Annotated in this window: 393 protein-coding genes, 6 tRNA genes, 1 other RNA gene and 5 pseudogenes (2 of these 405 only partly in view); 223 read left to right on the plus strand and 182 right to left on the minus strand. The window is 58.5% G+C overall.

The features are described 5' to 3' along the window. The 3 genes from ngg to mnmC all read right to left on the minus strand — a co-directional run. Positions 1 to 1,405: the 5' portion of an N-acetylglutaminylglutamine synthetase gene (ngg, locus tag ABH909_RS11700; RefSeq protein WP_429433231.1), read on the minus strand. Its footprint begins 344 nt before the window's first position; the window shows 1,405 of its 1,749 coding nt (coding positions 1-1,405); the start codon lies at positions 1,403 to 1,405; its stop codon lies off the left edge, out of view. A 3-nt stretch (positions 1,406 to 1,408) separates the two neighbouring features. Next, complete coding sequence (locus ABH909_RS11705) at positions 1,409 to 3,181, minus strand: N-acetylglutaminylglutamine amidotransferase (protein ID WP_429433233.1); 1,773 nt, start codon at positions 3,179 to 3,181, stop codon at positions 1,409 to 1,411. A gap of 123 nt (positions 3,182 to 3,304) precedes the next feature. Continuing rightward, positions 3,305 to 5,287, minus strand: a complete 1,983-nt coding sequence (gene mnmC / locus ABH909_RS11710) for a bifunctional tRNA (5-methylaminomethyl-2-thiouridine)(34)-methyltransferase MnmD/FAD-dependent 5-carboxymethylaminomethyl-2-thiouridine(34) oxidoreductase MnmC (RefSeq protein WP_429433234.1) — start codon at positions 5,285 to 5,287, stop codon at positions 3,305 to 3,307. Between the two features lie 209 nt (positions 5,288 to 5,496). On the opposite strand from mnmC, the gene pap reads away from it, so the two are divergent. Both pap and ABH909_RS11720 read left to right on the plus strand, forming a co-directional pair. Next, positions 5,497 to 7,020: a polyphosphate:AMP phosphotransferase gene (pap, locus tag ABH909_RS11715; protein WP_429433236.1), complete on the plus strand. Its 1,524-nt coding sequence runs from the start codon at positions 5,497 to 5,499 to the stop codon at positions 7,018 to 7,020. Between the two features lie 105 nt (positions 7,021 to 7,125). Continuing rightward, entirely contained in the window at positions 7,126 to 8,310 is a 1,185-nt protein-coding gene (locus tag ABH909_RS11720) for a thiolase family protein (protein WP_429433238.1), read from the plus strand. Between the two features lie 127 nt (positions 8,311 to 8,437). Here ABH909_RS11720 and ABH909_RS11725 read toward each other — a convergent pair whose 3' ends face one another. Next, positions 8,438 to 8,632 carry a DUF6316 family protein gene (locus tag ABH909_RS11725; RefSeq protein ID WP_429433240.1) on the minus strand — a complete coding sequence of 65 codons (195 nt, stop codon included), beginning with the start codon at positions 8,630 to 8,632 and terminating at the stop codon, positions 8,438 to 8,440. A 201-nt stretch (positions 8,633 to 8,833) separates the two neighbouring features. On the opposite strand from ABH909_RS11725, the gene ABH909_RS11730 reads away from it, so the two are divergent. Then, positions 8,834 to 9,787 carry a DMT family transporter gene (locus tag ABH909_RS11730; protein ID WP_429433242.1) on the plus strand — a complete coding sequence of 318 codons (954 nt, stop codon included), beginning with the start codon at positions 8,834 to 8,836 and terminating at the stop codon, positions 9,785 to 9,787. 96 nt (positions 9,788 to 9,883) lie between these two features. Here the strand turns inward: ABH909_RS11730 and ABH909_RS11735 are convergent, their stop codons facing one another. After that, the gene (locus tag ABH909_RS11735; RefSeq protein WP_429433244.1) at positions 9,884 to 11,278 is read right to left on the minus strand and encodes a class II fumarate hydratase; all 1,395 of its coding nucleotides are present in this window, start codon (positions 11,276 to 11,278) and stop codon (positions 9,884 to 9,886) included. Between the two features lie 192 nt (positions 11,279 to 11,470). On the opposite strand from ABH909_RS11735, the gene ABH909_RS11740 reads away from it, so the two are divergent. From ABH909_RS11740 to ABH909_RS11770, 7 genes are all read left to right on the plus strand, one after another. After that, on the plus strand, positions 11,471 to 11,992 hold the full coding sequence (locus ABH909_RS11740) for a DUF2059 domain-containing protein (protein WP_429433246.1): 522 nt from the start codon (positions 11,471 to 11,473) through the stop codon (positions 11,990 to 11,992). A gap of 12 nt (positions 11,993 to 12,004) precedes the next feature. Beyond that, on the plus strand, positions 12,005 to 12,304 hold the full coding sequence (locus ABH909_RS11745; protein ID WP_429433248.1) for a BolA family protein: 300 nt from the start codon (positions 12,005 to 12,007) through the stop codon (positions 12,302 to 12,304). A 171-nt stretch (positions 12,305 to 12,475) separates the two neighbouring features. After that, positions 12,476 to 13,417 carry a rhodanese-related sulfurtransferase gene (locus ABH909_RS11750; protein ID WP_429433250.1) on the plus strand — a complete coding sequence of 314 codons (942 nt, stop codon included), beginning with the start codon at positions 12,476 to 12,478 and terminating at the stop codon, positions 13,415 to 13,417. Positions 13,418 to 13,456: 39 nt separating this feature from the next. Then, a complete protein-coding gene (locus tag ABH909_RS11755; protein WP_429439843.1) occupies positions 13,457 to 14,059 on the plus strand; it encodes a DsbA family protein in 603 nt (200 codons plus the stop codon). Next, positions 14,052 to 15,869 carry an ABC transporter ATP-binding protein gene (locus ABH909_RS11760; protein ID WP_429433252.1) on the plus strand — a complete coding sequence of 606 codons (1,818 nt, stop codon included), beginning with the start codon at positions 14,052 to 14,054 and terminating at the stop codon, positions 15,867 to 15,869. Before ABH909_RS11755 ends, ABH909_RS11760 begins: the two co-directional genes overlap by 8 nt. Before the next feature lie 190 nt (positions 15,870 to 16,059). After that, positions 16,060 to 18,519: an EAL domain-containing protein gene (locus ABH909_RS11765; protein WP_429433254.1), complete on the plus strand. Its 2,460-nt coding sequence runs from the start codon at positions 16,060 to 16,062 to the stop codon at positions 18,517 to 18,519. Positions 18,520 to 18,596: 77 nt separating this feature from the next. Next, a complete protein-coding gene (locus tag ABH909_RS11770) occupies positions 18,597 to 19,358 on the plus strand; it encodes a TenA family transcriptional regulator (protein WP_429433256.1) in 762 nt (253 codons plus the stop codon). Between the two features lie 110 nt (positions 19,359 to 19,468). Here ABH909_RS11770 and ABH909_RS11775 read toward each other — a convergent pair whose 3' ends face one another. The 5 genes from ABH909_RS11775 to ABH909_RS11795 form a co-directional block, all read right to left on the minus strand. Further along, complete coding sequence (locus tag ABH909_RS11775) at positions 19,469 to 20,395, minus strand: GGDEF domain-containing protein (RefSeq protein ID WP_429433258.1); 927 nt, start codon at positions 20,393 to 20,395, stop codon at positions 19,469 to 19,471. Positions 20,396 to 20,769: 374 nt separating this feature from the next. Beyond that, positions 20,770 to 21,510, minus strand: a complete 741-nt coding sequence (locus ABH909_RS11780) for a YciK family oxidoreductase (RefSeq protein ID WP_429433260.1) — start codon at positions 21,508 to 21,510, stop codon at positions 20,770 to 20,772. A 117-nt stretch (positions 21,511 to 21,627) separates the two neighbouring features. Then, the gene (gene mupP, locus ABH909_RS11785; RefSeq protein ID WP_429433262.1) at positions 21,628 to 22,299 is read right to left on the minus strand and encodes an N-acetylmuramic acid 6-phosphate phosphatase MupP; all 672 of its coding nucleotides are present in this window, start codon (positions 22,297 to 22,299) and stop codon (positions 21,628 to 21,630) included. 4 nt (positions 22,300 to 22,303) lie between these two features. After that, positions 22,304 to 23,002 (minus strand): bifunctional 2-polyprenyl-6-hydroxyphenol methylase/3-demethylubiquinol 3-O-methyltransferase UbiG, encoded by a 699-nt coding sequence (ubiG, locus tag ABH909_RS11790; protein ID WP_007899720.1) that lies wholly within the window; start codon positions 23,000 to 23,002, stop codon positions 22,304 to 22,306. A 57-nt stretch (positions 23,003 to 23,059) separates the two neighbouring features. Then, positions 23,060 to 24,394, minus strand: coding sequence for a TRZ/ATZ family hydrolase (locus ABH909_RS11795; protein WP_429433264.1), 1,335 nt, complete (start codon positions 24,392 to 24,394; stop codon positions 23,060 to 23,062). Positions 24,395 to 24,503: 109 nt separating this feature from the next. Between ABH909_RS11795 and mtnA the strand changes: the two genes are divergently transcribed. The 17 genes and pseudogenes from mtnA to ABH909_RS11880 all read left to right on the plus strand — a co-directional run bounded on the left by mtnA (position 24,504) and on the right by ABH909_RS11880 (position 44,261). Then, positions 24,504 to 25,580 (plus strand): S-methyl-5-thioribose-1-phosphate isomerase, encoded by a 1,077-nt coding sequence (gene mtnA / locus ABH909_RS11800; protein WP_429433266.1) that lies wholly within the window; start codon positions 24,504 to 24,506, stop codon positions 25,578 to 25,580. A gap of 446 nt (positions 25,581 to 26,026) precedes the next feature. Then, positions 26,027 to 28,696, plus strand: coding sequence for a DNA gyrase subunit A (gene gyrA / locus ABH909_RS11805; RefSeq protein ID WP_429433267.1), 2,670 nt, complete (start codon positions 26,027 to 26,029; stop codon positions 28,694 to 28,696). Between the two features lie 309 nt (positions 28,697 to 29,005). Beyond that, a complete protein-coding gene (gene serC / locus ABH909_RS11810) occupies positions 29,006 to 30,091 on the plus strand; it encodes a 3-phosphoserine/phosphohydroxythreonine transaminase (protein WP_429433268.1) in 1,086 nt (361 codons plus the stop codon). Continuing rightward, positions 30,091 to 31,185 (plus strand): prephenate dehydratase, encoded by a 1,095-nt coding sequence (pheA, locus tag ABH909_RS11815; RefSeq protein WP_429433269.1) that lies wholly within the window; start codon positions 30,091 to 30,093, stop codon positions 31,183 to 31,185. Before serC ends, pheA begins: the two co-directional genes overlap by 1 nt. Positions 31,186 to 31,197: 12 nt before the next feature. Next, positions 31,198 to 32,310, plus strand: a complete 1,113-nt coding sequence (hisC, locus tag ABH909_RS11820) for a histidinol-phosphate transaminase (protein ID WP_429433270.1) — start codon at positions 31,198 to 31,200, stop codon at positions 32,308 to 32,310. A 28-nt stretch (positions 32,311 to 32,338) separates the two neighbouring features. Continuing rightward, a complete protein-coding gene (locus ABH909_RS11825) occupies positions 32,339 to 34,546 on the plus strand; it encodes a bifunctional prephenate dehydrogenase/3-phosphoshikimate 1-carboxyvinyltransferase (RefSeq protein ID WP_429439846.1) in 2,208 nt (735 codons plus the stop codon). Further along, positions 34,543 to 35,233: pseudogene (gene cmk, locus ABH909_RS11830) on the plus strand ((d)CMP kinase). Before ABH909_RS11825 ends, cmk begins: the two are co-directional and overlap by 4 nt. 119 nt (positions 35,234 to 35,352) lie before the next feature. Continuing rightward, positions 35,353 to 37,044, plus strand: a complete 1,692-nt coding sequence (rpsA, locus tag ABH909_RS11835; RefSeq protein ID WP_092327163.1) for a 30S ribosomal protein S1 — start codon at positions 35,353 to 35,355, stop codon at positions 37,042 to 37,044. Between the two features lie 204 nt (positions 37,045 to 37,248). Further along, entirely contained in the window at positions 37,249 to 37,527 is a 279-nt protein-coding gene (locus ABH909_RS11840) for a hypothetical protein (RefSeq protein ID WP_429433271.1), read from the plus strand. A 150-nt stretch (positions 37,528 to 37,677) separates the two neighbouring features. Next, positions 37,678 to 37,974 carry an integration host factor subunit beta gene (gene ihfB / locus ABH909_RS11845; protein WP_007899751.1) on the plus strand — a complete coding sequence of 99 codons (297 nt, stop codon included), beginning with the start codon at positions 37,678 to 37,680 and terminating at the stop codon, positions 37,972 to 37,974. Between the two features lie 27 nt (positions 37,975 to 38,001). After that, a complete protein-coding gene (locus ABH909_RS11850) occupies positions 38,002 to 38,241 on the plus strand; it encodes a LapA family protein (RefSeq protein WP_429433272.1) in 240 nt (79 codons plus the stop codon). A 214-nt stretch (positions 38,242 to 38,455) separates the two neighbouring features. Then, positions 38,456 to 39,532, plus strand: coding sequence for a dTDP-glucose 4,6-dehydratase (rfbB, locus tag ABH909_RS11855; protein WP_429433273.1), 1,077 nt, complete (start codon positions 38,456 to 38,458; stop codon positions 39,530 to 39,532). Next, a complete protein-coding gene (gene rfbD, locus ABH909_RS11860) occupies positions 39,529 to 40,422 on the plus strand; it encodes a dTDP-4-dehydrorhamnose reductase (RefSeq protein ID WP_429433275.1) in 894 nt (297 codons plus the stop codon). The genes rfbB and rfbD overlap by 4 nt, the downstream gene beginning before the upstream one ends. After that, positions 40,419 to 41,309: a glucose-1-phosphate thymidylyltransferase RfbA gene (rfbA, locus tag ABH909_RS11865; protein ID WP_429433277.1), complete on the plus strand. Its 891-nt coding sequence runs from the start codon at positions 40,419 to 40,421 to the stop codon at positions 41,307 to 41,309. Before rfbD ends, rfbA begins: the two co-directional genes overlap by 4 nt. A gap of 56 nt (positions 41,310 to 41,365) precedes the next feature. Next, a complete protein-coding gene (locus ABH909_RS11870; protein ID WP_429433279.1) occupies positions 41,366 to 42,289 on the plus strand; it encodes a glycosyltransferase in 924 nt (307 codons plus the stop codon). Continuing rightward, positions 42,286 to 43,248: a UDP-glucose 4-epimerase family protein gene (locus ABH909_RS11875; RefSeq protein WP_429433281.1), complete on the plus strand. Its 963-nt coding sequence runs from the start codon at positions 42,286 to 42,288 to the stop codon at positions 43,246 to 43,248. Before ABH909_RS11870 ends, ABH909_RS11875 begins: the two co-directional genes overlap by 4 nt. Then, positions 43,245 to 44,261, plus strand: coding sequence for an MraY family glycosyltransferase (locus ABH909_RS11880; protein ID WP_429439848.1), 1,017 nt, complete (start codon positions 43,245 to 43,247; stop codon positions 44,259 to 44,261). Before ABH909_RS11875 ends, ABH909_RS11880 begins: the two co-directional genes overlap by 4 nt. A 348-nt stretch (positions 44,262 to 44,609) precedes the next feature. On the opposite strand, the gene ABH909_RS11885 is transcribed toward ABH909_RS11880, so the two are convergent. From ABH909_RS11885 to ABH909_RS11935, 11 genes are read right to left on the minus strand one after another with little or no spacing between them, the layout of a single operon-like run. Then, on the minus strand, positions 44,610 to 45,716 hold the full coding sequence (locus ABH909_RS11885; protein WP_429433283.1) for a glycosyl transferase: 1,107 nt from the start codon (positions 45,714 to 45,716) through the stop codon (positions 44,610 to 44,612). Continuing rightward, positions 45,716 to 46,810 (minus strand): non-hydrolyzing UDP-N-acetylglucosamine 2-epimerase, encoded by a 1,095-nt coding sequence (wecB, locus tag ABH909_RS11890; RefSeq protein ID WP_429433285.1) that lies wholly within the window; start codon positions 46,808 to 46,810, stop codon positions 45,716 to 45,718. Before wecB ends, ABH909_RS11885 begins: the two co-directional genes overlap by 1 nt. 42 nt (positions 46,811 to 46,852) lie before the next feature. After that, a complete protein-coding gene (locus ABH909_RS11895) occupies positions 46,853 to 47,230 on the minus strand; it encodes a GtrA family protein (RefSeq protein ID WP_429433287.1) in 378 nt (125 codons plus the stop codon). Positions 47,231 to 47,233: 3 nt separating this feature from the next. Further along, positions 47,234 to 48,193, minus strand: coding sequence for a WxcM-like domain-containing protein (locus ABH909_RS11900; protein ID WP_429433289.1), 960 nt, complete (start codon positions 48,191 to 48,193; stop codon positions 47,234 to 47,236). Next, positions 48,183 to 49,118: a glycosyltransferase family 2 protein gene (locus tag ABH909_RS11905; protein WP_429433291.1), complete on the minus strand. Its 936-nt coding sequence runs from the start codon at positions 49,116 to 49,118 to the stop codon at positions 48,183 to 48,185. The genes ABH909_RS11900 and ABH909_RS11905 overlap by 11 nt, the downstream gene beginning before the upstream one ends. Before the next feature lie 12 nt (positions 49,119 to 49,130). Beyond that, positions 49,131 to 50,222 carry a DegT/DnrJ/EryC1/StrS family aminotransferase gene (locus ABH909_RS11910; RefSeq protein WP_429433293.1) on the minus strand — a complete coding sequence of 364 codons (1,092 nt, stop codon included), beginning with the start codon at positions 50,220 to 50,222 and terminating at the stop codon, positions 49,131 to 49,133. After that, a complete protein-coding gene (locus ABH909_RS11915) occupies positions 50,219 to 51,298 on the minus strand; it encodes an acyltransferase family protein (RefSeq protein WP_429433295.1) in 1,080 nt (359 codons plus the stop codon). Before ABH909_RS11915 ends, ABH909_RS11910 begins: the two co-directional genes overlap by 4 nt. Next, positions 51,298 to 52,758: a hypothetical protein gene (locus tag ABH909_RS11920; protein ID WP_429433297.1), complete on the minus strand. Its 1,461-nt coding sequence runs from the start codon at positions 52,756 to 52,758 to the stop codon at positions 51,298 to 51,300. The genes ABH909_RS11915 and ABH909_RS11920 overlap by 1 nt, the downstream gene beginning before the upstream one ends. After that, positions 52,755 to 55,796, minus strand: coding sequence for a glycosyltransferase (locus tag ABH909_RS11925; RefSeq protein WP_429433299.1), 3,042 nt, complete (start codon positions 55,794 to 55,796; stop codon positions 52,755 to 52,757). The genes ABH909_RS11920 and ABH909_RS11925 overlap by 4 nt, the downstream gene beginning before the upstream one ends. Beyond that, positions 55,793 to 57,073, minus strand: coding sequence for an ABC transporter ATP-binding protein (locus tag ABH909_RS11930; protein ID WP_429433301.1), 1,281 nt, complete (start codon positions 57,071 to 57,073; stop codon positions 55,793 to 55,795). The genes ABH909_RS11925 and ABH909_RS11930 overlap by 4 nt, the downstream gene beginning before the upstream one ends. Continuing rightward, complete coding sequence (locus ABH909_RS11935; protein WP_429433303.1) at positions 57,063 to 57,884, minus strand: ABC transporter permease; 822 nt, start codon at positions 57,882 to 57,884, stop codon at positions 57,063 to 57,065. The genes ABH909_RS11930 and ABH909_RS11935 overlap by 11 nt, the downstream gene beginning before the upstream one ends. Positions 57,885 to 58,532: 648 nt before the next feature. On the opposite strand from ABH909_RS11935, the gene ABH909_RS11940 reads away from it, so the two are divergent. The 6 genes from ABH909_RS11940 (at position 58,533) to ABH909_RS11965 (ending at position 64,876) form a co-directional block, all read left to right on the plus strand. Next, positions 58,533 to 60,527, plus strand: a complete 1,995-nt coding sequence (locus ABH909_RS11940) for a polysaccharide biosynthesis protein (RefSeq protein ID WP_429433305.1) — start codon at positions 58,533 to 58,535, stop codon at positions 60,525 to 60,527. A 112-nt stretch (positions 60,528 to 60,639) separates the two neighbouring features. Next, positions 60,640 to 60,975: a ComEA family DNA-binding protein gene (locus ABH909_RS11945; RefSeq protein ID WP_429433307.1), complete on the plus strand. Its 336-nt coding sequence runs from the start codon at positions 60,640 to 60,642 to the stop codon at positions 60,973 to 60,975. 207 nt (positions 60,976 to 61,182) lie between these two features. Then, on the plus strand, positions 61,183 to 61,977 hold the full coding sequence (locus ABH909_RS11950) for an SDR family NAD(P)-dependent oxidoreductase (RefSeq protein ID WP_429433309.1): 795 nt from the start codon (positions 61,183 to 61,185) through the stop codon (positions 61,975 to 61,977). Positions 61,978 to 62,009: 32 nt separating this feature from the next. Beyond that, complete coding sequence (gene fabF, locus ABH909_RS11955; RefSeq protein WP_429433311.1) at positions 62,010 to 63,284, plus strand: beta-ketoacyl-ACP synthase II; 1,275 nt, start codon at positions 62,010 to 62,012, stop codon at positions 63,282 to 63,284. 71 nt (positions 63,285 to 63,355) lie between these two features. Continuing rightward, positions 63,356 to 64,009 (plus strand): GntR family transcriptional regulator, encoded by a 654-nt coding sequence (locus ABH909_RS11960; protein WP_429433313.1) that lies wholly within the window; start codon positions 63,356 to 63,358, stop codon positions 64,007 to 64,009. A 15-nt stretch (positions 64,010 to 64,024) separates the two neighbouring features. After that, positions 64,025 to 64,876 (plus strand): urea carboxylase-associated family protein, encoded by an 852-nt coding sequence (locus tag ABH909_RS11965; RefSeq protein ID WP_429433315.1) that lies wholly within the window; start codon positions 64,025 to 64,027, stop codon positions 64,874 to 64,876. Between the two features lie 114 nt (positions 64,877 to 64,990). Here ABH909_RS11965 and ABH909_RS11970 read toward each other — a convergent pair whose 3' ends face one another. Then, a complete protein-coding gene (locus ABH909_RS11970) occupies positions 64,991 to 65,158 on the minus strand; it encodes a DUF2897 family protein (protein ID WP_095634729.1) in 168 nt (55 codons plus the stop codon). A gap of 267 nt (positions 65,159 to 65,425) precedes the next feature. Further along, positions 65,426 to 66,790: an ethanolamine permease gene (gene eat, locus ABH909_RS11975; RefSeq protein ID WP_429433317.1), complete on the minus strand. Its 1,365-nt coding sequence runs from the start codon at positions 66,788 to 66,790 to the stop codon at positions 65,426 to 65,428. 392 nt (positions 66,791 to 67,182) lie between these two features. Between eat and kdpF the strand changes: the two genes are divergently transcribed. The 6 genes from kdpF to ABH909_RS12005 all read left to right on the plus strand — a co-directional run bounded on the left by kdpF (position 67,183) and on the right by ABH909_RS12005 (position 75,364). Then, positions 67,183 to 67,272, plus strand: coding sequence for a K(+)-transporting ATPase subunit F (kdpF, locus tag ABH909_RS11980; protein ID WP_007899818.1), 90 nt, complete (start codon positions 67,183 to 67,185; stop codon positions 67,270 to 67,272). An 8-nt stretch (positions 67,273 to 67,280) separates the two neighbouring features. Further along, the gene (gene kdpA, locus ABH909_RS11985) at positions 67,281 to 68,990 is read left to right on the plus strand and encodes a potassium-transporting ATPase subunit KdpA (protein WP_429433319.1); all 1,710 of its coding nucleotides are present in this window, start codon (positions 67,281 to 67,283) and stop codon (positions 68,988 to 68,990) included. Between the two features lie 12 nt (positions 68,991 to 69,002). Next, positions 69,003 to 71,060 carry a potassium-transporting ATPase subunit KdpB gene (kdpB, locus tag ABH909_RS11990; protein ID WP_429439850.1) on the plus strand — a complete coding sequence of 686 codons (2,058 nt, stop codon included), beginning with the start codon at positions 69,003 to 69,005 and terminating at the stop codon, positions 71,058 to 71,060. 230 nt (positions 71,061 to 71,290) lie between these two features. After that, positions 71,291 to 71,836, plus strand: coding sequence for a potassium-transporting ATPase subunit KdpC (gene kdpC, locus ABH909_RS11995; RefSeq protein ID WP_429433321.1), 546 nt, complete (start codon positions 71,291 to 71,293; stop codon positions 71,834 to 71,836). Positions 71,837 to 71,965: 129 nt separating this feature from the next. Continuing rightward, the gene (locus ABH909_RS12000; RefSeq protein WP_429433323.1) at positions 71,966 to 74,617 is read left to right on the plus strand and encodes a DUF4118 domain-containing protein; all 2,652 of its coding nucleotides are present in this window, start codon (positions 71,966 to 71,968) and stop codon (positions 74,615 to 74,617) included. A 48-nt stretch (positions 74,618 to 74,665) separates the two neighbouring features. Continuing rightward, positions 74,666 to 75,364 (plus strand): response regulator, encoded by a 699-nt coding sequence (locus tag ABH909_RS12005; RefSeq protein WP_429433325.1) that lies wholly within the window; start codon positions 74,666 to 74,668, stop codon positions 75,362 to 75,364. A gap of 129 nt (positions 75,365 to 75,493) precedes the next feature. On the opposite strand, the gene ABH909_RS12010 is transcribed toward ABH909_RS12005, so the two are convergent. Next, a complete protein-coding gene (locus ABH909_RS12010) occupies positions 75,494 to 76,543 on the minus strand; it encodes a patatin-like phospholipase family protein (protein ID WP_429433327.1) in 1,050 nt (349 codons plus the stop codon). A 232-nt stretch (positions 76,544 to 76,775) separates the two neighbouring features. On the opposite strand from ABH909_RS12010, the gene ABH909_RS12015 reads away from it, so the two are divergent. The 3 genes from ABH909_RS12015 to ABH909_RS12025 all read left to right on the plus strand — a co-directional run bounded on the left by ABH909_RS12015 (position 76,776) and on the right by ABH909_RS12025 (position 78,894). Beyond that, a complete protein-coding gene (locus ABH909_RS12015) occupies positions 76,776 to 77,054 on the plus strand; it encodes a hypothetical protein (protein ID WP_007899835.1) in 279 nt (92 codons plus the stop codon). Positions 77,055 to 77,098: 44 nt separating this feature from the next. Then, positions 77,099 to 77,866 carry a CHAD domain-containing protein gene (locus tag ABH909_RS12020; protein ID WP_429433330.1) on the plus strand — a complete coding sequence of 256 codons (768 nt, stop codon included), beginning with the start codon at positions 77,099 to 77,101 and terminating at the stop codon, positions 77,864 to 77,866. 230 nt (positions 77,867 to 78,096) lie between these two features. Then, on the plus strand, positions 78,097 to 78,894 hold the full coding sequence (locus tag ABH909_RS12025) for an acyl-CoA thioesterase (protein WP_429433332.1): 798 nt from the start codon (positions 78,097 to 78,099) through the stop codon (positions 78,892 to 78,894). Between the two features lie 12 nt (positions 78,895 to 78,906). Here the strand turns inward: ABH909_RS12025 and ABH909_RS12030 are convergent. The 3 genes and pseudogenes from ABH909_RS12030 to ABH909_RS12040 all read right to left on the minus strand — a co-directional run. Next, positions 78,907 to 79,167 (minus strand): annotated as a pseudogene (locus ABH909_RS12030) (terminase); the annotation flags it as partial. 185 nt (positions 79,168 to 79,352) lie between these two features. Continuing rightward, positions 79,353 to 80,834 carry a methyl-accepting chemotaxis protein gene (locus tag ABH909_RS12035; protein ID WP_429433334.1) on the minus strand — a complete coding sequence of 494 codons (1,482 nt, stop codon included), beginning with the start codon at positions 80,832 to 80,834 and terminating at the stop codon, positions 79,353 to 79,355. A 186-nt stretch (positions 80,835 to 81,020) separates the two neighbouring features. Next, positions 81,021 to 81,827: a TatD family hydrolase gene (locus ABH909_RS12040; RefSeq protein ID WP_429433336.1), complete on the minus strand. Its 807-nt coding sequence runs from the start codon at positions 81,825 to 81,827 to the stop codon at positions 81,021 to 81,023. 235 nt (positions 81,828 to 82,062) lie between these two features. Between ABH909_RS12040 and ABH909_RS12045 the strand changes: the two genes are divergently transcribed. The 3 genes from ABH909_RS12045 to ABH909_RS12055 all read left to right on the plus strand — a co-directional run bounded on the left by ABH909_RS12045 (position 82,063) and on the right by ABH909_RS12055 (position 84,591). After that, the gene (locus tag ABH909_RS12045; protein WP_429439853.1) at positions 82,063 to 83,484 is read left to right on the plus strand and encodes a transglycosylase SLT domain-containing protein; all 1,422 of its coding nucleotides are present in this window, start codon (positions 82,063 to 82,065) and stop codon (positions 83,482 to 83,484) included. A gap of 103 nt (positions 83,485 to 83,587) precedes the next feature. Beyond that, positions 83,588 to 84,022 (plus strand): DoxX family protein, encoded by a 435-nt coding sequence (locus ABH909_RS12050; protein WP_429433338.1) that lies wholly within the window; start codon positions 83,588 to 83,590, stop codon positions 84,020 to 84,022. Positions 84,023 to 84,282: 260 nt separating this feature from the next. Next, positions 84,283 to 84,591: a hypothetical protein gene (locus ABH909_RS12055; RefSeq protein ID WP_095634714.1), complete on the plus strand. Its 309-nt coding sequence runs from the start codon at positions 84,283 to 84,285 to the stop codon at positions 84,589 to 84,591. Between the two features lie 18 nt (positions 84,592 to 84,609). Here ABH909_RS12055 and ABH909_RS12060 read toward each other — a convergent pair. Beyond that, positions 84,610 to 84,759: pseudogene (locus ABH909_RS12060) on the minus strand (GreA/GreB family elongation factor); the annotation flags it as partial. Positions 84,760 to 85,475: 716 nt separating this feature from the next. Here ABH909_RS12060 and ABH909_RS12065 point away from each other — a divergent pair. The 3 genes from ABH909_RS12065 (at position 85,476) to greB (ending at position 87,587) form a co-directional block, all read left to right on the plus strand. Further along, positions 85,476 to 85,772 (plus strand): helix-turn-helix domain-containing protein, encoded by a 297-nt coding sequence (locus tag ABH909_RS12065; protein WP_429433340.1) that lies wholly within the window; start codon positions 85,476 to 85,478, stop codon positions 85,770 to 85,772. After that, complete coding sequence (locus ABH909_RS12070; RefSeq protein ID WP_429433342.1) at positions 85,769 to 87,046, plus strand: type II toxin-antitoxin system HipA family toxin; 1,278 nt, start codon at positions 85,769 to 85,771, stop codon at positions 87,044 to 87,046. The genes ABH909_RS12065 and ABH909_RS12070 overlap by 4 nt, the downstream gene beginning before the upstream one ends. Before the next feature lie 67 nt (positions 87,047 to 87,113). Then, on the plus strand, positions 87,114 to 87,587 hold the full coding sequence (greB, locus tag ABH909_RS12075) for a transcription elongation factor GreB (RefSeq protein ID WP_429433344.1): 474 nt from the start codon (positions 87,114 to 87,116) through the stop codon (positions 87,585 to 87,587). 91 nt (positions 87,588 to 87,678) lie between these two features. On the opposite strand, the gene ABH909_RS12080 is transcribed toward greB, so the two are convergent. Then, on the minus strand, positions 87,679 to 90,183 hold the full coding sequence (locus ABH909_RS12080; RefSeq protein WP_429433346.1) for an ABC transporter permease: 2,505 nt from the start codon (positions 90,181 to 90,183) through the stop codon (positions 87,679 to 87,681). Beyond that, a complete protein-coding gene (locus tag ABH909_RS12085) occupies positions 90,183 to 90,866 on the minus strand; it encodes an ABC transporter ATP-binding protein (protein WP_007899869.1) in 684 nt (227 codons plus the stop codon). The genes ABH909_RS12080 and ABH909_RS12085 overlap by 1 nt, the downstream gene beginning before the upstream one ends. A gap of 10 nt (positions 90,867 to 90,876) precedes the next feature. On the opposite strand from ABH909_RS12085, the gene ABH909_RS12090 reads away from it, so the two are divergent. From ABH909_RS12090 to ABH909_RS12100, 3 genes are all read left to right on the plus strand, one after another. Further along, complete coding sequence (locus ABH909_RS12090) at positions 90,877 to 91,482, plus strand: arylesterase (protein ID WP_429433348.1); 606 nt, start codon at positions 90,877 to 90,879, stop codon at positions 91,480 to 91,482. A gap of 56 nt (positions 91,483 to 91,538) precedes the next feature. Beyond that, positions 91,539 to 91,832 carry a hypothetical protein gene (locus tag ABH909_RS12095; RefSeq protein WP_008075246.1) on the plus strand — a complete coding sequence of 98 codons (294 nt, stop codon included), beginning with the start codon at positions 91,539 to 91,541 and terminating at the stop codon, positions 91,830 to 91,832. Positions 91,833 to 92,130: 298 nt separating this feature from the next. Beyond that, positions 92,131 to 93,102: a L,D-transpeptidase family protein gene (locus ABH909_RS12100; RefSeq protein ID WP_429433350.1), complete on the plus strand. Its 972-nt coding sequence runs from the start codon at positions 92,131 to 92,133 to the stop codon at positions 93,100 to 93,102. A gap of 129 nt (positions 93,103 to 93,231) precedes the next feature. On the opposite strand, the gene oprI is transcribed toward ABH909_RS12100, so the two are convergent. Beyond that, positions 93,232 to 93,483: an outer membrane lipoprotei OprI gene (gene oprI, locus ABH909_RS12105; RefSeq protein ID WP_003172710.1), complete on the minus strand. Its 252-nt coding sequence runs from the start codon at positions 93,481 to 93,483 to the stop codon at positions 93,232 to 93,234. Between the two features lie 629 nt (positions 93,484 to 94,112). Here oprI and ABH909_RS12110 point away from each other — a divergent pair. Further along, positions 94,113 to 94,394 (plus strand): GNAT family N-acetyltransferase, encoded by a 282-nt coding sequence (locus ABH909_RS12110; protein WP_030132333.1) that lies wholly within the window; start codon positions 94,113 to 94,115, stop codon positions 94,392 to 94,394. Positions 94,395 to 94,459: 65 nt separating this feature from the next. Here ABH909_RS12110 and ABH909_RS12115 read toward each other — a convergent pair whose 3' ends face one another. Next, complete coding sequence (locus ABH909_RS12115) at positions 94,460 to 95,536, minus strand: 3-deoxy-7-phosphoheptulonate synthase (RefSeq protein WP_429433353.1); 1,077 nt, start codon at positions 95,534 to 95,536, stop codon at positions 94,460 to 94,462. 143 nt (positions 95,537 to 95,679) lie between these two features. Further along, positions 95,680 to 96,108 (minus strand): PilZ domain-containing protein, encoded by a 429-nt coding sequence (locus ABH909_RS12120; RefSeq protein WP_310659895.1) that lies wholly within the window; start codon positions 96,106 to 96,108, stop codon positions 95,680 to 95,682. Between ABH909_RS12120 and ABH909_RS12125 the strand changes: the two genes are divergently transcribed. The 5 genes from ABH909_RS12125 to cysB all read left to right on the plus strand — a co-directional run bounded on the left by ABH909_RS12125 (position 96,107) and on the right by cysB (position 100,062). Continuing rightward, complete coding sequence (locus ABH909_RS12125) at positions 96,107 to 96,493, plus strand: thioredoxin family protein (protein ID WP_429433355.1); 387 nt, start codon at positions 96,107 to 96,109, stop codon at positions 96,491 to 96,493. The two genes, ABH909_RS12120 and ABH909_RS12125, sit on opposite strands and share 2 nt — an antisense overlap. Next, positions 96,490 to 97,446 (plus strand): putative 2-dehydropantoate 2-reductase, encoded by a 957-nt coding sequence (locus ABH909_RS12130; RefSeq protein ID WP_429433357.1) that lies wholly within the window; start codon positions 96,490 to 96,492, stop codon positions 97,444 to 97,446. Before ABH909_RS12125 ends, ABH909_RS12130 begins: the two co-directional genes overlap by 4 nt. 21 nt (positions 97,447 to 97,467) lie before the next feature. Next, a complete protein-coding gene (locus ABH909_RS12135; protein ID WP_008075703.1) occupies positions 97,468 to 98,373 on the plus strand; it encodes a 5'-nucleotidase in 906 nt (301 codons plus the stop codon). 97 nt (positions 98,374 to 98,470) lie between these two features. Beyond that, positions 98,471 to 98,974, plus strand: coding sequence for a universal stress protein (locus tag ABH909_RS12140; protein ID WP_429433359.1), 504 nt, complete (start codon positions 98,471 to 98,473; stop codon positions 98,972 to 98,974). 113 nt (positions 98,975 to 99,087) lie between these two features. Continuing rightward, the gene (cysB, locus tag ABH909_RS12145; protein WP_007899921.1) at positions 99,088 to 100,062 is read left to right on the plus strand and encodes an HTH-type transcriptional regulator CysB; all 975 of its coding nucleotides are present in this window, start codon (positions 99,088 to 99,090) and stop codon (positions 100,060 to 100,062) included. A gap of 3 nt (positions 100,063 to 100,065) precedes the next feature. Here the strand turns inward: cysB and ABH909_RS12150 are convergent, their stop codons facing one another. Further along, positions 100,066 to 100,548 carry a GreA/GreB family elongation factor gene (locus ABH909_RS12150; RefSeq protein ID WP_429378634.1) on the minus strand — a complete coding sequence of 161 codons (483 nt, stop codon included), beginning with the start codon at positions 100,546 to 100,548 and terminating at the stop codon, positions 100,066 to 100,068. 14 nt (positions 100,549 to 100,562) lie between these two features. Then, on the minus strand, positions 100,563 to 100,961 hold the full coding sequence (locus ABH909_RS12155; protein ID WP_429433361.1) for a hypothetical protein: 399 nt from the start codon (positions 100,959 to 100,961) through the stop codon (positions 100,563 to 100,565). Between the two features lie 124 nt (positions 100,962 to 101,085). On the opposite strand from ABH909_RS12155, the gene earP reads away from it, so the two are divergent. Both earP and ABH909_RS12165 read left to right on the plus strand, forming a co-directional pair. Continuing rightward, positions 101,086 to 102,243, plus strand: coding sequence for an elongation factor P maturation arginine rhamnosyltransferase EarP (earP, locus tag ABH909_RS12160; protein WP_429433363.1), 1,158 nt, complete (start codon positions 101,086 to 101,088; stop codon positions 102,241 to 102,243). A gap of 48 nt (positions 102,244 to 102,291) precedes the next feature. After that, complete coding sequence (locus tag ABH909_RS12165) at positions 102,292 to 102,861, plus strand: elongation factor P (RefSeq protein WP_007943632.1); 570 nt, start codon at positions 102,292 to 102,294, stop codon at positions 102,859 to 102,861. A 165-nt stretch (positions 102,862 to 103,026) separates the two neighbouring features. Here the strand turns inward: ABH909_RS12165 and ABH909_RS12170 are convergent, their stop codons facing one another. The 4 genes from ABH909_RS12170 to ABH909_RS12185 all read right to left on the minus strand — a co-directional run bounded on the left by ABH909_RS12170 (position 103,027) and on the right by ABH909_RS12185 (position 106,325). Then, entirely contained in the window at positions 103,027 to 104,040 is a 1,014-nt protein-coding gene (locus ABH909_RS12170; protein WP_429433366.1) for an alpha/beta hydrolase, read from the minus strand. A 32-nt stretch (positions 104,041 to 104,072) separates the two neighbouring features. After that, positions 104,073 to 104,492 carry an organic hydroperoxide resistance protein gene (locus tag ABH909_RS12175; RefSeq protein ID WP_429433368.1) on the minus strand — a complete coding sequence of 140 codons (420 nt, stop codon included), beginning with the start codon at positions 104,490 to 104,492 and terminating at the stop codon, positions 104,073 to 104,075. A gap of 345 nt (positions 104,493 to 104,837) precedes the next feature. Continuing rightward, positions 104,838 to 105,299 carry a MarR family winged helix-turn-helix transcriptional regulator gene (locus ABH909_RS12180; RefSeq protein ID WP_007899914.1) on the minus strand — a complete coding sequence of 154 codons (462 nt, stop codon included), beginning with the start codon at positions 105,297 to 105,299 and terminating at the stop codon, positions 104,838 to 104,840. Between the two features lie 69 nt (positions 105,300 to 105,368). Continuing rightward, a complete protein-coding gene (locus ABH909_RS12185; RefSeq protein WP_429439855.1) occupies positions 105,369 to 106,325 on the minus strand; it encodes a LysR family transcriptional regulator in 957 nt (318 codons plus the stop codon). Between the two features lie 109 nt (positions 106,326 to 106,434). Here ABH909_RS12185 and ABH909_RS12190 point away from each other — a divergent pair, with 109 nt between their 5' ends. After that, entirely contained in the window at positions 106,435 to 107,184 is a 750-nt protein-coding gene (locus tag ABH909_RS12190) for a sulfite exporter TauE/SafE family protein (protein WP_429433370.1), read from the plus strand. On the opposite strand, the gene ABH909_RS12195 is transcribed toward ABH909_RS12190, so the two are convergent. Further along, a complete protein-coding gene (locus ABH909_RS12195) occupies positions 107,174 to 108,028 on the minus strand; it encodes a LysR substrate-binding domain-containing protein (protein ID WP_123501243.1) in 855 nt (284 codons plus the stop codon). The genes ABH909_RS12190 and ABH909_RS12195 overlap by 11 nt on opposite strands. 96 nt (positions 108,029 to 108,124) lie before the next feature. Between ABH909_RS12195 and ABH909_RS12200 the strand changes: the two genes are divergently transcribed. Beyond that, entirely contained in the window at positions 108,125 to 108,340 is a 216-nt protein-coding gene (locus ABH909_RS12200; protein ID WP_038982214.1) for a DUF1127 domain-containing protein, read from the plus strand. Positions 108,341 to 108,404: 64 nt separating this feature from the next. Further along, positions 108,405 to 109,634 carry a winged helix-turn-helix domain-containing protein gene (locus tag ABH909_RS12205; RefSeq protein ID WP_429433372.1) on the plus strand — a complete coding sequence of 410 codons (1,230 nt, stop codon included), beginning with the start codon at positions 108,405 to 108,407 and terminating at the stop codon, positions 109,632 to 109,634. 106 nt (positions 109,635 to 109,740) lie between these two features. Here the strand turns inward: ABH909_RS12205 and ABH909_RS12210 are convergent, their stop codons facing one another. Next, positions 109,741 to 111,087, minus strand: coding sequence for a class II 3-deoxy-7-phosphoheptulonate synthase (locus ABH909_RS12210; RefSeq protein WP_429433374.1), 1,347 nt, complete (start codon positions 111,085 to 111,087; stop codon positions 109,741 to 109,743). 151 nt (positions 111,088 to 111,238) lie between these two features. Here ABH909_RS12210 and ABH909_RS12215 point away from each other — a divergent pair, with 151 nt between their 5' ends. Beyond that, a complete protein-coding gene (locus ABH909_RS12215; RefSeq protein WP_192344085.1) occupies positions 111,239 to 111,994 on the plus strand; it encodes a spermidine synthase in 756 nt (251 codons plus the stop codon). A 141-nt stretch (positions 111,995 to 112,135) separates the two neighbouring features. On the opposite strand, the gene ABH909_RS12220 is transcribed toward ABH909_RS12215, so the two are convergent. Continuing rightward, positions 112,136 to 112,927 (minus strand): crotonase/enoyl-CoA hydratase family protein, encoded by a 792-nt coding sequence (locus ABH909_RS12220; protein WP_427624301.1) that lies wholly within the window; start codon positions 112,925 to 112,927, stop codon positions 112,136 to 112,138. 422 nt (positions 112,928 to 113,349) lie between these two features. Here ABH909_RS12220 and ABH909_RS12225 point away from each other — a divergent pair, with 422 nt between their 5' ends. Then, positions 113,350 to 115,023, plus strand: a complete 1,674-nt coding sequence (locus tag ABH909_RS12225) for a DEAD/DEAH box helicase (protein WP_007943712.1) — start codon at positions 113,350 to 113,352, stop codon at positions 115,021 to 115,023. A gap of 168 nt (positions 115,024 to 115,191) precedes the next feature. Here the strand turns inward: ABH909_RS12225 and ABH909_RS12230 are convergent, their stop codons facing one another. Beyond that, complete coding sequence (locus tag ABH909_RS12230; protein WP_429433378.1) at positions 115,192 to 115,959, minus strand: DODA-type extradiol aromatic ring-opening family dioxygenase; 768 nt, start codon at positions 115,957 to 115,959, stop codon at positions 115,192 to 115,194. A 103-nt stretch (positions 115,960 to 116,062) separates the two neighbouring features. Between ABH909_RS12230 and ABH909_RS12235 the strand changes: the two genes are divergently transcribed. Continuing rightward, entirely contained in the window at positions 116,063 to 116,719 is a 657-nt protein-coding gene (locus tag ABH909_RS12235; RefSeq protein WP_429433380.1) for a thiopurine S-methyltransferase, read from the plus strand. A 189-nt stretch (positions 116,720 to 116,908) separates the two neighbouring features. Here ABH909_RS12235 and htpX read toward each other — a convergent pair whose 3' ends face one another. Further along, the gene (gene htpX, locus ABH909_RS12240; protein WP_095634688.1) at positions 116,909 to 117,796 is read right to left on the minus strand and encodes a protease HtpX; all 888 of its coding nucleotides are present in this window, start codon (positions 117,794 to 117,796) and stop codon (positions 116,909 to 116,911) included. 317 nt (positions 117,797 to 118,113) lie between these two features. Further along, positions 118,114 to 119,325 (minus strand): pyridoxal phosphate-dependent aminotransferase, encoded by a 1,212-nt coding sequence (locus ABH909_RS12245; RefSeq protein WP_008009397.1) that lies wholly within the window; start codon positions 119,323 to 119,325, stop codon positions 118,114 to 118,116. Positions 119,326 to 119,551: 226 nt separating this feature from the next. Between ABH909_RS12245 and msrB the strand changes: the two genes are divergently transcribed. From msrB to ABH909_RS12260, 3 genes are all read left to right on the plus strand, one after another. Then, positions 119,552 to 119,947: a peptide-methionine (R)-S-oxide reductase MsrB gene (gene msrB, locus ABH909_RS12250; RefSeq protein WP_429433383.1), complete on the plus strand. Its 396-nt coding sequence runs from the start codon at positions 119,552 to 119,554 to the stop codon at positions 119,945 to 119,947. Positions 119,948 to 120,169: 222 nt separating this feature from the next. After that, a complete protein-coding gene (locus ABH909_RS12255) occupies positions 120,170 to 120,655 on the plus strand; it encodes a glutathione peroxidase (RefSeq protein ID WP_008075665.1) in 486 nt (161 codons plus the stop codon). Continuing rightward, complete coding sequence (locus tag ABH909_RS12260; RefSeq protein WP_429433385.1) at positions 120,652 to 121,113, plus strand: MarR family winged helix-turn-helix transcriptional regulator; 462 nt, start codon at positions 120,652 to 120,654, stop codon at positions 121,111 to 121,113. Before ABH909_RS12255 ends, ABH909_RS12260 begins: the two co-directional genes overlap by 4 nt. Here ABH909_RS12260 and ABH909_RS12265 read toward each other — a convergent pair. Continuing rightward, complete coding sequence (locus ABH909_RS12265; RefSeq protein WP_429433387.1) at positions 121,097 to 123,418, minus strand: response regulator; 2,322 nt, start codon at positions 123,416 to 123,418, stop codon at positions 121,097 to 121,099. The two genes, ABH909_RS12260 and ABH909_RS12265, sit on opposite strands and share 17 nt — an antisense overlap. A 153-nt stretch (positions 123,419 to 123,571) precedes the next feature. On the opposite strand from ABH909_RS12265, the gene ABH909_RS12270 reads away from it, so the two are divergent. Both ABH909_RS12270 and ABH909_RS12275 read left to right on the plus strand, forming a co-directional pair. Beyond that, positions 123,572 to 124,462, plus strand: a complete 891-nt coding sequence (locus tag ABH909_RS12270; RefSeq protein ID WP_429433389.1) for an ATP-binding protein — start codon at positions 123,572 to 123,574, stop codon at positions 124,460 to 124,462. Beyond that, positions 124,459 to 124,941, plus strand: a complete 483-nt coding sequence (locus ABH909_RS12275) for a GAF domain-containing protein (protein WP_429433391.1) — start codon at positions 124,459 to 124,461, stop codon at positions 124,939 to 124,941. Before ABH909_RS12270 ends, ABH909_RS12275 begins: the two co-directional genes overlap by 4 nt. 21 nt (positions 124,942 to 124,962) lie before the next feature. On the opposite strand, the gene ABH909_RS12280 is transcribed toward ABH909_RS12275, so the two are convergent. The 7 genes from ABH909_RS12280 to ABH909_RS12310 form a co-directional block, all read right to left on the minus strand. Then, positions 124,963 to 128,607, minus strand: a complete 3,645-nt coding sequence (locus tag ABH909_RS12280; protein ID WP_429433393.1) for a transporter substrate-binding domain-containing protein — start codon at positions 128,605 to 128,607, stop codon at positions 124,963 to 124,965. Between the two features lie 8 nt (positions 128,608 to 128,615). Next, positions 128,616 to 129,242, minus strand: coding sequence for a response regulator (locus ABH909_RS12285; RefSeq protein WP_429433394.1), 627 nt, complete (start codon positions 129,240 to 129,242; stop codon positions 128,616 to 128,618). Between the two features lie 256 nt (positions 129,243 to 129,498). Beyond that, positions 129,499 to 129,903: a response regulator gene (locus ABH909_RS12290; RefSeq protein WP_429433396.1), complete on the minus strand. Its 405-nt coding sequence runs from the start codon at positions 129,901 to 129,903 to the stop codon at positions 129,499 to 129,501. Positions 129,904 to 130,073: 170 nt separating this feature from the next. Next, positions 130,074 to 131,405 (minus strand): deoxyguanosinetriphosphate triphosphohydrolase, encoded by a 1,332-nt coding sequence (locus tag ABH909_RS12295; protein WP_429433398.1) that lies wholly within the window; start codon positions 131,403 to 131,405, stop codon positions 130,074 to 130,076. 164 nt (positions 131,406 to 131,569) lie between these two features. Continuing rightward, positions 131,570 to 131,908 carry a hypothetical protein gene (locus tag ABH909_RS12300; protein ID WP_429433400.1) on the minus strand — a complete coding sequence of 113 codons (339 nt, stop codon included), beginning with the start codon at positions 131,906 to 131,908 and terminating at the stop codon, positions 131,570 to 131,572. Next, positions 131,905 to 132,294 (minus strand): phage holin family protein, encoded by a 390-nt coding sequence (locus ABH909_RS12305; RefSeq protein ID WP_007895049.1) that lies wholly within the window; start codon positions 132,292 to 132,294, stop codon positions 131,905 to 131,907. Before ABH909_RS12305 ends, ABH909_RS12300 begins: the two co-directional genes overlap by 4 nt. A gap of 1 nt (position 132,295) precedes the next feature. Then, the gene (locus ABH909_RS12310; protein ID WP_007895050.1) at positions 132,296 to 132,610 is read right to left on the minus strand and encodes a DUF883 family protein; all 315 of its coding nucleotides are present in this window, start codon (positions 132,608 to 132,610) and stop codon (positions 132,296 to 132,298) included. A gap of 308 nt (positions 132,611 to 132,918) precedes the next feature. Between ABH909_RS12310 and ABH909_RS12315 the strand changes: the two genes are divergently transcribed. Next, positions 132,919 to 134,127 carry an ammonium transporter gene (locus ABH909_RS12315; RefSeq protein ID WP_429433402.1) on the plus strand — a complete coding sequence of 403 codons (1,209 nt, stop codon included), beginning with the start codon at positions 132,919 to 132,921 and terminating at the stop codon, positions 134,125 to 134,127. 1 nt (position 134,128) lies between these two features. Here the strand turns inward: ABH909_RS12315 and ABH909_RS12320 are convergent, their stop codons facing one another. Beyond that, positions 134,129 to 135,841, minus strand: coding sequence for a cation:proton antiporter (locus tag ABH909_RS12320; RefSeq protein ID WP_429433404.1), 1,713 nt, complete (start codon positions 135,839 to 135,841; stop codon positions 134,129 to 134,131). Between the two features lie 209 nt (positions 135,842 to 136,050). On the opposite strand from ABH909_RS12320, the gene ABH909_RS12325 reads away from it, so the two are divergent. The 3 genes from ABH909_RS12325 to ABH909_RS12335 all read left to right on the plus strand — a co-directional run bounded on the left by ABH909_RS12325 (position 136,051) and on the right by ABH909_RS12335 (position 137,737). Then, entirely contained in the window at positions 136,051 to 136,287 is a 237-nt protein-coding gene (locus ABH909_RS12325) for a glutaredoxin family protein (RefSeq protein WP_318652642.1), read from the plus strand. A gap of 166 nt (positions 136,288 to 136,453) precedes the next feature. Continuing rightward, complete coding sequence (locus ABH909_RS12330; RefSeq protein ID WP_429439858.1) at positions 136,454 to 136,774, plus strand: transcriptional regulator; 321 nt, start codon at positions 136,454 to 136,456, stop codon at positions 136,772 to 136,774. Positions 136,775 to 136,846: 72 nt separating this feature from the next. Then, positions 136,847 to 137,737: a pseudouridine synthase gene (locus ABH909_RS12335; protein ID WP_429433407.1), complete on the plus strand. Its 891-nt coding sequence runs from the start codon at positions 136,847 to 136,849 to the stop codon at positions 137,735 to 137,737. An 88-nt stretch (positions 137,738 to 137,825) separates the two neighbouring features. Here ABH909_RS12335 and ABH909_RS12340 read toward each other — a convergent pair whose 3' ends face one another. After that, the gene (locus ABH909_RS12340; RefSeq protein WP_038982251.1) at positions 137,826 to 138,047 is read right to left on the minus strand and encodes a YgdI/YgdR family lipoprotein; all 222 of its coding nucleotides are present in this window, start codon (positions 138,045 to 138,047) and stop codon (positions 137,826 to 137,828) included. 76 nt (positions 138,048 to 138,123) lie between these two features. Continuing rightward, positions 138,124 to 138,726 (minus strand): molybdenum cofactor guanylyltransferase MobA, encoded by a 603-nt coding sequence (gene mobA / locus ABH909_RS12345; RefSeq protein WP_429433409.1) that lies wholly within the window; start codon positions 138,724 to 138,726, stop codon positions 138,124 to 138,126. A gap of 81 nt (positions 138,727 to 138,807) precedes the next feature. Between mobA and moaB the strand changes: the two genes are divergently transcribed. Both moaB and ABH909_RS12355 read left to right on the plus strand, forming a co-directional pair. After that, the gene (gene moaB / locus ABH909_RS12350) at positions 138,808 to 139,347 is read left to right on the plus strand and encodes a molybdenum cofactor biosynthesis protein B (protein ID WP_008075630.1); all 540 of its coding nucleotides are present in this window, start codon (positions 138,808 to 138,810) and stop codon (positions 139,345 to 139,347) included. After that, positions 139,331 to 140,557, plus strand: a complete 1,227-nt coding sequence (locus ABH909_RS12355) for a molybdopterin molybdotransferase MoeA (protein ID WP_429433411.1) — start codon at positions 139,331 to 139,333, stop codon at positions 140,555 to 140,557. The genes moaB and ABH909_RS12355 overlap by 17 nt, the downstream gene beginning before the upstream one ends. 66 nt (positions 140,558 to 140,623) lie before the next feature. On the opposite strand, the gene ABH909_RS12360 is transcribed toward ABH909_RS12355, so the two are convergent. Continuing rightward, the gene (locus ABH909_RS12360; protein ID WP_429433413.1) at positions 140,624 to 140,932 is read right to left on the minus strand and encodes a hypothetical protein; all 309 of its coding nucleotides are present in this window, start codon (positions 140,930 to 140,932) and stop codon (positions 140,624 to 140,626) included. 324 nt (positions 140,933 to 141,256) lie between these two features. Here ABH909_RS12360 and yegS point away from each other — a divergent pair, with 324 nt between their 5' ends. Next, entirely contained in the window at positions 141,257 to 142,174 is a 918-nt protein-coding gene (yegS, locus tag ABH909_RS12365) for a lipid kinase YegS (protein ID WP_429433415.1), read from the plus strand. Here the strand turns inward: yegS and ABH909_RS12370 are convergent. The 3 genes from ABH909_RS12370 to ABH909_RS12380 form a co-directional block, all read right to left on the minus strand. After that, positions 142,158 to 142,817, minus strand: coding sequence for a response regulator (locus tag ABH909_RS12370; RefSeq protein WP_429433417.1), 660 nt, complete (start codon positions 142,815 to 142,817; stop codon positions 142,158 to 142,160). The genes yegS and ABH909_RS12370 overlap by 17 nt on opposite strands. Beyond that, entirely contained in the window at positions 142,814 to 143,707 is an 894-nt protein-coding gene (locus tag ABH909_RS12375; protein ID WP_429439860.1) for a sensor histidine kinase, read from the minus strand. Before ABH909_RS12375 ends, ABH909_RS12370 begins: the two co-directional genes overlap by 4 nt. Before the next feature lie 443 nt (positions 143,708 to 144,150). Next, complete coding sequence (locus ABH909_RS12380) at positions 144,151 to 144,621, minus strand: hypothetical protein (RefSeq protein ID WP_429433419.1); 471 nt, start codon at positions 144,619 to 144,621, stop codon at positions 144,151 to 144,153. A gap of 445 nt (positions 144,622 to 145,066) precedes the next feature. On the opposite strand from ABH909_RS12380, the gene ABH909_RS12385 reads away from it, so the two are divergent. Both ABH909_RS12385 and ABH909_RS12390 read left to right on the plus strand, forming a co-directional pair. Continuing rightward, complete coding sequence (locus ABH909_RS12385; protein ID WP_123497545.1) at positions 145,067 to 146,002, plus strand: chemotaxis protein CheV; 936 nt, start codon at positions 145,067 to 145,069, stop codon at positions 146,000 to 146,002. A 90-nt stretch (positions 146,003 to 146,092) separates the two neighbouring features. Next, positions 146,093 to 146,896 carry an MOSC domain-containing protein gene (locus tag ABH909_RS12390; RefSeq protein ID WP_429433421.1) on the plus strand — a complete coding sequence of 268 codons (804 nt, stop codon included), beginning with the start codon at positions 146,093 to 146,095 and terminating at the stop codon, positions 146,894 to 146,896. A gap of 72 nt (positions 146,897 to 146,968) precedes the next feature. Here ABH909_RS12390 and ABH909_RS12395 read toward each other — a convergent pair whose 3' ends face one another. From ABH909_RS12395 to ABH909_RS12430, 8 genes are all read right to left on the minus strand, one after another. After that, complete coding sequence (locus ABH909_RS12395; protein ID WP_007895072.1) at positions 146,969 to 147,253, minus strand: pyrimidine/purine nucleoside phosphorylase; 285 nt, start codon at positions 147,251 to 147,253, stop codon at positions 146,969 to 146,971. A 75-nt stretch (positions 147,254 to 147,328) separates the two neighbouring features. After that, entirely contained in the window at positions 147,329 to 147,877 is a 549-nt protein-coding gene (locus tag ABH909_RS12400) for an exonuclease domain-containing protein (RefSeq protein ID WP_429433423.1), read from the minus strand. A 71-nt stretch (positions 147,878 to 147,948) separates the two neighbouring features. Beyond that, the gene (locus tag ABH909_RS12405) at positions 147,949 to 149,910 is read right to left on the minus strand and encodes an acetyl/propionyl/methylcrotonyl-CoA carboxylase subunit alpha (RefSeq protein ID WP_429433425.1); all 1,962 of its coding nucleotides are present in this window, start codon (positions 149,908 to 149,910) and stop codon (positions 147,949 to 147,951) included. Between the two features lie 109 nt (positions 149,911 to 150,019). Continuing rightward, positions 150,020 to 150,817, minus strand: a complete 798-nt coding sequence (locus tag ABH909_RS12410) for an enoyl-CoA hydratase/isomerase family protein (protein ID WP_429433427.1) — start codon at positions 150,815 to 150,817, stop codon at positions 150,020 to 150,022. Then, on the minus strand, positions 150,814 to 151,971 hold the full coding sequence (gene atuD / locus ABH909_RS12415) for a citronellyl-CoA dehydrogenase (RefSeq protein WP_429433429.1): 1,158 nt from the start codon (positions 151,969 to 151,971) through the stop codon (positions 150,814 to 150,816). Before atuD ends, ABH909_RS12410 begins: the two co-directional genes overlap by 4 nt. 25 nt (positions 151,972 to 151,996) lie before the next feature. After that, entirely contained in the window at positions 151,997 to 153,613 is a 1,617-nt protein-coding gene (atuC, locus tag ABH909_RS12420) for a geranyl-CoA carboxylase subunit beta (RefSeq protein WP_429433431.1), read from the minus strand. A 2-nt stretch (positions 153,614 to 153,615) separates the two neighbouring features. Then, the gene (locus tag ABH909_RS12425; protein WP_429433433.1) at positions 153,616 to 154,530 is read right to left on the minus strand and encodes an SDR family oxidoreductase; all 915 of its coding nucleotides are present in this window, start codon (positions 154,528 to 154,530) and stop codon (positions 153,616 to 153,618) included. A 12-nt stretch (positions 154,531 to 154,542) separates the two neighbouring features. Beyond that, entirely contained in the window at positions 154,543 to 156,345 is a 1,803-nt protein-coding gene (locus tag ABH909_RS12430) for an acyclic terpene utilization AtuA family protein (RefSeq protein ID WP_429433435.1), read from the minus strand. A gap of 178 nt (positions 156,346 to 156,523) precedes the next feature. On the opposite strand from ABH909_RS12430, the gene ABH909_RS12435 reads away from it, so the two are divergent. The 3 genes from ABH909_RS12435 to ABH909_RS12445 all read left to right on the plus strand — a co-directional run bounded on the left by ABH909_RS12435 (position 156,524) and on the right by ABH909_RS12445 (position 159,151). Then, positions 156,524 to 157,150 carry a TetR/AcrR family transcriptional regulator gene (locus ABH909_RS12435; RefSeq protein ID WP_429433437.1) on the plus strand — a complete coding sequence of 209 codons (627 nt, stop codon included), beginning with the start codon at positions 156,524 to 156,526 and terminating at the stop codon, positions 157,148 to 157,150. A gap of 93 nt (positions 157,151 to 157,243) precedes the next feature. Then, positions 157,244 to 158,038, plus strand: a complete 795-nt coding sequence (locus ABH909_RS12440) for a substrate-binding periplasmic protein (RefSeq protein ID WP_429433439.1) — start codon at positions 157,244 to 157,246, stop codon at positions 158,036 to 158,038. Between the two features lie 99 nt (positions 158,039 to 158,137). Further along, positions 158,138 to 159,151, plus strand: a complete 1,014-nt coding sequence (locus ABH909_RS12445; protein ID WP_429433441.1) for a GNAT family N-acetyltransferase — start codon at positions 158,138 to 158,140, stop codon at positions 159,149 to 159,151. A gap of 98 nt (positions 159,152 to 159,249) precedes the next feature. Here the strand turns inward: ABH909_RS12445 and ABH909_RS12450 are convergent, their stop codons facing one another. Continuing rightward, positions 159,250 to 159,798 carry an RNA polymerase factor sigma-70 gene (locus ABH909_RS12450; RefSeq protein WP_429433443.1) on the minus strand — a complete coding sequence of 183 codons (549 nt, stop codon included), beginning with the start codon at positions 159,796 to 159,798 and terminating at the stop codon, positions 159,250 to 159,252. 381 nt (positions 159,799 to 160,179) lie between these two features. Here ABH909_RS12450 and ABH909_RS12455 point away from each other — a divergent pair, with 381 nt between their 5' ends. Beyond that, the gene (locus ABH909_RS12455; protein ID WP_429433445.1) at positions 160,180 to 173,163 is read left to right on the plus strand and encodes a non-ribosomal peptide synthetase; all 12,984 of its coding nucleotides are present in this window, start codon (positions 160,180 to 160,182) and stop codon (positions 173,161 to 173,163) included. A 288-nt stretch (positions 173,164 to 173,451) separates the two neighbouring features. After that, entirely contained in the window at positions 173,452 to 174,276 is an 825-nt protein-coding gene (locus tag ABH909_RS12460) for an alpha/beta fold hydrolase (protein WP_429433447.1), read from the plus strand. Between the two features lie 79 nt (positions 174,277 to 174,355). Here the strand turns inward: ABH909_RS12460 and dsbG are convergent, their stop codons facing one another. The 3 genes from dsbG to dsbD are packed head-to-tail and all read right to left on the minus strand — an operon-like array spanning position 174,356 to position 177,698. Further along, positions 174,356 to 175,123, minus strand: a complete 768-nt coding sequence (gene dsbG / locus ABH909_RS12465) for a thiol:disulfide interchange protein DsbG (RefSeq protein WP_429433449.1) — start codon at positions 175,121 to 175,123, stop codon at positions 174,356 to 174,358. Beyond that, positions 175,099 to 175,965 (minus strand): prolipoprotein diacylglyceryl transferase family protein, encoded by an 867-nt coding sequence (locus tag ABH909_RS12470; RefSeq protein ID WP_429433450.1) that lies wholly within the window; start codon positions 175,963 to 175,965, stop codon positions 175,099 to 175,101. Before ABH909_RS12470 ends, dsbG begins: the two co-directional genes overlap by 25 nt. Beyond that, positions 175,965 to 177,698: a protein-disulfide reductase DsbD gene (gene dsbD, locus ABH909_RS12475; protein ID WP_429433451.1), complete on the minus strand. Its 1,734-nt coding sequence runs from the start codon at positions 177,696 to 177,698 to the stop codon at positions 175,965 to 175,967. Before dsbD ends, ABH909_RS12470 begins: the two co-directional genes overlap by 1 nt. Before the next feature lie 153 nt (positions 177,699 to 177,851). On the opposite strand from dsbD, the gene ABH909_RS12480 reads away from it, so the two are divergent. The 5 genes from ABH909_RS12480 to ABH909_RS12500 all read left to right on the plus strand — a co-directional run bounded on the left by ABH909_RS12480 (position 177,852) and on the right by ABH909_RS12500 (position 182,412). Further along, positions 177,852 to 178,532 (plus strand): response regulator, encoded by a 681-nt coding sequence (locus ABH909_RS12480; RefSeq protein ID WP_429433452.1) that lies wholly within the window; start codon positions 177,852 to 177,854, stop codon positions 178,530 to 178,532. Beyond that, positions 178,529 to 179,854: an ATP-binding protein gene (locus ABH909_RS12485; protein WP_429433454.1), complete on the plus strand. Its 1,326-nt coding sequence runs from the start codon at positions 178,529 to 178,531 to the stop codon at positions 179,852 to 179,854. The genes ABH909_RS12480 and ABH909_RS12485 overlap by 4 nt, the downstream gene beginning before the upstream one ends. Positions 179,855 to 180,061: 207 nt before the next feature. Continuing rightward, positions 180,062 to 180,547 carry a GNAT family N-acetyltransferase gene (locus ABH909_RS12490; protein WP_429433456.1) on the plus strand — a complete coding sequence of 162 codons (486 nt, stop codon included), beginning with the start codon at positions 180,062 to 180,064 and terminating at the stop codon, positions 180,545 to 180,547. A gap of 143 nt (positions 180,548 to 180,690) precedes the next feature. After that, a complete protein-coding gene (locus ABH909_RS12495) occupies positions 180,691 to 182,103 on the plus strand; it encodes an aspartate aminotransferase family protein (protein ID WP_429433458.1) in 1,413 nt (470 codons plus the stop codon). A gap of 81 nt (positions 182,104 to 182,184) precedes the next feature. Then, a complete protein-coding gene (locus tag ABH909_RS12500; RefSeq protein ID WP_007934245.1) occupies positions 182,185 to 182,412 on the plus strand; it encodes an MbtH family protein in 228 nt (75 codons plus the stop codon). A 204-nt stretch (positions 182,413 to 182,616) separates the two neighbouring features. Here the strand turns inward: ABH909_RS12500 and ABH909_RS12505 are convergent, their stop codons facing one another. The 11 genes from ABH909_RS12505 to ABH909_RS12555 form a co-directional block, all read right to left on the minus strand. Next, entirely contained in the window at positions 182,617 to 183,588 is a 972-nt protein-coding gene (locus tag ABH909_RS12505) for a metal ABC transporter substrate-binding protein (RefSeq protein WP_429433460.1), read from the minus strand. Further along, on the minus strand, positions 183,589 to 184,488 hold the full coding sequence (locus tag ABH909_RS12510) for a metal ABC transporter permease (protein ID WP_218397434.1): 900 nt from the start codon (positions 184,486 to 184,488) through the stop codon (positions 183,589 to 183,591). It abuts the gene before it with no gap. Beyond that, positions 184,488 to 185,336: a metal ABC transporter ATP-binding protein gene (locus tag ABH909_RS12515; protein WP_429433462.1), complete on the minus strand. Its 849-nt coding sequence runs from the start codon at positions 185,334 to 185,336 to the stop codon at positions 184,488 to 184,490. Before ABH909_RS12515 ends, ABH909_RS12510 begins: the two co-directional genes overlap by 1 nt. Beyond that, complete coding sequence (locus ABH909_RS12520; protein WP_429433464.1) at positions 185,333 to 186,262, minus strand: metal ABC transporter substrate-binding protein; 930 nt, start codon at positions 186,260 to 186,262, stop codon at positions 185,333 to 185,335. The genes ABH909_RS12515 and ABH909_RS12520 overlap by 4 nt, the downstream gene beginning before the upstream one ends. Positions 186,263 to 186,297: 35 nt before the next feature. After that, complete coding sequence (locus ABH909_RS12525) at positions 186,298 to 186,873, minus strand: DUF6162 family protein (protein ID WP_429433466.1); 576 nt, start codon at positions 186,871 to 186,873, stop codon at positions 186,298 to 186,300. After that, the gene (locus ABH909_RS12530) at positions 186,870 to 187,190 is read right to left on the minus strand and encodes a hypothetical protein (protein WP_429433468.1); all 321 of its coding nucleotides are present in this window, start codon (positions 187,188 to 187,190) and stop codon (positions 186,870 to 186,872) included. Before ABH909_RS12530 ends, ABH909_RS12525 begins: the two co-directional genes overlap by 4 nt. Then, positions 187,187 to 187,729: a thiamine pyrophosphate-binding protein gene (locus ABH909_RS12535; RefSeq protein ID WP_429433470.1), complete on the minus strand. Its 543-nt coding sequence runs from the start codon at positions 187,727 to 187,729 to the stop codon at positions 187,187 to 187,189. The genes ABH909_RS12530 and ABH909_RS12535 overlap by 4 nt, the downstream gene beginning before the upstream one ends. Beyond that, positions 187,726 to 188,931 carry a PepSY-associated TM helix domain-containing protein gene (locus tag ABH909_RS12540; protein WP_429433472.1) on the minus strand — a complete coding sequence of 402 codons (1,206 nt, stop codon included), beginning with the start codon at positions 188,929 to 188,931 and terminating at the stop codon, positions 187,726 to 187,728. The genes ABH909_RS12535 and ABH909_RS12540 overlap by 4 nt, the downstream gene beginning before the upstream one ends. Before the next feature lie 319 nt (positions 188,932 to 189,250). Continuing rightward, positions 189,251 to 189,637: a glutaredoxin family protein gene (locus tag ABH909_RS12545; protein WP_429433474.1), complete on the minus strand. Its 387-nt coding sequence runs from the start codon at positions 189,635 to 189,637 to the stop codon at positions 189,251 to 189,253. A gap of 101 nt (positions 189,638 to 189,738) precedes the next feature. After that, on the minus strand, positions 189,739 to 190,284 hold the full coding sequence (folE, locus tag ABH909_RS12550; protein ID WP_123496264.1) for a GTP cyclohydrolase I FolE: 546 nt from the start codon (positions 190,282 to 190,284) through the stop codon (positions 189,739 to 189,741). 22 nt (positions 190,285 to 190,306) lie between these two features. Next, on the minus strand, positions 190,307 to 190,816 hold the full coding sequence (locus tag ABH909_RS12555) for a tyrosine-type recombinase/integrase (protein ID WP_429433476.1): 510 nt from the start codon (positions 190,814 to 190,816) through the stop codon (positions 190,307 to 190,309). 45 nt (positions 190,817 to 190,861) lie between these two features. On the opposite strand from ABH909_RS12555, the gene ABH909_RS12560 reads away from it, so the two are divergent. The 10 genes from ABH909_RS12560 to ABH909_RS12605 all read left to right on the plus strand — a co-directional run bounded on the left by ABH909_RS12560 (position 190,862) and on the right by ABH909_RS12605 (position 199,606). After that, the gene (locus ABH909_RS12560; protein ID WP_429433478.1) at positions 190,862 to 191,173 is read left to right on the plus strand and encodes a phage tail assembly protein; all 312 of its coding nucleotides are present in this window, start codon (positions 190,862 to 190,864) and stop codon (positions 191,171 to 191,173) included. Positions 191,174 to 191,321: 148 nt separating this feature from the next. Beyond that, positions 191,322 to 193,817, plus strand: a complete 2,496-nt coding sequence (locus ABH909_RS12565; RefSeq protein WP_429433480.1) for a phage tail tape measure protein — start codon at positions 191,322 to 191,324, stop codon at positions 193,815 to 193,817. Positions 193,818 to 193,829: 12 nt separating this feature from the next. Then, positions 193,830 to 194,675 (plus strand): phage tail protein, encoded by an 846-nt coding sequence (locus tag ABH909_RS12570; RefSeq protein ID WP_429433482.1) that lies wholly within the window; start codon positions 193,830 to 193,832, stop codon positions 194,673 to 194,675. After that, the gene (locus ABH909_RS12575) at positions 194,650 to 194,856 is read left to right on the plus strand and encodes a tail protein X (RefSeq protein WP_429433484.1); all 207 of its coding nucleotides are present in this window, start codon (positions 194,650 to 194,652) and stop codon (positions 194,854 to 194,856) included. Before ABH909_RS12570 ends, ABH909_RS12575 begins: the two co-directional genes overlap by 26 nt. A 253-nt stretch (positions 194,857 to 195,109) precedes the next feature. Continuing rightward, positions 195,110 to 195,673, plus strand: coding sequence for a hypothetical protein (locus ABH909_RS12580; RefSeq protein WP_429433486.1), 564 nt, complete (start codon positions 195,110 to 195,112; stop codon positions 195,671 to 195,673). A gap of 144 nt (positions 195,674 to 195,817) precedes the next feature. Next, complete coding sequence (locus ABH909_RS12585; protein ID WP_429433488.1) at positions 195,818 to 196,867, plus strand: phage late control D family protein; 1,050 nt, start codon at positions 195,818 to 195,820, stop codon at positions 196,865 to 196,867. Between the two features lie 33 nt (positions 196,868 to 196,900). Then, the gene (locus tag ABH909_RS12590; RefSeq protein WP_429433490.1) at positions 196,901 to 197,464 is read left to right on the plus strand and encodes a glycoside hydrolase family 19 protein; all 564 of its coding nucleotides are present in this window, start codon (positions 196,901 to 196,903) and stop codon (positions 197,462 to 197,464) included. Continuing rightward, complete coding sequence (locus ABH909_RS12595; RefSeq protein ID WP_429433492.1) at positions 197,446 to 197,988, plus strand: lysis protein; 543 nt, start codon at positions 197,446 to 197,448, stop codon at positions 197,986 to 197,988. Before ABH909_RS12590 ends, ABH909_RS12595 begins: the two co-directional genes overlap by 19 nt. 150 nt (positions 197,989 to 198,138) lie before the next feature. Beyond that, positions 198,139 to 198,933: a DNA adenine methylase gene (locus ABH909_RS12600; protein WP_429433494.1), complete on the plus strand. Its 795-nt coding sequence runs from the start codon at positions 198,139 to 198,141 to the stop codon at positions 198,931 to 198,933. 82 nt (positions 198,934 to 199,015) lie between these two features. Then, positions 199,016 to 199,606: a hypothetical protein gene (locus ABH909_RS12605; protein ID WP_429433496.1), complete on the plus strand. Its 591-nt coding sequence runs from the start codon at positions 199,016 to 199,018 to the stop codon at positions 199,604 to 199,606. Between the two features lie 230 nt (positions 199,607 to 199,836). On the opposite strand, the gene ABH909_RS12610 is transcribed toward ABH909_RS12605, so the two are convergent. Continuing rightward, positions 199,837 to 200,526 carry an SOS response-associated peptidase family protein gene (locus ABH909_RS12610; RefSeq protein ID WP_429433498.1) on the minus strand — a complete coding sequence of 230 codons (690 nt, stop codon included), beginning with the start codon at positions 200,524 to 200,526 and terminating at the stop codon, positions 199,837 to 199,839. A 612-nt stretch (positions 200,527 to 201,138) separates the two neighbouring features. Here ABH909_RS12610 and ABH909_RS12615 point away from each other — a divergent pair. The 4 genes from ABH909_RS12615 (at position 201,139) to tnpC (ending at position 204,756) form a co-directional block, all read left to right on the plus strand. Then, positions 201,139 to 202,281 carry a sensor histidine kinase gene (locus tag ABH909_RS12615; protein ID WP_429433500.1) on the plus strand — a complete coding sequence of 381 codons (1,143 nt, stop codon included), beginning with the start codon at positions 201,139 to 201,141 and terminating at the stop codon, positions 202,279 to 202,281. A gap of 223 nt (positions 202,282 to 202,504) precedes the next feature. Beyond that, entirely contained in the window at positions 202,505 to 202,828 is a 324-nt protein-coding gene (gene tnpA / locus ABH909_RS12620) for an IS66-like element accessory protein TnpA (protein WP_339503604.1), read from the plus strand. Continuing rightward, positions 202,812 to 203,159 (plus strand): IS66 family insertion sequence element accessory protein TnpB, encoded by a 348-nt coding sequence (gene tnpB, locus ABH909_RS12625; protein ID WP_429433502.1) that lies wholly within the window; start codon positions 202,812 to 202,814, stop codon positions 203,157 to 203,159. The genes tnpA and tnpB overlap by 17 nt, the downstream gene beginning before the upstream one ends. Positions 203,160 to 203,220: 61 nt before the next feature. Continuing rightward, positions 203,221 to 204,756 (plus strand): IS66 family transposase, encoded by a 1,536-nt coding sequence (tnpC, locus tag ABH909_RS12630; protein ID WP_429433504.1) that lies wholly within the window; start codon positions 203,221 to 203,223, stop codon positions 204,754 to 204,756. Between the two features lie 510 nt (positions 204,757 to 205,266). On the opposite strand, the gene nhaA is transcribed toward tnpC, so the two are convergent. The 3 genes from nhaA to ABH909_RS12645 all read right to left on the minus strand — a co-directional run bounded on the left by nhaA (position 205,267) and on the right by ABH909_RS12645 (position 208,167). Continuing rightward, entirely contained in the window at positions 205,267 to 206,637 is a 1,371-nt protein-coding gene (gene nhaA / locus ABH909_RS12635) for a Na+/H+ antiporter NhaA (RefSeq protein WP_429433506.1), read from the minus strand. A 629-nt stretch (positions 206,638 to 207,266) separates the two neighbouring features. After that, the gene (locus ABH909_RS12640) at positions 207,267 to 207,959 is read right to left on the minus strand and encodes a hypothetical protein (protein ID WP_429433508.1); all 693 of its coding nucleotides are present in this window, start codon (positions 207,957 to 207,959) and stop codon (positions 207,267 to 207,269) included. Further along, a complete protein-coding gene (locus tag ABH909_RS12645) occupies positions 207,946 to 208,167 on the minus strand; it encodes a hypothetical protein (RefSeq protein WP_429433510.1) in 222 nt (73 codons plus the stop codon). Before ABH909_RS12645 ends, ABH909_RS12640 begins: the two co-directional genes overlap by 14 nt. A 388-nt stretch (positions 208,168 to 208,555) precedes the next feature. On the opposite strand from ABH909_RS12645, the gene ABH909_RS12650 reads away from it, so the two are divergent. After that, positions 208,556 to 209,800: a RelA/SpoT domain-containing protein gene (locus ABH909_RS12650; protein ID WP_429433512.1), complete on the plus strand. Its 1,245-nt coding sequence runs from the start codon at positions 208,556 to 208,558 to the stop codon at positions 209,798 to 209,800. Between the two features lie 588 nt (positions 209,801 to 210,388). Here the strand turns inward: ABH909_RS12650 and ABH909_RS12655 are convergent. The 3 genes from ABH909_RS12655 to ABH909_RS12665 form a co-directional block, all read right to left on the minus strand. After that, positions 210,389 to 210,946 carry a Smr/MutS family protein gene (locus tag ABH909_RS12655; protein ID WP_007898817.1) on the minus strand — a complete coding sequence of 186 codons (558 nt, stop codon included), beginning with the start codon at positions 210,944 to 210,946 and terminating at the stop codon, positions 210,389 to 210,391. Between the two features lie 75 nt (positions 210,947 to 211,021). Continuing rightward, entirely contained in the window at positions 211,022 to 211,342 is a 321-nt protein-coding gene (locus ABH909_RS12660) for a hypothetical protein (RefSeq protein ID WP_253551766.1), read from the minus strand. Positions 211,343 to 211,473: 131 nt separating this feature from the next. Beyond that, positions 211,474 to 212,064 (minus strand): cysteine hydrolase family protein, encoded by a 591-nt coding sequence (locus tag ABH909_RS12665; RefSeq protein WP_007898815.1) that lies wholly within the window; start codon positions 212,062 to 212,064, stop codon positions 211,474 to 211,476. A 238-nt stretch (positions 212,065 to 212,302) separates the two neighbouring features. Between ABH909_RS12665 and prmB the strand changes: the two genes are divergently transcribed. Beyond that, the gene (prmB, locus tag ABH909_RS12670; protein WP_429433514.1) at positions 212,303 to 213,211 is read left to right on the plus strand and encodes a 50S ribosomal protein L3 N(5)-glutamine methyltransferase; all 909 of its coding nucleotides are present in this window, start codon (positions 212,303 to 212,305) and stop codon (positions 213,209 to 213,211) included. A gap of 126 nt (positions 213,212 to 213,337) precedes the next feature. Here the strand turns inward: prmB and ABH909_RS12675 are convergent, their stop codons facing one another. Further along, positions 213,338 to 214,129: a hypothetical protein gene (locus ABH909_RS12675; protein ID WP_429433516.1), complete on the minus strand. Its 792-nt coding sequence runs from the start codon at positions 214,127 to 214,129 to the stop codon at positions 213,338 to 213,340. A 94-nt stretch (positions 214,130 to 214,223) separates the two neighbouring features. Further along, the gene (locus tag ABH909_RS12680) at positions 214,224 to 215,189 is read right to left on the minus strand and encodes an alpha/beta hydrolase (protein ID WP_429433518.1); all 966 of its coding nucleotides are present in this window, start codon (positions 215,187 to 215,189) and stop codon (positions 214,224 to 214,226) included. Between the two features lie 130 nt (positions 215,190 to 215,319). Here ABH909_RS12680 and aroC point away from each other — a divergent pair, with 130 nt between their 5' ends. The 3 genes from aroC to ABH909_RS12695 all read left to right on the plus strand — a co-directional run bounded on the left by aroC (position 215,320) and on the right by ABH909_RS12695 (position 218,261). After that, complete coding sequence (aroC, locus tag ABH909_RS12685) at positions 215,320 to 216,411, plus strand: chorismate synthase (protein ID WP_008076361.1); 1,092 nt, start codon at positions 215,320 to 215,322, stop codon at positions 216,409 to 216,411. Positions 216,412 to 216,492: 81 nt separating this feature from the next. Continuing rightward, positions 216,493 to 217,638, plus strand: a complete 1,146-nt coding sequence (locus ABH909_RS12690; RefSeq protein ID WP_429433520.1) for an MFS transporter — start codon at positions 216,493 to 216,495, stop codon at positions 217,636 to 217,638. A gap of 77 nt (positions 217,639 to 217,715) precedes the next feature. Next, complete coding sequence (locus ABH909_RS12695; RefSeq protein ID WP_429433522.1) at positions 217,716 to 218,261, plus strand: 1,2-dihydroxy-3-keto-5-methylthiopentene dioxygenase; 546 nt, start codon at positions 217,716 to 217,718, stop codon at positions 218,259 to 218,261. Positions 218,262 to 218,391: 130 nt separating this feature from the next. On the opposite strand, the gene ABH909_RS12700 is transcribed toward ABH909_RS12695, so the two are convergent. Continuing rightward, the gene (locus ABH909_RS12700) at positions 218,392 to 218,670 is read right to left on the minus strand and encodes a DUF3509 domain-containing protein (protein ID WP_007898807.1); all 279 of its coding nucleotides are present in this window, start codon (positions 218,668 to 218,670) and stop codon (positions 218,392 to 218,394) included. 355 nt (positions 218,671 to 219,025) lie between these two features. Here ABH909_RS12700 and ABH909_RS12705 point away from each other — a divergent pair, with 355 nt between their 5' ends. The 10 genes from ABH909_RS12705 to ABH909_RS12750 all read left to right on the plus strand — a co-directional run bounded on the left by ABH909_RS12705 (position 219,026) and on the right by ABH909_RS12750 (position 227,220). Continuing rightward, positions 219,026 to 220,864 carry a long-chain-acyl-CoA synthetase gene (locus ABH909_RS12705; protein WP_429433524.1) on the plus strand — a complete coding sequence of 613 codons (1,839 nt, stop codon included), beginning with the start codon at positions 219,026 to 219,028 and terminating at the stop codon, positions 220,862 to 220,864. A gap of 110 nt (positions 220,865 to 220,974) precedes the next feature. Continuing rightward, complete coding sequence (locus ABH909_RS12710) at positions 220,975 to 221,493, plus strand: ankyrin repeat domain-containing protein (RefSeq protein ID WP_429433525.1); 519 nt, start codon at positions 220,975 to 220,977, stop codon at positions 221,491 to 221,493. A gap of 222 nt (positions 221,494 to 221,715) precedes the next feature. Continuing rightward, positions 221,716 to 222,246, plus strand: coding sequence for a hypothetical protein (locus tag ABH909_RS12715; protein ID WP_429433527.1), 531 nt, complete (start codon positions 221,716 to 221,718; stop codon positions 222,244 to 222,246). Positions 222,247 to 222,329: 83 nt separating this feature from the next. Then, positions 222,330 to 222,521, plus strand: a complete 192-nt coding sequence (locus ABH909_RS12720) for a PLDc N-terminal domain-containing protein (RefSeq protein WP_223487614.1) — start codon at positions 222,330 to 222,332, stop codon at positions 222,519 to 222,521. 224 nt (positions 222,522 to 222,745) lie between these two features. Beyond that, positions 222,746 to 222,979 (plus strand): hypothetical protein, encoded by a 234-nt coding sequence (locus tag ABH909_RS12725; protein WP_038979787.1) that lies wholly within the window; start codon positions 222,746 to 222,748, stop codon positions 222,977 to 222,979. 215 nt (positions 222,980 to 223,194) lie between these two features. Continuing rightward, positions 223,195 to 223,536 (plus strand): ribonuclease E inhibitor RraB, encoded by a 342-nt coding sequence (locus ABH909_RS12730; RefSeq protein ID WP_007902188.1) that lies wholly within the window; start codon positions 223,195 to 223,197, stop codon positions 223,534 to 223,536. 4 nt (positions 223,537 to 223,540) lie between these two features. Then, on the plus strand, positions 223,541 to 223,894 hold the full coding sequence (locus ABH909_RS12735) for a hypothetical protein (RefSeq protein WP_429433529.1): 354 nt from the start codon (positions 223,541 to 223,543) through the stop codon (positions 223,892 to 223,894). 147 nt (positions 223,895 to 224,041) lie between these two features. Next, positions 224,042 to 225,451 carry a circularly permuted type 2 ATP-grasp protein gene (locus ABH909_RS12740; protein WP_429433530.1) on the plus strand — a complete coding sequence of 470 codons (1,410 nt, stop codon included), beginning with the start codon at positions 224,042 to 224,044 and terminating at the stop codon, positions 225,449 to 225,451. Between the two features lie 12 nt (positions 225,452 to 225,463). Continuing rightward, positions 225,464 to 226,414, plus strand: coding sequence for an alpha-E domain-containing protein (locus ABH909_RS12745; protein ID WP_010456611.1), 951 nt, complete (start codon positions 225,464 to 225,466; stop codon positions 226,412 to 226,414). Continuing rightward, on the plus strand, positions 226,411 to 227,220 hold the full coding sequence (locus ABH909_RS12750; protein ID WP_429433531.1) for a transglutaminase family protein: 810 nt from the start codon (positions 226,411 to 226,413) through the stop codon (positions 227,218 to 227,220). The genes ABH909_RS12745 and ABH909_RS12750 overlap by 4 nt, the downstream gene beginning before the upstream one ends. Positions 227,221 to 227,389: 169 nt before the next feature. On the opposite strand, the gene ABH909_RS12755 is transcribed toward ABH909_RS12750, so the two are convergent. Further along, the gene (locus ABH909_RS12755) at positions 227,390 to 228,217 is read right to left on the minus strand and encodes a c-type cytochrome (protein WP_429439862.1); all 828 of its coding nucleotides are present in this window, start codon (positions 228,215 to 228,217) and stop codon (positions 227,390 to 227,392) included. Between the two features lie 645 nt (positions 228,218 to 228,862). Between ABH909_RS12755 and ABH909_RS12760 the strand changes: the two genes are divergently transcribed. The 3 genes from ABH909_RS12760 to ABH909_RS12770 all read left to right on the plus strand — a co-directional run bounded on the left by ABH909_RS12760 (position 228,863) and on the right by ABH909_RS12770 (position 233,072). Continuing rightward, positions 228,863 to 230,068: an acetyl-CoA C-acetyltransferase gene (locus ABH909_RS12760; RefSeq protein WP_429433532.1), complete on the plus strand. Its 1,206-nt coding sequence runs from the start codon at positions 228,863 to 228,865 to the stop codon at positions 230,066 to 230,068. 30 nt (positions 230,069 to 230,098) lie between these two features. Beyond that, a complete protein-coding gene (locus tag ABH909_RS12765) occupies positions 230,099 to 232,243 on the plus strand; it encodes a 3-hydroxyacyl-CoA dehydrogenase NAD-binding domain-containing protein (protein WP_429433534.1) in 2,145 nt (714 codons plus the stop codon). A gap of 94 nt (positions 232,244 to 232,337) precedes the next feature. Beyond that, entirely contained in the window at positions 232,338 to 233,072 is a 735-nt protein-coding gene (locus ABH909_RS12770) for an amidotransferase (protein WP_429433536.1), read from the plus strand. A 114-nt stretch (positions 233,073 to 233,186) separates the two neighbouring features. Here the strand turns inward: ABH909_RS12770 and ABH909_RS12775 are convergent, their stop codons facing one another. The 3 genes from ABH909_RS12775 to ABH909_RS12785 form a co-directional block, all read right to left on the minus strand. Beyond that, on the minus strand, positions 233,187 to 234,158 hold the full coding sequence (locus ABH909_RS12775; protein WP_429433538.1) for a magnesium and cobalt transport protein CorA: 972 nt from the start codon (positions 234,156 to 234,158) through the stop codon (positions 233,187 to 233,189). 143 nt (positions 234,159 to 234,301) lie between these two features. Next, positions 234,302 to 235,024, minus strand: a complete 723-nt coding sequence (locus ABH909_RS12780) for a lysophospholipid acyltransferase family protein (RefSeq protein ID WP_008073003.1) — start codon at positions 235,022 to 235,024, stop codon at positions 234,302 to 234,304. Positions 235,025 to 235,236: 212 nt separating this feature from the next. Next, positions 235,237 to 235,926, minus strand: coding sequence for a crotonase/enoyl-CoA hydratase family protein (locus tag ABH909_RS12785; protein ID WP_123496361.1), 690 nt, complete (start codon positions 235,924 to 235,926; stop codon positions 235,237 to 235,239). 307 nt (positions 235,927 to 236,233) lie between these two features. On the opposite strand from ABH909_RS12785, the gene ABH909_RS12790 reads away from it, so the two are divergent. The 9 genes from ABH909_RS12790 (at position 236,234) to ABH909_RS12830 (ending at position 239,955) form a co-directional block, all read left to right on the plus strand. After that, a tRNA-Ser gene (locus ABH909_RS12790) sits at positions 236,234 to 236,323 on the plus strand. A gap of 333 nt (positions 236,324 to 236,656) precedes the next feature. Further along, the gene (locus ABH909_RS12795) at positions 236,657 to 236,839 is read left to right on the plus strand and encodes a hypothetical protein (protein ID WP_429439865.1); all 183 of its coding nucleotides are present in this window, start codon (positions 236,657 to 236,659) and stop codon (positions 236,837 to 236,839) included. A 68-nt stretch (positions 236,840 to 236,907) separates the two neighbouring features. After that, on the plus strand, positions 236,908 to 237,228 hold the full coding sequence (locus ABH909_RS12800) for a YbjQ family protein (protein WP_429439868.1): 321 nt from the start codon (positions 236,908 to 236,910) through the stop codon (positions 237,226 to 237,228). A gap of 143 nt (positions 237,229 to 237,371) precedes the next feature. After that, the gene (locus ABH909_RS12805; RefSeq protein WP_429433540.1) at positions 237,372 to 237,566 is read left to right on the plus strand and encodes a hypothetical protein; all 195 of its coding nucleotides are present in this window, start codon (positions 237,372 to 237,374) and stop codon (positions 237,564 to 237,566) included. A 336-nt stretch (positions 237,567 to 237,902) separates the two neighbouring features. Next, positions 237,903 to 238,268 (plus strand): hypothetical protein, encoded by a 366-nt coding sequence (locus ABH909_RS12810; RefSeq protein ID WP_007902140.1) that lies wholly within the window; start codon positions 237,903 to 237,905, stop codon positions 238,266 to 238,268. Between the two features lie 187 nt (positions 238,269 to 238,455). Further along, positions 238,456 to 238,881: a glycine zipper domain-containing protein gene (locus tag ABH909_RS12815; RefSeq protein ID WP_429433542.1), complete on the plus strand. Its 426-nt coding sequence runs from the start codon at positions 238,456 to 238,458 to the stop codon at positions 238,879 to 238,881. A gap of 125 nt (positions 238,882 to 239,006) precedes the next feature. Further along, positions 239,007 to 239,177: a hypothetical protein gene (locus ABH909_RS12820; RefSeq protein ID WP_007902135.1), complete on the plus strand. Its 171-nt coding sequence runs from the start codon at positions 239,007 to 239,009 to the stop codon at positions 239,175 to 239,177. A gap of 108 nt (positions 239,178 to 239,285) precedes the next feature. Continuing rightward, on the plus strand, positions 239,286 to 239,510 hold the full coding sequence (locus tag ABH909_RS12825) for a hypothetical protein (RefSeq protein ID WP_063342996.1): 225 nt from the start codon (positions 239,286 to 239,288) through the stop codon (positions 239,508 to 239,510). Positions 239,511 to 239,610: 100 nt separating this feature from the next. Next, complete coding sequence (locus ABH909_RS12830) at positions 239,611 to 239,955, plus strand: hypothetical protein (RefSeq protein ID WP_429433543.1); 345 nt, start codon at positions 239,611 to 239,613, stop codon at positions 239,953 to 239,955. 94 nt (positions 239,956 to 240,049) lie between these two features. Here the strand turns inward: ABH909_RS12830 and ABH909_RS12835 are convergent, their stop codons facing one another. Both ABH909_RS12835 and ABH909_RS12840 read right to left on the minus strand, forming a co-directional pair. Continuing rightward, entirely contained in the window at positions 240,050 to 240,349 is a 300-nt protein-coding gene (locus ABH909_RS12835) for a hypothetical protein (RefSeq protein WP_429433545.1), read from the minus strand. Beyond that, positions 240,346 to 245,133 (minus strand): RHS repeat-associated core domain-containing protein, encoded by a 4,788-nt coding sequence (locus ABH909_RS12840; RefSeq protein ID WP_429433546.1) that lies wholly within the window; start codon positions 245,131 to 245,133, stop codon positions 240,346 to 240,348. Before ABH909_RS12840 ends, ABH909_RS12835 begins: the two co-directional genes overlap by 4 nt. A 263-nt stretch (positions 245,134 to 245,396) precedes the next feature. Here ABH909_RS12840 and ABH909_RS12845 point away from each other — a divergent pair, with 263 nt between their 5' ends. Next, positions 245,397 to 246,092 (plus strand): HAD-IA family hydrolase, encoded by a 696-nt coding sequence (locus ABH909_RS12845; protein ID WP_429433548.1) that lies wholly within the window; start codon positions 245,397 to 245,399, stop codon positions 246,090 to 246,092. Positions 246,093 to 246,203: 111 nt separating this feature from the next. Here the strand turns inward: ABH909_RS12845 and ABH909_RS12850 are convergent, their stop codons facing one another. Beyond that, positions 246,204 to 246,950, minus strand: a complete 747-nt coding sequence (locus tag ABH909_RS12850; protein ID WP_429439871.1) for a 3-oxoacyl-ACP reductase family protein — start codon at positions 246,948 to 246,950, stop codon at positions 246,204 to 246,206. Between the two features lie 124 nt (positions 246,951 to 247,074). Between ABH909_RS12850 and ABH909_RS12855 the strand changes: the two genes are divergently transcribed. Continuing rightward, positions 247,075 to 247,998, plus strand: a complete 924-nt coding sequence (locus ABH909_RS12855; protein ID WP_429433550.1) for a LysR family transcriptional regulator — start codon at positions 247,075 to 247,077, stop codon at positions 247,996 to 247,998. 147 nt (positions 247,999 to 248,145) lie between these two features. On the opposite strand, the gene ABH909_RS12860 is transcribed toward ABH909_RS12855, so the two are convergent. Next, on the minus strand, positions 248,146 to 248,886 hold the full coding sequence (locus ABH909_RS12860) for a phosphoadenylyl-sulfate reductase (protein WP_008074131.1): 741 nt from the start codon (positions 248,884 to 248,886) through the stop codon (positions 248,146 to 248,148). A 173-nt stretch (positions 248,887 to 249,059) separates the two neighbouring features. On the opposite strand from ABH909_RS12860, the gene thrH reads away from it, so the two are divergent. Further along, positions 249,060 to 249,677 carry a bifunctional phosphoserine phosphatase/homoserine phosphotransferase ThrH gene (gene thrH / locus ABH909_RS12865; protein ID WP_429433552.1) on the plus strand — a complete coding sequence of 206 codons (618 nt, stop codon included), beginning with the start codon at positions 249,060 to 249,062 and terminating at the stop codon, positions 249,675 to 249,677. Between the two features lie 142 nt (positions 249,678 to 249,819). Here thrH and pabB read toward each other — a convergent pair whose 3' ends face one another. The 4 genes from pabB to ABH909_RS12885 form a co-directional block, all read right to left on the minus strand. After that, positions 249,820 to 251,157: an aminodeoxychorismate synthase component I gene (pabB, locus tag ABH909_RS12870; RefSeq protein ID WP_429433554.1), complete on the minus strand. Its 1,338-nt coding sequence runs from the start codon at positions 251,155 to 251,157 to the stop codon at positions 249,820 to 249,822. Between the two features lie 271 nt (positions 251,158 to 251,428). Further along, entirely contained in the window at positions 251,429 to 252,415 is a 987-nt protein-coding gene (locus ABH909_RS12875; protein ID WP_123496381.1) for an alpha-L-glutamate ligase-like protein, read from the minus strand. Continuing rightward, positions 252,415 to 253,950 (minus strand): inactive transglutaminase family protein, encoded by a 1,536-nt coding sequence (locus ABH909_RS12880; RefSeq protein WP_429433555.1) that lies wholly within the window; start codon positions 253,948 to 253,950, stop codon positions 252,415 to 252,417. Before ABH909_RS12880 ends, ABH909_RS12875 begins: the two co-directional genes overlap by 1 nt. A 5-nt stretch (positions 253,951 to 253,955) precedes the next feature. After that, positions 253,956 to 254,492 (minus strand): ATP-dependent zinc protease family protein, encoded by a 537-nt coding sequence (locus ABH909_RS12885; protein WP_429433557.1) that lies wholly within the window; start codon positions 254,490 to 254,492, stop codon positions 253,956 to 253,958. Positions 254,493 to 254,793: 301 nt separating this feature from the next. Between ABH909_RS12885 and ABH909_RS12890 the strand changes: the two genes are divergently transcribed. From ABH909_RS12890 to prpD, 6 genes are all read left to right on the plus strand, one after another. Then, on the plus strand, positions 254,794 to 255,513 hold the full coding sequence (locus ABH909_RS12890; protein ID WP_177319500.1) for a GntR family transcriptional regulator: 720 nt from the start codon (positions 254,794 to 254,796) through the stop codon (positions 255,511 to 255,513). Continuing rightward, positions 255,510 to 256,400, plus strand: coding sequence for a methylisocitrate lyase (gene prpB, locus ABH909_RS12895; protein ID WP_429433558.1), 891 nt, complete (start codon positions 255,510 to 255,512; stop codon positions 256,398 to 256,400). Before ABH909_RS12890 ends, prpB begins: the two co-directional genes overlap by 4 nt. Before the next feature lie 171 nt (positions 256,401 to 256,571). Then, positions 256,572 to 257,699, plus strand: a complete 1,128-nt coding sequence (gene prpC, locus ABH909_RS12900) for a bifunctional 2-methylcitrate synthase/citrate synthase (RefSeq protein ID WP_429433560.1) — start codon at positions 256,572 to 256,574, stop codon at positions 257,697 to 257,699. Positions 257,700 to 257,904: 205 nt separating this feature from the next. After that, positions 257,905 to 260,499 carry a Fe/S-dependent 2-methylisocitrate dehydratase AcnD gene (acnD, locus tag ABH909_RS12905; protein WP_429433562.1) on the plus strand — a complete coding sequence of 865 codons (2,595 nt, stop codon included), beginning with the start codon at positions 257,905 to 257,907 and terminating at the stop codon, positions 260,497 to 260,499. Positions 260,500 to 260,553: 54 nt separating this feature from the next. Beyond that, on the plus strand, positions 260,554 to 261,744 hold the full coding sequence (gene prpF, locus ABH909_RS12910; RefSeq protein ID WP_429433564.1) for a 2-methylaconitate cis-trans isomerase PrpF: 1,191 nt from the start codon (positions 260,554 to 260,556) through the stop codon (positions 261,742 to 261,744). Positions 261,745 to 261,937: 193 nt separating this feature from the next. Continuing rightward, complete coding sequence (prpD, locus tag ABH909_RS12915; RefSeq protein ID WP_429433566.1) at positions 261,938 to 263,422, plus strand: 2-methylcitrate dehydratase; 1,485 nt, start codon at positions 261,938 to 261,940, stop codon at positions 263,420 to 263,422. 135 nt (positions 263,423 to 263,557) lie between these two features. On the opposite strand, the gene ppsR is transcribed toward prpD, so the two are convergent. After that, positions 263,558 to 264,376 (minus strand): posphoenolpyruvate synthetase regulatory kinase/phosphorylase PpsR, encoded by an 819-nt coding sequence (gene ppsR / locus ABH909_RS12920; RefSeq protein ID WP_007902088.1) that lies wholly within the window; start codon positions 264,374 to 264,376, stop codon positions 263,558 to 263,560. 174 nt (positions 264,377 to 264,550) lie between these two features. Here ppsR and ppsA point away from each other — a divergent pair, with 174 nt between their 5' ends. From ppsA to ABH909_RS12960, 8 genes are all read left to right on the plus strand, one after another. After that, complete coding sequence (gene ppsA, locus ABH909_RS12925) at positions 264,551 to 266,926, plus strand: phosphoenolpyruvate synthase (RefSeq protein ID WP_429433568.1); 2,376 nt, start codon at positions 264,551 to 264,553, stop codon at positions 266,924 to 266,926. Between the two features lie 93 nt (positions 266,927 to 267,019). Next, entirely contained in the window at positions 267,020 to 268,009 is a 990-nt protein-coding gene (locus ABH909_RS12930) for an alpha/beta fold hydrolase (RefSeq protein WP_429433570.1), read from the plus strand. A gap of 174 nt (positions 268,010 to 268,183) precedes the next feature. Continuing rightward, positions 268,184 to 268,675: a ribonuclease E activity regulator RraA gene (gene rraA / locus ABH909_RS12935; RefSeq protein ID WP_429433572.1), complete on the plus strand. Its 492-nt coding sequence runs from the start codon at positions 268,184 to 268,186 to the stop codon at positions 268,673 to 268,675. 24 nt (positions 268,676 to 268,699) lie between these two features. Beyond that, positions 268,700 to 269,695 carry a zinc transporter ZntB gene (locus ABH909_RS12940; RefSeq protein ID WP_429433574.1) on the plus strand — a complete coding sequence of 332 codons (996 nt, stop codon included), beginning with the start codon at positions 268,700 to 268,702 and terminating at the stop codon, positions 269,693 to 269,695. Positions 269,696 to 269,758: 63 nt separating this feature from the next. Continuing rightward, a complete protein-coding gene (locus ABH909_RS12945; protein WP_095634290.1) occupies positions 269,759 to 270,007 on the plus strand; it encodes a CrfX protein in 249 nt (82 codons plus the stop codon). A 2-nt stretch (positions 270,008 to 270,009) separates the two neighbouring features. After that, positions 270,010 to 270,834 (plus strand): mechanosensitive ion channel family protein, encoded by an 825-nt coding sequence (locus tag ABH909_RS12950; RefSeq protein WP_007902078.1) that lies wholly within the window; start codon positions 270,010 to 270,012, stop codon positions 270,832 to 270,834. An 86-nt stretch (positions 270,835 to 270,920) separates the two neighbouring features. Continuing rightward, complete coding sequence (sigX, locus tag ABH909_RS12955; RefSeq protein ID WP_032830573.1) at positions 270,921 to 271,511, plus strand: RNA polymerase sigma factor SigX; 591 nt, start codon at positions 270,921 to 270,923, stop codon at positions 271,509 to 271,511. A gap of 107 nt (positions 271,512 to 271,618) precedes the next feature. Continuing rightward, positions 271,619 to 272,653, plus strand: coding sequence for an OmpA family protein (locus ABH909_RS12960; RefSeq protein WP_095634289.1), 1,035 nt, complete (start codon positions 271,619 to 271,621; stop codon positions 272,651 to 272,653). Between the two features lie 130 nt (positions 272,654 to 272,783). Here the strand turns inward: ABH909_RS12960 and cobA are convergent, their stop codons facing one another. From cobA to ABH909_RS13000, 8 genes are all read right to left on the minus strand, one after another. Then, positions 272,784 to 273,536 carry a uroporphyrinogen-III C-methyltransferase gene (cobA, locus tag ABH909_RS12965; protein ID WP_429433577.1) on the minus strand — a complete coding sequence of 251 codons (753 nt, stop codon included), beginning with the start codon at positions 273,534 to 273,536 and terminating at the stop codon, positions 272,784 to 272,786. A gap of 10 nt (positions 273,537 to 273,546) precedes the next feature. After that, a complete protein-coding gene (locus ABH909_RS12970; protein WP_429433579.1) occupies positions 273,547 to 276,264 on the minus strand; it encodes a molybdopterin-dependent oxidoreductase in 2,718 nt (905 codons plus the stop codon). Beyond that, positions 276,264 to 276,581 carry a nitrite reductase small subunit NirD gene (gene nirD / locus ABH909_RS12975; protein ID WP_095634286.1) on the minus strand — a complete coding sequence of 106 codons (318 nt, stop codon included), beginning with the start codon at positions 276,579 to 276,581 and terminating at the stop codon, positions 276,264 to 276,266. Before nirD ends, ABH909_RS12970 begins: the two co-directional genes overlap by 1 nt. Beyond that, complete coding sequence (gene nirB, locus ABH909_RS12980) at positions 276,578 to 279,031, minus strand: nitrite reductase large subunit NirB (RefSeq protein WP_429433581.1); 2,454 nt, start codon at positions 279,029 to 279,031, stop codon at positions 276,578 to 276,580. The genes nirD and nirB overlap by 4 nt, the downstream gene beginning before the upstream one ends. A 385-nt stretch (positions 279,032 to 279,416) precedes the next feature. Beyond that, on the minus strand, positions 279,417 to 281,087 hold the full coding sequence (locus tag ABH909_RS12985) for a protein kinase domain-containing protein (RefSeq protein WP_429433583.1): 1,671 nt from the start codon (positions 281,085 to 281,087) through the stop codon (positions 279,417 to 279,419). A 7-nt stretch (positions 281,088 to 281,094) separates the two neighbouring features. Beyond that, positions 281,095 to 282,306: a nitrate/nitrite transporter gene (locus tag ABH909_RS12990; RefSeq protein WP_429433586.1), complete on the minus strand. Its 1,212-nt coding sequence runs from the start codon at positions 282,304 to 282,306 to the stop codon at positions 281,095 to 281,097. Positions 282,307 to 282,667: 361 nt separating this feature from the next. Continuing rightward, positions 282,668 to 283,243 carry an ANTAR domain-containing response regulator gene (locus tag ABH909_RS12995; protein WP_008006986.1) on the minus strand — a complete coding sequence of 192 codons (576 nt, stop codon included), beginning with the start codon at positions 283,241 to 283,243 and terminating at the stop codon, positions 282,668 to 282,670. 15 nt (positions 283,244 to 283,258) lie between these two features. Then, positions 283,259 to 284,470 (minus strand): CmpA/NrtA family ABC transporter substrate-binding protein, encoded by a 1,212-nt coding sequence (locus ABH909_RS13000; protein WP_429433588.1) that lies wholly within the window; start codon positions 284,468 to 284,470, stop codon positions 283,259 to 283,261. 228 nt (positions 284,471 to 284,698) lie between these two features. Between ABH909_RS13000 and ABH909_RS13005 the strand changes: the two genes are divergently transcribed. Then, positions 284,699 to 285,718 carry a quinone-dependent dihydroorotate dehydrogenase gene (locus tag ABH909_RS13005; RefSeq protein ID WP_095634281.1) on the plus strand — a complete coding sequence of 340 codons (1,020 nt, stop codon included), beginning with the start codon at positions 284,699 to 284,701 and terminating at the stop codon, positions 285,716 to 285,718. Positions 285,719 to 286,025: 307 nt separating this feature from the next. On the opposite strand, the gene rmf is transcribed toward ABH909_RS13005, so the two are convergent. Then, positions 286,026 to 286,241 carry a ribosome modulation factor gene (gene rmf / locus ABH909_RS13010; RefSeq protein WP_003223300.1) on the minus strand — a complete coding sequence of 72 codons (216 nt, stop codon included), beginning with the start codon at positions 286,239 to 286,241 and terminating at the stop codon, positions 286,026 to 286,028. A 532-nt stretch (positions 286,242 to 286,773) separates the two neighbouring features. Between rmf and rlmKL the strand changes: the two genes are divergently transcribed. Both rlmKL and ABH909_RS13020 read left to right on the plus strand, forming a co-directional pair. Beyond that, positions 286,774 to 289,044, plus strand: coding sequence for a bifunctional 23S rRNA (guanine(2069)-N(7))-methyltransferase RlmK/23S rRNA (guanine(2445)-N(2))-methyltransferase RlmL (rlmKL, locus tag ABH909_RS13015; protein ID WP_429433591.1), 2,271 nt, complete (start codon positions 286,774 to 286,776; stop codon positions 289,042 to 289,044). A 141-nt stretch (positions 289,045 to 289,185) separates the two neighbouring features. Further along, positions 289,186 to 291,576: a sensor domain-containing diguanylate cyclase gene (locus ABH909_RS13020; protein ID WP_429433594.1), complete on the plus strand. Its 2,391-nt coding sequence runs from the start codon at positions 289,186 to 289,188 to the stop codon at positions 291,574 to 291,576. 102 nt (positions 291,577 to 291,678) lie between these two features. On the opposite strand, the gene dacB is transcribed toward ABH909_RS13020, so the two are convergent. Then, positions 291,679 to 293,139: a D-alanyl-D-alanine carboxypeptidase/D-alanyl-D-alanine endopeptidase gene (gene dacB, locus ABH909_RS13025; protein ID WP_429433598.1), complete on the minus strand. Its 1,461-nt coding sequence runs from the start codon at positions 293,137 to 293,139 to the stop codon at positions 291,679 to 291,681. Positions 293,140 to 293,373: 234 nt separating this feature from the next. On the opposite strand from dacB, the gene ABH909_RS13030 reads away from it, so the two are divergent. Next, positions 293,374 to 293,718, plus strand: coding sequence for a YggL family protein (locus tag ABH909_RS13030; RefSeq protein WP_007896965.1), 345 nt, complete (start codon positions 293,374 to 293,376; stop codon positions 293,716 to 293,718). Between the two features lie 170 nt (positions 293,719 to 293,888). Here the strand turns inward: ABH909_RS13030 and ABH909_RS13035 are convergent, their stop codons facing one another. Then, entirely contained in the window at positions 293,889 to 295,079 is a 1,191-nt protein-coding gene (locus ABH909_RS13035; protein WP_429433600.1) for a benzoate/H(+) symporter BenE family transporter, read from the minus strand. A gap of 398 nt (positions 295,080 to 295,477) precedes the next feature. Between ABH909_RS13035 and ABH909_RS13040 the strand changes: the two genes are divergently transcribed. Then, positions 295,478 to 296,242 (plus strand): GntR family transcriptional regulator, encoded by a 765-nt coding sequence (locus ABH909_RS13040; RefSeq protein WP_429433602.1) that lies wholly within the window; start codon positions 295,478 to 295,480, stop codon positions 296,240 to 296,242. 162 nt (positions 296,243 to 296,404) lie between these two features. Here the strand turns inward: ABH909_RS13040 and guaD are convergent, their stop codons facing one another. The 4 genes from guaD to xdhA all read right to left on the minus strand — a co-directional run bounded on the left by guaD (position 296,405) and on the right by xdhA (position 302,575). After that, positions 296,405 to 297,709: a guanine deaminase gene (gene guaD, locus ABH909_RS13045; RefSeq protein WP_429433604.1), complete on the minus strand. Its 1,305-nt coding sequence runs from the start codon at positions 297,707 to 297,709 to the stop codon at positions 296,405 to 296,407. A 55-nt stretch (positions 297,710 to 297,764) separates the two neighbouring features. Next, positions 297,765 to 298,610 (minus strand): xanthine dehydrogenase accessory protein XdhC, encoded by an 846-nt coding sequence (xdhC, locus tag ABH909_RS13050; RefSeq protein WP_429433606.1) that lies wholly within the window; start codon positions 298,608 to 298,610, stop codon positions 297,765 to 297,767. A 118-nt stretch (positions 298,611 to 298,728) separates the two neighbouring features. Beyond that, positions 298,729 to 301,128, minus strand: coding sequence for a xanthine dehydrogenase molybdopterin binding subunit (xdhB, locus tag ABH909_RS13055; protein WP_429433609.1), 2,400 nt, complete (start codon positions 301,126 to 301,128; stop codon positions 298,729 to 298,731). Continuing rightward, the gene (gene xdhA / locus ABH909_RS13060) at positions 301,121 to 302,575 is read right to left on the minus strand and encodes a xanthine dehydrogenase small subunit (protein ID WP_429433612.1); all 1,455 of its coding nucleotides are present in this window, start codon (positions 302,573 to 302,575) and stop codon (positions 301,121 to 301,123) included. The genes xdhB and xdhA overlap by 8 nt, the downstream gene beginning before the upstream one ends. 277 nt (positions 302,576 to 302,852) lie before the next feature. On the opposite strand from xdhA, the gene ABH909_RS13065 reads away from it, so the two are divergent. The 6 genes from ABH909_RS13065 (at position 302,853) to ffs (ending at position 312,294) form a co-directional block, all read left to right on the plus strand. Then, a complete protein-coding gene (locus tag ABH909_RS13065; protein ID WP_429433614.1) occupies positions 302,853 to 303,512 on the plus strand; it encodes a GntR family transcriptional regulator in 660 nt (219 codons plus the stop codon). A 2-nt stretch (positions 303,513 to 303,514) separates the two neighbouring features. Then, the gene (gene smc, locus ABH909_RS13070) at positions 303,515 to 307,003 is read left to right on the plus strand and encodes a chromosome segregation protein SMC (protein WP_429433616.1); all 3,489 of its coding nucleotides are present in this window, start codon (positions 303,515 to 303,517) and stop codon (positions 307,001 to 307,003) included. Positions 307,004 to 307,261: 258 nt separating this feature from the next. After that, positions 307,262 to 308,113, plus strand: a complete 852-nt coding sequence (gene zipA / locus ABH909_RS13075; RefSeq protein WP_429433618.1) for a cell division protein ZipA — start codon at positions 307,262 to 307,264, stop codon at positions 308,111 to 308,113. 155 nt (positions 308,114 to 308,268) lie between these two features. Then, the gene (gene ligA / locus ABH909_RS13080) at positions 308,269 to 310,626 is read left to right on the plus strand and encodes an NAD-dependent DNA ligase LigA (protein ID WP_429433621.1); all 2,358 of its coding nucleotides are present in this window, start codon (positions 308,269 to 308,271) and stop codon (positions 310,624 to 310,626) included. A 206-nt stretch (positions 310,627 to 310,832) separates the two neighbouring features. Further along, entirely contained in the window at positions 310,833 to 311,996 is a 1,164-nt protein-coding gene (locus ABH909_RS13085) for a zinc-binding metallopeptidase family protein (RefSeq protein ID WP_429433624.1), read from the plus strand. Positions 311,997 to 312,197: 201 nt separating this feature from the next. Continuing rightward, positions 312,198 to 312,294: signal recognition particle sRNA small type (ffs, locus tag ABH909_RS13090), an RNA gene on the plus strand. A gap of 171 nt (positions 312,295 to 312,465) precedes the next feature. Here the strand turns inward: ffs and ABH909_RS13095 are convergent. Then, complete coding sequence (locus ABH909_RS13095) at positions 312,466 to 312,792, minus strand: helix-turn-helix domain-containing protein (protein ID WP_429433626.1); 327 nt, start codon at positions 312,790 to 312,792, stop codon at positions 312,466 to 312,468. A 417-nt stretch (positions 312,793 to 313,209) separates the two neighbouring features. On the opposite strand from ABH909_RS13095, the gene ABH909_RS13100 reads away from it, so the two are divergent. The 5 genes from ABH909_RS13100 to ABH909_RS13120 all read left to right on the plus strand — a co-directional run bounded on the left by ABH909_RS13100 (position 313,210) and on the right by ABH909_RS13120 (position 319,764). Then, positions 313,210 to 314,910, plus strand: coding sequence for a putative bifunctional diguanylate cyclase/phosphodiesterase (locus ABH909_RS13100; protein ID WP_429433629.1), 1,701 nt, complete (start codon positions 313,210 to 313,212; stop codon positions 314,908 to 314,910). Between the two features lie 172 nt (positions 314,911 to 315,082). Continuing rightward, the gene (gene dnaX / locus ABH909_RS13105; RefSeq protein WP_429433632.1) at positions 315,083 to 317,167 is read left to right on the plus strand and encodes a DNA polymerase III subunit gamma/tau; all 2,085 of its coding nucleotides are present in this window, start codon (positions 315,083 to 315,085) and stop codon (positions 317,165 to 317,167) included. A 67-nt stretch (positions 317,168 to 317,234) separates the two neighbouring features. Then, entirely contained in the window at positions 317,235 to 317,573 is a 339-nt protein-coding gene (locus ABH909_RS13110) for a YbaB/EbfC family nucleoid-associated protein (protein ID WP_007905413.1), read from the plus strand. Between the two features lie 286 nt (positions 317,574 to 317,859). Beyond that, a complete protein-coding gene (gene recR, locus ABH909_RS13115; protein ID WP_429433635.1) occupies positions 317,860 to 318,462 on the plus strand; it encodes a recombination mediator RecR in 603 nt (200 codons plus the stop codon). 153 nt (positions 318,463 to 318,615) lie between these two features. Next, positions 318,616 to 319,764, plus strand: a complete 1,149-nt coding sequence (locus tag ABH909_RS13120) for an acyl-CoA dehydrogenase family protein (RefSeq protein WP_429433637.1) — start codon at positions 318,616 to 318,618, stop codon at positions 319,762 to 319,764. A 137-nt stretch (positions 319,765 to 319,901) separates the two neighbouring features. On the opposite strand, the gene ABH909_RS13125 is transcribed toward ABH909_RS13120, so the two are convergent. The 10 genes from ABH909_RS13125 to ABH909_RS13170 all read right to left on the minus strand — a co-directional run bounded on the left by ABH909_RS13125 (position 319,902) and on the right by ABH909_RS13170 (position 329,302). Next, positions 319,902 to 320,450: an adenine phosphoribosyltransferase gene (locus ABH909_RS13125; protein WP_183679107.1), complete on the minus strand. Its 549-nt coding sequence runs from the start codon at positions 320,448 to 320,450 to the stop codon at positions 319,902 to 319,904. A gap of 79 nt (positions 320,451 to 320,529) precedes the next feature. Further along, positions 320,530 to 321,264, minus strand: a complete 735-nt coding sequence (gene fnr, locus ABH909_RS13130) for a fumarate/nitrate reduction transcriptional regulator Fnr (RefSeq protein ID WP_095634260.1) — start codon at positions 321,262 to 321,264, stop codon at positions 320,530 to 320,532. A 93-nt stretch (positions 321,265 to 321,357) separates the two neighbouring features. After that, the gene (gene hemN / locus ABH909_RS13135; protein ID WP_429433641.1) at positions 321,358 to 322,740 is read right to left on the minus strand and encodes an oxygen-independent coproporphyrinogen III oxidase; all 1,383 of its coding nucleotides are present in this window, start codon (positions 322,738 to 322,740) and stop codon (positions 321,358 to 321,360) included. 171 nt (positions 322,741 to 322,911) lie between these two features. Further along, positions 322,912 to 323,595: a sulfite exporter TauE/SafE family protein gene (locus ABH909_RS13140; RefSeq protein WP_429433644.1), complete on the minus strand. Its 684-nt coding sequence runs from the start codon at positions 323,593 to 323,595 to the stop codon at positions 322,912 to 322,914. After that, on the minus strand, positions 323,588 to 323,806 hold the full coding sequence (gene ccoS, locus ABH909_RS13145; protein ID WP_429433646.1) for a cbb3-type cytochrome oxidase assembly protein CcoS: 219 nt from the start codon (positions 323,804 to 323,806) through the stop codon (positions 323,588 to 323,590). Before ccoS ends, ABH909_RS13140 begins: the two co-directional genes overlap by 8 nt. A gap of 22 nt (positions 323,807 to 323,828) precedes the next feature. Beyond that, the gene (locus ABH909_RS13150; RefSeq protein ID WP_429433649.1) at positions 323,829 to 326,279 is read right to left on the minus strand and encodes a heavy metal translocating P-type ATPase; all 2,451 of its coding nucleotides are present in this window, start codon (positions 326,277 to 326,279) and stop codon (positions 323,829 to 323,831) included. Positions 326,280 to 326,465: 186 nt separating this feature from the next. After that, positions 326,466 to 327,005, minus strand: a complete 540-nt coding sequence (locus ABH909_RS13155) for a FixH family protein (RefSeq protein WP_429433651.1) — start codon at positions 327,003 to 327,005, stop codon at positions 326,466 to 326,468. Between the two features lie 11 nt (positions 327,006 to 327,016). Then, on the minus strand, positions 327,017 to 328,432 hold the full coding sequence (ccoG, locus tag ABH909_RS13160) for a cytochrome c oxidase accessory protein CcoG (protein WP_429433654.1): 1,416 nt from the start codon (positions 328,430 to 328,432) through the stop codon (positions 327,017 to 327,019). Between the two features lie 205 nt (positions 328,433 to 328,637). Then, on the minus strand, positions 328,638 to 329,048 hold the full coding sequence (locus ABH909_RS13165) for a type II toxin-antitoxin system VapC family toxin (protein ID WP_429433656.1): 411 nt from the start codon (positions 329,046 to 329,048) through the stop codon (positions 328,638 to 328,640). Then, positions 329,048 to 329,302 carry a type II toxin-antitoxin system Phd/YefM family antitoxin gene (locus tag ABH909_RS13170; protein ID WP_429439875.1) on the minus strand — a complete coding sequence of 85 codons (255 nt, stop codon included), beginning with the start codon at positions 329,300 to 329,302 and terminating at the stop codon, positions 329,048 to 329,050. Before ABH909_RS13170 ends, ABH909_RS13165 begins: the two co-directional genes overlap by 1 nt. Positions 329,303 to 329,554: 252 nt before the next feature. On the opposite strand from ABH909_RS13170, the gene ABH909_RS13175 reads away from it, so the two are divergent. Continuing rightward, positions 329,555 to 330,571 (plus strand): metallophosphoesterase family protein, encoded by a 1,017-nt coding sequence (locus ABH909_RS13175; protein WP_429433658.1) that lies wholly within the window; start codon positions 329,555 to 329,557, stop codon positions 330,569 to 330,571. A gap of 73 nt (positions 330,572 to 330,644) precedes the next feature. On the opposite strand, the gene ccoP (ABH909_RS13180) is transcribed toward ABH909_RS13175, so the two are convergent. From ccoP (ABH909_RS13180) to ccoN (ABH909_RS13215), 8 genes are all read right to left on the minus strand, one after another. Next, complete coding sequence (ccoP, locus tag ABH909_RS13180; RefSeq protein WP_429433660.1) at positions 330,645 to 331,628, minus strand: cytochrome-c oxidase, cbb3-type subunit III; 984 nt, start codon at positions 331,626 to 331,628, stop codon at positions 330,645 to 330,647. Continuing rightward, the gene (locus tag ABH909_RS13185; RefSeq protein WP_003175465.1) at positions 331,625 to 331,810 is read right to left on the minus strand and encodes a CcoQ/FixQ family Cbb3-type cytochrome c oxidase assembly chaperone; all 186 of its coding nucleotides are present in this window, start codon (positions 331,808 to 331,810) and stop codon (positions 331,625 to 331,627) included. Before ABH909_RS13185 ends, ccoP (ABH909_RS13180) begins: the two co-directional genes overlap by 4 nt. A 5-nt stretch (positions 331,811 to 331,815) precedes the next feature. After that, a complete protein-coding gene (gene ccoO / locus ABH909_RS13190) occupies positions 331,816 to 332,424 on the minus strand; it encodes a cytochrome-c oxidase, cbb3-type subunit II (RefSeq protein ID WP_429433663.1) in 609 nt (202 codons plus the stop codon). Beyond that, positions 332,424 to 333,866 (minus strand): cytochrome-c oxidase, cbb3-type subunit I, encoded by a 1,443-nt coding sequence (gene ccoN / locus ABH909_RS13195; protein WP_429433666.1) that lies wholly within the window; start codon positions 333,864 to 333,866, stop codon positions 332,424 to 332,426. The genes ccoO (ABH909_RS13190) and ccoN (ABH909_RS13195) overlap by 1 nt, the downstream gene beginning before the upstream one ends. A 494-nt stretch (positions 333,867 to 334,360) precedes the next feature. After that, positions 334,361 to 335,317, minus strand: a complete 957-nt coding sequence (ccoP, locus tag ABH909_RS13200) for a cytochrome-c oxidase, cbb3-type subunit III (RefSeq protein ID WP_429433669.1) — start codon at positions 335,315 to 335,317, stop codon at positions 334,361 to 334,363. Continuing rightward, positions 335,314 to 335,520 (minus strand): cbb3-type cytochrome oxidase subunit 3, encoded by a 207-nt coding sequence (locus ABH909_RS13205; protein WP_429439878.1) that lies wholly within the window; start codon positions 335,518 to 335,520, stop codon positions 335,314 to 335,316. The genes ccoP (ABH909_RS13200) and ABH909_RS13205 overlap by 4 nt, the downstream gene beginning before the upstream one ends. A 21-nt stretch (positions 335,521 to 335,541) precedes the next feature. Beyond that, positions 335,542 to 336,150, minus strand: a complete 609-nt coding sequence (gene ccoO / locus ABH909_RS13210) for a cytochrome-c oxidase, cbb3-type subunit II (protein WP_095052008.1) — start codon at positions 336,148 to 336,150, stop codon at positions 335,542 to 335,544. A 10-nt stretch (positions 336,151 to 336,160) separates the two neighbouring features. Continuing rightward, complete coding sequence (gene ccoN, locus ABH909_RS13215) at positions 336,161 to 337,585, minus strand: cytochrome-c oxidase, cbb3-type subunit I (RefSeq protein ID WP_429433671.1); 1,425 nt, start codon at positions 337,583 to 337,585, stop codon at positions 336,161 to 336,163. 109 nt (positions 337,586 to 337,694) lie between these two features. Here ccoN (ABH909_RS13215) and ABH909_RS13220 point away from each other — a divergent pair, with 109 nt between their 5' ends. Continuing rightward, the gene (locus ABH909_RS13220; RefSeq protein WP_429433674.1) at positions 337,695 to 338,369 is read left to right on the plus strand and encodes an alpha/beta family hydrolase; all 675 of its coding nucleotides are present in this window, start codon (positions 337,695 to 337,697) and stop codon (positions 338,367 to 338,369) included. Between the two features lie 173 nt (positions 338,370 to 338,542). On the opposite strand, the gene ABH909_RS13225 is transcribed toward ABH909_RS13220, so the two are convergent. Then, on the minus strand, positions 338,543 to 340,108 hold the full coding sequence (locus ABH909_RS13225) for a methyl-accepting chemotaxis protein (protein ID WP_429433677.1): 1,566 nt from the start codon (positions 340,106 to 340,108) through the stop codon (positions 338,543 to 338,545). 315 nt (positions 340,109 to 340,423) lie between these two features. Here ABH909_RS13225 and ABH909_RS13230 point away from each other — a divergent pair, with 315 nt between their 5' ends. Both ABH909_RS13230 and ABH909_RS13235 read left to right on the plus strand, forming a co-directional pair. Further along, on the plus strand, positions 340,424 to 347,986 hold the full coding sequence (locus ABH909_RS13230) for an SDR family NAD(P)-dependent oxidoreductase (protein WP_429433680.1): 7,563 nt from the start codon (positions 340,424 to 340,426) through the stop codon (positions 347,984 to 347,986). Positions 347,987 to 347,988: 2 nt separating this feature from the next. Then, complete coding sequence (locus tag ABH909_RS13235; protein ID WP_429433683.1) at positions 347,989 to 349,338, plus strand: aminotransferase class I/II-fold pyridoxal phosphate-dependent enzyme; 1,350 nt, start codon at positions 347,989 to 347,991, stop codon at positions 349,336 to 349,338. A gap of 99 nt (positions 349,339 to 349,437) precedes the next feature. Here ABH909_RS13235 and ABH909_RS13240 read toward each other — a convergent pair whose 3' ends face one another. From ABH909_RS13240 to ABH909_RS13270, 7 genes are all read right to left on the minus strand, one after another. Then, the gene (locus ABH909_RS13240) at positions 349,438 to 350,886 is read right to left on the minus strand and encodes a capsule biosynthesis protein (protein WP_429433686.1); all 1,449 of its coding nucleotides are present in this window, start codon (positions 350,884 to 350,886) and stop codon (positions 349,438 to 349,440) included. A gap of 11 nt (positions 350,887 to 350,897) precedes the next feature. Then, positions 350,898 to 351,509, minus strand: coding sequence for a GNAT family N-acetyltransferase (locus ABH909_RS13245; RefSeq protein ID WP_429433689.1), 612 nt, complete (start codon positions 351,507 to 351,509; stop codon positions 350,898 to 350,900). Continuing rightward, the gene (locus tag ABH909_RS13250; RefSeq protein WP_429433692.1) at positions 351,502 to 353,064 is read right to left on the minus strand and encodes an LTA synthase family protein; all 1,563 of its coding nucleotides are present in this window, start codon (positions 353,062 to 353,064) and stop codon (positions 351,502 to 351,504) included. The genes ABH909_RS13245 and ABH909_RS13250 overlap by 8 nt, the downstream gene beginning before the upstream one ends. Next, positions 353,057 to 353,833: an SDR family NAD(P)-dependent oxidoreductase gene (locus tag ABH909_RS13255; protein WP_429433695.1), complete on the minus strand. Its 777-nt coding sequence runs from the start codon at positions 353,831 to 353,833 to the stop codon at positions 353,057 to 353,059. Before ABH909_RS13255 ends, ABH909_RS13250 begins: the two co-directional genes overlap by 8 nt. Then, positions 353,830 to 355,152, minus strand: a complete 1,323-nt coding sequence (locus tag ABH909_RS13260; protein WP_429433698.1) for a capsule biosynthesis protein — start codon at positions 355,150 to 355,152, stop codon at positions 353,830 to 353,832. Before ABH909_RS13260 ends, ABH909_RS13255 begins: the two co-directional genes overlap by 4 nt. After that, entirely contained in the window at positions 355,089 to 357,122 is a 2,034-nt protein-coding gene (locus tag ABH909_RS13265) for a capsular polysaccharide biosynthesis protein (RefSeq protein WP_429433701.1), read from the minus strand. Before ABH909_RS13265 ends, ABH909_RS13260 begins: the two co-directional genes overlap by 64 nt. A gap of 232 nt (positions 357,123 to 357,354) precedes the next feature. Continuing rightward, entirely contained in the window at positions 357,355 to 358,416 is a 1,062-nt protein-coding gene (locus tag ABH909_RS13270; protein ID WP_429433704.1) for a phosphotransferase, read from the minus strand. Positions 358,417 to 358,681: 265 nt separating this feature from the next. Here ABH909_RS13270 and ABH909_RS13275 point away from each other — a divergent pair, with 265 nt between their 5' ends. Then, complete coding sequence (locus ABH909_RS13275) at positions 358,682 to 359,617, plus strand: KpsF/GutQ family sugar-phosphate isomerase (protein ID WP_429433707.1); 936 nt, start codon at positions 358,682 to 358,684, stop codon at positions 359,615 to 359,617. A 158-nt stretch (positions 359,618 to 359,775) separates the two neighbouring features. Here ABH909_RS13275 and ABH909_RS13280 read toward each other — a convergent pair whose 3' ends face one another. From ABH909_RS13280 to acnA, 9 genes are all read right to left on the minus strand, one after another. Further along, positions 359,776 to 361,263: a hypothetical protein gene (locus ABH909_RS13280; RefSeq protein ID WP_429433710.1), complete on the minus strand. Its 1,488-nt coding sequence runs from the start codon at positions 361,261 to 361,263 to the stop codon at positions 359,776 to 359,778. A 156-nt stretch (positions 361,264 to 361,419) separates the two neighbouring features. After that, complete coding sequence (locus ABH909_RS13285) at positions 361,420 to 363,021, minus strand: capsular biosynthesis protein CpsB (RefSeq protein WP_429433712.1); 1,602 nt, start codon at positions 363,019 to 363,021, stop codon at positions 361,420 to 361,422. Continuing rightward, complete coding sequence (locus ABH909_RS13290) at positions 363,018 to 363,998, minus strand: glycosyltransferase family 4 protein (protein ID WP_429433714.1); 981 nt, start codon at positions 363,996 to 363,998, stop codon at positions 363,018 to 363,020. The genes ABH909_RS13285 and ABH909_RS13290 overlap by 4 nt, the downstream gene beginning before the upstream one ends. 23 nt (positions 363,999 to 364,021) lie before the next feature. Beyond that, complete coding sequence (locus ABH909_RS13295; RefSeq protein WP_429439881.1) at positions 364,022 to 365,098, minus strand: polysaccharide biosynthesis/export family protein; 1,077 nt, start codon at positions 365,096 to 365,098, stop codon at positions 364,022 to 364,024. Between the two features lie 40 nt (positions 365,099 to 365,138). Beyond that, complete coding sequence (locus tag ABH909_RS13300; RefSeq protein ID WP_429433716.1) at positions 365,139 to 366,245, minus strand: ABC transporter permease; 1,107 nt, start codon at positions 366,243 to 366,245, stop codon at positions 365,139 to 365,141. 48 nt (positions 366,246 to 366,293) lie between these two features. Beyond that, positions 366,294 to 366,947 carry an ABC transporter ATP-binding protein gene (locus ABH909_RS13305; RefSeq protein ID WP_429433718.1) on the minus strand — a complete coding sequence of 218 codons (654 nt, stop codon included), beginning with the start codon at positions 366,945 to 366,947 and terminating at the stop codon, positions 366,294 to 366,296. Between the two features lie 13 nt (positions 366,948 to 366,960). Next, positions 366,961 to 367,662 carry an ABC transporter permease gene (locus tag ABH909_RS13310; protein WP_429433719.1) on the minus strand — a complete coding sequence of 234 codons (702 nt, stop codon included), beginning with the start codon at positions 367,660 to 367,662 and terminating at the stop codon, positions 366,961 to 366,963. 436 nt (positions 367,663 to 368,098) lie between these two features. Further along, positions 368,099 to 368,890 carry a CPBP family intramembrane glutamic endopeptidase gene (locus ABH909_RS13315; RefSeq protein WP_429433722.1) on the minus strand — a complete coding sequence of 264 codons (792 nt, stop codon included), beginning with the start codon at positions 368,888 to 368,890 and terminating at the stop codon, positions 368,099 to 368,101. Between the two features lie 191 nt (positions 368,891 to 369,081). Beyond that, a complete protein-coding gene (gene acnA, locus ABH909_RS13320; protein WP_429433724.1) occupies positions 369,082 to 371,823 on the minus strand; it encodes an aconitate hydratase AcnA in 2,742 nt (913 codons plus the stop codon). 221 nt (positions 371,824 to 372,044) lie between these two features. Between acnA and rlmM the strand changes: the two genes are divergently transcribed. Next, on the plus strand, positions 372,045 to 373,118 hold the full coding sequence (gene rlmM, locus ABH909_RS13325) for a 23S rRNA (cytidine(2498)-2'-O)-methyltransferase RlmM (protein WP_123496472.1): 1,074 nt from the start codon (positions 372,045 to 372,047) through the stop codon (positions 373,116 to 373,118). A gap of 181 nt (positions 373,119 to 373,299) precedes the next feature. Then, a complete protein-coding gene (gene tusA, locus ABH909_RS13330; RefSeq protein WP_007907805.1) occupies positions 373,300 to 373,551 on the plus strand; it encodes a sulfurtransferase TusA in 252 nt (83 codons plus the stop codon). Here tusA and ABH909_RS13335 read toward each other — a convergent pair. Continuing rightward, entirely contained in the window at positions 373,548 to 374,957 is a 1,410-nt protein-coding gene (locus tag ABH909_RS13335) for an MATE family efflux transporter (protein WP_429433726.1), read from the minus strand. The genes tusA and ABH909_RS13335 overlap by 4 nt on opposite strands. A gap of 296 nt (positions 374,958 to 375,253) precedes the next feature. On the opposite strand from ABH909_RS13335, the gene pdxB reads away from it, so the two are divergent. Beyond that, positions 375,254 to 376,396 carry a 4-phosphoerythronate dehydrogenase PdxB gene (gene pdxB / locus ABH909_RS13340; RefSeq protein ID WP_429433729.1) on the plus strand — a complete coding sequence of 381 codons (1,143 nt, stop codon included), beginning with the start codon at positions 375,254 to 375,256 and terminating at the stop codon, positions 376,394 to 376,396. Between the two features lie 184 nt (positions 376,397 to 376,580). On the opposite strand, the gene ABH909_RS13345 is transcribed toward pdxB, so the two are convergent. Next, complete coding sequence (locus ABH909_RS13345) at positions 376,581 to 376,760, minus strand: PA1571 family protein (RefSeq protein WP_095634240.1); 180 nt, start codon at positions 376,758 to 376,760, stop codon at positions 376,581 to 376,583. Positions 376,761 to 377,018: 258 nt separating this feature from the next. Between ABH909_RS13345 and ABH909_RS13350 the strand changes: the two genes are divergently transcribed. Continuing rightward, positions 377,019 to 378,806, plus strand: a complete 1,788-nt coding sequence (locus ABH909_RS13350) for an ABC transporter transmembrane domain-containing protein (RefSeq protein ID WP_429433733.1) — start codon at positions 377,019 to 377,021, stop codon at positions 378,804 to 378,806. Positions 378,807 to 378,987: 181 nt separating this feature from the next. On the opposite strand, the gene ABH909_RS13355 is transcribed toward ABH909_RS13350, so the two are convergent. After that, complete coding sequence (locus tag ABH909_RS13355; RefSeq protein ID WP_429433735.1) at positions 378,988 to 380,916, minus strand: transglycosylase SLT domain-containing protein; 1,929 nt, start codon at positions 380,914 to 380,916, stop codon at positions 378,988 to 378,990. Between the two features lie 214 nt (positions 380,917 to 381,130). Between ABH909_RS13355 and ABH909_RS13360 the strand changes: the two genes are divergently transcribed. Next, positions 381,131 to 383,050, plus strand: coding sequence for an ATP-binding cassette domain-containing protein (locus ABH909_RS13360; RefSeq protein WP_429433738.1), 1,920 nt, complete (start codon positions 381,131 to 381,133; stop codon positions 383,048 to 383,050). 176 nt (positions 383,051 to 383,226) lie between these two features. Here the strand turns inward: ABH909_RS13360 and ABH909_RS13365 are convergent, their stop codons facing one another. Continuing rightward, the gene (locus ABH909_RS13365) at positions 383,227 to 383,664 is read right to left on the minus strand and encodes a universal stress protein (RefSeq protein ID WP_010456367.1); all 438 of its coding nucleotides are present in this window, start codon (positions 383,662 to 383,664) and stop codon (positions 383,227 to 383,229) included. Positions 383,665 to 383,768: 104 nt separating this feature from the next. Here ABH909_RS13365 and ABH909_RS13370 point away from each other — a divergent pair, with 104 nt between their 5' ends. From ABH909_RS13370 to ABH909_RS13400, 7 genes are all read left to right on the plus strand, one after another. Then, on the plus strand, positions 383,769 to 384,206 hold the full coding sequence (locus ABH909_RS13370; protein ID WP_429433741.1) for a hypothetical protein: 438 nt from the start codon (positions 383,769 to 383,771) through the stop codon (positions 384,204 to 384,206). Positions 384,207 to 384,816: 610 nt separating this feature from the next. Next, entirely contained in the window at positions 384,817 to 386,964 is a 2,148-nt protein-coding gene (gene fadB / locus ABH909_RS13375) for a fatty acid oxidation complex subunit alpha FadB (RefSeq protein WP_429433743.1), read from the plus strand. Positions 386,965 to 386,994: 30 nt separating this feature from the next. After that, positions 386,995 to 388,170 carry an acetyl-CoA C-acyltransferase FadA gene (gene fadA, locus ABH909_RS13380; RefSeq protein WP_008007076.1) on the plus strand — a complete coding sequence of 392 codons (1,176 nt, stop codon included), beginning with the start codon at positions 386,995 to 386,997 and terminating at the stop codon, positions 388,168 to 388,170. A 99-nt stretch (positions 388,171 to 388,269) separates the two neighbouring features. Then, positions 388,270 to 388,506, plus strand: a complete 237-nt coding sequence (locus ABH909_RS13385; protein WP_429433745.1) for a DUF1653 domain-containing protein — start codon at positions 388,270 to 388,272, stop codon at positions 388,504 to 388,506. Positions 388,507 to 388,620: 114 nt separating this feature from the next. Beyond that, positions 388,621 to 391,248 (plus strand): type I DNA topoisomerase, encoded by a 2,628-nt coding sequence (gene topA / locus ABH909_RS13390; protein WP_429433747.1) that lies wholly within the window; start codon positions 388,621 to 388,623, stop codon positions 391,246 to 391,248. A 138-nt stretch (positions 391,249 to 391,386) separates the two neighbouring features. Further along, the gene (locus tag ABH909_RS13395) at positions 391,387 to 391,911 is read left to right on the plus strand and encodes a DUF6586 family protein (RefSeq protein WP_038979974.1); all 525 of its coding nucleotides are present in this window, start codon (positions 391,387 to 391,389) and stop codon (positions 391,909 to 391,911) included. Between the two features lie 141 nt (positions 391,912 to 392,052). Beyond that, positions 392,053 to 392,286, plus strand: coding sequence for a hypothetical protein (locus tag ABH909_RS13400; RefSeq protein WP_007907774.1), 234 nt, complete (start codon positions 392,053 to 392,055; stop codon positions 392,284 to 392,286). Positions 392,287 to 392,379: 93 nt separating this feature from the next. Here ABH909_RS13400 and sulA read toward each other — a convergent pair whose 3' ends face one another. Both sulA and lexA read right to left on the minus strand, forming a co-directional pair. After that, positions 392,380 to 392,853: an SOS-induced cell division inhibitor SulA gene (sulA, locus tag ABH909_RS13405; protein WP_429433750.1), complete on the minus strand. Its 474-nt coding sequence runs from the start codon at positions 392,851 to 392,853 to the stop codon at positions 392,380 to 392,382. Between the two features lie 10 nt (positions 392,854 to 392,863). Beyond that, positions 392,864 to 393,472 carry a transcriptional repressor LexA gene (lexA, locus tag ABH909_RS13410; RefSeq protein WP_007907770.1) on the minus strand — a complete coding sequence of 203 codons (609 nt, stop codon included), beginning with the start codon at positions 393,470 to 393,472 and terminating at the stop codon, positions 392,864 to 392,866. A gap of 229 nt (positions 393,473 to 393,701) precedes the next feature. Between lexA and ABH909_RS13415 the strand changes: the two genes are divergently transcribed. Both ABH909_RS13415 and nagZ read left to right on the plus strand, forming a co-directional pair. Further along, a complete protein-coding gene (locus tag ABH909_RS13415; protein WP_007907768.1) occupies positions 393,702 to 394,409 on the plus strand; it encodes a TetR/AcrR family transcriptional regulator in 708 nt (235 codons plus the stop codon). A gap of 155 nt (positions 394,410 to 394,564) precedes the next feature. Continuing rightward, positions 394,565 to 395,575, plus strand: a complete 1,011-nt coding sequence (nagZ, locus tag ABH909_RS13420) for a beta-N-acetylhexosaminidase (protein ID WP_007907766.1) — start codon at positions 394,565 to 394,567, stop codon at positions 395,573 to 395,575. 111 nt (positions 395,576 to 395,686) lie between these two features. Here nagZ and ABH909_RS13425 read toward each other — a convergent pair whose 3' ends face one another. Genes ABH909_RS13425 through mfd form a run of 3 tightly spaced genes read right to left on the minus strand, consistent with a single transcriptional unit; the run spans position 395,687 to position 402,414 of the window. Further along, positions 395,687 to 398,377 carry an SNF2-related protein gene (locus tag ABH909_RS13425; RefSeq protein ID WP_429433753.1) on the minus strand — a complete coding sequence of 897 codons (2,691 nt, stop codon included), beginning with the start codon at positions 398,375 to 398,377 and terminating at the stop codon, positions 395,687 to 395,689. Position 398,378: 1 nt separating this feature from the next. Continuing rightward, positions 398,379 to 398,954: a CsiV family protein gene (locus ABH909_RS13430; protein WP_429433756.1), complete on the minus strand. Its 576-nt coding sequence runs from the start codon at positions 398,952 to 398,954 to the stop codon at positions 398,379 to 398,381. 10 nt (positions 398,955 to 398,964) lie between these two features. Continuing rightward, positions 398,965 to 402,414 carry a transcription-repair coupling factor gene (mfd, locus tag ABH909_RS13435; RefSeq protein ID WP_429433759.1) on the minus strand — a complete coding sequence of 1,150 codons (3,450 nt, stop codon included), beginning with the start codon at positions 402,412 to 402,414 and terminating at the stop codon, positions 398,965 to 398,967. 354 nt (positions 402,415 to 402,768) lie between these two features. Here mfd and ABH909_RS13440 point away from each other — a divergent pair, with 354 nt between their 5' ends. The 3 genes from ABH909_RS13440 to sthA all read left to right on the plus strand — a co-directional run bounded on the left by ABH909_RS13440 (position 402,769) and on the right by sthA (position 407,072). After that, positions 402,769 to 404,232 carry a glyceraldehyde-3-phosphate dehydrogenase gene (locus ABH909_RS13440; protein WP_429433762.1) on the plus strand — a complete coding sequence of 488 codons (1,464 nt, stop codon included), beginning with the start codon at positions 402,769 to 402,771 and terminating at the stop codon, positions 404,230 to 404,232. A gap of 294 nt (positions 404,233 to 404,526) precedes the next feature. After that, a complete protein-coding gene (locus tag ABH909_RS13445; RefSeq protein ID WP_429439883.1) occupies positions 404,527 to 405,471 on the plus strand; it encodes an FAD:protein FMN transferase in 945 nt (314 codons plus the stop codon). 206 nt (positions 405,472 to 405,677) lie between these two features. Next, the gene (sthA, locus tag ABH909_RS13450; protein WP_030128406.1) at positions 405,678 to 407,072 is read left to right on the plus strand and encodes a Si-specific NAD(P)(+) transhydrogenase; all 1,395 of its coding nucleotides are present in this window, start codon (positions 405,678 to 405,680) and stop codon (positions 407,070 to 407,072) included. Between the two features lie 42 nt (positions 407,073 to 407,114). Here the strand turns inward: sthA and ABH909_RS13455 are convergent, their stop codons facing one another. Together ABH909_RS13455 and ABH909_RS13460 are read right to left on the minus strand one after the other, a co-directional pair. Continuing rightward, positions 407,115 to 407,837, minus strand: coding sequence for a glycerophosphodiester phosphodiesterase (locus ABH909_RS13455; protein ID WP_429433765.1), 723 nt, complete (start codon positions 407,835 to 407,837; stop codon positions 407,115 to 407,117). A 14-nt stretch (positions 407,838 to 407,851) separates the two neighbouring features. Further along, positions 407,852 to 408,433, minus strand: a complete 582-nt coding sequence (locus ABH909_RS13460) for a PilZ domain-containing protein (protein ID WP_429433767.1) — start codon at positions 408,431 to 408,433, stop codon at positions 407,852 to 407,854. Positions 408,434 to 408,527: 94 nt separating this feature from the next. Between ABH909_RS13460 and ABH909_RS13465 the strand changes: the two genes are divergently transcribed. The 3 genes from ABH909_RS13465 to ABH909_RS13475 all read left to right on the plus strand — a co-directional run bounded on the left by ABH909_RS13465 (position 408,528) and on the right by ABH909_RS13475 (position 411,778). Further along, the gene (locus tag ABH909_RS13465; RefSeq protein ID WP_429433770.1) at positions 408,528 to 409,778 is read left to right on the plus strand and encodes a lipoprotein-releasing ABC transporter permease subunit; all 1,251 of its coding nucleotides are present in this window, start codon (positions 408,528 to 408,530) and stop codon (positions 409,776 to 409,778) included. A gap of 7 nt (positions 409,779 to 409,785) precedes the next feature. Beyond that, complete coding sequence (gene lolD, locus ABH909_RS13470) at positions 409,786 to 410,469, plus strand: lipoprotein-releasing ABC transporter ATP-binding protein LolD (protein ID WP_020700644.1); 684 nt, start codon at positions 409,786 to 409,788, stop codon at positions 410,467 to 410,469. 64 nt (positions 410,470 to 410,533) lie between these two features. Continuing rightward, positions 410,534 to 411,778 (plus strand): lipoprotein-releasing ABC transporter permease subunit, encoded by a 1,245-nt coding sequence (locus ABH909_RS13475; protein WP_429433773.1) that lies wholly within the window; start codon positions 410,534 to 410,536, stop codon positions 411,776 to 411,778. A 258-nt stretch (positions 411,779 to 412,036) separates the two neighbouring features. Here the strand turns inward: ABH909_RS13475 and yegQ are convergent, their stop codons facing one another. After that, on the minus strand, positions 412,037 to 413,371 hold the full coding sequence (gene yegQ / locus ABH909_RS13480; protein ID WP_429433776.1) for a tRNA 5-hydroxyuridine modification protein YegQ: 1,335 nt from the start codon (positions 413,369 to 413,371) through the stop codon (positions 412,037 to 412,039). Between the two features lie 176 nt (positions 413,372 to 413,547). Here yegQ and ABH909_RS13485 point away from each other — a divergent pair, with 176 nt between their 5' ends. Then, positions 413,548 to 414,609, plus strand: a complete 1,062-nt coding sequence (locus ABH909_RS13485) for an AI-2E family transporter (RefSeq protein ID WP_429433779.1) — start codon at positions 413,548 to 413,550, stop codon at positions 414,607 to 414,609. Here the strand turns inward: ABH909_RS13485 and ABH909_RS13490 are convergent. The 3 genes from ABH909_RS13490 to ABH909_RS13500 all read right to left on the minus strand — a co-directional run bounded on the left by ABH909_RS13490 (position 414,597) and on the right by ABH909_RS13500 (position 415,652). Then, positions 414,597 to 414,788 carry a hypothetical protein gene (locus ABH909_RS13490; RefSeq protein ID WP_429433781.1) on the minus strand — a complete coding sequence of 64 codons (192 nt, stop codon included), beginning with the start codon at positions 414,786 to 414,788 and terminating at the stop codon, positions 414,597 to 414,599. The genes ABH909_RS13485 and ABH909_RS13490 overlap by 13 nt on opposite strands. Before the next feature lie 100 nt (positions 414,789 to 414,888). Further along, positions 414,889 to 415,083, minus strand: coding sequence for a hypothetical protein (locus tag ABH909_RS13495; RefSeq protein WP_429433783.1), 195 nt, complete (start codon positions 415,081 to 415,083; stop codon positions 414,889 to 414,891). 194 nt (positions 415,084 to 415,277) lie between these two features. Then, positions 415,278 to 415,652: a hypothetical protein gene (locus tag ABH909_RS13500; protein WP_429433785.1), complete on the minus strand. Its 375-nt coding sequence runs from the start codon at positions 415,650 to 415,652 to the stop codon at positions 415,278 to 415,280. Positions 415,653 to 415,893: 241 nt separating this feature from the next. Between ABH909_RS13500 and ABH909_RS13505 the strand changes: the two genes are divergently transcribed. Both ABH909_RS13505 and ABH909_RS13510 read left to right on the plus strand, forming a co-directional pair. Continuing rightward, positions 415,894 to 416,712 (plus strand): shikimate 5-dehydrogenase, encoded by an 819-nt coding sequence (locus ABH909_RS13505; protein ID WP_429433787.1) that lies wholly within the window; start codon positions 415,894 to 415,896, stop codon positions 416,710 to 416,712. Positions 416,713 to 416,918: 206 nt separating this feature from the next. After that, positions 416,919 to 417,044 (plus strand): annotated as a pseudogene (locus ABH909_RS13510) (cupin domain-containing protein); the annotation flags it as partial. A gap of 185 nt (positions 417,045 to 417,229) precedes the next feature. Here the strand turns inward: ABH909_RS13510 and ABH909_RS13515 are convergent. Beyond that, entirely contained in the window at positions 417,230 to 417,877 is a 648-nt protein-coding gene (locus ABH909_RS13515) for a YceH family protein (protein ID WP_429433790.1), read from the minus strand. A gap of 140 nt (positions 417,878 to 418,017) precedes the next feature. On the opposite strand from ABH909_RS13515, the gene ABH909_RS13520 reads away from it, so the two are divergent. Beyond that, positions 418,018 to 418,527 (plus strand): DUF1993 domain-containing protein, encoded by a 510-nt coding sequence (locus tag ABH909_RS13520; RefSeq protein ID WP_019579999.1) that lies wholly within the window; start codon positions 418,018 to 418,020, stop codon positions 418,525 to 418,527. Positions 418,528 to 418,742: 215 nt separating this feature from the next. Here ABH909_RS13520 and sstT read toward each other — a convergent pair whose 3' ends face one another. Beyond that, the gene (gene sstT, locus ABH909_RS13525; RefSeq protein WP_429433793.1) at positions 418,743 to 419,993 is read right to left on the minus strand and encodes a serine/threonine transporter SstT; all 1,251 of its coding nucleotides are present in this window, start codon (positions 419,991 to 419,993) and stop codon (positions 418,743 to 418,745) included. A 327-nt stretch (positions 419,994 to 420,320) separates the two neighbouring features. On the opposite strand from sstT, the gene ABH909_RS13530 reads away from it, so the two are divergent. Further along, a complete protein-coding gene (locus tag ABH909_RS13530; protein WP_123496524.1) occupies positions 420,321 to 421,475 on the plus strand; it encodes an MFS transporter in 1,155 nt (384 codons plus the stop codon). A gap of 4 nt (positions 421,476 to 421,479) precedes the next feature. Here the strand turns inward: ABH909_RS13530 and nhaR are convergent, their stop codons facing one another. After that, positions 421,480 to 422,379: a transcriptional activator NhaR gene (gene nhaR, locus ABH909_RS13535; RefSeq protein ID WP_429433796.1), complete on the minus strand. Its 900-nt coding sequence runs from the start codon at positions 422,377 to 422,379 to the stop codon at positions 421,480 to 421,482. Between the two features lie 283 nt (positions 422,380 to 422,662). Here nhaR and ABH909_RS13540 point away from each other — a divergent pair, with 283 nt between their 5' ends. Next, complete coding sequence (locus ABH909_RS13540; RefSeq protein WP_429433798.1) at positions 422,663 to 422,905, plus strand: hypothetical protein; 243 nt, start codon at positions 422,663 to 422,665, stop codon at positions 422,903 to 422,905. Positions 422,906 to 422,932: 27 nt separating this feature from the next. Then, the gene (locus ABH909_RS13545; RefSeq protein ID WP_429433801.1) at positions 422,933 to 423,682 is read left to right on the plus strand and encodes a TerC family protein; all 750 of its coding nucleotides are present in this window, start codon (positions 422,933 to 422,935) and stop codon (positions 423,680 to 423,682) included. A 79-nt stretch (positions 423,683 to 423,761) separates the two neighbouring features. Here ABH909_RS13545 and ABH909_RS13550 read toward each other — a convergent pair whose 3' ends face one another. Beyond that, a complete protein-coding gene (locus ABH909_RS13550; protein ID WP_429433803.1) occupies positions 423,762 to 423,932 on the minus strand; it encodes a hypothetical protein in 171 nt (56 codons plus the stop codon). A gap of 226 nt (positions 423,933 to 424,158) precedes the next feature. On the opposite strand from ABH909_RS13550, the gene ABH909_RS13555 reads away from it, so the two are divergent. The 3 genes from ABH909_RS13555 (at position 424,159) to ABH909_RS13565 (ending at position 425,378) form a co-directional block, all read left to right on the plus strand. Next, on the plus strand, positions 424,159 to 424,830 hold the full coding sequence (locus ABH909_RS13555; RefSeq protein WP_429439886.1) for a peptidase C39 family protein: 672 nt from the start codon (positions 424,159 to 424,161) through the stop codon (positions 424,828 to 424,830). 95 nt (positions 424,831 to 424,925) lie between these two features. Then, positions 424,926 to 425,141, plus strand: a complete 216-nt coding sequence (locus tag ABH909_RS13560; protein ID WP_429433806.1) for a DUF6021 family protein — start codon at positions 424,926 to 424,928, stop codon at positions 425,139 to 425,141. Between the two features lie 12 nt (positions 425,142 to 425,153). Continuing rightward, positions 425,154 to 425,378, plus strand: a complete 225-nt coding sequence (locus ABH909_RS13565) for a hypothetical protein (RefSeq protein WP_429433809.1) — start codon at positions 425,154 to 425,156, stop codon at positions 425,376 to 425,378. A gap of 65 nt (positions 425,379 to 425,443) precedes the next feature. On the opposite strand, the gene pbpG is transcribed toward ABH909_RS13565, so the two are convergent. Beyond that, entirely contained in the window at positions 425,444 to 426,382 is a 939-nt protein-coding gene (gene pbpG, locus ABH909_RS13570) for a D-alanyl-D-alanine endopeptidase (RefSeq protein WP_429433811.1), read from the minus strand. 238 nt (positions 426,383 to 426,620) lie between these two features. After that, positions 426,621 to 427,475, minus strand: a complete 855-nt coding sequence (folD, locus tag ABH909_RS13575) for a bifunctional methylenetetrahydrofolate dehydrogenase/methenyltetrahydrofolate cyclohydrolase FolD (protein WP_429433814.1) — start codon at positions 427,473 to 427,475, stop codon at positions 426,621 to 426,623. Positions 427,476 to 427,750: 275 nt separating this feature from the next. On the opposite strand from folD, the gene ABH909_RS13580 reads away from it, so the two are divergent. The 12 genes from ABH909_RS13580 (at position 427,751) to ABH909_RS13635 (ending at position 438,360) form a co-directional block, all read left to right on the plus strand. Then, positions 427,751 to 427,827, plus strand: a tRNA-Arg gene (locus ABH909_RS13580). A gap of 32 nt (positions 427,828 to 427,859) precedes the next feature. Next, positions 427,860 to 427,935 (plus strand) — tRNA-His (locus ABH909_RS13585). Positions 427,936 to 427,992: 57 nt separating this feature from the next. Next, a tRNA-Leu gene (locus tag ABH909_RS13590) sits at positions 427,993 to 428,077 on the plus strand. A 78-nt stretch (positions 428,078 to 428,155) separates the two neighbouring features. Continuing rightward, positions 428,156 to 428,231, plus strand: a tRNA-His gene (locus ABH909_RS13595). A 411-nt stretch (positions 428,232 to 428,642) separates the two neighbouring features. Further along, on the plus strand, positions 428,643 to 429,953 hold the full coding sequence (gene tig / locus ABH909_RS13600) for a trigger factor (RefSeq protein WP_429425683.1): 1,311 nt from the start codon (positions 428,643 to 428,645) through the stop codon (positions 429,951 to 429,953). 93 nt (positions 429,954 to 430,046) lie between these two features. After that, a complete protein-coding gene (gene clpP, locus ABH909_RS13605; RefSeq protein WP_007901795.1) occupies positions 430,047 to 430,682 on the plus strand; it encodes an ATP-dependent Clp endopeptidase proteolytic subunit ClpP in 636 nt (211 codons plus the stop codon). A 111-nt stretch (positions 430,683 to 430,793) separates the two neighbouring features. Then, on the plus strand, positions 430,794 to 432,077 hold the full coding sequence (gene clpX, locus ABH909_RS13610; RefSeq protein ID WP_007946893.1) for an ATP-dependent Clp protease ATP-binding subunit ClpX: 1,284 nt from the start codon (positions 430,794 to 430,796) through the stop codon (positions 432,075 to 432,077). A 263-nt stretch (positions 432,078 to 432,340) separates the two neighbouring features. After that, positions 432,341 to 434,737 (plus strand): endopeptidase La, encoded by a 2,397-nt coding sequence (gene lon, locus ABH909_RS13615; protein ID WP_429433818.1) that lies wholly within the window; start codon positions 432,341 to 432,343, stop codon positions 434,735 to 434,737. 148 nt (positions 434,738 to 434,885) lie between these two features. Beyond that, positions 434,886 to 435,158, plus strand: a complete 273-nt coding sequence (locus tag ABH909_RS13620) for an HU family DNA-binding protein (protein WP_002552737.1) — start codon at positions 434,886 to 434,888, stop codon at positions 435,156 to 435,158. A 53-nt stretch (positions 435,159 to 435,211) separates the two neighbouring features. Continuing rightward, positions 435,212 to 435,288: transfer RNA gene (locus ABH909_RS13625), tRNA-Asp, on the plus strand. 102 nt (positions 435,289 to 435,390) lie between these two features. Beyond that, complete coding sequence (locus ABH909_RS13630; RefSeq protein WP_429433821.1) at positions 435,391 to 437,262, plus strand: SurA N-terminal domain-containing protein; 1,872 nt, start codon at positions 435,391 to 435,393, stop codon at positions 437,260 to 437,262. Between the two features lie 231 nt (positions 437,263 to 437,493). Beyond that, positions 437,494 to 438,360, plus strand: a complete 867-nt coding sequence (locus ABH909_RS13635) for a DUF2242 domain-containing protein (RefSeq protein WP_429433823.1) — start codon at positions 437,494 to 437,496, stop codon at positions 438,358 to 438,360. A gap of 614 nt (positions 438,361 to 438,974) precedes the next feature. On the opposite strand, the gene ABH909_RS13640 is transcribed toward ABH909_RS13635, so the two are convergent. Further along, positions 438,975 to 440,015 carry an AraC family transcriptional regulator gene (locus tag ABH909_RS13640; RefSeq protein ID WP_429433825.1) on the minus strand — a complete coding sequence of 347 codons (1,041 nt, stop codon included), beginning with the start codon at positions 440,013 to 440,015 and terminating at the stop codon, positions 438,975 to 438,977. A 3-nt stretch (positions 440,016 to 440,018) separates the two neighbouring features. Beyond that, on the minus strand, positions 440,019 to 441,149 hold the full coding sequence (locus ABH909_RS13645) for a carbon-nitrogen hydrolase family protein (RefSeq protein WP_429433828.1): 1,131 nt from the start codon (positions 441,147 to 441,149) through the stop codon (positions 440,019 to 440,021). A 209-nt stretch (positions 441,150 to 441,358) separates the two neighbouring features. On the opposite strand from ABH909_RS13645, the gene ABH909_RS13650 reads away from it, so the two are divergent. The 3 genes from ABH909_RS13650 to ABH909_RS13660 all read left to right on the plus strand — a co-directional run bounded on the left by ABH909_RS13650 (position 441,359) and on the right by ABH909_RS13660 (position 445,162). Continuing rightward, positions 441,359 to 443,398 carry an FAD-dependent oxidoreductase gene (locus ABH909_RS13650; RefSeq protein WP_429433830.1) on the plus strand — a complete coding sequence of 680 codons (2,040 nt, stop codon included), beginning with the start codon at positions 441,359 to 441,361 and terminating at the stop codon, positions 443,396 to 443,398. A 238-nt stretch (positions 443,399 to 443,636) separates the two neighbouring features. After that, a complete protein-coding gene (locus tag ABH909_RS13655; RefSeq protein WP_123498692.1) occupies positions 443,637 to 444,596 on the plus strand; it encodes a tRNA dihydrouridine synthase in 960 nt (319 codons plus the stop codon). Positions 444,597 to 444,715: 119 nt separating this feature from the next. Next, positions 444,716 to 445,162, plus strand: a complete 447-nt coding sequence (locus ABH909_RS13660) for an Hsp20 family protein (protein ID WP_429433832.1) — start codon at positions 444,716 to 444,718, stop codon at positions 445,160 to 445,162. 111 nt (positions 445,163 to 445,273) lie between these two features. On the opposite strand, the gene ABH909_RS13665 is transcribed toward ABH909_RS13660, so the two are convergent. Continuing rightward, positions 445,274 to 448,552 carry a PAS domain S-box protein gene (locus ABH909_RS13665; protein WP_429433835.1) on the minus strand — a complete coding sequence of 1,093 codons (3,279 nt, stop codon included), beginning with the start codon at positions 448,550 to 448,552 and terminating at the stop codon, positions 445,274 to 445,276. Positions 448,553 to 448,637: 85 nt separating this feature from the next. Beyond that, positions 448,638 to 449,528, minus strand: a complete 891-nt coding sequence (locus ABH909_RS13670; RefSeq protein ID WP_429433837.1) for a LysR family transcriptional regulator — start codon at positions 449,526 to 449,528, stop codon at positions 448,638 to 448,640. A gap of 322 nt (positions 449,529 to 449,850) precedes the next feature. On the opposite strand from ABH909_RS13670, the gene leuC reads away from it, so the two are divergent. The 10 genes and pseudogenes from leuC to accD form a co-directional block, all read left to right on the plus strand. Beyond that, positions 449,851 to 451,269, plus strand: a complete 1,419-nt coding sequence (leuC, locus tag ABH909_RS13675) for a 3-isopropylmalate dehydratase large subunit (RefSeq protein ID WP_429433840.1) — start codon at positions 449,851 to 449,853, stop codon at positions 451,267 to 451,269. An 11-nt stretch (positions 451,270 to 451,280) separates the two neighbouring features. Further along, positions 451,281 to 451,925 (plus strand): 3-isopropylmalate dehydratase small subunit, encoded by a 645-nt coding sequence (gene leuD / locus ABH909_RS13680; protein ID WP_007905962.1) that lies wholly within the window; start codon positions 451,281 to 451,283, stop codon positions 451,923 to 451,925. A gap of 137 nt (positions 451,926 to 452,062) precedes the next feature. Further along, the gene (locus tag ABH909_RS13685; protein WP_429433842.1) at positions 452,063 to 452,830 is read left to right on the plus strand and encodes a class I SAM-dependent methyltransferase; all 768 of its coding nucleotides are present in this window, start codon (positions 452,063 to 452,065) and stop codon (positions 452,828 to 452,830) included. 59 nt (positions 452,831 to 452,889) lie between these two features. Further along, entirely contained in the window at positions 452,890 to 453,972 is a 1,083-nt protein-coding gene (gene leuB / locus ABH909_RS13690) for a 3-isopropylmalate dehydrogenase (protein WP_429433845.1), read from the plus strand. Positions 453,973 to 454,040: 68 nt separating this feature from the next. Beyond that, on the plus strand, positions 454,041 to 455,153 hold the full coding sequence (asd, locus tag ABH909_RS13695) for an aspartate-semialdehyde dehydrogenase (RefSeq protein WP_095052129.1): 1,113 nt from the start codon (positions 454,041 to 454,043) through the stop codon (positions 455,151 to 455,153). Positions 455,154 to 455,414: 261 nt separating this feature from the next. After that, positions 455,415 to 456,425, plus strand: a complete 1,011-nt coding sequence (locus ABH909_RS13700) for an aspartate-semialdehyde dehydrogenase (RefSeq protein ID WP_429433847.1) — start codon at positions 455,415 to 455,417, stop codon at positions 456,423 to 456,425. 208 nt (positions 456,426 to 456,633) lie between these two features. Next, positions 456,634 to 459,283: pseudogene (locus tag ABH909_RS13705) on the plus strand (FimV/HubP family polar landmark protein). A gap of 304 nt (positions 459,284 to 459,587) precedes the next feature. After that, positions 459,588 to 460,412, plus strand: a complete 825-nt coding sequence (truA, locus tag ABH909_RS13710) for a tRNA pseudouridine(38-40) synthase TruA (RefSeq protein ID WP_032835007.1) — start codon at positions 459,588 to 459,590, stop codon at positions 460,410 to 460,412. A gap of 63 nt (positions 460,413 to 460,475) precedes the next feature. Beyond that, on the plus strand, positions 460,476 to 461,096 hold the full coding sequence (locus ABH909_RS13715; RefSeq protein ID WP_429433849.1) for a phosphoribosylanthranilate isomerase: 621 nt from the start codon (positions 460,476 to 460,478) through the stop codon (positions 461,094 to 461,096). Between the two features lie 183 nt (positions 461,097 to 461,279). Next, positions 461,280 to 461,373, plus strand: partial view of an acetyl-CoA carboxylase, carboxyltransferase subunit beta gene (accD, locus tag ABH909_RS13720; RefSeq protein ID WP_007905946.1) — the start only. Its footprint extends 827 nt past the window's final position; the window shows 94 of its 921 coding nt (coding positions 1-94); it begins with the start codon at positions 461,280 to 461,282; its stop codon lies off the right edge, out of view.

Genomic DNA, 461,373 nt, shown 5'->3' on the forward strand with positions numbered 1-461,373 from the left:
CATGGTCCAGCGGAATTTTGCTTTCACCGCTGGTTGCTGCCTGACGGCGACGGCTCTGGGCTTCGATCAGCGCACCGATGGAATGCTGACCATCGCCCACCACTTCCGCCGGCCGGCGAATAGCAGCGGCGACCACTTCGAAACCGATCACCAGAATCCGCAAGTCGAGGCCTTCATGGAAGCTTTCCAGCAGTACCCGACTGTCGAAGGTGCGGGCGTTTTCGATGGCGTGCTGAACCTCTTCGATGGTCCGTAAATCCACCGCCACCCCTTGGCCCTGTTCACCGTCCAGCGGTTTGACCACCACCCGTTGATGCTCGTCGAGAAACGCCAGGTTGTCGTCCGCGCTCCCCGCCAGTTGTTGGGCGGGCAATTCAAGACCGGCGTTTTTCAGCATCTTGTGGGTCAGGCTTTTGTCCTGACACAAGGTCATGCTGATGGCACTGGTCAGATCGCTCAGGGATTCGCGGCAACGCACCCGACGACTGCCGTGAATCAAGGTAAACAGACCCGCTTGCGCGTCATCCACCTGCACATCAATGCCGCGCCGATGAGCCTCTTCGACGATGATCCGCGCATACGGATTGAACTCGGCTTCGGGGCCTGGGCCGAGAAACAACGGCTGGTTGATGCCGTTTTTGCGCTTGATGGCGAAGGTCGACAAATTGCGAAAACCGAGCTTGGCGTAAAGACTTTTCGCCTGACGGTTGTTGTGCAGCACCGACAAATCCAGATAACTCAGGCCACGGCTCATAAAGTGTTCGATCAAGTGCCGCACCAGCACTTCACCGACGCCTGGGCGCGAACAGTGCGGATCGACCGCCAGGCACCACAGGCTGCTGCCGTTTTCCGGATCGTTGAACGCCTTGTGATGATTCAGGCCCATGACGCTGCCGATAATGGTGCCGCTGTCCTCATCTTCGGCCAGCCAGTAAACCGGGCCGCCCTGGGGGTGAGGCGTCAGCAAGTTCGCATCAATGGGTAGCATGCCGCGTGCCTGATACAGCTGATTGACAGCCTGCCAGTCCGCCTCGCTTTGCGCCCGACGGATGCGAAAGCCGCGAAACACCCGGGTGGCCTGGCGGTAATCGCTGAACCACAGGCGCAAGGTGTCTGAGGGGTCAAGAAACAGTTGCGCCGGCTCCAGCCCCAGCACTTGCTGGGGCGCGGCAACGTACAAGGCGATGTCCCGCTCACCGGGCTGCTCATTGAGCAACTCTTGGGCAAGGCTCGCCGCATCGGGAAAGGTATGGCCGATCAGCAGCCGGCCCCAACCGCAATGCACCGCGATTGGCGCGGCGCCCAATTCACTGCCGTCTTCGGCCAGGCGCGCCTGCAAGCGTTCGTAAGAGGGCGTCTGACCGCGCAACAAGCGTTGGCTATAAGCCGTGGCGTGAGGTTTCATCGATCAGATTCCTTGTTCACTGAGCCACAGGTTCAAGGCTGCCAATTGCCACAGCCTGGAGCCGCGCAACGGGGTCAGTTGACCTTGTGGATCGGTCAGCAGGCGGTCGAGCATGGCGGGGTTGAACAGGCCACGATCCTGACTCGGATCGAGCAGCAGTTCACGCACCCAGTTCAGCGTGTCGCCCTGCAAATGCTTGAGGCCGGGGACCGGGAAGTAACCCTTTTTGCGGTCGATCACTTCACTGGGAATGACCAGCCGCGCCGCTTCTTTCAAGACTTGCTTGCCGCCATCCGGCAGTTTGAATTTGCCGGGCACCCGCGCTGACAATTCCACCAGGCGATAGTCGAGAAACGGCGTACGCGCTTCCAGACCCCAGGCCATGGTCATGTTGTCGACGCGTTTGACCGGGTCATCCACCAGCATCACGGTGCTGTCCAGGCGCAGGGCTTTGTCCACGGCAGCATCGGCACCGGGCTGGGCGAAATGCTCTTTCACAAAGTCGCCGGCCGCGTCGTTGGCCGTCAGCCATTTGGGCTGCACCGTGGCGGCGTAGTCGGCGTAGCTGCGGTCGAAAAACGCATCGCGATACGCTGCGTACGGATCGCTCGCACCGTCCACCTGCGGATACCAGTGATACCCGGCGAACAACTCGTCCGCGCCCTGGCCGCTTTGCACCACCTTGCAGTGCTTGGCCACTTCGCGAGACAGCAGATAGAACGCGATGCAGTCATGGCTGACCATCGGCTCGCTCATGGCGCGGAACGCCGCGGGCAGTTGCTCGATGATCTCTTTTTCGTCGATGCGCAGTTGGTGATGTTGGGTGCCGTAGTGCTTGGCGATCAGGTCCGAATACTGGAACTCGTCACCACGCTCGCCGCCGGCATCCTGGAAACCGATGGAAAAGGTCGACAGATTTTCGACCCCGACTTCGCGCAACAGGCCCACCAATAGACTTGAATCGACGCCGCCGGAAAGCAACACGCCAACGTCCACCGCCGCCCGTTGACGAATCGCCACCGCATCACGGGTGCTGTCGAGCACGCGGTCGCGCCAGTCTTCGAGGGTCAGGTTCAGTTCGTCGGCATTTGGGCCGTAGGGCAGGGTCCACCAGGTTTTCTGCTCGGTGGTGCCGTCCGCGTCGATGCGCATCCAGCTCGCCGGGGGCAGTTTCTCGATGCCCGCCAGCAAGGTGCGCGGGGCCGGAACCACTGCATGGAAGTTCAGATAATGATTGAGCGCCACCGGGTCGAGGATCGGATTGATATCGCCGCCCTTGAGCAAGGCCGGCAGCGTCGAGGCAAAGCGCAGGCGTTGACCGGTGCGCGACAGGTACAACGGCTTCACGCCGAGACGGTCACGGGCAATGAACAAACGCTTGGCATCGCGCTCCCAAATGGCGAAGGCGAACATGCCATTGAGTTTGGGTAACAGAGCTTCGCCCCAGGCGTGATAGCCCTTGAGCAGCACTTCGGTGTCGCCACCGGAATAGAAGGCGTAACCGAGGTTTTCCAGCTCAGTGCGCAGTTCCGGGAAGTTGTAGATCGCGCCGTTGAAGGCCAGGGACAAGCCTAGTTGGTTGTCGATCATCGGCTGGGCCGAGCCGTCCGACAGGTCCATGATTTTCAGGCGCCGATGACCCAGGGCAATCGGCCCCTGGCTGTGGAAGCCCCACGCATCAGGGCCGCGAGGGGCCAGGTGATGGGTGATTCGTTCAATGGCTGCGAGGTCCGCAGGTTGATGGTCGAAACGTAATTCTCCAGCTAATCCGCACATAAGTCCTTACCGGTTTTTCCGTTGGGGAGGGTCAATCGATACCTCGCCAAAAACGGCGGGTACCCGGAAACTGACCCACGTGAATCCCTCGAGTTTTAGACCGATAAGTTATATGCCCATGGATCAGGCTTTTCCGCGGATCAATTGGCGCAAGGCAAAACGGTTGGGATGACAGGCCTCAGCCACGATTCTGGGCAAGGGCAGCGGCTCGTTTTCAAGCCATGCCGCCAACAATTCGCCAGACAATGGCGCGGTGATCAAACCGCGAGAACCGTGACCGCTGTTGACGTAAAACCCGTCGAGCCATGGGCAGAGAACATCGGGCACTTGCCGGGCATCTTTGCTCAGCGCGGCATAGGCTTGGACGAAGGTAGCCTGGTCGGCCAACGGTCCGACGATCGGCAGGTAGTCGGGGCTGGTACAGCGGAATGCTGCGCGCCCTTCAAGCTGCTGCGGGTCCAGCTCTGGAACATGCAGACGGGTGACCAGATCAGTAGAGATTTCCTCGAGCAACGCCAGATTGCCGAGGTGTTCGGCGACAGTCGGGGTCAGCTCATCGCTTTTGAAATCGAAGCTGGCGCCGAGTGTGTGTTCGCCCAGGCGTGCGGGCGCCACATAGCCTTCGGCGCAGACGACGGTGGCCAGGCTCTGGCTCTCAGGGGTTTGTGCCAGTCGGGTGATCTGGCCGCGAATGCGTTTGAGGGGCAGGTCGGCGCTTTGGGGAAAACGCTTGATCTCGGCGGCGCCGGCCAGAATCACCACCGGTGCGCTGGCCAGCAATGCATCGCCGTCCCAGGCTTGCCACTGATCATCAACCTTGCGCAGTTCCAGCACGTCGCGATGGGGCAGCCACTGGATGTTCGTTGAAGACGCCTGCCACTGACACAGCGCGGGCGGATGAACCCAGCCGCCTTCAGGGTAAAACAAGCCGCCGTGGGCCAATTCGATGCCGGCCCGGGCCTGGGCCTGAGGTTGATCGAGCAGGTGCACCAGGCTCGGTGAAAAGGCCGTGGCCAATTGCGCCTGACGCTCGGCTTCCTTGGCATTGAAGGCCAGTTGCAACACCCCGCAATCGTCCCAGTCGACGCCACGCTGCAATTGCTCCAGCAGACGGCGGGTGTACCCAAAACCGCTGACGATCAACTGCGACAACGCTGTGCCATGGGCCGAAAGCTTGAGGTACAGCACGCCCTGAGGATTGCCCGAGGCTTCCTGCGCCAGTGCTTCGTGGCGGTCCAGCAGGCTCACGCGCCAACCCCGCGCGGCCAGGCTGGCGGCACTGGCGCAACCGGCCAGCCCGGCACCGATCACCAGGGCGCGGCGTTCGCCGGTCAGCGGCTGTGGGCGAGCGAACCAGGGTTTTGCCGAGGTCGGTTTAGCGGCATCTTCAGGCCAACCGAGGAACGTGCCCCGCAGAATTTCCCATTTATGGCCGATGCCTGGCGTGCGCTTCATCTTGAAACCCGCCGCATTCAGCAGGCGGCGCACCCAACCGGTGCTGGTGAAGGTGCTGATGGTCGAACCGGGTGCCGCCAGGCGCGCCAGTTCGGTAAACAATTCGGCGGTCCACATGTCGGGGTTTTTCGCCGGGGCGAAACCGTCGAGAAACCAGGCGTCGATTTGCGCATCCAGTTGGGGCAACTGCTCCAGTGCATCGCCAATCAGCAAGGTCAGGGTGACGCGGCCGTTGTCCAGCACCAGGCGCTGAAAGCCTTGATGGATCGCGACGTATTGCGCCAGCAATTGATCGGCAAACGGCTTGAGTTCTGGCCATAACGCCAGGGCCCGTTGCAGATCGGGCGCGCTCAGCGGGTACTTTTCGACGCTGACAAAATGCAGTCGCGCACCGGCCGCCGCGTGCTGTTCGAACAACTGCCAGGCACAGAGAAAATTCAGTCCGGTACCGAACCCGGTTTCGCCAATCACCAATCGACCGCTTGCCGGCAAGGCGGCGAAACGCTCGTGCAAATCGTTTTGCTGGAGAAACACGTAGCGGGTTTCTTCAAGGCCCGACTGGTCGGAAAAATACACATCATCGAACACCCGCGAACGCGGACGACCTTGGTCGTCCCAGTCGAGCTGGGCGTGGGGCAGTACAGGTTTCATGGCAGGCTCGGCAACGGCAAGGTGGCTATTCTAGCCCGCCTGCTCAAATGGGTGTGCTGCCACAAAAGATCGCAGCCTTCGGCAGCTCCTACAGGTGTACATCGGTCCCATGCAGGAGCTGTCGAAGGCTGCGATCTTTTGATCTTTTTTACATCACCGCACACCTCCATCTTCCGCTAGTCTTGCTCAATCCTGGAAGGAGCTGCTCCATGTTCGAATCTGCCGAAATCGGTCATGCCATCGACAAAGAAACCTATGACGCTGAAGTGCCGGCCCTGCGTGGGGCCTTGCTCGAAGCGCAGTTCGAACTTCGGCAGCAACGGCGCTTTCCCGTGATCATCTTGATCAACGGCATCGAAGGGGCCGGCAAGGGCGAGACGGTCAAGCTGCTTAATGAGTGGATGGACCCGCGTCTGATTGAGGTCCGCACCTTCGACCAGCAAACCGACGAAGAACTGGCGCGACCACCGGCCTGGCGCTACTGGCGGATGCTTCCGGCCAAGGGGCGCATGGGGATTTTCTTCGGCAACTGGTACAGCCAGATGCTGCAAGGACGGGTTCATGGTTTGTTCAAGGATCCGCGACTCGATCAAAGCATCAATGGGGCCGAACGGCTGGAAAAAATGCTATGCGATGAAGGCGCGCTGATCTTCAAGTTCTGGTTTCACCTCTCCAAGAAACAAATGAAAGCACGGCTCAAGGCGCTGGCCGATGACCCGCTGCACAGTTGGCGCATCAGCCCGCTGGACTGGCAGCAATCGCAGACTTACGACAAATTCGTCAAGTACGGCGAGCGGGTGTTGCGCCGCACCAGCCGCGACTATGCGCCGTGGCATGTGATTGCAGGCGTGGACGCGAACTATAGAAGCCTGACGGTCGGCAAGATTCTGCTCAATGGCCTGCAAAGTGCACTGAAAAGACCCAGGATTCATCCGGACAAGGTCAGCGTCGCGCCCTTGTTCCCCAGCGTCGATCAGGTGAATTTGATCGACTGCCTGAACATGACGCTCAGCCTGGACAAGGACGATTACGAAGAACAGCTGATTACCGAACAGGCACGGTTTTCCGGGCTGATGCGCGACAAACGCATACGCCGCCACGCGTTGATTGCGGTGTTCGAAGGCAACGACGCAGCAGGCAAGGGCGGGGCGATCCGTCGGGTGGCCGCGGCACTCGACCCGCGCCAGTACGACATTGTGCCGATCGCCGCGCCTACCGAGGAAGAACGGGCCCAGCCGTATCTCTGGCGGTTCTGGCGGCATCTTCCGGCGCGGGGCAAATTCACCGTATTCGATCGTTCCTGGTATGGCCGGGTGCTGGTGGAGCGCATCGAAGGCTATTGCAGCAAGGCGGATTGGTTGCGCGCCTACGGTGAGATCAACGACTTCGAAGAGCAGATCGCCGACGCCGGGGTGATCGTGGTCAAGTTCTGGCTGGCCATCGACAAACAGACCCAACTGGAGCGCTTCCAGGAGCGTGAAGAAATCCCCTTCAAGCGTTTCAAGATCACCGAAGACGACTGGCGCAATCGCGACAAGTGGGACGATTACCGCACCGCCGTCGGCGACATGGTCGATCGCACCAGCACCGAGATATCACCGTGGACCCTGGTGGAAGCCAACGACAAACGCTGGGCGCGGGTCAAGGTCCTGCGCACCCTTAACCAGGCGCTGGAAGCGGCGTTCGAAAAGTCCGACAAACGTGAGAAGAAACAGCGAAAACGCAAGCGCTGAACCGATGGCTACGCATACGCGAGGTGAATGATTGTCGCGGTCAGTCATAGGGTGGACTTATGCTCGGTCCAACTCCTGACTGACAACAACAATGAGGTGTATGCCATGCGTGAAGTGGTGATCGTCGACAGCGTACGGACCGGCCTGGCCAAATCCTTTCGCGGCAAGTTCAACATGACCCGCCCGGACGACATGGCGGCCCACTGTGTCAATGCGCTGCTCACGCGCAATGACGTCGACCCGGCCAGCGTCGAGGATTGCATCGTCGGCGCCGGCTCCAACGAAGGCGCCCAGGGCTTCAATATCGGCCGTAACGTCGCGGTGCTGTCGCATCTGGGCGTTGGCACCGGTGGCATGACCCTTAACCGTTTCTGTTCATCGGGCTTGCAGGCCATTGCCATAGCCGCCAATCAAATCGCTTCGGGCTGCAGCGACATCATCGTCGCCGGTGGCGTCGAGTCGATCAGCCTGACCATGAAAAGCGTCAACACCGACAACCTGATCAACCCGCTGTTGAAAGAGCAGGTGCCGGGCATCTATTTCCCCATGGGCCAGACCGCCGAAATCGTCGCGCGTCGTTACGCTGTCAGTCGCCAGGAGCAGGATGTGTACGCCCTGCAAAGTCAGCAACGTACTGCCCTGGCGCAGGCCGCCGGGTTGTTCAACGATGAAATCGTGCCGATGGCGGTAAAGTATCGCGTTGAAGACAAGGCCACCGGCCAGGTGCAGATTCTCGAGGGCGTCGTCGATCACGACGACTGCAACCGCCCGGACACCACGCTGCAAAGCCTGGCCGGGTTGAAGCCGGTGTTTGCCGAGGACGGCTCGGTGACCGCTGGCAACTCATCGCAGCTGTCCGACGGCGCTTCGATGACCCTGGTGATGAGCCTGGAAAAAGCCCTGGCGCTGGGGCTCAATCCTAAAGCCTTCTTTCGCGGTTTTGCCGTGGCCGGGTGTCAGCCGGACGAGATGGGCATCGGCCCGGTGTTTTCGGTGCCGAAGTTACTCAAGGCCAAGGGATTGCAAGTTGCCGACATTGATCTGTGGGAACTCAACGAAGCCTTCGCCTCGCAATGCCTGTACAGCCGCAATCGGCTGGAAATCGACAACGATAAATACAACGTCAACGGCGGTTCGATTGCCATCGGCCATCCATTCGGCATGACCGGCTCGCGTCAGGTCGGGCACATCGTGCGTGAGTTGCAGCGGCGTAACCTGCGCTACGGCATCGTTACCATGTGCGTGGGGGGCGGGATGGGGGCGACCGGGTTGTTTGAGGTGGTGCGTTAAATCTGCAAGATTTGTTGCCTGATCAACTGCATTCGCGAGCAAGCCCGCTCCCACATTTGACCGAATTCCAACGTTGGATACGGTCAAATGTGGGAGCGGGCTTGCTCGCGAATGCAGACGCCGCGGTTTACCGGCTCATGCACAAAAACTGCATCCGCTCGATATACGCCTGAATCTCACGCGCCGCTGCTTCCCGGTTTTCAAACGGCCCCTCCAGCGTGCGTTCCCGCGTGGTGAAATACAGCTCTCCATTCACACGACACAAGCGGTCACAACGAAAGTGGGTGGCGGGGGCGTTGTCTTGGGCGCGCATGCCGTACATGGGCGATCTCCTGCGGGTGACGGTTTCAATGAGCTTATGCATGAACCATTGGCCACGCCTGGCCACCTGATCGACGGCATATCGTCAACTTCAGGATGCGACCTGCACAGTTTCATTCGCGGCCCCTCGCCAACTGTCCCTGTGTCGCGCTTCCGTCTGAGCCTAGAATGACCGTTTTCGCCAATCGGCTTCGGGGTCAGCATGCATATTTCATCGGGTCGCTGGGTTTATGGTCTGTGCCTGGCCTTGCTGACCGCGCTGCTGTGGGGAATCCTGCCGATCAAGCTCAAGCAAGTGCTGCTGGTGATGGACCCGGTGACCGTGACCTGGTTTCGGCTGCTGGTGTCCGGCGGTTGTCTGTTCATCTATCTGGCGGCGACCAAACGCCTGCCGAGTCGCAAAGTCCTCGGCCCGCGCGGTGGCTGGCTGGTGTTGATGGCGGTACTCGGACTGGTCGGCAACTACGTGTTGTACCTGATGGGCCTGAACCTGCTCAGCCCCGGCACCGCGCAACTGGTGGTGCAGATGGGCCCGATCATGTTGCTGATTGCCAGTCTGTTCGTGTTCAAGGAACGGTTCAGCGTGGGGCAGGGGATTGGCCTGTTGGTGCTGCTGATTGGCTTTGCATTGTTCTTCAATCAGCGTTTGAGTGAACTGCTCACCTCCCTGACCGATTACACCGCCGGCGTGCTGATGGTGCTGTTAGCGTCCACGGTCTGGACCTTCTATGCCTTGGGCCAGAAGCAGTTGCTCACGGTGTGGAATTCGTTGCAGGTGATGATGGTGATTTACCTGTTCTGCGCGCTGTTGCTGACGCCGTGGGTGCATCCACTGGAAGCGCTGCAATTGAGTCCGCTGCAAGGCTGGCTGCTGCTGGCGTGCTGTTTGAATACGCTGGTCGCTTATGGCGCCTTCGCCGAAGCCCTGGCCCATTGGGAAGCTTCGCGGGTCAGCGCGACGCTGGCGATCACGCCGCTGGTGACCTTTGCCGCCGTGGCTGTGGCCGCGTGGTTATGGCCAGAGTATGTGCAGGTCGAACAGATCAACGGCCTGGGTTATGGCGGGGCGGTGCTGGTGGTGTTGGGGTCGGCGTTGGTGGCGTTGGGGCCATCGTTGATGGCGGGGCTCAGGGCACGGCGGGTGCGGATGGCCTGAAGATCAAAAGATCGCAGCCTTCGGCAGCTCCTACAGGTGTTCGCCAATCTTATGTAGGAGCTGCCGAAGGCTGCGATCTTTTTGTTTCACGTCATCTCAACCCTTGCTACCAGCCTCCAGCATATCCTCCGGCCTCACCCACGCATCGAACTCTTCATTGGTCAGGTAGCCCAGCTGCAACGCCGCCTCACGCAGGGTCAGCCCCTCGCTGTAAGCCTTTTTGGCAATCTCCGCCGACTTGTCGTAGCCGATGTGCGGGTTCAGCGCTGTTACCAGCATCAAGCCTTGTTCCAGGTGCTCGGCCATTTTCTCGGCATCCGGTTCCAGCCCGGCGATGCAATGCTGCTGGAAGTTACTGCAGCCATCGCCTAACAAGCGGATCGATTGCAGCAGGTTATGGATGATCACCGGTTTGAACACGTTCAATTGCAGGTGGCCCTGACTCGCCGCAAACCCGATGGCAACGTCGTTGCCCAAGACCTGACAGGCCAGCATCGACAGGGCTTCGCACTGAGTCGGGTTGACCTTGCCGGGCATGATCGAGCTGCCCGGCTCATTGGCCGGCAGTTTCACTTCGGCAAATCCCGCTCGCGGTCCGGAGCCCAGCAGGCGCAGGTCGTTGGCGATTTTCATCAGGGTGACGGCAAGGGTTTTCAGGGCGCCGGAGAGTGTGACCAGCGGCTCGTGGCCGGCCAGGGCGGCAAATTTATTGGGGGCCGTAACGAACGGCAGCCCGCAGAGGGCGGCCAGTTCAGCAGCGATCGCTTCGCCAAAACCGTGGGGCGAGTTCAATCCGGTGCCGACCGCAGTGCCGCCCTGCGCCAGCTCACAGACTGCCGGCAGGGCGCTGCGGATCGCCCGCTCGGCGTAATCCAGTTGCGCGATGAACGCCGAGAGTTCCTGGCCGAAGGTGATCGGCGTGGCGTCCATCATATGGGTACGACCGGTCTTGACCAGTTTCATGTGCCGCGCGGATAACTCCGCCAACCCGCCCGACAATTCGCTGATCGCCGGCAGCAAATGCTGCTGCACCGCCTGAGCCGTCGCGATGTGCATGGCCGTGGGGAAGCAATCGTTGGAACTCTGGGAACGGTTGACGTGATCGTTGGGATGCACCGGCGTCTTGCCGCCGCGCGGGTTACCGGCCAGTTCGTTGGCGCGACCGGCGATCACTTCGTTGACGTTCATGTTGCTCTGGGTACCGCTGCCGGTCTGCCAGACCACCAGCGGGAACTGTTCGTCGTGGTCGCCGTCGAGCACTTCGTCGGCGGCCTGTTCGATCAGCCGGGCGATGTCGGCGGGCAGGTCGCCATTGCGATCGTTGACGCGCGCCGCAGCTTTCTTGATCAGGGCCAGGGCGTGCAGAACGGCCAGCGGCATGCGCTCGTTGCCGATGGCGAAGTTGATCAGCGAGCGTTGCGTCTGAGCGCCCCAGTAAGCGTCATCCGGGACTTCCACCTGGCCCAGGCTGTCGGTTTCGATACGGCTCATCATGCACACTCCTGTCGGTCTGATAGCGCAGTTTAGGCCGTGATCGCCGGCTGTGGTTCCATCAGTCTGGAATTTGACCGTTCAGCCCCTCTAAATCAGGTGCGACAAGGCTTGGGGTTGAGTGACACACTTTTTTAGGTGCAGAATGGTCGCCCTTGAGGTTTTGCCTCGCCTGCTAGAAAAGGAAACTCGATGACTCGTCTTCGTGCCATCTGTACCGCGGTTGCACTGGTTTGCGCCAGCGGCCAGGTTTTTGCCGATACCGCCAGCCACAACGCCAGTGCCGAAGCTTTCCTGACCCTGGCGCACGCTGACAAATTGGGCACTCCGGTGTACATGCAAGTGCAGCAAATGTTCGCTCAGCGCTTTGAACAGACCAAAGCCCCTGAATCGAAAAAAGCCCTGCTGGAAACTTACCAGGCCAAGGCCAACGCCGCTCTGGATCAAGCCATTGGCTGGAACAAGCTGAAGCCAGACATGGTCAAGCTCTACACCACCAACTTCAGCGAATCCGAGCTGAAAGACCTGGTCGCGTTCTACAAGTCGCCACTGGGCAAGAAAGTCCTGGAAAAAATGCCGCAGCTGACTCAGCAATCGGCCCAGATGACCCAGGCCAAGCTGGAAAGCGCGGTGCCTGTGGTCAACAAACTGCTGGCTGACATGACGGCCGAGCTGGAGCCTAAAGGCGCCGCTCCTGCCAAGAAAAAGCCTTAAGCGGAGTTCGGGATGACCATGCAACAACGCATCGAATCGACGCTCGCGCTGTTACAGCCCGAGCACCTGCAAGTGCTGGATGAAAGCCACATGCACAGCCGTGGGTTGCAGACCCACTTCAAGGCCGTGGTGGTCAGTCAGCAGTTTGAAGGCCTCAATCGCGTCAAGCGTCACCAGAAGGTGTACGGCGCGTTGGGCGAACTGATGGGCGAGTTCCATGCGTTGGCGCTGCATACCTACACGCCACAGGAATGGGCACAAATCGACGCGGCCCCGGCCTCGCCGACCTGTGCTGGCGGTAGCAAGCATTAAGATCAAAAGATCGCAGCCTTCGGCAGCTCCTACAGGAGAATGCATTCCCATGTAGGAGCTGCCGCAGGCTGCGATCTTTTTTGCTAGAATCCGCAACGCGCCGCTCACCCGGCGCGTTTTTTTTCGCATCCGGTTCACCCCTTACGAGGGTAGCCACCTGGAGAATCACCCATGACACAACAGATTGTCGTGGCGGCACTGTATAAGTTCGTCACCCTGGAAGATTACGTCGCCCTGCGCGAGCCGCTGCTGCAAGCGATGGTCGACAACGGCATCAAAGGCACCCTGCTGATTGCCGAAGAAGGCATCAACGGCACCGTGTCCGGCAGCCGCGAAGGCATTGACGGGCTGATGGCCTGGCTCAAGAACGACCCGCGCATGGACGACATCGACCACAAAGAATCGTACTGCGATGAGCAGCCGTTCTACCGCACCAAAGTCAAACTCAAGAAAGAAATCGTCACCCTCGGTGTCGAAGGCGTAGACCCGAACAAAAAAGTCGGCACCTATGTGGATCCGCAGAACTGGAACGCGCTGATCAGCGATCCCGAAGTGCTGCTGATCGACACACGCAACGATTACGAAGTCTCGATTGGCACCTTCGAAGGCGCCATCGATCCGAAGACCACCAGTTTTCGCGAATTCCCCGACTACATCAAAGCCAATTTCGACCCGGCCGTGCACAAGAAAGTCGCGATGTTCTGCACCGGCGGCATTCGCTGCGAAAAGGCTTCTAGCTACATGCTCAGCCAGGGTTTCGACGAGGTCTATCACCTCAAGGGCGGCATCCTGAAGTACCTCGAAGAGGTGCCGCAGGAAGAAACCAAATGGCAGGGCGACTGCTTCGTGTTCGATAACCGCGTGACCGTTCGTCACGACCTCAGCGAAGGCGACTACGATCAATGTCATGCCTGTCGTACGCCTGTCAGCGTCGAAGACCGCGCGTCCGAGCACTATGTGGCCGGCATCAGTTGCCCGCATTGCTGGGATAAGCTGAGTGAGAAAACCCGTCGCAGCGCCATCGATCGGCAAAAGCAGATCGAACTGGCCAAGGCGCGCAACCTGCCGCACCCGATTGGTTACAACTACAAGCAATCTCCTTCCGAGGCTTGAACCATGTCTGTACGTCGCCTGCTCTATGTGATGGACCCGATGTGTTCCTGGTGCTGGGGCTTTGCGCCAGTGGCCAAGGCGTTGGTCGAGCAGGCGCAGGCGGCGGGGGTGGACGTGCATCTGGTCGTCGGCGGTTTGCGCACCGGCAGCGGCTCGGCGCTGGAGCCGACTACCCGGCGCTATATCCTTGAGCACTGGCAGGCGGTCCACGAGGCCACCGGCCAACCGTTCAAGTTTGAAGGCGCGTTGCCCGACGGGTTTGTCTACGACACTGAGCCTGCCTGTCGGGCGCTGGTGACGGCGCGCAGCCTGGCACCGGATTGCGCGTGGAAACTGCTCGGGTTGATCCAGCATGCGTTCTACGCCGAAGGTCGCGACGTCACTCATGCCAGCGTGTTGGTGGAGCTGGCGGAACAGGCCGGTTTGCCGCGCATCGAATTCGCCGCCGCCTTCGACCGTGCCGATCAGCACGCCGCCACCGCGGCCGATTTCACCTGGGTCCAGGACCTGGGCATTGCCGGTTTCCCGACCTTGCTGGCAGAGCGTGATGGTCAATTGGCGTTGCTGACCAATGGGTATCAACCGTTGAATGTGTTGTCACCGTTGCTCGGCCGCTGGCTGGAGCGCGCTGCCTGTGCATGACCTGCCCGACGACGTTCCAGCCCCTGCACGTGTCGACCGTCTGAGCTGGACAGAAATCCGTCGCCTGGCCCTTCACCATAAAAAATCCCTGTGGATCGCCAACGGCGTCGCGGTATTGGCAACGCTGTGCAGCGTGCCGATCCCTTTGCTGTTGCCGTTGCTGGTTGACGAAGTGTTGCTGGGCCATGGTGACACTGCGCTGAAAATCATGAACCACGCGCTGCCCGACGTCTGGCAGAAAGCCGCGGGTTACATTGGCCTGATGCTGCTGGTGACCCTGGCATTGCGCTGTGCCGCGTTGTTGTTCAACGTGGTGCAGGCGAAATTGTTTGCGGCGCTGGCCAAAGACATCGTGTACCGGATCCGGGTGCGGTTGATCGAACGGCTCAAATGCATCTCGCTGGGCGAATACGAGAGTCTGGGCAGCGGCACGGTGACTACGCACCTGGTCACCGACCTGGACACCGTAGACAAATTCGTCGGCGAAACCCTCAGTCGTTTCCTCGTGGCCATGCTGACGTTGGTGGGCACCGCCTCGATCCTGATGTGGATGCACTGGAAACTCGCGCTGCTGATCCTGCTGTTCAACCCGCTGGTGATTTATGCCACGGTGCAGTTGGGCAAGCGGGTCAAACACCTGAAGAAACTCGAGAACGACAGCACCTCGCGCTTCACCCAGGCCTTGACCGAAACCCTGGATGCCATCCAGGAAGTGCGCGCCGGTAACCGTCAGGGCTTTTTCCTCGGGCGGCTGGGCCAGCGAGCGCGTGAAGTGCGCGATTACGCGGTCAGCTCGCAATGGAAAACCGATGCATCGAACCGTGCCAGCGGTTTGCTGTTCCAGTTCGGCATCGATATTTTTCGCGCCGCGGCCATGCTCACCGTGCTGTTTTCCGACCTGTCCATCGGCCAGATGCTGGCCGTGTTCAGCTACCTGTGGTTCATGATCGGTCCGGTGGAACAACTGCTCAACCTGCAATACGCCTTTTACGCCGCTGGCGGTGCGTTGTCGCGAATCAACGAGTTGTTGGCCCGTGCCGATGAGCCGCAATACAGCGGCAGTGTCGATCCGTTTCAAGGGCGCGACACGGTGGGCATCGAAGTTCAGGGATTGAGTTTCGGCTACGGCGACGAATTGGTCTTGAACCAAATGAACCTGTCGATTGCCCCCGGCGAAAAAGTCGCGATTGTCGGCGCCAGCGGCGGTGGTAAAAGCACCCTGGTGCAGTTGCTGCTGGGCTTGTACACGCCGCTGGCCGGGACCATCCGTTTCGGTGGTTCGACTCAGGAAGAGATCGGCCTGGAAACCGTGCGTGAAAATGTCGCCGTGGTCTTGCAACATCCGGCACTGTTCAACGACACCGTGCGCGCCAACCTGACCATGGGCCGCGAACGCAGCGACGAAGCCTGCTGGCAGGCATTGGAAATTGCTCAGTTGCACAACACAGTGCGTGATTTGCCTAATGGCCTGGACAGTATTGTCGGGCGTTCCGGCGTGCGTTTATCCGGCGGGCAGCGTCAACGGCTGGCGATTGCGCGGATGGTGTTGGCCGAACCCAAGGTAGTCATCCTCGATGAGGCCACATCCGCTCTGGATGCGGCCACCGAATACAACCTGCACCAGGCACTGGCGCGGTTCTTGAGCAACCGCACCACGCTGATCATTGCGCACCGGCTGTCGGCCGTGAAGCAGGCCGACAGGGTGCTGGTATTCGATGGTGGGCAAGTTGCCGAGGATGGAGACCATCAGCAATTGATTGCCGATGGCGGGTTGTACGCCAAGCTTTATGGGCATTTGCAGCAGCATTAGATGGCACAAAACGTTCGAGGTGTTTTTCCCGGCAAGGATTGGCACTAAGACGAGCCAGCCCTGAAGCGCTGGGGCTATGCTGCTGTTGAGCATGAGCCTCCATCGCTTGCCTAGAGTGAGAACCCATCCTAGTCTAGCGGTAGCGTTTTCGTCCGGACGACGATCGAGCAGTGTTAAGACAAGGGACCTCATGAAGCCAAAAAGGACTCTCGCAACCCCTCGGTTGTTGGGCATTGTCTGGCCTTTTATCGCCGTCGTGTTATTTCAGGCATTGTTGGGCGGCGTCAGTCTTTACGTTCTTTCGGCGGTTCGCGGTTACGTCGGCGGGGAAAGCCTGTGGTCCAAGGGCCAGAAAGACGCCATCTATTACCTCAATCTCTATGCCGACAATCGCGACGAAGCGATTTTTCTCAAATACCAGAACGCGATTGCCGTGCCTCAAGGTGGCCATGAACTGCGTCTGGCACTGGATCATCAGCCCCCGGACATCGAAGCCGCGCGAATCGCGATTCTCAAGGGCGGCAACCATCCGGATGACGTCTCCAGTCTGATTTGGCTGTACCTCAATTTCCGGAATTTCAGTTACCTGGAAAAAGCCATCGAGCTGTGGACGGTCGGTGACGCGTACCTGGTGCGACTCGATGACGTCGCGCGGGAGATGCATCAGCGCATTGCCGACAGCCAAGCCACCGATGCCGACGTCAAACGCTGGAAAGAACAGATTCTTGCCATCAACGATGGCGTGACGCCTGCCGCCAAAGCGTTCAGCGATGCCCTGGGCGAAGGCTCGCGGGTGATTTTGCGGCTGCTGTTGGTGACGAACCTGGCCACTGCGTTGGGTTTGATTGTGTTGGCTCTGTTGCGTACGCATAAACTGCTCAAGCAGCGCCATGCCTTCGCCGATGCCTTGCAGTTGGAGAAAGACCGGGCGCAGATCACGCTGCAATCGATTGGCGACGGGGTGATCACCACGGACGTCGCGGGCGCGATTGCCTATATGAATCCGGCCGCCGAGGCCTTGACGCACTGGAAGGCCGAACAGGCGGCGGGACTGCCGTTGGCCGCGTTGTTCAATCTGCTGGACGAAAACGCCCAGACTGACGGTTTTACCTTGATCGAGCACATTTTGAGCGGTCAGCTCAGCGGTGGCAGCGAGCATTCCAAACTGATCCAGCGTCTGGATGGCAGCACGGTTTCGGTCACTCTGGTCGGCGCCCCGATCCGCAATATGGGCAAAGTCAGTGGCACCGTGCTGGTGCTGCATGACATGACCCAGGAGCGGCAATACATCGCCAATCTGTCGTGGCAGGCGACTCATGATGCTCTGACTGGATTGGCCAACCGCCGCGAATTCGAATATCGGCTGGAGCAGGCCCTGCATAACTTGACGCGCCAGGCGGGACGTCACGCCTTGATGTTTCTCGACCTGGATCAATTCAAACTGGTCAACGATACCTGCGGCCATGCGGCGGGCGACGAGTTGTTGCGGCATATCTGTGCGCTGTTGCAATCAGGTTTGCGCGAAGGCGACACCCTGGCCCGGCTAGGGGGCGACGAGTTTGGCGTTCTGTTGGAAAACTGCGCGCCGCAAGCCGCCGAGAAAATCGCCGAAGGCCTGCGCCAGACCGTGCAGAACCTGCATTTTGTCTGGAAAGGCCGGCCGTTCGTGACCACAGTGAGCATCGGTCTGGTGCATGTGGTCCAGAGTCCGGCCACCCTTGAAGCTTCGCTGCGTGCCGCTGACATGGCCTGTTATATGGCCAAGGAAAAGGGGCGCAACCGGGTTCAGGTCTATCACGCCGACGACTCGGAGCTGTCCTTGCGGTTTGGTGAAATGGCCTGGGTGCAGCGACTGCACGTGGCGTTGGAAGAAGACCGCTTCTGCCTGTACGCCCAGGAAATCGCGCCTCTTGGCCATGGTGATCATGGCGGCGGGCATATCGAAATATTGCTGCGCCTGCATGACGAAGCGGGACGCATGATTCTGCCGGACAGTTTCATTCCGGCCGCCGAGCGTTACGGTTTGATGACGTCGATTGATCGTTGGGTGGTGGAGAACGTTTTTAAAGTCATTGCCCAATGTATCGCCCAAGAGCGCGAAGGGCCGTTGGCCATGTGTGCGATAAATCTGTCAGGTATTACTATCGGAGATGAGGCGTTTCTGGACTTTCTTCGTGAACAGTTTGTTGCATATTCAATTCCACCTGAAATGATTTGTTTTGAAATTACAGAAACCAGCGCGATTGCAAATTTGGCCAGCGCAACCAAATTTATTAATGAACTCAAAGGCTTAGGTTGTCATTTTTCGCTAGATGACTTTTGTGCCGGTATGTCCTCATTCGCTTACTTGAAACATTTACCTGTAGACTTCTTGAAGATCGACGGGAGTTTCGTAAAGGATATGCTGGACGACCCGATTAACCGCGCCATGGTCGAAGTGATCAATCACATCGGTCATGTCATGGGTAAGCGCACGATTGCAGAGTTCGTTGAAACACCTCAGATCGAGCAGGCATTGCTGGAGATCGGAGTGGATTACGCTCAAGGGTATGTGATTGAACGCCCGCATCTGTTTACCTGGGATAGTTTGCAAAGTCGTCCAGCCCGGCCCCGACCTGTGTTGTTCAAGGCGCCGGGCACGTTCCGTTGAAATCTCTTGTTGATCTTAAAATCACAATCAAAAGGAGCGCGACAGTGATCGATACATTCAACAGAACCGGACCACTCATGGAGGCTGCAAGTTATCCCGCCTGGGCTCAGCAACTGATCCAGGATTGCAGTGAGAGCAAGCGCCGGGTTGTCGAACACGAACTGTATCAACGCATGCGAGATAACAGACTCAGTGCAAAAACCATGCGCCAGTACCTCATTGGTGGCTGGCCGGTGGTCGAACAGTTCGCTTTGTACATGGCACAGAACCTGACCAAGACCCGTTTTGCGCGCCACCCTGGCGAAGACATGGCGCGTCGCTGGCTGATGCGCAACATTCGCGTCGAACTGAACCATGCCGATTACTGGGTGCACTGGAGCCGTGCCCACGGCATCGGCCTGGAAGATCTGCAAGCGCAACACGTGGCACCAGAGCTTCACGCCTTGAGCCATTGGTGCTGGCACACCAGTTCGTCGGATTCGCTGATCGTGGCCATCGCCGCCACCAATTACGCCATCGAAGGGGCGACGGGGGAGTGGTCGGCCCTGGTCTGCTCCAATGGCGTCTATGCGGCCTCGTTCCCCGAGGAAGATCGCAAGCGAGCCATGAAGTGGTTGAAGATGCATGCCCAGTACGACGATGCCCATCCATGGGAAGCCTTGGAAATCATCTGCACCCTGGCGGGCATGAACCCGAGCAAAGCGCTGCAAATGGAATTGCGCCAGGCTGTCTGCAAAAGTTACGACTACATGTATCTGTTCCTGGAGCGTTGCATGCAGTTGGAACTGGCAGTGAAAGCGCCTGTAGCCCGTGAGCGGATGGAACTGGCCGAAAGCTAAAAAAATCGCAGCCTACGGCAGCTCCTACAGTCGGCGGGGTGTCATGACAGGCCGCTGTCCGTAGGAGCTGCCGAAGGCTGCGATCTCTTCAAGAACACTTGAGTTTTACATTACCCCGCCATCGCAAGACGATTACGCCCTTCACGCTTGGCCACATACAGCGCACTGTCGGCCCGTCGCAACAAACTCTCGGCAGACTCGCCGGGAAGCAGCGTCGAGCAACCGATGCTGACCGTCAGTTCGATCATCTTGCCCTCGGCCACATAGTCCTGAGCCTGCGCCGCAAACCGCAGTCGTTCACCGACCATGGCGGCTGCTTCCCGACTGGTATTGGAAAGCAGGATCAGAAATTCTTCGCCACCAAACCGGAACACCATGTCGACGTTGCGCAACTGGTTTTTGATCGAGGCCGCCACAGCTTTCAGCACTTCATCACCGGCACTGTGCCCGTAGGTGTCGTTGATCTGTTTGAAATGATCGATGTCCAGCATCAGCAACGACAAGGGCTGCGAGTGTCGCCGCGACATCTCGATTTCCCGTTCCAGCGTCTGATCCATGGCGATGCGGTTGCCCGTATCGGTCAGCGGATCACGCAATGCACTTTGGGTTGCCGCGCGGTAAAGCAGGGCGTTTCGCATGGGGAAGAGCAGGGTCGACAACAGTGACTCCAGATTGCCCTGTTCCTGTTCGCTGAAACGCTGATTGCGGCGGAACACCAGCTCACCTAATGGCTCGCCTTCATGGCTGAGGCTGTAGCTGATTGAATGATGGCCTCGTGTGCCTAATTGCAGGCGCAAGTCGCTGGGCTGATGTTCGTAACTCAAGGCATCCAGCGGCACCAGGCGCTGAATCTCACGGAAGAAAAGTCCGAGAATGCGTTGCGGCTCAAGACTGGTTTGCAGTTGCAGGCCCAGCGTCTGGCGCAGTTGCGCGAGACTGTCGGGCCGCTCCAGGAGGGGAGGCTGCTGACCAAAGCCCAGGCGTTGCAATTTGGCACTGTCGAAGTCAATTGCGTTGGTCTGGGAAGGTGATTTCATATGGCGTGAGCCCCTAAGCAGTAAGGCTGTCTTACAGGCTGGGTGAGAGCGGCTTTGGGCTGCGCGTCATACTGGTCCATCAGTCCCGTAGGACATTTGGCTCGAGTTTAGTCCGCTTTGCCGAAGATTAGTAACCTCTCGGCTGAAGCTCCGCCTCGTCTGCTTTCACACGGCGTGTCTGAGCAAAATTAGAGCGAAAGTCATGCCATTCGGTTCAGTTGAATAAAAAGCTTTAAAAATCAAAATGCTGGAAGGTTGTGCGCGGAGAGCTGCGCAGCGCGGTGACATTTATTTGACTTGAAGCAGGGGGAGTTACCATCGGGTTTGAATGCCGCGTCGGGAAGCCGTCGCGGCAGAAAAGCGACGCACGGGCACTACTGAGCGTTGAATGCCTGGCCATTGATGCCGGTGCTGTCCGGGCCCATGAGGTAAAGATAGACCGGCATGATCTCCTCGGGTGTCGGATTGTTCAGCGGGTTTTCACCGGGGTAGGCTTGAGCGCGCATGCTGGTGCGGGTGGCGCCGGGGTTGATGCTGTTGGAGCGCACCGGTGCCACGGTGTCTACTTCATCGGCCAGGGTTTGCATCAGGCCTTCGGTGGCGAACTTGGAAACGCCGTAAGCGCCCCAATATGCCCGACCCTTGCGACCGACACTGCTGGAGGTGAATACCACCGAGGCGTCCTGAGACAGCTTGAGCAGTGGCAGCAGAGTGCTGGTGAGCATGAACGTGGCGTTGACGTTGACGTGCATGACGCGCATGAAATTCTCGCCGGACAACTGCTCGATCGGGGTGCGTGGACCGATGATCGATGCGTTGTGCAGCAAGCCGTCGAGGTGGCCGAACTCGGTCTCGATCATGGCTGCCAGCTCATCGTATTGATGAGGCAGTGCGGTTTCCAGATTGAATGGAATTACGGCCGGTTGTGGGTGCCCGGCTGCTTCGATTTCGTCATAGACCTGAGTCAGGTTGGCCTCGGTCTTGCCCAGCAGCAGCACAGTGGCGCCGTGGGCTGCGTAGGTTTTTGCAGCGGCAGCACCGATGCCACGGCCAGCGCCGGTGACCAGAATGACCCGGTCCTTGAGCAAGTCAGGGCGGGCGGAATAATCAAACATAAAAAACCTCAACATAATCCGTTAACAGGACCGAAAAAGATCGCAGCCTTCGGCAGCTCCTACGCCGATCGCGGTCTCCTGTAGGAGCTGCCGCAGGCTGCGATCTTTTGATTTGCATCAGCAACTGCACAAAGCGTTATCCAACACCTCGAGCAACGCCAGCGGATGATCGATCAGCACGTCCGCGCCCCAGTGCCTGGGGTTATCGTCCGGGTGAATATAGCCGTAGGTCACCGCGCAGGTTTTGGTGCCGGCATCGCGGCCGGACTCGATGTCCCGCAGGTCATCGCCGACAAACAGCACACTGGCAGGGTCCAGGTCGAGCATCTTGCACGCCAGGATCAACGGTTCCGGATCCGGTTTGCTGTTCTTCACATGATCGGGGCAAATCAGCACCTTCGAACGTTCGGCCAGGCCCAGCTGCTGCATGATTGGCTCAGCGAAACGCACCGGTTTGTTGGTGACAACGCCCCAGATCAGGTTGGCCTTTTCGATTTTTTCCAGCACCTGGGCCATGCCGTCGAACAGATGGCTGTGAACCGCGCAACCTTTGAGGTAGCGGTCGAGAAATTCCTGGCGCAGTTCCTCGAGCCCCGGCGATTCCGGGTCCATGGAAAAGTTCGCGGCGACCATCGCTTTGGCGCCGCCGGAAATTTCATCGCGGATGTGTTGAGTGTTGATTGGCGGCAAACCACGATCAGCGCGCATCGCCTGGCAGATGGCGATGAAATCCGGCGCAGTGTCGAGCAGGGTGCCGTCCATGTCGAAAAGAACTGCTCTGATACGCATCGGCTTACTCCTCGCGCAGGGTCTGGATCATGTAATTGACGTCCACATCGGCCGCCAGTTTGTAATGCTTGGTCAATGGATTGTAGGTCAGGCCGATGATGTCCTTGACGGTCAGGCCGGCCATGCGGCTCCAGGCGCCAAGCTCGGAAGGGCGGATGAATTTCTTGAAGTCGTGGGTGCCGCGCGGCAGCAGCTTCATGATGTATTCGGCGCCGACGATGGCGAACAGATAGGCCTTCGGGTTGCGGTTGATGGTGGAGAAGAACACCTGGCCACCCGGTTTGACCATCTTGAAACAGGCGCGGATCACCGACGATGGGTCCGGCACGTGTTCGAGCATTTCCAGGCAGGTGACCACGTCGAATTGCTCGGGCATTTCTTCAGCCAGCGCTTCGGCAGTGATCTGCCGGTACTCGACGCTCACGCCCGATTCCAGCTGATGCAGCTGAGCGACGGCCAGCGGCGCTTCGCCCATGTCGATGCCCATCACGGTCGCGCCGCGTTGAGCCATGGCTTCGCTGAGAATGCCGCCGCCGCAACCGACGTCGAGGACTTTCTTGCCGGCCAGATGGACCCGTTCGTCGATCCAGTTGACCCGCAGCGGGTTGATGTCGTGCAGCGGTTTGAACTCGCTTTCGCGGTCCCACCAGCGATGGGCCAAGGCTTCGAATTTGGCGATTTCGGCGTAGTCGACGTTGCTCATGGTGTCAGTCCTCTAAAACTTGAAAAATCCTGTTGCCCCGGTTTCGGTCCGGGAGGCTTACGATTCAGTGTGGCCGCTGATGCGCTGACCCCAGGCCTTGGCAGTGGCACATAGCTGCGCCTCATCCAGGCGGGTCAAGCGGCGGTCGTCGAGCAGTTGCTTGCCGGCGACCCAAAGGTGTTTCACGCAGTCACGGCCAGTGGCATAAATAAGCTGCGAAACCGGGTCGTAGACCGGTTGCTGCGCCAGCCCCGACAGGTCGAACGCGACGATGTCCGCCGCCTTGCCGACTTCCAGCGAACCCGTCTCGGCTTCGATGCCCAGCGCGCGGGCACCATTGAGCGTGGCCATGCGCAGGGCGCGATGGGCGTCCAGCGCCGTGGCCGAACCGGCGACGGCCTTGGCCAGCAACGCAGCGGTGCGGGTTTCGCCGAGCAGGTCGAGGTCATTATTGCTGGCCGCACCATCGGTGCCGACCGCCACATTGACCCCGGCCCGCCACAAACGCTCGACCGGGCAGAAACCGCTGGCCAGTTTCAGGTTCGATTCAGGGCAATGAATCACATGGGTGTTACTTTCTACCAGCAGCAACAGGTCTTCATCGCTGATCTGGGTCATGTGAACGGCCTGCAGGCGCGGCCCGAGCAGACCCAGTCGACCGAGGCGGGCCAACGGGCGTTCGCCGCTTTGCGCGACCGACTGCTGCACTTCGAAAGCGGTTTCATGGACGTGCATGTGAATCGAGGCGTCCAGCTCTTCGGCGATCACCCGGATTTTTTCCAGGGTTTCGTCGCCCACGGTGTAGGGTGCATGAGGCCCAAAAGTGATTTTGATCCGCTCGTGATGCTTGAGATCGCCAAATAATTCGACGCCCTGACGAATGGCTTCATCCGCCGTGGCGGCGCCTGGAATCGGAAAATCGAGGATCGGAATGGCGATCTGGGCGCGAATGCCGCTGTTATGAACGCGTTCGCTGGCGACTTTGGGGAAGAAATACATGTCGGAGAAACAGCTGATGCCGCTTTTGATCTGCTCGGCGATGGCCAGGTCGGTGCCGTCGCGTACGAACGCCTCGTCTACCCATTTGGCTTCAGCGGGCCAGATGTGGTTTTCCAGCCAGGTCATCAATGGCAGGTCGTCGGCCAGGCCGCGGAACAGTGTCATTGCCGCATGCCCGTGAGCATTGATCAGGCCCGGGGCGAGCAACATGTCCGGCAATTCGCGGATTTCAGTTGCGTTAAACTTCAAGGCGGCTGCGCGCGGGCCGATAAACACGATACGACCGTCGCGGATGCCCAGGGCATGCTCTTTGAGGACCACGCCAGCCGGTTCGACAGGTACCAGCCAGGTCGGCAGCAACAACAGGTCGAGCGCAGCGGTGGGGGTCGGCATCGAAAGTCGGTTCCAGTGCTTTTGTAAAGGATGGCGAAGTATACCCGAGCGTCTTCGTAGGGGGATCGCTATAATCGACGGCTTTTGTTCATGAGTGCGGGGTAAGTGGATGCGCGATCGACTGTTGGCTGCGGAGAAGGTGAAAGCCATCGATTGGCGTGATGGCGCCCTGTATCTGTTGGATCAGCGTATTTTGCCATTCGAGCAGACCTGGATCGCCTACACCAGTGCCGCGGGCGTGGCTGAGGCCATTCGCTCAATGGTGGTGCGCGGTGCGCCGGCCATTGGTATCAGTGCCGCTTATGCCATGGTGCTGTCAGCCCGCGCCCGCATTGCCGAGGGCGGTGACTGGCAGGCCGCATGGGAAGAGGATTACGCGTTAGTGGTCGATTCTCGTCCAACAGCGGTTAACCTATTCTGGGCCTTGAGTCGCATGCGCGACCGCCTGGACCGCCTCAAGGAAGACACAGACCCTCTGGCGGCGCTGGAGGCCGAAGCCATCGCCATTCATGAAAGCGATCGCGAAGCCAACCTGACCATGGCGCAGCTGGGCGTGGACCTGATCCGCAAGCATCAGGGCAACGCCCAGGCGATCCTCACGCACTGCAACACCGGCGCATTGGCCACCGGCGGCTTTGGCACGGCGCTGGGGGTGATTCGCGGGGCGTTCATCGAAGGCATGGTCGAGCGCGTCTATGCCGATGAAACCCGGCCATGGCTGCAAGGTTCGCGATTGACTGCATGGGAGTTGGCCAGCGAGGGCATTCCCGTGACCCTCAATGTTGATTCCGCCGCCGCGCACATCATGAAAACCAAGGGTGTGACCTGGGTGATCGTTGGCGCCGACCGCATCACCGCCAATGGTGATGTGGCGAACAAGATCGGCACCTACCAACTGGCGGTCAACGCCATGCACCACGGCGTACGCTTCATGGTCGTGGCGCCGAGTTCGACCATCGACATGAACCTGGCCAGTGGCGATGAAATTCCCATCGAAGAGCGCGATGGTCGCGAATTGCTGGAAGTCGGCGGCAAGCGGCTCGGGGCGAATATCGATGCGTTCAACCCGATATTCGATGTAACCCCGGCTGACCTGATCGATGTGATCGTCACCGAAAAAGGCATCGTCGAACGGCCGGATACCGCGAAAATGGCGCAGTTGATGTGCCGTAAGCGGTTGCATTAAGGCTCTTTGGCGTCTGATAAATTGCCTTCGCGAGCAAGCCCGCTCCCACATTGGGCCGAGTCGATCGCAGAATTTGTATGCGACACCGGTCCAGTGTGGGAGCGGGCTTGCTCGCGAAGAGGCCCTGACAGTCAACAAATATCGCTGATCAAGCCCCTGATTCTGCTTTCAACACGGCTCTAAGCCCCTCTCGTCCCTTTCAAGCCTGTCACCGGTCAACTAACTATGCTCCATGCGCATCTGGGGGATAGGTGCGTGGCGGCTCTTGTGATAACATCCGGCGGTTTCCAGGGTAGCCTGATGTGGCTGCCTTTACTGCGCAGATCCATGGCATAACTCGTTGATTTGTCGTAAGTCGGTGCAAGGCACTCAGTCTGCATCGGCGAGCTTCGTTCGTCCCATATGGATGTGACGAAGTTTCACCAGAAAAAGGAATCAGGCTTCTCATGGGCGAACTGGCCAAAGAAATCCTCCCGGTCAATATCGAAGACGAGCTGAAGCAGTCCTACCTCGACTACGCGATGAGCGTGATTGTCGGGCGGGCACTGCCGGATGCGCGCGATGGCTTGAAGCCCGTGCACCGGCGTGTGCTGTTCGCGATGAGCGAGCTGGGCAACGACTTCAACAAGCCGTACAAGAAATCTGCCCGTGTTGTCGGTGACGTGATCGGTAAGTATCACCCGCACGGTGATACCGCGGTGTACGACACCATCGTTCGGATGGCGCAGCCATTCTCGTTGCGTTACCTGCTGGTAGACGGCCAGGGCAACTTCGGTTCGGTGGACGGCGACAACGCCGCGGCCATGCGATACACCGAAGTGCGCATGACCAAGCTGGCGCACGAGCTGCTGGCTGACCTGCACAAAGAAACCGTGGACTGGGTGCCGAACTACGACGGCACCGAAATGATCCCGGCGGTCATGCCGACCCGTATTCCCAATCTGCTGGTCAACGGCTCCAGCGGTATCGCCGTGGGGATGGCGACCAACATCCCGCCGCACAACCTCGGTGAAGTCATCGACGGTTGCCTGGCACTCATCGACAACCCGGAACTGACCGTCGATGAGCTGATGCAATACATCCCCGGTCCGGACTTCCCGACCGCAGCGATCATCAACGGTCGCGCCGGCATCATCGAAGCCTACCGCACCGGTCGCGGGCGCATTTACATGCGTGCCCGCTCGATGATCGAAGACATCGACAAGGTCGGTGGTCGTCAGCAGATCGTCATCACCGAACTCCCTTACCAGCTGAACAAGGCGCGTCTGATCGAGAAGATCGCCGAGCTGGTCAAAGAGAAGAAGCTCGAAGGCATCACCGAGCTGCGCGATGAGTCCGACAAGGACGGTATGCGTGTCGTGATCGAACTGCGTCGCGGTGAAGTGCCTGAGGTGATTCTCAACAACCTCTACGCCCAGACCCAGCTGCAAGCGGTGTTCGGTATCAACATCGTCGCGCTGATCGACGGCCGTCCGCGGATCCTCAACCTCAAGGACCTGCTGGAAGCCTTCGTTCGTCACCGTCGCGAAGTGGTGACCCGTCGTACCGTGTTCGAGCTGCGTAAAGCGCGCGAACGTGGCCACATCCTGGAAGGTCAAGCGGTTGCCCTGTCGAACATCGACCCGGTCATCGCCCTGATCAAGGCCTCGCCAACGCCGTCGGAAGCCAAGGAAGCGCTGATCAGCACGGCCTGGGAATCTTCCGCTGTAGTTGCGATGGTCGAACGTGCCGGCGCCGATTCTTGCCGTCCAGAGACCCTGGACCCGCAATACGGTCTGCGCGACGGCAAGTACTTCCTGTCGCCGGAACAGGCGCAAGCCATTCTGGAACTGCGTCTGCACCGTCTGACCGGTCTGGAACACGAAAAGCTGCTGGCCGAGTATCAAGAGATCCTCAACCAGATCGGCGAGCTGATCCGTATCCTCAGCAGCGCCACGCGTCTGATGGAAGTGATCCGCGAAGAGCTGGAAGTGATCCGCGCCGAGTACGGCGATGTGCGTCGCACCGAGATTCTCGATGCCCGTCTCGACCTGACCCTGGGCGACATGATCCCGGAAGAAGAGCGCGTCGTGACCATTTCCCACGGGGGCTACGCCAAGACCCAGCCATTGGCTGCGTACCAGGCTCAGCGTCGTGGCGGTAAAGGCAAATCGGCCACCGGCGTCAAGGATGAGGATTACATCGCTCACCTGCTGGTCGCCAACAGTCACACCACGCTGCTGCTGTTCTCCAGCAAAGGCAAAGTGTACTGGCTGAAAACCTACGAAATCCCGGAAGCGTCCCGCGCTGCCCGTGGTCGTCCGCTGGTCAACCTGCTGCCGCTGGACAGTGATGAATACATCACCACCATGCTGCCGGTCGAGGAATACACCGAAGGTCACTTCATCTTCATGGCCACTGCCAAAGGCACCGTGAAGAAGACCCCGCTGGAATCCTTCAGTCGCCAGCGCAGCGTCGGCCTGATCGCGCTGGAGCTGGACGAAGGCGACGTACTGATCTCTGCCGCCATTACCGATGGCGAGCGCGAAGTCATGCTGTTCTCCGACGGTGGCAAGGTCACTCGCTTCAAGGAAACCGACGTCCGCGCCATGGGCCGTACCGCTCGCGGTGTCCGTGGTATGCGTCTGCCGGAAGGCCAGAAGCTGATTTCCATGCTGATCCCGGAAGAAGGCAGCCAGATCCTCACCGCTTCGGCGCGTGGTTTCGGCAAACGCACCGCGATCACCGAGTTCCCTGAATACAAGCGTGGCGGTCAGGGCGTTATCGCCATGGTCAGCAACGAGCGTAACGGCCGTCTGGTCGGCGCAGTCCAGGTGCTCGATGGCGAGGAAATCATGCTGATTTCCGATCAGGGGACGTTGGTTCGTACCCGTGTCGACGAAGTCTCCAGCCTGGGTCGTAACACCCAGGGCGTGACCCTGATCAAGCTGGCCAGCGATGAAACGCTGGTAGGCTTGGAGCGGGTTCAAGAGCCGTCGGAAGTCGAAGGCGAAGAGCTGGAAGGCGAAGGGATTGAAGGTGAAGAGGGTGCAGTGTTCGACGGTGAGGTCGTGATCGACGACGTTGCCGAAGACCAGCAACTCGACGCCGCCGCTGACGAAGAGCCGCAAGAGTAAGCGGGCAAACAGGGGGCGGATGAAGATTCGCCCCCTTGTTGTTTGTCCCTTAGAAACACGGAATTTGTTTTAAATGTAGAACTGCAAAACCTGTAGGAGCTGTCGAGCGGAGCGAGGCTGCGATCTTTTGATCTTGCTGTCGCTCTTGCTTTGGCGGGCAGAGCGAAAAGATCGCAGCCTCGCTCCGCTCGACAGCTCCTACAGGATTCATGGATCCACGGATTCATCCAGAGATTTACAGATCCACCCACAGATTTACAGATTCACAGATTTATTGCGTGATACCACCAAATCAGAGCGAGATTGGATGTGAGCAAGAGAGCCTATAACTTCTGTGCCGGTCCTGCGGCGCTTCCCGAAGCTGTCCTGAAACGCGCCCAGGGTGAACTCCTTGATTGGCACGGCAAGGGCTTATCGGTCATGGAAATGAGCCATCGCAGCGATGAGTTCGTTTCCATTGCCACCAAGGCCGAGCAGGATCTGCGTGATCTGCTGAATATCCCCTCGAACTATAAAGTGCTGTTTCTGCAAGGTGGCGCGAGCCAGCAATTTGCTCAGATTCCTCTGAACCTGTTGCCGGAAAGCGGCACCGCCGACTATATCGACACCGGTATCTGGTCGCAGAAAGCTATCGAAGAAGCCTCGCGCTACGGCCACGTCAACGTTGCCGCCACCGCCAAGCCTTACGACTATTTCGCTATTCCCGGTCAGAACGAATGGAGCCTGTCCAAAGACGCGGCCTACGTTCACTACGCACCGAACGAAACCATTGGCGGCCTGGAATTCCAGTGGATTCCGGAAACCGGTGATGTGCCTCTGGTCGCCGACATGTCCTCGGACATTCTTTCGCGTCCGGTGGATGTTTCGCGCTTCGGCATGATCTACGCCGGCGCCCAGAAAAACATCGGCCCGAGCGGCATCGTCGTGAACATCGTGCGCGAAGACCTGCTCGGTCACGCCCGTTCCATTTGCCCAACCATGCTCAACTACAAGGTCGCGGCCGATAACGGCTCGATGTACAACACGCCGCCAACCCTGGCCTGGTACTTGTCCGGCCTGGTGTTCGAGTGGCTGAAAGAGCAAGGTGGCGTCGAAGCCATCGGCAAGCTCAATGAAATCAAGCAGCGCACGCTGTATGACTTCATCGACGCCAGCGGCTTGTACAGCAACCCGATCAACAAGTCGGACCGCTCGTGGATGAACGTGCCGTTCCGTCTGGCCGATGATCGTCTCGACAAGCCGTTCCTGGCTGGTGCCGACGAACGTGGCCTGCTGAACCTCAAGGGCCATCGTTCCGTGGGCGGCATGCGTGCCTCCATCTATAACGCCGTCGATATCGTTGCGGTCAACGCACTGGTTTCGTACATGGCAGAGTTCGAGAAGGAACACGGCTAATGTCTGAGCAAGAACTCAAGGCACTGCGCCTGCGCATTGATGCTCTGGACGAAAAAGTCCTGGAGCTGATCAGTGAGCGCGCACGTTGCGCCCAGGAAGTTGCGCGAGTAAAGATGGCCTCGCTGGCCGAAGGCGAAGTGCCGGTGTTCTATCGTCCTGAGCGTGAAGCCCAGGTGCTCAAGCGTGTAATGGAGCGTAACCAGGGGCCGCTGGGCAACGAAGAGATGGCGCGGCTGTTCCGCGAAATCATGTCCTCGTGCCTGGCCCTCGAACAGCCGCTGAAAGTGGCTTACCTCGGCCCTGAAGGCACCTTCACCCAGGCGGCGGCCATGAAACACTTCGGCCACGCAGTGATCAGCAAGCCGATGGCGGCGATCGACGAAGTGTTCCGTGAAGTCGCGGCCGGTGCGGTGAACTTTGGCGTGGTCCCGGTGGAAAACTCCACCGAGGGCGCGGTCAACCACACCCTCGACAGCTTCCTCGAACACGACATGGTGATCTGCGGCGAAGTCGAGCTGCGGATTCACCATCACCTGTTGGTGGGTGAAAACACCAAGACCGACAGCATCAGTCGCATCTATTCCCACGCCCAGTCCCTGGCCCAGTGCCGCAAGTGGCTGGACGCCCATTACCCGAATGTCGAGCGCGTGGCGGTTTCGAGCAACGCCGAAGCGGCCAAACGGGTCAAGGGTGAATGGAGCTCGGCAGCGATCGCCGGCGACATGGCCGCCAGTCTGTACGGGTTGACTCGTCTGGCCGAAAAAATCGAGGATCGTCCGGATAACTCCACGCGATTCCTGATGATCGGCAGTCAGGAAGTACCGCCGACCGGCGACGACAAAACCTCGATCATCGTGTCCATGAGCAACAAACCCGGCGCGCTCCATGAGTTGCTGGTGCCGTTCCATGACAACGGCATCGACCTGACACGCATCGAGACCCGTCCGTCGCGCAGCGGTAAATGGACCTACGTGTTCTTCATCGACTTCGTCGGCCACCACCGCGACCCACTGGTCAAAGGTGTACTGGAAAAGATCAGTCAGGAAGCAGTAGCACTCAAAGTGCTGGGTTCCTACCCGAAAGCAGTTCTCTAAGGGCGGTAGCAAATGAGTGGCAACTTCCTCGCTCTGGCACAGCCGGGCGTGCAACAACTTTCGCCTTACGTTCCGGGCAAGCCCGTGGACGAACTGGCCCGTGAGCTAAACCTCGATCCGGCCAATATCGTCAAGCTGGCGAGCAACGAAAACCCGTTGGGCGCCAGTCCCAAGGCATTGGCAGCGATTCGCGAAGCGCTGACCGAGCTGACCCGCTATCCGGACGGCAACGGTTTTGCGCTTAAGACCCTGCTGGCCGATCAATGCCGCGTCGAGCTCAACCAGGTAACGCTGGGCAACGGCTCCAACGACATTCTGGAGCTGGTGGCGCGCGCCTATCTGGCGCCAGGCCTGAACGCGGTGTTCAGCGCCCATGCGTTTGCGGTCTATCCGATTGTCACTCAGGCCGTTGGTGCCCAGGCAAAAGTGATCCCGGCCAAAGACTGGGGCCATGATCTGCCGGCCATGCTCGCCGCGATCGATGCCGATACCCGCGTGGTGTTCATTGCCAACCCGAACAACCCGACCGGGACCTGGTTCGACGCCCAGACGCTGGATGATTTCCTGCAGGACGTGCCGGCCCATGTGCTGGTGGTGCTGGACGAGGCCTACATCGAATACGCCGAAGGCAGCGACTTGCCGGACGGCCTGGATTATCTGGCGGCCTACCCGAACCTGCTGGTCTCGCGCACCTTCTCCAAGGCCTATGGGCTGGCGTCGCTGCGGGTCGGTTACGGCTTGTCCTCGGCTATCGTCGCCGATGTGCTGAATCGCGTGCGTCAGCCGTTCAACGTCAACAGTCTCGCACTGGCCGCCGCTTGTGCCGCGCTGCAAGACGTCGACTACCTGGCCGAAAGCCGTCGCCTGAACGAATCCGGCATGCAGCAGCTGCAAGCCGGTTTCCGCGAGCTGGGGTTGAGCTGGATTCCCTCCAAAGGCAACTTCATCTGTGTCGATCTGGGTCGCGTTGCGGCGCCAGTGTTCGAGGGGTTGCTGCGCGAAGGCGTGATCGTGCGTCCGGTGGCCAATTACGGCATGCCGAACCACCTGCGTATCACCATTGGTTTGCCGGCAGAAAACAGCCGCTTCCTCGAGGCGCTGACCAAGGTTATGGCTCGTGGTTGATGTCACTGCACTGCAATCTGCTCAACCTATGATCGGTCGCCTGGTGGTGGTTGGTCTGGGCTTGATCGGCGGTTCGTTTGCCAAGGGCCTGCGTGAAAGCGGTCTGTGTCGCGAAGTGGTCGGGGTCGATCTCGACCCGCAGTCGCGCAAGCTGGCGGTCGAGTTAGGCGTGGTAGATCGCTGCGAGGAAGACCTGGCGGCGGCTTGCCAGGGCGCTGACGTGATTCAACTGGCGGTGCCAATCCTGGCCATGGAAAAACTGCTCGCGCTGTTGGCGGGCATGAATCTGGGGCAGGCGATTCTGACTGATGTCGGCAGCGCCAAGGGCAATGTGGTGCGCGCGGCGACCGAGGCGTTTGGCGGCATGCCTGCGCGCTTCGTGCCGGGGCATCCGATTGCCGGTTCCGAGCAGAGCGGGGTGGAAGCCTCCAATGCCGAACTGTTCCGTCGCCATAAAGTGATTCTGACGCCGCTGGATCAGACCGATCCGGCCGCGCTGGCAATGGTCGACCGCTTGTGGCGCGAATTGGGCGCCGACGTCGAGCACATGCAGGTCGAGCGTCATGACGAAGTGCTGGCGGCGACCAGCCATCTGCCGCACTTGCTGGCGTTCGGTTTGGTCGATTCGTTGGCCAAACGCAATGAAAATCTTGAGATCTTCCGTTACGCTGCGGGCGGTTTCCGCGATTTCACAAGAATCGCCGGAAGCGACCCGGTCATGTGGCACGACATCTTCCTCGCCAACCGCGAAGCTGTCCTGCGCACACTCGATACATTTCGCAGCGACCTCGACGCCTTGCGCGACGCGGTCGATGCAGGGGATGGGCACCAATTATTGGGCGTGTTCACGCGCGCCCGGGTTGCCCGCGAGCATTTCAGTAAAATCCTGGCCCGCCGGGCCTATGTGGACGCTATGAATTCCAACGATCTGATTTTCCTGGCACAACCTGGTGGCCGCCTGACTGGGCGGATTCGTGTACCGGGCGACAAATCGATTTCCCACCGCTCGATCATGCTCGGTTCCCTGGCCGAAGGCGTCACCGAAGTGGAAGGTTTCCTCGAGGGCGAAGACGCTCTGGCAACCTTGCAGGCTTTCCGCGACATGGGTGTCGTCATCGAAGGTCCGCACCACGGTCGTGTGACCATCCACGGCGTCGGCCTGCATGGCCTGAAACCTGCGCCAGGCCCGATCTATCTGGGCAACTCCGGCACTTCGATGCGTCTGCTGTCTGGCCTGTTGGCTGCGCAGAGCTTCGATAGCACGCTGACTGGCGATGCCTCTCTGTCCAAGCGTCCGATGAATCGCGTGGCCAATCCACTGCGGGAAATGGGCGCTGTGATCGAGACCGCTGCTGAGGGTCGTCCACCGATGACCATCCGTGGCGGCAACAAGCTCAAGGGCCTGACTTACACCATGCCGATGGCCAGCGCCCAGGTTAAATCCTGTCTGTTGCTGGCGGGTCTGTATGCCGAAGGCAAGACCACCGTCACCGAGCCGGCACCGACTCGCGACCACACCGAGCGCATGCTGCGCGGCTTCGGCTACCCGGTCACCGTCAACGGCGCGACCGCCTCGGTCGAGTCCGGCCACAAGCTGACCGCGACCCACATTGAAGTGCCGGGCGACATCTCGTCGTCGGCGTTCTTCCTTGTTGCCGCGTCGATTGCTGAAGGTTCGGAGCTGGTGCTCGAGCACGTCGGCATCAACCCGACCCGTACCGGCGTGATCGACATCCTGCGCCTGATGGGCGCAGACATCACCCTGGAAAACCAGCGTGAAGTCGGCGGCGAACCGGTAGCGGACCTGCGCGTACGGGCAGCTAAACTCAAAGGTATCGAGATCCCCGAGGCGCTGGTTCCACTGGCCATCGACGAGTTCCCGGTGCTGTTCGTGGCCGCGGCCTGTGCCGAAGGGCGCACCGTGCTGCGCGGCGCCGAAGAGCTGCGCGTGAAGGAGTCGGACCGGATCCAGGTCATGGCCGATGGTTTGCTGGCACTGGGCGTCAAATGCGAGCCGACCCCGGACGGCATCATCATCGACGGCGGCCAGATCGGCGGCGGCGAAGTGCACGGTCACGGCGATCACCGGATTGCCATGGCTTTCAGCGTCGCTTCGCTGCGTGCCACTGCACCGATCCGCATCCATGACTGCGCCAACGTCGCGACCTCGTTCCCGAACTTCCTCGCGCTGTGCGCGCAGGTCGGTATCCGTGTTGCACAAGAGGCTCAGTCGTGAAAATCAACGCACCGGTCATCACCATTGATGGGCCAAGCGGCTCTGGCAAGGGGACTGTCGCCGGGATGCTGGCCAAGCGCCTGGGCTGGAACTTGCTGGATTCCGGTGCGCTGTACCGATTGCTGGCGTTCGCGGCGTATAACCACGGCGTCGACCTGACGAACGAAGAGTTGCTCAAAAAACTTGCCGCTCATCTGGATGTGCAATTCATCGCGGCGACCGACGGTCAGCTGCAGCGCATCATTCTGGAAGGCGACGAAGTCAGCGATATCATTCGTACCGAAAGTATCGGCTCGGGCGCCTCGCAGGTCGCTGCGCTGCCCGCCGTTCGCGAGGCGCTGCTGCAGCGCCAGCGAGCCTTCCAGGAACCGCCGGGTCTGGTGGCCGATGGCCGCGACATGGGCACGGTGGTTTTTCCGGACGCGCCGCTGAAGATATTCCTCACTGCCAGTGCCGAGGAGCGTGCGCGCCGTCGATACTTGCAGTTGAAGGGCAAAGTCGATGGTGTTAGTCTGTCGAGTCTGCTAGATGAGATACGTGCGCGCGATGAGCGTGACACCCAGCGCGCAGTAGCCCCGCTCAAAACCGGCGGCCGACGCGATACAGCTGGATTCCACGGAGTTGTCCATCGATCAGGTGCTGGAACGCATCATGAGCGAGATCGCCATTCGCGATATCGCCGGGTGACCAAGAAAGCTGCAGGGGACCAGTCATAGTCCTGCGGTGTTTCTTTCATATGAAACTAACCCACACCGTCTGGGGTGTGGAGATGGGCGTATTCTTCGCCCTTATCAACAGGAATTAAAATGAGCGAAAGCTTTGCGGAACTCTTTGAAGAAAGCCTAAAAACCCTGAACCTTCAGGCAGGCTCCATCATCACCGGTGTTATCGTTGATATCGATTACCAGGCTCGCTGGGTAACCGTTCACGCTGGCCTGAAGTCTGAAGCACTCATCCCGCTTGAGCAGTTCTACAACGATGCTGGCGAGCTGAACATCAATGTCGGTGACGAAGTTCACGTTGCTCTGGACTCGGTTGAAGACGGCTTTGGTGAAACCAAGCTGTCCCGTGAAAAAGCCAAGCGCGCTGAATGCTGGATTGTTCTGGAAGCAGCCTTCGCAGCCGAAGAAGTGGTCAAGGGCGTTATCAACGGTAAGGTTAAAGGCGGCTTCACTGTCGACGTTAACGGCATCCGTGCGTTCCTGCCAGGTTCTCTGGTTGACGTCCGTCCAGTGCGCGACACCACGCACCTGGAAGGCAAAGAGCTGGAATTCAAGGTCATCAAACTCGACCAGAAGCGCAACAACGTTGTCGTTTCCCGTCGCAGCGTCCTCGAAGCCGAGAACTCCGCCGAGCGTGAAGCTCTGCTGGAATCCCTGCAGGAAGGTCAACAAGTCAAAGGTATCGTCAAGAACCTCACCGATTACGGCGCATTCGTCGATCTGGGTGGCGTCGATGGCCTGCTGCACATTACCGACATGGCTTGGAAGCGTATCAAGCATCCTTCCGAAATCGTCAACGTTGGCGACGAGATCGATGTCAAGGTTCTGAAGTACGATCGCGAACGCAATCGTGTTTCCCTGGGCCTCAAGCAACTGGGCGAAGATCCATGGGTCGCTATCAAAGCCCGTTACCCAGAAGGCACTCGCGTTACCGCTCGTGTAACCAACCTGACCGACTACGGCTGCTTCGCTGAGCTGGAAGAAGGCGTTGAAGGCCTGGTACACGTTTCCGAAATGGACTGGACCAACAAGAACATCCACCCTTCGAAAGTCGTACAAGTCGGCGACGAAGTGGAAGTCATGGTTCTGGACATCGACGAAGAGCGTCGTCGTATCTCCCTCGGCATCAAGCAGTGCAAATCTAACCCATGGGAAGATTTCTCTGGCCAGTTCAACAAGGGCGATAAAATCTCCGGCACCATCAAGTCGATCACCGATTTCGGTATCTTCATTGGTCTGGACGGCGGCATCGACGGTCTGGTTCACCTGTCCGACATCTCCTGGAACGAAGTGGGCGAAGAAGCCGTTCGCCGCTTCAAGAAGGGCGACGAGCTGGACACCGTTATCCTGTCGGTTGACCCAGAGCGCGAGCGCATCTCCCTGGGTATCAAGCAACTGGAAAGCGATCCGTTCTCCGAGTACGTTCAAGAGAACGACAAAGGCGCCATTGTTAAAGGCATCGTGAAAGAAGTTGACGCCAAAGGCGCCATCATCACTCTGGCCGACGATATCGAAGCGACTCTGAAAGCCTCCGAAATCAGCCGTGACCGCGTTGAAGACGCGCGTAACGTTCTGAAAGAAGGCCAGGAAGTAGAAGCCAAGATCATCAGCGTTGACCGCAAGAGCCGTGTAATCCAGCTCTCCATCAAGTCGAAAGACGATGCTGAAGAGAAAGAAGCCATCCAGAGCTTGAAAGACAAGCCTTCGGATAGCATCGCTGCTGGTCCTACCACTCTGGGCGACCTGTTGCGTGCACAAATGGAAAAGCAGAACTAAGTTCTGACAGACCATAAAAAAGGGCGACTTCGGTCGCCCTTTTTTGCGTCTGCGATTTGGTGAATCCCATGGCTACTTTTCTTTCGTGAAACCAATGATCTACACAAGTTGTCTGTAATTTCATACAGGTCAATCATCTATTCGAGGCTAGGCTTAGTCTGAAGTGAACGACCGCTGGGCATTGCGCCCGGCATAAGGAAGCGAATGAACAAGCTCATTGTCGTGATAGCAGTACTGACATTGGCGGGCTGTACCACCAGCGCCAAGACTCGCGCGGTGCGCGGAGTCAGTGGCATAGAGATCGATTGTTCCGGGTTGGGCTCCGGATGGGAAAAGTGCCACAAGCGAGCTGCAAAGGAATGCAAGGGCGCAGGTTATAAAGTCATCGTCAGGTCCGATGACGCCAAGGAAGAGGATATATTCCCTTTCGGCTTCAATCCCGCAGGTTATCTGACGCGCACCATGCTGGTTATCTGTAGATGAATGGCGGGTTGGAGCGATGTTTCGATGTTCTGAAATCGGGCACCTCATTACGAGGAAAGATATGTCAAAACTCAGGCTGTTCAAATTTCTCCGGGCATGCTAAAACCTTTGAAGCGCTTTTCCTAGCTGCTTGAAAAAGAAGGGAAAAATATGACGAAGTCGGAGTTGATCGAACGAATTGTCACCCATCAAGGGCTGCTCTCATCCAAGGATGTGGAGCTGGCCATCAAGACCATGCTTGAGCAAATGTCCCAATGTCTGGCCACCGGTGACCGAATCGAGATCCGTGGGTTTGGCAGCTTCTCCCTGCACTATCGCGCACCGCGCGTAGGCCGCAATCCTAAAACCGGTCAATCCGTCAGCCTCGACGGCAAGTTCGTTCCGCATTTCAAGCCAGGCAAAGAACTGCGCGATCGCGTGAACGAAGAAGAGGAGGAGGGGCTTTGACAGCTGCTGCACTTCAAGGAACCGCTGATGCGTAATCTCAAGCGCGTACTTCTCGCTATAGTTGTCCTGTTGCTCGTTCTCGCGATCCTGGCGTTCGTACTTGAGAACCAGCAAAGCGTGTCACTGCTGTTTCTGGGTTGGGCAGGTCCGCAGTTGCCGGTATCGCTGATCATGGTCATCGCGCTGCTGATTGGCATGGTGATCGGGCCGATCCTTGGCTGGTTTCTGGGACGTACCTCCAGAGCTTCACGCAAGCGCCTTGTCTGATTGCGATAAACCCGTTACTTGCGTCTTGTCTATATCCATTAGTAAAACCTTCATTAAGCTGTAAAATGCTGCGTTTGGCTGATAGGGGTAATTTTCCCACATCGGTTCAGACTGACTCTGTCAGAAGCCACGGCTGACTTGATGGCTTTTGCATTCATGGATTAGACAGTGCGCGATTGGCGGCCCTGTCAGCAACTAAAGGGTATGGTTTCGCGTGAAAATTCTAGTTACCGGCGGCGCAGGGTTCATCGGCTCGGCAGTCATTCGTCATATCATCTCCAACACTAACGACTCTGTCGTTAACGTCGATAAACTGACTTATGCCGGTAACCTTGAGTCGTTGGCCGAAGTCAGCCAGAACTCGCGTTACGTGTTCGAACGCGTCGACATCTGCGACCGCAATGAAGTGGACCGTGTCCTGCGTGAGCACCAACCAGATGCCATCATGCACCTGGCCGCAGAGTCCCACGTTGACCGCTCGATCTCCGGTCCGTCTGAATTCATCCAGACCAACATCATCGGCACGTACACCTTGCTGGAAGCTGCACGCCACTATTGGGCAGCGCTGGATGATGCGCGTAAAGCCAACTTCCGCTTCCACCATATTTCCACCGACGAAGTCTACGGAGACCTCGAAGGTCCGGAAGACCTCTTCACCGAAACCACGCCGTATCAGCCAAGCTCGCCATATTCGGCCAGCAAGGCCAGCTCCGATCACCTGGTTCGCGCCTGGGCTCGTACTTACGGCCTGCCGACGCTGGTGACCAACTGCTCGAACAACTACGGCCCTTGCCATTTCCCAGAGAAATTGATCCCGCTGATCATTCTCAACGCACTGGAAGGCAAGCCGCTGCCGGTCTACGGCAAAGGCAACCAGGTCCGTGACTGGCTTTACGTCGAAGACCACGCCCGCGCACTGTACAAAGTCGTGACCGAAGGCGTGATCGGCGAGACCTACAACATCGGCGGCCATAACGAAAAGCAAAACATCGAAGTAGTGCATACCCTGTGCGCACTGCTCGACGAACTGCGTCCAGATTCCGCGCATCGTCCCCATGCCAGCCTGATCACCTACGTTCAGGATCGCCCGGGCCACGATCAGCGCTATGCCATCGACGCCAGCAAAATCCAGCGCGAGCTGGGCTGGACGCCGGAAGAAACCTTTGAAACCGGCATCCGTAAAACCGTCGAGTGGTACCTGAACAACACTGAATGGGTAGCTCACGTGAAGAGCGGCAGCTACCAACAATGGATCGACCAGAACTACACGGATCGTTCGGACAAAGCATGAAAATCCTCTTGTTGGGAAAAAACGGTCAGGTCGGCTGGGAGCTGCAGCGCTCCCTCGCACCGCTTGGTGAGTTGATCGCTCTGGACCGTCACCCGGTGGATGGTTTGAGTGGTGACCTGTCTGATCTCGATGCATTGCGTGCAACGATTCGTCAGGTCAAGCCTGATGTCGTCGTCAACGCTGCGGCCTACACTGCCGTCGATAAGGCTGAGTCCGAGACCGAACTGGCCGACCGTGTGAATGGTCAAGCCAGCCAGGTCATGGCTGAAGAGGCTGCATCCCTGGGTGCCTGGCTGGTTCACTACTCGACCGACTACGTGTTCAGCGGTGAAGGCCTGACGCCGTGGCAAGAGACAGATGCTGTCGCCCCGGTGAATCACTACGGCGCCAGCAAACTGGCCGGCGAGCAAGCGATCATCGCCTCGGGCTGCAAGCACCTGATCTTCCGCACCAGCTGGGTCTACGGCGCTCGCGGCAATAACTTCGCCAAGACCATGCTGCGTCTGGCCAAGGACCGCGACACCCTGAGCGTCATCGCCGACCAGATCGGTGCCCCGACCGGCGCAGATTTGATCGCCGACATAACGGCGCTGGCCATTCAGCAGGTCCGGCTACGCCCTGAACTGGCGGGCCTGTATCATCTGGCGGCCAGTGGTGAAGCGTCCTGGCACGGCTATGCCAGCCATGTGATCGGTTTTGCCAAGGCCAACGGTGAAGAGCTTGCCGTCACGACGATCAATCCGATCGACACAACCGCCTACCCAACACCGGCGCGCCGCCCTCTGAACTCACGGTTGAACACTCAGAAGCTGCGCGACAATTTTTCTCTGCACTTGCCGGATTGGCAAAGTGGCGTCACCCGAATGCTTATGGAAGTCCTGAATAAATGACCACGACAAATCGTAAAGGCATCATCCTCGCTGGCGGCTCGGGCACGCGTCTGCACCCCTTGACCCTCGGCGTGTCCAAGCAGATGCTGCCGATCTACGACAAGCCGATGATCTTCTATCCGTTGTCGGTGCTGATGCTCGCGGGTATGCGCGAAATCCTGATTATCTCCACCCCTGAAGACCTGCCATCGTTCCAGAAATTGCTGGGTGACGGCAGCTTGTACGGCATCAAGCTGACCTACGCCGAGCAACCTAGCCCGGACGGTCTGGCACAAGCCTTCATCATCGGTGAAGAGTTCATCGGCAAAGACCCTTGCTGTCTGATCCTGGGCGACAACATCTTCTACGGTCAGCACTTCTCCGAAAACCTGCGTTCCGCCAGCACTCAAGAGCATGGTGCGACCGTATTCGGCTATCACGTATCGGATCCGGAGCGTTTTGGTGTCGTCGAGTTCGACGCTGCCGGCCGCGCCTTGAGCATCGAAGAAAAGCCGCTGAAGCCAAAATCCGCCTACGCGGTGACTGGCCTGTACTTCTACGATAACCAGGTCGTCGAAATCGCCAAGAGCATCAAGCCTTCTGCCCGTGGCGAGCTGGAAATCACCGACGTTAACCGTGCCTACCTCGAGCAGAAGACCCTCAACGTCGAAATGCTCGGCCGTGGTTTCGCCTGGCTGGACACAGGTACCCATGATTCGCTGTTGGAAGCCAGTCACTTCGTGCATACCATCGAGCAGCGCCAAGGCTTGAAGGTGGCGTGCCTGGAAGAGATCGCCTACCACAATGGCTGGATCACAGCCGAAGAGTTGGGTGCTCAGGCTGATGCGCTGAAGAAGACTGGTTATGGTCAGTACCTGCAGAAACTGCTGGACTCGCCTTCCCACTGATTCGAAAGCTTAACCCTTTCGAATAGTAGCGTTTAACCAGTGCGGGCAGGAGTGGCATGCCAGTAAAACATCCCAAGGTTGCGGTTTTGCTGGCTGCCTACAATGGCATGCAGTGGATCGAGGAGCAGTTGGCCTCGATCCTCGACCAGTCAGCTGTCGACGTAACTGTTTATATCAGCGTCGATCCTTCCTCTGACGGTACCGAAGCCTGGTGTTCGGCTTATGGGGCTGAGCACCCCGAGGTTTTGGTCTTGCCGACTGCCGGTAGCTTTGGCGGTGCCTCCCGCAACTTTTTCCGCCTCATCCGTGATGTCGACTTTGAAGGCTACGATTTTGTCGCCTTTGCTGACCAGGATGATGTGTGGCATTCGAATAAACTCCAGCGTGCAACCCAAGCCATTCAAGCTCGTCGCGTAGAAGCCTATTCCAGCAATGTCACTGCCTTCTGGCCAGACGGCAGCACTCATGTGCTGGACAAGGCGCAGCCTCAGGTCGCATGGGATTTTCTGTTCGAAGCGGCGGGTCCCGGCTGTACTTACGTGATGAGCAAAAAACTCGCGGACTCGCTAAAGGCCTCGATGCTCGCCAATTGGCAGCAACTGCAAGATGTCAGTTTGCATGACTGGTATTGCTACGCCTTCGCTCGCAGCCATGGTTACCGCTGGTACATCGACTCTGAGCCGTCCATGGACTATCGCCAGCATGAGCGTAATCAGGTAGGCGCCAATAAGGGCTTGAGTCCGCTGATTGCCCGCTACAAAACCATTCATGACGGTTGGTGGTTCAATCAGGTTCGATTGATTGCGCTACTGGTGGGGCAGGGTGCCAATCCCTTTGTGCAAACATGGCTGAAACTGCGCCGCAGACAACTCATGAAGCTTTCCTTCAGTGCTTGGCGTTGCCGACGGCGATTGCGGGATAAAGTGTTTTTCTTTTGTATTTGCTGGGCTACTGCGTTGATAGGGAAAAAAGCTAGATGACCGCCCCGAAGGTATTAGTGACGGGGGCGAGTGGTTTCGTTGGCGAGGCGTTGGTTTTCAGGCTGTTAGTGGACAAGAAGTTCAGCCCGATCGCGGCAGCACGCGGTGCCAAACGGTTGCACGGATTGTGTCCTGTGGTGTCATTCGATCTCACCCATGCCAAGATCCTGCCTGCACTCGACGATATCCAGGTAGTCATTCATGCCGCTGCCCGAGTGCATGTCATGAATGAAACCGCCATAGATGCCTTGGCCGAGTTTCGTAAGGTCAACGTGGAAGGTACGCTCAGGCTTGCACAGCGTGCCGCTGAATCAGGCGTGAAGCGCTTCATCTTCATCAGCTCGATCAAGGTCAACGGCGAAAGCACTCTCCCGGGTAAACCATTCAAAGCCGATGATCAGCCAAATCCGCTGGATCCGTATGGTGTGTCCAAGTACGAAGCCGAAGAGGCGCTGAAGCAACTAGGCCGTGACACCGGCATGGAAGTGGTGATCATCCGTCCACCACTGGTCTATGGTCCGGGAGTGAAAGCCAACTTTCTGAGCATGCTGAGCTGGCTCAATAAGGGCATCCCACTGCCTCTGGGCGCGATTCGAAATCAGCGAAGCCTTGTTGCGATCGGCAATCTAGTGAACCTTATCGTCACGTGCATCGATCATCCCGCAGCAGCTAATCAGACCTTTCTGGCCAGCGACGGCGAAGACCTATCCACTACCCAACTGTTGCGTCGTCTATCCAAGGCACTAGGCAAATCTGCCCGACTCCTGCCGATGCCTGAGTGGCTGTTGAAATTGGCTGCCTCAACACTGGGCAAACAGGCTTTTGCCCAACGCCTATGTGGCTCGCTGCAAGTCGATATCAACAAAAATCGCGAATTATTGGGGTGGACGCCACCCATCAACATGGACAAAGCCATGCGACAAACCGCTGGCCATTATCTGGAAAAGCAAACGAAATGACTGTTTGGTGGTTGTTGGTTGCGGTATTCGCTGTTTCTTGGGTGCTGACGCTTATTTTGCGTCGTTATGCCTTGGCGAAGAGTTTGATGGATATACCTAACGAGCGTAGTTCGCATTCTGTTCCGACTCCGCGTGGGGGAGGGGTGGCCATTGTTGTCGCCTTTCTACTGGCGTTGCCAGCCCTGGCCGGCATGAACCTGTTAAGTCCCGCGGCGCTGTATGGGCTGTTTGGCTCGGGACTGCTTGTTGCCGTTATCGGGTTTGCCGATGACCATGGGCATATTGCTGCCAGATGGCGGTTGCTAGGGCATTTTATTGCCGCTGCCTGGGCATTGTTTTGGTTACAGGGTCTTGAGCCAATTCAATTTCTTGGAGCGACGGTCGATCTCGGCTGGTTTGGTAACATCTTGGCGGCTTTTTTTCTGGTGTGGATGCTAAATCTTTATAACTTCATGGATGGTATTGATGGCCTGGCTAGTGTGCAGGCGATTTTCGTATGTGCTGCAGCCTGTCTTATTTCGTGGTTGAGTGGGCACTACGCACTGATATGGGCTCCCTTGCTTCTGTCGGCAGCTGTAACTGGTTTTCTGCTATGGAATTTCCCCCCGGCACGTATATTCATGGGGGATGCCGGAAGCGGATTTCTGGGGCTTATTCTTGCCACATTGACACTCAGCGCTGGCGGGCAAGCACCCGAATTAATGTGGAGTTGGTTGATTCTGCTAGGTATTTTTATTGTTGACGCAACAGTCACTTTGTTCAGACGCCTATCCCGTAGAGAAAAAATCTACCAGGCCCATCGTAGTCACGCCTATCAGCACGCCTCTCGATATTACTCAAGCCACAGAACGGTGACGTTGGGGACACTATGTATCAATCTGCTGTGGATGCTACCGATAGCACTTGCGGTGGGTATTGGCCGTATGGATGGGTTCATCGGTCTGGTCGTAGCCTATACGCCGTTGATCTGGCTGGCGGTAAAGTTTAACGCAGGGGTACGAGAGCAGGCTTGAATGCCATTTGGACATTCTTGAATAATGGAGTTCTCCAAGCGCTGCTAGAAGTATGGGATATCACTCGGTGGTGGCGAATGTCTCATGGCTACTGCCACGAATCGTAGTCTTTCCAAGTTTTCGGGACATCCAGAGAAGGCTACACATCCAGATTCTAAAATCTTGGCTCAACAGAGTTTTCTTCATAAGATTTCTAAATTGAATAGAAAGGATCAGAAGGAACCGATTTTTTTGATCGGTCCCCTGACAGAATGGAAGTTCAAGTGAAAAACCTTCAGGCTTCGTATAGCGAGCATATGGTACTGCTGATGTTCGCTTCAGCCGCTATCTGCTGTTGCTGAGGGCGGGTTAAACACAAATCACACCTGATGCGTCAAACCGGGTTTCCCAACTGTTTGCGGCTTTGAAGCTGTCAGTGAAGCTGCTGGTCGTTGTGTAATCCAGCGCCTTGACTACCGCTGGGATCATTTCTTCTGCGTTGTCACACAGATAAACCCCTTCCTGCTCACCTCTGTAAGCCATTTCACCAAAACCTGTCGAAATGATGGGTAAACCTAGCGCCCGGTACTCGTAATATTTTATCGGGTCGACGGATGACGTCAGCTCATTCTTCAGGAACGGGATGACCGCGACGTCGAACGACAACATTGTCAACAGTGCATCTTTATGGCTGCAGGGTGGAAACAGTTTTAGATTGCTGGGGAGTTTCATATTGCAAGGGTTGAACACGGGGCCGACGATATGAACATTGTCGTTGGGGCGTGATTGGGCCAAATGAATCATCCATTGCCAATCGAACCAGGCACCCACTGTTCCCAGATAACCGAAGGTCTTTGTTTGATTGCTGTGAAACTGAGTCTTCGCGGGAGGCAAAAGCTCAACATCGAGTCCATTAGGCACGAACTTGACGTTTGGGTTATGGCTCTCCCATTTTTTTCGCAGTTTTGTCGAGGACGCGAGAACGACAGTGGTATTGCTGCCGATCTGTCGTTCTCGCCGAGCCATCGCCGCTTTCGATATTCCCGAAAAAAACGTCGGGAAGTCATCCATGGCGTCGTACACCGATGGATGACCTTTCAATAGCTTCAATACTTGCAGTGCAAGGGCAGTTGGTTTGCCGATGACCAATAGAATTTCTTGATCCTGGGCGAATGCTTCCACCGTCTTTAGAAGTTCGGACCAATAAAGTCGTCCGTTTATCAGTCCGGACGCCGGTAAAGGTTCGATAGGTAACGCCCTTGGTTTCAATACGCTTAACCAGGGTTCCAGGTCATCGCTTTCGGTTTTGTCACTGACGCCAATTTTCTTGAAGTCATTCAAGCGTGGGAAACGGCTTGGATAAGGATCCAGCCACAACACTTCGCCCGCTGTTTTCTGGTGAAACCAGCGAACGAATTTTTGCGGCCGTTGGGCAAAGCTTGCCCACGGCACAGGTGACAAATAAACCAGACGCATTAAACGCAGTACTCTTTCAGCACCGCCACAATGCGTTCTGCGCCCTTGCCATCACCATAAGGAGAAACGCCTCGGGCCATTGCTTTATAAGCAGCCGGATTATCCAGCAGGGTTTGGGCTTCTTTCAGGATCGGGTCGTGATTAGGACCTACCAGCTTGACGACGCCCATGTCGACTGCTTCAGGTCGTTCCGTTTCATCCCGTAGGACCAGAACCGGAATGCCCAGGGCCGGGGCTTCTTCCTGAACGCCACCAGAGTCACTGATGATTAGATAGGCCTTCTTCATGGCGGCAATGAACGGTGCGTAATCGAGTGGCTCGCACAGAATAATGTTCGGGGTGTTGCCCAAAACGTCATATGCAACGTCCTTGACGTTCGGGTTAGGGTGCACCGGATAAAGGATCTGCACGTCGCTGTTGCTCTCTGCCAGCGTCTTGAGCGCCCGGCAAATCTCCAGGAATGGTGCACCGAAGTTCTCTCTACGGTGAGAGGTCACCAGAATCAGGCGTTTGCTGTCGTCCAGGTCAATCCCCAGGGTCAAGTCCTTGGCGGCGGTCATCAGCAATGCATCGATTACGGTGTTGCCGGTTACGGTAATGTCCTGATCCGGGATGCCTTCGCGTAGCAAGTTGGCTTTCGAGCTTTCGGTCGGAGCGAAATGCCAACGGGTCAGTCGACCGGCCAATACGCGATTTGCCTCCTCCGGGAAGGGGTTCTGCATATCCCACGTACGCAGGCCTGCTTCCACATGCCCAAATGGTATACGGCGGTAGAAGCAGGCGAGGGCCATTGCAAAGACTGTTGTCGTGTCACCTTGAGCCAGAACGACGTCGGGCTTCTCCTCAAGCAACACCTTATCCAATTCGAGCAAAAGCCGGGCGGTCAACTCGGTCAGCGTCTGGTTAGGTTTCATGATGTTCAAGTCGATATCGGGCACGATACCGAAGAATGTCATCACCTGATCCAGCATGTGTCGATGTTGTGCGGTCGCCAGAACCCGAACTTCTGCCCAGGGTTGTTGCTTCAAGGCCAGAATGACCGGAGCCATTTTGATAGCTTCTGGCCGTGTGCCGACAGTGCACATGATTTTCATATTCAGAATTTCCTTTGCAAAAATTTAGCGTGGTGACAAGGCCTACGTGCGGCGCAGGAACCAACGTGTCAGCACGAAAGTAATGGGGATAGTCACAATGATGACGACCAGCGGTGCGACGCTTTGGGGGATGCCCATGCGCTCGACGAAGACACTTAGCAGTACTGCCGATAACAAGTACTGGACCAGGTAAACCAGCGGAAAAGAGAAGAAGCCTTTCCAGCTCACGGGCGTCTTGAAAACAATCGTTGCATTGAACCAGTATGAGAAGACGATGCCTGTGGCGAATGCCAATGCATACGCTACTTGGTAGGGCATCACGACTTGCAGGCCAAAATACAAGCCATACGTAAAGGCGGTATTGATGCCACCGCCTATGACGAACTTTAACAGGTCGGTAGATGACCTCTGTCTGGACACGGACTAAACCTGCTTTTGCGATTTGATCAGATTGACGAATTCACTGTAATCGCGAATGTAGTCGTCGGAATCGTAATAATCTGAGGCGAACACCAATAACATGGCATCTGAAGAGTACTTGTATTGAATGCCCCAGGTTTTAGGTGGCAGGTACAAGCCCATGTTAGGGCGATCGAGAGTGATTTCTTCGCGTGTTTGACCATCATCCACTACCACGCGAATACTGCCTCTGACGGCAATGAGGAATTGATGACACTGGTGATGCGCATGTTCGCCCCGAGTGTCTGCAGTCGGTACGTCGTACACCAGGAAATAGCGTTTCGGGCTGAAAGGAATTTCACGCTCGAACTCACCGACCGACAGACTGCCGCGCAGGTCCGGGACGGCTTTGAAGGTATGCAGAGTGACACCGGACACGTTGGTGTTGGTCACTGCGGGCTTCGACGAAGTGGAAACTTTGATGCTCTCGTTGGTTGAGCCGACGGCGTCAGCGTAACCAATGATTTTTGCAGGGTTGCCAACTACGATCGCAAAAGGCGGAACAGATCGTGTAACCACTGCACCTGCACCGATCATGGCGTTTTCACCGATTGTCAGGCCTGGCAGAATGGTCGCATTGGCACCGATCGTTGCTTTCGTTTTGACGATAGTGCGCAAAAACTCGTCTGGGTACTGTTTGCTTCTCGGGAAGCGATCATTGGTAAAAGTAGCATTCGGACCAATAAATACATCATCCATGATCTCGATGCCGTCCCATACCTGAACGCCACACTTGATAGTGACGCGGTCACCTATGACGACATCGTTTTCAATAAATACGTTGTCGCAGATATTGCAATCGGAGCCGAGCCTAGCCTCAGGCAAGACATGCGCAAAGGCCCAGATCTTGGTGTCTTTACCTATGTGAGGAGATTCGCAAAGGCCATTCGGATGGACGAAGTACTCGGCATTTTCATTTTTCATGATTGAAATTCTCTGTCCTCATTGGGATGGCTAGCGGTCTGGCTTTGGTATTTTCGTAGGTGCGCCATGCATATGAGCCCACGATTCCAAGGCCTAACAAGTTTGCCGCTCCCAAGAAGACGATGACATTGATGGTCATCGCATAACCCGAGACTGTGATCAGTCCCAGAAGACGCGCAATTGTAACTGCGATGCCGAAGCCGGCCGCCAGAACGGTTGTTACGCCGCCCAGGCGTGTTAGCAGGCGGATGGGCAGGTCAGTAAAGGCAAAAATACTGTCCATCATGTAATTCACCTTCTTGGAGAAGGTCCATGCAGATGTGCCATGTTCACGTTTAAGACGGCTGTAGGAAATAGTCTTGCGACGAAAGCCGAGCCAGAAAATCTGCGCGATCAGCGAGCTGTGCCGTTCGTCGAGTGTCAACAGCGTATCGCGGAAGGCTTTATTACAACCGAAGACATCGACGCCACCTTCCGGTATTTCAGGAACAATGTATCGACGGTACAGATTCCAGAACGTTTTGGAAGCAATGCGCGACATAAAAGGGTCATCACGCGCTTCACGAACCCCGAGAACGACATCGTACTGCTCTGTCAGCAACTGAGTGTTCATCTCCAGGACCAGCTCCGGTGGCTCTTGCAGATCTGCCGCCATGACTGCAAAACGCTCACCCCTGCCTGTCTCCAGGCCCACACGGATTGCCGCGAACGAGCCAAAATTGCGTGACAACAGCACAAGCTGAGATTCGAAACGCTGCTTGGGCAGTTGGTCTCTCAATATTTCATAGCAACGGTCTGGGCTACCGTCGATCACAAAAACCGCTTCGAAATTGCCTGCTAACTTGCTGTTCAGTCCATCGATGGCGATCAGCAAATCTGGCAATGAGCCTTCGTTTTTGTAAACAGGGATGACTAACGTTAGCAAGCGATGGGCTCCTTATTGTTCGAAGAATTTTTTGACTGCGCTGATCACAGACTCTACTTCTTCATCGGTCATTCCCGGGAAGCAAGGGAGAGTCACCAGCGTCTTGCACAAGGACTCTGTGACTTCCATGGAACCGGCGAGCCGAGGCTGGGTATACGCGGCCTGGTGATGATCCGGAACCGGGTAATGAACATCAGTTGCCACACCTTGCGCTTTGAGGAAGTCGCGCAAGGCGTCACGGTTCTGGACACGCGCTACATACAAATGCGCAACATAGGATTCGTTCACCGTTGGCAGCGCGTCAAATGCGAGCCCGGCAAAGGCCTCATTGTAGCGGGAGGCGATGTCTCTGCGTGCAGTGTTCCAGGAGGCGAGCAATGGAAGCTTGATTCGCAGTATTGCAGCCTGCATTTCGTCCAAGCGGCTATTTTTGCCGCCTGCGTGTCCCACGTGATACTTGGACGACCAGCCGTATTGGCGCAATGTCTTGAGGCGTGCGGCCAGTTCGTCATTGTTGGTCACTACTGCGCCGCCATCGCCCATGGCGCCCAGGTTTTTGGTTGGATAGAAGCTGAAGCATGCCGCATCGCCAAAACTTCCCGCTTGTTGGCCATCGAGTACCGCACCGTGGGATTGGGCGCAGTCCTCAATCAACATCACGCCAGCTGCATGGGCCAGGGCCAGCAATTCCTTTATGTTCGCCAACTGCCCATAGAGGTGGGTAACGATCACACATTTGGGGTTCTGCTTCAGGGCTTCGGCCAGCGCGTCAACCGACATGGTCATGCAGGACGGGTTGATGTCGACGTACAGTGGCGTTGCACCGATGGCATGGATGGCTGTGCTGCTATAGAAACCGGCGTTGGCCACGGTAACCACTAAATCACCGCGCTCGACACCGACGCTGCGCAAGGCGATTTCAATGGCATCGGTGCCATTGGCCATAGAAACGCAATGGCCGACGCCAACGTAGTTCGAGAACTCCGATTCGAAACCGGTAACTTCTTCTCCCAGGACATACCAATGGCGGTCCAGAACCTTCTTGACTGCACTCAGGAAGTCGAGATTCTTATTCATTACCAGGTCGGAAAAGAGAGGGATCATATCGATGCTCCTTGGGGGGTCAAGCCGGAATTGATTGTTGAGGTTTCAGTTTTTCTGAAGAAGACTTTTTTGAGCCGCAGGGCTCTTTTTTCGATAAGGTGCCAAGAGGCAATGCCGCAGATAAGTGCGATCGCACTTGCAGTCAAGCAGTTCTGTGTTCCGGAAAAGCCCGGAAATGCCCAAGCAGTCAGTTGCTGGGCTGGCCAGCCATATAGATAGACGCCATAGGAGTAATCTCCCCACTTGTCCATCCAGGAAAACTGCTTCAGGAAGCTGACCGTGCAGAAGAATGTCACCAGAACCAGAATGTACCCATAGGCAAATTTTTCAGTACCGAGGGTAATACCGGCCAAAAACAGGGCAATTAGCATGAAATAGGGGCTGACCGGCACACTGTCTCGATTGATGTAAAGAAAAGAGCCAATGTAAAACAGCAGGCAAACATGCAACATGGTCGAGCCACTGAGGGACGCCGGCAGGTATGACTTGTCGTTCCAGATCATCACGATCAACACAAAGAACAGGGTGTTGAATATGGCCCGGTTGCGCATTGTCCCGAAGACGTAAAGGAACAGTATGGCGATGTAAAGCCATACTTCGATAAGTACCGACCATATGGAACCATTTACGGCCTGATTGTGGTTCTGGGTAAACACGCCCGGCAAGAAAAAACCACCCTGATAGGTAAATGCCAAACCCTTGAAGTAGGACCAGACATTACCGTTAGTGAGGTATTCGGTTACGGACAATGTAGTCACGACACTTCCCATGACAAAAGTGACCAGGATCAGGTTTACCCAAAGTGCTGGATAGATCCGCAGTACTCTGGAGATAACATAATTCTTCACACCACTATTCAGGATGCTGGCAGTGACCAGGAATCCGCTGATCAGGAAGAACAGATCAACCGCGACACCACCGAGGAAAGCGTAGCCGGTGGTCACGGCGACCCAATCTGCCGAAGCGCCAGCCACGACTGCCGAGGTGTGGCCATAAATTACCGAGAGGGCAGCTATCAGCCGGATAAAGGTCAGATTATTGCTCTTGCCAATGAAAACATCCGCAAGCGTGCGCATTATTTTGCGTCTCCAATCGAGAGTTTCAGGCAATCTACATTTACTTCCGACGTGTCTGTCACTACGACTAGACCCTTGGACAATGCTGCACCTTGTTGCATTCCTGGATAAAGCGGTGAGCTCTTATCCATGACGATGTTCCATCGGGTATGCAAGCCCATAACTGTCTGGAGGTATCGACCGTTGTGCATATACCAAGGAGAGAATGAGTTTGCTCCATATACGCAGACCAACGGTGCTGCGTTTATGGCGGCTTTATGATCTTCAAGCTGCTTCAATGCCTTGGCGTTATCCATGGCTACCGCGTCATACCAATGTGCAATGCTGAAGCGCCCTGATGTGTCTGTCATATACAGCTGTGTGGCGAGCGCGGCGAGGATCGCGCAAGCGCAATAAGAACGCCAGACGGTAGAACTTTTGATTTTCAGCAGTTCCGCCAGTGCAACATAAACCGAGCCAATGATGAATGGCAGCCAGATCAGTTCGTAGTACGCATTTACATGATTCGGAAGCACCGAGTAAGGTGCGATAAGAGTCAGCGTTGCGCCGACCACATATAATGTTTTTGGTATTGTGCGATCCCGCAGCATCACGATCATCGCCACTACACTCGAAAAAATCATGACAGCAGCGATGATTTTGCCGTGCCAGGTCATCGCCGGATGACCTGCACCTGTCAAATAGCGCCAGACGGTATTCGCGACACTTGTTGGCGAAGTGTCGATAAAATAAGACGATTGTGCATCACTGGCGCCCAAGAAACTCGATGCTGCCAGGAACTTCGCGCCCGCCACCATAAGCAGAGCCAGCGCCAGTCCTGCGAGCCCCACGAGTATACGAATTTTGATCGCTTTCTGCGATTTGATCAGGATGTAGGCGAAGGAGAAGACGTAGAAAAGAATGAAGTCCTCCTTGGCGAGTGTGGATAGCAACAGCAGTGCTACGGAAACATACAGCCAAATGTCGTTCTTTTCGCGATCATCCTTGAACAGAAAATAGACCGCGGCGAGACCCAGGCAGCCCGACATCATATGGGTAACCATACCGGTATAGCGCGCGTACTCGGCTACGATAGGTGTCGACAGTACCGCCCCGGCGAACAACACCAGAGTAATCCAGTACTGGCGAGGCTGCATGACCTCGACCAATATCTTCCAGCACAGAAAAACGTAAGTTACTGTGAAGATTCTTACCGCCCAGATCAGCCAGTCCGGTCCGAGAGACGAAAGCACATAGATTAGCGCCGTCGACAGGGGTCTGACCCAGGACCATACAAGGCCACCCGAGGTTAACGAGTAATTGGTGTAGTCATCATGGTGAACGGGAATAGAGCTGGGGAAAACAGCCGATACGGAATAGTAGGCCATCAAATAGAAGATGGCCGAAATCAGGGCAAAGGAAACAACGTTCAGATGCCTTGACAAACGGGGACGCGCCGTTGAGTTCATTGACTCACTCATTTTTCATTATTCTTGTAGGTATGAGGCGTCCAGGTGCCCCATTTTGCTTCGTAGGTGGCTTTGTTTTGCTCGAAGAGGGCCTGACGGTCTGCGCTTCTGAGTTTATTGAACGACGCCGACAGGTGGTGGTGAATGAACACGTCTTCGGCACAGGCAATGCTCAGGCCGAGTTGCTCGACCCTTCTGCAGTAATCATCATCTTCGAAGAAACCTCGGCCAAAAGCTTCATCCAGTGGGCCGACAGTTTTATAGAGCTCGCGGGAAAACATCACACAGAAAAACGCTGCAGTATGAATGTTTTGCACTTTGCCGATATGGCTATGAGTGTATTTGGCCGATTCCAGAAGCATCTCTTCCATGTTCTGGTAGCTGATCTGGATCTTGGCTTCGTTACCGATATTGTTAGTGACCGGGCCGATAATACCAATACTCTTGTTCCGCTGAAGGTGACGATAGAGCGTGCGGATCCAGCCAGGAGTAACGTAGGTATCGTTATTGAGCAGCACTAGATATTCGCCAGTTGCTATGGCAAGGCCGAGGTTGTTGCCGGCAGCAAATCCAGTATTGTCATCGTTCAGAATGATTTCGCGATTCGGGGCCTGGGTGACCCATTCTCTCAACAGATCCGGTGTGCCATCGGCAGACGCATTGTCGACGACGATGATTTCCAGGTTTTCATGGTTGGAGTGCTCGTCCAGGCTGGCGAGGCAAGCCTTGGTGAGTTCAATGTTGTTGTACGTCACCACGATGACACTGACGCGAGGAACTGTGCGGTCCAGTTCGATCCGCTTGATCATTTGTTCTGCGCGATGACCCCAAGTTTGGTTTCTGGCGAACTGTTGGCGCGCCTGTATGCGCTCTGCCGAGTTGACAGCATTCAGCTCTTCGTTAATAGCACTGATGAACTCATCGGTCGTTGCGGCGGCATGCACCAGATTTTCGAATTGCTTGATTTCCGGCAAGTCGACGGAAACGACAGGTTTGCCGGCGCTCAAGTATTCATAAACCTTGACGGGGTTGGTTGCCAGCGTCAACGGGATGACCTGGAAAGGCAGCAGGCAAACGTCAAACGCGTGCAGGTACTTTGGCAGTTCGCTATAAGGCATTTCGCCGGTGAAGGTTACGTTGCTTAGATGAGCCAGCTGTGTGCGGGCGCCCACGGTGTCGGCACCGATCATCAGAATGCAGTGCTCTGGGAAGGCCTTGGCGACGTTTTCCAGAAGTGTCAGATCGAACCATTCAGCGATAGCGCCGTAATAGCCAATTATCTTGCGATTTAGTGGGTCCACATACACATCAGCCGGTTTGAAGGCGAAGTGATCGAACTCACCCGCGTTCCTGATCAGAACCCGGCTGTCAGTATGCTGTGCGACGATTTCATCCAGCCAGGTAGACGTGGTAATGGTGATGTCGGCATTACGCATCAGCGCTCGTTCGATCGACAGGACCTCTTCGGAAACGTTGCCGAAACCTTCGTGGTGGTCCATGCAGTCGTAAACCAGTTCGCTATCTGGAAGCATGGACGAGGTTTCATACCAGAATGGATGCTGGATGAGTGACACTACTTGTTTGGTGTTTGCCCAATCCAATACTTGGCCAATCGAGCCTTTGAGTTGCTCAGCAATATCCACGCCCGGTGCGGTGGTGTAGATCACCGGCGCGCCTTTGGCATAGAGATTGATCTGGAATAGGCGACCATGCGCATCGAGTTGTTCTACATTGAAGCCACAACGCGGATCGTCTACCAGGTTGACCGAAATGTAGAACACCCGGCGACCGGCACCCGCTAGCGCCTGGGCCAGTTGTTGTGGTCGCTGGTGGCGGAAGTGCCAGTCAATGACTCCCCAAAAAATATAGTCGGCAAGACCTTTCTCTTGTAGAGCAGGTTGCAGTGTCGGCAGATCGAACAGGCTTCCGTTCAGCAGTTGTCCTTTTACCGCGGAGATAGGCGCCTCAATGGCTGCCGAATATGATCGGCGCAGGGCTTTTTTCACCGCGTCCGGTAACGGCAGCTTGTGATAAAGGCTTCGGGCCTTGTTTTTCAGCGCGCGTTTGTCGCTTTCGCTAACTCCATGGCGAGCTACACGTACCGCCAGCCTCAGTGGTTTGGTAATTTTCCACGAATGACTATTGATCACGGTGTTGTACTGCGTTTCCAGCAACTGTAGTTGTTTTGTGGTGGCGAGTTTCATTTCCTCGCTCGCAAGCAGCGCCGCCTCTTTACGGGCAAGTTCCGCCTGGTTGATCTCAAGGGCTTGCCTGGCTTCTTCCAGAGCATTCAGTTGTGTTTCGACTTGGTGGCGGATGGCTGCTAGGCGATTGGTCACTTCTTCCGAAAACACACTGCTTGTTTCGATGTGAATATTTTTCAGGCTGAGTTTTGTGCTTTGCTGATTATCCATTTTCGAATAGACGAGCAGGATTTGCTCGCCGTGCCAGTAATTAGGCTCGTCTTTCGAGGTGTCGACGATGCTGCTGTGGGTCAGTGACCAACTCCCGAAATGAGCGGGCACGTTGTTGAAATTGAACGAATAAAAATGTTCGTCGATCAATTCCTGTTCTCTAAATGGAAGCAACAGAACAATGAATTGCTTCGCTTTCGAGGAGATCTGGCTCAGCACTTCCCAAGGCGAGTTGAAATGTTCCAGCGTGTTCGATGAGAACAGTACGTCCCATGCTTCGCTGGAGCTTTCGCCCAGAAAGTCATCGCAAAGGAATTTGCATTGCGGATAGGCGGCTGTCGCCTTCTCAATGGCCTCGGATGAAAAATCCACACCGACAAGATTCGGCAGGTTCAAGCGCTTTGCCAAATTTTGAGTACCATCGCCTTGAGCGCAACCCCAGTCGCACATTGTCAGATTCTGAGTGCTGATCAAAGTGATGAGCCACGATGGAATATTGTTGGCCGCTACGTCACTGAAGAAAATACTCTGTTCTCTGCCAAAATTTTCTTCCCAATCGTTGGAGAAGCGATAATCCCAGTAGGTTTTGGAGTTGACTTCACCAGGTTCAATTGCGTTGTCAGTAGTTTTTTTCATGGTGTAAGTGCTCCTCTACTCACTGTATTATTTTCAATGGCAATCGAGATTCTGGGCATGAATTGCCCTGATGAATTACTGATGAAGGATGAAGAGAAATACTGTGCACCTTCCAGATACTCGTAGTAATGAATTGCCGCTGAAGTTCTATTCTCGATCGCTGCCACTAACAGATAGTCCCCCGAGCACAAATAGTTCTCGACCTCGAAAATCACTTCTTGGCCGGCTCCACTATCTTGTGTAAAAGTCAGTCTTTCATTCCAGGTACTGCCAACGATTAGGTCGCTGCCCGAGAGGTTCTTGAGGGAAAACGACACCGATAGCCCTTCAGTGGACTTCAGTTGATGGGTGTGAAATCTGATTTTCACAATCATCTTCTCGTGGTCAGTGAACAAATTCTTTCGCACGCCCGCGGCGTCATAAATCCCGGCATCATCGATGATGCCAATATGCGAGCCCCAATGGTTGATGGGCTGCTGCGCCTCTCGAGGCTGAGGAACTGTCTCGCTCGAGATTGCTTCGTCGCTTTTGTCGGGAGTGCGATTGAATAGGTGCTCGGTGTATTGGGCCGTCACGGGGAATACGTCACCCAGTGCGCGGACGCACCCCTTGTCCAGCCACAATGCGCGATCACATAGTGTGCGAACAGCCGCCACATCGTGGGACACAAAAAGGATGCTGACCCCGGAATCTTTCATCTGCTTGATACGGTCCAGGCATTTGGCCTGAAACCGTGCATCGCCGACGGACAGAGCTTCGTCGACCACCAGGATACTGGGCTTCGTATGCACGGCTACGGAAAATGCGAGCCGAACATACATACCCGATGAATAGGTTTTAACCGGCTGATTGATAAACTCGCCAATTTCCGCGAACTCTTCTATTGCCGCATAAGATGCATCAATTTCTTCGAGAGTGAGACCCAGGATCGCGGCATTCAGGTAGACGTTTTCTTTACCTGTGAATTCCGGGTTAAAACCGGCGCCGAGTTCCAGCAGCGCGGCGACGCGGCCGCGTACGCTGATTTCACCTGAACTTGGGTTCAAGGTGCCGCAGAGCATTTGCAGAAGCGTGGACTTGCCGGAGCCATTGCTTCCAATAATACCGACGGTTTCGCCCGCTTTTACTTCGAACGAGGCACTTTTCAGGGCCCAGAACTCGTGAAAGTATTTGCGTTTTCCTCTGAATAGCATTTGCAGAAGTCGTTTGTGTGGCTTGTCATAGACTTCATAGCACTTGCTGAGGTTTTCAACCTTGATCACAGCCTCAGAGTACATCGGCGAACCCCTTGCGTGTTTTTTGAAACCAGGCAAAACCACACCAGGCAACCACGGTGCCAATGATGAACATAACGATCCAGGTCTTGAGGTCTGGCAGCTCGCCGAATATCAGCACATTGCGACTTTGTTCGATGATGTAAGCCAATGGATTGATCCGAATCCAGAATTGATATCTTTCCGGCAGGGCGGTTATCGGAAAGAAGACTGCGGACATGAACAGCATGACGGTGGAGAACATTACCGTTATCTGGCTGATGTCTCGCAGGTAAACGCCTAAGGAGGCGAACAGCCAACTCATTCCCATGATGCCCAGAAAAAGTGGCAATACGACGATTGGCAGCAGCAGTGCAGTGACCGGAATACTGTGATTAATGATGAGCTGAGCGAGCAGCAACACGATCAGGCTGATGGCGGCATGGAACAGTGCCGAAGTGAAGGCTACCCACGGTAATACCTCAAGCGGGAATACTACCTTCTTGACGTAGCTGACATTGGACGTTATCAGCCCTGGGGATCTATTAATGCATTCGGCAAACAGGCCATGAATGAAAAGCCCGACAAAAAGAATAATTGCAAAGTCGGTTTTACTTTCTGTCTCTGATATACCCCAGCGGGCTTTGAACACTACCGAAAAAACGAAGGTGTAAATAATCAACATCAATATAGGGTTGAAGAAAGACCACGACAAACCCAACGTAGAGCCACGGTATCGACCAAGTACTTCGCGCTTACTTAACTGCATTATCAGGCGTTTGTTACGCCAGAAGCTGCTTATCATTTCTATAGGATGTGCTGAGTAATTTTGCATCAGTAGTTTGACTCGACTTCTTGTGCTGGTGGCCCATAAACGTTGAATCTGGACGGCGTGGGAATGTCAATTTCTTGTCGGGCAAGCTTAGGAGCTGCTTCCAAAGTGTGCCTACTATGCCAATCCATGCATTTTTTCGCTTTGGTAGGGGACGATGATGCTGCTCAACGGCTTGGCCAGGCCTGTGAGCTCAACGTCTCAACCGCGTCGCGCATGGTATCGTATTGGCCCATGCTTTTTCACCCTGTAATCGCCGTTTTCAATGCCCAGCCCTTTGTTTGTCGGCGCTCCGGCTTCTGCCTGTCGTCTTTGCAGCATTTTCCAAGGGGGTCGGCGAGTTGTGTGCGGGTGGACGAGAGAGTGCCTCGACCCTCGCGATATACGACTATATTCTTTTACCTGTGTAGGCATCGACTGCGACATTGATCGAAATTTTTGTCTGGGCAAGTGCCTACGCAACGATTCCGGTAGCACCTGGATCAGATTAAAAGAGACAGCATCGCAGGTCAGCAAATGGCCATCATTCTTGAAAACTCTTCGCCGTTTCGAACGGGACAGTCAAATTTTGCGTAGCTGTGAATTTTCAATTACGTACAATAATGCATCGGATTTTTCGAGGGGGCGTCGTCGGAAGCGACTGAATATTTTATGGATAATTTTAGAATTTTTTTGCTGAGCCTGCCTCGTCGGCAAAAAAGGCTGCTTCAAGTGGCCACCGACTGCATTCTTGTGTGGATCGCGCTTTGGCTGGCCTTCATAGTTCGTCTTGGCATTGATGATATGTACAACCCGTTACGGGTTCATTTTTGGCTTTTCGTCTGTGCGCCGCTGGTTGCCATCCCGCTGTTCATACGATTTGGCATGTATCGGGCCGTCATGCGTTACTTCGGTAATGATGCGCTCATCGCAATTATCAAAGCGGTCAGTCTCTCTTCGTTGATTCTGGCTGTTGTTGTGTATTGGTACAGCAACCACCAAACCGTCGTCCCCCGTTCCATCATCTTCAACTACTGGTGGCTAAGCATGGTCATCATCGGCGGCCTACGCCTGTGCATGCGCCAATATTTCATGGGCGATTGGTTCACCACCGCCCAGCACGTCCCCTTCACCAGCCGCGACGACGGCCTCACCAAAGTCGCCATCTACGGCGCTGGCGTGGCCGGTAATCAGTTGGTTGCTGCATTGCGCATGGGCAGGGTGATGCGCCCGGTAGCATTTATCGACGACGACCCCAGCATTGCCGATCGCTCTATCTCTGGCCTCCAGGTCTACAAACCCAAACACATCCAGCAGATGATCGATGTCACCGGCGCTCAGGAAATCCTCCTGGCGCTTCCATCGTCCACCCGCGCCCGACGCCGGGAAATTCTCAATTTGCTGGAAGGTTATCCGCTTCACGTTCGAAGCGTGCCGAACTTCACCGATCTGGCCAGTGGTCGGGTCAAGGTTGAAGACATTCAGGAAGTGGATATCGCTGATTTGCTCGGCCGCGATGCCGTGCCAGCCCAGGCTGATTTGCTCGAGCGCTGTATCAAAGGCAAGACAGTGATGGTTACTGGCGCTGGTGGGTCGATCGGTTCGGAGCTGTGCCGGCAGATTTTCTCCCTTGGCCCGACCACGCTTATTTTGTTCGAACACAGTGAGTTCAACCTCTACAGCATTCTGTCGGAATTGGAGCAGCGCGCCTGCCGTGAGTCGGTGTTGGTTCAGTTGCTGCCTATTCTCGGCTCCATCCGTCATCCGCATAAACTGCTCGATGTGATGAAGACCTGGCGCGTGGATACCGTTTATCACGCGGCGGCTTATAAACATGTGCCGATGGTCGAGCACAATATCGCTGAAGGCGTGCTCAACAATGTCATCGGCACGTTGAACACTGCTCAGGCTGCGTTGCAGTCAGGTGTGGCCAACTTTGTGTTGATTTCCACCGATAAAGCCGTGCGTCCGACTAACATCATGGGCAGCACCAAGCGTCTGGCGGAGTTGACCCTTCAGGCCCTCAGTTGTGAAATCGCCCCGGTATTGTTTGGCGACAAAGCCAATGTATCCCGGGTCAATAAAACCCGTTTCACCATGGTTCGTTTTGGCAATGTGTTGGGGTCGTCCGGTTCGGTGATTCCGTTGTTCCACAGCCAGATCAAGTCGGGTGGGCCTTTGACGGTCACGCACCCGAAGATTACTCGTTACTTCATGACTATCCCGGAAGCGGCGCAATTGGTGATTCAGGCCGGTTCCATGGGGCAGGGTGGTGATGTGTTTGTGCTGGATATGGGCGAGCCGGTGAGGATTGTCGAGCTGGCGGAGAAGATGATTCACCTGTCTGGTTTGAGCATCCGTTCCGAGCGAAATCCCCAGGGCGATATTTCGATCGAGTTCACGGGCTTGCGTCCGGGAGAGAAGCTCTATGAAGAGTTACTGATCGGGGATAACGTTGCGGCGACGCCGCATCCGATGATCATGACCGCCAACGAAGATCATTTGCCCTGGGATGTGCTCAAGGGCCGTTTGACTGATTTGTTGCTCGCCGTCGAGCTGGATGATTATTCCCGCGTGCGCCAACTCCTGCGCGAAACGGTCAGCGGCTATACCCCCGACGGGGAGATTGTCGACTGGATTCATCAGCAACGCCGTCTCGAGCCCTGATTGTTTCACATCCTGTAACGGACACATTTTTGACAGGCTCCAGACATCGCCTAAGTTTGGGAGGCAGCTTCGGAAAAGCTGCTTTCTCAATCGATGTCATGGAGCTTCATTTATGCGTACTGGCTATTTCTACTCTCTGGTTTTTGCCCTGCTCACCAGCGCCTCTATTGCGGCCATCGCTGCGCCGACGAGTGCGCCAGAGGCTGCCAAGGCACCCTTGATGCTGGATGCTGCCGCCAAGGCTCAAACCACCAAGGTCGATCTCAATGGTGCCGATGCGCCGACGCTGCAGCGCGAGTTGGCCGGGATTGGTGAGGCCAAGGCCAAGGCGATTGTTGCGTATCGTGAGAGTAATGGGCCGTTTTCGTCGGTTGACGAATTGCTGGAAGTGAAGGGGATTGGCAAGGCCATTCTGGACAAGAATCGCGAGAAGCTGGAAGTGAACTAAGCTTGTAAATCCACACCAAGAGGCCGGTCATTGACCGGCCTTTTTTGCATTGTGCCGCAAAGGGCGATCTGGCGCCTTTCATCGGGGCAGGAAAAATTACGGCTATCATATGGCGATTAGATTATGCCTATAATATCTTCGATTCGCTGAAGCGCACTGACGTTCCGGCGCTGGCCTTCTCTCACACAATCTCTTTGGAGCACCGTCATGAATTCTGTCCAGAACCAAGGTACGGCCCTCGTTACCGGCGCATCTTCCGGCATCGGTGCGGTTTACGCGGAGCGGTTGGCGGCGCGTGGTTTTGATTTGTTGCTGGTGGCCCGTGATCAGGAACGGCTGGAGGCTGCGGCGACCCAGTTGCGCGCGGCGCATGGTGTTCAGGTGGAGGTGCTGAAGGCGGATCTGACGCACAAGGAGGATGTGTTGAAGCTTGAGCAGCGTCTGCGTAGCGATTCGAGTATCAGCCTGTTGCTGAATAACGCCGGTGTCGCGGCGGATGGTTTGCTGGCCAACGCGGATCTGGATGAGCTGGAACGTTTGATTCAGCTGAACGTCATTACAGTGACGCGGTTGGCTTCGGCAGCGGCGGCCGGTTTTACCAAGGCCGGTCGGGGGACGATTATTAACATTGCCTCGGTGGTGGCGTTGTTTCCGGAGCGGTTCAATGCGACGTACAGCGCAAGCAAGGCTTATGTGTTGAGCTTGACGCAGTCGTTGGACGCCGAACTGCAGGGCACCGGGGTTCAGGTTCAAGCGGTGTTGCCGGGCGTCACGCGCACCGAGATCATGGAGCGCTCCGGTATCGATGCGTCCCAGATTCCGGCGGACATGATCATGGAAGCGGGGGAGATGGTCGATGCGGCATTGTCGGGTCTGGACCAGGGTGAGTTGATCACCATTCCTTCGTTACCGAATGCCTCCGAGTGGGAGGCCTTTATGGCGGCGCGTCATGCGATGGCGCCGAATCTGTCCAGAAGCACGGCCGCCACGCGTTACAAGTGAGGCGCCATGAATCGGCTTGAGGTATTTGCGTTATGAGTAATCGTCGAGTAGTCGTCACGGGCATGGGCCTGGTGTCGCCGTTGGGTAGTGGCGTCGAAGCGGTTTGGGCGCGTTTGTTGGCGGGGCGTTCCGGGTTGCGGACGTTGCCGGACGAGGTGGTTGCCGATCTGACCACCAAGGTCGGTGGCGCGGTGCAGACGCTGGCGGAAGATCCGGAGGCGGGTTTTGATCCGGACCGGGCGACGCCGCCCAAAGAGCAGAAAAAGATGGACCGCTTCATTATGTTTGCCATGGAGGCGGCGCGTCAGGCACTGGAGCAGGCCGATTGGCATCCGCAGGACGTCAACGCGCAGGAACGCACCGCCACGATTATCGGTTCGGGCGTGGGTGGTTTCGGTGCGATTGCCGATGCGGTGCGCACCACCGACAGCCGTGGCCCGCGACGTTTGTCGCCGTTCACCATTCCCTCGTTTCTGGTCAACCTTGCGGCGGGCCATGTGTCGATCGAGCACGGTTTCAAGGGGCCTTTGGGGGCTCCGGTAACAGCGTGCGCCGCCGGGGTTCAAGCGATCGGTGACGCGGCGCGGCTGATTCGCAGCGGTGAGGCGGATATTGCGGTGTGCGGCGGCGCGGAAGCGGCGATCGATCGTGTCAGCCTTGCCGGGTTCGCGGCAGCTCGGGCGTTGTCCAGCGGTTACAACGACACCCCGGAGCGCGCCTCGCGACCGTTCGACAGTGGGCGTGATGGCTTTGTGATGGGCGAGGGCTCGGGCCTGTTGGTGATCGAATCCCTGGAGCATGCCCTGGCGCGCGGCGCTCAGCCATTGGCCGAACTGGTCGGTTACGGCACCAGTGCCGATGCCTATCACCTGACCGCGGGGCCTGAAGATGGCAGTGGTGCGCGTCGGGCGATGTCGCTGGCGTTGGCCCAGGCGGGCATTTCGCCGGCGCAGGTGCAGCATCTCAATGCTCACGCGACCTCGACCCCGATTGGGGATTTGGGGGAATTGGCGGCCATCAAGTCGTTGTTCGGCTCGGACAACAAGATCGCGGTGACGTCGACCAAATCGGCCACCGGGCATTTGCTCGGCGCCGCTGGCGGGATCGAGGCGATCTTTACCCTGTTGGCGCTCCGCGATCAGGTGGTGCCGGCGACGCTCAACTTCGACAACCCGGACCCGGCAACGCAAGGGGTGGACATCGTTCATGGTCAGGCGCGGCCAATGACCATCGATTACGCGTTATCCAACGGCTTCGGATTTGGCGGCGTGAACGCCAGTGTGTTGTTCAAATACTGGGATGAGTAGCTCAAGGTAGATGGCACGAATAGTGATTACTCATTCGCTGACGATTGTTGAACAATCACGAGGCATTGAGTATGAACAGCGGACTGTCCCTGGCCGACCACATCACATTGGAGTTACGCGCTGACATCATCGGCGGTCGTTTGCTGCCGGGCATGGCATTGGTGGAGAACGATCTGGTGTTGGCTTACAACGCCTCGCGAAACACGATTCGTGAGGCGTTGCATCGTCTGGGCCAGGAAGGGCTGACCCGTTATGTCCGCAACAAAGGCGTGATGGTGCGCCGGTTGGGCGCGGACGATGTACGCGATCTGTTCAAGGTCCGTCGCACGCTGGAACTGCAAGCCATCAGCGCCAGTCAGCCATTGCGTGAATATCAGTCCGACCGGATGCTCGAAGCTCTGGAGGCCACCGAGCTGGCCCGGGAGCGTGAGGACTGGCGCGCCGTCGGCACTCACAGCCTGGCGTTTCATCAACACATCGTCGGATTGCTGCGCAGTCCGTTGTTCGATGAGTTCTTCACCAATGTCGTCGCGCAACTGCGCCTGGTGTTTTGCACCGCTCCCGATGAATCACGTTTTCAGGCGCCTTGGCTGACCCGCGACCGGCAGATACATGACTTGCTGGCCGACGGCGACAAGCGTGCGGCCGGAGACGCGATGAGCCTTTATCTCGACGATTCCGAACACCTCCTGTTGCAGATGCTTACCCTTTCTTCCCATCACTGATCGAGGATTTGTGCCATGTACAAAGACTATCCGGCAGCCTATCAAGTGAGCAAAGGCTCGGCCTTGCAGGTGGACACGGCTTTCTACGAGAGAGTCCGGGACAGGAAAGAGAGGCGCACGCTGATCGAACAGTTCGAAGTGCCGATCCGCACTGGCCGCGCCTGGAATGTGCCGGCCGGGCATGTGTTCAGGGTCACGACCCCGGTTGGCCCGCAAGTCGGGGACTTCAATGTCTGGAATGCCCATGACCCGCGCGAGCGGTTGTGGGCGGCGCGGACCCGGCAGTTGCAAGGGGCGCATGTCAGCACCCATGACCGGCTCTGGTCGAACCTGCCCTTTTTACGGCCGCTGGTGACTATCACCGACGATAGCCTGGCCGGGTACGGCATCGACGAACACGGCGGGCGTTTGCATGATTTGCTGGGGACGCGTTGCGATCCGTATGTGAACAAAATGCTCACCGGCGAGGATTTTCATCATCACTGCCACTCGAACTTGACGCGCGCCGTGTTACCCCATGGCCTGACCGAGTTTGACGTGCATGACGTGCTGAACATTTTCCAGTGCACCGGCCTGAACCACGACGACATGTACTTCATGAAAGCCTGTCCGGCGCAGAAGGGCGATTACCTGGAGTTCTTTGCCGAGATTGATCTGCTGTGTGCGTTGTCGACCTGCCCGGGTGGGGATTTGTCCCTGGCCATGTGGGGGCCGGATGCGCAGGATCCGTTGAGTGTGTGTCGCCCGTTGGGGGTGGAGATTTATCGGTTGGAGGCGTCGTTGCTTGAAGGCTGGAGCCAGCCGGAGCGTGCGGCCTATAAAGGGCTGCATGGCCTGCACATTGCCAAGGCCGATTGGGAAAAGTAAGCGCTAAAAGCGAGAGCAAAAAGATCGCAGCCTTCGGCAGCTCCTACAGGGAAACGCATATTCCATGTAGGAGCTGCCGAAGGCTGCGATCTTTTGATCTTTTGATCTTTTGATCTAGCGGTCCTGCGCATCCTTGGCATCCGCTTCCGCATTGCGTTCGGCGACGCGTTTACGTTGCTCTTCAGTCAATTCGACCTTGTGGGCGGTGTCGCGCAATAGCATCAGACCGCCAACGATCGAGCCGATGGCAACGATCAGAATCAACCAGGCATACCAAGGCATAGGGTTTCTCCTTAAGGGCAGATCGGCGGGCGAGGGTTTCGCCAACCGATCCTGCATACCACTTTTGAGCGATGGAATTTCGCAGTGGTTCCATTCTAGGCCTGTTATGTCCCGTTCATCTGCGCCACATCTTCGAAACTTGCACACTCCCCCGTAGGAGCTGCCGAAGGCTGCGATCTTTTGATCCTGATCTTCGCGCCACATGCATCGATAAAGATCAAAAGATCGCAGCCTTCGGCAGCTCCTACGGAGGCGCGGCGTGTGAGGTTATAGCCCGGTCAACATCGCATCCGCCGGCGCATCGGCACGCAATTGCGCCGTCAGCATGAAGTACACGAAACCCACTGCCATGAAGCCGAGGAAGATCAACCCGATCAAGGTGTTGAACCAGGCCATCGCCACCAGGCAAACCACCGCCAGCATTAACGCAATGAATGGCACCAATGGGTAGCAGGGCGCGCGGAAGGTGCGTTCCAGGTTCGGTTCGGTTTTGCGCAGTTTGAACAGGCTGAGCATGCTCATGATGTACATCACGATCGCGCCGAATACCGCCATGGTGATCATCGCCGCCGTCAGCGTCATGCCACCGAGGTTGATCAAGCCGTCGCTGTAGATCGCCGCGATGCCGATTAAGCCACCGGCGATGATCGCCCGGTGCGGGGTCTGGAAGCGCGACAGTTTGGCCAGGGATGCTGGCAGGTAACCAGCCCGGGCCAGCGCAAAGAACTGCCGCGAGTAGCCGAGAATAATCCCGTGGAAACTCGCCACCAGGCCGAACAGGCCGATCCACACCAGCATGTGCAACCAGCCGGAGTTTTCGCCGACCACGGCTTTCATGGCTTGCGGCAGCGGATCGTTGATGTTCGACAGGGTGCGCCAGTCGCCGACGCCGCCGGCAAAGAACATCACGCCCATGGCCAGCAGCACCAGGGTCAGGATGCCGCTGATGTAGGCCTTGGGAATCGTGCGTTTCGGGTCTTTGGCTTCTTCGGCGGCCATGGCCGCGCCCTCGATGGCGAGGAAGAACCAAATGGCAAACGGAATGGCCGCGAACATCCCGGCAATCGCGGGTGCACCGAACACATCAGCACCGGCCCAGCCGTTGAGGGCGAAGTTGCTGAAGCTGAACGCCGGGGCGACCACGCCCATGAACACCAGCAATTCGGCGACCGCCAATACGCAGACCACCAGCTCGAAGGTCGCGGCCAGTTTCACGCCGAGAATGTTCAAGCCCATGAACACGATGTAGGCACCGACCGCTGCGTGTTTCGGGTCGAGGGCGGGAAACTGCACGTTCAGGTAGGCGCCGATCGCCAGGGCAATCGCCGGAGGGGCGAAGACGAATTCGATCAGGGTCGCCAACCCGGCAATCAAGCCGCCTTTCTCGCCAAAGGCGCGGCGGCTGTAGGCAAAGGGACCGCCGGCATGGGGAATCGCGGTGGTCAGTTCGGTGAAACTGAAGATGAAGCAGGTGTACATCGTGGCGACCATGAATGAGGTCACGAGAAAGCCCAGTGTCCCGGCCACGCCCCAGCCGTAACTCCAGCCGAAGTACTCACCGGAAATCACCAGCCCGACCGCGATACCCCACAGGTGCAGCGTACCCAGCGTGGGTTTGAGTTGTGTGTTCATGCCTTGCTCCCTGAACGGTTTGGAAAAGCTCGGGAGAGGGCGTGTGCAGTGGACGTGCCATTTTTCAGGTGGGCGTCGTAAAGCGCTGAAAGCTGTCGTATCGGGGATGTTCGCGGCTGGATGCGCGCTTTTTGTGCGCCAGTTGAGGGCGATGTCGTCTGTGCTGCCGCCTTCGCGAGCAAGCCCGCTCCCACATTTGGAATGCGTTTACCCATACAACACCGATCCCTGTGGGAGCGGGCTTGCTCGCGAAGAGGCCGGCACTGCCAGCGCATAACCCACTCTTTACGCTTTATTTATGCCCCGTCACATCCCTCGATCTCGCGCCTTTACAGCCTCCCTCCCGACAATCACTCCACACGCGGCAATACGCCGTAACACGGAGAATTTCCATGAGCGTTCTGGACGGGGTGTCGCTGCTATTGGCGGTGGGGCTGTTCATTTATCTGTTGGTTGCGCTGTTGCGCGCGGACCGGAACTAGGAGCGGCTATGCACAGTTATGACTATTGGCTGATCCTCGCCTTCTTCGCCGTGGTGCTGATCCCGGCACCGTTTCTGGGGCGCTTCTACTACAAGGTGATGGAAGGGCAGCACACCTGGCTGTCGCCGATCCTCGGGCCGGTGGAGCGCGGTTGCTATCGGGTGGCCGGCGTCGATCCTCAGGCTGAGCAGAGCTGGCAGAAATACACCCTGGCCTTGCTCGCCTTTAACCTCGCGGGTTTTTTGCTGCTGTTTGCGATCCTGCTGTTTCAGGATTACTTGCCGCTGAATCCGCAAAACCTGCCGGGTCAGGAGTGGACGCAAGCCTTCAACACCGCCGTCAGCTTCATGACCAATACCAACTGGCAGTCCTACAGCGGCGAAGCGACCCTCAGCTACCTGAGTCAGATGGTTGGCCTCACCGTGCAGAACTTCGTCAGCGCTGCCACTGGTTTGGCGGTTCTGGTTGCACTCTGTCGAGGTATAGGGGGTCGCGGCATCGGCCGCAAATCCACCAAGACCCTGGGCAACTTCTGGGTCGATATGACCCGCGCCACCCTCTACGGCCTGCTGCCACTGTGCCTGCTGCTGGCGCTGTATCTGGTGTGGCAGGGCGTGCCACAAACCTTCGCTCAGTACGTAAATGCCGTGACCATGCAAGGCGTCGATCAGGTGATCCCGCTCGGCCCGGCCGCCAGCCAGATTGCAATCAAGCAACTGGGCACCAACGGCGGCGGCTTCTTCGGCGTCAACTCGGCGCACCCGTTCGAGAACCCGACGGCCTGGAGCAATCTGTTCGAAGTCGCTTCGATCATTCTGATCCCGGTGGCGCTGGTGTTCACCTTCGGCCATTACGTGAAAGACCTGCGTCAGAGCCGCGCGATCATCGCCTGCATGCTGGCGCTGTTTTTGATCGGCGGCGCGACGTCGCTGTGGGCTGAATATCAACCGAACCCGACCCTGGCCAACGTCGCCGTCGAACAGACCGCACCGCTGGAAGGCAAGGAAGCGCGTTTCGGCACCACCGCCACGGTACTGTGGTCGGTGACCACCACGGCGGCATCGAACGGTTCGGTCAATGGCATGCACGACAGCCTCAACCCGCTGAGCGGTATGGTCGCGATGATCAACATGATGGTCGGCGAAGTGATTTTCGGCGGCGTCGGCGCCGGGCTCTACGGCATGTTGCTCAACGTGCTGATCGCGGTGTTCCTCGCCGGCCTGATGATCGGCCGCACGCCGGAATACCTCGGCAAGAAACTGCAAGCCAAAGAAGTCCAGTTGTTGGTGGTGACGTTGCTGGTGATGCCGGTCGGCGTGCTGGTGCTCGGCGCGATTGCCGCCAGCCTGCCAGGCCCGGTCGCGGCGGTAAGTAACCCCGGCGCTCACGGTTTCAGTCAGTTGCTTTATGCCTACACCTCGGCCAGCGCCAACAACGGTTCGGCGTTTGCGGGATTTGGGGCGAACACCGCGTTCCACAACCTGATGCTGGGGCTGGGCATGTTGATCGGTCGCTTCGGTTACATCCTTCCGGTACTCGCATTGGCCGGCAGTCTGGCGATGAAGAAAACCGCGCCGATAGGCCAGAACAGCTTCCCGACTCACGGCCCGCTGTTCGTGGTGCTGTTGACCGTGACCATTTTGCTGGTGGGTGGTTTGACCTTCCTGCCGGCACTGGCATTGGGTCCGATCGCTGAACACTTGAGCTTGGGCTTCTAAGGGGAATCCATGATGAATATGCCCGCAACTAAAGCCGCCGTCGTCAAGGCGCCGGAACAACCGAAAACCGCGATCGCCGCGCTCTGGCGCCCGGCGCTGGTGCAAGCGTTCGTAAAGCTCGACCCACGGCAATTGCAACGTGCGCCGGTGATGCTGGTGGTGGAACTGACCGCGATTCTGACCACCGTGCTGTGCTTCATTCCCGACAGCGCCGTGCCGACTTTCGTCGCCGCGCAAATCGCCTTGTGGCTGTGGTTCACCGTGCTGTTCGCCAACTTCGCCGAAGCGCTGGCCGAAGGTCGCGGCAAGGCCCGTGCCGACAGCCTCAAGGCCGGCAGCGAAGGCTTGAGTGCCCGGCGCAAAAACGCCAACGGCAGCTTTCAGGTGGTGCCCGCCACCAGCCTGCGCAAGGGTGATGTGGTGCGCGTCGAAGCGGGAGAGATGATTCCCGGTGACGGCGAGGTGATCGAAGGCATCGCGGCGGTCAACGAAGCGGCGATTACCGGTGAATCGGCACCGGTGATTCGTGAGTCCGGTGGCGACCGCTCGGCAGTCACCGGCAACACTCGATTGGTGTCCGATTGGCTGCTGGTGCGCATCACCGCCAACCCGGGCGAGTCGACCCTCGACCGCATGATCGCGCTGGTCGAAGGCGCCAAGCGCCAGAAAACCCCGAACGAAGTGGCGCTGGATATCCTGCTGATCGGCCTGACCCTGATCTTTCTGCTGGTGGTGGTGACCCTGCAACCGTTCGCCCACTTCGCCAATGGCAGCCTGCCGCTGGTGTTCCTGGTGGCGTTATTGGTCACACTGATTCCGACCACCATTGGCGGTTTGTTGTCGGCCATTGGTATCGCCGGGATGGACCGTCTGGTGCGCCTGAACGTGATCGCCAAATCCGGTCGCGCCGTGGAAGCGGCGGGGGACGTTCATGTCCTGCTGCTGGACAAGACCGGCACCATCACCTTCGGTAACCGTCGCTGCTCCGCGGTCTATGCCGCGCCGGGTGTCACTGCCAGGGAACTGGCCGAAGGTGCGTTGTTTGCCTCCTTGGCCGATGACACGGCTGAAGGCAAATCCATCGTCGAGTACCTGCGCGGCCTTCATCCGCAACCCGAGCCTTCCGCCGAGGCGCTGACTGCGGTGCCGTTCAGTGCTGAAACCCGCTTGTCTGGCGTTGACTATCAGGGCCGGGTCTATCGCAAAGGCGCGGTGGATTCGCTGCTGACCTTCGTCGGCCTGAAACGCGCCGATCTGGCCGCGCCTCTGTCCCGGGAAATCGACAGGATCGCCCAGAGTGGCGGCACGCCGTTGCTGGTCTGTGTTGACGGCAAATTGCTCGGTGTCATCCACCTCAAGGACGTGGTCAAGCCCGGCATCCGCGAGCGTTTCGCCGAGTTGCGCAAGCTGGGAATTCGCACGGTCATGGTCACGGGCGACAACCCGCTGACCGCCGCTGCGATTGCCGCCGAAGCGGGCGTGGATGACGTGCTGGCCGAAGCCACGCCGGAGAAGAAACTGGCGCGCATTCGTCACGAGCAGAACGATGGTCGCCTGGTCGCCATGTGCGGCGACGGCGCCAACGACGCCCCGGCCCTGGCTCAGGCGGACGTCGGCATGGCGATGAACGACGGTACGCAAGCGGCGCGCGAAGCGGCGAACATGGTCGACCTCGACAGCGATCCGACCAAGCTGTTGGACGTGGTGCAAATCGGCAAGGAATTGCTGGTGACCCGCGGTGCGCTGACGACCTTTTCCATCGCCAACGACGTGGCCAAGTACTTCGCGATCCTGCCGGCACTGTTCGCCTCGATCTACCCGCAACTGGGTGTGCTCAACGTCATGCACCTGAGCAGCCCGCAGAGCGCGATTCTGTCGGCGATTGTGTTCAACGCCTTGATCATTGTGGTGCTGATTCCTTTGGCGCTGCGCGGTGTGAGGGTGCAAGCGGTGAGCGCGGCGGCGTTGCTGCGGCGCAATCTGCTGATCTATGGCCTGGGCGGGATTCTGGTGCCGTTCGTGGGCATCAAGGCGATCGACATGCTGTTGACGGCGTTGCATTTGGTTTAGCAATTGCTGCTGAGCGCAGAGCTTTTTGAGGCAGGTTTTTTTTAAGGCAGGGCTTTTGTGGCGAGGGAGCTTGCTCCCGCTGGGCTGCGAAGCAGCCCCACCTCAGGCCCAAGTGTTTATTCAGGCACACCGCATTTACCGGGTTTACGACTGCTGCGCAGCCGAGCGGGAGCAAGCTCCCTCGCCACAGGTGATGTGTGTGCCTTCCGAGTTGAATCGAGGATTGTGAAATGTCCACACTGATACGTCCGGCCCTGAGCCTGTTGTTGCTGATGACCTTGATCACCGGCGTCGCCTACCCGTTGGTGGTCACCGGCGTCGCCCAAGTCGCTTTCCCGGACCAGGCCAATGGCAGCCTGGTGCGCGATGCTGACGGCAAGGTCCGCGGTTCGTCGCTGATCGCTCAAGATTTCGCTGGCGACGCCTGGTTTCACCCACGGCCATCGGCCGGTGCCTTTGCCACCGTGTCGAGCAGCGCCAGCAACTTCTCGCCGAGCAATCCGGCGCTGGCCACTCGGGTTATCGACGAGGCCAATAAATTGCAGGTGGCTGGCCAGGGGCCGGTGCCGTTGGCGATGCTGACCACCTCCGGCAGCGGCCTCGATCCGCACTTGCCACCGGCCGCGATTGCCTATCAACTGGCGCGTGTCGCCACGGCGCGCAATCTGCCGGTGGCTACGCTTGAGCAACTGATGGCGGCGCACATCGAGCAGCCCTTGGTGGGGCCGCCGGTGATCAACGTGCTTGAGTTGAACCTGGCTCTGCAGAAGCTGTAGATCAAAAGATCGCAGGCTTCGCCAACTCCTACATTGACCGTGTCGACACCACGACCTCTGTAGGAGCTGCCGAAGGCTGCGATCTTTTAACGCTTCACCTCTATTTCAAACCGAACAAGGCAATGACAGATGAGTGACTCCGGCCGCGCCGACGCGCTGTTAGCAGACCTGCCCCGCGATGGCCGTGGCCGGCTCAAGGTGTTCCTCGGCGCAGCCCCCGGTGTCGGCAAGACCTACGCCATGCTGCAAGCCGCCCATGCTCAACTGCGCCAGGGCGTGAAAGTCATGGCCGGGGTGGTCGAAACCCACGGTCGCGCCGAAACCGAAGCGCTGCTCAGCGGCTTGCCGCAGCAGCCGTTGGTGCGCTCGGAGTACCGCGGCGTAATGCTCGAAGAAATGGACCTCGACGGTCTGCTGGCCGCCAAACCGAAACTGGTGCTGGTGGACGAACTGGCCCACAGCAACGCCCCCGGCAGTCGACACGCCAAGCGCTGGCAAGACATCCAGGAATTGCTCGCCGCCGGCATCGACGTGTTCACCACGGTCAACGTCCAGCACCTGGAAAGTCTCAACGATCAGGTGCGCGGCATCACCGGCGTACAGGTGCGCGAAACCCTGCCGGATTGGGTGCTGCAAGAAGCCTACGAACTGCTGCTGATTGACCTGCCGCCGCGCGAGTTGCTGGAGCGTCTGCGCGACGGCAAGGTCTACGTGCCGGAGCAGGCGCGGGCGGCCATCGATGCGTTCTTCACCCAGACCAACCTCACCGCCCTGCGCGAACTGGCGATGCAAACCGCTGCAGCTCAGGTGGATAACGATCTGGCCCAGGGTTATCGCCAGTTGGGGCAGGCCGCGCCAGCGGTGCGCGGTCGTTTGCTGGTGGGCGTCGATGGCGATGCTCAGGCCGAGCGCCTGGTGCGTCACGCCAGTCGCGTGGCCCAGCGCCGGCATCTGCCGTGGAGCCTGGTGCATGTGGACAACGGCCGTGTGCGCGACGAGCAATCGCGCCTGCGCCTGCAAAGCGCTCAGCAACTGGCCGAACGCCTCGGTGGTGAAGTGGTGTTGCTGCGTGCCGGTGAGGTGGCGAAAACGTTGATCCAGCACGCCGCTGAACGACGTGCCAGCCTGGTGCTGGTGGGCCAGTCACGCCAGCGCTGGCGTCGACGGTTGTTCGGCGGCGGTCTGGCGTCACGTTTGCTGCGCAATGCTCGCGGGTTGGAAATCAACGTGCTCGACAGCGATCAGGAACAGCATCAGCCGCGCCAACGCTCGGCGCAATCGCTGGTCTGGTTCGACTACGCGTTGGCGCTGGTGGCGACTGTGCTTGCCAGTGCCCTGGCCTGGGCGGTGTCGAGCGTCTTGCCGTTGCCCAACATTTCCCTGGTGTTCCTCGCGGCCGTGTTGCTGGTGGCGGTGCGCAGCAGTCTCGGCCCGGCACTGGCCTGCGCGGCGCTGTCGTTTCTGACCTATGACTTTCTGTTCATCCCGCCGAACTTCTCTTTCAGCATCCAGCGCGAAGAAGACGTGCTGACCTTGCTGTTCTTTCTGCTGATGGCGGCTCTCACCGGCAATCTGGCGGCGCGGCAACGGCGGCAATTGCAGGCATTGCGCGACACCCAGGAAGAAACCAGCGAACTGCTCGACCTGTCGCGCAAACTCACCGCCGCCACCGACCGTCAGGCTGTGATCAGCGCTGCGGCGCAGCACCTTAACGGCTGGGCGGACCTGAAACTGTGCCTGCTCAATCGCGATGGCCAGAGCGGCTGGAAAGTCGAAACCGGCGGGCCGCTGGAGTTCTCGGAAGCTGAGCGTGCTGCCGCCGATTGGGCCTGGCAACATGATCAACCGGCCGGCGCGGGCACCGGTACGTTGCCGTTCGGGCGTTGGTGGTGGTGGCCACTGTCGGTGGATGATGGGCCGTTGGCGCTGCTCGGCGTGTGTGCCAAAGAAGGTCAGACCCTGAGTGGCCAGCGGCGGCGCTTGTTGACCGCGTTGAGCCAACCGCTGGCCCAGGCGTTGGCCCGCGCACAACTGGCCGATGACCTCGAGGCGGCGCGCTTGCATGGCGAAACCGAGCAATTGCGCAGCGCGTTGCTGGCTTCGGTGTCCCACGATTTACGCACGCCGCTGACCTCCATGCGCGGCAGCATCGACAGCCTGCTGGCGCTTGGCGAGGCGATTCCGTTAGAGGATCGCCGCGAACTGCTCGAAGGCACCCGTGATGAAGCCGAACGGCTGGATCGCTACATTCAAAACCTGCTGGACATGACGCGCCTTGGTCACGGCGCCTTGAAGCTTTCGCGGGACTGGGTGTCACCGGCAGACATCGTCGGCAGCGCGCTCAACCGTCTGCGCGCGGTGTTGGCGTCGCTGCAGGTCGTTACCGAAGTGCCGGCCGAGTTGCCGCTGCTCTATGTGCATGCCGCGCTGATCGAACAAGCACTGGTCAACGTGCTGGAAAACGCCGCGCGGTTCTCGCCGCCCCGCGGCCGACTGGAGTTGCGTTCCGGGGTCACTGACAGCGAGCTGTTTTTCTCCGTCAGCGATGAAGGGCCGGGGATTCCCGAGGAGGACAGGGCGAAGATTTTCGATATGTTTTACACCGCCGCTCGCGGCGATCGCGGCGGGCAGGGCACCGGGCTGGGGCTGGCGATTTGTCAGGGCATGGTCGGTGCCCATGGCGGGCGGATCAGCGTCACCGACGGCATCGAAGGACGCGGCACCTGCATCGCCCTGCACCTGCCGTTGCAGACTCAGCCGGGATTGGACAGTGAAGCCTGATCTTGCCTGCGCTACTCTCTTGCCACTTCTTTATGTTGATATGAATTCATGAGCCAGACCGCGACCATTTTGGTCATCGACGACGAACCGCAGATCCGCAAATTCCTGCGCATCAGCCTGGTTTCCCAAGGCTACAAAGTGCTGGAGGCCGGCACCGGCACGGAAGGCCTGGCCCAGGCCGCATTGAACAAACCCGACCTGCTGGTGCTCGACCTCGGCCTGCCGGATATGGATGGCCAGCAGGTGCTGCGCGAGTTTCGCGAGTGGTCGACGATGCCGGTACTGGTGCTCTCGGTGCGCGCCAGCGAAGGGCAGAAAGTCCAAGCCCTGGACGGCGGCGCCAACGACTACGTGACCAAGCCGTTCGGCATCCAGGAATTTCTCGCCCGGGTGCGCGCCTTGCTGCGTCAGGCGCCGACGGGTGAGGCCCAGGAAGCGGCGCTCAGTTTCGGCCCGCTCACCGTGGACCTGGCTTATCGCCGGGTGCTATTGGACGGCACCGAAGTGGCGCTGACGCGCAAGGAATACGCGGTACTGGCGCAACTGGCACGGCATCCGGGGCGGGTCATCACCCAGCAGCAATTGCTCAAGGATATCTGGGGCCCGACCCACACCGAAGACAGCCACTATCTGCGGATCGTGGTGGGGCACTTGCGGCAGAAACTGGCGGATGACCCGACTCAGCCACGGTTTATCGTTACCGAGGCGGGGGTTGGGTATCGGTTGTTGAGTGAGGGCAGCCTTTAGTTCTGTATTGATTGATCTGACGCCTTCGCGAGCAAGCCCGCTCCCACATGGGGTCGATGTTGAGCACAAATTCAGTGAACACTGAAGATCACTGTGGGAGCGGGCTTGCTCGCGAAGGCGCCGGATCAGTCACCGCCCATCTTCATTTCGTTCATTCTCATACCGATCCAGCGTATCCCGCGCAATCTCACGCCCCAGCGCGATCAACTCCGGCGCCTTGTAGAACTCGAAAAACCGGCACACCCGCTTGGGCACGTTGATCAGGATATCCGGCGGATACCCGGCAATCTTGTACTGCGCCAATGAAGTCTGCATCACCTCGAAACTCTGGTTGATCAGGTCCAGCAAGGACGCCGGCCCGACGTTGTCGATGATGAACGACCCGGTGGCGGATTTCGGGGCGCCGTTGCTTTCCGGAGCCGCCGCCGGTTGCTGGCCTTCAGGCTCGGCGGATTCGATCCACGGATTGATATCGGCCGCTTCGGCCATCAATGCTTCCTTTTCCAGCAGCAGCAATTGTTCGGCCTGTTTACGGCGGAAGGGCAATTTCGAGCCCAGCGAGTTGATCAGACTGTCGAAACGGGTTTTGAACGCGGCCGGGCGCTGGATCACTGGCAGTTGATAATGACGCTGGTTGGTGGAGTTGAGGTTGACCGCGATGATCAGGTCGCAATGGCTCGACACCACCGGCACGATCGGCAGCGGGTTGAGGATACCGCCGTCCACCAGCATTCGATTGCCCTGCATCACCGGCGTGAACAGGCTGGGGATCGCCGCCGAGGCGCGCATGGCCTGGTGCAGGCAGCCTTCCTGGAACCAGATTTCCTGCTGATTGGTCAGGTCCGTGGCCACCGCCGTGTAGGGAATGCGCAGGTCTTCAATGTTGATTTCGCCGACGATCTTGCGGATCTGCCCGAAGACCTTCTCCCCGCGAATCGCGCCCAGGCGAAAGCTGACGTCCACCAGACGCAACACATCGAGGTAATCCAGGCTCTCGATCCAGTCGCGGTAATCCTTGAGTTTACCGGCGGCATAAATCCCGCCGACTACTGCGCCCATGGAGCAACCGGCGATGCAGGCGATGTCGTAGCCGCGCCGTTCGATCTCTTCAATGACGCCGATATGGGCGTAGCCCCGGGCGCCACCCGAGCCCAACACCAGTGCGACACGCTTTTTCATGAATCGACCTCTCTGACAAGGTTCAACAATGCACCCATCGAGGGGCACGCTTCAATCGCTATGGTCGTTCGAGAGGGCCAGTGCGTCGTTTTTTGACACTGCGGGAGGGCGAATGGGTATTCTCGCGGGCGCTGTAATTTTCACGGCGGGTTTCCAATGCGGCCCAAGGCACTTTTCACGTGCCAGACCGTCTTACGTGCATGCATGTTTACCTATCGTTGAGGTGTGAGTGATGAAAGTCTGGATCTGTGTGCCGTTGATTGCCCTGGCGCTCGCCGGTTGTGCCGGTAAAACCGCTTACCGTGACGCCTGCGGCAGCCAGCTCGACGCCGCCTGGCGTGAGCTGGATCTGGCCAAGGTCGAGGGCTTTGCCGGGACTGTCAGCTACTCCAAGGCGCTGTCGCTGTTGACCGGCGCCAAGACCCAGCAACAATTCGAAGCGTACGAGGGTTGCACCAAGAAGGCTGAGAAGGCGCGCTTCTACATTCGTGAATCTCGCGCCGGTCGCTGAAGCATGCTATAGCCAATGGGGGAATTCGATTCACGGAGCAAGCGATGTCTGCCTTGGTTGATCGGTTGGTGGCTCACGTTCTGAGCCTGGACATTCGCCTGCTCGCCTGCCAGGCACGCTTGAGTGCCCGTACCGATTCTGAAGCGCTGCACGATCTGCGCACCACCGTGCGGCGTTTGCGCAGCTTGCTGCGGCCCTTGCGCGGTTTGCCCGGGGTCGAGCAACTGGAAGCGGCGGCATCTCGGGTCGGTGACCTGACCACGCCGTTGCGCGATCGCGAAGTGCTGGCGGCGTACCTGCTCCAGCACGATCAACCCGAGGCCGCGCACCGGCGTATGGTGCGGATGCACGAGGTTTATCCCGTCGTCGCGGCAAGCCCGGAAGTGGCGCAGATGCTGATGATCCTCGATGCGTTTCCGCGTTTTCTGCGGGCTTCTCAGCGTCAGGGTTTGCTCAAGGGCTTGCGCAAGCGCATCGAAAAACGCCTGGCCAAACAATGGAAGAAACTCGACCAGGCCCTGCATGATCCCGCCCATGACCGCCATCGCCTGCGGCTGCTGATCAAGCGTGCGCGCTATGGCATCGAAGCCTACCCCGAGCTGGATCGCTTGCCCAAAGCGGCCCTGCCCAGACTGAAATCCGCGCAGGCGGCCTTGGGCGATTGGCACGACAGCTGGCAGTGGCTGGACCGCGCCAAAGAAGAGCCCGATTTGCAGCCCTGTGTCGCGACCTGGAAAACCACCTTGGCCGAGGCCGAAGCGCATGCCGACCGCGTGCTCGACAAACTCAGCGCCGACTGCTTCAAATCCTGAACACACTAAAGATCAAATGTGGGAGCGGGCTTGCTCGCGAAGAGGGCATAACAATCAACGTAAATGTTGAATGTCAGACCGCTTTCGCGAGCAAGCCCGCTCCCACATTAGTTTGTGTGTTCAATGTTGGCACGGCTCATCTGTCAGTGATTTTGGCCGGAATAAGCGCTGTATCGGCTTTGCGCGCTGGTTAAGATCGTTCCATCCATTTTCTTGCCTCTGAGGTTCCCATGCACTTTTCCGATCTGCTCGACGCTGTGCGCAATCAGCCGCAGGAGCTGTCTATTCCGGCCGAATGGGGCCAGGGCCGGGCGAGTTTTGGGGGGCTGATAGCCGCCTTGCAATACGAAGCCATGCGCGCAAAAGTCCCGGCGGATCGTCCGGTGCGTTCGCTGGCAATCACCTTTGTCGGCCCGGTCGAGCCCGATGTGCCAGTCAGTTTTGAAGTCGATGTGTTGCGCGAAGGCAAAGCCGTCAGCCAGGTGCTGGGCCGGGCGATGCAGAAGGGGCAAGTGGTGACGTTGGTCCAGGGCAGCTTCGGCGCCTCGCGACCTTCCGAAGTGGCGGTCACGGCCAATGCTGCGCCCGAGATGAAGCACTGGGACGACTGTCAGGAAATGCCTTATATCAAAGGGGTGACCCCGGAATTCATGCGTCATTTGGCAATGCGCTGGAGTGTTGGTGGTCTGCCGTTCACCGGCAATACCTCCCGCGACATGGGAGGTTGGGTGCGCTTGCGTGGAGAAGGGAAGGACGAGGTGGTCAGCGAGGCGCATATTCTGGCGCTGGTCGACGCCTGGCCGCCGTCCTTGTTGTCGCATCTGAAGAAACCGGCGGCAGGCAGCACGCTGACCTGGACCATCGAATTCGTCCAGCCGTTGCTTGCATTGAGCACGCTGGACTGGTGCAAGTACCTGGTGGAAATCGAGTATGCCGTTGACGGCTACGGGCACGCCGCCGCAAAACTGTGGAGCGAAGACGGTCAGTTGATTGCCATGAGCCGGCAGACAGTCACGATTTTCGCCTGATCAATGACGACGGTCTTTGCGATCACTGAACGGCTCGCCGGCTTGCGCCTCCAGGCGGTGACCGTGACGCTTGAGACCCAGGGCGGCGATCAGGCCGATAACGCCAATCGCGATGCTCGCCAGATCCCGGCTGAATACCCCGGAAACCATCAGTAAAAACGCCACAATGAACAGCGGCACGGCAATCCGGTGCAACACCCGATGGGGCGGGTCCTGATGATGCGGGTACGTTCGCCATTGCCAGGCGGGGAAGTTGGGATGACGTTTGCCCATGATGTTTATCCTTTATTCGTGAGGCGCTTGAATAAAGAATAGGCCCGGCAAAAGCGCTCGACGAATCAAGGCTGGCTATCGGCGCAATAGGTGTGATGGGCAAAAAAGATCGCAGCCTTCGGCAGCTCCTACGCCGAGCGCGGTCCCCGTAGGAGCTGCCGAAGGCTGCGATCTTTTGGCGATCTCTAAAGCTTGAGCTGCCCGATGGCCTTGCTCAATTCCCCCGCCAGCATCGCCAGTTCATTGCTGGTGATCGCCGAATTCACGGTTTGCTGCACGGTATTTTCGGTGACGTCGCGAATGCTCACCACCGCCCGATTCATTTCCTCCGCCACATGGCTCTGCTGCTCGGCCGCTACTGCGATCTGCGTATTGCTTTCACGCATCTGCGCCACCGCTCCGGTGATTTCGGCCAGGGCCACACTGGCTTCCTGAGCCTGCTGCATGCAGTCGTCCGCCTTGTACGAGCTTTCCTGCATGAAATCCACGGCGTCCCGAGTGCCGGCCTGCAGCGCTGAAACCATGGTGGTGATCTCGTCGGTGGACGCCTGGACTCGCTTGGCCAGGTTTCGCACTTCATCGGCGACCACCGCAAACCCGCGGCCCATTTCCCCGGCCCGGGCTGCTTCGATGGCGGCGTTAAGGGCCAGCAGGTTGGTCTGTTCGGCGATGCTGTGGATCACGCTGACCACGCCGTTGATCTTCTGACTGTCCTCGGCCAGACGCTGAATCATCTCGGCCGTTTGCTGCACACCGGTGGACAACCCGCCAATCGATTTTTGCACCCGAGTAACCACTTCCTGGCCGCTGCCGGCCAAGGTGTCGGCGGTTTGTGAGAGGTCGCGGGTGGCGCCGGCGTGTTGGGCGATGTGATGGACCGTGGCGGTCATTTCGTTGATCGCTGTGGCGGCCTGATCGGTTTCGCTTTGCTGACCGAGCATGCCGTGGCGCACCTCATTCATGCTCGAGGCCAGCCGCGCGGCACCGACGTCCAGTTGCCGGGCGGTGTTGGCGACGGTGTTGACCACCCGCTGGTAACCGGCCTGCATGGCGTTGAAAGCGTTGGCCATCTGCCCGACTTCATCCTTGCAGGCCAGCGGCACGCGGGCCGACAGGTCGCCGCTTTTCTCGACATGCAGCATCACGTCTTTCAACGTATTGAGCTGGCTGAGCAGGAAGCGGATCAACAGTTGCGACGCGCCGAGCATTGCCAGCATCAGGATGAATACCGCTACCGCATAATGGGTGAAGCGTTCGCCGAACACTTGGCTCAGGCTCGGGCCATGGGCAATCACCGCGATTTGTTGCCCATCGGAGCGAGTGAGCACCTCGGCACCCATCAACGGATTCTTACCGAACAGCGGCAGGGTGTTGATTTCGGTCCAACCGTTGGTACCGGTGAGCTCCAGCAGCGGTTGCCCATTGAGTAACGGCGCCTGGCCGCGGTTGAAGGTCACCAGGTGATCGGCCTCGGGCAGCGGCTGCCCGGCGGGCCAAGCCTCGAGCAACCGCGCCTGAGCCTGGGCCGACGCTTGGGCGGCGTGGCTGCGGGCCTGTTGTTCAAGCTGCACGGCGTACAGCACCAGCAACAGGGTAGTGACGAAGGCAACGGCGTTGACCGCCCAGAATTTGTATTTCAGCGAGATGTTGCTAAGCCAGGCACCCATGGAGGTCTTCTCTGATAGCGGAAACAGTTTTGGCAAGGTGCCATTATTGTGCCGCTATGCAGGAAGGCTGAATTTGATGTGAGTCAACAGATTCGGTGCTGGATGAAAAGATCGCAGCCTTCGGCAGCTCCTACAGAGGAATGCGATCCATGTAGGAGCTGCCGAAGGCTGCGATCTTTTCAGGCATCAAGCTAACTCAGGCAAACCGAAGAACGCTCGCGCGCAGGCGGTGCTGTGTGCAGCCAAATCTTCCACCGTTTCCCCACGATGCAACGCCACCTCACGCAACACTTCAGTCAGATACGCCGGCTCGTTGCGGCCATTCTTCGGCTTGGGGCGCAAACTGCGGGGCAGCAGATACGGCGCATCGCTCTCCAGCATCAAGCGCCCGCGTTTAATCTCTTTGACCAGTGGATGCAGGTGCGTGCCCCGGCGCTCGTCACAAATCCAGCCAGTGATGCCGATGTGCAGATCCAGATCGAGGTAGCTGAACAGCGCCTTCTTTTCACCGGTGAAGCAGTGCACCACGGCGGCTGGCAACTGGTCGCGGTAATCACGCAGGATCTCCAGCAATCGTTGGCTGGCATCGCGCTCATGCAGGAACACCGGCAATTGCAGTTCGACCGCCATCGCCAGATGTTCTTCCAAGACTTTTTCCTGTTGCGGGCGGGGCGAGAAATCACGATTGAAATCCAGGCCGCATTCCCCCACGGCCACCACGTTCGGCTCCTTGAGCAAACTGCGCAGACGCTGATCACTGTCGGCGTTCCAGTCGCTGGCCGAATGTGGGTGAATACCTGCCGTAGCGAACAGCCGTTGAACGCTTTCGTCCAGTTGCTGGCACAGCTCCAGCGCCTGTTCACTGCCCTCGACGCTGGTCCCGGTGAGCACCAGTTGGCAGACACCGGCCGCATAAGCACGGTCGAGCACAGCCTGGTGTTTGTCGGCGAAACTGGGGTTGGTCAGGTTGACGCCGATATCGATGAGTTGCATGGTGCTACCTCGGACCAAAGGCCGGAAAGCATATCAGAGCCTTGGATTTATAAGAAAAGCCAAGAACTACAACCAGTTAAAGCTGTCTGTTGAGGCCGCGAGACAGGTCGGGTTGGTAATTTGCCATCACTGTGCCACTCTCACGCACTTTGCCGGCGCTTCAGGCGCTCTGTTTCTTTCGCTCGACATCATGAAATTCCCCATGAAGTCGACCCGTATTCTTTCCGGAGAGTGGATGATTCGTCCCTCGGTTTTGTTACTGCTATGTTGTTCGTTGCTGCTGCCCATGCCGGCGGTTGCACGTCTGGCCGGGCCGTTGCAAGCCGTGCCCGCGGCCAAGGTCCGCGACCTGGCGGAGATCCGCAGCAGTCGCGTGTTGCGGGTGTTGGTCAACCAGAGCCGCAACAGCTCCGGTGAAGTCCAGGGCCAGGCCATCGGTGTCGAATATCACCGCCTGCGCGCTTTCGAACAATACCTCAATGGCCATGCCCGCGATGGCCAGGAAATCACCCTCAAGATTATTCCCAAAGCCAAGGATCAACTGCTCGGCGCGTTGCAGCGCGGGGAGGGTGATCTGGTTGCGCCAGGGGAATTGCTCGACCCGCAACCGGGCCTCGCCGTCAGTACCAGCCAGCCGGTTACCAGTAATGTGCCGTTGCTGCTGGTGGGGATCAAAGGCGAACGCCGTTACACCCGTCTCGAACAACTTTCGGGCAAAACCCTCGCGCTGCCCACCGGCAGCGTCGCCGGGGATGCGGTCAGTCAGATCAATCAGAAGCTCGCGCTGCACAAACTGCCGCCGGTGAAGATCGAATGGGTCGATCCCAGCCTGGCGGTCGAGGACGTGCTGGAAATGGTTCAGGGCGGGATTTTTCATCTGACGATTGTCGAGCAACCGATTGCCGAACGCTGGGGCAAGATCCTGCCCAAATTACGCTTCGATCGACAGGTCGTTATCAGCGAGCCAGGCGAGGAATACTGGTTCGTGCGCCGCGATGCTTCAATGCTGCGTTCGAGCATCGATCGCTTCCTGACGACTTACAAGAAACCGTCGGACCAGGATGCGGCGTTCCTGCGAATCTATCGGCGCCTGTACCAAGTGCACTATCCCTTGGCCAAGGCTGATCGGCAGCGCCTGGAAAAACTTCGACCAGTACTGCAAAAACATGCCGAAGCCCAGGATATGGATTGGCTGAACCTGGCAGCGCTGGCCTTCAAGGAGTCGGCGCTGCAACCCAACGCCAGAAGCGGCAGCGGCCCCACCGGCCTGATGCAAATCACCCCCTCCGCCGCCCAGCGGGTTGGCGTCAGCAACATTCAGAACCTGGACGCCAATGTGCAGGCCGGGGCCAAGTACCTGGCGATGATCCGCCGCAAATTTTTTGCCAGCCCAAAACTCAATGAGCGCGAGCGCATGGCGTTCGTGCTGGCGGCCTACAACATGGGACCGGAGCGGGTTCAAGGCATGCGCGCCGAAGCCCGGCGGCGTGGCTTGAACCCTAATCAATGGTTTTTCCAGGTCGAGCGCATCGCTATGGAGCAGGTGGGAATGGGGGCTGTCAGCTATGTTAATAGCGTGAACAAGTATTACTTGGCGTTCGATCGGGAGCGGGAGTCGTTGGAGCCCCAGGGGCAAAAAGTGGTCTCACGGAAATGATCGACTAAGCTGATTGTTATGGTGCGTTTTTTGCGCTTTTAACATGAGTTTTACTGATTAATATAGCGGCCAACCAACACACACTCACAATGGATGACACAGCATGAGCACTCTGATCAACAAGGTACTGTTCACTCGCGCGGGCTACGGTCTGACGATTCTGCGGATTTTCGTCGGCATCATCTTCGCGGCCCATGGCGCACAGAAACTCTTCGGGGCATTCGGCGGCTACGGCATTGCCGGCACTGCGCAGTACATGGAAAGCATTGGATTGGCGCCGGGCAATGTGATGGCGATTCTGGCCGGTGGTACCGAGTTCTTCGGCGGTCTGGCACTGATCATCGGTCTGCTGGTACGCCCGGCAGCGCTGGGGCTGACCTTCCTCGCGCTAGTGGCAATTTTCACGGTGCACATCAGTAACGGTCTGTTCATGGCCAACAACGGTTATGAATTCGCCCTGGCTTTGCTCGGTGGCAGCCTCGCGGTGCTGTTCGAAGGTGCAGGCAAGCTGTCGGTCGACCGCGCTATCACCAACTGACCGCCCTGATTCAACGAAAAGGCCTGCATTGTGCGACGCACTGTGCAGGCCTTTTTTGTTGCGCGTGATTCTTGACACTGTCCGGTCAGCTTCTCTAGGATGCTGCCCATGCGCCGATTTAAACAGCTACTTGCGGGGCGCCAGGTGACTCATTCAGTTGCCGATAGAAGCTTGAAACAGGCTTCGAAATACCGCTAAAGCGCTGGTTCGGTGTTGCCTCTCACCTGCCATGCAGACTTTTGAGGCAGAGACACGACACAATGAATGCATTAAGCCCCGTTATACGCCCCGCACCGATCACGGCACACCTCACCCAGCGCAATCCAAAAATCCTGCTTGGCGGTAAACATCAGCCGACGCTTTTGCGTTACCTCGATGGCTGGCCACGTCGTACCGGTGGGCCTGCTGCCTTCCTGATTCAGTTTGTCGACGACGGCGAGTCACTGGCACGGTTTGCCAACGACAGCTTCGATCTGGCGGTGATTCTGGCGCCCGGCATCGAGGACGCGCCGGAAGTGATCCGGCAGCTGACTCGCGTGGCTCGCCAAGGGCTCATTACCCGTCGCTGAGAGTCAGGGCGCTGTGGCTCATAAATAGTCGATCGCCACGATATACACGAGTTGTTCTCCGGTCGGTGTCTGGACCCGCACTTCGGCGTCCAGTGCCTTGCCGATCAAGGCGCGTGCCAACGGTGAGTCGATGCTGATCAGGCCTGATTTCAGATCCAGCTCATCCGGTGGCAGTGCGCTATCATCGGTGATCTGGGACTAGCACTTGCCCTAATGGCTGTGCATATCCAGTAAGGGCTTCTGAGGCGTTTCTCCTAGACAGCCTTCAGCCATATAGGAGACAGGATGTTCAGTCGTGTAAGGTTTTTTTCGTTCAAAATATGAATGCGTCAGTGCTGTGATCTGGCGTGTCATTGGGCAATGCAAACGCTACTGGACAGCCCTCATCAAAGCACTGCATGCCGCGCGTGATTTCTTGGCAGTGCCTAGCGGTACAAATGTCTTCGAACCTCTGCAAAGAGGTCGTAGGAGAGATCGCCAGAATCTGTGGTTTGGCAAACCCTGATTGACTAACTGATTGGGGCTACTTGTCGACCTAGCGCTATCGCGACAACCTGCCTGACATTGTCTATCGCTTGTTCGTACTCATTAGGAGCTACGACCTGATGGGGCAGATTCATGATCAGCATTCTAGATCACCTCTGAGCTATTTCTTCGACTTCGGTTCGGGTGCCTCAGGTCTGAATCAGCTGACCAGTGTTTTAACTCTATTGGTCGTATCTGACCTTTTATAGTTATTATTTTGTATTAATTGGTCAAATATGACCACTAATGTAAAAAATTACATATCTTGCTATTAATGCAACTGGTCAGAATAGATCCTTTGTTCGATATTATTGGTCATACTGGATCAGTTCTGACCAATAGTGTGTTCGGAGAAATCTATGTCGCTTATGCATTTTTTGTACAGCCCAGCGGAAATCGCACGGGAGCTGGGGAAGAATGCCGAATCGTTGCGCTTGTCCAAGAACCTTTCTCGCAGAACCTTGGCTGAGCAATCCGGAGTGTCTGAGTCCTCCATCAAGCGGTTCGAACACTCAGGCTCGATCACTCTTGAGTCCATGATTCTCCTGGCCACGGCGCTCGATGAGCTACCGCCGGTGATGAGTCTTTTCAAACCCTCGCATCCAGGCTCAATCGACGAGCTAAAAAATCTCAAGCGTAAACGAGGCACCAAATGAGCTCGCCTATCCCCAGGTTCAAGCCCACTGAATCGCTCACCGTCACTGCCAATGGCGTAATGGTTGGCGAATTGAGCCGTATCGAGGGGAAAGGCATCTACTTTGTGTACGACAAAGAATGGCTGGCCAAGGGGTTCGACCTTTCTCCCCTGACAATGACATTCGATGACAAGCCACAACTCGCTCGTGAAAGTCGTTTGTTCAAGGGCTTGCATGGCCCATTTGCAGATTCCTTGCCGGACGGTTGGGGGCTTCTGCTGATGGATAGATTCTTCGACGCGACCTTCGGAGCAGGCACCTCGCTGACGCTCAGTCCGCTGGATCGGCTGGCCTATATTGGTGATCGGGCTATGGGGATCTTTGAGTACCATCCCAAAGCAGAAAAGATCGCCGCCGAGTCAGTGAATCTTGCTCGCCTATTCGAGGCATCTGTCGAGGTACAACAAGGAGACACCCCAAGAGTGCTCAAGGGGTTACGTTTGGCGGGTGGCTCCCCCGGTGGTGCTCGCCCCAAAGCAATCGCCGCACTGTCACACGATCTTGAAACTGCGACTTCAGCTTTTGGCCAACTTCCACCTGGATACGCTCACTGGCTTGTGAAGTTCAGGGCTCTGAGTGAGCCTTTGGAGACTGGAGGGATCGAGCAAGCGTATGCGGTGATGGCCAGAATGGCCGGGGTGAATATGGCGCATACGGAACTGCTAGAGGTGCAGATGCGCCAGGGCGGATTTGAGCGGTTCTTCGCAGCCAAACGTTTCGATCGTGATGGCGATCGCAAGATTCATATGATTACCCTCTGCGCGTTGGTCTACGCAGACTTCCGGGCGCCGACGATGGATTACAGCCAGCTACTCAAGCTGACAAGCGCACTGACGAAAAGCGCTGCCGAGGTTGAGAAAATGGCAAGGCTCATGATCTTCAATGCGGTGTTCCACAACTATGACGATCACACCAAAAACTTTGCGTTTCTGTATCACGAACCTCAGGACAAAAGTGGGCAGGGGGGCTGGAGGCTGTCTCCAGCGTACGACCTTACTTTCTCCGATGGGATGGGTGAGCACTCCACTGCATTTTCAGGTCATGGTAAACCGACACGAAAGGTCATCAGAGACCTGTGCAAGGATTACAAATACCTCAAGCCTGATGAATACCTAGACCAAACCCTCGCGGCGCTTGATGACTGGGATCGTGTGCTCAGAGCACTGAAAGTCCCCAAGTCTGCGGGGGCAGCAATTCACCGGGTCCTTAGTGATTCAAGGATGCGCTTCGCTTGAGCGCGACCTGGGGCTCCAAGAGCCGATATAACCTTGCTGGAGATAAATCGTTAGTGAGAAATCCATCTTGAGTACGAACATCATCACAAAGGAAGGTCATGAGGCTCTGAAGCAGGAGCTCGACTACCTTTGGCGGGAAAAGCGTCCTGACACCACGCGCAAGGTCACTTGGGCGGCGTCGCTCGGCGACCGTAGCGAAAACGCGGATTACCAATACAACAAGAAGCTGCTCCGGGAAATCGACCGGCGTGTTCGGTATCTTCGCAAGCGCCTCGAAGATGTGCGGGTGGTTGCGTACTCGCCTGAGCAAGAAGGCAGGGTCTTTTTCGGGGCTTGGGTCGAGATCGAAAACGAGGCAGGTGAAATCAAGAAATTCCGGGTTGTGGGGTATGACGAAATCTACGGTCGCAACGATTACATTTCCATCGATTCGCCAATGGCGCGTGCGCTTTTGAAGAAAGAGGTCGGTGATGAGGCCATTGTGCAGACCCCGAGCGGAGAAGTGTTGTGGTGGATAAACGAGATCAGATACCCGAAATAGGGTGTACTTGGCGTTTTCCGAGCGATCGCCCTACGGGGAGGGCGATAACGGCTCGTGGTGACTTCTTGCGATTGAATACTCGATGAGTTTATCAACCCTCGCGCAAGACTGTCAGGGGGCTGGCGTTCAAGGCGCGGCGCGTACCGAACACACCGGCGCCGCCGATCAGCACGGCACCGATCAATGGCAACACCAACAGCCATGGATGCGGATGCCAGGGCAGGTCGAAGGCGTAACGGTAGAGCACCAGGCTCACCAATTCCGAACCCAATGCCGCCAACAACCCGCTGACCGCGCCGAGCAGGCCAAACTCGATCCGCCGGGCCCTGACCAGCAACTGTCGCTCGGCACCAAGCGCTCGCAACAATGCACCTTGGCGAATGCGTTCATCCAGCGTTGCCTGCAAACCGGAGAACAACACCGCCATGCCCGCCGCCAGCACAAACAACAGCACGTATTCCACCGCCAGGGTGACCTGGCCGAGAATGCTGCGCAGCTGCGCCAGCAACGCTTCGACTTGCAGAATGGTCACTGCCGGAAAGCTTCGGGACAGATCGACGATCTGCTGATCGTGACCGGGCGCCAGGTAGAAACTGGTCAGGTAGGTCGCCGGCAAGTCCTTCAGGGTGCCGGGCTGGAAGATCATGAAAAAGTTCGGCTGAAAGTTGTCCCAGTTGACTTCCCGCAGGCTGGTGACTTTCGCTTCCCGATTGACCCCGCCAACGGTGAATACCATGTGATCGCCGAGCTTGAGCTTGAGACTTTCGGCGACTTTACCTTCCACCGATACTCCCGGTATTTCATCCGACGGTTGCTTATCCCACCAGTTGCCGGCGGTGAGTTTGTTGCCCTCCGGCAGCTCGGCCGCCCAGGTCAGGCTCAGGTCGCGTTGAATGGCTCGATCACCGGCCGAATCCTTGCTGACGATGTCCTGCACCGGCTCGCCATTGACGCTGATCAGCCTTCCCGGCACCACCGGGTACAGCGGCGCCGATTGTGCCGACAACTCCATCAGTCGATCGGTAAAGGCCTGCTTGTCCGCTGGCAGAATGTTCAGGGCGAAGTAGTTCGGGGCATTTTTCGGTAACTGGTTTTGCCAGGTGTCGAGCAACTCGCCACGCAGCAAAGCGATCAGCGCCATGGACAGCAGAATCAGACCGAAGGCGAGGGCTTGACCGGCCGCCGCCAGTGGATGGCGCAGCAGTTGGCCCAAGCCGAGGCGCCATGGCAATTCGGCGCGCGCCAGCATCCGGCGCAGGCTTTTGAGTAGCAGCAACAGCAAGCCGCCCAGCACCAGTGCCGCAATCACACCGCCGCCGAGCAGGGCGAAAGTCAGCAACAGGTCCAGGCTCAAGCGCCACATGATCAGGCCGAGGGCGCCCAATGCCGCGCCATAAACTATCCAGCTGCTGGACGGAATCGGCAGCATGTCGCGACGCAACACGCGCAGTGGTGGCACCCGACCCAAAGCGGCCAATGGCGGCAGAGCGAAACCGGCCAGCGCCACCAGCCCGGTGCCGATCCCCGCGATGGCCGGCAGCAGGCCACCCGGTGGAACATCGGTCGGCAATAAATCATGCAGCAATGCAAACAGCCCGAGCTGCGCCAGCCAGCCGAGCAGGGCGCCGCTGAGGCTGGCGAGCAACCCGAGTACAGTCAGTTGCAGACTGAACAGCACCATGGTTTCCCGACGGGACAGGCCCAGGCAGCGCAGTAAGGCGCTGGCATCGAAGCGGCGGGTGGCGAAGCGTGTCGCCGACAACGCCACCGCCACGCCGGACAGCAACACCGCCACCAGACTGGCCATGTTCAAGTAGCGTTCAGCCTTGCCCAGGGCGCCGCCGATCTGCCGATTGCCATCGCGAGCATCCTGGATACGCTGGTTGGCCGCCAGGCCTGGTTTGATCAGCTGCCGATAGGTTTCCAGCGCTGAGGCGTTGCCGCGCCAGAGTTCGCGGTAACTGACCCGGCTGCCAGGTTGCACCACGCCGGTGGCCTCAAGGTCGCTGAAGTTGATCAGCACCCGTGGCGTCAGGCTGTAGAAATTGCCGGCGCGATCCGGTTCGTAGGTCAGTACTCGCGCCAGGGTCAGGGTTTTCATGCCGACGTCGATGCTGTCGCCAATCTTCAAGTCCAATGCCGTCAGCAGTCGCGCTTCGACCCAGGCTTCGCCGGGTTTCGGCCCGCCACCGGGTTCTTCCGGCGCGAAGGGCGCGGGGGCGCTTTTCAGTTCGCCGCGCAAAGGGTAGACGTCATCGGCGGCTTTGATGCTGGACAGCTGAATGCCATTGTCGGTGGCGATGACGCTGGAAAACTCCACGACTTGAGCATGTTCAAGGCCCAGCTCCGTGCCGCTTCTGATTTGTTCCGGTCGCGCCGGTGAGCTGCCGTCGAGCACCAGGTCGGCACCGAGAAACTCGGTGGCGCGCAACATCATGGCGCCGTTCAGGCGGGCGCCAAAGTAACCGATAGCGGTACTCGCCGCCACGGCCACCAGCAAGGCGAAGAACAAAACGCGCAACTCACCGGCACGGGCATCGCGCCATAATTGGCGCAGGGCGATACTGAACAGACGCAACAGCGGCAAGCGTGCCATCAAGGCTCCAGAGGGGCGACCAACAGGCCGGCTTCAAGGCGGATCAGGCGCCGGCAGCGATGTGCCAGGCGTTCATCGTGGGTCACCAGCACCAGGGTTGTGCCGCTTTCCTGGTTGAGTTCGAACAGCAAATCGCTGATGCGCTCGCCGGTGTGGCTGTCGAGGTTGCCGGTGGGCTCATCGGCGAACAGCACGTCGGGCTCGGCGGCGAAGGCCCGGGCAATCGCCACGCGCTGCTGCTCGCCACCGGAAAGCTGGCGCGGCGAGTGGGTCAGGCGTTGGCCCAGACCGACCCGTTGCAGCAGTTCGGTGGCGCGCTCGCGGGCGTCTTTGCGGCCATCGAGTTCCAGCGGCAGCATGACGTTTTCCAAAGCGTTGAGACTGTCGAGCAACTGGAATGATTGAAAAACAAACCCCACATGCTCGGCGCGGATGCGTGCGCGTTGGTCCTCATCGAGATTGCTCAGGCCTTGCCCGGCGAGGGTGACTTCGCCGCTGCTCGGCAGATCGAGGCCGGCGAGCAGACCCAGGAGAGTGGATTTGCCGGAACCGGAGGCGCCGACGATGGCCAGGCTATCGCCCTTGTTCAGTTCCAGGCTGAGTTCGTGCAGGATAGTCAGTTCACCTTCCGCGCTCGGAACCACTTTGCTGAGGTTCTTCGCGGTGAGAATGCTTGCGCCCATGGAGAATCCGATGCGTGTGTGGTTTTTGAGTGCTGGCCTGGCCTTGATGTGCATGGCCCAGAACGCAGCGGCGGGTACAGTCCTGATCGTTGGCGATAGTATCAGCGCCGGTTTCGGCCTGGATACCCGCTTGGGGTGGGTGTCGTTGCTCGAGCAACGGCTCAAGCGCGAAGGTTTCGACGATAAAGTGGTCAATGCATCCATCAGCGGCGACACCAGCGCCGGAGGCCGGGCGCGCCTGCCGGCGCTGCTTGCAGAGCATAAGCCTGAACTGGTTATCCTCGAGTTGGGAGGCAACGACGGGTTGCGGGGAATGCTGCCAACACAATTGCAACAAAATCTTGCGTCGATGATCGACAGCTCCCGCGCCAGTGGTGCCAAGGTGCTGCTGCTGGGCATGCAGTTGCCGCCCAATTACGGTCTGCGTTACACCCAGGCCTTTGCCGAGGTTTTCACCAAGGTGGCCGATGAGAAAAAGATCCCGCTGGTACCGTTTTTTCTCGACGGTGTGGGCGGTCATCCGGACCTGATGCAAGGCGACGGCCTGCACCCGACCGCGGCGGCTCAGGACAAGTTGCTGGAAAATGTCTGGCCGACACTGAAACCGCTGCTTTGACGCTTTTCTAGCGGCGGTGTTTCGGCTAAGGTGGCGCCCCCGATTTGGAGCCCCCGATGCCGCGTCCTGCCTGGTCCCTTTTTGCCTACCAACTGATCGAGCCTGACGAACAGCTGGATCTGTTCGCCTGCCAGGAAGTGCGGGTGCATCTGGTGACGCGTCAACTGGAGTTGGGCGGCTCGGTGGACCGAACCTTGTGCGGCAGCCTGTTGCCGGCGCAGCCGCGCTGGTCGAGCGTCGACCGCACCGTGTTCCAGGACCAGCGCCTGTGCTCGCTGTGCCGGGCCATTCTGGAATCGCAAAAGCGCGGCACCTCACCGATCTGGCCTGAGTTGCGGTTCGAGCTTTAGGGCCCTGTGGTGAGAGGGCTCCCTGTGTTGGGGGGCTTGCCTGTGGCGAGGGAGCTTGCTCCCGCTCGGCGGCGTAGCCGTCGTAAAGCCGGTAAGCGCGTTCTGACTGCAGTATCCCAATTTAGGCCTGCTTCGCAGTCCAGCGGGAGCAAGCTCCCTCGCCACAGGCAAGCCCCCCACAGGCAAGCCCCTCATCGCAGATCCCCCAACCACAGGTCTTTACGTCTCCCCGAAATAACGGGCGGCGGTGTACAATCCTGTTTTTATACCCTTGTCGATCATGCGAAGGATTTTCCGGATGTTGCCGCGCTTTCCCGCCGTCACCCGCTGCCTGTCTCTTGCCGCCCTCTGTGTCGCGGGCCCGGTAGCAGCATTGGAGCTACCCCTGCCACCTCCCGGTGAAGACATCATCGGCCAGGTGCAAGTGATCAAGGCCAAGTACGAAGACACCTTCGCCGACCTTGGCACCACTTACGATCTGGGCTACTCGGAAATGGTCGCGGCCAACCCTGGGGTCGATCCATGGCTGCCGGGCGCCGGGACCGAAATCGTCTTGCCGACGCGTTTCATCCTGCCGCCGGGCCCCCGTGAAGGCATCGTCATCAACCTGGCTGAATACCGTCTCTACTATTTCCCGAAAGGCCGGGACGTGGTGTACACCTTCCCGTTGGGTATCGGCCGTGAAGGCTGGGGCTCGCCGATTGCCCACACCAGCATCATCGCCAAGACGCCGAACCCGACCTGGACGCCTCCAGCCTCGATCAAGGCAGAGCACGCCGCTGATGGCGATCCACTGCCGAACGTGGTGCCGGCCGGCCCAGACAACCCGCTGGGGCCGTTCAAATTCACGCTTGGCACTCCGGGCTACCTGATCCACGGTTCGAACAAGAAATTCGGTATCGGCATGCGCACCAGCCACGGTTGCTTCCGCATGTTCAACAACAACGTGCTGGAAATGGCCAGCATGGTGCCGGTCGGGACATCGGTGCGGATCATCAACGATCCATACAAGTTCGGCCTCAGCGCCGGCAAGGTTTATCTGGAAGCGCACACGCCGCTGGACGATTCGGGCAACCCTTCGGTGGTCGACAAGCACACTGCGGTGATCAATGCGATGCTCAAGCGTGAGGACATCACCAACAACTTGCGCATGAACTGGGATGTGGTGCGTGACGTAGTTGCCGCTGAAGATGGCCTGCCGGTAGAGATCGCCGTGCCGAATGCGTCGGAATCGATGGTCACGAGTGCGCCGATCGACCTGCAGCAGTAACGCTTTCGCTTTAAAGCAACCCGCCGACGCAGGCCGCGTCGGCGGGTTTTTTATGGCCTGCACAAACATCAGGCAATAAAAAAGCCGACCCAAAAAATGGGTCGGCTTGATAACAATCCCGAGGGACTATTACTTGCGGCTAGCTTTTTCCAGCATGCGCAGAGCACGCTCGTTAGCTTCGTCAGCAGTCTGTTGTGCTTTTTGAGCAGCAGCCAGAGCTTCATCAGCTTTACGGTAAGCTTCGTCTGCACGAGCCTGGGAGCGAGCTGCTGCGTCTTCAGTAGCAGTCAGACGTGCTTCGGTTTCTTTCGATACGCTGCTGCAACCGGTAGCCAGAACTGCGGCCAGAGCCAGAGCAGAGAATTTCAGAACGTTGTTCATCGTGTTCCCCTTCAAGGACTTTCTATTAAGTAGCTGCCTCCTCAGAGTGAGGAAATAGCCGGCGTACATACTACCCATTACTTGTAGTAAGTAAACTGACGTAGAGCAAGAAGCAAAAAAAATTGTAGGCGTTGATTCTTTTTCGAGCAACTTTTAACTGCATTGTATAAAAAATATCCAGCTGCGAGGCCCGAACTGAGCGAGCCGCCAAAGAAAAGTTCCCCGGCTCGCGGCTGTTTTTCAGTCTCGACTAAAGTCTGTCTAGATGGAATCGTCCACACTTTTGTTCGAATTTTGCGCAATGGCTCTCATATCTTTATCCATGTTGAGGTGACTTAAACAAAGGGCGCTCGTCTTAAGTCTCAATATCCGGCAATGTTCAGGCTCGACTCGGGAAGATTCCGGTCGGGCCGCCCCTGCATTACCCAAACAACATCCGCCTGCCAGCATGACGAGCGTCCCTTGAGCATTTCTGCCCAATGGTGCCTACTATTTGATACGTGCTCGGTTGCGCGAGATTGGTGTTGCTCTCTCGGTGTCCATTCAGGCACAGGGTGGCGTAGATGTTCCTTCGCCGGAAAAACATCGGTAAGGTAGGGGTCAGAATCAAAGACCCGCGAGGAGTAGTGATGAGCGAGGCGTTGTCCATCCACCATGACCAGGCTGGTCATCAGTTCGAGACCACTGTGGACGGTTATCGTGCCTACCTGACCTATATGGATCTGGGGAAACAGACCCTGGATATTTATCGTACCTTTGTGCCCAATGCGTTGCGTGGTCGCGGCATCGCGGCGGCGTTGACCGAGCAGGCACTGCAATACGCCGAGGAAATGGGCTACACGGTCATTCCATCGTGTTCCTACGTGGAGCGCTACATGGAGCGTCATCAGCGGCATGCCGCCAAGCTGTGAACAAAGCGAACGCATAAAAAAACGCCAGGTTTAAGCCTGGCGTTTTTTTATGCGTGAAACGGCGATCAGGTGCGATCGCGTTTCGGCAGCACATCCTTGAGCTTGGCGTGCATGCTGCGCAAGGTGCTTTCGGTGGCGGTCCAGTCGATGCAGGCATCGGTGATCGACACGCCGTATTGCAGGTCGGCGAGGTCTTTGGGGATCGCCTGGCAGCCCCAGTTCAGGTGACTTTCGACCATCAGGCCGATGATCGACTGGTTGCCTTCGAGGATCTGGTTGGCGACGTTCTCCATCACCAGCGGTTGCAGGGCCGGGTCCTTGTTGGAGTTGGCGTGGCTGCAATCGACCATGATGTTCGGCTTGATCTTCGCCTTGTTCAGCGCTTGCTCGCAGAGCGCGACGCTGACCGAATCGTAGTTCGGTTTGCCATTACCGCCGCGCAACACCACGTGACCGTAGGCGTTGCCCTTGGTGGTGACGATCGACACGCCACCTTCCTGGTTGATGCCCAGGAAGCGGTGTGGGCTGGAGACCGATTGCAAGGCGTTGATGGCCACGGTCAGGCCGCCATCGGTGCCGTTCTTGAAGCCGACAGCCGAGGACAGGCCGGAAGCCATTTCACGGTGGGTCTGGGATTCGGTGGTGCGTGCACCGATCGCCGACCAGCTGATCAGGTCCTGCAAGTATTGCGGGGAGATCGGGTCGAGGGCTTCGGTCGCGGTCGGCAGGCCCATTTCGGCCAGGTCCAGCAGCAACTGACGACCAATGTGCAAGCCATCCTGAATCTTGAAGGAGTCGTCCAGGTACGGGTCGTTGATCAGGCCTTTCCAGCCGACGGTGGTGCGTGGCTTCTCGAAATACACGCGCATGACCAGATACAAGGTATCGGACACTTCGGCCGCGAGCACTTTCAGGCGCTCGGCATATTCGTGGGCAGCCTTGATGTCATGGATCGAGCACGGCCCGATCACGACGAACAGACGGTGGTCGGTGCCATCAAGAATGTTGCGAATGACTTCGCGGCCCTTGGTGACGGTGCGCAGGGCAGCGTCGCTCAGAGGAATATCACGCTTGAGCTGATCGGGAGTGATCAGGGTCTCGTTGGAGGCGACGTTAAGGTCGTTGATCGGTAAATCAGCCATCGTTTACTCGTCAGGTCACAGGTGCCGGCCGCCAGCGAACCCGCGCGGCGGAGCACAGCAAATTAAGCGCGTCGGGGAGCCGAACCTTAGCGCGTTACACCGTGGCTCGACAATGGGCAGACAGCGGTTTAATCCAGCATTACTTATGCAAATGCCTTGCGAACCGTGTCGTGGGAGAACTCGTTGGCGTGCAGTTGGACCCATTCGAGGGCCAGGGTCTGGTTATTCAGCTGTTCGCTTTGGGGTTCGTGCTGACGGCAGTAACGTTCGATCTGGCAAACCTGCTCGCCCATCCGCGCGCTGAACAGGGTCTGTTCATCGACAAAGGCGATGCCTACCAGATAGCTGCGTTTTCGTCGCAGACACCACGCCACATAGCCCAAGTAACAGATCGTGGTGCTCAGGGTGGGCATGCGCACTTGAAGTGCGGTGCCCCTTCGCCATCCGCGGTGGTAATTGCAAGCCATGCCGCCGAGGCTGATAGTGTGCAGCTGTTGCCGCGAAATGCACTCATGTTTGAGCAACGTTAATTCGACGGGTACATCGTCAGGATGAGGAAGATAACGTCCCATGAACACGGACTCCCTGTGTCGGCCATCTGACATCGTTTCTCCCAGTATAGTGGTCGAATCGGAACTGACCGATTTCGACGCCGACCAACGGCTATTGGCGATGAACGGCATTTCTCTGGTGATCTTTACCAGCGTCGGCTGCGCGAGTTGCCGTTTTGCCCGTGAGCAATTGCCCAAGTTCGATCTGGCGGTCGATCGACTGTGCTGGATCGATGCCGGGAACAATGGCGGCGTGGTCGAGCGTTATCGGGTCTTTCATTTGCCGGCGCTGTTTGTAGTGCGCGACGGTGAATTCTTTGGGGCGCTACAGTCGCGTTTGACCCGCATAGCGGTCAACGAAGCCGTGGGGCAGGCGTTGAGTCGACCAGCAGAGGAGTTGCCATGACAGAGACAGCAATCAAGCCGACCATCGGCATTATCGGAACCGGCGCGATCGGTGGTTTCTACGGGCTGATGCTCGCGCGTGCGGGCTTCGATGTGCATTTCCTGTTGCGCAGTGAGTTTCCAGCGGTGTCTGAGCGCGGCTTGCATCTTGATCATGCGTCGTTGGGGCCGCTGGTGCTGAACCCGGTTCAGGCTTATTCGTCGGCTGCCGACATGCCGCCGTGTGAGTGGTTACTGGTAGGCGCCAAGACCACCAGTAACGCGGACCTGGCCCCCGCCATTATTCAAGCGGCGGCGCCCGGCGCCAAAGTGCTGTTGCTACAAAATGGCCTGGACGTTGAAGACCGTCTGCGCGAGTTGCTCCCCGACTCGCTGCACCTGCTGGGCGGGCTTTGTCTGATTTGCGTCCATCGCGCCGGCCGAGGGGTCATTACCCATCAGGCGCTCGGTGTGGTGAACGTCGGCTACCACAGTGGCCCCGCCGCCGATGAACAGGCGCGCATGCACATTGTCGAGGAGGGCGCCGGGCTGTTCCGCGCTTCCGGCATCGACGCCCAGGCCATGCCGAACCTGCATCAGGCGCGTTGGCAGAAACTGGTCTGGAATATCCCCTACAACGGCCTGTCGGTTCTGCTCGGCGCCAGCACCACGCCGTTAATGGCGGATGTCGACAGTCGCGCGCTGATTCAGGCCTTAATGGCCGAAGTGGTTCAAGGGGCCAAGGCCTGTGGCCACGACATGCCGCCGGGTTACGCCGATTATCTGTTCATGATGACCGAGAAAATGCCAGATTACTGGCCGAGCATGTACCACGACTTTCTGCACAAGCGACCGCTGGAACTGGATGCCATCTACACTCGTCCACTGGCAGCGGCGAAGGCGGCGGGATGTGAATTACCGCGCATCGAGGCGTTGTATCGCAGCTTGAGTTTTATCGACCGACGTAATCACTGAGTCGGCCAAAAGGAGAGGGAAATGGCCAATGGCATAGACGACAAACTGGTGTTGGCGATTTCTTCGCGAGCGCTGTTCGATTTGAGCGAGAGCCACAAAGTGTATCTGTCGAGCGGCGTCGAGGCCTATCGGCAATATCAGATCGAACACGAAGACGAAATTCTCGAGCCTGGCGACGCGTTTCCGTTAGTCGAAAAACTCCTGAACCTGAACGCCAGTCTCGGCCGTGCCCGGGTCGAGGTGATCCTGGTGTCGCGCAACAGCGCCGACACCGGCCTGCGGGTTTTCAATTCGATTCATCATTATGGCCTGGCGATTTCGCGTGCGGCATTTGTCGGCGGGCGCAGTCCTTATCCGTATCTGAAGGCCTTTGGTTGCGACCTGTTTCTTTCGACTCATTCCGACGATGTGCGCAGTGCGCTGGATGCCGGTTTCGCCGCAGCGACTATTCTGTCGGGCGGTGCCAGTCGCGCTGCCAGCGATGAATTGCGCATCGCGTTCGACGGTGATGCAGTGCTGTTTTCCGATGAGTCGGAGCGGGTCTATCAATCGGGAGGCCTTGCTGCGTTTCAGGCCAGCGAGCGTGAGGCCGCCCGCGAGCCTTTGCGCGGGGGGCCGTTCAAAGGTTTCCTCGCGGCGCTCAACCTGTTGCAGCGCGAGTTCCCCGACGATGCCTGTCCGATTCGCACCGCCTTGGTGACCGCGCGTTCGGCGCCGGCCCATGAACGGGTGATCCGCACCTTGCGCGAATGGGACATCCGCCTGGACGAGTCGCTGTTCCTTGGAGGGCTGACCAAATCAGCCTTTCTCGAAGCCTTTGCAGCCGACGTATTTTTCGATGACCAGGCCGGCCATTGCGAGCTGGCTCGCGAAGTGGTTGCTACCGGTCACGTGCCGCATGGCATCAGTAACGAGCCGTCGATTTAAAGCGCTGCGGTTCAAAGCATTGCACCGAACGTCGCACTCGCCACGGCACTGCTAAGCTGAATCAATCTCCGCCATGTTGGCATTAAAGGAGGTCCCTATGATTCATTCGATGCTGTATGCCACCGACCTCGGTCTGTACGCACCTTTTGTGATGCAGCATGCGTTGGCACTGGCTCGAACATTCAACGCCGATTTGTATGTAGTGCATGCGGTTGAGCCGATGGGTTTGTTCGCCGAATCGGTGCTTCAGAGTTACCTCGATGAGCAGGCCTTGAACGAGTTTCACAGTCAGGGCCTGAATACGGTGATTGCCAATATCGAGCAGCGGGTGCTCGACAGCTTTCGCGAAGAGCTGGGGGATGACGGGGAGCAGGACCTGGAACGGATTCGGGCAGTGCGGGTGCTGCAGGGCGATCCGTCGCAGGTGATTCTCGACCAGGCGCAGAAACTCTCCGTCGATTTGCTGATCGTAGGGAGTCACAGTCATGGCGCCGGCGCGGAAACGCCATTGGGTCGAACCGCTGCGCGCGTGTTGCAACTGTCTCGAGTACCGGTCTATTTGGTGCCGCTGATGGAGCGTCGCCGCAAAGGGGATCGCTAGGACACGAATAATGGCGTTTTGATAAAAAAGTTCTAGATTTATTAATCAAACCATTAATATAGTTATATATCGTCGCTGATGCCCGTGGCGTCTACCTGCTTTGAGGGATTCATATGAAGCTCCAACAATTGCGCTACATCTGGGAAGTGGCGCACCACGACCTCAACGTTTCAGCTACAGCCCAAAGCCTCTACACCTCGCAACCGGGCATCAGCAAACAGATCCGCCTGCTGGAAGACGAATTGGGGGTCGAGGTTTTCGCCCGCAGCGGCAAGCACCTGACCCGGGTTACCCCGGCCGGCGAGCGCATCATCACCACCGCCGGAGAAATCCTGCGCAAAGTCGAAAGCATCAAGCAGATCGCCCAGGAATTCTCCAACGAGAAAAAAGGTACCCTGTCGATCGCCACCACGCACACCCAGGCGCGTTATGCGTTGCCACCGGTGATCAGCAATTTCATCAAGCAATACCCGGACGTTGCCCTGCACATGCACCAGGGTTCGCCGATGCAGATCGCCGAGATGGCCGCTGACGGCACCGTCGATTTCGCCATCGCCACCGAAGCGCTGGAATTGTTCGGCGATCTGGTGATGATGCCGTGCTACCGCTGGAACCGCTGCGTGGTCGTGCCTCAGGGCCACCCGCTGACCAAGCTGTCCAAGCTGACCCTCGAAGCGTTGGCCGAATACCCGATCGTGACGTACGTGTTCGGTTTCACCGGTCGTTCGAAACTTGACGAAGCTTTCAGCCATCGCGGCCTGACACCCAAAGTGGTGTTCACCGCCGCCGACGCCGACGTGATCAAGACTTATGTTCGTCTGGGCCTGGGCGTGGGCATCGTGGCAAAAATGGCGGTCGACACCAAACTCGATAGCGACCTGGTGGTGCTCGATGCCAGCGAGTTGTTCGAATCCAGCATTACCAAAATCGGTTTCCGTCGCGGCACTTTCCTGCGTGGTTTCATGTGCGACTTCATCGAGAAATTCGCGCCGCACCTGACTCGCGAAGTCATGGCCAAGGCCATTCAGTGCCACAACAAACAGGAACTCGAAGAGTTGTTCGACGGCGTTGAACTGCCGGTGCATTAATCGCTAGATCACCTCGGTGACAGAAAACTGTTGCCGAGCACCCGCCACCAGAATCTCCACTTCATCCCCTTCGAACTTGCCCAGCAGGCTTTTGCCCAGCGGCGAGCGAGGGGTGATGACGGTAATCAGTTGCCCCACCAGATCGATCTTCAGCCCGGCCCCGTCGGGGGCCAGGAACAGCCATTGTTCGCGACCCTTTTCGTCTTCCAGGCCGAGCAGGGCTCCGACTTCGATACCGCGTTGATCGTCATAAGGCCGTAAAGTCAGGTTCTGGCAAAGGGTCAATGACTGCCTGATTTCTTCCACTCGTCTGGCCTGGCCGGCCGCCAGGTAAGACGCCTCCAGGCCCAGCGTGTCGTACTTGTTTTCGGCTATGTTTTCTTCGTGGGTCGCAGTTTCGTAGGCGGTTTGCGCGGCGCGTTCGGCGATGTCGAGATCGATTCGCAGCTTGTCGATAATCAGTTGGTGGACGGTCGGCTTGTGCATGGAGAGCTTCTTGATCAGTCGCAGAATTGCAGGACGTTGGCGCGGCTTTTTTCGCTCGGCGCCGTTTGATTCTGCTGCAGCCAGAACTGGCATTTTGGATTGGACAGGTTGTGTTTGCTGCTTCGGGCCTGTTCCACCATTTGCTGTTGTTCATTCCTGCGCAGATGGTCCTCGTACTGTTCGAACATTGGGTTCTGCGAGGCGGGTTGCTCAGCCACCGGTGGCTTGGCCCATTGCTCCACCGCCTGGGCCAAGGGCGCCAATTGCTCGTTGAACAACAAGCGCCAGACGAGCCAGCAAGTCAGCGCTATCGCGATAAATCCCAGCCACAAACCGAGGGCAATACTGCCGGTCAGTTGCAACGCACTGAACTGGATCGGCAAGGGACGTCGCGGGTTGGGACGGTAGGGCATGACTGCCTCCTGGCGGGTAGTCGCGGGCAAGTGGCGATTGTCGCATGAAGATTAATCGCCGTCGGCTCTTCTGCACGGAGTAATTTATGCGGACAATCGGCGCCTTTGCCAACGAGAGCCTGGAATGCCTGAAATGCCTCAAGTGAAAAACCGCTGGCGCTGGGATATTTTTTGCACCGTGGTCGACAACTTCGGCGACATCGGTGTGACCTGGCGCCTGGCCCGACAACTGGTGGCCGAACATTCAATGGCGGTGCGTTTATGGGTCGATGATTTGCGCGCCTTCGAGCGTTTGTGTCCGGACATCGACATCAACGCTGCGCAGCAGTGGCAGCAGGGCGTCGAGGTGCGACAGTGGTCGGCGGACTGGCAGCCCACCGAAGCCGCCGATGTCGTCATCGCCGCCTTCGCCTGCCAGTTGCCGAGTGCCTATATGGAGGCCATGGCCGCACGGGAAAAACCGCCGCTGTGGATGAACCTCGATTACTTGAGTGCCGAAGACTGGGTCGTCGGCTGCCACGGCTTGCCGTCGGTGAAATACAACAACGTGCAGAAGTTCTTTTTCTTCCCGGGCTTTCGCAAAGGCACTGGTGGCTTGTTGCGTGAAAGCGGATTGCTCGAGCGACGCCGGCAGTTTCAACAAAGCCTGCAAGCGCAGCGAGAATTCCTGCAAGGCCTGGGAATCGACCGCGCGCCGAATGCCCAACTGATCTCGCTGTTTGCCTACGAAAATGCCGGGCTGGCCAGTTGGCTCGACACGATGGCGGCCGACTCGACGCCGACTCATTTGCTGGTGCCCGAAGGGCGGATTCTCGCAGACGTCGAACGTTGGCTTAAGGTGGATGGGCTGAAGACCGGGACGGTGCATGTGCGCGGCGCCTTGACCGTGCAAGTGCTGCCGTTCGTCCGACAGGATCAATATGACCTGCTGCTGTGGAGCTGCGATTTCAACGCCGTGCGCGGTGAAGACTCCTTCGTCCGCGCTCAATGGGCTGGTCGTCCGCTGCTCTGGCACATCTATCGGCAGGACGAAGACATCCACCTGGATAAGCTCGACGCCTTCCTGACCTTGTACACCCAAGGCCTGTCCGAGCCTGCCCGCGAGGCGATCAGCGGTCTATGGCGGGCATGGAACGCAGGTGAGACAATGGCCGATCACTGGAAATCAACCCGCAAACACTGGCCTGAACTGGAAAAACATGCCGAGACATGGTGTCTGGAACAAGCCTTGCAGGCAGATCTTGCCGCAGCGCTGGTACAGTTTTACCTAAATTGGATATGATACGCGGCCTAGATTTTTGTAAATCCCATCCAAATTCGGATATTCGCAATGAAAACTGGTAAAGAACTGAAACCCGGTACCGTGATCCGTCTCGAAAACGATCCTTGGCTGGTTCAGAAAGCTGAATTCACCAAGTCGGGTCGTAACAGCGCGATCATGAAGACCAAGCTGAAAAACCTGCTGACCGGTTACAAGACCGAGATCGTTTACAGCGCCGACGACAAGCTGGACGACGTAATCCTCGACCGCAAAGAAGCGACCCTGTCCTTCATCAGCGGCGACACCTACACGTTCATGGACACCACTGACTACACCATGTACGAGCTGAACGCTGAAGACATCGAAGCCGTTCTGCCTTTCGTTGAAGAAGGCATGACCGATGTTTGCGAAGCGATCTTCTTCGAAGAGCGTCTGGTTTCCGTAGAACTGCCGACCACTATCGTGCGTCAGGTTGACTACACCGAAGGTTCCGCTCGCGGTGACACTTCCGGCAAGGTGATGAAGCCTGCCAAACTGAAGAACGGTACCGAGCTGTCGGTTGCTGACTTCATCGAAATCGGCGACATGATCGAGATCGATACCCGCGAAGGCGGTTCCTACAAAGGCCGTGCCAAATAAGCACAGCTTGAGGAATGAAAAAGCCCGACCATTGAGTCGGGCTTTTTTGTGGCCGAAGATCAAGATCAAAAGATTGCAGCCTCGTTTCACTCGACAGCTCCTACATGGGTTTTGTATTCCCCCTGTAGGAGCTGTCGAGTGAAACGAGGCTGCGATTTTTTTGCTTTATTTCAGGTGTTGCTTGAGCTCTTCAGACGCCTGCAACATCGCCGAACGCACCGCGGGCACCTGACTCACTACGTTGAGCAAACCGTAGTCGTGGATCATGCCGTTGTAGCGCACTGCTGTGACCGGCACACCCGCCTCGTCGAGTTTGCGGGCGTAGGCTTCACCTTCATCGCGCAGGACATCGGCGCTGGCCGTCTGCACCAGTGCAGGTGGCAAGCCCTTGAGTTGCGCGGTGGTTGCCCGCAGCGGTGAAGCGTAGATCTCGTTCCGTTGTTTGGCATCGGTGGTGTAGTTGTCCCAGAACCACTTCATCATGTTTTTGGTGAGGAAGTGCCCCTCGGCGAACTGGTTGTAAGACGCCGTTTCGAAGCTGGCGTCAGTCACCGGCCACAACAACACCTGATACCTGATCGCCGGCGTACCTTTGTCTTTGGCCATCAGCGCAACCACGGCTGCCATGTTGCCACCGACGCTGTTGCCGGCCACGGCCAGACGTTTGCCGTCGACGTTGATGTCTTTACCGTGCTCGGCCACCCACTTCGTCGCGGCATACGCTTGATTGATCGCCACCGGGTAATGCGCCTCCGGCGAAGGGGTGTAATTGACGAACACTGCTGCCGCGCCCGAACCTGTTACCAGGTCCCGAACCAGCCGTTCGTGGGTCGGGAAATCCCCCAGCACCCAACCACCGCCATGGAAGAACATGAACACTGGCAACTCGCCTTTGACCCCGGCCGGCCGAACGATGGTCAGGCTGATCGGTTGGCCGTCGACCTGGATGGTCTTCTCGCTGACATCGGCTTTGGGCAGCGTCAGTTTCACTCCGGCCTGCGCGCCCACCAACACTGCGCGGGCATCGGCAGGCGTGAGCTGTTCAATCGGTTTGCCGCTGCCGGCATTCAGTACATCGAGGAACGCTTGAGTGTTGTGTTCAACCCCATTGCCTGCGAATGCACTGTTGATGGACAGGGCGAGAAGGGTACCGGTCAAGACGTTGCTGAAAGTGTTCATGTTCATTTCCTGTCAGGCCTTGGAGTCAGCAGTTAGACGGTAACGTGCAGGCGCACATCGACGTTGCCACGGGTGGCGTTGGAGTACGGGCAAACCTGGTGGGCAGCTTCGACCAGGCTTTGTGCGTCAGCCTGTTCAAGGCCCGGCAAGCTGATGTGCAGATCGATGTCCAGACCGAAGCCGCCAGGGATCTGGCCGATGCCGACATGGGCGGTGATCGATGCGTCGTCCGGGATTTTGCGTTTGGTCTGGTTGGCGACGAATTTCAGCGCGCCGATGAAGCAGGCGGAGTAGCCGGCTGCGAACAGTTGTTCAGGGTTGGTTGCCGCACCGCCAGCACCACCGAGTTCTTTCGGTGTAGCGAGTTTGACGTCGAGGACGTTGTCGCTAGAGATCGCACGACCGTCACGGCCGCCAGTGGAGGTTGCGATTGCGGTGTAGAGAGTTTGCATGGTGTGAGCCTCGTTCAGGTTTGATATTTTGCGCTAAATGTTTGCGCGCTAAGTAAGTGCGAAGTGAATGTAGCTCGCAAATATTTAGTGCGCAAGATAAATTTTCGAAAAATTTGATCCTGAATGAAAGCATGCGGTTAAAAGTATTGAGCTAGAGCTGTCGAGACGGAGTTTTTGGTGGGGAGTTTTTCGAGAGAGGCAGGCGAAGCTGGAAAGGACACCACAAAACCAATGTGTAAGCGGGCTTGCTCGCGAAGGCGGACTGTCAGTCAACACTGATGCTGAATGACAAACCGCTTTCGCGAGCAAGCCCGCTCCCACAGGGGAGCTGGGGTGTTTTGGAGGTCAGAGGCTGTCTTGCAGATGACTACGCAGCGCTTGAAGATCCGCTTGCAGCTTCTTCAGCTGCTCCAGCGTTTGTCCGCTGGCGCCGAGGATGCACTGGGGAATGCCCCGCGCCTTGTCGCGCAGTGCACGGCCTTGCTCGGTCAGTTCGACGATCACTACTCGCTCGTCTTCACGGCTGCGGGTGCGGCTCAGCAGGCCTTCGGCCTCCAGGCGCTTGAGCAGCGGGGTGAGGGAACCGGGATCGGTCAGCAGTCGGGTGCTGATTTCGCCGACCGTCAGCCCATCCTTTTCCCACAACACCATCATTGCCAGGTACTGCGGATAGGTCAGGCCCAGCGCTTGCAGCAGTGGCTTGTAGACCTTGGTCATCAGCAGCGAGGTGGAATGCAGGGCGAAGCAGACCTGATTGTCCAGCAGCAGGTCGTCGCAGTTGTCCGGGTTGTTGCGCTCGGTGTTCATTTCAAAGCCTTGATCAGTGATCGTCATAAATCTAGCGGGCGAATCTTTAATGCGCCAGATAATTCTGGACTAGTGGCGGTCCAGATTGGTTTGCAGCGCCAGATCCCACGGCGGAATGGGGCTGAAACGGGTCTTCAGGTATTCCAGCAACAAGCGGCTGCGCGAGCTGGGTTGTTGCTCCAGGCGTAACGCATAAATGCCGGTGCTTTCCGGTTTTGGCAGACCGTTTTCGCAAAACAGCGGCAGCAGTTCGCCGCGTAATAAATATTCGCTGGCCAGCCAGGTCGGCAAATGCGCGATGCCCAACCCGGCCAATGCACCGCAGACCAGTGCCTCGGCATTGTTGGCGCTCATGCGGATTCGCGCTGGCCGGTGCAAGTGCATCTGCCCGTCTCGCTCAAAACGCCAGGCGAAGGGCGGCGCCAGGCCCTCCCAGTCGAGGCCATCATGGTCGCCCAGCTGCGCAGGATCAGTCGGCACGCCGCGGCGTTGCAGGTAATCGGGGCTGGCGCAGGCGATACGCACCATGCTCGCCAGTGGCGTCGCCACCAATCGAGTGTCGGCCATTTGCCCGGCTCGCAGCACCAGATCGACCTTGCCCAGGTTCGAGCCCTGCATGTCGACAAAGCTGTCGATCAGGTGCAATTGCACGTCGAGACCAGGATAAAGCGTCAGGAAATCGGCAATCACCGGTGCCAGGTGGCGTCGTCCAAACGCTGCTGGCGCATCCACCCGAATCAAGCCTTCCGGCGCACTGCTAAGAGACACCGCTTCCGCCCGGGCCAGGCGCAGTTCAGCGACGATCCGCCGCGCACGTTCAGCAAAAGCCAGACCGGCCGGGGTAGCACGCACGGCATGGGTGCTGCGAATGAACAACTGGCTGCCAACGGCGCTTTCGAGGCTGTCGATGCGTCGCGCCACGGCCGAAGGCGTCAAGGGATGGCGTCGGGACGCGGCGGAAAAACTGCCGCTTTCCAGCACATCGAGAAACAGGCCAAGTTGTTCGGTCAATTGATTGGGGTTCATGGTTCGTTGGCGCTTGTGCAAAATTGGCACAGCCATTGTGCGTTGCTGTGCGTTTCCCCGCCAGAGCCGACTGCGTAGGATGAACAGCCTCACAAAAGGAAAAACGCCTGTGATTGAGTTCATGCTGTATCTGGTTTTTGGCGCGGCCTTGGGAACGCTCGGCGGCCTGTTCGGCATTGGTGGCGGATTGGTCGCGATCCCGCTGCTGGGCGTGTGGTTCGGTCTCGATCAGCAGATCGCCCAAGGCACGGCGCTGGTGATGGTGGTGCCGAACGTGATGCTGGCGCTGTGGCGCTATCACCAGCGCAATCGCATCGAATTGCAGCATGCGCTGCCACTGGCCTTGATGGGGTTCTGTTTTGCCTGGATAGGTTCGATCTGGGCGGTGGGTATCGATGCACAAACCATGCGCTTGGGCTTCGTCGCCTTCCTGATCGCGCTGTCGGCCTACAACCTGATGCGAATGTTCACCACCAACGCACCGGCCTCTTCGCAGATGCGCTATTCCTGGCCGTGGCTGGGCGTGCTCGGCGCGGCTTCCGGGACGATGGGCGGACTGTTCGGAGTGGGCGGAGCAGTGGTGGCGACGCCGGTATTGACCAGCCTGTTCGGCACCACCCAAGTGGTTGCCCAGGGGTTGGCGCTGGCGCTGGCATTGCCAAGTACGGGCGTCACCCTGGCGACTTATGCGGTGCACCATCAGGTGGACTGGGTGATTGGCGTGCCATTGGCGGTCGGTGGATTGATGAGCATCAGTTGGGGCGTGAGAATTGCCCACGCATTACCGGAGCGGCTCCTGCGCGGACTGTTCTGTGGTTTTCTGGTGGTTTGTGCGGTAACGCTCGCCTTTAAAGTTTGAAACCTTCGACGATGTGCTCGGCCAGGCATTCGGTGATCGGCGAAGGGTTGTTCAGGTTGCGGATCAGCATGATGCTGGCTTCCGGCAACAGCGGCAGGTCTTCGTTGGCGCCGAGGATGCGCATGTCCGGTGTGATCAGGCTTTCCAACTGCGCGGTGATCGCCAGACCCGCGCTGACCACGGCCATCAATGCCGACAGGCTGGAGCTGTTGTAGGCAATGCGGTAGTCGCGGCCCATGGCGTCCAGGGCATTGCATGCCCAGAGGCGGCAGAAACAATCACTGTTGAACATCGCCAGCGGCAACGGTGTTTGCTCATGGGCGCTGTAGCATTGAGCTTCGGCCCAGACAAACCGCTCCTTGCGCAGCAGTTGGCCGATTTCGTTCCCAGGCTCGCGGGTGACGATGGACAGGTCCAGGTCCTGACGCTGCAACAGTTGCCGGGTCGATTCGCAGTGAACCTCGATCTGGATCAGCGGGTAGAACTGCGCGAAGCGCGACAGGATGCCCGGCAGAAAGCGCATGACGTAATCGTCGGGTGTGCCGATGCGCACCGTGCCGACCATGTGCGGCTCACGCAGGGTATTGAAGACTTCGCTGTGAAGTTTGAGGATGCGCCGCGCATAGCCCAGCAACACCTGACCTTCGGCGGTCAGCTTGACCTGGCGCCCATCGCGTTCGAACAGCTGGCGTTGCAGCACATCTTCTTCGAGGCGTTTCATCTGCATGCTCACCGCCGATTGAGTGCGGTTGACCATTTCACCGGCGCGGGTAAAACCACCCTGATCGGCAATCGCGACGAAGGTGCGCAGTACATCGGTGTCGATACTGGGGTAGGCGGACATTCATCAATCTCCGAGATGTATGCCATCAGAAACATTCGTTGGATTGATCTTATCGCTGGCGCGAGACTTGAGCCATCCCTAAAGGAGGGCAATACGATGAAAGGTCACAACGAGCATGTAACGGAACAAAAATTCTCAATCCACGCGGTATCCGATCTGCTGCACAAGTTTAGTCGCTGGTACGAACTTCACCGTGAACGTGAAATGTTGGCGGGTTTGAGCGACGAAGCACTGAAGGATATCGGCGTGAGCCGTGCGGATGTGGAGCATGAGGCGGTAAGACCGTTCTGGGATGATCCGATGCATAAATGATGATGCCGTCGCTACACAAACCACTTTCGGGTGAGGTAGGTTGCGAGCAGACAAGGAGATGCTCATGCCCGCCACACTGTCTTTTTCCCTCAAACAGGCTCGGCGTCTGGCGCTGGCTGCCCAAGGGTTCAACGGGCGTCAGCCGCCGGCGGCGATCAAACCGGTTCAGCTCAACCGGCTGATCGAGCGCCTGGGCATTCTGCAGATCGATTCGGTCAATGCGTTGGTGCGTTCGCACTACCTTCCCTTGTTTTCCCGTCTTGGCAATTACTCCTCCGACTTGCTCGATCAGGCTGCCTGGAGTCAGGGCCGTCAACGCACGTTGTTCGAGTACTGGGGCCATGAAGCGTCTTTGTTGCCCTTGTCGATGTACCCCTTGATGCGCTGGCGCATGCAGCGCGCGACCCGCGGCGAAGACATCTATCAGCAACTGGCGCGTTTCGGTCGTGAGCAGCAAGAAACGATTCGCCGCGTGTTGGCGTCGGTTCAGAAGCTTGGTGCGCTGGGTGCGGGCAGTTTGTCGACCCGTCAGGAGCGGGCAGGGCCGTGGTGGGACTGGAGTGCGGAAAAGCATGCGCTGGAATGGTTGTTCGCTGCCGGTGAAGTGACCGTGGCTGGCCGGCGCGGGTTCGAACGGCTTTATGATTTGCCGGAGCGGGTGATTCCTTCGGCGATTCTTCAGCAGCCTTTACTTGGCGAGGCCGAGGCTCAGCGCGGCCTGTTACTGCACGCCGCCACGGCTTTGGGTGTCGGCACAGAAAAGGACTTGCGGGATTATTTTCGCCTGAGCCCGGCAGACAGCCGGCCGCGGCTGGCGGAGCTGGTCGAGGCGGGTGATCTGCGGGTCTGTGAAGTTGAAGGCTGGCGGCAACCGGCCTATTGCCTGGCAGAGCCGAAAGTACCGCGCAAGGTCGAGGCCAGTGCGCTGCTTTCACCGTTCGATTCGCTGATCTGGGAGCGCAGTCGTACCGAGCGATTGTTCGATTTCCGTTATCGGCTGGAGATTTACACGCCGCAGCACAAGCGCGTCTATGGCTATTACGTATTGCCGTTTTTGCACGATGAGCGGGTTGCTGCGCGGGTCGACTTGCGTGCCGAACGGGCGTTGGGCCGGTTGGCGGTGCATGCCGTGCATGAGGAAGAGCCGGGGCTGGATGAGAAAGGGATGGTGGCGTTGGCGGTCAATCTGCGTCAGATGGCGGACTGGTTGGGGCTAGCGCAGATTCAATTGAATTGCTCACGGGCGAGTGCGGTGCGGTTGCGGGTGGCATTGGCACAATTCAGTGTTGTTTGAGCTGGCGCCTTCGCAAGCAAGCCCGCTCCCACATTTGGAATGCGGTAACTGTGGGAGCGGGCTTGCTCGCGAAGGCGGTGTATCAGGCAATCAAAGAATTATTGACTCACCGCCGAACCTGCTTCAGGGTTTCAGCAATCAAGAACGCCAATTCCAGCGACTGATCGGCATTCATCCGCGGGTCGCAGTGGGTGTGGTAACGATCCGACAACCCATCCTCGGTAATCGGCCGCGCGCCGCCAATGCATTCGGTGACGTTCTGCCCGGTCATTTCGATGTGGATGCCGCCGGCATAACTGCCTTCCGCCTCGTGAACCTGGAAGAACTGTTTCACCTCGCCAAGGATCTGCGCGAAGTCGCGGGTCTTGTAGCCGCTGCTGGCCTTGATGGTATTGCCGTGCATCGGGTCGGAACTCCAAAGCACCTGCTTGCCCTCGCGCTGCACGGCGCGGATCAGCTGCGGCAGGTGATCGCCGACCTTGTTCGCGCCCATCCGCGCAATCAGGTTCAAGCGACCCGGGTCGTTGTCCGGGTTGAGCACATCGATCAGGCGAATCAGGTCTTCTGGGTTCATGCTCGGGCCGACTTTTACGCCGATCGGGTTGTGCACCCCGCGCAGGAATTCGACATGGGCACCGTCCAATTGACGGGTACGGTCGCCGATCCACAGCATGTGGGCCGAGCAATCGTAGTAGTCGTTGGTCAGGCTGTCGCGACGCACGAAGGCTTCTTCGTAGTTCAGCAGCAGCGCTTCGTGGGCGGTGAAGAAACTGGTTTCGCGCAGTTGTGGCGAGCTGTCCATGCCGCAGGCGCGCATGAAGGCCAGGGTTTCATCAATGCGGTCGGCCAGATGGCTGTATTTCTCGGCCAGCGCCGAGTTGGCGATGAAGTCCAGGTTCCACCTGTGCACCTGATGCAGGTCGGCAAAGCCACCCTGGGCAAAGGCACGCAGCAGGTTCAGGGTCGCGGTGGACTGGTGGTAAGACTGCAGCAGGCGATCCGGGTCCGGTACACGGCTTTTTTCGTCGAAACCGATGCCGTTGACGATGTCGCCGCGGTAAGCCGGCAGCGTCACGCCGTTGATGGTTTCATCGTTGGCTGAACGGGGTTTGGCGAACTGGCCGGCCATGCGTCCGACCTTGACCACCGGGCAACCGGCGGCGAAGGTCATGACGATCGCCATCTGCAGCAACACTTTAAACGTGTCACGAATTTTCGCGGCAGAGAATTCGGCGAAGCTTTCGGCGCAGTCACCGCCCTGCAACAGAAACGCCCGGCCTTGGGTCACTTCGGCAAACTGACGACGCAACTCCCGGGCTTCACCGGCAAACACCAGCGGTGGATAACTCGCCAGGGTTTGCTCGACGTGCAGCAAATGCGCCGCGTCGGGGTATTGAGGTTGTTGCTGGATCGGCAGGGCGCGCCAGCTTTCAGGGCTCCAGTGTTGGCTCATCGCAGTCTCTAATGTTTTACGCTCGGACGGTTATGTTATCAGCAATTAGTGCGTGACCTGTTCCCGTCGCTTCGCGGACAATCGTGCCTTTGCCGCGCCACCCACGCGGTCTTATTACGTTGCCGGATCCCGGTGACGATCAGGAGACGAAATGACTGAGGAGCGCGTCGAGCATCTGCTCGCCGAGGTACAGGATGAGTTCGGCGTGATTCGCGTGCTGGAGGTGGCCGATTACCGTTTCCTGGAGTTCGGTGATGCCATCGAACAGAGCTGTGTGTTCACCGCTGACCCGAGCTGGCTCGAGTACGATTACACCCGGGCGATGCTGATTGGCGCGCTGTGCCACGAGCTGCCAGAAAGCGCGCTGTTCCTCGGGCTCGGCGCTGGCACGCTGACCCAGGCTTGCCTGAAGTTCCTGCCGCTGGAAGACGTCGAAGCCATCGAGCTGCGCCCCGATGTGCCGCGCCTGGCTATCGAATACCTCGGGCTGGATGACGATCCGCGGCTGTACATCCGCGTCGGCGATGCCCTGGAGCTACTCGAAACGGCTGAGCCGGCCGATCTGATTTTCGTCGACCTCTATACCGATGTCGGGCCAGGTGTCGGGCATCTGGCCTGGGGGTTTCTGGAAAACTGTCAGAAACGGTTGAATCCGGGTGGCTGGCTGGTGATCAACCAGTGGGCCACCGACGATGGTCGACCGTTGGGGGCGGCGTTGTTGCGCGGTCTCTATCACCGGCATTACTGGGAGTTGCCGGTGAAGGAGGGCAACGTGATTCTGCTCGTGCCGTCTGAGCTGGATCAAGAACTGGATATGGATGGGCTGATCGCGCGCGCTGAAGGCCTCGCGCCGCGGTTGGGTTATTCGTTGCAGTCGTTGATCAAGGCGATTCGGCCGGCGACGTGAAGCAATGAGGTCACCTGTGGCGAGGGAGCTTGCTCCCGTTGGGCTGCGAAGCGGCCTCAAAAATCTTGGCAGTCAGTGCAGATTTTGTGAGTGCTGCGCACTCAAGCGGGAGCAAGCTCCCTCGCCACAAAAGCCGACGTGTCAGCAGCCTTTGAAAACCCCCGGCCGCTTTTCGATCATCGACCGCACACCCTCTTTGGCATCCTCGCTGTTCAGCAGTTTTTTCACCAGCGCCGGCAAGGCCTGAGCTGCCGCCATTTCACCCTCATAGCGCGCCTGCCGGGCCGACATCAACGTCGCCTGAACCCCCAGCGGTGCCTGTCGGGCAATCCGCTCCGCCAGTTCAATGGCTCGCGGTAACAAGTCCTCGCTGGCCATGACTTCCTGCACCAACCCCAGATGCAAGGCGTCATGAGCATCGAACTCATCGCCAGTCAGCAGCCAGCGCATGGCATTGCCCCAGCCGGCGACCTGATGCAGGCGCAAGGTCGCGCCGCCAAACGGGAAGATTCCGCGCTGCACTTCCTTCTGGGCAAAACGGGTATTGCTGGCGCACAGGTTGATATCGGCGGCCAGCATCAGCTCGATGCCAACGGTCAGGCAGTAGCCTTGCGCCGCGACAATCACCGGTTTGCTGACCCGAGGGCCTGCGAGAACGCCCCATGGGTCGCAGCCACCGGGCGGCGCCTGCCAGCCTTCGGCCAGGGCCGCGCCGGCGCTGACCAGATCGAGCCCGGCAGTGAAATGCTCGCCATGGCCGAACACCACCGCCACCCGCGCCTCGCTGTCGGCCTCGAACTCACCATAGGCCAGGCTGAGTTCGTTGAGCAGGTCGAGGTCGAAGGCATTACGTTTGGCCACCCGATCCAGACCGATCATCAGGACATGACCGTGTCGTTCACGGGTTACACGACTGGGACTGGGCTGATTCATGGGAGATTTCCTCGGGTGGGGAAGGGGTGTCAGACCGAAGGGGCTGCGTCGCTAGAGTGAACCGTTTTAGCGCCATCGTCAGCAGGGCCGGGCCTTTGCAAAATAGACCGTCGCACAATTATCCGCAAAGCCCGTGACACAACGGTATGCGCCGGTTTTTTTCGATAAAAAAAGCTCCCTTTTTGGGCGAATTCCGGTATAGTGCGCGCCGGCCTTTAACCGGGCCGCGTTTAGGTAGCGCAATTCCCCGAAGCCAGCTTCGGCTGCACGTCCGCACAGCGGACTCTTCCTTGACGAATCTTTTTCATTCATTCGTTTTCGCAAATCCCCGCCGACAAAGCAGCCAGGGCGACTCTTGAGTCTTACACGGCATGCGCAGCTTTGGAGCATGGGTCTTTGCGGATGCACTTAGAGGCAGACCCATGACCCAGGAAACCGGCGGCTTCGCCGCTTTTAATCTTAATCCGAATATTCTTGCAGCTGTCATTGCGACCGGCTACGAAGAACCTTCGGCTATTCAGCAGCAATCGATCCCGATCATCATGGCCGGTCACGACATGATTGGTCAGGCGCAAACCGGTACGGGTAAAACCGCCGCGTTCGCCCTGCCGATCCTGCACCGCATCGATCCTGCAAAGCGCGAGCCGCAAGCCCTGATCCTGGCGCCAACCCGTGAGTTGGCGCTGCAAGTAGCAACCGCTTTCGAAACCTACGCCAAGCAAATGCCGGGCGTTACCGTTGTGGCCGTTTACGGCGGCGCGCCTATGGGCCCACAACTGAAAGCAATCCGTAATGGCGCACAGATCGTTGTCGCCACGCCGGGCCGTCTGTGCGACCACCTGCGTCGTGACGAAAAAGTCCTGGCTACCGTGAACCACCTGGTTCTCGACGAAGCCGATGAAATGCTCAAACTGGGTTTCATGGACGACCTCGAAGTTATCTTCAAGGCCCTGCCTGCCACCCGTCAGACCGTACTGTTCTCGGCCACCCTGCCGCAGTCGATCCGTGCCATTGCCGAACGCCATCTGCGCGATCCGCAACACGTGAAGATCCAGACCAAGACTCAGACCGTTACCGCGATCGAACAGGCTCACCTGTTGGTTCACGCTGACCAGAAGACCTCGGCTGTATTGAGCCTGCTGGAAGTGGAAGATTTCGACGCCCTGATCATGTTCGTGCGCACCAAGCAAGCGACCCTGGACCTGGCCAGTGCCCTGGAAGCCAAAGGCTACAAAGCCGCTGCGCTGAACGGTGACATTGCTCAGAACCAGCGTGAGCGCGTGATCGAATCCCTCAAGGATGGCCGTCTGGACATCGTTGTAGCGACCGACGTTGCCGCTCGTGGCCTGGACGTTCCGCGCATCACTCACGTGTTCAACGTTGATATGCCGTACGATCCTGAGTCCTACGTTCACCGTATCGGCCGTACCGGCCGTGCTGGTCGCGAAGGTCGTGCACTGTTGCTGGTGACTCCTCGTGAGCGCCGCATGCTGCAAGTGATCGAGCGTGTAACCGGTCAGAAGGTTGCCGAAGTTCGTCTGCCGGACGCCCAGGCCGTTCTCGATGCCCGCATCAAGAAACTGACCAACAGCCTGTCGCCGCTGGTCGCTGATGCCGAATCGACTCACGGTGATCTGCTGGATCGCCTGACCGCCGACATCGGTTGCACCCCGCGTGCACTGGCCGCTGCTCTGCTGCGCAAGGCAACCAACGCTCAGGCGTTGACCCTGGCCGCCATCGAGAAAGAACGTCCACTGGTGCCGAACAACGCACCGCGTGGCGATCGTCCAGAGCGTACCGGTGATCGTCCGGACCGTGGTGATCGTGAGCGTCGTGCTCCGGTTCCATTGGCTGAAGGTCGTGCTCGTTGCCGTACCGCGCTGGGTGCGCGTGATGGTATCGCCGCCAAGAACCTGCTGGGCGCCATCCTGAATGAAGGTGGTCTGGCACGTGAAGCCATCGGTCGCATCCAGGTGCGTGACAGCTTCAGCCTCGTCGAGCTGCCGGAAGATGGTCTGGAGAAACTCCTGACCAAGCTGAAGGACACTCGCGTTGCCGGCAAGCAGTTGAAGCTGCGTCGCTATCGCGAAGATTGATCCGCTTTCGAGCTGATTGATCGCCCATAAAAAATCCCCGACTGGTTCGGGGATTTTTTTGCCTGGAAAAAGATCGCAGCCTCGTTTCACTCGACAGCTCCTACAGGAATCTCGTCGAACGCGGTCGATGTAGGAGCTGCCGAAGGCTGCGATCTTTTGATCCTGACGTTATCCGAAGCGATAAATATCCATCCCCAACGCCCCCATGGTAAACCCCTGATACGCAACGCTGAACTCACCCCCAGCCGCGCGGGCAAAGTACAGCGGCAGCAAATGCTCGTCACTCGGATGGTTACGCACAGCATTCGGCGCTTGCTGACGATAGTCGTGCAACGCGGCTTCGTCGTTCGCTTCGAGTTTCTCGATCATCCAGTCGCGAAATGCCTTGGCCCAGGGTTCGACGCTTTCCGGGCCGGCGTGCCAGTCCAGTTCGCGCAGGTTGTGGGTGATGCTGCCGGAGCCGATCAACAGCACACCGTGCTCGCGCAGGCTGGCCAAAGCATGGCCGACGCGGGTTTGCAGGGCCGGGCCGCCGCGGGTGGGGAGCGAAACCTGCACCACCGGAATATCAGCCTGCGGATACATCAACGACAGGGGCACCCAAACGCCATGGTCGAGCGGTCGCTGGGCGTCGATGCGCGCCGACAGGCCATTGGCCTTCAGCAACTCGACCACCTCCGCCGCCAGTTGCGGATTGCCGGGAGCCGGGTATTGCACGTCGAACAAGGCTTGAGGAAAGCCACCGAAATCGTGCCAGGTTTCAGGCTGGGGGTTGCCGCTCACCAACAGTTCGCTGCTTTCCCAGTGCGCGGAAACGATCACGATGGCTTCAGGTTTCGGCAATGCGGCGGCCAGGCGCGCGAGGGCCGGCCCGCTGGCGCCCGGTTCCAGGGCTAGCATCGGGGAGCCATGAGAGATATACAGGCTGGGGAACATGAATGAGCTCCTGGGAGTAAGATGTCACCATCTTCAGTCAGATCATTGATCTAAATCTAATATAAGTTTTAGGGTCTTTTGATCGAATTTTTCGGGGTTAATTATGCAGCCGGAGTTTTGGCACAAACGATGGGCGTCGAATCAGATCGGCTTTCATCTGCCGGAAGTGAATCCTCATCTGCAACGGTTCTGGCCAGCGTTGGGCCTGGAAGAGGGCGCTCGTGTGCTGGTGCCGCTGTGTGGGAAAAGTCTGGATCTGTTGTGGCTGGCGCACAAAGGTCATGAGGTCTTGGGAATTGAGCTGTCGGAAAAGGCCGTGGAGGATTTCTTCGCTGAGCATCAATTTGACCCGGACATCAGTGAACAGGGGCCTTTCAAGGTCTACCGTGCCGGTTCAATTGAATTGTGGTGTGGTGATTTCTTTGAGTTGACGGCGGGCGATGTGGCCGACTGCAGCGGGCTGTACGATCGCGCGGCGTTGATCGCCTTGCCGCCAGAGATGCGTGCGCAATACGCGGCTCATTTGATTCGCATTCTGCCGAAGGATTCTCTGGGGCTGTTGATTACCCTGGATTACGATCAGAAGCAGATGGACGGGCCGCCGTTTGCGGTGCTGGATGATGAAGTGCAGCGGTTGTTCGGCGATGTGTGGGCGCTGAAGATTCTGGAAGACCAGGATGTCCTGGGTGAGAGCTGGAAGTTTCTTGAGGCAGGCGTCACGCGGCTTGAAGAGCGGGTGTATCGGGTTTCCAGCCATTAAGGTGTGTTGAGCTTGCAGGCCTCTTCGCGAGCAAGCCCGCTCCCACAGTGGACCGCGTCCATTCAGATCACGCGGTCCACTGTGGGAGCGGGCTTGCCCGCGAAGAGGCCCTGAAGAGCACCGCACTAATCAAACAAACAAAAAAAGGCCCGCATTCACTGCGGGCCTTTTCTTTTGGTGCTGAGCCTGTCAGCCCCGACGACGCAATGCGTCGATGCGCTCTTCCAGCGGCGGGTGGCTCATGAACATACGGGCGAACCCTTGTTTGAGCCCACCGTTGATGCCAAAGGCAGTCAGGGTGTCCGGCATGTGCACCGGCAGACCTTGTTCTGCACGCAGACGCTGCAAGGCACCAATCATTGCGCTGGTACCCGCCAGGCGTGCACCGGCATCATCGGCCCGGAATTCGCGTTTACGCGAGAACCACATGACGATGGCGCTGGCCAGAATACCCAGAACCAGTTCGGCGAAGATGGTCGCGACGTAGTAGGCGATACCTTGGCCTTCTTCGTTCTTGAAGATCACCTTGTCGACAAAGTTACCGATGATCCGGGCGAAGAACATCACGAAGGTGTTCACCACGCCCTGGATCAACGCCAGGGTGACCATATCGCCATTGGCCACGTGGCCGATTTCGTGGGCCAGGACCGCTTTCACTTCATCCGGCGAGAAACGCTCGAGCAAGCCCTGGCTGACCGCGACCAGTGCATCGTTCTTGTTCCAGCCGGTGGCAAAGGCGTTGGCTTCATAAGCCGGGAAAATCCCGACCTCGGGCATCTTGATCCCGGCTTCACGGGACAATTGCTCGACGGTTTGCAGCAGCCATTGCTCGTGCCGGGTGCGCGGCTGGCTGATGATCTGGGTGCTGGTGCTCATTTTCGCCATCCACTTGGAGATGAACAGCGAGAACAGGGAACCGGCGAAACCAAAGACCGCACAGAAAATCAGCAGCTGATTGAGGTTCAGATCAACCCCATTGGCCGCCATGAACCCGTTGAAGCCGAAAAGGCTCAGGGTGATGCTGGCAATCAGCACGACCGCCAGGTTAGTGGCCAAAAACAGCAAAATGCGCATCATGGTTGTAGAAATCTCCTCGTGCTAAATATGTAGCGTACTGCGGGGTATATAAGGTGCCGCACCGGGCTATTCAACCGAGTGACTATTTCAAACTGTGTCCTACAGCAACAGTCTAGCTGCTTGAAGGGTATTTCCGACGTCGACATGGGAAACGGTTGTCAGCCAATTAGCGTCGCAGGGCCCCGCCGTTGTTAGGCGCGGGCATGAAACGTGTCGTCCGTCAGCGCTTGAAACGACGATGCAGGGCAGGATGCAAAGATATGTTGCTGAATTAATCACCGTGCGACGTTAACTGGCGTCGCACAGTGACAGGCCACTTACTGGCGATAGGATTTGAGGAAGTTGCCGATCCGGCCGATCGCCTGATCCAGGTCGTCGAGCCGTGGCAAGGTGACCACGCGAAAATGATCCGGCCATGGCCAGTTGAAGGCCGTGCCTTGTACCACCAGCAGCTTTTCGGAGAGCAGCAGGTCGAGCACGAATTTCTCGTCGTTGTGGATCGGGCAGACTTTCGGGTCGATCCGCGGGAATGCATACAGCGCGCCCATCGGCTTGACGCAGCTTACGCCCGGAATGTCGTTCAGCAGTTCCCAGGTACGATTGCGTTGTTCCAGCAGACGCCCTTGTGGCAGCACCAGATCGTTGATGCTTTGATAGCCGCCCAGTGCGGTCTGGATGGCGTGCTGGCTCGGCACGTTGGCACACAGGCGCATGTTGGCCAGCATGTCGATGCCTTCGATGTAGCTCTGGGCGTGATGTTTCGGACCGGAAATGGCGATCCAGCCGGAGCGGAAACCGGCTACACGATAGGACTTGGACAGACCGTTGAAGGTCAGGCACAGCAAGTCCGGCGCCAGTGAGGCAGTGCAGATATGCACGGCGTCGTCGTACAGGATCTTGTCGTAGATCTCGTCGGAGAACACCACCAGATTGTGCTGACGGGCCAGTTCCAGCATGCCCAGCAATACTTCTTTGGAATACACCGCGCCGGTCGGGTTGTTCGGGTTGATGATCACCAGCGCCTTGGTGTTCGGGGTGATCTTGGCCTTGATGTCGGCCAGGTCCGGCCACCAGTTGGCCTGCTCGTCGCACAGGTAATGCACCGGGTTGCCACCCGCGAGGCTGACTGCGGCAGTCCACAGCGGATAGTCGGGAGCCGGCACCAGCACTTCGTCGCCATTGTTGAGCAGGGCCTGCATCGACATCACGATCAGCTCGGAAACGCCGTTGCCCAGGTAGATGTCTTCGATGCCGACGCCTTCCACCTGTTTTTGCTGGTAGTACTGCATCACGGCCTTGCGCGCACTGAACAGGCCCTTGGAGTCGCTGTAGCCCTGGGCGGTCGGCAGGTTGCGGATCACGTCCTGAAGGATTTCATCCGGCGCTTCGAAACCAAAGGGCGCCGGGTTGCCGATGTTCAGCTTGAGGATGCGATGGCCTTCCTCTTCCAGGCGTTTGGCGTGCTTGAGCACTGGGCCGCGAATGTCGTAACAGACGTTGGCGAGCTTGTTCGATTTGCTGACCTGCATGGCGATGTGTTCCCGAAAATGAACGATCCAGGCGGCGTATGAACGACCGTACTGGGAATCCTGCGTAATTCACACAGGCCTGACGCCTTGAGTGGCGGCACTCATAATCCGTTTGAATGCACGTGGTCTGGCTGCCAGACTGGCGTTTGACGAGGCGCAATCATACGTGCCGCCCGATCCGTGGAAAAGGTACAGATCGGGCTTTTTCAGTTGCTGAGGTGTGATCATGGAAAAGTTGGAAAAAACCCTGGAAGAATGGCGTGAAATGCTCGATCCGGAGCAATACAACGTTTGCCGTCTCAAGGGCACCGAGCGGCCGTTCTCCGGTCAGTACAACGACAGCAAGGTCGACGGTGTTTACCACTGCATCTGCTGCAATGCGCCGCTGTTCGACTCCAAAACGAAATTCGATTCCGGCTGCGGCTGGCCGAGCTTCTACGCGCCGATCGGCGACAGCGCCATGGTCGAGATCCGTGATGTCAGCCATGGCATGATTCGCACTGAAGTGGTTTGCGCCAAATGCGATGCGCACCTTGGGCATGTATTCCCGGACGGTCCACCGCCTACCGGCCTGCGTTATTGCATCAACTCAGTGTGCCTGGACCTCGTTCCCCGCGAATAATCTGCGCTGATCTTGCAAATGTAATGTGCAGATGTAGGAGCTGCCGAAGGCTGCGATCTTTTGATCTTGTTTTTCTTGAGATCGCTGAAGATCAAAAGATCGCAGCCTTCGGCAGCTCCTACAGTGGGGGTTGTGCGCCAGGCATCTATTGATTTATTAAATTGCACACAATTCAATTGCTCGCTATCTTCGGTCTTTGTTCTTCCACTCGGAGTTCGTGCCATGAGCGACAACCTGCTGAGCATCCCGTGCACCACCATCAAGGGCGAGCAAAAGACCCTGGCCGATTTCGCCGGCAAAGCAGTGCTGGTGGTCAACACCGCGAGTAAATGCGGGTTCACCCCGCAATACAAAGGTCTCGAAGAGTTGTGGCAGACCTACAAGGATCAAGGCCTGGTGGTGCTCGGTTTTCCGTGCAATCAGTTCGGCAAGCAAGAGCCGGGCAACGAGGGGGCGATTTCCGAGTTCTGCGAGTTGAACTATGGGGTGAGCTTCCCGCTGTTCAAGAAGATCGAAGTCAATGGAGCCGGCGCCCATCCACTGTTCGTTCAACTGAAAAAACGCGCACCGGGCGTGCTGGGATCCCAGGGCATCAAATGGAACTTCACCAAGTTCCTGATCGGCAAGGATGGCAAGTTGGTCAAGCGCTTTGCTCCGGCAACCAAGCCGCAAGACCTGAGCCGCGAGATCGAAGCCCTGCTCAAATGAACACGTTGTCAGTTGATTCGCTGAAGCTCGACAGTCAGCTCTGCTTCAAACTGTACGCCGCATCGCGGGCGGTGATCCGTGCCTACAAGCCGATGCTCGATCAGTTGGGCCTGACTTACCCGCAATACCTGGCGATGCTGGTGTTGTGGGAATGGCAGGAGACGGCGCCAGAGCAGCCGACGGTCAAGGCCCTGGGTGAGCGTCTGGCGCTGGATTCCGGAACCTTGACGCCGCTGCTCAAGCGCCTTGAGCAACTGCAACTGGTGCAGCGTCAGCGTTCGGCGCGCGATGAGCGTGAGGTGCACTTGAGCCTGTCGCCCGCCGGCAAGGCTTTGCGCCATCAGGTCGGGCCGCTCAAGGCCCGGCTGTTGTGCGATAGCGGTGTCGATCTGGATCGCCTGAATGATCTGCGCGATGGCCTCGATCACCTGCTGGGGCAAATCAAAGCGCTGTCGTAGTGGGTATCCACAAGTCGAGCAAGGCAGCCAGTTCTTCCCTGCGAAAAGGTTTGGCCAGGTAGTCACTCATGCCCGCCGCACGGCAGCGTTCGCGTTCTTCGGACATGGCGTTGGCGGTCAGGGCGACGATGGGCAGTTGTGGCCAGCGCCCGCTGCGACGAATCTGCCGACTGGCTTCATAGCCATCCATCACTGGCATGTTGCAGTCCATGAGCACCAGATCGAATTCGCTCTGCTCAAGCTGATCCAGCGCTTCGCCGCCGTGGGCCGCGACGCTCACCTCGCAACCGAGTTTTCCGAGCATGCCTTTGGCCACCAGTTGATTGACCGGGTTGTCCTCCACCAGCAGGATGCGTCCGCGTCGCTGGGGTGAGAGGGCTTCGATCCGCGCCCCGTTGATGGTGGTGAGTTCCGGCTGCAGGATCCGCCGCAATGTCTGGTAAAGCGCATTGCGCGCCAGAGGTCGCGCCTGTTGTTGCAAGGGCGCGAGGGCATTGACTTGGTCGCTGGGCAGGAAACTGCCATAGGCGGTCACCAGCAGAATCGGCGCGGTGAAGGTAGGGCGCAGGCCAAACAGGCATTCGGGGCAGTCGGTGATCAGCACATCCGGCTTCAGCCCGATCAAACGGTCATCGATGGAGCGCTGCTGATAGTCGAGCCCCCAACTGGGCAGCAGACTGTTCAGCAATTCCGCCAGACCGCTGCTGGCGGCGGTGATCGCAACGATGTTGCCCCGCAGTGCGGCCGGGGAAATGGCCCGGGTATGGCAGGGCAGGGGCAGGTCGGCGCAGAACTGGCTGCCGAAGCCCGCTTCCGAGCTGATCGTCAGGCGCCCTCGCATGGCTTCGCAGAGGCTATAAGTCAGCGCCAGACCCAACCCGGTGCCGCCGAATTGCCGGGTAATGCCGGCACCAGCCTGGGTAAACGGCTGGAATATTTTCACTTGCGCATCCTGAGCGATGCCGATGCCAGTGTCGCAGACTTCGATTCGCACACCGTCTTCGAACGTTGAAAGACGCACATCGACCCGTCCGAAACGGGTGAATTTGAGAGCGTTGGACAACAAGTTGCTGACGATCTGCCGCACCCGGGTCGGATCACCGAGCACCAGAGCGGGAAATTGCGGGTCGATCAGGCATGCCAGCTCGACACTGGGCGCGGCGTTCTGGGACAGCAGGTTGGCGGTGTCTTCGATTAGCGAACCAAGGTCGAACGGAATGTGTTCGAGTTCGAGCTGGCCGGCATCGAACTTCGACAGGTCGAGAATATCGTTGAGCAGTTCCACCAGCACTTTGCCCGAGTCATGGGCGATGGACAGCTGTTGCTGCTGCTCGGCATTGAGCGGGCCGTCCAGCGAGAGCGCGATCATCCCCAGCAGACCGTTGAGGGGCGTGCGGATTTCATGACTCATGTTGGCCAGGAACACCGAACGCGCTTCGGCCATGTCCAGGGCCATGCTGCGGGCGACCTCCAGTTCCTCGTTCGATTGGCTGAGGCGGGTGTTGATCGCCTTGAGTTCCGCGGTGCGGGCCGAGACGATGTTTTCCAGTTGCGAGAGATAGTCGGTCAGGCGGTTTTCAGCGTTGCGCCGTTGCTGGATTTCGGTGGCGATGTTTTCAAACTGCTGATTGGCGACCTTGACCAAGACCCCGATTTCATCGTTTTCATGCCCCGTCGGACACTCCAGCAACGTCGGTTCCGCGCTGCGCGGATCACGGCCACTGAGTTCGCGGATAACCCGCACCAGCGGTTTGGTCAACATCACATAAAAAAGCGCCAGCAGAATGCCTGTGAGAATCAGGCTGCGCGCGAAGCCGTTGAGCAGGGTCACTTCGGCCCGGCGCAGGAAACGACTGCCGAAGGTGTAGGTATCGACTTCCAGTTGCAAGGTGCCGAGGGATTCGTCCGGCAAGTGGTCGAGGTAAAGGCGATCTGAGAACTGCCGGTTGGCGCCGAACAGGAAGTCGCTGATCATCCGGTCATTGTTTTCCAGGCCCGGACGTTTGACGCTGGCCAGCACGGTATTGTTGTTGTCGGTCAATTGCGCGCCGATGATTGCCGGCGAGCGCAACAGACCCAGGGCCAGTTCCTGAGCGAGTTCGGCATCGATGTTGTAGGCGATGCGAGATGCGGGGTTATGGCTGATTTCCAGCAAGGACAGTATTTCGCGGTTGATGGAGGCATCTTCGCTGGCATAATCGATGCCTATTTGCAGCAGGCTGAGCAGCGTGCCCAGAATGAAACCAGCCAGCACCGTAAGCCTGGCTTGTTTGTACGACAGCCGGTGGCTGAACTTGATATCCATGGAATGTTGAACCACTTCCGTTTCCCTTCGCTGCTCAAGCATAGTCGATCATCAATGGATACCGATGTTCTGGCAAAACACTTGTAGGGGTATAGACGCTGTGTTTCGTCGCTGTATCGCCATCATTACCTTGAACGTGCCCGAGGAGAAGACGTGGATTCCCGATTGAATGCTTTTCTTGAACGCGCCGATGCCGTTCTGGCCCGCATCGAGCCGCTGCTTCCTGCGCCTCGGCAAACCATCGACTGGACGCACTGCCTGGCCGCACGCTGGCAACGCGAAGGGCGCAACGGTTTTCTGTTGCCGCTGCAAGTCAGCCTGGACACGCGTTTGTCCGATTTGATTGGCGTTGACCGGCAACTGGAGCAACTGGGCCGCAACACCCGCCAGTTCCTCGACGGCATGCCGGCCAACCATGCTTTGCTCTGGGGCTCGCGTGGCACCGGTAAATCGTCGCTGGTGCGTGCCTTGCTGTCGGAACACGCCAAAAGTGGCTTGCGGCTGATCGAGATCGAACGCGATCACCTGGCGGACTTGCCGCGTGTGGTCGAGCAGATCGCCAAGTTGCCTCAGCGCTTTGTGCTGTTCTGCGATGACCTGTCGTTCGAGTCGGGCGAGGGCGATTACCGCGTGCTCAAGAGCGTGCTCGATGGTTCGCTCGAACAGGCACCGGACAACGTTCTGCTGTACGCCACCTCCAACCGTCGCCATCTGGTGCCGGAAAAGGAAAGCGATAACGAAAACTGGAAAAGGGTCGATGGCGAACTCCATCCCAATGAGGCGGTGGAAGACAAGATCGCGCTGTCGGACCGTTTTGGTCTGTGGCTGTCGTTCTATCCGTTTACCCAGGAGCATTTCCTCAATGTCGTCGAACACTGGATCGGCCAATTGGCCGGCAAGGCCGGGCTTGAGTGGCAGCGTGACGAAGCGCTGGATATCCTCGCCGTGCGCTGGGCAACGGGCCGGGGCAATCGCAACGGACGTTGCGCGTATCAATTTGCCCGTTATTGGGTCGGGCTGAAGCTGTTGGAGCACAAGGCATGATCGATTTACAAAAGAGCGGCCAGGGCCTGGAAGGCTACGGCATGCTGTGGGCACAGCTGGAATCACTGCTGGCAGACGAGCGTGATTTTATCGCCAACGCCGCACAATTTTCGGCGTTTCTGTTCAACCAGCTCGATGACTTGAACTGGGCCGGTTTCTACCTTAATCGCAATGAAGAACTGGTGCTTGGCCCGTTTCAGGGGCAGATCGCCTGTGTACGGATTTCATTCGGTCGCGGTGTGTGCGGGGCGGCGGCGGCCACCTTGCAGACCCAGCGGGTCGAAGATGTACATGCATTCCCCGGGCACATCGCGTGCGACAGTGCCTCGAACAGTGAGCTGGTGGTGCCGCTGGTCAAGGACGGTCGACTGATCGGTGTGCTGGACCTCGACAGCCCGAGACTCGCACGTTTTACCGCTGAAGATCAGACCGGTATCGAGCGACTGGCGGCGATTTTCCTGCGTCTGACCGACTGCTGATCAGGCCATCAAGCCGGCCAGTCAATGCTCCTTCATTGTGCTTTTGTCATGGGGTGCCATCTGTTGCTGCAATGATTGCTCCAGTTCGAACATGGCGCGCGCCATGGCTTTGCAGCAATCGGCCACTTCATCGTCGTGGAAACTGTTGCTGCAGGCCTGTTCGAGCGCCTCGCAACTGTCGATCAGTCGGCAGGCCTGGACGATTCGGGCCGCGCCCTTGATTTTGTGCGCAATGTCGAGGAGTGATTGCCGGTCCTTTGACTCGGATAGCGTCAGCAGCGCTTTGCGGTCCAGGCGATTGCTGTTCAGCAGTTCGGTCAATAATCGCTGGTTCAGTGTCGGGTTGCCACCGGTCAACAGGTGCAGCCCCTCCACACTGAAGGCCGGCGCGCGGATCGTCGGCGTGATGCCTTCGACCCATTGGCTCAAGGCCGTCAGGCTGAGGGGTTTGAACAGGCAATCGTCCATTCCGGCCAGTTTGCAGCGTTGTCTCTCCTCCGGCTGAGCGTTGGCGGTAAAACCCAGAACGGTACAGGGAGAGCGTTTGAACTGCTGTTCATGTTGGCGAATGGCCCGGACCAGCTCATATCCATTCATGATCGGCATGTTGCAATCGGCAATCACCAGATCGAATGGCTGATTCTTCCAGGCCTCGAACCCCGCCTCGCCATCCGCTGCGACATTGAACCGATGCCCCAGAAACTCCAGTTGCTGACACATGAGCAAGCGATTGGCCGGATGATCATCGACCACCAGTACGCTCAAGGGGGAAGTGCTTGGTTGGATCTGCGGCTCGACAGATGCCGGTATCCGTTCCCTCGGCAAGGTGGCCAGGTTCAGCGAAATGCGGACCTGTGTGCCGACTCCCGGCCTACTATTCAATTGCAGGCTGCCGCCCATCATTTCACACAGATTGCGACTGATCACCAGGCCCAGCCCCGCACCGCCTCTGGCTGACTGGCCGGCATTATCGGCCTGGACGAAAGGCTCGAACAGGCGCTGTTGATCCTGTTCGCTAATCCCTGCGCCACTGTCTTCCACCAATAACTGCAACTGAACCCGGTCGGGCTCGTCGCTCGGCTGCAACTCGACGTTGATCCTGACCTGGCCCTGTTGCGTGAACTTGATGGCATTGCTGATCAGATTGGAGAGCACCTGTTTAAAGCGCATCGGGTCCAGTACGACATCGATTGCCGATTTGGCAGGGCTGAACTGCAGTTGAAGTCCGAGATTTTTCTGCCGGGCCAGCCCGTCGAAAATCCGCACCACCGAGGCTACGGTTTCAGCCAGATCGACACGCTCCGGGCTCAGGCTCAGACGCCCGGATTCGATACGCGCAATATCGAGAATGTCCCCGATCAGCTCCAGCAGGTCTTTTGCCGAGTGGTATGCGACGTCGATGGCGGGGCGATCCGGATGACGGTGATCGATACGTTTGAGCGTCAGTTCGAGCATGCCGATGATTGCATTCATGGGCGTGCGGATCTCATGACTCATGGTCGCCAGAAAGGTGCTTTTAGCTCGGTTGGCGGCATCGGCTTGTTCTTTCGCTGCCCGCAGTTCATCGAACAGTTGCCGGCGTTCGCTGATGTCGATCCAGCCGCCAATGACGCCCTGCACGTCACCGCTCGAGTCGCGATAAGGAAGAATCCAGTGATAGATCGTCAGCTTGCGGCCTTCGATGTGCAACGAACGGTCGAGAATCAGCGGCGTTCCTTCGGCCATGACGCGCTGGTAGTCCGCCTGATATTCCCGTGCTTCGAAGATGTTGCCCTGGGTGCCCTGTATGACACCTTTACCGATGATGTCTTCGCGTTTCGCGCAAAACGTTTCCAGGTAACTGTCGTTGCAGCTTTGCAGCAATCCTTGGCGATCACGCACGTAAATGGGATGAGGCGTGCCATTGACCAGCGATCGCATGAACTCCAGTTGATCGTTCAATGCACGCTCGGCCGCCTGCCGCTGTTTGATCTGGCGCCTCATATAGGCGTTCCAGGCAACGGATATCAGCAGCAACACGCCGGCGCCTATAACGATCTGGTAGAACACGCGATGATAGTTGCGCCAGGTACTTTGCGAGGCTGCTGAATAGCCGCGCCAGCGGTTGTTGATGATGCCCAGCTCTTCGGGGGCGATGCTCAGCAGTGCCTTGTTGAGGATGGCATTCAGTTCCTTGGCGTCGCGCCCGGTCGCCAGGGAAAACGCTGCCTGTCGGGTACCGATGGTGGTGCTGATTTGAAGCGTCTGTTCGAAGATCCGCGATGAGATGAAGTAGTTGGCGATCACCAGTGAGTTCACCGCACCTTCTGCCTGGCCCTCGGCGAGCAACTCAACGGCACTGAACGTGTCCGGGGTTTCAACCAGGTTGATCCGCGGAAACTCGCTGCGCAGGTAATCCAACAGCGGGTTGCCTTGGGCGATGGCCAGGCGTTTGTCCTGCAATTGCGTGAGGTTTGTCGGGCTGTCGGCCGCTTTGCGCGTCAGCAGCACAAAGGAGTTTTCCAGATAGGGACGACTGAAGCTCAACGTCGTTTCACGCTGGACGCTGGGGAGCAGGGCGGCGATCAGGTCGGCCTGATGATTGGCGATCTGCTCGATCATCTCGTCATCGCTTCGGCTGCGCTGGATGTCGAAACGCAAACCGGTGCGTAATCGGATCAGCTCGAGCAGATCAGCCGTGACGCCCCGAAAGTTGCCGTCGCTGTCGAAAAACGTCAGCGGTGCAAACGCTTCATTGACCACGACGCGCACGACTGGATGTTGTGCCAGCCAGCGCTCTTCACGGTGGCTGAGTTGCAGCTTGTGATCGGTGAGAAGAATGTCGCTACCGGCACTCCAGCGTTTGGCGATGTTTTCTCGCTCGCTGGTGGGGATAGCCTTGAGTACTGCGTTGACGATTGCGAGCAGATGCGGATTGTCCTTCTGCACGGCAAAGCTGAAACCATGGGCTTCGTGTTTACCGAAGTTGGCCATGCGAATGTTGTTCAAATACCCCTTGTTGATCATGTAGTGGGTTGAAATGGTGTCGCCGAGAAAAACATCGGCCTGGTCGAAGGCAACCGCATTGATTGCATTCTGGTAGGAGGGGTAAGAGGTGATGATTGCCTTCGGATACAGCGCCCTGACTTCGTCCAGAGGCAGATAGTGATACACCATGCTGAGCCGCATGCCGGCAAGTCCATCGGTCAGCGACCTGGTTTCTCCTTCTCGTGTCACCAGTACGGGTTGATCCACCGCATAAGGCGTGGACAGGGCAATGTCGGCATTGTCGGCCTCGAACCCATTGGCGGTGCCAAGCATGTCGACCTGGCCTTTTTCCAGGGCCTCGATCGCGGCCCCTCGGGATGCGAAGCGCTGAACCTTGACCGGCAACCCTGTGGCCTTGCCGAGGATGCCTGCGTAATCGGCGGTGAAACCTTCATAGTCATGGCCGCTGAGGGTCAGGTCGAAAGGAGGATAATCCGGGGCCGATGTACCCAGGATCAATTCATGTTTGTCTTTGATCCATTGTCGTTGTGAGGGATCCAGCTGGACTTCCATGTGTCCGACCGTCGAACGACTGAGCAGGCTGTAGTGTTCGCTGGCTCTCTGAGTCGCGAGTACTGAAGTGCTCAGGCATAAACCCGCGGCCATGAGTATCAAACAATCCTTGAAACGGCTGGGCATCCTGTTTCTCACACTAATGCGTTACGTTTTGCCATGTCGATGAGTTCAACAAGGGATTTGGCCTTGAGTTTCTGCATCAGTCGTTTTTTATAAGTACTGACCGTCTTGTTGCTGAGAAACATGCCCTTGGCAATTTCTTTGTTTGTACGACCTTGGGCGAAAAGTTGTAATACCATCAGTTCTCGATCATTGACGGACTTGAATAATTCCAGGTCGGCCCAGCGCGCGTCGTCACGACGAACAGGGTTCAGCGCTTGACTGGGGAAGTAGTTGTAACCTGATAAAACGGCTTTTATCGCACTCATCAGTTCGCTGAGGTCTTCCTGTTTACATACATAGCCCGATGCGCCGGACTGCATGCAGCGGATACCAAAAAGTGTCGGACACTGTGCAGTTAATACCAGTGTTTTTAAAGATGTACTCATGGCGTTGAAACGGGAAAGAACTTCCAGCCCATCCAGTTTGGGAATGCTGATGTCGAGGATGATCAGGTCAGGCATGCATTCGCGAACCATCTGCATTGCGTCGACCCCATTGTCAGTTTCGCCGACGACTTTGTAACCTTCATGTTCAAGCAGCATTCGAACCGCAAGGCGGATGACAGGGTGATCGTCGACAATAAAAACGGAGTTCATAATCAAATCCCATACGTACACAAATAATGCGCGCACCTTAGCTCAGATAGTTATGGGGCCGCATGAACTGAGGGTGCTATAGCGGCATTATAGGAAAAGTCCTACAACTGAAGAAGAATGGGACTACGTATCAACTAGGTTTTGCATGAGGAAAGACAAAGTCTGGCAGGGTTGGTCAAGCGATTGAAAGCATTGAGTTAGAGGTCTGAATCTTTACGCTGATCACTGTTTGAGTGTGTTTGGATTTTCCGTGTTTTTATACGGATGCCAAGGTCAACAAGTTTCTGAAGTCTGATTGTTTCAATGGTTTGATCAAGTAACCGAGTAAGGGCAATCCATGTTCGTAAGCCATGACTTTAAGTTTGTCCAATTCGACGGATGTCAGGCTACTCAGAAGTATTGCCTGCCTGATCATCCCCCGGTGACTGGCGTATTCGATCAAATCAAGGCCTGCAAGATCGGGCAGGCATTGGTCGCACAGAAGAATGTCGAACGGTTGCGCAGCCTTGAGCATTTGTTGCAAGGCGCCTCTGGCGCTGTCAGTGGTGGTCAATTGGGTGAAGCCAAAACTCTCGAGCAGGTACTGAGTCGCCCGTAGCTGAAAGGGATGATCTTCCACCAGCAAGATGCGCCAATCACGTTTGAACACAGGAGTTTTCATGAGTTATCTGTCGAGCAAAGGGAGTGCAATTATTTCGCGAGATGGCCGAACAATCGATCAGTCCGCTCCGCACAAGGTGTAGGGCGATTCCGGCGACGTTGAAATACAGATGAATGTCGAGAATTCGATCAGCCGTTCAGTGCTCTCTGATATGGCTGATCGAGACGTTTTTATCGGTGGCTTGAACGACCGGTCATTTCCAGTGCCATTTCACCGGCATAGCTGTCAGTCATGCCGGCGATGAAATCAATCATGCGCAAGAAGGAGGTGTGCAAAGGGCCATGAGGATCGGGTGCATTGTTGCCCAACAGGTCGAGTATGCGGCGATGCTTGAAAGATGGCGTACGGCCGTTGTGTTGCTCCAATGCCGCACCACAAAAGGCGTTGAGCAGGATTTCCAGGGTGGTGTAGGCGCCGATCTCGTGGAGTGTCTTGCGCTTGTCCTGGAAGATTTTTTTGCGCGCCATGTCCTTGGCATTCAAGACGCAACGTTTGGCGGGGCCATGCATGTGTTCCACCAGGTCGCCAGCCAGCGTGCCGGCCAGCAGCGCGTCCTGTTGCTCGACGAATGCTCGGGCTGCTGCGTTGGTCAGGTGTTCGATGGCTTTGCCTCGCAGGATCGCCAGTTTGCGCCGCCGCGAATCTTGCGGGCCGAGCTGGCGATAGGTTTCCGGAAGATCGTCGCCCACCAGGTCCAGCAGCAGAGACTCGACTTCGGTGTACTCCAACAGCTCCATCTCCAGGCCATCTTCCAGATCGATCAGCGCGTAGCAGATGTCGTCCGCGGCCTCCATCAGGTACACCAGCGGATGGCGCGCCCAGCGTTGTTCGTCCAGTTGGGGCAGGCCGAGCTTGTGAGCGATCTGTTCCAGCAGTGGCAGTTCGCTTTGATAACAGCCGAACTTGTGCTTCTTGTAGCCCAGTGAGTCGGCGTGCCGTGCAGTCCATGGGTATTTGAGGTAGGTGCCGAGCGTGGCGTAGGTCAGCCGGGTCCCGCCTTCGAACTGGTGGTATTCAAGCTGGGTAAGTACCCGGAAACCTTGGGCATTGCCTTCGAAATTGAGGAAGTCGTTGCGTTCGACTTCGCTCATGGCATCCAGCCAGCCACGGCCGGCGGCCTGCTGGAACCAGTGGCGGATCGCGTCTTCACCGGAATGACCGAAGGGCGGATTACCGATGTCATGGGCCAGGCAAGCCGATTGCACCACCATGCCCAGATCGCTCGGTTCGCACCAGTCGGGCAGGGCGCCGCGGATGGTTTCACCAACGCGCATGCCCAGTGAACGGCCGACACAACTGACCTCCAGCGAGTGGGTCAGGCGTGTGTGGATGTGATCGTTGCTGGAGACCGGATGGACCTGGGTCTTGCGTCCGAGACGGCGGAACGCGCCCGAGAAAATGATGCGGTCGTGGTCTTTATGGAAAGGGCTGCGGCCGAGTTCTTCCGGGCTGTGCACAGGCTTTCCGAGGCGTTCGCGGGTAAGCAGAGTTTGCCAATCCAAGGCTGGTTTCTCCGTCAGGTGACTGAGCCCTTAGCTTCCCGGTTCGCACCGGTCCCTGCAAGGAGAACTAGAGTCCCGCGGCAGGATAGCCTGCACACAGGATCAACCTCTCGATAAAGAGCTTAATCCTGTGGTACCGCAAGAATGCAGTCAAACAGGGCTGATTAGTGTTTGCGCGAGTTCTGCATGATCAGCTTGATCAGTGGCCCCAGCGTGACCCCCAGGCGAGCCAGCCGAGTCAGGCTGCCGATACCGCCACCCTTGGCACCCTTGCCGGTCAGAAAGCCCAAACCGATCACGGCCGCGATGCCCCAGAGCGGGGCGTGTTTGATGCCGAGACCGTCTTGCAGGTTTTGCGTCATGCCACGCACCCGTTGCAGGGGATGCAGCAGGTGTTGGGATTCGTGGCGGATTTCCTGGCGATGCATTTCCATGCGCAGGCGAATCAGCGCTTTGCGCATTTCCGCGCGTGAGCTGTTGCGGGGAAGTTCAGACAGGCTCATGGCAACAGACGCTCCCGATCATTGGCCAACTCTTCCAGGGTGCCGTGGAAGGGCGAGGATTCATCGAAAATCGCTGCTCTCAAGCGCATCGCACAGAACAACGCGGCGAGGGTATAGAACACACAGAGCCCGATGATTGCTGCCAGGCGATAGGTGTCCCAGAACAGGATCAACACCAGCGTCGACAAGCCCACCAGCAATAACAAGGCAAAGACCAGCGTCAGGCCTGCAAACAACAACAGGCTTACGGTGCGTGCTTTTTGTTCCTGCAATTCAATGCCGAACAGTTCGACATGACTGTGCAGCAGTCCAAGAAACGCGGCACCGAGGCGCCGCGGGGATGAGCCGGTGCCCGTCGCGGACGGGCCGGATTCGCCGATCGCCATATTAGCGCCGAGTGGCCAGCAGGCCGATCAGGAAGCCCACGCCAGCCGCGATTCCGACCGATTGCCATGGGTTGGCCTGGACGTAATCTTCCGTGGCGGTGACAGCGGCTTTGCCGCGCTCGCGCACAGAGTCTTCGGTCAATTTCAGGGTTTCCCGCGCGCGCAGCAGACTGTCATGGATTTGCTGGCGCAACTCATCGGCTTGATCGCCAGCCAGGGATTTGGTGTGTTCCAGCAACCTTTCAGTGTCGGTGACCAGGGTCTGAAAATCTTCCATCAGAACTTCTTGAGCAGTCTTTGCTGTGGTGCGTGCCATTTGGTGATCTCCGTGAGTGGCTTCTGAAGCGTTCGAGTATGAGCCTTGCGTGAAGGTTCAGTACAAATGACTGGTACAACTTTTGCTATGTCGTGGTGCGTCAGCCTGCGCCGTTGCGCTGTTGCCGGGCATGATTTAAGGAAAACCTTAACTCAAATAATCAAAACTCGCGCAAAGGTTCCGTTCTTGTGCGCCAAAGCGGTTCATCCGGATCAGCGCTTCAGTCCGGATCGGCTGCAACTTGGTGCGTCAGCCTTCTGCGCGAACTGCTTTGGTGCTTTTTTTTCAGCCTTCAGGTCTGCCAATCCATGGAAAATCTGCAAAGTGCTGTGGACAGTCTGGTCCATAGCTCCAACACGTTGTTCATCCTTATCGGTGCAGTCATGGTCCTGGCCATGCACGCCGGTTTCGCCTTTCTAGAGGTGGGTACGGTTCGACAAAAAAACCAGGTCAACGCCTTGTCGAAGATCCTCAGCGACTTCGCCATTTCGACCCTGGCCTACTTCTTTATAGGCTATTGGATTTCCTACGGAGTCACTTTCATGCAGCCGGCGGCAGTAATCACCGCCGATCATGGTTATGGGCTGGTGAAGTTTTTCTTTCTGCTGACTTTTGCTGCGGCGATACCGGCAATCATTTCGGGAGGCATCGCCGAGCGCGCCCGGTTCGTCCCCCAGTTGTGTGCGACGGCGCTGATCGTGGCATTCATCTATCCCTTCTTCGAAGGCATGATCTGGAATGGCAACTTTGGCCTGCAACCCTGGTTGCTGGAACGCTTCGGTGCCAGTTTCCATGATTTCGCAGGATCCGTGGTGGTTCACGCCATGGGTGGCTGGCTGGCACTCGCGGCGGTGTTGTTGCTCGGCCCAAGGCAGGGTCGTTATCGCGATGGACGACTGGTGGCGTTCGCGCCGTCGAGCATTCCCTTTCTGGCGTTGGGCTCCTGGATTCTGATCGTTGGCTGGTTCGGCTTCAACGTAATGAGCGCTCAAACACTGCAAGGGGTCAGCGGGCTGGTCGCGGTGAATTCGTTGATGGCCATGGTCGGCGGCACCGTGGCGGCGTTGATCGTCGGGCGCAATGACCCGGGCTTCCTGCATAACGGCCCATTGGCCGGGTTGGTGGCGATCTGCGCCGGCTCCGATCTGATGCACCCGGTCGGCGCATTGGTGACCGGAGCCCTCGCCGGGGCATTGTTCGTCTGGTGCTTTACCGCCGCCCAAGGCAAATGGCGTATCGATGATGTGCTGGGCGTCTGGCCTTTGCATGGGCTGTGTGGTGTCTGGGGCGGGATCGCTTGTGGCATTTTCGGTCAAACCGCCTTGGGTGGTTTGGGGGGCGTGAGCCTGATCAGTCAGTTGATCGGCACTGCTCTGGGCGTGATCGTGGCGCTGGTTGGCGGTTTTGCGGTGTATGGCGTCATCAAGGCGTTTCATGGTCTGCGCCTGAGCCAGGAAGAGGAGTATCACGGCGCGGACTTGTCGGTGCACAAGATCGGTGCCGTGAGCCAGGATTGAATCAGCGTTCCTCATCGCCGGCGCCGGGGTAAAAGCCGTGCAGCAGGCGATAGCGGTCACGCCGTACCTGGTCGACCCGGTCTCGCACCTGCTGGCCGGGTATGCCCAGCATGATCAGCGCGTGGGAGGCGAGCATCAGGCTCGACTCCAGCAACTCGGGTACGACTTCACTGGCACCGGCCGCCTTCAACTCGGCCAACTGACTGTCGTCTCGTGTGCGTACCAGGATCGACACGCTCGGGTTGAACCGGCGTGCTTCCTTGAGTATCAACAGTGCGATGTCCGTCTGGTCCACGGCGACCACCAGTAATCTGGCGCGTTCCAGCCCTATCGCCACCAGCAGTTCGCCGCGACGTGAATCGCCGTAATGAACGCAGCTTTCATTGACGGCTGCTTCCTGAACCCGCACCGGGTCGGTATCCAGTGCAATGTACGGTTGATCTACATTACGCAGGACGCGCCCGATGGACTGACCTACGCGGCCATACCCACAGATCACTACGTGATTATGCAAGCCAGCGTTGAGCGCGCTGATTTTTTCGAGTTCAGCTTCTTCGTTGGGCTTGTGGTGCAGGCGTGTGGCGATGTGGGGAGCGGCGCGCAGCAGCAAAGGCGTCACCAGCATCGAGCAGAAGGTGGCGGCCAGCAGCAAGCCACCGAAGTCGGCGGGCATCAGTTTGTTCTGCTGCATTTGCGTCATCAGGGCAAAACAGAATTCACCCCCTTGGGCCAGGGCCAGACCGCTGCGCCAGGCGGTTTCGACATCGCTGCCGCGCCATTTGACCAGCAGCGCGACCACGGTGCCTTTGATCAGCAGTAATCCCAGCGTCAGACTGAGAATCAGCAAGCCGTGACTGGCAAACAAGCGCAAGTCGATCAACATGCCGATGCTGACGAAGAATACCCCGAGCAGAATGTCGCGAAACGGACGGATGTCCGCCTCGATCTGATGCCGGTAGTGGCTTTCCCCCAGCAGCATGCCGGCGAGAAAGGCGCCCAGGGCAGGGGAGAGGCCGAGCAGGTGAGTCAGCCAGGCCGTCAGCAAAACGATCACCAGCGCCAACAGCACGAACAACTCTGCGGACCGGGACGCGGCGACTTCATGGAACAGCCGAGGCAGAAACCAGCGACTGACCAGCAGCAGGCCGACGAACAGCACTATGGTCTTGCCCAGCGTCAATGGCAGCGCCCAATACCAGGCCTGGTCGCTGTTGCCAGCAAACACCGGCACCAGGGTCAGTAGCAGCACAGCGACCACGTCCTGGAACAATAGTACGGCAATGGCATTCTGGCCGTGGCGGCTGAAAAGCTCACCGAGGCTGCTTAATTCCTTGCTGACAATGGCGGTGGACGACAGCGCCAAACCGGCACCGAGTAACAGTGCAGGCGTGGTTGGCATGCCAAACAGGATCAGTAAGCCCCCCAGCACTATCCCGGAAACCAGCACTTGCAGGCTGCCCAGGCCAAATACCACTTGGCGCAGGGCGAGCATTTTCGACAGGGAAAATTCAAGCCCGAGAGAAAACAGCAAGAACACCACGCCCAACTCGGCAAGGTCGGGCAATTCTTCGCTTTCATTCACCCAGTCGAACGCTGTCGGCCCGATCATCAGCCCTACGCACAGGTAACCCAGCACCGGTGGCAAACGCAGGCGCTGGAACAGTGCAATCACCACCAGAGAGGCGGTGAAGATGATCAACAGATTGGCGAACACAAAAAACTCCGGTAAAGGGTCTGGCTACTCAAGCGTAGAAGTAAAAAAGACGCGAGCATCGCGCAAATGTCCGTCAAGGCCAATGATATGCGTCACGAGTTTGCCGAAATCTCTTGAAATCAGCCATTGCTCAGACAGATAGGGGATCGGCTCGACTGCTTTTGATAGCGGGCCTAGAATGAGCGCTTACTTCGATGGGTCTTGTCGTCATGCCTCCTGAATGTCAGCTGTTCGGCACCGTTGGTTGCCATCTTTGTGAAGTCGCCGAAGCCATGCTGATGGAGTTTGTCGAGCGTGGTCTGTTGGTGGAACTGGTGGATATTGCTGACGATGAAACCTGGTTCGAAGCCTACAGTCTGCGTATTCCGGTGTTGCGACGGGTCGATACCGGTGCTGAGTTGGGATGGCCATTCAGTGCCGATGACGTGGTGGCGTTCCTGCGCTAACCCTGACACTGCTGGCGATGCGTCTCACCTGTCGCGATCCTCGTTTCATCCATTGGCCAAAGGCGGATTATTCGGTTACTGTATGCGCATACAGTTATTCCGATTGCCTGCCATGCTTCTCCCTTCGGGTTTGGCAGCCGATCCCGGACGTCAGAGGGATGAAACCTTGGTCAATGTCGAGCAATTGAAGAACAGCGTGAACCGAATGTCGGCGGACGTGGTGCGCGAGGCTGTCCTCGAACTGCGTCTGGATGGTCTGGTCACGGAGGGGAAAACACCCTTCAACAAATTGCATTTCAATACCTGTTTCGCCGAAATCGAAGCCTTGTTCCAGCGTGCGGGTTACCACCGGCAGCTGGATGTCGTGGGCTATCAGGGGTTGTTGTATGCGCTTTATGATCCGGGGCGCTGGGAAGCAGTCGATGTGCTGCGCTGGCTCAAAGAGTTCACCGAAGCGGCCGCTCGCCCACAGTCGATACCGGCCTGAGGATTCTCTTCTAGGTTCGTTCCGGCCACTGTTGGATAATGCCGCCCTGCATTGAGGGTCAGAGCTTTTCGTATGTCCATTTCATCTTTTTCTGCTGCACATAACCAGGCCAGCACGCTCTACCTGCCGCCGGGGCCGTGGCAGACCGTACTCGATTGTCTGTGCGCACACTTCAGCGCCATCGGTCGTGAACACTGGCTGGACAGAATTGCTCGCGGTCGTGTCCTTGATGGGCAAGGCCTGCCGATCGCCCTGGACCTGCCTTACAAGGAAGGTCTGCGGATTCATTATTTCCGTGAGGTACCGGACGAAAAACCGATCCCGGTAGTGGAGTCGATCCTCTATGCCGACGAGCATCTGGTGGTGGCGGACAAACCACACTTTCTGCCCGTGACTCCGGCGGGCGAATACGTGGAGCAGACGTTGCTGCGGCGGCTGATCCGTCGCCTGGATAACCCGCACTTGGTGCCGTTGCATCGAATCGACCGGCATACGGCGGGGTTGGTGCTGTTTTCAGCCAATCCTCAGAGTCGGTCGGCGTACCAGTCGTTGTTTCCCGCAAGACAGATCGAAAAGCGCTATGAAGCAATCGCCCGCGCATTGCCGGAACATGCCTTCCCGCTGGTTCATAAAAGTCGACTTGTCGATGGCGAGCCGTTTTTTCGCATGCAGGAAGGTCCGGGCGTCAGCAATACCGAGACGGCTGTCGAGGTCAGGGAAAAAAACGGTGAACTCTGGCGTTATGGGCTGTACCCGGTGACGGGCAAGAAACATCAGCTACGTGTTCACATGACAGCCTTGGGGGCCAGCATCTGCAATGATCCGTTCTATCCTCAGGTGCTCAAGGACGTTGAAGATGACTATGCCAACCCTTTGAAACTGTTGGCCCAAGGGCTGCGATTCATCGATCCGGTCACGGGTCAGGAAAGAGAATTCGAAAGTACCATCACCTTGCAGTGGTGATCACAGGGCTAACGCCTCTGCTTTTCTTCAGCCACGAAAAAGCCCGCTTTAAAGCGGGCTTTTCTGTATCTGGTTGTCGCCGTAAAGATTACAGATCTTTAACGGTACGGACCTGATCTTTATTGACGCGGGTTTGTTTGCCATCCAGTTGTTCGAATTCGTAAAAGCCCGATTCTTCATCGTACTTAGGCGCGTCGACGGCCTGGATTTCTCGACCGTCATTCAAGGTGATCACTGTAGGCGATGCGCAACCGGCGAGGGTGGCAAGGCCCAGTGCGAGCATGAAAGTGGCGAGGGTCCGTTGAGTCATGTGTGTGTCTCCGAATGGGAATTCTTTTGGTTGCTGAGCTTGAGACGTATACAACGCGCGCAAGTTCCTTCGCGTGTCAGTCTGACACAGTGTGGTGTGTGCTTAACAGTTCCGGCGTATTGAGATTGGCCAGGCGGGGGTCGTTATCCGGGCATTGCAAGGCAATGGCACCCAGTTTGCGCATAAGGCGGCCCGGGCTGCGCTCGCCTTCAGTCCAGGCGGTTTCAAAAGACACTGAAAGGGCGACAGGGATTATGCACAGCAAGGGTTCCCAATGTTCACCATGGCGCAGCATCAGCGGTTTGTCCGAATGCTGCCCGGCAGTTTCACGCATATTCTGAAGCAGCGCAGCATCGATGCGCGGTACATCGCAGGGCAGCACCAGCAAGTAAGTGTGGCGAGCAGCTTTCAAGCCTGCGCGAATACCCGCCAATGGCCCCGGAAAGTCGCCTTCGTCGTCATGGACCAACTGATCCGCATAAGGCGCGTATTTTTCCAGGTTCCTGTTGCAAGAGATGATCAGGTCATCACTCAGCGGACGCGTCTTGCGATGCAGATGGGCGATCAGCGGTTCGCCATGCCAATCCAGCAAGCCCTTGTCCTGACCGCCCATACGTTGGCCGCGCCCGCCTGCCAGGAGCAGAATGGAGCAAGGCGCCAGAGGAGTATTGGAGGTCATCGCACTTCTCCATGAGGGCGGCGAAAAAATGAGGTGCTGTGATATAACACCGGGCTGTTTCTCCTACAACTGGACGAGCCTATGAAAGCCAAGGCTGATGTACCTTTCGCACCGCTCAACATCGCGGTGCTGACTGTCAGCGATACCCGTACCCTGGAAACCGATACCTCAGGCCAGGTCTTCGTCGACCGTTTGAGCGCTGCCGGTCATAACCTGGCGGCCCGTGTATTGCTTAAAGATGACCTCTATAAAATTCGCGCGCAAGTTGCCAACTGGATTGCCGATGAGGTCGTGCAAGTGGTGCTGATCACCGGCGGTACCGGGTTCACCGGCCGCGACAGCACGCCCGAAGCCGTGAGTTGCCTGCTGGATAAACAGGTCGATGGTTTTGGTGAACTGTTCCGGCAGATATCAGTAGCGGATATCGGCACTTCGACGGTTCAGTCCAGGGCCTTGGCCGGTCTGGCTAATGGCACGTTGGTCTGCTGTTTGCCGGGCTCGACCAATGCAGTGCGTACCGGTTGGGACGGGATTCTCGCCGAGCAACTGGATTCTCGTCACCGCCCGTGCAATTTCGTGGCTCATCTGAAACAGGCGGCACCCTGTGAAACCCGTGGGTAAGCCAGGCAAGACTGGCAGCTTGATGGCTGTCGAGGTGGCACTGGCGCGTTTACTGGAAATGGCCGACGCCTCGAAGATCCGTGAGCACGAACGCTTGCCGTTGGCGCAGGTTCAGGGACGTGTACTGGCCGCTGACCTGGTCTCGACACTTGATTTGCCGCCTTGGTCCAACAGTGCCATGGATGGTTATGCCTTGCGCCTGTCCGACTGGACGGGAGAGCCGTTGGTGGTCAGTCAGAAGATTTTTGCAGGCCAGGCCCCGGAACCCTTGGAGCCAGGTACCTGTGCGCGGATCTTCACTGGCGCGCCGGTGCCCGCCGGTGCCGACTGTGTCGAGATGCAGGAGAACGCCAAGGTTCAGGCGGATGAGCGGGTACGTTTCACCGAAACCATGCGCCCGGGACAGAACATCCGTCCACAAGGTCAGGAAGCCACCGTCGGTGAGCTGATCCTGCCCGTCGGTAGTCGTCTGGGGCCTATTGAGCAGGGGCTGGCGGCATCGCTGGGATGCGCTGACCTGGACGTGGTTCGTAAGGTTCGTGTTGCGGTCCTGTCTACCGGTGATGAGTTGATTGAGCCTGGCCAGGCCCTTGGGCCGGGACAGATCTACAACAGTAATCGCGTATTGCTCTGCAGCTGGTTGCAGCGATTGGGTTGTGAGGTAATCGATGCCGGTATTCTTCCCGATGATTTAGCGACCACTCGTGCCCGTCTCGGTGAATTGAAGGATGTCGACCTGATTCTCTCCACCGGTGGCGTATCGGTGGGAGAGGCCGACTTTCTGGGCATTGCCTTGCGCGAAGAGGGCGAATTGACGCTGTGGAAGCTTGCCATCAAACCAGGCAAACCGCTGACGTTCGGGCATTTTCGCGGCGTGCCCGTGATCGGTTTACCCGGCAATCCGGCGTCGACCCTGGTGACTTTTGCTCTGTTGGCAAGGCCCTACCTTTTGCGCCGCCAAGGCGTAAAAGAAGCCGAGCCCCTGAAATTTCAGGTGCAGGCAGGATTTGTCTGGCCAAAGGCGGGTAACCGACGTGAGTACTTGCGCGGACGTCTGGAGAATGGCCGGGCGATCATCTACAGGAATCAGAGCTCTGGCGTCCTGCGCAGTGCTGCCTGGGCTGACGGTCTGGTTGAGGTGCTGGAGGACCGTACGCTGATCGAGGGTGATTGGGTGAGCTTCATCCCGCTGAATGAAGTCTTGAGCTGATACAGGCACTGGTTTTGCCCCGCAAGCCCGCTTGATCATCTTCGGGCTTGCGTGCGTGACCATTTCTTAATGTGCCAGAAGTGTCACGACCTGATCGAAGCGGCTGTTGGCGATCCAGGCCAGAAGTCCCAGGATCACGGCTGTTGCGCCAGCTGAATAGGCAAGCCTGTGTTTGATGGATTTGACGTCACCCCGGACTTCATCCATGTCTCTGCGGATGTACTTGAGGTGTGTTTCCAGTTCAGTGACGCGAGGTTCCATGTCAGCTTCTCCGGCGTGCTTTGCGCTGTTTTTGAATTCAGCCTGATGATTGGCGCGATTTTCTGCGAACGGCGCGACCGGGGTTACCGGTAGTCTGAGGTCATGGCTTTGCATGGACTAGCTGGCTCCTTGCGTTAAAACCATTCAACTGATCGATGCCGTTGTTGCTTGCGCTGTTTGAGGCCCTTAAGGGGGTTCCATTCATTGCTTTCACATCCTTGTATAAATTAACGGGTGATAACTGATAACCGAGATCCAACGGTGTACCAATTGTCCGGGTGGGTCAATTAAGCCGATTCCTCATGTTTTGTACGAAAAAATACCGCTCTGTAGGACCCACGTTTCCTTCCCTTGGAAATAATTGAAATCCAGTCGACTTTTAACAGGGGCTACGAGGTCAACATATCCTATGGAATCGCGGATAGGGGAGTGGCAAAAATGAGCGAGCGCAAGGCGCTGTTGATTCTGCATGGCAAGCAGGCACTCAATGAGGAGGTCCGCGCAGCCGTCGAAGGTAAACGCCAGCAGGGTTGGGAACTGGCTGTTCGCCTGACTTGGGAGGCGGGCGATGCGCAGCGGTTGGTGGAGGAAGCGCTGACGGCAGGTTATACGCAGCTGATTGCCGGTGGCGGTGACGGCACTTTGCGTGATATTGCCGAAGCCATGGCGGCGCATTCGACGCAGGCCAGTCTAGTGCTGTTGCCCTTGGGCACCGCCAACGATTTTGCCCGCGCTGCCGGTGTGCCTCTGGAGCCCGCTCAGGCATTGGACCTTCTGGACACTGCCCCGCGAACCATCGATCTGGGAGAAGTCGGTGGCCAGGTTTTCCTGAACATGGCCACCGGCGGCTTTGGCAGTCAGGTCACGGCCAACACTTCCGAGGATTTGAAAAAGATTCTTGGAGGCGCCGCTTATCTCTTCACGGGTTTAACGCGCTTCAGTGAGTTGCATGCGGCCTATGGCGAGTTGCAGGGGCCGGATTTTCACTGGCGTGGCGAATTGTTGGCATTGGGCATTGGCAATGGCCGACAGGCTGGCGGTGGTCATGTGTTGTGCCCGCAGGCGCTGGCGGACGATGGTCTGCTGGATATCAGTATTTTGCCCGCACCACAGGAAGTGGTCGGTACTTTGAAAGATCTGCTGACCGATGGCTTCGGAATCGACAACATGTTTGTACGAGCTCGCTTGCCATGGGTCGAGATCAAAGTCTCGGAAGGCCTTTATATCAACCTTGATGGTGAGCCTCTGGAGGGCGACAGTCTGCGTTTCTCGGCGCGCCCGGCGGCATTGCGTGTGCATTTGCCCGAGGGCTCGCCGCTGCTGAGCGTCTCGAATCCAGCTAATCGTCCAGACTGATGATTTGCTCGCGCACGGCGAACAGCACCAGACCGGCCACATCGTAGATTTGTAAGCGTTTCATGATCTGAGAGCGGTGGGTTTCGACAGTCTTGATGCTCAGAGCGAGGCCATTGGCGATTTCCCGGGTGGATTTACCGCGAACAATCAGTCGCAGGATTTCCAGCTGACGTGCCGTCAGGTTGTGCGAGTCCTGGGTTTGTGTCTGATTTTTCTGAGCTCGAGTCAGCGCCTGGTTGATGACGGTATGGGCAATGGCCGGGCTCAGATAGCGTTCGTTTTTGCGTAAGGCATCCAGCGCCTGTTCGAGTTCGGTGGCTGTGGTGTCCTTTAGCAGGTAGCCATGAGCCCCTGATTCCAGGGCCTGCATGATCAGGCCCGGGTCGGTATGCATTGACAGGATGAGTACTTTGCATTGCGGGCGTACGCGCTTGAGTCGCTGCAAGGCTTCAAGACCGCCGGTTTCCTTCATGGAAATATCCAGCAGAATGATATCGGGCGACAGCTGCTCGACCATCTCGACTAACAGCGAACCGTCATTGGCCTCCCCGACTACCGCATACCCAGGAATATCCAGCACCAAAGCGCGCACGCCAGCCCTGATAAGCGAGTGGTCATCCACCAGAAGTAAGTTACAAGTCAATGCAAAACCTTATTCGTACTGGCCCGTTCCAGCGCACGCGGCGCCCAGGGAAAGAGTGCTTCGATTTGAGTGCCTTTGCCCGGCTCGCTGGTCACGGTCAGTGTGCCACCTAATTGATCGATCCGTTCCGACATGCCGGCCATTCCGCGTTGCCCCTCGCGAGCGGGATCTGCCGCTGGAGCGAAACCCAGGCCGTCGTCGCTGATCAACAACGTCAGACCTTGGGGCAGGCGTTGCAGGCGGACCAACAAATTACTGGCCTCGGCGTGACGCAGCATATTGGTAACCGCTTCTTGGGTGATGCGAAAGGCTGCCACCGCCATTTCTTCCGGTATGCCCGTCAGGCGTTGATGGCATTCCAGGCTCCAGTGCACGGAAGTATTGGTCAGGGTCCTGAGTAAATGAGCACGCAGGCTGGCTTCCAGTCCGAGACTGGCCAGTTGTCGCGGATTCAGGATGGCCGACACATCTCGCACCTTGGTGAGGGTTTCGTCTAGCGTATCGCACAGTACCGAACACTGGCCCTGCAGTTCTTCGGGCATTCGACGCTTGAGCCATTCACTTTGAAGTTTCGCGGCGGTCAGCAATTGACCGATGTCATCATGAAGTTCCCGACTGAGCCGATGGCGTTCATTTTCCTGCACTTGCAGTAGACGGTCAGCCAGTTCCTGAGGTTGAAATTTTATCGATTTGCGCGAGAGGCCATATCCCACCCAGACACAGGTCAGCGCTGCGCTATTGAGTACCAGCAGACTCAACGGCACAGACATGGACAAGCTGTAGACCAGCAGGCTGCCAAGGGCCGAGCAGATGCACAGAAAAAGCGTGAACCGGCGCGCGTTTTTTCGGGAGGGTGGCCACAGGGTAATTGACTTGAGGCTGGCGTACATAGCGGATGGAGCCAATGGATGTTCGCTGCGGGCAGACCGACCACAAGGGCTGACGGTCTCTGTGTGGAAATCGTTGTGAAGTCGCCTTCATGGCTGTGGTGCAGTGCTGTATATGCAGCTCATGGTGCCTGGCTGGAACCACTGTGCCCTTAATTGGCGTCAACTAATGGTCGGCATACTATCACCTAACATACCGTTGGTCGCGTTCGGTATATAGCTCAATAGAGGTCAAACTACAGGTTCTGGACGATGGTTCCATAATGGAAAAACTTCGATTGTTGTCGTCGGAAAATATCGATTACCAGGCGTATTCCAAGCTGGGACACGTATAACTATTTCTAACTGCGCCTAAGCAATGACACACCCAATGGCAACATGAACGCATCAAGTTACAGGGCAGCGTTATGGCAGTAGAAAAACGCAACATGGCCAAGGCTGATGTTTCAAGCTTGCCGTTCCGAGAACGAAACCAACCTTAAAGGTCTGGAATGGCTGGGCGGCTGAAACTGACTTTGTCCTACTTGAAAGGCAAACGCTTCAATCAGCGACGTCTGTTCAGTGTCATCGAGACCGAGTTGGCCTGTATTATGGTCGATGAGTTCGAGTTGCCAGGCCAATAAAGTGAAGCAATCCTTGAGCGCATCCAGGGCTTGGTCGTGCAGGTTCATCTGATTCTGCGCGCCGCTCAGTAATCCATGAATATGCAGCGAGAACTCCGAAACCGCCGCCAATGCCAAGGCATCGGCTTTGCTGGAGAGCTTGAGAAGGGTACTGAGCATGCAATCGATGGCATCCTTGTCATTGCTGATCAGTTGCAAATGACTCAGACATTCCTCGGATTTGGCCAAGAGTGTTTCAGCCTCAAAGAGAAATTCTGGAAATCGCTGAGCCCACTCTTTGGTGTCGTTCGGCATGCTTATCTCCACAACGTCGTGTCAGATGAGGGAATGTCGTATGTGTCCCCGCGCTGCCAAGCCTTCGTAATATCGCGCTAAAGCAGGTTTGAGTGCCGGCAGGGGAACTCGATAGGGTGGATGGCCACTGACCTGCGATAGCACACAAAAGCCTGACTCCATTCATGCAATGAGAATGGCGTCACATTAATGGCTATTGGATATTGCGAATATCAGGTTGGGCCTGATTGTTACTAGGGGAATCCCTTACGCAGGGGAACCTAACGTGCAAACCGAGGTCGCGCCGCAGGGAAGGAAACAGATGAAAAATCACGGAGCCAGTAAAGCATGATGTTAATGTGACATCAATGCCTGCGCGTGGCATTTTGTCTGGGGGTCAAGGTCCGGTAAAAACAGCCGATAACTCCCTTTAGTGAATTCATCAGAACAAGCCCAGGAGTCATTAATGGCCGGCATTCTCGACACGGTAGACCAACGCACGCAATTAGTGGGTGAGAATCGCCTGGAAATTCTCATGTTTCGGCTAGCCGGACGGCAATTGTTCGCGATCAACGTCTTCAAAGTTCAGGAAGTGCTGCAACTGCCGAAGCTGACCCTGATGCCGCAACGTCATCCCTTTGTCTGCGGCGTGGTCAACCTGCGTGGCCAGACGCTGCCGGTGATCGATCTGTCCCAGGCCATCGGCATGCGCCCGCTGGTGCCAAGCCCCACCAGTACCATCATCGTCACCGAGTACAACCGCTCGGTGCAGGCGTTCCTGGTCGGCGGCGTGGACCGCATCGTCAACATGAATTGGGAAGCCATTTTGCCGCCGCCGGCCAGCGCCGGTCGCCAGCATTACCTGACTGCCATCAGCAAGGTCGATGATCAGTTGGTGGAAATCATCGACGTCGAGAAAGTCCTCGCCGAGATCGTTCCGTACAACGCCAAGGTATCGCGCGATAAACTCGACGATCCGGTACTGGAGCGTGCCCGTGGCCGTGAAGTGCTGCTGGTGGATGACTCTAACGTGGCCTTGTCGCAATTGCGCGACACCTTGGGTCAGTTGGGCGTGAAGATGCACATCGCCAGCGACGGCTTGAAGGCGCTGAACATGCTCAAGGCCTGGGCCGATACGGGCGAAGTCATGACCGACAAGCTGCTGATGATCTTCACCGATGCGGAAATGCCGGAGATGGACGGCTATCGCCTGACCACCGAAATTCGTAACGACCCCCGTTTGCGCGGCCTTTATGTGGTCTTGCACACTTCGCTGTCGGGCAGTTTCAACGATTCGATGGTGAAGAAGGTCGGCTGCGACAACTTCCTCTCCAAATTCCAGCCCGACAAACTCGTCGACGTGGTACGCCAGCGCCTGATGCTCGATGCAGTACCTGCCTGACAGCACGAGTAGAGGCTGGTTTGACATCAGCCTTTGATTCGGCCATCAAGCTCATATAGGGTGGCGTTTTTACCCATCAGGGAGCTGGCCATGCGTCTGAGCGCGCTTTATCGTTTTCCATTGAAATCCGGCAAGGGTGAGACCCTCGATCAGGTCGGCCTGGACAAACTGGGACTGGACGGTGATCGACGCTGGATGCTGGTGGACGAAGCCAGCGGGCGCTTCCTGACCCAACGCGCGGTCGCGAAAATGAGTCAGCTGTCGGCGTTGTGGAATGCCGACGGCGGCTTGACCCTCAGTGCACCGGGCCATTCACCGATTGATATTGCGCTGCCTGAAGGCGACGCCGATCTGCGTGGGGTGACCATCTGGCGTGACACCTTGCGCGTTCCCGATGCTGGCGATGCGGCGGGTGCCTGGGTCAGTGAGTTCATCGGCAAGCCGACGCGCCTGGTGCAAGTGCCGCTCGATCGCGCGCGGACCACCCAGGCCGGCTATGGCAAGGACGATGATCAGGTGGCGTTTGCCGACGGTTTCCCGTTGTTGCTGATTGGTCAGGCGTCGCTGGAAGACTTGTCGAGCAAGGTCGGGCGGCCGCTGGAAATGTTGCGTTTCCGGCCCAATCTGGTGATCGAGGGCAGCGAGGCGTATGCCGAAGATAGCTGGAAACGCATCCGCATTGGCGATGTCGAGTTCCGCGTGGTCAAGTCCTGCTCACGCTGCATTCTGACCACCATCGACCCGCAGACCGGCGAACGCAGCGAAGACCGTGAACCGCTGGCGACCTTGCAGAAATACCGCACCGAGGCCGACGGTGCGATGTTCGGGCAGAATCTGGTCAACGACGGCAATGGCCGGCTTGAAGTCGGCATGCCCGTGACGATCCTCGAATAAGAGCCCTTCCAATAAAAAATGCCCGCGTCCAAGGACACGGGCATTTTTTTGTCGCTGTGAAAACCCGGGAGGTTAGCCGCGGTATTCGCACAGGTAAGCGGTGTCGACAGCCACTTTCAGCTGGAACTTGCTGTTGGCGGGTACGTTGAACTGGCTGCCGGCGGCGAAGGTTTCCCAGGTGTCGCTGTCAGGCAGTTTGACGGTCAGGGCGCCGGACACCACGTGCATGATTTCACGCTGGCTGGTGCCGAATTCGTATTCGCCCGGTGCCATGACGCCGATGGTCGCTGGACCTTCAGCGGTGCCAAAGGCGATCGACTTGACGGTGCCGTCGAAGTACTCGTTGACTTTAAACATGGGCGGTTCCTCGAAAAAGGGCTAAAAAGGGCCGGCCAGTATGCACAAGGTGTCGATAGGCGTCACCTGCTGCGCTCAAGGATTGGCGGGGAAAACCAACGGTAACAAACGCGCCGTATTGCGCGCGTCTTCCAGCGCCCGATGCTGCTGACCCGTGAACTGCAGGCCCGCCAGCTGCAAGGCTCCGTTGAGCCCCAGCGGGCGCTCCAGCCGACGAGCCTTGGCGAAGCGTTGCTTGAGGTTCATGTGCGGTACCCGGCTCAGGGCGCTGTCGAGTTGCAGGCGCTGCCAGTCCTGAAGCAGTTGTTTGCGGTCGTAATCGCCCCAGCTCGCCCAGCCTTCCAGGCGTGCATGATGTTGGGCAAGCCAGCGTTCAAACAACGGCCATACGGTGCTGAGCGGTTGCGCGGCATCGATATTGGCCTGGGTGATGTGGGTCAGTTCCCGGCAAAATGGCGTCAGCAAGGGCCGGCGCAACGGGCGCACGAAGCACTGGAAGTAATCCAGTTCCTGGCCTTTGCGGTCCACGAGGGTGGCACCGATTTCGATGATTTCCATTTCCGTTACTGGCCAGCCGCCCTCATCGGTGGTGGCTTCCAGATCAATGACCAACCAGTGAGGCATCGCAGGGTTCCTGGTATCCGCGTCCTGATAGGGCTTGAGCGTAGCCAAACCCGGCGGATCCGCCTAGCGGCTTATTCGACCTCTAACAAAATCTGACGATTTTTCACCTGATCCCCAACCCTGACCTGCAAGCGTTTAAGCACGCCGTCGATCCCCGATTTGAGCGGATGCTCCATTTTCATTGCTTCGAGCACCACCAACAGCTGACCTTTGCTGACCGGGCTGCCCTCACTGACCAGTACATCGACGATCGCCCCGTCCATCGGCGCCTTGAGCGTGCCGGAACTGACACTGGCCTGGCCGCTGATCAGCGCCTGGGTCCGATCCATCAGCCGCAGGCTGCCGGGGCGCGTGCACAACCACAGTTGCCCGGCCTCGAGGCGGTAGGCATGGCGTTGGCGGATGCTGTCGATTTCCAGCGTGGCCCAACGTCCGTCGCATTGGATGACCTTCAGTTCGAGGGCGCGAGCGCCGATCTGAACGCGGTAGGGTTTGCCAGGTTCAGCGTTCAATTCCACCGTCCAGTCCTGATCCTGCAGGCCGATTCGGTAGTGCAAGGGCACGCTGGCGTTGTTGCGCCAACCGGCCAGCGGGGCACGGTGAGCCTGCGCTGAAGCCTGATAAAACAGAACCGCGGCAATGGCCAGTTCTTCGGCGCTCGCCACATGGGGATGCAGGCAAGAATGATCAGCGAAATACATAGGGATGAACCCGGTGCTGAACTCGCCGCTGATGAACTGCGGATGTTCCAGCAGGCTGGCGAGCAAGTGCTGGTTGCTTTGCACGCCCAGCAGCACGCTGTCTTGTACCGCCCGCAGCAACTTGCGCCGGGCTTCTTCGCGGGTGGCGCCGTGGGCGATGAGCTTGCCCAGCATCGGGTCATAAAACGCACTGACAGACTGTCCCTCGATCAAGCCATGGTCGACCCGCACACCGCCCGGCAACGCAGGTTCCCAGGCTGCGATTCGCCCGGTTTGCGGCAAAAACTCCTGGGCTGGATCTTCGGCGTACAGGCGCACTTCCATGGCATGGCCATTGAGTTGCACCTGCTCCTGTTGCAACGGCAGTGGCAATCCTTCGGCGACGTGAAACTGCCAGGCCACCAGATCGAGGCCGGTGATCAGCTCTGTCACCGGATGTTCCACTTGCAGCCGGGTGTTCATTTCCAGAAAGTAAAACTGCCCGCGAGCATCCAGCAGAAACTCCACAGTGCCGGCGCCGACGTAATTCACCGCGCGCCCTGCCTTGAGCGCCGCTTCGCCCATGGCCTGGCGCAAGTCGGCGGTCATTACCGGGCAGGGCGCTTCTTCAATGATTTTCTGGTGACGGCGCTGGATCGAACAATCGCGCTCACCAAGGTAGACCAGGTTGCCGTGCTGATCGCCAAACACCTGAACTTCGACGTGACGCGGGTCGATCAAGGCTTGTTCAAGGATCAGTTCGTCGCTGCCAAAACCATGCAGTGCCTCGGAGCGTGCGGTGCGAATCTGCTCCAGCAACTCTCCAGCACTGTGCACCAGGCGCATGCCACGACCACCGCCGCCGGCACTGGCCTTGATCATCAGTGGGTAGCCGATGCGTTCGGCTTCACGGCCGAGGGTTGCGTCGTCCTGTTCGCTGCCCTGATAGCCTTCGATGCAGGGCACGCCCGCTTTGATCATGGCGAGTTTCGACAGACGTTTGCTGCCCATCAGTTCAATGGCCTCGGCACTCGGGCCGATGAAGATGATGTCGGCCTGTTGGCAGGCGCGGGCGAATGTTGCGTTTTCCGAGAGAAAGCCGTAACCGGGGTGGAGCGCCTCGGCACCGGTGCGCCGGGCGGCGTCGATGATTGCCGGGATGCTCAGGTAAGACTGCTGCACCGGGGCCGGGCCGATATTCACGGCTTCGTCGGCCATCTGCACATGCAGGGCATCGGCGTCGGCATCGCTGAACACGGCGACGGTGCGGTAGCCCAGCGCTTGCGCGGTGCGCTGGATGCGGCAGGCGATTTCACCGCGGTTGGCGATCAGGATTTTGCTGAAGGCGGGCATGGGCGCTTTCCTTGAGTTTTGCGGTGTCATTCAGGGCCTCTTCGCGAGCAAGCCCGCTCCCACATTTGAAATGCATTCCCCTGTGGGAGCGGGCTTGCTCGCGAAGCTTTTAAGAAGCCCAGCCCGGTTTTCGCTTTTGCACAAAGGCCATCGTTCCTTCGACCCCTTCATCCCCGGTCACCGCTTCGCTGAACCACTCGGCGGCCTGATCCAGCAGGCCATCCGAGAGTTGCGCCGCACTCGCCAGCAAGAGTTTTTTGGTCGCCGCATTCGCCCCTGGCGCGCAACACAACACGTGGGCCAGCACCTCATCGAGGCGCTCGGCCAAGGCTTGCGGGTCATGCTCGACAAAATGCACCAGCCCCATGCGGCGCGCCTGGGTGCCATCGAACCGTGCGGCAGTCAAGGCCAGTCGGCGGGCCTGGGTCAGGCCGATGCGCTGCACCACGAACGGCGCGATCTGCGCCGGCAACAGGCCGAGGCTGGTTTCCGGCAGGCCGAATTGCGCCTGATGATCGGCCATCGCGATATCGCTGACGCAGGCCAGACCGAAACCACCGCCAAGCACCGCGCCTTGCAGCACGGTGATGACCACTTGCGGCGCGTGCTGGGTTTCTTCCAGCAAGGCGCCGAACGCACGGTTCAAATCACGGTAGGCGGTCTGACCCTGAGCGCCGGCATTGGCCATGTCCTTGATGTCGGCACCGGCACAAAAATGCCCGCCGGCACCGCCGATCACCAATGCGCGAACCTGCCGGTCATCGCGCACTGCCGCCAGCACCGCGCGGAGTTCGGCGACCATTTGCAGGCTCATGGCGTTGCGACTGTCGGGGCGATTGAGGGTGATGTGCAGGACGCCGTTATGCCGCTCGAGCAACAGGGTCTGAAAAACGGGAAGGGTGTTCATTTCTTTTTCCCCGGCAGAATGCCCATGAGTTTGCAGATGATCCCCAGCATGATTTCGTCGGCACCGCCGCCGATCGACACCAGCCGCACATCGCGGTAAGCCCGTGCCACCGGGTTGTCCCACATGAAGCCCATGCCGCCCCAATATTGCAGGCAACTGTCGCTGACTTCCCGCCCCAGTCGCCCGGCCTTGAGTTTGGCCATGGACGCCAGACGGGTGACGTCCTGGCCTTTGATGTATTGCTCGGTGGCCTGGTAGACCAGTGCCCGCAGGCATTCGATTTCGGTTTGCAGCTCGGCCAGGCGGAAATGGATGACCTGATTATCAATCAGCGCATTGCCGAAGGTTTTGCGCGCCTTGCAGTACTCGATGGTGCTGTCGACGCAGTACTCCAGGCCTTTGATCATGTTCGCCGCGCCGAACAATCGTTCTTCCTGGAACTGCAGCATTTGCATCATGAACCCCGCGCCTTCGTGGCCGATGCGGTTGCGCTGTGGCACGCGCACGTTGTCGAAAAACACCTGGGCGGTTTCCGAGCTGCGCATGCCGAGCTTGTCCAGGTGCGAGCTGAGACTGATGCCGGGGCTGTTCATCGGCACTATGATCAGCGACTTGTTGATGTGCGGCTTGTCATCGGAGGTGTTGGCCAGCAGGCAAATGAAATCAGCGCTCGGCGAGTTGGTGATCCACATCTTGCTGCCGTTGATCACGTAGTCGTCGCCGTCCTTGCGGGCGCTGGTTTTCAAACCTGCTACATCGGAGCCGGCACCGACTTCGGACACACCGATACATCCGACCTGTTCGCCGGTGATTGCGGGGCGGAGGAATTCTTCGCGCAGGTCATCGGAACCGAAACGCGCCAGGGCCGGGGTGCACATATCGGTCTGCACGCCGATGGACATCGGAATGCCGCCGCAATGAATGGTGCCGAACTCTTCGGCAGCCACAATCGAATAGCTGTAATCGAGCCCCATACCGCCGAATTTTTCCGGTTTGGAAATCCCCAGCAGACCGAGGTCGCCCGCCTTGCGAAAGATCTCATGAATCGGAAAGCACCCGGCCTTTTCCCATTCATCGACGTGAGGATTGATCTCGTGATCGACGAATTGGCGGACGGTGCGGCGCAGTGCTTCGTGTTCCTGGGTGAAGATCATTTTTTATTGTTCTCCTGATCGCCGCTTAGAAGCGGGCTACGCCGAAACTGTTGGATTGCAGCGAACGAACCTCGGCCTCATGGCAGATATCCAGCAAATACCCGAGCAATGTGCGGGTGTCCCGCGGATCGATCAGCCCGTCGTCCCATAGATTGGCGCTGCCATACAACGCGGTGGACTGGCTGTCGAGCTTCTGCGCGGTGACTTGTTCGAGCATGTCGAGCATTTTCGGGTCGGGCACCAACCCGTCCTTGAGCTGTTTGGCTTCGGTAACGATCCGCAGCACTTTGCCGGCCTGAGCGCCGCCCATCACCGCGGTGCGGCTGTTGGGCCAGGCGAAGATGAAGCGCGGGTCGAGGCCACGGCCGCACATAGCGTAGTTGCCAGCGCCGTAGGAACCGCCGACGACAATCGTCAGTTTGGGCACTCGGGCATTGGCCACCGCTTGAATCATTTTCGCGCCGTGCTTGATCACCCCTTGTTGTTCCGACTCGGTGCCGACCATGAAACCGGTGGTGTTGTGGAAAAACAGCAGGGGCGTCTGGCTCTGGTCGCAGAGCTGAATGAACTGCGCAGCCTTGCTCGCACCTTTGGGCGTAATCGGCCCGTTGTTGCCGATGAAGCCGCAGGCTCGACCCTGAATCTGCAAATGCCCGCAGATTGTTTGCTGATCGAACTCGCCCTTAAATTCGAGGAAGTTCGACGCGTCGGCAATCCGGGCGATGATTTCGCGCACGTCGTAGGGCTTTTTCGGATCATCCGGAATCAGACCCAGCAGTTCGTCGATGGGGTAGAGCGGTTCTTCCCACTGACGTTCGGGTAACCATGGCAACTGATCGTTCCACGGCAACAGACTCATGATCTCACGCACCTGACGCACGCCATCGGCATCGTTCTCGGCCAGGTATTCGGCGGTGCCGGCGGTTTGCGCATGCATCTGAGCGCCGCCCAGTTCTTCATCGGTAGCGACTTCACCGGTGGCAGCCTTGAGCAGCGGCGGTCCGGCAAGAAACAGCTTGGCCTTGCCGCGCACTACCACCAGGTAATCCGACAACCCTGGTTGATAGGCGCCGCCCGCGGTGGCCGAGCCATGGACGACGGTGATTTGCGGCAAGCCCATGGCCGACATCCGCGCCTGGTTGGCAAAGCTGCGCGCGCCTTCGACGAAAATCTCCGCAGCGTAATTGAGGTTGGCGCCTCCACTTTCCGCGAGGGTGATTACCGGCAATTTGTTTTCCATGGCGATCTGTTGCAGGCGCAGGGATTTTTTCAAACCGCTGGGGGAAATGGTTCCGCCCTTGATCGCGCTGTTGTTCGCCACCACCAAAACCCGCGCGCCGGACACGTAACCGATGCCGGCGATCAAACCGCCGCCGGCCGAGCTGCCGTCCTTGTCGTCGTGCAGCTTATAGCCGGCCAGGCTCGCCAGTTCGAGGAACGGCGCGCCGGGATCAAGCAGCAGGTTAAGTCGCTCCCGGGGCAGCAGTTGCCCGCGCTTGTCGAACCTGGGCTTGGCTTCGGCGGCTTTGCTCAGCAGGTTCTGTTCGAGCTGGCGGACTTGCTCGATGCCGGCCAGCATGGCCGTCCGGTTGCGAGCGAACGCTTCGCTGAACGGTTCTACCTGGGACTGGATGACCGGCATGGTTATTCCTTGTCCTTGAGTTCATCTGGTTTGGAGGCGTCAGGTTTGGACGCGTCGGGTCTGAGTACTTCGGGTAAATAGGCGCGGTGAAAGCCGTTGTACGAATGACTGTTCTGCGCCTTGTGCATCGGCCAGGCCCGCCCGCCGAGGCTGGCGGCGCCGTCGATGCGCAACGTGCTGCCGCTGACAAACGCGGCTGCCGGGCTGAGCAGAAAAACAATCGCCGCGCTGATTTCCGATTCGGTGCCGATGCGCTTGAGCGGTACGTGTTCGCACAAGGTCGGGATCACCGCCCGGAACGCGCCTTCGTAGGTGTCCATGCCGCTGGAGGCGACCCAGCCTGGCGCGACGGCGTTGACCCGCACGCCGGCATAACCCCATTCAAACGCGGCGGTCTTGGTCAAGTTGTCCATGCCCGAGCGTGCCGCGCCCGAGTGACCCATGCCGGGCATGCCGCCCCACATGTCGGCGAGCATGTTGACGATGGCGCCGCCGTGCTTGCTCATGGACTGATTGAACACCTCACGGGCCATCAGAAAACCACCCACCAGGTTGGTGCGCAGTATGGTTTCGAAACCTTTCTGATTGATCGATGCCAGCGGTGAAGGGTATTGCCCGCCGGCATTGTTGACCAGCCCATGAATTGGCCCGTGTTTGCGGATCAATTCGCTGATCAGTTGCGTGACGGCTTCTTCATCGCGGATGTCGCAGACCTGCCAACTGGCTTTACCCCCGTCTTCTGTGATTTCAGCGGCGACCTTTTTCAGTTTCTCGGCACTACGCCCCACTAGCAGCACCTGTGCGCCGAGGGCTGCGAGCTCATGGGCGGTGCAACGGCCGATACCGCTGCCGCCACCGGTGACGATGATGTTCTGGCCGGCGAACAGGTCGGGTTTGAAAATCGAGTCATAAGCCATGGCGAAGGTCCTCTAGTTGACCTGATCGGCGATGTGCTGCGGCACCGGAATCTGGATCTCCAGCAGTTGTTGGGCGAACGCCTTGCCTTGCGGATCGATCCGCAGGCTGGCCACGCCACCGCCGCCGAGCGCGTTCTCGAGAAGAAAATTAAAGCTCTGAGTGCCGGGTAAATACCAGCGTTCGACACGCCCGTGGATCGGGTCGAGGACATGGCTCATCCAGTCGACCATCACCTCGGGTGTCAGAGCCTCGGCGATCCATGGCAGGTAGTCGGGATGGCGGGCCATGACGCCGATATTGCTGTGATTGCCCTTGTCGCCGGAACGCGCCACGGCGAGTTTGATCAGGGCCACGCTGGCGTCGGCGCGCTCGGTGGGTTGGGGCGGATCGAACGGTAGCGGCAAGTCAGCCGGGTCGAGTACATCGAGGGCGGGCAGGGCGCACGGGTGGCGCTCACCGGCGAGATCGATCTGCAGGGTGCAGGCCGTTTTGTCGATCAGGAATGAAAACAGCCGAATCAGCGGGTACACCGTCGGCCGCCCGCCCACGATCCCGGTCAACCCTGGCGCCATGCCGGTGGCGGCTTGGGCGATTTCCCGGGAAAACAGGATCAAGGCCTGTTTGCTTGGGTGGCGCACGGCGAGTTTGATCACCACTTCGCGGCTGTCGTGCCGCTGGCCATGAGGGCCATAAGTGGCTTCGCTGCCCAGCAGTTCGATGTTCACTTCGCTGTAGGGCGCCCAGCCGCGCTGGCTGAGCATTTCCGAGGTCTTGTTGATGATCGCCAGGCTGACCCGTCGGGCCTTGGCCACGGCATCGATTCCGGCGATCAGGCAACTGGCGGTGCAGCGGAAACCGTCCGGATACGTGGCGCTGACTTTATAGTGATCGGTCGGCGGCAAGCCTTTTGCGCCATGCACCTGCACCGCGTTTTTACCTTGTTGCACGAGTTTGACCTGACTGAAATCGCACACCACGTCGGGCAGCAAATAGGCCTGCGGGTCACCGATTTCATACAGCATCTGCTCGCCCACCGTCAGCGGCGTGACCAGACCGCCGGAACCATCGGGTTTGCTGACGATAAACTGGCCGTCGGCGCCGACTTCGACGATCGGAAAACCGATGTGTTCGTAGTCGGGCACGTCGCGCCAATCGGTGAAATTGCCGCCGGTGCACTGGGCGCCACATTCAATGAGGTGCCCGGCCAATGCAGCCTGGGCGAGTTTGTCGTAGTCGTGCCACGACCAGTCGAACTCATGCACCAGCGCGGCGCTGACCACGGCGCTGTCGACCACGCGCCCGGTAATCACAATGTCGGCGCCCAGGCGCAGGGCTTCGACGATGCCCGGCGCGCCGAGGTAGGCGTTGGTCGATACGCACATCGGCGGCAGGGGCGTACCACTGAACATCTCATGCAGGCCAAGGCTGCTCAGGTGTTTGAACTGCGGTTGCAGATCGTCACCCGACAGCACGGCAATCTTCAGCGTCACCCCGGCCTTGTCGCAAGCCGCTTGCAGAGCAGCGGCGCAAGCGTGTGGATTGACGCCGCCGGCATTGCTGATGACGCGGATCTTTTGCTCCTCGAGCTGGTTGAGGAGGGGACTGAGGACTTCGATGAAGTCGCTCGCGTAGCCGGCCCCCGGATCTTTCATCCGCGCCCCGGCCATGATCGACATCGTGATTTCGGCCAGATAATCGAACACCAGGTAGTCCAGTCGCCCACCTTCCACCAGTTGCGCGGCGGCGGTCGAGGTGTCGCCCCAGAATGCGCTGGCGCAACCGATGCGGATTGTTTTGGGCGCAGCCAATTCCATAACCACCTCCGACAGAAGTGCTTCGAGACTACCAAGCAAGCGCTTGGTTTGTAAACGGCTGAAATATCTTCTGCCCAAGCGCTTGCTTGGTCGCCCCCGCCAGCTTAAATTGCCCGCGCAACCCCGCTGTTTTAGCGGGCAGCGGTGCAATTGGTTGATCGACTGTAGGAGAGAACGGGTGGACGAGCAAAAAGCCCTGAGGGTGATGCGCGAATTGGTCGACAGCGGCCAATTGACCGACCCGGACAGCGCCCGCGGCAAACTGCTGCAAGTGGCCGCTCACCTGTTTCGTCATAAAGGTTATGAACGTACCACCGTGCGGGATCTGGCCGGTGCGGTAGGAATTCAGTCGGGCAGTATTTTTCATCACTTCAAGAGCAAGGATGAGATCCTGCGGGCGGTGATGGAAGAGACTATTCGTTATAACACCGCGTTGATGCGCGCAGCTCTGGCCGATGCCGGCAGTGTGCGCGAACGGGTTCTGGCGCTGATTCGCTGCGAATTGCAGTCGATCATGGGCGGCAGTGGCGAGGCCATGGCGGTGCTGGTGTATGAATGGCGTTCGCTGTCAGCGGAAGGTCAGGCGCAGGTTCTGGCGCTGCGTGATATTTATGAAGACATCTGGCTGCAGGTGCTGGGTGAAGCCAAGGACGCCGGTTTTATCCGTGGCGATGTGTTCATCACCCGCCGTTTCCTGACGGGCGCGTTGTCCTGGACCACCACCTGGTTTCGTGCCGATGGCAGCATGAACCTCGATCAATTGGCCGATGAGGCGTTGATTCTGGTGCTTGAAGAACGGCAGTGAGCCGTCTATCTCGGCAAGAAACTGGCTAAGTTGGCGAAACCGCCTAGCTTGAATGCATTGATGGGTATTTTTTTCGGGGAGTAGGCTGTTTTGATGTCTTCACCAATTCGGACAGTGTCTCGGCTTTTGCTGGCGGCGCTTGCAGTGTGCTGCGTATTGCCGTCTCAGGCCGCACAGTTGGTGCGGGTCGGTGCCGCGCATTTTCCACCCTACACCGTGCGTCCGGAATCCGGTGCCGACACCGGTCTGTTGCCGCAACTGGTGGAAGCACTGAATCAAATGCAAACCGACTATCGGTTTGAGCTGATTCCTACTTCCATTCCCCGGCGCTTTGGTGACTTCAAACAAGGCCGGGTGGACATGGCGATTTTCGAGAACCCGGATTGGGGCTGGAAAGACATCCCGCATACCCTCGTCGACATGGGCCTGGAAGATGCAGAAATCTTTGTCGCGCAGAAGCAACCCGGTCGCGATGAGCATTACTTCAAAGACCTGACGGGCAAGCGCCTGGCGCTGTACAGCGGCTACCACTACGAGTTTGCCAATTTCAATGCCGATCCCAAGTATCTGGCCGACACCTACAAGGCCACGCTGACCTATTCCCATGACAGCAACTTGTTGATAGTGCTGCGCGGGCGGGCGGACATTGCCTTGGTGACGCGCTCCTACCTGAGCGATTATCTGCTGCGTAACGAGAAAGTCGGCGAGCAATTGCTGGTGTCGCAACGGATCGATCAGGTCTATCACCATTACGCGCTGATTCGTCCGCAGGCGCCGATTACCGGTGAAGCATTTGGCAAGTTGCTGCAAGGTCTGCGAAACAACGGCCAGATGCTGAAGATTTTCGACCCTTATAAAATTGCCCTGGTGCCGGTGACCAAACCCTGAATTGTGGCTCAGGTCACGTATTTGGCGGCGGCGCTTAAATTTCCTGCCCTGGCTCACGTCACATCGTTGAACTGTCGACGATTATCGTGAGCCCCACCCATGTCCAATCTGAATGACCTGACCACCCTGGCCTTGCCGTCAGGCAACTGTCTTGTAGCCGATGAAACCGCCAGCCGCCTGAGCCTCAGCCTGCAAGGGCAGCCGTTGATCGAGCTGCGGCTGACCTGCGGGCCGGAGTTGTATCTACGGCCGGAGGAGCGTTTCGGCCGTCCTGACGGTCAGGCATTCTGGGCGGCTTGCTATTGGCTGTTTGCCCGTGACGCGGCGTGTCAGCGTCTGACCTGGCAACTCGATGACGTGCCCACCGAAGCCTTGCTCAGCGGATTGCTGATCGCGACCGAAGTCACCGGCCAGTATCGCTGCGAACGCACGCTGTTCTGGCAGTTGCCCCAGCCTTGGCTGGGTGAGTCGCGCACCGGCAGCTATCCGCAGCAAATGGTCATCAGTAGCGGCAAGCGCCATCCATTGCGTGCGGTGAAACCCCGTGGTGAGGTCTATCGACGTTTCGATGCGCGACTCGGTGCGTGGGTTTCCCTGCGCACGGTAGAAATCGAGCATGACCTGGCGCATTTCAACCGCTGGCAGAACAGCCCGCGGGTGGCGAGTTTCTGGCAGGAGGAGGGCAGCATCGAAAAGCATCGCGAATACCTGAGCAAGCTCGAAGCCGACCCGCACACCTTGACGCTGATCGGCTGCTTCGATGATCAGCCGTTTGCCTATTTCGAAGCCTATTGGGCCAAGGAAGATCGCATTGCGCCGTTCTACGATGCCGGCGATTACGACCGTGGCATTCACATGCTGGTGGGCGAAGAACATCACCGCGGCCCGCACAAGGTGGCGAGCTGGCTATCGGCGCTGGTGCATTACCTGTTTCTCGACGATCCACGCACTCAACGAGTGGTCGCCGAGCCTCGCGCCGACAACGCGAAGATGATCAGTCATATGCACAATCAGTGCTTCCACTGCGAAAAAGAGTTCGACTTCCCGCACAAGCGCGCGGCGCTGATGATGCTGGGGCGTGAGCGGTTTTTTGATCGGTGTTCGTTGGCCTGAAAAAAGATCGCAGCCTTCGGCAGCTCCTACATTGGGATGGCGTACACCCTGTAGGAGCTGCCGAAGGCTGCGATCTTTTTTATCGATTCGACGCGGTCTCAACGACGCGCAAAGGTATCGCCACGATTGCCCGACACCTTGCGGCAATGCACCAGCGCATCACGAATCATGAAGTTCACCAGGGTGGGCGAGACGCCGAGTTCCTTGGCGATGTCTTTTTGCGGTACGCCGTGCAGGCGGTACATCTCGAAGGCGTAACGGGTGCGGCTGGGCAGCTCCGTCAGCGCATCGGCGATGTTTTCCAGGGTCGAGAAATTCATGTGCGAGGTTTCCGGCGAAGCGCCCTGAATCACCACGTTCAGACCTTCTTCTTCCGGGCCCGAGTATTTCTGCTCCAGCGCCTGCTTGCGGTAATGATCGATCGCCAGGTTGCGCACGATCTGGAACAGATAACTGAGCTGCGCCTTGATCGACGACGTGATCTGCGGCGCCGATTGCAGCCGGAAGAACGCATCCTGCACCACGTCTTCGGCGCGTGATCGGCAACCGGTGATGCGGGCGGCAATCTTGATCAGAATCAGTCGGTTGTCGACGAAGGCCTGAAGTAACGGTGAGTCGCACCTGCTTGTGGATACTTGTTCCGTCATTGGAAATCACCTTGTTGCAAATAGGGTCGTGGGACGACAAGTGGGTCGGAGTCGTCCTGCACATCGATCGACAAATTAGGCTGAATGATAATGATTGTCAATTGAGAAAGAGAATTAGATGCGCCACAAAAAAGCACAATGAGAACTGCGACACGCTGACTCACCTACTGACCGCAAGCCTGCTGGCGCTCAAGCCTGGCGACTAATTATTTCAAGACCTCATCCGTTCTCATTGGTGAATGGCTGCGGGCGCAAACCCCGGCCAAAACAGCATTCCCAAGCCTTGCGCGGTCGGCGAAGACCGCCTCCTGCATGCCCATGAACGGGTGTGACGTACGAAAACCGATTCCACTTGCAAGCCGAATTCAGGCAGGAAACCTCATGACCGACGCGTTCGAACTCCCCAGCACACTGGTCCAAGCCCTTCAGCGCCGCGCGGCCCTGACGCCGGACCGGGTGGCCTTGCGTTTTCTCGCCGAAACCCAGGATCAGGCTGTGGTGCTCAGTTATCGTGAGCTCGATCAACGGGCGCGAACCATTGCCGGCGCGTTGCAGGCCGAGACGTCGTTTGGCGATCGCGCGGTGTTGCTGTTTCCCAGCGGCCCGGATTACGTCGCGGCATTTTTTGGCTGTCTGTACGCAGGCGTTATCGCGGTGCCGGCCTATCCGCCCGAATCGACCCGTCGTCATCATCAGGAACGTCTGCTCTCGATCATTAGCGATGCCGAACCGCGCTTGCTGCTGACCAGCGCCGACCTGCGCGACGCGTTACTGCAAATCGACGAAGCGCAGCCGTTGCTGTGTGTCGACACTCTTGACAGCGCCCTGGCCGAACGCTGGGTTGCACCGGACTTGCAAGGCGATCACATCGCCTTCCTTCAATACACCTCCGGTTCCACCGCGTTGCCTAAAGGTGTTCAAGTCAGCCACGGCAACCTGGTGGCCAACGAACTGTTGATTCGCCAAGGCTTTGGCATCGATCTGAACCCCGACGATGTGATCGTCAGCTGGTTGCCGCTGTACCACGACATGGGCCTGATCGGCGGCCTGTTGCAGCCGATTTTCAGCGGCGTGCCCTGTGTGTTGATGTCGCCGGCGTACTTCCTGGGTCGGCCATTGCGCTGGCTGGAGGCGATCAGCGAATACGGCGGCACCATCAGCGGCGGGCCGGACTTCGCCTATCGACTGTGCAGCGAACGGGTCAGCGAATCGGCGCTGGAGCGCCTCGACCTGAGTGGCTGGCGCGTGGCGTATTCCGGTTCCGAACCGATTCGCCTCGACACCCTGGAACGCTTCGCCGAGAAATTCGCGGCCTGTGGCTTTACGCCGGACAGCTTCATGGCGTCCTACGGTCTGGCCGAGGCCACGTTATTCGTGGCTGGCAGCCCGCGTGGCCAAGGCATTGGAAACCTGCGCATGGATGATCAGGCCCTGGCGCAGAACCGAGCCGAACCGGGCGATGGCAATCCGATCATGAGTTGCGGCATCAGCCAGCCGGATCACGCGGTGCTGATTGTCGACTCCGTATCGCTCGAAGAACTCGCCGACAACGCCATCGGTGAGGTTTGGGCCAGCGGGCCGAGCATCGCCCATGGCTATTGGCGCAACCCCGAAGCCACGGCCAAGACGTTCGTCCAGCACGCCGGCCGCACCTGGCTGCGCACCGGCGACCTGGGCTTTATGCATGACGGTGAGCTGTTCATCACCGGGCGCCTGAAAGACATGCTGATCGTGCGCGGTCACAACCTTTATCCGCAGGACATCGAGCAGACCATCGAGCGTGAAGTGGAGGTCGTGCGCAAAGGTCGCGTGGCCGCGTTCGCGGTCAGTCTCGAGGGGCAGGAAGGCATCGGCATCGCCGCGGAAATCAGCCGCAGCGTGCAGAAAATCCTGCCGCCCGAGGCACTGATCAAAGCCATTCGCCAAGCGGTGGCCGAGGCATATCAGCAAGCGCCGAGCGTGGTGGTATTGCTCAATCCGGGGGCGCTGCCGAAGACCTCCAGCGGCAAGTTGCAACGCTCGGCCTGCCGCAATCGCCTGGCCGATGGCAGCCTCGACAGCTATGCGTTATTCCCGTCGGCAGACATCACAAGCCCATTTGAAGCCGACATCGGCTCAGAGCTGCAAACCCTGATCGGCCAGATCTGGTGTGAGCAATTACAGGTCAAGCAGGTCAACACCGATGACCATTTTTTCCTGCTCGGCGGCAATTCCATCGCCGCCACTCAAGTGGTCGCGCGCCTGCGTGAAGAGCTGGGGCTGGAGCTGAACCTGCGCCTGTTGTTCGAAGCGCCAACCCTCGGCGCATTCGCCACTGCTGTTGCTCAGCAACAACAGGATGGCGGCGTGGCCCAAGGTGCGATCATGCCCTTGTCGCGCAGCGATGCCATGCCGCAATCCCTGGCACAAAACCGTCTGTGGATCACTTGGCAGCTCGACCCGCAGAGTAGCGCCTATAACATTCCCGGTGCCTTGCGCCTGCGCGGTGAACTGGATGAAGACGCCTTGCGCGCCAGTTTCCAGCAACTGATCGAACGTCACGAATCCCTGCGCACGAGGTTCTTCGAGCGCGATGGCGTAGCCCTGCAACAGGTCATCGCTGCCGGCGAATTCAACCTGCAAGTCATCGACATCAGTGACCTGCCATCCACCGAGCGTGAAGCCCGCGCGCAGCAAATCCGCGAGGATGAAGCCTGCACCCAATTCGATCTGGAAAAAGGCCCATTGCTGTGGGTGACGCTGGTGCGCCTAGGCGATGAAGACCATCAACTGCTGGTGACGATGCACCACATCATCGCCGACGGCTGGTCGCTGAACGTGCTGATCGACGAATTCTCGCGGCTGTACGCGGCCGCTTCTCAAGGCCAGACCGCCAGCCTTCCAGCCTTGCCGATGCAATACGCCGACTACGGCAGTTGGCAACGTCAGTGGCTGGCGCAAGGGGAGGGCGAGCGCCAACTCGCCTACTGGAAACAGCAGTTGGGTGACGATCATCCGACCCTGAACCTGGCCACCGATCATCCGCGTTCGGCGCAACACATTCACAGCGCCGCCCGCCACACGCTGCGTTTGGGCGCGAGCCTGAGCGATGCCATTCGCCAGACTGCCCAAGCCCATGAATCGACGCCGTTCATGCTGTTGCTCGCGGCATTCCAGAGCCTGCTGCATCGCTACAGCGGCCAACGCGACATCCGTATTGGCGTGCCGAATGCCAACCGTCCGCGCCTGGAAACCCAAGGGCTGATCGGCTTCTTCATCAACACCCAGGTGTTGCGCGCCGAGGTGGATTCGCGACTGCCGTTCGTTGAGTTGCTGGCGCAAACACGTCAAGCCGCATTGGGCGCGCAAGCGCATCAGGACCTGCCGTTCGAACAACTGCTCGAAGCCTTTCCGCAAGCCCGCGAACAAGGTCTGTTCCAGGTGATGTTCAACCATCAGCAACGGGATCTCACTGCACTGCGTCGCTTGCCGGGACTGCTCGCCGAAGAGCTGCCGTGGCACAGCCGCGAAGCCAAGTTCGACCTGCAATTGCACAGTGAAGAAGACCGTAACGGACGCCTGAGCCTGTCGTTCGACTACGCCAGCGAATTGTTTGACGGGACGACTATCGAGCGCCTGGCCGAGTATTTCAGCAACCTGCTGCGAGCCATTTGTGAGCAACCGAAAACCGCTATCGGAGACCTGCAACTGCTGACCCCGAGCGAGCACGATCAGCAATCCGCCTGGAGCGCCGCACCCTGCACCCCGGCCAGCCAATGGTTGCCTGAATTGCTCAACGAACAAGCGCGCCAGACCCCGGAACGCACCGCGCTGCTATGGGACGGCGGCAGCCTGGATTTCGCCGAACTGCACACCCAGGCCAATCGCCTGGCGCATTACCTGCGCGACAAAGGCGTCGGCCCGGACGTGTGCGTGGCCATCGCTGCCGAGCGCTCGCCGCAGTTGCTGATTGGCTTGCTGGCGATCATCAAGGCCGGTGGCGCTTATGTGCCGCTGGACCCGGATTACCCAGCCGAGCGCCTGGCCTACATGCTCAACGACAGTGGCGTCGAGCTGCTGCTGACCCAAACCGGGTTGCTTGAACGCTTGCCGGCCACCGACGGCGTCAGCGTGATTGCCATGGACGCGCTGCATTTGGAGAACTGGCCAAGTCATGCACCCGGTCTGCACCTGCATGGCGACAACCTGGCCTACGTGATTTATACCTCGGGTTCCACCGGTCAGCCGAAGGGTGTTGGCAACACTCACGCGGCCCTCGCTGAACGCCTGCAATGGATGCAAGCCACCTACCGCCTGAACGAAACCGATGTGCTGATGCAAAAAGCACCGATCAGTTTCGACGTGTCGGTGTGGGAATGCTTCTGGCCGCTGATCATCGGCTGCCGCCTGCTGATCGCCGGCCCCGGTGAACACCGCGATCCGCACCGCATCGCGCAGCTTGTTCAGCAGTACGGCGTGACCACGCTGCACTTCGTACCGCCGTTGCTTTCCTTGTTCATTGACGAACCGCTCAGCGCCGAATGCACCAGCCTGCGCCGGCTGTTCTCCGGCGGGGAAGCTTTGCCCGCCGAACTGCGCAACCGGGTGCTAACGCAACTGCCAGCGGTGCAAGTGCACAATCGCTACGGCCCGACCGAAACGGCGATCAACGTCACCCACTGGCATTGCACAACGGCCGATGGCGAGCGCTCGCCGATTGGCCGGCCATTGGGCAACGTGTTGTGCCGCGTGCTTGACGGCGACCTCAACCCGGTACCGGCCGGTGTGCCGGGTGAACTATGCATCAGCGGTATCGGTTTGGCCCGAGGCTATCTCGGCCGTCCGGCGCTGACCGCCGAACGCTTTGTGGTCGATCCGCTGGGCGAGCAGGGCGCTCGGCTGTACCGCACCGGCGACCGTGCTCGCTGGACCACCGATGGTGTGATCGAATACCTCGGTCGTCTCGATCAGCAAGTCAAACTGCGTGGTTTTCGTATCGAGCCGGAAGAAATCGAAGCGCGTCTGTTGGCGCAGTCTGGCGTCGCCCAAGCGGTGGTGCTGGTGCGCGAAACGGCGGCCGGCGGACAGTTGATCGGTTACTACACCGCCACTGAAACCAGCGAAACCATCGAGGCTCAAACCACCCGCCTGAAAACCGCGCTGGCCGCCGAGCTACCGGAATACATGGTCCCGGCGCAACTCATGCGTCTGGATGAAATGCCCCTGAGCCCGAGCGGCAAACTCGATCGCCGCACCTTGCCGCAACCGCAGTGGCAAGTCCGCGAACATGTCGAACCGGTCACTGCCCTTGAGAAACAAGTCGCCGGTATCTGGCGCGAGGTGCTGGGCCAAACGCAGATCGGCCTGCGCGACGATTTCTTCGCCCTCGGCGGCCACTCGCTGTTGGCCACGCAAATCATTTCCCGCACCCGCCAGGCTTGCGACGTTGAGTTGCCTTTGCGGGCGCTGTTCGAGGCCAGTGAACTGGGCGCGTTTGCCGAACAGGTTCGCTTGATCCAGGTCAGCGGCAAAACCAACAAGCAGCCGCCGATCGAGAAGGTCGACCGCAGCCAACCGGTGCCACTGTCCTATTCCCAGCAACGGATGTGGTTCCTCTGGCAGATGGAACCGGACAGCCCGGCCTACAACGTCGGCGGCATGGCGCGGTTGCGTGGCGTGCTGGATGTCGGGCGTTTCGAAGCGGCGCTGCAAGCGCTGGTCATGCGTCACGAAACCTTGCGTACGACCTTCCCGAGCATCGACGGCGTGGCCCGGCAACAGGTTCATCCAGATACCCGCCTGCGCATGGACTGGAAGAATTTCACCACGCTGGATGCCGATAGCCGCGAATGGCAGGTCCAGCAACTGGCCGATGACGAAGCCCATAAACCTTTCGATCTGGAAACCGGACCGCTGCTGCGTGCTTGTCTGGTCAAGACCGCCGAGCAGGAGCATTACTTCGTCCTGACCCTGCATCACATCGTCACCGAAGGCTGGGCGATGGACATCTTCGCCCGGGAACTGAGCGCTCTTTACGAAGCGTTTGTCGATGACCGCGAATCACCGCTGCAGCCACTGCCGGTACAGTACCTGGATTACAGCGTGTGGCAGCGGCAGTGGCTGGAATCCGGCGAACGTCAGCGCCAACTCGATTACTGGACCGCGCAACTGGGCCGTGAACATCCGCTGCTGGAACTGCCGGCCGATCGTCCGCGTCCGCCGGTACAAAGCCATCAGGGCGAACTGTTCCGCTTCGACCTCAGCGATGATCTTGCGGCGCGGGTTCGTGCCTTCAACGCCTACAACGGTCTGACTCTGTTCATGACCATGACTGCCGCGCTGGCGGTATTGCTTTATCGCTACAGTGGCCAGACCGATCTGCGCATCGGTGCGCCGGTGGCCAACCGCATTCGCCCGGAAAGCGAAGGGCTGATCGGCGCGTTCCTCAACACTCAAGTGCTGCGTTGCCAGCTCGACGGGCAGATGTCTGTCGGCGAGTTGTTCGAGCAGGTTCGTCACACCGTGATCGAAGGCCAGTCCCATCAGGACCTGCCGTTCGATCATCTGGTGGAAGCCTTGCAGCCACCGCGCAGTGCGGCTTACAACCCGCTGTTCCAGGTGATGTGCAACGTGCAGCGCTGGGAATTCCAGCAGAGCCGAACCTTGGCCGGGATGACCGTCGAGTACCTGGCCAACGATGCGCGAGCGACCAAGTTCGACCTCAATCTGGAAGTCACCGACCTCGACCATCGCCTCGGTTGCTGCCTGACCTACAGCACCGATTTGTTCGATGAGCCGCGCATTGCGCGCATGGCCGGGCACTGGCGCAACCTGCTGGAAGCGTTGCTCGCCGATCCGCAGCAACGCCTCAGCGAACTTCCGTTGCTGGAAGCCACCGAGCAGCAGAACCTGCTCGACAGCCTCGGCGTCGAACCGGGTGAACATCGCCTCGATCAGTGCATCCATCACCTGTTCAGCGAACAGGCGCTGGTGCGCAAGGACGCGCCAGCCCTGACGTTCGCCGGGCAAACCCTGAGCTACGCCGAGCTCGACAGCCGCGCCAATCGGCTGGCCTGGATGCTGCGCGAGCGCGGAGTCGGGCCACAGGTGCGGGTCGGTTTGGCGTTGGAGCGTTCGCTGGAGATGGTCGTCGGCCTGCTGGCGATTCTCAAGGCAGGTGGCGCCTATGTGCCGCTGGACCCGGAATACCCGCTGGATCGCTTGCATTACATGATCGAAGACAGCGGCATCGGTGTGCTGCTCAGCGATGCGGCGATGTTCGCGGCCCTCGGTGAACTGCCGTCCAGCGTCGGCCGTTGGTGCCTGGAAGAAGATGCCGCTGCACTGGCCAATTACCCGGCCAGCGAGCTACCGTTTGTCAGCCTGCCGCAACATCAGGCGTACCTGATTTATACCTCGGGCTCCACCGGCAAACCGAAAGGCGTGGTGGTGTCTCACGGTGAAATCGCCATGCATTGCCGCGCGGTGATCGAGCGTTTCGGTATGCGCCCGGATGACTGCGAGTTGCACTTCTATTCGATCAATTTCGATGCTGCGACCGAACGTCTGCTGGTGCCGCTGCTGAGCGGCGCGCAAGTTGTCCTGCGTGCGCAAGGCCAGTGGGATGCAGAAGAAATCTGCGAACTGATTCGTCGCCACAACATCAACATTCTTGGTTTCACCCCAAGCTATGGCAGCCAGTTGGCGCAATGGCTGGTGACCCAGGGCGAAACCCTGCCGGTGCGCATGTGCATCACCGGCGGCGAAGCCCTGACCGGCGAACACCTGCATCGGATTCGCGCGGCGTTCAAGCCGAGCCTGTTTTTCAACGCTTACGGCCCGACTGAAACCGTGGTCATGCCGCTCGCCAGTCTGGCGCCGGAGCAACTGGAAGAAGGCCTAGGCAGCGTGCCGATCGGCAGTGTGATCGGCGCTCGGGTGGCGTACATCCTCGACGCTGATCTGGCGTTGGTGCCGCAAGGCGCGACGGGCGAGTTGTACGTCGGCGGTGCCGGCCTGGCGCAGGGGTATCACCAGCGTCCGGGCATGACCGCCGAACGATTTATCGCCGACCCTTTTGCAGTGAACGGCGGACGTTTGTACCGCACCGGCGACCTTGTCCGTCAGCGTGCCGATGGCTTGGTGGAGTACCTGGGACGCATTGACCATCAAGTGAAGATCCGTGGTTTCCGCATCGAACTGGGCGAGATCGAAACCCGTTTGCTGGAACACGAAGCCGTGCGTGAAGCGGTGGTGCTGGCCCTCGACGCACCGAGCGGCAAGCAATTGGTCGGCTATCTGGTCACCCACGTCGCCGAACAGGATGACGCGCAACAAACTGCATTGCGCGAAGCGTTGAAGGCGCACCTCAAAGTGCAGTTGCCGGACTACATGGTGCCGACGCACCTGATCCTGCTGGCCAGCATGCCGCTGACCGCCAACGGCAAACTCGACCGCCGCGCACTGCCGGCCCCGCACCCGGAGTTGAATCGTCAGCAGTACGTGGCGCCGAGCAATGAACTTGAACTGACCCTGGCCGGCATCTGGCGCGAAGTGCTGAACGTCCAGCAGGTCGGCCTCAACGACAACTTCTTCGAACTGGGCGGCGATTCGATTCTGTCGATCCAGGTGGTCAGCCGTGCGCGGCAGCAGGGCATCCACTTCAGCCCGCGTGAGCTGTTCCAGCACCAGACCGTACAGACGCTGGCCGCCGTCGCGACCCGCACCGAGCAGGTCACAGCCGAGCAAGGTTTGCTCACCGGCGATTCGCGTCTGACGCCGATTCAGCATTGGTTCTTCGATACCGACATTCCACAGCGTCAACACTGGAACCAGGCGTTGCTACTGGAGCCGACCGTGGCGCTCGAGCCGCATCGTCTGGAGCAAGCGCTGCTGGCGGTGATCGAACAGCACGACGCCTTGCGCCTGCGTTTCACCGAAGTTGAGGGCCATTGGCAGGCCCGGCATCAGGCGATTTCCGACGCTGCCGTGCTGTGGCAGGTACACGTGCCGAGCATGGACAACTGCGCGGCGTTGTTTGCCGATGCTCAACGCGGCCTCGACCTCGAGCACGGGCCGCTGATGCGGGCGCTGCTGGTGGATGATCCTGAGGGGCAACAACGGCTATTCATCGCCATTCACCACTTGGTCGTCGATGGGGTGTCGTGGCGGGTGCTGCTGGACGATCTGCAAACGGTTTATCGTCAACTCGAGTCCCGGCAGTCAGTAAAACTGCCGGCGAAAACCAGTGCCTTCAAGGACTGGGCCGCACGGTTGCAGGCTTACGCCGGCAGCGAATCCCTGCGTGAAGAATTGAGCTGGTGGCAGACGCAACTGGCCGGCCCAAGCGCTGAATTGCCCTGTGATCGTCCGCAGGGTGGACAGGAGAATCGTCACGCGCAAACCGTCAGCGTGCGCCTCGACAGCAAGCGTACCCGCCAACTGCTGCAACAGGCGCCGACGGCCTATCGCACTCAGGTCAATGACCTGCTGCTGACCGCATTGGCCCGCGTGATGTGCCGCTGGAGCGGTCATGAGTCGGCATTGATTCAACTCGAAGGCCATGGCCGCGAAACCCTGTTCGACGAGATTGACCTGACCCGCACCGTTGGCTGGTTCACCAGCGCCTATCCGCTACGCCTCACACCTGCGAATGAACAGGGGGCCTCGATCAAGGCGATCAAGGAGCAACTGCGCGCGGTACCGCACAAAGGTTTGGGTTATGGCGTGCTGCGTTATCTGGCCGACGGTGTGTGCCGTCAGACCATGGCCGCGCTGCCAGTGGCGCCGATCACCTTCAACTACCTGGGGCAGTTCGACCAGAGCTTCGGCAACGATGCGCTGTTCCGTCCGCTGGATGAACCGGTCGGTGCGGCACACGATCCAAATGCGCCGCTGCCCAACGAGCTAAGCATCGACAGTCAGGTCTACGGCGGTGAGTTGGTGCTGCGCTGGACCTTCAGCGCCGAACGCCACGATCTGCAAACCATCACCGAACTGGCAGAGGCGTATCTGGGCGAATTGCACAGCCTGATCCAGCATTGCCTGAGCGACAACGCAGGCGGCCTGACGCCGTCGGACTTCCCGCTGGCCAGATTGACTCAGCCGCAACTCGACGCATTGCCTGTCCCGGCAGCGATGATTGAAGACGTCTACCCGCTGACCCCGATGCAGGAAGGCATGCTGCTACACACCTTGCTCGAACCGGGCACCGGCCTCTATTACATGCAGGACCGCTACCGCATCAACAGTGAACTCGACCCCGAGCGTTTCGCCCAGGCCTGGCAAGCGGTGATCGCCCGACACGAAGCCTTGCGCGCCTCGTTCTGCTGGAACGTTGGCGAAGACATGCTGCAAGTGATCCACAAACCGGGCAGCACGCCGATCGAGTATCTGGACTGGAGCGCGATTGCCGAAACCGAGCAAGAGCCGAAGTTGCAGGCGCTGCTCAAAAGCGAGCGTGAGGCCGGGTTCGATTTGCTCAACCAGGCACCGTTCCACCTGCGCTTGATCCGCGTGGGCGCGGCGCGTTACTGGTTCATGATGAGCAACCACCATATCCTCATCGATGCCTGGTGCCGTTCGCTGCTGATGAACGATTTCTTCGAAATCTACACCGCCCTCGGCGAAGGCCGGGAGGCGCAACTGGCTGTGCCGCCGCGTTATCGCGATTACATCGGCTGGCTGCAACGCCAGAGCCTGGCCGAAGCGCGACAGTGGTGGCAGCAGAACTTGCAAGGTTTCGAGCGCACCACACCGATTCCGAGTGACCGGCCGTTCCTGCGTGAACATGCCGGCGACAGCGGCGGCATGATCGTCGGCGACCGCTATACCCGACTCGATGCCCGCGACGGTGCGCAACTGCGCGAACTGGCCCAGGCCCATCAGCTGACCATCAACACCTTCGCCCAAGCGGCGTGGGCGCTGGTGCTGCGTCGCCTGAGCGGCGATCGCGACGTGCTGTTCGGCGTCACGGTGGCTGGGCGGCCGGTGGAAATGCCGCAGATGCAGCGCACCGTCGGGCTGTTCATCAACAGCATCGCCCTGCGGGTGAAAATGCCCGAGGACGATCAGCGTTGCAGCGTTCGGCAGTGGCTCAGCAGTCTGCTCGACAGCAACATGCAGCTGCGTGAGTACGAATACCTGCCGCTGGTGAGCATTCAGGAAACCAGCGAACTGCCTAAAGGCCAGCCGCTGTTCGACAGCCTGTTCGTGTTCGAAAATGCGCCGGTGGAAGTCTCTGTGCTGGACCGTGCGCAGAGCCTCAACGCGACCTCGGATTCGGGTCGCACCCACACCAACTTCCCATTGACGGCAGTGTGTTATCCGGGCGATGACTTGGGCTTGCACCTGTCCTACGACCAGCGTTATTTCGACGAGTCTACGGTCGAGCGCATGCTCGGCGAATTCAAGCGCCTGCTGCTGGCGCTGGTCGAAGGCTTCCATGGCGACATGGCCGATCTGCCGCTGCTGAGCACCGAGGAACAAGACTTCCTGCTCCATGGCTGCAACCAGAGCGAACACGAGTACCCACTGGAGCACAGCTATGTCTCGTTGTTCGAAGCGCAAGTCGCCGCGCATCCGCAGCGAGTCGCCGCCAGTTGCCTGGATCAGCAACACAGTTATGTTGAGCTGAACCAGCGCAGCAACCGTCTCGGCCATGCGCTGATTGCGGCCGGCGTCGGTCTGGATCAACCGGTGGCGTTGCTCGCCGAACGTAACCTTGATCTGTTGGGCATGATCATCGGCAGCTTCAAGGCCGGTGCCGGTTACCTGCCGCTGGACCCGGGCCTGCCGAGTCAGCGTCTGAGCCGAATCATTGACCTGAGCCGCACGCCGTTGCTGGTCTGCACCCAGGCGTGTCGTGAACAAGCCATCGCGCTGCTGGAAGAGCTCGGTTGTGCCAACCGGCCTCGATTGCTGGTCTGGGAAGACGTGCAGGCGAGCGATGTTTCGGTGGCCAATCCGGGCATTTACAGCGGCCCGGACAACCTCGCCTACGTGATATACACCTCGGGTTCCACCGGCCTGCCGAAGGGCGTGATGGTCGAGCAGCGTGGCATGCTCAATAACCAGTTGAGCAAGGTGCCGTACCTGAAATTGAGCGAGGCTGATGTGATCGCCCAGACCGCTTCGCAAAGCTTCGATATTTCGGTCTGGCAGTTCCTCGCCGCGCCGCTGTTCGGCGCTCGGGTGGACATCGTGCCGAACAGCATCGCCCACGATCCGCAAGGCTTGTTGGCTCACGTTCAGAGCCAGGGCATCACCGTGCTGGAAAGCGTGCCGTCGCTGATTCAGGGCATGCTCGCTCAGGACCGCATGAGCCTCGATGGACTGCGCTGGATGCTGCCGACCGGTGAAGCGATGCCGCCGGAGCTGGCGCATCAATGGTTGCTGCGTTATCCGCAAATTGGCTTGGTGAACGCCTATGGGCCGGCGGAATGCTCGGACGATGTGGCGTTCTTCCGCGTTGATCTGGCCTCGACACGTGGCAGTTACTTGCCGATTGGCACTCCAACGGATAACAACCGTTTGTACCTGCTCGATGGCGCGCTGGAACTGGTGCCATTGGGAGCGGTGGGGGAGTTGTGCGTGGCCGGCGTCGGCGTGGGGCGCGGCTATGTGAGCGATCCGTTGCGTACTGCGCAAGTGTTTGTGCCGAACCCGTTCGGCGCACCGGGAGATCGCCTGTATCGCACCGGCGACCTGGCCCGACGTCGCAGTGACGGCGTGCTGGAATACGTTGGGCGCATCGATCATCAAGTGAAGATCCGCGGTTACCGCATCGAACTGGGTGAAATCGAGGCGCGTCTGCACGAGCAGCCGGAAGTTCGCGATGCAGCGGTGGGTGTGCAGGAGGGCGTCAATGGCAAGCATTTGGTCGGCTATCTGGTTGCTGCGGAGTCGGCGCTGGATCCGAACGAACAACTGGAGCATATCAAGCAGCGTTTGCGCGCCGAATTGCCGGAATACATGGTGCCGTTGCACTGGTTGTGGCTCGACAAGCTGCCGCTCAACGCCAACGGCAAACTCGATCGCAAGGCCTTGCCGGCACTGGAGATTGGCCAGTTGCAGAGCCAGACCTATGAGGCGCCGCGCAACGAGCTGGAGCAGACCCTGGCGGATATTTGGGCCGAGGTGTTGAAGGTCGAGAAGGTTGGCGTGCATGACAATTTCTTCGAGCTCGGCGGGCATTCGCTGCTGGCCACACAAATCGCCTCGCGGGTGCAAAAAGCCCTGCAACGCAACGTGCCGCTACGGGCGATGTTCGAGTGCAGCACGGTGGCGGAGCTGGCCGAGTACATCGACGGGTTGGCGGCGAGCGATATGACCGAAGATAAGGTGGATCGGTTGAATGACCTGATGGCGGAGCTGGAAGGGCTCTAAAGTCAAAAGATCGCAGCCTGCGGCAGCTCCTACAGGTGTACGCCGGGCCCGATTCGCGCGTGTGTACGCCGAGCCCATTTGGTTTGTGCGGGTGTACGCCGAGCCCATTTGGTTCGCGCGTGTGTACGCCAAGCCCATTTGGTTCGCGCGTGTATGTACGCCGAGCCCCTGTAGGAGCTGGCGAAGCCTGCGATCTTTTGATCTTCAATCGGGTTGACTGTCGAGTCCACGCGGCTCAGTCTTCCTGTGCTTTTTTTAATGGATCCGATTTCACCAGGGAGACAGTCGATGCCTTTCGTAACGGTTGATGGACAAGCGCTTCACTACATTGATCAAGGCACAGGCCCTGCGGTTTTGTTGGCCGGCAGTTACCTGTGGGACCAGGCCATGTGGGCACCGCAGATTACGGCGCTGTCGCAGCACTATCGGGTCATCGCCCTGGACCTGTGGGGCCATGGCCAATCCGGGCGGATGCCCGAATGCACAAAGTCGCTGGATGACGTAGCCCGCCAGGCATTGGCCTTGCTCGATCATCTGGACATCGATCGCGTCACGCTGGTCGGTCTTTCGGTGGGTGGCATGTGGGGCGTTCGACTGGCGCTGTCCGCACCGCAGCGGCTCAACGGTCTGGTGCTGATGGACACCTACGTCGGCGTCGAACCGGAACCGACCCGCCAATACTATTTCTCGTTGTTCAAACAGATTGAAGACAGCGGGAAGATCTCGCCACAGCTGCTCGACATCGTGGTGCCGATCTTCTTCCGTCCGGGCATCGATCCGCAATCGGCGCTGTATCAGGATTTCCGCGCGAAACTGGCTGCGCTGCCAGCCGACCGCTTGCGTGAAAGCATCGTGCCGATGGGGCGGATTACCTTTGGTCGTGATGATCTGTTGCCGCGCCTGGGTGAACTGAACCCTGAAACCACGCTGTTGATGTGCGGCGAGCAGGACAAACCGCGACCGCCGTCGGAAACCAAAGAAATGGCTGAGTTGATCGGATGCCCGTTTGTGCTGGTGCCGGAGGCGGGGCATATCTCTAATCTGGAGAATCCGGCATTTGTCACCGAGGTGCTGCTGAAGTTTCTGGCCGAGAGAAATCCGCGTAGCGCTTGATTAAAAAGATCGCAGCCTTCGGCAGCTCCTACACCGGTCTCATGTAGGAGCTGCCGAAGGCTGCGATCTTTTGATCTTGCTACTTGGGTCCCAGAATCTTCACCAGTTTCTCCGGCGACGGCGCGCCTTGCTGTTGTTGCAGCTGGCCCTTGTCGTCCATGTAGAAAATTGCCGGGGTGGCGGCCAGTTCCAGCTCTTCCATCAACTGCATGTTCGCGGCGAGTTTCGCCTGAATCGCCGGCGGCACATCTTTCAGGGCCTTGAGCGAGCTATCCTTGCCGGATTTCTCGTGGTCGGCCAACGCTTTCTGCGGATCCTTGGCAGCCAGCAGCGCGGCGGACTTGCCCGGGCTGTCTTCGCGAATGATGCCGACCATGATGTGTCGCAACTGCACCTTGCCGGCCTTGACCCACGGCCGCGCCTGTTCCCAGAACAGGTTGCAGTACGGGCAATTCGGGTCGCTGAACAGATAGACGATTCGCGGGGCATCCTTGTTGCCGTCACCGATCCAGTTGCTCGCTTCCATCTTGCCCCAGATTTCCTTGGCCATCGGCGCGTAGACCAGTTTCTGCAGGGGCGCACTGCTCAGGTCATTGCCTTCGGCGTCGTACAAATTGCCCAGCAATACATGTTTGCCGTCCGGGGTCAGGTACAGCGCCATGCCGCGGTTCTGGTACTGCGCCGCATAACCGCGCAGGCCGTCGGGCGCGTCGAAGGTGCCGACGATTTTGGCGCCCTTGGCTTCGATTTTCTTGATCGCTTCAGGCAATTCTTCGGCCTGAACCGACGGCAAGTGCAGCAGGGCGGCACCCAGGGTTAACGTCAGCAGGTGGCGGAGGCGGAGCATGGCAATTTCCTTGAAGGCGTGGCCGGGGTGGCCGGGTTCGGGGTGTCGAAGTTTTCCAGGGCGCGGGCCAGGCTGGCTTCAGAGAGCTCGCCCAAATGACTGCCGAGCAGGTGCCCGTCGGGGCTATAGAACAGCGTAGTCGGCAATGCCATGGAACCCACGGCCTGACCCAATCGACCGCTGCCATCGAACAGCACGTTCGTCAGGCTCAGGCCTTGGGTTTCGAGGAAGGTGCTGACACTCTGCATGCTTTCGGCCTGGTTGACGAACAGAAAGGTCAGGTCCGGACGCTGTTGTTGGGCGTTTTCCAGCACCGGCATTTCCCGGCGGCACGGCGGGCACCAAGTGGCCCAAAGATTGATGACCAGCGGACCGCCTTGGTAATCGTTGAGTTGCACCGTTTGGCCGGCGGCATTGCGCAGGGTGATTTGCGGCAGGCGCGTGCCTTGTTCATAAATATTCAGAGAGAAGGTGGCCAGCAGCCAGAATGCCAGACCACTGGCCACGCCAAAGCCCAACGGCTTGCGCAGGCCCGGGCGACGCCAGCCTCGATACACGGCGGCGAGTAACAGCACGACCACTCCGGGCCAGGCGAGAAAACCACCGTCGCGCAGGTCGATGATTTGCCATGGATCGTTGCGATACTGCGCCCAGTAGGCAATCACGAAACCGACCCGGGCCGCTAGCAGACCCAGCAGGAACAGGCTGAACAGCACCGACTCCGGGTTCTCGCCGCCACGCTTGGCCACCCGCCAGCCGACAAAAGTCGCCAGCGCCAAGGCACTGATCAGCAGCAAGTGATTAAGCGCGATGGCAAAGGTGCCGAGGGTAAAAGTCAGCATTAACGAACGTCTCGGGTGATGGTCCAGCGTTGCAGAAAAGTGTCGGCATCGACCTCACCGGTGATGCGCTGGCTGCGGCGCTCATCGCCATCAGGGCCGATCCACAACAGGCTTGGCGGCCCCGGCACTTTATAACGGCCGAGCAGTTCGCGGCTGGCGGCATTGTCGGCGGTGACGTCCAGCCGTAGCAAGCGCACATCGCTGAGTGCTTGCAGGACCTGCGCTTTGCCGAAGACCTGTTTTTCCATGATTTTGCACGCCACACACCAGTCGGCGTAGTAGTCCAGCAGCACCCATTGACCCTGGGCCTTGGCTGCATCGAGTTCGCGTTGCAGCACCGCGGGTTCCTTGATCGTGGTGAAGGCATCATGAATGCTGGGCACGGCGGCGTCGTTACGGCCGGCGCTGTACACCTGCAACGGCTGATACGGATCGTCACTGCCACCCGCCGCACCGACCACCAGCAGGCCACCCCACAGTCCCAGCAACAGCGAACTGGCGCCGAACAATTGAGCGATGCGACCGAAGCCTTCAGACTGTTTCCAGGCGCTGTAGGCCGCGACCAGCAGCAAGGCTCCGCACAAACCGAGCCACAGCGATTCATCCAGTACAGGGCGCAGCGTCAGCAGCGCCGTAGCGAGGAACAGGAAACCGAATACACCCTTGAGCAGAGTCATCCATGCGCCGGGTTTGGGCAGGAAGCGATTGCCGACGGTTACCAGCAACAACAGCGGCACACCGATGCCAATGCCCATGGCGAACAGAATCAGCCCGCCGTGCAGCGCGTTGCCGCTCTGAGCGATGTAGAGCAGCGCCCCCGCCAATGGAGCGGTCATGCACGGACCGACCAGCAAGCCGGACAAAGCCCCAAGTACACCGGCACCGATCAGGCTTCCACCGCGCTGATTACGCGAAACATGTTCCAGCCGATCTCGCACGGCCACCGGCAATTGCAGCTCGAAGAAACCGAACATCGGCAAGGCCAGCAACACAAAGATCGCGGCAAAACTGCCGAGCAACCAAGGGTTTTGCAGCAACGCCTGAAGGTTCGCACCGAGCAATGCCGCCAGCACGCCCATCGCCGCATACACCAGCGCCATACTCGCGACGTAACTGGTCGCCAGGACGAAACCGCGTTTGGACGTGGCTCCACTGCCAACGATCAACCCCGCCAGAATCGGCAGCATCGGCAACGAACAAGGCGTGAACGCCAACAACAGTCCCAGGCCGAAGAACACCAGCAGGCTCCAGCCCAACGCCCGTTGCTGCAGGCCGCTGGCAAGCGCCTGGTCCGGCGCTTCGACCGTCGCCGCCGCTGTCGCCTGGCCACCGAGATCGATGATTTGAGTCTGCGGCGGATAACACAGACCGGCATCGGCACAGCCTTGAAAGCCGACTTTGATCTGGCCCGTGGCACCAGCCGGAATCTTCAGTTCCAGGCCCTGGCGGTAGACTTGCTGTTCGCCGAAGAATTCGTCGCTGTGAAGCTCGCCTTGCGGCAGCGCCGGCACTTGCTCCGGGGCCAGACCGTCGAATTTCAGGCGTTTCTGATACAGGTAATAATGGTCGGCAATTTGCCAATAGAGCTGGGTTTCCCCGGATTCAAGGCGTTCGGAGGTGAAGAGGAACGCTTTTTCCACCGGGAGAAACTCGGGTTGGGTCTCGAACGGATTCGTTCCAGCCTGGGCCACACCCCCGATCAACAGAACAAACAATAAAAACAATTGACGCATGGGTAAGCCTTATCCCTGTGCAAGTGAGGTGCACAGTGGCGGGCGACGATTAACCGATGATTAACCACACCCGCCTTGTGACAATGGCGCTTGCGGCATAATGTCCGCTTAATCGACTACCGGCCTAATCACCTTTTTTCTACGGGGCTCACCATGCACGTACTGGTTTGCGAAGACGATGAGCTAATCGCCAGCGGCATCGTTGCCGGGCTCACTGCCCAAGGCTTGACCGTGGAGCATGTCGCCACTGCCTCGGCAGCCCGGGCGATGCTCAAGGTGGCCGAGTTCGACGTCATGGTGCTCGATCTCGGCCTGCCCGATGAAGATGGCCTCAAGCTGTTGCAGCAGTTGCGTCAGCATGGCCTGGAAATCCCGGTGCTGATCCTCACCGCGCGGGATTCGGTCACCGATCGGGTTGACGGCCTGCAAGCCGGTGCCGACGACTATTTGCTCAAACCGTTCGACCTGCGCGAACTCGCCGCCCGTCTGCACACCTTGTTGCGACGAGTGGCGGGGCGCAGCGTCAACCTGATTGAACACGGTCGTTTGACCTACGACCCGAGCAGCCGCGAAACCCTGCTCGGCGGCCAACCCGTCGATTTGTCGCGCCGTGAGCAATCGCTGTTGCAAGCCTTGCTGCACAATCGCGGCCGGGTGCTGTCCACCGAGCAACTGAAGGACAGCGTCTACGGTTTCAACGACGAACTGGAAAGCAATGCCCTTAACGTCCACATTCATCACCTGCGGCGAAAACTCGGCAACGGCATCGTCGAGACCGTGCGTGGCCTGGGCTATCGCCTGGGGCCGGCCGATGGCGGAGAGCAATCGAAGTGATGAGTCTGCGTTTGCGCCTGAGCCTGACCCTCGGCGCCGCGTTTGCGCTGATCTGGGCCCTGGCCGCCGCCTGGATGCTCAGTGATCTGCGCAACCAGATGATGTTTTCCCTGGACCAGCGGCTGGTGGCGTCGGCGCGGATGGTGGCCGGGCTGCTGGAGCAACTGCCGGCGTTGCCGAGCAAGGGCGAGGGGACCCATTTCAGCGCTGAACAGCTGAGTATCCCTGGCGGCATGGCCTGTCAGGTCAGCTCGTTGCGCGGCGAAATTCTGGCCCGCAGCCACAGTAGCCCCGAACAAACCCTGGAAGCCGAAAAAATGGGCTTCCACGATCAAATGATCGACGGCGCACCGTGGCGCAGTTTCACCTTGGCGCGCGGTGATGTGCGCATTACTACCGCCGATCGGCAAATCGAACGCGAAGCCCTGAACATGTCCATTCTGCTGGCGGCCTCGGTACCGGTCGGCGTGGCGTTGCTCGGCTGCCTGTGTCTGTTGTGGCTCGGCATCGGTCAGGGGCTGGCACCGCTCAATCGTATGCGGGATGCGCTGATGCGGCGCAGTGCCGATTCCCTGGAACCGTTGCAGATCCAGCCGTTGCCCAGCGAGCTGCAACCGCTGCTGGAAACCCAGAATCAGTTGTTCCTGCGTATTGGCAAGACCATCGAGCGCGAGCGGCGCCTGACCGGTGATGCCGCCCATGAATTGCGCAGCCCGCTGACCGCGATCAAAACCCATCTGCAAGTGGCGCGCATGACTGAAGGCAGCGCCCGGGATCAGTCTCTGGCGCGGGCTGAAGAGGGCGCTGACCGACTGCATCGCACGCTTGAACAATTGCTGCTGCTGGCACGCGTGGAGGGCAGTCTGTCGTTCGATGATGGCGTGCAATGCAGCGCCGAGCAGGTGGCGAAACTGGCGATTCAGGATGCGGCCAGCGGTGATCGTCAGCGGATCAAGTTTCAGTTGCCGACTACATTCTCCAATGCGCCGCTGCAAATGCCGGCAGTGCTGTCGATTGCTGCATTGCGCAACTTGCTCGACAACGCCCTGCGCCACACCCCAGAAAATGGGGCCGTGGAGTTGAGCCTGGAAACCACCAACAATCGCGTGCACTTTTTGGTCCGCGACCACGGCCCGGGGATTGCCGAAGATGACCTGCAACACCTGACCCAACGCTTCTGGCGCAACGGCCAGAGCACCGGTTGCGGCCTCGGCCTGGCGATTGTCCAGGCCATCGTCCAGCGTTGCAGCTGCACCCTGCATTTTGACAGTCGACCGGATGGCTTGCGGGTTGAGCTGACCATGCCTCTGCAACCGGTCTAACCAACAACACAAAACCCCTGTAGGAGCTGCCGAAGGCTGCGATCTTTTGACCTTTTAGAAGCAAGATCAAAAGATCGCAGCCTTCGGCAGCTCCTACATTTGTTCTGTGTTGCACACCAAATGTAACGTCTCTCCATTAGCCATCCGGCCCCCCACAGCGCTATCGTCCCTGGCAGCTTTGACTCAATGGATTGAGGTAACAGCGCCATGAATGCATCGATACACATCTGCAAGGCAACCCCTGCCGACGCCGGCATCATCAGCCGCATCGTCGAGCGCTCCATTCGCGTCGGCTGCGCGCTGGACCATCGCAACGATCCGCGAACCGTCGCCACCTGGACCCACAATAAAACCATCGAACACGTGCAACCCTGGCTGGCCGACTCGCGCTTGTACCTGAACATCGCCCTCTTGCAAGACAAACCCATAGGCGTCGCCATGGCGGCGATCAGCGGCAAGGTCGCGTTTTGTTACGTGCAACCGGAATGGTTTCGACGAGGCGCCGGACAAGCATTGGTGCAGGATCTCGAAACCTGGTTGATCGCTCAGGGTTTGCCTCAGGCGCGGCTCAACAGCACCCGTACTGGCGAGGCGTTTTACCAGCGCCTGGGTTACCGGGCTTGCGCTGAAGCCTTCACCGTGGCGGGACTCCACGCCATTCCGATGCACAAGGCGCTGTCACCACCTTCATAGAAAGCTGATCGAGGGTCTAAATCCTTGAGGTCCTGATGCGTTTCCAGAACAGGAAAACCTGCAAGTGCGCCCCGTGACCGGAACGCGCACCTGCCCGGTGTGCAGTTTTGGTCACTATCAACAGCGTATTGAGGGATCGAGAGATGTCAGTCGCTATCAGCCTTATCGAAGATCAGCCTGCCCGGATCGTTCCGACGCCTGCCGAGGCGCTTTATCAGTTCAACGAATCGCCATTGCTGGCTCGTCAAAGCCAGCAGGAGTCGAACGCTCGCAGCTATCCGCGGCGCATTCCCCTGGCACTCAAGCGAGCCAAGGGCATTTATGTCGAGGATGTCGAAGGCCGCAGTTTCATTGATTGCCTGGCCGGTGCGGGGACTCTGGCTTTGGGACACAACCACCCGGTGGTGATCGAAGCGATCCAGCAAGTGCTTACCGATGAACTGCCGCTGCATACACTCGACCTGACCACGCCGGTCAAGGATCAGTTTGTTCAGGACCTCTTCGGTCTGTTGCCGCCAGCATTGGTCGCTGAAGCGAAGATTCAGTTCTGTGGCCCCACCGGCACCGACGCCGTGGAAGCCGCGCTGAAACTGGTGCGCATCGCCACCGGACGCAGCACGGTTTTGTCGTTCCAGGGCGGTTACCACGGTATGAGCCAGGGCGCGTTGAGTTTGATGGGCAGTCTGGGGCCGAAGAAACCGTTGGGTGCGTTGCTCAGCAGTGGCGTGCAGTTCATGCCGTATCCCTACGATTACCGTTGCCCGTTCGGGCTTGGCGGCGCGCAGGGGGTGCAGGTCAACTTGAGTTACCTGGAAAACCTGCTGAATGATCCAGAGGCCGGCGTGCAATTGCCTGCTGCGGTGATCGTCGAAGCGGTACAGGGCGAGGGCGGGGTGATTCCGGCCGATCTCGACTGGCTGCGCGGCTTGCGACGCATCACCGAAAAGGCCGGCGTAGCGCTGATCGTCGATGAAATCCAGAGCGGTTTCGCCCGTACCGGCAAGATGTTCGCCTTCGAGCACGCCGGGATCATTCCCGACGTGGTGGTGATGTCCAAAGCCATCGGCGGCAGCCTGCCGCTGGCGGTGGTGGTCTATCGCGACTGGCTCGACACCTGGCTGCCGGGCGCCCATGCCGGGACCTTCCGCGGTAATCAGATGGCAATGGCCGCAGGCTCTGCGGTGATGCGCTACCTGACAGAACACAAGGTGTGCGAGCACGCCGCCGCCATGGGCGAACGTTTGAGTGAACACCTGCACATCCTGCAACGGGATTTCCCGCAACTGGGCGATATCCGCGGACGGGGCTTGATGCTGGGCGTTGAGCTGGTCGACCCGACTGGCGCGCCGGACGCTCAAGGCCATCCACCGATATTCGCTCGTCTGGCGCCGTTGGTGCAGCGCGAATGCCTCAAACGCGGATTGATCCTCGAGCTGGGCGGGCGTCACGGCGGTGTCGTGCGTTTCCTGCCACCGTTGGTGATCACCGCCACGGAAATCGATCGGGTGGCCGACATTTTCGGCAGGGCCATGGCCGCAGCCACCGCCAGCCTTTAAATTTTCTGGTGCCTTGAACGTTCCTTCTACATAACGGCTGCGCACGGCGTGCAGCCCACCCTACAGCGATGGAGAGACAGCATGACGTCAGTATTCGACCGCGAGGACATCCTCTTTCAGGTCGTGGTCAACCACGAAGAGCAATACTCGATCTGGCCCGATTACAAAGCCGTGCCACAAGGCTGGCGCACCGTGGGCAAGAGCGGCCTGAAAAAGGAATGCCTGGCCTACATCGAAGAGGTCTGGACTGACATGCGTCCACTGAGCCTGCGCCAGAAAATGGAAGAACAGGCGGCTGTGGCTCACTGAGTCACCGCGCAAAAAGAAGCCCGCTGAACCGGTGACGGTCAGCGGGCTTTTTCAGGTCTGGAGTTTGTGTTGCCTGTCAGGTCGCCTTCGCGGGCAGGCCCGCTCCCACAGTGGATTTGTGTCTATCACAGAATCTGCGATCACCACCGATCAAATGTGGGAGCGGGCTTGCTCGCGAAGAACGATTACACGGTGCAACTGACGTTACGCGCCGTCCAACCCTTTAATCACCAAATCCACATTCCCTTCCAATTCAGCCACCGGATCCACCGCATCGACACTCAATACCACCAACAGACTGCCCGCCTCGGCAATCCCCGCTTTCACCGCGTCCGACGGCTGGCGATGATGCAACACCACCGCCACCTCATTGTCCTTGAGCATCGCACCCAGTTGTTTGAGCGCCTGCGGTGTCCACTCGGCATCCGGCCGGGCATCCAGGCCAATCAGCTCCAGGTTGAGGCCGCCGATCAGGTAGCCGAAATGATCGCTCAGGCTCATCACACTCAAGTTGTCGGCGTTGGCCAAGCGTGACTCGCTGTCAGCGCTGAGCTTGAGCAGGCGCTGTTTGAGTGCGGCCAGGTTGGCGTCTATCTTCGGTTTGGCCGCTGGCGCCAGGCGCACCAGGTCTGCCGCCATGACATCCGCCATGCGGCCCATGTTGTTGCTGGACAACCACGGCTGACTGTTCAAACCGTCGATCTTGCTGCCAGGCTGTACGGCGATGCCGGGCAGGGCGCCGTCCACCGGGCGGGCGGCGTCGATTTCAATGATGCGGATGTTGCTGCGACGAGCGTTCGGATACAGCGGATCATCCGGCCATAGCGAACGCAGGCCGATGACCGCATCGGCGTCGATCGCCAGCTTATTGAGCGCTTGAGCGCCACGGCCGGTGAAATAAGCGGTCTGCCGACTGCCGGGCAGGTTGGCCGGCGCGGCGCGCTCAAGGCTGACATCGGTGCCCTCCAGCAGCAGGGCACCCAGACCGTAGGTCACAGGTAACGCCGCCAGCACCAGCACTTTGTGCGTTGAAGTCGAGGCGAAGAGCGCGGTGTTACCGACACCGTGATTGGCCACCAGACGCATCGGTTCGAAGGTATCGGTGGCGGATGCGTTGAACGTGGCTGGCCCACACAAGGCCAGCGCCAGGGTCAATTGACGCAGAGAAAAAGACATTTATCCGAGGTTCCCTTTCAGACTTGGAACGATGCCGCGAGCAATCGCGGCCAGGGCGAAGGCGATTCCGGCCACCAGAATGATCGCGGCACCGGACGGGACAGGCAGGTCAAAGACAATCGGCGCGAGAATTCCGCACAGCGTGCTGACCGTGGCGATCAGCACCGAACACCAGAAAAAACCCTTCAACGACTGACTGAGCAATCGCGCGGCCGCCGCAGGAATCACCAACAGTGCGCCGACCAGAATCGCCCCGATGACTTTCACCGCCGCCACCGTGATCAGGGTCACCAGAATCACGAACAGGTAATCCAGGGTCTTCACCGCCACACCACGTACCGCCGCCAGCTGCGGATTGAAACTGGCGAGCATGATGCGGTTGTACAGCGGCAGGGCCAGCGCCATCACCAGCGAGCCGACGATGGCCAGTACCAGCAGGTCATTGCCGTTGACCGTCAGCACTGAACCGAACAGCACGTTTTCCAGGATGTGCACGTTGATCTTGCCGGCCAGGATCAGCAGCAGGCTCGCACCAAGCGCCAGCGATACGGAGAGAAACACACCAATCAAAGTATCCGGCGCCAGCCCCGTACGGTTACGCAGGTAGTTGAGCAAAATGCCGAACAGCAGGCAGTAACCGAACAGGCTGCCATAAGGCCCGGTGTAGGGCTCGCCGAGCAGAATGCCAATGGCCACACCGGTCAGCGCCGCGTGGCCCACGGCTTCGGAGAAGAACGCGAAACGTTTGACCACCACCAGCGTACCCAAACCGCCCAGCACCGGGCCGATCAACAGCCCCGCGAGCAGTGCATTGACCACAAATCCATAGGCCAGCGCTTCCGGCAGGTAACCCGACGAGGCCCAACCCTGGACCATCAAACGAAAGGCTTCGTAACTCATCAGGCAGCGCTCCGGGGATGGGTCGAGAACAAGGTCAGCAGCCGCTCCGGGGTCAGCGCCTGTTTCGGCGAGGCATCGAACAGCACCCGGCGATTGAGCCCGGTGACCCAGTCCGCCAGACGCCTGACCGCTTCCAGATCATGCTCGATCCACAGCACGGTGATGCCGCTTTGGCGCCAGTCATCCAGCAACCGTTCGAACACCTGAATGCCGGCCTCATCGAGGGCCGACATCGGTTCGTCGAGCACCAGCAACTTCGGCGCCGGAATCAGCCCTTGGGCCAACAAAACGCGCTGGCGCTCACCGCCGGACAAAGCGCCCATGCGCCGCTTGCGTTTGTCCTGCATGCCGACCCGTTCCAGTGCTTCGCCGATGGCCGCCGCGTAGTGTTTGCTCAACCCGAGAAACGCCGGGCGCCGCTGACACATGGCGGCCATGAAGTCATCGACGGTCATCGGTAAACCGCGATCGAATTCCAGCGCCTGAGGCACGTAGCCGATGGTCCCCGGTTCGCCAGGCCATTGCAGGCTCAAACGGCCCTGATGCGGCATTTGCCCCAGCAAGGTCTTGATCAGCGAACTCTTGCCACCACCGTTAGGGCCGACCAGTGCATGCACGCTGCCGGGCCGGACCTCAAAGGTCACCTTGTCGAGGATCGTCGTGCGTCCTAGCGTGAGGCTCACTTCGGCAAAATCCAGGGTCGGCCCCGAAACCTGTGGGAGCGGGCTTGCTCGCGAAAGCGGTGTGTCATTTAACGATGATGTTGACTGCCTGGACGCCTTCGCGAGCAAGCCCGCTCCCACAGGGGATTCGGGGGTGGTCGGGCTGATGGTTTCTTGAGCCGTCATGCACCGGACTCCTGAATCGCCCGGACCACGGTATTGAGGTTGCCGGTCATTTCTTTTTCGTACTTCTCGGCGGTGTAGTCGCCATAGGAAATATGCGACAGCGGATACAGCTTCACCCCGGATTCACGCTGAATGGTCTCGACGTAAGTGGACGGGAAATCCATCTCCGAGAAGATCACTTTCACGTCCAGTTCCCGCAGTTGATCGATGGTCTTTTTCAGCTGGCTGGGGCTCGGTTCGATGCCGTGGGCCGGCTCGACCACAGCGGTCACTTCCAGGCCAAACTCGCGCAGCAAATAGTCATAGGCGGCATGGACCGTGGCCACGCGCAGCTCGGCGTTCGGCGCCTGGGTCAGTTTTGCCAGGGCGTCGGCGCGCATCTGCCGCAGGCGTTTGCCGTAGGCGCGGGCGTTCTGTGTGTAGGTTTTGGCGTTGCTCGGGTCAAGCTTGGCCAGTTCCCGGGCGATGTTGTTGACCTGGGCAATGGAAGCGCTGATCGACAGGAATGTGTGCGGGTTGACGACCTTGCCGGCGCCCCGGGCCGCGACGCCAGTGGCGGCCAGCAGAGGCACGTTCTCGTTGGCTTCGATCACCTTGATCTTCGGGGTTTCGCTGGCGGCGATCATGCGGTCGGCGAAGTCGTCATGGCCCACGCCGTTGAGCACCACCACGTCCAGCCCGCTGATGCGCTTGATGTCTTCGGCTCGGGGTTCGTAGGCATGGGGGTTGAAACCGGCCGGGATCAACGGCACCACTTCGGCCTTGTCACCGACGATGTTGGCCACGTAACTGTAATAAGGGTGCAGGGTGATACCGATGCGCAGGCGCTTGGCTTCGTCGGCGCTGGCCAAAGGTGTCAGCGAACAGGCAAACAGGCCGATCAGCAGCAGGCGCATAAAGGAATGACGTTGAGATGAGCTAGGCATGGGAAAGCGGTCTTCTCTCGGGTGAAGGCGAGGGTTCAATGCCGATGCTGGCGGGTGACGCCGGCATCGAATTGCGCGACGATCTGCTGCCAGCCGGCGCCATTGAGCGCAGCGTCGGTGAGATCGTTCGGGGCGTTGAGGGTGCTGGCGCGGTTGAGCCAGATGTCTGGCGCAGTGTCGTCTTCAGCGGTCAAGCGCATCAGAAACGAACCGGCCACGGTTGGGACCTGGCTTTGGCCGAAGTAGGCCTTCGCGCCCAGTAACTGCCAGGCATGGCTGCCGCGGCTGACAGAACTGGCATCCTGGGCAAACGGCGCAAAGCCTTCATCGGCGAGGGTGGAAGGTGTGGGCAATGCTTGCTGTTCCTGACGCAACAGATGAATTTCATCCAGCGTGACCCGCAGGTCGGCGTAGATACCTTGCTCGGAGGCGCTCAGATCACGACGGGCATCCAGCTGATGGCTGCCAACGCTACTCACCTCCTGAGCCTCGCCTCGCCAAGCGACCACCGAGCCGGCAACCGCCAGGATCACCAGGCACAACAGCAATACATAAAGGGTTTCATGGCCGGCGCCCGCCGGGCGGACGATGTGTGTGGTTGGTGTAGTCATGGTGCCTGGATGTCCGCTTGGTCGATCTCGACGACATGGCCGGGACCAGCGTCGAACAGCACGTAGAACTCGGCGCCGGGCTTCTTGAACGTCAGGGTCGAATCGGCGCCGAGTTTGCCCGGCACCAGAATGGTTTCGTCGTAGCCGATCACGTCCAGGGTCACCCCCGGTGCGCCGCTGCCGTCGGAGAAACCGCCGGTGCACTGGATCTGTTCGGCATCGATGGCCTTGCATTCGCACATCGGGTTATGGGCCAGGGTGCTGGTGCTGAAGGCGGCGCAGAACATCATTAGAACGGGGCGAAAAGCGCTGATCATGGTTTACCTCCTTGTTTGTTCAACCAGGCGAGGGTGGCCGGGGATGCCTGGCTCAGGGGGATGGACGCTTGATGCATCGCGCCGTCCCAGCCTTCCATGGTGATCCACAGTTCGGCGTCGGTTTTAGTCTTATCAGGCACCGGCAACATGGCACCCATGCGGTATGGCGTACCGAAGAAAATCGCCCCGGCCGCGCGCAGGCTGCGGGGTTTGCCGATGCGCAGGTAAGTCGCCTTGACCTGATCGCGGCAGCGCTCGCATAGCGCTGCGTTGAAACCTTTCATGTAACCGGCCGGGCCGGTCAATCGAGGTGCTTCGTTGCGCAGTTCGGCCAGTTGCAGGCTCCAGGGGCCGACCTGGATTTCGCCGATCTCCCGCTCCCCCAGTCCGCTGTCGCCGCGAAACAACGAGGCGTCGGCAAAGTATTTGGGCATGAAGCCCAAAGGGATCAGCAGCAAGAAAATGTTGATATGAAAGCGCCATTTGCGCCAAAACACGCTCGCCCGGGAAGGCGGCGATGCTGTAATCGTTTTGCTCACAGGTTGCCCTCCGGAGACTGTTGGTTCATGACCGTTTGCGGTCTCGACATCGGGCGCGGTGCCTTGTTACTGCGCTTGAACGCATTGGCGGTGGCCAGGGCGGTACGTTTGGTCCAGATCAGCAAGCCGCTGAGCACCATCATGCTCAGCAGCAAACCGAAGAAGAACCAGATCAGCTTGATCCAGATCCCGCCAAAGTCACCGGTGTGCAACGGGCGCATCGACTCGGTCACGAACTCCAGGCCGGTGCGATCGGTCAGCAACCGCGTGCTGGCAATATCGCCGTTGTACGGGTTGACCTCGGCCGTCTGGTACATCAGCGGATACCAGCTACGACCGCCCACGGACAGATGGCTGTAAGCGTTGCTCGGCAGGGTGACGAAACTGGCGTCAAGTCCGGGGATTTGCTCCTGAGCGACCTTGATCGCCTGTTCCAGGCTGATCATCGGGGCCGGCTTGCCGGTGCTGGTCAACGGCACGCTTTCACGCGAGACGACCGACACCACCGGTTCCGTGGTAATCGAAATCTGGTTGTCGAACAGAATCGCCTTGATCAGGAACCAGACACCGGTGATCGAGATCACCGCGATGAACCAGATTGACCAGATGCCACTGAGCCGGTGAAAGTCACCCCAGAAAATCCGCGCGCCATGGCGAATGCGCAGGGTCGGTCGGAAGAAGCTTTTCCAGAACCGTTTGTAGACCACCAGCCCGGTCACCAGCGACGCCAGCATCGGCAGCGCGAGGAACGACACCAGATACCAGCCCCAGCTGTAGCCATTGGTGAACGGCACCAGCCACCAGCCATGCAGTGCGCGGGTGAATGCCTTGAAGTTGAATTGTGGAGCGGGGCCCTGAATCACCCCGCTGTAGGGGTTCACATAGACCGTCACCGAGCGGCCGTCCGGGTAAGTGACGTCCACGTCCAGGGCGAAATGCGACTCGTCGGGGCGACTAATGCCCTGGACCAGCGTCTGGGGTTCGGCCTGTTTGATGGCGGCGACAATCTGGTCATAGTTGAGCCGCGGCGCATCGTCCGAAGGCGCGCTGGCACGCATTTGCGGGTTGGCCAGCCAGACGATTTCCTGACTGACCACCGCCAGCGTGCCGGTCACACAGACGATCAATACAAAAAACCAGATGGGCAGCGCCAGCCAGCTATGGACCAGAAACCAGAGTTTTGAGCGGGATTTCTTCGACATGATTAAAGGTCTTGTTTCGATGAGAGGAGCGCTGCTGTGGGCTTCCCAGCGTTGCGCTCCATGAAAAGTCCGGTCGTGGCTTTTGCCTACGCGACCGACTGCATCTAAATAAGACGTATGAGCATCGGAAATCCCGAAAGGGGATGTGAAAGTAAATGTTTCGCTGTGGGGGAGCGGTTTGCTCGCGATAGCAGTGTGTCAGTCGACATTGCTGTTAAATGTCAAACCGCTTTTGCGAGCAAGCCCGCTCCACTGTCCGACGAAGATCAACTGTGGAGGGGCTTGCTCGCGAAGGCGTCAGTTCAAGCACCATAAAGCTTCAGGCAGCAGCAAACCGCTTATTCAGATAATCAATGATTACCTTGGATTCATACATCCAGGTGGTCTGGCCATTTTCTTCGATGCGCAGGCACGGCACTTTGATCCTGCCACCTTGCTCGAGCAGCGCCTGGCGATCCTGTTCACTGTTCTTGGCATCGCGCAACGCCACCGGAACGTTCAGGCGACGCAGGGTGCGACGGGTTTTCACGCAGAACGGGCAGGCGTGGAACTGATACAAGGTCAGGTCCTTGGCGGCTGCATCGACCTGAGCCTGAGCGGCGGCGGGGCGCTGCTTCTTGCCTGGACGGATAATGAAGTCGACGAAGATGATCAGTTGGCCGAGGCCGATACGTAGCCCTTTGAAAAGTTGTGCTTTAACGGACACGATAGCCTCACGGAGCGAATGTAGTAAGGCGCGCAGCTTACCTGATTTTTCACAGGCGAAAAAAAACCGGCGATCAGTGCCGGTTTTCTTCGTGGTGCAAATTACTTGATCAGGCTGAGAAATTCGCTGCGGGTGGCGGCGTTTTCACGGAATTCGCCGAGCATCACCGAGGTGATCATCGTTGAATTCTGTTTCTCCACACCGCGCATCATCATGCACATGTGCTTGGCCTCGATCACCACCGCAACGCCCAGGGCGCCGGTAACTTGCTGGACCGCATCGGCGATCTGGCGGCTGAGGTTTTCCTGGATCTGCAGGCGGCGGGCGTACATATCGACGATCCGCGCGACTTTCGACAGCCCCAGAACCTTGCCGCTCGGGATGTAGGCAACGTGGGCCTTGCCGATGAACGGCAGCATGTGGTGCTCGCACAACGAGTAGAGCTCGATGTCCTTGACCAGCACCATCTCGCTGTTGTCGGAGCTGAACAAGGCACCGTTGGTGACCTCTTCCAGTGTCTGTTCATAACCGCGGCAGAGGTATTGCATGGCTTTGGCGGCACGTTTTGGCGTGTCGAGCAGGCCCTCGCGGGAGGCGTCCTCGCCCAATTGGCCGAGGATCTCGGTGTAATTCTGTTCCAGTGTCACAGGGGCTGATTCCATAAGGGTTTCAGAGGGGTACTGTTTCAGTCTGTACCAATTTTGTACCAATCCAGCTGTTTTCGAGCTTCCCGAGTTCACCCCAGTCGGTGCTGGAGTTTATCCATCGGGCGTAGGTCGATAGCAGCATCTGAACGCTATGACCGAGCTGAGTGGCAATAAATGCAGGGTTCATCCCCGCCATGAGGCACATGGTAGCGTATGTGTGTCGGCAGTTGTATTGCCGACGGGCGCGAAGCTTCAAATCGGTCAGCGCCGCCTGGAAGTGTTTGTCGGTCACACTGGCCTGCTGGATGAACTCGAAGTTCTTGGTGGGTGGGAATACAAACGGCGACTTCGCCTGCTTGCGACGGCTCTGCTGCGTGCGTTGCTGGGCGACGCGCTCGGCTTCCTCTATCGCATGTAAAGCGCGACTGTTGAGCATGACTTGGCGCTCGGTTCGGGTTTTGGTGCGCTCCTCGATCTTGTAGTCCGCGACGATCCGGCACACATTGACCAGGCGCTTGATGGCGTCGATCAACTAGCTGAAGAACGTTCGGCCCTGGGCCTCTAAGGAAAAAAACATATGACTCAAGCGACTCAAGAAAAGCCACTGCCCAAATGGCTGCAACTTACCGAAGACGGCTTTCGCATCACCCTCCGATACCCGACTGAACTCTCCGGCGTGCTGGTCGACACCATGACCCTGCGTGCCCCCTGCGTGCGCGACATTCGGGCCGCGCAGGCCACCTGTAACGGCGATGAGGAGAAACGCGAAATGTCGCTGTTTGCCTCACTGACCCAGACCCCGGAGGCGGACCTGATGGCGCTCAAGCTGGTCGACTACATGCGCCTGCAGGCCGGCTATTTTCGTCTGGTCCAGGACGACGACGTTTGATGCGACCACGTTGAAGGCGCTGGCCAAACGGGTGGCCAAAGAGACCGGGTTCTCGGCGGCCGAGATCGTGGCCATGCCCTTCAACGAGCTGGTGTGGTGGCTCACGGATTGAGCCACCTTCGATTTCTCCGACGCAGAGGGCACACGCATGGCGAACAAAATGGCGCTCGGCTTTGTCATTGGCGGCGCCGTCGATTCGACGGTGGGCAAAGCGTTCAAGGACGTCGAAAGCAAGATCAAACACCTGGACACGGTGGGCAGCAAAGCCCGGGTGTTGCAGAACACCATCGGCGACACGATCCGCCTGCGCGAGGAGTGGCGCAAGGCGCACATGGCCGGCGCCGAAGGCGCGGACAAGCTGCTGAGCAAGCTCGAATCCAACCTCGATCTGTTGAAGAAACAGGGCATCGAGGTCGGTCGACTCAACAAGGCTTACGCCGCGATGGGGCGGGTGGCGGCCGGGGCCGAATTGAAGGCGCTGGGGCACCGTCAGCTGGAGGAAGGGCGGTCCGGTCTCAAGAGCAGTATCGGTCAGGCCGGAGCGCTGACGGCGGGGGTGGCCATTCCGACCAAGGTCAGCGCGGACTTCAGCGCGATTATCCGCGACATCTCGATCAAGGCCGGCATTGCCAACACCACGCAAGAGCAGGACATGTCCCGCACGATCATCACCACGTCGCAGGACACGGGCATGGCCCGCAACCAGGTGGCCGAGGTGGTCAACGCCCTGGTCGGTGCCGGCATGGACCTGAGCAAGGCGCTGGAGTACGCCCCGAAGGCGGCCAAGTTCGTCGTCGGCCAGGGGGCGGACGGCACCGAAACCGCGAAGATGATCAACGCCTTGGGGCAGAACGCCAAGATCACCGATCCGGCGATGATGCAGAAGGCGCTGGAGGCGATCGCCTTTCAGGGGCAGGCGGGCAGTTTCGAATCCGCGGACATGGCCCGCTGGTTCCCTGAGCTGCTGGCCAATATGGGCAACCTGAAGATCTACGGCATGGATGCGGTGACCCAGCTGGGGTCAATGCTGCAGGTGCAGATGAAGACGGCCGGCGGCGCCGATGAGGCGGCCAACAACCTGAAGAACTGGATGGGCAAGATCGGTTCAGGCGACACGGTAGAGGCGTACAAGAAGGCCGGCATCGACTACCAGGCGTCGATGACCACCGGCCTGCAGAACGGCATGTCGACGCTGGAGTCGAGCTTTGCCCTGGCGCAGAAGTACATCGCCGCCACCGACCCGAAGAAGGCCCAGTTGATGGCCGAGGCCACCGCCAAGATCAGTAAGGAGACCGATCCGGAAAAGGCCAAGGGCATGATCATCGCGCTCGAGGAGGCCCTGCGCACCGGTGACCTGTTTGCCGACATGCAGGTTAAGGCGGCCTTGACCGCGTACATGCAGAACAAGGATCTGTACAACCAACTGAAAAAAGACTCGGCGGACGCCACCGGCATTCTCGACAAGAACCTGGCTGAGCGCCGGCAGACGTCCTCGCAAAAATGGGCCGAAATGGCCCAGAGCATGGATGACGGCATGCGCAGCATCGGCGACGCAATACGGCCGGTCACCGATGCGGTGGCCGATGGCATCACCAGCGTCGCCCGACGTCTCACAGCGCTCTCCGACGAAACTCCACGGCTGGTGACCGGCATTGGTACGGTGGTGGCCGGACTGGTGGCTCTGAAGACGGCCGTCAGCGCGTTCAAGATGGGCAAGGGGCTGATGAACATCGGGCGCGGCACCCTGCTGGGCAACCCGAACATTCCGCAGAAGGTGATCGTCACCAACCTGCCCGCCGGTGGCGGCGGACTGGATGGCGGCCTGGACGGCGGGGGCAAGTCGGAGCGTTCGGGCAAGCCCGGCGCACGCGGCGGGCGCGGGGCCAAAGTCCTCGGAGGCATGAAAGGCCCAGCCGTACTTGCGGTGGCCGATGCCGGCTTCAAGACATGGGACACCTACCAAAACGCGGAGACTCAGGACGAAAAGGCCGAGGGCTACGGACAAGCCGCCGGTGGACTGGCCGGCACGTTGGCCGGGGCCGCCGCCGGTGCCGCCATCGGCACGGCGGTCCCGATCATTGGCAACATCGTCGGCGGACTGATCGGCGGTTATCTCGGTTACATGGGCGGTGATGCCCTCGGCGGTTCCTTGGGCAAATCGATGTTCGGCACCGACGATTCGCAGAAAACCTTGCCGGCTGCCGGGCCGCTGATGATGACCAACGCCGGCCAGAACCTGCCGCCGGTGATGGGCAACATTGCCCGCTCGTTTGCGCCGGCGGTCGTCAGTGGCCCACGCAATCCTGGTGCGCCGGTGTCGCCAAAGCCCTCGGCCGGGCAAAGCCTGTTGCCGGAGCGGAGCGCCGATGGTGCTGCACTGGGCGATGTGACGCGATCCTTGACCTTTCCGGCGGCGCCTAATGTGCCGGCGTTGCTGGCACCGGTTCCGGTCGCGACCAAGAGTGAACCGCCGAAGATCGAGCAGCGGGTCGAGATCCAGGCGCCGCTGAGCATCACCGTGCAGGGCGACGTGAAAGATCCGGCGCAATTGGCGCGCGAGCTGCGGCCATTCATTGAACAGCAAATGCGTGATGCCACGCAGCAGCTGCAGAACCGCAAACTGTACGACGAGCCGCATGTCTAACGAGGAGGGCCTATGGCCTACATGGAACAGCTGCAGGCAGGGCTGAAAAATCTGGCGGCAGCGGGGGAGACCGGGCGCCGCAGCCTGGACGGCATGATGGGGCCGGTCAACGGCGCGATCAGTGAAATCAGCGGCGCGGCCTCGGAGCTGGAAGGCTTGCCAATCGTGGACCCGGCGGTCAGTCAGAAACTGCAACGGGTGATGCGCGGCGTGAATGCCGCTCAGGCCAAAGTGGGGCAAGTGTTGGCCACGTACAACAAGGCCACGCGGGCCGTGTCGCAGATCGATGAACGCATGGGGCAGCTGAAAGAGCAGGCCGCCCGGGCGTCCACCGCGATCAACAAGATCGCGGGCAAGGTCAGCCCCTCGCTGGCCAACATCGTGCCCACCGGTTCATTGGCCGGCGATGCCACGCCATTGCCGGAGGCGGTTACGCCGTTTCCGCACCTGCTGATCATCCAGCCGCAGGATCCGAAGGCACAGCCTTACTACTTCAACCTGGACACCGCCGCCTTCGACGAACTGCGGCGTTCGACGGAGTTTCGCTGGGCATCCCAGGAACGCTTGAGCCGGCGACCGGCACAGCAAGCGGTGGGCATGGGCGAAGAGAAGATCACCCTCAAGGGCGCGATCTTTCCCGGGTTCAAGGGCGGGCTCAAACAACTGGACACCTTGCGCAGCCTTGGTGCGCAGTTGAAACCCCTGACCCTGACCACCGGTTATGGCGACGTGCTGGGCACCTGGTGCTTGAAGAACGTTGAAGAAGAACAGAGCGCGCTGCTGCAGGGCGGGATCCCGCGCAAGCAGGCGTTCACCTTGGAGTTTGCGCGCTATGGCGACGACCTGCAGAACGTCTGATGGGGATCTGCTCGATACCCTGTGCTACCACGCCTACGGCCACCTCGGCGGCACCGTCGAGGCGGTGCTGGATGCCAATCAGGGGCTGGCCAATGAGCCGCAGCCGTACCGGGCCGGTATCGTGATCGTGTTGCCGGATCTGCCGGCGCCCACCGAGGAGGTGGTGATGTTGTGGGGCTGATGTTCACGTCCACGCATCGTCCTGATGACATTGATTCTTTACGGGCCGGGCCGCGAGCCTTGTATCGACATAGAACGTGGCATGTTTTCCAGGGTATCTGTGCCGCCATAAAAGTAGTTGCGAGCGTTTTCAGATTGTGCTTTAAAAGATGGCCGCGAGCCGAAGGGTTCGTGGTGTGCTCCTGGACGGTGCGCAGGTCGAGTGAGGCGCAATGTCTCCAGGTCTTTTTGCAAAAACTAAAAGGATTTTCGATATGACGTCTCTTCAAGACATAAAACCTGAGCAGGTCGATGCCCTTAACCAGCAATCACAGGCTGCCTTTGATGCACAAATCAAACGCCTGCGAGAGCTTTCCAATGCGAAGCCGGCGCTAGAAGAGGTTCTCCATCAGAACGTGGACCCGCGATCATTGTGTGGATGCGGGGACCCGCAGACCATTTGCGGCTACTTCAACTGCGAAGGTAGCGGCGACGGTGGTTACTCTCATACCGAAACCATCCAGATTAGTGCGTCACCCGCCAAGATCGGCCCAAATGCTCCTCAGCAAGGAACCGCAGTGCGCTTCATCGGCCAGGCGACAGGTACGGGGACCGATATCAATCTTTCCGGTATCTACCTGCAAGGCAAAGTGCCTAATGCTGGGAACCTCATCGGCATCTCGTTGTTGCTGCAATTGTCGATTAGTCCAGGTTCGCTCACCCTGCAGCTTTATGACGGACAGCGCCTGCTGGCCGTACTGGTCCATCCATCGCCATATGGCGGGAGCATTGGCGGTGAGTTCTCCGGCAGTGGGACCGGCTATTTCCAGCTGGCGTGATGTAGTCGACCAGGAATAATCAGCCCGACGCCGGGTAAGAAAGCCCTAGCCTCAAACGCTAGGGTTTTTTTTGAGATTTTTCCCGGTAATCCGAGAAAAATCTTATTTTGCCCGCCCTGTGCGGGCTTTCTTTTGGACAGAACAATGACCCCCGCCTTTCGCGTCGTCGCCGACGGCGCTGACATTACGGCGCTGATCAATGATCGGCTGCTGCAACTTAAAACCACTGACAAGACCGGCATGGAGTCCGACGAGTTCGAGCTGCGCATCGATGACCGTGACGGCGCCGTGGCCCTGCCACCGCGCGGGGCCGGTATCGAGGTCTATCTGGGCTACGCCGGAACGTCGTTGACCCGCATTGGGCGCTACGTGGTCGATGATGTGGATTTCTCCGGGCCGCCAGACACCCTGGTGATTACCGGCAAGGCCAGCGACATGCGTGGCAGCGGCAAGACCACGCGCAGCGGCAGCTGGGAAGACGTGCCCCTGTCGCGGATCGTCGCCGATGTTGCCGCGCGTAACGGCTGGCAACTGGTGTGCCCGGTACAGACCAAGGTTCCCCGGGCTGATCAGCTCAACGAGTCTGATTTCAACTTCATCACCCGCTTAGCCAAGCAGTACGACTGCACGGCCAAGGTCGCCGACGGCAAATTGCTGGTGATGCCTCGGCAGGCCGGGCAGAGCGCCTCGGGTCAGGCCTTTGGCGTGGTCGTGCTTCATCGTCGTGACGTCAGCCGCTTTCGGTTTCGCCTGGGTGATCGCAACAGCCACAAGGCAGTGTCGACCAAGCATCAGGACAAGAAAAACGGAAAGCTCGCCGTCGTCACTCTGGACAACGACGACTCGCCCGACGGCCTGCCGCCGGTGCATACCGACCGTCACATCTACCCGAACAAGTCAGCGGCCGAACAAGCCGCCAAGGCTCGACTAGCGGCCTTCAACCGGTCCACGGCCGAGGTTCGTCTGGAAATGCCCGGGCGCACCGATCTGTTTGCCGAGCGAACGATCAACGCCCAAGGCTTCAAGGTCGGCTTCGATGGCGAGTACCTGGTGGACTCAGTGGAGCAGGTGTACACCCAGTCCGGCTGGAGCACGACTGTCGAGTGCAACGGCGGCAAACAGGGCAAGGCGAAAGCCAAAGGCAAAAATAAAAAGTCGGCGAAGGATCTGAAGGTCGTTCAGCTCAAGCAGTAGCACCGCATTCCCCCAACCCCATGGAGACCCGCTATGTCACTGACAGAGCCACAACTACAACGCATCATGCCCAACGCCCGCCGCCAAGCGGGCGTTTTTGTATCCGCTCTAAACACCGCCATGGCGCATCGGCAGATCAACACGCCGAAGCGCCAGGCGGCTTTCCTGGCCCAAATCGGGCACGAGTCTGGCCAACTGCAGTACGTCCGCGAACTCGGCGGCGACCAATACCTGAGCAAGTACGACACCGGCAATCTGGCCGCCAAGCTGGGCAACACCCCGGATCCAGACGGCGATGGCCAGCGCTATCGCGGCCGTGGCCTGATCCAGGTGACCGGCCGCAGCAACTACCTGCGCTGCAGTCTGGCGCTGTTCGGCGATGAACGCTTGCTGCGCACCCCGGAGTTGCTCGAGCTGCCGCAATGGGCTGCCGAGTCGGCCGCATGGTTCTGGTGGGTGCGCGAGCTGAACGCGCTGGCGGATCGGGATGAACTCGAAGCGATCACCCGCAAGATCAACGGCGGCCTGAATGGCTTGGCAGATCGGCTGCAATTGTGGGAGCGGGCGAGGGCAGTGCTATGCGTGTCATCGACCTGATCCCCGCGCCGTATCGGCTGCTCGCCAACGGCATACTGCTGATCGCATTGGCCGGTGGATCTGCCGCGTTAGCGTGGCAGGTGCAGGATTGGCGCTACGGTCGGCAGCTGGAGCAACAAGCCCGTCTGCAGGCGGAAAGCCTCAACCAACTGACGCTGGCCGCTGCCGCGCAGCAACAGGCCGAGCAGGACAAACGTCTGGCCCTGGAGCAGCGCCTCTCCGCCAGCGAACAAACCCATTACCGAGCCCTGAGCGATGCCCAACGTGATCAAGGTCGCCTGCGCGACCGCCTTGCCACTGCTGATCTGCGCCTGTCAGTCCTACTCGATGCCACCGCTACCGCCGGCACCGACTCAGTGTCAGCCACCACCGCCACCGGCAGCGTGGTTCATGGCTCCACAAGAGCCCAACTTGACCCGGCGCATGCTCAACGAATTATCGGCATCACCGATGCCGGTGATCGAGGATTGATCGCCTTGGCGGCCTGTCAGGCCTACGCCAAAGAAGTCTCAATGCCGAAGTGAAAAAGAGCGGCCGATCCGGATGCGTCAACATCCGGATCGACCGCCGTCCCTGCAGATGGTCCCTGCAAGTCCAGCCAAGGCTCTTGCTCCGTGCACAAAGCGCGGCGAGCCTAGCACCTGTTTATCCATACAGTAAAGGTCTTGCTTTCAATGTCTACACCCATCATCCCTTGGATGGGCGGCAAACGCCGCCTGGCCGATCGCCTCATTCCGCTTTTTCCGCCTCACGAATGCTACGTCGAAGTCTTTGCCGGCGGAGCCGCGCTCTACTTCATGCGGCCCCAGGCCGCGCCGGTTGAAGTCCTCAACGACATCAACGGCGACCTGGTCACGCTGTACCGCGTCGTGCAGAACCACCTCGAAGAATTCGTGCGCCAATTCAAATGGGCGCTCAGTTCCCGCCAGGTGTTCGAGTGGCAGAAGATGACCCGCCCCGAAACCCTCACTGACATCCAGCGCGCGGCCCGATTTTTTTACCTGCAGCACCATGCCTTCGCCGGTAAGGTCACCGGGCAGACTTTCGGTACCGCGACTACCGGTCCGGCCATCAACCTGCTGCGGATCGAGGAGAATCTTTCGGCCGCCTGGCAGCGCCTGTCCGGTACCTACGTCGAAAACCTGCCTTGGTTGGAGTGCGCCGAACGCTATGACCGTGCCCATACTTTCCACTACATGGATCCACCGTACTGGCAGACCGCCGGTTATGGGGTGGACTTTCCGTTCGAGAACTATGAGCGAATGGCCGACTTCATGCGCCGCTGCAAAGGCAAGGTGATGGTCAGCATCAACGACCATCCCGATATCCGCCGGGTATTCGAGGGCTTTCACTTCGAGACGCTGGATATCCGCTACTGCAACACCAACCAGCGACAGGGGAAGGCCGAGCTGAGCGGTGAGTTGGTGATCATGAACTGGGAGCCAGCGGCATTAGGCGGGCTGTTCTAATCCATTCATTTTGTTCTGCTACAGTGAACGCGCGGCAAGGAAAACCTCAGGAACTCTCAAAATCGCACAAGGAAAAATGGACATGACTTCTGCAACTGTCGCTTCAATCGATTTTCTGGCTGTTTTGAAAAAGCAGCGCGCACTGGCCCACCAAAGCATCGCGAATCCGTCCGGAGGTACCGTCGGTTTTTCGGCGGGTGAGCAATTGGGATCGCTTCCAATCTCTAACAGTGATGCGCTTGATGATGCTCTGCAGCAAATAAAGGCTGTGGCCAATATAGGCGCCACCGCCACCGCTGACCAAGCTCAAAATGAGATTACGACCATTACAAATACGTACATGAATAGTGCGAAAGATGCCAATGCCAGCGCGGCCTTCCGGGAGCAAATGGAGCAAAGCAAGGCACATGCGATAAATAATGCAAATAGCGCGATTGATAAGGCTTATGATAAAGCAGAAGACCTTGGCCGTAACATGAATCCCTCAGAGCAAAATGCGCTTGTTGATTTTCTGACAAATGTTGTTGAAAAGGGGATTTCTAGCGTTATTAATGAAATCACTGATTTCATAGTTAATGCAATCAAAACATTGCCAAGTTGGATTGTTCACGCATTTGATGCGATCAAGCAAACTTTTGCGAAAATTGCAGCATTTATCAAAAGTATATTCTGATTGGCGGCGGGCCACCCTATCGACAGATAGGGTGGTCAAATCAATCATCAGTTACTGGAGTTGTTGTTTGGTTTGTAGCTGGTTAAAAACAGTATGCTTTCACCGCACATGATAAGCCAAAACTAACCAGCCCAAGGCAAAGGTTGAGATCAGCGGCGAGCGGATGATCATGGCGCGTTGGATGAGCTTAGGTATCAACGCTGCTACTAGTTTAGAGAATCAGCAGGCACTCAGATCAGCGGATCGCTGGGATTGATCAGGCCGCTTTGCTGATTGCGGATATTACCGATAGCGCGGTCGACCTTGAACCACTCGAAAACCTCCGGCCGTTCCCACCGTAATAGAATTATTTGCTCGGCGCGCTTTTCCGATGTGGCCGGATTCAGCCATTCCCGCGCCAGTTCGGGATTGAGCGTCACCGGCTGCCAGTCGTGTATATCCACCATGCCGCCCCGACTGTCGGCGCTGATGAATACAAAGCCGTCATGCGCGTCCGGTTCATGCTCGGCGGTGGGATACTGGCCTATCACGGCACAAAGGATTGGGGCGCGATCCTTGCGGCGGATCAAGTAGGGCTGCTTCTTTGGGCCGCCTTCATCAATCCATTCAAACCAGTTGTCGATAGCAATGATCGCCCGGTGCGGCCAGATCGCTCTGAAGAATGGATCGTGGGCAACTCTGTCTACTCGGGCCTTGATCGGTGCGGCACGGTCCACTGCCCAACGCGGCCGCCAGCCCCAACGCACCATGTCGGCTCGCAGAAACTGACCTTCCTGGTGAAAGAGGGCGAGCTGAGCGGACGGCGCGACGTTGTAGAGCTCTAAAGGCAGGTCTCCTGCATAGTTGATCAATGCGTTTGGAATGTTGAGCACCGCGACAAAGTCATAAATGCCTCGGTACTGGGAAAGACGTCCGCACATGGTTGGAAGCCTCCGGTTGTTCTTTCAGCGTAGACCAGACTACGGCTGCTTAATGACGAAGCCTTGTCCGGAGCAGGCGGCGCAATCGTCTTTTTGGTCAAAGCGATCGAGGCAAGCGGGGCATGTTCTGAACCTGGCCAGATCTATCTTTGCATCATCGAATCGTGGAAATTGCGTGTTCAGCAATTCGAGATGCTCCAGTGCGTCATGGTATTGCGCTTCGACTTTCCCGCGCGCTGTAGATATTGTTGAAATTTTTCGCTATCCAAATCGGGAGGTCGAGGAGTTCAGAGGCGCACCGACTGAGCGCGGTTCCCTCGAACAGCTTTGGTTCTGCTCCATAACCAAGCAGCGGCACGCTATAATTTCACAGTCGTGTATTGGTGGGGATACGTGCTGGATTCCTCTCGTCAAGGCTCCTATGAATGGGGGGGCGTTGCGGAATCTAAGGCCAATTACGGCGCTGAAATCCTTTCTGTCCTAGGTTTTTGCCCACCCCCCACTGCGGAATTGCGCCCCTCCTAAAACTGATCGGGCGTCTAGTATGAACGTACGCCAACCACTGACGGATGGTCGCTGTCACGTCAAAACAGAGTTAATGAGGGGTAGGTGATGCGCTTATCAGACTTCATTCTCGCTAACCTTGAGCCTATCCTGCAGGAATGGGAGGACTTTGCTCGCTCAATGAATATCCCAGGAACGGCGTTGGATGTCGAAGCCCTGCGAGACTCCGCTCAACGCATACTGTGTGTCATCGTGCAGGATTTGCGTACTGAGCAATCGCCACAGCAACAACGGGATAAATCCCAAGGCCGTGGCCCTGCACAGGCGGGTACGAGTCCGGCGCAAAACCATGCCCTCAGACGATTCGACGTTGGCTTTACGCTGGACCAGATGGTTTCAGAATATAGGGCGCTTCGGGCGAGCGTACTCCGGCTGTGGTTGCTGTATCCAGTGGTGGACTACAAGTTGCACAGCACTGACATGATCCGTTTCAACGAAGCGGTGGATCAAGCCCTTACGGAGTCCATCGCGTCTTTTTCGTCGTCGCTGGAGAACATGCGTAATACGCTTCTCGGCGTGTTGGGGCACGATCTACGTACCCCAATGTGCGCGATCTTAATGGGGGCGGAAATGCTGATGCGGCCCCAGGATCTAAATGAGCGCCAGGAAAGGATCTGTACTCAGATCCATGCCAGTGTCAATCATGCAAATCAAATAGTGGAAAACTTACTGGATCTCACCCGCTGCAATCTGGGGGCGGGAATTAAGGTTGTCAAGGAACCCACTGATCTCAACCCGCTGTGCACACTCGTAGTGAAAGAACTGCGTGCATCCCATCCAACGGCCAGAATTGATTTTGAATCAAGTGCAGCCGTCATCGGGCTGTTTGATCCCGTGCGCATGGGCCAGGTTTTTTCCAATTTGATCGGTAACGCGCTGCAGCACGGTGACAATCAACAACCGATCAAGGTGGTGTTGTTCGCACTCGAAAGCGAAGTTGTCTTCAGCGTTCACAATCACGGTGAGCCGATCCCTGAAGACAAAATTCATCTTATCTTCAATCCATTGGAGAGTTATTCCGGTCATAGCGAACGAGATCACGGTCCAGCCGCCGGCTTGGGCCTCGGTCTATTCATCGCGGCTGAAATTGTTGCTTCACATTCAGGAAAAATCGAAGTCGAATCGTCACTTCAGTGTGGCACCACGTTTAGGGTGACTTTGCCTATAGACGCCGGTGTTGCCGCCGACTGACAGCTGACCCGGGTGGCTAATCGCAGATTGATCCATGGCGGAATATGGCTCCGAATCTGGTTGTCTTCGCCGCCAGCTACAAAGGCTCAAAAACAGTTCAAACTGACAGATGTCTGAGCGTCCGTAAGCGTCCAGCGAAGTCACCTTTCCGATCCCAGCGATAAGGGCGATGTTCTCCACCTAAAAATACGTGGACACCATCACCCTTATTGTCAGGATTACCATGCGCCAAAGAACTTCTTATCCTAAACCCTTTAAAGCCCAAGTCGTCCAGGAATGCCTGCAACCCGGTGTATCGATGGCCAGCGTAGCGTTGCGCCACGGCATAAACGCCAACCTAGTTCGAAAGTGGATACCTGCTTATCGTGATCATCAGCCGCCGGCGTTGCCCGCTTTCGTCCCGATGAAACTAGAGCCCAGAACTCAGGCCGATCAGCAAACAGCTGTCAGGATTGAGGTGCCTTTCGGACAGCAAAAACTCACCGTAAAGTGGCCATCCTCAGATCCTGAAGGATGCGCTCGTTTTATCCGTGAGCTTGCCCAGTGATCCGCATCGACGCATCTGGCTTGCCACCGAGCCGATGGATATGCGCGCCGGTACCGAGACCGCGCTGGCTAGGGTGATCGCAGTGTTCGGTGCGGCGAAGCCGCACTGTGCTTATCTATTCGCCAATCGCCGCGCAAACCGGATGAAAGTTCTGGTGCATGACGGCGTAGGTATCTGGCTTGCAGCGCGGCGATTGAACCAAGGTAAGTTTCACTGGCCCGGCATCCGTCACGGATCGGAAGTCGAACTCGATAACGAGCAACTTCAAGCCTTGGTGTTGGGTTTGCCATGGCAGCGGGTCGGCGCGGGCGGCTCGATCACAGTGCTTTAGCACCGGCTATTAGCCTATCGGTTTATCGCCGCTGACGGCCTGCTCTGGCACAATCAGCGGCATGACTTCCTCGCCCAATCTCGACCAAATGACACCGGAACAGCTACGCGCCTTGGCCGAACAAGCCTTGCAGTTGTTGTCCCAGGTCGACTCGATGGGCCAGAAAATCCACCGCCTTGAAACGGTTAACGAGCAACTCGCTCATGAGATCGCCATCCTCAAGCGGCACAAGTTTGCCAAGCGCAGCGAGCAGCTAAGTCCTGACCAAGGCAGCTTGCTCGACGACCTACTCGACACTGATATTGCGGCTATCGAAGCTGAGCTGAAGGCGGTCAATCCGCCAACGGCACCCGCCGAGCCACGTCAGAAGCCCAAGCGTGCGCCACTGCCGCCGCAATTCCCACGCACTGTCATCCATCACGAGCCAGAAAACACTCAATGCGCTTGCGGCTGCCAACTTCAGCGCATAGGCGAAGACGTCAGCGAGAAGCTCGATTACACGCCCGGTGTATTCACGGTTGAGCAACATGTGCGTGGAAAATGGGCCTGTCGCCAGTGTGAAACACTGATCCAGGCGCCGGTACCGGCTCAAGTAATTGACAAGGGCATCCCGACCGCAGGCCTGCTGGCTCATGTGATGGTGGCGAAGTTCGCTGACCACTTGCCGCTGTACCGGCAGGAGAAAATCTTTGGTCGAGCTGGGCTGATGATCGCCCGCTCAACGCTGGCACAATGGGTTGGACAAACCGGCGTGCAGCTTCAGCCTTTGGTCGATGCGCTGCGTGAAGCGGTGCTGGCCGAAGGCGTAATTCACGCCGATGAGACCCCGGTTCAAATGCTCGCGCCGGGGGAGAAGAAAACCCACCGAGCGTATGTCTGGGCCTATAGCACCACGCCGTTTTCGACACTGAAGGCTGTGGTTTACGACTTCAGTCCGAGCCGAGCGGGCGAGCATGCACGCAACTTCCTTGGGCAGTGGAGTGGCAAGCTGGTTTGCGATGATTTCGGAGGTTACAAAGCAAGCTTCCAGCAAGGCATCACTGAAATCGGCTGCATGGCTCACGCCCGCAGGAAGTTTTTCGATCTGCACGTGGCGAATAAAAGCCAGCTGGCCGAACAGGCGCTGCTCTCGATTGGCGGCTTGTACGAAGTTGAACGGCAAGCACGAGACATGAGCGATGAGGATCGCTGGCGGATACGGCAGAAAAAGGCAGCGCCGATCATCAAAACGCTGCATGACTGGATGTTGGCCCAGCGAGATCTTGTGCCCAACGGATCAGCAACGGCCAAGGCCCTCGATTACAGCCTTAAACGCTGGGTAGCGTTGACGCGCTACCTAGATGATGGGGCCGTGCCCATAGACAACAATCAGGTGGAGAACCAGATCCGGCCGTGGGCACTTGGACGCTCGAACTGGTTGTTCGCTGGGTCACTGCGCAGCGGCAAGCGGGCAGCTGCGATCATGAGCTTGATCCAGTCGGCGCGGATGAATGGGCATGATCCGTATGCGTATCTCAAAGATGTGCTGACGCGGCTGCCGACGCAGCGGGCCAGTGAGATCGACCAACTGCTGCCGCATCAGTGGGTGCCGGCCTAACTTTCGCAAGGTGAGTTGGACTGAGGCTTACGATTAGGTTGCAGAGTTGAGGGGCGCGAGGAATGGAAACCACCCAGGAAAACTGATTCTTCCTAGGTAACTGGAGCTACTACGTGCAAGCTAAAAGGTAATGGTAGGCAAAGCCGCGAAGGTTGGAGTACCAGTACTAGACCAGCCACCCTTTTGGGTGCCCGACGCGACCCCGCCCATTATGCATGAAGCGCGATAACGCGGTCGAAAGGCCCTGACGTGAACGACTGAGGCCTCCCAATTGACAGCCTTAGATTAGCTTGCATTAGCGCTCTGTCTATGGCTAATTTGATTCAAAAAGTATCACGAGTGCCTAGTCGGAAGGTATATGGTTCTGGCCGAGTAAGAGCAAATCGGGCGCTAGCTGCGGAATGCCAGATATGACACTGCTCCCAATGTGCAGTCGGCAAATTAGGCGCTGATGCAAAAGTCTTTGAAAGGGGATCCTCAGATTACCCATGAATGCACTTCGAACCGTGTTTATTCGCTCTTTCCCTCTGCCTGATGACGCTTGAGTGGGCGCCGTAATACACCCCAAGTAAGGCCCACCAATGCTGCCGCAGCGGAAGCGCAAAGCACGCTCAACTTTGCAGCAGCCAGCAGGGCATTATCGTTAAATGCCAGCGATGCAATGAAGATCGACATGGTAAAGCCAATACCGGCGAGCAGGCCGACGAGGACGATGCCAGGCCAGGTAACTCCCGTGGGAAGCTCACACAATTTCAATTTGACGAGCAAGTAGGAGGCCAAAATCACCCCTACCGGCTTGCCGACAACCAATGCCAACACCACCGCTATGAATACATGCTGGGAAAGTGCATTGTCGAGATCGGCGCCCGCGAAGCTCACACCAGCGTTGGCCAGCGCGAACAGCGGCATGATGCAAAACGCCACCCATGGATGAAGTGTCATTTGAATACGCTGCACCGGGGAAAGCATCTCCCTTTGAGCTTGAAGGAGCTCTTTCAGTGGCTTGGCGACTGACTGATCGGGATCCTTGGAAGAGAACCTATCCAGCAAGTCGTGGAAATTTCTCTGGATCTTGTCCAGCGGTCGTTCTGCCATAGGCATTGAGCGCACTGGGCTCATCAGCCCAAGAAGCACACCCGCCAGTGTCGGATGCACGCCCGTCTTCAGCAATCCGTACCAGATGATCGCACCCGGCAATATATAAAGAGCCATCCTGCTAAGTCCCATTCGCTGGAACATCAGAAGCATGAGAATACCGACTGAAGCGATTGCGATTCCCGTGTAGTCCAGAGTCGTGGTGTAGAACACCGCGATGATCAGAATGGCCACGATGTCATCAATGATCGCCAAGGCCAGCAACAATACCCTCACACCTCCGGGGATCGACTTGCCCAGCAAGGCAAGCACTCCGACAGCGAATGCGATATCTGTTGCCGTCGGCACGGCCCACCCACTACTGGCTGCTGTCCCATGGTTGATCGCAATGTAGATCAACGCTGGAACCACCACGCCACCGACTGCGGCCCCCATTGGGAGGAAAGCCATTTTGAAGCTGGCTAAGGCGCCATCATGGATTTCCTGACGTATCTCAGCACCGACGACCAAAAAGAAGATGGTCATAAGGCCGTCATTGACTAGGAAATGAAGGGATCGCGATACGCTGGCATCACCATAACCAACCGTGATCTGCGTATGCCAAAGGTGTTCGTAGCTTTCCGCGAAAGAACTGTTCGCCCACGCCAAAGCTGCAACAGCCGCAATCAGCAGCGCGATCCCGCTGACCGCTTCAATGTGCGAAAACCGTTCAAAAGCTGCAAGTGCTTTTTCTGTGAGTACTTGAGGGCGAGGGATAGAAGTAGGCGAGGGCTTATTTCCAGTCACTGGTATTCTCCGCTGGCGGCCCGACCAACGCGTGAGATTAACCTGCCCTGCGCTTCATGCAGCAGTGCACCCGACCCGATGGTATGAATGTACAGGCCTCGGCGCAAATTTTTTGCGCTAATGCCAAGATTCTTCAGCTCACCTAATGTTTGACAGCGCGGATCTGCCCATTGCTATGGATGAAGTGCTCCCCGGCAGAGGCGATTCGGTTTTCCTTCAGAAATGCCAACCTTGCAAAGCTTTGATGGAAGATATGCGGTGGCGGCCTTTGATCAAATGATCGCATCGCTCCCACGACCTACTCACACCTCTTAGCGAGAAGGAGCCCTCCATAGCAATTGGAAGCGGGTAAAGATGTGTTCGTCATCCGCTTACGAGCGTCCGCCTACGGAGATAAGCCAAAGCGTGTTGCCGCCCAAAAAACGACTTCATCATAGGGCAGCGTTTTCACGCGGAGAAGGTTTAGGGCAAATTTTAGGGCACAATCAGGGCCGCTACAGACCTCAATAACGCCATATGCAGCCCGAAAAAACGCCAGTTTTATTGGCTTGGAGCGGTTCGAAGGATTGTGAGAAGGGGTTCGAATCTCTATCCATATCAGCTCATGGAATGGTTTTAGCGCATTGCGGCTAGATTCTTTCGGGGTGAAAGTCATCTTGCGTATACGTTCCGCTCTTTAGCCGTGTTCTGCGTTCTTCCTCGTAGCGAAGGCCATCTCGAAGGATATACAGCAATGACGCTGCATCAGCGTCTGCACCACTGAGGTCGAACATAGTGGTCGAGTCGTGATAGTGATCCGCTACCACATTGAGTACATCCGCTACTGCTGACAGTGCTTCTTTGACGGCAACCCGTGAAGCGGGTGCAAGAGGCACAATGTGTTGCCCAAGAGCCAGATCCAGATCCCGGTGTGCGAGCTTCCGATGTCGCCAGTCGCGCGCGAAAGCCGTCGCAGTAACCGCCTTGCTGGTCGATGCTTCCACGTCAGTCTCAACTGGTGACCCGATGACGGCCTCCTGTAGCCGTCGAAGGCTGAGATTACTCTTGCCTACTGACCGCGGCGGATCTGTCAGGCGAGCAAGATGAAGAAGCAAATTTTCCCAAAGGCTGTCTTGGACCGTTCGAAACAATGCCGGCGCCGCTTTATTCAGAAGATCAACCCGCTCTGGACTTGTTCCGAACAGTTCCACGAACTGTCCCCATTTCTGGTGGATCAAGACAACTTCCTGCCAAAGGGCACTGTAGATCGCGCCGATCTCCTGCCCCATGGCCGCAATGTTTCCGTCACGGGGTTGCTCTGCTATACGTTCACTCGTTGACATTGTTGTGCTTCCTAACGAGAGCCAAGCCTTGTTTGATATGGCCGGCGTTTTCATCCAAGGTCCACAGTGCTCCACGGACATTTCCGTCCACTTCCAGCGCCCCTTGCCCTTCAACCAGAAGGGTTAACTCCATAATGGCCGCCTGCAGAGCCTCTTGGTTTTCGTACAGTCTTTCCAGTACATCCGACAGTGAGTATTCGCTTGGCATGGTTTCGACTCCTTTCGAGAGAAAGTACAAGCATAGTACCGGCAGTGCCCTTGTCAGGCAGTTATTATGGCTTGCTTAGAAATTGCTACAAAGCGAAGAGCTTGCGTCGGGTTAGCCAGTCTGGCTGGGGCGTTGGAGGAGTGCTATGCCCAATCCATCATGGGGGCTGCTTTCGACCCTTCAGCCTTTCAGCAAAGACAGACGTCGATCCCTGGCCTGCAAGACGTTTCGAAAAACGTCGCAGTAGCTCAAGGCCTCATCTATGCATTGCCATCAATGTGACATTGCACGCCAACGATGCAGTAGGCACAATTGAGTCTTCAAGGCATTTCGGCCAATCATGCTGAGCAACTTAAGCGCCCCAGTAGCTGCAGAAATAGGACTCCATATGATCACCAATTTGCAACTAGAAGAGTTTCTTCATCGTAATCGTATCAGTCGAGACACGTGGGAGGCATCTGCTATTGATTGGGAAGCGCTGATAGCAATAGGTAAAGATTATGAACGCCATGGTGCTCAGTTGCGGGAATATGCCGGAATGCTTGCTAGGGTAATGCAACAGTATGATGGCGTTCACTCTGTTCGCTGGCGTATTAAAGACTCCGAACATATGCTGGAAAAAATTGTTAGAAAACGCGCAGCAAAGTCAGCCAAATATCTTGCGATAGATGCGCAGAATTATTATTCAATCATCACTGATCTTATCGGCATCAGAGCCTTGCATCTTTTCAAAAACGAAGCCCTAACTATTGATGCGTCCATACGTGAAAATCAACAGCTAATTGATACAGAGCAGCCGCTGGTATATACCAGAAAAGGCGACACTATATCCGAAGATGTCTTCCCCACGGATCGGTTCGAGCATCGCGAACACCCTGCTGGCTATCGATCAGTGCACTACATTATTAAAGCACAACCTCAAAAGCGTCAGGTTTTTGCCGAGGTCCAAGTTCGAACAATATTTGAAGAGGGATGGAGTGAAATTGACCATCGGGTACGTTATCCGAATTTCAACGCCGACGAGATGGTTAATGTATTTCTGGCCATATTTAACCGATTGGCTGGACAGGCTGATGAAATGGGTAGTTTTGTGCAAGCGTTGGCTCAGGCTTCCACCACTACTCAGGCTGAATTAGCAGCTGCTCATGATGAAAAAAGAAAATCCTTAGAGGCTATGGAGGCGCTAATTTCCGAGTTGGAGCAGAAGACGGAGCAGCACGCTCAGTCACAAAGCGCAGTTCTTAAGCTTAAAGAAGAAATTTCTCGTATGAGATCGGCAGCGGAAGCTTCGGAGATGAGTACTGGCGTATTCTCCGGGAAATGGATGGAGAATATTCAACGCAATAGCAATTTTTCTAAAGTTTTGGTCAATACAGATTTCGCTGCACAGGCAAGACTAGCATTAGGAAACACGCTAGAGCCTTCTAAATACCTACAAGACCTCGAGACGATTACCAAGAGTCTTAATATCGCAAATATCGCAAATATCGCAAATATCGCAAATATCGCAAATGTAACCTCTAACCCTGCGATTACAGGGCGTGTGTTGCGTGTATCTAAAACTCCAACTAAGAAAAAAGCTGAAAGTGAGAAAGCTGGAAGTGAGAAAGCTGGAAGTGAGAAAGAGGAATAAAAACGAAAAGGTAAACGGATAGGGAAGGAGTTATTCTCTATTGGCCGTAGCAGCGTCGTTACGATCGAATGACCGCTTCTGGCCGATTAAAAAAAAGTAGGTTATGGTTTCCATGGTAAAAAAGTACACGCTTGAGATTGAAATCTTTACTTTTTGAGTAGAGGATTCCGGGCTCAGATTTCGCGTAGCTGCGTGCAAAAAGGCTTTTTTCAGCAGTCAGTATACGGCAGTCTGGAAGGACCGACTTTTTCAACAGAATCGGCCGATAGCCGCCTTTCAGCTAGCGTTCAGAGCATCAGCTCTAGTTGTAAAAAAGCCCCGCAGGGGACAACCGGCGCGAGGTTTTTTTTGTGTTGCGTGAGAGGAGAATCCTGTACCAATTTTTGTACCAATGACTGCGTTTTGGCAGGAAATTCTGAGTTGCTCTGGGCGTTAAGTCATTGATTTCATTGCCTCTGATAACTTAGTAAACACCTCTGAACATGTCGGTGTAATTCTGTTCCAGGGACATGAAACTACCTGTGGGATTTTACGCAAAGGGCAAGGGTACGGTGACGGACACGGCGCTGCAAGCATGAAGCGACAGCATCACTCGTCGCGACCTTCCATCATGGTGCGTTTGAGCATTACATAAACCGCTCCGGCGCCACCGTGTTTCGGTTGGCACGAGGTGAAGCCGAGCACTTGTGAATGCTGGCGCAGCCACGTGTTGACGTGGCTCTTGATCATCGGCCGCTTGCCGTCCAGGCGCACCGCTTTGCCGTGGGTGACACGTACGCAGCGGATTTCGAATTTGGTCGCTTCGGCCAGAAAGGCCCATAGGGTCTCACGGGCCTTTTCCACGTTCATGCCATGCAGGTCGAGGCTGCCTTCGAACGGAATCTGTCCGATCTTGAGCTTGCGCATCTGGCTTTCCTGGACGCCGTCGCGGGCCCACATCAGCTCATCTTCGGGGCCGACATCAATGACGAACTGATCAGACAGCCCGTCAACGGTGGTGGCATCGGTGCGCACAGTGGCGGCCTGGCGCAGCTTGGCGATTTGCGCGCGGTCGGCCTTGGGTTTGCCGGTTTCGGCGCGATCGTGCTTGATCGGCTTGACGCCTTGGATCGCGCTTTTGAACAGGGAAAAATCGTCGTCTTGCATATCAGCCTCCGCGAAGGGCGGCCAGTTTACCCAAGTCGAAGCGAATGGGGCGCGACAAAACGTCCGGCGTTGGGCTTAGTCGTGTTTTTTCATCAGGTGCGGTGCCATGTTCAACTCTCGCGACTGGCGCGAGCGGCGACGGCAGCGGCGCCACAGCCACACGCCGATGTATAGCACGAACAGGCCCACGGCCAGAATGATCGCCGAGCCTAGCGGGCTGGCATTCAACTCGCCAAGCGCCGGGGGCCGGCCCAGTAAACTGGCTGCGCCGGCCATCGCCAGCAACACACCGCACGTCGCCAGCAAGGCAGCGAACGCTGCGCCGAAGCGAAAACGCCAGTTGCTTTGGCCTTTGGGCCGCAAGCGGCGTGCATCAAAACCATCGGATAACTTCATTCCGACCTTCCTCAATGGGTATCGGCCCTTCGACCGGGAGTTGACCGGGATGTTCCTGAGGCTAGGGCATTTACAGCAAATGACAGGCTTTTGCGGATGAGCGGCGGCATGGACCGCTCATCGACGGTCGATCAGATCAGTTCGCGGGTCAGGGCGAGGGTGGCGAAGTTGTCCGCCATGATCGCCATCTCGGTGTGCTGAACGTGCTCGGCGCTCAGGACGCCACCCTTGTACGGCAGGTCGCGAGTCGCGCAGGCGTCTTCAACCAATGTGCAACGAAAGCCCAGGTTCTTCGCGGCGCGCACGGTAGTGCTGACGCTGGAATGGCTCATGAAGCCGCAGACGATAAGGTCCAGCGAGCCGAGATTCTGCAGGCGCTCCAGCAGTTCGGTGCCATGAAACGCACTCGGCAGCAATTTGCCGATGATGGTTTCATCGCCCTGTGGCTCCAGGCCCGGAATGAATTCACCACGCTCGCCTTGCGGGTCGAACAGCCCACCGACGGTGCCGAGATGGCGCACGTGCACGATCGGCCGACCGGCTGCACGGGCAGCGGCGACCAGTTGCTTGATGTTCGCGACGGCAGCATCCATGCCGCTCAGTGCCAAGGGGCCGCTGAGGTATTCTTTCTGGGCATCGATGATGACAAGGGTCGCATGACCCAGATTGGCCGCTGCATAACCACGGCCGCTGAGTTGAAACATCGTTTTTGGAACGGACATTCTGGGGCTCCTTCGGGTGGGGCTTTTGCGACATTGTCCTCTGGCTGAGCGCTTCTGTGAATCGCTACCATCGTAGGCACCGCCGTTGTTGGGTCGCAGCCTTGTCAAGATACTCGTTCTGTTCAATAGCCTGCTGAAAAAATAGAAGAGTCCTACATCTGGTCCGGTGTTTTTCCTGCGTCGTCGTGGCGTCTTTTGGCTGTTAGAATCGTCAGTCGTTTTTTCTGGAGTTTGCCCCGTGATCACTTCCCGACTTCGTACCCTGCGTGACCATATCCGTTGGGCCGTCAGCCGCTTCCATGGGGAGGATCTGTTTTTCGGCCATGGGACCGACAACGCCTGGGACGAAGCCCGTCAACTGGTGTTGGGTGCGCTGCACTTGCCGTGGGAAATCGCCGATAGCTACCTCGACTGCAATCTGGAAGAGGACGAACTGGTCAATCTGCAACGCTTGCTCAAGCGGCGCATCGAAGAGCGCATTCCGACCGCTTACCTGTTGGGCGAAGCCTGGTTCTGCGGTATGTCGTTCATTGTCGACGAACGCGTACTGATCCCGCGTTCGCCAATTGGCGAACTGATCGAAAAGCGCTTCGAGCCGTGGCTGGGCGCCGAACCTGCGCGCATTCTCGACCTGTGCACCGGTTCCGGTTGCATCGGCATCGCCTGTGCCTACGAGTTCCAGAACGCCGAAGTGGTACTGGCCGATCTGTCGTTCGAAGCACTCGAAGTGGCGAACCAGAACATCGAGCGTCACGGTGTCGATGAGCGCGTGTTCACTGTTCAGGGCGATGGTTTCGATGGCTTGCCGGGTCAACGTTTCGACCTGATCGTGTCGAACCCGCCCTACGTCGATGCGGAAGATTTCGCCGACATGCCGGACGAATATCAGCACGAACCGGAGCTGGGCCTGGCCTGTGGCGACGACGGTTTGAACCTGGTGCGCCGCATGCTCGCCGAAGCGGCGGATCATCTTAACGAGAAAGGTTTGCTGATTGTCGAGGTGGGTAACAGCCAGGTTCACGTCGAGGCGCTGTACCCGGAAGTCGACTTCGCCTGGCTGGAATTTGAGCGCGGTGGGCATGGGGTGTTCATGCTGACGGTGGAGCAGTGCCGCGATCACCAGGCGTTGTTCGCGTCCCGCGTCTGACTCTAGAAAGCCTTCGCGGGCAAGCCACGCTCCCACAGGCTTTGTGTGTGCCAGATGATTTGGGCATGACACAAAACCTGTGGGAGCGTGGCTTGCCCGCGATGGCCGCACCGCGGTCTCAAACCTTCAGCGGTGCGTAGCAATCCAGATCAACAACCCCGCCTGAAACACCGCAAACGCCACCAGGCAAGTAATGGTAAAACGCAGCCCGGCGTCTTCGCGTTTGTACTTGCTGACTTTTTCTTCGTGCTTCTTCAGTTTGACTTCCTGTTCCGCCAGGTTCTGCTCGGCTTGCTGGAGCATCTGCGCGGCTTCGAGGATTTCCACCTGCTGCAACTTTTCGCTGTTCCAGTCGCCGAGCAAATCACCGACCGACACCTCTTTAACGCTGCCCTTCAAATGCTGGGCGTCGGCGTAGACCACGTCAAAACCGTGCACCCGCAGAAAGTGATCGCGACGCAGGCGAGTGTCTTCGTTCAGCGCATCCTTGTTGTTCAGGTCAGTACCGTCGACGGTGTAGGCGGGCCATCTCTTCTTCGCCCACGTAATGCCCTGAGCGGCCATGTAACGCCCGATGCCACGGTTCATCGGCTCGATCTGCAGGCCGCTTTCAGGGCCGAAATGCACGCGTTTGGTAGCATGATCAACCCAGACATCCAGATGATTCTGTTCTTTGCGCACCCGCTGACCTGGCAGCTTGATGGCCATGCGCAGCAGGCTGCGTTCCTTGCTGTTGCGTTCGGCGTAACCGAATTCGACAAAGCGCAACGGCCGCCCACCGGTGTTGCGGTCGGTTTGCAGCGGCGCCAGACGGAGCATTTTGTGGTGCTCGACGTGGACGTCCGCCCACGGCAGCTCGACCGCTGGCGGTGCGTCTTTTTCAGCGGTGGTGTCGGATGAAATCTGGGTATCAGTCATAACGGCGAGATCCTGTCCAAGCCCTGCTTGCCGCCAGCCAGTGCGCTGGCGACAAAGGCTTATCGGCCGTTTTTTTCAGGACTGGAGGGTAAAGTTAACTGGCGCGAAGTCCGTCAATAAACTCGAGGATTCGCGCGCCGAGTTCGGCCGCCAGTGGTAATTGCGGATCTTTATAGGAGGCCAATTGCCGCTTTACGTCGTTGGGCACGATGCGCATCACGTGGTTCATGCCTTCGATCAGCGCCAGTTCGGCGTCCGGTTTGGCGGCCTTGAGTGCTCTGGCGTCACCCACGCCGACCTGAATGTCGTTGCTGCCCTGGATGATCAGCGCCGGCATTTTCAGGTTGGCGAAGGCCGCTGCCGGGTCTTGGCGGAACAGCGAAATCAGATACGGCTGCACGCTGGGACGGAAAATCACCTGCAATTGCGGGGGCACGTTGTCGTCGGTGCGGCCGGCCTTGAGGCTGTCGAGCAATTCATTGCTGCGCAGCATCAACGGTGGCGGCAGGCGATTGCTCAACTGCTGTCGCAGTACCTGATCGATCGGCCGGGCGCTGCCGGACAGGGAAATCACCGCCGCGGCGTCAACGTTTGGCGCCGTAAGGCTGGCGATCAATGCACCTTCGCTGTGGCCGAGCAAAATCAGTTTGCCAAAGCGTGGGTCGGTTTTGAGCTTGTGGCCCCAGGCTTCGGCGTCGGCCACATAGGCCTCCACCGACAGATTACGTTCGTCTGGAGTCGCAGCCAGGCTCGCCGCCACGCCGCGCTTGTCGTAACGCACGCTGGCGATATTGTGTTTGGCCAGCACCCAGGCCAGCCGTTTGAGGCTGTCATTGCGTCCGCCGTCGGGGTTGTTTCCGTCACGATCCGTAGGACCGGAGCCGGAAATGATCAGGACAACCGGCACCGGCGTGTCGGACTTGGGCAGCAACAGCGAGCCGAAAAGCTCGCCGCTGCCCGTGTCCAATGTGATGGGACGTTGCAGGACTGTGGCCTGGGCCACATAGGGGAGCAGGCCGGTAAACAAGGTAAGGCTCAAGGCTAGAACTCGCAGCATCATCACGCCATCATTAACAAGGTGCCGGTTGGACTCGCGGGCACCCGTAAGGTTCGAGGATGAACTAGTCGGGTAGCCTGCGTATACTGGCGCGCATTACGTATTTTGGTTTCGATTTCACGGAGCGTCCCGCATGTCCGGCAATACCTACGGCAAGCTGTTCACTGTCACCACCGCGGGCGAAAGCCATGGCCCGGCGTTGGTCGCCATTGTCGATGGCTGCCCGCCGGGCCTGGAGATTTCCCTTGAGGACCTGCAGCGCGACCTGGACCGCCGCAAGCCCGGCACCAGTCGCCACACCACCCAGCGCCAGGAAGCCGACGAAGTCGAAATCCTCAGCGGCGTGTTCGAAGGCCGCACCACCGGTTGCGCCATTGGCCTGTTGATCCGCAACACCGACCAGAAGTCCAAGGACTATTCGGCGATCAAGGATCTGTTCCGCCCGGCCCACGCCGACTACACCTACCACCACAAATACGGCGAGCGCGATTACCGCGGCGGCGGTCGCAGTTCGGCCCGTGAAACCGCCATGCGCGTGGCGGCGGGGGCGATTGCGAAAAAATACCTGGCCACTCAGGGCATCGTCATTCGTGGTTACATGAGCCAGCTCGGCCCGATCGAAATCCCGTTCAAGACCTGGGATTCGGTGGAAGAAAACGCGTTCTTCAGCCCTGATCCGGACAAAGTGCCGGAGCTGGAAGCCTATATGGATCAGTTGCGTCGCGACCAGGATTCGGTCGGCGCGAAAATCACTGTGGTTGCCGAAGGCGTGATGCCGGGCCTCGGCGAGCCGATCTTCGACCGCCTCGACGCCGAACTGGCCCACGCGCTGATGAGCATCAACGCGGTCAAAGGCGTTGAGATCGGCGCCGGTTTTGCCAGCATCGCCCAGCGCGGCACCGAACACCGTGATGAAATGACCCCGGAAGGTTTCCTCAGCAACAATGCTGGCGGCATTCTCGGTGGCATCTCGTCCGGTCAGCCGATCGTGGCGCACCTGGCGCTCAAGCCCACCTCGAGCATCACCACGCCCGGCCGTTCCATAGACATCCATGGCAACCCGGTTGAGGTTGTCACCAAGGGCCGTCACGACCCGTGTGTCGGTATCCGCGCCACGCCAATCGCCGAAGCGATGATGGCCATCGTATTGATGGATCATCTGCTGCGTCACCGCGGGCAGAACATCGATGTGCGGGTGAGCACTCCGGTGCTGGGTCAGCTTTAATGGCTGACGCAGGGTCTGTACGAAAACTCGCCGCGCAGGCGGTTTTCGTACAGAGTCTCATAGCCGCCGGGGCCTGACGACGTGACAGCGCTTCCATACTGGCGGCTTTCCAGTTTCTATCTGTTCTATTTCGCCTTGCTCGGTTCTACAGCGCCATTTTTGGCGCTGTACTTCGATCACCTGGGCTTTTCCAGTGCGCGCATTGGCGAACTGGTGGCGATCCCGATGCTGATGCGTTGCGTGGCGCCAAACATCTGGGGCTGGCTCGGTGACTACACCGGGCGACGGTTGGCCATCGTGCGATTCGGCGCGGTCTGTACATTGCTGACCTTTTCGCTGATTTTCGTCAGCAAAAGCTACGCGTGGCTGGCGATGGTCATGGCCTTGCATGCGTTCTTCTGGCATGCGGTGTTGCCGCAGTTCGAAGTCATCACCCTGGCGCATTTGAACGGCCAGACGTCTCGCTACAGTCAGATTCGCCTGTGGGGTTCCATCGGTTTCATCATCACCGTGGTCGCCCTCGGTCGCATGTTCGAATGGCTCAGCCTGGACATCTATCCGCTGGCACTGGTGCTGATCATGGCCGGAATCGTGGTCAGCAGTTTATGGGTACCCAACGCGCAACCGATTCAGAGTGAGCGGTTGGCGGGAGAGGGATTCCTCCAGCAATTGCGCAACCCCGGGGTGTTGGCATTCTATGGTTGCGTGGCGCTGATGCAAATGAGTCACGGGCCGTATTACACCTTTGTGACCCTGCACCTTGAGCAACTTGGTTACAGTCGTGGGCTGATCGGCATGCTCTGGGCAGTCGGCGTGGTTGCCGAAGTCTTGATGTTTTTGGCCATGAGCAAGATCCTTGCGCGCTTCTCGGTGCGCCGGGTGCTGTTGGCGAGTTTCCTGCTGGCGGCGTTGCGTTGGTTGTTGCTCGGTTCGTTTGCTGAATTCCTCTGGGTGTTGCTGTTCGCCCAAGTGTTGCACGCTGCCACCTTCGGCAGCTTTCATGCGGCTGCCATCCAATTCGTGCAACGCAGCTTCGGCGCGCGTCAGCAAGGCCAGGGCCAGGCGTTGTATGCCGCGCTGGCCGGCACCGGCGGCGCATTGGGCGCGTTGTATTCCGGTTACAGCTGGAATGCACTCGGTGCCACATTGACCTTTAGTATCGCCAGTCTCGCAGCCTTCGCCGCTGCCGTTATCATTGCCACACGTATGCAAGAGGACCGGCCATGAGCCTGACCTGCGAGTGCGAGTTGAAGACGCGCTCACTCTCGAACCATAAAGCATGAACCGTTAAGGAGTTGCCCAGAATGAGCAGCCTGTCCGTTTATCACGTTTCTAGCCCGGAACTACCGAACAAAGTTCTGACCCACCTCGAGGACATCGCCTCGACCCTGGCCGAACAGGGCGTGCGCTTCGACCGTTGGCAAGCCGCGGCGAAAATCCAGCCCGGCGCCAGCCAGGAAGAAGTGATCGCTGCGTATCAGGAACACATCGACAAATTGATGACCGAGCGCGGTTACCTCACCGTCGACGTCGTCAGTTTGGACAGCGATCACCCGCAAAAAGCCGAACTGCGCGCCAGGTTCCTCGATGAACACCGCTGCGCTGAAGACGAAGTACGATTTTTCGTCGCTGGCCGTGGTTTGTTCTCCCTGCACATCGGCGATTATGTCTACGCCGTGCTCTGCGAGAAAAATGACCTGATTTTGGTGCCTGCAGGTACTCCGCATTGGTTCGACATGGGCGAGCACCCGCATTTGGTCGCCATCCGTCTGTCCAACAACCCCGAAGGCAGGGCGGCTGATTTCACCGGCGATGACATCGCCAGCCGCTTCCCGCGTCTCGAGGACTGAGTAGAGGCCAATCGTTGCTCCGGCCTTCTGCCCTACAGGGTGGTGCAAAGCCAGAAATAATTCAGGCCGTGAAGCGGAAGCTTTCACGGCCTGTTTGTTTGTAGCGTGTTTATTTATACAACTGCAGGATTTAAACCGAGTGATAAGTCGGCAAGGCGAACCGTTGCTGGCTTTGCAGCATGGAGATCTGCGGCAGTTCGCTGGCCTGTTCGGCGACGTCACGACGTATCGCGCTGATCACCCATGACAGCTGATCGCCGGCATGCAATTGCTGGTAGGAAATCGAACGTTTGAAGACTTTGCCGTCCGTACTGCGCAGGGTCAGCAGAATGCCGCCGTCAGGCCGTGGCTGGGTGGTGACTTCGAAGTTGGAGAATAGCGACGAAAATTTTTCCTGGATCAGGCTCATGTCTATCAGCTCCGTTTGTGCTTGAAGGGCAACATGGAGAGGTAGTTGCAGTGATTGTGCCAGCACCTGATTTTTTAAAAATACCTATAAATCAATAAGTTAGAAAAATTGTGTTTCTATGCTTTCGTGCAATCTGCATGAATGGCCATCGTGCATCCTGCATTTTGCGTGGTCGGCCCGCAATTCGATGGAACCAATCACGACGCCAGGGTTCCGCTTTTCGATCGCGGGTCTGGATGCTCGGGGCGCGGATACAAAACATTGCAAAAACCGCGTGTACAGCTCAAGAACCGCTGACGTATTTTCGGCCTCAAACAACGCCACCCGACAATAAGAAAATCGAACGGGAGCATCAATGAGCCGCACGCTGAACGACACGATTACCTGGGGCATGATGCTCCGCAAGCTACCTTCCATTGCCAAAGCCATTCCCCGCGTGGTGAAGGGCATGAAAGCCGCCAACGTCAAGGACCCGACCCAACCGTGTGGCCTCGGCTGGAGCTTCGAGCAGGCAACGTTGCGCAACCCCGAGGGCCCGGCCTTGCTGCAGGGTGAGGTGACACTCACTTATGCCCAGGTCAATCAGTGGGCCAATCGCATTGCCCATCACTTGATAGCCGAAGGCATCGGCAAGGGCGATGTGGTGGCGATCTTTATCGAGAACCGTCCGGAACTGTTGGTGACGATATTGGCGGTGGCCAAAGTCGGTGCGATCAGCGCTTTGCTCAATACCTCCCAGACTCGCGAGCCCCTGGCCCATAGCCTGAACCTGGTGGTGCCGGTGGCGATCGTGGTCGGAGAAGAGCTGGTTGCGGCCTTCAACGCGGTCCGCGAACGGGTGTCGATCGACGCGGCGCGTACCTGGTTTGTCGCCGATCAAGACACTTATCGCGATCCGGGCAATTCGCCCGATGGCTTCATCAACCTGATGACGGCGAGCGCCCAAGCGTGGAGCGATAATCCCGTCAGCAGCCAGCAGGTTTTTCTCGACGATCCTTGTTTCTACATTTACACCTCAGGCACCACCGGGTTGCCCAAGGCCGGGGTGTTCAAACACGGCCGCTGGATGCGCAGCTCCGCCAGCTTCGGGCTGATTGCCCTGGACATGCAGCCGCAGGACGTCGTCTATTGCACCTTGCCGCTGTACCACGCCACCGGGCTCTGCGTGTGCTGGGGCTCGGCGATCAGCGGGGCGTCGGGGTTTGCGATCCGTCGCAAGTTCAGCGCCAGCCAGTTCTGGAGTGACGTGCGCAAATACCGGGCGACCACCCTCGGTTACGTCGGTGAATTGTGCCGCTATCTGGTGGATCAACCGCGCAGCGTCGACGACAGTCGCCACAGCGTGACGAAGATGATCGGCAATGGCTTACGCCCCGGTGCGTGGAGCGAGTTCAAGACGCGTTTTGCCGTTGACCATATTTGCGAGCTGTACGCCGCCAGCGACGGCAATATCGGCTTCACCAACATCCTCAACTTCGACAACACCATCGGTTTTTCCCTGATGTCCTGGGAGCTGGTGGCGTACGACCACGACAGCGGCGCACCCACGCGAGATACCCAGGGTTTCATGCGCAAAGTGGCCAAGGGCGAGGAGGGTTTGCTGCTGGCGAGGATCGACGACAAGGCGCCGCTGGACGGCTACACCGATCCGCAGAAGACCGCAAAAGTCGTGCTCCACGACGTGTTCAAGAAGGGCGATCGTTACTTCAATACCGGTGATCTGCTGCGCAACATCGGTTTTGGCCACGCGCAGTTTGTCGATCGTTTGGGCGACACCTACCGCTGGAAGGGTGAAAACGTCTCGACCACCGAGGTCGAAAACATCCTCCTGCAACACCCTCACATTGCCGAAGCCGTGGCCTATGGCGTGGAAATCCACAACACCAACGGGCGCGCGGGGATGGCGGCAATCACCCCGGCCGAATCCCTGGCGACCCTGGACTTCAGCGAGTTGCTGGCTTTCGCCAGGCAGCAAATGCCTGCCTATGCGGTGCCGCTTTTCCTACGGGTGAAAGTGAAAATGGAAACCACCGGGACCTTCAAATATCAGAAGACCCGACTCAAGGATGAAGCCTTCGACCCGAACAAAACCGGCGATGACCCGATTTATGCCTGGTTGCCGGGCACTCAGACTTACGTGCAAGTTACCGAGCAGGTGCTGGCGGAGATCCAGGGCGGCAAATACCGCTATTGAATGCGGCGCTTACTAAATGTGGCTGACCAGCCATGAGAAAAAAGAAGTGACAGGTTCTTGAGCGCTCGGGAAACTATGGGCTTTCCGATTGACCGAATGTGGAGTCCCCAATGTCAGACAAAAGCCGCCAGATGACGCCCGAAGAGGCTGCTGAATTTGCCGAACAGGTGTTCAACAAAGCGCGCGAAGGCGATGCAGCCATGATGGCTGCGCTGCTGACCAAGGGCTTGCCGCCGAACCTGCGTAACCACAAGGGCGACACCTTGCTGATGCTCGCCGCGTATCACGGCCATGTCGACACGGTAAAAGTACTGCTTGAGCACAAGGCTGATCCTGAAATCCGCAACGACAACGGCCAGAGCCCGATTGCCGGCGCGGCATTCAAGGGGGATCTGGCGGTGGTCAAGGCGTTGGTGGAGGGTGGCGCACAAGTGGAAGGTTCGTCCTTCGATGGTCGCACTGCGTTGATGATGGCGGCCATGTTCAACCGCGTCGAAATCGTCGACTACCTGATCAGCAAAGGCGCCGATCCGAAGGCCAAGGATGCCAACGGCGTATCCGCGCTGGACGCGGCCAAAACCATGGGCGCGGTAGATACCACCGCACAATTGCAGAAATTGCTGGCCTGACCTTCGTGGCTGTGGGGCTTTTGTGGCGAGGGAGCTTGCTCCCGTTCGGCTGCGAAGCAGTCGTAAAACCAGAGAACTCGGTTTGACTGAATACCAATGGGGGTCGCTTCGCAACCCAACGGGGGCAAGCCCCCTCGCCACAGGTCATGCCAGGTCCCGCAATCCATTTCCGAATGCGCTATCCTTCGCGCCCTCAAATCTCCCTCGCTACAGGATCCACTCATGAAAGCCGCACTCGTCGAACTCATCAGCAAAATCAGCTCCGGGTGCATGAGCGAGGACGAAATCCTGAAAGTCGCTGACGAAGCGGCTCAGGCCTACGCCGATCCAGAGGCTTTTCTGACGGCCAATCCGGACATCAACTACGACGACACCTTCCCGATCCCGTTGGGCGAATGGGTCGTCGTCGGCAGCTTGCCGGAAACCGTGCTGTTCCAGGCCGACACCTACATGGACCTGTTTGCGCAAATTGTCGCTTCGTTCGGCCCCGGCGTCGATTTCAACATCAAACCCAAGCAATTGGCCAAGACCGAAGCCCTGACGGCGCTCAACCGCATTCAGGTGCAGATGAGCAGCATGAACAAGGAAAACGGCGGTTACACGCTGATGAACTTCAGCCAGTTGCTCGACGATGAGCTGCAAGTGGTGCTGGTCTATGGAAACGACGTGCCACGGGTTCTCGAACTGTGCGCCGAAGTCGGCATCGCCGCCGCGCCATCCCTGGAAGCCTTGAAAGTGGCGATCCACGTCTGAAGCTGTCCAGAACGGTAATAAAACGGAACCCTCGCAAGGCCCGACTATCCTAAGAGGGCATATCACTCTTAGGGAGCGTCACCATGGGTTCCACGTTCAACAGCCTGGTTGGCCTGATTATTCTTGCCCTGGATATCTGGGCCATCATCAACGTGCTTAAAAGTGGCGCCGAGACCGGGATGAAAATCCTCTGGGTGTTATTGATCCTGCTGCTGCCGGTCTTGGGCCTGATCATCTGGGCCATCGCCGGGCCACGAGGTAACGTGCGGATCTGACTGCATCCTCAAGCAACGCATTTCCCTTGTGGGAGCGGGCTTGCTCGCGAAGACGTCGGCACATTCAGCATCGATGTAACAGACAAACCGCTTTCGCGAGCAAGCCCGCTCCCACAGGTTCTGTGTTTTTTCATGCCGACACGCGGTAATCCGTTGAACGATCAGTCAGGGGTAAAGTCCAGATAGAAGTAAGCCCATCCATGGGTTTTATCGAGGAGGCACCGATGCAAAAGTGGAAAATCACTTTCGTGGATGATCACGGTGAAACAGTGGACGAACTCTTCGAGTGCGAGGAATGCCCGAATAGCGAGCAGGCCGCCAAACTCATTCGCGCCCGGTGCCTGCCGGTCGCCGCCGAACTGGATCTCAATGATCTGGAGGGTCGTACCGATGATCCGACCGTCAAAAGTCTGAAATCCCAGAACAGCATTGAAATCATCAGTATTACCCCGATCTGATACATCTCTTGTCACATTCACCTCCAGACCTTGGCAGCAGCTCTGTCTTGGGGCTACTCTGCAAGCGAGATCAGCGAATGACTCGCTATGGTCTGGTCTTGTCAGCTACATGCTTGTTTCCCGTCGGCAACCTGTGTTGCCGTATCGCTCTCGCCAATCGGTTGAAAGTGCAGGGAATACGGAAAGTCTATCCATCAGTCTGAGGGGGACGTTTCATGAGCACAGCCTATCAAGAAGACATCAGCAGCAGCGTGCTGCGCCGCATGAAAGAAGGCGGTTTCGACTTTTCACGATTCCATCCCATCGAGTTCTACGCCATTTTCCCGGATGAGGAGCGGGCACGCAGGGCGGCAGGTCATTTTTGTGGTGAATCCTTGAATGCCCAGATCAGCGTGCGCGATGACGGCGCGTGGCATCTGGAACTGAGCAAAGTGATGTACGCCACCTATGACGGGATCGGCGACTTTGAGCAGGACTTCGAGGCGGTGGTCGAGCCTCTGGGCGGTATCATTGAAGGATGGGGTGTCAAGCAGGAGGTACGAGGGCTACTCGCATAACGTTATGAACAGTGACAACACTCAGCAACGGCTGACCTTTGGGTTGGCCGTTTTCGTTTGTGCGGTTTGTAAAGGTTCAAAAGATCGCAGCCTCGTTTCACTCGACAGCTCCTACACAGCTCCTACATTGGATGCGTTCTCCTGTAGGAGCTGTCGAGTGAAACGAGGCTGCGATCTCTTGATCGTGCTTTTGATTCATAACGTTTCAAACACGCAAAAAAAACCGCCTGAGCAGGCGGTTAAAGGGAAGTTTCGGTCAGGTTTTCCAGCGAATGCGCCGATTATCCGCACTGTCTCCCGGGCAGTGAAATCAACTCTGGCTATGCTGCTGATAGGCGACAGCATTGCTTCGCCATGAAGCGGGGGCAATCAGGTTGGGGCATTTACCGCACAGGATTGGTGCGGTGCGTGCAGCGCCATTCTCCAACTGATTGATATCAAAGCGTTTATGCCGATGGCACGGGCCTTGCGAAGGCCTGGATGTCCGGGTGACAAGGAGTACGGCATGATCCGCACCTATTTTGATGAGATGTACGATGCCGGCGGCCAGGTCCGCCCGCATTATCGGGAGTTTGCCCGTTGGCTGGCCGAAACGCCTGGCGAGCTTTTGGCACAACGGCGACGCGAGGCCGATCTGTTATTTCATCGTGCCGGGATTACATTCACGCTCTATGGTGATGAGCAAGGGACAGAGCGCCTGATTCCCTTCGATACCATTCCCCGCAGTATCCCCGCCAGTGAATGGCGGGTCGTCGAGCGCGGCTGCATTCAGCGGGTCAAGGCATTGAACATGTTCCTTGCCGACCTCTATCACGAGCAGCGCATCATCAAGGCCGGCATCATCCCGGCCGAGCAAGTGCTGGCCAACGAGCAATACCAGTTGGCGATGCAAGGGCTGGATCTGCACCGCGATATCTATTCGCACATTTCCGGCGTCGACCTGGTACGCGATGGCGACGGCACGTACTACGTGCTCGAGGACAATCTTCGTACCCCCAGCGGCGTGAGCTACATGCTCGAAGACCGCAAGATGATGATGCGGTTGTTCCCAGAATTGTTCGCCGCCCAGCGCATCGCGCCGATCGACCACTATCCGAACCTGTTACTCGACACCTTGAAAAGCTCCAGCCCGATCGACAACCCGAGCGTGGTGGTACTGACGCCGGGGCGCTTCAACAGCGCGTTTTTCGAGCATGCATTTCTGGCCCGGGAAATGGGTGTCGAACTGGTGGAAGGTGCGGACCTGTTCGTGCGTGATGACAAGGTGTTCATGCGCACCACGGACGGGCCGAAAGCTGTCGACGTGATCTATCGTCGCCTCGACGATGCCTTCCTCGATCCGTTGGCGTTCAACCCGGACTCGATGCTCGGCGTTCCAGGGCTGCTGTCGTCCTACCGTTCCGGCAACGTGGTGCTGGCAAATGCCATCGGCACCGGGGTCGCGGACGACAAGTCTGTGTATCCCTTCGTCACGGACATGATCCGTTTCTACTTGGATGAAGAGCCGATCCTGAAGAATGTGCCGACGTGGCAGTGTCGTAATCCCTCTGAGCTGTCCCACGTGCTGGCCAATCTTCCAGAACTGGTGGTCAAGGAAACCCAGGGCTCCGGTGGTTACGGAATGCTGGTGGGGCCGGCGGCGACGGCGGCGGAAATCGAATCTTTCCGTGAGCGGATCAAAGCCAAGCCCCACGCGTACATCGCCCAACCGACGTTGTCTTTATCGACCTGTCCGACCTTTGTCGAAAACGGCATCGCTCCACGCCATATCGACCTGCGTCCGTTTGTATTGTCTGGCCGCGAAACCCGGGTTGTGCCCGGTGGTTTGACCCGTGTCGCCTTGCGCGAAGGCTCCCTGGTGGTGAATTCCTCCCAGGGCGGCGGAACCAAGGACACCTGGGTGGTCGAGGATTGAAGGAAGCCTGCCATGTTAAGTAGAACTGCCTCGGATCTGTATTGGATGTCGCGTTACCTGGAGCGGGCCGAAAACCTCGCACGGATGCTCGACATCAGTTATTCGCTGTCGTTGATGCCTCAGGATGGGCGTGGCGATGGCTTGCACGAACTCGCCATGCCGTTGCTGATCACCGGCACTCTGGACGATTATCTGGAGCGCCACGGCGATTTGCACGCCGAACGGCTGCTGCATTTTTTCGCCCTGGATGCGGCCAATCCGGCGAGCATCTACAGCTGCCTCGGTGCCGCGCGAGCCAGCGCCCATGCGGTGCGTGGGCGAATCACCGCCGACATGTGGGAAAACATCAACGCCACCTGGCTGGAGATTCGCGGGATCGCCGAGCAGGGCTTGAGCCGCTACGGCATGAGCCGTTTCTGTGAGTGGATCAAGGAACGTTCCCACCTGTTCCGCGGCGCGTCCTACGGCACCATCATGCGTAACGACGCGTTCCGCTTCATTCGTCTGGGCACCTTTATCGAAAGGGCTGACAACACGTTGCGCCTGCTCGACGCCCGTTACGAAATGGCCGGCGATCAGGCCGAAGCGGTCAGCGACGGCACGGCCCACGCCTATTACCAGTGGAGCGCCTTGCTGCGGGCCTTGTCGTCGTTCGAGGCCTATACCGAGATCTATCGCGACGCTCCCGGCGCCCGGCATGTGGCCGAATTGTTATTGCTGCGCGCCGACGTGCCGCGATCCCTGCGAGCCTGCACCGAAGAAATCGACCAGATCCTCGCCCAATTGCCGGGGGCCAACGGCCGTCCCGCGCAACGTCTGGCCGCGGAAATGGACGCACGCCTGCGCTACACCGGTATCAACGAAATCCTCGACGAAGGCCTGCACGCCTGGCTGACCGAGTTCATCCCGCTGGTGCGCCAGTTGGGCAATGCCATACACAGTTCCTACCTGGAGGCTGCATGAGACTTTCCATTAGCCACGAGACCACCTATCACTACGAAGATCAGGTGCGGGCGAGCATCCAGTACCTGCGACTGACCCCACACGACAGCGAGCGCCAACACGTGCTCAGCTGGCAGCTCGACCTGCCACGTCCGGTGCGCGCGCAACTCGATCCATTCGGCAACATTCTGCATGTGCTGACCCTGGACGAACCCCACGAGGCAATCATTATCGGCGCCCGAGGGCAGGTGGACATCGACGAACTGCGCGAAGCCGAACACGAAAGCCAGTCGGCGCTGCCGTTCCTGCGCTTTACGCGCCTGACCGAAGCCGACGAAGCATTGCGCGCGTTTGCCGAGAAGGCCTGCAAACAACGCCGGGATCGTACGGCGCTGATCGATTTGATGCATGGCCTGAACCAGCACATGACCTACACGCCGGGTTCCACGGAAGTAGACACCAGCGCCGCCCAGGCTTTTGCCGGGCGTTCCGGTGTCTGCCAGGACCACACCCATGCGTTTCTCGCCTGCGCCCGCAGCCTGGGCATTCCCTCGCGTTATGTGTCGGGGTATTTGTACAGCGAGAACTGTGAACACCTGGCCAGTCACGCCTGGGCTGAAGCCTGGCTGGATGACGCCTGGTACAGCTTCGACGTAACCAACGAACTGGCCCGCCCGGAGCGTCACCTGAAACTGGCGGTGGGCCTGGATTATCTCGACGCCTGCCCGGTGCGGGGCATGCGCCGTGGAGGCGGGTGCGAGCAGATGCATGCGAAGGTGTTTGTGTCACCGACGCCTGCGCCGGTGATTTCGGTGCAACAGCAGTAGCAGCGATTCATTGTGGTTAGGGCTTCTGTGGCGAGGGAGCTTGCTCCCGCTGGGGCGCTAAGCGGCCCTCAAATCAGGCGACGCGATCCGTCAGGCAAATCGCATTCGCCGGGTTTGCGACTGCTGCGCAGCCGAGCGGGAGCAAGCTCCCTCGCCACAGGTGAGTTATTTACTTGGCCGAAGAAACCTTGCGCCCCGCCATGTGCTTCAAATACCCCACCAACAACTCCAGATCCCCCTCCGGCAACACCGTCGTCGCGAACGCCGGCATCTTCGCCTGTGGCCACTGACGCAAGCTCTGCGGATCACGAATGTAGCGCTTGAGGAAATCCGCGCCGAAGTACTCGGTCGGGTTGAACGGAATATTCAGGTCCGGCCCGAACTGCGCATCGCCTGCGCCATTCAATCGATGGCACGCCAGGCAGTTCTTCTGAAACAGCGCAAAGCCCTTGTTCACCGGATCGTCCGCCTTCAGCGCAGGATCGGGCAGCAGGGCAGGAAAGCGCTCAGCCACTGGGGCCATGCGCTTGATGCTGGCGACTTGGAATGGCCATTGCTCGGGGCTGATATTGCCCAGCTGCGGATCGGTCCAGACCAGGTAAAACGGCCCTGCACTGTGCTTGCCCTCTGACAACGGTGGCCAAGACTTGGCCGGCTCTTCAATCGCCAGCCAGGCCCGCGCGCCTTGGGTATTGAGCAATGGCGCAGCAGCCAGTTCGGCGGCAAAACCGTCCAGGGCAACGGCTTGCAAATGATCGTCAGACTTGATACCCGTCAACAGCGCCGCCAACGGCACGGCGCGATAGCTCATGTCCCGTTTGTAGGAAACGTCGTTGGTGATCGTGATGGTCTGAACCTGAGGGTGCTTGAGCAATTGCTCGGTCTGCCAGGTGCGAGAACTCGCCCCCAGCTCAAGATTCAGCTGTGCGGCAGACAGAGGCATGCTGAGCAGCAAGGCCCCAAACACAATGAGCGCTTTCAAGTGATCGCCGTTCATGTCGTGGAAGTGCCGCAAAGGTTGGCACAGCCACGCCGGCTCGAATAGCGAGCCAATCACATTTTTATCAGACGAAATGAAAACCCTGATGCTCGATCAGCCAATCACCTTGGTCAGGTTCGGCAAAATCAACAACAGCGTAGTGGCGAATAGAATGAGCCCGGCTTGACGAACTTTCGAATGTTTGAACATGGCTTGACCGCCTTTTTTGTTATTTCCTGGTGCCTGCCTGCATATCCATGACGGCAGAGCGTTGCACTTCCTGTAGGGCGACGAGTGCCTCGGCAAAACCCGACGACAACTTCGTACAGGTTTACCTTAGGGCCCGCGTCAGGCTTGACTTAGATCCATTTCGTATGGAATTAGCACTCTTCGCTGCTAAAAAGACATGAGGCTTATGGCCAGCTTCTTGGGCGCCCGTTTGCTAGACAGCTCGGTGACAGGAATCGGTTTATCCGGTAGCAGACTACCGTTCGTCTGAGCGTGAGGGTCAACGTCAATGAGCACTGTGGTCATTGAATCCACGGCTGCTGGGCATAAGGTGAGTGCATAAAGATCAGGATCACATGGTCCCCTGTAGGAGCTGCCGAAGGCTGCGATCTTTTGATCTTTTGATCTTCATTCACCATCAGGTTCGAGGACGTCATGACCCAGGCTTTGATATTCGACGCATTACGCACGCCCCGTGGTAAAGGCAAGGCCAATGGCGCCTTGCACAGCGTCAAGCCAGTGAATCTGGTGGCCGGATTGTTGACGGCGCTGCAGCAGCGCACGTCCCTGGACACCAGTCAGGTCGATGACGTGGTGCTCGGCTGCGTGACGCCCATCGGCGATCAGGGTTCCGACATCGCCAAGACCGCCACGCAGGTGGCCGATTGGGACGTCAGCGTGGCCGGTATGCAGCTCAATCGCTTCTGCGCGTCGGGTCTGGAGGCGGTGAACCTCGGCGCGATGAAAGTGCGTTCCGGCTTCGAAGACCTGGTGGTGGTCGGTGGCGTCGAGTCGATGTCCCGCGTGGCCATGGGCAGCGATGGCGGCGCCTGGGCGCTGGACCCGGAAACCAATTTGCACAACCACTTCACGCCTCAGGGCGTGGGTGCGGACCTGATCGCCACAATCGAAGGTTTCAGCCGTCAGGACGTCGATGCCTTCGCGTTGCACTCCCAGCAGAAGGCGGCGCGGGCGCGGGCGAATGGTTCATTCAAAAAGTCGCTGGTGCCGGTGCAGGACCAGAACGGCATCATTCTGCTCGATCACGATGAGTTCATTCGGGCCGATTCGACGATGGAAGGTTTGGGCAAACTCAAGCCGAGCTTCGACATGATCGGGCAAATGGGCTTCGACGCCACGGCGTTGCGGGTTTACAGCCAGGTCGAGCGGATCAACCACGTGCACACGCCGGGCAACAGTTCCGGGATCGTCGATGGCGCGGCGTTGATGCTGATCGGCTCCGAAGCGAAGGGCCGGGCGCTGGGCTTGCAGCCACGAGCGCGAATCGTCGCCACGGCAGTCACCAGTACCGATCCGACCATCATGCTCACCGGCCCCGCGCCGGCCACGCGCAAGGCACTGGCCAAGGCCGGGCTGCGGGTTGAAGACATCGACCTGTTCGAAGTCAACGAAGCGTTCGCCTCGGTGGTGCTCAAGTTCATCAAAGACATGGCCGTCGACCCGGACAAGGTCAACGTCAACGGCGGCTCCATCGCCATGGGCCACCCGCTCGGCGCCACCGGCTGCGCGATTCTCGGCACGCTGCTCGATGAACTGGAAGCCCGGCGCTTGCGCTATGGCCTGGCGACCTTGTGTGTCGGCGGCGGCATGGGCATTGCCACCATCATCGAACGCCTCTGAGCCTGAAAATCCGACTCAAGGAAAATTGCCATGAACGAAGCCATCCGTTACGAAAAGGGCCAGGATCAAATCGTTGTCCTGACCATCGACATGCCGGGCCAGAGTGCCAACACCATGAACGCGGTCTACCGCGACGCCATGGCCACCTGCGTCGCCCGATTGGTCGCTGAAAAGGACGCCATTGCCGGCGTCATCATCACCTCGGCCAAGAAGACCTTCTTCGCCGGTGGCGACCTCAATGAACTGATCAAGGTCGGCAAACCCGAAGCCAAAGCCTTTTACGACATGGTGCTGATCCTCAAGGGTCAACTGCGCACTCTGGAAACCCTTGGCAAACCAGTGGTCGCCGCCATTAACGGCGCGGCGCTTGGTGGTGGTTGGGAAATCTGCCTGGCGTGCCACCATCGCATCGCGCTGGACAACCCATCGGTGCTGCTCGGCCTGCCGGAAGTCACTCTTGGCCTGCTGCCGGGCGGCGGCGGGGTAGTGCGCATGGTCCGCATGCTGGGCATCGAAAAAGCTCTGCCGTATTTGCTTGAAGGCAAGAAAATCCGGCCGCAACAGGCGTTGCAGGCGCGGTTGATCGACGAGTTGGCCGCCGATCGCGATGAACTGATGGCCAAGGCGCGGGCGTGGATTGTCGCTCATCCGGTCGCTGTGCAGCGCTGGGACGTGAAGGGTTATCAGATTCCTGGCGGCACGCCGTCGGATCCGAAGCTCGCACCGATGCTGGCCATCACGCCATCGATTCTGCGCAGCAAAACCCAGGGCTGCCTGCCCGCGCCGGAGAAAATTCTCTGTGCTGCGGTGGAGGGCGCCCAAGTGGATTTCGACACCGCGCACCTGATCGAAACCCGCTACTTCACCGAGCTGACTACCGGCCAGGTGTCGAAAAACCTCATTGGCACGTTCTGGTTTCAGCTCAATGAAATCAATGCCGGCGGCTCGCGGCCCCAAGGCATAGCGCCTTACGTGACGAAAAAAGTCGGTGTGCTCGGCGCCGGGATGATGGGCGCGGGCATTGCATTCGTCAGCGCATCGGCCGGCATCGACGTGGTGCTCAAAGACATCAACCTCACCGCAGCTGAGAAGGGTAAGGCGCATTCGGCGGCATTGCTGGACAAGAAGGTTGCGCGGGGTCAGTTAACCCGGGAGCAGCGCGAGGCGATTCTGGCGCGAATCCATGTCACCGACAACGATGTGTATCTGGCCGGTTGCGACCTGATCATTGAAGCAGTGTTTGAAGATCGTGAGCTCAAAGCCAAGGTCTCATCAGCGGCGCAAACCGTCGTCGGACCGGATGCGGTCATCGCCTCCAATACCTCGACCTTGCCGATCAGCAGCCTGGCCACCGCCGTGCCAGACCAGACGAAATTCATCGGCCTGCATTTCTTCAGTCCCGTGGAGAAAATGCCGCTGGTGGAAATCATCAAAGGTGCCTATACCAGCGATAAAACCCTGGCTCGCGGTTTCGATTTCGTCCTGCAAATCAAGAAAAACCCGATCGTGGTCAACGACAGTCGCGGCTTCTTCACCTCGCGGGTGTTCGGCACCTTCACCAACGAAGGCATCGCCATGCTTGGCGAAGGCGTAAGTGCGCCGATGATCGAGACCGAAGCGCGCAAGGCCGGCATGCCTGTCGGACCTCTGGCGATTTCCGACGAAGTTTCCCTCAGCCTCATGAGCCATATCCGCGAACAAACCGCCAAAGACCTGCAAGCGGAAGGGAAACGGCTGATTGAGCACCCGGCGTTCGCCGTGATTGACTTGCTGCTCAAAGAATACAAGCGTCCGGGCAAGGCCGCTGGAGGTGGCTTCTACGACTACCCGGCTGGAGGCCAGAAACATTTGTGGCCGGAGCTGAAAAGCCGCTTCGAGAAGGCCGATGGGCAGATTTCGCCGCAGGACATACGTGATCGATTGCTGTTCGTCCAAGCCATCGAAACTGTGCGCTGTATGGAAGAGGGCGTGTTGACCTCGACGGCGGATGCCAACGTTGGCTCGATCTTCGGCATCGGCTTCGCGGCCTGGACCGGCGGTGCGCTGCAGTTCATCAATCAATACGGCGTGAAAGACTTTGTCGCTCGCGCTCAATACCTGGCCGAGCAGTACGGCGAGCGCTTCACACCACCTGCGCTGCTGCTGGAGAAAGCCGCCAAAGATGCGCTGTTCTAGGGGACCGATGACGCGTTCCGGGGCTTGCCTTGCCACCGTGTTTCAAGGCAGGCTCTGGGGTGTGCATTATTCCCATCATGTGTCAGGTATTTTTATGTCGTTACGCATCTGCATTCTGGAAACCGACATCCTGCGTCCGGAACTGGTCGATCAATATCAGGGTTATGGGCAGATGTTCCAGCGTCTGTTTTCGCAGCAACCCATCGCTGCCGAGTTCACCGTGTACAACGTGATGCAGGGTGATTATCCCAGCGATGACGAGACTTTTGATGCGTATCTGGTCACCGGCAGCAAAGCCGATTCCTTCGGCACCGACCCATGGATTGAAACCCTCAAGACGTACCTGCTGAACCGCTACGAACGCGGCGACAAACTGCTGGGTGTGTGCTTCGGTCATCAGTTGCTGGCGCTGTTGTTGGGTGGCAAAAGTGAGCGGGCGACCCAGGGGTGGGGCGTCGGCACTCATAGCTACAAACTCGCGGCCAAGGCGCCATGGATGAACCCGGTGAGAGAAGAGCTGACGCTGCTGATCAGCCATCAGGATCAGGTCACCGCGCTACCGGAAAACGCCACGGTGATTGCTTCGAGTGATTTCTGCCCCTTCGCTGCGTACCACATCAACGATCAGGTGCTGTGCTTCCAGGGGCATCCAGAGTTCATTCACGATTACTCACGGGCGTTGCTGGATATTCGTCAGGAGGCGCTGGGCGAGCAGGTTTATTCGAAAGGTATGGCCAGTCTTGAACACGAGCATCACGGCGCGACCGTTGCAGAGTGGATGATGCGGTTTGTGGCGCACAAGCCTGAAGGTGAGTCGGTCAAACGCTAAAAGCTTCGCGAGCAAGCCCGCTCCCACATTGGATCTGTGTCACGACGAAGATTCAGTGTGGGAGCGGGCTTGCTCGCGAATGGGGCAACCGGTTTTCACTGAACACAGGCGGCTCTACAACCAACCCGACCGCTTGAAACTCGTCCACAAACCCACACACCCCACTGCAATAAACCCCAACACCCCGAAATACCCGTAATGCCAAGTCAGCTCCGGCATGTTCTCGAAGTTCATCCCGTAAATCCCGGCCACCGCCGTCGGGAACGCCAGAATCGCCGCCCACGCTGCAAACTTGCGCTGCACCACGCTCTGCCGTGAAGCCTCCAGCAAAACGCCCACCTCAATAGTCTGGCTGGCAATGTCTGCCAGAGTCATCAGGTCTTCCATCTGCCGCGTGACATGAATCTGCACATCGCGGAAATACGGGCGCATGTTCTTGTCGATGAATGGAAAGTTCAGCTTCTGCAGTTCTTCACCGATTTCCACCATGGGTGCCGCATACCGGCGCAAGCGCAATACATCGCGGCGCAGGCTGTGGAGTTTCTGGATGTCATGCTCGTTCAAAGAGCTGCGCATGACGTTGTGTTCCAGCGCATCGATCTCGGCATGGATCGCTTCACCCACGGGCTGGTAGTTTTCAATCACGAAGTCGAGGATGGCATAGAGGACGAAATCTTCCCCGTGCTCCAGCAGCAGCGGCCGCGCCTCACAACGCTGTCGGACATAGGCGTAGGACGCTGAATGACCATTGCGTGCGGTAATGATGTAGCCTTTTCCGGCGAAGATATGAGTCTCGATGAACTCTAGTTTTCCTTCACTGCGGACCGGCGAATACGTCACGATAAACAGCGCGTCGCCGAACGTTTCCAGCTTCGGTCGGCTGTGTTTTTCCAGGGCGTCTTCGATCGCCAGTTCATGCAGGTTGAACTGACGTTGCAGATTGAACAGCTCTTCGGCGTTCGGTTCTTCCAGACCAATCCAGACAAAGTGGCCAGGCTTGGCAGCCCAGGCAGCGCCTTCATCGAGCGTGATATTGGTGACCTTCTTACCGGCACTGTAAACCGCAGCAGCAACGACTCTACCCATGATTTTGATTCACTTCTTATTAGCGCTTTTTTAGCAAAAATGCAGTGGCAAGCAGGATTCAGCTTAACCTTGTCTGCTGCTTCAGAGTCAGCAAAATCTGTAGAGTTCGCAGGCAAAGAAAACCCGCACAGGGCGGGTTTCTTTCAGGCGGCCTGCAGTTGCCGATCCATCGAGTCGATGCATTCGCGCATCTGCTCACGGCACTGGGCGATCAGCATCGGCATGTCATCCAGACTCAGTCCAGCCGTAGGAATCGCCGGCAGCGAACGGATCAGAATTTTCCCACTGCGCCAACGGTTCAATCGCATGTGCTTGACGTAACTGCTGACACACACCGGAACAATCGGCACGCCCGCGGCAATCGCCATCTGGAACGCGCCTTTCTTGAATGGCAGCAGCTCTTCGCCAAGGTTGCGCGTGCCTTCGGGGAAAACCCAGATCGAGGTGTCTTCATGCTGCAAAGTGCGAGTCGTGGTCAGCATCGACTGGCGTGCCTTGTGCGCATTGCCGCGATCAATCAACACATTGCCGGCCAGCCAGAACAACTGCCCGAACAAAGGCACCCACTTCAGGCTCTTCTTGCCAATGCACACGGTGCGGCGGGGCACCACGTTGCCGAACACAAACAGATCGTAGTTGGACTGGTGGTTGGCAATGATCACGCAACTGTCAGGCTTATCCATCAACGGCCCGACGTCGGCCTTAACTCGCAAACGCAGAATGCACATCGCCGGCCACGCATACAGACGCGCGCATAAACGGCTGTTGTCCGGATTGAAAGGCCGGCACAGTCCGAGAATCACTCCAAGCATACCGGCCAGAATAAAGTGCAAGCCCATCAATAACATACGAAACACAAACAGCATTTAAAGGCCCACCGGAACAAAAGGTGGCGCAGTGTACGGATGTGCACTGTTTTCGGCAATTGCCGCTATAGAAGTGGGAGATAGCCGATATTTGAGTGCCTGTTTTAGACTTATTGGTCAGATGCGGTCTAGAGCGGTTGTAAGGTTCTAAACCAAGCGGACAAGAAAAAGCCCGACACGACGGTCGGGCTTTTCGTACAGTGCGTTCGGGCTTAACCCATATGCTCTTGATCCAGGATGATCGCGTTGTCCAGCGTCTCCAGCAGTGCCTTGCGCACCTTCAGCTTGGTGTTTTTGTGGGCGGTCATATTGAGTTTCTTCAACTGACGAGCCGCCGCGAGCGCTGCGCCTTGCAGTTCTTCGGCCGACACCACCAGATCAAGGAAACCGGCATCCACAGCACTCTGCGGATTGAACATCTCGGCATTGATCACCGCGCGATGGAACGCCGACTTGCGCAGACGATCACGCGCCAGCTCAATACCGGCATGGTGCATGGTCATGCCGATCTGCACTTCATTCAGACCAATGCTGAACGGGCCGTCGACACCAATGCGGTAGTCAGCCGACAACAAAATAAACGCACCCTTGGCCACCGCATGACCAGGACACGCCACGACCACCGGGAAGGGGTGCGACAGCAGGCGACGAGCCAGCGTCGAACCGGCAGCCACCAGTGCAATCGCCTCTTTAGGGCCGGCCGTCATTACCTTCAAGTCATAACCACCGGAAAAAATGCCCGGCTGACTGGTAATGATCACCACCGCCCGATCCGCCACTGCCCGATCCAGCGCAGCGTTAAACGCAACAATCACATCTGGTGAGATGGCATTGACCTTGCCATTGCTCAAGGTCAGGGTCGCGATACCGTCTTCGAGATGGTAGGAAATCAACTCACTCATGACGCCAATCCTTCTAATAAAGTAGGCTGACGTTACCCACCGCCGTAGGCCAGGTAAAGCGCCGTGACTGACCACCCGGTCACCCTTTTCCCCGCTCGGCAAGCGCTGCCGGCCACGCCAGCCGCGCATTCCCCTCTATATAGAAGAGGACGCGAAGCCGAAGATTGGCGGGTTTGCCATGGCACGGCACCCAGCGGAACGACTAAATCGCTAACCGCATGAAAATTCTGCAAAAAAAGTTTGCCATCAGAAAAGCTTTCGACTACATTAGCGCGCCTCGACAGACAGAACATGTTTGACGAGATACGGTGAAGTGTCCGAGTGGCTTAAGGAGCACGCCTGGAAAGTGTGTATACAGGAAACTGTATCGAGAGTTCGAATCTCTCCTTCACCGCCAAATTCGATGTACACAAAACCCCTGATTTCGAGAGAAGTCAGGGGTTTTGTTGTTTCTGGTGTCTGGATTTCATGCCTCGCGACGGAATTGCCCCGGATGTATCAGCATAGACGCATCCGAAAATGATGTAGGACAAGTGCCAAGCGTGTGGGAAGTAATGCTGGAAAGCCAGGCGTTTAGGTGCTTCCATTGGTTCCAGCACCTCATCTGGGCCATCTTGGGAAGGGGTATTTGTTTTGCTCATTCAAAGTGCAAAATGAATCAAAGGGCAGCGCAAATGACGCCACCCCCATTATCCAGAAGGGACATTCGCGCGTTATGCAGGAAATGACCATGAAACAGGCGGAGCTGGAAAAGGTTCATGTGGAGATCGTCAAACTGATCGCTGAACAGCGCAAGCTGAACGCCGAGGCCGGCAAGATGACCCGTGAAACCTTTTGGTATCCAGTGGCGGTTGCTGCTGGATTGATTGGTACGGTAGCTACCGTTACTGCTGTGGTAATCAAGCTGCTCTAGGCGAGCTTTTTGTGTTCATCATTTCCGCGCTGGGGAATGATGCGTGCCTCTATGAAAAAGGAAATCTCATGATCACCACCACAACCCACACGATCGAAGGCCGGCAAATCACCGCTTACCTGGACATCGTCAGCGCCGAGTCGGTGCAGGGGGTCAATGTGATCCGCGATCTGTTCGCTGGCATGCGGGATTTTTTCGGTGGGCGCTCTCAAACGTTGGAGCGAGCATTGAAGGATGCAAGGATTCAGGCGACCGATGAGATCAAGGAGCGGGCGCGAGCGCTTCAGGCGGATGCGGTGGTAGGGCTCGATTATGAGATCAGCATGCCGGCCGGTAAGGGTGGAATGGTGGTGGTGTTTGTGACGGGGACAGCGGTGAAGCTGAAGTAGGAGGCTGCGCCGCCATTCGTCGGTCATGTAACAATCTGAATCACAAGTCCGGGAATGACCAACTAGTCTCAAAATCCTGGGTGGTCGATATTTTTCAGGCAAATAGGGCTTGCCGGTATCGACCCGTGGAGAGGAGCGAAGATATGACTGAGCCGTATATCGAAGACGACGGGGCGGAGTTTCCAATCAATAATTGCGTGCAATGTGGTCAGACCGACTATGTGCCGAGCTTCGGTGAAGACCGTATCAAAATCAACAAAATCAAATCTACGGTGCCTCGAACTCGGGGGCCGAAATCGAAATTCATGCCCAGGCTGCGTGTGTCTTCCAAGAAGTAAACAGTGACGCGTAGAGCCCCGCCATTGAGCGGGGTTTCTTGTTATTGAAGGGTGAAAGCGTGCTTGCGGCAATGCGCAGAAATGTTCTGCAATATTGCGAATTTTTTCACAATCTTTTCACACCTTCCTGCGTAGTCTCAGCTCATCCGTTAGAAAGCAGTACCCTGGCCCGTCTCCCCAGCGGGCTTTTTTTTGCCTGTCATAAAACCTTTTCCACAAATGCTGTCCAACCGTCGCCAATGGCGAGGTTGTTCCGTGTTTGTGTCTGGACTTTGCCTCCTCTAAAGCATTCAATCTCCGGCCTTTCGGTTTCCCCCTATTTTTGAGGTTCTCGTTATGCGTTTGACACTGCCTGCTCTGGTTCTGGGCCTTTTGGTTGCTCAAGGTGCGATGGCTGCCGGTGATGGCACTGCTGCACTTGGTGGTGGTCTGGGTGGCGCACTGGGTAATGTAGTCGGTCAGAAAATGGGCGGCAGCACAGGTGCAGCGATTGGTGCCGGCGTAGCGGGCGCAGCTGGCAGCGCGGTTGCAGCACGCAAAGGCAGCCGCACCAAAGCGGCCATCGGCGGCGGTGTCGGCGCGGCAGGCGGTTCAGTGATCGGCAACAGCCTGGGTGGCAAGACTGGCTCCACCATCGGTGCCGGCCTGGGCGGTGCATTGGGCGGCGGCGTGGGCAGCAACCTGTCCAAAAAAGGCCACTGATCCCAAGACGATCCGCTGAAGAAGCCCGGCTCAATGCCGGGCTTCTTCGTTTTGGAACGTTTCTACAGTACGTGGCTCAAAGCTCTTACAGTCGGTATCTGATTCGCTGTTCTACAAACGCAGATGCCAGACTGATGCCTATCCGCGGCACGATCTTCCCCCGATGCGGAAATTAGAGGTTCATATCATGCGTTTGACATTGTCCACGATGGTTTTTGGACTTTTGGTTGCTCAGGGTGCGATGGCTGCCGGCGACGGCACCGCTGCAGTGGGCGGTGGTCTTGGCGGCGCGTTGGGTAACGTGGTCGGCGGTCAACTAGGCGGCAGCACCGGAGCAGCGGTTGGTGCTGGCGTCGGTGGTGCGGCGGGCAGCGCGGTCGGTGCGCGCAAGGGCAGTCGAACAGAAGCGGCTGTTGGCGGCGGTATCGGCGCGGCGGGCGGTTCGGTGATCGGCAATAGTCTGGGCGGCTCCACCGGTTCGACCATTGGCGCTGGCGTGGGCGGTGCAGCCGGTGGCGCGGTGGGCAGTAACCTGGGTAATGACAATGACAGCTCGCATTCCGGCGGTGGCAAACACAAACACAAGCATAAAAATAAGTACAAACATCGTTAACTCGATATCGAGTGACAAGAAACCCGGCCCAGCGCCGGGTTTTTCGCTTCTGTCACCAGGACTCTGGAACGTTTGCCCGCAGGACGCCTCGAACTAATACACCCCTGAACGTTGTGAGGCAGGTCATGACTCCGGAAACCGAAGGCATGGAAGATGAAGGTCCGATCAACGATCCTGGCAACGAAGATCCAGGGTCTCTGATGGACGACGCCACGGTGCCGCTCAACGATGCCGATGACGCAGGCGATGTGGGCAATTGCGAGTACGACGAATACGACGAGGAAGATGACGAGTGATCGTGCTTTGCGGCCAGGCCGACCGATCGTCCTTCTGATCGAACCGCGTCTAGGGTGTTGTCCTCGAAATGTCAGGATCTGCTTTTCAGGTCCATTGAGAGGTGCGTTATGAACGCTGATCCAAAAGACTCCGATATCGACGACGATACCCCCGAATACCCGCTGCCTTCACCCACCGACTCCCTGAGTCGCGACCAGCGCCCGCCCGACGATGACGACACCGGCGTGGAGCAGGTGCCCACCGATACCGATGATGTGAAACGCGGGGATGTGGAAGCCCATCCCGATGATCCGGACATCGCCGGCGACGATCTATCAGGAGAACCGAGCTGAAACCTGAGCAGTGGTCCATCGCCGCTCGTCGATTGCGTGGCACCTTTAAAAAGCGAATGCTGCCAGACATCAGGTAAAGCACTTTTTAAGGAGGTGCGCCATGATCAGGTCAAAACTGACGACGCTGACGGTGGTTGGCTTATTGTCGATCAGTTCATTGGCGGCGTTTGCTCAATCTTCTGGCCGCGATGCGCCGGTCGACAAGGGCGGGATGCCGCCTTATTCGGAAATGAATGCGGGCGCCTCGGATGGGAAGGTGCCACCACCGGACACCATTGGTGGTGGGAATGGTGGTGATGCCAGCGGGAGTAGCACCAGCCCGGGGGAGGGAAGTGGGTCGATGAGCGGTGGAAGTTCGATGGGGAGTGGTTCTGGAAGTGGGTCTGGAGAATCAGGTGGTTTTGGGGGGAGTACTGGGGAAGAAACGGATGGTTCGGGTAGTTAGGGCTCCTCGTTATTTATGATTAGAAGCCCAGCTATGTGCTGGGCTTTTCGTGGGATAGGTGATCGGATCCCAGGTAACAGAGACGATTGGATTATTAATCTTTATTGATGAGATTTTGCGCAACCATCATTTCCTTTATTAGTAACTGAGTGGTTTCGGCCTTTGCAAAAAATAGTGGTGTATCCCAGTCATAGTCCTTAATGGCTCTAATTTGAAATGAGCCGGTGATGTCGAATGAGGGATACCAGCCAATATCTAACAAAAACGCCCCCGGATACTCTACTTGCAGCATGTCTTCTTTGAGTGAGTCGATCTGATTGGCGGGATCGATATTTTGCAGTGGGGAAAGATCGTCGTGAACGATTTTTCCTTTGATAAATGTTAGGTCAATCACTTCGTCAATCTCCTGAATTCGATTTCCGAAATCGGATGTCCATGAATCGTTCTGGCGCTTAGTTCTAGGCGTATCCAGCAACTTGGCTTTCCTTCGCTCGCACCAATGACGGTCTCGTACTCTCTGATTTTCCAAGGTTTACCATTGGTTGCAGGGACGCCATTTTTATAAGCTTCTCGTTCCATTCTTTCAATGTCGACTCCTTGCTTGTACTTGGCGGGACCTGACTTGGTTGAGTTTATCGTTTCCTTCCAAGTCATGTTTTTTGACGGGCTGTGCTTGTAACCGTGTGGTGTCCAGTCGACTTTTTCTGGAAATGGAAGTTTAGCCTCCCCCTCATCAACCCCCACCTTACCCGCCGGATCCTCATCCTCAAACGACGGCTTCTTACACCCATCCCCTCCCGGACAAACACTCAACCCCAACGGATCAACCCAGCCCGTCGGATTGCGCGTGTACTGATACCCGTTTAACCCACCCGCCAACTTGCTCGGGTCTGGCGTCAGGTACCGTCCGATGTCCGGATTGTAGTAGCGGTGGCGGTTGTAATGCAGGCCGGTTTCGGCATCGAAATACTGGCCTTGAAAGCGCAGCGGCTGATCGAGGACTTGATAGGTGTCGCGGTTGAGGCGGGTGAGGCGGCCATAGGCGGTGTATCGGGCGGCCCAGATGATGTCGCCGCTGTAGTCGGTGAGTTCTTGCGGCGTGCCGAGGTGGTCGAGTTGGTAGTAGAACGGGCAGGCCTTGCGCGGGCCTTTGCCGTCGAGCATGGCCAGTGGGCGGAAGCTGCCAGGTTCGTAGATGTAGCTTCGATGGTGATCCTGGCTGTGTTCGGCGACGAGGTGGTCGCCTTGCCAGAAGAATTCGGTGGTTTTGCCCTCGACGGTTTTGCTGATTCGGCGGCCGAAGGCGTCGTAGCGATAACTCACGCAACGACTGTCCGGCAACGTGACACCGATCAGTCGATGCTGGCCATCATAGCGGTACTCGGTGACGAGTTTTTGTGTGGTGCCGCGACGTTCGCGGATCAGGTTGCCGAAAGCGTCGTAATCGAAGTGGCAGTCGCCCTGCATCAACAGGCGGTTGCCTTTGACGGTGGCCGGGCCGGACCGGTCCTGCATCAGGAGGTTGCCGGCCGGGTCGTGGGCGAAGCTTTCCGGTGGCTGATCGCGAGAGTGACGGACGCGGATCAGTCGATCGAGCGAATCGTACTGATAGCTGCGCTGGTCATGGCGGGTGTCGGCAATATGGTCGAGATTGCCGTTGGCGCTGTAGGCATAATCGCGACGGTAGAGCGCTTGTTGCTGGTGGCTGACGGCGTGGGCCTTCAGTCGGCCCTGATCGTCGTAGGAGTATTCCCTGGTGAGCTGACCTTGTTGGCGTTGCTGCTCGCGGCCGAGTGCAAACTGATGGGTGGTGAGTCGGGCGCCGTTGAGATCGATACCCGTCAGGGCGCCACCTTTGGCATGGTGATAATCGAGTTTGCTGTTGTCCGGCAGGCGCAGGTGGTTGAGACGACCGCAAGCGTCGTAGCGATAACGCAAGGTGCCCCAACCTTGGTGCTCGGTGATCAGCCGATCCCGGGCGTCGTATTCGAATTCCAGCGGATGGTCGTGGCCATCATCGACACTAAGCAGTCGGCCCAGTGAGTCGTAGCGATATCGAACCTGGATGCCATCGGGCAGGGTCTTGACCAACAGACGTCCAGCCGAGTCCCGCTGATAGCCGGTGATCAGCTGTGAGTCATCATCACTGAACTCGGTTTTCTCCTGCAGGTGGCCGTTGAGATCGTAGCTGTAGGAGGTGCGGCGGCCGTCGAAGCCGGTTTCCTGTCGGATCAATCCGCCGGGCGTGTAATCCAGGCGATATTTTTCGCCGGATTCGTTTTCAATTTCTGTCAGCGACAGCTGCGCGTTGTCGTAGCGATAACGCAGTTGCGTGCCATCGGGATTGATCCGCCGACTGACCAGGTGCAAATCGTCGGCATATTCATAGCGAGTGACGCGGCCCAGTTCATCGCACTCGGCGGTGATCTTGCCGTAGGCGTTGTAACAGTAAGCGCGGCTGGCGCCGGTGGGAAGCGTCGCCTGAACCAGTCGGCCGACGGCATCCCATTGGTACTGAGTGAGCGCACCGTGTTCGTCCTGACGGGTAATCCTTCGGCCCAGTGCGTCGTAGGAAAAGCGCCGCTGGCTACCGTCGGGCAAGGTCTCTTCGAGTAGTTGTCCCAGCCCGTTCCAGATGAAGACATGCCGGCTGTTGTCCGGGAAGCGGATCGACAGCAAACGCCCCTGCACATCGTAGTGATAATGGGTGACCTGGCCATCCGGATCGACGGCCTCGGTGACATCTCCCTGGGCATTGCGCTGATACTTCCACACCACCTTGCCGCGATAGCGCGCGTGCAGGAAACCATTGCGGTATTCGTAGGTTGTTGGCTCATCTTGCGGCGGAACCAGCGCCACCAGCCGTCCGACGTCGTCGTAACGGTATTCAGTGACCGCCCCGAGCGGATCCTGCTCGGCTACCAACCGGCCCTGTTCATCGTAGACCTTGAGCTGTTCGCCGCCATCCAGCGCGACCCGGCGCACCAGCCGCGCCCGATCATCGTGGGCATAAACCTCTTCGCTGCCATCGAGGTTCTGGACGGTGACGCTGCCCTGGTCGTCCCAGATGTAACGCGTGTCCATCTGGGAAAACGACGCCCAATGCCGCACGCATCGCGCGGCCTTGCCGGACCTTTCCCATTCCCAGAAGAAACTCGCGCCACCGGCCAGTTGACGCTGCAAAATCACGTGCTGATCGTCGTAATCGTAACGCTCGCTTTCACCAGCGGCGTTGGTCGCTTCGATCAAGCGTTGGCGGGCGTCGTAGCGGTAGAAAACCAGCGTCTGTTCTGTACGCCAGGCTTCATCCACGGCATCGGTGGGATGAAGCGACTGATATTCAATGGCGACGAGGTGCCTGCGCTCGTAGCACAACAGCAGGGAACGACCGGCGCCGTTATCGAGGCGCTGAATGCGATGCTGACGGTCGCGAGTGATGTGGAGGCGGTTGTCGTAGGCGTCGCTGATCGCCATCAAGCGACCCTCTCGAAAGTGATAGAACCGGCTCGTCTCGCCGGCCAACGCGAGAATCAACTCTTGCGACTCATTCCCAAGGTAAATCGCTGCCCGCGACAGGCTGTTATGAATCGCCGGGCGTTCGACGCTCGGCAATGGAAAGGTGGTGCGACGGTTTTCATGGTCGATCCAGACGACTTGTTCATCATCCAGCTCCAATCGCTGTGCCAGCGAATGGCTCCAGCCCCAGCCCAGCCCGCAATCGACCTCCGCCGCGCTGGTGCGATACAACCGTGTAAAGGCAAACGGCAGCAGCCCGTCCAGCGAGCCATCGGTCAGGGTCAGCAGCTCTTCCCCGGTGACCATCGACACCGGGCAGCCGTTGGTGCAAGTCAGCGCCGCGCAATCGGCGCTGTCGCCGTTGGGGTTTTTCGCCTGACTCGATGCATCGTCGTGAGGTTCGTGACGCCCCAGCCGGGTCATGGCGTTGGACTTGTCACGTGCGATGGCAACCGGGTTGTTCACCTGTACAACAGGAGAATCGCCGGCATGGATCTGTAGCGGAACCGTCGGTGCAGGTTTCAGCGGTGCATTTCGCGCGCTGACCACGAGCGGTTTGAGCGCGCCAGCGTGGGCTGTCAGGTCCGATCTGGCCGTTAGTTCGGCCAGTCGCAAACTGGCCGCCGCCAACCACTGTCGCGCCTGCCGGGACTCGATCTTGTCCAGTACTTTGGCGCTCATGCCGAGCTTCAGGCCCGTAGGGCCGGTGAGGCGCACCAGCAGGAAACTGATCAATAGTTCTGTGCGAATTTGCGCCACGACTTCCGCGATGTGCTGCGGCGGCAACATCTTCATCCAACTGATGAAGGCGGCGAGATGGATGAACATCAATGGCTCATCGCTCAACATCAGCAACACATTGGCAATGGCTTCAGCCGAGGCATTGAGCAGCGTATCGAGCTCGCCTTGAGTCAGATACTCAAGGAGTTTTTCGCTGTTGGCTTGCAGATCTGCCAGCAGGGCGTAGACCTGCTTCACGTCATCCCATAAACCCTGCAGCGCACGCTCGAGGCCGCGCCAGTCGGCCTGTTGCAGCAGGCCGTAGCGCTGAGTGAAGGTCGCCTGGGAAAAACCTGCCCATAAAGGCTCGAACTCGCTCGACCACTCATTGCGCAACCAGCCTTCCAGCTCGCCGATCACGCCTTGATAGGAGGCATAGAGCGCTTTGACGTGATCAGCGCCGACGTTGGGAAAGAAGGTGATGCGATAACGCTGGCCGCGCCAGCAGTCGGGGATTTCGAGGATGCCGCTGGAGCCGATGGTTTCGTGGATGGGCTTCCCAAACGTCAGTTCACCATTAGGCTGCGAGATAACCGGTTCAAGCATCACCGGCGTATTGCCGATCGGCACAAAACGTGCGGCCTCAAACATATGAACCAGGGTCAACGGACCACTGGCAGGGCACATGGCGAGGGTTGAACTGACAGGAGTGGTGGAGTGCTTCGGGGCGCTGAGCCGGACTTCGTTGCCGACCTTGAACACCTGCTCGACATTCAGTGCCCCACCGGTCCAGAAGTTTTCCGCCCAGGCTTCGTAGTCGTTGAGGCAGAGTCGAAAATCACCGAGCAACGCTTCGACGTCCGGCTGCTCGGGGTTCATGGCGGCGACCACTAGCAAGCCGATCGCATTGTTCAAGGCCAGGACCTTGTCAGGTTCGAACATTCGCAGTCCCTCGCGCTGATTAATCTGGAGCGCAGGACTTTGCGGGGGATCAACGAGAAAAGAAGTCGGGAAAGGAGGTGTTTGGTGTAGGGGAAATCGCTAAATCATCGCGGGCGTCCCGACACAGTTTTTTGTGTCCGCCAGGCATTGCCCGTTGCTCTCTGCCAACCGCGCTCGCTATGCTGCTGAACCCTTTAATCCATCACGACCCCGGCGTGCTTCAGCTGCTCCTTGGGATGTCATGAGAAGACGGATCAGATGCGATGAATGCACCCTTGGATGAGTTCGGCCCGATCAAGGCCGTGATTTTCGACATGGACGGCTTGTTGCTGGATACCGAGGGCATTTACACCGAGGTCACGTCCATCATTGCCGAGCGTTATGGCCGGACCTTCGACTGGAGCGTCAAACAGAACATCATCGGTCGTGGCGCGGGTGATCTGGCGCGCTATGTGGTCGAGGCGCTGGACCTGCCAATTACAGCCGAAGAATTTCTGGTGATCCGCGAACCGCTGATGCGCGAGCGTTTCCCGACGGCGCTGGCGATGCCTGGCGCAGAGGAGCTGGTTAGGCACTTGAAGGCCAACAACATTCCTATTGCGGTGGGCACCAGTTCTTCACGTCAGTCGTTCGGCGAGAAAACCACCTTGCACCGTGAGTGGTTCGCGCTGTTCGATTTCATCGTCACCGCTGACGACCCGGAAGTGGGGGCGGCCAAACCGGCGCCAGATATCTTCCTGACGGCGGCGCGGCGCCTGGGTGTCGCGCCCGAGGATTGCCTGGTGTTCGAGGATTCGCCGTTCGGTGTCACGGCAGCGAAAGCGGCGGGAATGACGGCGATTGCGATCCCGGATGCGGCCATGGCCGACGAAAAGTACGCACACGCCGATGGCATTCTTCGTACGTTGAAGGCGTTCAAACCCAGCGCATGTGGCCTGCCGGCACTTGAGTGGGCTTAACACCTATCTGATGTGGGAGCGGGCTTGCTCGCGAAGAGGGAGTGTCAGGCAACATCAATGTCGACTGATACGACGCCTTCGCGAGCAAGCCCGCTCCCACAGTGACCTGAATCAGGCGCCGAAACCACCGTCGATGGTCAGGCTGGCGCCGGTGATGTAGCCGGCTTCGGGGCCGACAAGATAAGCGACGAAGCTGGCGATTTCTTCCACTTTGCCGTAACGACCCACAGCCATCAGCGGGATCAGGCTTTCAGCGAAGTCGCCGCTGGCGGGGTTCATGTCGGTGTCGACCGGGCCCGGTTGCACGTTATTGATGGTGATACCCCGGGGGCCGAGATCGCGGGCCAGGCCTTTGGTCAGGCCGACCAGCGCCGATTTGCTCATGGCGTACGGGCCACCACCGGCGAAGGGCATGCGCTCGGCGTTGGTACTGCCAATGTTGATGATGCGACCGCCTTCGGTCATATGTTTGGCGGCTTCCTGAGTGGCGATGAACACACTGCGCACATTGATTGCCAAGGTCCGGTCGAAGTCTTCGAGTTTGAAGTCTTCCAGCGGTGCGACGGCCAGAACGCCCGCATTGTTGACCAGAATGTCCAACCGCCCAAAGGCTTCGACGGTGGCATTAACGGCATTGCGAATGGCGACGGCATCGGCGCTGTCGGCCTTGATGGCCAGGGCTTTGCCACCTGCGGAGGTGATGCTGTTTTGCAACTCTTCGGCTTTGGCGGTGGAGCTGACGTAAGTGAAGGCGACGGTAGCGCCTTCGGCGGCCAGGCGTTTGACGATGGCAGCACCGATGCCGCGTGAACCGCCTTGAATCAGAGCTACTTTACCGCTGAGGTGTTGAGTGGTCATGTCGATCTCCAGAAATTCAAGGCGGGCTGCCTTGTTGTCGGAGTCGAGTATCGGCTTCGCATTACCCAGCGGGTAGACCGTCATTGCTATAGTCTGTGTAAACCAGAAGTTTATAGTGGCGCTTATGGAAACCTTCAGCAGTATCGAATGCTTTGTGCGTAGCGCCGAGGTTGGCAGCTTTGCCGAAGCGGCGCGGCGCTTGAGCCTGACACCGGCGGCGGTGGGCAAGAGCGTTGCCAAGCTGGAGGCGCGACTGGGTGTGCGGCTGTTCCAGCGCAGCACGCGCAGCCTGACGCTGACTGAGGCCGGTCAGCTGTTCCTCGGCGAAGTCAGTGCCAGCCTGCACACCATCCAGAATGCCGTGGCCAACCTGGCCAGCGCCGAAGGACGTCCCGCCGGCACATTGAAAGTCAGCATGGGCACAGTGTTCGGGCGTTTGTACATCGTGCCGTTGCTGGGCGAGTTTCTGCGGCGCTTTCCGGCGATCAACCCGGACTGGCATTTCGATAACCGTCAGGTCGACCTGATCGGCCAGGGTTTCGATGCGGCGATTGGTGGCGGATTCGAACTGCCCCAAGGGGTGGTGGCGCGCAAGCTGACGCCGGCCCATCGGGTCTTGGTGGCTTCAGCCGAGTACCTCGCGAAGCACGAGGCGATCGTCGACCCCGACAACCTCAAATACCATGACGGCATCTTGATACGCTCGCCGCAGACGGGACGCGTGCGTTCCTGGCAGTTGACCAGTCGCGCCCGGCAACACAGCCCGCTGACGCTCAAGGCGCGGATGACCATGAGCGATTCGGAAGCCGCCTGCGCCACGGCGGCTCAGGGGTTGGGCATTGCGCTGGTGAGCATGCCGTTTGCCGTGGGTTATCTGGAGGCGGGGACGTTGCAGCGGGTGTTGCCTGACTGGTACGTCGACGACGGCAACATTTCCATTTATTACGCCGAACACAAACTGCTGCCGGGCAAGACCCGGGCATTTGTCGATTTCATCATTGAGCAGTTTGCGGAGCGGGGATTGGGGCAGCGGTTCAGTGCGCTGTGAGTCTGATTTAGAACCGAGGTGCGGCCTTCGCGAGCAAGCCCGCTCCCACAGGGTTTTGAGTCGTATCGTAATGATGTGAGCGACACAAAACCTGTGGGAGCGAGGCTTGCCCGCGATGAACGATAACGCGGTTTAAGACTGTGATTTTTAAGCCTTGGATTTGCTGATGATGTTCCCGGCATGCAGCCCGCATTCTTTCTGCGTGGCTTCTTCCCACCACCAACGACCTTCGCGCTCATGCTGGTTGGGCAATACCGGACGGGTGCAAGGCTCGCAACCAATACTGATGAACCCGCGCTCATGCAGGCTGTTGTACGGCAGCTCCAGCATGCGGATGTAGCCCCAGATCTCTTCGCTGGTCATTTGCGCCAGCGGGTTGAATTTGTACAGCGTGCGTTCCGGGGTGGAGAACGCGGTATCGATTTCCAGCACCGCGACCGCGCTACGGGTGCCCGGGCTCTGGTCCCGACGCTGGCCGGTGGCCCAGGCGGTCACGCCCGATAGCTTGCGACGCAACGGCTCGATCTTGCGGATGCCGCAGCACTCGCCATGACCGTCCTTGTAGAAACTGAACAGGCCTTTTTCCTTCACGAAAGGTTCAAGCTTGGTGTAGTCCGGCGATACTACTTCGATATCGATCTTGTAGTGCTCGCGCACCTGCTCGATGAAGCGGTAGGTCTCGGGGTGCAAGCGGCCGGTGTCGAGGCTGAATACCTTGACGTTCTTGTTCAGCTTCCAGGCCATGTCCACCAGCACCACATCCTCGGCGCCGCTGAAAGATATCCACAAGTCATCGCCGAACTCGGCGAACGCGAGTTTCAGGATGTCCTGGGCGGATTTGTTGGCATAGGTCGTGGCGAGTTCCACGACATCGAACGATGGGCTCATCAGGGCGGCTTCCTACAGGTCGGTGGCGCTGGGCGCTCTATATGCGCCGATGGTAACAAAATCCTGCGGCGGCTGGTGCGCCCTCTGCGTTGCACGGAGGAGGGCAAGCCGCTAGAGTTCGGCAGTCCTTTTGCTCGCTCGACTCAATAAACAGTACAAAATGGGAGTGTCTTGTGGAAATTGCCTGTCTGGATCTTGAAGGTGTGCTGGTCCCGGAAATCTGGATCGCCTTTGCCGAAAAAACCGGGATCGACTCCCTCAGGGCCACCACTCGGGACATTCCCGACTACGACGTGTTGATGAAGCAGCGCCTGCGGATTCTCGACGAGCACGGCCTGAAGCTTTCCGATATCCAGGAAGTGATCGCCACGCTCAAGCCTCTGGAAGGCGCCAGCGAATTCGTCGACTGGCTGCGTGAGCGCTTTCAGGTGGTGATTCTGTCGGACACTTTTTACGAGTTCTCCCAACCGCTGATGCGTCAACTGGGCTTCCCGACCTTGCTTTGTCATCGTCTGATTACCGACGATGCCGGTCGGGTCACGGGTTATCAGTTGCGTCAGAAAGATCCCAAGCGGCAGTCGGTATTGGCGTTCAAGAGCCTCTACTACCGGGTGATCGCGGCGGGAGATTCCTACAACGATACGACGATGCTGGGCGAGGCCGATGCCGGGATTCTGTTCCATGCACCGGACAATGTGATTCGCGAGTTTCCACAGTTCCCGGCGGTGCACAGCTTTGCGGAGTTGAAGCAGGAGTTCATCAAGGCTTCGAATCGCAATCTGAGCCTGTAAACCCTATCTGTGGCGAGGGAGCTTGCTCCCGCTCGACTGCGCAGCAGTCGCATGCGTTATATCTGACGATATGCGATGTCGGGTTTGTGGGCGCTTTGCACCCCAGCGGGAGCAAGCTCCCTCGCCACATAAAAGTGCGATATCAGAGATTTTTCAGTGTATCGAGCAGCACCTTCACCTTGGTTATCGATTCCTGATATTCCGCCTGCCAGTCCGAATCCGCGACGATCCCGCCACCACCCCAGCAGCACACCTGCCCATCCTTGACCAGCAAACTGCGGATGGCGATGGAGCTGTCCATCTCGCCGCGCACGTCCAGGTACAGCAATGAACCGCAATACAATCCACGACGGGTCGGTTCCAGCTCATCGATGATCTGCATCGCGCGAATCTTCGGCGCGCCGGTAATCGAGCCGCCGGGGAAGCTGCCGGCGATCAAATCCAGCGCATCCTTGTCGTCCGCCAGCTCGCCGGTCACGCTGCTCACCAGGTGATGCACGTTCGGATAGCTTTCCAGACTGAACAACTCCGGCACCCGCACCGAGCCGATGCGGCAGGTTCGGCCGAGGTCGTTGCGCAGCAAATCGACGATCATCAGGTTTTCCGCGCGGTCCTTGGGGCTGGCCAGCAGTTCGGCGGCGTTCGCCGCATCTTCGACTGCAGTCAGGCCGCGGGGACGGGTGCCTTTGATCGGGCGGGTTTCGACGTGGCGCTCACTGACTTTGACGAAACGCTCTGGCGACAGGCTCAGCACGGCGTCGCCGTCGGGCAGGCTCTGGAAGCCGGAAAAAGGTGTCGGACACGCCGCCCGCAGCGCGCAGTACGCGGCCCATGGATCGCCTTGGCATTGCGCACGAAAGCGCTGGGCGAAGTTGACCTGATAGCAGTCACCGGCCTGAATGTACTGCTGAATGCGTTCGAAGGCTTGTCGATAGTCGTCGGCGCTCAGGTCGGCGCTCATCGGGCTGTCGAGTTTGAACGGCTCGATTTTCTGAGATGCAGGTTGTGTGAACAATTCGAGCAGCCGCTGCCGCTCGCTGTCGATTAGCGCCGGGTGGAACACCAGTTGGCTGGTGGCCAGGTGGTGATCGCTGATCAGGGCCCAGTCGTACAGCCCGAAACGTGCGTCAGGCAATTGCAGGTCGTCCCGCGCCTGGCTCGGCAGGTTTTCCAGATGCCGGCCGAAGTCATAGCTCAGATAACCGATCAAGCCACCGGCGAAAGGCAGATCGAAAGGAACAGTGGCTTCGCCGAGTCGCGTCAGAATGTCGCGAAGGCGTTGCAGGAAATGGCTGCCGCTTTCATCCGGTAATACGGCCAATTGCTCCAGCGGCCAGGCGCTGAGCAGGTCATAACGCCCACGCTCGGCGCTCGGCCGACCGCTGTCGAGCAGCACGGCACCGGGCGCATGACGAATCGCCGCGAAGTATTCGGCGGGGTTGGCGCGATAGGGCAGCGGGTGTACGGAACAGGTCAACATGGGCGGGGCAGATCAGCCATCGAGGCGGGGGAGCGATTGTAGTCCTCTGCGGGATTTGCTCCTAGAGGGGATGTCGGCAAGAGATACATTGGCAGCGGGTGATTGCACTCTGTGGCGAGGGGCTTGCCTGTGGCGAGGGAGCTTGCTCCCGTCGGACTGCGCGGCAGGCCCAAACTCAATCCCTCGATTTTCAGAAAAACCGAGGGGACCGGTTTATGACTGCTGCGCAGCCAAGCGGGAGCAAGCTCCCTCGCCACAAAGATGCCACAGGTCAGCCCTCAACCGCAGGAATATGCCCAAACATTTCCTGAACGAATTCCACGCGTTCCTCCACGGTTTCGATTATCCCGCGGGCCTGTAATTCTTCCAGCCGCGCTTCGACCGCATGGGTACGTAACGTCAAGCCACAGTCGTTGGCGATCTGAATGTTCAAGCCGGGCCGGGCGTTAAGCTCAAGAATCAACGGCCCTTTCTCCTGGTCGAGCACCATGTCGACACCGATGTAACCCAACCCGCACAGCTCATAGCAGCCGGCCGCGAGCTTCATGAAGCCGTCCCAGTAGGGCAGTTGCACGCCGTCCACGGCGTTGGTGGTGTCCGGGTGTTTATTGATGATGTTGTTCAGCCAGGTGCCGCGCAATGTCAGGCCGGTGGCCAGATCGACACCGACGCCGATGGCGCCCTGGTGCAGGTTGGCCTTGCCGCCGGACTGGCGAGTCGGCAGACGCAACATGGCCATCACCGGATAGCCCATCAGCACGATGATGCGAATGTCCGGCACACCTTCATAGCTGATGCTTTTGAAGATCTGGTCCGGGGTCACGCGGTATTCGATCAGCGCGCGGTCACGGTGACCGCCGAGCGAGTACAGGCCGGTGAGGATGCTGGAAATCTGATGCTCGATTTCCTCGTGGCTGATGATCTTGCCCGAGACCGTGCGATAGCGGCCCTCGAAGCGGTCGGCGATCACCAGAATGCCGTCACCGCCGGCGCCCTGGGCCGGTTTGACCACGAAATCGGTGCGCCCGCCGATGATCTCGCTGAGGTTGTCGATTTCCTTCTCGGTGGAGATCACGCCGTACAGCTCCGGCACGTGGATGCCGGCGGCGATGGCGCGTTCCTTGGTGATGATCTTGTCATCGACAATCGGGTACAGGCTGCGCTTGTTGTACTTGAGCACGTAGTCTGCGTTGCGCCGATTGATCCCCATGATGCCCCGGGCCTCCAGGGCTTTCCAGGTTTTCCAGAGACCGAACATCAGGCGTCAGCCTTCTTGAGGAAAGCCTTGAAGCGCACCAGTTCGGTCAGGCGATAACCGCGATAGCGACCCATGGCCAGCATGAAGCCCACCAGAATCAGCAGGATCGCCGGGAAGGTGAACACGAAGTACACCAGCTCAGGCACGCTCATGATCAGGTGCGCCAAAGAGGCTGCGAACAGGGTACCGATCGCCACTTTCATGGCATGGCCGCCCCCGCGCTCTTCCCAGGTGATCGACAGGCGTTCGATGGTCATGGTCAGAATCACCATCGGGAACAGCGCCACCGACAAGCCGCGTTCCAGGCCGAGTTTGTGGCTGAACAGGCTGATCGCCGCGATCAGCACCACCACGAAGGTCAGCACCACCGAAAGCCTCGGCAGCATTTGCAGCTTCAAATGTTCAAGATAGGAGCGCAGCGACAGCCCCAGCGTCGTGATGATCGTAAATAGCACGATGCCGAAACCGAGCTGGGTTTCCCGGAAGGCGAGGGCGATCAACACCGGGGTAAAAGTGCCGAGTGTCTGAATGCCGATCAGGTTGCGCAGAATCAGGATCACCAGCACGCCGATCGGGATCATCACCATGATCATGAACGTCTGCTGGGTTTGCAGCGGCAAGCCGTACAGCGAGTATTCGAGAAAGTTGGCGTCGGAATTTTCGTCGGTCAGCTTGGCCAGGCGAATGGCGTTCATTTCGCTGTTGTTCAGGCTGAAGGTGACGTTGGCTTTTTTGCCGCCATCGACGGTGATCAGGTTTTCATCGCCGGTCCACCACTGCAAGCGGTCGGTGGGCAAGCCCTGTTCGCCGGTTTCCGGGTTGAAGTACAGCCAGTCGGTGCCGTTGAAGCTGCGCAACCAGAGTTCAGGCATCTGTGGTTGATCGGCCACCAGGCGAATGGTGTGGACCTTTTCGATCGGCACGTGGGCGATGGACAGCACCAGTTCGATGATTTTGGCTTTGTTCGCGGTGGACGGATCGCCGCCCAGCAGCAGTTTCACGTTGTCGTCGTTGAGGTTATTGACGCGCTTGATGGCTTCGCCGATGAAGGTTTCGACGTCGGCCGAGTGTTGGCGGATCGGCGCGAGCAGGGCTTCGGCGGCGATTTTTTCCGGGCCTTCGACGGCGATGCTGTCGCGGAAAGTCGGACCTTTGGCCTTGGATTTTTCGCCGCTGTAGCGCTTGGTCAGCACCAGTCGGTAATAAAGGGTCTGGTTGCCCTTGGCCCGACGTGCCGACCAGGTGACCTTGCGGTTGCCGTCGACACGGTTCACCGCCACGCCGTAATTATTGGAAATGAAACTCTCGTTGAGGCTCACGTAGTCGCGGCTCAGCGGTGGCACGAACATCTGGATCTTGATCGGATCCTTGGCGTTGGCGACGAACTCGACCTTGGCGTCGATGTTCCACAAGTCGTCGGTAGCGTCTTCGGTCACCGGAATCCCGAGCACGAAAATCTGATAGGCCGTAACTGAAATGCCCAGCACCACCAGGATGGCGATCAGCAGTTTCAGATGGAGGGTAAGAGAGCGCATTGGAATTACTCTGCGGTATGTGCGTCGGTGGCGCAGGCGGGTTTGCCAGCAGCGTATTTAAGACTGGGGTCGACCAGCGCATCGAAACGTTTGAGCGCTTCGGAGCCGATCAGGAGCGGGTATTGGAAGGCACTGCGGTCGGTCAAGTTCACTTCGATGCTGCGTAAAGCCGATCCCATGCAGATATCCAGCTCGATGACTGGACGGGCGGTGTACTTCTTGCCTTCTTCCGGGTCGTAGTCACCGGCCCGGCGCTTGATCTTGCTGACACGGGCCAGCGGTCGTTCGATCGGGTGCGAATGCGCGGCGTCGATAGCCAGATAGAAGCGCACCCAGGATTCGCCATTGCGTTTGAAACGTTTGATGTCACGGGCACTCAGCGAAGCGGTTTTCGCCCCGGTGTCGAGTTTGGCGGCGACTTCCAGATTGATGCCGTTCAGCGAAGCGTACTCATTGAGGCCGTACACAGTCTTTTCCCCTGCCGCGGCGAAACCTGGCAGGCCAAAAAGACAAAGGAATGTGGTGAAGGGCTTGAGTCTCATAAATCCTGGTGCGCAGCGGTCCGTTCTTCAATTCAAGGCCCTGGCATTACTGCACAAGCTCCCTCGTATGCCTGTCTGCTGTTTATGACAGGCAATGCAGATGACAAGCAAATGCGGGCGGCATTCTAGCACGGTGGGTTTATGGCGCCAGCGTTGGCCGACGGCTATAACTTGAGGTGTTGCTTCCTTATGGTGCAGGGTGGTTATTAGACGATTGTCGACAATATCGAATTATCCTTTGACGTGACCGGCTATATTCGCTAGTTTTTGCGGCATTGGTTTTAAAGGTGTTGACAATATGCTGGATCAACTCGATCCCCCGGTCACGATTCAGGACGACTCGGAAACACTTTCCGAAAACGTCTTCCGACGTATTCAGGCGGCCATCGTCAAGGGCGAGATCGCCCCGGGCAGCAAGATCTCCGAGCCGGAGCTGGCGCGCACCTACGGCATCAGCCGCGGGCCGCTGCGTGAGGCGATTCACCGTCTGGAAGGCCAGCGCCTGCTGGTTCGCGTGCCGCACGTCGGGGCGCGGGTTGTGTCGCTGAGCCACGCCGAACTGCTGGAACTCTACGAAATTCGCGAATCCCTGGAAGGCATGGCGTGCCGTCTGGCGGCTGAGCGCATGACGGTCGAAGAAATCGACGAACTGCGCCGGGTGCTGGAAACCCACGAGCGCGATGCGGCGTTTCAGGCCGGTGTCGGTTATTACCAGCAGGAAGGCGATTTCGACTTTCATTACCGGATCATCCAGGGCAGCGGCAACCGCACCCTGACCCAGATGCTGTGCGGCGAGCTCTATCAGCTGGTGCGCATGTACCGCATCCAGTTTTCCACCACGCCCAATCGGCCGCGCCAGGCATTTGCCGAACACCACCGAATTCTCGATGCCATCGCCGACCGTGACGGTGAATTGGCCGAGTTGTTGATGCGCCGTCACATCGGCGCCTCCAAACGCAATATCGCCCGTCACTATCAAGACGGTGCTAACCCGACAGCCACTGAACGAGGTGAGTCATGAGTTCCAACAAGAGCACTCCAGGCCAGCGTTTCCGCGATGCGGTCGCCAGCGAACATCCGCTGCAAGTGGTCGGCACGATCAACGCCAACCACGCACTGCTGGCCAAGCGTGCCGGTTTCAAGGCTATTTACCTGTCGGGTGGCGGGGTGGCTGCCGGCTCCCTCGGTGTGCCTGACCTGGGGATTACCGGTCTGGATGACGTGCTGACCGACGTGCGGCGCATCACTGACGTCTGCGACTTGCCACTGTTGGTGGACGTGGACACCGGTTTCGGTTCCTCGGCGTTCAACGTTGCCCGTACCGTGAAGTCGATGATCAAGTTTGGCGCGGCGGCGATTCACATCGAAGATCAGGTCGGCGCCAAGCGCTGCGGTCACCGTCCTAATAAAGAGATCGTCTCGCTGCAGGAAATGGTCGACCGCATCAAAGCCGCCGTCGATGCCCGCACCGACGACAGCTTCGTGATCATGGCGCGCACCGACGCCCTGGCGGTGGAAGGTCTTGAATCTGCACTGGATCGCGCCGCGGCGTGCATCGAGGCGGGTGCCGACATGATCTTCCCGGAAGCCATCACCGAACTGGACATGTACAAGCTGTTCGCCAGCCGCGTGAAAGCGCCGATCCTGGCCAACATCACCGAATTCGGCGCGACGCCGCTGTACACCACCGAGCAACTCGCCGCTGCCGACGTGTCGCTGGTGCTGTACCCGCTGTCGGCGTTCCGCGCGATGAACAAAGCCGCGGAAAACGTCTACACCGCGATCCGGCGCGACGGCACACAACAGAACGTGATCGACACCATGCAAACGCGCATGGAGCTTTACGATCGCATCGATTACCACACCTTCGAGCAGAAGCTCGATGCGTTGTTTGCTGCAAAGAAATAAAGATCAAAAGATCGCAGCCTCGTTTCACTCGACAGCTCCTACAGGAATGTCGTCGAACGCGGTCGATGTAGGAGCTGCCGTAGGCTGCGATCTTTTCGGCATCACCCAAAGAACCTGATGAAACACAATTTGCCGATTCCCTGACAAATTCAAGAAAAACTGGAGACAGCAATGGCCGAAGCAAAAGTACTCAGTGGCGCCGGGCTCCGTGGCCAGGTTGCCGGGCAAACCGCACTGTCCACCGTGGGCCAGTCGGGTGCCGGCCTGACCTATCGCGGCTACGACGTTCGCGAACTGGCGGCTGACGCACAATTCGAAGAAGTGGCTTACCTGCTGCTGTACGGCGAACTGCCGACCAAGGCACAACTCGCTGCCTATACCCAAAAACTGAGCAAGCTGCGTGACCTGCCGCAAGCGCTGAAAGAAGTGCTGGAACGCATCCCCGCCGACGCTCATCCGATGGACGTGATGCGCACCGGTTGCTCGTTTCTGGGCAACATCGAGCCGGAGAAAGACTTCTCCGAGCAACACGACAAAACCGACCGCCTGTTGGCCGCCTTCCCGGCGATCATGTGCTACTGGTATCGCTTCAGCCACGACGGCAAACGCATCAATTGCGTGACCGACGAAGCCTGCATCGGCGGCCATTTCCTGCACCTGTTGCACGACAAGAAACCGAGCGAATTGCACGTCAAAGTGATGAACGTTTCGCTGATCCTCTACGCGGAGCACGAGTTCAATGCGTCGACTTTCACCGCTCGGGTGTGCGCCTCGACGCTGTCGGATCTGTATTCCTGCATCACGGCGGCCATCGGCTCCCTGCGCGGCCCGCTGCACGGCGGCGCCAACGAAGCGGCGATGGAAATGATCGAACGCTTTTCGTCGCCCGAAGAGGCGATCAAAGGCACCCTCGGCATGCTCGAGCGCAAAGACAAGATCATGGGCTTCGGCCACGCGATCTATAAGGACAACGATCCGCGCAACGAGGTGATCAAGGCCTGGTCGAAAAAGCTCGCCGACGAAGTGGGCGATACGGTGCTGTTCCCGGTGTCCGAAGCCATCGACAAGACCATGTGGGAACAAAAGAAACTGTTCCCGAACGCCGACTTCTACCATGCGTCGACGTACCACTTCATGGGCATTCCGACCAAGTTGTTCACGCCAATCTTCGTCTGCTCGCGCCTGACCGGCTGGGCGGCGCATGTGTTCGAACAGCGTGCCAACAACCGCATCATCCGCCCGAGCGCCGAATACGTCGGCGTCGAACAGCGCAAGTTCGTGCCAATCGAACAACGCTGAATGGTGGGGGCTACCGCGCTGGTTACTGAATGAACCGGGAACCAGTGTGGGAGCGGGCTTGCTCGCGAAGACGGACTGACATCCAACATTGATTTCGACTGACACACCGCTTTCGCGAGCAAGCCCGCTCCCACATTAGATTGGGTTCAGTTCAGTAGCCGCGCCAGACCCCACCCTTTGAAACCACCGTGACCGAGTCCTGACGATGAATACAAAATTCCGCAAACCGCTGCCCGGCAGCCATCTGGATTATTTCGACGTCCGCGCGGCGGTCGAGGCCATTTCGCCAGGCGCCTACGACACCCTGCCGTACACCTCCCGCGTGCTGGCGGAAAACCTTGTGCGTCGCTGCGACCCGGCCACGCTTACAGAATCCCTGAAGCAATTCATCGAGCGCAAACGCGACCTCGACTTCCCTTGGTTCCCGGCCCGCGTGGTGTGCCACGACATTCTCGGCCAGACCGCGCTGGTCGACCTCGCCGGCCTGCGCGACGCCATCGCCCTGCAAGGTGGTGACCCGGCGCAAGTGAACCCGGTAGTGCCGACGCAATTGATCGTCGACCACTCGCTGGCCGTCGAGCGTGGCGGCTTCGACCCGGAAGCGTTCGAGAAGAACCGCGCCATCGAAGACCGTCGCAATGAAGACCGTTTCCACTTCATCAACTGGACCAAAAAAGCCTTCAAGAACGTCGACGTGATCCCACCGGGCAACGGGATCATGCACCAGATCAACCTGGAGAAAATGTCGCCGGTGATCCAGGTGCGTGATGGCGTGGCCTTCCCCGATACCTGCGTCGGCACCGACAGCCACACCCCGCACGTCGATGCGCTGGGCGTGATCGCCATTGGTGTTGGTGGCCTGGAAGCGGAGAGTGTGATGCTTGGTCGCGCATCGTGGATGCGTCTGCCGGAAAGCGTCGGTGTCGAACTCACTGGCAAGCTGCAACCGGGCATCACCGCCACCGACATGGTGCTGGCGCTGACCGAATACCTGCGCAAACAAAAAGTCGTCGGCGCCTGGCTGGAATTCTTCGGTGAAGGTGCTTCGGCGCTGACCCTGGGCGACCGCGCGACCATCTCCAACATGGCCCCGGAATACGGCGCCACGGCGGCAATGTTCTATATCGACCAGCAGACCATCGACTACCTGAAACTCACCGGCCGTGAAGACGAGCAAGTGCAACTGGTCGAGAATTACGCCAAGACCACCGGCCTGTGGGCTGACAGCCTCAAGGGGGCGCAATACGAGCGCGGCTTGACGTTTGACCTGTCCAGCGTCGTGCGCAACATGGCCGGCCCGAGCAATCCGCATGCCCGTGTGGCGGTTTCGGATCTGGCCGCCAAAGGTATCTCCGGCCAGTGGGACGACGTGCCTGGCCAGATGCCGGATGGCGCGGTGATCATCGCCGCCATCACCAGTTGCACCAACACCAGCAACCCACGCAACGTGATTGCCGCTGGCCTGCTGGCGCGCAACGCCAACAAGCTCGGGCTGACCCGCAAGCCATGGGTCAAATCCTCGCTGGCGCCGGGTTCGAAAACCGTGGCGCTGTATCTGGATGAAGCCGGGCTGACTACAGAACTGGAGCAACTGGGCTTCGGCGTCGTGGCCTTCGCTTGCACTACCTGCAACGGCATGTCCGGCGCGCTGGACCCGGTGATTCAGCAAGAGATCATTGACCGCGATCTGTATGCCACCGCCGTGCTGTCTGGTAATCGCAACTTCGACGGGCGCATTCATCCGTACGCGAAAAACGCGTTCCTGGCTTCGCCGCCATTGGTGGTGGCTTACGCCATTGCCGGGACCATCCGTTTCGACATCGAAAAAGATGTGCTTGGCGTGGTCGACGGCAAGGAAATCCGCCTGAAAGACATCTGGCCGAGCGACGAAGAAATCGACGCGGTGGTCAAGGCCTCGGTGAAACCGGAGCAGTTCCGTCAGGTGTACATCCCGATGTTCGCCATCCACGAAGACACCGGTCCGAAGGTCACGCCGCTGTATGACTGGCGCGAGATGAGTACCTACATCCGTCGTCCGCCGTATTGGGAAGGCGCGCTGGCCGGCGCTCGTCCGCTCAAGGGCATGCGCCCGCTGGCGGTGTTGCCGGACAACATCACCACCGATCACCTGTCGCCTTCCAACGCGATCATGCTCGACAGCGCCGCCGGTGAATACCTGGCGAAAATGGGCCTGCCGGAAGAAGACTTCAACTCCTACGCCACGCACCGCGGCGACCACTTGACCGCGCAGCGCGCGACGTTCGCCAACCCGAAACTGTTCAACGAAATGGTCCGGGAAAACGGCAAGGTCAAGCAGGGTTCCCTGGCTCGCGTCGAGCCGGAAGGCCAGGTAATGCGCATGTGGGAAGCGATCGAAACCTACATGGAACGCAAGCAGCCGCTGATCATCATCGCCGGCGCCGACTACGGCCAGGGTTCGTCCCGTGACTGGGCAGCCAAAGGTGTGCGTCTGGCGGGTGTGGAAGCGATTGCCGCTGAAGGTTTCGAGCGCATCCACCGTACCAACCTGGTGGGCATGGGCGTGCTGCCGCTGGAATTCCAGCCGGGCACCGATCGCCACACCCTGGCCATCGACGGTAGCGAAACCTACGATGTGATCGGCGACCGCACTCCGCGTGCGACGCTGACGCTGGTGATCAATCGCAAGAATGGCGAACGCGTCGAAGTACCGGTGACCTGCCGCCTCGACACCGCCGAAGAAGTGTCGATCTACGAGGCCGGCGGCGTGTTGCAGCGTTTCGCTCAGGACTTCCTCGAAGAATCGGCGGTTGCCGTTTAATACGACGAGTTCGGGCGGGGCCATGCGGTCTCGCCCGATCCTAAAAGGAACATCATGGCTCACGCACCTCAAATTAAAATCCCCGCCACCTACATGCGTGGCGGCACCAGCAAAGGCGTGTTCTTCAGCCTGAAAGACCTGCCCGAAGCGGCACAAATTCCAGGGCCGGCTCGCGATGCGTTGTTATTGCGCGTGATCGGCAGCCCCGACCCATACGACAAGCAAATCGATGGCATGGGCGGTGCGACGTCCAGCACCAGCAAAACCGTGATCCTGTCGAAAAGCCGCAAGGCCGACCATGACGTCGATTACCTGTTCGGGCAGGTCTCCATCGACAAGCCTTTCGTCGACTGGAGTGGCAACTGCGGCAACTTGTCGGCAGCGGTCGGTTCATTCGCGGTCAGCAATGGCCTGGTGGACGCCAGCCGCATTCCGCACAACGGCGTGGCGGTGGTGCGCGTGTGGCAGGCCAACATCGGCAAGACCATCATCGCCCACGTACCGATCACCAACGGTGAAGTGCAGGAAACCGGCGATTTCGAACTCGATGGTGTGACCTTTCCGGCAGCCGAAGTGCAGCTCGAATTCATCGACCCGGCGGCGGAAGAAGAGGGTGACGGGGGTTCGATGTTCCCCACCGGCAATCTGGTGGATGACCTCGAAGTGCCGGGCGTCGGTACGCTCAAGGCGACCCTGATCAACGCTGGCATCCCGACCATTTTCATCAATGCTGAAGACATCGGCTACACCGGCACCGAATTGCAGGGCGCAATCAACGGCGACTTGAAGGCCCTGGCGATGTTCGAAACCATCCGCGCTTACGGTGCGTTGCGTATGGGGCTGATCGGGCATCTGGACGAAGCGGCCAAGCGTCAGCACACCCCGAAGGTGGCGTTCGTCGCCAAACCGACGGATTACATTGCATCGAGTGGCAAAAAGATTGCTGCCACCGACATTGATTTGCTGGTGCGCGCGCTGTCCATGGGCAAACTGCACCACGCGATGATGGGCACGGCAGCGGTGGCCATCGGCACGGCGGCGGCAATTTCCGGCACGTTGGTGAACCTGGCGGCTGGCGGCATCGAACGCAATGCTGTGCGCTTCGGTCATCCCTCCGGCACCTTGCGCGTGGGCGCCCAGGCCAGCCAGGTCAACGGTGAATGGACCGTGAACAAAGCCATCATGAGCCGCAGTGCGCGGGTATTGATGGAAGGTTACGTCCGCGTGCCGGGGGATTCTTTCTAAATACACATACTCCCTGTAGGAGTTGCCGAAGGCTGCGATCTTTTGATCTTGCCTTTTAAAAGCAAAATCAAAAGATCGCAGCCTTCGGCAGCTCCTACATTTAATCCCGTTCCTACAATAAGAAAGCAGTACAGCCAGAGATTGATCCTGAACCGAGGTCCCATCAGCGAACCACTGACCGAGTGAATCGAACATGAGCGCCAACGTCGACCTGAACAACCGCCCCGACTACGACACGGTCCTGCAGGACATCGCTGACTACGTCCTCAACTTCAAAATCGACTCTGCCGAGGCGCTTGATACCGCCCGCAATTGCCTGATGGACACCCTCGGCTGCGGTCTGCTGGCGCTGCGTTTTCCCGAATGCACCAAACACCTGGGACCCATCGTCGAAGGCACGGTCGTCCCTTTTGGCGCTCGCGTGCCGGGCACCAGTTACCGTCTCGATCCGGTCAAAGCGGCGTGGGACATCGGTTGTATCGTTCGCTGGCTCGATTACAACGACACCTGGCTCGCCGCCGAATGGGGTCATCCGTCGGATAACCTCGGCGCTATTCTCGCGGTGGCTGACCACCTGTCGCAAAAACGCCTGGCCGATGGCGATGCACCGCTGACCATTCGTGTGGTGTTGGAAGCGATGATCATGGCGCATGAGATCCAAGGCGTGATTGCGCTGGAAAATTCCTTCAATCGTGTCGGTATTGATCACGTCATCCTGGTGAAAGTCGCCTCGACCGCCGTCACCGCCAAGCTCATGGGCGCCAATCGCGAGCAACTGCTGTCGGCGTTGTCCCATGCCTTTGCCGACGGCCAGGCGCTGCGTACTTACCGGCATGCACCCAATGCCGGGTCGCGTAAATCCTGGGCAGCGGGGGATGCGTCCAGTCGTGGCGTGCGTCTGGCGGACATTGCGATGCGTGGGGAGATGGGTATTCCCGGTGTGCTGACCGCCAAACAATGGGGGTTCTACGACGTGCTGTTCAGCCATACCAACAACGATCTGGCGCTCAAGCCTGAAGACAAGCGTGTCTTCAGCTTTTCCCGGCCATTCGGCAGCTATGTGATGGAAAACGTGCTGTTCAAGATCAGCTTTCCCGCCGAGTTCCACGCACAAACTGCCTGCGAGGCTGCCGTCACCTTGCACCCGTTGGTCAGGAACCGTCTGCACGAAATCGACAAGATCGTCATCACCACCCACGAATCGGCGATCCGCATCATCTCCAAGGTCGGCCCGCTGGCCAACGCCGCGGACCGCGACCACTGCATCCAGTACATGATCGCCGTACCCTTGGTGTTCGGAAATCTGGTGGCCGAGCAATATGAAGACGACTTCCACGCGGTGCATCCGATTATCGACGTGCTGCGCGACAAAATGGTCATCGTCGAAGACCCGCGCTTCACCCGCGAATACCTGGAGCCGGATAAACGTTCCATCGCTAATGCGGTGCAGGTGTTCTTCAAGGACGGCTCCAGCACCAAGAACGTTGTGGTGGAATACCCGATCGGCCATCGCCGTCGCCGCATCGATGGTATTGCGCTGCTGGAGGAGAAATTCAAGGCCAATCTGGCGACACGCTTCACGGCTCAGCGCAGTGCCGAGATCTTTGCGTTGTGCAAGGACCAGGCGCGGCTTGAGGAGACGGCGGTGAACCGGTTTGTGGATTTGTTTGTGATCTAGGAGACCGAGTTATCGTTCTTCGCGAGCAAGCCCGCTCCCACATTTGATCTGTGTCGTACACAAAGTCTGTGTTCGCTGAAGATCAAATGTGGGAGCGGGCTTGCTCGCGAAGGCGGCCTGACAGGCGCTAAAGAACTACTTGAACCGCCGCTCCACACCTTTCTCCACCAGAATCTTCGCCGAAATCTCTTCTACCGAAAAATGCGTGGAGTTGATGTGGGCAATGTTCTCGCGGCGAAACAGATTCTCCACTTCGCGCACTTCGAATTCGCATTGCGCGTAGCTTGAATAGCGGCTGTTAGGCTTGCGTTCGTTGCGGATGGCTGTAAGCCGGTCCGGGTCGATGGTCAGGCCGAACAGCTTGTGATGATGGGCGCGCAGGGCGGTTGGCAGTTGCAGTCGCTCCATGTCGTCTTCGGTCAGCGGATAATTGGCCGCGCGGATGCCGAATTGCATGGCCATGTACAAACACGTCGGGGTTTTACCACAGCGCGACACGCCCACTAGTATCAGGTCAGCTTTGTCGTAATAGTGGGTGCGGGCGCCATCGTCATTGTCGAGGGCGAAGTTCACCGCCTCGATGCGCTCCATGTAATTGGAGTTGCCGCCGATGGAGTGGGATTTGCCGACGGTGTAGGAAGAATGCTCGGTCAGCTCCTGTTCCAGGGGGGCCAGGAACGTCGAGAAAATGTCGATCATGAAACCATTCGACGTTGCGAGAATCTCACGAATATCCTGATTGACGATGGTGTCGAAAATAATCGGACGAAAACCATCGTTTTCGGCGGCTTTGTTGATTTGTTGTACCATGGCCCGCGCTTTATCCGCGTTGTCGATGTAGGGCCGCGTGATTTTGCTGAAGGTAATGTTTTCGAACTGCGCCAACAGGCTTTGACCGAGGGTTTCGGCCGTAATGCCCGTGCCATCGGAGATAAAGAAAGCAGATCGTTTCATTTGCACCTTGGGCCTTAAGCTAGTGACGATTCTTGGATATAGTAGGCGCGATTTGTCGGCCGCCAATGGCCTGCATTCTCACTTATTTTCCAGGTCCAGGCCATACAGCCGGCAAATGCTCCCCCGAGCCGCCGGCTTCTGAGCTTTTCCAACACAGTTAGTGGAGAGATCACCTTGGTAGAGTACGTAGTTTCCCTCGATAAGCTCGGCGTCCATGATGTAGAGCATGTGGGGGGCAAGAACGCATCCCTGGGCGAGATGATCAGTAACCTTGCAGGTGCCGGTGTATCGGTCCCCGGTGGCTTCGCCACGACAGCTCAGGCATATCGTGATTTCCTGGAACTGAGCGGTCTGAACGATCAGATCCACGCCGCCCTCGACGCGCTGGATGTCGACGATGTCAACGCCCTGGCCAAAACCGGCGCCCAGATCCGTCAATGGATCATGGAAGCCGAATTCCCCGAGAAGCTCAATACCGAGATCCGCACCGCGTTCGCCACGCTGTCGGCCGGTAACCCTGACATGGCCGTTGCCGTGCGCTCTTCCGCTACCGCCGAAGACTTGCCGGACGCTTCCTTTGCTGGCCAGCAGGAAACCTTCCTGAACATCCGTGGTGTCGAAAACGTTATTCGCGCCGCTAAAGAGGTGTTCGCCTCACTGTTCAACGACCGTGCGATTTCCTACCGCGTGCACCAGGGCTTCGACCACAAGCTGGTGGCCCTGTCGGCCGGCGTGCAGCGCATGGTCCGCTCCGAAACCGGCACCGCCGGCGTGATGTTCACCCTCGATACCGAGTCGGGCTTCCGTGACGTGGTGTTCATCACCGGCGCTTATGGCCTGGGTGAAACCGTCGTGCAAGGCGCGGTGAACCCGGATGAATTCTATGTCCACAAAGGCACGCTGGAAGCCGGTCGTCCGGCCATCCTGCGTCGCAATCTGGGCAGCAAAGCCATCAAGATGATCTACGGCGACGAGGCTAAGGCCGGTAAATCGGTCAAGACCATCGACGTGGACAAGGCTGATCGTGCCCGTTTCTGCCTGAGCGACGCTGAAGTCAGCGAGCTGGCCAAACAAGCGATGATCATCGAAAAGCACTACAAGTGCCCGATGGACATCGAATGGGCCAAAGACGGTGACGACGGCAAGCTGTACATCGTGCAGGCCCGCCCGGAAACCGTGAAGAGCCGCACCCAGGCCAACGTCATGGAACGTTACCTGTTGAAAGAAACCGGCACTGTGCTGGTGGAAGGTCGCGCTATCGGCCAGCGCATTGGCGCCGGCAAGGTCCGCATCATCAAGGACGTGTCCGAGATGGACAAAGTCCAGCCCGGCGACGTACTGGTCTCTGACATGACCGATCCGGACTGGGAACCGGTGATGAAGCGTGCCAGCGCCATCGTCACCAACCGTGGCGGCCGTACCTGCCACGCGGCGATCATCGCCCGCGAGCTGGGCATCCCGGCCGTGGTCGGTTGCGGCAACGCCACCCAACTGTTGCAAGACGGCCAGGGCGTGACCGTTTCCTGTGCCGAAGGCGACACCGGTTACATCTTCGAAGGCGAACTGGGCTTCGACATCAAGAAAAACTCCGTCGATGCCATGCCGGATCTGCCGTTCAAGATCATGATGAACGTCGGCAACCCGGACCGCGCCTTCGACTTCGCGCAGCTGCCGAACGCTGGTGTGGGTCTGGCCCGTCTGGAATTCATCATCAACCGCATGATCGGTGTTCACCCGAAAGCGCTGTTGAACTACGACGGTCTGCCACAGGACATCAAGGACAGCGTCGACAAGCGCATTGCCGGCTACGACGACCCGGTTGGCTTCTATGTCGACAAACTGGTTGAAGGCATCAGCACCCTGGCCGCTGCGTTCACTCCGAAAAAGGTCATCGTGCGTCTGTCGGACTTCAAGTCCAACGAATACGCGAACCTGATCGGCGGCAAACTCTACGAGCCGGAAGAAGAAAACCCGATGCTGGGCTTCCGTGGTGCATCGCGTTACATCAGCGAATCGTTCCGCGACTGCTTCGAACTCGAGTGCCGCGCCCTCAAGCGCGTGCGCAACGAGATGGGCCTGACCAACGTTGAAATCATGGTGCCGTTCGTTCGCACTCTGGGCGAGGCAAGCCAGGTGGTTGATCTGCTGGCCGAAAACGGTCTGGCCCGTGGCGACAACGGTCTGCGCGTGATCATGATGTGCGAGCTGCCGTCCAACGCGATCCTGGCTGAAGAATTCCTTGAGTTCTTTGACGGCTTCTCGATTGGCTCCAACGACCTGACTCAGCTGACACTGGGCCTGGACCGTGACTCCGGGATCATCGCGCACCTGTTCGACGAGCGTAATCCTGCGGTCAAGAAGTTGCTGGCTAATGCTATTCAGGCCTGCAACAAGGCCGGCAAGTACATCGGCATATGCGGTCAGGGCCCTTCGGACCACCCTGATCTGGCCAAATGGCTGATGGAGCAGGGCATCGAAAGCGTTTCGCTGAACCCCGATTCCGTACTGGAAACCTGGTTCTTCCTGGCTGAAGGTCAGGCTTCGGCCTGATTCGTGAATGAAGCCTCGGTCGATTGACCGGGGCTTTAAGACTCAAGTAGGGCGGGCTCCTCTGGATGCCGCCCTTTTTTGTGCAAGAGCATTATGCAAAGCAGCAGCAACCTATTTCCTGTCGCCCTGATCAGCGCCGAACGGCGCGGTGATTTGAGCGAAGACGTCTATCGTTTGAAACCCGGCAACAGCCCCGACGGCACCGTCGAACTGGCTGTAACCCGCCTGGGGCTGGCCGATGAGCCGGCGGTGCGTGGCGTGCCGGTGATTCTGTTGCACGGCAGCTTTTCCAATCGACGGTTCTGGTTCTCCCCCAAAGGCTTGGGGCTAGGGGCATATCTGACGCGCCTGGGGTTCGATGTATGGATCCCGGAAATGCGCGGTCATGGCCTGTCTCAGCGCAACCAGGACTATCGCAAGAACCGCGTCGCCGACTACGCGCGTTACGACTTGCCGGCCATTGGCGCGTTCGTTCGCGAGCAAAGCGGCCAGATTCCACACTGGATCGGTCACTCGCTGGGCGGCATTACGCTGGCGGCGGCGCTGGGTGGAGAATACATCGGCGAGCCTGTCGTCGCGTCCGCGGCGTTTTTTGGCACGCAGGTGAGCCGCACCTACTGGCCGTTGAAGTTTCCACCGGTGGAATGGAGCGGGCGCTTGATCCTCAAGCGGTTTGCTCAACTGTCAGGTTCACGCCTCAAGCGCGGCCCGGAGGACGAGCCGATTGGTCTGGCCCTGGAAAGCATGCGCTGGTACGGGCTGTTCGGGCGTTTTGGCGATGCCGACAAGGACTGGTGGGCGGGTTTGGCCGAGGTTCGGTTACCGGTGCTGGCCGTGAGCGCCGCGGGCGACCATCAGGACCCGACGTGGGCCTGCCGCAAGCTGTTCGATCAGGTCGGCTCCGAGCACAAGCAATTCATCACCCTTGGCCGCGAGCAAGGCTTTGGCGATAATTTCGGTCATGTGGAAATGCTTGTCAGCAAGTCTGCCCAGACAGAAGTCTGGCCGTTGGTGGCGCGTTGGCTGGCGGATCAACAGACGCCTTTGCTGGGTGGAAAGCCGGATTTTGCCGGAGCAATTTGAGCCTGATGCTCTAACAAGGGCATTTCGCTCGCAGCGGCTTGCGGCTAAGATATGACGCATTAAGCGGTTCTGGTCACTTTTGGTGATTGACTCGATCGGCGCGTTTGCAGCCGTTCAGCACTGGTCCGCGTATGCTGCCTACTCGATTGTCTTCCTTTTTACAGGAGTTTCTCGATGAACCATTACCTCACGCCTGACCTTTGCGATGCCTATCCGGAACTGGTGCAGGTGCTGGAACCGATGTTCAGCAATTTCGGTGGCCGCGATTCTTTCGGTGGCGAAATCGTGACCATCAAATGTTTCGAAGATAATTCGCTGGTCAAGGAGCAAGTCGCGCTCAAGGGTAACGGTAAAGTACTGGTGGTCGACGGTGGCGGTTCCCTGCGTCGCGCGCTGTTGGGCGATCTGCTGGCCGAGAAAGCCGCCAGTAACGGGTGGGAAGGGTTGGTGATTTACGGTTGCATCCGCGACGTCGATGTTATCGCGCAAACCGATCTGGGGGTTCAGGCCCTGGCCAGTCACCCGATGAAAACCGACCGGCGCGGTGTTGGCGAACTCAATATTGCCGTGACTTTCGCGGGTGTGACTTTCCACCCGGGTCACTATGTTTATGCGGACAACAACGGCGTGATCGTTTCGCCAAGCCCACTGAAGATGCCCGAATAAGCGCGTTTCATTAAAGGGGTGAGGATGTTCGAGGAAGAAAACGCGCAGTGGGGGCTGGTGCATGCCCTGGTGCTGGACGGTAAAGGCGGTGCGCGTTCGATAGCCCGGACTCAACTCGATGACTTGCAGTTGCAGGCCCATGAAAGCCTGTGGTTGCACTGGGATCGCAGTCACCCGCAAACCCAGACCTGGCTGCGTAAAGACAGCGGTCTGAGTGAATTTAGTTGCGACTTGTTGCTGGAAGAGAACACCCGGCCGCGTCTTTTGCCGCTGCCGGATGCCGAGCTGTTGCTGTTTCTGCGCGGGATCAACCTCAATCCAGGTGCCGAACCGGAGGACATGGTCTCGGTGCGGATCTTCGGGTCGGCCAGGCGGGTGATTTCCCTGCGTCTGCGGCCGTTGCGCGCCACCGATGATTTGCTGGTGCAACTGGCCGAAGGCAAAGGGCCGAGAACCTCTTCCGAACTGATCCTTTATATAGCTCAGTATCTCACTCACAAGGTGCAGGATCTGGTCAGCTGTCTCTCGGAAATCGTCGATGAGGAAGAAGAAAAACTGGAGGCCGACGAACGGTATACCCCCGAGCATGGCGCCGTTTTGCAGATCCGTCGCAGGGCGGCCGCGCTGAAGCGTTTCCTGGCGCCGCAGCGGGATATTTTCGGTCAGTTGACGCGGACAAGATTGCCGTGGTTCGTCGAAGACGATGGCGATTACTGGAACGAATTGAACAACAGCCTGACCCGTTATCTCGAGGAGCTGGAACTGACCCGAGAGCGCGTGGGGCTGGTCCTGGAGGCTGAAGACCGGCGTTTGAGCGTGCGCATGAATCGCACGATGTACCGCTTCGGGATCATCACCGGGATATTTTTGCCGATGAGTTTTCTGGCGGGTCTTTTGGGGATTAACGTCGGTGGTATTCCATTCGCTGCCAGCCCCTATGGCTTCCTGATTGCCTGCCTTTTGATGGTCTCGGTGGCGCTGGGTCAATGGTGGCTATTCCGACGTTTGCGCTGGTTCTGATGATGAGTCATGTGACCCGACCAAATTTGACCGCGTCTTTCACAGATATCACCAGAGGTGCGTATGCACGATCCGTTTGAACAGTCTTTGCGTGACATGCTCAAAGCTTCGCCGTCCAGCCGTGACGACGATGCCTGCCTGGGCCGCGTGCTGAAAACCGCCAACCGCCAGGTCGGTGCCGGCGATCTGTTCAGCCTGCTGGGCCGCTGGTTGCCCGCGCTGATGATCGCCCTGAATAACGGATCGGCCCATATCTCGCCGGTTTCCCGTCTCCGTAAACCTACCGTTCGCACTGCTGATAAGGCTGATTGAATATGGAACTTGATCTCTGGACTCAGAGCCTCGTCACTGCAATGACTGCGTTATGGACCAAGGTTGCAAACTTCATTCCGAACCTGTTTGGCGCACTCGTTGTGCTGCTGCTGGGTTTTGTCGTGGCCAAATTGTTGGACACGCTGCTCTCCAAATTGCTCGCCAAACTGGGCCTCGATCGCCTGATGGGCGGCACCGGGCTGACCAAATTGCTGTCCCGGGCAGGCCTTCAGGTGCCTATCTCGACGTTGATCGGCAAAATTGTGTATTGGTTCGTTCTGCTGATTTTTCTGGTTTCGGCCGCAGAATCTCTTGGACTTGAGCGAGTTTCAGCTACGCTGGACATGTTGGCGCTGTATTTGCCGAAAGTATTCGGCGCTGCGCTGGTACTGCTGGTGGGTGTCTTGCTGGCGCAGCTGGCCAATGGGCTGGTGCGTGGCGCCGCAGAAGGCGTAGGGCTTGATTACGCCGCGGGCCTGGGTCGAATTGCCCAGGGCCTGGTGATCATCATCAGTATTTCGGTTGCGATCAGCCAGTTGGAGGTCAAGACTGACCTGCTCAACCACGTGATCGTGATCGTCTTGATTACCGTTGGTCTGGCGGTTGCGCTGGCCATGGGCTTGGGAAGCCGGGAAATTGCCGGTCAGATTCTTGCAGGAATCTATGTGCGTGAGTTGTATCAGGTTGGGCAACAAGTGCGTGTTGGCGAGGTCGAAGGTCAGATCGAAGAGATCGGCACGGTTAAAACCACCGTGCTGACCGACGAGGGTGAGCTAGTCTCTCTCTCGAATCGGATTCTCTTGGAGCAGCATGTGAGTAGCCGCTAACCCGGCAAATCCTGCTAATGTATGCCGCCGCAAAATGTCCTGAAGGACTGCGGCGGACATTGACCTGACTGTCGGCCAGACTTGTTTTGAATAAAGCTCAATCGCTCTCCACGCGCTACGACCCCCGCGAGCTCTCTGATGAGGAGTTGGTCGCGCGCTCGCATACCGAGCTGTTTCACGTAACGCGCGCTTATGAAGAACTGATGCGGCGTTACCAGCGAACATTATTTAACGTTTGTGCACGGTATCTTGGGAACGATCGTGATGCAGACGATGTCTGTCAGGAAGTGATGTTGAAGGTGCTCTACGGCCTGAAGAACTTCGAGGGGAAATCGAAGTTCAAGACATGGCTATATAGCATCACGTACAACGAGTGCATCACGCAGTATCGGAAAGAACGGCGAAAGCGTCGCTTGATGGACGCTTTGAGTCTGGACCCCCTCGAGGAAGCATCTGAAGAAAAGATGCCGAAACCTGAGGAAAAGGGCGGACTTGATCGCTGGTTGGTGTATGTGAATCCGATCGACCGTGAAATTCTGGTGCTACGATTTGTCGCAGAGCTGGAATTTCAGGAGATCGCAGACATAATGCACATGGGTTTGAGTGCGACAAAAATGCGTTACAAACGCGCTCTAGATAAATTGCGTGAGAAATTTGCAGGCATTGCTGAAACTTAGTTCGGCGCAAATATCTCTTACGTGTAGGCAAGTTCTGATAGACTTGCCGCCGAGTTGTCCCCCGGTTTGCGGGACTGCTTCACAATCACCAGATGGGGATTTAACGGATGAAACTGAAAAACACCTTGGGCTTGGCCATTGGTTCTCTTATTGCTGCCACTTCGTTCGGCGCTCTGGCACAAGGCCAAGGCGCAGTTGAAATCGAAGGCTTCGCTAAGAAAGAAATGTTCGATAGCGCTCGTGACTTCAAGAACAACGGCAACCTGTTCGGCGGTTCGATCGGTTACTTCCTGACCGACGACGTTGAACTGCGTCTGGCCTACGACGAAGTGCACAACGCACGTGCTGAAGATGGCCGTAACATCAAGGGCTCCAACACCGCTCTGGATGCTCTGTACCACTTCAACAACCCGGGCGACATGCTGCGTCCGTACGTATCGGCTGGCTTCTCCGACCAAAGCATTGGTCAGAACGGCAAAAGCGGTCGTAACGGTTCCACCTTCGCCAACGTCGGCGGCGGTGCCAAGCTGTACTTCACCGACAACTTCTACGCCCGTGCTGGCGTTGAAGCTCAGTACAACATCGACCAGGGCGACACCGAGTGGGCTCCTAGCGTCGGTATCGGTGTGAACTTCGGTGGCGGCTCCAAGCCTGCTGCTGCTCCAGTTCCAGCACCAGCTGAAGTTTGCGCTGACAGCGACAACGACGGCGTTTGCGACAACGTTGACAAGTGCCCGGACACCCCAGCCAACGTAACTGTTGACGCTGATGGCTGCCCAGCAGTTGCTGAAGTTGTTCGTGTTGAGCTGGACGTGAAGTTCGACTTCGACAAGTCGGTAGTCAAGCCTAACAGCTACAGCGACATCAAGAACCTGGCTGACTTCATGAAGCAGTACCCATCCACCACCACTACTGTTGAAGGTCACACTGACTCCGTCGGTCCTGACGCTTACAACCAGAAACTGTCCGAGCGTCGTGCAAACGCCGTTAAGAACGTTCTGACCAACCAGTACGGTGTTGAATCGTCCCGCGTTCAGTCTGTTGGCTACGGCGAATCCCGCCCAGTTGCTGACAACAAAACTGACGCTGGTCGCGCTGTAAACCGTCGCGTAGAAGCGCAGGTTGAAGCTAGCGCTAAGTAATTAGCTCGCAGCTCTGGAAAAGCCCGGCTTAGGCCGGGCTTTTCTTTGTCTGCGATTTGGGTTTCAGCGAGATTTTGGCGGTGTTCCGAAAAGATCGCAGCCTGCGGCAGCTCCTACGTGGGTTCGGCGTTCACCCCTGTAGGCGCTGCCGAAGGCTGCGATCCTTTGCCATTTCTTCACAGGCCGCCACGGCACCGATCACCAGAATCGCCGGGCTTTTAAGTTGGAAGTCACAGGCATCGTCTTCCATGGCTGCCAAGTCGCTCCGACATTCCCGTTGGTGCGGCAGGGACGCATTTTCGATCATCGCCACGGGTGTATCAGCTTCCATTCCGCCGGCCAGCAGTTGTTCACGAATTTCACTGAGTTTCGCCACGCCCATATAGATCACTAGCGTGGTGCCCCCTTGCGCCAGGGCCTGCCAGTTCAGACTGCTGTCATCCTGGGTGTGGGCGGTGACCAATGTCACGCCACGCGCGACACCCCTCAGCGTCAATGGAATATCGCATTGGGTCGCACCGGCAAGGCCAGCGGTAATGCCATTAACCAACTCAACCTCGACGCCACGCTCACGCAGCCACTGCGCTTCTTCACCGCCGCGCCCGAAAATGCACGGATCACCGCCCTTGAGCCGCACCACGCATTTGCCGTGGCGGGTATAACGCAACATCAGGCGATGAATGAAGGCTTGAGGCGTGGAGCGACAGCCACCGCGCTTACCCACAGGAATGATTCGTGCGTTCGGGCAATGCTCCAGCACCGCGTCATTGACCAGATCGTCGATCAGCACCACGTCCGCTTCGCGCAACGCTCGAACCGCCTTGAGGGTCAGCAATTCAGGGTCGCCAGGACCCGCACCCACCAGCCAGACTTTTGCGCTCATAGTGTTTTCCTCACGAGATGACGGCGACTGGCTGCGCGGTGGCGGCCAGCAAGCGCTTGATTTCCGGGACGCAGGAGCCGCATTGCGTGCCACAACCCAGTTCTTGTTTCAAACCCTGCAAATCCAGGCCACGGCCAATGCCGGCACACACCGCGTTCTGGCTGACGTTCATGCAGTTACACAGGGTTTTGGTGCCCGATGCCGGACCGCCAGCGCTGCCCGGTGGCGCACTCAAAGGCGCCAGCAACCAACGGCGTAGCTGTTCGTCAGCGCGACCTTCGAGCCATAGACTTTGCAGCCAGTGCTGAGCAAGGGTTTCACCGGCCAGGCGAATCGCGGTGATCCGACCGTTCTCGATCCGTACCCGTTTGCCGATCGAGCGCCGAGGATCGTCGTAGGCCAATACCGGGCCATCGTTGAGCCCCAGGCATTGATCGATATCACGCAACAGCTGCGGCTCTGGCGCGATGGCGCTGGCGGCGCGTATCAGCAGTGCAGGGCGTTCACGGCCGGTCAGGCTGAGGCTTGCGTAGGAAAACGCCTCGCAGAGCGGTCGTAGGGTCTCCAAATGCTGTTGAACATCGCCCTCTATCAGGGCGAAAAGCTGCCAAGGCAATTGCACGGGCTCGAGTCGCACACCGCTGTGTTTGAGTTCCGGTTGTTTCGACAACGGGTCGAAGGCGGGAAGGGTGAGGGTATTCACGCCGCCCTTGAGAAAGCGGTCGCCCCAGTGCATCGGCAGGAATGCCTGGCCCGGACGTACGCTGTCATCGCTGCTGACCGGCACGATCACCGAGCCCCGGCGACTTTTCAGATTGATCAGGTCGCCAGGTTGCAGGCGATGCCGACGCAGTTCATCCGGGTGCAGGCTCAACACGGCTTCGCTGACATGGCCGAATAGCTGCGCGGCGGTGCCGGTGCGGCTCATGCCGTGCCATTGATCGCGCAGGCGGCCGGTGATCAGGGTCAGCGGGAAGCGCGCATCGCGTTGCTCCTTGGCGGCGCGATACGGGTCGGTCACGAACTGAGCACGCCCGCTGGCGGTCGGGAAAACTCCGTCCAGATACAGCCGCGCCGTGCCTTCGCGAGCACCGGCGGGGAAGGGCCATTGCTGCGGACCGAGCTGATCGATCAGCGCATGGCTGATTCCGGACAGATCGAGATCGCGGCCGCGCGTCAGGTGTTTGTATTCGTCGAAGACCTGTGCCGGGGTTTCAAAGGCAAACAGGCTGGTTGCTCCAGGGCGCAGATGTTTTTCCAGGCGCTGTGCGAAATCAACGGTGATCGCCCAGTCGGAGCGTGCTTCGCCGGGTGCGCCGATGGCCTGACGGACGTGGGAAATGCGCCGTTCGGAGTTGGTGACCGTGCCGTCCTTTTCACCCCAACTGGCGGCGGGCAACAGCAAGTCGGCGAACGCGGCAGTTTCGGTGGTGCGAAAGGCTTCCTGCAATACCACGAACGGGCACGCTTGCAGTGCCTCGCGCACAGCAGTCTGGTCCGGCAGCGACTGTGCAGGGTTGGTGCAGGCAATCCACAGGGCTTTGATTTTGCCACTGCGCATCTGCTCGAACAGTTCGATGGCCGTCAGGCCGGTGTTCGCGGGCAATTGATCAACGCCCCAGTAATCGGCTACTTGCGCGCGGTGTTCGGCATTGGCTGCTTCGCGATGGCCTGGCAACAGGTTCGACAAACTGCCGGTTTCCCGGCCGCCCATGGCATTCGGCTGACCGGTCAGCGAGAAAGGTCCTGCACCGGGCCGGCTTATTTGTCCGGTGGCCAGGTGCAGATTGATCAGCGCACTGTTCTTCGCGCTGCCGGCGGTGGACTGATTCAAACCCATGCACCACAGCGATAGAAAGCTCGGTGCAGTGCCGACCCATTGCGCGCATTGCTGCAATTGTTCGACGCTGATGCCGCACAGTTGCGACACCATTGTCGGGGTGTAATCGCGTACCAGACTTTTCAGTTCGGCCAGGCCTTCGGTGTGGGCCTTGATGAAGTCGCGGTCGACCCAGTCTTCCCACAACAACAGGTGCAAAATCCCATGAAACAGGGCGACATCGGTGCCGGGCAGAATCGCCAAATGCATGTCGGCCAAATCGCAAGTGTCGGTGCGCCGTGGGTCGATGACGATGACTTTCATCTGTGGACGGCGGGATTTTGCTTCTTCCAGGCGACGAAACAGCACCGGGTGGGCGTAGGCCATGTTGCTGCCGACGATCATCACGCAGTCGCTCAGTTCCAGGTCTTCGTAGTTGCAGGGCGGGGCGTCGGCGCCGAGGCTGCGCTTGTAGCCGACCACGGCTGAAGACATGCATAGCCGTGAATTACTGTCGATGTTGTTGGTGCCCACCAGCGCTCGCGCCAGTTTGTTGAAGGCGTAGTAGTCCTCGGTCAGCAGCTGCCCGGAGATATAGAATGCAACGCTGTCCGGGCCGTGCTCGGCGATGGTTTCGGCGAAGACGTTGGCGGCGTGATCGAGGGCAGTGTCCCAATCGGTGCGGCTGCGGGCCAGGCCTTTGCCCAGGCGCAGTTCCGGGTACAACGCCCGTGCCGCCAAGTCGCCGGTCAGGTGCAGGGTCGAACCTTTACTGCACAATTTGCCGAAGTTGGCGGGGTGCGCCGGATCGCCGCTAACGCCGAGAATGCGCTCGCCGTCATGCTCGATCAGTACGCCGCAGCCGACCCCGCAGTAGCAGCAGGTGGAGGCGGTGATTTGACGGTTCATCAGCTTGCTTCCCGTAGAGCCAGCAGCACCCGGCCGTTCTCGACCCGTGCCGAATGATGGTGGGCGCAGCCGATATCCGGGGCTAGGGCCTCGCCGGTTTCCAGATCGATCTGCCAGTTGTGCAGCGGGCAGGCCACTCGTTTGCCGTAGATCAAACCCTGGGACAACGGCCCGCCCTTGTGTGGACAACGATCGTCGAGGGCGAAAACCTCATCGTCGCTTGTACGAAAAATCGCGATGTCGCCTTTTGGTCCCGCGATGATCCGCGAGCCAAGGGTGTTGATTTCTTCCAGTGCGCAGATATCCAGCCAGTTCATGCCTGCACCTCCAGGTTCTTCACGGGAATGACCTCGAATTCTTTTTTCAGCAGCGGCTGTTCGAGGCGTTCCTTCCAAGGGTCCTGTTCGAACGACAGGGAGAATTGCAGGCGATCGTTCAATGCCTTGCGCCGCTGCGGGTCTTCCAGCACGGCTTTCTTGATGTGTTCCATGCCGACCCGTTGCAGGTAATGCACGGTGCGCTCGAGATAGAAGGCTTCTTCGCGGTACAGCTGCAGGAACGCGCCGTTGTATTCGCGAACTTCCTCGGCGGTTTTCAGTTTGACGAAGAACTCCGCGACTTCGGTTTTGATCCCCCCGTTGCCGCCGATGTACATCTCCCAGCCAGAATCGACGCCGATAATTCCGACGTCCTTGATCCCCGCTTCCGAGCAGTTACGTGGGCAACCGGAGACGGCCAGTTTCACTTTGTGCGGCGACCACATGTTGAACAGGTCGTGCTCAAGCTCGATGCCCAGTTGCGTGGAATTCTGGGTGCCGAAGCGGCAGAACTCGCTGCCGACGCAGGTTTTTACCGTGCGGATGGATTTGCCGTAGGCGTGGCCGGATGGCATGTCCAGGTCTTTCCAGACGCCCGGCAGGTCCTGCTTTTTGATCCCCAGCAAGTCGATACGCTGGCCGCCGGTGACCTTGACCATCGGCACGTTGTATTTGTCGGCCACGTCGGCAATGCGCCGCAGCTCTGAAGGATTGGTCACACCGCCCCACATCCGCGGGACTACAGAGTAAGTGCCGTCTTTCTGAATGTTGGCGTGGGCGCGTTCGTTGATCAGGCGCGATTGTGGATCGTCCTTGGCTTCGCCCGGCCAAGTGGAAATCAAGTAGTAGTTGAGCGCCGGACGGCACGTGGCGCAACCGTTCGGAGTGCGCCAGTTCAGGTAGCTCATGGTGCCGGCGATGGTCAGCAGGTGCTGGTCGCGGATGGCCTGGCGGATTTGCCCGTGATTGAGGTCGCTGCAACCGCAAATGGCTTTCTCGCTTTTTGGTTTGACGTCTGCCGCGCCGCCCACGGTGTTGATCAGGATCTGCTCGACGAGGCCGGCGCAAGAGCCGCAGGAACTGGCAGCCTTGGTGTGTTTTTTCACGTCGTCGACGCTGAACAGCCCGTGTTCCTGAATGGCCTTGACGATGGTGCCTTTGCACACGCCGTTGCAGCCGCAGACTTCGGCGGTGTCGGCCATGCTCATGGCTTTGTCCTGGCCCTGATGTCCTACGTCGCCCAAGGCGTTTTCGCCGAACATCAGGTGATCGCGGATCTCGCCGATGGCGTGGTTCTCACGGATCTGCCGGAAATACCAACCGCCATCTGCCGTATCGCCGTACAGACAGGCGCCGACCAGCACGTCATCCTTGATCACCAGTTTTTTGTAAACCCCGCCGATAGGATCGGAGAGGGTGATGGTCTCGGTGCCTTCGCCGCCCATGAAGTCGCCGGCGGAAAACAGGTCGATGCCGGTGACTTTCAATTTGGTCGACGTCACCGAACCCTTGTAGGTGGCGAAACCCAGTTGAGCGAGGTGGTTGGCGCAAACCTTGGCCTGTTCGAACAGCGGCGCGACCAGGCCGTAGGCGATGCCACGGTGGCTGGCGCATTCGCCGATGGCGTAGACCCGAGGGTCGTAGGTTTGCATCGTATCGTTGACCAGAATCCCGCGATTGCACGGGATGCCGGATTTTTCCGCGAGTTCGGTGTTGGGACGAATACCAGCGGCCATCACCACCAGGTCGGCCGGGATGATGTCGCCGTTCTTGAACTCAACCGAGCCGACCCGGCCATTGCCGGCGTCGTGCAGGGCCTGGGTCTGTTCGCACAGGCGGAAATGCAGGCCACGGGCTTCCAGAGCGGTTTGCAGAAGTTGGCCGCTGGTTTTGTCCAGTTGCCGTTCCAGCAGCCATTCGCCGATGTGCACCACGGTGACGTGCATGCCGCGCAGCATCAGGCCGTTGGCGGCTTCAAGGCCCAGCAAGCCGCCGCCGATGACCACGGCATGCTTGTGGGTCTTGGCGGTGTCGATCATTGCCTGGGTGTCGGCAATGTCGCGGTAGCCGATCACGCCCTGCAAGGTGTTGCCGGGGATCGGCAGGATGAACGGCGTCGAACCAGTGGCAATCAGCAGGCGGTCGTATTCGGCTTCGGTGCCGTCTTCGGCGATGACCCGACGTTTGACCCGGTCGATCTCTACCACTTTACGGTTGAGCAGCAGCTTGATGTTGTTTTCCAGGTACCAGTCCAGATCGTTGAGCACGATCTCTTCGAACGTCTGTTCGCCAGCCAATACGGGCGACAGCAGGATGCGGTTGTAGTTGGTATGGGGTTCGGCGCCGAAGACCGTGATGTCGTACAGCTCATTACTCAGCTTGAGCAGTTCTTCCAGGGTACGAACCCCGGCCATGCCGTTGCCGATCATCACCAGTTTTAGTTTTTTCATCAGGTTCTCCGGGGAGCTCGGGCCTGCCTCATCAGGGCATTCAGGCCGTGCTCGACAAAATTTTGCGCAAACAAAAAAAGGCGTCCCGCTAGTTAACTAGCGAGGACGCCTTTGTCCTTGTCCCGTTCTCTCGGGCAGCGCAGCCTTCTACGTTGAAGGTTGGGCTTTATGTATGTTGGGAAAGGTAATGCAGTGGTTGTGCCAAGTCGCACAAATACGGAATTTATGGGCTCTCGGCGCGGTAAAAGGTGTTTGCGTGCACCGGTTCAATGCGCGATGCCCGGTTTTGAAGCAGAAAAAGATCAAAAGATCGCAGGCTTCGCCAGCTCCTACAGGAGATCGTGGGCACCCGTAGAAGCTGCCGAAGGCTGCGATCTTTTGATCTTTAACCATGAAACAGCAAAAACAGCAGCACCAGATTCACCAGCAATGACACCAGCGCCAACGTCCGCCAGACTTTCAGCGGTTCGCGTTCCAGCAATGGTCTGGGGCGCACGCTCAAACTGCGGCGTTCCCCCTGTTCCAATAGCAACAACCATTCTTCCGCTGTTTCAAAACGCTGATCCGGAGCCGCCGCCACCGCGCGCTCCAGACTTTGCGCGATCCACTCCGGCAGGTCGGGCCGGTAGCGACTGGCGCTGACAGGCACACCAAACCGTGGGCGCTGGAATGCTTCGATTTCACCGTAGGGATAATGCCCCGTCAGCAGGTAATACAAGGTCACGCCGACCGCATACAAATCCTGTTGTGGTGTAGGAGAGTCGCCTCGAAAAGCTTCCGGGGCGATATAGCTGGGCGTTCCGGGCAGGGCGCAAGCTTGATCTTCGGACAGCCCGGGACAGTAGGCGAGGCCGAAATCCAGCAGGCGCAGCTCACCGTCGTCCCCCAGCAGCAGGTTTTCCGGTTTGATATCGCGATGCAGAATCTGCCGTCGATGCAATATGCCGATGGCCCGCAGCAGGCGTTCGGCCAAGTCCAGCCATTGAGCCAATGGCAGCGTTGCGACCCGTTCATGCAGCTCAGCCAAGGTCGATCCGGAATATTCCCGCATCACGTAGTACAAATGCTGACGCTGACTGGCGGCATGGACTTCAGGAAAATGCCGCCCGGCCACACGCTTGAGAAACCATTCCTCCGACAACAACGCCTGCCCGGCCTGGTGATCGTCACGGAGCGCACCGGGCAAGGTTTTCAGCAGCCAGGGCTGTTGTTGTGCGTCGCGCACCCGGTAGAGCAGCGATTGCTGGCTCTGGCCGAGAATCCCTTCGACCTGCCAGCCTTCGAAAGCCTGGCCCGGTTTCAGCGCCGGCGGGAGTGGCCATTGCTGCAGATGAATCAGTGCATCGCCAATGCTGGTTTCACCGAGAGCATCGACCCGCACCAGCAGGGCGCTGGCATTGTCCTGGCTGCCGGCCAGATGCGCAGCGCTGACCAGGGTCTGCGCGGCACTGTTCAGATCGGGTTGATCGCGCAGAATCGCCGCAATGGCCGTGTCGCCCAGCACGGCCCAAATGCCGTCGCTGAGCAGCACGAAACTCTCGTTCAGGCGCAGTTCGCCATCGAGAAAGTCCAGCACCAAGTGTTGATCCAGCCCAAGGGCCCGTTTGAGCACATGCTGCATGCCCGGTTGGTCCCAAACGTGATCTTCGCTCACCCGTTGCAACGTGTCGGCGTGCCAGCGATAAACCCGGCAATCGCCCACATGCGCCAAGGTGAAACGCCGGCCGCGCATCACCAAGGCACTGACGGTAGTCAGCAGCGGTTGCCCGCCGCCGTTCGCCTGCAACCAGCGATTTTGCGCCAGTAGCAGACGATCCAGTGCCTGGGCGACACCCCAGGTTTCCGGGGTGGCGTAGTAGTCCAGCGCCAGGGCCTGCAAGGTCGAGCGGGCCGCGAGCCCGCCATCGGCACATTGGCTGACGCCGTCGGCGATGGCGAACAGGTAACCCTTGCTCGCCGCCAGCGCCGGGGCCGGAGTGACCAGGCGCAGAGCGTCCTGGTTCTCCTCACGGGGGCCGATGGCGCTGTGTTCGGCAAAACTCAATTGCAGGCTCATTCAGTCCTCATACCCGTGCAGCGGTGACGGCTGCCGAACCCCACGTGGTTCTCCAGCGACGTTTCACACCGTGCAGACCGAACCAGGCAAGCACGCCGAGGCTGGCGAACAACCACAAGGCCAGTTGATAGCTGCCGGTGCTTTGCTTGATCGCGCCCATCCCGGCTGCCAGTGCGAAGCCGCCAATGCCGCCGGCCATGCCGATCAACCCGGTCATCACACCGATCTCCCGGCGAAAACGCTGCGGGACCAACTGGAATACGGCACCGTTGCCTGCCCCCAAACCGAGCATGGTGCAGACGAAAAGCGCCAGCGCAGCGTAGGAACTTGGCAGATTGAAACCTACCGTCGCAATGCAGATCGCCGCCACGGTGTACATCGCAAGCAAGGTGCGAATCCCGCCGAAGCGATCCGCCAGTGCGCCACCCAACGGACGCATCAGGCTGCCACCGAACACACAAGCGGCAGTGTAGTAGCCGGCGGTCACCGGGCTCAGGCCGTATTGGTCATTGAAGTAGCCAGGCAGGGCGCTGGCCAGGCCGATGAAACCGCCGAAGGTCACGCTGTAGAAAAACATGAACCACCAGCTGTCGCGGTCACCCAGGGCCTTGAAGTAGTCGGCCATCGATTTGGCTTTCGGCCGCTCGGGAGCATTCTTGGCCAGCCAGGCGAAGACGATCAGGGTCAGGATCAGCGGGATCAGGGCGAAGCCGAACACGTTGCTCCAGCCAAATGCGGCGGCCAGCACCGGGGCGATCAAGGCTGCGAGTACAGTGCCCGAGTTGCCGGCACCGGCGATGCCCATGGCTTTGCCTTGGTGCTGGGGCGGATACCATTGCGAGGCCAATGGCAGGGCGACGGCGAATGACGCACCTGCCACGCCAAGGAACAGGCCTAGCAACAACGCTTGTTCGTAACTGTGGATGCCGACTTTCCAGGCGACGAACAGGGCGCAGATGACGATCACCTGGCCGATCATCCCGGCGATTTTTGGCGATAAACGATCAGCCAGCAGGCCCATCACAAAGCGCAATATGGCGCCGGCCAGAATCGGCGTGGCCACCACCAGCCCGCGCTGTTGCGTGGTCAGGTGCAAATCAGCGGCGATCTGCACCGCCAAAGGGCCGAGCAAGTACCAGACCATGAAGCTCAGATCGAAATAGAGGAAGGCTGCGAACAGTGTCGGGGTATGGCCGGATTTCCAGAAGCTTGAATTCATCGCGCACCTCAGCTGTCAGGCGTATCAAGAAGGAGTCATGAGCTTGCAGGTGGGCGCCGCTAAGGCCGCACCACCAGCCCCGGTCTCTGGGGCCAAAACGAAAAAACGCCGCTACCCGATCCGCCAGGGGGGCGAATGAGGTGAGCGACGTCTTTGTCGTAGGTGGGGCAACCGCCGTTGGTTACCTTGCAGGAATTACCTAGCGAGATCTGTGCCAACAAGGGAGACCTGAGTCGCGGCCATTCGCGAGCAAGCCCGCTCCCACATTTGATTTGTGTCGAACTTCAATGTTGTGAACGACGCAATTCCCCTGTGGGAGCGGGCTTGCTCGCGAAGGCGATCGATCATTCACCACAAGGCTTCAGCCAAGCAGTTCACTCATGGCAATAATCTGCTCCGCCACCTGGATCAGCTTCTGCTGGCGGCTCATGGCCTGGCGGCGCATCAGGGTGTAGGCCTCTTCTTCGTTGCAGTCCTTCATCTTCATCAGAAGCCCCTTGGCCAGCTCGATGCGCTTGCGCTCGGCCAGTTGCTGGTCGCGGGCGTGCAGTTGCGCGCGCAGGGCCTGGTCGCTTTCAAAGCGCGCCATGGCCACGTCGAGAATCGGCTGCAAGCGTTGTGCGTGAATGCCTTCGACGATGTAGGCACTGACGCCGGACTTGATCGCTCGGCGCATCACGTCGGGGTCGTGCTCGTCGGTGAACATCACAATCGGCCGTGGTTGGTCACGGGTCACCAGCACCACTTGCTCCATCACATCGCGGCTCGGTGACTCGGTATCGATCAAAATCACGTCCGGGCGCACCGTTTCGACGCGCGCGGGCAGGTCAATGGTCAGGCCGGACTCGTCGATGACCTCGAATCCGGCTTCGGTCAGAGCCGCCTTCAGACGCCCGACTTTTTTCGCAGTGTCATTGATCAGCAGGATACGCAACATATTCGCAGGCTCCTGTCAGCGGCTGGCGAGAAGGGGAGCGCTGTCGCTCATGGCGTGCAGCGTGAAGCTGCGGGCATAGCCGGCCGGGTCCGAGCCGTCCCAGACTTTGCCGTCGATCAATTGGCTGTTGCGCATTTTCTGACTCCGGGCAGGCACACCGACAGCAGTGGCGGCCTCACCGTATAAGTCTAGTTGCTGGACCTGACGGGCCACGCCGAGGTAATCCGGGTCGTCACGCAACAAACCCCAGCGCCGGAACTGGGTCATGAACCACATGCCGTCGGACAGATACGGAAAATTCACTTCGCCACCCCCATGGAAACGCATGGCGTGGGGGTCTTGCCAGCGATTACCCAGGCCGTCGGTGTAGTCACCGAGCAGGCGCGGTTCGATGCAATCGAGCGGTGCATCCAGATACTCGGGCGCACTCAACAGTTGCGCGGTGCTGCGCCGATTTTCGGGGCTGGCTTCGATGAATCGGCTGGCTTCGAGAATCGCCATCACCAGCGCCCGGGCGGTATTGGGGTATTGCTCGACGAAGGCACGGGTGCAGCCGAGGACTTTTTCCGGGTGATCGGGCCACAGGGTCTGGCTGGTGGCCATCGTAAACCCGAGATTCTGCTGCACCGCACTGGCCGCCCACGGCTCGCCGACACAGAAACCGTCGATGCGCCCGGCTTGCAGGTGCGCGACCATTTGCGGCGGCGGCACCACCACGCTGTCGACATCCTGCAACGGATGAATACCCTGACTCGCGAGCCAGTAATACAGCCACATGGCGTGGGTGCCCGTAGGAAATGTCTGGGCGAAGGTCAGTTTTGGGCGACTTTGGTGCACGTGACGATCGAGTGCTTCAGGACTGGTCACCCCCAAGGTCTGCAAGCCGTGGGAAAGGTTGATGCTCTGGCCGTTCTGGTTCAGGCCCATGAGCACGGCCATGTCGGTGGAAGCGATGCCGCCGATGCCCAAGTGCACGGCGTAAATCAACCCGTACAGGCTGTGGGCGGCATCGAGTTCGCCGCTGACCAGTTTGTCCCGCAGGTTGGCCCAGGACGACTGGCGCTTGAGGTTCAGGGTCAGACCGTAGGGTTGGGCGAAGCCCTGAGTGGCCGCGACCACCACTGACGCGCAGTCGCTCAGGGCCATGAAGCCGAGGTTGATGGCGGTTTTTTCCGGGGCATCGCTGCCATTGACCCAGGCCAGTGGGCCGGCTAATGGTTCATTCATCGCGTCTTCACCTTGCAAAAAAAGGCGTCGTTCCAGGTCCCTGCGCGAGCAAAGCCGGGTGACGACGCCATTGTCCTTCCACTCATCCCGCCGCTGGCATGAGTGCTGATGCTTGTGATGGTGCAAGGCATATGCCATCGCTGGCTGATTTTGTTGCGCGCCTCGCGTGAAGCCCTGATGCGCGGCTATAATCGCCGCCTCTCATCGCCAACCGAGTCAAGCCTGCCCATGTACACCCTGGCCCGTCAGCTGTTGTTCAAACTTTCCCCGGAAACCTCCCACGATCTGTCCCTGGACCTGATCGGCGCGGGCGGGCGTTTGGGCCTTAACGGTTTGCTGTGCAAGGCACCGGCGAAACTGCCAGTAACGGTCATGGGCCTGGAGTTCCCGAACCCGGTGGGTTTGGCGGCCGGTCTGGACAAAAACGGCGCAGCGATCGATGGGTTTGCCCAATTGGGTTTCGGTTTCGTCGAAATCGGCACCATCACGCCGCGACCGCAACCGGGTAATCCGAAACCACGGATTTTCCGCTTGCCGGATGCCGAGGCGATCATCAACCGCATGGGCTTCAATAACCTCGGCGTCGACTACTTGCTCGCTCGCGTGGCAGCGGCCAAGTACAAGGGCGTGCTGGGCATCAACATCGGCAAGAATTTCGATACGCCGGTTGAACGTGCGGTCGATGACTACCTGATCTGCCTGGACAAGGTTTATGCCCACGCCAGCTACGTAACTGTCAACGTCAGTTCACCGAACACCCCGGGCCTGCGCAGCCTGCAATTCGGTGATTCGCTCAAGCAATTGCTCGCCGACCTGGCTACCCGCCGGGCGGAACTGGCCCTGCGTCACGGCAAGCATGTTCCGTTGGCGATCAAGATCGCGCCGGACATGACTGATGAAGAAACCGTTCAAGTCGCTCAAGCGTTGATCGAAACCGGGATGGACGCGGTGATCGCCACCAACACCACCCTGAGCCGCGTTGGCGTCGAAGGCATGGAGCATGGTGACGAGGCGGGCGGGTTGTCCGGCGCACCGGTTCGCGAGAAGAGCACGCACACCGTTAAAGTGCTGGCGGCGGAACTGGCCGGTCGCCTGCCGATCATCGCCGTGGGCGGCATCACCGAAGGCAAGCACGCGGCTGAGAAAATCGCCGCGGGTGCGAGTTTGGTGCAGCTCTACTCTGGCTTCATCTATAAAGGCCCGGCGTTGATTCGTGAATCGGTGGATGCCATCGCCGCGCTGCGCTGAAGATTCATATGCGGCGATGAGGATTAACTGTGGCGAGGGAGCTTGCTCCCGCTGGGCTGCGAAGCGGCCCCCAAAACCAGTCAATCAGGTGTGTCAGGTAAAACACAGTTGCAGGGTTTACGACTGCTTCGCAGCCGAGCGGGAGCAAGCTCCCTCGCCACAAAAGCGACATCACCAACGCAATATTTACAGGCATAAAAAAGGGCTCCTCGAAGGAGCCCCTGGGCCGAAGCCCGCCGTCCGGATGGGACGTGCGTGGTTAAGTCGTTGCGTAATCAGATTGTCGTGTCGGAGTGTGTGCCCTGTATTAGCCGACGGCGTGAAGTTCGTTGAGTCTGTGGATTCCCGCAGTGCCGGTCATACCGTCCCAGTTGTCGCCGCGTCCTTCGCGCCAGCCATTGATCCAGGCTTGGCGTACCGACGGTAGAGTAAATGGGCAAAGCTCACGGGATTTACCACCAACGCCATATTGATATCCGCGCAAAAATGCTCTTTCCAACGGATCACGCTTAAGTCTTCTCATAGGGTATTGCCCTCACTTGTTGACTGTATTTATCGCGTCGACCTCAATCGAGGTCAGGCAGAAAAATTCCTGCCGTTGGCGGCTCGCTGCCGGCGTCGCGAGCCAAGGTGTTGACGCCGTTGCGACGTCAACCTGAGTTGAGTTCTAACCAATGCGTCACATCGAGGGAATGATCGTTTTGTCATAAGAACGTAACCATAAAGATGCTATGGCCATAAGTAACACGATATTTGTCCCGCGTTTACGGGCCAAACCCCGGTATGATCGGCCCTGCGCCAGAGGGTAGGGGTAAGCCTTTAACGAGAATGACACCCGTTGCACTTGGGGGGTTTTCGACGAAGGGTCGACTTATGACATTTTGTTGCATCAACTTTTATATCTGTCCTGGCATCTAAGCTCTTTTAACCCGAGCAGTCAGGGTGGGGACGGCACACCTTCGTGCCACGCGGGCGTTCTGTTAGAAAAACGCCTGATTGAAAACCGGATCGGCAATGCGTTGCCGGTTCACTTAGCCAAAGGCTCTGGAATTACCATGTCCGATCGTTTCGAACTCTTCCTCACTTGCCCCAAAGGCCTTGAAGGCCTGCTTATCGAGGAAGCCGTCGGGCTTGGCCTTGAGGAAGCACGTGAGCACACCTCGGCTGTGCGCGGCATGGCCACCATGGAAACCGCCTATCGCCTGTGCCTGTGGTCGCGTCTGGCGAACCGGGTGCTGCTGGTGCTCAAGCGCTTCCCGATGAAGGACGCCGAAGACCTCTACCACGGCGTGCTGGATATCGAGTGGCAAGACCACATGCTCAACGATGGCACCTTGGCTGTCGAATTCAGCGGTCACGGTTCTGGCATTGATAACACGCATTTCGGCGCCTTGAAGGTCAAGGACGCCATTGTCGACAAACTGCGCACCCCCCAGGGCGATCGTCCGTCTATCGACAAGCTCAACCCGGACCTGCGTATTCATCTGCGCCTGGACCGTGGCGAAGCGATTTTGTCCCTCGACCTGTCCGGTCACAGCCTGCACCAGCGTGGTTATCGCCTGCAGCAGGGCGCGGCGCCGCTGAAGGAAAACCTTGCGGCGGCAATTCTGATCCGTTCCGGCTGGCCTCGGATTGCCGCCGAGGGTGGTGCACTGGCTGACCCGATGTGCGGTGTCGGTACATTCCTGGTCGAAGCCGCGATGATCGCCGCCGACATGGCGCCGAACCTGCGTCGTGAGCAGTGGGGCTTCACCGCCTGGCTCGGTCACGTGCCGGCGCTGTGGAAAAAGCTCCACGAAGAAGCCACCGAACGCGCCGCGGCCGGTCTGGCCAAGCCACCGCTGTGGATTCGCGGTTACGAAGCCGACCCGCGTCTGATTCAACCGGGCCGCAATAACGTCGAACGTGCCGGCCTGAGCGAGTGGATCAAGATCTACCAGGGCGAAGTCGCGACGTTCGAGCCGCGCCCGGACCAGAACCAGAAAGGCCTGGTGATCTGCAACCCTCCCTACGGCGAGCGTCTGGGCGATGAGGCGAGCCTGCTCTACCTCTACCAGAACCTCGGCGAACGTCTGCGTCAGGCCTGCCTGAACTGGGAAGCGGCGGTGTTCACCGGCGCCCCGGACCTGGGCAAGCGCATGGGCATCCGCAGCCACAAACAGTATTCGTTCTGGAACGGCGCCCTGCCGTGCAAGTTGCTGCTGATCAAGGTCACGCCGGACCAGTTCGTCACAGGCGAGCGCCGCACCCCGGAACAGCGCCAGATCGAGCGCGAACAGGCCGAGTCCGATGCACCGTCGAACATCGAAGCGCCAGGCAAGTACGAGAAGTACAACAAGAACGGCAACCCGATCAAACCGGCCCCGGTGGTGATCGAGCAACCGCGCTTGAGCGAAGGCGGGCAGATGTTCGCCAACCGTCTGCAAAAAAACCTCAAGGCCCTCGGTAAGTGGGTCAAGCGTGAAGGCATCGACTGCTACCGCGTCTACGATGCCGACATGCCGGAATATTCCATGGCCATCGACCTGTATCACGACTGGGTCCACGTTCAGGAATACGCCGCACCGAAATCCATCGATCCGGAAAAAGCCTCGGCGCGGATGTTCGATGCCCTGGCGGCGATCCCGCAGGCGCTGAACATCGACAAGAACCGCGTGGTGGTCAAACGTCGCGAGCGTCAGAGTGGCACCAAGCAATACGAACGCCAGAGCGCACAGGGCAAGTTCAATGAGGTCAACGAAGGCGGCGTGAAGCTGCTGGTGAACCTCACCGACTACCTGGACACCGGCCTGTTCCTCGACCACCGGCCGATGCGCATGCGAATTCAGAAAGAGGCGGCCGGCAAGCGCTTCCTCAACCTGTATTGCTACACCGCGACCGCCAGCGTTCATGCAGCCAAGGGCGGTGCGCGCAGCACCACCAGCGTCGACTTGTCGAAAACTTATCTGGACTGGGCGCGGCGCAATTTGTCGCTGAACGGTTTCTCCGACAAGAACCGTCTGGAGCAGGGCGATGTGATGGCCTGGCTCGATGCCTGCCGTGACGAGTACGACTTGATCTTCATCGACCCGCCGACCTTCTCCAACTCCAAGCGCATGGAAGGGATTTTCGACGTGCAGCGTGATCAGGTGCAGTTGATCGACCTGGCGATGGCACGTCTGGCGCCGGGCGGGGTGTTGTACTTCTCCAACAACTTCCGCAAGTTCACGCTTGAGGAAAACCTCACCGAGCGCTATGCCGTTGAAGAAATCACCGCCCAGACCATCGATCCGGATTTCGCCCGTAATGGCAAGATCCACCGTGCGTGGAAGATCACTGCTCGCTGATACTTGAGCCTGATTGGATCCAGAGCCTTGATTTTCAAAGGCTCTTGGGTTCTTTCAGTGCTGGTCAAATTAGTGGCTAATAGCTATAACTCCACAGTGGCCAAAGGGCTTTTCCGGCACCTGGCGTTTTGAGTTGTATCTATGTCGCTGCACGCCGTGCGCCCCAAGATCCTGGGTTTTATCCGCGAAGATGTTTCGGCCTGGCTGGTCGCCCTGTTGGCATTGCTTGTCGGCGGCATGCTCACGGGATTGCTGGCCTGGGCGACGTTCAATCAATTTCATCAGCAATTGCGGCAACGTTTCCAGCTGCTCGCCAGTGAGCGTTACAGCCGTATCGAAGAACGTTTCGAAGATCAGGAGCAGCGCCTCGACGGTCTGCGCCGGTTCTTCGTCCATTCAGAATCGGTGTCCCGCGAGGAATTCGACGGTTACGCCAAGCCTCTTTTGCATCGCACCCAGGCCTACTCCTGGGCCCCTCGGGTTTCCCGCGCCGAACGACCGCTGCTTGAGCGCGCGGTGCGGGAAGAAGGCTTGAGCGGTTTCACCTTTCGCGAACTGAGCGCCGACGGCCAGTTGCAACCTGCCGTAGAGCGGGACGAATACGTGCCGGTGCTCTACACCCAAACCCAGAGCCGACTGCCCACGCCGCTGGGTTACGACCTGCTGGCCCAGCCCATGCGTCGTTCGACCCTGGAACGCGCCGATCGCAATAGCCGCATGGCCGTGTCGCAACCGTTGCATCTGGTAGGCATCGAGCCCGCCTATTCGCGGGGCGTGTTGCTAGTGGCTCCGGTCATCCATCAGAACATCCCGAATGCTGCGCCCGCAGGCTATGTCATGGCGGTGATCAGCATGCGCCAGCTATTGGCGGACGGGCTGCCGGAGGAGAATCATGACTCTCTCTCAGTGCGTATCCTCGACTTGTCCACCGATGATCAGCATGAAGTGTTGTATGACTCGACCAACACGGCGGGGGGCAGTGACTTGTCTTCTACACGTTTGCTACGCCTGGCCGACCATGATTATCAAGTGGATATGCGTCCCAGCGCCGCGTTCCTGAAAGCCAACCATTCCTCGGTGGCCAGCCAGGTGGTGCTTGGCGGTTCGCTCAGCCTGCTGCTCAGTGTGTTTCTCTATGTGTTGGTCAGCCAGCGCCAGCGAGCGCTGAAAATGGTAGAGCAGCGGACCCGGGAACTTCACGAACGTGAGCAAGAGTTGCGAGGCACCCATGGCCAGTTGCGCGGTGTGCTGGATGCCGCGACTCAGGTGGCAATCATCGCCACCGACTTGCGCGGGGTGATCAGCACCTTCAATGCCGGTGCAGAGCAAATGCTCGGTTACACCAGTGCTCAGGTCGTAGGCCATATGACCCTGGAAAGCCTGCACCTGCCCCGGGAACTCGAAGCGCGCTCGGCCGAGTTGAGCGCGCGCTATGGCAAGCCCATTCCCACGTGTCAGGCGATGTTGGTCAAGGGCGGGGAAGAGGGCGGTCATGAAGCCCGGGAGTGGACGCTGATCCGCGGTGACGGCAGCCATTTGACGGTGAATATGCTGGCCACCCCGGTCCTCGATGAGCAAGGCTTGTGGGTCGGGCACCTGGCGATTTGTATCGACATCACCGAGCGCAAGCGCGTCCACGAAGCCCTGGCGGCTCGGGACCTGTTGCTGAAGAAACTCAGCGCCCACGTGCCCGGCGGGATCTACCAGTTCAAGATGGAATTCGATGGGCGCTTCAGCGTGATCTACGCCAGCGACGGTATGCGCGATATCTACGAACTCGAGCCGCAGGTGCTGTTGCTCAACGCCGAAGCGGTGTTCACGCGAATTCATCCGCAGGACACGCGTCGGGTTCGCGCATCGATCCAGGCCTCGGCGGCCAACCTCAGTCCCTGGCGCGAGGAATATCGCGTGCAGTTGCCCCAGCGTGGTCTGCGCTGGGTCCGTGGTGAGGCGACGCCAGAGGAACTGCCCGGCGGGGGTGTGCTCTGGCATGGCTATATCTCGGATATCTCCGACCTCAAGCGTGTGGAAGAGGAATTGCGCGCACTGTCGGTGACCGACTCCCTGACCGGGATCCATAACCGTCGCTATTTTCAAGAGCGCCTGACCACCGAAATGGCCCGGGTCGAGCGCGGCGGTGGCGAGTTGTCAGTGATCATGCTCGACATCGATCACTTCAAGCGCATCAACGATCAGCACGGCCATGCCGTGGGCGATCGGGTCTTGCAGGCCGTGTGCGAGCGCATTGGCGGTCGCTTGCGGCGCACTGACGTGTTCTGTCGCCTGGGCGGTGAAGAGTTCATGGTGCTCTGTCCGGATATCGACGGCGAACAGGCCCACGTGTTGGCCGTGGAGTTGTGGCAAGGGTTGCGCAGTGCGCCGATCGACGAGGTCGGGATTGTCACCGCGAGTTTCGGGATTGCCAGCTGGCGTGCCGGAGAGGGTGTGGATGCGTTGCTGTTGCGGGCGGACTCAGGGGTGTATGCAGCGAAACAGTCGGGAAGGGATAGGGTTGAGGGGCAGATGGATTAGGTCAGACAGGATGTTTGTGGTGAGCAGAAAAGATCGCAGCCTTCGGCGGCGCCCACAGGCGCGTAGGAGCTGCCGAAGGCTGCGATCTTTTGACTTTAAGGGTTACAACACCGAAGCCGTTTCCGGCAGTTTCGGCTGGCGATACAGGTCCAGCAGCACCTGATCCAGCACCGAGGAGGCGCCAAATGGTGCTTTGTCGTTGAGGATCGCTACCACCGCCCAGGTATTGCCATTGATGTCGCGGCTGTAGCCGGAGATGGCGCGCACGGTGTTCAGGGTGCCGGTCTTGACGTGGGCTTCACCGCGCATCGCGGTAGTCTTAAGGCGTTTGCGCATGGTGCCGTCGGTGCCGGCGATCGGCATCGAGCTGATGAACTCGGCGGAATACGGGCTGCGCCAGGCGGCTTGCAGCATTGCGGCCATTTCACGGGCACTCACGCGCTCGGCGCGGGACAGGCCGGAGCCGTTCTCCATCACCAGATGCGGCGCGGTGATGCCTTTTCTCGCCAGCCACTGACGCACCACGCGCTGGGCCGCCTTGGCATCGTCACCGTCGGCATCGGTGCGGAACTTCTGGCCCAGGCTCAGGAACAACTGCTGAGCCATGGTGTTGTTACTGTATTTGTTGATGTCGCGAATGATTTCCGCCAGGTCTGGCGAATAGGCCCGGGCCAGCACTTTGGCGTTGCTCGGCGTCGGTGCCAGACGATCCTGGCCCTGGATGCTGCCGCCCAGTTCCTTCCAGATCGCCCGCACAGCGCCAGCGGTGTAGGTCGCGTGATCAAGCAGCGACAGGTAGGTCTGGGAGCTGCAACCTTCGCCCAACTGGCCGCCGACGGTCACGGTGACGCTGCCATCAGCCTGGGGCACCGGGTTGTAACGCACGCCACCGGTGCATTGCTTGGAGTTGAGCGCCTTGACCTGATTGTCGATGCGGACGCTGGCAATCGGCGGCTCGACCGACACCAGGACCTTGCCCGAGTCGTTGCGCGCCACGAAGCGCAGAGCCTTGAGGTTGACCAATAGGGCGTCGGGCTTGACCAGGAACGGTTTGTTATCGTCGTTGCCGTCGTCATTGAATTCAGGCAGTTGCGGTTGCACGAAGAAGCCGCGGTCCAGCACCAGGTCGCCGGTGACCTGGATCACGCCGTTGGCGCGCAAATCGCGCATCAGTAGCCAGAGTTTTTCCATGTTGAGCTTCGGATCGCCGCCACCCTTGAGGTAGAGGTTGCCGTTGAGGATGCCACCGCTGAGGGTGCCGTCGGTGTAGAACTCGGTTTTCCACTGGTGGTTGGGGCCGAGCATTTCCAGCGCGGCGTACGTGGTCACCAGTTTCATGGTCGAGGCCGGGTTGACCGAAACATCCGCGTTATGAAGGGTTGGGGTGCCTGGGCCGTTGAGCGGGATCATTACCAGCGACAGGGCATTGCTCTGCAATTTGCTGGCCTTGAGGGCCTTTTCGACGTTGGGCGACAGGGCGGTGTTGATCGAAGCGGCGGAAACGGGGAGGGCCAAGGGTAAAAGAAGACTGGCCAGCAGCAATGGACGCAAAGATTTGATCATTTGAAATAAAACCCTACAGCCGAGGGGAAAAAAGACGAGGGCATGGAAATAAATTCCCTCAGCGGTCATGAAAGTGTCGGCATTATGCCCCAAGGTGCAGCAGCTTGTGCCGTACCCCGGTCGTCTAATCCGCTATTTTTTTACCGGCGGTAGGTGTAGCAGCATTCTGAGACGGGCAATCGGCGCCTTAAACTGCTAAAGTGCGGCCCGTTAATACTTATGAGGATTGTTCCAATGGCGACTAACCGTTCCCAGCGTCTGCGCAAAAAACTGTGCGTCGATGAATTTCAAGAGCTGGGTTTCGAACTGAACCTGGATTTCAAAGAAGATTTGGCTGATGAAGCCATTGATGCTTTCCTCGACGCGTTCCTGAAAGAAGCCATGGAAGCCAACGGTCTGGGCTATGTGGGCGGCGACGACTTCGGTCTGGTTTGCCTGCAGAAGCGTGGCTCGGTCTCCGAAGAGCAGCGTGCCGCTGTTGAAGCCTGGCTCAAAGGCCGCAGCGAACTGACCGAAGCAACCGTCAGCCCGCTGATCGACGTCTGGTACCCGGAAAAGCCGATCAATCCGGTAGCTTGATGTTGTAAAAAACGGCGACCCAAGGGTCGCCGTTTTTTTTGAAGATCAAAGGATCGCAGCCTCGTTTCACTCGACAGCTCCTACAGGGCAATGCATGCGATGGCAGGCGCTGTGTAGGAGCTATGTAGGAGCTATGTAGGAGCTGTCGAGTGCAACGAGGCTGCGATCTTTTAGTCGCCACGCCAATTCAAGATCAATAACGTCAACACCCCCGCCACAATCCCCCAAAACGCCGAACCGATGGAAAACAGCGTCAACCCCGACGCCGTCACCATGAAGGTAATCAACGCGGCTTCCCGTTCCTGCACTTGCGCCATGGCAATGCTCAACCCATTGATGATCGAGCCGAACAGCGCCAGCGCGGCAATCGACAGCACCAGTTCTTTAGGCAGTGCGGCAAACAACGCCGCCAGCGTTGCGCCAAACACCCCGGCAATCCCGTAGAAAATCCCGCACCAGACGGCAGCCGTGTAGCGCTTGTTGCGATCTTCATGGGCATGCGGCCCGGTGCAGATTGCCGCGCTGATGGCGGCCAGGTTGATCCCATGGGAGCCGAAAGGCGCTAACAGCAACGAGGCAATGCCGGTGGTAGTGATCAGTGGTGAAGCCGGCACGTTGTAGCCATCGGCGCGCAATACGGCGATACCCGGCATGTTCTGCGAGGTCATCGCCACCACGAACAGCGGAATGCCGATGCTGATGGTCGCGGCCAAAGAGAAATGCGGTGTAGTCCAGACCGGTGTCGCGACTTCCAGATGGAAGCCACTGAAATCCAGCAACCCCATAAATCCTGACAGCACAGTGCCGATCAACAGCGCGACGAGTACGGCGTAGCGCGGCGACAGGCGTTTAACCACTAGATAGGTGAAGAACATCCCCAGGACCAGCGCAGTGCGGTGCTGGGCGGCGACGAAAATCTCGCTGCCGATCTTGAACAAAATACCCGCCAGCAACGCCGCCGCCAACGAGGCCGGAATCCTTTTCACCAGCCGTTCGAAACTGCCGGTCAGGCCGCAGATAGTCACCAGCACTGCGCAAGTGATGTAGGCACCAATGGCTTCGCCGTAGCTGACACCGCCAAGGCTGGTGATCAGCAACGCCGCGCCGGGGGTCGACCAAGCGATGGTGATCGGGGTGCGGTAGCGCAAGGACAAGCCGATCGAGCACACCGCCATGCCGATAGAAATCGCCCAGATCCACGACGAAATCTGCCCGCTGGTCAGGCCCGCCGCTTGCCCGGCCTGGAACATCAGCACCAGTGAGCTGGTATAGCCGGTCATCATGGCAATGAACCCGGCGACGATGGCCGAAGGTGATGTGTCAGTCAGAGGGCGAAGCTGCGTGTGCGTGGCGTCGGTCATGACAGCGGTGTTCCTTATGTATAAAAGCTGAATCCGGAAGAGCTTTTGTGGCGAGGGGGCTTGCCCCGTTGGGCTGCGAAGCGGCCCCCAAACAATCCAATGCGATCAGACAGATAAATTGCGTTTGCAGCATTTACGACGGCTTCGCCGCCGAACGGGGGCAAGCCCCTCGCCACACATTCATCCCAGGCTCATGAGCACAGGTTTGCTGGTTCAAGCCTAAACTGAAAAGTAACCGGTCGTTGCAATACAGCGAGGGCGACAAACAGCCGTACAGTCGTGTTGCCACCTTCCATTGTGTACAATCGCGGTGTTTTTTACGCGATACTTGCCAGCGACCCACTGTGCCGTATTACAGTCACGGTCAATTCGCCGCAGTTCTCCCGACTCGAGTGCCCATGAACGAACAGTTGCAACCCCTCAAGAAACAACCGCGAGCAGGCAAAGCCGGCCGCAGCGGTACCCAGGACGATATGGTCTACGCGCATATCTTCGAGGCCATCCTCGAACAGCGTCTGGCGCCCGGCACCAAGTTGAGCGAAGAAGCGCTGGGGGAAATTTTCGGGGTCAGCCGCACCATCATTCGCCGCGCGCTGTCGCGCCTGGCCCATGAAGGCGTGGTGTTGCTGCGACCGAATCGCGGCGCGGTCGTCGCCAGCCCGAGTGTCGAAGAGGCCCGTCAGGTGTTTCTGGCGCGGCGTCTGGTGGAGCGGGCGATCACTGAATTGGCGGTTCAGCACGCCACTGCCGAGCAACTTCTCGAACTGCGGCAGATGGTCAATGACGAGCGCGACAGTTTTTCCCGTGGCGATCGTGGTGCCGGAATCCGTCTGTCAGGCGAGTTCCATTTGAAACTGGCCGAAGCGGCGAAAAATGCCCCGCTGATCAGCTTCCAGCGCAGCCTGGTGTCGCAGACTTCGTTAATCATCGCCCAGTATGAAAGCGGCAACCGTTCCCACTGTTCCTACGATGAACACACCCAGTTGATCGACGCGATCGAAGCGCGGGACGCGACGCTGGCGGTGGATCTGATGATGCATCACATGGACCACATCGACAGCAAGCTCAACCTCGACGAAGACAGCGCGTCGGATGATCTGCATGCGGTGTTTTCGCATTTGTTGCAGACCAGGAAGCCTGGGCGCTCGACTGCCAAGCTCTGATTTATTGGAGCCGCCGAAAAGATCGCAGCCTTCGGCAGCTCCTACAGGGGGAAGCGTACACCCGTAGGAGCTGCCGAAGGCTGCGATCTTTTGGCATTCTGACAGGCAAAAAAAATCCCCCGCAACCAACGATTGCGGGGGATTTTTTATGCCCGGAAGATCTTAGCGCTGATGCACCAGATTCCCCGCCGCATACGTCTGCAGAACAGTCCGGTCATCCCCCAGCGTCATCAATACAAATAACGTCTCGGCGATGTTATTGGCCTGTTTCAGGCGATAGCTGAGCAATGGCGTGGCGTTGTAGTCCAGCACCAGGAAGTCCGCGTCGGTGCCCGGTTGCAAAGTACCAATCTTGTTTTCCAGACGTAGCGCGCGGGCGCCGCCGAGGGTGGCCAGGTACAGCGACTTGAACGGGCTCAGTCGCGCGCCTTGCAGTTGCATGACTTTGTAGGCTTCGTTCAGGGTTTGCAGCAGCGAGAAGCTGGTGCCGCCACCGACGTCGGTACCGAGACCGACATTGAGTTTGTGCTTCTCGGCCATCGGCAGATTGAACAAGCCGCTGCCAAGGAAGAAGTTGGAGGTCGGGCAGAAGGCGATCGCCGAGCCGGTTTCGGCCAAGCGCGCGCATTCGTCGTCGCACAGGTGTACGCCGTGGGCGAATACCGAGCGCTCGCCGAGCAATTGGTAGTGATCGTAGACATCCAGGTAGCCTTTGCGCTCCGGGAACAGCGCCTTGACCCACTCGATTTCCTTGAGGTTCTCGCTGATGTGGGTCTGCATGTACAGATCCGGGTATTCGCTGAGCAACTGGCCGGCGAGGGTCAGTTGTTCCGGGGTGCTGGTCGGGGCGAAGCGTGGGGTGACCGCGTAGTGCAAGCGGCCCTTGCCGTGCCAGCGCTCGATCAGCGCCTTGCTTTCAACGTAGCTCGATTCGGCGGTATCGGTCAGGTAGTCCGGCGCGTTGCGGTCCATCATCACTTTACCTGCGATCATCCGCAGGTCCAGCTGTTCGGCAGCCTCGAAGAACGAGTTCACCGATTGCGGATGCACGCTGCCGAACACCAGCGCCGTGGTGGTGCCGTTGCGCAGCAGTTCCTTGATGAAAATGTCCGCGACTTCGTCAGCGTGATCCTTGTCGGCAAACTGGCTTTCGCACGGGAAGGTGTAGGTATTCAGCCAATCCAGCAGCTGTTCGCCGTAGGCGCCGACCATGCCGGTTTGCGGCAGGTGAATGTGGGTATCGATGAAACCCGGGGTGATCAGTGCGTCCCTATAGTGCGTGACCTGGATATCGGCGGGCAGGGTCGGCAGTAATTCGCTGGCGTGGCCGATGGCGCTGATCTGGCCGTTATCGACCACCAGCAGACCGTCTTCGAAATACTCGTATGAGGCTTCGATACCCACTTCGGCGGGATCGGCGATGCTGTGCAGAATGGCGGTGCGGTAGGCTTTGCGAGTCAGGGGCATGAGCGTTCTCAATTGGTTCGAAGCTGTTCAGTTCGAAGCTTTCAGTTCAAAGCATTCAGTTCGAAGCTTGGCTGCGGCGCGAAGCCGGCAGCAGTTTGGCGATCGATGATCCGGCGCTGGCGGTGTGCTGGCCGAAATTCGCGTTATAGGTGGCGATGATTTCGCCGGCGATGGAGATGGCGATTTCCACAGGCAACTTGCCTTTGACTTCGCCGATGCCCATCGGGCAGCGCATGCGTTGCAGCACGGTGCTGTCGAAACCACGGTCACGCAGGCGGTGTTCGAACTTCACCCGTTTGGTCTTCGAACCGATCAGGCCGAAATAGGCGAAGTCGTTGCGCTTGAGGATCGCCGCAGTGAGTTCGAGGTCGAGTTGATGGTTGTGGGTCATGACGATGCAGTAGCTGCCGACGGGCAGGTCATCCACTTCATCCAGCGGTTCTTCAGTGATTATTTTGCGCACGCCGTGGGGGATCTGTTCCGGGAATTCGGCTTCCCGCGAATCAATCCAGCGCACCCGGCAGGGCAGGCTGGCGAGCAGCGGCACCAGCGCCCGGCCGACGTGGCCGGCGCCAAACACAGCGATCTGCGCCTGAACCTGGCCCATCGGTTCGAACAGCAATACGGTCACACCACCGCAGCACTGACCCAGGCTGGCGCCGAGGCTGAAGCGCTCAAGGTGGGTGTCCTGCTTGCCGCTGGCAAGCATCTCGCGGCCGATCTGCATGGCCTTGTATTCCAGATGACCGCCACCGATGGTGTCGAAGGTCTGGTTGGCGCTGATGACCATTTTCGAGCCGGCATTGCGCGGCGTCGAGCCGAGCTCTTCGATGATGGTCACCAACACACAGGGTTCACCCCGGGTTTGCAGGTCGGCGAGGGCGTCAATCCAGTTGTACATGTTTTCACCTCTACAACTTTGTTGTCTGTTCGGCCGTCTTCGCGAGCAAGCCCGCTCCCACATTTGGAATGCATTCCCCTGTGGGAGCGGGATTGCTCGCGAAGGCCGCGCCTCGGTCCTAGAGCGAAGCCAACTCGACTTCAGCCTCAACAGGCTTCAAAGCCTTCAACTGCCGCATCTGCTCGCAACCCCACAACACCCGCTCCGGCGTCGCCGGTGCGTCGATTTTCGGTTGATGCTGGTAGTCGCCCAAACTGGCGACGGCGTCCTTGATCGCGCACCACGCGGCGATGCCGAGCATGAACGGCGGCTCACCCACGGCCTTGGAATGGAACACCGTGTCTTCCGGGTTCTTGCGGTTTTCCACCAGCTTCACCCGCAGGTCCAACGGCATGTCCGCCACCGCCGGGATCTTGTAGCTGGCCGGGCCGTTGGTCATCAATTTGCCCTTGTTGTTCCACACCAGTTCTTCCATGGTCAGCCAGCCCATGCCCTGGATGAAACCACCCTCGACCTGCCCGATGTCGATTGCCGGGTTCAGCGAGTCGCCGACGTCGTGAAGAATGTCGGTGCGCAGCATCTTGTACTCGCCGGTCAGGGTGTCGACGATCACCTCGGCGCAGGCTGCACCAAAGGCGTAGTAATAGAACGGCCGACCACGGGCCTGGCTGCGGTCGTAGTAGATTTTCGGAGTCTTGTAGAAGCCGGTACTCGACAACGAAACCTGGGCGAAATACGCCTGCTGGATCAGCGCTTCAAACGTCAGGATATGATCGCGAACCCGCACGTGACCGTTGTGGAATTCCACGTCTTCTTCGCTGACCTTGTATTGCCGCGCGGCGAATTCCACCAAGCGTCTCTTGATGATTTCAGCCGCGTTTTGCGCCGCTTTACCATTGAGGTCGGCGCCGCTCGAAGCAGCGGTTGGCGAGGTGTTCGGGACCTTGTCGGTGTTGGTCGCGGTGATCTGCACGCGGTCCATTTCCACCTGGAACACTTCAGCCACGACTTGCGCAACCTTGGTGTTCAGACCCTGGCCCATTTCAGTGCCGCCATGGTTCAAGTGGATGCTGCCGTCGGTGTAGATGTGGATCAGTGCGCCGGCCTGATTGAGGAAGCTGGCGGTGAAGGAAATACCGAATTTCACCGGGGTCAGCGCCAAACCTTTTTTCAGGATCGGGCTGTTGGCGTTGTAGCGACGAATCGCTTCGCGGCGCTCGGCGTACTGGCTGCTTTCTTCCAGTTCGGCGGTCATTTCCTCGAGCATGTTGTGCTCGACGGTCTGGTAGTAATGAGTGATGTTGCGCTCGGTCTTGCCGTAGTAGTTGGCCTTGCGCACGGCCAGTGGGTCGAGACCTAGATGCCGGGCTATCGCGTCCATCACTTCTTCGATGGCGACCATGCCTTGCGGGCCACCGAAACCCCGGTAAGCGGTGTTCGACGCAGTGTTGGTTTTGCAGCGGTGACCGTTGATGGTAGCGTCGCCCAAATAGTACGAGTTGTCGGCATGGAACATCGCGCGATCGACAATCGATGCCGACAAATCCGGTGAGCAACCGCAGTTGCCGGCCAGTTCCAGCGCAATGCCATGCAAGCGACCGGTGCTGTCGAAGCCCACGTCGTACTCGACGTAGAACGGGTGACGCTTGCCGGTCATCAACATGTCTTCGACACGCGGCAGGCGCATTTTGGTCGGCTGACCGGTCAGGTGCGCGATCACCGCGCACAGGCACGCCGGGCTAGCCGCTTGAGTTTCCTTGCCGCCGAAACCACCGCCCATGCGGCGCATGTCGACGACGATTTTGTTCATCGACACGTCCAGTACTTCGGCCACCAGTTTCTGCACTTCGGTGGGGTTCTGCGTCGAGCAATAGACGATCATGCCGCCGTCTTCAGTCGGCATCACCGAAGAGATCTGGGTTTCCAGATAGAAGTGTTCCTGGCCGCCGATGTGCAGCGTGCCCTGGATGCGATGTTCGGCAGTAGAAAGCGCAGTGGCCGAATCGCCACGCTGATGGGTGTGGCTGTCGAGCACGAAATGGCGTGTGCGCAGCGCTTCTACCACGTCCAGAACCGGTTCCAGATCTTCGTATTCGATGATCGCGGCCATCGCTGCTTTGCGTGCGGTTTCCAGATCTTTCGCTGCGACGGCGAGTACCGGTTGACCGACGAATTGCACGTCGTCAATTGCCAGCAACGGGTCGCCCGGCAGCAATGGGCCGATGTCTTTCAGGCCCGGCACGTCTTCGTGGGTAATGGCGATGCGCACGCCTTCGAAGGCGTAGCAGGGCTTGGTGTCGATGCTGATGATTTTCGCGTGGGCGCGATCCGACAGCCGTGCGTAAACGTGCAGCTGATTGGGGAATTCCAGGCGGTCGTCGATGTACTGCGCTTCACCGGACACGTGCTTGTCGGCGCTGTCATGCTTGACGCTGCGGCCGACACCGGTGGTCAGGTCCTTGGCGAACAGTTCAGCCAATTCGGCTTGGGTCTTCTCTACAGCGTGATGATTAGACATAAGCGGTCACCCGAGTCTCGATGTGCGGTGTTTGCAGTTCGATGAAGTACTTACGCAAAAGGTTCTGCGCGCTGAGCAGGCGGTATTCCTTGCTGGCGCGGAAGTCCGAGAGCGGCGTGAAGTCTTCGGCCAATGCAGCGCAGGCGCGTTCGACGGTGTCGTGATTGAACGGCGCGCCGAGCAACACCGTTTCGCAATTATTCGCACGTTTCGGAATCGCGGCCATGCCGCCGAACGCCACGCGTGCGTCCGCGATCATGCCGTTGTCGATGCGCAGATTGAACGCGGCGCAAACGGCGGAAATGTCATCGTCCAGACGCTTGGAGACTTTGTAGGCGCGGAACAGTTGTTCGGCGCTGGCACGCGGCACGATGATCTTTTCGATGAACTCGCTTTCCTGACGCGCGGTCACCCGGTAATCGATGAAGTAATCTTCCAGGGCCATGGTGCGGCGTGTTTCGCCCTTGCACAGGACGATCTGCGCGCCGAGGGCGATCAGCAGCGGTGGTGAATCACCGATCGGCGAGGCGTTGCCGATGTTGCCGCCGAGGGTGCCTTGATTGCGGATCTGCAAGGAAGCGAAGCGTTGTAGCAATTCGCCGAAGTCCGGGTACTCGGCCTTCAAGGCGTCGTAGCAGTCGGAGAGGGCGGTGGCGGCGCCGATTTCCAGGCGATCGTCGAAGCGTTCGATGCGTTTCATTTCAGCGACATTGCCGACGTAGATCATCACCGGCAAGGTGCGGTGGAACTGGGTGACTTCCAGTGCCAGATCCGTCCCACCGGCCAGCAAGCGAGCTTGTGGATAAGCGTCATAGAGGTCGGCCAGATCGGCCACGGTCAGCGGCACCAGGCAGCGCTTGTCGCCACTGTTGAGTTCGCCGATATCGGTGGGGGCGATGGCTTTCAGGCGAGCGATAGTTTCCGCTTCGCGAGCATCGAATTGGTCGGGTTGTTTGCCGCAGCAAGATTGCTCGGCAGCGGCCAGAATCGGCCGATAGCCTGTGCAACGGCAGAGGTTGCCGGCCAGTGCTTCGTGAGCTTTATGGGCGTCCGGTTGATCGCTGTTCTTTTGCAGCGCGAACAGCGACATCACGAAGCCCGGCGTGCAGAAACCGCATTGCGAACCGTGGCACTCGACCATGGCTTTTTGCACGCTGTGCAGCTCGCCCTGGTGCTTGAGGTCTTCGACGCTGATCAGTTGCTTGCCGTGCAAGGAGGAGACGAATGTCAGGCACGAGTTGAGGCTGCGATAGCGAATGTGTTCGCGGCCATCGTCGTCCGTCTGCAACTCGCCGACCACCACGGTGCAGGCGCCACAGTCACCGCTGGCGCAGCCTTCTTTGGTACCGGGTTTGCCCACATGGTCGCGCAGGTAATTGAGCACGGTCAGGTTCGGGTCCAGGGCGTGCTCGCTACGGAGTTCCTGGTTTAGTAAAAACTGGATCACGGAAGGCCTCGCAAACTCATTATTGTTGTTAACCGACATGAGCCGAATTTATCAGGTCTGACTTTTCGGTCAATGATTTTCTGACTTAAAGGTCAGGAAATAGCATTTTGTCGATCAACGACTCGTTCCTTCATTATTGACCCTCACGGGATAGCTTGCCTTTTGCGTGAATCTTGCGCGAATCGTGCCAAAAACCGCTGGGTGGGCACTCCGCCATGACCCATCAATTGCGCTACACTGCGCCGCTTGTGCAGATCGAAGAGTTTGAAGGACAACCATGACGTTCAAGGCGCCGGACAGCCTCGCCGAGCAAATCGCTCACCACCTCGCCGAACGTATCATTCGCGGCGAAATGAAGCCGGGGGAGCGCATCCAGGAACAGAAGGTCACGCTGGCCCTCAATGTCAGCCGCGGTTCAGTCCGTGAAGCCTTGCTGATCCTTGAGCGCCGCCACTTGATCGCGATTTTGCCGCGACGTGGCGCCCACGTGACCGAACTGACCGTGCACAAGGTGCAAAGCCTGTGTACGCTGATGAGCGAGTTGTACATTCTGCTCGGCAATTCCGTGGCCAACGGCTGGCGCGTTCAGGCCGACATGGCGCCGTTCATGGAGATCCAGCAGCGCCTGACCGCCAGCTACGAACGCCAGGACATCCGCACGTTCGTCGATGACAGCTTCAGCGTGATGCGCGCCGCCTATCCGTTCGCCAACAACCCGTACTTGCAGGAAACCGTCGAGAATCTGCAGCCGGCCATGAGCCGCGCGTATTTCCTCGCCCTGGATCAGCGCAAGGCCTCGATGAGCGAGTTTCTCGAGCTGTTCGAACGCTTGCTCGCTGCCGTGCTGGCTCGTGACCTTCCTCAGATTCGCGTGGTGCTGACGGCGTATGCCCAGCGCAGTTGCGATCTGGTGGTCTCTGCCCTGACGGTCGCTTAAGCGTGCGGCTCAAGTGCATCAAACTGGCGGGGTTCAAATCCTTCGTCGACCCGACCACGGTGAACTTCCCCAGTAACATGGCGGCGGTGGTCGGGCCCAATGGCTGCGGCAAGTCGAACATCATCGATGCAGTGCGCTGGGTGATGGGCGAGAGCTCGGCCAAGAACCTGCGCGGCGAGTCGATGACCGACGTCATCTTCAACGGATCGACCAGCCGTAAACCGGTGAGCCAGGCGAGCATCGAGCTGGTATTCGATAACTCCGACGGCACCCTGCTCGGCGAATGGGCCGCCTATGCGGAGATTTCCATTCGTCGCAAAGTGACCCGCGACAGTCAGACCACTTACTACCTTAACGGCGCCAAATGTCGCCGCCGCGATATCACCGATATCTTCCTCGGCACCGGTCTTGGCCCGCGCAGTTATTCGATCATCGAGCAGGGCATGATCTCCAAGCTGATCGAGTCCAAGCCCGAAGACCTGCGCAATTTCATCGAAGAAGCCGCCGGTATTTCCAAGTACAAGGAACGTCGGCGCGAGACTGAAAACCGTATCCGCCGCACCCACGAAAACCTTGCCCGCCTGACCGACCTGCGCGAAGAGCTCGAGCGTCAGCTTGAACGCTTGCATCGCCAGGCCGAGGCCGCCAAGAAGTATCAGGAATACAAAGGCGAGGAGCGTCAGCTCAAGGCCCAGCTGTCGGCTCTGCGCTGGCAGGCATTGAACGAACAGGTCGGCCAGCGCGAGTCGATCATTGGCACCCAGGAAATCACCTTCGAAGCCTTGGTGGCTGAACAGCGCAATGCCGACGCGGCCATTGAACGCCTGCGCGATGGTCATCACGATTTGTCCGAACGCTTCAATCTGGTGCAAGGGCGTTTCTATTCGGTCGGCGGTGATATCGCCCGGGTCGAGCAGAGCATCCAGCACGGTCAGCAACGTTTGCGTCAGCTACAGGACGACCTGAAAGAAGCCGAGCGTGCGCGGCTGGAAACCGAATCTCACTTGGGCCACGACCGCACCTTGCTGCTGACCTTGGGCGAAGAGCTGGACATGCTCACGCCGGAACAGGAAGTCACCAGCGCCGCCGCCGAAGAAGCTGCTGCCGCGCTCGAAGAATCCGAAACCACCATGCACGGTTGGCAGGAACAGTGGGACGCGTTCAACCTCACCGCTGCCGAGCCGCGCCGTCAGGCTGAAGTTCAGCAGTCGCGGATCCAGCAGCTGGAAACCAGTCTGGAACGTTTGGCCGATCGCCAGAAGCGCCTTGGTGAAGAGCGTGCGTTGCTGTCGGCGGACCCGGAAGACGCGGCGATCATGGAACTCAGCGAGCAATTGGCTGCGTCCGAGGCCACGCTCGAAGACTTGCAGGCCAGCGAAGAAGCTCAGGTCGAACGCCTTGAGCAACTGCGTCAGGAGTTGCAGCAAGCGCTTTCGGCGCAGCAGCAAGCCCAAGGTGATTTGCAGCGGCTCAACGGACGTCTCGCGTCGCTGGAAGCCTTGCAGCAAGCCGCGCTCGATCCGGGCACCGGCACCGCCGAATGGCTGCGCGAACAGCATCTGGCGGATCGTCCGCGTCTGGCCGAAGGCCTGAAGGTCGAGGCCGGTTGGGAACTGGCGGTAGAAACCGTGCTCGGCGCCGACCTGCAAGCGGTGCTGGTGGATGACTTCGGTGATTTCGATCTGGCCGGGTTTGCCCAAGGCGATTTGCGCCTGCTCAGCCCGGCTGCCGATGGCGTGCGAGTGCCCGGCAGTTTGCTCGACAAGGTCGAGGCGCAGATTGATTTGTCGCCATGGCTGGGACAGGTCAAACCGGTCGACAGCCTTGAGCAAGCCTTGGCCTTGCGCGGGCAATTGGCGGCCGGGCAAAGCCTGATCAGCCGCGACGGTTACTGGGTCGGCCGACACTTTTTACGTGTGCGCCGGGCCAGCGAAGCGGAAAGCGGCGTACTCGCCCGTGGTCAGGAAATCCAGCGTTTGGGCCTTGAACGCGAAGAGCGCGAAGCGACGGTCGAAACCCTGGAAACCCGACTTCAGAATCTCAGGGCGCAACAGCGTCAGCAGGAAAACGGCCGCGAACATTTGCGTCGTTTGCTGCAAGACGAGGCCCGTCAGCAAGGCGAATTGAAAGCCCAGTTGTCCGCCGGCAAAGCCAAGGTCGAGCAATTGACCTTGCGCCGCACCCGGCTCGATGAAGAACTCACCGAGTTGAGTGAACAGCGCGCCCTGGAACACGAAAATATCGGCGAAGCGCGCCTGCAATTGCAGGAGGCTCTCGACAGCATGGCGCTGGACACCGAGCAGCGTGAGTTGCTGTTGGCCCAGCGCGACAGCCTGCGCGAACGCCTCGACCGGGTACGTCAGGAAGCCCGGCAGCATAAGGATCATGCGCATCAATTGGCGGTACGCCTCGGTTCGCTGAGGGCGCAATACGATTCCACTCGTCAGGCCCTCGAACGGCTGGAGATGCAGTCCGAGCGCCTGACCGAGAAGCGCGAACAGCTGAGCCTCAACCTCGAAGAAGGCGAGGCGCCACTGGAAGAGCTGCGGCTGAAACTCGAAGAGCTGCTCGACAAGCGCATGACGGTTGACGAAGAACTCAAGACCGCGCAAATGGCCATGGAAGATGCCGACCGCCAATTGCGTGACGCCGAGAAACGTCGCAATCAGGCCGAGCAGCAATCCCAGTTGATTCGCAGCCAGCTCGAGCAGCAGCGCATGGAATGGCAAGCGCTGACGGTGCGGCGCAAGACTTTGCAGGATCAATTGCTCGAAGACGGCTACGACCTCAACGGCGTGCTCGCCACGCTTCTGGCCGGGGCCAACGAGAAAGACGCCGAAGAAGAACTCGAGCGGATTGCCGCGCGGATTCAGCGCCTCGGCGCGATCAACCTCGCAGCCATCGACGAATATCAGCAACAATCCGAGCGTAAGCGTTATCTGGATGCTCAGAACGACGATCTGGTGGAAGCGCTGGACACGCTCGAGAACGTCATTCGCAAGATCGACAAGGAAACCCGAAACCGCTTCAAAGATACCTTTGATCAGATCAATGGCGGTTTACAGGCCCTTTTCCCAAAAGTTTTCGGTGGAGGACGCGCGTATTTGGAACTGACGGGCGAAGATCTACTCGATACAGGGGTGACGATCATGGCGCAGCCGCCAGGAAAGAAGAACAGCACCATCCATTTGCTCTCCGGTGGCGAAAAAGCCCTGACCGCATTGGCTCTGGTATTTGCCATCTTCAAGTTGAATCCGGCGCCGTTCTGCATGCTCGATGAGGTTGACGCGCCATTGGATGACGCTAACGTTGGACGCTACGCACGGCTGGTCAAGGAAATGTCGCAAACGGTGCAGTTCATCTACATCACCCACAACAAGATCGCCATGGAAATGGCCGATCAATTAATGGGGGTGACGATGCACGAACCGGGTTGCTCGCGGCTGGTGGCAGTGGATGTGGAGGAGGCGATGGCCATGGTGGACGCCTGAGTCATTGCGTGTAGGGCAAGTATTATTGAGCTGTAGGGCTTTTTACCTGCCTTGACTTGCTGGCCAATCGACATAATTCGCGCAAGCCACTGTGAGAGACGGTGTAAAGTTGCCTTTGGTCGTGCTAGTTTAATGTCAATTTTTCGTATACGTGGGCAAAACGCCTGTCAGAACATAGAGTTGGCGCCACGTTTTAAAGCGGTTTGCACAATGTAAACCCCTTATTTTTCAGCATTTTTTATAGAGGCACGGGATTACATGGAAATCGGTCTGCGCGAGTGGCTGATCGTCATCGGCATTATTGTCATTGCCGGTATTCTTTTCGATGGCTGGCGTCGCATGCGCGGCGGCAAGGGGAAACTGAAATTCCGTCTTGACCGAAGTTTGTCCAATTTGCCGGATGAGGACACCAGCGCCGAGTTGTTGGGCCCGCCCCGCGTGCTGGATACCCATAAAGAACCGCAACTGGACGAGCATGATCTGCCGTCGGTAAGCATGCCTGCCCGTGAACCTCGCGAGTCGGGTTCCAAACGCGGCAAGCGTGGCCATGGCGAGCCGTCGCAAGGCGACTTGAACCTCAACCTGGATCTGGATGGCGGCCCGAGCTTCAACAGTCGTGACAACGATTTCCCGGATGACTCCAAGCCTGCCAGCTCGGCCGAGAAAGATCAGCCGCAAGCCGAAGAAGTGCTGGTGATCAGCGTGATCTGCCGTGACCCGGCTGGCTTCAAGGGGCCGGCGCTGCTGCAGAACATTCTGGAAAGCGGTCTGCGTTTCGGCGAGATGGACATTTTCCACCGTCACGAAAGCATGGCCGGTAACGGCGAAGTCCTGTTCTCCATGGCCAACGCGGTCAAGCCCGGTGTCTTCGATCTGGATGATATCGATCATTTCAGCACCCCGGCGGTGAGCTTCTTCCTCGGTCTGCCAGGCCCGCGTCATCCCAAGCAAGCTTTCGACGTGATGGTGGCTGCGGCTCGCAAACTGTCCCAGGAGCTGAACGGCGAACTGAAAGACGACCAGCGCAGCGTACTGACTGCCCAAACGATTGAGCACTACCGTCAGCGCATCGTCGAGTTCGAGCGTCGCGCTTTGACCCAGAAGCGTTAAGTCAAAAAATCGCAGCCTCGTTTCACTCGACAGCTCCTACAGGGTTCGCGATTTTCTGTAGGAGCTGTCGAGTGAAACGAGGCTGCGATCTCTTGATCTTGAAGATATGAGATAGAGCAGCCTCGGCTGCTCTTTTGCTTTATGAGAGAACACCCATGACCGCCGCCAAAAACCGCATTCTAGAGCTGCGCGCCGAGCTCGATCAGCACAACTATCGTTACCACGTACTGGATGAGCCCAGCATTCCGGATGCCGAATACGATCGTTTGTTCCAAGAGCTCAAGGCCCTGGAAGCGGCCCATCCCGAATTGATCACCAGCGACTCGCCGACCCAGCGTGTCGGCAGCGCGGCGTTGTCGGCGTTCACCCAGGTGCGTCATGAAGTGCCAATGCTCAGCCTGGGCAACGCCTTCGAAGAAACTGACATGCGCGAATTCGATCGCCGGGTAACGGAAGGGCTGGACTTGCCCGTCGGCGATTTGTTTAGCGGTGGCGCAGCGGTGGAGTACAGCTGCGAACCCAAGCTCGATGGCCTGGCGGTCAGTCTGCTCTATCAGGACGGCGTGCTGGTGCGCGGCGCCACACGCGGCGATGGCACCACTGGTGAAGACATCAGCGTCAACGTGCGCACCGTGCGCAATATCCCGCTCAAGCTGCATGGCACCGGTTGGCCGGCGACCCTGGAAGTGCGTGGCGAAGTCTTCATGTCCAAGGCCGGTTTCGAACGGCTCAACGCCACACAACTGGAAGTCGGCGGCAAGACCTTCGCCAACCCCCGTAACGCGGCGGCGGGCAGTTTGCGGCAGCTGGATTCGAAGATCACCGCCAACCGTCCGCTGGAGTTCTGCTGCTACGGCATCGGCCAGATTTCGGCGGACATTGCCGACACGCACATCGGCAATCTGCAGCAACTCAAAGCCTGGGGCCTGCCGATCAGCCATGAGCTGAAACGGGCACACGGCATCGAAGAATGCCTGGATTACTATCGTGACATTGGCGAGCGTCGCAATGCGCTCCCGTATGAAATCGACGGCGTGGTGTTCAAGGTCAACAGTATTGCGTCCCAGCGTGAACTGGGTTTCCGCGCTCGCGAACCGCGTTGGGCGATTGCCCACAAGTTCCCGGCCATGGAAGAACTTACCGAGCTGCTTGATGTGGAATTCCAGGTCGGTCGCACCGGTGCCGTGACGCCGGTGGCACGCTTGAAACCGGTCAGGGTTGCGGGTGTCACCGTGGCCAATGCGACCTTGCACAACATGGATGAAGTGGCGCGGCTGGGCCTGATGATTGGCGATACGGTGATCATTCGCCGCGCCGGTGATGTGATCCCGCAAGTGGTGCAAGTGGTCACCGAGCGCCGCCCGGAGCATGCCCGGCCAGTGCAGATTCCCGAGCAATGCCCGGTCTGCGGTTCCCATGTCGAGCGCACGCAACTGGTCAAGCGCAGCAAGGGCCGCGAGACCATCAGCGAAGGCGCGGTGTACCGCTGCGTGGGGCGACTGGCCTGCGGTGCACAACTCAAGCAAGCGATCATTCACTTTGTCTCGCGCCGCGCCATGGACATCGAAGGGCTGGGCGAGAAGAGCGTCGAGCAACTGGTGGACGAAGGCCTGGTGAGTTCGCCGGCTGACCTCTACGCCCTGACGTTCGAGCAGATCGTCGACCTGGAAGGTTTCGCCGAACTGTCGAGCAAGAACCTGCTCGGCGCCATCGAAAACAGCAAGCGGCCGAGTCTGGCGCGCTTCATCTACGCCTTGGGCATTCCCGATGTCGGCGAAGAGACGGCTAAGGTCCTTGCCCGTTCTCTCGGCTCGCTGGAGCGGGTTCAGCAGGCGTTGCCGCAGGTGCTCACGTACTTGCCGGATATCGGGCTGGAAGTGGCATACGAGATTCACAGTTTCTTTGAAGATGCGCACAACCGGCAGGTGATCGCGGATCTGCTCAAGCACGGTCTGCAGATTCAGGATCAGGGCGAGCTGGGTGCCGAATTTTCCGCCAGTACCACGCTGGGCGGCTTCCTCGATAAATTGCACATTCCATCGGTCGGGCCGGGCGGGGCGCAGAAACTTGCAGACAAGTTCGGCTCGCTCGAAGCGGTGATGAGCGCTGATTGGCTGGACATGCGCCAGGCGCTGCCGGAAAAACAGGCGACGTCGGTTCGCGAGTTCTTTGCAGGGACTGAAAATCGTCAACTCGCCGAGGCGGCCGAAAAGCAACTGCGCGATTTCGGTATGCATTGGCAGAGCGAGAAAAAAGTCGTCGAAGGGTTGCCGCTGGCGGGGCAGACCTGGGTGCTGACCGGTTCGCTGGAGCTGATGAGTCGCGATGTCGCCAAGGACAAACTTGAAAGCCTCGGTGCCAAGGTGGCCGGTTCCGTGTCGGCCAAGACCCATTGCGTGGTCGCCGGGCCGGGCGCGGGATCGAAGTTGGCCAAGGCCAATGAGCTGGGGTTGAAGGTGCTGGATGAAGAGGCGTTTGTGGCGCGTCTGAAGGAATACAACATCTCGATCTAGTGCAGGACCTGTGGCGAGGGGGCTTGCCCCCGTTGGGCTGCGTAGCGGCCCTAAAACAAGCAACCGCGATCTGTCAGACATACCGTGCAAGCAGGTTTTGCGACGGCTTCGCCGCCGAACGGGGGCAAGCCCCCTCGCCACAAAGAACGTGGAACGATCATGGCGGAGGAATGATCTAGTCTTGGCAGGCCCAAGGAGAGATCGCCATGTACCGCTTCTTCGAACAGCTCAGTTCACGCATCGCCGCACCTTTCATGGGCGAGCGTTCGCGCAACAGCAAGGTCTGGCATTGCCGCTGTGGGCAGTCGCTGTTCTTTCGCAACAGCCAGTGCCTGGCCTGTTCGGCAGCGCTGGGCTATCAGCCGCAGCAGAGTCGCTTGTCATCGTTGCAGCCCGGCCCGCAAGCGGATACCTGGTTGCTCGATGCCGATCCCGAGGCTGGAGTGTTCCGCCGTTGCGCCAATCTCGATTCTCCAGCGGCGTGCAACTGGCTACTGCCGGCCAATGATCACGATGGGTTGTGCATTGCCTGTAGCCTGAATCGCACCATCCCCGATCTGTCGATTCCCGAGAATCACCAGCGCTGGCACAAAGTGGAGATCGCAAAGCGTCGTCTGGTGGCGCAGTTGATCAGCCTGGGACTGCCCGTCATTCCGAAATCCATGGACGAAGACATCGGTCTGGCCTTCGACTTCATCGGTATCGACCTCGAAGGCAAACCGCCGATCACCGGGCACGCCAACGGTCTGATCACTCTCGATATCAAGGAAGCCGACGACGCTCATCGCGAGCAGGTTCGTGTGCAGATGCACGAGCCGTATCGCACGCTGCTCGGTCACTTTCGTCACGAGGTTGGGCATTATTACTGGGACCGTCTGGTCGCCAACAGTCATTGGCTGGACCCGTTTCGGGATTTGTTCGGCGACGAACGAGCAAGCTACGCCGAGGCCCTTGAGCGGCATTATCAGCAAGGCGCTCCGCTCGACTGGCAGCACTATTACGTCAGCGCCTACGCCACCATGCACCCTTGGGAAGACTGGGCCGAAACCTGGGCTCACTACCTGCACATGATGGATGCCGTGGATACTGCACTGGGGTTTGGCATGAGTGCGCAGGAAATGGATTTCGATTACCGGCCATTTCCACCGAGCACGTTATACGACCCGCAGCACCCCGGCGGCCCGGCGTTCCTGTCGTTCGTCAACGCATGGATCGAACTGGCCGGCATGCTCAACGAATTGTCACGCAGCATGGGCCAGCCGGATTTCTATCCGTTCGTCCTACCGCCGGCAGTGATTGCCAAGTTGCACTTCATTCATCTGGTGATCCAGCAAGAGGGCGGCAGGGCGGACGAGGTGTTGGCGCAATAGAATCAAAAGATCGCAGCCTGCGGCAGCTCCTACATGGATCGGCGTACACCTGTAGGAGCTGCCGAAGGCTGCGATCTTTAAAGTCCGGCGCATGTCCTTGAAGCGGCTCATATTTTTTAATCTGCCCGAATGGTTGTAACTTCGTCTCAGATAGGTACAATGGCGCGGCTCGCCGTCAGGTGAGCGTCGTTATGGTGACCCCATCGGTCCCCCCGCAACGATTACCCGTGAACCTGGTCAGATCCGGAAGGAAGCAGCCACAGCGGGAACATTGTGTGCCGGGGTGTGGCTGGTGGGGTTGCCTCCATAACGCAGCACGAACCCTCTTTCGTGTTTTCGATCTAAAAATACTGTTTTTTCCCCCTGCCATGGAGCTCATCCAGGGCGGCGTTTCGTCGTTTCCGAATTAAAGCGTGGGATACAAAAAAGGAGGTCGATCTGTCGCATTCGACAGATCGGCCTCCTTTTTTCATTTACTGGCACTAGGCTTGGACAAGGCCTGGTCAACCGCTGCGATCAGCTTTCCCAGATCCTTCGGGGTGGCTTTGTGTATGACGTTGAACAGGTATGCCCGCTGTTCATCTTCGTCTTCCAGATCTGCGAAAAAGGCTTTCAGCTTCACGCCCAGCACGTCGGCAAGCAAAAACAATGCTTCCACGCTGGGGGTATAGGTGCCGGTTTCGAAGCGACTGATGGTTTTAGGGTCAAAACCGGTTTTTTCGCCGAGTTCAGCCTGAGTAAGCCCTGCGACCTTGCGGTAGCGTCGGATGGCTGGACCCAAACTTGAAATTTGCATCGCTCAATTCCCATTTAGAATCAAGAACTTAACGATAGATTTTTGCATTAGGCAACCGCATGATCCATCACCTTGCTTTGCAAAATGTGATGCATTTCGTAGAATCGCCCCTTCGAAAGGGTTTTGGGTGATCTGCTTTCTGAAGTTTAGGCGATATGAAACAGCCGGCATTGCGTTCCTTGCCGGTTTACGCAGGGCCCGCTGACGGTCTGAAGCCTCGCGAAAATGTTACCAGAGTCGGTGTTGCTACCTTGCCCGAGGCCTTTGAGCCTGATTGAATTTCGGGGAGGCCGGAGGGCCATCAAATGCTGTTCATGGAGTGATAACGTGTCTCTGCGCAGTACGTCTCAAAACATCTCTTCCGGGCATCCTGCGCTGGTCGAGCGGTACCACCGCTAGCGACAGTGAGCCTGACTCATGGATGAGAAATACCGCAGGGCCGTGGATGCCGCCGCGATTTTTTCCGAGACCGATCTCGACGGCCGGATTACCTACGTCAACGATCAATTTTGCGCCGTGTCCGGCTACAGCCGCGAGGAACTGCTGGGGCAGAATCATCGCCTGCTGAACTCCGGCTTGCACTCCGCCGACTTTTTCACCGTCATGTGGCGCACCATCGCCTTGGGCAATATCTGGAAGGGCGAAATCTGTAATCGCGCCAAGGATGGCAGCTTGTACTGGGTCGACAGCACCATGGTGCCGGTGCTCGATGATGCCACCGGGCGTGTCCATCGATACTTGTCGATTCGTTTCGATATCAGCGAAAAACGCCAACTGCTGCAATCTCTGCAATGGCGGGTCGGCCATGACGTGCTGACCGGGCTGCCCAACCGCGCATTTCTGTCGGATTTGCTGGATCAGGCGCTGGAATTCTCCCGGCAGGAAAACATTCCGTTGGCGGTGTGCATGCTTGACCTCGATGGGTTCAAGGCGGTCAACGACGGTTACGGTCACGCCAGTGGCGATATGTTGCTGGTGGAAGTGGCCAAGCGTTTACGCGACATTGTGCGCGGCGAAGACGTCGTGGCGCGACTGGCCGGTGACGAGTTCGTGCTGGTGTTACGTTATGTGCGTGATCTGCAGGAGTTGCGTGCGGCGCTGAATCGAGTGTTGGGAGCGATTTCTGCGCCTTACACACTGCACGGCAAGGACATCAATGTGTTTGCCAGTATCGGCGTCACCCTGTTTCCCCACGATAACGAAGATGCCGAAACCCTGCTGCGCCACGCTGATCAGGCGATGTATGTGGCCAAGCAGCGCGGGCGAAACCGCTTTCATCTATTCGATGTCTCGCGGGATCAGGAGGTCAAGGCCACTCACCAGACGGTCGAGCGGGTACGTCAGGCGCTGCTCGCCGGTGAGTTACGCCTGCACTTTCAGCCCAAAGTGAACATGCGTCGTGGCGTGGTCGTCGGGTTCGAGGCGTTGTTGCGTTGGGAGCATCCACAAAACGGCATGGTGCCCCCACGGGAATTTTTGCCACTGGTGGAGGACACCGACCTGATCATCGATATCGGTGAGTGGGTGATGGATCAGGTTCTGGCGCAATTGCACCGATGGCAGCAAGCGGGGCAGGGCTGGCCGGTCAGTATCAATATCGCGGCGCGACATTTTCAGCGCGCCGATTTCGTCGAGCGGCTCAGGGAGTTACTCGCTCGACATGCCCAGGTCGCCCCGCAGATGCTCGATCTGGAAATCGTCGAGTCGGTGGCGATCGAGAATATCCAGCATGTCAGTGCCTGTTTGCAGGCCTGTCAGGCGTTGGGGGTGCAGTTTTCCCTGGGTGACTTTGGCACGGGTTACTCGTCCCTGAGCTACCTCAAGCGATTGCGAACCCAAACCATCAAGATTGATAAATCGTTCGTGCGCGACATTCTGAATGATCGTGATGACCTGGCCCTGACCACGGCGGTGATTGGCCTGGCCCGGGCGTTCGGTCGGCAGGTGATCGCCGAGGGGCTGGAAAGCATCGAGCACGGTGAATTGCTGTTGCGGCTGGGATGCGAGGTCGCTCAAGGGTACTTCATCAGTCGCCCGATGCCGCCCGCGGAGGTGCCGGCCTGGGTGGCGGGGTTTATCGCCCCCTCGCAATGGCAGGCACTCGAGCAGACAGCTTGAGCCGGTATAGAGCCGGATGACGTCATCGATCTCCCGGAATTTTCATTTTCAGCAACTCATAAAAGCCCCCTTAAAGTGCAGCTTGGCCAGAATAGACGAGCACACCGGATGCAATTTTGGCCTTGCTCCGCTAGCATTAGCCGCTTCTGTTCCTTCGTTGCGACGGTTTTCGATGAGTTATCAGGTTCTTGCACGTAAATGGCGTCCGCGCTCGTTCGGCGAAATGGTCGGCCAGACCCATGTGCTCAAGGCTCTGATCAATGCCTTGGACAGCCAGCGGCTGCATCACGCTTACCTGTTTACCGGTACCCGCGGGGTCGGCAAGACCACCATCGCGCGGATCATCGCCAAATGCCTGAACTGTGAAACAGGTATTACTTCGACTCCCTGCGGCGAGTGCTCGGTGTGCCGCGAAATCGATGAAGGCCGCTTCGTCGACCTGATCGAGATCGACGCCGCGAGCCGGACCAAGGTCGAAGACACCCGCGAGCTGCTCGACAACGTGCAATACGCGCCGAGCCGCGGGCGCTTCAAGGTTTACCTGATCGACGAAGTGCACATGCTCTCCAGCCATTCCTTCAATGCGCTGTTGAAAACCCTTGAAGAGCCGCCGCCCTACGTCAAGTTCATCCTGGCCACTACCGACCCGCAGAAACTTCCGGCAACGATTCTTTCTCGGTGCCTGCAGTTCTCCCTGAAGAACATGACCCCGGAGCGGGTGGTCGAGCATTTGACCCACGTGCTGAGCGTCGAGAACGTGCCTTTCGAAGACGACGCGCTGTGGCTGCTGGGTCGCGCCGCCGACGGTTCGATGCGCGACGCCATGAGCCTGACCGATCAGGCCATCGCTTTCGGTGAAGGCAAGGTCATGGCCGCCGACGTGCGGGCCATGCTCGGTACTCTCGATCACGGCCAGGTCTACGACGTTTTGCATGCGCTGATCGAAGGCGATGCCAAGGCGCTGCTCGAAGCCGTGCGTCATCTGGCCGAACAAGGCCCGGACTGGAACGGCGTGCTCTCGGAAATTCTCAACGTGCTGCACCGTGTCGCCATCGCCCAGGCCCTGCCTGAAGGTGTCGACAATGGTCATGGCGACCGTGATCGGGTGCTGGCGCTGGCCCAGGCGCTGCCGGCCGAAGATGTTCAGTTCTATTACCAGATGGGCCTGATCGGTCGGCGGGATTTGCCGCTGGCGCCGGACCCGCGCGGTGGCTTCGAGATGGTCCTGCTGCGAATGCTCGCGTTCCGGCCGGCAGACACCGCGGACGCACCGAGGCAACCGCTAAAGACAGTGGGGATCAGCCAGGCCACAGTTGATTCCGCAAACTCAGTGGCTGCCGCGCCGGTTGTTGCGCCGGTAGTCGCTACGGCCGTTACACCGCCGGTTGCGCCTGTAGTTGCACCAGCCCCGGTCACTGCGCCTGAGCCGGTCGCACCCGTAATTGCACCTGAGCCCGAGCCCGAGCCTGTTGTCGAACCCGTAGCGGTCGAAGAGGTCGTCGATCTGCCGTGGAACGACCCGGTAGAGCCCGAAGCTGTCCAGCAGCCCGCCGTCGAGCCGGTGCTGGAAACGGCTGGCGAGCAACCCGAATTGCCACCGATGCCCATGCCGACCCCGGACAGTGTGGTGCCGGATGCGCCGCAATGGGCCGCTGCGCCGATCCCGGAACCGTCCGTGGCTGAAGTCGATGCCGCTACACCAGGCCTGGATCAGGACGACGAGCCGCCGCTGGACGAAGATTACATCGAGCCGGACATGGATTCGGCTTATAGCTATCTCGACGAGCTGGCCAGTGAGCATGCCGCCGAACCTGCGCCGGAACCCGAGCCAGAACCGGCCGCGATGCCGGCCACCGGTCTTGCCCTGCAATGGCTGGAGATATTCCCGAAACTGCCGGTATCCGGCATGACCGCCAGCATCGCCGCCAACTGCACGCTGATTGCCGTCGATGGCGACCATTGGTTGTTGCACCTGGATCCGGCCCACAGCGCGTTGTTCAACGCGACGCAGCAACGTCGCCTCAACGATGCATTGAACCAGTTTCACGGGCGCACGTTGACCCTGAACATGGAGCTGATCAAGCCCGAGCAGGAAACCCCGGCTCAGGCCTCGTCCCGTCGTCGTGCCAACCGTCAGCGCGAGGCCGAGGAATCGATCCATGGCGATCCGTTCATCCAGCAAATGATGCAGCAGTTCGAGGCGGTGGTCCGTCACGATACTATTGAACCTGTCGAGGCCCTGGTCAGTCAGGGCTAATAACTGAAGGCGCTTGGCCACATTCGCCGGGCGCTGTATTTATCCAAGTACTTTTGAGGTGATTCCCATGATGAAAGGTGGCATGGCCGGCCTGATGAAGCAGGCGCAGCAGATGCAGGAAAAAATGGCCAAGATGCAGGAAGAGCTGGCCAACGCCGAAGTCACCGGTAAAGCCGGTGGCGACATGGTCACCGTGGTGATGACCGGTCGTCATGACGTCAAGCGCGTAACCATCGACCCAAGCCTGGTCGAAGGCCTGAGCGAAGACGACAAGGAAATGCTGGAAGCGGTATTCGCCGCAGCGGTCAACGACGCGGTGCGCAAGATCGAAGCCAACAGCCAGGACAAAATGTCCGGCGTGACCGCTGGCATGCAATTGCCACCGGGTATGAAACTGCCATTCTGATTCGCCTGCGCGCGTTGGACGGGTTACAAAAAATGCCAGGCATCGCGCCTGGCATTTTTGTTTTGGCTGGTTTTTGTTGATCCCTGTGGCGAGGGAGCTTGCTCCCGCTGGGCTGCGCAGCAGTCCCTCTTTTCGGGGCCGCTTCGCGACCCAGCGGGAGCAAGCTCCCTCGCCACAATGAAAGGTAGGGCGGGTTGCGTGGACTGAGTAATTGACGCTGTTATTTGACGCTAAACAGAGGCGCGGGTATAAACCGCGTCTCGTTGTTATGTCGGAATTTTTCCCCATGAGCTTCAGCCCTTTGATTCGCCAACTGATCGATGCCCTGCGAATTTTGCCGGGTGTGGGTCAGAAAACTGCCCAGCGCATGGCGTTGCAACTGCTTGAGCGTGATCGCAGCGGCGGTTTGCGACTGGCTCAGGCGCTGAGCCAGGCCATGGAAGGAGTGGGCCACTGCCGCTTGTGCCGCACGCTGACCGAAGACGATCTGTGCCCGCAATGCGCTGATCCACGCCGTGACGATACCTTGCTGTGTGTGGTGGAAGGTCCGATGGATGTTTATGCGGTGGAGCAAACCGGTTTCCGCGGTCGCTACTTCGTGCTCAAGGGCCATCTGTCGCCGCTCGACGGATTAGGGCCGGAGGCCATCGGCATTCCACAATTAATGGCGCGGATCGAAGAGGCGGGCACGTTCGCTGAAGTCATTCTGGCGACCAACCCGACCGTGGAAGGTGAGGCAACAGCGCATTACATCGCCCAGTTGCTGAGCAACAAAGGCCTGATCGCCTCGCGCATCGCCCATGGCGTGCCGTTAGGTGGCGAGCTGGAGTTGGTGGATGGCGGGACACTGGCGCATTCGTTTGCCGGGCGTAAGCCGATTTCGCTGTAACCGCTTAAAATCAAAAGATCGTAGCCTTCGGCAGCGCCCAAAGGCGCGTAGGAGCTGCCGAAGGCTGCGATCTTTTGATCTTCCGCCACTCCTTCTATTGATAACCAAGCAAGCGCTCGGTTAACTTCGCTGAACCTTCAGTGGAGCTCGCCGATGCCTGCCTTTCAGGAATACTTCGACCCCAGCCATCAATTGGTCCGCGACAGCGTCAGACGTTTCGTCGAGCGTGAGATTCTTCCGGACATCAACCAGTGGGAAGAAGCTGAGAGCTTTCCTCGCGAACTCTACCTGAAGGCCGGCGCGGCGGGGATTCTGGGTATTGGTTATCCCGAAGCCTTGGGCGGTAGCCATGAAGGGGACCTGTTTGCCAAGATCGCCGCCAGTGAAGAGCTGATGCGCTGCGGTTCCGGTGGTCTGGTCGCGGGGCTGGGCTCGCTGGACATTGGTCTGCCGCCGATCCTCAAGTGGGCCAGGCCCGAAGTCCGCGATCGCGTTGTGCCTCAGGTGCTGGCGGGCGAGAAGATCAGCGCCCTGGCTGTCACCGAGCCCAGCGGCGGCTCCGACGTCGCCAACCTGCAAACCCGCGCCGTGCGGGACGGCGACTTTTACCGGGTCAGCGGCAGTAAAACCTTCATTACCAGCGGCATTCGTGCAGATTTCTATACCGTCGCGGTGCGCACCGGCGAGCCGGGTTTTGGCGGCATCAGTTTGCTGCTGATCGAGAAGGGCGCACCCGGTTTCAACGTCGGTCGTCAGTTGAAGAAAATGGGCTGGTGGGCGTCAGACACCGCCGAATTGTTTTTCGATGATTGCCGGGTGCCGGTTAGCCATCTGATCGGGGCCGAGAACATGGGCTTCGCCTGCATCATGGGCAACTTCCAGAGTGAGCGCCTGGCTCTGGCGCTGATGGCCAACATGACCGCGCAGTTAGCGCTGGAGGAAAGCCTGAAATGGGCTCGCCAGCGTGAAGCCTTTGGCAAACCCATCGGCAAGTTCCAGGTGCTCAAGCACCGTCTCGCGGAAATGGCCACGGCGCTGGAGGTGTCGCGGGAATTCACTTACCGCCAGGCGGCGAAAATGGCCGCGGGGCAGAGCGTGATCAAGGAGATTTCCATGGCGAAGAATTTTGCCACCGACACGGCTGATCGCATTACCAACGATGCCGTGCAGATTCTGGGTGGTCTGGGTTATATGCGTGACAGCCTGGTGGAGCGGCTGTATCGCGATAATCGGATTTTGTCGATTGGTGGGGGAACGCGGGAAGTGATGAATGAAATCATCAGTAAGCAGATTGGGCTCTAATCTGCAGTGTTGCGGCTGACGCTTTCGCGAGCAAGCCCGCTCCCACATTGGGCCTCTGTCGTTCACAGAATTTGTGTACGCAAGAGATCCAATGTGGGAGCGGGCTTGCTCGCGAAGGCGTCGGTGCAGACACCGGCTTACTTATCGCTTAATGCAAACTGCGTCAGGCAAAACGTCGGGATCCCCATGTCTTCCAGCCGCTGCGAGCCACCCAGCTCCGGCAAGTCAATGATTGCCGCCGCTTCATGCACCCGCGCGCCCATGCGCCGAATCAGGTTCGCCGCCGCGATCAGCGTGCCGCCGGTGGCGATCAGGTCATCGAACATCACCACCGAGTCACCCTCGCACAGGCTGTCGGCGTGGACTTCGAGAAAGGCTTCGCCATATTCGGTCTGATAACCCTCGGCCAATACCTCGGCCGGCAGTTTGCCCTGCTTGCGGAACAGCACCAGTGGTTTGTTCAACTGATAGGCCAGGATTGAACCGATCAGGAAGCCACGGGCATCCATGGCGCCGATGTGGGTGAAGTCGGCTTCGACGTAACGATGGGCGAAGCTGTCCATCACCAGGCGCAGGGCCGTGGGGGACTGGAACAACGGAGTGATGTCGCGAAAGATCACGCCCGGCTTGGGGAAGTCGATCACGGGGCGGATCAGGGATTTGATGTCGAAGGAGTCGAAGACCATCGTCGAAGTGTCCTGGCGGGCTGCAAACGTCGCAGTATAACGGCGGCTGAACCGTTTCGCTCAGCCGCCATCGCCAGCATCAGCCGTCGAGTGAGCCGCCGGCCAGGGCGCAGAGCTGGATCGGGTCGAGGATATGTATTTCCTTGCCCTCGGCGGCGATCAGTTCGTTTTGCTGGAAGCGGGTGAATACCCGCGACACGGTTTCCACCGCCAGGCCCAGGTAATTGCCGATTTCGTTGCGCGACATGCTCAACCGGAACTGGTTGGCCGAGAAGCCCCGGGCGCGGAAACGGGCCGACAGGTTGACCAGGAACGTGGCGATGCGCTCATCGGCGGTTTTCTTCGACAGCAGCAACATCATTTGCTGATCGTCGCGAATCTCGCGGCTCATCACCCGCATCAACTGACGACGCAGTTGTGGCAGTTGCAGGGCCAGTTCGTCGAGGCGATCGAAAGGAATTTCGCACACCGAAGTGGTTTCCAGGGCTTGCGCCGAGACCGGGTGCTTTTCAGTGTCCATGCCCGACAGACCGACCAATTCACTTGGTAGATGGAAGCCAGTGAGCTGCTCTTCGCCGCCATCGCTCAGGCTGAAAGTCTTCAGGGCGCCGGAGCGTACTGCATAAACCGAATCGAACGTCTCGCCTTGGCGAAACAGGAACTCGCCTTTTTTCAGCGGTCGACCCCGTTTAACGATTTCGTCCAGCGCATCCATGTCTTCCAGGTTCAAAGAAAGTGGCAGGCACAGAGGAGCCAGGCTGCAATCCTTGCAATGAGCCTGGTTATGAGCGCGCAGTTTTACTGGCTCGGACATTTCTTTAATCCTTGTGGGAAAACACACATAAGCCGTAAGGGTAACTCACGGGAGGACATTCGGGCCAGCCTGCGACAATTTAACCGCAAGGCCTTAGATCACTCGGGAAAAGCGTTGACGATTGGTGTGTTCCAGATACGCATCGAAAACCATGCACACCGAACGCACCAGCAGCCGGCCTGCGGGGAGCACGGTGATCCGCTCGTTGTCCACCTCGATCAGCCCATCCTCGGCCATATTCAACAGCTGTGGCCAAAGGTCGGCGAAATAGCCCCGAAAATCGATATTGAAGACTCGCTCGATTTCCAGGAATTCCAGGCTGAAATGGCAAATCAACTGCTGAATCACGGCTCTGCGCAAGCGATCGTCAGCGGTGCATATCAGGCCTCGGCTGGTAGCCAGTTGCGCGGATGCCAGCGCGTTCTGGTACTGGTTCAGGTCGCTGCTGTTCTGGCAGTACAAATCGCCGATCTGGCTGATCGCCGATACGCCCAGGCCAATCAGGTCGCAATGGCCGTGGGTGGTGTAGCCCTGGAAGTTGCGTTGCAGCGTCGATTCTTCCTGAGCAATCGCCAATTCATCGTCAGGCAGGGCGAAATGGTCCATGCCGATGTAGCGGTAACCGGCGGCCGTCAGTTGTTCGATGGTGCGCTGCAGCATTTCCAGCTTCTGGGCCGGTGCCGGTAGATCATTGCCATTGATCCGCCGTTGCGGCATGAAGCGTTCCGGCAGGTGGGCATAGTTGAATACCGAGAGCCGATCAGGCTGCAGGCTGATGACTTCGTCGACGGTGCGGGCGAAGTTCTCGGGCGTCTGCTTCGGCAGGCCGTAGATCAGATCGATGTTGATCGAGCGAAATTGCAGGGTCCGGGCCGCGTCGATCACCGCACGGGTTTCGTCCAGGCTTTGCAGACGATTGACCGCCCGTTGTACCGCCGGATCGAGGTCCTGAACACCAATGCTGACCCGGTTGAAACCCAATTCCCGGAGCAGGCCCATGGTTGACCAATCAGCTTCGCGAGGGTCGATTTCGATGCCGTAGTCGCCCGAGTCGTCGTCCAGCAGATTGAAATGCTTGCGCAACTGAGCCATCAACTGGCGCAATTCGTCGTGGCTGAGGAAAGTGGGTGTGCCACCGCCGAAATGCAGTTGCTCGACTTTTTGCGTCGGGTCGAGGTGGCAGGCAATCAGCTGGATTTCCTGTTCCAGGCGCTGCAAATAGGGAAGGGCACGGCCACGGTCCTTGGTGATGACTTTGTTGCAGGCGCAGTAGTAGCAAATATTCGCGCAGAACGGCACGTGCACATACAGCGACAGCGGCCGCAGGGCTTTACGGCTGTCGCGCAGTGCATGAAACAGGTCGAAGGTGCCGACCTGACTGTCGAATTGCACGGCGGTCGGGTACGAGGTATAGCGCGGTCCCGCCAGGTCATAACGGCGGATCAGATCTGTGTCCCAACGAATAGTGTCGAGCATGCGGGCATTCCCCCGGATAGGCTGGCAGTGTCGGCGAGTCTAGGGGTTGCGGCTTTGGGGCATCTTGATTTGCATCAACGGGTGTCAAGATCAAAAGATCGCAGCCTTCGGCGGCGCCCACAGGCGCGTAGGAGCTGCCGAAGGCTGCGATCTTTTGATCTTTGCTTTTTTTTAATGCCCCATCAACCAATGCTGATGCGCCCCCGGCAAGGTCCAGATGCCGAACACCATCACCAGCAAGCCACCGGTCATACGGACGCTGCGTTTGCGCAATAGCGCCGTGACGCGCTCGGCGGCAAGCCCTGTGGCGAGCAGCACCGGCCACGTACCCAGGCCGAATGCCAGCATCAGCAATGCACTGTCCAGCGCATTGCCCTGGCTCGCCGACCACAGCAATGTGCTGTAAACCAGCCCGCATGGCAGCCAGCCCCACAAGGCGCCCAGCAGCAGGGCGCGGGGCAGATTCGACACGGGCAATAATGTGTTGGCCACCGGTTGGATATGCCGCCACAGGCCGCGACCGAGGCTTTCGATACGGGTCAGGCCGCTCCACCAGCCAGCCAGGTAAAGGCCCATGGCGATTAGCAGCAACCCGGCGAGAATGCGCATGAACATCGCCGCCGGGCTATTGGCCACGGCCCAACCGGCCAGGCCGATCAGCAGGCCGGCCGCGGCGTAGCTGAGAATGCGCCCCAGGTTGTAAGCCAGCAATAGTCGAAAGCGTCGGCTGCGTTGTTCCTTGGGGATCGCCAGGGTCAACGCGCCCATCAAGCCGCCGCACATGCCCAGGCAATGCCCGCCGCCGAGCAAGCCGAGGATCAGCGCAGACACCAGCAGTGGCGCCAACTCAAGCATGGGGCGGCGCCTTGTCGTCCGGTTTGGCCGGATGGCCGCCGGCCTCGTCGACTGCTGCCGTGTGATTCGGATCCTGATCGTCGAACAGGATGCTGTGGGCCGGGCCGTCGAGATCGTCGTACTGACCGCTGTCGACTGCCCAGAAGAAGATATAGATAGCGATGGCCACGATCAGCAGTGCGGCCGGGATCATCACGTAGAGAGCTGGCATCTGGACTCCATGCCCGCGGGGCTCAGGCCGGCAGCGGGCGGGTTTCTGGCGTGGTGCCGGCAGCCGGCGCGCTCGGCAGGCGAGTCAGGCGCAAGGCATTCAACACCACGGTCAACGAACTGATCGACATGCCAACCGCCGCCCAAACCGGAGTGATCCAGCCGAGGGCGGCGAACGGCAACATGAGGCCATTGTACAGCGCCGCCCACAGCAAATTCTCGATGATGACCCGACGGGTACGACGGGCCAGACTAAAGGCTTGCACCAGCGCGTCGAGGCGATTCGACAGCAGCACCGCGTCGGCACTGGTTTTCGCCAGGTCGGTGGCCGAACCCATTGCCACGCTGATGTCGGCGGCGGCGAGCACCGGTACGTCGTTGACCCCGTCACCGAGCATCAACACCTTGCGACCTTCCTTGTGCAGTTGTTGCAGCACCTGCAATTTATCGTCCGGACGCAAACCGCCTCGGGCTTCGTCGATGCCCAATTCGGCCGCGACGCTGGCGACCATCGGCGAGCTGTCGCCAGACAGCAGCAACGTGCGCCAGCCGCGAGCCTTGCAGGCCGCCAACAGGGCGGGCGCGTCGGCGCGCAACCGGTCGTCGAGTACGAACCACGCCAGTGGCCCCTGGCTGTCGCCGAGCAGCAGCCATTGACCAGGCTCATCGGGCATTACTGGCGTTTGAGCGCCGCTGAGTTCGCAGACAAACCCCGGTTGGCCAATGCGCAGGCGTTGTGCGCCGACCAACCCCTCAAGGCCCAGGCCCGGCGCGCTGTGAACTTCTTCGGCGGCCAGCGGCGCGCGGCCAAAAGCCCGGGCAATCGGGTGCTCGGAACGGTTTTCCAAAGCGGCGGCGAGGCTCAGGGCTTGATCGCTGGTCAAGGCTCCCAGTGGCCGGATCGAACGCAAGGCCAGGCGACCTTCGGTGAGGGTGCCGGTCTTGTCGAAAATTACCGTGTCGATTTGATTCAGACCTTCAAGCACATGGCCGCGCGTCAACAAAAGGCCGAGCTTGTGCAGCGTGCCGGTGGCGGCGGTGAGGGCGGTTGGCGTGGCCAGCGACAAGGCGCACGGGCACGTCGCAACCAGCATCGCCAGGACGATCCAGAACGCCCGCGAAGAATCCAGTTCCCACCACACCAGGCCAATGGCAGCCACCGCGATAAGTGACAACAGTAAAAACCATTGCGCGGCGCGGTCGGCGATTTCCGCCAACCGTGGCTTTTCGGCCTGGGCGCGATCCAGCAAGCGGACGATGGCCGACAGTCGCGTGTCCTGACCCAGCGCCAGGACTTCCACGGTCAACGCACCTTCAACGTTCAAGGTGCCGGCGGTGACAGCATCGCCCGGCCTCCGTGGTTGTGGCAGGTATTCGCCAGTGAGCAGGGATTCGTCGATGCTCGATTGACCGTCGAGGATCTTGCCATCGGCCGGCAAGATCGAGCCGGGATGTACCAGCACCTGATCGCCTACGCGCAATTCGCTGAGCAGAATCCGTTCGCTTTGGCCGTCGGCACTCAGCCGCAGGCAGGAAGCGGGCAACAGATTGACCAATTGTGCGGTCGCGGCGGCGGTGCGTTCCCGGGCGCGACGTTCCAGATAACGCCCGGCCAGCAGGAACAGTGCAAACATCCCCACCGCATCGAAATACAGTTCGCCGACCCCGGTGATTGAGGTCCAGATCCCGGCGATGTAGGCGCTGCCGATCGCCAATGACACCGAGACGTCCATGGTCAGGTGACGGGTGCGCAAGTCGCGCATCGCCCCTTTGAAAAACGGCGCACAACTGTAGAACACGATCGGCGTGGTCAGAAATAGCGCGACCCAGCGCAAGATAGTGTGCAGCTCGGGGCTGAGGTCAATGTTGAATTCCGGCCAGGTGGCCATGGTTGCCATCATCGCCTGGAACCACAGCAGCCCGGCGACACCGAGTTGACGTAGCGCCAGGCGGTTTTCGCTGGCCAGTTGTTCACTGGCGCGGTCGGCCTGATAAGGATGGGCGGCGTAACCGATGTGGCGCAATTCGCTGAGCACCTGGCTCAGCGGCAATTGCGCGTCGGCCCAGCGCACATGCAGGCGGTGGTTGGACAGGTTCAAGCGTGCTTCGGCCACCGCCGGCAAGGCGCGCAGGTGTTTCTCGATCAACCAGCCGCAGGCGGCGCAACTGATGCCTTCCATCAACAGGGTGGTTTCGGCAAGTTCGCCTTCATGGCGGACAAAAGGTTGCTGCACGTCGGCGCGATCGTACAGTGCCAGCTCATCCACCAACTGCACCGGCAAGGCTTCAGGGTTGGCCGAGGCTTCGCTGCGATGCTGGTAATAGCTTTCCAGCCCACCGGCCACGATGGCCTCGGCCACTGCCTGGCAACCTGGGCAGCAGAACTCGCGGGTATCCCCGAGTACAGCGGCGGTGAAGCGGCTGCCGGCCGGGACGGGCAGGGCGCAGTGGTAGCAGGGGGTTGGACTGGTCATGAGGTGAAATCTATATCGTCCGGGAGGGCCTCATTGCTGTAGGAGCTGTCGAGTGCAACGAGGCTGCGATCTTTTCGGCGTAAACACAAAGGCAAGATCAAAAGATCGCAGCCTCGTTGCACTCGTCAGCTCCTACAGGGTTTGGCTGCGTTCCCACGCAGAGCGTGGAAACGATCAGGGTAAGGCTTATTTCTTCAGGTCTTCCGCGCCTTGCAGCGGCTCATCGCCCAGCAACAGATCCTTGGCATGGCTGACCTGTTCTTCTTCAAACATGCGCCAGATTTTGTCATCCTGCACACCCAGCAGTTCGACGAAGCGACGACCGTCAATCTTGTCGCTCAACTGACCAATGTAACGACCCTGTTCGGTTTCACTGCGGGCCAGGGTGATCTTGCGATCCTTCTCCGGCTGGGTCGGTGAAATCAGGTTCAGTTCAAGGGTGTTCGGCTGGCTGTTGCCGCTCAGGCGCAGGTCGACTTCTCCGGTCACGTCATCCAGATGCACACTGGCACGCAGTTGCAGGGTCTGGGCCAGCAGTTCACGGTCCAGTGAACGGTTGATACCCTTGCCGGCCTCGTAATAATTGTCGTTGACCAGGTTGTCCGGGTTGTTCACCGCGATGGTCACCATCGACAGGGTCAAGGTCACCGAGCAAGCCAGGATGGCGATGATGATCCACGGCCAAAGATGCTTGTACCAGGGACTTGCGGCAGTTGCTGCGGGCATGATCACTTCTCTCAACGAATTTGTGGGCCGATGAATCGGCTCTTGGCTTCAACGTGGACGTTGGCGTCGTCGGCATCCTTGAGGATGAATGTCACCTCGTTGGTGCTCGACGGCAGTTGTTCCGGTGCGCTGGACAGTTCCACCGGCTGACTGAAAATCTCCCCGGCGGCGACTTTGATCTCGCGCTTGCCTTGCAGCTTGAGGTCCGGCAGGCCGGTAGCTTCGAGCACATAGGTATGGTCGTGCTGGTCCTTGTTCATGATCTTCAGGCTGTAGACGTTTTCGATCCTGCCTTCAGCATTCTCGCGGTACAACACGCGGTCTTTGCTGACATCGAAACCGACCAGTGAGCGCATGAAAAATGCTGTCACCAGCAATGCGATCATCGCCAGCAGCACCGTGGCATAGCCAATCAGGCGTGGACGCAGTTTATGGGTTTTTTGCCCGGACAGGTTGTGCTCGGTGGTGTAGCTGATCAGGCCGCGCGGGTAATCCATCTTGTCCATGATGCTGTCGCAGGCGTCGATGCACGCCGCGCAGCCGATGCATTCGACTTGCAGGCCGTCGCGAATGTCGATACCGGTAGGGCAGACCTGGACGCACATGGTGCAATCGATGCAGTCACCCAGACCTTGAGCCTTGTAATCGATGCCTTTCTTGCGCGGGCCACGGCTTTCACCACGGCGCGGGTCGTAGGAAACGATCAGCGTGTCCTTGTCGAACATCACGCTCTGGAAGCGTGCGTACGGGCACATGTAAATGCACACCTGCTCGCGCAACCAGCCGGCGTTGCCATAAGTGGCGAGGGTGAAGAATCCAACCCAGAAATACGCCCAGCCATCCGCCTGGCCGGTGAAGAAATCGATCACCAGTTCGCGAATTGGTGAGAAGTAACCGACGAAGGTCAGGCCCGTCACGAAGCCGATCAGCAGCCACATCGTGTGCTTGCTGAACTTGCGCAAAAATTTGTTGGCGCTCATCGGCGCCTTGTCGAGCTTGATACGCTGGTTGCGGTCGCCTTCGGTGACCTTTTCGCACCACATGAAAATCCAGGTCCAGACGCTTTGCGGGCAGGTATAGCCACACCAGACCCGACCGGCATACACGGTTATGAAAAACAGGCCGAAGGCACTGATGATCAGAATGCCCGAGAGCAGAATAAAATCCTGAGGCCAGAAGGTCGCGCCAAAAATGAAGAATTTACGCTCCGGCAGGTTCCACCAGACGGCCTGATGACCGCCCCAGTTCAGCCACACCGTGCCGAAATACAACAGAAACAGCCCGGCACCGCCAATCATCCGCAAATTGCGGAACAGACCAGTGAAGGCGCGGGTGTAGATTTTTTCTCGAGAGGCGTAGAGGTCGACGCTGTTGTTCGCGTTCTTGGCAGGCGGTGTAACGTCGTGTACCGGAATCTGATTGCTCATCATTGCATCCCACGGCAGTGGAAAAATGCCTCGGTCAGTACGTGCCGACCGGGGTCAAAAAGAGGTGTTGCAGTGGCGCAATGATACGCCTGTAGCTCTAGTGCAAGGGTGCGACCTTTGGTCGCGTTGGGAGAAATCAATTGATGGTGTAATGACTTGAATCAATTGACTTATGAATTATGGACGGTTTTGCAGGGCGGCGAAGTCATTCATCCCATGGATTGATCAGGGCAACCCCACTGGATTGAAAATCGCCGGTGTTACGGGTGACCACCGTAAGGCCGTGAACCAGTGCAGTCGCCGCAATCAGAGCATCGCTTTCATTAACGCGATCCGGAACATGCAAGCTGGCACAGCGTAGTGCCACGGCGGCATCGACCGGCAAGATCCTGGCATCGAAAGCCGGTATGACATGGCGCTTCAGCCAGGTGCGCAATACCTTTCCCTGGGCGGGATCACGACGCTCTATTCGAAGAACCCCTGTCTCCAGTTCCTTCAAGGTAATGGCCGAGATAAACAAGCGTGGCGCGATGACACTTTTGGCCCAAGCGACGACATTCGCGTCAGCCTGGGGTTTACGCAGTTCAGATATCACATTGGTGTCGAGTAGAAACATCAGGACAGATCCACGGGTCGATGAGTGATCACGGCACGCTCGGTTTCGAACTCGATGTCGGCTGCTTCTGGCATCACCAACAGATCGACGATGTTGGCGTTTATGCCGGTCAGTTTCTGGTACTCCTCAATGCTTAGCAGTACATGAGCAGGCTTGCCACGGTCGGTGATGATAACCGGTCCGTTACGCGTGGCTTTTTTGGCACTGCTTGTGTCCTGATTGAATTCACGGCTGGAAATGGTAGTGATGGCCATCATGGGTCGGCTCCGGCAAAAGCATCATTGTAGAAACGTTACTACCCGGCTTTGAATCCCGCAAGTGTCTTGAAGGCAATGGCATTGCCGTCGGTCGTTGCGGGTCGTCCAGTCGACCTGCGATAACGGGGTCGCTGAGAAACATGAACTATTTATATTGAAGCGATCGATATTGTTTTAATCTTTAAGTTGTCATAACTTGCGCAGCAAGACAGTTTGTCTTGTGTCTAACTTCAATAGAGATGGAATTCTATGTTTCTTTATAAAAGCGTCAATGCGCTGTTGGGCGTGTTGTTATGTGTCGTCACATTCGGCGCGCATTCGGCAGACAATAACCTGCCTGAGTATTTGGTGTTTACGTCTGATCCTCAATACCCTTGGACTGAAAGTTCCGATTATGGTTGGAGTGAAACAGTCTCGGCCAAAGAGCAGCGTTCGAAATGGCTGATTGAAAACCAATATGCCGATGTCGCAAGCTTCAGGCGCAATCATTCTGCTGGCCCGGGGCGCATTCCCGTCATGATCAACGGCGATATGACTGCTTTTGGCCATGGCGCCCAGCGCTCCATGACTCGCTCGATACTGGACGCGCAACTGGGCGATGTTTATGACTATGGTCTGGGAAATCACGATTATGAAAATAATGTCGATGATTGTTTTCTGAATAACTGTGCGGCCGGCAGTATCGTGGACTTCAAGGATCGTTACTTTGGCAAGTTGACGACGCTGGATATGCAAGTGTCGGGTGAGGGGGCGATTAAAAAAGGCGTATTCGGTAGCCTGGCGTATTCCAGAACGTTTGGTGATGTGCACATCGTTCAATTACACAATGAACCGACCTATACCGCCGCGTTTACCGCCTGGGATTGGGGAACACCCACCGGTTACCATATATCCGGGTCTCTGGATTGGCTGGAAGAGGATTTGAAACAGGCACGTGAGAGCGGAAAAATCATTCTTCTGAATATGCACAAGCCGGATCATTGGAAGGGCAGTGCCGAACAGATTGCCCGGTTCAAGGCGATGGTCGAGCGTTACAACGTGACGGCGGTGTTTGCCGGGCATTTGCACACCGACCCTGGGCGCTACAGTGGATGGAACAGGCAGGAATACTTCGGTGATGTGCCGGTATTCTTGAGCGGTGGCGCGTCCAGCCAGAGTTATCTGATCGCTGATATTGCCGCGGATCGAAAAACGTTGAAGGTGTTTCAGGTCAACCAGAATAACTGGACGAGCCGCAAGGAGATCCAGACGGTTCAGATCAGATAGTCCGTTTTATCCCGGCTGAAACGAAACGGCCCCGTCAAATGACGGGGCCGTTTTGTTGCATCACGCGTTTACCTTATTTGGTCTTCGCGACTGCGGTTTTCTCACCTTGGGAAAGGCTGTAGACGTAAGCGGCCAGTAGGTGAACCTTGTCGTTGCCTTGCAGCTGTTCCTGCGCAGGCATCTGGCCTTGGCGACCGTAACGGATGGTCTGCTGCAGTTGAGCGAAGCTCGAACCGTAGATGAAGCCGGCCGGGTGGGTCAGGTCAGGGGCGCCCATCGCTGGCGTACCTTTGCCGGCCGGGCCGTGGCATGCCACGCAGTTGGCGGCGAACAGTTTCTGCCCGGCAACCGGGTCAGCCTTGGCGCCTTCCGGCAGCTTGCGGCCATCGAGGTTGGTCAGCACGAACGCAGCAACGTCTGCAACGCCTTGCTCGCCGATCACTTCAGCCCAGGCTGGCATCACGGCGTGACGACCGCCCATGATGGTGGTCTTGATGGTTTCCGCTTCACCGCCCCAGCGCCAGTCGGCGTCGGTCAGGTTAGGGAAGCCGTAGGCACCTTTGGCGTCGGAACCGTGGCAAACCGAGCAGTTGGAGGCGAACAGGCGGCCACCCATCTTCAGGGCTTGCGGGTCCTGGGCGACTTCTTCGATCGGCATGGAAGCGAACTTGGCGAAGATCGGGCCGAACTTGGCGTCCGACCTGAGCATTTCCTTTTCCCATTCGTGAACGCCGGTCCAGCCGGTCTGGCCGTTGGCGAACGCGGTCTGCTTCTCGTTGTCGAGGTAGTTGTAACCCGGCAACAGGCCTTTCCAGTTACCCAGGCCCGGGTACAGCACCAGATAGCCAAGGGCGAAGATGATGGTGCCCACGAACAGCATGAACCACCATTTCGGCAGTGGGTTGTCATACTCCTCGATCCCGTCGAAGGAGTGGCCGACCGTTTCATCGGTGGATTCGCTGCGCTGACCCTTGCGGGTGGACAGCAGCAGCCAGGTCAGGGCGAAGATGGTGCCGAGACTGAGGACTGTGACGTACAGACTCCAGAACGTAGTCATTCTTTGTTACTCCTAGAAGCTTGCTCGACGTGCTTGATGGCTTCGGGATCATCCGCGAAAGGCAGCAAGGTCGCGTCTTCAAACTCCGACTTGCGCTTGGGGCTGAACACCCACAGCGCCAGACCGATGAAGGCCACCATCACAACAACGGTGCCCAGGCCACGAATCATCCCGATATCCATCTAAATCACCGTTTGCTTTTGATGATGGTGCCCAGGCCTTGCAGATAGGCCACCAGCGCGTCCATTTCGGTTCTGCCCTTCACTGCATCCTTGGCACCGGCGATGTCTTCGTCGGTGTAAGGGACGCCGAGCGTGCGCAAGACTTCCATTTTCTTGGCGGTGTCTTTGCCGTCGAGCTTGTTTTCCACGAGGAACGGGTAGGCCGGCATTTTTGACTCAGGCACCACGTTGCGCGGGTTGTACAAGTGCGCACGCTGCCAGTCATCGGAGTAACGACCGCCGACACGGGCCAGGTCCGGACCGGTACGCTTGGAACCCCACAGGAACGGGTGGTCCCAAACGCTTTCACCGGCGACCGAGTAATGGCCGTAACGTTCGGTTTCAGCACGGAACGGGCGGATCATCTGCGAGTGGCAGCCGACACAACCGTTGGCGATGTACACGTCGCGGCCTTCCAGCTCAAGGGCGGTACGCGGCTTCATGCCCTCGACCGGCTTGTTGGTGACGTCCTGGAAAAACAGCGGAACGATTTGGGTCAGGCCGCCGATGCTGACGGCGATAACCATGAAGAAGGCCAGCAGGCCAATATTCTTCTCGACTGCTTCATGCTTCATCAGTGAGCTCCAACTACAGCAATCTGTTCAGCAGCTTTGGCTTCAGCCGGGTTCGAGGCACGTACGGTACGCCATACGTTATAGGCCATGAACAGCATGCCGCTGGCGAAGAACGCACCGCCCAGGGCGCGAACGATGAATCCAGGGTGGCTGGCTTGCAACGCTTCGACGAACGAGTAGGTGAGGGTGCCGTCGTCGTTGATTGCACGCCACATCAGACCTTGGGTGATGCCGTTGACCCACATCGAGGCGATGTACAGAACGGTACCGATGGTCGCGAGCCAGAAGTGCGTATTGATCAGGCCGACGCTGTGCATTTGCGTGCGACCGAACAGTTTCGGGATCATGTGGTAGATCGCGCCGATCGAAATCATCGCCACCCAGCCAAGCGCGCCGGCGTGTACGTGGCCGATGGTCCAGTCGGTGTAGTGCGACAGCGAGTTGACGGTCTTGATGGCCATCATCGGGCCTTCGAAGGTCGACATGCCGTAGAACGCCAGCGATACCACGAGAAAGCGCAAGATCGGGTCGGTACGCAGCTTATGCCAGGCGCCCGACAGGGTCATCATGCCGTTGATCATGCCGCCCCAGCTGGGTGCCAGCAGAATGATCGACATGGCCATGCCCAGGGATTGAGCCCAGTCCGGCAGTGCGGTGTAGTGCAGGTGGTGCGGACCGGCCCAGATGTACAGGGTGATCAGCGCCCAGAAGTGCACGATCGACAGGCGATAGGAGTAGATCGGACGCTCGGCCTGCTTGGGAACGAAGTAGTACATCATCCCCAGGAAGCCGGTGGTCAGGAAGAAACCGACCGCGTTGTGGCCGTACCACCACTGGATCATCGCATCAGTCGCACCCGAGTAAGCCGAGTAGGACTTGAAGAAACTGACCGGCAGGGAGGCGTGGTTGACGATGTGCAGCATCGCGGTCACGACGATGAAGGCACCGTAGAACCAGTTACCGACGTAGATGTGCTTGGTCTTGCGCTTGACGATGGTGCCGAAGAACACCAGACCGTAGGTGACCCAGACGATGGCCAGCAGAATAGCCAGAGGCCATTCCAGTTCCGCGTATTCCTTGGTGGTAGTGAAACCCATCGGCAAGGTAACGATCGCGCCGACGATCACCGCTTGCCAACCCCAGAAGGTGAAGGCCGCGAGGCTGTCGGAAATCAGTCGCGTTTGGCAGGTTCGCTGCACGACGTAATAGGAAGTGGCAAACAGGGCACAACCACCGAAGGCGAAAATCACCAGGTTGGTGTGCAGCGGGCGCAGGCGTCCAAAGCTCGTCCATGCCAGACCGAAGTTCAACTCCGGCCAGACCAGTTGCGAGGCGATGAAGACACCGAGCCCCATGCCAAGGATCCCCCAGACCACCGTCATGATGGCGAACTGGCGGACTACCTTATAGTTATAAGCAGTCGGACTGATTGCTGTGCTCATTCTAAGGTTCCACGGTTTGGGTGTTTTATTAGGAGTAAAAATCGGCCGCAAGTATGTAGAAAGCGGGGGGTCATTGCAACGCGCCATGACGTAGGTCAATGCTTTCAAAAGCTGATTCTGCGGCCTTTCCATGCGCCGCGTAAGGACAAAATTGCCTTCGGGCAAAATGTCGCAACGGATGAAAGAGGCGAGGGGGTCAGGTCAGTTGTAACTGGGTATGTTCAAACACCACGAACGGGTGACAGCGGACAAGGGGAACGATAGCCGGTGTCTACCAGCCTTTGCGGCCTGTCATCGAGCAAATTCGTTGAACACATCGGGTTGAATCGACCTGGAACCGGCGCTGACCAATACGCATCGGAGGAAAGCTTAGACCTGAATCCGGCGAACGGGAAGGAAGACCAAGGGAGGGTGCGACAAAAGGAAGCAGTCGGGAGCTTCAAGCTGCAAGCTTCAAGAGGGATCTCGTCGCTTGCAGCTTTTTCGCTTTGGCTCTACTTGTTGCTGGTGGCTTGAAGCTTCTCGCTCGACTGCGCGTCGTTTTTCGAAAGATTGAACACATAAGCCGCGAGCAGTTGCACCTTGTCGTTGCCGAGCAGTTCGTTCTGCGCTGGCATATGACCCTGGCGGCCATGACGGATGGTTTGTTCAAGCTGCGCCAGGCTTGTACCGTAGATATACCCGGCCGGTTGCGTCAGCTTCGGCGCGCCCATGGCTTCAGTGCCTTGGCCGTTTGCCCCATGACAGGCTACGCAGGTGGTGCTGAACGCTTGCTGTCCGGCGTGCAGATCGGCTGTGCTGCCTTCCGGCAAGGGCAGGCCGGCCAGTTCGTGACGCACATAAGCGGCGACGTTCTTCACGCCGGCGTCGCCGAGGATTTCTCCCCAGGCCGGCATCGCGGCCATGCGACCGCCCATGATGGTCGTCTTGATCATTTCGGCATCGCCGCCCCAGCGCCAGTTGCTGTCGGCCAGGTTCGGGAAGCCGAAGGCGCCCTTGGCATCCGAGCCGTGACACACCGAGCAATTGGATGCAAACAGACGACCGCCCATTTTCAGCGCTAGCGGGTCCTTGGCCACTTCTTCGATGGGCATGGCCGCGAATTTGGCGAAAATCGGCCCAAACTTCGCATCGGCCTTGTTCATCTCCTTTTCCCATTCGTGGACACCGGTCCAGCCGTCCTCATAACCGGGCAATATGCCTTTCCAGTTGCCCAGGCCCGGGTAAAGCACCAGATAACCGACGGCAAACACCAACGTGCCGGCGAACAGCATGAACCACCACTGCGGCAGCGGGTTGTCGTACTCCTCGATGCCGTCGAAGCTGTGGCCCATGGTCTGGTCGACGCTGCCCTTGGTTTCGCCCTTGCGCGTGCCGATCAGCAGCCAGGTCAGGCCGATCAGGCTGCCAATGGTCAGTACGCAGATCCACGTACTCCAGAAGGTGGTCATGGCCGGGTACTCCTTGTTGTTGCAGATTCTTGAATGTTGGTGGTGTCGGATGGCGGCTCGTCGGCGAACGGCAGCAGGCGTGCTTCGGCGAACTCACGATTGCGCTTGCCGTTGAACACCCACAGCGTCAGGCCGACGAAGGCCATGAACACCACGACCGTGCCTAGGCCGCGGATCATTCCACTGCTCATTACGCTTACGATTTCAAAGGGCATGGCCATGGCTCACCTCTTGCTCTTGATGGCAGTGCCGAGCACTTGCAGGTAGGCGACCAGCGCGTCCATTTCGGTTTTGCCCTGGAGCGAGGCGACCGAGCCTGCGATGTCGTCGTCGGTGTACGGCACGCCGAGGGTGCGCATGGCGCGGATCTTGGTTTCGGTGTGGCTGCTATCGACCTTGTTGTCCACCAGCCACGGATAAGCCGGCATCTTCGATTCAGGCACCACATTGCGCGGGTTGTACAAGTGTGCGCGGTGCCAGTCTTCGGAGTAACGACCGCCCACACGGGCCAGATCCGGCCCGGTGCGTTTGGAGCCCCAGAGGAAGGGGTGATCCCACACGCTTTCACCGGCCACCGAGTAGTGGCCATAGCGCTCGGTTTCGGCGCGGAACGGGCGGATCATCTGCGAGTGGCAGCCGACGCAGCCTTCGCGGATGTAAATGTCGCGACCTTCCAGTTGCAGCGCGGTGTAGGGCTTCATGCCTTCCACCGGTTTATTGGTCACGTCCTGGAAGAACAACGGGACGATCTGGGTCAGGCCGCCGATGCTCACGGCCAGCACCATCAGCAACAGCAGCAGGCCGACGTTTTTCTCGATTGTTTCGTGTTTCATGGCGGACTCCTCAGGCGATCTGCGCGGCAGCGGCGGCTTCGGCAGGCTGCGAGGCCAGCACGGTGCGCCAGGTGTTGTAAGCCATCAGGAACATGCCACTGAGGAAGATCGCACCGCCCACCAGTCGCACGACGAAGCCTGGGTGGCTGGCCACCAGGGTTTCGACGAAGGAATAGGTCAGCGTGCCGTCCTCGTTGACCGCGCGCCACATCAGGCCCTGGGCGATGCCGTTGACCCACATCGAGGCGATGTACAGCACGGTGCCGATGGTCGCGAGCCAGAAGTGCGCGTTGATAAGGCCGATACTGTGCATCTGCGTGCGGCCGAAGATTTTCGGGATCATGTGGTACAGCGCCCCGATGGAAATCATCGCCACCCAGCCGAGGGCGCCGGCGTGAACATGGCCGATGGTCCAGTCGGTGTAGTGGGAGAGGGCGTTCACGGTTTTGATCGCCATCATCGGTCCTTCGAAGGTCGACATGCCGTAGAACGCCAGCGACACCACGAGGAAGCGCAGGATCGGGTCGCTGCGCAACTTATGCCAGGCGCCCGAGAGGGTCATCATGCCGTTGATCATCCCGCCCCAGCTGGGCGCCAGCAGAATCAGCGACATCACCATGCCCAGCGACTGCGCCCAATCCGGCAGCGCGGTGTAGTGCAGATGGTGCGGGCCGGCCCAGATGTACAGGGTAATCAGCGCCCAGAAATGCACGATCGACAAGCGATAGGAGTACACCGGACGCTCGGCCTGTTTCGGCACGAAGTAGTACATCATCCCGAGGAAGCCGGCGGTGAGGAAAAAGCCTACGGCGTTGTGGCCGTACCACCACTGCACCATGGCATCGGTCGCACCGGCGTAGAGCGAGTAGGACTTGGTGAAACTCACCGGCAATTCCAGGTTGTTGACGATGTGCAGGATCGCCACGGTGATGATGAAGCCACCGAAGAACCAGTTACCGACATAGATGTGTTTGGTCTTGCGCTGCATGATCGTGCCGAAGAACACGACGGCATAGGCCACCCAGACGATGGTGATCAGGATGTCGATCGGCCATTCCAGTTCTGCGTATTCCTTGGAACTGGTATAACCCAGTGGCAGGCTGATGGCTGCCAGCAGGATCACCAGTTGCCAGCCCCAGAAGCAGAACGCGGCGATCTTCGGCGCGAACAATCGGGTCTGGCAGGTGCGTTGTACTGAATAGAACGAACTGGCGAACAGGGCGCAGCCGCCGAAGGCGAAAATCACCGCGTTGGTATGCAGCGGGCGCAAGCGGCCGAAGCTGGTCCACGGCAGGTTGAAGTTGAGTTCAGGCCAGACCAATTGGGCGGCGAGAAAAACCCCGAGCCCCATGCCGACGATGCCCCACACCACCGTCATAATGGCGAATTGGCGGACCACCTTGTAGTTGTAGGCGGTACTGATAGAAGTGTTCATGGTTCCCCATCCACGGTTCAGCCGAAGTGAGGGCCTGCCTTTGCGAGTAAGCCGCACGGCAGACGCTCTCTTCGCCTGGAGTTATAGGCAGACTAAAAGCGAGGCAAGCATGGACAAAGAGCACAAGGCCAGTATTGACGGGGATCAATGGGCGCGGTGTGTGCGGGATCATGGATGGTTGTGGAATGCCGCCACCACGCCGGCCTCGGCAACGCTGATTCTCGCTCACGGCGCCGGGGCGCCGATGGACAGCGGCTGGATGAGCGACATGGCTGAGCGCCTTGCCGCGCATGGGGTCAACGTGTTGCGCTTCGAGTTTCCCTACATGGCACAGCGGCGTATCGATGGCGGTAAACGTCCCCCGAACCCGGCGCCAAAATTGCAGGAATGCTGGCGTGAGGTGTATGCCGTGGTGCGACGCCATGTCGCTGGGCGCCTGGCCATGGGCGGCAAGTCCATGGGCGGGCGGATGGCGAGTTTGTTGGCCGATGAGCTGGGCGCGGATGCCTTGGTATGTTTGGGGTATCCGTTTTATGCGGTGGGCAAACCGGAGAAGCCGCGGGTCGAGCATCTGGCGGGATTGAAGACGCGCACGTTGATTGTTCAGGGTGAGCGGGATGCGCTGGGCAATCGGGCGGCCGTCGAGGCTTACACGTTGGCGCCGAGTATCGAGGTGTTCTGGCTGGAGGCGGCGGATCATGATTTGAAGCCGTTGAAGGCTTCGGGGTTTAGTCACGAGCAGCACTTGGACGCGACAGCGAAGAAGGTCGCCGGATTTCTGTGAGAAGCAAGATCAAAAGATCGCAGCCTTCGGCAGCTCCTACAGGATGTACACCATTCAAATGTAGGAGCTGGCGAGAAGCAAGATCAAAAGATCGCAGCCTTCGGCAGCTCCTACAGGATGTACACCATTTAAATGTAGGAGCTGGCGCAGCCTGCGATCTTTTGACTTTGTTGTTAGCGGTTAAACCGCTCCACCAACGAATACTGGGTATTCGCGGTCTTGGTCAGTTCTTCACTCAACAGCGCCGAGTGCTGTGCCTGTTCCGAGGTCTGGTCAGCCAGCTGCGAGATATTGCTGATGTTACGGCTGATTTCTTCGGCCACTGCACTCTGTTCTTCGGTGGCGGCAGCGATTTGCGTGGTCATGTCGGTGATGTTGGCCACCGCTTCGCTGATGCCCACCAGCGCCTGATCCGCTTCCAGTACCCGCGCCACACCTTCTTCGGCCTGACGATGCCCGGCTTCCATGGTTTGCACCGCAGTGCTGGCGGTTTGCTGCAGCTTGGCGATCAGGGCGTGGATCTGCCCGGTGGATTCACTGGTGCGTTGCGCCAGTTGACGCACTTCGTCGGCCACCACCGCAAAACCACGGCCCATCTCGCCGGCACGCGCGGCTTCAATCGCGGCGTTCAAGGCCAGCAGGTTGGTCTGGTCGGCGATGCCTTTGATCACATCGACCACGCCGCCGATTTCGTCGCTGTCCTTGGCCAGTTGCGTGACCGTCAGGCCGGTTTCACCGACCACCACCGACAAGCGCTGAATGGCTTCACGGGTTTCCCCGGCGATGTCGCGACCACGACCGGTCAGGCGATTGGCTTCCTGAGTGGCGTCGGCGGTGCGCTGCACGTGGCTGGCGACTTCCTGAGTGGTGGCCGCCATCTGATTCACAGCGGTGGCCACTTGCTCGGTTTCCACGCGTTGACGTTCCAGGCCGGTGGAGCTGTTGTGCGCCAGGGTGTCGGACTGTTTCGCTTGCTCGGTCAGGTGTTCGGCGGTGTCCTGCAGGCGGGTCAGGCAGGTTTTCAGGCGTGCTTCCTGGCTGAGGATCGACATCTCCAAACGTGCCTGGGCGCCACGGCTGTCGGTATACATCTGCGCGATCAGCGGGTCGGACGTGGTCTGCTCGGCCAGGCGCAGCAAACGCTTGATACCGCGCTGTTGCCAGCTCAAGCCCATCAAGCCCAACGGCACCGAAAGGCCGGCGGCGAGGGCGAAGCCCCATTGGGACGTCAGGGTAGCGCCGATCATGAAGCTCAACTGGCTGACCAGAATGAACGGGAGCCAGTCTTGAAGCACCGGCAGCCATTTATCGGTTTGAGGAACGGCTGACTTGCCCTGGTTGATGCGTTGATAGAGCGCTTCGGCGCGGCGGATCTGCTCGGCGGTGGGTTTGACCCGCACCGATTCGTAACCGATCACCTGATTGCCCTCGAATACCGGTGTGACATAGGCGTTAACCCAGTAGTGGTCACCGGTCTTGCAGCGATTCTTGACAATGCCCATCCATGGCAAGCCTTGCTTCAGTGTGCCCCACATATGCGCGAACACCGCAGCCGGGACGTCAGGGTGACGGACCAGGTTATGCGGCGCACGGATCAGTTCCTCACGAGAAAACCCGCTGATGTCGACGAAAGCGTCGTTGCAGTAGGTGATCACGCCCTTGGCATCGGTAGTGGAAATCAATCGTTGCTGAGCCGGGAAGGTCCGTTCGCGTTGGGTAATGGGCTGGTTGTTACGCATGGCTTTTTCAATCCGCAAGGCTTTCAGGTGTTATCGGCTGCGTCGCGGATTTATTGAATGTTTTTTCAGGCCCCTGCGCGTGTCTCATATTCCCGGTCTTCTTGAAAGGTTTGACCTGCTCCGGGGGACGCTTTTCAGGTTCCCCTTAATGGACTCGGCGCGTATGATTCGCCGCTATTTTGTGTAGGACGTTATCTACGGTCAGGGTTTTGTAGGCTGCATAACACTCAAAGTGTCGCCGGGTTTCCAGCATTAATGGGATTTGATTGTTGTCCAGCTTCTGAAAAGGGCTGGGGATGAAAAGGGTTAGTAGCAATGCGTAAGAAAGTTGCAATCATAGGGACGTCGTTCCGTTTTCCAGGCTCCACTTCTGCAACTTTTTGGCCGCACCTGCTGGACAGGAAGAGTTTTATCACCGAAGTGGATTTTTCTCGATGGTCCAGGGACGAGTTCCTGCATCCGGACAAGGCTAATCCTGCAACGTCCTATACCTTTGCCTCCGGCTCCCTGGGCGATATTTCCACGTTCGATGCCGGCTTCTTCAATATTTCTCCTCGTGAAGCGGCGGTCATGGATCCTCAGCAGCGGCTGTTGCTGGAGCTTGGCTGGGAAGTGTTCGAGAACGCCGGGGTCAAACCGTCGAGCCTGCGTGGCAGCAATTGCGGTGTTTACCTTGGAATTGCCAGTGTCGACTACGGTTATCGCCTGACGCATGATTTGTCGACGGTTGATGCGGCAACCGCTACCGGCAATACCTTCAGTATCGCGGCCAACCGCTTATCTTTTTTTTATGACCTGCAAGGTCCGAGCATGGCCATCGACACGGCGTGCTCTTCTTCCCTGATTGCCTTTCACCAGGCTTGCCAGGCCATTCAGAACGGCGATATCGACCAGGCGATTACTGGTGGTGTCAGTCTGCATCTTCATCCTTTTGGCTTCCTGATCTTTTCCAAGGCCTCAATGTTATCGCGCACGGGGCAATGCCATGTATTCGATGAGTCTGCTGATGGTTATGTCCGCTCTGAAGGCGCGGGACTGTTCTACCTGAAGGATTACGACAAGGCGATCGAGGACGGTAACCAGATTCTCGCAGTCGTTGCCGGCAGTGCGGCCAATACCGATGGGCGCAAGTCCAGTCTGACCATCCCCAGTGCGGATGCGCAGATTGCCCTAATGAAGCAGGCCTACAGCAGTGCTGGCATCAGTGCGACAGACATTGATTACCTTGAAGCTCATGGTACGGGCACGCCAGTCGGCGATCCTATCGAGAGTCGGGCTATCGGTGAGGCTTTGGGGCAGCAGCGCCCGGCGGATAAGCCACTGCTGATCGGTTCGATCAAAAGCAATATCGGGCATCTTGAGGCTGCCTCGGGTGTCGCCGGCTTGATGAAGGCGTTGTACTGCGTGATCGAACGCAAGGTGCCGGCCACCATCGGCATCAAGAAGCTCAACCCGAACATTCCTTTCGCTGACCTCAACCTGAGTGTGGTCACCGAAACCCAGGCGCTCAAGCCCAGTGGAAAACTGGTGGTCGGGATCAACTCTTTCGGTTTCGGCGGGGCCAACGCCCACGTCATCCTGGAAAGTCCGCCACAGACGCTACAAGCCCCGAGCCAGACGGGGCGAGCAGTGCCGCTGATGGTCTCTGCCAAGGATAGTGCAGCCTTGGCGGCCCAGTCCGAACAGATCGCGCAATACGTTTGCAGGGCGGACGCGGCAAACCTCTACGACGTGGCCTACCAGTCGATGTTGCGCCGCGAATTGCATCCGCAAAGGGTTGTGGTGTTTGGCGCAGAGGCACAGCGCAGCGCTCAGGCGCTACTGGATTTCGCCAAGGAGCCGGGTGTTCCTGCGTTGTCGACAGTGCTGGAAAGCGGCCGTGCCCTGGATCAGGCCAAAGGGCCGGTGTTCGTCTTTTCCGGTAATGGATCGCAGTGGCAGGGCATGGGCAAGTCATTGCTGGCCGACCCGGTTTTCCATCAGGCGCTGGTCGAGCTGGACGCTATTTTTCAACCGCTATCGGGTTATTCGTTGATCGCCGAACTGGCGAGTGAGTTGGGCGATGAGCGTTATCAGTTGACCGAATTTGCGCAACCGGCGCTGTTTGCATTGCAAGTGGGTGTCACCCGCATGCTGGCCGAAAAAGGTGTTGTACCGGTGGCTGTCATTGGCCACAGCGTGGGTGAAGTCGCTGCTGCCTGGGCTTGCGGTGCGCTGACGCTGAACGACGCCACTCGTGTGATCTATCATCGTAGTCGCCTGCAAGGCTTGACCAAGGGCTGCGGCAAGATGTCGGCGGTGGGCTTGTCCGGCGCAGACACGGCGAGTTTGTTGCAGGCGCTCGGCCTGGACAGCGAACTGGTGGTCGCCGGCGAGAACAGCTTCAAAGGCGCAACCGTCGCAGGTCCAGTGGCGGCACTGGAAATTCTGGAGCAGGCGCTGACCGAGCGGCAAGTATTCGTTCGCCGTCTGGGTCTCGATTATGCGTTCCACTCGCCGGCCATGGAGGTGATTGCCGATCAGATCATCGACGTGTTGAGCGATATCGTCCCGAGCCCTGCCGCGATACCGATGTACTCGACCGTGACCGGCGACGTGCTGGCCGGCGAAGACCTGAGCGCCGAGTACTGGTGGAAGAACATTCGTTATCCGGTGCTGTTCGAGTCCGCCAGTGTGGCGCTGGTCGGGCAGGGCTACAACGTATTCGTGGAGATCGGGCCGCACCCGATTCTGCGTGCCTATGTGGTCGATGCGATGGCCAGCCAGCAATTGCCAGGTGTGGTGATCCCGACGCTGCTGCGAGGTGAAGAAACCCCGCAGTTGATCGATCGAACGTTGGCGAAGGTGCTGATTGCCGGCGTCGACATTGACCTGCAGTGCCTGTTTCCTCACACCGGCCGTTTCGTGCAACTACCTAACTACGCCTGGCAGCGCGAACGTCATTGGCACGTAGATACTCCTGAGTCTTCCGGCCACCTGCACCGCGAACGCGTCCATCCGCTGTTGGGTTATCCGCTGCCTGAGCATGAGTTCACCTGGGACAATCGCTTGGATACGCAACTGTTCCCGTCCTTGGGCGACCACAGGGTGGGTGACTCTGTGTTGTTCCCGGGTGCAGGTTTCACTGAGCTCGCACTGGCCGCTGCATTGCAGTATCAACCCGGTGCGTATGTGGAAATCGAAGAGCTGGAAATTCACAGCCCGCTCTTGCTACATGCCGATTTCAGCAAAAAGGTTCGGGTGATAGTCGACAGCGCCGACGGTGCCATTTCCATCGTGTCGCGTAGCACGGCCCAGGCTGAACCGTGGGTGCAGCATGTGGTTGCGAGGATTCCCGGTGAAGCGCGCGGGGGATCGCTGGGCTCTGTCGCTCCGGTTTTGCCGGCGCGCGCGCCTGACTTCACTACCGCAGAGCACCTGACGCTGACACGTGCGGTAGGCCTCAATTATGGCCCGGCTTATCAGGCGGTCGAGGCTGGCTGGATTGATGGCAACCGGGTATTGGCGCGGTTGACGGTTCCGGTGCCGATTGAGGCTGAGCTCGCCGCACTGAATCTGCATCCGGCACTGCTGGACAGTGCTTTCCAGCTGATTACCCAACTGCTGAACCAGGATGCCGACAGTCACACGGGGCTGGCCTTTATCCCGGTGAAACTGGGGCGTATCAGCTTCGCTGCCGGCAGCCTGCCGCCTTGCCTGGCCCAAGTCACGTTGGTGCGACGCTCAGCCCATTCCCTGCTGGCAGACTTCACTTTGTATGACGTCCATGGCCGCGCGGTCATCTGCATCAAGGATGCCCGTTTCCGTGGTGTCCGGTTGCACAAGGATCGCAGTGGTGACATCAAACTGGTGAACTTTGTCGGGGTTGCCAAACCCTATCCTGCCAATGAACGCGCATTGCCAAGGGTGGGTTCGCAGTTGCAAATGCAGTTGCGGCAGCACCTTGGCGCTATCGCCGATGACCTCGGGCTGGCCAGTTATGCCGATGAAGTCGACCCTTTGCTTGACGCTCTGTGTAGCAGCTTCCTGTTGGAGGCCATCGAGAAACTCGGCGGTGAGCTGACGCTGCAGCAGCGCTCCTCCTGGGAAGCAGGAAGTTATCTTGACCATCTGCTTAAGCTGGCGGTGGAGGATGGCGACCTGGTCGCGAGCGGCAATGGCGGCTGGCAGCTTGCCGATCAAGGCGAGCGAGCCAGTGCGAAGGCAATCTGGCAGGAACTGTTCAGCAGTTATCCCGAGCACTTCCAGATCATCCATTCGGTCGGCCGGATCGGCATGCACCTGCTGGAGTTGGTCAGTGGCCAGATGAGCCTTGCGCAACTGCTGCCACGGGAAACCACCCCCGCCGCATTGACCCGTCTGGTCCTTGGTACGTCCGGTCAGCAGGCGTTGCTAGGTGGCTTGCGAGAACACATCGGCCAACGGTTGAGCGCTCTGCCTGAGGGGCAGCGCCTGCGTATTCTCGAGCTTGGTTTCGAGGGCGCACCGCTGGCTGCAGACCTGTGTGTGGGCCTGAATTTCGACCGGGTCGATTATCAATACTCTGCGCAGAACATTGAAACGGCATTGGTGCTCCAGGCTGACTTCCCGGATCTTCAGGTTTTGACTCTGGACGCGTCGGAAAAAATCGCTCGAGTGCCGGCCAATGGCTTCGATCTGATCCTCGTCGCCACCGACCTGGCGCCGCTGGAAGTCGTCAGTCAAAGCCTGCTCCATGGCGTTGCAAGGTTGGCTGCCAATGGTGAAGTGCTGCTGCTGGCGCAACATCCTGCGCGTTGGGCTGATTTCATTTTCGGTGCCGAGCCTTCCTGGTGGCTGGTCCGGCAGGAACTACAGGCGTTATCGGTGCAACAGAGCCCGGGATTCTGGCAGCAGGAACTGCGGCGTCATGGACTGAAAGTGTCCGAGCCTCTGGAGTTCATTCCTGGCTCGGTGTCCGGCGGTTATCTTTTGTTGGCTGCTGAAGATGGCGCCAAGGCCCCCATGGTTGCCTCTGAGTATCCGCGTCAGCGTTGGTGGCTGATAGCCGACGGGCAAGGTCCTGAAGCACCCTTTGCCAAGGCACTGATGTCGATGTTGCGCGAGCAAGGTCAAGACGCTGCGCTACTTGCACCTGACTCGGTATCGGTGCTGGCGCAACAGTTAGGTGAATACCCGGCGGTGCCGCAACACCTGGTCATGCTGGCCGGCCTGTTCGCCCCCCAGGGGCTTGATGCACAGGCTGGCCGCTGCATGCTCGCCGCCGCCATCACCCAAGCCTGTGAGTCAGCCGGCATTGCTGCGGATTGCTGGTTGCTGACTTCTGGCGCCGCCCTGCATTTGTTACCCAAGAGCGAGTCTCAGGAAACATCGGTGCAAACGATCGCCGATGCTGCCTTATGGGGCTTCGGTCGAACATTGACTAACGAAGCGGTCGGCTGTCGTGTCCGTCTGCTCGATCTGGCGCCTGGCGCCGGCGCCGAGGCCTTGGTTCCAGCGCTGCTCAATGTTGGTGAAGAAACCGAACTGGCGGTCAGCGCGGCGGGCGATCGTTACGTCGCACGGCTGCGAGTCCAGCCCGATGCGTTGCCAGATCATGCAGGGGCGGATGCGCTGACCCAGGTCAAACTGGGTTTCGATCTGCCGGGGCAATTGCGCAACTTGCGCTGGGAAGCGCGGGCGCCGCGGGTGCCGGCCGAGGATGAACTGGATATCGAGGTCCAGGCCACCGGCTTGAACTTCCGCGATGTCATGTACGCGTTGGGCTTGCTGTCCGATGAAGCGATCGAAAATGGCTTCTCTGGACCGACCCTGGGCTTCGAGTTTTCCGGTGTGGTGCGCGGTAAAGGAGCGTTGGTCGAGGGTGATTTCCAGCCGGGCGACCGAGTCGTCGGCTTTGGCCCGTCGAGCTTCGCCAATCGCCTGGTCACCAACGCCAACGCCGTGGCGCGCATTCCTGAAGGCATGTCCTTTGAAGCGGCAGCGACCATCCCCAGTACCTTCTTCACCGTGTATTACGCCGTGCATCACCTGGCGCGGCTAGAACCGGGAGAAAAAATCCTGATTCACGGTGCCGCGGGTGGCGTCGGCATTGCCGCGATCCAGATTGCAAAATGGTGCGGTGCCGAAATCTACGCCACGGCGGGCAGCGACGAGAAGCGCGATTTCCTGCGCCTGATGGGCGTCGAGCATATCTTCGACTCGCGTTCGCTGGCGTTCGCCGATGACATCCTGGCCGTCACCGATGGCCGCGGCGTGGATGTGGTACTCAACTCCCTGGCGGGCGAGGCGATCAATCGCAACCTGCGGGTACTCAAGCCGTTTGGCCGCTTCCTCGAACTGGGCAAGCGCGACTTTTACCAGAACACCAAGATCGGCCTGCGACCGTTCCGCAATAACATCAGCTACTTTGGCATCGATGCCGACCAGCTGATGAGCGAGCGCCCGCAACTGACCCGTCGGCTGTTTGGCGAAATGATGGCGTTGTTCCGCGCCGGGATTCTGAGCCCGTTGCCCTATCGCGCGTTCGATGCCAATGAAGTCGTCGAAGCATTCCGCTACATGCAACAGGCAAGACAGATCGGCAAGATCGTCGTGACTTATCGCACGCCGATCCAGGGTGTTGTCACCGCGCCGGTCTCGCAACCGCCGGCATTGGCGTTGGCCGCGGAGGCCAGCTACCTGGTCACCGGCGGGCTCAGCGGTTTTGGCCTGCGCAGTGCGCAATGGCTGGTGGAAAAAGGTGCGCGTCACCTGGTCCTGCTGGGCCGTCGCGGTGCTGCGACAGAAGAGGCGCAACCTTTGCTGGCACTGTGGCGCGAACAAGGTATCGAAGTCCAGGCGCTGGCTTGCGATATTACCGACGCCGCGCAACTGGCGTCCGTCATGGCGTGCATCGAAGCCAGCGCCCGGCCATTGCGTGGCGTGGTGCATGCGGCAACGGTGTTCGATGACGGCTTGATCCGCAATCTGACCCGCGAGCAACTGCAGCGCGTTCTTGAGCCCAAGGCCAAAGGTGCGCAGTACCTGCATGAGTTGACGGCCCATTTGCCTTTGGACTTCTTTGTGCTGTTCTCCTCGGCCACGACCTTGTTCGGTAACCCGGGGCAGGCCAACTACGTTGCCGCCAACCATTGGCTCGAAGCGCTGGCGCGTCATCGCCTGGCACTCGGGCTGCCGGCCACCAGCGTACTCTGGGGAGCCATCGATGATGCGGGTTTCCTGGCGCGCAATCAGGACATCAAAGATGCCCTGCAAAGCCGCATGGGCGGTGCTGCCTTGCAGGCGCAAGCCGCGCTGCAAACCCTGGAGCGCTTGCTGTTGCAGCGACGTTCAGGGCTGGGTGTGCTTGAGCTGGACTGGAAAGCGCTGTCGCGATTCCTGCCTGCCGCCGGCTCGCCAAAATTCAATGAGCTGGCCAGATTGCACAATGGCGAGCAGGACGAAGAAAGCGATGTTGACGATATTCAGCGGCTGTTGGCGGAAATGGACGACCCCGAGCTGATCGAGCTGTTCGGTGAAATGCTCAAGCAGGAAATCAGTGAGATTCTGCGTTTGCCAACCAGCAAGCTGGACGCCTCGCGGCCGCTGCAAGAGTTGGGGCTGGACTCGCTGATGAGTGTCGAACTGGTGGTAGCCGTCGAGGAGCGATTCGGAATGCGTCTGTCGGTGATGGAGCTGAGCGAAGCGTCAAGCATCGGCAAGATCACCGTTCGAATCCTTGAGCTGCTGCGTGGCAATCAGGAGGGTGATGGGCAATCGCAGAGTGGAAATAGCTTGCAGTCGCTGGCCAGCGATACGTTCTCTCGCCATGGCATTGACCTTTCCCGGGACGACATTGCGCAGTTGAGCGACGGGCTCGATACCCAGGCTTCGAAACCTTCACGTTTGATTAATTGACCATGACCAATAAAACCACTCCCGGGCTTGCCACTTCGATGAAGGACAAGCTGATTCAGCAAGCCCTGGAAAGGCGCATGCGCAAGATCGGCGATGCTGCTCCAAGCCCTTCGCTGGAGGGCGTCAAAGGCACCCCGCGCGAGAGTTTCGGGCAGTTTTGCCGATTCGATCAGCACCCTGGTTATCAGCAATTGCGCCTTATGCTCGACGGCGCCGCGCGCTTTGGCCTGGCCAATCCGTTTTTCAAGTTGCACGACGGCCTGGCGGGCGCCGAAACCGTCATGGGCGGTAGCCGCTACGTGAACTTCGCAAGCTACAACTACCTGGGCTACTCAGGGCATGCGGTGGTCGCTGAAGCCGCCAAAGCGGCCATTGATCGTTATGGGACCTCGGTATCGGCCAGCCGTCCGGTGTCGGGAGACCGTCCGATCCATCGTGAACTGGAACAGGAACTGGCCCGGCTCTATGAGGTGGACGACGCTATTACCTTCGTCAGCGGTCATGCGACGAACGTGACCACCATCGGTTACTTGTTCGGCCCGCGGGATTTGATCCTGCATGACGAACTGATCCATAACAGCGTTCTGCAGGGAATTCAGTTGTCCGGCGCCCGGCGCCTTGGCTTTGCCCATAACGATTGGGAAGCGGTTGATCGGGTGCTGAGCGATCAGCGTCAACATTTCGAACGTGTGTTGGTGGTGATCGAAGGCATCTACAGCATGGATGGTGATTTCCCGGATTTACCACGCTTCGTCGAACTCAGGAGCAAACACCAGGTTTTGCTGATGGTCGATGAGGCGCATTCGCTGGGCGTCATGGGACAGACCGGCAAGGGCATCCGCGAGCATTTCGGCCTGGCCGGCAGAGACGTGGATATCTGGATGGGCACCTTGAGTAAAAGCCTGGCCAGTTGCGGGGGCTACATCGCCGGTGAGTCGGCGCTGGTCGAACACCTCAAGTTCCTGGCGCCGGGCTTTCTCTACAGCGTCGGCATGCCGGCACCGGTGGCGGCGGCAGCGTTGGCCGCTTTGCGGTGCCTGCCCGAGGATGGCGAGCGCGTCGCCACCTTGCAGGCCCGTGGCCGGCAATTCCTCGAGCTGGCCAGGGACGCGGGACTGGACACCGGCACCAGCACCGGCCTGGCGGTGGTACCGATCATCACCGGCAGTTCGCTCAAGGCCGCCCAACTGTCCTGCGCGTTGTCCTGTCGTGGTATCAACGCCCAACCGATTCTTCATCCGGCGGTGCCCGAGAAATCGGCGCGTGTGCGCTTTTTCATGTCGTGCCTGCATACCTCGGAGCAAATTGCCGAAACTGTCGCCATTGTTGCGCAGGAACTGCAAAAGCTATAAGCCGAGCCGCCGAAAGATCGATGCAATGTTCCAAAACGTCTTCGCCGGCAAGCCGGCTCAGATTCGGCGTATTCCATAATTGAGTTGTACGCAGGGGGGTTAGAGCATTCCTTTGAGATAGCGACGCACCTGCCGGTAGCGCGGGCAGCTGTCGAGTAGGCCTGGATTGGGTCGTGCGTTGTGCTCCAGCGCCTGCTGTTGGCTGCAGGGCATGCCACGCACTTGCACCAGTTGCTGTTCCTCGTCGTCGCTATGCCTGAGGACCAAGCTGGCTGTTGCGCTGCCAGGGCTGATGCGCCACAGCGGTACGCCCTGTGCTGTGGCACGTGATGACAGATCATGTGGTTCATGGGCACTCCACACCAACACCTTGCCGTCTTCGCGCGCCACTGTCGTCATCAGGTCGGCGCTGTTATGGGCGAATTTCACACTGCCCCAACGGCTGTCGAGCAAGGTGCGGATCGCCGGTTGCCGGCGCCGGGGCACGCCGAGCACGGTTAATGCGCCTGCGAACTGGCTGTCCTGTTGTTTTTGCCGGGCTAGCTGCCGGGCGACAGTCAGCACGTCGCAGCGCTGATCGGTCAGCGGGTCCACGTAGCGGCAGTAGCGAATGTAGGCGGCGGCCACTAGTTGCTCCAGTGTTGGCCGGGCCTGGCGCCGGGGGATCGGCATGCGGTCGTCGGTCAGTCCCCAGCCGGCATAGAACGGCAGCCCGAAACACGTCACCGGTACGCCCTGAATCAAGGCTTCGAGCCCGGCCTGACTGGTGGCGATGTACACCCGCGCGGCCCGTCGCGCCAACGAAGCCCAGGATACATGACGACTTTCCAGGGGCACGCCGCGAGCGGTCGCCGCTTCCAGCAAACAACTCTTCTTGTGCCCGCTCAGGCAGTCCGGATGAATCCGCACACGAACGTCGGCGCCGGGGTTTTCCGCCAGCGCCGTATCGAGCATGCGAATGAAATCTGCTTCGCACAGGCCACCACCTGGAATCGAAAAGTCGCCCCAGGTTTGATCCACCACCAGGATCAGCGGTACTTCCCTCCCCAGTGAATCGTCATCGCTGAGGTCGGGTGCATTGTTGTACTTGCCGATACCGCTGCTGCGCATTAGCGCAATCAGCTGAGCAGCCGTGGACATTTCCTGGGTCGTCAGCAGTTGCGGTTGCTGGAGGATGTTTTCCAGCAATGACGGGCGATCCGCCAGGTAGTGGATGCCGATGGGATCGACCACCATGGACATCGGCGTATCGCCCTCGACCCCCAGAGAAGAGGAGCGCAGAAAACCGTCCTCCAGTGCGATATAGGGAATGCCCCAGCGCTGGCACAGTACCCGGGCATGGTCGGACGAACGTTTGTAGCCAATCCCGGAAATCGCCTTGAGTCCCTTGGGTTTATGTCGACCTCGGCGCCACAACCAGGCGGGTGTGCCTTCGGGGTCGAGAAACTCGGGGAGGTGAAAGACCCGCCACATCACCCACTGGGACATGATGCCGATCCAGCCTGGACCATCCACCAGTGATTCAACAGCGGGTACCGATCGATTCATCTCGTCGCAGTTCATGGGTGGGATACCAGTGAGCGGCGCATGTTCATCACCGCAGGGAAGGGCAGAAGGCGGCCAAGCCAGTTCACCGGTGTGATTCGTACTTTGGTGAATCCCTGCTGTGTATAGAGTCGCTGCGCACGTTGATTTTTCACCTGGACCTCAAGCTCAACCCGGTCATGCCCGGATTGCCGCGCCTGCTCGAATATCTCGCGCAGCAGCGAAGTCGCAACTCCCTGATGGCGTGCTTGCTTGATAACGCGCAAGCCATAGAGATAAAACCCGTAGTACCACTCCCGGCATTCGGCAATCACAAACAGCAGGTAGCGCAGTGCACCCCGAAGCCGGCCGAATTCGCGCACAAAGGGCCTGACCCCGGGGGAAAACGGCCCGCGCCGATGGTGCTTGAAGGCGGCATAACCCAATGCAGTGCAATCGCGGTACGCAATTAAAATTCGGTCCCAGTTGATCGACGTGGCCAGCAGTCGATAACGGCACGCTTCATCGCCAAGAATGAAGGCAAGCGAGCCTCGGCCCGAGGTGATCATCCGCGCAATCGAGTCATCAGGTTTCGGCAAGCTGGAACCGAGGGCGATCAGCAGGGGGGCGGTGGTGGTTTCAAGCATGGGTTGCAGTCTGGGCCTGGCTGGTTTTCCTGGCGCAAGCCTGGCTTCGACTGACCTGCTCGGCAAAGGCCTGGGCCAGCTGTTCAACGCCCAGCGCCTTTGGAGTGCTGGAGGTGGGCGCCTGGTTGGACCAGATGAAGTAATCGGTATCGCCATCCGGCGCACCCAGTGCGGCATACACGTGCGGGAGAATCGGTACGTGGTCGCCGAAGAAGCACAACCCCGTCGGCGTCGGATGGGCCAGCAGGTACTGGCGTAACTGGCCGAGCATCCGGTCGGCATTGCTCAAGTGCCGCAGATAAGGCGCCAGGTCACGCATGCCGTCAAGCAGCGGGCGATCGAACCAGGTGGGCAGTTCCTCGACAGCAACGTTTTCCAAGTGCAGCGGTCCATGGTTCTCCATCGTCACGGCGTGGATATACAAAGGTTGAGTACGAGCGCTGTCACCGAGCAATTCGATGATCTTGTCCGCCACGGCACCATCACCAATGAAAGGGCCGGCCTTTTGCGAGTCATCGAAGCTGCGGATGTCGATGAACTCATCGAAACCCAGCGCTGGTAACACGCGATCCCGTCCGTAGAAACTTCCTACGTAAGGGTGAATGCACACTGTGCGGTAACCCTTGCGTTTCATCTCGGCGGCGATGCTTGGCAACCCTTGGCGGGCCAGGTGGCGATAAGGATTGAAGCGATGCACGCCCAGCCTGTCACCGGCAATACCCGTCAGAAAGGCGAACTCGGTGCGCACGGTATTCGCCCCCCAGGCCGCTACTTGCAGGCGACCATGGGCCATGGCTTCTGCGCGCAGCACATCGTAATGGCTCAGCACCTGCTCTCGGATGCCGGGCCACAGCCGGCGAATATCGAAAAACGACTCGCTCTGGATCGAGACCAGGTCTGGCAGGGCTGCGTCAGACGGGGTGTGGACCTGTTGTGGGTCGAGCGCAAAAGGCGAATGCAGTTGCTCGATGAGCACCTTGCGCCGGGCTGCGCAAAAGTAGGTCCACAAACTGGCGGCCAGGCCCCATCGGGTCAAATCCAGGCTGGCGTCGTAGCTCGGTTGCAGTGGCTTCCAGCCACCGACCATCAGCAGCACCAACGCGATGGCCAGCGCCATTGCCCCTACCGATAGCGCATCGGTGGCGGCGGCTTCGAAATAGAGTCCGCAGGCCAGGTAGGCGACAAACGCCAGCGCCAGCACAATCGTCTTGCCGATGCCAAAGAAGGGCAGGTACAGGCGCGGATAACGAACGGCATCACTGAAATATTCAAAGTCCGCGCAGACGAAGGGTTCGCGCAATGAGTGATATTTCGAGTTGCTCACCAATACGATCAACAACCATAGCGCCAGCACATTCACGGCGCTGAAATACGGGCGCCCGGTGATGACATAAAGCAGGGCAGCCGAGAACAACCAGGCCCCGGCATGGAGCAGCCAGCTGCGCAGGGGGCGGCGCAAGGTGGGCCTGGGGATCAGCATCGTTTCGATGACGCAGGAGAGAATAAATCCGCCAAGGATGACCCAGCACAAAGGATTGTTCAGAAAGTCAGGCACTGTAGTCCAGCCATCGCAAAATGACAGATGACATCCGCGGGGGGATCACACCCAGGGCCCAGCATCCGAGGTTCAAGGGAAAGGGGAAACTGATGCGCGCCTGGTCGGCTGCCAGGCCACGACGTATCCGCTGGGCGGCTTTGTCCGGGTTCCACTGCAGCGGTTTCGGCCCAGGCATTTCGAAGCACATTTTCGACTCGACATAACCCGGCATGATCACGTTGATCCGCACGCCGTCGGCGGCGACCAAATCGCGCATGGCTTCGCCATAAGCTTTTATCGCCGCTTTGCTGGCGCTGTAGCTGGGGGTGACAGCCAATCCGCGCCAACCGGCGAGGGAACTGAACAGCGCGATCTGGCCATGCTTTCGCGCGCGCATGGCCGGCAACGCCGCCTGCACGGTAGCGATGGCCGCCATGACGTTCACTTCGATCAAGGCCTGTGATAGCTCCCAGACTTCATCTTCCGCGTTCGGACCCGTGGCCGTATTGACCCCGGCACCGACGATGATCAAGTCAGGTTGCTCGATTTCGCTGATTCGGCCGATCCATTCGCGCACCGCCGCCAGGTCTTGGACGTCGAGCGCATGCAAGATCACCCGGGCGCCGGCAGCGCGGCATTGTCCGGCCAATTCTTCCAGGCGCTCGGTGCGTCGGCCTTGCAGGATCAGGGTCACGCCTGGCGCAGCATAGGCGGGTGCCAGCGCACCGCCGATGCCGCCCGTGGCGCCAGTAATAAGAATGCAGCGTGGGTTTTTGTGCCGGCTCATAAGTACCGTTCAATCCTGGAGGTTTTTGCCATCAGCACTTCCAGCGAATTGTTCACGGCCATGTCGATGCCACAGCGGGTATAAAAGCCGCCATTGACCTGGGTGGTATGAATCACCGTGCTGCGAAAGCGCTGGAATAGCATAGGGTCAGGCGGTTCTGGCATGCGCCAGAAGTCGTCGAGGCTGCCTTGGTGGGTCAAGCCCTTGAGTGCATAAATCGGATTGCTCAGGGCGATGGTCGGCACGTTGTGCATCAACGAAGAACCGCCCACGGTGCTGTTCACAGTGATCACCCCGGCCACGTGCGACAGCAGCGTCGGCATGTGACCGCTTTCCAGAAAGTCCACCCGATCGGCAATGCCGAATTTGCCGGCAATGCGCAGGGTGATGCGATGGTAGTTGACGATGCCCGGCGTCAGCGGATGGTTCTTGACGACCAGGCGCGCATCACTGGGCGCATGACGGGCAAACGAGGCCAGCACATGTTTCAACACGTCTTTCATGGTATTGAACTGAGAGTGGTCGCGGATCTGTGCGTCACTGTCCAGTTGCAGCGGCAGCAGGAACGTCGGGTGACGGTTGCGTGCCACTTCACTGATGACCGATGAATCTCGTCCCTTGGCGCTCGCCAGACGAATGCCCTGGCGAATATAGCCGGCATATTCGACCGCTGCGTTGAAAGGCGCGTGGGTCTTGTAGTGCGGAAAGCAGATTTTGTTCAGGGCGCCACCGACGTGATACATCACATCGTGGAACGCCCGGGAGGTGAAGGACAACTTGAACGAGTTACCGTTGTGGTAACGCGGAATGTACTTGCCGACTTCCCGATACCATTCCGGATCCCTCGGCAGCAACGAATGGTTGTTCACCCCGTCACGTTCTAGCGTGACCCAGTAAGGCCGGAAGTACCCTTCTTCGAAAACATGCACCCGCACGCCCAAGCGTTTCGCCAGCGTAACGGCTGGCAAATGCACCGGGCGACAGTCGCCGAACAGCACTAGGTCGGTGATGCCGTTCGCCTTGAAGGTCTGGCTGTAGAAATCCTCGAGCTGCTCGGGCCGCGCCGAATAAAACACCCGCGAACCCGCGCCATACAGGGTATCGCCCATATTGAAACTGACGGATTTGACCCACTGCCCTTCGGCACGCAGGGCATGAGCCAAACGGGCAAAAAAGGGCGAGCTGACACCTTGCAGGAACAAAAAGGAATTGCGTGGTTTGGTCGACACGAAGCGTCTTGCAACACCAGCAGCGTTCAACTGTTCTTTTGCGATGTTCTCAAGGCGGTAGGGAGAAAACGTTGAATCACTTCTTGCCATCTTGGCTTCTTTCCTTGAGTTGATGCTTCATGCCAGTTCTGCAGTTCCAATAAGGTTCGTTCAGGGGTGGTGAATTTTTGCGTGATGCGGCTTACATAAGTCGGGTAGTTGATCAGGGTGCCGGCCACCAGTTCGTCGAGACTTAAGCGTCTGCGGCGGCGCGCCTGGACGTCAGGGTGCATGCCTTCATCGGTGGTCAAGCCCCAGCCGGCATAAAACGGCTGGCCATAAGTGGTGACCGGTATCCCGCGCAGCAAGGCTTCGAAGCCGGACTGTGAGGTCAGTACATGGACCTCATCCACTTCCAGCAGCAATTGGTGGAAGGGCACGTCGCCCACCACCTGGTTGCACCAGTCGGCAGTCTGCTCTTCGTCCTCGCCGCCCTTGCGAGTACCGGCAACGACTTCAGGGTGCGGTTTGTAGATCAGCCAGGCCTGGGGATGGCGCTCGCGCACCGCTCGCAACAAATCGAGATTGCGGCGGATGCGATGAGCGCCGTACCGAATCGAGGCATCGGACTCGACCTGACCCGGCACCAGAATCACCTTGCTCATCCCGGCAGGCCGCTTCCACTGCGTGCCGGGGAGGTTGTACTTGGTAACGCCGGCCCCGCAGATCGCTTCGCGCAAGGCAGCTGCCCGATCCAGCAGGGCAGGGCTGCAGGGGTCGTTTTGCAAGTTGTATTCCAGGCGCGAAGGGCGCGTGGCGTCGTAGTAGATGCCCAGATCGTCGAAGACCCAGGACAGCGGGCGAACCTTGTTCGCGCCAAGGCCGACCGAGCGCAGGAAGCCGTCTTCGACTCGTCCGGCATGGCTTCCGTGGGCAAGCCTGGCCATTGCCGAGTCGTGGGCGCAGCCCCAGGTAACAACGGCCGCAGCTTTTTTCAAGCGACCGGGACGGCTGGCAAAACGAATAGACGAACCATTGAAAAAGTCCGTGACCAACGGCTGCTTCCACCTGGAGAAACCAAACATGTGCAGCTGTTCCGGCAAACGACTGCGCATCCGCCGTTGCAGACCGAGCCAGGCCATCACCACTTCGGGCTCGCAGGCCTTTCCGGATTCCGGGTCCACATAACGCGGATACTCGACCAGTGCCGCGTGCAGCAACTGTTCAAGGCTGACCGGTTGGCGACGGGACGGGGCAGGCCGTGCATCCCGGGTCAAACCCCAGCCGGCATAAAACGGCATGCCGAAGGTGTGCACTGGAACTTCCCACAGCAGCGCATCGAAGCCCAGTTGCGAAGTCATCACATACACCGCCTGGACTTCGCTCAGTAACTCGGCAGGATGCACATTGCGGCTGATCACCTGGACTTGCGGCCGTTTGCTCAGCGCTGCCAGATTAAAGTGGCCCTGCTTGCGACCCGCAACGACATCCGGGTGGACCTTCACCACGATCGTGCTGTGAGGATGCTCATCGAGTGCCGCCTGAAGCATGCGCTCGAAGTCAGCCTCACCGGCGCCTTGAAGCGAGGCATCGCCCTTGGTCTGGTCAGCGACCAAAACGCAAGGTTGCGGTAACTCGCAACGTTCGATACGGGCGTTGTTGTACTTGGACACGCGCTCTTCCCGCCAGCTCGTCTGCAAGGCTCGGGCGCGAACAATCTGCGATTCACTCAAGGCAATCGGGATCAGTACTTCCAGGCGCGACGGCGAGTCGGCATCGTGATAGATACCCCGGTCATCGACCACCAGTGAAAGTGGCGGCTCATCCGCTCCAAGGCCCACCGAACGCAAAAAACCATCCTCTACCGACAGCACAGGCAGACCGGCTTTTTGTGCTTCCCGTTGGGCGAGCAGGGCGCTTGGCTTACGACCCCACGCCAGCAGCGCATCGGCTTGAGCGATGTCACGAGTCGAACCCGACAACAATCGGTAGTCGGGCAACAGGGCGGGCAGGGTAGTGACTTGCTGAACGCCTTTGGACAGAGCCAGCAGGCACGGGCGATTCAGTAGGCTATTGTCCATAAAAAAATGGCGGGTATCCGTAGGTGACGCACTCGATGGCGAGACGCGTGAAAATCCAGAAGCGCCTCAGGCAACGCTCTTCCATAGGTGGCACGATGATAATACAAAGCTGACAATTTATAACGAAAAAGCAGGAAAAAATTCCTACAAATAAGGGCGATTTATCAGGGGGATAACTGGCCGCGCTGGATAGCGTTTTACGTCACTTCACAAGATTTTTGTGGATGCAGATTTATGACTTGGCAGAAAGAGCAAGCGCCAGCAGGTAGTCATATTTCTCCCACAAAGACGGCATTGTTTCTTTTTTCTGGTACTCGGCAATCGTCTCCGGCCGCAAGCAGTGCCACAGCGAATTCAGCAGAAAAATATAATTGAGGTTGAGCATCGCGCTCTGCCGGTCGAATCGTTCATCCAGCGCTTGGGCATAGGCCTGCAAAAACTCATCGCGCACCTTGATAAAGCCCGGTAAATCATTGCGCCGAAAGATCGCGCTCAGATACGCACCGCCATCGAAACCGATACGCCCCACCTTGACCTCGCTCCAGTCGATCAACTGCAGCCCCACGGGTGAAAGGAAGAGATTCTTGCGCAAATAGTCCATATGGCAAAAACAGCGCTGGCTGCCCCTGGCCGCTGCAGCCGCTCGGCGCAGTGTCGGGCTCAAGGCTCGCAGACGATTGGCCAGGCTGCTGAATCGCACATCCTGTTTGGCCAGCTTTTCCACAGAAGGTAAAAAGCGCTGGTAATTAAAGCGTGACCGCAGCAGATACCAGGGGCGAAAAAAATCCATCGTCCAGAACCTGCGAGCCTGCCACCGCGAAGTCCGTTGCAGGTGCCGGTTGGACAAGGATTCGATTTCGGCGATCCCCCGCGCCACGTTCACAGCGATCGCCGCCATTTGCGGTGCGCGCCCTTGAACGTAGTCGGTAAAAATGAGGCTTTCCCAGGGCGTTTCGATAACGCCCAGGCACGCGGGGTGCTTGAAGTGAATGCTGTCGGCCAGCACATCCCGCTCACGATAGAAACGCGACTCCAGGCTGGTGATGAACCCGATTTTGCGAATCGACTTCTCGACAACATCCAGGGTTGCACCGGTGCCGAGGTCGGTCAGCCGGTGATGGCGCACGTAATTGACGAAAGAAGCGTTGGACGCCAAGTCAGTGGTGCTGATGCTGAAATCGTCCGCCTGATACGCCGGCAAGAGAAAGCCCAGGCGTTTTTCCAGGGTGGCGTGGCTTAACCAGAACGCGTTCCTGCCGCTGACGGATGTTTCGGTATTCGATTCGGTGCTCATGCGTTCCAACTGTAAACAACCATCCGGTTTCCGGTCTGACATACACGTGAAGGGCGCAGCGTCCTTTCCTGCTCTGTGTAACAGTCACCCGGAAGGGGCGCGATAGTACGGATTCCAACCGGCCATTGCCATATTCACGGCTCCGACGACAAGGGAAATGACGATTTTTTCTGGTGGTCATCAGAATGATGGCAATGTTAGTTTTCGTCAGCCTATTGAGTCGTTAACATACGCGTCCCTTAAATCAAGGAACGATCGCTTCCCCATGAATCACCTTCCCATCGCCAAAGATGCACTCTGCGCCCAGGCGCAAGCCATCAGCCAACTCGCAGAACGTCTCGACGGCGAGTTCCAGCGTGCCGTAGAGCTCATCCTCGGCTGCAAGGGCCGCGCTGCGGTCTGCGGCATGGGCAAATCCGGCTTGATCGGCCAGAAAATGGTCGCCACCTTCGCCTCCACCGGCACCCCGAGCCTGTTCCTGCATCCCGCCGAAGCCTTCCACGGCGACCTCGGCATGCTCAAGCCGATCGACGTGCTGATCCTGATTTCCTACAGCGGTGAAACTGAAGAAGTCATCAAGCTGATCCCGAGCCTGAAGTCCTTCGGCAACAAAATCATCGCCATGACTGGCAACGGCCAATCGACCCTCGCCAAACACGCCGACATCTGGCTGGACATCTCCGTCGAGCGCGAAGTCTGCCCGAACAACCTGGCACCGACCACCTCGACCCTCGCCACCATGGCCATGGGCGATGCACTGGCCGTCGCGCTGATCGCTGCGCTGGACTTCAAACCGATGGACTTTGCCCGCTACCACCCCGGCGGTAGCCTCGGCCGCAAACTGCTGACCCGCGTCAGCGACGTCATGCACACCAACATCCCCAAAGTCACCCGTGACACCTCATTCCACGACTGCCTGCTGGTCATGACCTCCAGCCGCCTCGGCCTCGCCCTGGTGATGGAGCACGACAAACTGATCGGCATCGTCACCGATGGCGACCTGCGCCGCGCGTTGCTGGACAACCCGGGTGTCGTGAACGAAACCGTAGCGACTTTCCTGACGCCGAATCCGCATACAGTCAAGGCGTCGACTCAGTTGTCGGAGGCTGAGGCTTATATGCTGGATCACAAGATTCGGGCATTGCCGGTTACGGCGGATGAGGGGGATGAGGTTGTGGGGGTTGTGGAGATTTTTGATTAGATTTTTATGTAAAGAAAAACTGAAGCTTTAAGCTTGATAATGAGAGCCCAATTAAACTGATGAGATATTCGTCGATTTAATTGGGCCTTTTTCATTGCGTATTACTGGCCTGTTTAGCTGTTACTGTCCAGTCCAAGAGGGGCAGGCTAGCGCATTAACTATGCAAGCCCCATGGGGAAATACCCTACTTGCAAACTCAAGTTCTTAATTTGCACGGTCTTGGCTTTCCCATCTGCAGCGAGGTTGAGTCGTAAAAAAATAGAATCTTTGTGGTCTGAGTTAATTGACAAGAATTGTTCTGTTACTGATATGTTTTTCCATGATCCCGGAGAGTTTTTGCTCGAGTTCTTATGATGATACCCGGAGGCGCCGACACCACCCAGAGTTAGGTGTATGTCCCCTTCACTGGTGAAGACGTCGGCGGACAATGTCAGGTATTTGCCTAGCATTGACTCATGTTGCTTTTTGTCGATAGATACGCTTGAGCTCAAATAGATGTTTTTTGTATTGTTTGGTGTTAGATGGACTTCAAGGTAGTTATGTCTGCCTTCAATTATAATGTCCGAATCGCTTTCGTTTCTAATCCACCAAAAGTTGTTGATGTGTTGGTTATTCGTGGGGTTTGTGATTGTGCCATTTGTCTGGGCGGTGTTCTTGGCGATCAGGTTGTCATTGATGGACGGAATTGGAGAGGATAGTCGCCATCTTTCGCCGTCAAAAAAGCAAATTCCACCAGTTAGTTGGTGATTAAAATAGAATCCTATGTTGGAGAAAAATACTTGTTTTCCAACTTGCTCGTGCAAGTACCTGTTTTGCCAAGATACGGTTTTGCCGGAGTGATCAATAGTGCGAAAGGGGTCGGTGATTTTGCTGTTATTCCGTTCCGCTCTAAGATGGCGTTTGTTGGTTTTGTCTTCCGATATTAAATTGGAGAGTATTTTCTTGAGGTCCAAGTCTGTGCGGAATTTGTATAGCAAGTCCATGATTTTATAGATGTAGTCAACTTCCTTGCCAAAAAACAAGATGTGTAAGTCGATATCTAATGTTTGAATGATGAGTTTCTTGTTTGGCGGGGTGGATCGCGACAAAAGATCAACATTTATGATGTCCATGTCATCATGTCCATGAATAACATAAATTGCGGAATCATTCCATTCTGAATGGGCTACTTCATCTAGGTTTGTGTGATGTCCACCAATCTCGTTTATATGCTCTTTAAGTTCTGGCCATGCATGGTCTTTGGTAATGTCCAAGTTGATCTGGGGGTTTGATGCTATTGCGTTTGCGTTTAGTCTAAATGCATGCAAAATGGCGCCATAACCAGACATGGAAGAGCCGAAAAGAAACGTTGCATGTGGGGCATACGCTTCTGTAAATAAATTGATTGTTCTTGAAAAGGTTTCGCCATTGTCTTCATCCAGGTACCACGAGTTTTTCGGGTCCGAGATAAATAATAGGTCGCAAATCTGACTTTCAAGGAATGAACGCAAGGCCATGTACTTGCCGCCTTGATTGTGAGCGCTCATTACAATAAGAAGTTTTTCAGAATTCGACCCTTTATTTAAAGGGATGAAGAGGACTTTTTTGCCGAGAACTATTTGCTCGTTATCTTCAATAATTCTGACTAGGTCAATGGTTTGATCCATAAGGCTCTGCTCTACATTTTTAATGTCGGGCGTTTTTCCCGAATGGCAACTAGCCTGAGAAATGAAGACTCAAGTGTCAATCGCAAAAGTAGCGAAATTATTTGAGTCTTCAGGCGCCGAAGGCAAGGTTTTAATAGTAACGGATATAGGCTTCTGTCATGCCGCCCCTTTCGGGAAAAATATATGAAGCCATCTGATTCTGGTGTTCTTGGAGTCCATGAAAAATTTCTTAGGAGTTTTCAAGAGTTTATTAAGTTTTTTTCTACGCTTTGATGGCGGAGGGGGCGTGCCAGTTGTTATAACGGTTACGTCTTTTTTTTCACTTGCAGATTGCCCCTTTGCAAGCTTTGTGGGTGTTGCTGGCTGCACAATTTTTGCTGTTTGATTGTCGGCTGTCTTTGTTATAAGTGGGATATGAGGCGTTATGTGGAAAATTGATCTCAGCATGGCCTTCCCAGAGGGAAATGCTGAAGCTAAAGAGAATTGAAGCGCTTTGGTAATAAAGGTTTCATAGCTCTTGTATTGTTCAAGGCCCAGTTTGCTCGGGATTTTTCCTGCTTTTAAATCGCTGATAAAGAAGTCCAGGGACTCGCAGGTGTAGTCAGAGGTAAAACCTTTATTGCCATAGAAGGCATTGGCAAACTGAATGGGGCGAAAGCCTTCAAAAGCAGCCTCGAGAAGTGCCTGCGAGTTCAATCCTGCTACGTATTCTGTTTGTTTAAAAATCGACTTAATATTGTAGTCTTCTAGTAACAGTAATCGATTTTCGTGCTCGAACGGTAGGTCGCCGACTTTGAAATGCTTTTCCAGTTCAGTCAATGTCAGGGGGTGACCAATATTTTTCTTTTTTCTCTCCCACGGATGAGCTTTAAATATGACGTTGAGGTCAGTCTCTTCGAGGATCCTTTGGATTAATTTTTTGTAGAAATCTAAAGAGTTGAGGCCGATGTTGTTATGCTCAAGCAGGGAGAAGTCATTCAGCACTTGGCCCGCGATCAGAAGAGTTGGGCGATTGTTGGAAAAAAGTTTTTTTGTGTTTTCCGCTGGTTGATTGACGTTTTTATTTTTGGCGCCCAAAATTTTATTGATTGCTTTGTTCCGGTTGCGATCCCATTCCAGCGGTAGTTCGTCTGCACCTAATGATCGATAGTACGCCGTAAACTTCAGGTTCGAGTTGTTGGCGATGGGTTCATACTTTTCTTCAATGTAATTGTCGCTTCCCGTGAAAAAACTCTCTAGCACAAAAGCGCGAGGGGCTCTATTCTTCAGGAGTTCAAGTAGAGATCTTGCGTATATCAGGCTTCCCGAAAATACCAGAACGAATTTTGGATTGTGCTGTTTTATTACCGGCGACCAGTGATTTAACCACTGCATGGCGGATGCCATGTTCCACAGCAAGGTTTCACGTTCATTTTTGTAGATGTAATTAAACAACTCTTTAGTGCTGGTGGGTAATGGTTTGTCGCTAAAGTTGTCCTGAGTGATAAGTAGTGAAAGCAACTCTGCTCGTGCAACCTTGAAAAGGTTAACTTCAAGGGTGGACGCCTCAAAGAGTTTTTCTTGAGGTAGAAGAGCTAGTTCAGTGTATTCTTCGAACAAGGAATCCTGCTGAGAGGAATAGTCTCCAAAGAGACTCAGCAAATCCTGCCGCTCTTCGTTGAAGATTACAGCGCTCTTGGATTCATCAAGATATTCGTAGAGGCTTCCAAAGTTTCTTTGGTTGATGTGCAAAGGGTCTGCAATGAAAAACTTACTCATGCGAATAGCTCTAATACTTTATTGATCGATGCTTGTTTGCCTTTAAGCAGTTTAAGGTGCTCTTTCATGTTGAGGCTAACTGAGTCCTGCCATGTAATAAGATTTGCGCTAGCGTGCTGACTGGATTCAAACAGGCTTTTGTATCGTGAGTTATCCGGTGTGGCGAGTTCATTGAGCATTAGCGCATCCAAATGAGGATCCATTTCCAGATAGATGCCATGCTTTTCGTGCTCAATGAGGTCGGGAACCATACCAATTGGATTTGCCAGAATCGGTACGCCCATTGCTGCTGCTTCTGGGATGTTGGCCGGACCACCTTCAAAATAACTTGTCATGAGCAAAGCATTGACGCCTCTATAGGCATCGATGAGTGCTGGATACGGCAGGCGCTCATAAACTTCAACATCGAAGCCTAACTTGCGTAGTGCTCTTCCTTCTTCTGATCTGCCATCACCAATCAGGAGAAACTCAATGTTGTCGGGATCCAATCGTTTGGCGAGTTCGAAAAGGTAGGCTTCGCCTTTCACCTTTCTAGCGTAACGCTTGGAGACAATGGCAACAGTAAACTTTTGCCTGATGCTTCGACCAAGATTTCTTGCTTTGTCAATCAGGTGATGGTTGTAGCCGTGTGGTATAACACAAGTGTTGAATATTCCACATTCAGCAAGTTTTTTTTGCTGGAAAGTGTTCAGGCAAATGACTACGTCAGCCTCTTTATAGCGATCAATGAACGCATCAAGAGATAGCCAACTGTCTGGGTCATTCAAGTCATGATGAACAGTAACCACGCACGGCCCGATCAGACGCTCTTCCAAGTGTGGACGATGGTAGTGTCTGATGTGAGCGCCAATGATCGGTTTCTCACTTGGGATGTGAGTTGCGTATTGTTCTGTGTATCGAGAGAAATAAGAGAAAATATCCTCGAAGATTCCACTATGAACATTATTGGATGTTACGTGGTTAACTATGATAGTCATCTGTGTACCTGTATTTAAATGTTCTAGCGTTGAAGACTATCGATAGCGCCGCCAAGCACCAATGTTTGCACAATAGGGCCAATAATTTTTTGCCACTCATACACTGCTGCGTTAGTCACATAAATCGTATCGTCTGGCTTGAGCATGACTTGGCGGGCGTAAAAGATCGCCGCCGGGTCACGCATGTCGATACGCATGACTACTGGTTTCGCTGGCGCTGTTGGGCTGGAGTCGCCCATGCGAAATACAAAAACGCCTTGAGGGTTCGCGTTGGACTCTTTCAAGCCGCCAACGGAGCCCAGGGCGTCCAGCAAGTTGGTGTTTTGAGCGGGCAGATCATGCAGGCCAGGTTCGCCTACAGCACCCATTGCTACGAAGCGCTGGCGAGCTCGATCCAAAATCACTTCTGAGTTTGGCTTCAGAACGAAGTTACTTCCGGCCAGAACCTCTTCATAGTTGAAGGTGCTTACTTGACTGCCATTACGGACCGTCACATTGACCAGATGCGGCTCCATTACCGGTCCGCCTGCTTGATTGACGGCGTCGAGAAGGGTCAGTGGACCTTGAAGAGTGGAAAAACGGCCCGGAGTTTTCACCGCGCCTGCGACCAGTACTGAGCCCGATAGATCGCCGACCAGGTCTACATGAGCCTGAACGTCCGATGTCACCCCTTTCAGCTTCTGACGAATCATGTCTTCGACTTCAATCAGCGTCATGCCTGCAACGAACTGACGTCCAACATAGGGAAGGGAGATCATACCTTGCGAGTCGATACGGACTTTCAGTTGGGTGCCGCCAGTCGACAGCGGGGCAAACAGGGCGGTGCCCTCTGGCGCATTGTCTGTGATCAATACGTTGATCACGTCGCCACCCGCCAAGCGTATGGCGGACGTAGTCGGACTGGTGATTGTCGCTAACGCAGGTTTGGCGGCTGGACGCATAAACGGCGCAATGGTATTGGCATTGATATCTACCAAATCATAAGCGGTGTTCTTTTCTTCAATGGTGCCTTTGTAGGGGCCGGCACCGGACAGGGTGCCACCGCAACCTGCCAATGTCAGGGTCACCAGCATCAAACCCGCAACTGCGCTGTTTCGCATGCTCAAGTTCAGTGGGCGAAGGGGCAGGCCAGAAATGGATTTAATCACGATGATCCTCGATCGATGCAATTAGGAAGCGAGTAATGCCGTAGAGCAGCAGTAGTGCCAGGAAGATGGTCGCCAGGTTGTATAGGCGCTCTGGGTAAAGGGCCAACTGCGGTGTGTTAGGGGTAACCACGGTGACCAGTGTGCGAATCTTCTTGCTGGCTTCGATACGTGCGTTGTCCAGTGCGGCAACGGCGGTCTTGTAGGTTTCTTCAGCAATACCGGAGTCCAGGGTCAACTGTTGGAAACGCGAAGCCACGACGTTGAGTTGGTCGCCATCGGGAGCCGAAACCAGCAGGCGTTTTTCTGCGGTCAGCTGTTCACGGATCGCGCTGACCCGTTGCTGCTGTTGTTTGACCTGAGGGGAGTCTTGGCGAAGCTTGTAGAGCATTTGCGTGAGCACTGCGCGTTCTTTGGAGTACTCGCCTTCCAGTGTGTCGATGATACTGGCGCGGCCCTGAGCCGAACTTTTGCCGTCCAGAACCTTGTTCACGTTCTGGAAGCGCAGTAGCTCTTCTTTGCGTTTGGTGTAGTTCTTTTTCGCGCCTTCCAGTTCGCCTTGGGCGAAGCGCATCTGTTCGCGGGCGATGCTGTGGGAGACTTCGTTCACGAAGTGCTCGCTGGCTTCAAGGATGGTCTTGACCATTTGCTCAGCCAGTTCCGGGCTGAAGGCTTGTACTTCAACTCTGAGCAAACCCGTGGTTTCGTCATAGTGAGCGGAGACCATGCGTTGGTAGTACTTGAGCAAGTCTTCACGCTCGGTGTCTTTGGCCAGCCAAAAGAAGGGGTCGCTGCGTTGTTGGGTGTATTGCTCGACCCAGTGCAGACGCGCTTCAAGCAGTTGCATCATGTCCATCGACACGATGTATTCGCGCAGGTACAGGGTCTCTTCCCGGGAGGCGGGGTTCGTGCCACTGAGCAGCATGCTCAATCCTGGTAATTGGGCACCAGAATTATTGCCGTCCTGACGAACTACTACTTGCGCGGAGCTGATATAGCGGTCCGCGGCAAAAAAGCTGTAGTAAACGATGGCCAGTGCCAGCGGTATCACGATCAGCCCCAGTGTCAGGCGCCAGCCCTTGAATTTACCCGTACTGCTCATATGCACACGCATCCTTGAAATAAAACAATTACGCCACGGTCAGGGCGATCAGGTGTTGTAGGCCTCGATGCCTTCGGCGACATCGTCATAGATCTGCACTCCGCCATCTCGTACCAACAGCACGACGTCACAGAGCTTTTGAATTTCATTCATGTTGTGCGAGACCAGCACGACTTTGGATTTTTGCAGTCGCTCTTCAAAAACTTCTGCGCACTTGCGTTTGAAGTGTGCGTCGCCCACGGACATGACTTCGTCGATCAGGTAGTAGTCGAAATCGAACGCCATGCTCAGGCCGAAAGCCAGGCGTGAACGCATGCCTGATGAGTAGGTTTTGACGGGCTCGTCGATCCAGCTGCCGATTTCGGCGAAATCTTCGACGTATCGGATCTTCTCGCGCATGGCTTCGCCTACAGCGCCGTAGACGCGGGCGACGAACTTGACGTTCTCGCGACCGGTCATGCTGCCCTGAAAGCCTCCGGACAAACCCACGGGCCAGGAGATGCTCTGGTCGGTGGCGATGGTGCCGGAGTCCGGAACGTCAGCGCCGCCCAACAGACGTACCAGGGTTGATTTTCCTGCGCCATTTCGACCGATCAGGCCGATGTTTTTTCCGGCAGGGATCTTCAGCGACAGGTCACGGAAAACGTGGCGACGGCCTTTGGGGGTCAGGTACGACTTGGTGATATTTCTGAGCTCGAACACGGGAGGCCTGCGGTTAGCCGTTCTTGGTGGAGATCAAATGCAGTCGACGAACCCGGTAGGTACCAAGCGATACGAACAGCAAAACCAGGGTGGTGGCGATGACGTAATGAAGTGAAACGCCATCGACGGGCACGTAGAACGGAAAGATTTCAGCGCGGATCAGTTCCAGCAAATGCAGGAACGGGTTGAGCAGTAGCAACGGCAGCATCGCATGCGGCAGATAGGCTGCCGGAATCAGTACTCCGGAGATGAAGTACAGCGGGAAGAACATCATGCGAATAAACAGTTTGCTGCCGGGAATGGCATGGGCGATCAGTGAGAGCAACATGCCGAGGCCAAAGGCAAATAGCACCCCCAGCAGCATGGTCAGCATCCATTGGATGGGGGCCTTGATCGACATGTCGAAGCCATACCAGGCGAAGCCGAACACCAGAATGGCGTAGACCGAGGCGCAGATGCTGAACTCCACCAGGACGCGGGCAATGTAAGTGTCTAGAGGTTTGATTTGCTTATAGGCAAACAGCGAACGGTTTTCCCTGGGGCTGTCCATCAGGCGTAACGCAATGTTACGAAACAGCAGGAAGGGGGCGAGGCCCACTAGCACGAATACCGGGAAATCCAGGCCCGCGACGCTCCGGCCGCGAATCAGTGAGAACAGGACGCTTAAAATCAGCAGGTGAAAAATCGGTTCAAGCAGCATCCACACCGCACCCATGCGGCTATCACCAATACGCGCACGCGCTTCGCGTAACACCAGAGCAAAGATGACGGATTTTTTGATTTGGAGGGATGAGCGAGGCTTCAAGAGTAATTACCGCACAGCACAGCCGCGCGATAAACGCGGTGCTTGAATTCATTTTCAGAGGACTGTCTGTCGAAGTAAAACAGACTGCTTCCGTTCGTGGGGCGCGAGGTTAAACGGTGGCGGAGACACTAGTCAAGCCGATTGGTTCCCTTGCAGTGACTGACAAAAAATAACGGTTCAGGCCGCCAGCTCGGTATCAAAGAAAGGGATTTCTCAATGTTTATTGGGTGTTGTCGCAGACGGCGTCAAAATAACGTGGGCCACCGGAACACCCGAACTAATGAGGCAAAAATCGCGCCACAGTGGGTGATACCGGGTTCGGCTCAGATTTTCAGCTCATGGTTAGTTACCCGGCCAACATCGGATAAGTGAACAGCCCGAAATGCAGCAGATTTAAACCGAAGTGGGTGGCGATGGCCGCGCCCAACCCGCCAAAACGATAAGCCAAGCCATAACCGAACCCCGCCAGGCCCGACAGTAATACCCATTGCCAGCCAGCGCCCAGATGAACGAGGCCGAACAGCATGGAGGCGAGCAGTAACGCGAGGTTATCGCCATAAGGCAGGTGTTTGAACTGCCGGCTCAGCCCGCCCTGGATGTAGCCGCGAAACAGCGCTTCTTCCACCAGCGTCACCAGCAACAGATTGTTCAGCACCCACAACCAGGCTTGATCCGGCCACTTCGGCGCCCAACTGATCACACCCAGCAACAGCGCTCCACCCAAGGCCAGCACAGCGCTTACGGTCAGGGCGAGGGCGGTGGCATAAACAGACAGCCGCAACGAGCGCCGGCCGACAATCCATGGGCAAATCAGCAATAACCAGAAACCGATCAGCGGTTTGTCCTGATTCAGGTACATCGCAAACGGCACGGCATCGTCGGTGAAACGCTGGGGATCAATCGCGCGACCGTTGAAGAAGCCAGGAAGCCAGTGCATTGCCAGCGCTACCGCCAGGAAGATGAACAAGCCGTGGCCGAGGTAGCGGCCAACGGGAATCTGTTGCTGGCGAACGGCGAAACCGGCGAACAGCAGCAACGCGAAAGAAATCGAGGCCAGCCAGCCGAGATGGCCGTAGATCAACGACAGGCCATAGCCCATGGAGAGAAGTGCCAGATAAGTCCATGGCAGAGCGATCATTTGAAGTCCTTGAGAGCGGGTGTGTCTGTGTGGGCGCCAAAGATCGCAGCCTTCGGCAGCTCCTACAGGGGAATGCAATCCAATGTAGGAGCTGCCGAAGGCTGCGATCTTTTTGGGCGCGCGGCGATTATAGAGACGTACACCGCGTAAACAAAAACACCGCCCGAAGGCGGTGTTTTATCAGCAGGCTGTTACGAGGCAATCAATTGCCGCAACACGTAATGCAAAATCCCCCCGGCCTTGAAGTATTCCACCTCGTTGAGGGTATCGATCCGGCACAACACCTCGATCTTTTCCTTGCTGCCGTCTTCACGGGTGACAACCAGCGTCAGGTTCATCCGCGGAGTCAGTTCGACGCCGGTCAGGCCTAGGATGTCTACGGTTTCCCTGCCGGTGAGGTTCAGGCTCTTGCGGTTCTGATCCAGTTTGAACTGCAACGGCAATACGCCCATGCCTACCAGGTTGGAACGGTGAATTCGCTCGAAGCTCTCGGCGACGACTGCTTTCACGCCCAGCAGATTGGTGCCCTTGGCCGCCCAGTCACGGCTCGAACCGGTGCCATATTCTTGCCCGGCGATCACCACCAGCGGAGTGCCTGACGCCTGGTAACGCATGGCGGCGTCGTAGATGGGCAGCTTTTCTCCGGTCGGAATATAAATCGTGTTGCCGCCTTCTTCGCCGCCGAGCATCTCGTTGCGAATGCGGATATTGGCGAAAGTACCGCGCATCATCACTTGATGGTTGCCGCGACGGGAGCCGTAGGAGTTGAAGTCCCGCGGTTCCACCCCTTGCTCGCGCAGGTAATGGCCGGCAGGGCTGTCAGCTTTGATGTTACCGGCCGGGGAGATGTGGTCGGTGGTCACCGAATCGCCGAGCAGCGCGAGGATTTTCGCCCCTTCGACGTCCTTTACCACCGGCGCAGGGCCGCCGATATCATCGAAGAATGGCGGATGCTGGATATACGTCGAATCGTTGTTCCAGACATAAGTTGCCGCCTGCGGCACTTCGATCGCTTGCCACTGTTCGTCGCCGGCAAACACTTCGGCGTATTCCTTGTGGAACATCGCGGTGTTCACCTGAGTTACCGCGTCGGCGATTTCTTTAGTGCTCGGCCAAATGTCTCGCAGGTAAACCGGGTGGCCGTCCTTGTCGTGACCCAACGGCTCGCTGCTGATATCAATGCGCACCGTACCGGCCAATGCATAGGCGACGACCAAAGGCGGGGAGGCTAGCCAGTTGGTTTTTACCAGCGGATGCACGCGACCTTCAAAATTGCGGTTGCCCGAGAGCACCGAGGCCACAGTCAGGTCGGCTTTCTGAATGGCTTTTTCGATCGGCTCCGGCAACGGCCCGGAGTTGCCGATGCAGGTGGTGCAACCATAACCGACCAGCGCAAAGCCGAGTTCATCAAGGTAGTGGGTCAGGCCCGCTGCCTTGTAGTAGTCGGTGACCACTTTCGAACCGGGAGCCAGCGAACTCTTGACCCATGGCTTGCGCTTCAGGCCTTTTTCCACGGCTTTCTTCGCCACCAGCCCGGCCGCCATCATCACGCTGGGGTTGGAGGTGTTGGTGCAGGAGGTAATCGCGGCAATCACCACCGCACCGTTTTTCAGCCGATAAGTACTCCCTTCGTGGTGGTAATCCGCTTCGCCGATCAGATCGGCGTTCCCCACCGCGACGCCGCCACCACCCTCACTTTCGAGGCGACCCTCTTCCTTGCTGGAGGGTTTGAATTGCAGGCCGAGAAAGTCAGTGAACGCTTGCGCGACATTTGGCAACGAGACGCGGTCTTGCGGGCGTTTCGGCCCGGCGAGGCTGGCTTCGACGCTGTCCATGTCCAGAGCCAGGCTGTCGGTGAACACCGGCTCTTGGCCGGGCAAGCGCCACAGGCCCTGGATCTTGCTGTAGGCCTCCACCAGTTTCACGGTTTCCGGAGTGCGACCGGACAAACGCAAGTACTCCAGTGTCACCTCATCCACCGGGAAGAAGCCGCAGGTGGCGCCATATTCCGGGGCCATGTTGGCGATGGTTGCGCGGTCGGCCAGCGGCAGGTCGGCGAGGCCGTCGCCGTAGAACTCGACGAATTTCCCCACCACACCTTTCTTTCGCAGCATCTGGGTGACGGTCAGCACCAGGTCAGTGGCGGTAATGCCTTCCTTGAGCTTGCCGGTGAGTTTGAAACCGATCACTTCCGGAATCAGCATCGACACCGGTTGGCCGAGCATCGCCGCTTCCGCTTCGATCCCGCCGACGCCCCAGCCGAGCACGCCGAGACCGTTGATCATGGTGGTATGAGAATCGGTGCCGACCAAAGTGTCCGGGAAGGCATAGGTGCGCCCATCCTCGTCCTTGGTCCAGACTGTGCGGCCCAGGTACTCGAGATTCACCTGATGGCAAATGCCGGTGCCCGGTGGTACCACGCTGAAATTGTTAAAGGCGCTCTGTCCCCAGCGCAGGAAGGCATAACGCTCGTGGTTGCGCTGCATTTCGATGTCGACGTTTTGTCCGAAGGCGCTTGCACTGGCGTATTTGTCGACCATCACCGAGTGGTCGATCACCAGATCCACCGGCGACAGCGGATTGATTCGCTGCGGGTCGCCACCGGCCTTGGCCATGGCCGCGCGCATGGCGGCCAGGTCGACCACAGCGGGGACGCCGGTAAAGTCCTGCATCAATACCCGCGCCGGGCGGTACTGGATTTCGCGATCGGAGCGACGCTCCTTGAGCCAGGCGGCAATCGCCTTGAGGTCGGCGCTGGTAACGGTTTTCTCGTCCTCCCAGCGCAGCAGGTTTTCCAGCAATACTTTCAACGACATCGGCAACTTGTCCAGATCGCCCAGGCTCTTGGCGGCTTCGGGCAGGCTGAAATAGTGATAGGTCTTGTCGTCGATTTGTAAGGTTTTAAGGGTTTTCAGGCTATCGAGGGACGGCATTGAAATGACTCCTTTAAATCCGCACGGCTACGGACTGAGGGGCGGGCAGAGCTTTTAACCTAGCCCCGTTTAGACATTAAGGCTAATTACTGGACCCTAAGGACAAGTCCAAGGTTCCGATCTCGGCTATCATGCGCCGGTTTTCGTGACAGGCTTTGCTTCAACGCAAGTCTGGGCATCGCGCAGTGGCTGAATTCTTCGCCAACTGCCCAGGAGTAAGAATGAACACCCTCTTTATGCATTGCCGGCCGGGCTTCGAAAGCGAAGTCTGTTCCGAGATTTCCGAACATGCCGCGCGGCTGAACGTGGCCGGTTATGCCAAGGCCAAGACCGCCAGCGCCTGCGCCGAATTCATTTGCACCGAAGAAGACGGCGCCGAGCGCCTGATGCGTGGCCAGCGTTTCGCCGATCTGATCTTCCCTCGCCAGTGGGCTCGCGGGATCTTCATCGATCTGCCGGAAACCGACCGCATCAGCGTGATCCTTGCGCACATGGCGGACTTCCCGCTGTGCGGCAGCCTGTGGCTGGAAATGGTCGATACCAATGATGGCAAAGAGCTGTCGAACTTCTGCAAGAAGTTTGAAGGCCACCTGCGCAAGGCGCTGATGGCCGCCGGCAAACTGGTGGAAGACGCCAATAAACCGCGGCTGTTGCTGACCTTCAAGAGCGGTCGCGAAGTGTTCATGGGCCTGGCGGAATCGAACAATTCGGCGATGTGGCCAATGGGTATTCCACGCCTGAAATTCCCCCGTGAAGCGCCGAGCCGTTCGACCCTCAAGCTGGAGGAGGCCTGGCACCATTTCATTCCCCGCGACCAGTGGGACGAGCGTCTGCACAGCGACATGACCGGCGTCGACCTCGGTGCCGCACCCGGTGGCTGGACCTGGCAACTGGTCAATCGCGGCATGTTGGTGACCGCCATCGACAACGGCCCGATGGCCGAAAGCCTGATGGACACCGGTTTGGTGCAGCATTTGATGGCTGACGGTTTCACCTTCAAGCCCAAGCAACCGGTCGACTGGATGGTCTGCGACATCGTCGAGAAACCGGCGCGCAACGCGGCGATGCTGGAAGAATGGATCGGCGAGGGGCATTGCCGGGAAGCGGTGGTCAACCTCAAGCTGCCGATGAAGCAGCGATATGCTGAAGTGAAGCGCTTGCTCGAACGTATTGCCGACGGCTTCAAGGCGCGGGGCATTCGGGTCGAGATCGGCTGCAAGCAGCTGTATCACGATCGCGAAGAAGTGACCTGCCACCTGCGCCGATTGGACGTGAAAAAACCGAAATCCCGATAATCAATGAGATGTGCGCGGTCTCTGTAGGAGCTGCCGAAGGCTGCGATCTTTTGACTTTGCTTTAGAAACAAGATCAAAAGATCGCAGCCTTCGGCAGCTCCTACAGGGAGGCGGCGTTCTGCCATAGGTGACCGAACACCCGGCAATGCGCGACAATGCCGGCAAGTTTCAGGAGTAGACCATGAGTGAAATGATCGATACGCCGGTCGACGGCACCCTCGACGCCACCGGCCTCAATTGCCCGGAACCGGTGATGATGCTGCACCAGCACATCCGTGACCTGGTGCCTGGCGGCCTGCTGAAGGTGATCGCCACCGACCCGTCGACCCGTCGCGACATTCCCAAGTTTTGCGTGTTTCTCGACCACGAACTGGTCGCGCAGCACGAAGAGGCAGGCACCTACCTCTACTGGATCCGCAAGAAACTCGCTTAACCCGCCGAATGGCTGATGCGGATCCGCTTGCGTGCACTGCGCGTCAGGCGGATCGACAGCATCAGCGCTGCGCAACTCAAACCGACGATCAAACCCTGCCACAGCCCGCTCGGGCCACTCGGCGCGCCGAGCCAGTCGGTCAGGCCCAAGGCGTAACCCACCGGCAAACCAATCCCCCAATACGCGAACAGCGTCAGGATCATCGTCACCCGCGTGTCCTGATAGCCGCGCAGTGCGCCAGCCGCTGTCACCTGGATCGCATCGGAAAACTGGAACAGCGCCGAATACACGATCAGCATCGCGGCCACCTGAATCACCGTCGGGTCGGCGGTGTAAATCGCAGCGATGGGTTCGCGCAGCAATAGCATCAGGCTTGCCGACAAGCACGCATAAGCCAGGGCGGTGGCCATGCCGACACCGGCGGCGAAACGGGCTTCGCGTGGTTCCTCACGGCCCAGTGCCTGGCCGACACGCACGGTCACGGCCATACCCAGGGAGTAGGGGATCATAAACACCAGCGAGCTGAAGTTCAGCGCGATCTGATGCCCGGCGACCACGGTGGCGCCGAGGCTGCCGATCAGCAGGGCAATCACGGCGAAGATGCTTGATTCGGCGAACACCGCAATGCCGATCGGCAGGCCGATGCTCAACAAACGCTTGATCACCGACCATTGTGGCCAGTCGAAACGGCTGAACAACTCGCTCGACTGATAGGCCGGCGCCCAGCGCTCCCAGGCGGCCATGCCCAGCGCCATGACCCACATCACGATCGCCGTGGCCCAGCCGCAGCCGACACCGCCCATGGCCGGCACACCGAAGTGGCCGTAGATGAAGATGTAATTGAGTGGAATATTCAGCGCCAGCCCACACAGGCCAAGGACCATCGCCGGGCGGGTACGACCCAGGCCATCACTGAAGCAGCGCAGCACGTGATAGACCGCAACAGCAGGCAAACCGCTGGCGATGCCGTGCAAATACTGCATGCACGGGCCGATCAACTCGGGGTCGACCTTCATGATGTGCAGGATCGGTTCGGCGCTGAGCAGCATGCCGGTCGCCATCAAACCCACCACCAGCGCCAGCCACAAGGCCTGACGCACGATCGGGCCAATCTCGCTGTGGGTGCCGGCGCCGAAGCGTTGGGCGACTTTTGGGGTGGTGGCCAGCAGTGTGCCGGTCATCAGCAGAAACACCGGCACCCAGATCGAGTTGCCCAGCGCGACGGCCGCCAGATCCCGAGGCCCGACACGACCGGCCATTACCGCATCGACGAAGCCCATGGCGGTGGTCGCCAGTTGCGCGATCATGATCGGCAACGCCAGGCCAAGCAGGTTTTTCAGCTCCAGGCGAACCCGGGCCGGGCGGTTGAGGGAAACAGCGGCGGGGCGGTCAGTCACAGAGTTCAAGGGCGAAACGTCCAGAAGATTTTGATGCGCAAGGTGGCGCATTCTACGCCTTGACGCAGTGGTCAGGAAAAGTCCTGTGTTGCGGAGTTGTAATCTCTCAATACCGCGCCCCCTCTGTGTAGGAGCTGCCGAAGGCTGCGATCTTTTGATCTTGTCTTTAAATAAAGCTAACCAAACCCTTCACGCCAAAAGAGAAGATCAAAAGATCGCAGCCTTCGGCAGCTCCTACGGGGGATCGGTGCTAGTCGTTTGGTGTCATCTACGCCTAAACTGCCGATCCGCCAAAGGAGCCTGCCATGCTGATTGTTGCCGACGAAAATATTCCGCTACTCGATGCCTTCTTCGCAGGTTTCGGTGAAATCCGCCGGGTACCTGGACGTGCCATCGACCGTGCCACTGTCGAACAGGCCGATGTGCTGTTGGTGCGCTCGGTGACCAACGTCAACCGCGCCTTGCTCGAAGGCAGCAAGGTGCGCTTCGTCGGCACCTGCACCATCGGCACTGATCACCTGGATCTGGATTACTTTCAACAGGCCGGCATTACCTGGTCCAGCGCGCCAGGCTGCAATGCCCGAGGTGTGGTCGATTACGTGCTGGGCAGCCTGCTGACCCTGGCCGAAATCGAAGGTGCCGACCTGGCTCAACGCACCTACGGTGTGGTCGGTGCCGGCGAAGTGGGTGGGCGGCTGGTCAAGGTGCTGCAAGGTCTGGGCTGGAACGTAATGGTCTGCGATCCCCCACGGCAAGCCGCTGAAGGGGGCGATTACGTCAGCCTCGAGCAGATCATCGAGCAATGCGACGTCATCAGTTTGCACACTCCGCTGGATAAGCAAGGCCCTCAGGCGACCTGGCATCTGTTCGATAAAGACCGTTTGAATCAGCTCAAGCCCGGCACCTGGCTGATCAACGCCAGTCGTGGTCCGGTGATCGACAACGCCGCCCTGCGCCATGTGCTGTTGGAGCGTGAAGACCTGCAAGCGGTGCTGGATGTCTGGGAGGGGGAACCTGAGGTCGATGTGGCACTGGCCGAGTTGTGTGTGCTGGCGACGCCGCACATTGCCGGTTACAGCCTCGATGGCAGACAGCGCGGGACGGCGCAGATCTATCAGGCGCTTTGCGCGTTCCTCAGGCAACCGGAACAGATCCGCCTGAGCGATTTGCTGCCAGCGCCGTGGTTGTCGGCAGTGTCGCTGAACGCCGACAGCGATCCGGTCTGGGCGCTGGCGATGTTGTGCCGTGGTGTGTACGACCCGCGCCGTGACGATGCGAATTTCCGTCGCAGCCTCGTTGGTAATGTGAGCGAGCAACGTGCGGCGTTCGATGCACTGCGCAAGCATTACCCGCTGCGGCGTGAGATCGATGGCTTGAAGGTGCGGATCGAGGGGGATTCACCGGCGTTGCAGCAGATCGTGGCGGCCTTAGGCGCAACCTCGGTCTAACGTACTGCCGGATCCCGGTAGGAGCTGCCGAAGGCTGCGATCTTTTGATCTTGCTTGTGATCCTCGGCAATCAAAGCCAGGATCAAAAGATCGCAGCCTTCGGCAGCTCCTACAAAGGCCATACAAAACACGCACCCATAAAAAACCCGGCTGAACGAGCCGGGTCAAGAAGACGGTGGCTATATCACTCTTGTTCGGCAGGCTTGACCAATCGCTTCTCCAGTTCGCGGCAAGCGTCCTGGATCATATTTTCAGTGATCGGTACTTCGCGCCCATCCTTATCAATAATCGAGCAACCCAAAGACTGGTCTGGCTGCGTGCGGATCACTGGAATCTTGTCATCGCTGCTGTTTTGCAAGGACATGGCCTGTCTCCTCATCAGGTTGTGTGCTTACTGTAAAACCGCCAAGTGACCGGGCTATGACAACTTCCTGCGATCTTTCAGGACGGCATCTTCAGTCCATCAGAAATACCCGGACCTTTCCACCCGGACTTTAGACCAATAATCTCTAGTCACTAGTCTTGGCGGTCATAATTAACCTGACTCATTATGATTTACAGCGTTCAATCCCATCGGTCGGTGTAGGCTTGATCGGGTCACAGCCATTGGTTGCACCTTCGGATGATCTTCATGCTTTCTTCCCGTCACCGCCGCGCCATTCGTCTGGCCGACCGTTTCCTCGCACCTTACCGCTGGCCGGCCTTGGGCGCTTTGCTGGCGCTGATCGTCACTGCCGGCATCACTTTGTCCATGGGGCAGGGGATTCGCCTGCTGGTGGATCAGGGTTTCATGACCCAGTCGCCGCATTTGCTCAACCGATCCATCGGCGTGTTCATGCTGCTGGTAGTCGGTCTGGCGATTGGCACCTTTGTACGGTTTTACCTGGTGTCCTGGATCGGCGAACGCGTTGTCGCCGACATCCGCCGACGGGTATTCAACCATCTGGTCTACTTGCATCCGGGGTTCTATGAAGACAACCGCAGCTCCGAGATCCAGTCGCGGCTGACCGCCGACACCACGTTGCTGCAGTCGGTGATCGGCTCTTCGCTGTCGCTGTTCCTGCGTAACGGGCTGATGGTGATCGGCGGGATTGTCTTGCTGTTTATCACCAATCCCAAACTCACCAGCATCGTGGTGGTTGCGTTGCCGCTGGTGGTCGCACCGATCCTGATTTTTGGTCGTCGGGTGCGCACCTTGTCACGTCAGAGCCAGGACCGGATTGCCGATATCGGCAGCTATGTTTCCGAAACCCTGAGTCAGATCAAAACCGTGCAGGCCTACAACCATCAGGTTCAGGACGAGCAACGTTTTGCCACGAAGGTGGAAGAGGCCTTCAACACCGCCCGCAAGCGCATCTTCCAGCGCGCCTGGTTGATTACCCTGGTGATCCTGCTGGTGTTGGGCGCAGTCGGGGTGATGCTCTGGGTCGGCGGCATGGATGTCATCGCCGGGCGTATTTCCGCGGGTGAGCTGGCAGCGTTTGTTTTTTACAGCCTGATCGTCGGCGGTGCCTTTGGCACGTTGAGTGAAGTGATCGGCGAACTGCAGCGTGCAGCAGGGGCGGCGGAACGGATTGCCGAATTATTGCGTTCGCAAAACATCATCCAGCCACCGACCCAGGGGCTGGTGACGTTGCCCGAGCGGGTGAAGGGCAATCTGGTGCTGCAAGATGTGCGCTTTTCCTACCCCTCGCGTCCGCAAAGCTTTGCTGTGGATGGTTTGAATCTGACGATCAACGCCGGCGAAACCCTTGCATTGGTCGGGCCGTCCGGTGCTGGCAAGTCGACTGTGTATGACCTGTTGTTACGCTTTTACGACCCCATCGAAGGACGCATCCTGCTGGACGGCGTGCCGCTGACCCAACTCGACCCTCTGGACCTGCGTCGCTGCTTCGCCCTCGTCTCGCAATCCCCGGCGCTGTTCTTCGGCAGCATCGAAGAGAACATCCGCTACGGCCGCCCGACGGCAACGTTGGCCCAGGTCCAGGAAGCCGCGAAAATCGCCTATGCCCACGACTTCATCGAGCAAATGCCCAACGGCTACCAGACACACCTCGGCGACGCGGGTCTCGGTTTGTCCGGCGGGCAACGCCAGCGCCTGGCCATTGCTCGGGCGCTGCTGGTGGACGCCCCGATCCTGCTGCTGGACGAAGCCACCAGCGCCCTCGACGCCCAGAGCGAGCACTTGATCCAGCAAGCCCTGCCCAGCCTGATGAAAAATCGCACCACATTGGTCATCGCCCACCGACTGGCCACGGTGAAAAACGCCGACAGGATCGCGGTGATGGATCAAGGAAAACTGGTGGCAGTGGGAACGCATCAAGAGTTGATTGCGAGTAATGCGCTGTATGCACGGCTGGCGGCGTTGCAGTTCAATGACGGCAAGGTTGAAACCGATCTTCACCTGTAGGAACTGTGTAGGCGCTGTGTAGGAGCTGTCGAGTGAAACGAGGCTGCGATCTTTTGATCTTGATCTTGATTTGTGCCGGAAAAGATCAAAAGATCGCAGCCTCGTTTCACTCGACAGCTCCTACACAGCTCCTACATAGCTCCTACATATCCGGCATATCCTACATATCCGGCATTACCGCTTATTGATCGTCGAAATACCGCTCATGCCAATCCACCAGCGGTTGTGGTGAGTTGAGCTTCTGGCCGTAGATCACCGAGTACGACAGCACGTTTTGCACGTATTGGCGGGTTTCGTCGAACGGGATGCTTTCCACCCATACATCGAAGCTCAGGTGATCGGCGCCACGCAGCCATTGACGTACGCGGCCGGGGCCGGCGTTGTAGGCGGCGGAGGCGAGGACGCGGTTGCCATTGAACTGGCTGTGGACCTGGCTCAGGTAAGCGGCGCCGAGCTGGATGTTCTTGTCCGGATCGAACACTTGCTGCGGCGATGCGAGGGGAATGTTGAACTTGCGCGCGGTTTCCTTGGCGGTGCCGGGCATCAGTTGCATCAGGCCGCTGGCACCGACGCCGGAGCGCGCGTCCGCCATGAAGGCGCTTTCCTGGCGGGTGATGGCGAATACCCAGCTGGAGTGCAGGCCACGGACCTTGGCTTCACGGACCAGGGTTTCGCGGTGGGCCATCGGGAAGCGGATATCCAGGTCGTCCCAGTACTTCGCCTGACTGATGGTGCGGATCGCCGGGAAATACCATTTCAGGTCGTAAGCGAGTTTCGCCTGGGCGACCATTTCGTCACGGCTGAAATGCCGGCTGACGTGGTACCACTCGCGACGACCGTCGACGATCTGCCCGCGAGCATGGAATTCCAGGGCGCGTCGTATGCCGGGGGTATTGCGCACTTTGTTGATCAGCGCCTGACTGAGCACCAGCGGTTTGTTGTTCAGCGAATAAGGGGATTGCGAGCGGTCGGCCGCCAGGAAGCCGTAGAAATCGCGCTCGTGAGCCAGGTTCTTGTAAAGCGTTTGTGCTTCCGGATTCTGTGGCTGGGCCAGTTCCAGGCTGCGAGCCTGCCAGTAACGCCAGCGGTTGGTGGTGGCCAGATCCTGAGGCAGGCGGCGGGTCAATTGATAGGCATCATCCCAACGGGCCAGGCGCAATAGCAGGCGCAGGCGCCATTCAGAAACGGTGTTGTCTCGCAGCTCAGGGTCGTATTTGGTCATCACGTCCAGCGCGCGGCTGTCGAAACGACGAGCAAGGGTCAGGCCGATTTCCCGGGCAATCGCGACTTTTTCGTCACGGGAGAAGTGCATGCTGTTGGCGTAACCGTCGAGCAGGGCCATGGCCTTTTCCGGATCCTGACGAGCCAGACGGCGCAGGCCGAGGCTGACGATGTCGGACATCGGTTCATCGGTCGGAGTGAAACGCGACGGCTGATTGAGCAGCTCGGGTTTCTGCGCCACATCCACCAGCAGGCGACCGCGCGGGGCGAGGGTGCTCAGGCCATTGATCAGACTGTTGGCCAGCGCATAGTTGCGCGCCTGGGCGGCGAGTTTGGTGCGCTCCCAGCGTTTCTGTTCGGTCAGTTGACCCTCGGCGGCCCACATGCCGAACAAGCCGTCACAGGCGTCGGGCTGGGTTTTACCGGTCAGCCAGAGCTTTTCAGCGTTGGCATAGCCTTCGGTCTTGCGGTTGTGGCTGATCTGATACTGCGCGTTCAGGCAGTCCAGTTCGGTGAAATTGAGTTTGGGGTCATAATATTTGACGAAGGTTGCCCAGTCGCCGCGCTCGGCCAGCCAGCGCAACCAGCGCAACTTCATCCAGTTGGCTTGGGGCAGGTCACCGTGTTCGGCGAGGAATTTCTCGATTTCGGCGTTGCTCGCGGTTTTCAGGCGCGCGGTCAGTTCGTCATAAGCCAGATAGGGCTCCAGCGGATAATCGCGCAGGGCCTGGCGGTAACGGAAGTAAGGGCCAGAATCGCCTTTAGCCAAGGCGCGCTTGGCTTCATCGTAGTACTGGCGTTGGGTGGACAAGTCCACCGCCTGGGCGGATTGAGCAACAGCGGCTGTAAGAAGCAAACACGAAAAAAGACTGAAAAGGCGACTGCGCATGAGACGTCCGGGCAGAGAAAATCATGACAAGTGCCGGCAAGCGCGGCACTGAATTGTCTGTAGCTTAGCCTTTTGCCAGCAAGGGGCGAAAGCTTTGCCGAGCTGTTGGCACAAGTTCGCAACAATTGTTGTGCAGAGTGCTTCGACATTGAAATTGCCGGCCTTCTGCAGCCTCAAGTCAGGTAGAATGCGCGCCCGGTTTTTGGAGAAGCTCATGACCCTGCTCAAATTCAGCGATGTGTCCCTTGCTTTCGGCGCTATGCCGTTGTTGGACAAGGTGTCCTGGCAGATCGCCCGTGGTGAGCGGGTGTGCATCATCGGCCGCAATGGCACTGGCAAGTCCAGCATGATGAAGCTCGTCAAGGGCGACCAGAGGCCCGATGACGGCTCTGTTTGGCGCGCACCTGGCCTGAAAATTGGCGAATTGCCGCAAGAATTGCCGGTAGCCGACGAGCGGACCGTGTTCGACGTGGTTGCCGAAGGCCTTGACGGTGTCGGCGAACTGCTCGCCCAGTATCACCACCTGAGCCAGAACATCGTCACCGACGCCGACCTGGACAAACTGATGCACGTCCAGCACGACCTCGAAGCCCGAGACGGCTGGCGTTTGCAGCAATTGGTCGACAGCACCTTGAGCCGCTTGCAACTGCCGGCCGACAAGACCCTCGCCGAATTGTCCGGCGGCTGGCGTCGCCGCGTCCTGCTGGCGCAGGCTCTGGTTTCCGAACCGGATCTGCTGCTGCTCGACGAACCGACCAACCACCTGGACATCGGCGCCATTGCCTGGCTCGAAGAAGCGCTGAAGGATTTCCAGGGCGCCGTGCTGTTCATCACGCACGACCGTTCATTCCTACAGAACCTTGCGACCCGCATCCTGGAACTGGATCGTGGCGGCCTGATCGACTGGAACGGCGACTACGCCAGTTTCCTGGTGCATAAAGAGGCGTCTCTGGCTGCTGAAGAAACCGCCAACGCGCTGTTCGACAAGAAGCTGGCCCAGGAAGAAGTCTGGATCCGCCAGGGCATCAAGGCTCGTCGCACCCGTAACGAAGGCCGTGTTCGCGCATTGAAAGCCCTGCGCGTCGAACGCAGCGAGCGTCGTGAACGCACCGGCAAGGCCAATATTCAGCTGGATACCGCCGACAAGTCCGGCAAGCAGGTCATGGTTCTCGAGAACGTGAGCTTCGCTCACCCGGGTGGCCCGTTCCTGATCAAGGATTTCTCGATGGTCCTGACGCGCGGCGACCGTATCGGTCTGCTTGGCGCCAACGGTACCGGCAAGACCACGCTGCTGAAACTGATGCTCAGCGGTCTGCAACCGACCAGCGGCAAAGTGGAAGAGGGGACGCGCATCGACGTGGCCTACTTCGACCAGTTGCGCCATCAGTTGGACCTGGAAAAGACCGTGATCGACAACGTGGCCGAAGGTCGCGATTTCATCGATATCGATGGTCAGAGTCGCCATGTGCTGAGCTACCTCGGCGACTTCCTGTTCAGCCCACAGCGTGCCCGCACGCCGGTCAAGGCGCTGTCCGGTGGTGAGCGTGCCCGTCTGTTGCTGGCCAAACTGTTCAGCAAACCGGCGAACCTGCTGGTACTCGACGAACCGACCAACGATCTGGACGTGGAAACCCTTGAACTGCTGGAAGAGGTCTTGCTGACCTTCAACGGCACCGTGCTGATGGTCAGCCACGACCGGGCATTCCTCGACAATGTGGTCACCAGTACCCTGGTCTTCGAAGGCGAGGGCAAGGTTCGCGAATACGTCGGGGGTTATCAGGACTGGCTGCGCCAGGGCGGCTCGCCGCGCCTGTTGGGTGTGACCGAGAGCAAGTCCGGCAAGGCTGACCTGAACTCGGCAGTTGTGACCGCCGAAGCTGCGCCAGTTGCTGCGGCAGTCGAAACGCCAGTGGTGAAGAAGAAACTCAGCTACAAGTTGCAGCGTGAGCTGGAAATGTTGCCGAGTCAGATCGAAGCCATGGAGCAGCAGATCGTTGTGGTTGAAGCGCAGATGGCGGATGTCGGCTTCTATCAGCGTCCTGCTGCCGAGACTGCGGCGGTGATCGCTCAGCTGGAACAGTTGCAGGCTGAACTCGACGTGATGGTCGAGCGCTGGGCCGAGCTGGATGCCTGAGTTGATCCGGCGATAAAAAAGCCCGGCGTTCAGTGATGAGCGCCGGGCTTTTCGTAGGAGCTGCCGAAGGCTGCGATCTTTTGAGCTTGGCTTTTGGGTTGAAAGGTTTGGTGATCCTTTCAAAACAAGATCAAAAGATCGCAGCCTCCGGCAGCTCCTACAGGGGGGTTGTGTTATCAGCTTTTGATCAGGCGCACCGCCAGCACGTCGCACGGCGCGCCGTGCAGTACGTCATTGGCGGTGGAGCCGAGCAACAGCGCCAGACCATGTCGGCCATGACTGCCCACCACGATCAGGTCGCACGTTTGCTCCTTGGCGAGGTGGTGAATCTCCTGGCGCGGCTGGCCGTAGGTCAAGTGACTGTATTCCTTGGAGAGTTCCGGGTATTTCACGATCAGCCGATCAAGACGCTCCTTGGCCTGATCGAACTGTTGCTGTTGCAACTGGGAAAGGTCCATCGGCACGTCGCCGCCAAAGGCCATCGCCATCGGTTCGACAATATGCACCAAGGACAGCTTGGCGCCATTGCTCACCGAGAGCTCGCGAGCTCGGTGGATGACAGGATCGCACTCTTCCGTTAGGTCTACAGCGACCAGAATATGGTGGTAGGGCATGAGGTGCTCCTCCTGAGGATTGCAATATTGATAAGTATGGCTGGTTTCAAGCGCATTGGTTTCAAAGTGACTCAATGGGCTCATCAAGAATCGGGAGTACACATATGACGGTCTGGATAGTGGTGTCAATCCTGCTGGTGGTGCTGAGTCCGCTGGCCTGGTTGCGACCCTCTCGTGCTCAGAGCGGGCGCATGGCCCTGCGCATGGAGGCGCGGCGTATCGGCCTGGCCATGCAGCTGGCGCCCCAGGAATGGCCGCACTGGCTGAACGAGGAGCCGCCGAGCCCGTGCGCCCAGTACCATCGGCCGCGCCGTGGCACGCGTCCGGCGTGCTGGAGTTACTGGCAGAAGGCGCCGGGCGTGTGGGTCAATCAGTGGCAGGAGGTCTGTGAGGATGGGATGCTGCTGAATCATTTCGAAAAATTGCCTGCCAACGTCTACAAGGTCGAGGCAGACAAGCAAATGATTGCCCTGTATTGGGGGGAGAAGGGCGAGGCCGAGGTTCTGCAACAGATCGATGCCACGCTCAAAGCACTCGCCTGAAACCCGATCCCCGTAGGAGCTGCCGCAGGCTGCGATCTTTTGATCTTTTCAAAGGCGAGATCAAAGATCGCAGCCTGCGGCAGCTCCTACAAAAGCCAGCGCCAGTGCCTGACAGACAAGCAATAAAAAGCCCGACATCATCATCGGGCTGAGGTTGGCCAGGCAGGCCGGTAATTCTTTGTGCGCTGATCTTACGCTGGGCATTCGTCAAAGCGTTCAAATTTTTTCTTCAGGGTCCCGCCAGCGTAGCTTGTTAAACACAGGCTGCCGCTAATTAGGGCGACTTTTCTAACGATTGATTCTATGAATGGCCTCACATGCATGAGCGTGTTGTGGGGCTTCGTGGTACGGAAGTGACCGGAAAGTCGCGTTTCAACCAGTATTTTGGGCGATTGACAATTGCCGGAAATTCCGTGAAGGTGACATACCCGAATCAAACGGGCGTATGAATTGAGCGTTTGTATTACAGAGCGCTCCTACAGAATCCCGACTATCGCGTTGGCGGGTGTGCCGGGTGAATTGGCGTAGCATCGACGATAAGCGTCCTTGCCGAGCCAGTCGCCTGCGTCCGACGTGTACTGTTCAGCTTCCATATCGTGGAGATCAGTTGATGATTTACGAAGGTAAAGCCATCACGGTTAAGGCTCTTGAAAGTGGCATCGTCGAATTGAAATTCGACCTCAAGGGTGAGTCCGTCAACAAGTTCAACCGTCTTACCCTGAACGAACTGCGTCAGGCTGTAGACACCATCAAGGCAGATGCTTCGATCAAGGGTGTGATCGTCAGCAGTGGCAAGGACGTGTTCATCGTCGGCGCCGACATCACCGAATTTGTCGACAACTTCAAGCTGCCGGATGCAGAGCTTGTCGCTGGTAACCTCGAAGCCAACAAGATTTTCAGCGATTTCGAAGACCTCAACGTCCCGACGGTTGCCGCGATCAATGGCATCGCACTGGGTGGCGGTCTGGAAATGTGCCTGGCGGCGGATTTCCGTGTCATGGCCGATACCGCAAAAATCGGTCTGCCGGAAGTCAAGCTGGGCATCTACCCGGGCTTCGGCGGTACTGTGCGTTTGCCGCGCATCATCGGTGCCGACAACGCTATCGAGTGGATTGCCGCCGGTAAGGAAAACCGCGCTGAAGACGCGTTGAAAGTCGGTGCCGTCGACGCCGTGGTCGCCCCGGAAAAATTGCAGGAAGCGGCTCTGAACCTGGTCAAGGGCGCCATCTCCGGTGAGTTCGACTACAAGGCCAAGCGTCAGCCGAAGCTCGAAAAGCTCAAGCTCAACGCCATCGAACAAATGATGTCGTTCGAAACCGCCAAAGGTTTCGTGGCCGGTCAAGCGGGCCCGAACTACCCCGCGCCGGTCGAAGCGATCAAAACCATCCAGAAAGCCGCTAACTTCGGTCGCGACAAGGCGCTGGAAGTCGAAGCCGCCGGTTTCGTCAAACTGGCCAAGACCTCTGCCGCGCAGAGCTTGATCGGTCTGTTCCTGAATGATCAGGAGCTGAAGAAAAAGGCCAAGGCCTACGACGAAATCGCCAAAGACGTGAAGCAGGCCGCCGTATTGGGCGCCGGCATCATGGGGGGTGGTATCGCTTATCAATCGGCCTCCAAAGGTACGCCGATCCTGATGAAGGACATCAACGAGCACGGCATCGAGCAAGGTCTGGCCGAAGCCGCCAAGCTGCTGGTGGGCCGCGTTGATAAAGGTCGTATGACGCCGGCGAAAATGGCCGAAGTGCTCAACGGCATTCGTCCGACCCTGTCCTACGGCGATTTCGGTCACGTCGACCTGGTTGTCGAAGCCGTTGTCGAGAACCCAAAGGTCAAGCAAGCCGTTCTGGCCGAAGTTGAAGACAAGGTCAAAGAGGACACCATCCTCGCGTCCAACACTTCGACCATTTCCATCACCTTGCTGGCCAAAGCCCTCAAGCGTCCGGAAAACTTCGTCGGCATGCACTTCTTCAACCCGGTGCACATGATGCCGCTGGTTGAAGTGATCCGTGGCGAGAAGTCCAGCGAAGTGGCCGTTGCCACCACCGTTGCCTACGCCAAGAAAATGGGCAAGAACCCGATCGTCGTCAATGACTGCCCGGGCTTCCTGGTCAACCGCGTGCTGTTCCCGTACTTCGGCGGTTTCGCCAAACTGGTCAGCGCCGGCGTGGACTTCGTGCGCATCGACAAGGTCATGGAAAAATTCGGCTGGCCGATGGGCCCGGCCTACCTGATGGACGTGGTCGGTATCGACACCGGTCACCACGGTCGTGACGTCATGGCTGAAGGCTTCCCGGATCGCATGAAAGACGACCGCCGTTCGGCCGTCGACGTGCTTTACGAAGCCAAGCGCCTGGGCCAGAAGAATGGCAAGGGCTTCTACGCCTATGAGACCGACAAGCGCGGCAAGCAGAAGAAAGTCGCCGATCCTTCGGTACTGGAAGTGCTCAAGCCAATCGTGTTCGAACAGCGCGAAGTCACTGACGAAGACATCATCAACTGGATGATGATCCCGTTGTGCCTGGAAACCGTGCGTTGCCTGGAAGACGGCATTGTCGAAACCGCTGCCGAAGCCGACATGGGCCTGGTCTACGGTATTGGTTTCCCTCCATTCCGTGGCGGTGCGCTGCGCTACATCGACTCGATCGGTGTTGCAGAGTTCGTTGCCCTGGCTGACCAGTACGCTGATTTGGGCGCGCTGTATCACCCGACCGCGAAGCTGCGCGAAATGGCCAAATCCGGCCAGCGGTTCTTCGGTTAAGCGCCCACACTAGAGCGAGAGTGAACGTATATGAGCTTGAATCCTAGAGACGTCGTGATTGTCGACTTCGGTCGTACGCCGATGGGCCGCTCCAAGGGCGGCATGCACCGCAACACCCGCGCCGAAGACATGTCGGCGCACCTGATCAGCAAATTGCTGGAACGCAACGTCAAGGTCGACCCGAGCGAAGTTGAAGACGTAATCTGGGGCTGTGTGAACCAGACCCTGGAGCAGGGCTGGAACATCGCCCGCATGGCGTCCCTGATGACGCAGATCCCGCACACCGCCGCCGGCCAGACCGTCAGTCGTCTGTGTGGCTCGTCCATGAGTGCTCTGCACACCGCTGCACAAGCAATCATGACCGGTAACGGTGACGTATTCGTGGTAGGTGGCGTCGAGCATATGGGCCACGTGAGCATGATGCACGGTGTCGATCCGAACCCGCACATGTCCCTGTACGCGGCAAAAGCCTCGGGCATGATGGGCCTGACCGCGGAAATGCTCGGCAAAATGCACGGCATTACCCGCGAACAACAGGACGCCTTTGGCGTGCGCTCCCACCAGCTCGCCCACAAGGCGACTCTGGAAGGCAAGTTCAAGGACGAAATCATCCCGATGCAGGGCTACGACGAGAACGGTTTCCTGAAACTGTTCGACTACGACGAAACCATTCGTCCGGAAACCACCCTGGAAAGCCTGGCCGCGCTGAAGCCAGCGTTTAACCCGAAGGGCGGCACCGTGACAGCCGGTACTTCGTCGCAGATCACTGACGGTGCTTCGTGCATGATCGTGATGTCGGCGCAGCGTGCCCAAGACCTGGGTATCCAGCCAATGGCGGTGATTCGTTCGATGGCAGTGGCAGGTGTGGACCCGGCGATCATGGGCTATGGTCCAGTACCGGCAACGCAGAAAGCACTGAAGCGCGCGGGTCTTGGTATCAACGATATCGACTTCTTCGAGCTCAACGAAGCTTTCGCCGCACAGGCGTTGCCAGTGCTGAAAGATTTGAAAGTGCTCGACAAGATGAACGAGAAGGTTAACCTGCACGGCGGCGCGATCGCCCTGGGTCACCCGTTCGGTTGCTCCGGTGCCCGTATCTCCGGCACTTTGCTGAACGTGATGAAGCAGAATGGCGGCACCTTCGGGGTGGCTACCATGTGCATTGGTCTCGGCCAAGGCATCTCCACCGTCTTCGAACGCGTCTAAGCGTTTCGCTGATTGGAAGCCGGGGCCAAGTGCCCCGGTTTTTGTTTTTCCGGATTTATTTTGTTTTTATTTTGAAAAAATTTCAGTGAGGGCCAAAACATGCCGATAGAACCTGGGCTCTACGAACATTACAAAGGTCCGCAGTACCGCGTATTCGCTGTTGCGCGGCATTCGGAAACCGAAGAGGAAGTGGTCTTCTACCAAGCCCTGTATGGCGATTACGGCTTTTGGGTCCGTCCCTTGAGCATGTTCCTGGAGTCCGTCGAGGTTGACGGCGAACAGGTGCCACGCTTTGCCTTGGTGCAGGCTGAACCGAGCATTTTTCCGCAGCCATAAGGGGAGTGCGCGCAGAACCCTGCGCTTGACCTCACCTTGTAGCCACTATATATAGCGGTGCCGCGTCAGGCGCCAACCGCCTTTCACTTCTAGAATTCAGGAATTTTCTGATCCATGGGCAAATCGCTGGTCATTGTGGAATCCCCGGCTAAGGCCAAGACCATCAACAAGTATCTGGGTAACCAATACGTGGTGAAGTCGAGTATCGGCCATATCCGAGACCTGCCCACCAGCGGTTCGGCTAGCGCCAGCAAAGAGCCTGCCGCCAAGCGCGGCAAGGCCGCCGCAGGTGAAGGTCCGGTGCTCACGCCGAAAGAGAAAGCGCGCAAGCAGCTGGTCTCGCGCATGGGTGTCGATCCCGATCATGGCTGGAAAGCCAAGTACGAGATCCTCCCGGGCAAGGAAAAGGTCATCGAAGAGCTGCGCCGGCTCGCCAAAGATGCTGACACCATCTATCTCGCAACCGACTTGGATCGCGAGGGGGAAGCCATTGCCTGGCACCTGCGCGAAGCCATCGGGGGTGATGACAGCCGCTACAAGCGCGTGGTGTTCAACGAAATCACCAAGAAAGCGATCCAGGAAGCCTTCTCCAAACCGGGCGAGCTGGACATCGATCGAGTAAACGCCCAGCAGGCGCGTCGCTTCCTCGACCGCGTGGTGGGTTACATGGTTTCGCCGCTGCTGTGGGCCAAGGTTGCCCGTGGCCTGTCCGCCGGTCGCGTGCAATCGGTTGCCGTGAAGCTGGTGGTCGAGCGTGAGCGTGAAATCCGCGCGTTCAACCCGGAAGAATACTGGGAAGTTCATGCCGACCTCGGCACCACCAAGGGCGCGACCGTACGTTTCGACGTGGCCCGCGAGAAAGGCGAAGCCTTCAAGCCGCTCAACGAAGCCCAGGCTATGGCTGCGCTGGAAAAGCTCAAGGCTTCCAGCTACAGCATCGTCAAGCGCGAAGACAAACCGACCAGCAGCAAGCCGTCGGCACCGTTCATCACTTCCACCCTGCAGCAGGCGGCGAGCAATCGCCTGGGCTTCGGTGTGAAAAAAACCATGATGATGGCCCAGCGTTTGTACGAAGCCGGCTACATCACGTATATGCGTACTGACTCCACCAACCTTTCGGCCGATGCCGTGACGATGGCGCGTACTTATATTGAAGGTGAATTCGGCAAAAAGTACCTGCCGGAAAACCCGAACGTCTACAGCAGCAAGGAAGGCGCCCAAGAGGCTCACGAAGCGATTCGTCCGTCCGACGCCAATACCGAGCCAAGCAAGCTATCGGGCATGGAGCGTGATGCAGAACGGCTCTACGAGCTGATCTGGCGCCAGTTCCTCGCTTGCCAGATGCTGCCGGCGCAATACCTGTCGACCACAGTCACCGTCGGTGCCGGCGACTTCGAGTTGCGCGCCAAGGGCCGCATCCTGAAGTTCGACGGTTACACCCGGGTCATGCCGCAAATTGCCAAACCAGGCGATGATGATGTGCTGCCGGACATGGCCCAGGGCGACGCGATGAAGCTGATCAAGCTTGATCCGACCCAGCACTTCACCAAGCCGCCGGCGCGTTACTCGGAAGCGAGCCTGGTTAAAGAAATGGAAAAACGCGGCATCGGTCGTCCTTCGACCTATGCGGCGATCATTTCGACCATCCAGGACCGCGGCTACGTGGCGCTGCACAACCGTCGTTTCTATTCGGAAAAGATGGGCGACATCGTCACTGAGCGTCTGGCCGAGAGCTTCTCCAATCTCATGGACTACGGCTTCACCGCCGGCATGGAAGAGAACCTCGATGACGTGGCTCAGGGCGAACGCGACTGGAAAAACGTGCTCGACGAGTTCTACGGAGACTTCAAGAAGAAACTCGAAGTAGCCGAAAGTGCCGAAGGCGGCATGCGCGCCAACCAGCCGGTGATGACTGACATTCCGTGCGTGTTGTGCGGTCGTCCGATGCAGATCCGTACTGCTTCGACGGGCGTATTCCTCGGTTGTTCGGGCTATAGCCTGCCGCCAAAAGAGCGCTGCAAGGCCACCGTCAACCTGGTGCCGGGCGATGAAATCGCCGCGGACGACGAGGGTGAGTCCGAGTCACTGGTTCTGCGTGGCAAGCATCGCTGCCCGATCTGCAGCACGGCCATGGACGCTTACCTGCTCGACGAGAAGCGCAAGCTGCACATCTGCGGTAACAACCCGGATTGCTCTGGCTACGAAATCGAAGAGGGCACCTATCGCATCAAGGGCTACGAAGGTCCGAGCCTGGAGTGCGACAAGTGCGGCAGCGAGATGCAGCTCAAGACCGGCCGTTTCGGCAAGTTCTTCGGTTGCACCAATGCCACCTGCAAGAACACCCGTAAGCTGCTGAAAAGCGGTGACGCGGCGCCGCCGAAGATGGACCCGGTGAAGATGCCTGAGCTCAAATGCGAAAAGGTCAACGACACCTACATCCTGCGCGACGGAGCATCCGGTTTGTTCCTGGCGGCCAGCCAGTTCCCGAAAAACCGCGAGACCCGTGCTCCGTTGGTGATGGAAATCGTGCCGCACAAGGATGAAATCGATCCGAAGTACCACTTTCTCTGTGAAGCGCCGAAGAAAGATCCGGATGGCCTTCCTTCGGTCATTCGTTATAGCCGTAAGACCAAAGAGCAATACGTGCAGACTGAGGTTGACGGTAAACCGACTGGCTGGAAAGCGTATTACGACGGCGGCAAGTGGACGGTTGAAGACAAGCGTCCATCAGCCAAAGCTTAAAGGCTGGTACACAAAAGGCCGCATGACAACCCTCGGGTTTTCATGCGGCCTTTTGTTTTGGGCTTGCGGGAAGCTCGGGTGATCCACGACACTGTCTGACCTGCGTGAAGCAATTATTTCGTTGTGGAGGCTGCCGTCATGGCCCACGAACTCTATACCCGTACCAACCAGAAGATTTATTTCGCCGGCCTGTCGCTGGAAGCGCTTGCCAAAGCCGAAGAGGGGCGGGCGATGAACTCCCTGGCGCTGATTCAGGCCGGGCGCGAATCGGCGTTGTTTCACCTGTACGGCGCGCTGTTGGGACTGTGCCATGAAATCGCCGGTTTCTATCGACTGCCTCAGGCCAATGCGCCGCGGGCAGAGATGCTGCTGACCCGCGAAGTACTCGAAACCATCGCTATCCCGGAAATGGCCGAGATGGTCGAACTGGCGCAAAACCCTGAAACCTGGCTGGCAAAACTGCTGTCGGCACATGCTGCACTGTTTCAGCCGCCTCGCGCCCCGCATAAGCCCAAGGGCGATGTGACGCAGCCGCTTATTCTGGCCGTTAATCTGGATGAAGAAGAGGCGCCGGAAGAACTGAGTCGGGAAGAGCTGGAGAGCTGGCGTCAGAACCTTAAAGGCCTGGCGATCCGGTTTCGCGAAGGGTTGAACGAGTGCTGAAAGATTGAGTGTTTAGGGATGAGTCTGCTCAAGGAAGAGTGATGTCAGAAATTTCTCTTCGTGATGGCATTTGGTCAAGATCCCGAGCGAAGCTTGGCTGATGCCTATATAATCCCCGCCTTTCGTGGAGAACAGACCTTTATGCCAACGTCCTTTCTAGAAATTGTCGAGTTACCAGACGGCCGAATCGAGCTGCGCAGGGCCGAGGACGAGGGTTCTCTGGTTACTTTGGATTTCTCCGAGGATGCCAAGGTTTTCCTGCAAGGCCAGCATGTTGAAGTCGCCAAGGCGATGTTGAGTGTCGGTGTTCAGATGGCAGGACGCCTGGTTGAAGGCGAATTTGACAAGGAAGAGGGGCCGCGGGTTCTTCATTGATCCCGCCCGTCGGATTCTTCGAATACCTCTACAGATCGGCTTCTCTATCCTTGGAGAAGCCCCGCGCTGTTCAGCGCGCACAGTGTTTGTCAGTTAGCCCAATCGAATATTCAGACTTTGCGCATCCCCGATACGGGCAGCGCTGATCAACTGTTGCCGCGAGGGTGTGTTCAGCGGATTAAGCCAGCTGACGACCGTGTGACTGCGGCCAAGTCGCAAGGCTTCGCAGGTCAGCTGCTGAGCGCTCTGCGTGCCGCGCGGTTGCAGAAGCAAAATGCGCTCACGGTTCAGGCCGGCGTCCCGTAACCAGGCTTGTGTCAGGCTGGCGGGCGGGGCGATGAGTGTGAGCCAGCGTGCATCCTGATCCTGGCTCAGTTCCCGGAGAATCGGTGCCAGAAGGTTCAGGCAGTTCCCGGCCGCGCCGCGCAGTGACAGCTCGCTGAAGACTTCGGGCTCGGCGCTCCAGGGCGATTCGACCACGTCTTTCAGGATCGGCGCCAATGGCTGCGCCATGAACGCCTCGAACAACGGCAGTTGGGCTTGCTGTGAAGTATGTGGGAACTGCATAAAGCCTCCTTTAGCGGCGAATCACGCCGACACTCAAGCCTTCGATGACCAGTTCCTGATCTTTCAGGTTGACTTCGATAGGGGCGAATTCAGGGTTTTCGGCAATCAACCAGACCTTGCTGCCATCGCGCTTGAAGCGCTTGACGGTCACTTCGTCGCCGATCCGCGCTACTACGATCTGGCCGTTGCGGGCTTCGCGTGTGGTATGGACGGCCAGCAGGTCACCGTCGAAAATGCCGACATCCTTCATGCTCATGCCATGGACCCGCAGCAGATAGTCAGCGCGAGGATGGAAGAATGAAGGATTGATGTTGCAGGATTCTTCGATGTGTTGCTGGGCGAGAATGGGCGCACCGGCAGCCACCCGGCCGATGATCGGCAAGCTGGACTCGTCGGCCTTGGCTTCGAAGCCGGGGATGCGGATGCCGCGGGAGGCGCCCGGGGTCATCTCGATCGCTCCCTTGCGGGCCAGCGCCTTGAGGTGTTCTTCTGCCGCATTGGGCGACTTGAAACCCAGTTCCTGAGCGATTTCCGCGCGGGTCGGCGGGTAGCCGTTGTCTTCGAGGCAACGTTTGATGAAGGCCAGAATCTCTGCTTGGCGTGGCGTCAGCTTTAGCATATTGATCGCTCTGTCTTTTTATACAGTGACTGGGATTATATACAGTGAACCGGTCTTGGCAATGCCCCTTTTTTTGTCGGCCGCTGGACGGTCATTTCGCTCGCTGATTGAAGCGGCGCTGTTGTATGGTTAAATACCTGACCGACCATTCCCAAAACGAACCGCCAGACTTGACAAGGCCAGGGCTGAAACGTATGTTTCAAACAAGTGTTTGTCAGGCGGAGTAGTCATGGCCCAGTCGGAAACCGTTGAACGCATTCTCGATGCTGCCGAGCAATTGTTCGCGGAAAAAGGTTTTGCTGAAACCTCATTGCGTCTGATCACCAGCAAGGCCGGCGTCAATCTGGCGGCGGTGAATTATCACTTCGGGTCAAAGAAGGCGTTGATCCAGGCGGTGTTCTCGCGTTTCCTCGGGCCATTCTGCCTCAGTCTCGATAAAGAGCTGGAGCGCCGTCAGGCCAAACCCGAGAACAAGCCGACCCTTGAAGAGTTGCTGGAGATTCTGGTCGAGCAAGCTCTGGTGGTGCAGCCACGCAGCGGCAACGACCTTTCTATCTTCATGCGTTTGCTGGGGCTGGCTTTCAGCCAGAGTCAAGGGCACTTGCGTCGTTATCTGGAAGATATGTACGGCAAGGTATTCCGCCGCTACATGATGCTGGTCAACGAGGCCGCGCCGCGCATTCCCCCGATCGAGCTGTTCTGGCGCGTGCACTTCATGCTCGGTGCCGCCGCATTCAGCATGTCCGGTATCAAGGCCCTGCGCGCAATTGCCGAGACCGATTTCGGCGTCAACACTTCCATCGAACAAGTAATGCGTCTGATGGTGCCGTTTTTGGCCGCTGGCATGCGGGCCGAAACCGGCGTCACCGACACGGCCATGGCCACCGCGCAGTTGCGTCCGCGCAGCAAATCGGCCCCGGTCGCCGCCAAGGTTTAACCGCGCACGGGTGGGCGCGGCAGCGGACATCCGCTAAGCTAGCCGCCCATGCCGACTCTCGTTCTGAACCCGCTCTTCATTGAAATCGCCGACCCGGGGACAGCCCATGGCGGCGAACTCGTGCGAGCCGGGTTTATCGTAATCAAGGAATCTCTATGACTGCTGGCCTGCAAGGCTCGTTGATGGTGGACGTCGCCGGTACCTGGCTGACGGCTGAAGATCGCCAATTGTTGCGCCAGCCCGAAGTGGGCGGCCTGATCATTTTTGCCCGCAACATCGAACACCCGCGCCAAGTGCGCGAGTTGAGCGCTTCGATCCGCGCCATTCGCCCCGATCTTTTGCTGGCGGTAGATCAAGAGGGCGGTCGGGTTCAGCGGCTGCGCCAAGGCTTCGTGCGACTGCCTGCCATGCGCGCCATCGCCGATAATCCGAATGCCGAGGACCTGGCCGAGCAGTGTGGCTGGATCATGGCGACCGAAGTTCTCGCTGTCGGTCTCGACCTGAGCTTCGCCCCCGTGCTGGACCTGGATTATCAGCGCAGTGCAGTGGTCGGCACCCGTTCGTTCGAAGGCGATCCCGAGCGCGCCGCCTTGCTCGCTGGTGCATTCATCCGCGGCATGAACAGCGCCGGAATGGCCGCCACTGGCAAGCATTTCCCCGGGCATGGCTGGGCCGAGGCCGATTCCCACGTCGCGATTCCCAACGACGAGCGCAGCCTCGACGAAATCCGCGCCAATGACCTGGTGCCGTTCGCGCGATTGAGCAAGCAACTGGCCGCCGTCATGCCAGCCCACGTGATTTATCCACAAGTCGATTCCCAGCCTGCAGGTTTCTCCCGTCGCTGGTTGCAGGACATCCTGCGTGGCGAGTTGCAGTTCGATGGCGTGATCTTCAGCGATGACCTGTCCATGGCCGGTGCCCACGTGGTCGGCGATGCCGCCAGTCGTATCGAAGCGGCGCTGACGGCCGGTTGCGACATGGGCCTGGTGTGCAATGATCGCGCCGCTGCCGAGCTGGCCTTGAGCGCTGCCCAGCGCTTGAAGGTCAAACCGTCGGCGCGTATTGCGCGGATGCGCGGACAGGCGTACGCCAGCACCGAATATCGTCAAGACCCACGCTGGCTGGCGGCCATCGGCGCGCTCAAAGAAGCTCAATTGATTGATTGAGGGCTTCTCGTCGTGACGGTTTACCCTCCGCGGGCAAGTCTGATCCCCTACAGGTACCATGATTTCCTGTAGGGGCGAGGCTTGCCCGCGAAAGCGATCTACCTATCGCCCCTACTTATCAATTTTCTCCGGCAACGGCGAAAACAGCGCCTCGATATCATCGCTCTGCAATTTCCAGTCTCCGGTCTTGCGCCCATCCAGCACGCCAGCCGCCAAGTCGGATTTTTCCTTCTGCAGATGCTGAATCTTCTCTTCCACCGTGCCCCGGGCAATCATCTTGTAGACGAAGACAGGCTTCTCCTGACCAATGCGATACGCACGATCAGTCGCCTGATTTTCCGTTGCCGGGTTCCACCAGGGATCGTAGTGAATCACCGTATCCGCTTCGGTCAGGTTCAGTCCTACGCCACCAGCCTTCAGACTGATCAGAAAGATCTGACGTTTGCCGCTCTGGAACTCCTTCACTGGCGTGCGTCGGTCGCGAGTCTGGCCGGTCAGGATTGCATACGCCACATCGCGTTTTTTCAGCTCATCCTCGATCAGAGACAGCATTGAGGTGAACTGCGAAAACAGCAGAATCCGCCGACCTTCCTCGAACAATTCTTCAAGCATTTCCATCAAGCTATCGAGCTTGCCGGAAGTACTGCCGCGCGCGGGCAGGGTTGCATCGTTGACCAGGCGTAAATCGCAGCACACCTGACGCAGTTTCAGCAACGCCTCAAGAATGATGATCTGGCTGCGCGCCACGCCTTTGCGAGTGATCTCGTCGCGGACTTTCTTGTCCATGGCCAGGCGCATGGTTTCGTACACGTCGCGCTGCGCTTCGTTGAGCTCGACCCAATGGACGATCTCGGTTTTCGGCGGCAGTTCGGTGGCCACCTGTTCTTTAGTTCTGCGCAGCAGGAACGGTTTTATCCGGCCGTTGAGGTGCTGAAGTCTTACCTCGCTGGCACGCTTTTCTATCGGTACGCGGTAATCGCGGTTGAAGCTTTTCACGTCGCCGAGCCAACCGGGTAGCAGGAAGTGGAACAGCGACCACAGCTCGCCCAGATGATTTTCCAGCGGCGTGCCGCTCAGGCACAGGCGCTGGCGAGCATTCAGCTCGCGGGCTGCGTGGGCGGCCTTGCTGTTGGGGTTCTTGATGTACTGCGCTTCATCCAGCACCAAGACGTGCAACGGCTGCGCGGCGAGGCGTTCAACGTCCTTGGGCAGCAGTGCATAAGTGGTCAGAATCAGGTCGTAGTCGGCCAGATCGCCAAAGTGCTTCTTGCGACTGGCGCCGTACAGCGCCAGCACTTTGAGCTGCGGCGTGAAATGCGCGGCTTCGTCGAGCCAGTTGGGGATCAGGCTGGTAGGCATGACTACCATGCACGGTCGATCGAGGCGCCCGGCGTTCTTCTCGCTGAGAATGTGCGCCAGGGTCTGTAGGGTTTTGCCCAGCCCCATGTCATCCGCGAGAATCCCGCCGACTTCCAATTGCCGTAACGACTGCATCCAGCTCAGGCCTTCCAGCTGATACGGGCGCAAGGTGGCATTCAAGCCTTCGGGCGCCACTGCGGTGTGGTCTTTGATGTCACGTAGGCGCTGGGCAAAGGTGCGGATCTGCTCGCCACCCTCCCAAAGCAACGGCAGGCCTTCCAGCGGATTCAGGCGCGTGGCGTCGGCCTTGCTCAGGCGCAGCGTGGTTTCACCGGGCTCTTGCAGGTAAAACTCGCCGAGAGTGGCCAACACCGGTTTCAAGCGACCGAAGGGCAGGGCGACCTGCAGCGGGCCTTGGTCGGTGCTGCGGCGCTGCGGGATGTTCACCAGAATCAATTCGTCGTCGCGGCGTCGGGCAAGGCGCTCCGGGTTGAGAAGCTCGGTATGGGAGCGCATCAGGTTCAACAGGATCGGCAACAGGCTCAGTCGCTCGCCGTTGACGATGATCCCCAATTCCAGGTCGAACCAGTCGCGCTCCGGTGCCTGCTCGACGGTGGCGTACCAGTCGTCCACGGCGGTCAGGTCGAAGCCGAAATCCTCGTCGATCTGCAACTCCCACCCTTGGGTGCGCAGCTTCGGGAGCTCGTTGAGGGTGAAAGTCAGCCAGGCGCTGTCGTTGACCATCTCGTAGAGTTCGCCGGCACTTTCCGGCAACGCCTTGCTTTGTCGGGTGGCGACCTTGAAGCCGAGGATTCGCAGCTGTTCCCTGTAGGCCTGTTCGACTTCCGGTTGACGTTTTATCCGCAGCGTCTGCGTCTCCTGGCGAATCAGGATGTCAGTGTTTTTCTGTCCGCTGACATATTCGTCCAGATAATTGAAAGACAGCGCCGCGCGATGCTGGATGTAACGCTGCATTTTGCCGTTGCGTGGTTCAAAGGCACTGAATTCGATACTTGCCAGCCACAGGCGCGGCACCGGTTGCACGTTGTCCACCAGCACTTGCGGCGGCGCTTTCGGGCTACGGTTTTCCAGTACGGCCTGAAGTTTTTCCAGCAATTCGGCGTCTTTCGCCGCCGCCGGGTACGCAAGGGTTTCCTGCACTTGCAGCAACACCGCCGCGCAATGTTTGCAGTTGCTGTGGACCGGGCAGGTGCAGGTGGCGTCGATCATCAGCAGCGTGCCTTTGGCCGACTCGCGCAGGCGAATGGTCTGACGGTAAACGTTACCGCCAGAGCCTTCGCAACTGGCGGTGATGGTGGCATCGCCGACCTGGACGATCCTGACGCGGTTTTCCAGCGCGTAGCGGCGGCCACGCTCCAGGCTTTGTTCCTTGAATCGGCTGACCCAGGATGTTGCCAGGGGTTTGCTCAGGGGCGGGGGCATATCAGTCCGGAATTACATCGGGGACTGGCCGAGGCGCAGGGGCTGTCAGCGAGGTGATCTTGATCAGCAGGCCCAGGTGGCCGTTGTCGAGGAAGTTCAGCTGGCCGTTCTTGGTGTGGCTTTCCTGCTTCAGGCGTTCGCTGGCGGTGACCAGGCCGTTGGCATCAATCTGATTGACCCAGAAGTCGGCGTCGACGTCAGTGAAGCGCCCCAGTTTCAGGTTCAACGTGCCCTCGATCGGGAACTGGCCGAACTGTTCCTTGCCCTCGCTGATCGCCACTTTGCTGGCTTCTTCACCCAGGTGCTGTTGCCAGGCCTTGTGCAGCAACACCGTGTAGTTGTGGCTGGCGCTGAGCTTTTCCACTTCGGCGTTCAGGCTTGGTGTGCGAAAGCTGTCGGGGCTGATGCGTTGAGCACCGGCAGCCCAATCTTCCGGCGCGGCGTGGCTGACGATGGCGGGCACGGCGTTTTGCCGCACCAGAATCATTTCAACCTGATACAGATCATCGGCAAACGCCGTCGAGGCGAACGGCGAAAACAACGACATCAACAAGGTCAGTGAGCGAAACAGGCGCATGCGGCGTCCTTCAAGCAGTGGTCGGAATGAGGCGCTCGAATAGCGCCTCTACAGTATTAAAACGTTCTTCCGGGCGCTCCATGGGGACCTGGAATTTGAACATCGTGGCGCCTTCGAATTTGTAGCGTTTGGGTTGGCTCTGGATCAGTTTGATCAGCGTCAGCGGGTCGACCGGAGTCTGGGCCGCGAACTCGATACGGCCGCCTTGCGGGCCGCCGTCGACTTTCTTGATGCCCAGCTGTTCAGCCTGCAATTTCAACGCCGTGATTCGCACCAGGTTTTTGGTCGGCTCCGGCAGCAGGCCGAAACGGTCGATCATCTCCACTTGCAGATCCTTGAGGCCTTCCTCATCGGTGGCCGAGGCGATGCGTTTGTAGAGAATCAGTCGCGCGTGAACATCCGGAAGGTAATCCTCGGGAATCAGGGCTGGTACACGCAGATTGACTTCCGGGCCACCACCCAGCGGCTGGTCGAGGTTCGGCTGTTCGCCCTTGCGGATCGACTTCACGGCGCGTTCGAGCATTTCCATGTACAGCGTGAAACCGACGGCCTGGATCTGCCCGCTCTGCCCATCGCCCAACAGTTCGCCAGCACCACGGATCTCCAGGTCGTTGGTCGCGAGCATGAAGCCCGCGCCGAGGTCCTGGGTGTTGGCGATCGCTTCGAGGCGCTTTTCTGCGTCGGGAGTGATCTGCTGGCGCGGCGGTGTCAGCAGGTAAGCATACGCCTGGTGGTGGCTGCGACCGACGCGGCCACGCAATTGGTGCAACTGCGCCAGGCCGAACTTGTCGGCACGCTCGATGATGATGGTGTTGGCGCTCGGCACGTCAATGCCGGTCTCGATGATGGTCGAGGCGATCAGCACGTTGAAGCGCTTGTGGTAGAAGTCGCTCATCACTTGTTCAAGATCGCGTTCACGCATCTGCCCGTGGCCGATGCCGATCCGTGCTTCGGGCACCAGTTCGGCGAGGTCGGCGGCGCATTTCTCGATGGTCTTCACGTCGTTGTGCAGGTAGTAAACCTGACCGCCACGCAGCAACTCACGCAGCAGGGCTTCCTTGACTGTGCTCTTGTTCTGCTCCATGACGAACGTGCGCACCGACAGGCGACGAGCCGGTGGCGTGGCGATAATCGACAGGTCGCGCATGCCCGACACCGCCATGTTCAACGTGCGCGGAATCGGCGTGGCGGTCAGCGTCAGGATATCGACTTCACTGCGCAGCGCCTTGAGCTGTTCTTTCTGACGGACACCGAAACGGTGCTCTTCGTCGATGATCACCAGCCCGAGGTTTTTGATTTTGACGTCGTCTTGCAGCAGCTTGTGTGTGCCGATGACGATGTCGATCTTGCCTTCGGCCAGATCCGCGACCGCGGCGTTGACTTCCTTGGCCGATTTGAAGCGGCTCATCACTTCCACGCTCACCGGCCAGTCGGCGAAGCGGTCGCGGAAGCTGTTGTAGTGTTGCTGGGCGAGCAGGGTGGTCGGCACCAGAATCGCCACCTGACGGCCGCCATGCACCGCGATGAACGCCGCGCGCATCGCCACTTCGGTCTTGCCGAAACCGACGTCGCCGCAGACCAGGCGATCCATTGGTTTGGGCGCGAGCATGTCGGCCCGCACCGCTTCGATGGTGGTTTGCTGGTCCGGGGTTTCTTCGAACGGGAAACCAGCGCTGAAGGTCGCGTAATCGGCTTTCGGGTCGGCGAAGGCATAACCTTCGCGAGCGGCGCGGCGGGCATAGATGTCGAGCAACTCGGCGGCCACATCGCGCACCTGTTCGGCGGCTTTGCGCTTGGCTTTCTGCCAGGTCTCCGAGCCGAGGCGGTGCAGCGGCGCCAAAGCATCGTCGCTGCCGGTGTAGCGGGCGATCAAATGCAGGCTGGCTACCGGGACGTACAGCTTGGCGTTCTCGGCATATTCAAGGGTCAGGAATTCGGCGGCTTGATTGTCGATTTCCAGAATCGTCAGCCCCAGATAGCGGCCGACACCATGATCGATGTGCACCACCGGCGCGCCTTCGCGCAGTTCGGTGAGGTTTTTGATCACTGCATCGTTGTTGGCGTCAGCACGTTTTTCGCGACGGCGACGCTGCATCACGCGCTGACCGAACAACGGGCTTTCAGCAACCAGGGCCAGGGCTGGATCGTCCAGCAACAGACCTTCGTCGAGCGGTGCGATGGTGATCGCCAAGCGCTCCTTGCTCGCAACAAAGTCTGGCCAACTGTCGACGGTTTTCGGCCGCAGCTTCAGGCGTTCCAGCAGTTCCAGCAGCACTTCACGACGGCCCGCGGACTCGGCGGTAAACAGCACGCGGCCAGGGAATTCGTCGAGGAAGCCGGCCAGCGCCGCCAACGGCTGAGTGGCCTTGGCTTCGATGGCCAGGTTCGGCAGTGGCTGAGCCGGGAAGCGTTCGCGACCGACACCGGTTTCCACGTCCTGTTGACTGGCAACCACGCGGGGCCAGCTCTTCAGGCGGGCAAAGCAGTCTTCCACGGGCAAGAACAACTCGGCCGGTGGCAATAAAGGACGGGATGGGTCGACGCGGCGCTCTTCGTAACGATTGCGCACGTCGTTCCAGAAATTCTCCGCCGCCTGTTCGATGCCAGGCAAAGAGAACACTTGTGTGTCCTGAGGCAGGTAATCGAACAGGGTGGAGGTTTCGTCGAAGAACAACGGCAAGTAGTACTCGATACCCGCCGGTGTAATCCCGCTGCTCAAATCCTGAAAGATCGGGCAGCGACGGAAGTCGACATCAAAGCGCTCGCGAAAGCGCGCCTTGAAACGGGTGACCGCGTCCTTTTGCAACGGGAACTCCCGCGCCGGCAGCAGGCGAACAGTGTCCACCTTGTCGATGGAGCGCTGGTTTTCCGGATCGAAGGTACGCAGGGTTTCGATTTCGTCGTCGAACAGATCAATGCGGAAGGGCAGTTTGCTGCCCATCGGGAACAGATCGATCAGCGAGCCGCGCACGGTGAATTCGCCGTGCTCGTAAACTGTATCGACGTAACGATAGCCGCTGGCCTCAAGCCGGGTGCGCATTTGCTCGACATCGAGCTTCTGGCCGACATCCAGCACCAGGCTGCTGCCGAGCAGGAATTTGGTCGGCGCCAGGCGGTGCAGTGCCGTGGTGATCGGCACGACCAACACACCATGCACCAGTTCCGGCAACCGATACAGGCTGGAAATGCGCTGAGAGATGATGTCCTGATGTGGCGAGAACAGGTCGTAGGGCAGGGTTTCCCAGTCGGGGAAGTGCAGAACAGGCAAATCCGGGGCGAAGAAACCCAGCTCCTGTTCCAGCCGTTCGGCACTCTGGCTGTCGGCGGTCAGTAGCAGGGTAAAGCGCTTGGCAGCGCTGGCGGCCTCGGCAATGGCCAGGCTCAGGGCGGCACCGGGCAGGTTGCCCCAGTGCTGTTTACCTGCCGCGGCAGGGAGAAGCGGTAGACGCAGAACGGGCACGGAAGGTTGAGCTCCAAGCGTTGCGACAAAGTCGACAATTGTAACGGCCTCAGGTGCCGGCTGTCAGTTGCAGACTGTGTCTATATGCACAGGTTGGGTGAAATGTAGTGGTAATGACAAAAATTGGCGGTTTGATACTGAAAATGTAGTGCCAAATCCACTGTGTGTTACGGAGGGTTACGGACACGGTAAGGGTGTCGTCGAAAAATTGACAGCGCTGAAAGCCCCGGTTTTACTGGGCTGGCGCGGGGCGTGATTTTTTTGAACAGGATTTTGTTACCGCCTGTGCGACAGGCGCGCATTGCTACCGGAGACACTCGGCGGCATAATGTAGCCCCTTTTTTCTGCCCCTACATGTGGAAGGTTACCGTGACTCAGAAGCCCGACCAGTGTCTTGGTGAATGGATCGACCGTGAAGCACTCGCAGAAGCGATGATTCCGCTTATCGGTCAGCTCTACCGCAATAACAACGTGGTGAGCTCGATCTATGGCCGCAGTCTGATCAACCAGTCTGTCATCGCGATTCTCAAAGCTCACCGCTTTGCTCGCCATCGCCAGTCCGATGACAGCGAATTGTCCGTCCACGAAACATTCCCGCTGCTCAAGGCAATGAGCGAGCTCAAGCTCGGCGCTGCTTCGGTAGACCTGGGTAAGCTGGCTGTCAAATTCAAAGCCGAAGGTAATGGCCGTACCGCCGAAGCATTCGTCCGTGACGAACTGGCCGATGTGGTCGGCAAGCAGAATGGTTCCGGCCGTACCGGCACCGACGTTGTTTTGTACGGCTTCGGTCGTATCGGCCGTCTGCTGGCCCGCATCCTGATCGAGAAAACCGGTGGTGGCGATGGCCTGCGCCTGCGTGCCATCGTTGTCCGCAAGGGCGCCGAGAACGATCTGGTCAAGCGTGCCAGCCTGCTGCGTCGCGACTCGGTGCACGGTTCGTTCAATGGCACCATCACCATTGATGAAGCCAATAACACCATCACCGCCAACGGCAACCTGATCCAGGTTATCTACGCGAAGAACCCGACTGAAGTGGACTACACCCAGTACGGCATCAAAAACGCGCTGCTGGTGGACAACACCGGTGTATGGCGTGACGCCGATGGCCTGGGTCAGCACCTGTCTTGCCCGGGTATCGATCGCGTTGTTCTGACCGCGCCTGGCAAAGGCAAGCTGAAGAACATCGTTCACGGCATCAACCACAGTGAAATCACCGCTGACGACAAGATCGTGTCCGCCGCTTCCTGCACCACCAACGCCATCGTGCCGGTGCTCAAAGCTGTGAATGACAAGTTCGGCATCATCAACGGTCACGTCGAAACCGTTCACTCGTACACCAACGACCAGAACCTGATCGACAACTTCCACAAGGGTGATCGCCGTGGCCGTAGCGCCGCGCTGAACATGGTTATCACTGAGACTGGTGCTGCCACCGCTGCCGCCAAGGCGCTGCCTGAGCTGGCCGGCAAGCTGACCGGTAACGCGATCCGTGTTCCGACGCCGAACGTGTCGATGGCCATTCTCAACCTGAACCTTGAGAAAGCCGCCACCCGTGAAGAGATGAACGAGTACTTGCGCTACATGGCGCTGCACTCCGATCTGCACAAGCAAATCGACTACGTCAATTCGCAGGAAGTCGTTTCCACCGACTTCGTTGGCTCGCGTCACGCAGGCGTTGTGGACGCTGAGGCGACCATCGTTCAGGACAACCGCGTTGTTCTGTACGTCTGGTACGACAACGAGTTCGGTTACAGCTGCCAGGTCGTTCGCGTGATGGAAGACATGGCCGGTGTAAACCCGCCAGCATTCCCGCGCTAAGCCTTAGCCGCACATGAAAACGCCCCGACTTTGGTCGGGGCGTTTTTGTTTGTAGGGGTGATTGTTCCCCTGTGGGAGCGGGCTTGCTCGCGAAGGCGGTGTTTCAGTCAATATAATTGGTGACTGACACACCGCCTTCGCGAGCAAGCCCGCTCCCACATTTCTATCGCATAATGGCTGGCCTTGGTGTTGTGTCAGAGGATTCTTCAGGGGATACGGGATTTGTTGAAAGCGCGGCTGTGCGGTTTCGTGGTTCTGATAGGCGCCTTGTCCGGCTGCGGCAACGGCGATGCTATGGAAAGCTTCGGCGGCCCGACCATGGGCAGCAGCTATTCGATCAAGTACGTGCGCCGTGCCCATCTTCCCGCTCCGGCGGAAGTCCGCATCCAGGTTGAAAAAATCCTCGCTGAAATCGATCGGCAAATGTCGACCTATCGCAGCGACTCCGACATTGAACGCTTCAATAATTTGCCCGCTAATCGCTGTCAGACAATGCCCGCGCCAATTCTCGAACTGGTCCGCGTCGGCGAGCGACTATCTTTACTAAGCGAAGGCTCCTTCGACCTGACGGTGGAGCCGCTGCTCAACCTCTGGGGATTCGGTCCGCAAGCGCGAGAGGAAAAAGTGCCGAGTGCCGAGGCGCTCGCCGAGGTGCGGCAACGCGTCGGCCATAGTCACTTGCGCATCGACGGTGATCAGTTGTGCAAGGACGTGGCAGTCGAGCTCGACTTCAACAGCATCGCGGCCGGTTACGCGGTCGATACGATTGCCGCGAAACTCGAAGCAATGGGTATCCACAGTTACCTGACTGAAGTCACTGGCGAACTCAAGGCCTCCGGCAAAAAACTCGATGGCTCACCGTGGCACATCGCGTTGGAAGAGCCCCGCGATGATCAGCAGGTCGCGCAAAAAGTCATCGCCATCGACGGCTATGGCGTGTCCACCTCCGGTGACTACCGTAATTATTTCGAGCAGGGTGGCCAGCGCTATTCCCACACCTTCGATGCCCGTACCGGAGCTCCGGTCCTACACACCCTGGCGTCAGTCACAGTGATTCATCCTTCAGCGTTAATGGCCGATGGCCTATCGACGCTGTTGTTGATTCTCGGTCCTGAACGGGGTTGGGACTATGCCGATACCCATGACATTGGTGCATTTTTTGTGATTCGTGCCGATACAGGTTTCGTCACGCGCACCAATCAGGCATTTGAGCGCCTGGTGAGTGAGAAAACCAAGTGATTGCGGGATCAAAAGCGTTTTTGATGGCGTTGTAGTGCAGGCAAAACTAGCCTACGACGCGACCAAGGGTTAATGTGCCCGGCGTTGACGCTTCTATAGACTGTGTCCGGGTTCTGCACTGGCCCCAAATTGTTCCTTCACGTCGCAGATCGGCGTGATTTAGCCGCAGGTGCCGAGGGCGCCGCGGCCTGTTCTGAGGAGTATGCATGGCTGTCTACAACTACGACGTGGTGGTGTTGGGTTCCGGCCCGGCCGGAGAAGGCGCGGCAATGAATGCCGCCAAAGCAGGGCGCAAGGTGGCGATGGTCGATAGCCGTCGCCAGGTCGGCGGCAACTGCACCCACCTGGGCACCATCCCGTCCAAGGCCTTGCGTCACTCGGTCCGGCAGATCATGCAGTTCAACACCAACCCGATGTTCCGGGCCATTGGTGAGCCGCGCTGGTTCTCGTTCCCGGACGTTTTGAAAAGCGCCGAAAAAGTCATCTCCAAACAAGTCGCCTCGCGCACCGGCTACTACGCCCGTAACCGCGTCGACGTGTTCTTCGGTACTGGCAGCTTCGCTGACGAGCAAACCATCGAAGTGGTCTGCGCCAACGGCGTGGTCGAAAAACTGGTGGCCAAGCACATCATCATCGCCACCGGCTCGCGCCCGTATCGCCCGGCCGACATCGATTTCCATCACCCGCGTATCTACGATAGCGACACCATCCTCAGCCTCGGCCATACCCCGCGCAAACTCATCGTTTACGGCGCTGGCGTGATCGGTTGCGAATACGCCTCGATCTTCAGTGGTCTGGGTGTGCTGGTCGAGTTGGTGGATAACCGTGGTCAGTTGCTGAGCTTCCTCGACTCGGAAATTTCCCAGGCGCTGAGTTACCACTTCAGCAATAACAACATCACGGTTCGCCACAATGAAGATTACGACCGTGTCGAAGGCGTGGACAACGGCGTGATCCTGCACCTGAAGTCCGGCAAGAAGATCAAGGCCGATGCCTTGCTCTGGTGCAACGGTCGTACCGGCAACACCGATCAGCTAGGGCTGGAAAATATCGGCGTGAAGGTCAACAGCCGTGGCCAGATCGAAGTCGACGAAAACTACCGCACCTGCGTGCCGAATATTTATGGCGCCGGTGACGTGATCGGTTGGCCGAGCCTGGCCAGTGCCGCCCACGACCAGGGTCGTTCGGCCGCTGGCAGCATCGTCGACAATGGCAGCTGGCGCTTCGTCAACGATGTGCCCACCGGCATCTACACCATTCCGGAGATCAGCTCGATCGGCAAGAACGAGCAGGAGCTGACTCAGGCCAAGGTGCCGTACGAAGTGGGCAAGGCGTTCTTCAAGGGAATGGCGCGTGCGCAGATTGCCGGCGAGCCGCAAGGCATGCTGAAGATCCTGTTCCACCGCGATACCCTGGAAGTGCTGGGCGTACACTGTTTCGGTTATCAGGCGTCGGAAATCGTGCACATCGGTCAGGCGATCATGAGTCAGCCGGGTGAGCTGAATACTCTGAAGTATTTCGTCAACACGACGTTCAACTACCCGACCATGGCTGAAGCCTATCGAGTAGCGGCGTACGATGGCCTCAACCGGCTTTTTTGAGCGGCTCCGGCCGGTGGCCTGAGCCGGCCGGGGAGACCGATTTCAGCAATTCTCGAGCGTGGCAGTGGCCAAACCGGGAAAGTCTGTAATCAGGCTGTCAACGCCGAAGTCGGCGAGTCTGCGCATCAGCGCGGGCTCGTTGACTGTCCACACCGACACATGCAGCCCTTGACGCTGCGCCTTCTGCAGGCGTTCCGGCGTACACAGGGTCCAGTTCAACGCCAGAATCTCACAGCCATAGTTTTGCGCGACCTTCAACGGGTCGAGCCAGGCATATTCGGCCACCAGGCCGCGAGAGATGTCCGGCACCAGATCCAGCGCGGCTTTCAATACTTCGCGTGAACTCGAGGTAATCGTGACCTTGTCCAGGATGCCGAAACGCTGCGCCATTTCGCGAATCGCCAGCACTGTGGTCGCGGCACGGGTGCGTGATGCGCTTTTGACTTCCAGTTGCCAGTGCTCGAAGTCGCATTTCTCGAACAGTTCCTCCAGCCTTGGAATCGGACAAGGTTTGATCCAGCCCGGGCCGCCCTTGCGTGCGTCGTAAGTCACCAGCTCCGCGGCGGTATGTTCGACTACCTTGCCGCGGCGGTCGGTGGTGCGTTTGAGGGTCGGGTCATGGATCACCATCAACTCGCCGTCCTTGGACAGGTGCAAGTCCAGTTCACAACGGCGCACGCCGTGCTTGAGGCATTGCTGAAAGCTGGTCAGGGTGTTTTCCGGTGCTTCGCCCTTGGCGCCGCGATGGCCGTAGATAAGGGTCACGGTTTTTCCTTAAATTAAATGCCTGATTCGTTTTGTTCACGAGCCAGGCGTCGTTCTTGTGCCTGTCGCTGCAAGATATAACGGGCCAGCAATTGCCGCTGGGCATCGGACAAGTATTCGAACTCGGTGCCGACATCGTAGCCTTCGCCCTTGCGGTCGCAATGGGTGACGCGGGCACGCAGCAGCAGGCCAAGGGCTTGCGGCATCAGCACCAGTTTGACCGACAGGTGCGCGCCGGTGGAGATGGGCGTTGGATGCTGGAAGTCGATGCCTCCTTCGGAGAGGATCACGGGCTTCGGTTCGCCGATCTGTCCGAGCACGGTCAGGGCGACCACCTGGCTCAGCAGATCGATGCGTTTGTTCTGGGATTTCAGGAACGCGGCGATGGTCCGGTCGCGTTCGCTGATCTGCCGCAACAGGTGTTGCGACTCGAATTCGCTCAGGTGCAGTTCGCTGAGCAGGTTGAATAGAGGGGAAGCATCCTGCAACACTTCCTGGCCTGCGGCCTCGGGAGCAGACAGGGGCCGAATTTCCAGTGCGATCGTGTCCTCGATACGGTAGTATTCGCGGCGATCTTCTTCATCTAATGTCGACATGGCGAACCCATGGTAGCGGCGGTGGTCTGAGTGTAAAGCTGGTTATCGACCCCCGCCACAAGGACGTTCCTTTTCCCTCCGAACAAGCCCCGACATGTTCAGACCTCTCTTCGTATTTATTGGCACGCGTTATACCCGTGCAAAGCGTCGCAATCATTTTGTGTCATTCATTTCCCTGACCTCGATGATCGGACTCGCCCTCGGCGTGGTCGTGATGATCGTTGTGCTGTCGGTCATGAACGGCTTCGATCATGAGATGCGCACCCGCGTGCTGGGCATGGTGCCCCATGCGACCATCGAGTCCGGTGAGCCGATCAACGACTGGCAAAGCCTGGCCGCCCAGGTCAAGCAGAACCCGCAGGTGGCGGCGGTTGCGCCTTTCGTTCAAATGCAGGGCCTGCTGACCAACAACGGCAAGGTCTCCAAAGTGCTGCTCAATGCCATCGACCCTGTGCAGGAACGGCAGGTATCGATCATTGATCACTTCATGCAGCAGGGCAAACTCGATGACTTGGCGCCGGGCAGTTTCGGCATCGTCATCGGCGACAAGGCCGCGGCCAAGCTCGGCGTGGCAGTCGGCGACAAACTGACATTTGTCGCGCCGGAAGTCACCGTGACCCCGGCGGGGATGTTCCCGCGCATGAAGCGCTTTACCGTGGTCGGCATCTTTCATGTCGGCGCCGGCGAGATCGACGGCTATCTGGGCATCACCAACCTGCAGGATCTGGCGAAGCTGCACCGCTGGAAGCCGGATCAGGTCCAGGGCATTCGCTTGAAGTTCGATGACTTGTTCCAGGCACCACGCGTGGCGTGGACCATCGCTCAGCAACTCGGCGAAGACCGGTATTACGCCCGAGACTGGACCCGCACCCACGGCAATCTGTATCAAGCGATCCGCATGGAAAAAGCCATGATCGGCCTGCTGTTGCTGCTGATCGTTGCTGTTGCGGCGTTCAACATCATCTCCACGCTGGTGATGGTGGTGAATGACAAGAAAGGCGACATCGCGATTTTGCGCACCCTCGGTTCCACGCCGGGGCAGATCATGGCGATCTTCATGGTCCAGGGCACGGTCATTGGCGTGGTCGGTACGCTGATCGGTGCGGTGGTCGGGATCTTCGCCGCGCTCAACGTCAGCGCCGCGATCTCGGCCCTGGAAGGGCTGATCGGCCACAAATTCTTGAACGCCGACGTGTATTTTATCGATTACCTCCCGTCGCAAGTGCAAAGCCAGGACGTGTTGATGGTCTGCGCCGCCGCGTTGGTTCTGAGTTTCCTCGCCACCCTGTATCCAGCCTGGCGTGCCGCGCGCACCCAGCCTGCGGAGGCGCTACGTTATGAGTGAGTCGGGCATGAGTGATAAAGCAATCTTGAGCTGCCGCAACCTGGGCAAATCCTACGTGGAAGGCCCGGAATCGGTAGAGGTTCTGGCGGGTCTGCAACTGGAATTGCATCCCGGTGAGCGCGTGGCGATCGTCGGTACCTCGGGTTCGGGCAAAAGTACCTTGCTCAACCTGCTGGGCGGTCTTGATACGCCGACCAAGGGCAGCGTCTGGCTGGCCGGTGAAGAGCTCTCGGCACTGAACGAAAAGGCCCGTGGCCTGCTGCGCAACCGGTCGCTGGGTTTCGTTTACCAGTTCCACCACTTGCTGCCTGAGTTCACCGCGCTGGAAAACGTCTGCATGCCGCTGCTGATCGGTAAAACCGCGATCCCCGAAGCGCGTCAGCGTGCGACGGCGTTGCTGGAGCGGGTAGGGCTGGGCCATCGTCTGGAGCACAAACCGGCGGAATTGTCCGGTGGCGAACGCCAGCGTGTGGCCATCGCCCGCGCCCTGGTGAACAAGCCAGGCCTGGTGATGCTCGACGAGCCGACCGGCAACCTCGACTCCCACACCGCCCAGGGCATTCAGGATTTGATGCTGGAACTCAGCACCTCGATGCGCACCGCGTTCCTGGTGGTGACCCATGACATGAACCTGGCTCGCCAGATGGATCGCGTCCTGCATTTGCAGGAAGGTTACCTGACGCCCATCTGATTGACCGAAACCCGACGTACTGAACAGTACGTCGGGTCTTTTATTTTTATACGGTGCCCAGCGAATGTTCAGACCGTTATCGATCTTTATCGGCGCGCGCTATACCCGCGCCAAGCGCCGCAATCGCTTTGTTTCCTTCATCTCGATGACCTCGATGATCGGCCTCGCCCTGGGCGTGCTGGCGATGATCGTGGTGTTGTCGGTAATGAATGGCTTCCAGCGCGAAATGAGCTCGCGCATCCTCGGCATGGTGCCCCATGCGACCATCGTCGGCGTGAACCCTATCGACGATTGGCAGCCGGTGGCCGCCGCGGCGATGAAGAATCCTGAAGTGACGGCGGCGGTGCCGTTCACCGAGATGGAAGGCATGCTGTCCTACAAGGGCACGATGCAGCCGATCCAGGTCAGCGGTGTCGACCCGGCGCTGGAAGGCAAAGTGTCGATCGTTGCCAAGCACATCGTTCAGGGGCGTCTCGACGCCTTGAAGCCCGGCGAGTTTGGCGTGGTGATCGGTGAGATCACCGCAAGACGCTTTCGCTTGAACGTCGGCGACAGGATCACCCTGATCGTGCCGGAAATCAGCACCGCACCGGGTGGCATCACTCCGCGCATGCAGCGACTGAACGTGGTCGGCGTGTTCAAGGTTGGCGCCGAGCTGGACGGCTCCATGGCGCTGATCCACCTCGCTGATGCCGCGCAGATGCAACACTGGCAACCGAATCAGGTGCAGAGCGTGCGCCTGGCGGTGAAGGACCTGTACGCCGCGCCGCAAGTGTCGAGCGACATCGCGACCGGCCTGGGCGCTGCCTACAGGGCTGACGACTGGACCCACACCCAGGGCAGTCTGTTCAGCGCGATGAAGATGGAAAAAACCATGATCGGCCTGCTGTTGCTGATGATCGTCGCAGTGGCAGCGTTCAACATCATTGCGACCCTGATCATGGTGGTGAACGACAAGGGCGCGGACATCGCAATCCTGCGCACCATCGGCGCGACACCTCGGCAGATCATGGCGATCTTCATGGTGCAGGGCACAGTGATCGGGGTCGTCGGTACTTTGATTGGCGGCGTGCTGGGCGTGATTGCAGCGCTGAACGTCAGTGAACTGGTGGGCTGGATGGAGCGGGTCAGCGGGCAACACATCTTCAGTTCCGATGTGTACTTTGTCAGTAACTTGCCATCGGAGCTGCAGGGTGCGGATGTGTTGTTGATCTGTTCCGCCGGTTTCATCATGAGCTTTTTGGCGACGGTATATCCGGCGTGGCGGGCGGCGAAAGTGGAGCCGGCTACTGCGTTGCGGTATTCGTAAGTCATTCCATCGCTTTTGCGGGCAAGCCTCGCTCCTACAGGGCAACGCTGTTCACTTAAGCGCGACTCTCTGTCATGCCAACGTTTGTGGCGAGCGAGCTTGCTCGCGTTGGGCTGCGTAGCGGCCCCAAAAATCTGATCACCGATTTTTGTGAGTGCTACGCACTCAAGCGGGAGCAAGCTCCCTCGCCACAGGTTACTCACTGACTCAAGACTCTTAAGTGAACAGCATTGTGTTCCTGCACGGGGGGCTTGTCGCTCAGGCTTCCTGGCTCATGCTGACATCGCGCATCAACAACCCAAAGCGCAAATCCACCGCGTCCGGTATCGGCAAATACACTGTGTGGCCATCCCCCGGCGCCACTTCAACCGCTTCGCCTTTGACGTTCTGCAACTGATGCAAGTCGAAGTGGAAATTGCCCTTGGGCGTCATCAGTTCCATGTGATCGCCCAGGCCAAAACGATTCTTTACCCGCACTTCCGCCAGCCGATCCCGACGTTCGCCGGTGAGCTCGCCCACGAATTGCTGGCGCTCTGAAACCGAGCTGCCGTTCTGGTAATTCTGGTATTCGTCATGCACGTGTCGACGCAGAAAACCTTCGGTATAACCACGTTGGGCCAGGGATTCCAGATCGGTCATCAAGCTGCGATCAAACGCTCGGCCCGCCACCGCATCATCGATTGCGCGGCGATACACTTGGGTGGTGCGCGCGCAATAGAAGTGCGATTTGGTCCGGCCTTCGATCTTCAATGAATGCACGCCCATCTGCGTCAGGCGCTCGACATGCTGCACAGCGCGCAGGTCTTTGGCGTTCATGATGTAGGTGCCGTGTTCGTCCTCGAATGCCGGCATCAGGTCGTCAGGGCGATTGGCTTCTTGCAGCAGGAACACCTGATCGGTCGGCGCGCCGATGCCCAAGGTCGGTTCGGGGCGGAACTGCTGAACGATTTCGCCGAGCTGATTTTCGCTGGCCGGTGTCGCCGAGTATTTCCAGCGGCAGGCGTTGGTGCAACTGCCCTGATTGGCGTCGCGCTTGTTCATATAGCCCGACAACAGACAGCGCCCGGAATAGGCCATGCACAACGCGCCATGAACGAACACTTCCAGTTCCATCGCTGGGACGTGCTGACGGATTTCGGCGATTTCTTCCAGCGACAGTTCGCGTGACAAAATGATCCGGCTCAAGCCCTGTTGCTGCCAGAACTCGACGCTGGCCCAGTTCACCGTGTTGGCCTGTACTGACAAGTGGATCGGCATCTGCGGGAAGTGCCGACGTACCAGCATGATCAAACCGGGGTCGGACATGATCAGCGCGTCCGGGGCCATGGCGATTACCGGTTCCAGGTCTTTCAAGAACGTTTTGAGCTTGGCGTTATGCGGGGCGATGTTCACCACCACATAGAAACGTTTGCCCTGGGCCTGGGCTTCGGTAATGCCGAGCGCGAGGTTGGCATGGTCGAATTCGTTGTTGCGCACCCGCAGGCTGTAGCGCGGCTGGCCGGCATACACCGCATCGGCGCCGTAGGCGAAGGCATAACGCATGTTTTTCAGGGTGCCGGCAGGGGCGAGCAGTTCCGGGGGCGTGAGCGTCATGGCACAGGTCATGGCAGTGTCGATCGCAAAAGCGGACAAGGGTAAATGGCTTGTCCGTGGGGTTTATTGATCTGGATCTATGCTTGATGAATAAACGGATGGCACTCGTGCGAGCCGTGGCGGACTAAATACCAGGACGCGCAAACGGCGCCCCTGCGCACTGACATGGATCGGACATGAACGAAACGAAGCTGCAAAACACCTCGCTGATGGTCTTGCTGACGCTGGTGAGCATCGCCTTCATCTGGATTCTGCTGCCGTTTTACGGTGCGGTGTTCTGGGCGGTCATCCTCGGTATTCTGTTTGCGCCGTTGCAGCACCAATTGCAACGCAAGTTCGGCTTGCCCCACAATCTCACGGCCCTGTGCACGTTGATTCTCTGTGTACTGATCGCGATCTTGCCGGTGATCACCATCAGTACCTTGCTGGTGCAGGAGGGCGCGGCGCTCTACAACAGAATCGAAAGCGGCGAACTGGACATTGCCGGGTATGTATCGCAGTTCAAGCAAAGCCTGCCGCCGTATTTTCAGTACTTGCTCGATCGTTTCGGCATGGGCGAGTTGAGCGGGCTACGGGAAAAAATCATCAAGAGCACGATGCAAGGCAGCCAGTTTGTCGCGACCAAGGCGTTCAGTTTTGGTCAGGGCACATTCGAGTTCGTGGTGGGTTTCTTTGTCATGCTCTATCTGCTGTTTTTCTTCCTGCGGGACGGGTCCGAACTGGCGCGCAAAGTACGCGCGGCGATACCGCTGGAAGATACCCAGAAGCGCCGTTTGCAACTCAAGTTCAATCGTGTGGTACGAGCCACGGTGAAGGGCAACGTGGTGGTGGCGATCACGCAAGGGGCATTGGGTGGTTTTATTTTCTGGTTTCTGGACATCCCGAGCGTGCTGCTCTGGGCGGTGTTGATGGCGTTTCTGTCGCTTTTGCCAGCGGTGGGCGCGGGGATCGTCTGGATACCGGTGGCAGCGTATTTCCTGTTCAGTGGCGCGATGTGGCAGGCCACGGTGCTGACGTTGTTCGGCGTGTTCGTGATCGGCCTGGTGGACAACGTCCTGCGACCGATCCTGGTGGGCAAGGACACCAAAATGCCGGACTACCTGATCCTTATCTCGACGCTGGGCGGCCTGGCGCTTTTTGGCCTGAACGGTTTTGTCATTGGGCCCTTGATCGCGGCATTGTTCGTGTCGAGCTGGGCGATTTTCATCGATTCCAAGCCCAAGATTCAGCTGCCATAAGCGCTGAGCTGGCCCGAGCCGATACGTTGCGACAAGGCTTTGGCGGCGGGTAGCGAGGTGAGTGGACCGCTGATAGGTTCGCCGTCTTGCATCAGATACCAACAAGCGAGTAACCCCCGCGCTCTGAGCGGTGCGGGAACGGCGCTGCCGATAACAGACATGATCTGGACTTGAGTCATAAGTACCTCCATTAATCGATGGAGCTACCTTACGGATCGGACGCTTGAACGGACAATCAACGCTTTCGATAGTCGTCATTGACGCCGATGAGTCCTGCGTTCAATCCACTACTTGATCGAGCATGTGCACGACCTCCTGCTCATTGAGCAGTCCTTTGCGCACCAGCTTTTCTGCCAGCAACGAAAGAAACTTTGCGCTGCGATGGCCTTCCAGGTGTTTGAGTTCGGTCAGTGCGTTGTACACCTTGCCGGAAGTGCACAAGCCGACAATGCGATGCGGATTTTGTGTGGGCATGAAGGTCGTCCTTGTTTTTATCAACCTGTTGTTTACGGACAGATCCAAGATTGCGGATCGGACATGACATAAATATGACCAACTTTACCTGCCGGTACTGTCCCGACAGCGACCTTGGCGAGATTTATTCAGACTGCGTCCAGCCAGTGGTCATAAAAAAGGCCCCGCTTCTAAAGCGGGGCCTGATGAGCGTGTTACCAGCGGTCGCCACGATAATAACCATGGGGAGGGCCGTAATAGCCGCGTGGTGGACCATACCCGCGTGGCGGACCGTAATAGATCGGTGCCGGTCGGTAGTAGATCGGTTGTTGAACATAGACCGGCGCCGGTTGGTAATAAACAGGCGGTGGCTGTATGTACACCGGTTGTGGCTGAACGTAGACCGGTTGCTCCACATACACTGGACGGTCGCGGCTGATTATTGCTGAGCCAATGATTGCCGAGCCGACGATCGCACCAAACACAGCCGGACCTTCCCAGCCGCCATGACCACGACCACCTGCTTCTGCCTGCCCTGCGATAGCGAGAGCACCGATCAGCAAGGCTACTGTGGGGATTTTACGGATCATGATAGTTCCTCGGTTCTTCGACCCGGCGCTCGCGTCTGCAATAGACCCAAGTTGTCGCGGGGATACTTCTAAGACAGCTTTTTTCTGAAAATCAGCACAGCCATTGGGTAAATTTTGTGTAAGGTCTGTACCGGCTTCTTTACGCTCCTGTGTGCCTCCCGTGGACAGGCTTTTATGATTGATCAGACCCGATGGAATGGCTAATCCCGTCCATCTGAAAGTGTTATTGAAGGAGATTGCAATGCAGATGAACCCCAACAGAGACACTCAACTGTGCATGTCGCTCTCGGGGCGCCCCGGCAACTTCGGCCTGCGGTTTCACAACCATCTGTACGAACAACTGGGTCTGAATTTCTACTACAAGGCTTTCAGCAGCCAGGACTTGCCGGGCGCCGTGGGCGGCATTCGCGCCTTGGGCATCCGGGGGTGCGGGGTATCGATGCCGTTCAAGGAAGCTTGTATTGCGTTGGTCGATGAGCTGGACGCATCGGCTGAGGCTATCCAATCGATCAACACTATCGTCAACACCAACGGTCATCTCAAGGCCTACAACACCGATTACATCGCCATTGCCCAATTGCTTGAAACCCATCAGGTGCCCAAGGAATCGACTTTTGCTCTGCGTGGCAGCGGCGGCATGGCCAAGGCTGTGGCCAGTGCCTTGCGTGATGGCGGCTACAAAAATGGCCTGATTGTGGCCCGGAACGAGCGCGCCGGACGTGCTTTGGCTGAATCGTTGGGTTATCACTGGCAGGCGGAGTTGGGCGCTCAACGCCCGCAGATGCTGATCAACGTCACGCCCATAGGCATGACTGGCGGGCCGGAAGCGGATCAACTGGCGTTTGAGCCTGACGCTATCGCTGCGGCGGAAACTGTCTTCGATGTGGTGGCGATCCCCTCGGAAACACCACTGATCGTGCGCGCTCGTGCCGAAAGCAAGCGGGTGATCACTGGTCTGGAAGTGATTGCGATCCAGGCACTGGAACAGTTCGTGTTGTACACCGGAGTGCGGCCGACCGATGAGCAATTCCAGAAAGCTGTGGCGTTTGCCCGCAGCTGACAGTTGACTGTACTGGCACCATCGCGGGCAAGCCCGCTCCCACAGGTCCAGCGCTGTCCTTGTGGGAGCGGGCTTGCCCGCGATTGCCGCGACTCGGTCTTCAGTCTGCCCCGGTCATTTACCCGCGAATCCCCGCCTATACTGCTCGCCAGCAAGCGAAGACTTGCTTTCCAGCCACCGGTGACTGAGGTTTTCATGCATCCCGCGAATACCCGGATTCCGGCAAATACGTGGTGATGGACGACTTCAAAGTCGATGCCCAGGGCAATGCTTCGGGCTTCGTCGCCGTCGCCAGGCAGGCCGATGGCGTGGATTATTGGGACGGCGAGTAGCAACTTAGAGTGAACGCCGACCCTGTGGCGAGGGAGCTTGCTCCCGTTCGGCTGCGCAGCAGTCGCAATCCCGGCAAACCCGGTGTGCCAGCTGTAATGCGTTACTGTTTTTGGGGCCGCTTCGCGACCCGGCGGGAGCAAGCTCCCTCGCCACAGAGCACCCTTCGGTGCATCGGGAACAAGGTCTATTCGAGGCGTGCCAAGCGCTCTTCCAGCGCCGCAATCCGTGCTTCAAGCTCTTCGATTCGCTCAACCGACACACCGCTACTGGTGCCACGTTCCGCCGGGTTCTGCCGGGCAGCCAGGATTGCTTCGATATCCGCCGGATCACCCAGCGCATGCATGTAACGGTCTTCGCGCTGGCCGGCCTGGCGCGGGATCAACAGCGCCAGGCCCCTGGCGATCAGACGCTCAAGTTGATGTACCACCTGCTCGGCATCTTCGAAGTCGTGCATGCGGCCACTGCGGGTCAGCAGTTCGTTGACCGTCTGCGGGCCACGCAGGAACAACAGCCCCATCAGGATCACCTGCGCCGGCACCAGTTCCAGCGCCTTGTCGACCCGATGCTCCCAGCGGTCGGCACGGCTGCCCATCACCAGTCGGGTAAAGCCGCGACCCTCCAGGGCGCGCAAGCTCTGGCCGACCTGGCCTTGGCTCAGGTTCATCACCGGTTCGCGGCTGGTTTTCTGGTTGCAGGCAATCACCAGCGCATTAAGTGTCAGCGGATAGGTTTCCGGGCTGGTGGCCTGTTTCTCGATCAACGAGCCCAGAATGCGAATTTCCGTGCTGTTGAGTCGCGGTTCGTCGAGGGTCGTTTCTTGCTCAGTGCTCATCGCGCTTTTCCCTATGCAGTCGAAGCATGCAGTCGAAGCCGCCTAGCCTAATCCTTGCTGGATAAAAGACAAGCCGCAGGGCGCGTCGGCATGGCTATAATCGCTCCACGTTTTAACTCCTGTCACCACACGAGACCATCATGACTATTTCCCTGTACGCCGCTTCCGTTCCGGTTTTCCAGCAAATGCTCAATGCCCTGAGCAACAACCTGAGCAAGGCCGAAGCCCACGCTACCGCGAAAAACATTGATCCAAACGCGTTCCTGCAAGCCCGTCTGTACCCGGACATGTTCCCGTTGGTGCGTCAGGTGCAGATCGCCGTTGATTTCGCCAAAGGCGTTTCGGCCCGTCTGGCTGAAATCGAACTGCCGAAATATGACGACACCGAAACCACCTTCGCCGAACTGCAAGCGTTGATCGCCAAGGTCCTGGCCTTCATCGGCGAGATCAAACCCGAGCAGATCAACGGCAAGGAAGGCATCGAGATCGTTACCCGTCCAGGCACGCCTAAAGAGAAGCGCTTCACTGGCCAGGCTTACTTGCTGAGCTACGGTTTGCCGCAGTTTTTCTTCCACGTCACCACCGCTTACGCACTGCTGCGTCACAATGGCGTGGAAGTGGGCAAGCGCGATTACATGGGCGCGTTCTAAACCGCCCGGATATAAAAAAGCCCGCCAAGGTGTAAGCCTTGGCGGGCTTTTTCATTTTGCCTTCTGTGGGAGCCAGGCTGCCGGCAAAATGTGGGAGCGGGCTTGCTCGCGAAGGCGGTGTATCAGGCAACGATGATGTCGACTGACACTTCGTCTTCGCGAGCAAGCCCGCTCCCACAGGTTCCGCGGCAAGCCTGGCTCCCACAGGTGCGTTGTTATGCCAAGCGCTGCGCTTCCCGGGCTTTCTGGGTCTTCTGTTCCTCACTCTGGCACGCCGCCGCGGTGAACAGTACGTCGGTGGAGGAGTTCAGCGCGGTTTCCGCCGAGTCCTGCAACACACCGATGATGAAGCCGACCGCAACCACTTGCATGGCGATTTCGCTCGGGATGCCGAACAGGCTGCACGCCAGTGGAATCAGCAACAGCGAACCGCCGGCCACGCCCGAGGCGCCACAGGCACAGATTGCCGCAACGATGCTGAGCAGGATGGCCGTCGGAATATCCACGGCGATGCCCAAAGTGTGCACGGCGGCCAGGGTCAACACGGTGATGGTGATCGCGGCGCCGGCCATGTTGATGGTGGCGCCGAGCGGGATCGACACCGAATAGGTATCTTCGTGCAGGCCCAGACGCTTGCTCAGCTCCAGGTTGACCGGAATGTTCGCCGCCGAACTGCGAGTGAAAAACGCAGTGATGCCGCTCTCGCGCAGGCAGGTGAATACCAGCGGATACGGGTTGCGACGCAGCTTCCAGAACACAATGGCCGGGTTCATCACCAGCGCCACGAACAGCATGCAGCCCAGCAACACGGCCAGCAGGTGCATGTAACCGATCAAGGCGCCGAAACCGGAGGTGGCGAGGGTCGAGGCCACCAGGCCGAAGATCCCCAGCGGCGCAAAGCGAATCACCACTCGTACGATAACTGTCACGCCATTGGACAGATCGCCCAGCACCTCACGGGTAGTTGCACCGGCATGGCGAATCGCAACACCCATGCCGATTGCCCAAGCCAGAATGCCGATGAAGTTGGCGTTCATCAGCGCGCTGACCGGGTTGTCGACCACGCTGAGCAACAGGCTTTGCAGCACTTCGCTGATGCCGCCCGGTGCGCTCACTGCAACATCTTGGGTAGCCAGCACCAGGCTCGAGGGAAACAGCGTACTGGCGACCACTGCCACGACGGCTGCTGCGAAGGTGCCCAGCAAATACAGAAACAAAATCGGCCGGATGTGCGTTTCCTGGCCGTGTTTATGGTTGGCAATCGACGCCATGACCAATACGAATACCAGAATAGGCGCGACAGCCTTGAGCGCTGACACGAACACTTTGCCAATGAAGGCGGTGGACTTGGCCAGCTCAGGCGCGAACAACGCCAAGGCAATCCCGGCGATCAGGCCGATGATGATTTGCGTGACCAGGCTGCTGCGTTTCAGGCGTTGCAAGAGAGAAGGGGATGAAGCGGTCATAACGGCATCTCTGATTTTATTAGGGGGCAGGGTTCTGCTCATGCAGCAAAAAGCCGGGCAGGCCACATGGAGGGAACCGAAGGGTCGCTACATCAATGCCTAAAGGCCGATGAGCAAAGTATAAGTACCGCGGGCCGCGGACTTTATCACAGCGTAGCCGTGATCCTTCAGACCTGTGACGATCTGCCGCCCGATGGCTCAACGCGATTTGCAGGTTCGTGCAACCTCGTCCGCAAACACTCTGTTAAGCTTCGCCATCCTCATTTTCAAGTTCTGCCAGTGAGCCTTCGGGCTGTCGCTGGTGTCGTCGTTTTTCTGGAGTTCTGCATGCTGTTGCCCATTCTTCTGTTGTCCGCCGCCGGTTTTACGGTGCTGACCACAGAATTCATCATTGTCGGCCTATTACCGGCAATCGCCCGTGATCTAGACGTCAGCATCCCTCAAGCGGGCTTGCTGGTGACCCTGTTCGCCTTTACCGTGGCCGCTTTCGGGCCGTTCCTGACTGCGTACTTTGCAAGGTTTGAACGGCGCAAACTGTTTATCAGCGTGCTGATCATGTTCGGCCTGGCCAACACACTGGCGGCACTGGCGCCGAATATCGGAGTGATGGCCATTGCCCGGTTGATTCCGGCGCTGGGATTGCCGGTGTTCTGGGCATTGGCCAGTGAAACTGCAGTGGACATCGTCGGGCCGGACTACGCCGGACGGGCCATCGCCAAGATCGGTTTCGGTATCGTCTGCGCCACGGTGTTCGGTATTCCGGTGGGTACGCTGATTTCCGATGCGTTCGGCTGGCGCAGTGCTTTCGGCATTCTGGCGGTGATCGCGTTTGCCAAGGCGTTACTGCTGTTTATCTACCTGCCGAAAACCAACCTGCACCAGCATCAGGTGAGTTTTCGCTCGCAGTTCAAAATCCTGCGCAGCCCGTTGATGTTGGGGCATGTGCTGCTATCGATCCTGGTGTTCAGTGGCATGTTCACCGCGTACACCTACCTGGCGGACATTCTTGAGCGGCTCGCCGGTTTCAACGGCACGGTGGTCGGCTGGTGCCTGATGGGCTTTGGCGCGGTCGGCTTGATCGGCAACTCGCTGGGCGGCCGTGCGGTGGATCGGCATCCGCTGATCGCTTCTGTGACATTTTGTGCGTTCATGATCGCCGGCATGGTGGCCTTGGTGCCAAACATTCATTCACCCCTTGGTCTGGCGGCAGCGATGGGAATTTGGGGCGTGACTCAGGCCGCGCTGTTCCTGGTCAGCCACGTGCGCCTGATGAAGGCTGCGCCTGAAGCTCCGGCTTTTGCGGCATCGCTGAATATCGCCGGTGCCAACCTCGGGATCGGTCTGGGCGCTATGGTCGGTGGGCGAGTGATCGACAGTGTGGGCCTGGGCGGCCTGGGTTTCGCGGCGGCTGGTTTTATTCTGGTCTCGATCCTGTTGGCGATGGCGCTGATGACCTTCAAGCCTCGGGAAATCTGCGCCTGAGGCCTCACATCTCGACAAACAACGCGCGTCGGGCACCTTCGGTAATGGCGACAATGCCGGGGTGCTTGACCTTGCGTTCCACTGAGATGGCGTAGAACGACTCGCGCACCGCGTCGGTCTGGCCGATCAACTCCACGTCGCATTGGCGTTTCACTTCGTCGGCAATCACGCTCGGGCCGATGAATATTCCGCTGCCGGATTGGCCGAAGGCCTGCATCAGGGCGCTGTCGTCGAATTCGCCAACGATCCGCGGCTGGATCTGCTGTTCGGCAAACCAGCGTTGCAAGCGACTGCGTACCACGGTTTCCGGCCCGGGAATCAACAGTGGGGCGCCGTGCAAGCTGCGGGGGAATTGCTGGCCATATCGCGCCGCCAATTCTGTGGTGGCGAAAAAGCTGATACCGCATTCACCAAGCTTCTGGCTGTAGCCCTTGATGTCCAGATTCGAGGGCATCGGGCTGTCAGAGATCACCAGGTCAAGGCGTTGAATCGCCAGGTCGGCAAGCAAACGTTCCAGTTTGTCTTCGCGACAGGTGATACGTAGGGGCTCGTTCAACTCCATGGTCGGTGCGATCAGGCGATAAACGATGGATTTGGGCACCACATCGGCGACGCCTACCCGGAAAAGAATCTGTTGCTCATTGGGCTGCGCCCGCAGCATCAACTCCAGTTCGCCACCGAGTTGGAACATCTGTTCGGCGTAAGGGAGCGTCTGACGTCCGGCTTCGGTGAGCTCCAGCTGTCGGCCGACCCGGCGAAACAACTCGATGCCATAGGTTTGCTCGAGCAGGGAAATCTGCCCGCTGATGGTCTGTGGCGTCAGGTTCAATTGCTCGCAGGCGCGCACAATGCTGCCGGTCTTGGCCACCACCCAGAAGTAATGCAGCTGCCGGTAATTCAACATGTTGGTGAAATCCCCTGGTTCACATCATCTGTAGGAGCTGTCGTAGGAGCTGCCGAGTGAAACGAGGCTGCGATCTTTTGATCTTGCTTGTTAAAAACAAAAGATCGCAGCCTCGTTTCACTCGACAGCTCCTACAGGTCTACGCCATACACTATCTGTATTCGTTAAAACCGAAGTATATACGCTAAAAATACGAATTTTCCTGAAGTGTTTGCTTCCTTAGAATGCTTCGCCATCGACGGATCGCCTTTTCGGTTCTGTCTGTTCTATCGAGGGAAGCATCATGAAGCTAAAAACCACGGCACTGCTGATCACCTCTTTACTGGTGCTGGCCGGTTGCGACCAGGCCGAGAAAAGCGCTCAGCAGTTGATGGGCAAGGCTGCCGAAACCGCCAAACAGGCGATTGACGATACCCACAAAGCGGCAGAGCAAGCGCTCAGCGATGCCACGGGCGGTTTGATCAGCAAGAAAGAACAATCGGCCAAAGGGACGGACAAAACCGACTCTTCGTCCCAGGAAATCTAAACCGTTCAAACGAGTCAGGACTGACCCATGGAATACCTTTTAGAACTTGCTGCAAGCCCCACTGCCTGGGTCGCCCTGGCCACGCTGGTGGTGATGGAAATCGTGCTCGGCATCGATAACCTGATCTTTATCTCGATCCTCACCAACAAGCTGCCCGAACAGCATCGCCAGAAAGCGCGGCGCATCGGTATCGGCATGGCATTGATCCTGCGCCTGGCGCTGTTGAGCACCATTGCGTTCATCGTCCAGCTGACTGAGCCGGTGATCGATATTCTCGGCCATGCGTTCTCTTGGAAGGACATGATCCTGATTGCCGGCGGCCTGTTCCTGTTGTGGAAGGCGACCACCGAGATCCATCACAGCATGGACCCGGCGCCGGATGATCCGACCTCGGCTACCTCGACCGTGACCTTGGGTTTTGCTGCTGCGATCGGTCAGATCCTGATGCTGGACATGGTGTTCTCCATCGACAGCATCATTACCGCCGTCGGCATGACCGAGCATCTGCCGATCATGATCATCGCGGTGGTGGTGTCGGTACTGGTGATGTTGCTGGCCGCTGACCCTCTGGCCAAGTTCATCAATGACAACCCGACGGTGGTAATGCTGGCGCTGGGCTTCCTGATCATGATCGGCATGACGCTGATCGCCGAAGGTTTTGGCGCCCACGTACCGAAGGGCTACGTCTACGCGGCCATGGCGTTCTCGGCCACGATCGAAGGTTTGAACATGCTGTCGCGTCGGGCCAGGCAGAAGCGCATCGCTGCTGAAGCTTAAGCTCGTTAGATGAAACGGCCGCCTGAACTCGAAAGAGTCCAGGCGGCCGTTTTTTGTCTGGACGACCGAAAAGCGCCGATCAGTGCGCGGTGGCGGGGCGGGCAGCCGGCTGATCGGTTTTTGCCACAGGCGCCGATTGAACCGGGTGGTGATGATGCCGGCGGGTAATGCGCAAAACGCCCCACAGCATGGCGGCGGCCACGGCTAGCCAGCCGAAAATCAACAGTACAATGGTCATTGTCAGGCTCATCAGTGCCTCCTCTTTGCCCTGCATCGGGCACTCGCACACGCTTTGCAACTGACAGTCTAGTCCCTGCTGTATTTCAGGCTATTGACCAAAGGTCACCCGGCACCAACCCGTTCGCTCTATCGAATGCAATCTACTGCCGGTTAAGGCTATACCGCTGACGCGCGGCATCCTATGATCGACGGCCAAGCCGGGAGCCGATACCCGGCGTCTGAACATGAGAGTGATGATGGTGCGGGTATTTTCTCGAATTCGATCTTTGGTGCTGATCGTTGGCTGCGTTGCCGGCCTGGCGGGTTGTGCGGGGAGCGTGGCGCCTGAGATCAAGCGTCTGCCGGAGCGGGTTGAACTCAGCGGTACATTCTACCGTGGGCAAAGTTACCAAAGCGGGCCCCAAGTGCTGGCCAGCCTGCTGTCCGGGCAGGGCATCGTGATAACCCCGGGGTTGCTCGACAAACCCCTGCGTTTGCCGGGTGCTGAAGATCGGTTGCAGCAGAACATGCAGAACCTCGCCCGTGAATACGGGATGGTGGTCTATCCCCTCGACAGCGATTTGCCGGCGCTGCTGGCCCAGGTTGCGGCCGGTTACCCGGTGATGGTGCGCTTCACTGAAGGCTCGGCGTTTTGGGCGGAGCCGCGATACGCCATTCTCGCCGGTTACAACCGTCAGAAGCAGACTGTGTTGCTGCGCGCCGGGATGGATCGTCGGTTGCTGATGGGGTTCAGCGCCTTTGAATCGGCGTTCGAGAATGCCGGTGGCTGGGCCGTATTAATCCAGAAGCCAGACCAGATTCCGGCCAATGTCGATCAGCAGCGCTGGCTGAAGGCGGCGAGCGAGCTTGCCCAGTCAGGTCAGGAACAGGCGGCAGCCCGGGCGAAAAAAGCGTTGAACGCGCAGTAGTTCCGTTCGTCATCTTGCAGGGCACCACTCAGGGTTATTGGTCTCTCATGTAAAGGGCCCGGATTACTTTGCCGGGTCGTGACCAGGAGGCGTCCATGGCTCATTCCAATACCCCCGTCGGCCCGCACTCATCCGAGCATTCATCTGATAATGAGTTGGGCTTCGACCCCGATTCTCCGGACCTCGCCGATCCTCAGGTCGATCCCATCGGTCCTGCCAAGGCGCCCAAGGATATAAAGCCGGGTGAGGCGGGCAAGAAGGCTCCCGCGAAGCCTTACGATCCACTGGGCAATCTGAAACCCAAGTCCTAGTCAGAGGTGCATATGTCTACCGATTCGAGCTTCGACGACAAACGTCCAGATCCTCCAGACAGTGTCCCAACAACTCCCGAGGCGGATCTGGATCCAGTGATGGACCCGGACAGTCCGTTGCGGGACCCGTTGGCCAGGCCGAACGTGGTACCCACAAAGCATCCGCAAGGTTGGAAAGATCCGAGCGCGGGAGATGGCATTCCGGATGACGATCAGATGCCATTGCCCAATGATTAACATCGGATAAGTAAAAGCCCCGAATATTCGGGGCTTCTATTTGGGCGATTGGAGAGACTTCGAGTTTATTTCGATGCTTCAACCATACCGCTTTGGCGATGCTTGAGATTTTTGTCGGATTTGTATTGCAGGGCTACGGACGGCACGCTGGCGCTCTTGCCGGTTTCGACCCAGCTGCGAATCCGGCTGGCATCGGCAAAGTGGGTGTACTTGCCGAAGGCATCGAGAATCACCAGTGCCATCGGCCGATCGCTCATGTGGGTCACCAGCACCAGGCAGTGACCGGCCGCGTTGGTAAAGCCGGTTTTGGTCAGTCTGATGTCCCAGTTTGGCTTGTTGACCAAATGGTCGGTGTTGCGAAAACCCAGGCTGTAGTTGGGTTTACGGAACCTGACGGTTTTTTCCTTGGTGGTGCTCAATTGAGTCAATAGCGGGTGTTTGTGTGCAGCGATCAGCAGTTTGCTCAGATCGCGGGCGGTGGACACATTGCGAGGCGAGAGGCCCGTCGGTTCGACAAAGTGCGTATTGGTCATTCCCAGCGCTTTGGCTTTGGCGTTCATAGCGGCAATGAACGCGACATAGCCGCCCGGATAGTGATGGGCCAGGCTCGCAGCGGCACGGTTTTCCGACGACATCAGGGCAATCAGCAACATCTCTCGGCGGGGCAATTCGCTTTTGAGTTTGACTCGGGAAAACACGCCTTTCATTTCCGGGGTATCGCTGATGTTAACGGAAAGATACTCGTCCATGTTCTGCCGGGCTTCTACCACCACCAGGCCAGTCATCAGTTTGCTGACGGATGCGATTGGCACTACGACGTCAGGGTTGCTGGCGTAGATCACTTTGTTGGTTTGCATATCCATCAGCAAGACACTGCCGGAAGCGATCTTCAGCTGTGAAGTGTCTCGAGGTGCTGCAGTGGTTTCTGCAGCATTGATCGTTGGCGTGGTGAAAGTCCCTGTAAATGCAAAAAAAAGGCTCAGGATTGAAAGACGGATTTTCACGCTGGCGGACTCATAAAGGGTGGATATACCGTTTTGTAACGGGCTGTTTCTTTAAAAAGCGTCGCATTTTAGGAGTATGGCTGAAGAACTGTCGATGGTTGTTCGATGTTCAGATGAAATGCCTGGGCGCCTGATAAAAACGGGCTTTTCCGGCGGATGGTCGAGCTTTTTTCTGCAGGCAAAAAGAACCCCGCGACTGGCGGGGTTCCTTTAAGCGGTGCTGCAAGCCAGCATGAGCTCAGCCGTGCAGTGTTTCCGCCGCGTACAGCGTGTTTTCCAGCAGACAGGCGCGGGTCATCGGGCCAACGCCACCCGGTACCGGAGTGATCCAGCCGGCACGGGGCAGGGCGGTTTCATAGATCACGTCACCGACCAGCTTGCCATCTTCCTGGCGATTGATGCCGACGTCGATCACGATCGCGCCTTCCTTGATCCACTCACCTTTGACCAGGCCAGGTTTACCGGCGGCAACCACCACCAGGTCGGCGCGACCGACATGGCCCGCCAGGTCCTTGGTGAAGCGGTGGGTAACGGTCACGGTGCAACCGGCCAGTAGCAATTCCATTGCCATCGGGCGGCCAACAATGTTGGACGCCCCGACAATGACTGCGTCCATCCCGTATAGATCGGCGCCGGTGCTTTCCAGCAGCGTCATGATGCCTTTTGGTGTGCATGGACGCAGCAGCGGAATACGCTGGGCCAGACGGCCGACGTTATAAGGGTGGAAACCGTCGACATCCTTGTCAGGACGGATGCGCTCCAGCAATTTGGAGGCGTCCAGATGCTCAGGTAAGGGCAGTTGAAGCAGAACGCCGTCAATCGCCGGGTCATCGTTCAAGCGATCGATCAGATCAGCCAGTGCTTCTTGAGTGGTTTCGGCAGGCAGGTCATAGGCTTGGGAAAGGAAGCCGACCTCTTCACAGTCTTTACGCTTGTGCGAGACATAAACCTGAGAGGCAGGATCGCTGCCGACCAGGATCACCGCGAGGCCAGGCGTGCGCAGACCTTGCTGGCGACGCTCGGCAACTCGTTTGGCGATCTGCTGGCGCAGGCTGGCGGCGATCGATTTGCCGTCGATTAGTTGTGCAGTCATTGCGCGTGATTAACCATCGAGAGGGGAAAAAAAGAGAGCGCATTCTCGCATGTCATGAGGTGAGGGCAAAGGCGCTTGGTCTGCAAATTCCCCTAACTCCTTTAATTAAATGAATTTTTTTTAAAAAGGATTTGACGACCTCAGGGGGGCTCTATACTATTCGTCGCACTTGTCGGGCACAGCCTAGCACTGGTTGAGAAGGTCGAGCGGAGTTAAGCTTCCGCAAGACTGAAAAGCACTTAGTTTGTAGTCCTTCAAGGGTACAGATTAACAAGGCGCCCGTAGCTCAGCTGGATAGAGCATCCGCCTTCTAAGCGGATGGTCGCAGGTTCGAGTCCTGCCGGGTGCGCCATTAGGCAGCTTTGGCACAAGTAGCGCGATATGGTGGGCGTAGCTCAGTTGGTAGAGCACGGGATTGTGACTCCCGTTGTCGTGGGTTCGATCCCCATCGTCCACCCCATATTTCGAAAGGCGCCAGATTAACAGTCTGGCGCCTTTGCTTTAACAGCTTCAATCCGCGGATGTGGTGGAATTGGTAGACACACTGGATTTAGGTTCCAGCGCCGCGAGGCGTAAGAGTTCGAGTCTCTTCATCCGCACCAAATAAAGTTTCACTCATGCCGGTTGGCTTGATTGGGGCTCAACAAAGAAGTTGTTTGGCTTCTTTGTCACGCAATATGGTGGGCGTAGCTCAGTTGGTAGAGCACGGGATTGTGACTCCCGTTGTCGTGGGTTCGATCCCCATCGTCCACCCCATATTTCGAAAGGCGCCAGATTTAACAGTCTGGCGCCTTTTTTGTTTCAGTGGTTTCAAGTGGTTTGAGTGTCGATCGGCTGCAGGTTGTGGTCGCAGGGGGCAGGTCGTTTCATCGTATTTATGTTTCTCGATGATGCGCGATTTGCCCGCCGATCCCCGCGCGGGGTCGGCTGTCAGGGATGGATTGCCGATTCCTTCCATATATAGAAGGATGGGTGCAGAGCCCTGGCATGACTGGCTGTATTTGCTAACAGGGCGAGGCACAACCGTTTGTCCCCGCCTATAAATTGCCTGCTGCTTTTTTACCCGTTTTCAGTAGGGTGACTTCTTGAGTTTGACCCACTAGAATGCATGCCCTTGATTCTGGGGTCGGAAACGGCCGGCTAACGTCTGTGCAACGAGGAATATCCATGCAAGTTTCTGTTGAAAATACTACTGCTCTTGAGCGCCGCATGAGCGTCACCGTGCCGGCTGAGCGCATCGAGAGCCAGGTCAACAAGCGTCTGCAGCAGACCGCCCAAAAGGCCAAGATTGCTGGCTTCCGTCCAGGCAAAGTGCCAATGAGCGAAATCAAGCGCCGTTTCGGTGCTGACGCTCGCCAGGAAGCTGTAGGCGATGTGATCCAGTCTTCTTTCTACGAAGCTGTGGTTGAGCAGAAGCTTAACCCGGCTGGTCAGCCTTCAATCGAGCCTAAATCTCTGGAAGCAGGCAAGGATCTGGAATACGTCGCAATTTTCGAAGTGTTCCCTGAGTTCACCGTTGCTGGTTTCGAAGGCATCGCTGTCGAGCGCCTGAGCGCTGACGTGGCGGACGCCGATCTGGACAAGATGCTGGAAATCCTGCGCAAGCAGAACACTCGTTTCGAAGTCGCCGATCGCGCTGCCCAGAACGAAGACCAACTGAACATCGATTTCGTCGGCAAGGTCGACGGCGAAGTGTTCGCTGGCGGTTCCGCCAAAGGCACCCAGCTGGTACTGGGTTCCGGTCGCATGATTCCTGGTTTCGAAGACGGTCTGGTCGGCGCTAAAGCCGGCGAAGAGCGCGTTCTGAACCTGACCTTCCCTGAGGACTATCAGAACCTCGACCTGGCAGGCAAGGCCGCTGAGTTCACTGTGACCGTGAACACCGTTTCCGAGCCTAAACTGCCAGAACTGACCGAAGAATTCTTCGCTCAATTCGGCATCAAGGAAACCGGTCTGGAAGGCTTCCGCACCGAAGTTCGCAAGAACATGGAGCGTGAACTGCGTCAGGCGATCAAATCCAAGGTCAAGAATCAGGTTATGGACGGTCTGCTGGCCACCAACCCGATCGAAGTACCAAAGGCTCTGCTGTCCAACGAAGTTGACCGTCTGCGCGTGCAGGCTGTTCAGCAGTTTGGCGGCAACATCAAGCCTGACCAATTGCCGGCCGAGCTGTTCGAAGAGCAAGCCAAGCGCCGCGTTGTGCTGGGTCTGATCGTGGCTGAAGTGGTCAAGCAATTCGACCTCAAGCCTGACGAAGCCCGCGTTCGCGAGATGATTCAGGAAATGGCTTCGGCTTACCAGGAGCCTGAGCAAGTTGTGTCCTGGTACTACAAGAACGACCAGCAACTGAACGAAGTTCGTTCGGTTGTGCTGGAAGAGCAAGTTGTGGATACTGTTCTGCAGAAAGCTAGCGTGACCGACAAATCGGTCTCTTACGAAGAAGCGGTCAAGCCGGTAGAAGCTCCACAAGCCGACTGATTGTTTTTGCGGTAAGAAGCACACACCATAAGCCAGCTCTCGAGCTGGCTTATGCGTATTCAAGACATAACTATTTGGGAGTGACTGCAGAGCATGTTCCGTAATTCGTATATTCAGCAGAACTCTGATATCCAGGCCGCAGGCGGCCTGGTCCCGATGGTTGTCGAGCAATCTGCTCGTGGCGAACGCGCCTATGACATCTACTCGCGCCTCCTCAAGGAGCGAGTGATCTTTCTGGTTGGTCCGGTAGAGGACTACATGGCCAATCTGATCTGTGCGCAACTGCTGTTCCTTGAAGCGGAAAACCCGGACAAGGACATCCATCTCTATATCAACTCGCCGGGCGGTTCGGTGACAGCGGGCATGTCGATCTATGACACCATGCAGTTCATCAAGCCAAACGTGTCGACCACCTGTATTGGCCAAGCGTGCAGCATGGGCGCGTTCCTACTGACGGCTGGTGCCCAGGGCAAGCGTTATTGCCTGCCGAACTCGCGTGTGATGATTCACCAGCCACTGGGCGGTTTCCAGGGCCAGGCCTCGGATATCGAAATCCATGCCAAGGAAATCCTCTTCATTCGTGAGCGTCTCAACACGCTGATGGCCAAGCATAGTGGGCGCACTCTTGAAGAAATCGAGCGCGATACCAACCGTGATAATTTCATGAGTGCCGAAGCTGCGCGTGAATACGGGTTGATCGATGAAGTGATCAATCAGCGCCCCGCTTAAAATAAGCAGCTCAAAATAAGGTGGGTCGGCAGGTCCGATCACCAGCGGGCTTGAAAAAGCCCGCAATAGCCTTCATCTTGTTTGCAAGCCTATCGGATTTGGATCGAACGAATGACTGACACCCGCAACGGCGAGGACAACGGCAAGCTGCTCTATTGCTCCTTCTGTGGCAAAAGCCAGCATGAAGTACGCAAATTGATTGCCGGCCCCTCGGTCTTTATCTGCGACGAGTGCGTCGACCTGTGCAATGACATCATCCGCGAGGAGGTGCAGGAAGCCCAGGCCGAAAGCAGCGCGCATAAATTGCCTTCGCCTAAAGAAATCAGCGGCATCCTTGATCAGTACGTGATTGGTCAGGAACGTGCGAAAAAGGTTCTGGCCGTAGCGGTGTACAACCACTACAAGCGTTTGAACCAGCGTGACAAAAAGAATGACGACGTCGAACTCGGCAAAAGCAACATCTTGCTGATCGGCCCGACAGGCTCGGGTAAAACCCTGCTTGCCGAAACACTGGCCCGCTTGCTGAACGTTCCGTTCACCATCGCTGACGCAACCACCCTCACCGAGGCGGGTTATGTCGGTGAAGATGTCGAGAACATCATTCAGAAGCTGCTGCAGAAGTGCGATTACGATGTCGAAAAAGCCCAAATGGGTATCGTCTACATCGATGAGATCGACAAAATCTCGCGCAAGTCTGACAACCCGTCTATCACCCGGGACGTTTCCGGTGAAGGCGTGCAGCAGGCCCTGCTCAAGTTGATCGAAGGTACGGTCGCTTCCGTTCCACCTCAAGGTGGTCGCAAGCATCCGCAACAGGAATTCCTTCAGGTCGACACCCGTAACATCCTGTTCATCTGCGGTGGTGCGTTCTCTGGTCTGGAAAAGGTTATTCAAAACCGCTCCACCAAGGGTGGCATTGGCTTCAACGCGGAAGTGCGCAGCAAGGAAGAAGGCAAGAAAGTCGGTGAATCCCTGCGTGAAGTCGAGCCTGACGATCTGGTCAAGTTCGGTCTGATCCCGGAATTCGTCGGTCGTCTGCCGGTGCTTGCCACGCTGGACGAGCTTGATGAGGCTGCGTTAATGCAGATTCTCACCGAGCCGAAAAATGCTCTGACCAAGCAGTATGCCAAGCTGTTCGAGATGGAAGGCGTAGACCTGGAATTCCGGGCCGACGCGCTGAAATCGGTCGCCAAACGTGCCCTGGAACGCAAAACAGGTGCCCGTGGTCTGCGTTCGATTCTCGAAGGTGTATTGCTCGACACTATGTATGAAATCCCCTCGCAGTCCGAGGTGAGTAAAGTAGTGATCGATGAAAGCGTCATAGAAGGCAAGTCCAAGCCACTGTATATCTACGAAAACAGTGAGCCGGCTGCCAAGGCAGCGCCGGACGCCTGAGCGTCACACTGCTGAAACAAAGAAGGGGCCTTCGGGCCCCTTTGCTATTGTGGGAGCTGGCTTGTCGGATCGCCGCCCGCTGCGAAGGCAGGCATGACATCCGACCTTTTGGGATGTTTGCGGACCCACGCACGCGCTACCGTAAGCGGCGATCTTTAAAGTGGTTTTTTTATCCGCTTGTTTTTTTTGAAAACAGCCCCCATCTTGGTTTCAAGCTTACTTCCATCTGTTTACGGCCTTATGGCCGCCGTAGAGGCGAAATCATGAAGACAACCATCGAATTGCCTCTCCTGCCATTGCGTGATGTCGTGGTTTATCCGCACATGGTTATCCCGCTGTTCGTGGGGCGCGAGAAATCCATCGAAGCCCTCGAGGCCGCGATGACGGGCGACAAGCAGATCCTTCTGCTGGCTCAGCGAAATCCCGCTGACGACGATCCCGGTGAAGAAGCACTTTATCGCGTAGGCACCATCGCTACCGTTCTGCAACTGCTCAAGCTGCCTGACGGCACGGTCAAGGTTCTTGTCGAAGGCGAGCAGCGGGGCGCCGTGGAGCGCTTCAGCGAAGTCAACGGCCACTGCCGCGCCGAAGTCTCGCTGATCGAGGAAGCCGACGCGCCTGAGCGCGAATCGGAAGTGTTTGTTCGCAGCCTGCTGGCTCAGTTCGAACAATATGTACAGCTGGGCAAGAAAGTCCCCGCTGAAGTCCTGTCGTCGCTCAACAGCATCGACGAGCCAGGGCGCCTGGTCGATACCATGGCCGCACACATGGCCCTGAAGATCGAGCAGAAGCAGGAAATCCTCGAAATTATCGATTTGTCGGCCCGGGTCGAGCACGTCCTGGCGTTGCTGGATGCCGAGATCGATCTGCTGCAAGTCGAAAAACGCATTCGCGGTCGCGTTAAAAAGCAAATGGAGCGCAGCCAGCGCGAGTACTACCTGAATGAGCAGATGAAGGCCATTCAGAAAGAACTGGGCGACAGCGACGAAGGCCACAACGAAATCGAGGACCTGAAAAAGCGTATCGATGCCGCCGGCCTGCCGAAAGATGCCTTGGCCAAGGCTCAGGCCGAACTGAACAAGCTCAAGCAAATGTCGCCCATGTCCGCGGAAGCGACGGTGGTGCGTTCATACATCGACTGGCTGGTTCAAGTGCCGTGGAAAGCCCAGAGCAAAGTGCGTCTGGACCTCGCCCGTGCCGAAGACATTCTCGATGCAGACCATTACGGTCTGGAAGAAGTCAAAGAGCGAATCCTCGAATACCTCGCCGTGCAGAAGCGTGTGAAGAAGATTCGTGGTCCGGTGCTGTGCCTGGTCGGTCCTCCTGGGGTGGGTAAAACCTCTCTGGCGGAGTCGATCGCTCATGCCACCAACCGCAAATTCGTGCGCATGGCCCTCGGCGGTGTGCGCGACGAGGCGGAAATTCGTGGTCATCGCCGGACTTATATCGGTTCGATGCCAGGAAGATTGATTCAAAAGATGACAAAGGTGGGCGTCCGCAACCCGCTGTTCCTGCTCGATGAAATCGACAAAATGGGCAGTGACATGCGTGGCGATCCGGCATCGGCGTTGCTGGAAGTGCTCGATCCCGAACAGAACCACAACTTCAACGATCACTATCTGGAAGTCGATTACGACCTGTCCGATGTGATGTTCCTGTGCACCTCCAATTCCATGAACATTCCACCGGCGCTGCTGGACCGGATGGAAGTGATTCGTCTGCCGGGTTACACCGAAGACGAGAAGATCAACATCGCTGTCAAATACCTTTCGCCAAAGCAGATTACGGCTAACGGTCTGAAGAAAGGCGAGCTGGAATTCGACGCCGAAGCGATCCGCGACATCATTCGCTACTACACCCGCGAAGCCGGTGTGCGTGGCCTGGAGCGCCAGATTGCCAAGGTTTGCCGTAAGGCAGTCAAAGAGCATGCGATGGAAAAACGCTTCTCGGTGAAGGTCACTGCCGACATGCTCGAGCACTTCCTGGGTGTGCGTAAATTCCGTTACGGTCTGGCGGAGTCGCAAGATCAGATCGGCCAGGTTACAGGTTTGGCGTGGACGCAGGTGGGCGGCGAATTGTTGACCATCGAAGCCGCGGTCGTGCCGGGTAAAGGTCAGTTGATCAAGACCGGTTCTCTGGGTGACGTGATGGTCGAATCGATCACCGCAGCCCTGACCGTTGTCCGCAGTCGCGCGAAGAGCCTGGGGATTCCTCTGGACTTCCACGAGAAGCGCGACACCCATATCCATATGCCTGAAGGGGCTACGCCGAAAGATGGCCCTAGCGCCGGTGTAGGCATGTGTACGGCCCTGGTATCTGCATTGACTGGCATTCCTGTACGCGCAGATGTTGCCATGACCGGTGAAATTACTTTGCGTGGTCAGGTGCTGGCGATTGGTGGTTTGAAGGAAAAATTGCTGGCAGCTCACCGTGGCGGAATCAAGACGGTGATCATTCCTGAAGAGAACGTACGCGATTTGAAGGAAATTCCTGACAATATCAAGCAAGATCTACAGATTAAACCAGTTAAATGGATTGACGAGGTCCTGCAAATTGCGCTGCAATACGCGCCGGAGCCCTTGCCGGATGTGGTTCCGGAGATCGTTGCAAAGGATGAAAAACGCGAGACTGACTCTAAGGAAAGAATTAGCACGCATTAGTACGCATTTGCCTGGGGGGCTTGTTGACAGTTTTTTAGAGCCCTTGTTATAAAGCGGCTCTTAAGTGTCTGTAGGCCATTCAGCACTCGTTTTTTTGCTTTCACCAAAAACTTAGAATCAAACTCAAATAGATATAAGGGGACTTAGAGTGAACAAGTCGGAACTGATTGATGCTATCGCTGCATCCGCTGATATCCCGAAAGCTGCTGCTGGCCGTGCGCTGGACGCTGTAATCGAATCCGTCACTGGCGCTCTCAAGGCTGGCGACTCTGTTGTTCTGGTTGGTTTCGGTACCTTCTCCGTAACCGATCGTCCAGCTCGCATCGGTCGTAACCCACAGACCGGCAAGACGCTGGAAATCGCCGCCGCCAAAAAACCAGGTTTCAAAGCCGGTAAAGCACTGAAAGAAGCTGTCAACTAAGTTCGATTCAGGTTTTTGCCTATCCGGGTCGGGGTCATTCCTGACTTGGCAGCGGAGCGGTAGTTCAGTCGGTTAGAATACCGGCCTGTCACGCCGGGGGTCGCGGGTTCGAGTCCCGTCCGCTCCGCCAGTTACGAGAAGGCGCATCCTCGGATGCGCCTTTCTTCTATCCGGATTCTACCCACGCTCCACGGTTGCCTAATTTTGAAGTTCAACCGTTTCTGGGGGACGCATGCTGCAGAATATCAGGGACAATTCACAAGGCTGGATTGCCAAGACCATTATCGGGATCATCGTTGTACTGATGGCTTTCACCGGTATCGAGGCCATTTTCCAGGCGACGACCAACAGCCAGGATGCGGCCAAGGTCAATGGTGAAGAAATCAGTCAAAACGAGCTGAACCAGGCGGTTGATATGCAACGCCGTCAGCTCATGCAACAGCTTGGCAAGGATTTCGATGCTTCCTTGCTCGACGAAAAAATGCTGCGCGAATCGGCCCTCAAAGGCCTGATCGATCGCAAACTGCTGCTGCAGGGCGCGGAAAAATCGAAATTCGCTTTCTCCGAAGCGGCTTTGGATCAGGTGATCCTGCAAACGCCTGAGTTCCAGGTGGAAGGCAAGTTCAACGCCGATCGCTTCGATCAGGTGATCCGTCAACTGGGCTACAGTCGTCTGCAATTTCGCCAGATGCTGGCTCAGGAAATGCTGATCGGTCAGCTTCGCGCTGGCTTGGCCGGTAGTGGGTTTGTCACCGATGCACAGGTTCTGGCCTTTGCCCGTCTGGAAAAACAGACCCGCGATTTCGCCACCTTGAATGTCAAGGCGGATCCTGCGGCGGTGAAACTGACTGATGAAGAAGTCAAAGCCTATTACGACGAACACGCCAAGGAATTCATGACGCCGGATCAGGTGGTCATCGACTACCTCGAATTGAAGAAGGCATCCTTCTTCGATCAGGTCAGCGTCAAGGACGAAGACCTGCAAGCGGCGTATCAGAAAGAAACCGCGAACCTGTCCGAGCAACGCCGGGCTGCGCATATTCTGGTCGAAGTGAACGATAAGGTGACCGAGGCGCAAGCCAAGGCCAAAATCGAAGAAGTGCAGGCGCGTCTGGCCAAAGGCGAGAAATTCGAGGCTCTGGCCAAGGAGTTCTCCCAGGATCCAGGTTCGGCGAGCAACGGTGGTGACCTCGGTTATGCTGGTCCAGGCGTCTACGATCCAGCGTTTGAAAAAGCCCTGTATTCGCTGGCCAAGGATCAGGTTTCGGAGCCGGTTCGTACTGACTTCGGTTTTCACCTGATCAAGCTGCTGGGCGTTGAAGCCCCTGAGGTGCCGACGTTTGCCAGTCTGAAAGACAAGCTGACCCGCGAGCTGAAAACCCAGCAGGTCGAGCAGCGTTTCGTCGAGGCGACCAAGCAATTGGAAGACTCGTCGTTCGAAGCCTCCGATCTGGCCCAGCCAGCACAAGACCTGAAGCTGACTGTCCACACGTCCGCGCCATTCGGCCGGGAAGGTGGCGAAGGTATTGCGGCCAATCGTGCCGTGGTGACTGCTGCGTTCAGTCCAGAAGTGCTGGATGAGGGTGCCAACAGCACCGCCATCGAGCTGGACCCGGAAACCGTGATCGTGCTGCGCGTCAAGGAACACCGCAAGCCTGAGCAACTGCCGCTGGAAAGCGTGGCTGCCAGCATCCGTGCGCAGTTGACCAAGGAGCATGCCAGTGCTGCCGCCAAGACCAAGGCTGATCAACTGATCGTCAGCCTGCGCGATGGCAAGGTTGCACTGGACCAAGCGATCGATGGCCAGAACTGGAAAGAGACTCAAGCTGCGACGCGTGCTCAGGAAGGGGTCGACCCGACTGTGCTGCAAGCGCTATTCCGCATGCCCAAGCCTGTTTCCAAAGACAAGCCGACATTCAGCAGCGTGACCCTGGCCGATGGTAGCCTGGTGATCGTGCGTCTGAACGCCGTGAACGAAGCTGCGGCGCCGACCGAAGAAGAGAAGGTTCAATACCGTCGCTTCCTCGCCTCGCGCATTGGCCAGCAAGACTTCGCGGCTTACCGCAAGCTGTTGGAAAGCGAGGCTGAGATCAAGCGTTTCTGATGCTTGGCTGAGTTTCCCGCCACATGAAAACCCTGGCCAGACGGCCGGGGTTTTTTTATGGGCGAAGATCAACGGGTCGCAGGCTGCGATTCTAGACCTCCGTGCGAACGGGACTTTTTCCTGTCAATGACAGTCAGTAGACTTGTAACTGTTTCAAGACACCAAACGGTGCGACGCTAAGCATCGATCTGTTGCACAATACGACCCGAACCGTTTTCCTCAGGATGTTCAATGTTTAGATCAATTCCCATGCGGGTTGTGGGGCTGGCCGTGGTGCTGGCCGCCGCTGCCGGTTGTTCATCAAAGAAAGCCGCCATCTACGAGCATGAGAACTTCGACGATTCCGGAACGTTTTCGCGCAATTACCCGGTGACCGACAAGCAAACCTGCGAGGCCGCCCGTCGGGCTTTGCTCAGCCAGGGTTACATCATCACCAGTAGCGATCCGAAGCTGGTCAGCGGTCACAAGAGCTTCCAGCAGACTGGCGAGACCCACATGGAGATCAGCTTCAACGTGGTCTGTGCCGATGATGGCAGCGAGGGGCACCACTCGACCATGTTCGCTAACGCCCTGCAGGACCGTTATGCACTGAAAAAGACCAACAATTCCGCCAGCCTCGGTGTCGGTGTGCTGGGCTCGGTATCGATGCCGATCGGCTCGTCCGACGACTCGATGGTCAAGGTCGCCAGTGAAACCGTGTCCTCGGCCAAGTTCTACGAGCGTTTCTTTGCCCTGGTCGAATTGTTCCTGCCGCCGGAAGCGAAGAAAGCAGCGCACATTACCGAGAAGCCAAAGACTGATCTGGGCGTTCCTGAAGTCAAGGCTGCGCCGGCTCAGTTGGCGCCGACCCCGGCGGCAGAACCAGTGCCTGCTCCAGCGCCGGCAGCTGAACCTGAACCTGAACCTGCACCTGCATCTGCCGAAACCGCTCCAGCCAGTTCCGAGCCTGTTGTGCCACCTGCTGAAACGGCGCCGATTACCCCGGTGCAGAACAGCGAGCCGACTTCGTCCACCGAAACAATGGCTCCACCGGCGGATTCAAGCACCATGCCAGCACCGACCGAGCCTATTTCGGCCATGCCTGTCTCCGGCCAGTAACAGGCCAATGTTATGGGATCGGGTCAGACGACACCGATCCTGCAACACCTTCCAAGATTGATCCACATCAAATCGAGCCGTATTCCTACCGTTCGTATCGAAAAATCCTGTGATAAATTTCTGACCACCTGCTACGTTTTATTGAGAACGCCCCCCGTGTAATGCCCGCGTCATTTTTCTTTCATGCGGGCACTTTATGCTCAGGGCACTGGTCATTTATTCAGACGATTTTTTCAACAAGCGATGGGGGTTTAATAATGGACGATTATCAAGAAGAACTGCTCGAATACCAGGCGTTTGAACTGGACCCGCTGGAACCGGCCGAAGACGCTACCGAGTTGTAGGGGGCGTTCTCAATTAGTTTCCCCGCCGCGCCGGGTCTGCTGTTGTGCAGGGCAAGGCGCGAGAAGCGTGGTTTGGTCATTCCAAATAAGCTTCGAGCAACGCAGCCCTGCACAACAGCAGGCCCGGCCCTTCGGGTTGTGCCTTAAAGCGGGCCAGCCTGCGTTGCAGGCCTTGGAAAGGGAACAACCATTCCCAGCGGCCTGCGCCTTGCCTGGCCCGCTTTAAGGCGACAACGCGGTGGGGAAACTAATTGAGAACGCCCCCTAGCCTTACGCGGATTGGCGATGACTGCGGCGAAACTCGCCGGGGGTTTGGCCGTTCCAGCGTTTGAAAGCCCGTTGAAAGGCTTCGGCTGAGGCAAAACCCAGCAGGTAGGCGATTTCGCCGAACGCCAGTTCGGTGTCTCGGATGTAAGTCATGGCGAGGTCGCGGCGCGTATCGTTGAGAATTGCCCGAAATTGCGTGCCTTCCTCCGCCAGTTTGCGACGCAAGGTCCAGGTCGGCAGCTTCAGGCGTGCCGCCACTTCTTCCAGGTCGGGTTCTCGACCCCCATTGAGCAACGGCCCCAGTAACTGAGTGATGCGTTCACGCAGGCTGCGGGTGCGTGTCAGTTGTTCCAGTTCCCGTTCACACAGTTGCAGCAGGTGCCGCCAGGTACTGGGGCAGTGCTGTGGATTGCGCTGGGCCAGGCTGTCCAGGCTCAGGCGCAGTTGATTCTGTTCGGCGCCAAACTGAATCGGACAATCCCCCAACACGGCGTAGGCCTCGCGGTAATCCGGCGCTTCAAACTCGATCTCGATCCGTTCGGCGCGTAGCGGGGCAGGGCTTACGCTGGACAATTGCTGTAACCACCCGGCGATGATCGAATCCACCACGAAGCGGTTATAGGCATTGTAGGGGCTGATCGAATAGAACCGCAGCCAGGCGCCTTGGGCGTCTTCATGAAAGCTCGATTGGCCGCGATAGTTGGAGCCGTATAGCGCTTCGAAACGAATCAGGCAGCGCGCCGCTTCCCGCACGGTGGGGGCCTGGGCGGCGGTGACTCCGGCCAGGCCGGCCTGGCTTAGACGGCTGAGCTGGCCCATGCGCAAACCCAGTGCCGGGTCGGCAGTCAGTTGAATGGCCCCGTGACCCAGGCGCATGTATCGGGGAATCGAGAGGCGGGCGCCGGCCTCGGCCAGTCGCGCGGCGTCGAGGCCGTACTGCTCGAGCAGCGGTTGTGGGTCCAGTCCATGGCTGCGCACTGCGTCAGCCAGGCTGTGGACGAAGCCTACCGACAAATCCCCGAGGCGCATCGGCTGCGGTTTCATCGTCTACAGCCAAAGGTTCAATAAGCGCGCGCCCCGGGCATCGCCGTCGGCAAAATGCTGCCCGTTGCTGCTGAGGAAGCTTTGACCGGCGCTGCCCTTGTCCCAGAATTGACCGCGCAGGAACACGCTCATGCCGGCGATGGTCTGGCTGCCGGACGGTTGGGCAGTCAGCGTCAACCGATGCCAGGCCTGACCTTCATTGAGTTCGCCAGCCTTGAGGCTGACAGCGCTAGGTGCGGGCTGGCTTTTGTAGCCGGGCCACGGTTGATCCCAGGACCCGCGCCCGACGACGAACGCCGGGACCGCCACCAGTTGCGCCCGTTGATCGGCGAGTTTGCGATAGTTGTCCGGATACCAACTGTCGCTGCCGATCAGCACGCCCAAGCGTCCGGCCGGTGTGTCGACGACGTTGATCGTGTGTTCGGAATTGGCATCGACGGTGTCGTGACCAGCGAAAGTCGGGTGCATTTGCCGCTGCGGCTGGCCGATCGGCAAACCGTCGCGACCGAACACTACGCTGCTGTTGTACAGGGCACCGCGGCCAATCTTCAGGGTGCCATCGCTGACACTCGGCTCGGGCAACACGATGGAGCCCGCCACCAGCGTGATGTGGAATTCTTTCGCCAAGCCGCCGAACAGCGCCTGGTAACTCTTGGCCATTTTCCTGGCTTTCATCCGCAAGTGCGCATCGTCGAGACGGCTACCGCCCTCGGCACTGATCAGGGCGCGGATAAACTGCAACGGGTTGCTCACTGCCAGCCAGTTCATCGCTTCCTTGAGCGTAGTGGCCTGGTACAACTCGTCTTTTTCGCCGCTGATCATCAACCAGGTACCGACATGTTCGGGCAGTACGACGATGGTCTTTTCATTCAGCAGGCCCTGATCCTGAGCCTCCTGTAAGTAGGCCGCGAGCTTGCGGTGCAAGCGTTCGGGGCTTTGGTAGTCAGTGGGGAACAGCTCGGGCTGGATACCCAGCAGATTGCCGCGATCGGCGGGCGTGCCTTGATCGACCGCAAGACTGATGCGCAAATCCGACAGGTAATGACCCACCGGACGGTCCGCGGCCCACATGGCATAGGTCGTGAGGGCGGCGATCAACGCCATGGAGAGGGTCAGGTACAAAAGTTTGCGCATGGGGAAACAGTCAACGGCCGTGTGCAGGGTTCGCGACTAGGGTAGGGCCCATGCCTGCGATTGCCAAGGGGCGCTGCACATTTGGATCAATAAGTTGTCAGTTACGGTCATTGAGTGACAGCGATGCGACTCTTAGTCTGTCGAACATGACTGACGGGGGCCGAAGAGCTCCTGCATTTTTTCCGTGATCGCTCGTTGTGGAGTTACCGATGGCCGCCGCTCATTACCCGCACCTGTTGGCCCCGCTGGACCTGGGTTTTACCACGTTGCGCAACCGCACCCTGATGGGCTCGATGCACACGGGCCTCGAGGAAAAGCCCGGCGGTTTCGAGCGCATGGCCGCGTACTTCGCCGAGCGTGCCCATGGCGGCGTTGGCCTGATGGTCACCGGTGGTATCGGCCCGAACGATGAGGGCGGGGTTTACTCTGGCGCCGCCAAGCTGACCACCGAGGAAGAGGCGCTCAAGCACCTGATCGTCACCCGCGCGGTGCACGAGGCGGGCGGCAAGATCTGCATGCAGATTCTCCATGCCGGTCGTTATGCCTACAGCCCGAAACAGGTGGCCCCGAGCGCGATCCAGGCGCCGATCAACCCGTTCAAGCCTAAAGAACTGGACGAGGAAGGCATCGAGAAACAAATCAGCGATTTCGTCACTTGCTCGACCCTGGCGCAGAAAGCCGAATACGACGGCGTCGAGATCATGGGCTCCGAAGGTTATTTCATTAACCAGTTTCTAGCGGCCCACACTAACCATCGCACTGACCGCTGGGGCGGCGCTTACGAAAACCGCATGCGCCTGCCGGTGGAAATCGTTCGCCGGGTGCGCGAAGCGGTCGGCCCGAATTTCATCATTATCTTCCGCCTGTCGATGCTCGACCTGGTGGAAGGCGGCAGCAGCTGGGAAGAGATCGTGCAATTGGCCAAGGCGATCGAGCAGGCCGGTGCGACGATCATCAATACTGGCATCGGCTGGCACGAAGCGCGGATTCCGACCATCGCCACCAAAGTGCCGCGTGCGGCGTTCAGCAAGGTCACGGCCAAGCTGCGTGGCTCGGTCAGTATTCCGCTGATCACCACTAACCGCATCAATACCCCTGAAGTCGCCGAGCAGATTCTGGCCGAAGGCGATGCCGACATGGTGTCCATGGCACGCCCGTTCCTTGCCGACCCGGATTTCGTCAACAAGGCTGCGGCCGGTCGTGGCGATGAAATCAATACCTGCATCGGATGCAACCAGGCCTGCCTGGATCACACCTTTGGCGGCAAGTTGACCAGTTGCCTGGTAAACCCGCGGGCGTGCCATGAAACCGAGCTCAACTACCTGCCGGTGCAGCAGATCAAGAAAATCGCCGTAGTCGGCGCCGGCCCCGCCGGTTTGTCTGCGGCCACCGTGGCCGCTGAACGTGGTCATCAGGTGACGTTGTTCGATTCGGCCAGCGAAATCGGCGGCCAGTTCAACATCGCCAAGCGTGTGCCGGGCAAGGAAGAGTTCTTCGAAACCCTGCGCTATTTCAACCGCAAATTGCAGACCACTAATGTCGAGCTGTGCCTGAACACTCGTGTGGATGTGGCGCAGCTGGTTGAGGGCGGTTACGACGAAATCATCCTGGCGACCGGCATTGCGCCACGGGTGCCGGCGATTCCAGGCGTCGAACACGCCAAGGTGCTGAGCTACCTGGACGTGATCCTCGAGCGCAAACCGGTGGGCAAGCGCGTCGCGGTGATCGGCGCCGGCGGTATCGGTTTCGACGTGTCGGAATTCCTTGTGCATCAGGGCGTGGCCACCAGTCAGGACCGTGAAGCGTTCTGGAAGGAGTGGGGCATCGATACACACCTCGAGGCGCGCGGCGGTGTCGCGGGCATCAAGGCCGAGCCCCATGCGCCGGCCCGTGAAGTGTTCCTGTTGCAACGCAAGAAATCCAAGGTCGGCGACGGCTTGGGCAAAACCACTGGCTGGATTCACCGCACCGGTCTGAAGAACAAGCAGGTGCAGATGCTCAACAGCGTCGAGTACCTGAAGATTGACGATGAAGGCCTGCACATCCGTATCGGTGAAAGCGGCGAACCGCAAGTGCTGCCGGTGGACAACATCGTGATCTGCGCTGGGCAGGATCCGTTGCGTGAGTTGCAGGAAGGCCTGATCACGGCCGGGCAGAACGTGCACTTGATCGGCGGCGCGGACGTGGCGGCGGAGCTGGATGCCAAGCGCGCAATCAATCAGGGTTCGCGGTTGGCGGCTGAGTTGTAATACTCAGGTTTAACGTGTCAGGCTCGCTGCCACAGGTTTGTGGTGTTCACGTATTTCGTGATCGACGCAACTCCAATGTGAGCGAGCCTGCTCGCGATTCAGGCGGCGCGGTTTATCAAGTACACCGTGTTATCGTTCATCGCGAACAGGCTCGCTCCAACAAGAGATCTGCGATGTTCTGCAGATTTTCTGCGCAATCCAGTAAACTGCCGCACGTTTTTCGTTGAGTGTGTTTTTCATGCAAATTGCTTTGGCGCCCATGGAGGGGTTGGTCGACAACATCCTGCGGGACGTGCTGACCCGTGTGGGCGGTATTGATTGGTGCGTGACCGAATTCATTCGGATCAACGATCAGCTGCTAACGCCTGCCTATTACCACAAGTTCGGTCCGGAACTGCTGACCAACGCCCGAACCGCGTCCGGCGTGCCGCTGCGGGTGCAACTGCTCGGCTCCGATCCGGTGTGCCTGGCGGAAAACGCCGCACTGGCCTGCGAGTTGGGTTCCGAGGTCATCGACCTGAACTTCGGCTGCCCGGCCAAGACCGTCAACAAATCCCGTGGCGGTGCGGTGCTGCTCAAAGAACCTGAACTGCTCAACCAAATCGTCGAGCACGTCCGTCGCGCGGTGCCAGCGCATATTCCGGTAACCGCCAAGATGCGCCTCGGTTTTGACAGCCCGGACGGTGCGCTGGTTTGCGCCACGGCCCTGGCTGAGGGCGGGGCGGCGCACATCGTGGTCCACGCGCGGACCAAGACCGATGGCTACAAGCCGCCAGCTCACTGGGAATGGATCCCACGGGTGCAGGACGTGGTCAAGGTGCCGGTGTTTGCCAACGGCGACATCTGGAGCGTCGAGGACTGGCGTCGTTGCCGCGAGATCAGCGGCGTCGAAGACATCATGCTCGGTCGTGGACTGGTATCGCGCCCGGATCTGGCTCGGCAAATCGCCGCCGCCCGCGCCGGCGAAGACGTTGTCGAGATGACCTGGGCCGAGCTGCTGCCGCTGATTCAGGACTTCTGGCTGCAAGCCAAGGCGCAGATGACCCCGCGTCAATCGCCGGGTCGCTTGAAGCAGTGGCTGGCAATGCTGACCCGCAATTATCCCGAGGCGGTAGAGCTGTTCACCGTCCTGCGGCGTGAGACGGAACTGGATAATGTCTCGCGTTTACTGGGGCTTCAGGTGTCTGAAGCGGCCTGAAAAATCTTCGAATAATCTCTTGAAAAGCAATCAGCGATCCTTATCTAAGGATTACGCGATGCCGAATTCGGGTCGCGGAGACAAAAAAACTTGCTGATTATGTTCAGGAGATTTGAATCATGAGTACTGCATTTTCCCTGGCCCCACTGTTCCGTTCCTCGGTAGGTTTCGACCGTTTCAACGACCTGTTCGAAACCGCCTTGCGCAATGAGCCAGGCAGCACCTATCCACCCTACAACGTTGAAAAATACGGTGATGATCAATACCGCATTGTCGTAGCGGCCGCCGGTTTCCAGGAAGAAGATCTGGACCTGCAAGTGGAAAAAGGTGTGCTGACCATCAGTGGCGGCAAACGTGACGCGGACGAAAACGTCACCTATCTGTACCAAGGCATCGCTCAGCGTGCCTTCAAACTGTCGTTCCGTCTGGCGGACCACATTGAAATCAAGGCCGCCGAACTGCGCAACGGTTTGTTGAGCATTGACCTGCTGCGCGTGGTGCCAGAAGAGGCGAAAGCCAAACGCATCCCGATCAACGGGACGGAAAAACCGGCTCTTCAACATTGAGTCAAAGCAACAAAAGGGCGCCGTCCACCGGCGCCCTTTTTTGTGCCCATTTGTAGCAGCTGCTACAGCTGCTACAGCCGTACGTAGCTGCTCGGCAGTTGCTGCATCGCCTTATTTCAACAGTTTCTGAAACTCCTCAACCGGCAACGGCCGACTGTGCAAATACCCTTGATACAAATGGCAGCCAAGCCCCTGCAAAAACGCCAGTTGCTCCAGGTTTTCCACCCCTTCGGCAATGACTTCCAGCTCCAGGCTGCGGGCCATGGCGACGATGGCGCGAATGATTTCGGCATCGTTGGGGTCGGTGGTGGCATCGCGGATGAACGACTGATCGATTTTCAGGGTATCTACCGGCAGGCGCTTGAGGTAGGTCAGCGAGGAATAACCGGTACCGAAATCGTCCATGGCAAAGCTGACGCCAAGTTTTTTCAGGCGCCGCATTTTGCTGATGGTGTCGTCCAGGTTCTGGATGACGATGCCTTCGGTGATTTCCAGTTTCAGCAACGAGCAGGGCAGGCCGTGGCTGCCGAGACTGTGTTCGATGCGTTCGACGAAATCGTTCTGGCGGAATTGCCGGGGGCTGATGTTCACGCACAGGCTGAAGTCGAGCGGATTGATAAGGCCCTTGGCGACCAGATGTTTGAAGGCCGCGCAGGCTTCGTCAAGGATCCACGTGCCGACTTCCAGAATCAGCCCGCTGTCTTCCAGCACCTTGATGAACTCGGTGGGCGATTGCGCGCCCAGTTGCGGATGGTGCCAGCGTACCAAGGCTTCGGCGCCGGTAATGCGGTTGTTGCGGGCGTCCACCTGCGGTTGGTATTGCACGCTGAATTCACCCCGGGAAAGGGCCAGGCGCAGGTCGGTTTCCATGCGCAGGCGTTCGCTGGCGGCCTTTTGCATGGTGTTGTGATACATCTGCGCGGTGTTGCGGCCTGAATCCTTGGCGCGGTAGAGGGCGATATCGGCGCGTTTGAGCAGGTCGGTCGGGGTCGAGCCGTGGTCGGGAATGAGCGCGATGCCGATGCTCGGTGTTACTTGCAGGCGCTGTCCGTCGAGGAACATCGGTTCGGACAGCAGTTCGCGCAAGGTGTCCGCCAACTCCCGGACCTGAGCGCTGACGTCGCTGCGCGAACCTTCCAGGCCGCTGAGCAGCACCACGAATTCGTCACCGCCCAGACGCGCGACGGTGTCTTCCATGCGCACGCTGGCTTCGAGGCGCGCGGTAATGATCTTCAGCACCGTATCGCCCACCGGGTGGCCGAGGGAGTCGTTGATGTGCTTGAAGTGGTCGAGATCGAGGAACATCAGGGCGCCGCGCAGGTTGTGGCGCTTGAGCAGGGCGATCTGCTGGCTCAGACGATCCATCAATAGCGCGCGGTTGGGCAGGTTGGTCAATGGGTCGTGGTAGGCCAGGTGACGGATCTGTGCTTCGGCATTTTTCAGCAGGCTGACGTCCCGGGCAGTCAGCAGCAGGCACGCTATTTCGTTGAGGGTGATCGGCTCCACCGAGACTTCGACAGTCAGCAACTCCCCGCGTTTGTTGCGCCCGAGCATTTCCTGATGATGAACCCGGCCCTTGATCTGTAGCTCTGCCAGCAGTGCCGAGCGCTGTTTCTCTTCGGCCCAGATGCCGACTTGATACACCGTGCGGCCGATCACTTCATCGGCGCGGTAGCCAGTCAGGCGACAAAAGCCGTCATTAACTTCCAGGTAGCGTCCAGTATCGCGCTCGGTAATAGTGATGGCGTCGGGGCTTGAATGAAAAGCTTTGGCGAACTTCTCTTCACTGGCCTTGAGCGCCGCTTCTGAGCGTTGCTGCTGGGTGATATCGCGCAGCGTGGTGACGATGCAGGGTTGATCGCCGACGCTGATCTGCCGGCTCGATATCACACACGTCAGGGATTGCCCGTTTTTGTGCTGAACGATGATTGCTACATTGTTCAGGCCCTGTTCGCGGATGACCCGCTCGATCCTTTGCAGGCTCTTCGCCGAAGCGTCCCACAGGCCGATTTCATCGGCGCTGCGGCCAATCACGTCGACGGTGTTCCAGCCGAACGTTTGAGTGAAGCTGGAGTTGATCTCGATGAAATGGCCGGTGTCCTGGCGCGTGACGCAGATCGGGTCCGGGCTGACCTGGAACAAGGTGGCGAATTTCTCTTCCGACGCCACCAGTTGCTGTTCGCGCTCCACTTGATCAGTGATGTCCAGCAGTGTGCCGGCCATGCGCAACGGGTTGCCATTGTCGTCGCGATAGAGTCTGGCGCGGCTTTCCAGGTAGCGCGAACTGCCGTCCTGCAGTTGCACCCGGTACGTCAGTTGATAATTGCCGGCCGGGCCTTCGCGCAAGCTGCGGTAGGCATCACGCATGGTGCCGCGTTCTTCGTCGGGCACGCCTTCGAAAAATGCATCGAAGGATTCATGGAAGGGTTTGGGGTCCAGCCCATGTAACTGGGCGGCCCGCGCCGAGCCGTAAAGCATGCCGCTGGGAATGTGCCAGTCCCAGGTGCCGAGTTGCGCCGAATCCAGGGCCAGGTCCAGGCGTTCCTGGCTGTCTTTGAGGGCGTGCTCGGCGATTTTGCGTTCGGTGGTGTCGAGGAATGTGCTCAGCAGGTAAGGCTGGCCTTCGAGTTCGACCTTTTGCGCGCTGAGGATGCCGTCGTGAATCTGCCCATTGCTGGCGCGAAATTGCACCTCCATGTTGATCAGTTCGCCTTTGGCCTTGGTGGCCTTGACCAGTTGCACCCGTTGTTCCGGGTTGACCCAAAGGCCTAGTTCCAGCGTGGTTCGGCCGATGGCGTCCTGCACCGGCCAGCCGAACAGGCTTTCGAAATACTGGTTGGCTTCGCTGATCAAGCCGTCTTCCTGACGGGTCAGCAGGACCATGTTCGGGCACAGGTGAAACAGCGTGGCGAAGCGCTTTTCCGAACTGCTCAGCGCCTGTTCGCGCTGGCGCTGATGGGTGATTTCACGAATGACCCCAATCATTCGTGGACGACCGTTTTTGTCCGGCAGCAGGCTGCCATTGATTTCCAGCCAGTGCAGGCTGCCGTCGGGCCAGCGGATGCGATGGTGCATCGCCTGTTCCAGCGGGGCACCGGCGATCACTGCATGGAAGGCCCGGATGGTTTTCGCCCGATCCTCCTGAGGCAGCAGGTCGAGGTATTCCAGGTCTTCGGGCAACGGTTGCCGGGGATCGAAGCCGAACAACGCCTGAGTTCCCCGAGACCAACTGATCTGCCCCCGCTCGATGTCCCAATACCAGGCGCCGAGCCGGGCGCCGTTAAGGGCCGCCAGCAATTGCGGGGCGCTTTCCCAGCTCTGCTCGGACCGCTTGGGGTCAAGTGCCTGAATTCGCGGCATCGGCGGCATACGTTCAACAGATTTGGGCATGGATAACAGGCCTTGGGCTGAATTGGGCGTTAGGCACAGGGTTTTGGGGCTCTATAGGCGTAGCACAAAAAAGAAGAAGCACAGCTTAGCCGCGAGTCCCTGGCTGATCGATTTGTGCATCCAGCAGAGCCATGAAGGCCCGTGCCGCATTCGACAGCGTCCGTTCGGTGTGCAGGATATAGCCTAGCTGGCGAGTGAGTTGTATGCCCGGCAAAGGTATGCGCGCCACTTGATCGTCCAGCATGGTGCGCGGCAAAACGCTCCAGGCGAGGCCGATCGAGACCATCATTTTTATGGTTTCCAGATAATTCGTGCTCATGGCGATGTTCGGCGTCAGGCCTTGGGCCTCGAACAGGCGCTGCACGATGTGGTGGGTAAAGGTGTTGCCGCCGGGGAAAACCGCGGGGTGCAGGGCAATATCCGCCAGATTGACCGGACCGTTGGCGATCAGCGAATGCTCCGGGGCGACCACGAAATCCAGCGGGTCGTCCCACACCGGCGTGGCCTTGACCAGTGCATGAGGCTCAGGTGCAAGGGTGATTACCGCCAGTTCGGCTCGGCCATGGAGGATTTCTTCGTAAGCCACTTCCGAATCGAGGAACTGAATATCCAGCGCCACTTGTGGATAGCGTCGGGTGAACTCCCTTAATAAGGGCGGCAAACGGTGCAGGCCGATGTGATGACTGGTGGCCAATGTCAGACGACCGGTAACTTCGCCGGTCAGGTTGGTCAAAGCGCGGCGGGTGTCATCCAGTACATTGAGGATCTGATAGGCCCGTGGCAGCAGGGCGCGACCGGCTTCAGTCAAGCTGACCTCCCGGCCCAGTCGATCGAACAGCCGCACCTTCAATTGTTGCTCCAGACCGGCGATGCGCTTGCTGATGGCGGGTTGAGTCAGGTGTAGCCGTTCGCCAGCGCCGGAGAAGCTTCCAGTCTCGGCAATCGCGATAAAAGCATTGAGGTTGGCGAGGTCCATGATGACGTCTCGGTTGCATTCCAGTTGGTTATGCAAAGCATAAAAAATATGAATTTGAGTTATTTAATGTAACCCCCTAGGATCGACCTCACAAGCCAAAGGGTTATTGAGATTGCTCAAGGACCCGGAGGTCTGTGTGGCGAGTTTGTTGGGTCAAATTCGGATGCCGGAAGTTCATAGCCAAGGAGCTGCGACGAGTCATAGCTGGCTATGGCGAGGAGCAGCAACGCAGGATATGGGCTTCCGGCGCCGAAGTTGACCTAACAGAACTCGCTACACAGACCTCTCCGGCATAGAAACAAGCTGATGAGGAAACCGTCTGATGGCCGGCAAAACGCTCTACGACAAGCTCTGGGATTCGCATTTGGTCAAGCAGCGCGACGATGGCTCGGCGCTGATCTACATCGATCGTCACATCATCCACGAAGTGACCTCGCCGCAAGCCTTCGAGGGCCTGCGTCTGGCCGGGCGCAAGCCTTGGCGCATCGATGCCAATATCGCGACCCCGGACCACAACGTTCCGACTACTGCGGAGCGTAAGGGCGGCATCGACGCGATTGTCGATCAGGTCTCGCGTTTGCAGGTTCAGACCCTCGACGATAACTGTGACGAATACGGTATCGTCGAATTCAAGATGAATGATGTCCGCCAAGGCATCGTCCACGTCATCGGCCCGGAGCAGGGCGCCACCTTGCCGGGCATGACCGTGGTTTGCGGCGACTCCCACACCTCGACCCACGGCGCATTCGGTGCCTTGGCTCACGGTATCGGCACTTCCGAGGTCGAGCACGTACTCGCCACGCAGTGCCTGGTCGCGAAAAAGATGAAGAACATGCTGGTGGCCGTCGAAGGCCAATTGCCGTTCGGCGTGACCGCCAAGGACATCGTCCTCGCGGTGATCGGCAAGATCGGCACCGCTGGCGGTAATGGCCATGCCATCGAGTTCGCCGGTAGCGCGATTCGCGACTTGTCCGTTGAAGGCCGCATGACCATTTGCAACATGGCGATCGAGGCCGGCGCTCGTGTAGGCCTGGTGGCCGCCGACGAAAAAACCGTGGCTTACGTCAAAGGCCGTCCATTTGCTCCGAAAGGCGCGGAATGGGATTTGGCTGTCGAAGCCTGGAAAGACCTGGTCTCTGACGCGGATGCCAGGTTCGACACCATCGTTGAGCTCGACGCCACTCAGATCAAACCGCAAGTCAGCTGGGGCACGTCGCCCGAGATGGTCTTGGCTGTCGATCAGAACGTTCCCGATCCTGCGAAGGAAATGGACCTGGTCAAGCGTGGCTCCATCGAACGCGCGTTGAAATACATGGGTTTGACCGCCAATCAGGCGATCACTGACATTCAGCTGGACCGCGTATTCATTGGCTCCTGCACCAACTCGCGGATCGAAGACCTGCGCGCCGCTGCCGTGATCGCCAAGGGCCGCAAAGTCGCTTCGACCATCAAACAGGCCATCGTGGTGCCGGGTTCGGGGCTGGTGAAGGCTCAGGCCGAATCCGAAGGCCTGGACAAGATTTTCCTCGAAGCCGGTTTCGAATGGCGCGAGCCGGGTTGCTCGATGTGCCTGGCGATGAACCCGGACCGTTTGGAGTCGGGCGAGCATTGCGCGTCGACCTCCAACCGTAACTTCGAAGGCCGTCAGGGCGCCGGTGGCCGTACGCACCTCGTCAGCCCGGCCATGGCCGCCGCCGCCGCGGTGAACGGTCGTTTCGTCGACGTCCGTGAATTGATCTAAAGGAGCGCAGCATGAAAGCTTTTACCCAGCACACTGGTCTTGTCGCGCCTTTGGATCGTGCCAACGTCGACACCGACCAGATCATCCCGAAGCAGTTTTTGAAGTCGATCAAGCGCACCGGGTTCGGCCCGAACCTGTTCGATGAGTGGCGTTACCTGGATGTCGGGCAGCCGTATCAGGACAACTCCAAGCGCCCGTTGAACAAGGACTTCGTCCTCAACGCCGAGCGTTATCAAGGCGCCAGCGTGTTGCTGGCCCGCGAAAACTTCGGTTGCGGCTCCAGCCGCGAGCACGCGCCGTGGGCGCTGGAAGAATACGGTTTCCGCAGCATCATCGCGCCGAGCTATGCCGACATCTTCTTCAACAACAGCTTCAAGAACGGCTTGCTGCCGATCATCCTGAGCGATGCTGAGGTTGATGAGCTGTTCCAGCAGGTCGAGGCGACTCCGGGCTATCAGTTGCAGGTTGATCTGCAAGCCCAGACCGTGACCCGTCCGGATGGCAAAGTGCTGAGCTTCGAGATCGATGCGTTCCGCAAGCACTGCCTGCTCAATGGCTTGGACGATATCGGCCTGACCTTGCAGGACCACGAGGCGATTGCCACGTTTGAGGCCAAACACCGTGCGAGCCAGCCATGGTTGTTTCGTGATGCGTGATTGATCCGGAATTGATGTAGGTACGGCCGGCCTCTTCGCGAGCAAGCCCGCTCCCACATTGGAATACATTTCAAATGTGGGAGCGGGCTTGCTCGCGAAGACGGCAGATCAGGCAACACAAATATCAGGACATAACTATGACCAGCACCGCCCCACACAGTCAGGTAGTACAAAAGCAATTCGGTGAACAGGCCTCGGCCTATCTGAGCAGCGCCGTACACGCTCAAGGCACTGAATTCGCGCTGCTACAGGCTGAACTGGCGGGGCAGGGCGATGCTCGCGTGCTCGATCTCGGTTGCGGCGCCGGTCATGTGAGTTTTCACGTGGCTTCGCTGGTCAAGGAAGTGATGGCTTACGACCTGTCTCAACAGATGCTCGACGTGGTGGCCACTGCTGCCGTCGATCGCGGCTTGGGCAATGTGTCCACGGTACTGGGTGCTGCCGAGCGCCTGCCGTTCGCCGATGGCGAGTTCGATTTCGTGTTCAGCCGTTATTCGGCTCACCATTGGAGCGACCTCGGACTGGCCCTGCGCGAAGTTCGCCGGGTGCTGAAGCCGGGCGGGGTGGCGGCGTTCATCGATGTGTTATCGCCGGGCAGCCCGTTATTCGACACTTACCTGCAAAGCGTCGAAGTGCTGCGCGACACCAGCCATGTGCGCGATTATTCTGCTGGCGAGTGGCTTCGCCAGGTCAGCGAAGCGGGGTTGCATACCCGCAGCACCACGCGCCAACGGCTGCGCCTTGAATACACCTCCTGGGTCGAGCGCATGCGCACGCCGCAGGTGATGCGCGCTGCAATCCGCGCGTTGCAGCAATCGATGGGCAATGAAGTTCGCCAATATTTTGAGATTGAGGCCGATGGTTCGTTCAGTACCGATGTGCTGGTGCTGATGGCTGAACGATAAGCGCCAAGACTTTTTCCGGGTATGCCCAAGGGCGTGCCGACTGATGACATGAGGAAAGCATGAGCAAGCAGATTCTGATTCTCCCGGGTGACGGTATTGGCCCGGAAATCATGGCCGAAGCAGTCAAGGTGCTGGAGCTGGCGAATGACAAGTACAGCCTGGGCTTCGAACTGAGTCATGACGTGATCGGTGGCGCCGCCATCGACAAGCACGGCGTGCCGCTGGCCGACGAAACCCTGGCCCGTGCCCGTGCCGCCGATGCGGTATTGCTGGGCGCCGTGGGCGGTCCGAAATGGGACACCATCGAGCGTGACATCCGCCCTGAGCGCGGTCTGCTGAAAATCCGTGCACAACTGGGTCTGTTCGGTAACCTGCGTCCGGCAATCCTGTACCCGCAACTGGCCGAGGCTTCCAGCCTGAAGGCAGAGATCGTGGCGGGCCTGGACATCCTGATCGTCCGTGAACTGACCGGCGGTATCTACTTCGGCGCGCCACGTGGCGTGCGTGAACTGGAAAACGGCGAGCGTCAGGCCTACGACACCCTGCCGTACAGCGAAACCGAAATCCGCCGTATCGCCCGTGTCGGTTTCGACATGGCCCGCGTGCGCGGCAAGAAGCTGTGCTCGGTGGACAAGGCCAACGTGCTGGCGTCCAGCCAACTGTGGCGTGAAGTCGTCGAGCAAGTGGCCAAGGACTACCCAGACGTCGAACTGAGCCACATGTACGTCGACAACGCCGCCATGCAACTGGTGCGTGCACCGAAACAATTCGACGTGATCGTCACCGACAACCTGTTCGGCGACATTCTTTCCGACGAAGCGTCGATGCTCACCGGCTCCATCGGCATGCTGCCGTCGGCGTCGCTGGATGCCAACAACAAAGGCATGTACGAGCCATGCCACGGTTCGGCGCCGGACATCGCTGGCAAAGGCATTGCCAATCCGTTGGCGACCATTTTGTCGGTGTCGATGATGCTGCGTTACAGCTTTAATCTGCAGGAAGCGGCCGATGCCATCGAGCAAGCCGTGAGCCGGGTATTGGATCAGGGCCTGCGCACGGGCGACATCTGGTCGGCCGGTTGCACCAAGGTCGGTACGCAGGAAATGGGCGATGCAGTAGTCGCCGCGCTGCGGAATCTGTAATCTCTTTGGCCCGCTGCAACTTTCAACCATGAAAGCAGCGGCCCACTTTTGAAGAAGGTGTAGTTGCGATGAAACGTGTAGGTCTGATCGGTTGGCGCGGTATGGTCGGTTCCGTGCTCATGCAGCGGATGCTGGAAGAGCAGGATTTCGATCTTATCGAGCCGGTGTTTTTCACCACTTCCAATGTCGGTGGCCAAGGCCCGTCCGTGGGTAAGGACATTGCTCCGCTCAAGGACGCTTACAGCATTGAAGAGCTGAAAACTCTCGACGTGATTCTGACCTGCCAGGGTGGCGACTACACCAGCGAAGTGTTCCCGAAACTGCGCGAAGCCGGCTGGCAGGGTTACTGGATCGATGCCGCTTCCAGCCTGCGCATGCAGGATGACGCGGTGATCGTGCTGGACCCGGTGAACCGCAAGGTCATCGACCAGCAGCTCGATGCGGGCACCAAGAACTACATCGGCGGCAACTGCACCGTCAGCCTGATGCTGATGGGCCTGGGTGGCTTGTTCGAAGCCGGTCTGGTCGAGTGGATGAGCGCCATGACTTATCAGGCGGCCTCCGGTGGCGGCGCGCAGCACATGCGTGAATTGATCAAGCAAATGGGTGTGACTCACGCCGCTGTCGCCGATCAACTGGCCGATCCGGCCAGCGCCATCCTCGACATCGATCGCCGTGTTGCCGACGCCATGCGCAGCGACGCGTACCCGACCGAGAACTTCGGTGTGCCGCTGGCCGGCAGCCTGATCCCGTGGATCGACAAGGAACTGCCAAACGGCCAGAGCCGCGAAGAGTGGAAAGCCCAGGCCGAGACCAACAAGATCCTCGGTCGCTTCAAGAGCCCGATCCCGGTGGACGGCATCTGCGTGCGCATCGGCGCCATGCGTTGCCACAGTCAGGCGCTGACCATCAAGCTGAACAAAGACGTGCCGATCGCCGACATCGAAGGGCTGATCAGCCAGCACAACCCTTGGGTCAAACTGGTGCCGAACAACCGCGAAATCAGCATGCAGGAGCTGAGCCCTACAAAGGTTACCGGTACCCTGAACGTGCCGGTTGGCCGTCTGCGCAAGCTGAACATGGGTTCGCAGTTCGTCGGTGCCTTCACCGTCGGCGACCAACTGCTGTGGGGCGCGGCCGAACCGCTGCGTCGCATGCTGCGGATTCTGCTTGAGCGTTGATCTGTTGACGTAATGAAGAACCCGCGCCTTGAAAGAGGTGCGGGTTTTTTATGGTGTTTTGTCTGGGGTTTTCCGGTGTCTTATCGGCCGCCTTCGCGAGCAAGCCCGCTCCCACATTTGATCTCCAGTGTTCAAGGTCAATGTGGGAGCGGGCTTGCTCGCGAAGAGGCCTGTACACCCACCGCAAATCCCCCGTCGAATTGCCTCACTGCCAGCCACCCGGTAAAGTGCCGCTCCCCCCGTTTCGCCAGAGGTAGAACCATGAGCCAGTCCTTTGATATTGCCGTGATCGGCGCCACCGGTACTGTCGGCGAAACACTCGTCCAGATTCTCGAAGAGCGGGATTTTCCGGTCGGTAACCTGCACCTGCTGGCGAGCAGTGAATCGGCCGGTCATTCGGTGCCGTTTCGCGGCAAGAACGTGCGGGTGCGGGAAGTCGATGAATTCGATTTCAGCAAAGTCCAGTTGGTGTTCTTTGCCGCCGGCCCGGCGGTGACCCTCAGTTTCGCTCCGCGTGCCACGGCCGCCGGTTGCTCGCTGATCGACCTGTCCGGCGCCTTGCCGGCCGATCAGGCGCCGCAAGTGGTGCCTGAGGCCAACGCCGAAATTCTGGCCGGCCTGAAAAAGCCCTTCCAGGTCAGCAGCCCAAGCCCTTCGGCCGCAACGCTGGCGGTGGTACTGGCGCCGTTGCTCGGTTTGCTCGACCTGCAACGCATCAGCCTGACGGCGTGTCTGGCGGTCTCTGCCCAAGGCCGCGAAGCGGTCACGGAGCTTGCCCGGCAAACCGCCGAGCTGCTCAACGTGCGTCCGCTGGAGCCAGCGTTCTTCGATCGGCAGATGGCTTTTAATCTGCTGGCGCAAGTCGGTAAGCCTGATGATCAGGGCCATACGTTGCTGGAAAAACGCCTGGTGCGCGAATTGCGTCAGGTAATGGCGCTGCCGTCATTAAAGATTTCCGTCACTTGCATTCAAGCTCCGGTGTTTTTTGGCGATAGCTTTAGCGTGACCTTGCAGTCGTCGAGCGCCGTCGATCTGGTGAAAGTCAACGCAGCTCTGGAAGCGGCGCCCGGTATCGAACTGGTCGAGGCGGGTGATTACCCGACCCCGGTAGGCGATGCAGTAGGGCAGGACGTGGTTTACGTTGGTCGGGTTCGCAGCGGGATCGACGACCCGGCGGAACTTAATGTGTGGCTGACGTCAGATAACGTACGCAAAGGCGCCGCGCTCAATGCTGTGCAGGTGGCTGAATTGTTGATAAAAGACCTGCTGTAAAAGATACTTGGCAACAATTTATCGAATGATTCCCGTCGAGCGTCATGCCTGGCCGGAATGCTTAAGGTGAGCCACTCCGCAGGGCTTCCCATTGCATGAATGAAATGATCGCGCGCGACGACCCTTCGCCGCCGCGCGCAATGCCTTACGGCAGCGGCAATCAACACCTTCTCGCTGGCCGAGGAATGTTCAAACAAAGGAAGAGGTTATGGTTCAAGTTCGCAAACTGGTGTTAGCAATAGCGGCCGCCTCGGCGCTGTCCTCCGGTATGGCGCATGCCCTCGGGCTCGGGGAATTGACCCTGAAATCGACGCTGAACCAGCCTCTGGTCGCGGAAATCGAGTTGCTCGACGTCAAGGACCTCACGGCTGCCGAAGTGGTGCCGAGCCTGGCCTCGCCCGAAGATTTCGCCAAGGCCGGGGTCGATCGTCAGGCGTTTCTCAATGACCTGACCTTCACCCCGGTGCTTAACGCCAGCGGCAAAAGCATCTTGCGCGTGACGTCCAGCAAACCGCTGTCCGAACCGATGGTGAAATTCCTGGTTCAGGTGATGTGGCCCAACGGTCGTCTGCTACGCGACTACAGCGTGCTGCTCGATCCGTCCAAATTCTCGCCGCAGACCGCCGATGCCGCCGCGCAACCAGCGCCAGCCCAAACGGTGACTGCGCCAGTCACTGGCGCGACCAAATCGTCGCAATACACCCACCACGCCGCGCGATACCCTGTGGGAGATCGCCGCGAAGGCGCGTAACGGTGGTTCGATCCAGCAGACCATGCTCGCCATCCAGGCGCTGAACCCGGATGCGTTCATCGACGGCAACATCAATCGACTGAAAACCGGCCAGGTGCTACGTCTGCCTGATCAGGTGCAGAGCACCAACCTGCCACAGCCCAAGGCCATCGCTGAGGTCGCCGCGCAGAACACCGCGTGGCGTCAGGGCCGTCGCTACGTGGCGAAACCGGGAACCGGTCAGCAGCAACTCGACGCCACCAAACGCGCTCGCGGTGAAGGTGCTTCATCGCAACCTGCCGTCGACAAGCTGAGCCTGGTCTCTGCCGACACCGGCAAGGGTGGCAAAGGCGCCGCCGGTGATGCGAAAGCGTTGAGCGATAAGCTGGCCGTTACCGAGGAAAGCCTCGACGCGACTCGTCGTGACAACGCCGAATTGAAAAGCCGCATGAACGATCTGCAAAGTCAGCTGGACAAGCTGCAACGGCTGATTGAACTGAAGAATAATCAATTGGCCAAGTTGCAGGCCGCAGGCGGCGCGGATGCATCCGCTTCGAGCACTCCGGCGATGTCCGCTGAGCTGGCGGCCAGTCCTGCGGCAACGCCTGCGGACGCGGCTCCGGTCCCTGCGCCAGAGGCTGGCGCACCAGAAGTCGTTCCGGCGCCAGTCGTCGAGCCAACACCCGATGATCAGAAATTCAACGAGCTGCTGACCAATCCGATCCTGCTGGGTCTGGTGGGTGGCGGTGCGGTGGTGCTGCTGCTCTTGCTGCTGTTGCTGGCCCGTCGCCGCAAAGCTCAGCAAGAAGCCGAGAAGCATCTGCGCATGGCCCGTGCCCTGGAGGAGGAGCAAGAGTTCTCCGTCGACCAGGATCTGCCGCCAAGCAGCTTCGAAGGCCTGGAAGTTCCGCCACCGAGCGTGAAGCTTGCGACCGCGCCAACGCCTGCACCCGCGCCGGCCCCGGTGATTGCTCCGGTTGTGGTGACGCCGCCGATCGCTGCGCCATTGGTATCGCCTGCCGCCGAGCGTTCCGACCGTTCCGACGACGTACTGGCTCAGGCACAGTCGCACATTGCCGGCGGTCGTCTGAATCAGGCCGCCGCATTGCTGGAAGACGCGATCAAACAAGAGCCGAAACGCAGTCACCTGCGCCTGAAACTGATGGAAGTCTACGGTCAGCAGGGCGATCGCGATGCGTTCGTCGCTCAGGAACGTCAACTGGTGGCCAACGGCGATAACTTCGCCCGGGTTGAAGAGTTGAAAAGCCGCTTTCCGGCCATGGCTGTTGTGGCGGCCAGCGGTCTGGCTGCCGCCGCTATCGCTGCCGAGCTGGACGCACAATACGTCAAGGACCTGCTCCTGGACGAGCCGCAAGCCCCAGAACCGGCATTGTCCGACTTCGACAGCGCATTCGATCTCAGCCTGGACGATCTGGAGGCCGCTACCCCGATCGCGCCAGTTGTTGCTGCGGAGCCGGAGCCGGAGCCAACGCCAACGGCCGCACCAGCACCCGAACCAGAAGAGCTGGCTGAATTGGACGAATTCCCGCTGGACGACGATCTGAGCTTTGAGTCGGTGTTGCAGCAACAGACTGAAATCAAGGAAAACCTCGACGATCTGTCGGTCTTCGACCTGGACATGGATCTGGGCGGCGACACCTCGCCGGCAACCCTGGCCGAAGATGACTTCCTGCTGAATCTGGATGAAGATCTCAAGGATTTGCCTGTCGCCGAAGCGGCGCCCGTCACCGAGCCGACGCTCGACGACCTGGAGTTACCTGCGGATTTCGACCTGTCACTGGCTGATGAAATGGACGCCGCTGCCCCGGATCAGCCTGATGCCTTCGAAAGTGAACTCAACGACGTCAATGCGGAACTGGATCGTCTGTCCCAGAGCCTCGGTGAGCCTAGCTTCACCGAGGAAGATGCTTTGGCCTCCGCAGCTGATGAGCCGGACTTCGATTTCCTCTCCGGCACCGATGAGGTCGCTACCAAACTCGACCTGGCCCAGGCCTACATCGACATGGGTGACAGCGACGGCGCTCGGGACATCCTCAATGAAGTGGTGACCGAGGGCGATGCCGGTCAGAAGAGCGAGGCCAAGGAAATGCTCTCGCGTCTGGCGTGAGTGATCGATAAAGGTGTAAATAAAACGGCAGCCCTGTGAGGCTGCCGTTTTTGTTTGGGCGGGGATACGATGGCGTCTGCGAGATTGCTATCGCGGGCAAGCCTCGCTCCCACACTGATCGGGGGTGTCTGCATCATTTGCGCCTGGCACCAATCTCCTGTGAGAGCGGGCTTGCCCGCGAAGAGGCCGGAACAGTCCATGGAGATCCCTCTGGCGTCCTCGCCCGGCAGCCTTATAATGCCTGCCTTTGCGCAAACCAGCAGGCTGTCACCCCTTGGCAAATATAGATAATCCGGCCGCCGAAATGGCGGCCGATGGCTTTTTCCGGATCGCGTTGGGCGTTGAATACAAAGGCTCGCGCTATCGAGGCTGGCAGCGCCAGGCCTCCGGTGTGCTCACGGTGCAGGAAACCCTTGAAAAGGCCTTGTCCAAAGTCGCCGACTCGCCGGTGTCGCTGCTCTGCGCCGGGCGCACTGATGCCGGGGTGCATGCCTGCGGTCAGGTAGTGCATTTCGATACCCAGGTCGAGCGTTCGATGAAGGCCTGGGTGATGGGCGCCAATATCAACTTGCCCCACGACGTCAGCGTCAGTTGGGCGAAGGTCATGCCGGCGCATTTCCATGCGCGGTTCAAGGCGATCGCCAGGCGCTATCGCTACGTGATCTACAACGATCAGATCCGTCCGGCGCACTTGAACGATGAAATTACCTGGAACCACCGCCCGCTGGACGTCGAGCGTATGGCCGAGGCTGCCCAGTATCTGGTCGGTACCCACGATTTCAGCGCATTTCGCGCCGGTCAGTGCCAGGCCAAGTCGCCGATCAAGGAGTTGCATCATCTGCGCGTCACGCGCCATGGCAAAATGATCGTGCTGGATATTCGCGCCAGCGCGTTCCTGCATCACATGGTGCGCAACATCGCCGGCGTGCTGATGACCATCGGCGCTGGCGAGCGTCCCGTGGAGTGGATGAAGGAAGTCCTGGAAAGTCGTATCCGTCGTTCCGGCGGGGTGACGGCTCATCCGTTCGGCCTGTACCTGGTGCAAGTCGAATATCGCGATGAGTTCGAATTGCCTGAGCGTTACATCGGCCCACACTTCCTCACCGGCTTCTCGGAACTTGACGGCTGACGCCTTCGAACGCTTTTGTTACCATCCGGGACTTTCCCGGATTTGTCCTGAGGTTCTATCGACATGTCAGCCGTTCGCAGCAAAATTTGTGGGATTACCCGCATAGAAGATGCGTTGGCGGCGGTCGAGGCCGGGGCCGATGCCATCGGTTTTGTGTTCTACGCCAAAAGCCCACGGGCCGTGACTGTCCAGCAGGCGAGGGCGATCATCAAGGCCTTGCCGCCGTTCGTGACCACCGTGGGTTTGTTCGTCGATGCCAGTCGCTGCGAGTTGGGGGAAATCCTCGATGCCGTGCCGCTGGACCTGTTGCAGTTCCATGGCGACGAAACCGCGGCTGAGTGCGAGGGCTGGCACCGTCCGTACATCAAGGCGTTGCGGGTCAAGGCCGGTGATGACATCGCAGCGGCTTGCGATGCCTACGCCAGTGCCAGCGGGATCCTGCTCGACACGTACGTCGAAGGTGTCCCCGGTGGAACCGGTGAAGCGTTCGACTGGTCTCTGATACCGCAAGGCCTGAGCAAGCCGATCATCCTGGCGGGCGGCTTGACGCCAGACAACGTCGCCGAGGCGATTGTCCGGGTTCGGCCTTACGCGGTGGACGTCAGCGGTGGGGTGGAGGCGAGCAAGGGCATCAAGGATCACGCAAAGATTCAGGCATTCATCAAAGCGGTTGTTGGGGCTTGATGTGACGGCTGGCACACTGCCGCCGTCCACAGGCATGGCTGAGGATATTTGGGGGTGTACGCAGGTCGCATCTCGCTGACCCGGCACGCCATCGATCATCGCCACACATATGAATTTAGCTCAAGGGCATACGCGGGGCTGCGAACCAGAGCGTTCGGGCCGCCGGTACTGGAGAAAGAAAGCATGAGCAACTGGTTAGTAGACAAACTGATCCCTTCGATCATGCGTTCCGAGGTCAAGAAGAGCTCGGTGCCTGAAGGTCTGTGGCACAAATGCC

Origin of the sequence: Pseudomonas sp. BS3782 TE3695 (genome assembly GCF_050435305.1) — a bacterium.
Lineage (GTDB): Bacteria > Pseudomonadota > Gammaproteobacteria > Pseudomonadales > Pseudomonadaceae > Aquipseudomonas.

Coding starts and splice junctions, on each gene's coding strand:
- ABH909_RS11705 (WP_429433233.1), bottom strand. CDS start 3,181: ATGTGCGGATTAGCTGGAGAATTACGTTTCGACCATCAACCTGCGGAC.
- mnmC (WP_429433234.1), bottom strand. CDS start 5,287: ATGAAACCTGTACTGCCCCACGCCCAGCTCGACTGGGACGACCAAGGT.
- pap (WP_429433236.1), top strand. CDS start 5,497: ATGTTCGAATCTGCCGAAATCGGTCATGCCATCGACAAAGAAACCTAT.
- ABH909_RS11720 (WP_429433238.1), top strand. CDS start 7,126: ATGCGTGAAGTGGTGATCGTCGACAGCGTACGGACCGGCCTGGCCAAA.
- ABH909_RS11725 (WP_429433240.1), bottom strand. CDS start 8,632: ATGTACGGCATGCGCGCCCAAGACAACGCCCCCGCCACCCACTTTCGT.
- ABH909_RS11730 (WP_429433242.1), top strand. CDS start 8,834: ATGCATATTTCATCGGGTCGCTGGGTTTATGGTCTGTGCCTGGCCTTG.
- ABH909_RS11735 (WP_429433244.1), bottom strand. CDS start 11,278: ATGAGCCGTATCGAAACCGACAGCCTGGGCCAGGTGGAAGTCCCGGAT.
- ABH909_RS11740 (WP_429433246.1), top strand. CDS start 11,471: ATGACTCGTCTTCGTGCCATCTGTACCGCGGTTGCACTGGTTTGCGCC.
- ABH909_RS11745 (WP_429433248.1), top strand. CDS start 12,005: ATGACCATGCAACAACGCATCGAATCGACGCTCGCGCTGTTACAGCCC.
- ABH909_RS11750 (WP_429433250.1), top strand. CDS start 12,476: ATGACACAACAGATTGTCGTGGCGGCACTGTATAAGTTCGTCACCCTG.
- ABH909_RS11755 (WP_429439843.1), top strand. CDS start 13,457: ATGTGTTCCTGGTGCTGGGGCTTTGCGCCAGTGGCCAAGGCGTTGGTC.
- ABH909_RS11765 (WP_429433254.1), top strand. CDS start 16,060: ATGAAGCCAAAAAGGACTCTCGCAACCCCTCGGTTGTTGGGCATTGTC.
- ABH909_RS11770 (WP_429433256.1), top strand. CDS start 18,597: ATGGAGGCTGCAAGTTATCCCGCCTGGGCTCAGCAACTGATCCAGGAT.
- ABH909_RS11775 (WP_429433258.1), bottom strand. CDS start 20,395: ATGAAATCACCTTCCCAGACCAACGCAATTGACTTCGACAGTGCCAAA.
- ABH909_RS11780 (WP_429433260.1), bottom strand. CDS start 21,510: ATGTTTGATTATTCCGCCCGCCCTGACTTGCTCAAGGACCGGGTCATT.
- mupP (WP_429433262.1), bottom strand. CDS start 22,299: ATGCGTATCAGAGCAGTTCTTTTCGACATGGACGGCACCCTGCTCGAC.
- ubiG (WP_007899720.1), bottom strand. CDS start 23,002: ATGAGCAACGTCGACTACGCCGAAATCGCCAAATTCGAAGCCTTGGCC.
- ABH909_RS11795 (WP_429433264.1), bottom strand. CDS start 24,394: ATGCCGACCCCCACCGCTGCGCTCGACCTGTTGTTGCTGCCGACCTGG.
- mtnA (WP_429433266.1), top strand. CDS start 24,504: ATGCGCGATCGACTGTTGGCTGCGGAGAAGGTGAAAGCCATCGATTGG.
- gyrA (WP_429433267.1), top strand. CDS start 26,027: ATGGGCGAACTGGCCAAAGAAATCCTCCCGGTCAATATCGAAGACGAG.
- pheA (WP_429433269.1), top strand. CDS start 30,091: ATGTCTGAGCAAGAACTCAAGGCACTGCGCCTGCGCATTGATGCTCTG.
- hisC (WP_429433270.1), top strand. CDS start 31,198: ATGAGTGGCAACTTCCTCGCTCTGGCACAGCCGGGCGTGCAACAACTT.
- ABH909_RS11825 (WP_429439846.1), top strand. CDS start 32,339: ATGATCGGTCGCCTGGTGGTGGTTGGTCTGGGCTTGATCGGCGGTTCG.
- rpsA (WP_092327163.1), top strand. CDS start 35,353: ATGAGCGAAAGCTTTGCGGAACTCTTTGAAGAAAGCCTAAAAACCCTG.
- ABH909_RS11840 (WP_429433271.1), top strand. CDS start 37,249: ATGAACAAGCTCATTGTCGTGATAGCAGTACTGACATTGGCGGGCTGT.
- ihfB (WP_007899751.1), top strand. CDS start 37,678: ATGACGAAGTCGGAGTTGATCGAACGAATTGTCACCCATCAAGGGCTG.
- ABH909_RS11850 (WP_429433272.1), top strand. CDS start 38,002: ATGCGTAATCTCAAGCGCGTACTTCTCGCTATAGTTGTCCTGTTGCTC.
- rfbD (WP_429433275.1), top strand. CDS start 39,529: ATGAAAATCCTCTTGTTGGGAAAAAACGGTCAGGTCGGCTGGGAGCTG.
- rfbA (WP_429433277.1), top strand. CDS start 40,419: ATGACCACGACAAATCGTAAAGGCATCATCCTCGCTGGCGGCTCGGGC.
- ABH909_RS11870 (WP_429433279.1), top strand. CDS start 41,366: ATGCCAGTAAAACATCCCAAGGTTGCGGTTTTGCTGGCTGCCTACAAT.
- ABH909_RS11875 (WP_429433281.1), top strand. CDS start 42,286: ATGACCGCCCCGAAGGTATTAGTGACGGGGGCGAGTGGTTTCGTTGGC.
- ABH909_RS11880 (WP_429439848.1), top strand. CDS start 43,245: ATGACTGTTTGGTGGTTGTTGGTTGCGGTATTCGCTGTTTCTTGGGTG.
- ABH909_RS11885 (WP_429433283.1), bottom strand. CDS start 45,716: ATGCGTCTGGTTTATTTGTCACCTGTGCCGTGGGCAAGCTTTGCCCAA.
- wecB (WP_429433285.1), bottom strand. CDS start 46,810: ATGAAAATCATGTGCACTGTCGGCACACGGCCAGAAGCTATCAAAATG.
- ABH909_RS11900 (WP_429433289.1), bottom strand. CDS start 48,193: ATGAAAAATGAAAATGCCGAGTACTTCGTCCATCCGAATGGCCTTTGC.
- ABH909_RS11910 (WP_429433293.1), bottom strand. CDS start 50,222: ATGATCCCTCTCTTTTCCGACCTGGTAATGAATAAGAATCTCGACTTC.
- ABH909_RS11915 (WP_429433295.1), bottom strand. CDS start 51,298: ATGCGCACGCTTGCGGATGTTTTCATTGGCAAGAGCAATAATCTGACC.
- ABH909_RS11920 (WP_429433297.1), bottom strand. CDS start 52,758: ATGAGTGAGTCAATGAACTCAACGGCGCGTCCCCGTTTGTCAAGGCAT.
- ABH909_RS11925 (WP_429433299.1), bottom strand. CDS start 55,796: ATGAAAAAAACTACTGACAACGCAATTGAACCTGGTGAAGTCAACTCC.
- ABH909_RS11930 (WP_429433301.1), bottom strand. CDS start 57,073: ATGTACTCTGAGGCTGTGATCAAGGTTGAAAACCTCAGCAAGTGCTAT.
- ABH909_RS11935 (WP_429433303.1), bottom strand. CDS start 57,884: ATGCAAAATTACTCAGCACATCCTATAGAAATGATAAGCAGCTTCTGG.
- ABH909_RS11940 (WP_429433305.1), top strand. CDS start 58,533: ATGGATAATTTTAGAATTTTTTTGCTGAGCCTGCCTCGTCGGCAAAAA.
- ABH909_RS11945 (WP_429433307.1), top strand. CDS start 60,640: ATGCGTACTGGCTATTTCTACTCTCTGGTTTTTGCCCTGCTCACCAGC.
- ABH909_RS11950 (WP_429433309.1), top strand. CDS start 61,183: ATGAATTCTGTCCAGAACCAAGGTACGGCCCTCGTTACCGGCGCATCT.
- fabF (WP_429433311.1), top strand. CDS start 62,010: ATGAGTAATCGTCGAGTAGTCGTCACGGGCATGGGCCTGGTGTCGCCG.
- ABH909_RS11960 (WP_429433313.1), top strand. CDS start 63,356: ATGAACAGCGGACTGTCCCTGGCCGACCACATCACATTGGAGTTACGC.
- ABH909_RS11965 (WP_429433315.1), top strand. CDS start 64,025: ATGTACAAAGACTATCCGGCAGCCTATCAAGTGAGCAAAGGCTCGGCC.
- ABH909_RS11970 (WP_095634729.1), bottom strand. CDS start 65,158: ATGCCTTGGTATGCCTGGTTGATTCTGATCGTTGCCATCGGCTCGATC.
- eat (WP_429433317.1), bottom strand. CDS start 66,790: ATGAACACACAACTCAAACCCACGCTGGGTACGCTGCACCTGTGGGGT.
- kdpF (WP_007899818.1), top strand. CDS start 67,183: ATGAGCGTTCTGGACGGGGTGTCGCTGCTATTGGCGGTGGGGCTGTTC.
- kdpA (WP_429433319.1), top strand. CDS start 67,281: ATGCACAGTTATGACTATTGGCTGATCCTCGCCTTCTTCGCCGTGGTG.
- kdpB (WP_429439850.1), top strand. CDS start 69,003: ATGAATATGCCCGCAACTAAAGCCGCCGTCGTCAAGGCGCCGGAACAA.
- kdpC (WP_429433321.1), top strand. CDS start 71,291: ATGTCCACACTGATACGTCCGGCCCTGAGCCTGTTGTTGCTGATGACC.
- ABH909_RS12000 (WP_429433323.1), top strand. CDS start 71,966: ATGAGTGACTCCGGCCGCGCCGACGCGCTGTTAGCAGACCTGCCCCGC.
- ABH909_RS12005 (WP_429433325.1), top strand. CDS start 74,666: ATGAGCCAGACCGCGACCATTTTGGTCATCGACGACGAACCGCAGATC.
- ABH909_RS12010 (WP_429433327.1), bottom strand. CDS start 76,543: ATGAAAAAGCGTGTCGCACTGGTGTTGGGCTCGGGTGGCGCCCGGGGC.
- ABH909_RS12015 (WP_007899835.1), top strand. CDS start 76,776: ATGAAAGTCTGGATCTGTGTGCCGTTGATTGCCCTGGCGCTCGCCGGT.
- ABH909_RS12020 (WP_429433330.1), top strand. CDS start 77,099: ATGTCTGCCTTGGTTGATCGGTTGGTGGCTCACGTTCTGAGCCTGGAC.
- ABH909_RS12025 (WP_429433332.1), top strand. CDS start 78,097: ATGCACTTTTCCGATCTGCTCGACGCTGTGCGCAATCAGCCGCAGGAG.
- ABH909_RS12035 (WP_429433334.1), bottom strand. CDS start 80,834: ATGGGTGCCTGGCTTAGCAACATCTCGCTGAAATACAAATTCTGGGCG.
- ABH909_RS12040 (WP_429433336.1), bottom strand. CDS start 81,827: ATGCAACTCATCGATATCGGCGTCAACCTGACCAACCCCAGTTTCGCC.
- ABH909_RS12045 (WP_429439853.1), top strand. CDS start 82,063: ATGATTCGTCCCTCGGTTTTGTTACTGCTATGTTGTTCGTTGCTGCTG.
- ABH909_RS12050 (WP_429433338.1), top strand. CDS start 83,588: ATGAGCACTCTGATCAACAAGGTACTGTTCACTCGCGCGGGCTACGGT.
- ABH909_RS12055 (WP_095634714.1), top strand. CDS start 84,283: ATGAATGCATTAAGCCCCGTTATACGCCCCGCACCGATCACGGCACAC.
- ABH909_RS12065 (WP_429433340.1), top strand. CDS start 85,476: ATGTCGCTTATGCATTTTTTGTACAGCCCAGCGGAAATCGCACGGGAG.
- ABH909_RS12070 (WP_429433342.1), top strand. CDS start 85,769: ATGAGCTCGCCTATCCCCAGGTTCAAGCCCACTGAATCGCTCACCGTC.
- ABH909_RS12080 (WP_429433346.1), bottom strand. CDS start 90,183: ATGGCACGCTTGCCGCTGTTGCGTCTGTTCAGTATCGCCCTGCGCCAA.
- ABH909_RS12085 (WP_007899869.1), bottom strand. CDS start 90,866: ATGGGCGCAAGCATTCTCACCGCGAAGAACCTCAGCAAAGTGGTTCCG.
- ABH909_RS12090 (WP_429433348.1), top strand. CDS start 90,877: ATGCGTGTGTGGTTTTTGAGTGCTGGCCTGGCCTTGATGTGCATGGCC.
- ABH909_RS12095 (WP_008075246.1), top strand. CDS start 91,539: ATGCCGCGTCCTGCCTGGTCCCTTTTTGCCTACCAACTGATCGAGCCT.
- ABH909_RS12100 (WP_429433350.1), top strand. CDS start 92,131: ATGTTGCCGCGCTTTCCCGCCGTCACCCGCTGCCTGTCTCTTGCCGCC.
- oprI (WP_003172710.1), bottom strand. CDS start 93,483: ATGAACAACGTTCTGAAATTCTCTGCTCTGGCTCTGGCCGCAGTTCTG.
- ABH909_RS12110 (WP_030132333.1), top strand. CDS start 94,113: ATGAGCGAGGCGTTGTCCATCCACCATGACCAGGCTGGTCATCAGTTC.
- ABH909_RS12115 (WP_429433353.1), bottom strand. CDS start 95,536: ATGGCTGATTTACCGATCAACGACCTTAACGTCGCCTCCAACGAGACC.
- ABH909_RS12125 (WP_429433355.1), top strand. CDS start 96,107: ATGAACACGGACTCCCTGTGTCGGCCATCTGACATCGTTTCTCCCAGT.
- ABH909_RS12120 (WP_310659895.1), bottom strand. CDS start 96,108: ATGGGACGTTATCTTCCTCATCCTGACGATGTACCCGTCGAATTAACG.
- ABH909_RS12130 (WP_429433357.1), top strand. CDS start 96,490: ATGACAGAGACAGCAATCAAGCCGACCATCGGCATTATCGGAACCGGC.
- ABH909_RS12135 (WP_008075703.1), top strand. CDS start 97,468: ATGGCCAATGGCATAGACGACAAACTGGTGTTGGCGATTTCTTCGCGA.
- ABH909_RS12140 (WP_429433359.1), top strand. CDS start 98,471: ATGATTCATTCGATGCTGTATGCCACCGACCTCGGTCTGTACGCACCT.
- cysB (WP_007899921.1), top strand. CDS start 99,088: ATGAAGCTCCAACAATTGCGCTACATCTGGGAAGTGGCGCACCACGAC.
- ABH909_RS12150 (WP_429378634.1), bottom strand. CDS start 100,548: ATGCACAAGCCGACCGTCCACCAACTGATTATCGACAAGCTGCGAATC.
- ABH909_RS12155 (WP_429433361.1), bottom strand. CDS start 100,961: ATGCCCTACCGTCCCAACCCGCGACGTCCCTTGCCGATCCAGTTCAGT.
- earP (WP_429433363.1), top strand. CDS start 101,086: ATGCCTGAAATGCCTCAAGTGAAAAACCGCTGGCGCTGGGATATTTTT.
- ABH909_RS12165 (WP_007943632.1), top strand. CDS start 102,292: ATGAAAACTGGTAAAGAACTGAAACCCGGTACCGTGATCCGTCTCGAA.
- ABH909_RS12170 (WP_429433366.1), bottom strand. CDS start 104,040: ATGAACACTTTCAGCAACGTCTTGACCGGTACCCTTCTCGCCCTGTCC.
- ABH909_RS12175 (WP_429433368.1), bottom strand. CDS start 104,492: ATGCAAACTCTCTACACCGCAATCGCAACCTCCACTGGCGGCCGTGAC.
- ABH909_RS12180 (WP_007899914.1), bottom strand. CDS start 105,299: ATGAACACCGAGCGCAACAACCCGGACAACTGCGACGACCTGCTGCTG.
- ABH909_RS12185 (WP_429439855.1), bottom strand. CDS start 106,325: ATGAACCCCAATCAATTGACCGAACAACTTGGCCTGTTTCTCGATGTG.
- ABH909_RS12195 (WP_123501243.1), bottom strand. CDS start 108,028: ATGTCCGCCTACCCCAGTATCGACACCGATGTACTGCGCACCTTCGTC.
- ABH909_RS12200 (WP_038982214.1), top strand. CDS start 108,125: ATGAAAGGTCACAACGAGCATGTAACGGAACAAAAATTCTCAATCCAC.
- ABH909_RS12205 (WP_429433372.1), top strand. CDS start 108,405: ATGCCCGCCACACTGTCTTTTTCCCTCAAACAGGCTCGGCGTCTGGCG.
- ABH909_RS12210 (WP_429433374.1), bottom strand. CDS start 111,087: ATGAGCCAACACTGGAGCCCTGAAAGCTGGCGCGCCCTGCCGATCCAG.
- ABH909_RS12215 (WP_192344085.1), top strand. CDS start 111,239: ATGACTGAGGAGCGCGTCGAGCATCTGCTCGCCGAGGTACAGGATGAG.
- ABH909_RS12220 (WP_427624301.1), bottom strand. CDS start 112,927: ATGAATCAGCCCAGTCCCAGTCGTGTAACCCGTGAACGACACGGTCAT.
- ABH909_RS12225 (WP_007943712.1), top strand. CDS start 113,350: ATGACCCAGGAAACCGGCGGCTTCGCCGCTTTTAATCTTAATCCGAAT.
- ABH909_RS12230 (WP_429433378.1), bottom strand. CDS start 115,959: ATGTTCCCCAGCCTGTATATCTCTCATGGCTCCCCGATGCTAGCCCTG.
- ABH909_RS12235 (WP_429433380.1), top strand. CDS start 116,063: ATGCAGCCGGAGTTTTGGCACAAACGATGGGCGTCGAATCAGATCGGC.
- htpX (WP_095634688.1), bottom strand. CDS start 117,796: ATGATGCGCATTTTGCTGTTTTTGGCCACTAACCTGGCGGTCGTGCTG.
- ABH909_RS12245 (WP_008009397.1), bottom strand. CDS start 119,325: ATGCAGGTCAGCAAATCGAACAAGCTCGCCAACGTCTGTTACGACATT.
- msrB (WP_429433383.1), top strand. CDS start 119,552: ATGGAAAAGTTGGAAAAAACCCTGGAAGAATGGCGTGAAATGCTCGAT.
- ABH909_RS12255 (WP_008075665.1), top strand. CDS start 120,170: ATGAGCGACAACCTGCTGAGCATCCCGTGCACCACCATCAAGGGCGAG.
- ABH909_RS12260 (WP_429433385.1), top strand. CDS start 120,652: ATGAACACGTTGTCAGTTGATTCGCTGAAGCTCGACAGTCAGCTCTGC.
- ABH909_RS12265 (WP_429433387.1), bottom strand. CDS start 123,418: ATGGATATCAAGTTCAGCCACCGGCTGTCGTACAAACAAGCCAGGCTT.
- ABH909_RS12275 (WP_429433391.1), top strand. CDS start 124,459: ATGATCGATTTACAAAAGAGCGGCCAGGGCCTGGAAGGCTACGGCATG.
- ABH909_RS12280 (WP_429433393.1), bottom strand. CDS start 128,607: ATGCCCAGCCGTTTCAAGGATTGTTTGATACTCATGGCCGCGGGTTTA.
- ABH909_RS12285 (WP_429433394.1), bottom strand. CDS start 129,242: ATGAACTCCGTTTTTATTGTCGACGATCACCCTGTCATCCGCCTTGCG.
- ABH909_RS12290 (WP_429433396.1), bottom strand. CDS start 129,903: ATGAAAACTCCTGTGTTCAAACGTGATTGGCGCATCTTGCTGGTGGAA.
- ABH909_RS12300 (WP_429433400.1), bottom strand. CDS start 131,908: ATGAGCCTGTCTGAACTTCCCCGCAACAGCTCACGCGCGGAAATGCGC.
- ABH909_RS12305 (WP_007895049.1), bottom strand. CDS start 132,294: ATGGCGATCGGCGAATCCGGCCCGTCCGCGACGGGCACCGGCTCATCC.
- ABH909_RS12310 (WP_007895050.1), bottom strand. CDS start 132,610: ATGGCACGCACCACAGCAAAGACTGCTCAAGAAGTTCTGATGGAAGAT.
- ABH909_RS12315 (WP_429433402.1), top strand. CDS start 132,919: ATGGAAAATCTGCAAAGTGCTGTGGACAGTCTGGTCCATAGCTCCAAC.
- ABH909_RS12325 (WP_318652642.1), top strand. CDS start 136,051: ATGCCTCCTGAATGTCAGCTGTTCGGCACCGTTGGTTGCCATCTTTGT.
- ABH909_RS12335 (WP_429433407.1), top strand. CDS start 136,847: ATGTCCATTTCATCTTTTTCTGCTGCACATAACCAGGCCAGCACGCTC.
- ABH909_RS12340 (WP_038982251.1), bottom strand. CDS start 138,047: ATGACTCAACGGACCCTCGCCACTTTCATGCTCGCACTGGGCCTTGCC.
- mobA (WP_429433409.1), bottom strand. CDS start 138,726: ATGACCTCCAATACTCCTCTGGCGCCTTGCTCCATTCTGCTCCTGGCA.
- moaB (WP_008075630.1), top strand. CDS start 138,808: ATGAAAGCCAAGGCTGATGTACCTTTCGCACCGCTCAACATCGCGGTG.
- ABH909_RS12360 (WP_429433413.1), bottom strand. CDS start 140,932: ATGCAAAGCCATGACCTCAGACTACCGGTAACCCCGGTCGCGCCGTTC.
- yegS (WP_429433415.1), top strand. CDS start 141,257: ATGAGCGAGCGCAAGGCGCTGTTGATTCTGCATGGCAAGCAGGCACTC.
- ABH909_RS12375 (WP_429439860.1), bottom strand. CDS start 143,707: ATGTACGCCAGCCTCAAGTCAATTACCCTGTGGCCACCCTCCCGAAAA.
- ABH909_RS12380 (WP_429433419.1), bottom strand. CDS start 144,621: ATGCCGAACGACACCAAAGAGTGGGCTCAGCGATTTCCAGAATTTCTC.
- ABH909_RS12385 (WP_123497545.1), top strand. CDS start 145,067: ATGGCCGGCATTCTCGACACGGTAGACCAACGCACGCAATTAGTGGGT.
- ABH909_RS12390 (WP_429433421.1), top strand. CDS start 146,093: ATGCGTCTGAGCGCGCTTTATCGTTTTCCATTGAAATCCGGCAAGGGT.
- ABH909_RS12395 (WP_007895072.1), bottom strand. CDS start 147,253: ATGTTTAAAGTCAACGAGTACTTCGACGGCACCGTCAAGTCGATCGCC.
- ABH909_RS12400 (WP_429433423.1), bottom strand. CDS start 147,877: ATGCCTCACTGGTTGGTCATTGATCTGGAAGCCACCACCGATGAGGGC.
- ABH909_RS12405 (WP_429433425.1), bottom strand. CDS start 149,910: ATGCCCGCCTTCAGCAAAATCCTGATCGCCAACCGCGGTGAAATCGCC.
- ABH909_RS12410 (WP_429433427.1), bottom strand. CDS start 150,817: ATGAACACCCTTCCCGTTTTTCAGACCCTGTTGCTCGAGCGGCATAAC.
- atuD (WP_429433429.1), bottom strand. CDS start 151,971: ATGATCTTCACCCAGGAACACGAAGCACTGCGCCGCACCGTCCGCCAA.
- atuC (WP_429433431.1), bottom strand. CDS start 153,613: ATGCCGGTCATCCAGTCCCAGGTAGAACCGTTCAGCGAAGCGTTCGCT.
- ABH909_RS12425 (WP_429433433.1), bottom strand. CDS start 154,530: ATGGCTTATGACTCGATTTTCAAACCCGACCTGTTCGCCGGCCAGAAC.
- ABH909_RS12430 (WP_429433435.1), bottom strand. CDS start 156,345: ATGGAATTGGCTGCGCCCAAAACAATCCGCATCGGTTGCGCCAGCGCA.
- ABH909_RS12440 (WP_429433439.1), top strand. CDS start 157,244: ATGTCTTCACCAATTCGGACAGTGTCTCGGCTTTTGCTGGCGGCGCTT.
- ABH909_RS12445 (WP_429433441.1), top strand. CDS start 158,138: ATGTCCAATCTGAATGACCTGACCACCCTGGCCTTGCCGTCAGGCAAC.
- ABH909_RS12450 (WP_429433443.1), bottom strand. CDS start 159,798: ATGACGGAACAAGTATCCACAAGCAGGTGCGACTCACCGTTACTTCAG.
- ABH909_RS12455 (WP_429433445.1), top strand. CDS start 160,180: ATGACCGACGCGTTCGAACTCCCCAGCACACTGGTCCAAGCCCTTCAG.
- ABH909_RS12460 (WP_429433447.1), top strand. CDS start 173,452: ATGCCTTTCGTAACGGTTGATGGACAAGCGCTTCACTACATTGATCAA.
- dsbG (WP_429433449.1), bottom strand. CDS start 175,123: ATGCTCCGCCTCCGCCACCTGCTGACGTTAACCCTGGGTGCCGCCCTG.
- ABH909_RS12470 (WP_429433450.1), bottom strand. CDS start 175,965: ATGCTGACTTTTACCCTCGGCACCTTTGCCATCGCGCTTAATCACTTG.
- dsbD (WP_429433451.1), bottom strand. CDS start 177,698: ATGCGTCAATTGTTTTTATTGTTTGTTCTGTTGATCGGGGGTGTGGCC.
- ABH909_RS12480 (WP_429433452.1), top strand. CDS start 177,852: ATGCACGTACTGGTTTGCGAAGACGATGAGCTAATCGCCAGCGGCATC.
- ABH909_RS12490 (WP_429433456.1), top strand. CDS start 180,062: ATGAATGCATCGATACACATCTGCAAGGCAACCCCTGCCGACGCCGGC.
- ABH909_RS12495 (WP_429433458.1), top strand. CDS start 180,691: ATGTCAGTCGCTATCAGCCTTATCGAAGATCAGCCTGCCCGGATCGTT.
- ABH909_RS12500 (WP_007934245.1), top strand. CDS start 182,185: ATGACGTCAGTATTCGACCGCGAGGACATCCTCTTTCAGGTCGTGGTC.
- ABH909_RS12505 (WP_429433460.1), bottom strand. CDS start 183,588: ATGTCTTTTTCTCTGCGTCAATTGACCCTGGCGCTGGCCTTGTGTGGG.
- ABH909_RS12510 (WP_218397434.1), bottom strand. CDS start 184,488: ATGAGTTACGAAGCCTTTCGTTTGATGGTCCAGGGTTGGGCCTCGTCG.
- ABH909_RS12515 (WP_429433462.1), bottom strand. CDS start 185,336: ATGACGGCTCAAGAAACCATCAGCCCGACCACCCCCGAATCCCCTGTG.
- ABH909_RS12520 (WP_429433464.1), bottom strand. CDS start 186,262: ATGCCTAGCTCATCTCAACGTCATTCCTTTATGCGCCTGCTGCTGATC.
- ABH909_RS12525 (WP_429433466.1), bottom strand. CDS start 186,873: ATGACTACACCAACCACACACATCGTCCGCCCGGCGGGCGCCGGCCAT.
- ABH909_RS12530 (WP_429433468.1), bottom strand. CDS start 187,190: ATGATCAGCGCTTTTCGCCCCGTTCTAATGATGTTCTGCGCCGCCTTC.
- ABH909_RS12540 (WP_429433472.1), bottom strand. CDS start 188,931: ATGTCGAAGAAATCCCGCTCAAAACTCTGGTTTCTGGTCCATAGCTGG.
- ABH909_RS12560 (WP_429433478.1), top strand. CDS start 190,862: ATGACTCAAGCGACTCAAGAAAAGCCACTGCCCAAATGGCTGCAACTT.
- ABH909_RS12565 (WP_429433480.1), top strand. CDS start 191,322: ATGGCGAACAAAATGGCGCTCGGCTTTGTCATTGGCGGCGCCGTCGAT.
- ABH909_RS12570 (WP_429433482.1), top strand. CDS start 193,830: ATGGCCTACATGGAACAGCTGCAGGCAGGGCTGAAAAATCTGGCGGCA.
- ABH909_RS12575 (WP_429433484.1), top strand. CDS start 194,650: ATGGCGACGACCTGCAGAACGTCTGATGGGGATCTGCTCGATACCCTG.
- ABH909_RS12580 (WP_429433486.1), top strand. CDS start 195,110: ATGACGTCTCTTCAAGACATAAAACCTGAGCAGGTCGATGCCCTTAAC.
- ABH909_RS12585 (WP_429433488.1), top strand. CDS start 195,818: ATGACCCCCGCCTTTCGCGTCGTCGCCGACGGCGCTGACATTACGGCG.
- ABH909_RS12590 (WP_429433490.1), top strand. CDS start 196,901: ATGTCACTGACAGAGCCACAACTACAACGCATCATGCCCAACGCCCGC.
- ABH909_RS12595 (WP_429433492.1), top strand. CDS start 197,446: ATGCGTGTCATCGACCTGATCCCCGCGCCGTATCGGCTGCTCGCCAAC.
- ABH909_RS12600 (WP_429433494.1), top strand. CDS start 198,139: ATGTCTACACCCATCATCCCTTGGATGGGCGGCAAACGCCGCCTGGCC.
- ABH909_RS12605 (WP_429433496.1), top strand. CDS start 199,016: ATGACTTCTGCAACTGTCGCTTCAATCGATTTTCTGGCTGTTTTGAAA.
- ABH909_RS12610 (WP_429433498.1), bottom strand. CDS start 200,526: ATGTGCGGACGTCTTTCCCAGTACCGAGGCATTTATGACTTTGTCGCG.
- ABH909_RS12615 (WP_429433500.1), top strand. CDS start 201,139: ATGCGCTTATCAGACTTCATTCTCGCTAACCTTGAGCCTATCCTGCAG.
- tnpA (WP_339503604.1), top strand. CDS start 202,505: ATGCGCCAAAGAACTTCTTATCCTAAACCCTTTAAAGCCCAAGTCGTC.
- tnpC (WP_429433504.1), top strand. CDS start 203,221: ATGACTTCCTCGCCCAATCTCGACCAAATGACACCGGAACAGCTACGC.
- ABH909_RS12640 (WP_429433508.1), bottom strand. CDS start 207,959: ATGTCAACGAGTGAACGTATAGCAGAGCAACCCCGTGACGGAAACATT.
- ABH909_RS12645 (WP_429433510.1), bottom strand. CDS start 208,167: ATGCCAAGCGAATACTCACTGTCGGATGTACTGGAAAGACTGTACGAA.
- ABH909_RS12650 (WP_429433512.1), top strand. CDS start 208,556: ATGATCACCAATTTGCAACTAGAAGAGTTTCTTCATCGTAATCGTATC.
- ABH909_RS12655 (WP_007898817.1), bottom strand. CDS start 210,946: ATGCAAGACGACGATTTTTCCCTGTTCAAAAGCGCGATCCAAGGCGTC.
- ABH909_RS12660 (WP_253551766.1), bottom strand. CDS start 211,342: ATGAAGTTATCCGATGGTTTTGATGCACGCCGCTTGCGGCCCAAAGGC.
- ABH909_RS12665 (WP_007898815.1), bottom strand. CDS start 212,064: ATGTCCGTTCCAAAAACGATGTTTCAACTCAGCGGCCGTGGTTATGCA.
- ABH909_RS12675 (WP_429433516.1), bottom strand. CDS start 214,129: ATGACTGATACCCAGATTTCATCCGACACCACCGCTGAAAAAGACGCA.
- ABH909_RS12680 (WP_429433518.1), bottom strand. CDS start 215,189: ATGATGCTGCGAGTTCTAGCCTTGAGCCTTACCTTGTTTACCGGCCTG.
- aroC (WP_008076361.1), top strand. CDS start 215,320: ATGTCCGGCAATACCTACGGCAAGCTGTTCACTGTCACCACCGCGGGC.
- ABH909_RS12695 (WP_429433522.1), top strand. CDS start 217,716: ATGAGCAGCCTGTCCGTTTATCACGTTTCTAGCCCGGAACTACCGAAC.
- ABH909_RS12700 (WP_007898807.1), bottom strand. CDS start 218,670: ATGAGCCTGATCCAGGAAAAATTTTCGTCGCTATTCTCCAACTTCGAA.
- ABH909_RS12705 (WP_429433524.1), top strand. CDS start 219,026: ATGAGCCGCACGCTGAACGACACGATTACCTGGGGCATGATGCTCCGC.
- ABH909_RS12710 (WP_429433525.1), top strand. CDS start 220,975: ATGTCAGACAAAAGCCGCCAGATGACGCCCGAAGAGGCTGCTGAATTT.
- ABH909_RS12715 (WP_429433527.1), top strand. CDS start 221,716: ATGAAAGCCGCACTCGTCGAACTCATCAGCAAAATCAGCTCCGGGTGC.
- ABH909_RS12720 (WP_223487614.1), top strand. CDS start 222,330: ATGGGTTCCACGTTCAACAGCCTGGTTGGCCTGATTATTCTTGCCCTG.
- ABH909_RS12725 (WP_038979787.1), top strand. CDS start 222,746: ATGCAAAAGTGGAAAATCACTTTCGTGGATGATCACGGTGAAACAGTG.
- ABH909_RS12730 (WP_007902188.1), top strand. CDS start 223,195: ATGAGCACAGCCTATCAAGAAGACATCAGCAGCAGCGTGCTGCGCCGC.
- ABH909_RS12735 (WP_429433529.1), top strand. CDS start 223,541: ATGAACAGTGACAACACTCAGCAACGGCTGACCTTTGGGTTGGCCGTT.
- ABH909_RS12740 (WP_429433530.1), top strand. CDS start 224,042: ATGATCCGCACCTATTTTGATGAGATGTACGATGCCGGCGGCCAGGTC.
- ABH909_RS12745 (WP_010456611.1), top strand. CDS start 225,464: ATGTTAAGTAGAACTGCCTCGGATCTGTATTGGATGTCGCGTTACCTG.
- ABH909_RS12750 (WP_429433531.1), top strand. CDS start 226,411: ATGAGACTTTCCATTAGCCACGAGACCACCTATCACTACGAAGATCAG.
- ABH909_RS12755 (WP_429439862.1), bottom strand. CDS start 228,217: ATGAACGGCGATCACTTGAAAGCGCTCATTGTGTTTGGGGCCTTGCTG.
- ABH909_RS12760 (WP_429433532.1), top strand. CDS start 228,863: ATGACCCAGGCTTTGATATTCGACGCATTACGCACGCCCCGTGGTAAA.
- ABH909_RS12765 (WP_429433534.1), top strand. CDS start 230,099: ATGAACGAAGCCATCCGTTACGAAAAGGGCCAGGATCAAATCGTTGTC.
- ABH909_RS12770 (WP_429433536.1), top strand. CDS start 232,338: ATGTCGTTACGCATCTGCATTCTGGAAACCGACATCCTGCGTCCGGAA.
- ABH909_RS12775 (WP_429433538.1), bottom strand. CDS start 234,158: ATGGGTAGAGTCGTTGCTGCTGCGGTTTACAGTGCCGGTAAGAAGGTC.
- ABH909_RS12780 (WP_008073003.1), bottom strand. CDS start 235,024: ATGCTGTTTGTGTTTCGTATGTTATTGATGGGCTTGCACTTTATTCTG.
- ABH909_RS12785 (WP_123496361.1), bottom strand. CDS start 235,926: ATGAGTGAGTTGATTTCCTACCATCTCGAAGACGGTATCGCGACCCTG.
- ABH909_RS12795 (WP_429439865.1), top strand. CDS start 236,657: ATGAAACAGGCGGAGCTGGAAAAGGTTCATGTGGAGATCGTCAAACTG.
- ABH909_RS12800 (WP_429439868.1), top strand. CDS start 236,908: ATGATCACCACCACAACCCACACGATCGAAGGCCGGCAAATCACCGCT.
- ABH909_RS12805 (WP_429433540.1), top strand. CDS start 237,372: ATGACTGAGCCGTATATCGAAGACGACGGGGCGGAGTTTCCAATCAAT.
- ABH909_RS12810 (WP_007902140.1), top strand. CDS start 237,903: ATGCGTTTGACACTGCCTGCTCTGGTTCTGGGCCTTTTGGTTGCTCAA.
- ABH909_RS12815 (WP_429433542.1), top strand. CDS start 238,456: ATGCGTTTGACATTGTCCACGATGGTTTTTGGACTTTTGGTTGCTCAG.
- ABH909_RS12820 (WP_007902135.1), top strand. CDS start 239,007: ATGACTCCGGAAACCGAAGGCATGGAAGATGAAGGTCCGATCAACGAT.
- ABH909_RS12825 (WP_063342996.1), top strand. CDS start 239,286: ATGAACGCTGATCCAAAAGACTCCGATATCGACGACGATACCCCCGAA.
- ABH909_RS12830 (WP_429433543.1), top strand. CDS start 239,611: ATGATCAGGTCAAAACTGACGACGCTGACGGTGGTTGGCTTATTGTCG.
- ABH909_RS12840 (WP_429433546.1), bottom strand. CDS start 245,133: ATGTTCGAACCTGACAAGGTCCTGGCCTTGAACAATGCGATCGGCTTG.
- ABH909_RS12845 (WP_429433548.1), top strand. CDS start 245,397: ATGAATGCACCCTTGGATGAGTTCGGCCCGATCAAGGCCGTGATTTTC.
- ABH909_RS12850 (WP_429439871.1), bottom strand. CDS start 246,950: ATGACCACTCAACACCTCAGCGGTAAAGTAGCTCTGATTCAAGGCGGT.
- ABH909_RS12855 (WP_429433550.1), top strand. CDS start 247,075: ATGGAAACCTTCAGCAGTATCGAATGCTTTGTGCGTAGCGCCGAGGTT.
- ABH909_RS12860 (WP_008074131.1), bottom strand. CDS start 248,886: ATGAGCCCATCGTTCGATGTCGTGGAACTCGCCACGACCTATGCCAAC.
- pabB (WP_429433554.1), bottom strand. CDS start 251,157: ATGTTGACCTGTTCCGTACACCCGCTGCCCTATCGCGCCAACCCCGCC.
- ABH909_RS12875 (WP_123496381.1), bottom strand. CDS start 252,415: ATGTTCGGTCTCTGGAAAACCTGGAAAGCCCTGGAGGCCCGGGGCATC.
- ABH909_RS12880 (WP_429433555.1), bottom strand. CDS start 253,950: ATGCGCTCTCTTACCCTCCATCTGAAACTGCTGATCGCCATCCTGGTG.
- ABH909_RS12885 (WP_429433557.1), bottom strand. CDS start 254,492: ATGAGACTCAAGCCCTTCACCACATTCCTTTGTCTTTTTGGCCTGCCA.
- prpB (WP_429433558.1), top strand. CDS start 255,510: ATGAGTTCCAACAAGAGCACTCCAGGCCAGCGTTTCCGCGATGCGGTC.
- prpC (WP_429433560.1), top strand. CDS start 256,572: ATGGCCGAAGCAAAAGTACTCAGTGGCGCCGGGCTCCGTGGCCAGGTT.
- acnD (WP_429433562.1), top strand. CDS start 257,905: ATGAATACAAAATTCCGCAAACCGCTGCCCGGCAGCCATCTGGATTAT.
- prpF (WP_429433564.1), top strand. CDS start 260,554: ATGGCTCACGCACCTCAAATTAAAATCCCCGCCACCTACATGCGTGGC.
- prpD (WP_429433566.1), top strand. CDS start 261,938: ATGAGCGCCAACGTCGACCTGAACAACCGCCCCGACTACGACACGGTC.
- ppsR (WP_007902088.1), bottom strand. CDS start 264,376: ATGAAACGATCTGCTTTCTTTATCTCCGATGGCACGGGCATTACGGCC.
- ABH909_RS12930 (WP_429433570.1), top strand. CDS start 267,020: ATGCAAAGCAGCAGCAACCTATTTCCTGTCGCCCTGATCAGCGCCGAA.
- rraA (WP_429433572.1), top strand. CDS start 268,184: ATGAACCATTACCTCACGCCTGACCTTTGCGATGCCTATCCGGAACTG.
- ABH909_RS12940 (WP_429433574.1), top strand. CDS start 268,700: ATGTTCGAGGAAGAAAACGCGCAGTGGGGGCTGGTGCATGCCCTGGTG.
- ABH909_RS12945 (WP_095634290.1), top strand. CDS start 269,759: ATGCACGATCCGTTTGAACAGTCTTTGCGTGACATGCTCAAAGCTTCG.
- ABH909_RS12950 (WP_007902078.1), top strand. CDS start 270,010: ATGGAACTTGATCTCTGGACTCAGAGCCTCGTCACTGCAATGACTGCG.
- ABH909_RS12960 (WP_095634289.1), top strand. CDS start 271,619: ATGAAACTGAAAAACACCTTGGGCTTGGCCATTGGTTCTCTTATTGCT.
- cobA (WP_429433577.1), bottom strand. CDS start 273,536: ATGAGCGCAAAAGTCTGGCTGGTGGGTGCGGGTCCTGGCGACCCTGAA.
- ABH909_RS12970 (WP_429433579.1), bottom strand. CDS start 276,264: ATGAACCGTCAAATCACCGCCTCCACCTGCTGCTACTGCGGGGTCGGC.
- nirD (WP_095634286.1), bottom strand. CDS start 276,581: ATGAACTGGCTGGATATCTGCGCACTGGAAGAAATCAACACCCTTGGC.
- nirB (WP_429433581.1), bottom strand. CDS start 279,031: ATGAAAAAACTAAAACTGGTGATGATCGGCAACGGCATGGCCGGGGTT.
- ABH909_RS12985 (WP_429433583.1), bottom strand. CDS start 281,087: ATGAGCCTGCAATTGAGTTTTGCCGAACACAGCGCCATCGGCCCCCGT.
- ABH909_RS12990 (WP_429433586.1), bottom strand. CDS start 282,306: ATGAATTCAAGCTTCTGGAAATCCGGCCATACCCCGACACTGTTCGCA.
- ABH909_RS12995 (WP_008006986.1), bottom strand. CDS start 283,243: ATGTTGCGTATCCTGCTGATCAATGACACTGCGAAAAAAGTCGGGCGT.
- ABH909_RS13000 (WP_429433588.1), bottom strand. CDS start 284,470: ATGAATGAACCATTAGCCGGCCCACTGGCCTGGGTCAATGGCAGCGAT.
- ABH909_RS13005 (WP_095634281.1), top strand. CDS start 284,699: ATGTACACCCTGGCCCGTCAGCTGTTGTTCAAACTTTCCCCGGAAACC.
- rmf (WP_003223300.1), bottom strand. CDS start 286,241: ATGAGAAGACTTAAGCGTGATCCGTTGGAAAGAGCATTTTTGCGCGGA.
- rlmKL (WP_429433591.1), top strand. CDS start 286,774: ATGTCCGATCGTTTCGAACTCTTCCTCACTTGCCCCAAAGGCCTTGAA.
- ABH909_RS13020 (WP_429433594.1), top strand. CDS start 289,186: ATGTCGCTGCACGCCGTGCGCCCCAAGATCCTGGGTTTTATCCGCGAA.
- dacB (WP_429433598.1), bottom strand. CDS start 293,139: ATGATCAAATCTTTGCGTCCATTGCTGCTGGCCAGTCTTCTTTTACCC.
- ABH909_RS13030 (WP_007896965.1), top strand. CDS start 293,374: ATGGCGACTAACCGTTCCCAGCGTCTGCGCAAAAAACTGTGCGTCGAT.
- ABH909_RS13035 (WP_429433600.1), bottom strand. CDS start 295,079: ATGACCGACGCCACGCACACGCAGCTTCGCCCTCTGACTGACACATCA.
- ABH909_RS13040 (WP_429433602.1), top strand. CDS start 295,478: ATGAACGAACAGTTGCAACCCCTCAAGAAACAACCGCGAGCAGGCAAA.
- guaD (WP_429433604.1), bottom strand. CDS start 297,709: ATGCCCCTGACTCGCAAAGCCTACCGCACCGCCATTCTGCACAGCATC.
- xdhC (WP_429433606.1), bottom strand. CDS start 298,610: ATGTACAACTGGATTGACGCCCTCGCCGACCTGCAAACCCGGGGTGAA.
- xdhB (WP_429433609.1), bottom strand. CDS start 301,128: ATGTCTAATCATCACGCTGTAGAGAAGACCCAAGCCGAATTGGCTGAA.
- ABH909_RS13065 (WP_429433614.1), top strand. CDS start 302,853: ATGACGTTCAAGGCGCCGGACAGCCTCGCCGAGCAAATCGCTCACCAC.
- zipA (WP_429433618.1), top strand. CDS start 307,262: ATGGAAATCGGTCTGCGCGAGTGGCTGATCGTCATCGGCATTATTGTC.
- ligA (WP_429433621.1), top strand. CDS start 308,269: ATGACCGCCGCCAAAAACCGCATTCTAGAGCTGCGCGCCGAGCTCGAT.
- ABH909_RS13085 (WP_429433624.1), top strand. CDS start 310,833: ATGTACCGCTTCTTCGAACAGCTCAGTTCACGCATCGCCGCACCTTTC.
- ABH909_RS13095 (WP_429433626.1), bottom strand. CDS start 312,792: ATGCAAATTTCAAGTTTGGGTCCAGCCATCCGACGCTACCGCAAGGTC.
- ABH909_RS13100 (WP_429433629.1), top strand. CDS start 313,210: ATGGATGAGAAATACCGCAGGGCCGTGGATGCCGCCGCGATTTTTTCC.
- dnaX (WP_429433632.1), top strand. CDS start 315,083: ATGAGTTATCAGGTTCTTGCACGTAAATGGCGTCCGCGCTCGTTCGGC.
- ABH909_RS13110 (WP_007905413.1), top strand. CDS start 317,235: ATGATGAAAGGTGGCATGGCCGGCCTGATGAAGCAGGCGCAGCAGATG.
- recR (WP_429433635.1), top strand. CDS start 317,860: ATGAGCTTCAGCCCTTTGATTCGCCAACTGATCGATGCCCTGCGAATT.
- ABH909_RS13120 (WP_429433637.1), top strand. CDS start 318,616: ATGCCTGCCTTTCAGGAATACTTCGACCCCAGCCATCAATTGGTCCGC.
- ABH909_RS13125 (WP_183679107.1), bottom strand. CDS start 320,450: ATGGTCTTCGACTCCTTCGACATCAAATCCCTGATCCGCCCCGTGATC.
- fnr (WP_095634260.1), bottom strand. CDS start 321,264: ATGTCCGAGCCAGTAAAACTGCGCGCTCATAACCAGGCTCATTGCAAG.
- hemN (WP_429433641.1), bottom strand. CDS start 322,740: ATGCTCGACACTATTCGTTGGGACACAGATCTGATCCGCCGTTATGAC.
- ABH909_RS13140 (WP_429433644.1), bottom strand. CDS start 323,595: ATGCTTGAGTTGGCGCCACTGCTGGTGTCTGCGCTGATCCTCGGCTTG.
- ccoS (WP_429433646.1), bottom strand. CDS start 323,806: ATGCCAGCTCTCTACGTGATGATCCCGGCCGCACTGCTGATCGTGGCC.
- ABH909_RS13150 (WP_429433649.1), bottom strand. CDS start 326,279: ATGACCAGTCCAACCCCCTGCTACCACTGCGCCCTGCCCGTCCCGGCC.
- ABH909_RS13155 (WP_429433651.1), bottom strand. CDS start 327,005: ATGCCCGCAGCAACTGCCGCAAGTCCCTGGTACAAGCATCTTTGGCCG.
- ccoG (WP_429433654.1), bottom strand. CDS start 328,432: ATGAGCAATCAGATTCCGGTACACGACGTTACACCGCCTGCCAAGAAC.
- ABH909_RS13165 (WP_429433656.1), bottom strand. CDS start 329,048: ATGTTTCTACTCGACACCAATGTGATATCTGAACTGCGTAAACCCCAG.
- ABH909_RS13170 (WP_429439875.1), bottom strand. CDS start 329,302: ATGGCCATCACTACCATTTCCAGCCGTGAATTCAATCAGGACACAAGC.
- ABH909_RS13175 (WP_429433658.1), top strand. CDS start 329,555: ATGTTTCTTTATAAAAGCGTCAATGCGCTGTTGGGCGTGTTGTTATGT.
- ccoP (WP_429433660.1), bottom strand. CDS start 331,628: ATGACTACGTTCTGGAGTCTGTACGTCACAGTCCTCAGTCTCGGCACC.
- ABH909_RS13185 (WP_003175465.1), bottom strand. CDS start 331,810: ATGGATATCGGGATGATTCGTGGCCTGGGCACCGTTGTTGTGATGGTG.
- ccoO (WP_429433663.1), bottom strand. CDS start 332,424: ATGAAGCATGAAGCAGTCGAGAAGAATATTGGCCTGCTGGCCTTCTTC.
- ccoN (WP_429433666.1), bottom strand. CDS start 333,866: ATGAGCACAGCAATCAGTCCGACTGCTTATAACTATAAGGTAGTCCGC.
- ccoP (WP_429433669.1), bottom strand. CDS start 335,317: ATGACCACCTTCTGGAGTACGTGGATCTGCGTACTGACCATTGGCAGC.
- ccoO (WP_095052008.1), bottom strand. CDS start 336,150: ATGAAACACGAAACAATCGAGAAAAACGTCGGCCTGCTGCTGTTGCTG.
- ccoN (WP_429433671.1), bottom strand. CDS start 337,585: ATGAACACTTCTATCAGTACCGCCTACAACTACAAGGTGGTCCGCCAA.
- ABH909_RS13220 (WP_429433674.1), top strand. CDS start 337,695: ATGGACAAAGAGCACAAGGCCAGTATTGACGGGGATCAATGGGCGCGG.
- ABH909_RS13225 (WP_429433677.1), bottom strand. CDS start 340,108: ATGCGTAACAACCAGCCCATTACCCAACGCGAACGGACCTTCCCGGCT.
- ABH909_RS13230 (WP_429433680.1), top strand. CDS start 340,424: ATGCGTAAGAAAGTTGCAATCATAGGGACGTCGTTCCGTTTTCCAGGC.
- ABH909_RS13235 (WP_429433683.1), top strand. CDS start 347,989: ATGACCAATAAAACCACTCCCGGGCTTGCCACTTCGATGAAGGACAAG.
- ABH909_RS13240 (WP_429433686.1), bottom strand. CDS start 350,886: ATGAATCGATCGGTACCCGCTGTTGAATCACTGGTGGATGGTCCAGGC.
- ABH909_RS13245 (WP_429433689.1), bottom strand. CDS start 351,509: ATGCTTGAAACCACCACCGCCCCCCTGCTGATCGCCCTCGGTTCCAGC.
- ABH909_RS13255 (WP_429433695.1), bottom strand. CDS start 353,833: ATGAGCCGGCACAAAAACCCACGCTGCATTCTTATTACTGGCGCCACG.
- ABH909_RS13260 (WP_429433698.1), bottom strand. CDS start 355,152: ATGGCAAGAAGTGATTCAACGTTTTCTCCCTACCGCCTTGAGAACATC.
- ABH909_RS13265 (WP_429433701.1), bottom strand. CDS start 357,122: ATGGACAATAGCCTACTGAATCGCCCGTGCCTGCTGGCTCTGTCCAAA.
- ABH909_RS13270 (WP_429433704.1), bottom strand. CDS start 358,416: ATGAGCACCGAATCGAATACCGAAACATCCGTCAGCGGCAGGAACGCG.
- ABH909_RS13275 (WP_429433707.1), top strand. CDS start 358,682: ATGAATCACCTTCCCATCGCCAAAGATGCACTCTGCGCCCAGGCGCAA.
- ABH909_RS13280 (WP_429433710.1), bottom strand. CDS start 361,263: ATGGATCAAACCATTGACCTAGTCAGAATTATTGAAGATAACGAGCAA.
- ABH909_RS13285 (WP_429433712.1), bottom strand. CDS start 363,021: ATGAGTAAGTTTTTCATTGCAGACCCTTTGCACATCAACCAAAGAAAC.
- ABH909_RS13290 (WP_429433714.1), bottom strand. CDS start 363,998: ATGACTATCATAGTTAACCACGTAACATCCAATAATGTTCATAGTGGA.
- ABH909_RS13295 (WP_429439881.1), bottom strand. CDS start 365,098: ATGCGAAACAGCGCAGTTGCGGGTTTGATGCTGGTGACCCTGACATTG.
- ABH909_RS13300 (WP_429433716.1), bottom strand. CDS start 366,245: ATGAGCAGTACGGGTAAATTCAAGGGCTGGCGCCTGACACTGGGGCTG.
- ABH909_RS13310 (WP_429433719.1), bottom strand. CDS start 367,662: ATGGGTGCGGTGTGGATGCTGCTTGAACCGATTTTTCACCTGCTGATT.
- ABH909_RS13315 (WP_429433722.1), bottom strand. CDS start 368,890: ATGATCGCTCTGCCATGGACTTATCTGGCACTTCTCTCCATGGGCTAT.
- acnA (WP_429433724.1), bottom strand. CDS start 371,823: ATGCCGTCCCTCGATAGCCTGAAAACCCTTAAAACCTTACAAATCGAC.
- rlmM (WP_123496472.1), top strand. CDS start 372,045: ATGAACACCCTCTTTATGCATTGCCGGCCGGGCTTCGAAAGCGAAGTC.
- tusA (WP_007907805.1), top strand. CDS start 373,300: ATGAGTGAAATGATCGATACGCCGGTCGACGGCACCCTCGACGCCACC.
- pdxB (WP_429433729.1), top strand. CDS start 375,254: ATGCTGATTGTTGCCGACGAAAATATTCCGCTACTCGATGCCTTCTTC.
- ABH909_RS13345 (WP_095634240.1), bottom strand. CDS start 376,760: ATGTCCTTGCAAAACAGCAGCGATGACAAGATTCCAGTGATCCGCACG.
- ABH909_RS13350 (WP_429433733.1), top strand. CDS start 377,019: ATGATCTTCATGCTTTCTTCCCGTCACCGCCGCGCCATTCGTCTGGCC.
- ABH909_RS13355 (WP_429433735.1), bottom strand. CDS start 380,916: ATGCGCAGTCGCCTTTTCAGTCTTTTTTCGTGTTTGCTTCTTACAGCC.
- ABH909_RS13360 (WP_429433738.1), top strand. CDS start 381,131: ATGACCCTGCTCAAATTCAGCGATGTGTCCCTTGCTTTCGGCGCTATG.
- ABH909_RS13365 (WP_010456367.1), bottom strand. CDS start 383,664: ATGCCCTACCACCATATTCTGGTCGCTGTAGACCTAACGGAAGAGTGC.
- ABH909_RS13370 (WP_429433741.1), top strand. CDS start 383,769: ATGACGGTCTGGATAGTGGTGTCAATCCTGCTGGTGGTGCTGAGTCCG.
- fadB (WP_429433743.1), top strand. CDS start 384,817: ATGATTTACGAAGGTAAAGCCATCACGGTTAAGGCTCTTGAAAGTGGC.
- fadA (WP_008007076.1), top strand. CDS start 386,995: ATGAGCTTGAATCCTAGAGACGTCGTGATTGTCGACTTCGGTCGTACG.
- ABH909_RS13385 (WP_429433745.1), top strand. CDS start 388,270: ATGCCGATAGAACCTGGGCTCTACGAACATTACAAAGGTCCGCAGTAC.
- topA (WP_429433747.1), top strand. CDS start 388,621: ATGGGCAAATCGCTGGTCATTGTGGAATCCCCGGCTAAGGCCAAGACC.
- ABH909_RS13395 (WP_038979974.1), top strand. CDS start 391,387: ATGGCCCACGAACTCTATACCCGTACCAACCAGAAGATTTATTTCGCC.
- ABH909_RS13400 (WP_007907774.1), top strand. CDS start 392,053: ATGCCAACGTCCTTTCTAGAAATTGTCGAGTTACCAGACGGCCGAATC.
- sulA (WP_429433750.1), bottom strand. CDS start 392,853: ATGCAGTTCCCACATACTTCACAGCAAGCCCAACTGCCGTTGTTCGAG.
- lexA (WP_007907770.1), bottom strand. CDS start 393,472: ATGCTAAAGCTGACGCCACGCCAAGCAGAGATTCTGGCCTTCATCAAA.
- ABH909_RS13415 (WP_007907768.1), top strand. CDS start 393,702: ATGGCCCAGTCGGAAACCGTTGAACGCATTCTCGATGCTGCCGAGCAA.
- nagZ (WP_007907766.1), top strand. CDS start 394,565: ATGACTGCTGGCCTGCAAGGCTCGTTGATGGTGGACGTCGCCGGTACC.
- ABH909_RS13425 (WP_429433753.1), bottom strand. CDS start 398,377: ATGCCCCCGCCCCTGAGCAAACCCCTGGCAACATCCTGGGTCAGCCGA.
- ABH909_RS13430 (WP_429433756.1), bottom strand. CDS start 398,954: ATGCGCCTGTTTCGCTCACTGACCTTGTTGATGTCGTTGTTTTCGCCG.
- ABH909_RS13440 (WP_429433762.1), top strand. CDS start 402,769: ATGTGGAAGGTTACCGTGACTCAGAAGCCCGACCAGTGTCTTGGTGAA.
- ABH909_RS13445 (WP_429439883.1), top strand. CDS start 404,527: ATGGAAAGCTTCGGCGGCCCGACCATGGGCAGCAGCTATTCGATCAAG.
- sthA (WP_030128406.1), top strand. CDS start 405,678: ATGGCTGTCTACAACTACGACGTGGTGGTGTTGGGTTCCGGCCCGGCC.
- ABH909_RS13460 (WP_429433767.1), bottom strand. CDS start 408,433: ATGTCGACATTAGATGAAGAAGATCGCCGCGAATACTACCGTATCGAG.
- ABH909_RS13465 (WP_429433770.1), top strand. CDS start 408,528: ATGTTCAGACCTCTCTTCGTATTTATTGGCACGCGTTATACCCGTGCA.
- lolD (WP_020700644.1), top strand. CDS start 409,786: ATGAGTGATAAAGCAATCTTGAGCTGCCGCAACCTGGGCAAATCCTAC.
- ABH909_RS13475 (WP_429433773.1), top strand. CDS start 410,534: ATGTTCAGACCGTTATCGATCTTTATCGGCGCGCGCTATACCCGCGCC.
- yegQ (WP_429433776.1), bottom strand. CDS start 413,371: ATGACGCTCACGCCCCCGGAACTGCTCGCCCCTGCCGGCACCCTGAAA.
- ABH909_RS13485 (WP_429433779.1), top strand. CDS start 413,548: ATGAACGAAACGAAGCTGCAAAACACCTCGCTGATGGTCTTGCTGACG.
- ABH909_RS13490 (WP_429433781.1), bottom strand. CDS start 414,788: ATGACTCAAGTCCAGATCATGTCTGTTATCGGCAGCGCCGTTCCCGCA.
- ABH909_RS13495 (WP_429433783.1), bottom strand. CDS start 415,083: ATGCCCACACAAAATCCGCATCGCATTGTCGGCTTGTGCACTTCCGGC.
- ABH909_RS13500 (WP_429433785.1), bottom strand. CDS start 415,652: ATGATCCGTAAAATCCCCACAGTAGCCTTGCTGATCGGTGCTCTCGCT.
- ABH909_RS13505 (WP_429433787.1), top strand. CDS start 415,894: ATGCAGATGAACCCCAACAGAGACACTCAACTGTGCATGTCGCTCTCG.
- ABH909_RS13515 (WP_429433790.1), bottom strand. CDS start 417,877: ATGAGCACTGAGCAAGAAACGACCCTCGACGAACCGCGACTCAACAGC.
- ABH909_RS13520 (WP_019579999.1), top strand. CDS start 418,018: ATGACTATTTCCCTGTACGCCGCTTCCGTTCCGGTTTTCCAGCAAATG.
- sstT (WP_429433793.1), bottom strand. CDS start 419,993: ATGACCGCTTCATCCCCTTCTCTCTTGCAACGCCTGAAACGCAGCAGC.
- ABH909_RS13530 (WP_123496524.1), top strand. CDS start 420,321: ATGCTGTTGCCCATTCTTCTGTTGTCCGCCGCCGGTTTTACGGTGCTG.
- nhaR (WP_429433796.1), bottom strand. CDS start 422,379: ATGTTGAATTACCGGCAGCTGCATTACTTCTGGGTGGTGGCCAAGACC.
- ABH909_RS13540 (WP_429433798.1), top strand. CDS start 422,663: ATGAAGCTAAAAACCACGGCACTGCTGATCACCTCTTTACTGGTGCTG.
- ABH909_RS13545 (WP_429433801.1), top strand. CDS start 422,933: ATGGAATACCTTTTAGAACTTGCTGCAAGCCCCACTGCCTGGGTCGCC.
- ABH909_RS13550 (WP_429433803.1), bottom strand. CDS start 423,932: ATGAGCCTGACAATGACCATTGTACTGTTGATTTTCGGCTGGCTAGCC.
- ABH909_RS13555 (WP_429439886.1), top strand. CDS start 424,159: ATGGTGCGGGTATTTTCTCGAATTCGATCTTTGGTGCTGATCGTTGGC.
- ABH909_RS13560 (WP_429433806.1), top strand. CDS start 424,926: ATGGCTCATTCCAATACCCCCGTCGGCCCGCACTCATCCGAGCATTCA.
- ABH909_RS13565 (WP_429433809.1), top strand. CDS start 425,154: ATGTCTACCGATTCGAGCTTCGACGACAAACGTCCAGATCCTCCAGAC.
- folD (WP_429433814.1), bottom strand. CDS start 427,475: ATGACTGCACAACTAATCGACGGCAAATCGATCGCCGCCAGCCTGCGC.
- tig (WP_429425683.1), top strand. CDS start 428,643: ATGCAAGTTTCTGTTGAAAATACTACTGCTCTTGAGCGCCGCATGAGC.
- clpP (WP_007901795.1), top strand. CDS start 430,047: ATGTTCCGTAATTCGTATATTCAGCAGAACTCTGATATCCAGGCCGCA.
- clpX (WP_007946893.1), top strand. CDS start 430,794: ATGACTGACACCCGCAACGGCGAGGACAACGGCAAGCTGCTCTATTGC.
- lon (WP_429433818.1), top strand. CDS start 432,341: ATGAAGACAACCATCGAATTGCCTCTCCTGCCATTGCGTGATGTCGTG.
- ABH909_RS13630 (WP_429433821.1), top strand. CDS start 435,391: ATGCTGCAGAATATCAGGGACAATTCACAAGGCTGGATTGCCAAGACC.
- ABH909_RS13635 (WP_429433823.1), top strand. CDS start 437,494: ATGTTTAGATCAATTCCCATGCGGGTTGTGGGGCTGGCCGTGGTGCTG.
- ABH909_RS13640 (WP_429433825.1), bottom strand. CDS start 440,015: ATGAAACCGCAGCCGATGCGCCTCGGGGATTTGTCGGTAGGCTTCGTC.
- ABH909_RS13645 (WP_429433828.1), bottom strand. CDS start 441,149: ATGCGCAAACTTTTGTACCTGACCCTCTCCATGGCGTTGATCGCCGCC.
- ABH909_RS13650 (WP_429433830.1), top strand. CDS start 441,359: ATGGCCGCCGCTCATTACCCGCACCTGTTGGCCCCGCTGGACCTGGGT.
- ABH909_RS13655 (WP_123498692.1), top strand. CDS start 443,637: ATGCAAATTGCTTTGGCGCCCATGGAGGGGTTGGTCGACAACATCCTG.
- ABH909_RS13660 (WP_429433832.1), top strand. CDS start 444,716: ATGAGTACTGCATTTTCCCTGGCCCCACTGTTCCGTTCCTCGGTAGGT.
- ABH909_RS13665 (WP_429433835.1), bottom strand. CDS start 448,552: ATGCCCAAATCTGTTGAACGTATGCCGCCGATGCCGCGAATTCAGGCA.
- ABH909_RS13670 (WP_429433837.1), bottom strand. CDS start 449,528: ATGGACCTCGCCAACCTCAATGCTTTTATCGCGATTGCCGAGACTGGA.
- leuC (WP_429433840.1), top strand. CDS start 449,851: ATGGCCGGCAAAACGCTCTACGACAAGCTCTGGGATTCGCATTTGGTC.
- leuD (WP_007905962.1), top strand. CDS start 451,281: ATGAAAGCTTTTACCCAGCACACTGGTCTTGTCGCGCCTTTGGATCGT.
- ABH909_RS13685 (WP_429433842.1), top strand. CDS start 452,063: ATGACCAGCACCGCCCCACACAGTCAGGTAGTACAAAAGCAATTCGGT.
- leuB (WP_429433845.1), top strand. CDS start 452,890: ATGAGCAAGCAGATTCTGATTCTCCCGGGTGACGGTATTGGCCCGGAA.
- asd (WP_095052129.1), top strand. CDS start 454,041: ATGAAACGTGTAGGTCTGATCGGTTGGCGCGGTATGGTCGGTTCCGTG.
- ABH909_RS13700 (WP_429433847.1), top strand. CDS start 455,415: ATGAGCCAGTCCTTTGATATTGCCGTGATCGGCGCCACCGGTACTGTC.
- truA (WP_032835007.1), top strand. CDS start 459,588: ATGGCGGCCGATGGCTTTTTCCGGATCGCGTTGGGCGTTGAATACAAA.
- ABH909_RS13715 (WP_429433849.1), top strand. CDS start 460,476: ATGTCAGCCGTTCGCAGCAAAATTTGTGGGATTACCCGCATAGAAGAT.